403 protein-coding genes, 5 tRNA genes, 6 pseudogenes, 3 riboswitches and 1 other annotated feature (1 of these 418 cut by a window edge) are annotated in these 461,373 nt (G+C 64.4%); of the genes and pseudogenes, 236 read left to right on the top strand and 178 right to left on the bottom strand.

Annotated features, from left to right (window positions below; all coding sequences use genetic code 11):
- Positions 1-133: 133 nt before the first annotated feature.
- Positions 134-811: a 2-polyprenyl-3-methyl-6-methoxy-1,4-benzoquinone monooxygenase gene (coq7, locus tag ELS24_RS26265; RefSeq protein ID WP_164741308.1), complete on the bottom strand. Its 678-nt coding sequence runs from the start codon at positions 809-811 to the stop codon at positions 134-136.
- 123 nt (positions 812-934) lie between these two features.
- Here coq7 and ELS24_RS26270 point away from each other — a divergent pair, with 123 nt between their 5' ends.
- The 4 genes from ELS24_RS26270 to ELS24_RS26285 all read left to right on the top strand — a co-directional run bounded on the left by ELS24_RS26270 (position 935) and on the right by ELS24_RS26285 (position 5,366).
- Positions 935-1,378 (top strand): OsmC family protein, encoded by a 444-nt coding sequence (locus ELS24_RS26270; protein ID WP_050448077.1) that lies wholly within the window; start codon positions 935-937, stop codon positions 1,376-1,378.
- An 8-nt stretch (positions 1,379-1,386) separates the two neighbouring features.
- Positions 1,387-2,358: a thymidylate synthase gene (locus ELS24_RS26275; protein WP_050448078.1), complete on the top strand. Its 972-nt coding sequence runs from the start codon at positions 1,387-1,389 to the stop codon at positions 2,356-2,358.
- 386 nt (positions 2,359-2,744) lie between these two features.
- The gene (locus tag ELS24_RS26280) at positions 2,745-4,808 is read left to right on the top strand and encodes a putative bifunctional diguanylate cyclase/phosphodiesterase (protein ID WP_050448079.1); all 2,064 of its coding nucleotides are present in this window, start codon (positions 2,745-2,747) and stop codon (positions 4,806-4,808) included.
- Positions 4,809-4,883: 75 nt separating this feature from the next.
- Positions 4,884-5,366, top strand: a complete 483-nt coding sequence (locus tag ELS24_RS26285) for a dihydrofolate reductase (protein WP_127185795.1) — start codon at positions 4,884-4,886, stop codon at positions 5,364-5,366.
- A gap of 216 nt (positions 5,367-5,582) precedes the next feature.
- Here the strand turns inward: ELS24_RS26285 and ELS24_RS26290 are convergent, their stop codons facing one another.
- The gene (locus tag ELS24_RS26290; protein ID WP_127185796.1) at positions 5,583-7,001 is read right to left on the bottom strand and encodes a PLP-dependent aminotransferase family protein; all 1,419 of its coding nucleotides are present in this window, start codon (positions 6,999-7,001) and stop codon (positions 5,583-5,585) included.
- 164 nt (positions 7,002-7,165) lie between these two features.
- On the opposite strand from ELS24_RS26290, the gene ELS24_RS26295 reads away from it, so the two are divergent.
- From ELS24_RS26295 to ELS24_RS26340, 10 genes and pseudogenes are all read left to right on the top strand, one after another.
- A complete protein-coding gene (locus ELS24_RS26295) occupies positions 7,166-8,491 on the top strand; it encodes an aspartate aminotransferase family protein (protein ID WP_050448082.1) in 1,326 nt (441 codons plus the stop codon).
- Between the two features lie 115 nt (positions 8,492-8,606).
- Positions 8,607-10,100, top strand: a complete 1,494-nt coding sequence (locus ELS24_RS26300) for a CoA-acylating methylmalonate-semialdehyde dehydrogenase (RefSeq protein WP_050448083.1) — start codon at positions 8,607-8,609, stop codon at positions 10,098-10,100.
- A gap of 140 nt (positions 10,101-10,240) precedes the next feature.
- Positions 10,241-11,749 carry a M81 family metallopeptidase gene (locus ELS24_RS26305; protein ID WP_127185797.1) on the top strand — a complete coding sequence of 503 codons (1,509 nt, stop codon included), beginning with the start codon at positions 10,241-10,243 and terminating at the stop codon, positions 11,747-11,749.
- Between the two features lie 81 nt (positions 11,750-11,830).
- Positions 11,831-13,396, top strand: coding sequence for an ABC transporter substrate-binding protein (locus ELS24_RS26310; RefSeq protein ID WP_050448085.1), 1,566 nt, complete (start codon positions 11,831-11,833; stop codon positions 13,394-13,396).
- A 27-nt stretch (positions 13,397-13,423) separates the two neighbouring features.
- Positions 13,424-14,365 (top strand): ABC transporter permease, encoded by a 942-nt coding sequence (locus tag ELS24_RS26315; RefSeq protein WP_050448086.1) that lies wholly within the window; start codon positions 13,424-13,426, stop codon positions 14,363-14,365.
- Between the two features lie 9 nt (positions 14,366-14,374).
- The gene (locus tag ELS24_RS26320) at positions 14,375-15,280 is read left to right on the top strand and encodes an ABC transporter permease (protein ID WP_127185798.1); all 906 of its coding nucleotides are present in this window, start codon (positions 14,375-14,377) and stop codon (positions 15,278-15,280) included.
- A pseudogene (locus ELS24_RS26325) lies at positions 15,280-16,976 on the top strand (ABC transporter ATP-binding protein). The gene ELS24_RS26320 and the pseudogene ELS24_RS26325 overlap by 1 nt, the downstream one beginning before the upstream one ends.
- Positions 16,977-17,046: 70 nt before the next feature.
- Entirely contained in the window at positions 17,047-18,456 is a 1,410-nt protein-coding gene (locus tag ELS24_RS26330) for an amidase (protein WP_127185799.1), read from the top strand.
- A 30-nt stretch (positions 18,457-18,486) separates the two neighbouring features.
- Positions 18,487-19,962: a M81 family metallopeptidase gene (locus ELS24_RS26335; protein ID WP_127185800.1), complete on the top strand. Its 1,476-nt coding sequence runs from the start codon at positions 18,487-18,489 to the stop codon at positions 19,960-19,962.
- Between the two features lie 263 nt (positions 19,963-20,225).
- Positions 20,226-22,187: a DUF945 family protein gene (locus tag ELS24_RS26340; RefSeq protein WP_127185801.1), complete on the top strand. Its 1,962-nt coding sequence runs from the start codon at positions 20,226-20,228 to the stop codon at positions 22,185-22,187.
- 97 nt (positions 22,188-22,284) lie between these two features.
- On the opposite strand, the gene gcvP is transcribed toward ELS24_RS26340, so the two are convergent.
- From gcvP to ELS24_RS26365, 5 genes are all read right to left on the bottom strand, one after another.
- The gene (gcvP, locus tag ELS24_RS26345; protein ID WP_100854415.1) at positions 22,285-25,158 is read right to left on the bottom strand and encodes an aminomethyl-transferring glycine dehydrogenase; all 2,874 of its coding nucleotides are present in this window, start codon (positions 25,156-25,158) and stop codon (positions 22,285-22,287) included.
- Positions 25,159-25,233: 75 nt separating this feature from the next.
- Positions 25,234-25,611: a glycine cleavage system protein GcvH gene (gene gcvH, locus ELS24_RS26350; protein WP_050448093.1), complete on the bottom strand. Its 378-nt coding sequence runs from the start codon at positions 25,609-25,611 to the stop codon at positions 25,234-25,236.
- Positions 25,612-25,713: 102 nt separating this feature from the next.
- Positions 25,714-26,814 carry a glycine cleavage system aminomethyltransferase GcvT gene (gene gcvT / locus ELS24_RS26355; protein WP_127185802.1) on the bottom strand — a complete coding sequence of 367 codons (1,101 nt, stop codon included), beginning with the start codon at positions 26,812-26,814 and terminating at the stop codon, positions 25,714-25,716.
- Between the two features lie 92 nt (positions 26,815-26,906).
- Positions 26,907-27,030: riboswitch (glycine riboswitch) on the bottom strand.
- A gap of 33 nt (positions 27,031-27,063) precedes the next feature.
- Positions 27,064-27,159, bottom strand: a riboswitch (glycine riboswitch).
- Between the two features lie 115 nt (positions 27,160-27,274).
- A complete protein-coding gene (locus ELS24_RS26360) occupies positions 27,275-28,168 on the bottom strand; it encodes a ZIP family metal transporter (RefSeq protein WP_127185803.1) in 894 nt (297 codons plus the stop codon).
- 29 nt (positions 28,169-28,197) lie between these two features.
- Positions 28,198-28,812: a superoxide dismutase gene (locus tag ELS24_RS26365; protein ID WP_050448096.1), complete on the bottom strand. Its 615-nt coding sequence runs from the start codon at positions 28,810-28,812 to the stop codon at positions 28,198-28,200.
- A 191-nt stretch (positions 28,813-29,003) separates the two neighbouring features.
- Here ELS24_RS26365 and ELS24_RS26370 point away from each other — a divergent pair, with 191 nt between their 5' ends.
- The gene (locus ELS24_RS26370; RefSeq protein ID WP_083447444.1) at positions 29,004-30,488 is read left to right on the top strand and encodes an SPFH domain-containing protein; all 1,485 of its coding nucleotides are present in this window, start codon (positions 29,004-29,006) and stop codon (positions 30,486-30,488) included.
- 12 nt (positions 30,489-30,500) lie between these two features.
- Here the strand turns inward: ELS24_RS26370 and ELS24_RS26375 are convergent, their stop codons facing one another.
- From ELS24_RS26375 to ELS24_RS26385, 3 genes are all read right to left on the bottom strand, one after another.
- Positions 30,501-31,703, bottom strand: a complete 1,203-nt coding sequence (locus tag ELS24_RS26375) for an NAD(P)/FAD-dependent oxidoreductase (protein WP_127185804.1) — start codon at positions 31,701-31,703, stop codon at positions 30,501-30,503.
- Positions 31,704-31,726: 23 nt separating this feature from the next.
- Complete coding sequence (locus tag ELS24_RS26380) at positions 31,727-33,988, bottom strand: arginine/lysine/ornithine decarboxylase (protein WP_050448098.1); 2,262 nt, start codon at positions 33,986-33,988, stop codon at positions 31,727-31,729.
- Positions 33,989-34,227: 239 nt separating this feature from the next.
- The gene (locus tag ELS24_RS26385) at positions 34,228-34,680 is read right to left on the bottom strand and encodes a hypothetical protein (RefSeq protein ID WP_050448099.1); all 453 of its coding nucleotides are present in this window, start codon (positions 34,678-34,680) and stop codon (positions 34,228-34,230) included.
- Positions 34,681-34,794: 114 nt separating this feature from the next.
- On the opposite strand from ELS24_RS26385, the gene ELS24_RS26390 reads away from it, so the two are divergent.
- Positions 34,795-35,313 carry a GNAT family N-acetyltransferase gene (locus ELS24_RS26390; RefSeq protein ID WP_050448112.1) on the top strand — a complete coding sequence of 173 codons (519 nt, stop codon included), beginning with the start codon at positions 34,795-34,797 and terminating at the stop codon, positions 35,311-35,313.
- 52 nt (positions 35,314-35,365) lie between these two features.
- On the opposite strand, the gene ELS24_RS26395 is transcribed toward ELS24_RS26390, so the two are convergent.
- On the bottom strand, positions 35,366-36,607 hold the full coding sequence (locus ELS24_RS26395) for a GGDEF domain-containing protein (protein WP_050448100.1): 1,242 nt from the start codon (positions 36,605-36,607) through the stop codon (positions 35,366-35,368).
- A 166-nt stretch (positions 36,608-36,773) separates the two neighbouring features.
- Here ELS24_RS26395 and ELS24_RS26400 point away from each other — a divergent pair, with 166 nt between their 5' ends.
- Positions 36,774-37,628, top strand: coding sequence for a GNAT family N-acetyltransferase (locus tag ELS24_RS26400; protein ID WP_127185805.1), 855 nt, complete (start codon positions 36,774-36,776; stop codon positions 37,626-37,628).
- Between the two features lie 31 nt (positions 37,629-37,659).
- Here ELS24_RS26400 and dcd read toward each other — a convergent pair whose 3' ends face one another.
- The 4 genes from dcd to apbC are packed head-to-tail and all read right to left on the bottom strand — an operon-like array spanning position 37,660 to position 44,978.
- Positions 37,660-38,223, bottom strand: a complete 564-nt coding sequence (dcd, locus tag ELS24_RS26405) for a dCTP deaminase (protein ID WP_050448101.1) — start codon at positions 38,221-38,223, stop codon at positions 37,660-37,662.
- A 42-nt stretch (positions 38,224-38,265) separates the two neighbouring features.
- The gene (locus tag ELS24_RS26410) at positions 38,266-41,994 is read right to left on the bottom strand and encodes a translocation/assembly module TamB domain-containing protein (RefSeq protein ID WP_127185806.1); all 3,729 of its coding nucleotides are present in this window, start codon (positions 41,992-41,994) and stop codon (positions 38,266-38,268) included.
- Positions 41,991-43,886: an autotransporter assembly complex protein TamA gene (locus ELS24_RS26415; RefSeq protein ID WP_050448103.1), complete on the bottom strand. Its 1,896-nt coding sequence runs from the start codon at positions 43,884-43,886 to the stop codon at positions 41,991-41,993. Before ELS24_RS26415 ends, ELS24_RS26410 begins: the two co-directional genes overlap by 4 nt.
- Before the next feature lie 3 nt (positions 43,887-43,889).
- Entirely contained in the window at positions 43,890-44,978 is a 1,089-nt protein-coding gene (apbC, locus tag ELS24_RS26420; protein WP_127185807.1) for an iron-sulfur cluster carrier protein ApbC, read from the bottom strand.
- 101 nt (positions 44,979-45,079) lie between these two features.
- Between apbC and ELS24_RS26425 the strand changes: the two genes are divergently transcribed.
- Both ELS24_RS26425 and metG read left to right on the top strand, forming a co-directional pair.
- The gene (locus ELS24_RS26425; RefSeq protein WP_127185808.1) at positions 45,080-45,355 is read left to right on the top strand and encodes a hypothetical protein; all 276 of its coding nucleotides are present in this window, start codon (positions 45,080-45,082) and stop codon (positions 45,353-45,355) included.
- A gap of 257 nt (positions 45,356-45,612) precedes the next feature.
- Positions 45,613-47,679, top strand: coding sequence for a methionine--tRNA ligase (gene metG, locus ELS24_RS26430; RefSeq protein ID WP_050448105.1), 2,067 nt, complete (start codon positions 45,613-45,615; stop codon positions 47,677-47,679).
- 62 nt (positions 47,680-47,741) lie between these two features.
- Here the strand turns inward: metG and ELS24_RS26435 are convergent, their stop codons facing one another.
- The 4 genes from ELS24_RS26435 to ELS24_RS26445 are packed head-to-tail and all read right to left on the bottom strand — an operon-like array spanning position 47,742 to position 49,725.
- Positions 47,742-48,479, bottom strand: coding sequence for a sulfurtransferase (locus ELS24_RS26435; RefSeq protein ID WP_127185809.1), 738 nt, complete (start codon positions 48,477-48,479; stop codon positions 47,742-47,744).
- Positions 48,448-48,660, bottom strand: coding sequence for a hypothetical protein (locus ELS24_RS31015; RefSeq protein ID WP_157055504.1), 213 nt, complete (start codon positions 48,658-48,660; stop codon positions 48,448-48,450). The genes ELS24_RS26435 and ELS24_RS31015 overlap by 32 nt, the downstream gene beginning before the upstream one ends.
- Positions 48,660-49,178 carry an META domain-containing protein gene (locus ELS24_RS26440; RefSeq protein ID WP_050449444.1) on the bottom strand — a complete coding sequence of 173 codons (519 nt, stop codon included), beginning with the start codon at positions 49,176-49,178 and terminating at the stop codon, positions 48,660-48,662. Before ELS24_RS26440 ends, ELS24_RS31015 begins: the two co-directional genes overlap by 1 nt.
- Positions 49,179-49,194: 16 nt before the next feature.
- Positions 49,195-49,725, bottom strand: coding sequence for an META domain-containing protein (locus ELS24_RS26445; protein WP_050449443.1), 531 nt, complete (start codon positions 49,723-49,725; stop codon positions 49,195-49,197).
- 307 nt (positions 49,726-50,032) lie between these two features.
- Between ELS24_RS26445 and ELS24_RS26450 the strand changes: the two genes are divergently transcribed.
- Positions 50,033-51,184 (top strand): acyltransferase family protein, encoded by a 1,152-nt coding sequence (locus ELS24_RS26450; RefSeq protein WP_127185810.1) that lies wholly within the window; start codon positions 50,033-50,035, stop codon positions 51,182-51,184.
- On the opposite strand, the gene ELS24_RS26455 is transcribed toward ELS24_RS26450, so the two are convergent.
- The gene (locus ELS24_RS26455) at positions 51,165-51,563 is read right to left on the bottom strand and encodes a helix-turn-helix domain-containing protein (protein ID WP_083447531.1); all 399 of its coding nucleotides are present in this window, start codon (positions 51,561-51,563) and stop codon (positions 51,165-51,167) included. The genes ELS24_RS26450 and ELS24_RS26455 overlap by 20 nt on opposite strands.
- A 617-nt stretch (positions 51,564-52,180) precedes the next feature.
- Here ELS24_RS26455 and ELS24_RS26460 point away from each other — a divergent pair.
- Both ELS24_RS26460 and kch read left to right on the top strand, forming a co-directional pair.
- Complete coding sequence (locus ELS24_RS26460; RefSeq protein WP_050449440.1) at positions 52,181-52,993, top strand: winged helix-turn-helix domain-containing protein; 813 nt, start codon at positions 52,181-52,183, stop codon at positions 52,991-52,993.
- Between the two features lie 462 nt (positions 52,994-53,455).
- Positions 53,456-54,667, top strand: a complete 1,212-nt coding sequence (gene kch / locus ELS24_RS26465) for a voltage-gated potassium channel protein (RefSeq protein ID WP_127185811.1) — start codon at positions 53,456-53,458, stop codon at positions 54,665-54,667.
- A 27-nt stretch (positions 54,668-54,694) separates the two neighbouring features.
- Here the strand turns inward: kch and ELS24_RS26470 are convergent, their stop codons facing one another.
- Complete coding sequence (locus ELS24_RS26470; protein ID WP_342672796.1) at positions 54,695-56,287, bottom strand: EAL domain-containing protein; 1,593 nt, start codon at positions 56,285-56,287, stop codon at positions 54,695-54,697.
- 317 nt (positions 56,288-56,604) lie between these two features.
- On the opposite strand from ELS24_RS26470, the gene ELS24_RS26475 reads away from it, so the two are divergent.
- The 7 genes and pseudogenes from ELS24_RS26475 (at position 56,605) to ELS24_RS26505 (ending at position 62,661) form a co-directional block, all read left to right on the top strand.
- Positions 56,605-57,072, top strand: coding sequence for a hypothetical protein (locus ELS24_RS26475; RefSeq protein WP_342672797.1), 468 nt, complete (start codon positions 56,605-56,607; stop codon positions 57,070-57,072).
- On the top strand, positions 57,062-57,808 hold the full coding sequence (gene phbB / locus ELS24_RS26480) for an acetoacetyl-CoA reductase (RefSeq protein ID WP_127185813.1): 747 nt from the start codon (positions 57,062-57,064) through the stop codon (positions 57,806-57,808). The genes ELS24_RS26475 and phbB overlap by 11 nt, the downstream gene beginning before the upstream one ends.
- A gap of 322 nt (positions 57,809-58,130) precedes the next feature.
- A pseudogene (locus tag ELS24_RS31805) lies at positions 58,131-59,247 on the top strand (ABC transporter substrate-binding protein).
- A gap of 94 nt (positions 59,248-59,341) precedes the next feature.
- On the top strand, positions 59,342-60,235 hold the full coding sequence (locus ELS24_RS26490; protein WP_127185814.1) for a branched-chain amino acid ABC transporter permease: 894 nt from the start codon (positions 59,342-59,344) through the stop codon (positions 60,233-60,235).
- On the top strand, positions 60,228-61,115 hold the full coding sequence (locus tag ELS24_RS26495) for a branched-chain amino acid ABC transporter permease (RefSeq protein ID WP_127185815.1): 888 nt from the start codon (positions 60,228-60,230) through the stop codon (positions 61,113-61,115). The genes ELS24_RS26490 and ELS24_RS26495 overlap by 8 nt, the downstream gene beginning before the upstream one ends.
- Complete coding sequence (locus ELS24_RS26500; RefSeq protein ID WP_127185816.1) at positions 61,112-61,930, top strand: ABC transporter ATP-binding protein; 819 nt, start codon at positions 61,112-61,114, stop codon at positions 61,928-61,930. Before ELS24_RS26495 ends, ELS24_RS26500 begins: the two co-directional genes overlap by 4 nt.
- A gap of 11 nt (positions 61,931-61,941) precedes the next feature.
- Positions 61,942-62,661: an ABC transporter ATP-binding protein gene (locus ELS24_RS26505; protein WP_127185817.1), complete on the top strand. Its 720-nt coding sequence runs from the start codon at positions 61,942-61,944 to the stop codon at positions 62,659-62,661.
- A 53-nt stretch (positions 62,662-62,714) separates the two neighbouring features.
- On the opposite strand, the gene ELS24_RS26510 is transcribed toward ELS24_RS26505, so the two are convergent.
- The gene (locus ELS24_RS26510) at positions 62,715-63,383 is read right to left on the bottom strand and encodes a GntR family transcriptional regulator (RefSeq protein ID WP_240669392.1); all 669 of its coding nucleotides are present in this window, start codon (positions 63,381-63,383) and stop codon (positions 62,715-62,717) included.
- A 359-nt stretch (positions 63,384-63,742) separates the two neighbouring features.
- Here ELS24_RS26510 and ELS24_RS26515 point away from each other — a divergent pair, with 359 nt between their 5' ends.
- The 4 genes from ELS24_RS26515 to ELS24_RS26530 are packed head-to-tail and all read left to right on the top strand — an operon-like array spanning position 63,743 to position 67,815.
- Entirely contained in the window at positions 63,743-65,179 is a 1,437-nt protein-coding gene (locus ELS24_RS26515; RefSeq protein WP_050449433.1) for a cytochrome ubiquinol oxidase subunit I, read from the top strand.
- A 4-nt stretch (positions 65,180-65,183) separates the two neighbouring features.
- A complete protein-coding gene (cydB, locus tag ELS24_RS26520) occupies positions 65,184-66,191 on the top strand; it encodes a cytochrome d ubiquinol oxidase subunit II (protein WP_127185819.1) in 1,008 nt (335 codons plus the stop codon).
- On the top strand, positions 66,191-66,355 hold the full coding sequence (locus ELS24_RS26525) for a DUF2474 domain-containing protein (protein WP_198158223.1): 165 nt from the start codon (positions 66,191-66,193) through the stop codon (positions 66,353-66,355). The genes cydB and ELS24_RS26525 overlap by 1 nt, the downstream gene beginning before the upstream one ends.
- 47 nt (positions 66,356-66,402) lie before the next feature.
- A complete protein-coding gene (locus ELS24_RS26530) occupies positions 66,403-67,815 on the top strand; it encodes a PLP-dependent aminotransferase family protein (RefSeq protein ID WP_127185820.1) in 1,413 nt (470 codons plus the stop codon).
- A 16-nt stretch (positions 67,816-67,831) separates the two neighbouring features.
- Here the strand turns inward: ELS24_RS26530 and ELS24_RS26535 are convergent, their stop codons facing one another.
- From ELS24_RS26535 to ELS24_RS26555, 5 genes are all read right to left on the bottom strand, one after another.
- A complete protein-coding gene (locus tag ELS24_RS26535) occupies positions 67,832-68,416 on the bottom strand; it encodes a hypothetical protein (RefSeq protein WP_127185821.1) in 585 nt (194 codons plus the stop codon).
- 74 nt (positions 68,417-68,490) lie between these two features.
- Positions 68,491-69,726, bottom strand: coding sequence for a tricarballylate utilization 4Fe-4S protein TcuB (tcuB, locus tag ELS24_RS26540; RefSeq protein WP_127185822.1), 1,236 nt, complete (start codon positions 69,724-69,726; stop codon positions 68,491-68,493).
- The gene (tcuA, locus tag ELS24_RS26545; RefSeq protein ID WP_127185823.1) at positions 69,723-71,129 is read right to left on the bottom strand and encodes an FAD-dependent tricarballylate dehydrogenase TcuA; all 1,407 of its coding nucleotides are present in this window, start codon (positions 71,127-71,129) and stop codon (positions 69,723-69,725) included. The genes tcuB and tcuA overlap by 4 nt, the downstream gene beginning before the upstream one ends.
- A gap of 79 nt (positions 71,130-71,208) precedes the next feature.
- Positions 71,209-72,135 carry a LysR family transcriptional regulator gene (locus ELS24_RS26550; RefSeq protein ID WP_050449427.1) on the bottom strand — a complete coding sequence of 309 codons (927 nt, stop codon included), beginning with the start codon at positions 72,133-72,135 and terminating at the stop codon, positions 71,209-71,211.
- 2 nt (positions 72,136-72,137) lie between these two features.
- Positions 72,138-72,836, bottom strand: a complete 699-nt coding sequence (locus tag ELS24_RS26555; protein WP_050449426.1) for a glutathione S-transferase N-terminal domain-containing protein — start codon at positions 72,834-72,836, stop codon at positions 72,138-72,140.
- A gap of 210 nt (positions 72,837-73,046) precedes the next feature.
- On the opposite strand from ELS24_RS26555, the gene ELS24_RS26560 reads away from it, so the two are divergent.
- Positions 73,047-74,435, top strand: a complete 1,389-nt coding sequence (locus tag ELS24_RS26560; protein ID WP_127185824.1) for a tetratricopeptide repeat protein — start codon at positions 73,047-73,049, stop codon at positions 74,433-74,435.
- A gap of 57 nt (positions 74,436-74,492) precedes the next feature.
- Positions 74,493-74,657, top strand: a complete 165-nt coding sequence (locus ELS24_RS31020; protein ID WP_164741310.1) for a hypothetical protein — start codon at positions 74,493-74,495, stop codon at positions 74,655-74,657.
- A 55-nt stretch (positions 74,658-74,712) separates the two neighbouring features.
- Here the strand turns inward: ELS24_RS31020 and ELS24_RS26565 are convergent, their stop codons facing one another.
- Positions 74,713-75,252 (bottom strand): thioredoxin family protein, encoded by a 540-nt coding sequence (locus tag ELS24_RS26565; protein WP_127185825.1) that lies wholly within the window; start codon positions 75,250-75,252, stop codon positions 74,713-74,715.
- A 31-nt stretch (positions 75,253-75,283) separates the two neighbouring features.
- Positions 75,284-75,973, bottom strand: coding sequence for a cytochrome c biogenesis CcdA family protein (locus ELS24_RS26570; RefSeq protein ID WP_127185826.1), 690 nt, complete (start codon positions 75,971-75,973; stop codon positions 75,284-75,286).
- A 175-nt stretch (positions 75,974-76,148) separates the two neighbouring features.
- Between ELS24_RS26570 and ELS24_RS31570 the strand changes: the two genes are divergently transcribed.
- From ELS24_RS31570 to ELS24_RS26580, 3 genes are all read left to right on the top strand, one after another.
- The gene (locus ELS24_RS31570; protein ID WP_275066546.1) at positions 76,149-76,280 is read left to right on the top strand and encodes a hypothetical protein; all 132 of its coding nucleotides are present in this window, start codon (positions 76,149-76,151) and stop codon (positions 76,278-76,280) included.
- 80 nt (positions 76,281-76,360) lie between these two features.
- Complete coding sequence (locus tag ELS24_RS26575; protein ID WP_127185827.1) at positions 76,361-77,101, top strand: response regulator; 741 nt, start codon at positions 76,361-76,363, stop codon at positions 77,099-77,101.
- On the top strand, positions 77,098-78,450 hold the full coding sequence (locus ELS24_RS26580) for an ATP-binding protein (RefSeq protein ID WP_127185828.1): 1,353 nt from the start codon (positions 77,098-77,100) through the stop codon (positions 78,448-78,450). The genes ELS24_RS26575 and ELS24_RS26580 overlap by 4 nt, the downstream gene beginning before the upstream one ends.
- On the opposite strand, the gene ELS24_RS26585 is transcribed toward ELS24_RS26580, so the two are convergent.
- Positions 78,447-79,205 (bottom strand): 5'-methylthioadenosine/adenosylhomocysteine nucleosidase, encoded by a 759-nt coding sequence (locus tag ELS24_RS26585; RefSeq protein ID WP_127185829.1) that lies wholly within the window; start codon positions 79,203-79,205, stop codon positions 78,447-78,449. The two genes, ELS24_RS26580 and ELS24_RS26585, sit on opposite strands and share 4 nt — an antisense overlap.
- Positions 79,202-80,113 carry an IclR family transcriptional regulator gene (locus ELS24_RS26590; RefSeq protein ID WP_240669393.1) on the bottom strand — a complete coding sequence of 304 codons (912 nt, stop codon included), beginning with the start codon at positions 80,111-80,113 and terminating at the stop codon, positions 79,202-79,204. Before ELS24_RS26590 ends, ELS24_RS26585 begins: the two co-directional genes overlap by 4 nt.
- A gap of 152 nt (positions 80,114-80,265) precedes the next feature.
- On the opposite strand from ELS24_RS26590, the gene ELS24_RS26595 reads away from it, so the two are divergent.
- From ELS24_RS26595 to ELS24_RS26605, 3 genes are all read left to right on the top strand, one after another.
- Positions 80,266-81,267 (top strand): Bug family tripartite tricarboxylate transporter substrate binding protein, encoded by a 1,002-nt coding sequence (locus tag ELS24_RS26595; RefSeq protein ID WP_127185830.1) that lies wholly within the window; start codon positions 80,266-80,268, stop codon positions 81,265-81,267.
- Between the two features lie 72 nt (positions 81,268-81,339).
- Positions 81,340-83,691 (top strand): cytochrome P450/oxidoreductase, encoded by a 2,352-nt coding sequence (locus tag ELS24_RS26600; protein ID WP_240669394.1) that lies wholly within the window; start codon positions 81,340-81,342, stop codon positions 83,689-83,691.
- Positions 83,692-83,986: 295 nt separating this feature from the next.
- Positions 83,987-85,027, top strand: coding sequence for a DUF2235 domain-containing protein (locus ELS24_RS26605; protein ID WP_050449418.1), 1,041 nt, complete (start codon positions 83,987-83,989; stop codon positions 85,025-85,027).
- 78 nt (positions 85,028-85,105) lie between these two features.
- On the opposite strand, the gene ELS24_RS26610 is transcribed toward ELS24_RS26605, so the two are convergent.
- The 13 genes from ELS24_RS26610 to ELS24_RS26670 form a co-directional block, all read right to left on the bottom strand.
- Positions 85,106-86,410 carry an ABC transporter substrate-binding protein gene (locus tag ELS24_RS26610; protein ID WP_050449417.1) on the bottom strand — a complete coding sequence of 435 codons (1,305 nt, stop codon included), beginning with the start codon at positions 86,408-86,410 and terminating at the stop codon, positions 85,106-85,108.
- 36 nt (positions 86,411-86,446) lie between these two features.
- A complete protein-coding gene (locus ELS24_RS26615; protein WP_050449416.1) occupies positions 86,447-87,571 on the bottom strand; it encodes a zinc-dependent alcohol dehydrogenase family protein in 1,125 nt (374 codons plus the stop codon).
- Positions 87,568-88,320 (bottom strand): glucose 1-dehydrogenase, encoded by a 753-nt coding sequence (locus ELS24_RS26620; RefSeq protein WP_127185831.1) that lies wholly within the window; start codon positions 88,318-88,320, stop codon positions 87,568-87,570. Before ELS24_RS26620 ends, ELS24_RS26615 begins: the two co-directional genes overlap by 4 nt.
- Before the next feature lie 27 nt (positions 88,321-88,347).
- Positions 88,348-89,784 (bottom strand): aldehyde dehydrogenase family protein, encoded by a 1,437-nt coding sequence (locus ELS24_RS26625; protein WP_127185832.1) that lies wholly within the window; start codon positions 89,782-89,784, stop codon positions 88,348-88,350.
- Positions 89,785-89,800: 16 nt separating this feature from the next.
- Entirely contained in the window at positions 89,801-90,457 is a 657-nt protein-coding gene (locus ELS24_RS26630) for an ABC transporter ATP-binding protein (protein WP_127185833.1), read from the bottom strand.
- A gap of 3 nt (positions 90,458-90,460) precedes the next feature.
- Positions 90,461-91,201, bottom strand: coding sequence for an ABC transporter ATP-binding protein (locus ELS24_RS26635; protein WP_127185834.1), 741 nt, complete (start codon positions 91,199-91,201; stop codon positions 90,461-90,463).
- Between the two features lie 2 nt (positions 91,202-91,203).
- Entirely contained in the window at positions 91,204-92,220 is a 1,017-nt protein-coding gene (locus ELS24_RS26640) for a branched-chain amino acid ABC transporter permease (protein WP_127185835.1), read from the bottom strand.
- Complete coding sequence (locus tag ELS24_RS26645; protein WP_050449410.1) at positions 92,220-93,125, bottom strand: branched-chain amino acid ABC transporter permease; 906 nt, start codon at positions 93,123-93,125, stop codon at positions 92,220-92,222. The genes ELS24_RS26640 and ELS24_RS26645 overlap by 1 nt, the downstream gene beginning before the upstream one ends.
- A gap of 266 nt (positions 93,126-93,391) precedes the next feature.
- A complete protein-coding gene (locus ELS24_RS26650) occupies positions 93,392-93,979 on the bottom strand; it encodes a DUF4340 domain-containing protein (RefSeq protein ID WP_230694487.1) in 588 nt (195 codons plus the stop codon).
- A 71-nt stretch (positions 93,980-94,050) separates the two neighbouring features.
- On the bottom strand, positions 94,051-95,436 hold the full coding sequence (locus ELS24_RS26655) for a GldG family protein (RefSeq protein ID WP_127185837.1): 1,386 nt from the start codon (positions 95,434-95,436) through the stop codon (positions 94,051-94,053).
- Positions 95,433-96,146 carry an ABC transporter permease gene (locus ELS24_RS26660; RefSeq protein WP_050449408.1) on the bottom strand — a complete coding sequence of 238 codons (714 nt, stop codon included), beginning with the start codon at positions 96,144-96,146 and terminating at the stop codon, positions 95,433-95,435. The genes ELS24_RS26655 and ELS24_RS26660 overlap by 4 nt, the downstream gene beginning before the upstream one ends.
- Positions 96,143-97,033: an ABC transporter ATP-binding protein gene (locus ELS24_RS26665; RefSeq protein WP_230694484.1), complete on the bottom strand. Its 891-nt coding sequence runs from the start codon at positions 97,031-97,033 to the stop codon at positions 96,143-96,145. Before ELS24_RS26665 ends, ELS24_RS26660 begins: the two co-directional genes overlap by 4 nt.
- Before the next feature lie 140 nt (positions 97,034-97,173).
- Positions 97,174-98,040 (bottom strand): N-acyl homoserine lactonase family protein, encoded by an 867-nt coding sequence (locus ELS24_RS26670; protein ID WP_127185839.1) that lies wholly within the window; start codon positions 98,038-98,040, stop codon positions 97,174-97,176.
- A gap of 320 nt (positions 98,041-98,360) precedes the next feature.
- On the opposite strand from ELS24_RS26670, the gene ELS24_RS26675 reads away from it, so the two are divergent.
- The 11 genes from ELS24_RS26675 (at position 98,361) to ELS24_RS31435 (ending at position 116,025) form a co-directional block, all read left to right on the top strand.
- A complete protein-coding gene (locus ELS24_RS26675; RefSeq protein WP_127185840.1) occupies positions 98,361-99,215 on the top strand; it encodes a hypothetical protein in 855 nt (284 codons plus the stop codon).
- Positions 99,216-99,372: 157 nt separating this feature from the next.
- Positions 99,373-101,451 (top strand): type VI secretion system Vgr family protein, encoded by a 2,079-nt coding sequence (locus tag ELS24_RS26680; RefSeq protein ID WP_127185841.1) that lies wholly within the window; start codon positions 99,373-99,375, stop codon positions 101,449-101,451.
- Between the two features lie 48 nt (positions 101,452-101,499).
- The gene (locus ELS24_RS26685) at positions 101,500-104,091 is read left to right on the top strand and encodes a M23 family metallopeptidase (RefSeq protein WP_127185842.1); all 2,592 of its coding nucleotides are present in this window, start codon (positions 101,500-101,502) and stop codon (positions 104,089-104,091) included.
- On the top strand, positions 104,088-104,687 hold the full coding sequence (locus ELS24_RS26690; RefSeq protein ID WP_127185843.1) for a hypothetical protein: 600 nt from the start codon (positions 104,088-104,090) through the stop codon (positions 104,685-104,687). Before ELS24_RS26685 ends, ELS24_RS26690 begins: the two co-directional genes overlap by 4 nt.
- 150 nt (positions 104,688-104,837) lie before the next feature.
- Positions 104,838-106,736, top strand: coding sequence for a sigma-54-dependent Fis family transcriptional regulator (locus tag ELS24_RS26695; RefSeq protein WP_050445731.1), 1,899 nt, complete (start codon positions 104,838-104,840; stop codon positions 106,734-106,736).
- A 367-nt stretch (positions 106,737-107,103) separates the two neighbouring features.
- Positions 107,104-108,906 carry an NAD(P)/FAD-dependent oxidoreductase gene (locus ELS24_RS26700; protein ID WP_127185844.1) on the top strand — a complete coding sequence of 601 codons (1,803 nt, stop codon included), beginning with the start codon at positions 107,104-107,106 and terminating at the stop codon, positions 108,904-108,906.
- 141 nt (positions 108,907-109,047) lie between these two features.
- Complete coding sequence (locus ELS24_RS26705) at positions 109,048-109,758, top strand: GntR family transcriptional regulator (protein WP_050445729.1); 711 nt, start codon at positions 109,048-109,050, stop codon at positions 109,756-109,758.
- Positions 109,758-112,376 (top strand): Fe/S-dependent 2-methylisocitrate dehydratase AcnD, encoded by a 2,619-nt coding sequence (gene acnD / locus ELS24_RS26710; protein WP_127186480.1) that lies wholly within the window; start codon positions 109,758-109,760, stop codon positions 112,374-112,376. The genes ELS24_RS26705 and acnD overlap by 1 nt, the downstream gene beginning before the upstream one ends.
- Positions 112,377-112,444: 68 nt before the next feature.
- Positions 112,445-113,629, top strand: a complete 1,185-nt coding sequence (prpF, locus tag ELS24_RS26715; protein WP_127185845.1) for a 2-methylaconitate cis-trans isomerase PrpF — start codon at positions 112,445-112,447, stop codon at positions 113,627-113,629.
- Between the two features lie 554 nt (positions 113,630-114,183).
- On the top strand, positions 114,184-115,872 hold the full coding sequence (locus ELS24_RS26720) for a sodium:solute symporter family protein (RefSeq protein ID WP_127185846.1): 1,689 nt from the start codon (positions 114,184-114,186) through the stop codon (positions 115,870-115,872).
- Between the two features lie 30 nt (positions 115,873-115,902).
- Positions 115,903-116,025, top strand: coding sequence for a putative transporter small subunit (locus tag ELS24_RS31435; RefSeq protein WP_230694475.1), 123 nt, complete (start codon positions 115,903-115,905; stop codon positions 116,023-116,025).
- Here ELS24_RS31435 and ELS24_RS26725 read toward each other — a convergent pair.
- Both ELS24_RS26725 and ELS24_RS26730 read right to left on the bottom strand, forming a co-directional pair.
- Positions 116,014-116,355, bottom strand: coding sequence for a PaaI family thioesterase (locus ELS24_RS26725; RefSeq protein WP_127186481.1), 342 nt, complete (start codon positions 116,353-116,355; stop codon positions 116,014-116,016). The genes ELS24_RS31435 and ELS24_RS26725 overlap by 12 nt on opposite strands.
- A gap of 202 nt (positions 116,356-116,557) precedes the next feature.
- A complete protein-coding gene (locus ELS24_RS26730; protein ID WP_127185847.1) occupies positions 116,558-117,358 on the bottom strand; it encodes an IclR family transcriptional regulator in 801 nt (266 codons plus the stop codon).
- Positions 117,359-117,527: 169 nt separating this feature from the next.
- Between ELS24_RS26730 and ELS24_RS26735 the strand changes: the two genes are divergently transcribed.
- From ELS24_RS26735 to ELS24_RS26780, 10 genes are all read left to right on the top strand, one after another.
- Positions 117,528-119,123, top strand: coding sequence for an acyl-CoA synthetase (locus tag ELS24_RS26735; RefSeq protein WP_127185848.1), 1,596 nt, complete (start codon positions 117,528-117,530; stop codon positions 119,121-119,123).
- Positions 119,124-119,142: 19 nt separating this feature from the next.
- Positions 119,143-120,288 (top strand): FAS1-like dehydratase domain-containing protein, encoded by a 1,146-nt coding sequence (locus ELS24_RS26740; protein WP_127185849.1) that lies wholly within the window; start codon positions 119,143-119,145, stop codon positions 120,286-120,288.
- A 40-nt stretch (positions 120,289-120,328) separates the two neighbouring features.
- On the top strand, positions 120,329-121,579 hold the full coding sequence (locus ELS24_RS26745) for a CaiB/BaiF CoA transferase family protein (protein ID WP_127185850.1): 1,251 nt from the start codon (positions 120,329-120,331) through the stop codon (positions 121,577-121,579).
- A gap of 40 nt (positions 121,580-121,619) precedes the next feature.
- Positions 121,620-122,585 carry a Bug family tripartite tricarboxylate transporter substrate binding protein gene (locus ELS24_RS26750; RefSeq protein WP_127185851.1) on the top strand — a complete coding sequence of 322 codons (966 nt, stop codon included), beginning with the start codon at positions 121,620-121,622 and terminating at the stop codon, positions 122,583-122,585.
- 200 nt (positions 122,586-122,785) lie between these two features.
- The gene (locus tag ELS24_RS26755) at positions 122,786-124,216 is read left to right on the top strand and encodes a gamma-aminobutyraldehyde dehydrogenase (protein WP_127185852.1); all 1,431 of its coding nucleotides are present in this window, start codon (positions 122,786-122,788) and stop codon (positions 124,214-124,216) included.
- Positions 124,217-124,229: 13 nt separating this feature from the next.
- The gene (locus ELS24_RS26760) at positions 124,230-125,027 is read left to right on the top strand and encodes a nuclear transport factor 2 family protein (RefSeq protein ID WP_127185853.1); all 798 of its coding nucleotides are present in this window, start codon (positions 124,230-124,232) and stop codon (positions 125,025-125,027) included.
- Positions 125,028-125,077: 50 nt separating this feature from the next.
- Complete coding sequence (locus tag ELS24_RS26765) at positions 125,078-125,824, top strand: FadR/GntR family transcriptional regulator (protein WP_050445717.1); 747 nt, start codon at positions 125,078-125,080, stop codon at positions 125,822-125,824.
- 43 nt (positions 125,825-125,867) lie between these two features.
- A complete protein-coding gene (locus tag ELS24_RS26770; RefSeq protein ID WP_205736940.1) occupies positions 125,868-126,686 on the top strand; it encodes a cache domain-containing protein in 819 nt (272 codons plus the stop codon).
- A 114-nt stretch (positions 126,687-126,800) separates the two neighbouring features.
- Positions 126,801-127,172: a DUF805 domain-containing protein gene (locus ELS24_RS26775; RefSeq protein WP_050445716.1), complete on the top strand. Its 372-nt coding sequence runs from the start codon at positions 126,801-126,803 to the stop codon at positions 127,170-127,172.
- A gap of 30 nt (positions 127,173-127,202) precedes the next feature.
- Positions 127,203-128,756, top strand: a complete 1,554-nt coding sequence (locus ELS24_RS26780) for an NAD(P)/FAD-dependent oxidoreductase (protein ID WP_127185854.1) — start codon at positions 127,203-127,205, stop codon at positions 128,754-128,756.
- On the opposite strand, the gene ELS24_RS26785 is transcribed toward ELS24_RS26780, so the two are convergent.
- Positions 128,753-130,186: an MFS transporter gene (locus ELS24_RS26785; RefSeq protein WP_240669395.1), complete on the bottom strand. Its 1,434-nt coding sequence runs from the start codon at positions 130,184-130,186 to the stop codon at positions 128,753-128,755. The genes ELS24_RS26780 and ELS24_RS26785 overlap by 4 nt on opposite strands.
- A gap of 161 nt (positions 130,187-130,347) precedes the next feature.
- Between ELS24_RS26785 and ELS24_RS26790 the strand changes: the two genes are divergently transcribed.
- The gene (locus ELS24_RS26790) at positions 130,348-131,235 is read left to right on the top strand and encodes a LysR family transcriptional regulator (RefSeq protein WP_127185855.1); all 888 of its coding nucleotides are present in this window, start codon (positions 130,348-130,350) and stop codon (positions 131,233-131,235) included.
- Positions 131,236-131,258: 23 nt separating this feature from the next.
- Here ELS24_RS26790 and ELS24_RS26795 read toward each other — a convergent pair whose 3' ends face one another.
- The 5 genes from ELS24_RS26795 to ELS24_RS26815 all read right to left on the bottom strand — a co-directional run bounded on the left by ELS24_RS26795 (position 131,259) and on the right by ELS24_RS26815 (position 137,258).
- On the bottom strand, positions 131,259-132,806 hold the full coding sequence (locus ELS24_RS26795) for an argininosuccinate lyase (RefSeq protein WP_127185856.1): 1,548 nt from the start codon (positions 132,804-132,806) through the stop codon (positions 131,259-131,261).
- A 217-nt stretch (positions 132,807-133,023) separates the two neighbouring features.
- Entirely contained in the window at positions 133,024-135,003 is a 1,980-nt protein-coding gene (locus tag ELS24_RS26800) for an acid phosphatase (RefSeq protein WP_127185857.1), read from the bottom strand.
- A gap of 94 nt (positions 135,004-135,097) precedes the next feature.
- Positions 135,098-136,075 (bottom strand): LysR substrate-binding domain-containing protein, encoded by a 978-nt coding sequence (locus ELS24_RS26805; RefSeq protein ID WP_050445710.1) that lies wholly within the window; start codon positions 136,073-136,075, stop codon positions 135,098-135,100.
- Between the two features lie 76 nt (positions 136,076-136,151).
- Positions 136,152-136,823 (bottom strand): DUF1028 domain-containing protein, encoded by a 672-nt coding sequence (locus ELS24_RS26810; RefSeq protein WP_127185858.1) that lies wholly within the window; start codon positions 136,821-136,823, stop codon positions 136,152-136,154.
- A 21-nt stretch (positions 136,824-136,844) separates the two neighbouring features.
- Positions 136,845-137,258: a RidA family protein gene (locus ELS24_RS26815; RefSeq protein ID WP_127185859.1), complete on the bottom strand. Its 414-nt coding sequence runs from the start codon at positions 137,256-137,258 to the stop codon at positions 136,845-136,847.
- 241 nt (positions 137,259-137,499) lie between these two features.
- Between ELS24_RS26815 and ELS24_RS26820 the strand changes: the two genes are divergently transcribed.
- The 3 genes from ELS24_RS26820 to ELS24_RS26830 all read left to right on the top strand — a co-directional run bounded on the left by ELS24_RS26820 (position 137,500) and on the right by ELS24_RS26830 (position 140,329).
- Positions 137,500-138,525 (top strand): polyamine ABC transporter substrate-binding protein, encoded by a 1,026-nt coding sequence (locus ELS24_RS26820; protein ID WP_050445708.1) that lies wholly within the window; start codon positions 137,500-137,502, stop codon positions 138,523-138,525.
- 126 nt (positions 138,526-138,651) lie between these two features.
- Entirely contained in the window at positions 138,652-139,506 is an 855-nt protein-coding gene (locus tag ELS24_RS26825; protein ID WP_127185860.1) for an ABC transporter permease, read from the top strand.
- A gap of 1 nt (position 139,507) precedes the next feature.
- Positions 139,508-140,329, top strand: coding sequence for an ABC transporter permease (locus ELS24_RS26830; RefSeq protein ID WP_050445706.1), 822 nt, complete (start codon positions 139,508-139,510; stop codon positions 140,327-140,329).
- Between the two features lie 50 nt (positions 140,330-140,379).
- Here the strand turns inward: ELS24_RS26830 and ELS24_RS26835 are convergent, their stop codons facing one another.
- The 5 genes from ELS24_RS26835 to ELS24_RS26855 are packed head-to-tail and all read right to left on the bottom strand — an operon-like array spanning position 140,380 to position 144,711.
- Positions 140,380-141,396, bottom strand: a complete 1,017-nt coding sequence (locus tag ELS24_RS26835; protein WP_232311978.1) for a 2-hydroxyacid dehydrogenase — start codon at positions 141,394-141,396, stop codon at positions 140,380-140,382.
- A gap of 13 nt (positions 141,397-141,409) precedes the next feature.
- Entirely contained in the window at positions 141,410-141,868 is a 459-nt protein-coding gene (locus tag ELS24_RS26840; RefSeq protein WP_127185861.1) for a type II 3-dehydroquinate dehydratase, read from the bottom strand.
- 12 nt (positions 141,869-141,880) lie between these two features.
- Positions 141,881-142,537, bottom strand: coding sequence for a glutathione S-transferase family protein (locus ELS24_RS26845; protein WP_127185862.1), 657 nt, complete (start codon positions 142,535-142,537; stop codon positions 141,881-141,883).
- Positions 142,538-142,585: 48 nt separating this feature from the next.
- Complete coding sequence (locus ELS24_RS26850; RefSeq protein ID WP_127185863.1) at positions 142,586-143,584, bottom strand: NAD(P)H-quinone oxidoreductase; 999 nt, start codon at positions 143,582-143,584, stop codon at positions 142,586-142,588.
- Between the two features lie 8 nt (positions 143,585-143,592).
- Entirely contained in the window at positions 143,593-144,711 is a 1,119-nt protein-coding gene (locus ELS24_RS26855; RefSeq protein WP_127185864.1) for an ABC transporter ATP-binding protein, read from the bottom strand.
- Positions 144,712-144,953: 242 nt separating this feature from the next.
- Between ELS24_RS26855 and ELS24_RS26860 the strand changes: the two genes are divergently transcribed.
- Positions 144,954-146,222 (top strand): flavin-containing monooxygenase, encoded by a 1,269-nt coding sequence (locus tag ELS24_RS26860; protein ID WP_127185865.1) that lies wholly within the window; start codon positions 144,954-144,956, stop codon positions 146,220-146,222.
- Positions 146,223-146,234: 12 nt separating this feature from the next.
- Here the strand turns inward: ELS24_RS26860 and ELS24_RS26865 are convergent, their stop codons facing one another.
- Genes ELS24_RS26865 through ELS24_RS26875 form a run of 3 tightly spaced genes read right to left on the bottom strand, consistent with a single transcriptional unit; the run spans position 146,235 to position 149,178 of the window.
- Complete coding sequence (locus tag ELS24_RS26865) at positions 146,235-147,011, bottom strand: SDR family oxidoreductase (RefSeq protein ID WP_127185866.1); 777 nt, start codon at positions 147,009-147,011, stop codon at positions 146,235-146,237.
- A gap of 24 nt (positions 147,012-147,035) precedes the next feature.
- A complete protein-coding gene (locus ELS24_RS26870) occupies positions 147,036-147,950 on the bottom strand; it encodes a 3-keto-5-aminohexanoate cleavage protein (protein WP_050445700.1) in 915 nt (304 codons plus the stop codon).
- Between the two features lie 13 nt (positions 147,951-147,963).
- Positions 147,964-149,178 (bottom strand): ABC transporter substrate-binding protein, encoded by a 1,215-nt coding sequence (locus ELS24_RS26875; protein ID WP_083447285.1) that lies wholly within the window; start codon positions 149,176-149,178, stop codon positions 147,964-147,966.
- A gap of 158 nt (positions 149,179-149,336) precedes the next feature.
- Here ELS24_RS26875 and ELS24_RS26880 point away from each other — a divergent pair, with 158 nt between their 5' ends.
- Positions 149,337-150,113 carry a Crp/Fnr family transcriptional regulator gene (locus tag ELS24_RS26880; protein WP_232311977.1) on the top strand — a complete coding sequence of 259 codons (777 nt, stop codon included), beginning with the start codon at positions 149,337-149,339 and terminating at the stop codon, positions 150,111-150,113.
- Between the two features lie 15 nt (positions 150,114-150,128).
- On the top strand, positions 150,129-150,626 hold the full coding sequence (locus ELS24_RS26885; RefSeq protein ID WP_127185867.1) for a hypothetical protein: 498 nt from the start codon (positions 150,129-150,131) through the stop codon (positions 150,624-150,626).
- A 7-nt stretch (positions 150,627-150,633) separates the two neighbouring features.
- Here ELS24_RS26885 and ELS24_RS26890 read toward each other — a convergent pair whose 3' ends face one another.
- The 3 genes from ELS24_RS26890 to ELS24_RS26900 form a co-directional block, all read right to left on the bottom strand.
- Entirely contained in the window at positions 150,634-151,416 is a 783-nt protein-coding gene (locus ELS24_RS26890; protein ID WP_240669397.1) for a type II toxin-antitoxin system HipA family toxin, read from the bottom strand.
- A gap of 109 nt (positions 151,417-151,525) precedes the next feature.
- Positions 151,526-151,936 (bottom strand): helix-turn-helix domain-containing protein, encoded by a 411-nt coding sequence (locus ELS24_RS26895; RefSeq protein WP_127185868.1) that lies wholly within the window; start codon positions 151,934-151,936, stop codon positions 151,526-151,528.
- 271 nt (positions 151,937-152,207) lie between these two features.
- Positions 152,208-152,281, bottom strand: a tRNA-Gly gene (locus ELS24_RS26900).
- A gap of 184 nt (positions 152,282-152,465) precedes the next feature.
- Between ELS24_RS26900 and trmB the strand changes: the two genes are divergently transcribed.
- The 5 genes from trmB (at position 152,466) to lysM (ending at position 155,590) form a co-directional block, all read left to right on the top strand.
- Positions 152,466-153,302, top strand: a complete 837-nt coding sequence (gene trmB, locus ELS24_RS26905; RefSeq protein WP_050445697.1) for a tRNA (guanosine(46)-N7)-methyltransferase TrmB — start codon at positions 152,466-152,468, stop codon at positions 153,300-153,302.
- A complete protein-coding gene (pip, locus tag ELS24_RS26910; protein WP_127185870.1) occupies positions 153,302-154,243 on the top strand; it encodes a prolyl aminopeptidase in 942 nt (313 codons plus the stop codon). Before trmB ends, pip begins: the two co-directional genes overlap by 1 nt.
- 11 nt (positions 154,244-154,254) lie before the next feature.
- Positions 154,255-154,455, top strand: a complete 201-nt coding sequence (gene thiS / locus ELS24_RS26915; RefSeq protein ID WP_050445695.1) for a sulfur carrier protein ThiS — start codon at positions 154,255-154,257, stop codon at positions 154,453-154,455.
- Positions 154,456-154,782: 327 nt separating this feature from the next.
- Positions 154,783-155,100: a hypothetical protein gene (locus ELS24_RS26920; protein ID WP_050445694.1), complete on the top strand. Its 318-nt coding sequence runs from the start codon at positions 154,783-154,785 to the stop codon at positions 155,098-155,100.
- Positions 155,101-155,143: 43 nt separating this feature from the next.
- Positions 155,144-155,590, top strand: a complete 447-nt coding sequence (gene lysM / locus ELS24_RS26925; RefSeq protein ID WP_050445693.1) for a peptidoglycan-binding protein LysM — start codon at positions 155,144-155,146, stop codon at positions 155,588-155,590.
- 172 nt (positions 155,591-155,762) lie between these two features.
- Here the strand turns inward: lysM and ffh are convergent, their stop codons facing one another.
- Positions 155,763-157,169, bottom strand: coding sequence for a signal recognition particle protein (gene ffh, locus ELS24_RS26930; RefSeq protein ID WP_050445692.1), 1,407 nt, complete (start codon positions 157,167-157,169; stop codon positions 155,763-155,765).
- Positions 157,170-157,275: 106 nt separating this feature from the next.
- Here ffh and ELS24_RS26935 point away from each other — a divergent pair, with 106 nt between their 5' ends.
- From ELS24_RS26935 to ELS24_RS26950, 4 genes are all read left to right on the top strand, one after another.
- Complete coding sequence (locus ELS24_RS26935; RefSeq protein ID WP_164741311.1) at positions 157,276-158,118, top strand: cytochrome C assembly family protein; 843 nt, start codon at positions 157,276-157,278, stop codon at positions 158,116-158,118.
- Position 158,119: 1 nt separating this feature from the next.
- A complete protein-coding gene (locus ELS24_RS26940; protein WP_050445690.1) occupies positions 158,120-158,380 on the top strand; it encodes a PP0621 family protein in 261 nt (86 codons plus the stop codon).
- Between the two features lie 131 nt (positions 158,381-158,511).
- Complete coding sequence (gene ampD, locus ELS24_RS26945) at positions 158,512-159,090, top strand: 1,6-anhydro-N-acetylmuramyl-L-alanine amidase AmpD (protein ID WP_050445689.1); 579 nt, start codon at positions 158,512-158,514, stop codon at positions 159,088-159,090.
- A gap of 19 nt (positions 159,091-159,109) precedes the next feature.
- On the top strand, positions 159,110-159,730 hold the full coding sequence (locus ELS24_RS26950; protein ID WP_050445688.1) for a glutathione S-transferase family protein: 621 nt from the start codon (positions 159,110-159,112) through the stop codon (positions 159,728-159,730).
- A 237-nt stretch (positions 159,731-159,967) separates the two neighbouring features.
- On the opposite strand, the gene ELS24_RS26955 is transcribed toward ELS24_RS26950, so the two are convergent.
- Positions 159,968-160,786 (bottom strand): IclR family transcriptional regulator, encoded by an 819-nt coding sequence (locus tag ELS24_RS26955; protein WP_083447282.1) that lies wholly within the window; start codon positions 160,784-160,786, stop codon positions 159,968-159,970.
- 364 nt (positions 160,787-161,150) lie between these two features.
- On the opposite strand from ELS24_RS26955, the gene ELS24_RS26960 reads away from it, so the two are divergent.
- The 6 genes from ELS24_RS26960 (at position 161,151) to ELS24_RS26985 (ending at position 166,370) form a co-directional block, all read left to right on the top strand.
- Positions 161,151-162,251 carry a 2-dehydro-3-deoxygalactonokinase gene (locus tag ELS24_RS26960; protein WP_127186484.1) on the top strand — a complete coding sequence of 367 codons (1,101 nt, stop codon included), beginning with the start codon at positions 161,151-161,153 and terminating at the stop codon, positions 162,249-162,251.
- Positions 162,252-162,261: 10 nt separating this feature from the next.
- A complete protein-coding gene (locus ELS24_RS26965; protein WP_127185871.1) occupies positions 162,262-162,915 on the top strand; it encodes a 2-dehydro-3-deoxy-6-phosphogalactonate aldolase in 654 nt (217 codons plus the stop codon).
- Complete coding sequence (gene dgoD / locus ELS24_RS26970) at positions 162,912-164,060, top strand: galactonate dehydratase (protein ID WP_127185872.1); 1,149 nt, start codon at positions 162,912-162,914, stop codon at positions 164,058-164,060. Before ELS24_RS26965 ends, dgoD begins: the two co-directional genes overlap by 4 nt.
- Positions 164,061-164,204: 144 nt before the next feature.
- Complete coding sequence (locus ELS24_RS26975) at positions 164,205-165,515, top strand: MFS transporter (protein ID WP_127185873.1); 1,311 nt, start codon at positions 164,205-164,207, stop codon at positions 165,513-165,515.
- A gap of 223 nt (positions 165,516-165,738) precedes the next feature.
- On the top strand, positions 165,739-166,065 hold the full coding sequence (locus ELS24_RS26980) for a type II toxin-antitoxin system RelE/ParE family toxin (RefSeq protein ID WP_198158136.1): 327 nt from the start codon (positions 165,739-165,741) through the stop codon (positions 166,063-166,065).
- The gene (locus tag ELS24_RS26985) at positions 166,062-166,370 is read left to right on the top strand and encodes a DNA-binding protein (protein WP_050445682.1); all 309 of its coding nucleotides are present in this window, start codon (positions 166,062-166,064) and stop codon (positions 166,368-166,370) included. The genes ELS24_RS26980 and ELS24_RS26985 overlap by 4 nt, the downstream gene beginning before the upstream one ends.
- Positions 166,371-166,438: 68 nt before the next feature.
- On the opposite strand, the gene ELS24_RS26990 is transcribed toward ELS24_RS26985, so the two are convergent.
- From ELS24_RS26990 to ELS24_RS27000, 3 genes are all read right to left on the bottom strand, one after another.
- Positions 166,439-167,638 (bottom strand): MFS transporter, encoded by a 1,200-nt coding sequence (locus ELS24_RS26990; protein ID WP_127185874.1) that lies wholly within the window; start codon positions 167,636-167,638, stop codon positions 166,439-166,441.
- Between the two features lie 126 nt (positions 167,639-167,764).
- Entirely contained in the window at positions 167,765-168,580 is an 816-nt protein-coding gene (locus ELS24_RS26995) for an IclR family transcriptional regulator (protein ID WP_127185875.1), read from the bottom strand.
- Entirely contained in the window at positions 168,570-169,367 is a 798-nt protein-coding gene (locus ELS24_RS27000) for an IclR family transcriptional regulator (RefSeq protein WP_127185876.1), read from the bottom strand. The genes ELS24_RS26995 and ELS24_RS27000 overlap by 11 nt, the downstream gene beginning before the upstream one ends.
- A gap of 236 nt (positions 169,368-169,603) precedes the next feature.
- On the opposite strand from ELS24_RS27000, the gene ELS24_RS27005 reads away from it, so the two are divergent.
- The 5 genes from ELS24_RS27005 (at position 169,604) to ELS24_RS27025 (ending at position 176,244) form a co-directional block, all read left to right on the top strand.
- Complete coding sequence (locus ELS24_RS27005) at positions 169,604-170,770, top strand: acyl-CoA dehydrogenase family protein (protein ID WP_050445678.1); 1,167 nt, start codon at positions 169,604-169,606, stop codon at positions 170,768-170,770.
- A 66-nt stretch (positions 170,771-170,836) separates the two neighbouring features.
- Positions 170,837-171,820, top strand: coding sequence for a Bug family tripartite tricarboxylate transporter substrate binding protein (locus ELS24_RS27010; protein WP_050445677.1), 984 nt, complete (start codon positions 170,837-170,839; stop codon positions 171,818-171,820).
- A 20-nt stretch (positions 171,821-171,840) separates the two neighbouring features.
- The gene (locus ELS24_RS27015; protein ID WP_127185877.1) at positions 171,841-173,004 is read left to right on the top strand and encodes an acyl-CoA dehydrogenase family protein; all 1,164 of its coding nucleotides are present in this window, start codon (positions 171,841-171,843) and stop codon (positions 173,002-173,004) included.
- 19 nt (positions 173,005-173,023) lie between these two features.
- The gene (locus ELS24_RS27020; protein ID WP_127185878.1) at positions 173,024-174,019 is read left to right on the top strand and encodes an acryloyl-CoA reductase; all 996 of its coding nucleotides are present in this window, start codon (positions 173,024-173,026) and stop codon (positions 174,017-174,019) included.
- A 17-nt stretch (positions 174,020-174,036) separates the two neighbouring features.
- Positions 174,037-176,244 (top strand): acetate--CoA ligase family protein, encoded by a 2,208-nt coding sequence (locus ELS24_RS27025; RefSeq protein ID WP_127185879.1) that lies wholly within the window; start codon positions 174,037-174,039, stop codon positions 176,242-176,244.
- Here the strand turns inward: ELS24_RS27025 and ELS24_RS27030 are convergent.
- The gene (locus ELS24_RS27030) at positions 176,239-176,496 is read right to left on the bottom strand and encodes a helix-turn-helix domain-containing protein (RefSeq protein WP_050445673.1); all 258 of its coding nucleotides are present in this window, start codon (positions 176,494-176,496) and stop codon (positions 176,239-176,241) included. The genes ELS24_RS27025 and ELS24_RS27030 overlap by 6 nt on opposite strands.
- Positions 176,497-176,655: 159 nt before the next feature.
- Positions 176,656-178,554, bottom strand: coding sequence for a molecular chaperone HtpG (gene htpG / locus ELS24_RS27035; RefSeq protein WP_127185880.1), 1,899 nt, complete (start codon positions 178,552-178,554; stop codon positions 176,656-176,658).
- A 187-nt stretch (positions 178,555-178,741) separates the two neighbouring features.
- On the opposite strand from htpG, the pseudogene ELS24_RS27040 reads away from it, so the two are divergent.
- The 4 genes and pseudogenes from ELS24_RS27040 (at position 178,742) to ELS24_RS27055 (ending at position 181,707) form a co-directional block, all read left to right on the top strand.
- A pseudogene (locus tag ELS24_RS27040) lies at positions 178,742-180,128 on the top strand (uracil-xanthine permease family protein).
- 162 nt (positions 180,129-180,290) lie between these two features.
- Positions 180,291-180,375: transfer RNA gene (locus ELS24_RS27045), tRNA-Leu, on the top strand.
- 284 nt (positions 180,376-180,659) lie between these two features.
- Positions 180,660-181,277 carry a nucleotidyltransferase domain-containing protein gene (locus tag ELS24_RS27050; RefSeq protein WP_127185881.1) on the top strand — a complete coding sequence of 206 codons (618 nt, stop codon included), beginning with the start codon at positions 180,660-180,662 and terminating at the stop codon, positions 181,275-181,277.
- 136 nt (positions 181,278-181,413) lie between these two features.
- Positions 181,414-181,707 (top strand): hypothetical protein, encoded by a 294-nt coding sequence (locus ELS24_RS27055; RefSeq protein WP_240669399.1) that lies wholly within the window; start codon positions 181,414-181,416, stop codon positions 181,705-181,707.
- Between the two features lie 252 nt (positions 181,708-181,959).
- Here ELS24_RS27055 and ELS24_RS27060 read toward each other — a convergent pair whose 3' ends face one another.
- Positions 181,960-182,814: an IS3 family transposase gene (locus ELS24_RS27060; protein WP_164741312.1), complete on the bottom strand. Its 855-nt coding sequence runs from the start codon at positions 182,812-182,814 to the stop codon at positions 181,960-181,962.
- Entirely contained in the window at positions 182,811-183,143 is a 333-nt protein-coding gene (locus tag ELS24_RS27065; RefSeq protein ID WP_127185884.1) for a transposase, read from the bottom strand. Before ELS24_RS27065 ends, ELS24_RS27060 begins: the two co-directional genes overlap by 4 nt.
- A gap of 314 nt (positions 183,144-183,457) precedes the next feature.
- On the opposite strand from ELS24_RS27065, the gene ELS24_RS27075 reads away from it, so the two are divergent.
- From ELS24_RS27075 to ELS24_RS27095, 5 genes are all read left to right on the top strand, one after another.
- A complete protein-coding gene (locus ELS24_RS27075) occupies positions 183,458-183,712 on the top strand; it encodes a hypothetical protein (protein WP_127185885.1) in 255 nt (84 codons plus the stop codon).
- Between the two features lie 71 nt (positions 183,713-183,783).
- On the top strand, positions 183,784-184,305 hold the full coding sequence (locus tag ELS24_RS27080) for a YfbU family protein (RefSeq protein WP_127185886.1): 522 nt from the start codon (positions 183,784-183,786) through the stop codon (positions 184,303-184,305).
- A gap of 139 nt (positions 184,306-184,444) precedes the next feature.
- Positions 184,445-184,759, top strand: a complete 315-nt coding sequence (locus tag ELS24_RS27085; RefSeq protein WP_050446432.1) for a DUF1153 domain-containing protein — start codon at positions 184,445-184,447, stop codon at positions 184,757-184,759.
- Positions 184,726-185,577, top strand: a complete 852-nt coding sequence (locus ELS24_RS27090) for an IS3 family transposase (RefSeq protein ID WP_165720955.1) — start codon at positions 184,726-184,728, stop codon at positions 185,575-185,577. The genes ELS24_RS27085 and ELS24_RS27090 overlap by 34 nt, the downstream gene beginning before the upstream one ends.
- A 118-nt stretch (positions 185,578-185,695) precedes the next feature.
- Positions 185,696-186,813, top strand: a protein-coding gene (locus ELS24_RS27095) for an IS3 family transposase (RefSeq protein WP_428839658.1) whose coding sequence is annotated in 2 segments (ribosomal slippage) — positions 185,696-185,945 and positions 185,945-186,813 — 1,119 coding nt in all. Because the reading frame shifts where the segments join, the coding sequence is not laid out codon by codon here.
- A 215-nt stretch (positions 186,814-187,028) separates the two neighbouring features.
- Here the strand turns inward: ELS24_RS27095 and ELS24_RS27100 are convergent.
- The gene (locus tag ELS24_RS27100) at positions 187,029-187,472 is read right to left on the bottom strand and encodes a hypothetical protein (RefSeq protein WP_127185887.1); all 444 of its coding nucleotides are present in this window, start codon (positions 187,470-187,472) and stop codon (positions 187,029-187,031) included.
- A complete protein-coding gene (locus ELS24_RS27105; RefSeq protein WP_127185888.1) occupies positions 187,469-188,347 on the bottom strand; it encodes an endonuclease/exonuclease/phosphatase family protein in 879 nt (292 codons plus the stop codon). Before ELS24_RS27105 ends, ELS24_RS27100 begins: the two co-directional genes overlap by 4 nt.
- 282 nt (positions 188,348-188,629) lie before the next feature.
- Here ELS24_RS27105 and ELS24_RS31120 point away from each other — a divergent pair.
- From ELS24_RS31120 to ELS24_RS27120, 3 genes and pseudogenes are all read left to right on the top strand, one after another.
- Positions 188,630-188,896 (top strand): annotated as a pseudogene (locus tag ELS24_RS31120) (transposase); the annotation flags it as partial.
- Positions 188,897-189,251: 355 nt separating this feature from the next.
- On the top strand, positions 189,252-190,022 hold the full coding sequence (locus ELS24_RS27115; protein ID WP_127185889.1) for an alpha/beta hydrolase family protein: 771 nt from the start codon (positions 189,252-189,254) through the stop codon (positions 190,020-190,022).
- Between the two features lie 107 nt (positions 190,023-190,129).
- Entirely contained in the window at positions 190,130-190,597 is a 468-nt protein-coding gene (locus tag ELS24_RS27120) for a MarR family winged helix-turn-helix transcriptional regulator (RefSeq protein WP_050445665.1), read from the top strand.
- Positions 190,598-190,668: 71 nt separating this feature from the next.
- Here the strand turns inward: ELS24_RS27120 and ELS24_RS27125 are convergent, their stop codons facing one another.
- From ELS24_RS27125 to ELS24_RS27140, 4 genes are all read right to left on the bottom strand, one after another.
- A complete protein-coding gene (locus tag ELS24_RS27125; protein WP_050445664.1) occupies positions 190,669-191,985 on the bottom strand; it encodes an MFS transporter in 1,317 nt (438 codons plus the stop codon).
- 59 nt (positions 191,986-192,044) lie between these two features.
- The gene (locus tag ELS24_RS27130) at positions 192,045-195,119 is read right to left on the bottom strand and encodes a c-type cytochrome (RefSeq protein WP_127185890.1); all 3,075 of its coding nucleotides are present in this window, start codon (positions 195,117-195,119) and stop codon (positions 192,045-192,047) included.
- On the bottom strand, positions 195,116-195,685 hold the full coding sequence (locus ELS24_RS27135) for a (2Fe-2S)-binding protein (RefSeq protein ID WP_127185891.1): 570 nt from the start codon (positions 195,683-195,685) through the stop codon (positions 195,116-195,118). The genes ELS24_RS27130 and ELS24_RS27135 overlap by 4 nt, the downstream gene beginning before the upstream one ends.
- A 94-nt stretch (positions 195,686-195,779) precedes the next feature.
- Positions 195,780-196,937 (bottom strand): FAD-dependent monooxygenase, encoded by a 1,158-nt coding sequence (locus ELS24_RS27140; RefSeq protein WP_127185892.1) that lies wholly within the window; start codon positions 196,935-196,937, stop codon positions 195,780-195,782.
- A gap of 270 nt (positions 196,938-197,207) precedes the next feature.
- On the opposite strand from ELS24_RS27140, the gene ELS24_RS27145 reads away from it, so the two are divergent.
- Genes ELS24_RS27145 through ELS24_RS27170 form a run of 6 tightly spaced genes read left to right on the top strand, consistent with a single transcriptional unit; the run spans position 197,208 to position 204,022 of the window.
- Entirely contained in the window at positions 197,208-197,984 is a 777-nt protein-coding gene (locus ELS24_RS27145; protein WP_050445660.1) for a maleate cis-trans isomerase family protein, read from the top strand.
- Positions 197,981-198,817, top strand: a complete 837-nt coding sequence (locus tag ELS24_RS27150; RefSeq protein WP_127185893.1) for an alpha/beta fold hydrolase — start codon at positions 197,981-197,983, stop codon at positions 198,815-198,817. Before ELS24_RS27145 ends, ELS24_RS27150 begins: the two co-directional genes overlap by 4 nt.
- A 39-nt stretch (positions 198,818-198,856) precedes the next feature.
- Complete coding sequence (locus ELS24_RS27155) at positions 198,857-199,930, top strand: 2,5-dihydroxypyridine 5,6-dioxygenase (RefSeq protein WP_127185894.1); 1,074 nt, start codon at positions 198,857-198,859, stop codon at positions 199,928-199,930.
- Complete coding sequence (locus ELS24_RS27160; RefSeq protein WP_050445657.1) at positions 199,927-200,613, top strand: isochorismatase family protein; 687 nt, start codon at positions 199,927-199,929, stop codon at positions 200,611-200,613. Before ELS24_RS27155 ends, ELS24_RS27160 begins: the two co-directional genes overlap by 4 nt.
- A 41-nt stretch (positions 200,614-200,654) precedes the next feature.
- On the top strand, positions 200,655-202,973 hold the full coding sequence (locus ELS24_RS27165; protein WP_127185895.1) for a xanthine dehydrogenase family protein molybdopterin-binding subunit: 2,319 nt from the start codon (positions 200,655-200,657) through the stop codon (positions 202,971-202,973).
- 14 nt (positions 202,974-202,987) lie between these two features.
- The gene (locus tag ELS24_RS27170) at positions 202,988-204,022 is read left to right on the top strand and encodes an XdhC family protein (RefSeq protein ID WP_127185896.1); all 1,035 of its coding nucleotides are present in this window, start codon (positions 202,988-202,990) and stop codon (positions 204,020-204,022) included.
- Here the strand turns inward: ELS24_RS27170 and ELS24_RS27175 are convergent.
- Genes ELS24_RS27175 through ELS24_RS27185 form a run of 3 tightly spaced genes read right to left on the bottom strand, consistent with a single transcriptional unit; the run spans position 204,019 to position 207,180 of the window.
- The gene (locus ELS24_RS27175) at positions 204,019-204,564 is read right to left on the bottom strand and encodes a GAF domain-containing protein (protein ID WP_127185897.1); all 546 of its coding nucleotides are present in this window, start codon (positions 204,562-204,564) and stop codon (positions 204,019-204,021) included. The two genes, ELS24_RS27170 and ELS24_RS27175, sit on opposite strands and share 4 nt — an antisense overlap.
- Positions 204,564-205,916 carry an MFS transporter gene (locus ELS24_RS27180; RefSeq protein ID WP_127185898.1) on the bottom strand — a complete coding sequence of 451 codons (1,353 nt, stop codon included), beginning with the start codon at positions 205,914-205,916 and terminating at the stop codon, positions 204,564-204,566. Before ELS24_RS27180 ends, ELS24_RS27175 begins: the two co-directional genes overlap by 1 nt.
- Before the next feature lie 34 nt (positions 205,917-205,950).
- Positions 205,951-207,180 carry a metal-dependent hydrolase family protein gene (locus ELS24_RS27185; RefSeq protein WP_127185899.1) on the bottom strand — a complete coding sequence of 410 codons (1,230 nt, stop codon included), beginning with the start codon at positions 207,178-207,180 and terminating at the stop codon, positions 205,951-205,953.
- A gap of 210 nt (positions 207,181-207,390) precedes the next feature.
- Between ELS24_RS27185 and ELS24_RS27190 the strand changes: the two genes are divergently transcribed.
- Positions 207,391-208,341 carry a LysR substrate-binding domain-containing protein gene (locus ELS24_RS27190; RefSeq protein ID WP_083447281.1) on the top strand — a complete coding sequence of 317 codons (951 nt, stop codon included), beginning with the start codon at positions 207,391-207,393 and terminating at the stop codon, positions 208,339-208,341.
- Between the two features lie 9 nt (positions 208,342-208,350).
- On the opposite strand, the gene ELS24_RS27195 is transcribed toward ELS24_RS27190, so the two are convergent.
- Positions 208,351-209,481 carry an FUSC family protein gene (locus tag ELS24_RS27195; protein ID WP_127185900.1) on the bottom strand — a complete coding sequence of 377 codons (1,131 nt, stop codon included), beginning with the start codon at positions 209,479-209,481 and terminating at the stop codon, positions 208,351-208,353.
- 165 nt (positions 209,482-209,646) lie between these two features.
- Between ELS24_RS27195 and ELS24_RS27200 the strand changes: the two genes are divergently transcribed.
- The 3 genes from ELS24_RS27200 to ELS24_RS27210 all read left to right on the top strand — a co-directional run bounded on the left by ELS24_RS27200 (position 209,647) and on the right by ELS24_RS27210 (position 213,454).
- A complete protein-coding gene (locus tag ELS24_RS27200; RefSeq protein ID WP_127185901.1) occupies positions 209,647-210,663 on the top strand; it encodes an amino acid ABC transporter substrate-binding protein in 1,017 nt (338 codons plus the stop codon).
- Between the two features lie 186 nt (positions 210,664-210,849).
- Positions 210,850-212,985, top strand: a complete 2,136-nt coding sequence (locus tag ELS24_RS27205; protein WP_127185902.1) for an ATP-dependent helicase — start codon at positions 210,850-210,852, stop codon at positions 212,983-212,985.
- A gap of 187 nt (positions 212,986-213,172) precedes the next feature.
- Positions 213,173-213,454, top strand: a complete 282-nt coding sequence (locus ELS24_RS27210; protein WP_050445647.1) for a peptidylprolyl isomerase — start codon at positions 213,173-213,175, stop codon at positions 213,452-213,454.
- A 93-nt stretch (positions 213,455-213,547) separates the two neighbouring features.
- Here the strand turns inward: ELS24_RS27210 and ELS24_RS27215 are convergent, their stop codons facing one another.
- The 4 genes from ELS24_RS27215 to ELS24_RS27230 all read right to left on the bottom strand — a co-directional run bounded on the left by ELS24_RS27215 (position 213,548) and on the right by ELS24_RS27230 (position 218,032).
- Positions 213,548-214,288, bottom strand: coding sequence for an ATP-binding cassette domain-containing protein (locus ELS24_RS27215; protein ID WP_127185903.1), 741 nt, complete (start codon positions 214,286-214,288; stop codon positions 213,548-213,550).
- 62 nt (positions 214,289-214,350) lie between these two features.
- A complete protein-coding gene (locus ELS24_RS27220) occupies positions 214,351-215,313 on the bottom strand; it encodes a sugar ABC transporter substrate-binding protein (protein ID WP_050445645.1) in 963 nt (320 codons plus the stop codon).
- 18 nt (positions 215,314-215,331) lie between these two features.
- Positions 215,332-216,273 (bottom strand): ABC transporter permease, encoded by a 942-nt coding sequence (locus tag ELS24_RS27225; RefSeq protein ID WP_127185904.1) that lies wholly within the window; start codon positions 216,271-216,273, stop codon positions 215,332-215,334.
- A gap of 145 nt (positions 216,274-216,418) precedes the next feature.
- On the bottom strand, positions 216,419-218,032 hold the full coding sequence (locus ELS24_RS27230) for a xylulokinase (RefSeq protein ID WP_127185905.1): 1,614 nt from the start codon (positions 218,030-218,032) through the stop codon (positions 216,419-216,421).
- A 216-nt stretch (positions 218,033-218,248) separates the two neighbouring features.
- On the opposite strand from ELS24_RS27230, the gene ELS24_RS27235 reads away from it, so the two are divergent.
- From ELS24_RS27235 to ELS24_RS27245, 3 genes are read left to right on the top strand one after another with little or no spacing between them, the layout of a single operon-like run.
- Positions 218,249-219,184 carry a 3-keto-5-aminohexanoate cleavage protein gene (locus ELS24_RS27235; RefSeq protein ID WP_127185906.1) on the top strand — a complete coding sequence of 312 codons (936 nt, stop codon included), beginning with the start codon at positions 218,249-218,251 and terminating at the stop codon, positions 219,182-219,184.
- Between the two features lie 44 nt (positions 219,185-219,228).
- Positions 219,229-220,428 (top strand): ABC transporter substrate-binding protein, encoded by a 1,200-nt coding sequence (locus ELS24_RS27240; protein WP_127185907.1) that lies wholly within the window; start codon positions 219,229-219,231, stop codon positions 220,426-220,428.
- A 40-nt stretch (positions 220,429-220,468) separates the two neighbouring features.
- On the top strand, positions 220,469-221,272 hold the full coding sequence (locus ELS24_RS27245) for an SDR family oxidoreductase (RefSeq protein WP_127185908.1): 804 nt from the start codon (positions 220,469-220,471) through the stop codon (positions 221,270-221,272).
- Positions 221,273-221,310: 38 nt separating this feature from the next.
- Here the strand turns inward: ELS24_RS27245 and ELS24_RS27250 are convergent, their stop codons facing one another.
- The 6 genes from ELS24_RS27250 to ELS24_RS31575 form a co-directional block, all read right to left on the bottom strand.
- Positions 221,311-222,240 carry a LysR family transcriptional regulator gene (locus ELS24_RS27250; RefSeq protein WP_127185909.1) on the bottom strand — a complete coding sequence of 310 codons (930 nt, stop codon included), beginning with the start codon at positions 222,238-222,240 and terminating at the stop codon, positions 221,311-221,313.
- A 4-nt stretch (positions 222,241-222,244) separates the two neighbouring features.
- A complete protein-coding gene (locus ELS24_RS27255) occupies positions 222,245-223,717 on the bottom strand; it encodes a DUF1254 domain-containing protein (RefSeq protein ID WP_127185910.1) in 1,473 nt (490 codons plus the stop codon).
- Between the two features lie 137 nt (positions 223,718-223,854).
- Complete coding sequence (locus ELS24_RS27260; RefSeq protein WP_127185911.1) at positions 223,855-224,418, bottom strand: ureidoglycolate lyase; 564 nt, start codon at positions 224,416-224,418, stop codon at positions 223,855-223,857.
- Positions 224,415-224,654 (bottom strand): Arm DNA-binding domain-containing protein, encoded by a 240-nt coding sequence (locus ELS24_RS27265; RefSeq protein ID WP_127185912.1) that lies wholly within the window; start codon positions 224,652-224,654, stop codon positions 224,415-224,417. Before ELS24_RS27265 ends, ELS24_RS27260 begins: the two co-directional genes overlap by 4 nt.
- Before the next feature lie 74 nt (positions 224,655-224,728).
- Entirely contained in the window at positions 224,729-225,520 is a 792-nt protein-coding gene (locus ELS24_RS31630; protein ID WP_342672798.1) for a DUF6708 domain-containing protein, read from the bottom strand.
- On the bottom strand, positions 225,520-228,780 hold the full coding sequence (locus tag ELS24_RS31575; protein WP_127185913.1) for a T6SS effector BTH_I2691 family protein: 3,261 nt from the start codon (positions 228,778-228,780) through the stop codon (positions 225,520-225,522). Before ELS24_RS31575 ends, ELS24_RS31630 begins: the two co-directional genes overlap by 1 nt.
- A gap of 421 nt (positions 228,781-229,201) precedes the next feature.
- Here ELS24_RS31575 and ELS24_RS27280 point away from each other — a divergent pair, with 421 nt between their 5' ends.
- Complete coding sequence (locus ELS24_RS27280) at positions 229,202-229,582, top strand: cupin domain-containing protein (RefSeq protein ID WP_127185914.1); 381 nt, start codon at positions 229,202-229,204, stop codon at positions 229,580-229,582.
- Between the two features lie 3 nt (positions 229,583-229,585).
- On the opposite strand, the gene ELS24_RS27285 is transcribed toward ELS24_RS27280, so the two are convergent.
- Positions 229,586-230,755, bottom strand: a complete 1,170-nt coding sequence (locus tag ELS24_RS27285) for an MFS transporter (RefSeq protein WP_230694550.1) — start codon at positions 230,753-230,755, stop codon at positions 229,586-229,588.
- Between the two features lie 440 nt (positions 230,756-231,195).
- Between ELS24_RS27285 and ELS24_RS27290 the strand changes: the two genes are divergently transcribed.
- Together ELS24_RS27290 and ELS24_RS27295 are read left to right on the top strand one after the other, a co-directional pair.
- On the top strand, positions 231,196-234,294 hold the full coding sequence (locus tag ELS24_RS27290) for a WG repeat-containing protein (protein ID WP_127185916.1): 3,099 nt from the start codon (positions 231,196-231,198) through the stop codon (positions 234,292-234,294).
- A 2-nt stretch (positions 234,295-234,296) separates the two neighbouring features.
- On the top strand, positions 234,297-237,176 hold the full coding sequence (locus ELS24_RS27295; RefSeq protein WP_164741313.1) for a WG repeat-containing protein: 2,880 nt from the start codon (positions 234,297-234,299) through the stop codon (positions 237,174-237,176).
- 47 nt (positions 237,177-237,223) lie between these two features.
- Here the strand turns inward: ELS24_RS27295 and ELS24_RS27300 are convergent, their stop codons facing one another.
- On the bottom strand, positions 237,224-238,084 hold the full coding sequence (locus ELS24_RS27300) for an isocitrate lyase/PEP mutase family protein (protein WP_127185918.1): 861 nt from the start codon (positions 238,082-238,084) through the stop codon (positions 237,224-237,226).
- Positions 238,085-238,186: 102 nt separating this feature from the next.
- Between ELS24_RS27300 and ELS24_RS27305 the strand changes: the two genes are divergently transcribed.
- Positions 238,187-239,083, top strand: coding sequence for a LysR family transcriptional regulator (locus ELS24_RS27305; protein WP_050445632.1), 897 nt, complete (start codon positions 238,187-238,189; stop codon positions 239,081-239,083).
- 213 nt (positions 239,084-239,296) lie between these two features.
- Here the strand turns inward: ELS24_RS27305 and ELS24_RS27310 are convergent, their stop codons facing one another.
- The 3 genes from ELS24_RS27310 to ELS24_RS27320 all read right to left on the bottom strand — a co-directional run bounded on the left by ELS24_RS27310 (position 239,297) and on the right by ELS24_RS27320 (position 241,813).
- A complete protein-coding gene (locus ELS24_RS27310; protein ID WP_050445631.1) occupies positions 239,297-240,112 on the bottom strand; it encodes a siderophore-interacting protein in 816 nt (271 codons plus the stop codon).
- A 30-nt stretch (positions 240,113-240,142) separates the two neighbouring features.
- On the bottom strand, positions 240,143-240,856 hold the full coding sequence (locus tag ELS24_RS27315; RefSeq protein WP_205736942.1) for a PadR family transcriptional regulator: 714 nt from the start codon (positions 240,854-240,856) through the stop codon (positions 240,143-240,145).
- An 84-nt stretch (positions 240,857-240,940) separates the two neighbouring features.
- Positions 240,941-241,813: a helix-turn-helix transcriptional regulator gene (locus tag ELS24_RS27320; RefSeq protein WP_127185919.1), complete on the bottom strand. Its 873-nt coding sequence runs from the start codon at positions 241,811-241,813 to the stop codon at positions 240,941-240,943.
- Positions 241,814-242,067: 254 nt separating this feature from the next.
- Between ELS24_RS27320 and ELS24_RS27325 the strand changes: the two genes are divergently transcribed.
- A complete protein-coding gene (locus ELS24_RS27325; RefSeq protein WP_127185920.1) occupies positions 242,068-243,459 on the top strand; it encodes an MFS transporter in 1,392 nt (463 codons plus the stop codon).
- 2 nt (positions 243,460-243,461) lie between these two features.
- On the opposite strand, the gene proC is transcribed toward ELS24_RS27325, so the two are convergent.
- Entirely contained in the window at positions 243,462-244,268 is an 807-nt protein-coding gene (proC, locus tag ELS24_RS27330) for a pyrroline-5-carboxylate reductase (RefSeq protein ID WP_127185921.1), read from the bottom strand.
- A 304-nt stretch (positions 244,269-244,572) separates the two neighbouring features.
- Here proC and ELS24_RS27335 point away from each other — a divergent pair, with 304 nt between their 5' ends.
- The 6 genes from ELS24_RS27335 to ELS24_RS27360 all read left to right on the top strand — a co-directional run bounded on the left by ELS24_RS27335 (position 244,573) and on the right by ELS24_RS27360 (position 251,525).
- Complete coding sequence (locus ELS24_RS27335) at positions 244,573-246,000, top strand: FAD-binding oxidoreductase (protein ID WP_127185922.1); 1,428 nt, start codon at positions 244,573-244,575, stop codon at positions 245,998-246,000.
- 91 nt (positions 246,001-246,091) lie between these two features.
- The gene (locus ELS24_RS27340; RefSeq protein WP_050445625.1) at positions 246,092-247,174 is read left to right on the top strand and encodes an ABC transporter substrate-binding protein; all 1,083 of its coding nucleotides are present in this window, start codon (positions 246,092-246,094) and stop codon (positions 247,172-247,174) included.
- 60 nt (positions 247,175-247,234) lie between these two features.
- Entirely contained in the window at positions 247,235-248,314 is a 1,080-nt protein-coding gene (locus tag ELS24_RS27345) for an ABC transporter ATP-binding protein (protein WP_050445624.1), read from the top strand.
- Positions 248,315-248,318: 4 nt separating this feature from the next.
- Entirely contained in the window at positions 248,319-250,094 is a 1,776-nt protein-coding gene (locus ELS24_RS27350; protein ID WP_127185923.1) for an ABC transporter permease subunit, read from the top strand.
- Positions 250,095-250,127: 33 nt separating this feature from the next.
- On the top strand, positions 250,128-251,033 hold the full coding sequence (gene dapA, locus ELS24_RS27355; protein ID WP_050445622.1) for a 4-hydroxy-tetrahydrodipicolinate synthase: 906 nt from the start codon (positions 250,128-250,130) through the stop codon (positions 251,031-251,033).
- A gap of 18 nt (positions 251,034-251,051) precedes the next feature.
- Positions 251,052-251,525, top strand: a complete 474-nt coding sequence (locus tag ELS24_RS27360) for a hypothetical protein (protein WP_127185924.1) — start codon at positions 251,052-251,054, stop codon at positions 251,523-251,525.
- Between the two features lie 75 nt (positions 251,526-251,600).
- On the opposite strand, the gene ELS24_RS27365 is transcribed toward ELS24_RS27360, so the two are convergent.
- The 4 genes from ELS24_RS27365 to ELS24_RS27380 form a co-directional block, all read right to left on the bottom strand.
- On the bottom strand, positions 251,601-252,428 hold the full coding sequence (locus tag ELS24_RS27365) for an IclR family transcriptional regulator (RefSeq protein ID WP_050445620.1): 828 nt from the start codon (positions 252,426-252,428) through the stop codon (positions 251,601-251,603).
- Positions 252,429-252,547: 119 nt separating this feature from the next.
- Positions 252,548-253,330: a phytanoyl-CoA dioxygenase family protein gene (locus ELS24_RS27370; RefSeq protein WP_127185925.1), complete on the bottom strand. Its 783-nt coding sequence runs from the start codon at positions 253,328-253,330 to the stop codon at positions 252,548-252,550.
- Between the two features lie 117 nt (positions 253,331-253,447).
- Complete coding sequence (locus ELS24_RS27375) at positions 253,448-254,563, bottom strand: AI-2E family transporter (RefSeq protein ID WP_050445618.1); 1,116 nt, start codon at positions 254,561-254,563, stop codon at positions 253,448-253,450.
- A gap of 151 nt (positions 254,564-254,714) precedes the next feature.
- Positions 254,715-255,824 carry a LysR family transcriptional regulator gene (locus tag ELS24_RS27380; RefSeq protein ID WP_127185926.1) on the bottom strand — a complete coding sequence of 370 codons (1,110 nt, stop codon included), beginning with the start codon at positions 255,822-255,824 and terminating at the stop codon, positions 254,715-254,717.
- 384 nt (positions 255,825-256,208) lie between these two features.
- Between ELS24_RS27380 and ELS24_RS27385 the strand changes: the two genes are divergently transcribed.
- The 3 genes from ELS24_RS27385 to ELS24_RS27395 all read left to right on the top strand — a co-directional run bounded on the left by ELS24_RS27385 (position 256,209) and on the right by ELS24_RS27395 (position 262,194).
- Positions 256,209-257,405, top strand: a complete 1,197-nt coding sequence (locus tag ELS24_RS27385; protein WP_205736943.1) for an efflux RND transporter periplasmic adaptor subunit — start codon at positions 256,209-256,211, stop codon at positions 257,403-257,405.
- 26 nt (positions 257,406-257,431) lie between these two features.
- The gene (locus tag ELS24_RS27390) at positions 257,432-260,647 is read left to right on the top strand and encodes an efflux RND transporter permease subunit (RefSeq protein ID WP_127185927.1); all 3,216 of its coding nucleotides are present in this window, start codon (positions 257,432-257,434) and stop codon (positions 260,645-260,647) included.
- A 68-nt stretch (positions 260,648-260,715) separates the two neighbouring features.
- Positions 260,716-262,194, top strand: a complete 1,479-nt coding sequence (locus ELS24_RS27395; protein WP_127185928.1) for an efflux transporter outer membrane subunit — start codon at positions 260,716-260,718, stop codon at positions 262,192-262,194.
- A gap of 264 nt (positions 262,195-262,458) precedes the next feature.
- Here the strand turns inward: ELS24_RS27395 and ELS24_RS27400 are convergent, their stop codons facing one another.
- Positions 262,459-263,076, bottom strand: coding sequence for a hypothetical protein (locus ELS24_RS27400; RefSeq protein WP_127185929.1), 618 nt, complete (start codon positions 263,074-263,076; stop codon positions 262,459-262,461).
- A complete protein-coding gene (locus ELS24_RS27405; RefSeq protein WP_050445613.1) occupies positions 263,076-264,011 on the bottom strand; it encodes a LysR family transcriptional regulator in 936 nt (311 codons plus the stop codon). Before ELS24_RS27405 ends, ELS24_RS27400 begins: the two co-directional genes overlap by 1 nt.
- A 184-nt stretch (positions 264,012-264,195) precedes the next feature.
- Here ELS24_RS27405 and gtdA point away from each other — a divergent pair, with 184 nt between their 5' ends.
- The 8 genes and pseudogenes from gtdA to ELS24_RS27445 all read left to right on the top strand — a co-directional run bounded on the left by gtdA (position 264,196) and on the right by ELS24_RS27445 (position 271,980).
- Positions 264,196-265,248: a gentisate 1,2-dioxygenase gene (gene gtdA / locus ELS24_RS27410; protein WP_050445612.1), complete on the top strand. Its 1,053-nt coding sequence runs from the start codon at positions 264,196-264,198 to the stop codon at positions 265,246-265,248.
- Positions 265,249-265,351: 103 nt separating this feature from the next.
- Positions 265,352-266,049 (top strand): annotated as a pseudogene (locus ELS24_RS27415) (fumarylacetoacetate hydrolase family protein).
- Between the two features lie 12 nt (positions 266,050-266,061).
- Positions 266,062-266,700, top strand: a complete 639-nt coding sequence (gene maiA, locus ELS24_RS27420; protein WP_127185930.1) for a maleylacetoacetate isomerase — start codon at positions 266,062-266,064, stop codon at positions 266,698-266,700.
- A 22-nt stretch (positions 266,701-266,722) separates the two neighbouring features.
- Complete coding sequence (locus ELS24_RS27425; protein WP_050445609.1) at positions 266,723-267,100, top strand: chorismate mutase; 378 nt, start codon at positions 266,723-266,725, stop codon at positions 267,098-267,100.
- Positions 267,093-268,109, top strand: coding sequence for a Bug family tripartite tricarboxylate transporter substrate binding protein (locus ELS24_RS27430; RefSeq protein ID WP_127185931.1), 1,017 nt, complete (start codon positions 267,093-267,095; stop codon positions 268,107-268,109). Before ELS24_RS27425 ends, ELS24_RS27430 begins: the two co-directional genes overlap by 8 nt.
- A gap of 31 nt (positions 268,110-268,140) precedes the next feature.
- Positions 268,141-269,493 (top strand): FAD-dependent oxidoreductase, encoded by a 1,353-nt coding sequence (locus tag ELS24_RS27435; RefSeq protein ID WP_127185932.1) that lies wholly within the window; start codon positions 268,141-268,143, stop codon positions 269,491-269,493.
- 19 nt (positions 269,494-269,512) lie between these two features.
- A complete protein-coding gene (locus ELS24_RS27440) occupies positions 269,513-270,745 on the top strand; it encodes a 3-hydroxybenzoate 6-monooxygenase (RefSeq protein ID WP_127185933.1) in 1,233 nt (410 codons plus the stop codon).
- A 59-nt stretch (positions 270,746-270,804) separates the two neighbouring features.
- Entirely contained in the window at positions 270,805-271,980 is a 1,176-nt protein-coding gene (locus tag ELS24_RS27445; RefSeq protein WP_127185934.1) for an ABC transporter substrate-binding protein, read from the top strand.
- 337 nt (positions 271,981-272,317) lie between these two features.
- Here the strand turns inward: ELS24_RS27445 and ELS24_RS27450 are convergent, their stop codons facing one another.
- The 7 genes from ELS24_RS27450 to ELS24_RS27480 form a co-directional block, all read right to left on the bottom strand.
- Positions 272,318-273,349 (bottom strand): Bug family tripartite tricarboxylate transporter substrate binding protein, encoded by a 1,032-nt coding sequence (locus tag ELS24_RS27450; protein WP_127185935.1) that lies wholly within the window; start codon positions 273,347-273,349, stop codon positions 272,318-272,320.
- Between the two features lie 121 nt (positions 273,350-273,470).
- Positions 273,471-273,779, bottom strand: a complete 309-nt coding sequence (locus ELS24_RS27455; RefSeq protein ID WP_127185936.1) for an addiction module antidote protein — start codon at positions 273,777-273,779, stop codon at positions 273,471-273,473.
- The gene (locus ELS24_RS27460; protein ID WP_275066551.1) at positions 273,776-274,111 is read right to left on the bottom strand and encodes a type II toxin-antitoxin system RelE/ParE family toxin; all 336 of its coding nucleotides are present in this window, start codon (positions 274,109-274,111) and stop codon (positions 273,776-273,778) included. Before ELS24_RS27460 ends, ELS24_RS27455 begins: the two co-directional genes overlap by 4 nt.
- Before the next feature lie 133 nt (positions 274,112-274,244).
- Positions 274,245-274,985: an amino acid ABC transporter ATP-binding protein gene (locus ELS24_RS27465; RefSeq protein ID WP_050445733.1), complete on the bottom strand. Its 741-nt coding sequence runs from the start codon at positions 274,983-274,985 to the stop codon at positions 274,245-274,247.
- Positions 274,986-275,045: 60 nt separating this feature from the next.
- Positions 275,046-276,146, bottom strand: a complete 1,101-nt coding sequence (locus ELS24_RS27470; protein WP_050445601.1) for an amino acid ABC transporter permease — start codon at positions 276,144-276,146, stop codon at positions 275,046-275,048.
- A gap of 1 nt (position 276,147) precedes the next feature.
- Entirely contained in the window at positions 276,148-277,338 is a 1,191-nt protein-coding gene (locus tag ELS24_RS27475; RefSeq protein ID WP_050445600.1) for an amino acid ABC transporter permease, read from the bottom strand.
- A gap of 124 nt (positions 277,339-277,462) precedes the next feature.
- Positions 277,463-278,479, bottom strand: a complete 1,017-nt coding sequence (locus ELS24_RS27480; RefSeq protein ID WP_050445599.1) for an amino acid ABC transporter substrate-binding protein — start codon at positions 278,477-278,479, stop codon at positions 277,463-277,465.
- Positions 278,480-278,803: 324 nt separating this feature from the next.
- On the opposite strand from ELS24_RS27480, the gene ELS24_RS27485 reads away from it, so the two are divergent.
- The 7 genes from ELS24_RS27485 to ELS24_RS27510 all read left to right on the top strand — a co-directional run bounded on the left by ELS24_RS27485 (position 278,804) and on the right by ELS24_RS27510 (position 284,394).
- Entirely contained in the window at positions 278,804-279,562 is a 759-nt protein-coding gene (locus ELS24_RS27485) for a cell division ATP-binding protein FtsE (protein ID WP_050445598.1), read from the top strand.
- Positions 279,559-280,467, top strand: coding sequence for a cell division protein FtsX (locus ELS24_RS27490; RefSeq protein WP_127185937.1), 909 nt, complete (start codon positions 279,559-279,561; stop codon positions 280,465-280,467). Before ELS24_RS27485 ends, ELS24_RS27490 begins: the two co-directional genes overlap by 4 nt.
- Positions 280,468-280,815: 348 nt before the next feature.
- The gene (gene cheD, locus ELS24_RS27495) at positions 280,816-281,637 is read left to right on the top strand and encodes a chemoreceptor glutamine deamidase CheD (RefSeq protein ID WP_127185938.1); all 822 of its coding nucleotides are present in this window, start codon (positions 280,816-280,818) and stop codon (positions 281,635-281,637) included.
- Between the two features lie 84 nt (positions 281,638-281,721).
- Positions 281,722-282,183 (top strand): RNA 2',3'-cyclic phosphodiesterase, encoded by a 462-nt coding sequence (gene thpR / locus ELS24_RS27500; protein ID WP_240669402.1) that lies wholly within the window; start codon positions 281,722-281,724, stop codon positions 282,181-282,183.
- Entirely contained in the window at positions 282,165-282,371 is a 207-nt protein-coding gene (locus ELS24_RS31445) for a 2'-5' RNA ligase family protein (protein ID WP_240669403.1), read from the top strand. The genes thpR and ELS24_RS31445 overlap by 19 nt, the downstream gene beginning before the upstream one ends.
- A gap of 43 nt (positions 282,372-282,414) precedes the next feature.
- Complete coding sequence (locus tag ELS24_RS27505; RefSeq protein ID WP_050445594.1) at positions 282,415-282,975, top strand: 5'-3'-deoxyribonucleotidase; 561 nt, start codon at positions 282,415-282,417, stop codon at positions 282,973-282,975.
- Positions 282,976-283,056: 81 nt separating this feature from the next.
- Positions 283,057-284,394 carry an NAD(P)H-dependent oxidoreductase gene (locus tag ELS24_RS27510; RefSeq protein WP_050445593.1) on the top strand — a complete coding sequence of 446 codons (1,338 nt, stop codon included), beginning with the start codon at positions 283,057-283,059 and terminating at the stop codon, positions 284,392-284,394.
- 74 nt (positions 284,395-284,468) lie between these two features.
- On the opposite strand, the gene ELS24_RS27515 is transcribed toward ELS24_RS27510, so the two are convergent.
- Together ELS24_RS27515 and ELS24_RS27520 are read right to left on the bottom strand one after the other, a co-directional pair.
- Positions 284,469-285,215: a FadR/GntR family transcriptional regulator gene (locus tag ELS24_RS27515; protein ID WP_050445592.1), complete on the bottom strand. Its 747-nt coding sequence runs from the start codon at positions 285,213-285,215 to the stop codon at positions 284,469-284,471.
- Between the two features lie 37 nt (positions 285,216-285,252).
- Positions 285,253-285,990 carry an SDR family NAD(P)-dependent oxidoreductase gene (locus tag ELS24_RS27520; RefSeq protein WP_127185939.1) on the bottom strand — a complete coding sequence of 246 codons (738 nt, stop codon included), beginning with the start codon at positions 285,988-285,990 and terminating at the stop codon, positions 285,253-285,255.
- A gap of 444 nt (positions 285,991-286,434) precedes the next feature.
- On the opposite strand from ELS24_RS27520, the gene ELS24_RS27525 reads away from it, so the two are divergent.
- The 10 genes from ELS24_RS27525 (at position 286,435) to lpdA (ending at position 298,002) form a co-directional block, all read left to right on the top strand.
- The gene (locus ELS24_RS27525) at positions 286,435-287,670 is read left to right on the top strand and encodes a branched-chain amino acid ABC transporter substrate-binding protein (protein ID WP_050445590.1); all 1,236 of its coding nucleotides are present in this window, start codon (positions 286,435-286,437) and stop codon (positions 287,668-287,670) included.
- Positions 287,671-287,896: 226 nt separating this feature from the next.
- Positions 287,897-288,838 carry a branched-chain amino acid ABC transporter permease gene (locus ELS24_RS27530; protein WP_050445589.1) on the top strand — a complete coding sequence of 314 codons (942 nt, stop codon included), beginning with the start codon at positions 287,897-287,899 and terminating at the stop codon, positions 288,836-288,838.
- Positions 288,835-290,103 carry a branched-chain amino acid ABC transporter permease gene (locus tag ELS24_RS27535; RefSeq protein WP_127185940.1) on the top strand — a complete coding sequence of 423 codons (1,269 nt, stop codon included), beginning with the start codon at positions 288,835-288,837 and terminating at the stop codon, positions 290,101-290,103. The genes ELS24_RS27530 and ELS24_RS27535 overlap by 4 nt, the downstream gene beginning before the upstream one ends.
- Entirely contained in the window at positions 290,100-290,852 is a 753-nt protein-coding gene (locus ELS24_RS27540; RefSeq protein WP_127185941.1) for an ABC transporter ATP-binding protein, read from the top strand. The genes ELS24_RS27535 and ELS24_RS27540 overlap by 4 nt, the downstream gene beginning before the upstream one ends.
- Entirely contained in the window at positions 290,849-291,592 is a 744-nt protein-coding gene (locus tag ELS24_RS27545; RefSeq protein WP_050445586.1) for an ABC transporter ATP-binding protein, read from the top strand. The genes ELS24_RS27540 and ELS24_RS27545 overlap by 4 nt, the downstream gene beginning before the upstream one ends.
- A 52-nt stretch (positions 291,593-291,644) precedes the next feature.
- A complete protein-coding gene (locus ELS24_RS27550; RefSeq protein WP_127185942.1) occupies positions 291,645-292,433 on the top strand; it encodes an SDR family NAD(P)-dependent oxidoreductase in 789 nt (262 codons plus the stop codon).
- Positions 292,434-292,469: 36 nt separating this feature from the next.
- Positions 292,470-294,653 (top strand): alpha-ketoacid dehydrogenase subunit alpha/beta, encoded by a 2,184-nt coding sequence (locus ELS24_RS27555; protein ID WP_127185943.1) that lies wholly within the window; start codon positions 292,470-292,472, stop codon positions 294,651-294,653.
- Complete coding sequence (locus ELS24_RS27560) at positions 294,650-295,138, top strand: VOC family protein (RefSeq protein WP_127185944.1); 489 nt, start codon at positions 294,650-294,652, stop codon at positions 295,136-295,138. Before ELS24_RS27555 ends, ELS24_RS27560 begins: the two co-directional genes overlap by 4 nt.
- A 10-nt stretch (positions 295,139-295,148) precedes the next feature.
- Complete coding sequence (locus tag ELS24_RS27565) at positions 295,149-296,519, top strand: pyruvate dehydrogenase complex dihydrolipoamide acetyltransferase (RefSeq protein ID WP_127185945.1); 1,371 nt, start codon at positions 295,149-295,151, stop codon at positions 296,517-296,519.
- Between the two features lie 49 nt (positions 296,520-296,568).
- Complete coding sequence (gene lpdA, locus ELS24_RS27570) at positions 296,569-298,002, top strand: dihydrolipoyl dehydrogenase (protein WP_127185946.1); 1,434 nt, start codon at positions 296,569-296,571, stop codon at positions 298,000-298,002.
- A gap of 1,519 nt (positions 298,003-299,521) precedes the next feature.
- On the opposite strand, the gene ELS24_RS27575 is transcribed toward lpdA, so the two are convergent.
- The 3 genes from ELS24_RS27575 to ELS24_RS27585 all read right to left on the bottom strand — a co-directional run bounded on the left by ELS24_RS27575 (position 299,522) and on the right by ELS24_RS27585 (position 303,404).
- Positions 299,522-300,403 carry a LysR family transcriptional regulator gene (locus ELS24_RS27575; protein ID WP_050450225.1) on the bottom strand — a complete coding sequence of 294 codons (882 nt, stop codon included), beginning with the start codon at positions 300,401-300,403 and terminating at the stop codon, positions 299,522-299,524.
- A 164-nt stretch (positions 300,404-300,567) separates the two neighbouring features.
- Positions 300,568-302,436: a dihydroxy-acid dehydratase gene (ilvD, locus tag ELS24_RS27580; protein ID WP_050450224.1), complete on the bottom strand. Its 1,869-nt coding sequence runs from the start codon at positions 302,434-302,436 to the stop codon at positions 300,568-300,570.
- Positions 302,437-302,513: 77 nt separating this feature from the next.
- Positions 302,514-303,404, bottom strand: a complete 891-nt coding sequence (locus tag ELS24_RS27585; protein ID WP_127186490.1) for a LysR family transcriptional regulator — start codon at positions 303,402-303,404, stop codon at positions 302,514-302,516.
- A gap of 113 nt (positions 303,405-303,517) precedes the next feature.
- Here ELS24_RS27585 and ELS24_RS27590 point away from each other — a divergent pair, with 113 nt between their 5' ends.
- Positions 303,518-304,063 carry a GNAT family N-acetyltransferase gene (locus ELS24_RS27590; protein ID WP_127185947.1) on the top strand — a complete coding sequence of 182 codons (546 nt, stop codon included), beginning with the start codon at positions 303,518-303,520 and terminating at the stop codon, positions 304,061-304,063.
- Positions 304,060-305,250 (top strand): MFS transporter, encoded by a 1,191-nt coding sequence (locus ELS24_RS27595; RefSeq protein WP_127185948.1) that lies wholly within the window; start codon positions 304,060-304,062, stop codon positions 305,248-305,250. Before ELS24_RS27590 ends, ELS24_RS27595 begins: the two co-directional genes overlap by 4 nt.
- Before the next feature lie 57 nt (positions 305,251-305,307).
- On the opposite strand, the gene queC is transcribed toward ELS24_RS27595, so the two are convergent.
- Positions 305,308-306,027 carry a 7-cyano-7-deazaguanine synthase QueC gene (gene queC / locus ELS24_RS27600; protein ID WP_050450221.1) on the bottom strand — a complete coding sequence of 240 codons (720 nt, stop codon included), beginning with the start codon at positions 306,025-306,027 and terminating at the stop codon, positions 305,308-305,310.
- A 159-nt stretch (positions 306,028-306,186) separates the two neighbouring features.
- Here queC and ppc point away from each other — a divergent pair, with 159 nt between their 5' ends.
- The 4 genes from ppc to ELS24_RS27620 all read left to right on the top strand — a co-directional run bounded on the left by ppc (position 306,187) and on the right by ELS24_RS27620 (position 312,503).
- Positions 306,187-309,036 carry a phosphoenolpyruvate carboxylase gene (gene ppc, locus ELS24_RS27605; protein ID WP_127185949.1) on the top strand — a complete coding sequence of 950 codons (2,850 nt, stop codon included), beginning with the start codon at positions 306,187-306,189 and terminating at the stop codon, positions 309,034-309,036.
- Positions 309,037-309,267: 231 nt separating this feature from the next.
- On the top strand, positions 309,268-310,203 hold the full coding sequence (locus ELS24_RS27610) for a 3-hydroxyacyl-CoA dehydrogenase family protein (protein ID WP_127185950.1): 936 nt from the start codon (positions 309,268-309,270) through the stop codon (positions 310,201-310,203).
- A 194-nt stretch (positions 310,204-310,397) separates the two neighbouring features.
- Positions 310,398-311,738: a short-chain fatty acid transporter gene (locus tag ELS24_RS27615; protein ID WP_127185951.1), complete on the top strand. Its 1,341-nt coding sequence runs from the start codon at positions 310,398-310,400 to the stop codon at positions 311,736-311,738.
- A gap of 36 nt (positions 311,739-311,774) precedes the next feature.
- Entirely contained in the window at positions 311,775-312,503 is a 729-nt protein-coding gene (locus ELS24_RS27620) for an SDR family NAD(P)-dependent oxidoreductase (RefSeq protein WP_050450217.1), read from the top strand.
- A 50-nt stretch (positions 312,504-312,553) separates the two neighbouring features.
- Here ELS24_RS27620 and ELS24_RS27625 read toward each other — a convergent pair whose 3' ends face one another.
- Complete coding sequence (locus ELS24_RS27625) at positions 312,554-313,336, bottom strand: IclR family transcriptional regulator (RefSeq protein WP_050450216.1); 783 nt, start codon at positions 313,334-313,336, stop codon at positions 312,554-312,556.
- Positions 313,337-313,530: 194 nt separating this feature from the next.
- On the opposite strand from ELS24_RS27625, the gene ELS24_RS27630 reads away from it, so the two are divergent.
- The 6 genes from ELS24_RS27630 to ELS24_RS27655 are packed head-to-tail and all read left to right on the top strand — an operon-like array spanning position 313,531 to position 317,338.
- A complete protein-coding gene (locus ELS24_RS27630; RefSeq protein ID WP_050450215.1) occupies positions 313,531-314,220 on the top strand; it encodes a 3-oxoacid CoA-transferase subunit A in 690 nt (229 codons plus the stop codon).
- Positions 314,217-314,861, top strand: coding sequence for a 3-oxoacid CoA-transferase subunit B (locus tag ELS24_RS27635; RefSeq protein ID WP_050450214.1), 645 nt, complete (start codon positions 314,217-314,219; stop codon positions 314,859-314,861). The genes ELS24_RS27630 and ELS24_RS27635 overlap by 4 nt, the downstream gene beginning before the upstream one ends.
- 15 nt (positions 314,862-314,876) lie before the next feature.
- Positions 314,877-315,152, top strand: coding sequence for a muconolactone Delta-isomerase (gene catC / locus ELS24_RS27640; protein WP_050450213.1), 276 nt, complete (start codon positions 314,877-314,879; stop codon positions 315,150-315,152).
- 12 nt (positions 315,153-315,164) lie between these two features.
- Entirely contained in the window at positions 315,165-315,461 is a 297-nt protein-coding gene (locus tag ELS24_RS27645) for a YciI family protein (protein ID WP_006216052.1), read from the top strand.
- Between the two features lie 52 nt (positions 315,462-315,513).
- On the top strand, positions 315,514-316,293 hold the full coding sequence (gene pcaD / locus ELS24_RS27650) for a 3-oxoadipate enol-lactonase (protein ID WP_127185952.1): 780 nt from the start codon (positions 315,514-315,516) through the stop codon (positions 316,291-316,293).
- Positions 316,294-316,297: 4 nt separating this feature from the next.
- A complete protein-coding gene (locus ELS24_RS27655; RefSeq protein ID WP_127185953.1) occupies positions 316,298-317,338 on the top strand; it encodes a cyclase family protein in 1,041 nt (346 codons plus the stop codon).
- A 632-nt stretch (positions 317,339-317,970) separates the two neighbouring features.
- Here ELS24_RS27655 and ELS24_RS27660 read toward each other — a convergent pair.
- The gene (locus ELS24_RS27660) at positions 317,971-318,297 is read right to left on the bottom strand and encodes a PsiF family protein (RefSeq protein ID WP_127185954.1); all 327 of its coding nucleotides are present in this window, start codon (positions 318,295-318,297) and stop codon (positions 317,971-317,973) included.
- 353 nt (positions 318,298-318,650) lie between these two features.
- Here ELS24_RS27660 and ELS24_RS27665 point away from each other — a divergent pair, with 353 nt between their 5' ends.
- From ELS24_RS27665 to ELS24_RS27680, 4 genes are all read left to right on the top strand, one after another.
- Positions 318,651-318,989, top strand: a complete 339-nt coding sequence (locus ELS24_RS27665) for an FxLYD domain-containing protein (protein WP_127185955.1) — start codon at positions 318,651-318,653, stop codon at positions 318,987-318,989.
- A 170-nt stretch (positions 318,990-319,159) separates the two neighbouring features.
- Positions 319,160-319,810, top strand: coding sequence for a carbonic anhydrase (locus ELS24_RS27670; protein ID WP_127185956.1), 651 nt, complete (start codon positions 319,160-319,162; stop codon positions 319,808-319,810).
- A gap of 72 nt (positions 319,811-319,882) precedes the next feature.
- The gene (locus tag ELS24_RS27675) at positions 319,883-320,491 is read left to right on the top strand and encodes a glutathione S-transferase (RefSeq protein ID WP_127185957.1); all 609 of its coding nucleotides are present in this window, start codon (positions 319,883-319,885) and stop codon (positions 320,489-320,491) included.
- Between the two features lie 159 nt (positions 320,492-320,650).
- Positions 320,651-321,262: a hypothetical protein gene (locus ELS24_RS27680; RefSeq protein ID WP_127185958.1), complete on the top strand. Its 612-nt coding sequence runs from the start codon at positions 320,651-320,653 to the stop codon at positions 321,260-321,262.
- A gap of 91 nt (positions 321,263-321,353) precedes the next feature.
- Here the strand turns inward: ELS24_RS27680 and ELS24_RS27685 are convergent, their stop codons facing one another.
- Both ELS24_RS27685 and ELS24_RS27690 read right to left on the bottom strand, forming a co-directional pair.
- Positions 321,354-322,691, bottom strand: a complete 1,338-nt coding sequence (locus tag ELS24_RS27685; protein ID WP_127185959.1) for a DUF3100 domain-containing protein — start codon at positions 322,689-322,691, stop codon at positions 321,354-321,356.
- The gene (locus tag ELS24_RS27690) at positions 322,691-322,891 is read right to left on the bottom strand and encodes a hypothetical protein (RefSeq protein WP_127185960.1); all 201 of its coding nucleotides are present in this window, start codon (positions 322,889-322,891) and stop codon (positions 322,691-322,693) included. Before ELS24_RS27690 ends, ELS24_RS27685 begins: the two co-directional genes overlap by 1 nt.
- Before the next feature lie 117 nt (positions 322,892-323,008).
- Here ELS24_RS27690 and ELS24_RS27695 point away from each other — a divergent pair, with 117 nt between their 5' ends.
- The 3 genes from ELS24_RS27695 to ELS24_RS27705 all read left to right on the top strand — a co-directional run bounded on the left by ELS24_RS27695 (position 323,009) and on the right by ELS24_RS27705 (position 326,588).
- Entirely contained in the window at positions 323,009-323,917 is a 909-nt protein-coding gene (locus ELS24_RS27695; RefSeq protein ID WP_050445890.1) for a LysR family transcriptional regulator, read from the top strand.
- A 387-nt stretch (positions 323,918-324,304) separates the two neighbouring features.
- Entirely contained in the window at positions 324,305-326,047 is a 1,743-nt protein-coding gene (locus ELS24_RS27700; RefSeq protein WP_050445889.1) for a nitrite/sulfite reductase, read from the top strand.
- A complete protein-coding gene (locus ELS24_RS27705) occupies positions 326,040-326,588 on the top strand; it encodes a DUF934 domain-containing protein (RefSeq protein WP_127185961.1) in 549 nt (182 codons plus the stop codon). The genes ELS24_RS27700 and ELS24_RS27705 overlap by 8 nt, the downstream gene beginning before the upstream one ends.
- A 21-nt stretch (positions 326,589-326,609) precedes the next feature.
- Here the strand turns inward: ELS24_RS27705 and ELS24_RS27710 are convergent, their stop codons facing one another.
- The gene (locus ELS24_RS27710; protein WP_127185962.1) at positions 326,610-327,374 is read right to left on the bottom strand and encodes an IclR family transcriptional regulator; all 765 of its coding nucleotides are present in this window, start codon (positions 327,372-327,374) and stop codon (positions 326,610-326,612) included.
- 102 nt (positions 327,375-327,476) lie between these two features.
- On the opposite strand from ELS24_RS27710, the gene ELS24_RS27715 reads away from it, so the two are divergent.
- From ELS24_RS27715 to ELS24_RS27730, 4 genes are read left to right on the top strand one after another with little or no spacing between them, the layout of a single operon-like run.
- The gene (locus ELS24_RS27715) at positions 327,477-328,466 is read left to right on the top strand and encodes a Bug family tripartite tricarboxylate transporter substrate binding protein (RefSeq protein ID WP_050445886.1); all 990 of its coding nucleotides are present in this window, start codon (positions 327,477-327,479) and stop codon (positions 328,464-328,466) included.
- Between the two features lie 17 nt (positions 328,467-328,483).
- Positions 328,484-329,989 carry a class I adenylate-forming enzyme family protein gene (locus ELS24_RS27720; RefSeq protein WP_127185963.1) on the top strand — a complete coding sequence of 502 codons (1,506 nt, stop codon included), beginning with the start codon at positions 328,484-328,486 and terminating at the stop codon, positions 329,987-329,989.
- Positions 329,986-330,780: a citryl-CoA lyase gene (locus ELS24_RS27725; RefSeq protein WP_050445885.1), complete on the top strand. Its 795-nt coding sequence runs from the start codon at positions 329,986-329,988 to the stop codon at positions 330,778-330,780. The genes ELS24_RS27720 and ELS24_RS27725 overlap by 4 nt, the downstream gene beginning before the upstream one ends.
- Complete coding sequence (locus ELS24_RS27730) at positions 330,777-331,625, top strand: SDR family NAD(P)-dependent oxidoreductase (protein ID WP_127185964.1); 849 nt, start codon at positions 330,777-330,779, stop codon at positions 331,623-331,625. The genes ELS24_RS27725 and ELS24_RS27730 overlap by 4 nt, the downstream gene beginning before the upstream one ends.
- A 70-nt stretch (positions 331,626-331,695) precedes the next feature.
- Here ELS24_RS27730 and ELS24_RS27735 read toward each other — a convergent pair whose 3' ends face one another.
- The gene (locus tag ELS24_RS27735; protein ID WP_127185965.1) at positions 331,696-332,490 is read right to left on the bottom strand and encodes a MetQ/NlpA family ABC transporter substrate-binding protein; all 795 of its coding nucleotides are present in this window, start codon (positions 332,488-332,490) and stop codon (positions 331,696-331,698) included.
- Positions 332,491-332,662: 172 nt separating this feature from the next.
- Between ELS24_RS27735 and ELS24_RS27740 the strand changes: the two genes are divergently transcribed.
- Positions 332,663-333,736: a DUF6817 domain-containing protein gene (locus ELS24_RS27740; protein WP_127185966.1), complete on the top strand. Its 1,074-nt coding sequence runs from the start codon at positions 332,663-332,665 to the stop codon at positions 333,734-333,736.
- A 98-nt stretch (positions 333,737-333,834) separates the two neighbouring features.
- Here the strand turns inward: ELS24_RS27740 and ELS24_RS27745 are convergent, their stop codons facing one another.
- The 5 genes from ELS24_RS27745 to hemA form a co-directional block, all read right to left on the bottom strand.
- Positions 333,835-334,398, bottom strand: a complete 564-nt coding sequence (locus ELS24_RS27745; RefSeq protein WP_050445881.1) for a UbiX family flavin prenyltransferase — start codon at positions 334,396-334,398, stop codon at positions 333,835-333,837.
- A 7-nt stretch (positions 334,399-334,405) separates the two neighbouring features.
- Entirely contained in the window at positions 334,406-334,732 is a 327-nt protein-coding gene (grxD, locus tag ELS24_RS27750; RefSeq protein WP_006227137.1) for a Grx4 family monothiol glutaredoxin, read from the bottom strand.
- A gap of 166 nt (positions 334,733-334,898) precedes the next feature.
- Complete coding sequence (gene prmC, locus ELS24_RS27755; protein ID WP_127185967.1) at positions 334,899-335,732, bottom strand: peptide chain release factor N(5)-glutamine methyltransferase; 834 nt, start codon at positions 335,730-335,732, stop codon at positions 334,899-334,901.
- A 9-nt stretch (positions 335,733-335,741) separates the two neighbouring features.
- Complete coding sequence (gene prfA / locus ELS24_RS27760; protein WP_050445879.1) at positions 335,742-336,824, bottom strand: peptide chain release factor 1; 1,083 nt, start codon at positions 336,822-336,824, stop codon at positions 335,742-335,744.
- A gap of 84 nt (positions 336,825-336,908) precedes the next feature.
- Positions 336,909-338,183, bottom strand: a complete 1,275-nt coding sequence (hemA, locus tag ELS24_RS27765; protein ID WP_050445878.1) for a glutamyl-tRNA reductase — start codon at positions 338,181-338,183, stop codon at positions 336,909-336,911.
- A 218-nt stretch (positions 338,184-338,401) separates the two neighbouring features.
- Here hemA and ELS24_RS27770 point away from each other — a divergent pair.
- From ELS24_RS27770 to ELS24_RS31810, 11 genes and pseudogenes are all read left to right on the top strand, one after another.
- Positions 338,402-338,477 (top strand) — tRNA-Phe (locus ELS24_RS27770).
- A gap of 87 nt (positions 338,478-338,564) precedes the next feature.
- Positions 338,565-338,640: transfer RNA gene (locus tag ELS24_RS27775), tRNA-Phe, on the top strand.
- A gap of 200 nt (positions 338,641-338,840) precedes the next feature.
- Positions 338,841-340,229: a Fic family protein gene (locus ELS24_RS27780; RefSeq protein WP_050445910.1), complete on the top strand. Its 1,389-nt coding sequence runs from the start codon at positions 338,841-338,843 to the stop codon at positions 340,227-340,229.
- 41 nt (positions 340,230-340,270) lie between these two features.
- Positions 340,271-340,362: riboswitch (TPP riboswitch) on the top strand.
- Positions 340,363-340,426: 64 nt separating this feature from the next.
- Positions 340,427-341,509: a long-chain fatty acid--CoA ligase gene (locus tag ELS24_RS27785; RefSeq protein ID WP_127185968.1), complete on the top strand. Its 1,083-nt coding sequence runs from the start codon at positions 340,427-340,429 to the stop codon at positions 341,507-341,509.
- The gene (locus ELS24_RS27790; RefSeq protein WP_127185969.1) at positions 341,506-342,966 is read left to right on the top strand and encodes an acyl-CoA reductase; all 1,461 of its coding nucleotides are present in this window, start codon (positions 341,506-341,508) and stop codon (positions 342,964-342,966) included. Before ELS24_RS27785 ends, ELS24_RS27790 begins: the two co-directional genes overlap by 4 nt.
- On the top strand, positions 342,963-343,727 hold the full coding sequence (locus tag ELS24_RS27795) for an ABC transporter ATP-binding protein (protein WP_127185970.1): 765 nt from the start codon (positions 342,963-342,965) through the stop codon (positions 343,725-343,727). Before ELS24_RS27790 ends, ELS24_RS27795 begins: the two co-directional genes overlap by 4 nt.
- Positions 343,724-344,515: an ABC transporter permease gene (locus ELS24_RS27800; protein ID WP_127185971.1), complete on the top strand. Its 792-nt coding sequence runs from the start codon at positions 343,724-343,726 to the stop codon at positions 344,513-344,515. Before ELS24_RS27795 ends, ELS24_RS27800 begins: the two co-directional genes overlap by 4 nt.
- 20 nt (positions 344,516-344,535) lie before the next feature.
- On the top strand, positions 344,536-345,561 hold the full coding sequence (locus ELS24_RS27805; protein WP_127185972.1) for an ABC transporter substrate-binding protein: 1,026 nt from the start codon (positions 344,536-344,538) through the stop codon (positions 345,559-345,561).
- A gap of 1 nt (position 345,562) precedes the next feature.
- Positions 345,563-346,342 carry an SDR family oxidoreductase gene (locus ELS24_RS27810; RefSeq protein WP_127185973.1) on the top strand — a complete coding sequence of 260 codons (780 nt, stop codon included), beginning with the start codon at positions 345,563-345,565 and terminating at the stop codon, positions 346,340-346,342.
- A 42-nt stretch (positions 346,343-346,384) separates the two neighbouring features.
- Positions 346,385-348,889, top strand: a complete 2,505-nt coding sequence (locus tag ELS24_RS27815; protein ID WP_127185974.1) for a mechanosensitive ion channel family protein — start codon at positions 346,385-346,387, stop codon at positions 348,887-348,889.
- Positions 348,864-348,982, top strand: a pseudogene (locus tag ELS24_RS31810) (cyclase family protein); the annotation flags it as partial. The gene ELS24_RS27815 and the pseudogene ELS24_RS31810, both read left to right, overlap by 26 nt.
- Positions 348,983-349,255: 273 nt before the next feature.
- Here the strand turns inward: ELS24_RS31810 and ELS24_RS27820 are convergent.
- Positions 349,256-349,726, bottom strand: coding sequence for an Lrp/AsnC family transcriptional regulator (locus ELS24_RS27820; RefSeq protein WP_050445870.1), 471 nt, complete (start codon positions 349,724-349,726; stop codon positions 349,256-349,258).
- Between the two features lie 234 nt (positions 349,727-349,960).
- Between ELS24_RS27820 and ELS24_RS27825 the strand changes: the two genes are divergently transcribed.
- Positions 349,961-350,866 carry an EamA family transporter gene (locus tag ELS24_RS27825; protein ID WP_127185975.1) on the top strand — a complete coding sequence of 302 codons (906 nt, stop codon included), beginning with the start codon at positions 349,961-349,963 and terminating at the stop codon, positions 350,864-350,866.
- An 87-nt stretch (positions 350,867-350,953) separates the two neighbouring features.
- Here ELS24_RS27825 and ELS24_RS27830 read toward each other — a convergent pair whose 3' ends face one another.
- The 5 genes from ELS24_RS27830 to ELS24_RS27850 form a co-directional block, all read right to left on the bottom strand.
- Entirely contained in the window at positions 350,954-351,973 is a 1,020-nt protein-coding gene (locus ELS24_RS27830) for a Bug family tripartite tricarboxylate transporter substrate binding protein (protein WP_127185976.1), read from the bottom strand.
- A 184-nt stretch (positions 351,974-352,157) separates the two neighbouring features.
- The gene (gene otnI, locus ELS24_RS27835; protein ID WP_050445867.1) at positions 352,158-352,943 is read right to left on the bottom strand and encodes a 2-oxo-tetronate isomerase; all 786 of its coding nucleotides are present in this window, start codon (positions 352,941-352,943) and stop codon (positions 352,158-352,160) included.
- A 130-nt stretch (positions 352,944-353,073) separates the two neighbouring features.
- Positions 353,074-355,098 (bottom strand): TonB-dependent receptor domain-containing protein, encoded by a 2,025-nt coding sequence (locus ELS24_RS27840; RefSeq protein ID WP_240669580.1) that lies wholly within the window; start codon positions 355,096-355,098, stop codon positions 353,074-353,076.
- Between the two features lie 214 nt (positions 355,099-355,312).
- Positions 355,313-355,600, bottom strand: a complete 288-nt coding sequence (locus tag ELS24_RS27845) for a type II toxin-antitoxin system RelE/ParE family toxin (protein ID WP_127185978.1) — start codon at positions 355,598-355,600, stop codon at positions 355,313-355,315.
- Positions 355,587-355,886, bottom strand: coding sequence for a type II toxin-antitoxin system RelB/DinJ family antitoxin (locus ELS24_RS27850; RefSeq protein WP_050445865.1), 300 nt, complete (start codon positions 355,884-355,886; stop codon positions 355,587-355,589). The genes ELS24_RS27845 and ELS24_RS27850 overlap by 14 nt, the downstream gene beginning before the upstream one ends.
- A gap of 222 nt (positions 355,887-356,108) precedes the next feature.
- Between ELS24_RS27850 and ELS24_RS27855 the strand changes: the two genes are divergently transcribed.
- Positions 356,109-356,588 (top strand): VOC family protein, encoded by a 480-nt coding sequence (locus ELS24_RS27855; RefSeq protein ID WP_050445864.1) that lies wholly within the window; start codon positions 356,109-356,111, stop codon positions 356,586-356,588.
- Positions 356,589-356,649: 61 nt separating this feature from the next.
- On the opposite strand, the gene ELS24_RS27860 is transcribed toward ELS24_RS27855, so the two are convergent.
- From ELS24_RS27860 to ELS24_RS27900, 9 genes are all read right to left on the bottom strand, one after another.
- On the bottom strand, positions 356,650-357,699 hold the full coding sequence (locus ELS24_RS27860) for an ABC transporter substrate-binding protein (RefSeq protein WP_050445863.1): 1,050 nt from the start codon (positions 357,697-357,699) through the stop codon (positions 356,650-356,652).
- A 95-nt stretch (positions 357,700-357,794) separates the two neighbouring features.
- The gene (locus ELS24_RS27865; protein ID WP_127185979.1) at positions 357,795-358,772 is read right to left on the bottom strand and encodes a CobW family GTP-binding protein; all 978 of its coding nucleotides are present in this window, start codon (positions 358,770-358,772) and stop codon (positions 357,795-357,797) included.
- Between the two features lies 1 nt (position 358,773).
- Positions 358,774-360,432, bottom strand: coding sequence for an amidohydrolase family protein (locus ELS24_RS27870; RefSeq protein WP_127185980.1), 1,659 nt, complete (start codon positions 360,430-360,432; stop codon positions 358,774-358,776).
- Between the two features lie 5 nt (positions 360,433-360,437).
- Positions 360,438-361,685: a metal-dependent hydrolase family protein gene (locus tag ELS24_RS27875; RefSeq protein ID WP_050445860.1), complete on the bottom strand. Its 1,248-nt coding sequence runs from the start codon at positions 361,683-361,685 to the stop codon at positions 360,438-360,440.
- Between the two features lie 25 nt (positions 361,686-361,710).
- Positions 361,711-362,592: an ABC transporter permease gene (locus ELS24_RS27880; protein ID WP_050445859.1), complete on the bottom strand. Its 882-nt coding sequence runs from the start codon at positions 362,590-362,592 to the stop codon at positions 361,711-361,713.
- Positions 362,593-362,600: 8 nt separating this feature from the next.
- A complete protein-coding gene (locus ELS24_RS27885) occupies positions 362,601-363,647 on the bottom strand; it encodes an ABC transporter ATP-binding protein (protein ID WP_127185981.1) in 1,047 nt (348 codons plus the stop codon).
- A gap of 4 nt (positions 363,648-363,651) precedes the next feature.
- Complete coding sequence (locus ELS24_RS27890) at positions 363,652-364,515, bottom strand: ABC transporter permease (RefSeq protein WP_230695578.1); 864 nt, start codon at positions 364,513-364,515, stop codon at positions 363,652-363,654.
- Positions 364,516-364,777: 262 nt separating this feature from the next.
- Complete coding sequence (locus tag ELS24_RS27895; protein WP_127185982.1) at positions 364,778-365,875, bottom strand: M14 family metallopeptidase; 1,098 nt, start codon at positions 365,873-365,875, stop codon at positions 364,778-364,780.
- A complete protein-coding gene (locus tag ELS24_RS27900) occupies positions 365,872-367,242 on the bottom strand; it encodes an MFS transporter (RefSeq protein WP_127185983.1) in 1,371 nt (456 codons plus the stop codon). Before ELS24_RS27900 ends, ELS24_RS27895 begins: the two co-directional genes overlap by 4 nt.
- Positions 367,243-367,388: 146 nt before the next feature.
- On the opposite strand from ELS24_RS27900, the gene ELS24_RS27905 reads away from it, so the two are divergent.
- A complete protein-coding gene (locus tag ELS24_RS27905) occupies positions 367,389-368,285 on the top strand; it encodes a LysR substrate-binding domain-containing protein (protein ID WP_050445855.1) in 897 nt (298 codons plus the stop codon).
- A 102-nt stretch (positions 368,286-368,387) separates the two neighbouring features.
- On the top strand, positions 368,388-369,095 hold the full coding sequence (locus ELS24_RS27910; protein WP_127185984.1) for a FadR/GntR family transcriptional regulator: 708 nt from the start codon (positions 368,388-368,390) through the stop codon (positions 369,093-369,095).
- On the opposite strand, the gene ELS24_RS27915 is transcribed toward ELS24_RS27910, so the two are convergent.
- From ELS24_RS27915 to ELS24_RS27965, 11 genes are all read right to left on the bottom strand, one after another.
- Positions 369,076-370,482, bottom strand: coding sequence for an amino acid permease (locus ELS24_RS27915; RefSeq protein WP_127185985.1), 1,407 nt, complete (start codon positions 370,480-370,482; stop codon positions 369,076-369,078). The genes ELS24_RS27910 and ELS24_RS27915 overlap by 20 nt on opposite strands.
- A 38-nt stretch (positions 370,483-370,520) precedes the next feature.
- Positions 370,521-371,774: a 3-oxo-tetronate kinase gene (otnK, locus tag ELS24_RS27920; protein WP_127185986.1), complete on the bottom strand. Its 1,254-nt coding sequence runs from the start codon at positions 371,772-371,774 to the stop codon at positions 370,521-370,523.
- Positions 371,771-372,679, bottom strand: a complete 909-nt coding sequence (ltnD, locus tag ELS24_RS27925; protein WP_127185987.1) for an L-threonate dehydrogenase — start codon at positions 372,677-372,679, stop codon at positions 371,771-371,773. The genes otnK and ltnD overlap by 4 nt, the downstream gene beginning before the upstream one ends.
- A gap of 110 nt (positions 372,680-372,789) precedes the next feature.
- Positions 372,790-373,767, bottom strand: coding sequence for a D-erythronate dehydrogenase (denD, locus tag ELS24_RS27930; protein WP_050445850.1), 978 nt, complete (start codon positions 373,765-373,767; stop codon positions 372,790-372,792).
- A 25-nt stretch (positions 373,768-373,792) separates the two neighbouring features.
- Positions 373,793-374,578, bottom strand: coding sequence for a 2-oxo-tetronate isomerase (gene otnI, locus ELS24_RS27935; RefSeq protein ID WP_127185988.1), 786 nt, complete (start codon positions 374,576-374,578; stop codon positions 373,793-373,795).
- A 133-nt stretch (positions 374,579-374,711) separates the two neighbouring features.
- Positions 374,712-375,350, bottom strand: coding sequence for an aldolase (locus tag ELS24_RS27940; RefSeq protein ID WP_127185989.1), 639 nt, complete (start codon positions 375,348-375,350; stop codon positions 374,712-374,714).
- Positions 375,351-375,577: 227 nt separating this feature from the next.
- A complete protein-coding gene (locus tag ELS24_RS27945) occupies positions 375,578-376,807 on the bottom strand; it encodes an MFS transporter (RefSeq protein ID WP_127185990.1) in 1,230 nt (409 codons plus the stop codon).
- Positions 376,808-376,843: 36 nt separating this feature from the next.
- Entirely contained in the window at positions 376,844-377,758 is a 915-nt protein-coding gene (locus ELS24_RS27950) for an amidohydrolase family protein (protein WP_127185991.1), read from the bottom strand.
- A gap of 85 nt (positions 377,759-377,843) precedes the next feature.
- Entirely contained in the window at positions 377,844-378,821 is a 978-nt protein-coding gene (locus tag ELS24_RS27955) for a Bug family tripartite tricarboxylate transporter substrate binding protein (protein WP_050445846.1), read from the bottom strand.
- Between the two features lie 115 nt (positions 378,822-378,936).
- Entirely contained in the window at positions 378,937-379,857 is a 921-nt protein-coding gene (locus ELS24_RS27960) for an NAD(P)-dependent oxidoreductase (RefSeq protein ID WP_050445845.1), read from the bottom strand.
- Positions 379,854-380,267 carry a carboxymuconolactone decarboxylase family protein gene (locus ELS24_RS27965; RefSeq protein ID WP_050445844.1) on the bottom strand — a complete coding sequence of 138 codons (414 nt, stop codon included), beginning with the start codon at positions 380,265-380,267 and terminating at the stop codon, positions 379,854-379,856. Before ELS24_RS27965 ends, ELS24_RS27960 begins: the two co-directional genes overlap by 4 nt.
- A 197-nt stretch (positions 380,268-380,464) precedes the next feature.
- Here ELS24_RS27965 and ELS24_RS27970 point away from each other — a divergent pair, with 197 nt between their 5' ends.
- From ELS24_RS27970 to ELS24_RS28005, 8 genes are all read left to right on the top strand, one after another.
- On the top strand, positions 380,465-381,700 hold the full coding sequence (locus ELS24_RS27970) for an ABC transporter substrate-binding protein (protein WP_050445843.1): 1,236 nt from the start codon (positions 380,465-380,467) through the stop codon (positions 381,698-381,700).
- Between the two features lie 32 nt (positions 381,701-381,732).
- Positions 381,733-382,593: a branched-chain amino acid ABC transporter permease gene (locus tag ELS24_RS27975; protein WP_127185992.1), complete on the top strand. Its 861-nt coding sequence runs from the start codon at positions 381,733-381,735 to the stop codon at positions 382,591-382,593.
- A 5-nt stretch (positions 382,594-382,598) separates the two neighbouring features.
- A complete protein-coding gene (locus tag ELS24_RS27980; protein WP_240669404.1) occupies positions 382,599-383,567 on the top strand; it encodes a branched-chain amino acid ABC transporter permease in 969 nt (322 codons plus the stop codon).
- A complete protein-coding gene (locus ELS24_RS27985) occupies positions 383,560-384,300 on the top strand; it encodes an ABC transporter ATP-binding protein (protein ID WP_127185993.1) in 741 nt (246 codons plus the stop codon). The genes ELS24_RS27980 and ELS24_RS27985 overlap by 8 nt, the downstream gene beginning before the upstream one ends.
- Entirely contained in the window at positions 384,297-385,010 is a 714-nt protein-coding gene (locus ELS24_RS27990; protein ID WP_050445840.1) for an ABC transporter ATP-binding protein, read from the top strand. The genes ELS24_RS27985 and ELS24_RS27990 overlap by 4 nt, the downstream gene beginning before the upstream one ends.
- 187 nt (positions 385,011-385,197) lie before the next feature.
- Positions 385,198-385,941 carry a GntR family transcriptional regulator gene (locus tag ELS24_RS27995; protein ID WP_050445839.1) on the top strand — a complete coding sequence of 248 codons (744 nt, stop codon included), beginning with the start codon at positions 385,198-385,200 and terminating at the stop codon, positions 385,939-385,941.
- Positions 385,886-387,121: an alpha/beta fold hydrolase gene (locus tag ELS24_RS28000; RefSeq protein ID WP_127185994.1), complete on the top strand. Its 1,236-nt coding sequence runs from the start codon at positions 385,886-385,888 to the stop codon at positions 387,119-387,121. The genes ELS24_RS27995 and ELS24_RS28000 overlap by 56 nt, the downstream gene beginning before the upstream one ends.
- A complete protein-coding gene (locus tag ELS24_RS28005; protein WP_127185995.1) occupies positions 387,118-387,921 on the top strand; it encodes an N-acyl homoserine lactonase family protein in 804 nt (267 codons plus the stop codon). Before ELS24_RS28000 ends, ELS24_RS28005 begins: the two co-directional genes overlap by 4 nt.
- A gap of 25 nt (positions 387,922-387,946) precedes the next feature.
- On the opposite strand, the gene ELS24_RS28010 is transcribed toward ELS24_RS28005, so the two are convergent.
- The 5 genes from ELS24_RS28010 to hisD all read right to left on the bottom strand — a co-directional run bounded on the left by ELS24_RS28010 (position 387,947) and on the right by hisD (position 392,928).
- Positions 387,947-388,732, bottom strand: coding sequence for an HpcH/HpaI aldolase family protein (locus ELS24_RS28010; protein WP_127185996.1), 786 nt, complete (start codon positions 388,730-388,732; stop codon positions 387,947-387,949).
- 28 nt (positions 388,733-388,760) lie between these two features.
- Positions 388,761-389,747, bottom strand: coding sequence for a Bug family tripartite tricarboxylate transporter substrate binding protein (locus ELS24_RS28015; RefSeq protein ID WP_050445835.1), 987 nt, complete (start codon positions 389,745-389,747; stop codon positions 388,761-388,763).
- A gap of 78 nt (positions 389,748-389,825) precedes the next feature.
- A complete protein-coding gene (locus ELS24_RS28020) occupies positions 389,826-390,848 on the bottom strand; it encodes a LacI family DNA-binding transcriptional regulator (protein WP_127185997.1) in 1,023 nt (340 codons plus the stop codon).
- Complete coding sequence (locus ELS24_RS28025) at positions 390,845-391,612, bottom strand: SDR family NAD(P)-dependent oxidoreductase (RefSeq protein WP_127185998.1); 768 nt, start codon at positions 391,610-391,612, stop codon at positions 390,845-390,847. Before ELS24_RS28025 ends, ELS24_RS28020 begins: the two co-directional genes overlap by 4 nt.
- Positions 391,609-392,928 (bottom strand): histidinol dehydrogenase, encoded by a 1,320-nt coding sequence (gene hisD / locus ELS24_RS28030; protein ID WP_127185999.1) that lies wholly within the window; start codon positions 392,926-392,928, stop codon positions 391,609-391,611. Before hisD ends, ELS24_RS28025 begins: the two co-directional genes overlap by 4 nt.
- Before the next feature lie 157 nt (positions 392,929-393,085).
- Here hisD and ELS24_RS28035 point away from each other — a divergent pair, with 157 nt between their 5' ends.
- Entirely contained in the window at positions 393,086-393,469 is a 384-nt protein-coding gene (locus tag ELS24_RS28035; protein WP_127186000.1) for a SecDF P1 head subdomain-containing protein, read from the top strand.
- A gap of 60 nt (positions 393,470-393,529) precedes the next feature.
- Here ELS24_RS28035 and ELS24_RS28040 read toward each other — a convergent pair whose 3' ends face one another.
- The 5 genes from ELS24_RS28040 to ELS24_RS28060 form a co-directional block, all read right to left on the bottom strand.
- Positions 393,530-394,735: an acetyl-CoA C-acyltransferase gene (locus ELS24_RS28040; RefSeq protein WP_127186001.1), complete on the bottom strand. Its 1,206-nt coding sequence runs from the start codon at positions 394,733-394,735 to the stop codon at positions 393,530-393,532.
- Between the two features lie 34 nt (positions 394,736-394,769).
- Positions 394,770-396,356 (bottom strand): aldehyde dehydrogenase family protein, encoded by a 1,587-nt coding sequence (locus tag ELS24_RS28045; protein WP_127186002.1) that lies wholly within the window; start codon positions 396,354-396,356, stop codon positions 394,770-394,772.
- 89 nt (positions 396,357-396,445) lie between these two features.
- Positions 396,446-396,916 carry an acyl-CoA thioesterase gene (locus ELS24_RS28050; RefSeq protein WP_127186003.1) on the bottom strand — a complete coding sequence of 157 codons (471 nt, stop codon included), beginning with the start codon at positions 396,914-396,916 and terminating at the stop codon, positions 396,446-396,448.
- Positions 396,913-397,788, bottom strand: coding sequence for an SDR family NAD(P)-dependent oxidoreductase (locus ELS24_RS28055; protein WP_127186004.1), 876 nt, complete (start codon positions 397,786-397,788; stop codon positions 396,913-396,915). Before ELS24_RS28055 ends, ELS24_RS28050 begins: the two co-directional genes overlap by 4 nt.
- A 5-nt stretch (positions 397,789-397,793) precedes the next feature.
- Positions 397,794-398,273, bottom strand: coding sequence for a MaoC family dehydratase (locus ELS24_RS28060; protein ID WP_127186005.1), 480 nt, complete (start codon positions 398,271-398,273; stop codon positions 397,794-397,796).
- A 229-nt stretch (positions 398,274-398,502) separates the two neighbouring features.
- Between ELS24_RS28060 and ELS24_RS28065 the strand changes: the two genes are divergently transcribed.
- Positions 398,503-399,144: a TetR/AcrR family transcriptional regulator gene (locus ELS24_RS28065; RefSeq protein ID WP_050445828.1), complete on the top strand. Its 642-nt coding sequence runs from the start codon at positions 398,503-398,505 to the stop codon at positions 399,142-399,144.
- A 39-nt stretch (positions 399,145-399,183) separates the two neighbouring features.
- Here the strand turns inward: ELS24_RS28065 and ELS24_RS28070 are convergent, their stop codons facing one another.
- Entirely contained in the window at positions 399,184-400,821 is a 1,638-nt protein-coding gene (locus tag ELS24_RS28070; RefSeq protein ID WP_127186006.1) for an AMP-binding protein, read from the bottom strand.
- 179 nt (positions 400,822-401,000) lie between these two features.
- Here ELS24_RS28070 and ELS24_RS28075 point away from each other — a divergent pair, with 179 nt between their 5' ends.
- From ELS24_RS28075 to ELS24_RS28085, 3 genes are all read left to right on the top strand, one after another.
- A complete protein-coding gene (locus ELS24_RS28075) occupies positions 401,001-401,756 on the top strand; it encodes an enoyl-CoA hydratase/isomerase family protein (RefSeq protein WP_164741314.1) in 756 nt (251 codons plus the stop codon).
- 28 nt (positions 401,757-401,784) lie between these two features.
- Positions 401,785-403,044: an ABC transporter substrate-binding protein gene (locus ELS24_RS28080; protein WP_050445825.1), complete on the top strand. Its 1,260-nt coding sequence runs from the start codon at positions 401,785-401,787 to the stop codon at positions 403,042-403,044.
- Positions 403,045-403,207: 163 nt separating this feature from the next.
- Complete coding sequence (locus ELS24_RS28085) at positions 403,208-405,280, top strand: PhoX family protein (protein ID WP_050445824.1); 2,073 nt, start codon at positions 403,208-403,210, stop codon at positions 405,278-405,280.
- A 138-nt stretch (positions 405,281-405,418) separates the two neighbouring features.
- Here ELS24_RS28085 and ELS24_RS28090 read toward each other — a convergent pair whose 3' ends face one another.
- Positions 405,419-406,408, bottom strand: a complete 990-nt coding sequence (locus ELS24_RS28090) for a MerR family transcriptional regulator (protein WP_230695558.1) — start codon at positions 406,406-406,408, stop codon at positions 405,419-405,421.
- A gap of 169 nt (positions 406,409-406,577) precedes the next feature.
- On the opposite strand from ELS24_RS28090, the gene ELS24_RS28095 reads away from it, so the two are divergent.
- On the top strand, positions 406,578-407,033 hold the full coding sequence (locus ELS24_RS28095) for a fasciclin domain-containing protein (RefSeq protein ID WP_127186008.1): 456 nt from the start codon (positions 406,578-406,580) through the stop codon (positions 407,031-407,033).
- A gap of 175 nt (positions 407,034-407,208) precedes the next feature.
- Here ELS24_RS28095 and ELS24_RS28100 read toward each other — a convergent pair whose 3' ends face one another.
- The 4 genes from ELS24_RS28100 to ELS24_RS28115 form a co-directional block, all read right to left on the bottom strand.
- Positions 407,209-408,507 carry a sensor domain-containing diguanylate cyclase gene (locus ELS24_RS28100; RefSeq protein WP_127186009.1) on the bottom strand — a complete coding sequence of 433 codons (1,299 nt, stop codon included), beginning with the start codon at positions 408,505-408,507 and terminating at the stop codon, positions 407,209-407,211.
- A 39-nt stretch (positions 408,508-408,546) separates the two neighbouring features.
- Complete coding sequence (locus tag ELS24_RS28105) at positions 408,547-409,323, bottom strand: EAL domain-containing protein (RefSeq protein WP_127186010.1); 777 nt, start codon at positions 409,321-409,323, stop codon at positions 408,547-408,549.
- A 203-nt stretch (positions 409,324-409,526) separates the two neighbouring features.
- Entirely contained in the window at positions 409,527-411,011 is a 1,485-nt protein-coding gene (locus ELS24_RS28110; protein ID WP_127186011.1) for a SulP family inorganic anion transporter, read from the bottom strand.
- An 86-nt stretch (positions 411,012-411,097) separates the two neighbouring features.
- Positions 411,098-411,151, bottom strand: a sequence feature (sul1 is cis-regulatory element that is thought to sense ions involved in sulfur or methionine metabolism; They are found in Alphaproteobacteria).
- Between the two features lie 141 nt (positions 411,152-411,292).
- Complete coding sequence (locus tag ELS24_RS28115) at positions 411,293-414,904, bottom strand: AAA family ATPase (RefSeq protein WP_164741315.1); 3,612 nt, start codon at positions 414,902-414,904, stop codon at positions 411,293-411,295.
- A gap of 384 nt (positions 414,905-415,288) precedes the next feature.
- Between ELS24_RS28115 and tssA the strand changes: the two genes are divergently transcribed.
- The 17 genes from tssA (at position 415,289) to ELS24_RS28200 (ending at position 439,335) form a co-directional block, all read left to right on the top strand.
- Entirely contained in the window at positions 415,289-416,686 is a 1,398-nt protein-coding gene (tssA, locus tag ELS24_RS28120) for a type VI secretion system protein TssA (protein WP_240669582.1), read from the top strand.
- 218 nt (positions 416,687-416,904) lie between these two features.
- The gene (gene tssB / locus ELS24_RS28125; protein WP_050445816.1) at positions 416,905-417,423 is read left to right on the top strand and encodes a type VI secretion system contractile sheath small subunit; all 519 of its coding nucleotides are present in this window, start codon (positions 416,905-416,907) and stop codon (positions 417,421-417,423) included.
- A gap of 3 nt (positions 417,424-417,426) precedes the next feature.
- Entirely contained in the window at positions 417,427-418,914 is a 1,488-nt protein-coding gene (tssC, locus tag ELS24_RS28130) for a type VI secretion system contractile sheath large subunit (RefSeq protein WP_050445815.1), read from the top strand.
- A 101-nt stretch (positions 418,915-419,015) separates the two neighbouring features.
- Positions 419,016-419,504 (top strand): Hcp family type VI secretion system effector, encoded by a 489-nt coding sequence (locus ELS24_RS28135; protein ID WP_050445814.1) that lies wholly within the window; start codon positions 419,016-419,018, stop codon positions 419,502-419,504.
- A 42-nt stretch (positions 419,505-419,546) separates the two neighbouring features.
- Positions 419,547-419,966, top strand: coding sequence for a type VI secretion system baseplate subunit TssE (gene tssE / locus ELS24_RS28140; RefSeq protein WP_083447292.1), 420 nt, complete (start codon positions 419,547-419,549; stop codon positions 419,964-419,966).
- Between the two features lie 3 nt (positions 419,967-419,969).
- Entirely contained in the window at positions 419,970-421,694 is a 1,725-nt protein-coding gene (gene tssF / locus ELS24_RS28145; RefSeq protein ID WP_050445813.1) for a type VI secretion system baseplate subunit TssF, read from the top strand.
- Positions 421,658-422,701, top strand: a complete 1,044-nt coding sequence (gene tssG / locus ELS24_RS28150; RefSeq protein ID WP_050445812.1) for a type VI secretion system baseplate subunit TssG — start codon at positions 421,658-421,660, stop codon at positions 422,699-422,701. Before tssF ends, tssG begins: the two co-directional genes overlap by 37 nt.
- The gene (gene tssH, locus ELS24_RS28155) at positions 422,698-425,409 is read left to right on the top strand and encodes a type VI secretion system ATPase TssH (RefSeq protein WP_127186013.1); all 2,712 of its coding nucleotides are present in this window, start codon (positions 422,698-422,700) and stop codon (positions 425,407-425,409) included. The genes tssG and tssH overlap by 4 nt, the downstream gene beginning before the upstream one ends.
- Positions 425,409-427,865 carry a type VI secretion system Vgr family protein gene (locus ELS24_RS28160; protein ID WP_127186014.1) on the top strand — a complete coding sequence of 819 codons (2,457 nt, stop codon included), beginning with the start codon at positions 425,409-425,411 and terminating at the stop codon, positions 427,863-427,865. Before tssH ends, ELS24_RS28160 begins: the two co-directional genes overlap by 1 nt.
- Positions 427,866-427,869: 4 nt before the next feature.
- Complete coding sequence (locus tag ELS24_RS28165; protein WP_127186015.1) at positions 427,870-430,509, top strand: DUF2169 family type VI secretion system accessory protein; 2,640 nt, start codon at positions 427,870-427,872, stop codon at positions 430,507-430,509.
- On the top strand, positions 430,502-431,452 hold the full coding sequence (locus ELS24_RS28170) for a pentapeptide repeat-containing protein (protein WP_050445808.1): 951 nt from the start codon (positions 430,502-430,504) through the stop codon (positions 431,450-431,452). The genes ELS24_RS28165 and ELS24_RS28170 overlap by 8 nt, the downstream gene beginning before the upstream one ends.
- 22 nt (positions 431,453-431,474) lie before the next feature.
- Complete coding sequence (locus tag ELS24_RS28175; protein ID WP_164741316.1) at positions 431,475-432,167, top strand: DUF3540 domain-containing protein; 693 nt, start codon at positions 431,475-431,477, stop codon at positions 432,165-432,167.
- Positions 432,168-432,179: 12 nt separating this feature from the next.
- On the top strand, positions 432,180-432,584 hold the full coding sequence (locus tag ELS24_RS28180; protein ID WP_050445806.1) for a DUF4150 domain-containing protein: 405 nt from the start codon (positions 432,180-432,182) through the stop codon (positions 432,582-432,584).
- Between the two features lie 11 nt (positions 432,585-432,595).
- Positions 432,596-433,270, top strand: coding sequence for a type VI secretion system lipoprotein TssJ (gene tssJ, locus ELS24_RS28185; protein ID WP_050445805.1), 675 nt, complete (start codon positions 432,596-432,598; stop codon positions 433,268-433,270).
- Positions 433,271-433,286: 16 nt separating this feature from the next.
- Complete coding sequence (gene tssK / locus ELS24_RS28190; RefSeq protein ID WP_127186017.1) at positions 433,287-434,681, top strand: type VI secretion system baseplate subunit TssK; 1,395 nt, start codon at positions 433,287-433,289, stop codon at positions 434,679-434,681.
- 4 nt (positions 434,682-434,685) lie between these two features.
- On the top strand, positions 434,686-435,369 hold the full coding sequence (locus ELS24_RS28195; protein WP_050445803.1) for a DotU family type IV/VI secretion system protein: 684 nt from the start codon (positions 434,686-434,688) through the stop codon (positions 435,367-435,369).
- A gap of 39 nt (positions 435,370-435,408) precedes the next feature.
- Entirely contained in the window at positions 435,409-439,335 is a 3,927-nt protein-coding gene (locus ELS24_RS28200) for a type VI secretion protein IcmF/TssM N-terminal domain-containing protein (protein WP_127186018.1), read from the top strand.
- A 196-nt stretch (positions 439,336-439,531) separates the two neighbouring features.
- Here ELS24_RS28200 and ELS24_RS28205 read toward each other — a convergent pair.
- Positions 439,532-439,645: transfer RNA gene (locus tag ELS24_RS28205), tRNA-Pro, on the bottom strand.
- A gap of 181 nt (positions 439,646-439,826) precedes the next feature.
- On the opposite strand from ELS24_RS28205, the gene ELS24_RS28210 reads away from it, so the two are divergent.
- A complete protein-coding gene (locus tag ELS24_RS28210; RefSeq protein ID WP_081247811.1) occupies positions 439,827-440,831 on the top strand; it encodes a tyrosine-type recombinase/integrase in 1,005 nt (334 codons plus the stop codon).
- Here the strand turns inward: ELS24_RS28210 and ELS24_RS28215 are convergent.
- From ELS24_RS28215 to ELS24_RS28235, 5 genes are all read right to left on the bottom strand, one after another.
- Positions 440,821-441,375, bottom strand: a complete 555-nt coding sequence (locus tag ELS24_RS28215; protein ID WP_006227465.1) for a hypothetical protein — start codon at positions 441,373-441,375, stop codon at positions 440,821-440,823. The two genes, ELS24_RS28210 and ELS24_RS28215, sit on opposite strands and share 11 nt — an antisense overlap.
- Before the next feature lie 39 nt (positions 441,376-441,414).
- A complete protein-coding gene (locus ELS24_RS28220; protein WP_006227466.1) occupies positions 441,415-442,113 on the bottom strand; it encodes a DUF4400 domain-containing protein in 699 nt (232 codons plus the stop codon).
- Positions 442,103-444,214 carry a type IV conjugative transfer system coupling protein TraD gene (traD, locus tag ELS24_RS28225; RefSeq protein ID WP_127186019.1) on the bottom strand — a complete coding sequence of 704 codons (2,112 nt, stop codon included), beginning with the start codon at positions 444,212-444,214 and terminating at the stop codon, positions 442,103-442,105. Before traD ends, ELS24_RS28220 begins: the two co-directional genes overlap by 11 nt.
- 2 nt (positions 444,215-444,216) lie before the next feature.
- Positions 444,217-446,148, bottom strand: coding sequence for a MobH family relaxase (gene mobH / locus ELS24_RS28230; protein WP_232254281.1), 1,932 nt, complete (start codon positions 446,146-446,148; stop codon positions 444,217-444,219).
- Positions 446,149-446,287: 139 nt separating this feature from the next.
- On the bottom strand, positions 446,288-446,653 hold the full coding sequence (locus ELS24_RS28235; RefSeq protein ID WP_223283293.1) for a hypothetical protein: 366 nt from the start codon (positions 446,651-446,653) through the stop codon (positions 446,288-446,290).
- Between the two features lie 726 nt (positions 446,654-447,379).
- Between ELS24_RS28235 and ELS24_RS28240 the strand changes: the two genes are divergently transcribed.
- The 7 genes from ELS24_RS28240 to ELS24_RS28270 all read left to right on the top strand — a co-directional run bounded on the left by ELS24_RS28240 (position 447,380) and on the right by ELS24_RS28270 (position 455,093).
- Complete coding sequence (locus ELS24_RS28240; RefSeq protein WP_006222319.1) at positions 447,380-447,988, top strand: lytic transglycosylase domain-containing protein; 609 nt, start codon at positions 447,380-447,382, stop codon at positions 447,986-447,988.
- A complete protein-coding gene (locus ELS24_RS28245; RefSeq protein ID WP_006222320.1) occupies positions 447,988-449,043 on the top strand; it encodes a CpaF family protein in 1,056 nt (351 codons plus the stop codon). The genes ELS24_RS28240 and ELS24_RS28245 overlap by 1 nt, the downstream gene beginning before the upstream one ends.
- Complete coding sequence (locus tag ELS24_RS28250) at positions 449,036-449,407, top strand: hypothetical protein (RefSeq protein ID WP_006222321.1); 372 nt, start codon at positions 449,036-449,038, stop codon at positions 449,405-449,407. The genes ELS24_RS28245 and ELS24_RS28250 overlap by 8 nt, the downstream gene beginning before the upstream one ends.
- A gap of 7 nt (positions 449,408-449,414) precedes the next feature.
- Positions 449,415-449,747 carry a VirB3 family type IV secretion system protein gene (locus tag ELS24_RS28255; RefSeq protein WP_006222322.1) on the top strand — a complete coding sequence of 111 codons (333 nt, stop codon included), beginning with the start codon at positions 449,415-449,417 and terminating at the stop codon, positions 449,745-449,747.
- Complete coding sequence (locus tag ELS24_RS28260) at positions 449,738-452,371, top strand: VirB4 family type IV secretion system protein (protein WP_006222323.1); 2,634 nt, start codon at positions 449,738-449,740, stop codon at positions 452,369-452,371. Before ELS24_RS28255 ends, ELS24_RS28260 begins: the two co-directional genes overlap by 10 nt.
- A gap of 634 nt (positions 452,372-453,005) precedes the next feature.
- On the top strand, positions 453,006-453,767 hold the full coding sequence (locus ELS24_RS28265; RefSeq protein WP_006222324.1) for a hypothetical protein: 762 nt from the start codon (positions 453,006-453,008) through the stop codon (positions 453,765-453,767).
- 306 nt (positions 453,768-454,073) lie between these two features.
- The gene (locus ELS24_RS28270) at positions 454,074-455,093 is read left to right on the top strand and encodes a type IV secretion system protein (RefSeq protein ID WP_058207508.1); all 1,020 of its coding nucleotides are present in this window, start codon (positions 454,074-454,076) and stop codon (positions 455,091-455,093) included.
- Between the two features lie 5 nt (positions 455,094-455,098).
- Here ELS24_RS28270 and ELS24_RS31025 read toward each other — a convergent pair whose 3' ends face one another.
- Both ELS24_RS31025 and ELS24_RS28275 read right to left on the bottom strand, forming a co-directional pair.
- Positions 455,099-455,260, bottom strand: coding sequence for a hypothetical protein (locus tag ELS24_RS31025; protein ID WP_155523078.1), 162 nt, complete (start codon positions 455,258-455,260; stop codon positions 455,099-455,101).
- Positions 455,257-455,469: a hypothetical protein gene (locus tag ELS24_RS28275; protein ID WP_052017976.1), complete on the bottom strand. Its 213-nt coding sequence runs from the start codon at positions 455,467-455,469 to the stop codon at positions 455,257-455,259. Before ELS24_RS28275 ends, ELS24_RS31025 begins: the two co-directional genes overlap by 4 nt.
- Before the next feature lie 246 nt (positions 455,470-455,715).
- On the opposite strand from ELS24_RS28275, the gene ELS24_RS28280 reads away from it, so the two are divergent.
- The 5 genes in view from ELS24_RS28280 to ELS24_RS28300 are tightly spaced (each overlapping or abutting the next) and all read left to right on the top strand, a layout consistent with a single transcriptional unit that may run on beyond the window.
- Positions 455,716-456,525: a VirB8/TrbF family protein gene (locus ELS24_RS28280; RefSeq protein ID WP_054488777.1), complete on the top strand. Its 810-nt coding sequence runs from the start codon at positions 455,716-455,718 to the stop codon at positions 456,523-456,525.
- Positions 456,525-457,493 carry a TrbG/VirB9 family P-type conjugative transfer protein gene (locus tag ELS24_RS28285; protein ID WP_006225797.1) on the top strand — a complete coding sequence of 323 codons (969 nt, stop codon included), beginning with the start codon at positions 456,525-456,527 and terminating at the stop codon, positions 457,491-457,493. Before ELS24_RS28280 ends, ELS24_RS28285 begins: the two co-directional genes overlap by 1 nt.
- Positions 457,490-458,809, top strand: a complete 1,320-nt coding sequence (locus ELS24_RS28290; protein ID WP_081247809.1) for a TrbI/VirB10 family protein — start codon at positions 457,490-457,492, stop codon at positions 458,807-458,809. The genes ELS24_RS28285 and ELS24_RS28290 overlap by 4 nt, the downstream gene beginning before the upstream one ends.
- Positions 458,810-459,802, top strand: coding sequence for a TcpQ domain-containing protein (locus ELS24_RS28295; RefSeq protein ID WP_006225795.1), 993 nt, complete (start codon positions 458,810-458,812; stop codon positions 459,800-459,802). It begins immediately after the preceding gene.
- On the top strand, positions 459,799-461,373 hold the 5' portion of the coding sequence (locus ELS24_RS28300) for a PilN family type IVB pilus formation outer membrane protein (protein ID WP_052017902.1). It continues 177 nt past the right edge of the window; the window shows 1,575 of its 1,752 coding nt (coding positions 1-1,575); it begins with the start codon at positions 459,799-459,801; its stop codon lies beyond the right edge, outside the window. Before ELS24_RS28295 ends, ELS24_RS28300 begins: the two co-directional genes overlap by 4 nt.

Below are 461,373 nucleotides of genomic sequence, written 5' to 3' on the forward strand. Positions count from 1 at the left end.
TTGGGGATTTACCCTCGTCGGTTTCGGGTAATCCCGCCTGAATTGTCGCACCATTTTGGTGCAATCTGCACCAAAATGCGACCAGATTGGTGCGTCGCAACATTTCTGCCGGCGGGGCCAAAACCGTCACACTTCAGATCCAATACGCCGTCGTGGTCATCACTTTGGACATCGCCCGCATGGCCGTCTTTACAGGGCCTGGCAGCGGTACGCCCCCTGCCCGCTCGGCGCTGGCGCGGTGCTCCGCTTCGTCGTCTTTCATCTTCCGGACGACCTCGCGCGAGCGCTCATCCTGCACCGGCAAGGTGCGTAGATGCTCTTCCAGATGTGCCTCGACCTGCTTTTCGGTTTCGGCCATGAAACCCAGGTTGCGCGGCACGCCGGCGGCGCTGGCCAGCACGCCCAGGGCGAACGAACCGGCGTACCAGACCGGATTCAGCAGGCTGGGCCGGCTATTCAATTCCGTCAGGCGCTCGTTGCACCAGACAAGATGATCCACCTCCTCGGCGGCGGCATTCAGCAGCAGCGCGCGCGGGGCGGGTTCACGGCACACCGAGGCTTGCCCGCGATACAGCGCCTGGGCGCAGATTTCACCCACGTGGTTCACGCGCATCAATCCGGCTGCATGGCGCTTTTCCTCTGCCGACAGCGTGTCGGGCGCTTCCGGCGTCTTGGCCGGATAGGGCCGCCCGGCCGTGGCGCTGTTGGACAAGACACGCAAGGCGCGGTCGGCTTCGGCCAGCAGGGCATCCAGTGGGCCGACGCGACGGCGGAAGGAAACAGGTCCGGATTGGGACATGGCGATGGACATGGGCGACTCCTCTGCAAGACTGACCACACACCCCTGATGCGGGGCGGGACTCTCATGCCTGGAATTGTACGCAACGGGTATCATCAGCCATTGACTGCGCGCAATGTGGAAGGACACTCAAAAATGGAATGCACGATAGCCTGGGGCGGCCCCAACGGCATGCTCTTTACCGCCAGCACTGGCAGCGGCCACGTGGCCGTGATGGATGGCGCCGTGGATGGCGGCGGACACAACCTGGCGCCCCGCCCGATGGAAATGCTGTTGGCCGGCACCGGCGGCTGCACGGCCTACGACGTGGTGCTGATCCTGAAGCGCGGCCGCCACGCCGTTACCGGCTGCAGCGTCAAGCTGCAAGCGGATCGCGCCGAAAGCGACCCCAAGGTCTTCACCCGCATCCATTTCGCCTTCACCGTCACGGGCCGCAACCTGCCTCAGGCGGCGGTGGAACGCGCCGTGCAGTTGTCGCACGAAAAGTACTGCTCGGCCTCGGCCATGCTTGAGAAAACCGCGGCGATGACCTTTTCGGTCGAAATCGTCGACACCCAGGACGCGCCGGCCGCAGCCTGAGAACCGCCATGAAACAATATCTAGACCTCGTCCAATCCATCCTGGACACCGGCGCTTGGCAGGAAAACCGGACGGGCATTCGCACGATCAGCATGCCGGGCGCCTCGTTGCGCTTCGACCTGCAGAAAGGCTTTCCCGCCGTCACCACCAAGAAACTGGCTTTCAAATCCGCCATCGGTGAAATGGTCGGATTCCTGCGGGCCTCGCGCAGCGCGGCCGAATTCCGTGAACTGGGCTGCAAGGTCTGGGACCAGAACGCCAACGAAAACAGCCAGTGGCTGGCCAACCCGTACCGTGAAGGCCCGGACGACCTGGGCCCGGTTTACGGCGTGCAATGGCGCCAATGGCCGGCGTACAAGCTGTTGGACGCCAGCCGCCCGGCGCAGGTACAAGATGCCTTGGCGCGCGGTTACGCCAAGGTAGCCGACCTGGAAGAAGGCGGCGTGGCCAAAGTCTTGCTATATAAGGCGGTGGACCAGTTGCGCCAGTGCCTGGACACCATCCACGAGCGGCCCGGCGACCGCCGCATCCTGTTCCATGGCTGGAACTGGGCCCAAATCGAAGAAATGGCGCTGCCGCCCTGCCATCTGCTCTACCAGTTCCTGCCCAACGCCACGACCCGCGAGATTTCGCTGTGCCTGTACATCCGATCGAATGACGTGGGCCTGGGCACGCCATTCAATTTGACGGAAGGCGCCGCGCTGCTGCATCTGGTGGGCCGCTTGACCGGCTACACGCCGCGCTGGTTCACCTACTTCATCGGCGACGCGCACATCTACGAGAATCACCTGCCGATGCTGCGCGAACAGCTCACCCGCGAGCCCTACGAATCACCCAAGCTGGTGCTGTCCGACCGCATTCCGGATTTCGCTGTCACCGGGCGCTATGAACCGGAATGGCTGGAAAAGGTGGAACCCTCCGACTTTTCACTGTCCGGCTACACCCACCACGCCCCGCTCACCGCCCCGATGGCCGTGTAAGGTCGCGCTGGGCCCGCCGGCCGCTTCGGCGGCTGGTACCCGCCGAGCGCACGGACACTATGTGAAGATTGGTGAGCTTCTGGGCGCGCGATTTCGGTATAACCCATCCCTTAGCCCGGGACGCGCGTCCAGAACCGCGTGCGCGCCCAGGCTTCCGACCGGCTCATGCCGCGCCGCGCCCGCCGCTTGCCGCGCTACCGCGGCGCGCCCGGCAGCGCAGACCGCAGGCATTGCTTGCCACCTCCCCCTACCCGACAAGAGAGTACGTAAATCGCCAGCGTCGACAGCAGCAATCGTCTTGCGACCTGATTGCAACTGTTGACTACTAATTGATTTGATTTGAGGCCGGCGTGACGGCAGTAAGCGCTTAGGACAGGACCGCACAAATGCTCGTTGGAACTTATAACCCTTCGCTCGTCCTCGTATCTCTAGGGGTCGCCATCCTGGCGTCATATACGGCGTTGGGCATGGCCAACCGCGTGCGGGCCTCGAACGGGCTGCCGGCCGCGCGTTACTGGCTGGCGGGCGGGGCGTTCGCCATGGGCGTGGGGATCTGGTCGATGCACTTTGTGGGCATGCTGGCCTTCAACCTGCCCATCCCGATGGGCTACGACCTGCCCTTGACGATACTGTCGCTGGCCATCGCGATCGGCTGCTCGGCCTTTGCGCTGTGGATCGTGTGCAAGGACGAACTGCCATGGCAGCGCCTGCTCAGCGGCGCGTTGCTGATGGGCGCCGGAATCGCCGCGATGCACTATCTGGGCATGGCCGCCATGCGCATGGCGCCCGGCATCATTTACGACGCAAGGTGGTTTGCGCTGTCCATCGTGATTGCGGTGGTCGCCTCGGGCGCCGCGCTGTGGATCACCTACCGTCTGCGCCACGACGGACCGCGCCTGGCCCTGTCGCGACCGCTGGCGTCGGTGGTCATGGGCATTGCCATTGTCGGCATGCATTACTCGGGCATGGAAGCCGCCGCCTTCCCCGCCGGCAGCATCTGCATGGCGGCCGACGGCGGGATTTCGGCAGGCTGGCTGGCCATCGCCGTGACCGCAGTCACCTTGAGCGTGCTGGCGATTGCGCTGGTGGTGGCGGTGCTGGACAACCGGCTCGAGGCGCGCACATCGGCGCTGGCCTCTTCCCTGGCCGAGGCCAATGAAGAATTGGTGCAACTGGCCCTGCACGACACGCTGACCAAGCTGCCCAACCGCATCCTGCTTGAAGACCGCATGGAGCAGGCCATCGAAAGCGCCAGCCGACGCAAGGGCTATTTCGCCGTGCTGTTCTTCGATCTGGATGGCTTCAAGGCGGTCAACGACGCCTATGGCCACCACACGGGCGATGCCTTGCTGATCGACCTGGCCCAGCGCATCCGCCAGGCCCTGCGCACCCAGGACACGGTAGCGCGCCTGGGGGGTGACGAATTCATCGTACTGAGCGAAGTCATCGAACCCACCGACGCCGCCAACGTGGCAGACCGGCTGATCGAAGCCATTGCGCGCCCGGTCATGGTCTATGGCCACGAAGTGCTGGTGACCTCAAGCGTGGGCATCGCCATCTACCCGAACGACGGCGAGGACACCCACACGCTGCTGACCAACGCCGACGCCGCCATGTACCACGCCAAGCGGCTGGGCGGCACCGGCTACAGCTTCTTCGAGCCGTCCATGAACGCGGACGCGCACGAGCAGATCGAGCTGCTTCACGACCTGCGCCTGGCGCAGGAGCGCGGCCAGTTCGTGCTGCACTATCAGCCCAAATATGAAGCCCCATCGGGGCCGATCATCGGCGCCGAGGCGCTGCTGCGCTGGAACCACCCCACGCGCGGCCTGGTCGGGCCGGACCAGTTCATTCCCACCGCCGAAAAGACCGGCCTGATCCTGTCGATCGGCGAATGGGTGATCAACGAGGCGTGCCGACAGATGCGCGAATGGATCAACGCCGGCCAGGCGCACTGGACCATCGCCGTCAATATTTCGGCTCTGCAGTTCGCCCACGCCAGCCTGGTGGAGACGGTGCGCGTGGCGCTGGCGCGGCACGACGTGCCACCCTCTTGCCTGACGCTGGAAGTCACCGAGTCCACCGCCATGCGCGACGCCGAGGCCAGCCTGGCCGTGCTCAAGCGCCTGTCGGGCCTGGGCGTCACCATCTCGATCGACGATTTCGGCACGGGCTATTCCAGCCTGCTGTACCTGAAGCGCCTGCCGGCGACTGAATTGAAGATCGACCGCGGCTTTGTGAATCAGTTGGAAAACGACAATGAGGATGCGGCGATCGTGGCGGCCATCGTCGCCTTGGCGCAGCAGTTGAATTTGCGCATTGTTGCAGAGGGCGTGGAAACCGCTGCGCAACAGACGTTCTTGACGGGGCTGGGCTGTGATTCTCTGCAAGGTTTCCTGCTGGGCCGGCCGATGCCCGCGACTGAATTTCTGGAACACGCGACGAACTAAGGGGGAGCGAATTTGCTACGCTTACGCCGTCGCGCGGGCCGACCCCCGGCCCCGCCCCAACCGTAGCCAACCCGCATGCCCGCCAGCCTTACCCTGATCGTCGCCTACTCCACCAATCGCGTCATCGGACGCGACAACGCCCTGCCCTGGAAGCTGCCGGGCGATCTGGCGCATTTCAAACGCAGCACGCTGGGCCATCCCATCATCATGGGCCGTAAGACCTGGGATTCCCTGGGGCGCCCGCTGCCGGGCCGCAGCAATATCGTCATCAGCCGCAATCCAGACTTCAGCGCAGCCGGGGCCACCGTGGTGCCGACGCTGGAGGCCGCCATCGCCGCTTGCGGCGACGTGCAGGAAGCCTTCGTGATCGGCGGCGCGCAGATCTACGCGCAGGCACTGCCGATGGCGCAACGGGTATTGGCAACGGAAGTGCACGCCGACGTTGAAGGCGACGCGTTCTTTCCGTTGTTGCCGTCGTTTCAGTGGAAGGAAACGGGACGTGAAGCGCAGCCGGCGGAAAACGGCTATGGCTATGATTTTGTGGTTTATGAGCGGTAAGGGGTGTGGGGGGAAGTCGATGGGTTTCGCGCGATAGGCACGGGCATTCTTCTTGAATCCGTGCCGCGCTTCACCCATCCTACCGATTGAGTCCGGTGGCTGTGCGTAGGATGGGTGCAGCGCGGCACAAGCGTCAGAAGAACGCCTTGGCCAATCGCGCGAAACCCATCATGTAGCCTTCCTCGAACCCCATCGCGTCGCCTTCCGCCGCACCCATCACGCCGCCCCCGCATTCCGCATGAACCGCCACAACGCTGGCGCCTCGGAATACGCCACGTTGAAGCGCACCCAGGGCGTATCGGCCTCGTCCACATCGAAATACGATCCTGGCGCCAGCCAGATGCCGTCCTTCAAGGCCAGCTCCGCCAGGCCATTGGCGCCGCGCTCGCGCCATAGCCCCGCCACCTTCGCCCACAGGAACAAGCCGCCTTGCGGCCGGCCATGGATCTCGAAACCGTGTTGCCGCATCTGCTCGGCCACCACCCCATGCGCCTCGGCCAGCCGTTCGCGGGTGCGGGCGATGTGCGCGCGATAACGGCCTTCACGAATTACCTGGTGCACGATGCGTTCCATGATCTCCGGTGACGTCAGCCCCACCGCCATCTTGGTGCGCGCAATATCCCGAACCAGGTCACGGTGCGCCACCACATACCCCACGCGCACCGACGGGCTGATCACTTTGGAATACCCGCCCAGGTAGACCACCCGCCGCGCGCCGTCCAGCGCCGCCAGCATCGGCGTCACGCCCGGCGCCAATTCGCGCGAGATATCGTCTTCAATCACCCACAAGCCATGCCGCTCGGCCGCTTGCAGGATGCGGAACGCATTGGCCATGCCGATGCTGGCGCCCGACGGATTCTGCAACACCGTATTGATGAACAGCGCGCGCGGCCGATGCAGCGCCGCCACGCGCTCCAGCGCTTCGCAGTTCAGCCCGTCCACCGTGCGCGGCACCGACACCACGCGCAGCCCCGCCAGCCGCAGCAGTTGCAACAGGTTGGCGTAGGCGGGCTGCTCGACCACCACCGTGTCGCCTGGCCGCAGCAAGGTGCGGATCACCATGTCCAGGCCGTGCGTTACCCCTTGGGTCAGCAGCACCTGTGACGCTTCCACCTCCATCCCTTGCGCGCTGAGGCTGGCCGCGATGGTTTCGCGCAGCGGCGCATAACCGTAAGGGTGCCCGTAATTGGCGATACGCATCGCCGGCACCCGGCCCATGTGGCGCAGGGCAACATGCAGCCCCTCTTCATTCAGCCATTCGCCGGGCAGCCAGCCACAGCCTGACTTGATGGGGATGGAGTGGTCGGCAAAGATGTCCGACAGCAGCCAGCCGGCGTTCAGGCGCGGCGGTTCCCATGACAGCGGTTCGCCCCGGCGGGCCGGCGCATCCGGCGACGCCACCCGATAACCCGCGCCCGGCCGCGCGGCCAGCCAACCCAGCGACACCAGGCGGCTATAGGCGCTGGCCACCGTGAAGGTGCTGACGCCGTACTGGCGCGCGAACTCGCGCACCGAGGGTAGGGACATACCCGGACGCAGCGTCTGTTCCTCAATAGCCCGCAGAATGGCCGCGACCAATTGCTCCACCAGGGTCGGGGCCAGTCCGCGCGCGCGGTTGGGCTGAAAATCAATCACGACGAAGATAACTGTACAGTTGTGGCACCCGTAACTATACAGTTAGCGGTCTTTGCGCAGATCGTATATTTTCATTCCCCCTGGGACGGACCAGAATCAACTGAATCCCGGCGGCAGCGCCTTTCCCCTTGCCGTGCCGCCGTTTCGTTCTCCCTGGAGCCGCCATGAACGCCCCCGCCAATTTGCCCGACTTGTCCCATCTCTGGATGCCCTTCACTGCCAACAAGCAGTTCAAGGCCCACCCGCGCATGCTGGCAACGGCCAAAGGCATGTACTACACCTCGGCCGATGGCCGGCAAATCCTGGACGGCACCGCCGGCCTGTGGTGCGTCAACGCCGGCCACGGCCGCGAGGAAATCGTCGAGGCCATCTCCCGCCAGGCCGGCATCATGGACTACGCGCCGGGCTTCCAACTGGGCCACCCGCTGGCCTTCGAAGCCGCCACGGCAGTGGCCAGCCTGATGCCCCAAGGGCTGGACCGCGTCTTCTTCACGAACTCGGGCTCCGAATCCGTCGACACGTCCCTGAAAATTGCACTGGCTTATCACCGCGCGCGCGGCGAGGGTCAGCGCACCCGCCTGATCGGCCGTGAACGCGGCTATCACGGCGTGGGCTTCGGCGGCATTTCGGTCGGTGGCATCTCGACCAACCGCAAGACCTTCTCGGGCGCGTTGCTGCCCTCGGTTGACCACCTGCCGCACACCCACAACCTGGAACAGAACGCCTACTCCAAGGGCCAACCCGCCTGGGGCGCCAACCTGGCCGAAGAACTGGAACGCATCGTGGCGCTGCACGACGCGTCCACCATCGCCGCCGTGATCGTCGAACCCATGGCGGGCTCCACCGGCGTGCTGATTCCGCCCAAGGGCTATCTGGAAAAGCTGCGCGAAATTACCTCCAAGCACGGCATCCTGCTGATTTTTGACGAAGTCATCACCGGCTACGGCCGTCTGGGCGCCGCCACCGCATCCGAATTCTTCGGTGTCACGCCTGACATCATCGCCATGGCCAAGGGCGTCAGTAACGCCGCCGTGCCGGCCGGCGCGGTCGCGGTCAAGCGCGAAGTCCACGACGCCATCGTCAACGGCCCGGCGGGCGGCATTGAATTCTTCCACGGCTACACCTATTCGGCGCACCCGCTGGCCGCCGCCGCCATCCTGGCCACCTTGGACATCTACCGCCGCGAAGACCTGTTCGGCCGCGCCCGCAAGTTGTCGGGCGCGTTCCAGGAAGCCGCGCACAGCCTGAAGGGCGCGCCGCACGTCATCGACGTGCGCAACCTGGGCCTGGTTGCCGGCATTGAACTGTCGCCGCGCGCGGGCGCACCCGGCGCCCGCGCTGGCGAAGTCTTCCAGAAGTGCTTCGACAGCGGCCTGATGGTGCGCTATACCGGCGATATCATCGCCGTATCGCCGCCGTTGATCATCGACGAAGCCCAGATCGGCCAGATCTTCGAACAGATCGGGAAGATCCTGAAAGAAGTCGCGTAACACCGATGATGACGCTGCCCTTGCGGTCGCGCCGCATCCACTAACACCTCTTGCGGGCGGCCCTGTGCCGCCCGCAAGAGGTTTTTGAAGAATCCCGCCTAGAAGCCCCCGCACCATGAAGAAGATTCCCCATTTCATCAACGGCCAGCATTTCGATGGCCGCAGCAGCCGCTACGCCGACGGCTTCAATCCGGCCACGGGCGAAATCTGCTCGTCCATTCCGCTGGCGTCCAACGAAGACGTGGCGCTGGCCGTGGCTGCCGCCAAGGCCGCATTCCCGGCCTGGTCGGAAACGCCCGCGCTCAAGCGCGCCCGCATCCTGTTCAACTTCAAGGCGCTGCTGGACCAGCACCAGGACGAACTGGCCGAGCTCATCACCCGCGAACACGGCAAGGTGTTCTCGGATGCCAAGGGCGAAGTCATGCGCGGCATTGAAATCGTCGAATTCGCCTGCGGCATTCCGCAACTGCTCAAGGGCCAGTACTCCGACCAGATCGGCGGCGGCATCGACAACTGGAGCATGCGCCAGGCCCTGGGCGTGGTAGCCGGCATCACGCCGTTCAACTTCCCCATGATGGTGCCGTGCTGGATGTTCCCCGTGGCCATCGCCTGCGGCAACACCTTCGTGCTCAAGCCTTCCGAACGCGATCCGTCGGCCTCGCTGCGCCTGGCCGAGCTGCTGACCGAAGCCGGCCTGCCCGCTGGCGTATTCAACGTGGTGCACGGCGACAAGCTGGCCGTGGATGCGCTCATCAATCACCCCGACGTCGAAGCCCTGTCGTTCGTGGGCTCGACGCCCATCGCCGAGTACATCTATTCCGAAGGCACCAAGCGCGGCAAGCGCGTGCAAGCCCTGGGCGGCGCCAAGAACCATTTGGTCGTCATGCCCGATGCCGATCTGGACCAGGTTACCGACGCCTTGATGGGCGCGGCCTACGGCTCGGCCGGCGAACGCTGCATGGCGATCTCGGTGGCCGTGGCGGTGGGTGACGTGGCCGACAAGGTCGTCGAACGCCTGACTCCCCGCGTGAAGGCGCTGATCGTCAAGGACGGCATGAACGCCGACGCCGAGATGGGTCCGCTGGTGACCGCGCAGCATCGCAACAAGGTCATGGGCTACATCGAAGACGGCATCGCGGCGGGCGCGGACCTGGTCGTCGACGGCCGGGGCCTGACCGTGCCCGGCAACGAAAAGGGCTATTTCCTGGGCGGCACGCTGTTCGACAACGTCAAGCCCGCCATGAACATCTATCGCGAAGAAATCTTCGGGCCGGTGCTGTGCATCGTGCGCGTGCCCGACTTCGCCAGCGCGGTTGAACTGATCAACGCACACGAGTTCGGCAACGGCGTGGCGTGCTTCACGTCGGATGGCGGCGTGGCGCGTGCATTCGCGCGCCAGATCAAGGTGGGCATGGTGGGCATCAACGTGCCGATTCCCGTGCCCATGGCCTGGCATTCGTTCGGCGGCTGGAAGCGTTCGCTGTTTGGCGACCACCACGCCTACGGCGAAGAAGGCATCCGCTTCTACTCGCGCTACAAGAGCGTGATGCAGCGCTGGCCGGACAGCATTGCCAAGGGCGCCGAATTCACCATGCCCGTGGCGAAGTAAGCCACGCGCGCGCCCTTACGTTTTTCATCGCACCGTATTCAAGAAGGATGCATTACCCGGCTTTTGCATAGGGCGCGGCTTCGGCCGCGCCCGGCCAGTACCACGACACAGCAACATCAAACAACACAAGGGGATGCCTGATGCGCATCGGTATAGGCGGCTTTCAGCACGAAACCAATACGTTCGCGCCTTCGCGCGCGACGTGGGAAGATTTTGCCGAGAAAGGCGGCGGCTGGCCAAAACTGGTCAGCGGCCCCGCGATGTTCCAAGCCGTGGCAGGCGCCAACATTCCCGTGGCGGGCTTCATCGAAGCCATGAGCCAGCACACGCTGGTGCCCACCACCTGGGCCGCGGCCAGCCCGTCGGGCCCGGTCACCAAAGACGCTTTTGAACGCATCAGCGCGCTGATCCTGCAAGGCTTGTCCGACGCCTTGCCGCTGGACGGCGTGTACCTGGACCTTCATGGCGCCATGGTCACCGAACACCTGGACGACGGCGAAGGCGAACTGCTCAAGCGCGTGCGCGACCTGGTCGGCCCCGACGTGCCTGTTGTCGCCAGCCTGGACCTGCACGCCAACGTCACGCGCGCCATGGTGCGCCACGCCGACGCGCTGGTCTGCTATCGCACTTATCCGCACATCGACATGGCCGAAACCGGGCAGCGCGCCGCCGCGCTACTGTCCTTGCGGCTGGCTGGCATGCCGCGTCCGTACGCATCCCTGCGCGCCCTGCCCTACCTGATCTCGCTGTGCTGGCAGTCCACCGACATCGAACCCTCGCGCAGCCTGTACGCGCAAGTGGGCGAGATTGAATCGCGCGGCGCCACCAGCTTGTCGTTCGCCACGGGCTTCCCCGCCGCTGACTTTCCCGAATGCGCGCCCACCGTGTGGGCCTATGGCACGACGCAGGCCGAAGCCGATGCCGCCGCCGCTGAAATGGCGCGCGCCGTGCTGAACGCTGAACGCGACTTCGGCGGCAAGCTCTACATGCCGGATGAAGCCGTGGAAGAAGCCATGCGGATCGCGCGCGACGCCAACAAGCCCGTTGTCATCGCCGACGCGCAAGACAACCCCGGCGCGGGCGGCAGTTCCGACACCACGGGCATGCTGCGCGCCTTGATCCGCCATGATGCGCGCGACGCCGCCATCGGCCTGATCGTCGACCCCGCCGCCGCGCTCGCCGCACACCGCGCGGGCGTTGGAAACAAGGTACGGATTGCACTAGGTGGACACTCGGGTATTCCCGACGACGAGCCGCTGGACAGCGAATTCATCGTCGAGAAAACTTCAGATGGACGCTTCGATACGCACGGCGCGTTCTATCGCGGCTTCCACATGGACCTGGGCCCCAGCGCCTGCCTGCGCATCGGCGGCGTACGCATCATCGTCGCGTCGAACAAGGTGCAGATGGCGGACCAGGAGATGTTCCGGTTCGCCGGCGTGGAACCCACGCGCGCCGCGATCCTTGTCGTGAAGAGCTCCGCGCATTTCCGCGCGGATTTCACGGCCATCGCGCAAACGATCCTGGTCTGCGCCGCCCCCGGCTCCATGCTGATGGATGCGGCAAAACAACCATGGACACGGTTGCGTCCCGGTATCAGAATGGCGCCTTGCGGACCGGTGTTTTCCGGCCGGACCGCAACCGCCTGACCCTCGCACGCCGCCATCGAGCGGCGCGTTAACGACGTAGCGGCCGACCGTGCCGCTCACACCGCTTCAAGGGGAATCTCCATGCTCAAGTTTGTTCGAGCGGCCGCGCTGGCCGGTGCAACGTTGATGATGGCTCACGGCGCTTACGCCGAAACCGTCATCAAGTCCGTCATGCACTCGCCGTTGCGCCTGACCGACCCGCACGCCACCACCGCGTACATCACGACGTGGCACGGCTACATGATCTACGACACCTTGCTGGCCACCGACGCCAACAACAAGATCCAGCCGCAGATGCTTGAGAAGTGGGAAGTCTCGCCCGATGGCAAGACCTACACGATGACCTTGCGCGACGGCCAGAAGTGGCACGACGGCAAGCCGGTCACGTCCGAGGATTGCGTGGCGTCCATCAAGCGCTGGGCCGCCGGCGACGGCATGGGCCGCACGCTGCTCAAGTTCACCGACAAGATCGAAGTCATTGACGACAAGAGCTTTCGCATCGTCATGAAAGAACCCACGGACCTGGCGCTGCGCGCCCTGTCCAAGCCCACCGGCACCGCGCCGTTCATGATGCCCAAGCGCATCGCCGAACAGCCCATCGGCAAGCCCATCACCGACATGACCGGTTCGGGTCCGTTCAAGGTTGCCGAATTCAAGCCGGGCGTGAAGACGGTGTACGTGAAAAACACTGACTACGTGCCGCGCAAGGAACCCGCCAGCGGCCTGGCCGGCGGCAAGGTCGTGAACGTGGACAAGGTGGAATGGGACGTCATGCCCGACGCGCTGACCACCGCCAACGCGCTGCTGGGCGGCGAGATCGATTTCGTCGAACAGTTCCCGTATGACCTGTTGCCCATGATTGAAGGCAACCCCGACCTGAAGGAAGAATCGCTCAGCCCGGTCGGCTACTTCACGATGTACCGCTTCAACTTCAAGTACCCCCCCTTCGACAACAAGAAGATCCGCCAGGCCGCCATGTACGCCATCGGCCAGGAAGACGTGATGAAGGCATTGGTGGGCAACCCCAAGTACTGGAAGACCTGCGCATCGCTGTGGGGCTGCGGTACGCCGATGGAATCCGATATCGGCAAGGAAATCGTCGTGCCCTCGAACATCGAGAAGGCCAAGGCGCTGCTGAAGGAAGCGGGCTACGACAACACGCCCATCCTCATGATGCACGCGACCGACGTGGGCACGCTGTCGGCTCAACCGGTGGTAATGGCCCAGGCGCTGCGCAAGGCGGGCTTCAACGTCAACCTGGCCGCGATGGACTGGCAAAGCGTGGCCACGCGCCGCGCCTCGAAGGCCGCGCCAGCTGAAGGCGGCTGGAACATCCACAACACCAACTGGTACGCCACCGACGTGATGGACCCGGTGCGTTCCGCGCCCGCCGCCGCCAACGGCGACAACGCCTGGTTCGGCTGGCCCGACATGCCGAAGGTGGAAGAGCTGCGCACCAAGTTCGCCCTGACGTCCGACCCTGCCGAGCAGAAGAAGATTGCCGACGAACTGCAGCGCATCGGCATCGACGAGGGCCTGTACGTGCCGCTGGGCCAGATGTCCGTGCCCACCGTCTACTCGACCAAGCTCTCCGGCCTGGTGCATGCACCGGTCTTTGCGTTCTGGAACGTCAAGAAAGCTCCTTAAAGGGGCAAGCAGTTCAGGGGGAAATACATGCTGGCATTTGTCTCACGCCGGCTCCTCGCGACCATCCCCGTTCTGGTGATGGTCGCGGTGGTGGTCTTCGCGATATTGCGTTTCAGCCCGGGTGATCCGGCCATCATCATGGCGGGCGACGGCGCCACGCCCGAACGTATCGTCCAGATACGTCAGACGATGGGCCTGGACCAACCGGTCATCAAGCAGTTCGTCATCTGGGGCGGCAGGCTCCTGAAGGGCGATCTGGGCACCTCACTCATGTCCGGCGTGCCGGTCACCAAACTGATTGGGCAACGTCTGGAACCGTCCATGAGTCTGGCGGTACTGACACTGGTCTTCACCTTGCTGGTGGCCATTCCGCTGGGCATCCTGGCGGCTTGGCGGCAAGGCAAGCTGCTGGACCGCGCCGTGATGGGCTTTTCAGTGCTGGGCTTTTCCGTGCCGGTGTTCGTCACGGGTTACCTGCTGATCTGGCTGTTCGCCATCAAGCTGGGCTGGTTCAACGTGCAGGGCTATACGCCACTGGCCAAGGGATTCTGGCCGTATCTGCACCGGCTCATCCTGCCGTCACTGGCCTTGTCCACGGTCTACGTCGCACTGATCGCCCGCATCACGCGCACCAGCGTGATCGAGGTCATGGGTGAAGACTTCATCCGCACCGCGCGTTCCAAGGGTCTGGGTGAAACCGGCGTGCTGCTTGGCCATGCGCTGCGCAACGCCGCCGTGCCCATCGCCACGGTGGTGGGCCTGGGCATTGCGCTCTTGATCAGCGGCGTGGTCGTGACCGAATCGGTGTTCAACATTCCCGGCCTGGGTCGCCTGGTGGTGGAAGCCGTGCTGGCGCGTGACTACCCCGTCATCCAGGGCCTGACGTTGTTCTTCGCGTTCGTCTACGTGTTCATCAATCTGGTTGTCGATTGCGCCTACACGGTGTTCGACCCGCGAATCAGGTACTAGGGCAGAGCCATGCAAACGCCAACCGATGCCGCCGCGCAAGCGGCCGCCGACCTTCCCGGAGGCGGCACTCCTCACGTCACCGCCTGGCGGCAAGTCCGCCAGGGCCTTAAAAGCTGGCCGGTCATGCTGGCGCTGGTGGTGCTGGTCGCCATCGTCGCCATTGCCGTGTTCGCGCCGCTGCTGGGCACGGTGGACCCCACCTTCATCGACCCGGGCTCGCGCCTGAAGCAGCCCTTTACCGACTTCCTGTTCGGCACCGACGCCTTTGGCCGCGACGTCTGGTCGCGCGTGGCCTACGGCGCGCGCATCTCGCTGATCGCGGGCCTGGGCGCCGCGGTCGTCAGCGTCGTCATCGGCCTGATCATCGGCGTCATCGCCGGCTGGTTCCGGTCGCTGGACGGGCTCATCATGCGGACCATGGACGCCATCATGGCGATTCCCGGCATCCTGCTGGCGATTGCCCTGGTGTCCGTCACCGGCGCCAGCATCATGACTGTGCTGATCGCCATCACCATCCCGGAAATTCCCCGGGTGGTGCGGCTGGTGCGCGGGCAGATCCTGACGGTGCGCGGCGAACCCTATGTGGAAGCCGCGCTGGCGCTGGGCACGCCCTTGCCGCTGCTCTTGTGGCGCCACATGGTGCCCAGCACCATCGCGCCGCTGACGGTGCAAGGCACGTATGTGTTCGCCTCGGCCATGCTGACCGAGGCCATCCTCAGCTTTCTTGGCGCGGGCATCCCGCCCGAGATCGCGTCGTGGGGCAACATCATGTCCGAAGGCCGCATGTACTTCCGCATGCTGCCCGGCCTGATTCTCTTTCCCGGCCTGTTCCTGTCGCTGACGGTGCTTAGCGTGAACATCCTGGGTGACGCCCTGCGCGACGCGCTGGACCCGAAAATGGTGCGCAGGATCTGATGCCGATGACCTACTCTCCTACTCCCCCGCGGGCGACACCTCGTCCGCCATCCTGGCCATTCGCAACCTGTCGGTGGAAGTGGCCGGCGCGGGCAACCGCGTCGTGCGCAACCTCAGCCTGGACGTGCACGCTGGTGAAACCGTGTGCGTGGTTGGCGAATCCGGCTCCGGCAAATCGGTCACGTCGCTGGCCGTGATGGGCCTGTTGCCACCCGGCGTCCTGTCGATCAGCGCGGGTTCCATCCGCGTGGAAGGCGAAGACGTCGCCACCGCGTCGCAGCGGCGGCTGCGCGAAATGCGCGCGACCCGCATGGCCATGGTGTTCCAGGAACCCATGACGGCGCTGAACCCCGTGCACACCATGGGCAAGCAGGTAGACGAAGTGCTGCGCCTGCACCGCAAGGGCATGAGCGCCGCCGAACGCCGCGCCAAGGTGCTGGACATGTTCCAGTCGGTGCACCTGCCGGATGTCGAACGCATATTCGAGGCTTACCCGCATCAGCTGTCGGGCGGCCAGCGCCAGCGCATCGTGATAGCGATGGCGCTGATCCTGGAACCCAAGCTGCTGATCGCCGACGAACCCACGACCGCGCTGGACGTGACCACACAAAAGCAGATTCTGGCGCTGATCAAGGAACTGCAGGTCAAGCACAAGACCGCGGTGCTGTTCATCACGCACGACTTCGGCGTGGTGGCCGAGATTTCGGATCGCATCGTGGTGATGAACCGCGGCGACCTGATCGAAAGCGGCACGCGCAACGAAATCCTGGCCGAACCCAAGCAGTCCTACACGCGGCGCCTGGTGTCGTCCGTGCCCAGCCTGGTGCCCAACCGGCGTGACGCGCCCGACGGCCAGCCGGTGCTGCACGTCAAGGGCCTGGGCCGCACCTATGCCGGCAAAAGCTCGCTGTTCTCCCGCACGGCCGCGCAGAACGTCATAGCCGCGTCCGACGTGAACCTGACGCTGCGCAAGGGTGAAATCCTGGGCATCGTGGGCGAATCCGGTTCGGGCAAGTCCACGGTGGCGCGTTGCATCGTGCGTCTGATCGAACCCACGGCCGGCCACATGATGATGGGCGGCGAAGACCTCAGCACGCTGTCCGGCTCGGCCTTGCGCCCGGTGCGCCGCCGCATTCAGATTGTGTTCCAGGACCCCTACCGGTCGCTGAACCCGCGCCGCACGGTGGGTGAATCCATCATCGAAGGCCTGCTCAACTTCGGCATGCCGCGCGACCAGGCCGTGAAGCGCGCGGGCGAAACGCTGACCGTGGTGGGCATGAGCCCCGACGCCATGCGCCGCTACCCGCATCAGTTCTCTGGTGGCCAACGCCAGCGCATCTGCATCGCGCGCGCGCTGGTGATGGACCCGGAAATCCTGGTGGCCGACGAAGCCGTGTCGGCGCTGGACGTATCCGTGCAGGCGCAGGTGCTGGAACTGCTGGAACAGGTGCGTCAACGCACGGGCGTCGGCGTGCTGTTCATCACCCACGACTTGCGCGTGGCCGCGCAGATTTGCGACACCATCATGGTCATGCAGCGCGGCAAGGTCGTTGAAACCGGCTCGGCCGAAACCGTGCTGACCGACCCTCGGCATGAGTACACGCGCACCTTGATCGACGCGGCCCCGGGGCGCGACTGGGACTTCCGCAACTTCCAGCCCGTGGCCACCACGCTGGCGCAAGCCGCCGCATCCTGATGCGCTGGTGTGCTGATGTGCTGATGTCCTGATCACCCGAATTGCCTTCCTTTGCAACACTGGAACCCAGATGTCACAACCGCATGAATTGTCCGCCCAGGAACTGCTGCAGGCGTATCGCGACAAGACCCTGTCGCCGGTCGAAGCCACGCGCTCCGTGCTCGAACACATCGAGCGCTGGGAACCGCACCTGAAGGCCACCTATGCGCTGGACCCCGACGGCGCGCTGGAGATGGCCCGCGCCTCGGAGGCCCGCTGGATGAAGGGCGAGCCGCAATCGGCCGGCGGCTATTCGCTGGACGGCGTGCCCGCCACCATCAAGGAAAACATCGCCACGCGCGGCACGCCCGTGCCCCTGGGCACCGCCGCCACCGAGCTGACCCCGGCGGCTGCCGACGCGCCGCCCGCCGCCCGCATGCGTGAAGCGGGCGCGGTGCTGCTGGGCAAGACCACCATGCCCGACTTCGGCATGCTGTCCTCGGGCCTGTCCAGCTTTCATGAGCTGACCCGCAACCCCTGGGACCTGACGAAGAACCCGGGCGGCTCCAGCGCCGGCGCGGGCGCGGCGGCCGCGGCGGGCTATGGCCCCTTGCACATCGGCACCGACATCGGCGGTTCGGTGCGCCTGCCGGCCGCCTGGTGCGGCATTGCCACGCTGAAACCCAGCCTGGGCCGCATCCCTATCGACCCGCCCTTCATGGGCCGTTGCGCCGGCCCCATGACGCGCACCATCACCGACGCCGCGCTGATGATGGGCGTGCTGTCGCAGCCCGACGCGCGCGACCACATGAGCCTGCCCTTCCAGGACTTTGACTGGCTCAACCTGGCGCAAGACGTCAAGGGCCTGCGCATCGGCCTGCTGATGGACGCCGGCTGCGGCCTGCCGCTGGACCCGGAAGTACGCGACGCCGTGCAAGCCGCCGCGCAAGCCTTCGAGGCGGCGGGCGCCATCGTCACGCCCATGCTGCCTTGGATGACGCCCGACATGCTGGAAGGCGTGGACCGCTTCTGGCGCACGCGATCGTCCATAGACCTGGCCGCGCTACCTGAAGCCCGCCGCGCCAAGATCCTGCCGTTCATCCGCGCCTGGGCGGAAAGCGGTGGCGGGCAGACCGGCGAAGCCGTGTTCAAGAGCTACTACGAAACGCTGAACGTGCGCGCCAAGACCGTGGCCGCCTGCGCGCCTTTCGACTACGTGCTGTCGCCCGTGGCGCCGGTGGTGGCATACAACGCCGAATGGCCGTCGCCCACCAATGAGGTGGCCACCACCATGCACCACATCGGCTTCACGCTGCCCTTCAACATGAGCGAACAGCCCGCCGCGTCCGTCAATTGCGGCTACACCCGAGCGGGCCTGCCAATTGGCCTGCAAATTGCCGGGGCGCGCTTTGACGACCTGGGCGTGTTGCGCGTGGCACGCGCGTGGGAACAGATGCGCCCCGCGCAGCAGCCGTGGCCGCAGCCCCCCAAGACGAACTGAGCTTCCCCTACCCTTTCCACAGGAATTCCCATGCGTTGGCTCTTGGCAATGATCAAGCACGAGACGAATACCTATTCGCCCGTGCCGACCCCGCTGGAACGCTTTTTCCGCGGCAGTCCTGAAATCCTGGCTGGCGAACGCGCCATCAAGGCCTACGAAAACACCGACAGCGGGTTGGGCGGGTATATCGAAGTGGCCCGCCGCGAGGGCGCGGAAATCGTGGTGCCGGTGGCCGCCGAGTCCTGGCCCAGCGGCCCCACCAGCGCCGACACCCACGAACGCCTGTGCAAGCTGGTGCTGGACCAGGTCAAGCTGGGCGGCTTTGACGCCATCTTGCTGGACCTGCACGGCGCCATGGTCGCCGAAGGCGTGGAAGACGCGGAAGGCGATCTGCTGCGCCGCCTGCGTGAAATCGACCCGACCACGCCCGTGGCGGTCACGCTGGACATGCACGCCAACATCTACGACGACATCGTCAACAACGCCACCGTCATCAGCGGCTTTCACACCTATCCGCACGTGGACATCCGCGACGCCGGCGTGCGCGCGGCCAACGTCATCGTCCGCGCGCTCAAGGGTGAAATCAAACCCGTCATGAGCTGGGCCAACAAGCCCATGCTGCCGCACATCATGTGCCAGGGCACGCACGCCGCGCCCAATAAGCCCTTGCAGGAGCGCTGCAAGGAACTGGAAGCGGGCGGCGTGCTGGCGGCGTCGGTCTTCGTGGGCTTTCCGCACGCGGACATCCGCGAAGCCGGCTTGAGCGCCGTCGTCTGTACCGACGGCAACCTGGCCGAGGCTGAGAAACACCGCGACGAACTGCTGGAACGCGCCTGGACAGGCCGCGCCGACTGGGTGTTCCACCCCGAGCCGCTGGAACCCACCATCGCGCGCGCCAAGCAGATCGAACAAGGCCCCGTCGTGTTGCTGGACCACTTCGACAACACCGGCTCGGGCGGCACCATGGACACCACCGCCGTGCTGGCCGAAGTGCTGCGTCAGGAACTGGACAACGTGGTGTTCTACGCCATCTGCGACCCGGACGCGGCGAACGAAGCCGCCGCCGCGGGCGTGGGCAAGACCATCACGATCAAGCTGGGCGGCAAGCTGGCCATGCCCGCCATCAAGCAGCCGAGCGAACCGCTGGAAGTGACGGGCCGCGTCAAGCTGGTGTTTGACGGCGTCTACCTGAACCGAGGCCCCATGTACCGGGGCGTGCGCAACGACACGGGCCTGACCGTCGTCATCGACACCGGTCGGGTCGAGATCGTGGTGGTGTCGCGTCACCAGGAACCCTTTGACATCAACTGCCTGCTGTCGGCCGGCATCGACCCGCTGCAAAAGCGCTATGTCGTATTGAAAAGCCGGGTGCACTGGCGCGCGGGTTTTTCCGACATGGCGACAGAAGTCATCGAATGCACCGGGGTGGGCGTGACCACATCCGATTACAGCCAGCTTGAATTCAAGAACGTGCGCCGCCCGATCTACCCCTTGGACCCGCTGTAAATCACGCTAAAAACAACTGAACCCACGCGATAACCGCGGAATTGTCGACAAAAAGGCCAGCGTTGATCGCTGGCCTTTCATTTTGAAACCTCCCGTAACTGTGCGCACGGTCATGTGTCCCTTCGCGTCGGTATACTCCGCCGCGGGCCCTTACAGGCCGATGAATACGTATACGCCGGCAGCCGCGCGTGGGTAACCACGGCGCGATGGCTCAGTGCCTTGCCTGCCGGGTATGACTCGACAATCAACGAAGAAGCAAAACGATGAAAAAGAGCGTAGCGATCACCCTCGGCGTGGTCATAGTGGGAGCGGGAAGCTGGATAGGCGCCACTTGGTATACCGGCAAACGCATTGAGGAAAGCTCGCAACGCCATCTGGCCGAAGCCAACGAAAAGCTGGCCAAGCTGACGCCGTTGTTCGGTCTGCGCATTGACCAGATCAAGTACGAACGCAGCCTGTTCTCGACCCAGGCGCGCTACGGCCTGTCGCTGGTGAAGAACGACAAGAGCCTGGACGACATGCCCGCCGGCATGATTGAGTTCGACGCGGTCATTGAACACGGCCCCTTCCCCAAGACCGCCCTGTCGCGCGGCGCCCTGGCGCCCAAGCTGGCTTTCGTGCACGCTGAAATCGCCAAGACGGACAACCTGAAGGAAGTGTTCGCCCTGACCAAGGACGTCTCGCCCCTGGTCAGCGACGCCATGATCAGCTATGGCGGCACCACCAGCTCCACATCGAAGATTGCGCCGGTGTCGACGGCCGTGGACGGCAATTCGATCGACTTCAGCGGCATGCTGATCACCGGCACGTTCGACCGTTCGCTGGAAGCCGTCACCGCGCACGGCGTGATGGACAAGCTGGCCATCGACGGCACGAAGAGCAACGACCCGGTCGTCATGGCCATCACCGGCATGACGATGGACGTCAACAGCCGCATGGGCAAGTTCGGCGTGTCCATGGGCGACTCCGATCTGAAGATCAAGCGCGTCGACGTCACCCGCCCGGGCGACGACGTCAAGCTGTCGCTGGACAACTTCGGCTATGGCGTGAAGCTGTCCGAAGACGACAAGGCCATCAACGTTCAAGCCACCTATCAAACGGGCGACATGACCGTGAACGACGTGGCGTTGGGCAACGGCCAGGCCGTGATCAAGCTGGCCAAACTGGACGGCCAGGCCGTCAAGCAACTGTCCGACACCTACAACCAGATGCTGCGCCAACTCATGGGGCATGCTGAAGACGAAGGCCTGAAGGACGAGCAGGTCCAGACCATGCTGGACGCCGCCGGCAAGCTGTTGGCGGGTAACCCGTCGTTCAGCATCGACCCCATCAGCTGGAAAACCGCCAAGGGCGAAAGCAAGCTGAACTTCACGCTGGACCTGGCCAACCCGCCCGACGTGAAGAACCTGACGCCGCAAGAGATCGCCGTCCAGGCCATCAAGCGCATCGACGCCACGCTCATCATCTCCAAGCCCATGGTGCAGGACCTGGCGACGCAGTACGCGATCAAGAAAGAGGGCCTGACGCCCGAGAAGGCAGCCGAAGGCGCGGCGGAAAGCGTGCGCCAGATGTCCGGCATGGCCGAGATGCTCAACGTGGGCAAGAACGACGGCGACAACATCGTCGGCAAGTTCACCTTCGCTGACGGCATGGGCAACTTGAACGGCAAGGAAATTCCCGCCGAAGAACTGTTCAGCGGCCTGCTGGGTGCAACCGGCATGGGCGGCGGCATGGACGACTTTGACGACGAACCGATGCCGGACATGGGCCAGGAAGAACCTGCCGCGGATGCGACGCCCGCCGTCGGCGTGATGCAGGATTTCAGCCTGGACACGGTCAGCAGCCTGCTGGACGACATGGGCATCACCGCCAACAAGCTGGATGGCGACGAAGGCCCCGTGCTGTTGCTGGATGCCGGCAACACCGGCGCCAGCGAGCTGCGCCTGGAATTCCTGTGCAACGACTTCACCGAAAAGTGCCTGGACCTGGTCATGACGGCCACGTACCAGACCAAGAAGCCGATGCCGCTGAAGGCCATCAATAGCTGGAACCAGGAATACCGCTGGACGCGCGCCTATCTGGACGACAAGAACCAGGCCGTGCTGCAGATGGACATGAACGCGGAAGGCGGCATCGGCAAGGACAACCTGCAGATCCTGCTGAATACCTTCATCAGCATCGCCGAAGACTTCAACACGGCGGCGCAGGCAGCGCCGGCCAAGTAAGCCTGATAGCCATCAGGGCAAACGCCCAGCAAAAAGCCTCCATCTTGCGATGGAGGCTTTTTTATCGCCGGGCGCCAAGCACCCGGCTCGCCATGCGTTACGCGTAGGCTTCGATCGGCAGGCAGGCGCAGACCAGGTTGCGGTCGCCGTAGGCGTTGTCCACACGGGCTACCGGCGGCCAGTACTTGGCCTCGCGCAGCGACGCCACCGGGTAGGCGGCCTGCTGGCGCGGGTAGTCGTGCAGCCATTCTTCGGCCAGCAGCATCTGCGCGGTGTGCGGCGCGTTCTTCAGCACGTTGTCGTCGCGGTCACGCTCACCACGCTCAACCTGGGCGATTTCCTCGCGGATGGAGATCATGGCGTCGATGAAGCGGTCAAGCTCGGCCACGCCCTCGGATTCCGTGGGCTCGACCATCAGCGTGCCCGCCACCGGGAAGCTCATGGTGGGCGCGTGGAAGCCGTAGTCCATCAGCCGCTTGGCGATGTCTTCGGCGCTGATGCCGCTGGTTTCCTTCAGCGGGCGCACGTCCAGGATGCACTCGTGCGCCACGCGGCCATTGCGGCCCGCGTACAGCACCGGGTAGTGGTCGCGCAGGCGGGTGGCGATGTAGTTGGCGTTCAGGATGGCCACTTCGGTGGCGCGGCGCAGGCCGTCGGCGCCCATCAGCGCGATGTACACGAACGGAATCGGCAGAATGCCGGCCGAGCCGAACGGCGCGGCCGAGACCGGGCCAACCTTGGCGTCGCCGGGCAGCTTGCCCTGCTCGTTCACCACGCCCGGCAGGTACGGCGCCAGATGCGCGCGCACCGCCACGGGGCCCACGCCGGGGCCGCCGCCGCCGTGCGGAATGCAGAAGGTCTTGTGCAGGTTCAGGTGCGATACGTCGGAGCCGAACTTGCCCGGCTGGGCCACGCCCACCATCGCGTTCATGTTGGCACCGTCCAGGTACACCTGGCCGCCGGCCTGGTGGACCAGATCGCAGATTTCGGTGACGGCTTCCTCGAACACGCCGTGCGTGGACGGGTAGGTGATCATCAGCGCGGCGAGCTTGTCGCCCACCTGTTCAATCTTGGCGCGCAGGTCGGAAAGATCAACGTTGCCGTTGGAATCAGACGCCACCACCACCACGTCCATGCCGGCCAGTTGGGCCGACGCGGGGTTGGTGCCGTGGGCCGAAGCCGGGATCAGGCAGACGTTGCGCTGATGCTGGCCGTTGGCCTGGTGGTAGCCGCGGATGGCCAGCAGGCCGGCGTATTCGCCCTGCGCGCCCGAGTTGGGTTGCAGGCTGATGTTGTCGTAGCCGGTGATTTCGCACAGCGCGGCCGACAGACGGTCGATCAGTTCGTTGTAGCCCTGGCTTTGCGAGGCGGGGGCAAACGGGTGGATCAGCGCGAACTCGGGCCAGGTGATGGGGATCATCTCGGCCGTGGCGTTCAGCTTCATGGTGCACGAACCCAGCGGGATCATCGTGCGGTCCAGCGCCAGGTCCTTGTCGGCCAGCTTGCGCAGGTAGCGCAGCATGTCGGTTTCGGATTGCACGCTGGAGAAAACCGGGTGCTTCAGGATGGCGCTTTCGCGCGCGACCGATGCGGGAATGCCGCTGGCGGCGGCCGCGTCCAGCGCGTCGATGTCGAGTTCGACGTCGTCGCGTTCCAGGCCGGCGGCGAACACGTTGACCAGCGCTTGCAAGTCAGCGACGGTGACGGTTTCGTCCAGCGACACCGCCAGGCGCGCGCCATCGACGCGGCGCAGGTTGATGTGCTCGCACTCGGCGGCGGTCAGGATGGCCGGGGTGGCGGCGCCCGTTTCCAGCAACAGCGTGTCAAAGAACGTGTCGTTGACCACCTTCACGCCCAACTTGATCAGTTCACCACGCAGGATGGCGGTGCTGCGCTGCACGCGCTGGGCGATGCGGCGAATGCCTTCCGGACCATGCCACACGGCGTACATGCCGGCCATCACGGCCAGCAGCACTTGCGCGGTGCAGATGTTGGACGTGGCCTTCTCGCGGCGGATGTGCTGTTCGCGCGTTTGCAGCGCCAGGCGCATCGCCGGGTTGCCTTGCGCGTCTTTCGACACGCCGACCAAACGGCCGGCCATGTTGCGCTTGAAGGAATCCTTGCAGGCCATGAAGCCGGCGTGCGGCCCACCAAAGCCGAACGGCACGCCAAAGCGTTGCGCCGAACCGATGGCGATGTCCGCGCCCCACTCGCCCGGGGCGGCCAACAGGGCCAGCGCCAGCAGGTCGGTGGCACACGCCACCACGGCGCCTTGCGCGTGGGCGGCTTCCGCCAGCTTGCGGTAGTCGGACACGGAACCGGTGCTGTGCGGGTATTGCAGCAGCACGCCAAAGCACTCGGGCAGGCCTTCGGCCTCGTCACCCACGGCGATTTCCAGCCCCAGGCCTTCGGCGCGCGTACGCACGACTTCGATGGTCTGCGGATGCACGTGGCGCGAAATGAAGAACACCGGGCTCTGCGACTTGGCGCCACGGCGAGCCAGCGTCATGGCTTCGGCGGCGGCGGTGCTTTCGTCCAGCAGCGAGGCGTTGGAGATGTCCAGCCCGGTCAGGTCGGCGACCATGGTCTGGTAGTTCAAGAGCGCTTCAAGACGCCCTTGCGAGATCTCCGGCTGATACGGCGTGTAGGCCGTGTACCAGGCGGGGTTCTCAAGAATGTTGCGCAGCACGACATTAGGCGTCTGCGTGCCGTAGTACCCCTGGCCGATGTAGTTGCGAAAGACCTTGTTGCGGCCGGCAATCTGCTTCAGCTCGGCCAGCACGTCGGTTTCGCTGCGCGAGGGCGGCAGCGCCAGCGGGGCCTGGCTGCGGATCTTGGCGGGCACGACTTCGTCGATCAGGGCGTCCAGGCTGGCGCTGCCAATCACTTGGAGCATGGCGGCCTGGTCGGCGTCGGACGGGCCGATGTGGCGGGGGATGAAGTCGGTATGGGTGTCTAGGGCGCGCGACATGGAGAGATCTCGGGGTGGTGGTGCATTTCGCGAGCCGGGCGCGCCACGAGGACGGCGCGCCCGGCTCGAACCGGCTTAACCGTTGGCGACGGCTTCGTAGCCGGCGGCGTCCAGCAGCTTGTCGGCGTCGGCGGCGTTGACCGGCTTGATCTTGAAGATCCAGGTGGTGAAGGCCGATTCGTTGATCAGGCTGGGGTTGTTTTCCAGTTCGTCGTTGAAAGCGACGATTTCACCGTCGACCGGGGCGTAGATGTCGGAAGCGGCCTTGACCGACTCGACCACGCCGGCGGTTTCGCCCGCCTTCAGCTTGGCGCCGACATTCACGTCGCCAACGAAAACCAGGTCGCCCAATTGGTCCTGGGCGGTGTCGGTGATGCCGACGACGAACACGTCGCCTTCAGCTTTGACCCATTCGTGGGACGGGGTGTACTTGCGATCGGTGGGCAGGCTCATGGGAAATCCTCTAGGGAATACGGGGTAGATGAATGGTGTTGCGCGCCTCGCGCGAACGCCGCGTGCGTGAAGGCAGGCGGCCGGTCGCGCGAAGCTTCGAGTTTACGAGTGTTCGACGGCTTTGCCGTTACGAACAAAAGGCAGCTTGCAGACCAGGGCGGGCACCCATTTGCCACGGATATCGACTTCGACCGTGTCGCCCGGACGCACACCTTGCGGCAGGCGGGCAAAGCCGATCGACACGCCCAGCGTGGGCGACATGGTGCCGCTGGTGAGCTCACCCGTGCCGGCGGGTGTGCGCACGGCCATGTGGGCGCGCATCACGCCGCGCTCTTGCAGCTTCAGGCCGACAAAGGCGGCGGGGGTGGCGAATTGTTCTAGCGCGTCGCGGCCGATGAAGCGGCGCTCGGCGTTCTTCAAGGACACGGTCCAGGTCAGGCCGGCCTGGTCGGGCTGGGTCAGCTCGTCCATGTCTTGGCCGTACAGGTTCATGCCGGCTTCCAGGCGCAGCGTGTCGCGCGCGCCCAGGCCCGCCGGGCGTACGCCCTGGGCGGCAAGGTCGCGCCACAGTTGCACGACGTCGGCGGCGGGCAGGACGATTTCAAAGCCGTCTTCGCCGGTGTAGCCGGTGCGCGCAACCAGCGTGTCGTCGCCCACGCGGGCGGCGACGAAGGGAGTCAGGGGTTCGGTAGCGGCCTGCCAGGCCGGGCGCGCGGCCCAGACCTTGGCGCGGGCGTTGGGGCCCTGCACGGCCACCATGGCCAGGTCGCAGCGCGGGGTGATGGCAACGTCAAAATTGCCGGCCTGCTTCACGCGCTGCATCCAGGCCACGTCTTTGTCGGCGGTGCCGGCGTTGACCACCACGCGCCATTCGTCGGCGGCGAAGAAATAGATGATCAGGTCGTCGATAACGCCGCCCTGCGGGTTCAGCATGCAGGAATACAGCGCCTTGCCGGGCACGGTCAGCTTGGCGACGTCATTGGCGACCAGGCGTTGCAGGAAGGCGAAGGCGTCCGGGCCAGCGACATCGACATTCAGCATGTGCGACACGTCGAACATGCCGGCGTCCTGGCGCACCGCGTGGTGCTCTTCAAGCTGCGAGCCGTAGGCCAAGGGCATGTCCCAGCCGCCGAAGTCGACCATTCGGGCGCCGGAAGCGATGTGTTCGTCGGCCAGCGGGGTGCGTTTGAGGGTTGCGGACATGCGCGAGAACTCCGGGACGGCAATGCTTTGCCAGGGTTACGGAATGCCGGTCGTGACAAGGCTGGTTGCGCTTGCACGGCATCGGCTGAATATTCCGCCCCTCTGTCCTTTTGCCTGAGAGTTGCCCCGCGCGTGGCGGGTTTGCACCTTCGGCGCCTGGGCTGCTCGCTGTGTCCCGAATTCGGGGCGGCGCCAGGTCTCTCCAGAGTACTGTTTTGCCTCATCCACACGGTAAAAACCGGGACGGGGCAAGCATGTGCGGTATCGGTTACCTGAGCGATTCTGGGCGAATTGCGCCTTCGGCGGCGGCCCACTGAAACGGCCGCTCTCTCCCGCAAACATGCGTGACAGCGGCGCCAAGCATACAACGAAAACCAGCCCCGGAAAAGCGCGATTTTGGGGCTCGCCCCCTTGGCAAACCACTGCCGGGAAGCCGCGCTCGGCTTGACGCCAGCGGAGGCTATCCCAGCGCCGTGTCCAGCAACATCATCAGCACAAAGCCCAGCATCAGCCCGCAAGTGGCGTAGACCTCGTGCCCCTTGCGGTGCGATTCGGGAATGATTTCATGGCTGATGACAAACAGCATGGCGCCAGCCGCGAATCCCAGACCCCAGGGCAGCAGCATCGCCGACCAGCCCACGATGGCGGCGCCCAGCACGGCGCCCAGCGGCTCGACCAGCCCCGACAACATCCCCAGCGCCACGGCGAAGGTTCGCGTGTAGCCGGCTGCCAGCAACGCCACCGCCACGACCAACCCTTCGGGAACGTCCTGGATGGCGATGCCGGTAGCCAGCGCGGTGCCGGCCACCGGATCGCCGCCCGCAAAGCCGACCCCGATGGCCAGGCCTTCGGGCAGGTTATGCAGGGTGATGGCGATGACGAACAGCCAGGCCCGGCGAATGCGGCGCGACTCGATGCCTTCGCGCCCCTTGATGAAGTGTTCGTGCGGCAGCGTGCGGTCCATGATGAGCAGCACGGCGGCGCCCAACAGAATGGCCGCCCCCACCGTCAGCCCCGCGCCCCACGGGCCCATGCCCTGGCTTTCGGCCGCCGCGATGCCCGGGGCCACCAGCGAAAACGCGCAGGCCGCCAGCATGACGCCAGCGCCGAAGCCGAACATGCTGTCCTGGACCTTTTGCGGAATGGTGCGGGCGAACAGAATGGGCAAGGTGCCCAGCGCGGTGGCGGCGGCGGCCACCAGGCCGCCCAGCAAGGCGTCAGCTACGTGCGGCGCGCGCACATCCAGATAAGCCCACAACTGGTGCAAAGCCAGGCATGACACCAAGACCGCCAGCGTCCAGACACTGATGCTGGTGGCCGCGGGACGCACGCGATGACGACTGAAGGTGTTCATGGGGCGGCTGCCTCCGTCACAGAGCGGGCTTAGCCCTTCGCAGCCGCATAGCGGCGAGCCACTTCGGACCAATTCACGACATTGTAAAAGGCGCCTATGTATTCAGGACGACGGTTTTGGTACTTGAGGTAATAGGCGTGTTCCCAGACGTCCAGACCCAGGATCGGGGTGTTGCCCTGCATCAGCGGGCTGTCCTGGTTGGCGCTGCTTTCCACCACCAGCTTGCCGGCGGGCGTGACCGAAAGCCAGGCCCAGCCGCTGCCAAAGCGGGTCAGGGCGGCTTTGGTGAAGGCCTCGCGGAAAGCAGCCATGCCGCCCAGTTCGGCATCGATGGCGGCGGCCAGCGCGCCATCAGGCTCACCGCCGCCTTCGGGCGACATGACGGACCAGAACAAGCTGTGGTTGGCGTGCCCGCCGCCATGGTTGCGCACCGCGCCGCGTATGGCTTCGGGCAATTGGTCCAGGCGCGCGACCAGGGCTTCAACAGGCTCTTCCGTGCTGATGCCCGCGCTATCCAGCGCCGCATTCAGGCTGGTGACGTAGGTTTGATGATGCTTGCTGTAGTGGATCTCCATCGTCATCGCGTCGATGTGAGGCTCCAGGGCGTCATAGGCGTAGGGCAGCGTCGGAAGGGTATAGGGCATGCATGTCTCCGTGGGACAGGTGCCTTTGCATCGAAAGGCGCCAGTCGAAATCGAAAACATAAATGATATGTATTTTTATTTGATAAAACAATAACGACATTGTCATAAGTCGCGGAATGGTCCCGTCCTATGATCCCGCAGTCCTAGGGCGCCCACCCCGGACGCTTTAACTTCGAGTATCCGCCGTAAACATGATCGAAATTTCCACCACGAGCATCGCAAGCGCTCTGATAGTCCTGTTTCCCCTGGTAGCACTCATCCTCGTTTCCCTGCGCCGCGTTGTGCCCACCAACATGGTGCACATCGTGCAATCCAGCAAACAGACCACGCCTTACGGGCGCGGCAAGTTGGGCGGCAACACCTACTACCACTGGCCAAGCTGGGTGCCGATCTGGGGCGTGGCGGTATCCAAGTTCCCCGAAAGCAACTTCCAGGTCGACCTTAAGGATTACGCTGCCTATGACGCGGCGCGGCTGCCGTTCGAAGTCGACGTAACCGCGTTCTTCCGCATCGAAGACGCCTCGCTTGCCGCCCAGCGCGTGTCCACCTTTGATGTCCTGGTCGACCAGCTTCGCAACGTGGTCCAAGGGTCCGTGCGCAGCGTGCTGGCAACGAACAAGCTGGAAGACATCATGCAGGCGCGAAGCACGCTTGCCGATGCTTTTACCGCGGCAGTCGACACCCAACTGGCCGAATGGGGCGTCAAGACCGTCAAGACCATCGAGTTCATGGACATCCGCGACAGCGCGAACAATAAAGTGATAGACCAGATCATGGCTCGCGAAAAGGCGCGCATAGACCGCCAGAGCCGTGAAGAAGTGGCCGAACACAATCGCGCGGCAACCGAAAAAGAAATCGCCATGAAGCGCGAAATCGACCTTCAACAGCAGAACGCTCGCCAACAGGTCGGCATGCGCAACGCGGAAACCGAACGCGAGGTCGGCATCGCGGAAGAAAAGTCGCGCCAGGCGATTGCATTCGAATCCGTCAGCACGGCTCGAAAGGACATGGAGGTGCAGCGAGTGCGCGACGTACAAACGGCCGAAATTTCGCGCGATGTTGCCGTCGTCAGGGCCGAAGAAAACCGGCAGATTGCCGTGGTCGCCGCCCACGCCGAAAAAGAAGCCCAAATTGCCAAGGCGGAAGGCGATCTGATCTCGGCCACCCGGGAAGCCGAGGGGGTAACGGCGCTTGGCGCCGCAAAAGCGTCAGCGGAGCAAGCCATGCAGGTGGCGCCCGTTGAAGCGCAAATCAAGCTGGCGAAAGAAATCGGGGGCAACGCCGGCTACCAGGAATACCTCATCCGCATCGAACAGGTACGGTCAGGCAAGGATGTCGGCATGGAAATGGCCCGCGCCATGCAGCAAGCGGACTTGAAGGTCATCGCCAATTCGGGCGATATGCAAAACGGCGTCGCCTCACTGGGCGACATGTTCACCCCCGCTGGCGGCACACGCCTGACCGGCATGTTGGCCGCGCTGGCGCAAACACCGGAAGGCGCCGCACTGATTGAAAAGCTGGGCGTCCCGCTGGTAGCCGGCAAGGCGATCAAGGAAGTTTCCGATAGCGCCACACTAGGCGCCGTGGCAGCCGCTGCCATGTCCCACGAAGCAATCTTGACGCCCCCGCCTGCCGCGACGCCTACGGCCGAAGGAGCAATCTGGCGGCAGCGCTGATCTCTGCGCGGTTTACAGCGCCTTGCCGCAGGCCACGCCCGAGGCCCAGGCCCATTGGAAGTTGTAGCCGCCCAGCCAGCCGGTCACGTCGACCGCTTCGCCAATGAAGTACAGGCCGGGCGCGGTCTTGGCCTGCATGGATTTCTGATCCAGGCCACGTGTGTCGACACCGCCACGCATCACTTCGGCCTTCTTGTAGCCGGCGGTGCCGCTGGGCACCAGCGTCCATTGATGGATGTCTTGCGCCAAGGCCCGCAGCGTCTTGTCCGGCGCGTCAGCCAAGCGCATCGCGGCAAGCCCGGGCTTGCCGCCCTGCTCCGCCAGATGCAGCCAACGATCCGCCAGCCGCTTGGGCCACAGCCCAGCCAGCACGGTGTGCAATTGCTGCCGATTGCCCGACTTGGACGCCAGCAGTTCTTCGGCCAGGTCACGGCCCGGGGCCAGGTCAATGACGATGGGTTCACCTGGCTTCCAATAGCTGGATATCTGCAGGATGCCCGGCCCGGACAGGCCGCGATGGGTGAACAGCAGGTCTTCCAGGAATTCACCGCGCGTCTTGCCTTGCCCCGTGTGCAGGCCCACTTCCAGCGCCACGCCCGACAGTTCGGACAGCGCCTGCCATTGTGCGGGGTCAAAGGTCAGCGGCACCAGCGCGGGCCGGGGCTCGACCACCTTCAAGCCGAATTGGCGCGCAATCTTCAAGCCGAAATCGGTGGCACCCAATTGCGGGATCGCCATGCCGCCCGTGGCCACCACCAGCTTGGCCGCGCGGATCACGCCCTGGCTGGTGCGCAACTCGAAACCCTGCTCACCATGGCTGATCTCGGCCACGGAACACCCCATGCGCCACTGCACATTGCCCGCGTCGCACTCGGCGCGCAGCATGTCGATGATGGATTCGCTGGAATCGTTGCAGAACAGCTGGCCACGATGCTTCTCGTGCCAGGCGATGTGGTGGCGCTTCATCAGCGCCAGAAAATCCTGCGGCGTGTAGGCCGACAGTGCCGAGCGGCAGAAATGCGGGTTATCGGACAAAAAGTTGGCGGGTCCGGTCCCGATGTTGGTGAAGTTGCAGCGGCCGCCGCCCGAAATGCGGATTTTCTCGGCCAGGCGCTCGGCGTGGTCGACCAGCACCACGCGCAAGCCGCGTTGCCCGGCCACCGCTGCACACATCATGCCAGCGGCGCCGGCGCCGAGTACGGCTACATCAAACATCAGGACTCCAGACCCGCCGGGTCTTATTCTTCGATCAGGCAATCAACGTAGTAGCGCTTTTCGCCATCGGGACCCACTTCATCGGCCAGGCCGTGAATATAGGTTTCGAAGCCGGGGAAGCGTTCGTTGAATTCACGCGCGAATTGCAGGTACTGCACGATGGTGCGGTTGAAGCGTTCGCCCGGAATCAACAGCGGAATGCCCGGGGGATACGGCGTCAGCAGCACACCCGTGACGCGGCCTTCCAGCTTGTCGATGTCGACACGCTCGACCTCGCGGTGCGCCATGCGCGCAAAGGCGTCCGACGGCTTCAATGCCGGCACCATGTCGCTCAGGTACATCTCGGTGGTCAGGCGGGCGACGTCGCGCGCGCGATAGGCTTCGTGGATTTCCTGGCAAAGATCGCGCAGGCCCATGCGCTCGTAGCGGCGATGCACGCGGCAGAAGTCCGGCAGGATGCGCCACAGCGGCTGGTTGCGGTCGTAGTCATCCTTGAACTGCTGCAAGGCGGTCAACAGCGTGTTCCAGCGGCCCTTGGTGATGCCGATGGTGAACAGGATGAAGAACGAATACAGGCCGGTCTTTTCAACCACCACGCCGTGCTCGGTCAGGTACTTGGACACCAGCGCGGCCGGAATGCCGGTTTCGCCAAAGCTGCCCGACATGTCCAGCCCCGGCGTGATGACCGTGGCCTTGATCGGGTCCAGCATGTTGAAGCCTTCGGCCATTTCGCCGAAGCCGTGCCAGTGGTCGTTGGCTTCCAGGATCCATTCGTCGCGGTTGCCGATGCCTTCGGACACCAGGCGGTTCGGGCCCCAGACCTTGAACCACCAGTCGTTCTTGCCGAATTCCGATTCCACCTTGCGCATGGCGCGGCGGAAGTCCAGCGCTTCGCGGATGCTTTCCTCGACCAGCGCGGTGCCTCCGGGCGGTTCCATCATGGCGGCGGCCACGTCGCACGACGCGATGATCGCGTACTGCGGCGAGGTCGACGTGTGCATCAGGTACGCCTCGTTGAAGACGTTGCGGTCCAGTTTGCGGGTCTCGGATTCCTGCACGATGATCTGCGAGGCCTGCGAAATACCGGCCAGCAGCTTGTGCGTGGAGTGCGTGGCGAAGACCATCGCGTCCTGGCTGCGCGGGCGGTCCTGACCAATGGCGTGCATGTCCTGGTAGAACTCGTGGAAGGACGCGTGCGGCAGCCAGGCTTCGTCAAAGTGCAGCGTATCGACATAGCTGCCGAGCTGTTCCTTGATCATTTCCACGTTGTAGATGACGCCGTCGTACGTGCTTTGCGTCAGCGTCAGGATGCGCGGATTCTTGTTCACCGCTTCGCGCGCGAAGGGGTTGGCTTCGATCTTCTTGCGGATGTTGTCCGGGTGGAATTCTTCCAGCGGGATCGGCCCGATGATGCCCAGGTGGTTGCGCGTGGGGCGCAGGAACACCGGGATCGCGCCCGTCATCGTGATGGCGTGCAGAATCGACTTGTGGCAGTTGCGGTCCACCACCACCACGTCGCCGGCCGCGACGTTGGCGTGCCACACGACCTTGTTGGACGTGGACGTGCCGTTGGTCACGAAGAAGCAATGGTCGGCATGGAAGATGCGCGCGGCGTTCAGTTCGGACTCGGCCACGGGGCCGGTGTGGTCCAGCAGTTGGCCCAGTTCGTCCACGGCGTTGCAGACGTCGGCGCGCAGCATGTTTTCACCGAAGAACTGGTGGAACATGCGGCCCACGGGGCTCTTCAGGAAGGCGACACCGCCCGAGTGGCCCGGGCAGTGCCAGGAATACGAACCGTCTTGCGCGTACTTGACCAGCTCGCGGAAGAACGGCGGGGGCAGCGAATCCACGTAGCTGCGCGCTTCGCGGATGATGTGGCGCGCCACGAATTCGGGGGTGTCCTCGAACATGTGGATGAAGCCGTGCAGCTCGCGCAGGATGTCGTTCGGAATGTGTTCCGACGTACGCGTTTCCCCATACAGGTAGATGGGGATGTCGGCGTTGCGGAAACGCAGTTCACCAATGAACATGCGCAGGTTCTTGATCGCGCTGGCCACGTCCTCGGGCGAGTCCACGTCGAACTCTTCATCGTCGATGGACAGGATGAAGGCGCTGGCGCGGCTTTGCTGTTGCGCAAACGAACTCAGGTCGCCGTAACTGGTCACCCCGATCACCTCGACGCCCTCGGCCTCGATCGCTTCAGATAAGGCACGAATACCCAAACCGGACGCGTTCTCGGAACGGTAGTCCTCGTCGATGATGAAAATGGGGAAGCGAAATTTCATGCAGGCGCTCCTGGGGGCATGGCGGGTTCGGTCGCATAACGCGGCGCGAGTGTACTGCTAGTAAAAATCCGGCTGATGACAGACGGCGCGAGCCCCCGCCGACAGGCGGGAATGGCCGAATTGTAGGGCCGTTTTTCTTTCAGTCCTACGGGAAATCCCCAGATGGGCCGAACAGCCGTTGTCATCGCGCCAAAAGCGCTGGCTTTCGGCTCGGCGGCAACGGTTGCCGGGGAAAAAACCTACCGGATGGTACGAGCTTCACCAGCCCGCAGGGCCGAGGTGAACAGCTCGAAATAGGCGGGGATGGACTCGGCGGCCCCGTCCCGGATGCGGCGCTCGACCTTGGCGATGGCGCCAAAACAGACTTCGGCCCCGGGGTCGCCGCAGACAAGCACGACCGGATCGTCGTCGTCGCAGACCTCATACAAGCCGCCGTGCGCGCGGCGACCCACCTCGTAAAGGTAGGCGGCGGCGCCGACGGTCTGCATGGGGGTCAGGGGCAGGCTGCCCAGGTGGGCGGCCTCTAGCGCGTCATCAAGCGCATGGACGCTGGACAGGGAGTAGTCCAGCACGACGCCGGTGGATTCGGCGACGTCTACAAAGTGTTGCGCGGCGTCCGCCACTCGCTCGACAAACGCATCCTGCACTTCGTCGAGATTGGCGTCCTGGTTTATCTTGAGGAAACCGAACATCGTTGGCTCCTTTGTGAAAACCGCAAGCGGCAATAGCCCGATTATAGGCGGCGGCTTTGCCTATACTGCCCCGCAAAGCCCGCCAACGTTTCCTATTCCCAACACTTGACGCCCATGAACCCAACGCTAGTCAGACGCCTGACCACCCCGGATGCCCCGTCTTTACGACGCCTGCGCCTGGATGCGCTGATTGAAACGCCCGAATCTTTCGGATCAAGTTACGAAGAGGAACACACGCTGACACTGGAAGATATCCAGGCGTGGATAGCGCCGCAGAACGATGGCGCGATGTTCGGAGTATTCGACGATGAGTCGCTGGTGGGCATCGTGGGCGTGGGCCGCCAGCGCAAGTTGAAGATGCGCCACAAGGCGCACATCTGGAGCATGTACGTGGCGCCCGCGCAGCGCGGCCGTGGCTTGGGCCGTTTGCTGATGCAAGCCGCCATTGCACACGCACGCACCATGCGTGGCATCCGCCAGGTGCAGTTGAGCGTCACCGCCAACAACGCGGCGGCAGCATCGCTGTATGCCAGCCTGGGATTCGAGGAATACGGCAAGGAGCGCGAATCCCTGTGCGTGAACGGCCAGTTGTACGACGAGACCTTGATGGCGCTGCCGCTCGACGGCAAGTAGCCCGCTCGGCCCAGGGCGAGGGGTCAGGCGCCGTTAGATCCGACCGCCCCAGTCAGGCCGCCGAACCGCGCCGCCGCGCGCCATAGGCGCACACCTGATTGCGACCGCCATCCTTGGCTTTGTACAGCGCCTGGTCGGCCGCCTTGATCACCGCTTCGGGCGCGCGCAAGGCGTCGCCCCGCTCGGCCACGCCGATGCTGACGGTGACACGCATCGGTCGCGCATTGCGTCCACCACGCGCACCGCGCCGACGCTGGCCGAGCTGGTCCGCCTTGGGCCGCGCCGGCTTATCCCGCAAACGCATCTGATACGCCTCGATGGCCCGTCTGACCGCTTCCAGATGCGGCATGCTTTCGGCCGCCGTCTTGCCGGGAAACACCAGCGTGAATTCTTCGCCGCCATAGCGATAGGCCTGGCCGCCGCCCGGCACGCGCCGCAATTGCGAGGCCACCATGCGCAGCACCTGATCGCCCACGTCGTGGCCATGGGTGTCGTTGAACGCCTTGAAATGGTCCACATCGGCCATCGCCAGCGTGTACACGCGGCCCATGCGCTGCAAGCGCTCGTTCAGCGCGCGCCGCCCCGGCAGGCCGGTCAGCTCGTCGCGAAAGGCCATGTGAAAACCTTCGTGCGCCAGCGAAATGCACAGCGCGGTGAGCGCCGCGGACGACATCAGGGCAAGTTCAATCGGGTGATGCTCGCCGCGCGGCAACACCCATGCCATGCACACGAAACCGAGCCACTGCCCCGCCTGCTGCGGACGCCCGTAACGCAACAGCAGCAAAGTCAGCGTCAGGCCGGTGCCCAGCAGCGCCACCAGCGCTTCGATCGGCACGCCCAGGCGCGCCAGCTTGCCTTGCACGGCCAGGGTGCCAAACACTTCCACCAGGCCGTCCTTGCCGATCAGAGCAATGCCGGCCACGCCGATGGCAATCAGGCCAACACGCAAGGCCAGGTCCAGCAGCATGCTGGAACGTTCCGCCCACAGCGCGTTGATGGTGTAAGCCACCGCCCACCAGGCCAGCGCGGGCCCCAGCGCCCAGGGCGCTTCACGCGCCAGCGTTGGCCACATCACGGTGGCGGCCAGTACGCACAGCATCAGCGCCAGGGTTTGCGAGCGCTGGTACATCAGGCAGATCGCCGCGCCAATCAGCGCCATCACCCAGGGCACGAACGGCACGATCAATGTGAGCGCCGGCGGCCATTCCCGCCACAACAAGAGCGCAACCGCGGCGGCCACTGGCAGCGCGGGGTAAAACAACAGGGGCAGCCAGGGAATATGGGGGTAACGCACGGGGGTCGGGGCCTTGCTCAGCTTGCAGAGATGACGTCGCCAAATCGGCAAACACACATATTCTTTTTACGGTCGCGGGCGTGGGTTCTTTAGCGCATCCGACCCAACACCGCCGCCGATCCCTCCGCGTGATATGGTTTTCAACCGCCTGACTCCGGAACGCCCCATGCAGCTTCTTATCAATATCGATGTGCCCGATCTCGAGCATGCGCTTGACTTCTATCAGCGCGCTTTCGGCCTGACGCTGCACCGACGACTGGGGCCGAAAGCGGCGGAAATGCTCGGCGCCAGCGCCCCCATCTACCTGCTTGAGAAAGCCGCGGGCACGCGCGCCACCAGCGCCGTGCCGCAATGGCGGGACTACGCGCGCCACTGGACACCCGTGCATCTGGACGTGGTGGTGCCGGACGTGGACCGCGCTGTTGATCAGGCCGTGGCCGCCGGAGCGCGTCTGGAAGACCCCGCGGCCACCCACGCGTGGGGCCGCATCGCACACCTTAGCGACCCTTACGGCCATGGCATTTGCATCCTGCAATTCCTGGGCCGGGGCTATGACGAACTGGCGGAAGACACCGACGTGCGGATCACGCCCGTCGCGGCGGCGGATTTCGATGCGCTGGCGGACATACGCGTCGCGGCCATGCGCGACAGCCTGGAACGGGTGGGCCGCTTTGACGCCGACCGGGCGCGCGCGCGGCTACGCGACAATTTCCACCCGGACTGCACCTGGTGGATTGAACGGGGCGGACAACGGCTGGGGTTCTATGCCCTGCGGTCGGATGGCCAGGGTTTGCGGCTGGACCACCTGTATGTGGTGCCCGCCGCGCAGGGCCAGAGCCTGGGCGGCCGCGTCCTGCAAGGCATTCTGGCAGACGCCGACCGCCAAGGGTTGCCGGTCAGCGTGGGCGCGCTACGGGGTAGCGACGCCAACCGCTTCTATCGTCGGCACGGCTTCGTTCAGGCTGGCGAGACCGAATGGGATATTGCATACCTGCGCCCGGTGGGCGGGCAAACGCGCTGAAGAATCAGGCTTGATTCGTCAGCGCCGCCCATCAGGTACGCGGCAAGGTTACGCCGCGCTGCCCCTGGTACTTGCCGCCACGATCCTTGTACGAGGTCTCGCAGACTTCGTCGCTTTCCAGGAACAGCATTTGCGCGCAGCCTTCGCCGGCGTAGATCTTGGCGGGCAGCGGCGTGGTGTTCGAGAATTCCAGCGTGACGTGGCCTTCCCATTCGGGTTCCAGCGGCGTCACGTTGACGATGATGCCGCAACGCGCGTAGGTGCTCTTGCCCAGGCAGATGGTCAGGACACTGCGCGGAATGCGGAAGTATTCCACCGTGCGGGCCAGGGCAAAGGAGTTCGGCGGGATGATGCAGACATCACCCTTGAAGTCCACGAATGAGCCCTCGTCGAAATTCTTGGGATCGACGATGGTGGAATTGATGTTGGTGAAGATCTTGAATTCGTCGGCGCAACGCACGTCGTAGCCGTAGCTGCTGGTGCCGTAGCTGACGATGCGCCCGCCATTGGCCGTGCGGACCTGGCCCGGTTCAAAGGGTTCGATCATGCCGGCGTCGGCCTGGCGGCGGATCCAGCGGTCGCTTTTGATGCTCATGGTGGCAATGGTGCTAAAGGGGTGAAGTGGGGGCCATTTTACTCAGTTCCCCCAGAACGTCCGGTAGACCAGGGCAATACCGTTCACTGATCCGCCCTTCAGGTCCACCGACAGCCCGCGCGCCAGCCGGTAACTGGCCCGGCCCACGGTATCGCTGCCCGCCAGCCCCTGTTCGACGCTCAGCGTAATGCCGTTGGCGAACGATTTGCTGGCCACCAGGAACTGGGTGGCCAACTGGCTGTTGCTGTCCCGGTTCACGTTGCCCGCCACGGTGCGGTCGGGCAGGATGCTGCCTGAACTGCCGATGTTGCCGGTGCGCACGCTGACGTCGTCCAGCCCGAACTGCTTGTAGAACGGCTGCCCGCCTCCCAGCAGCGCGGTACCCACCGACACCAGCAGGGCCGCGTCACTGCCGCTTTCGTCGGGCCCCCGACCCAGCAGCAGCCACGACAGCTTTTCCACGTCGCTGACTTCGGGGTAGGACACCAGGTCGATGCGCGGACGCTGGGCGGTGCCCACCACCTTGACGCCGGCTTCCACCTGTTCGCCCGTGCGCAGCGCCTCGATATCCAGTATCGGGTTGTCCAGCCGGCCTTGGAACGTCAGGGTGCCACGGGTTAGCCGCAGCTTCTGGCCATAGGCCTCGATGCCGCCACCCCGCGTGCGCAAGGCGCCCACGCCCGTCAAGCGGCCATCGTTCAGCAGGATCTGGATAGAGCCGAGCAGGCCGGCGTCCAGCCCCATGCCGGTGATGTAGAAGCGCGGTCCCATGTCGAACTTCAGATTCATGCTGGTTTGCAGCGGCGTGGACACCGTGGCGCTGTCCTCGCCGGCACGGATGACTTTCACATCGTCGTCCAGCGACGGCACGCCCTGCAGGATTTCCAGGCTGAACCAGCCGGCGTCGGCTTTCAGGTCGCCCACGATATCGATGCGCGGCATGGCCGCCGTCAGGTTGATGGTGCCCGAGACCATGGCGTAGCGGTCCGAGCGTTGCAGCGCCGGGAAGCGATACAGCGTCAACTTGATGTTGCCGCCGCCGTCCATGATGTTCCATTGACCGCTGGCCTCGGCGTATCCGCCCTTGGCGCCGGGGTTGGTCGTGATCCATTCCTTGGTGCGCCATTCGGCCGGCATCACGCGCAGCGCCGCCGGAAACCGCAGGCTGTCCAGCACCAGCCGCTGGCCATCCAGCCGCGCCGCCAGCGTGCCGTCAACGAGGCGCACGCCGTCATCAATGCGCACCACGCGCAGCTTGTCGCCACGGATGTTGCCGGTGGCCGACCACTTGCCGGCCAGCGTGCCCTGGACGTCGATGTTGGCCTTGACCGCCCCGCCCACTTCCATGGTGTCACCCACGAAAAGACTGACCCAGGCCAGGTCGGCAATATCGGCGTCAAGCTTGGCGCGCAGGGCTTGGCGCTCGTCCAGCGCCATGCCGCCCTTGGCGTCCATGCGCAGCACCGCCGTGCCGGTGCCATTGACGGTGCCCATCTTGTTGGTGGCCAGATTAAGCCTGGCATCCAGACGGCTGGCATTCGGCGACGTAGGCGTGGCGGTCAGGTCCAGCACCAATGCCTTCAAACCCAGCGGGATGGGCGGGTCGCCGGGAATCAACAGGTCCCCTTCGCGACGAGCGATGCGGGCCTTGCCGGCCAGCCTGCCGTCGAATTCAAGGTCCCAAAGCACATCCAGCGCGATGCGGCGCTGGCCCTCGGGCACCATGGCGTTCACGCGAGCGGGCCCCTTGCCCAGCTTGCTGGCGGCATCAGGGTCGATGGCGCCTATCAGCTGGCGGGCCATGGCGGCGGTAATGACCAGGTTGTCGGCCTGGCCGGCGGTTTCCCAGCGCTTGCCGCCCCCGCGCGATCCCTGATGCGCCAAGGTCAGCCGCTCCTTGCCCGGCAAGGTGATGCCAAGCACGGTCTGCCCGACCTGCCATTGCCATTGCGGGTGTACAGCCGAGGGCAGATAGGCCAAGGACACGGGGCGGTCAGCCGCCACGGTGAAGCCGGCGGTATCAGCCGTCAGCCGGGAAAACGTGCCGCGCCAGCCAACCAGCGCCGAGTCGGGCTGGCCCGCCGGGCCTTTGCCCCAGCCACCGGCAAAGACGATATTGGCCCTGACGGGCGCTTGGCCCAGGACACCGGCGCGCGGTTTGGCGGGCGTATAGCCAGCGCTCAGTTCGCCGCGATGCGCGGCCACGGTGCCGGCTAATTTGCCCTTGAGTTCCGCGCCACCGGGGATGCCGGGCCAGAAAGCGTCCAACTGCGGGGCTTGCGCGTCCAAGGTCAGGGCGCCGTCATTGGCGTCCATCTCTCCCGATGCCTGAATGCGGTTGCGGCCCAGTTTCAGATCCACGTCCAGGCCGTGAATGCGCAGCCCGGCCAGCGGGTCAGCGGTGGGTGACGGGGTGGTGGCGGGCGCTGCCGCGGCAATATCCACTTGCGCCTTGACGCTGCCTGTCAGAGGCTGCTTGTTCCAGCGGGTGCCGTCTTCAAAGCGCAGATCAACGGCGGCGTGACGCAACTGGCTCAGGTTTTCGATATCGGCCTGCACGTCGCCGCGTACGGTCAGCACGGCTGGCGGAATGGACTCGCCCAGCCAGGGCGCCAAATCCAGGCGCTGCGCGCTGATGGTGCCCGCGATGCGGTCGCGGCCCGCCACCTGCTGCGCCGGGTTGGATTGCAGGTCCAATTGCGCGGCCAAGGCCGATTTATCGGGCAGTTGGACGTTGACCCGCGCGCTGCGCAACACCAACGCCGTGCGCGGCGCCAGGTCGGCCACCACGTTCAGCAGCAAGCCGGAGCCGTCGCCATCCAGCTTGGCCTGGATACCATCCATCGACCCGGCGGCATCGGCGCGCAACATGACTTGGCAGGCGGGCGGCGGCGGGCCTGCCAACCGGGACGAGTCGGCAGGCTTGGCCTCGCCCTTGGCGGATGCCGCCGCCCCGGTCTTGGCGTCGGCCTGGCGCTTGGGGTCGGGCTTGGCTTTGGGGTCGGGCGGTGACTTGGGCGACTTGGCATCGGCCTGCTCGCCGCTTGCCGTCTGGCTTGCGGCCACCATGCCGCTTAATTTGTCCGCCTGGCACAAGGGGGATTCGGGGCCAGATCCGCGCGCGGTCACATCCAGGCGCGCGGCGAAGGGCCAGGGGTCCGCCATGCCTTGAAGCTCGGCCTCGCCCGAGACCTGCGCCTCGCCCATTTCGTGGCCGACGCGCAATGAAGCAATGCGCAACTGCGCGCCCTGCTTGCCGGCCGCGAACGTGGCGCTCAGGTCGCCCAGCGTGACCGGCAAGGGCTGACCGTCCTGCTCCAAGAGGAAGTCGCCCAACGCCACGCGGTCCACGGCGATATCCACCGGCAGCGACGGCAGCGAAAACGGTTCGCCGTCATCCTCGGGGGCAGGCGCGTCGGCCTGGGTCGTCAACGCCACGCGCACCGACCCCGCCGATACATCCCGCACATGCAGTCGCCGGTCGCCCAGCGCGCGCCAATTCACCCGCAGATGCAGCTCGGTGACGTCGATGTGCGTACCGCCGCCCACATCCAGGTCCAGCTTGCCCACGGTCACGCCGCGCAGCAGCGAACCGTGAACGTCCAGCGCCTGGCCGTCCAGTTGTTGGGCAGCCGTCGTCAACAGCAGTCGGGTTCCGTTCTGCGACCCCACCAGCCAGAACAGAAAGCCGCTGGCCAACAACAGCAGCATCGCCACGCCGGGCAGCCACCACACCAGCACCTGGCGCAGAAATTTGCGCAACATCCTCAAAACGCGATCCCCAACGAAAAGTGCAGGCGCAGGTCGCGCTCGCGCTGACCGTAAGCCACGTCCAGGGACAGCGGGCCGGCGGGCGTGCGCACCCGCGCACCCACGCCGTAGCCCAGGGCCAGCGACATATCGCCAAACGACTCCGCGGCATCGCCGGCATCCAAAAACACGCCCATGCCCCAGCGCTCATCGAAGTAGTGGTCGTATTCGATGCTGCCGACAACCAGCGTGGGCGCGCCCACCACCGCGTTGTCGCGCTGCAAGCCGATGCTCTGGTACTTGTAGCCGCGAATGGACCGCGCGCCGCCCGTGCGAAAGCCAAAGTCGTCAGGCACCTGCACCTTGCTGCTGGACCACACCCGCCCGACCTCGCCGCGTACCGTCAGCACGTCCAGCTTGCCGATGGGCCACCATTTCTGCGCGCGCAGCCGGGCGCGGGTATAGGGTTCGCCGGTGTCCAGCGTAACGCCCACGCCACCGCCCACGGCGATCAAGTTGCCCTCGCGCGGGTTGTACTTGTTGTCCACGTCGCGGCGCAGCCATTCGGCCGTGGCGGTCAGCGTGGGCAAGGTGTATTCGTCGCCGCCATCGATTTTTACGTGATCTTGCGCCAGCAACATGCCCCAACGGGTTTCGTATTCGACCCGACTGTCGCCCGCGCCCTTGCGCTCTTGCAAGCGCGTGGCGCCCAGGGCATAGCGCGTCACTTCCAGGCCCTGGATGTCGGAATGGTCAGCCAGGACGCCGATTGAATCCTTGTAGCCGCGTTCGGTCGGCGGCAGCAGGAAGTCGGCGTAGGCGCGTTGGCGCAGCCGGTCCACGCCGAAACCGGTTTCCATGGTGACGGGCTGGCCAAACACCACGTTCTGCCGGTACAGCGATTCCACCCGCACGCCCGCTTCGTCGTCCAAGCCGATCGAGGCCGTGAAGCGCTTGGGCGGCGCTTCGACCACGCGCACCTGCACCGGCAGGGTCACTTCGCCGTCGGAATCAAAGGTGGGCGGCGGAGGCGGGACGGCGCCGGATACGGACGGGTCGCCCGCCGGCGTGGCCGCGTCCAGGTCGGTGGAGCCTGGTGCACGGGCTCGATCGACATTCACGTCGCTCGCCTGCGACTGCGCGCTGCCGGGTGTCTCCAGCGACACGAACGCGCCGCGAAAGAAGGAGGTGGATTGCAGGTCTTGCTGCCAGGAGTCCAGCCGGTTCTGGTCATAGGCCGCGCCAACCGAATAGCGCACGTAGCGCTGGACGAGCTTGTCGGGCACGCGCTTCAGGCCTTCGGTGTTGAGTTCGCCCATGCGGACCTGGGGGCCGCTGTCGATGGTGACGTGCAAGTCGGCCGTGGCCGTGTCAGCCATGATGTCGGCTTGCGAGGCCGTCATGCGCGCCAGCATGAAATCGCGCGTGGAAACGTCGTCCAGCAAGGTCGACTTGGCGCGGTTCCAATCGCTGTTGATGAACGGCTGCCCGGCCTTGAGCTGCCAGTCGTCGCGCAATCTCTGCACGCGCTGGGCATATTCAGGCCGCGTGATGCGGCCCGTGAATTTCAGGTCCACGGACGAAACGGTGGTGCGCTTGCCGGGCACAATGCCGATATCCCAGGTTTCCCCGCCGATGTCGGTGCCGGCTTCCAGCGTCACCTTGGGTGAAAAATACCCCTGCGTGGCCAGCGCGGCCAGCGTGGCGTCGCGCGCGCGCCGACGCAGCCGGTTGATTTCACCGCCGTCCTGGTCTTCGGCCAAGCGCGCAATGGCGTCAACCGCCTGGGTAATCGCCGTCAGCGCGGCCGGGGGCACGCCCCCCGGGTCCACAATGATTTCCGGGCGCTTGGCCAGGGCCTCGCCCGACACCACGCAGAGTCCTGCCAGAAAGGCGCGTGCTGCCCACCGCATGCGTCACGTCGGCTGCTGGACGACGATGGACGGGAATTTTCCGGCCATGTCGCGCGGAAGCGTCGCGACGCCCGCCGCAAGCTTGCGCGCAATACCGCGATACAGCGCGGCGGCTTCGCTGCCCGCGTCCGAAACCACGGTGGGTTTGCCGGCATCCGTCTGTTCGCGGATGGCCAGCGTCAAGGGCAGGCTGCCCAGCCAGGGCGTCTGGTACTGCTCGGCCATGCGCTGGCCGCCGCCTTCGCCAAAGATATGTTCGGCGTGCCCGCACTGCGCGCAAATGTGAATGGCCATGTTTTCGACCACGCCCAGAATCGGCACCTCCACCTTCTGGAACATGCGCAAGCCCTTGCGCGCGTCCAGCAGCGCCACGTCCTGCGGCGTGGTGACGATCACCGCGCCCACCACCGGCACCTTCTGCGCCAGCGTCAGCGCCACGTCGCCCGTGCCGGGAGGCATGTCGACGATCAGGTAATCCAGGTCGCGCCAGTTGGTCTGACGCAGCAATTGTTCCAGCGCCTGCGTCACCATGGGGCCGCGCCAGATGGCGGGCGAATCGGCGTCGATCAGAAAACCAATGGAATTGGCCTGCAAGCCATGGCCCGTCAGCGGTTCCATGCTTTTGTTGTCCAGGCTTTCGGGGCGGCCGGAAATGCCCAGCATGGTCGGCACGCTGGGGCCGTAGATGTCGGCATCCAGCACGCCTACGCTGGCGCCGTCGGCCGCCAGGGCCAGCGCCAGGTTGACGGCGGTGGTGCTCTTGCCCACGCCGCCCTTGCCTGATGCAACCGCAATGATGTTGCGCACATTGGGCAGCGGCTTCAGGCCTTTCTGCACCGCATGCGCGGCAACCTTCCAGGTAATGGTGATTTGTGCGTCGGGCACGCCAGCGGCTGCCAGGGCGGCGGCGGCAATGGCGGCGACGTCGTCGCGCACGCCGTCGGCGGGATAACCCAGTTCCAGCGTCACGGCGGGGCGGGCGCCCGCCAGTTGGATGTCACGATCTTTTACAGAAACGCCCAGGTCCAAACCCGTGTTGGGGTCGCGCGCGGCGCGCAGGGCGGCGCGGATATTTTCTATCGTTATACTCATGTCACTATGGTTCCGTAGGCAGCGCGGCTTTTGCGGGCCGCCATCCCCTAAAGGATAGCGGATACGCGGGAACCTTTCGCTGCGTTTTGCATCCGACCTTCATGACCAACACACTTATCCGCTTCTTCCGTGCCGTCCTATTCGCCGCCCTGGCCTTGATTGGCATGGCGATGGCGCTGGTCTTCATGCTCTCCACGGCGCTTGCCGTGGCGATCCTGTACGTGGTCGCCAAGGTGCGTGGCAAACCTTTCGGCGTCCGCGCCTACTGGAGCCAACGCCAAGGCGCCCGACCGGGTCCATTCCAGTCCGCCGCCGCCCCTTTCGCCACGCAGCCGCGTGGCGATGTGATCGACGTCGAAGCCCGCGAAATCCGCTAACGGCAGCGTTGCATAATGGCTTGCGCCGCTCGCGGCGCAAGCTTGCCGTTGCACGATGCGCCCGCGGGGCCTGCATGCCGCAGGCGCCGGCGCTACGCTCTGGCCGCTTGCTCTTGACCGCTTCTCTTCAACCCGCCCGAATCGCAACCCTGCGACCGGCGGGTTGAGTCGTTATCGGAGCGCATCAGGGGCAAGACTTCGCCATTGCCCTAAAATGGCCGCCAATCCCCTTTTTCCTTCCACCTCTGTCGACAACCATGTCTCGCACCCTTTTTGTCACCACAGCGCTGCCCTACGCCAACGGCTCCTTCCACATCGGCCACATCATGGAATACATCCAGGCTGATATCTGGGTCCGTTCGATGCGAATGGCGGGCCACACGGTGCATTTCGTGGGTGCGGATGACGCGCACGGCGCGCCCATCATGCTGAAGGCCGAAAAAGAAGGCATCACGCCGCAGGCGCTGGTGGCCCGCTACGCAGCCGAACGCCCGCAGTACCTGAACGGTTTCCACATCCGTTTCGACCACTGGCATTCCACCGATTCCGCTGAAAACGTCGCGCTGTCGCAAGACATTTACCGCGCGCTGCGTGCCCAGGACCTGATCGAAACCCGCTCCGTCGAGCAGTTCTACGACCCGGTCAAGGGCATGTTCCTGGCCGACCGCTACATCAAGGGCGAATGCCCCAAGTGCCATGCGAAGGACCAATACGGCGACTCTTGCGAGGTGTGCGGCGCCGTCTATGCGCCCACCGAGCTCATCAACCCGTATTCGGCCCTGACCGGCGCCACGCCCGTACTGAAATCGTCCGACCACTTTTTCTTCAAGTTGTCGGACCCGCGCTGCGTGGAATTCCTGCAGCAATGGACCACCGGGGCCAATGCCAACGGCGGCAAGCACCTGCAGCCCGAAATGCTGGCCAAGACCCGTGAATGGCTCGGCGCCGAAGACGGCGAGGCCAAGCTGGGCGACTGGGACATTTCTCGCGATGCGCCCTACTTCGGCATTGAAATCCCCGATGCGCCGGGCAAGTACTTCTACGTGTGGCTGGACGCGCCCGTCGGTTATCTGGCGTCGCTGAAGTCGTATTGCGCGGTCAAGGGACTGGATTTCGACGCCCTGCTCGACCCCAGCGGCAGCACCGAACAAGTCCACTTCATCGGCAAGGACATTGTCTATTTCCACGCACTGTTCTGGCCCGCCATGCTGAAGTTCGCCGGCCGCAAGACGCCGGACCAGGTGAATGTGCACGGCTTCATCACCGTCAGCGGCGAAAAAATGTCCAAGAGCCGCGGCACCGGTATTTCGCCGCTGCGCTATCTGGAACTGGGCATGAACGCCGAGTGGATGCGCTATTACATCGCCGCCAAGTTGAATGCCCGCGTCGAAGACGTGGACTTCAACCCGGAAGATTTCATCGCCCGCGTGAACAGTGACCTGGTCGGCAAATACGTCAACATCGCCAGCCGCGCCGCCAGCTTCATCACCAAGCACTTTGACGGCGTGCTGGGCTATTCCGGCGACACCGCCGCGCTGTCGGCCGAATACGCCGAACAGGCCGAATCGATCCGCGCCGCGTTCGAAGCCCGCGAATACAACCGCGCCATCCGCGAAATCATGGCCTATGCCGACCGCATCAACCAGGCGTTCGACACGGCCCAGCCGTGGGTGCTGGCCAAGGGCCTGGCCACCGCTGACGACGCGCAAAAGGCGGCGCTGCAAGACATCTGCTCGCGTTCGCTGGCGGGTTTCAAGGCCTTGTCCGTGATGCTGGCCCCGGTGCTGCCGTCGCTGGCCGAACGCGTGGCGCTTGAGCTGTTTGGCGCGCAGGCCCCGTTCACCTGGGCAGACGCCGCCGTGCTGCCGCAACGCGTGGCGCCGTTCAAGCACCTGATGCAGCGCGTGGAACCCCAAATGCTGGAAGACCTGTTCGAACCGCCCGCCGCCCCGGTGGTGGTGCCCGGCGGCGAACCGCTGGCCGAGACCATTTCCATCGACGATTTCGCCCGCGTTGACCTGCGCATTGCGCAGATCGTCAATTGCGAGCACGTCGAAGGCTCGACCAAGCTGCTGCGCCTGACGCTGGACGTAGGCGAAGGCCGTCATCGCAACGTGTTTTCGGGCATCAAATCGGCCTACAAGCCGGAAGACCTGATCGGCAAGCTGACCGTCATGGTGGCCAACCTGGCCCCGCGCAAGATGAAGTTCGGCGTATCCGAAGGCATGGTGCTGGCCGCCAGCCACGCCGACGAAGCGGTGGATGCCGGCATCTACGTGCTGGAACCCTTCCCCGGCGCCAAGCCCGGCATGCGCGTGCGCTGATCGGGATGCGCTAGCCCAGCAACAACCCGCCAATCGGCGGGTTTTTTATCGTCTGATGGTATTCAGCGATGACTAGGCGCCAACCCCGGATCCAGCGAATGGCGTTCGTCGAAGACGAAGCATTTACCGTCATACCCCGGGCCGCCCGTTTCCTCGAAGTACTTGAGGATGCCGCCGTCCAATTGGTACACGTTCTGGATGCCCGCCTCGTTCATGTAGATGGCGGCTTTTTCGCAGCGGATGCCGCCCGTGCAGAAGCTGACGACGGTCTTGCCTTCGAGGTCGGCGCGGTGCGCCTGGACGGCGGCGGGAAACTGCGTGAAGCGTTCGATGCGCCAGTCGATGGCGTTATGGAATGTGCCTTCGTCCACTTCGAAGGCATTGCGCGTGTCGAGCATAACCACAGGCCGGCCAGCGTCGTCGGCGCCCTGCGCGAGCCAGCGCGCCAGCGTCTTGGCGTCCACGCCGGGCGCACGGCCCGCTTCGGGGCGGATGGTGGGGTGGTCCATGCGGATGATTTCGCGCTTGATCTTCACCAACAGCTTGCGGAACGGCACGGCGTCGCTGTGGCTGAACTTGACTTCCAGGTCGGCAAAACGGGGGTCGGCGCTCAGCGTTTGCAGGAAAGCGTCGATACCCTCTGCCGAGCCCGCCAGAAACAGGTTGATGCCCTCTTCGGCCAGCAGGATGGTGCCCTTGAGCGCACAGTCGCCAGCCACCGTGAGCAGGCGGGCGCGCAGGTCGGGCAGGGAATCCAGCGAGACAAATTTATAAGCGGCGATATTGACAACGGAAGTCATGGCAAAGCGATGAAAAGCGGACGGCGAAGCCCGTAATAGTAATCGGTGCGCGGGCCGCGCCGCCCGGCGCCAGGCTGGCCACGGCTTGATCCGGCTCAAATGAGGGGACGGTTTCCTGCTCGACCACGGCATTCAGCTCCCGGCGCGCGGACGAGGCATCCGCCGCCGGCTTGAGGGGCATCACGGATCCGCGCGACGGCCGAAGTCCAGGGTGTCGCCCGAGCTCAATACCCAGGTCATGCGCTGCGGGTTGTTGGTGTTGTCCAGCGACATTGCGGTGATGCGCGTCAGGCCAGCCAGGAAGTCTTGCTCCAGCTTCATCGTCTGCGCAGCGCAGGCCATCCTGGTGGCCACGGGGTTCGCACGCACGATGAGTTGGCCGTTGGCCACCGTGTAGGGCGCGCTGTACTGGTTGCAGCCTGCAAAGCCCGACAGGATTGGGGCCCCCTGCACATGGACGAAGCTGGCCGTCAGCGGACGGGAATTCGATGACGGATGCGGGATGCTGCGCAGGCCGCCGCCAGGCAGCGTCCAGCGAGCCAGGTCCCAACCCGTCTGTGCCAGCACGTCCGACGCCGACGCCGGTTGAAAGCGCGGGTCCTGCCCGTCAGCGGCGCGATACGGCGGTGCGGCGCAGGCGGCCAGGCCCAGGGATAACAGGCACGGCGCCAGCCTGCGCAGAGAAGCGATAAAGGGCATGAACGGCCTCGCGGAATCAGGGGGTGGGAGGATCCTGGCGGCGCTCGAATTCCAGCACGTCGCCGCCGCGCAGGTTGAACGTCAGGTGCCGCGGAGCACCGCCACTGTCCAGCGTGAAGGTATCGATGGCGCTCAGCCCGCGCAGGTAGTCGGCTTCGAGTTTGGCGCGTTCCGCCGGCACGCAGGCCATGCGGGTGGTGGCCGGCGCGTTGATGAACAGCTTGCCGCCTTCCAGCTTGTAGGAACCCATGTAGCGGTTGCATCCGGCAAAGCCATTGACGCGGTACTGCTTGCCTTGGGCCAGGAACGTCAGCCGCACCGGTTCGCCGTTGTCACCGTGGGGAATATCGCGCAAGACACCGCCGGGCTGCGCCCAGCGGACCAGTTCCCAACTGGTCTGGGCCAGTGAGTCCGCGCTGGTGGCGGCATTGGCCGCGGCGGCGCCTTGCGGGCGCGCACCTCCGTTGGACCCCGCGCACCCCGCCAAGGTCGCCGCCAATAGGCTCAGGCATAGCAGCCGACAACGCGAAGACAGATGGGTAAGCATGGGTAGGGCTCCTGAAGGTTTCGACCCCCCGACTGTAACCGGGCCAGCCCCGTGTCGTCCTCGTATCTCCCCCCTACAGCGGTATCCAAAAGCAGCAAGCCGCGTCCGCCGCCTCACACCGATGACGCAGCCAACTGCATCGAATGCCGCATGGCGGCGGCTTCAGCCGACGCGCAGAATCATTCCAGATAAGGGTGCCGACCGCCCTGCAAGCACAGGAAAGCAAGTCGATTACCGACGCATCAAGCAACGCAGGTGTCCGGTCCGAGGGGGCCGCAAACAACAAGACTACCGGGGAGACACGGCGATGGGCTTCTTAAGAACCTTACTGGCGCTATCAGTGGTGCTGGATCATCTGGGTGGCAGCTACACCGACAATCTGGTCGGTGGCCGGCTGGCGGTGCAACTGTTTTATGTGATCTCGGGATTTTTGATTTCGTACGTACTGACCGCCACCGACAATTACCAGGGTGCCACGGGCAAGTTCTACGCGAATCGCTTCCTGCGGCTGTTTCCCATCTACCTGACCGTGGCGGCGCTGACGCTTGCCGCCCATGTGCTGAGCGGCGGCGCCTTTTTCCGCATCTATGAAGCCCTGCCTTTTTCGGCCGAGCTGTTTCTGCTGTTGTCCAACGTGTTCATCTTCGGCCAGGACTGGCTGATGTTCTTCGGCATCCAGCATTCGGCCCTGGCCTTCACGGGCAGCTTCGCCAACAGCGACGTGCCGCTGTATCAGGGCTTGCTGGTGCCACAGGCCTGGACCCTGGGCGTCGAGATGAGCTTTTATCTGGTGGCGCCTTTTGTGCTGGGTTCGCCGCGCCGGCTGCTGGCTTTGCTGGTTGCTTCGCTGGCGCTACGTGGTGTGCTGATCGCAACCGGCGTTGGGCTGAGCGACCCCTGGACCTACCGCTTCTTTCCCACCGAGTTGGCACTGTTCCTGATCGGCTCGCTGTCGCACCAGGTACTGCTGCCGCTGTTCAAGGCCTGGACCCGACGCGTGAGCCGTCTGCCGGAAATAGGGACTGCCGTGCTGTTCGCCTACACGCTGCTGCACTTTTCGATCAGCATCAACCCCACCGTGCGTGACGGGTTGGCCGTGCTGCTGTTCGCCGCGCTGATGCCCCTGGCGTTCCTGTTCCAATCGCGGCATCGGCTGGACAAAGCGATCGGTGAACTCAGCTACCCGATCTATATCTGCCATTCGCTGGTGATCCTGGTGTTCGGCTGGCTGCTCAACGACATTGAAACGCATCAGCCCACGCTCTTCGCGGCACTGGTGATTGCGGGCAGCATCGGATTTTCAGCCCTGTTGAATGGCCTGGTCGCCGACCCCGTGGAACGCTTGCGCAGCCGCCTGCGCAGCAAGCCGCAAGCCGGCGCGCCGATACCGGCGCCGGATGCCCGCCGGCGGCCCCAAAACGCGCCGCAGCCCATCGGGACTATTCGCCGCGTGCCTTGATATAGGCGGCCAGCACCAGTTCTATCTGCCGCTTTTCCTGCAAGCTCAACCGTGAATAGGTGGCGTACGACACCGATTCAAACGGCCAGGCGGGTTGCGGGGAAATACCGCCTTCGGCCGTCGCGGCCGGGTCGGTGTAGCCAGAATTCAGCATCGGACCTTCTCCGGTGCTGAGCCACATCGGGCTGACCCGCAAGGCGCGGGTCAATTTGATGAGGGCATCACTGGAGGGTTGCAGGCGCTGCCCGCTTTCGTAGTTGCCGATAGCGCTCTGAGAGAGGTTGCTTGCGACCGCCAAGTCCTTTTGAGTCCATCCCTGAAGCATTCTTGCGCTGCGCAGACGATGGCTAAACGTGTCCAATCGATCAACCTGAGACATTAATCTGAAATTATTTATTAATTAAAACATCTCAATACAACCGCCAAATAAACGGATTGCACCCCAATTCCCGGGTTAATCCGTAAATCGCACTATTCGTGCGCTTTCCCACTGACGCCAGTTGCGCGGGCCGCCCTGCCCGGCACCCCATATTTTTAAAAAATCCCATATCTGGCATTGACTTAACTCTGCCGCCCACCAGGTACAACCCGTCGGCGTCGGAAGTACGACTGGCACGTTGGGCAAAAAATTCGGGGCTTGAGTTTATTAGCCTTCAGGTATGCAAAATAGAAAATAATGTATCGGTAATACTTAATAATTCCTTGCAGGGCATGTGACAACGCGGAAAAACAATCACCGTTTCAAGCCCTTCGCCAGAGGGACGGACCCTCCTGCGGTTACCATCAGAAACTACAGAAACGTATCTTCACAAAAAAACACGCCCGTGTTTAAATGAAACACGGGCGTGACTTCAAGACGGCATTTGGTCCACCGGCCCCTGGCGGCCAGCATGGGACAAGCAACCGGCCGGATTCCTCGCCCCCATTCAAAAAACACCGCCGGACGGTCTCGTCATGGCCCGCCGCTTCGGGCCGCGCCTCTCATTGGAAGCATCAATGAATAACACGCTGGATGTCATTTTCCTTGGCAATGACGATGCCAAGCACACAAGGCTTGTGGACGCCTTATCTCATCTGGGCTTCTGCGTACGCCGCTGTCACGACCTGATCGACGTCTACGATCGCTATTCCCGCCGTCCCAGTCCCCTGGTGGTATTGGACGCGCCACTTTCCGATATCCACAACGCCGCCGTGCGTTTACGCGCGGTCGACCGAGGCTTGGGCATCGTGGCGATCGCCGCATTCACGGACGCGGAAAGCCGCATCCGCACGCTGCTCTGCGGCGCGGATGCCTGCCTGCCGCCCGACGTGACGGGGCTGGAATTGGCGGCGGCGCTCCAGGCTTTGGTACGCCGCGCGGTGGGCTTGGACGGCATGGAAGCCGCGGCCGAGGCACACACCGAAGAACCCGCACAGGAAGCCTGGCGGCTGGCGAACAAGGGTTGGACATTGATCAGCCCGACAGGCCGCACATTGGGCCTGACCACCGGCGAACGGGATTTCCTGTCGCGGCTGGTGACCGCGCCCGATCGCAAGGTCAGCCGCGACGCCTTCTACGCCGATGGGGCCGAAGAGGCCGACAGCGGCATCACGCGCCGACGCTTCGTGGACGTGATGATCAGCCGCCTGCGGCGCAAGGCGGCCGCCAACCAGATGACGTTGCCGATCCGCGCCGTGCACGGCTGGGGCTATATGTTTGCCGCGGACATCACGCTGGACCTGGACTATCGGACTTCGGGGGAAGACAGCCGCCAAGACGGGCTGGAAGAATGGCGCCGCGAAACCGAGGACGCGGACGCGGCCAACTGAGTCGGCTCGAATGGCCTGGCGTGTTCAGCGTTGAACACAAAGAAGACGGGCAAAAAGCAGATAAAAAAACGCGGCGCTGCCCCCGAGAGGTAAGACGCCGCGCTAAAACAACACGTGAACCCGGAGTCATCAGCCGGCACTGATGCCTTCTACCTGGATCACGCGATTCCAACATTCGTGCCTCATACTGCTCACGCACGGTCCGACCGTGAACCTGCGCCGGGTCTCTAGTCCCCGCGCAAGCTGCAACGTGATCAACGCCTGGATGTCGGGCCGGCCCTGACTGCTGGCTGGCCTGCCATCCACATCAGCGGTTTTCCACTTCGATAGCCGCGTGATGAACGGAGTTTATGACTTGGGCCGCGAAACCAGTAATTCTTTGTTGATAGCCTTCCATACCTATTTGATATAGCAGGGCCTCTCGTCGCATCGTCCTAAAATGCGGACTAAAGGATCAGTCCAATGCCCCTGAATTCCCCGTCGCTGTCACGCCGGCTCAAGAAACTGCGAGCGCTGTTTTCGCCCAACTGGTGCCTGGCCATATTGGTCGCCCTGGACGGCTATGCCTTCATGCACCCCGTGTTGCGCGAGGTGCGCGCGCGCGAATATTCGTTTTGGCTTGCGCTGGACAACTGGCATGAAGTGATGCGGGTGGTCGGGCTGTTGGAGATTCCCCGGCTGGTGCTGGGCGTGGGCCTGCAAGTGATTGCCATCGGCCTGATTCTCAAGGCGCGGATCGCGTGGGCCTTTTCACTGGTGCTGCTGATCGGTATCGGCACCTTTGCGATTCTTGGCGAGGCCGGGCGCGCGGGGCTGGGCGTGTACACGCTGGTGCTGTTGATTGCGCTGATCGTCTATTGGCGGCGCTTTGACCGCGCGAGCGTCACGGCGGGTTCGCTGTTCGCCCTGGTCAGTGTGGTGTCTCTGCTGATCTACGCCGTCTTCGGCACGCTCTACCTGGGCAACGAATTCAACCCGCCGGTGCAGGACATGGGCACCGCGTTCTACTTCTCCATCGTGTCCATGTCCACGGTCGGTTATGGCGACATCACGCCGCACAGCATCACGGCCAGGCTGTTCACCGCGTCGATTATCATTCTTGGCATTACCGTATTCGCCACGTCCATCAGCGCGATTGCCGGCCCGGTAATCGGCGGCAATCTGAAACGGCTCGTCAAAGGCAGATTCTCCACCGCCATGAGAAAAAACCACATCATCATCGCGGGCGCGACTCCGCTGGCGCTTAGCGTCTATGCCGGACTGCGCCGCCGGGGCGACGAAGTCACGGTGATCGTGCCGCCCGGCAGCCCGCAGGAATATCCCGCCGCCGCGGACCTGATCGAAGGCGATCCGTCCAGCGTGGAAGTCTTGCACAGCGCCGGCGTGACCCGCGCGCGCTACGTGCTGGCGCTGCGCGACGACGACGCCGAAAACGCATTCATCGTGTTGGCGGCCAAGGAAGCCACGGGCGAAGGCGGCGCGAAGACGGTGGCGCTGGTCAACACCAGCAAGCACCTGGAGAAGATCCGCCGCGTGCAGCCGGACCTGGTGTTTTCGGTGCAGTTGCTGGGCGCGGAGTTGCTGGCGCGCGCCATCAATGGCGAACCCATGGACGGCCAGGCCATTGCGGACCTGTTCTTCGCCAAGGTAGAACCGCAGGCCAAACCCGCCTGATGATGTTGCCGGCCGCGTTGCCCGCATCTAGGGCAGCGATGCCACCCGCTCGCCGGGCGGCGAGTGCCGCGCATACCAGGGCACGAAATCAGCGGACGGCATGGGCCGCGCAAACAAATAGCCCTGGATGAAGGCGACGCCGCGCGCCGTCAGATATTCAAACTGCGCCTGCGTTTCAACCCCTTCGGCCACCACCGCCAGGTTCAGTCGGTGCGACAGCGTGATGATCACGTCAAGTACGGGCGCCTCTTCGCCGGATGGCATGATCGCCTGTACGAAGCCCTTGTCGATCTTCAAATAATCCACCGGAAATTTCTGCAGATACGACAGCGAACAGTGCCCGGTGCCGAAATCATCAATGGCCACGCGCACGCCCGCGGCACGCAGCGTATCGATATTGCGGCGTGCCTGGCCGCTGTCCGAGATCAGGCTGCGCTCGGTGATCTCAAGCACGATCAACGGCCGGCGCGCCGCGACCCTGGCCACGAAGGCCTGGATGTCTTTCACCAGCACGTTGCTGGACAGATGTTCGGGCGCGATGTTCACGCCCACATGAAAGTCGGGCGGCGTCGTCCAGGACTGCATGTCGCGCTCGATCAAGCGCAGCAAATGTTGGGTCAAGGGGATGATCATGTTTTCCGCCTCGGCCGCGGCAATGAAGATGTCCGGCCGCACGAAGCCCACGCCCGGGCGGTTCCAACGCATCAGCGCTTCAACACCCGCGCACTGCCCCGTCAGTTGCCCATACACGGGCTGATAGTGCACCTGGAATTCATCGGCGCGCATGGCTCGACGCAGTTGCTCCTTGAATGACAGGCGATTCAATTGCAGCCGATAGGCGGCGAACGCCAGGCCCGCGCCAATCAACAACGCCACGGGCAGATAGCTCAGCAATAGCTGCTGCCAGGCGTCGATCAGGTTGGCGGTGGGCGCCTTGACATGGATGGTCAGCGCCACGCGCCCGTTGTTGCGCGTGACCTCGTCGTACACGGCTTGCACATTGGCATCGGACGCATGCCAGGAATCGCTGTGGATCGGCGCCCCCTTGCCTACGATCAATTCCATGCCATAGTCGCCCAAGGTGGCCACGGCGTTGAGCAGGTCCAGCACGTAGCGGCCATCCACGGCCACCGCGCCGCTGTATCCCGGCGCGCCCGGCTTGCCCAGCAGGATGGCGGGGCGATCTGGCGCCAAGGGTGTGCCCGCCACCGAAAACAGCCAGCGATCCGGCGTGCCTTCGCTGGGCCATTTGCGCAGATCGCCCAGCGCGAAATCCACCTCGCCCACGGCCGACGAACAATAGAGGTGCCGATCGTTGGACAGAACCAGAGCACGAAAATACGGGTTCAGCGTGCCCAAGCGCCGTAGCTGCGGCAATACCTCCGCGCAGGGCCGCGGCGTCAGTTCCGCCACCTGGTCCAGCACGGGCCAGGCTTGCTCCAGCATGTTCTCCATTTGCACGCGAACAATCTGCGCAGCCGCCTCGGCTTCCGTGCGCTGCTGCTTCTTGGCGTAAATCCAGGTCTCGACGGAGCACAGTACGGTCGGCAGCACCAAGGCAAACGCCACCGGCAGGTATCTCCAGGACGGCACGCGAACCGTCATTCCTGATGTGGACAAATTCGCCTCGTCGAGAAGTTCCAGGGCAGCGCGAAGGCCGCGTGTATTGGGGCGCCGATGGATGGCGTCGATGCATGACACACCAGGCGCGAAGTAACGTCAAGTTACTTTGGCGCCATTTCTGCACGGCCCGTATCGCCCGCCATGCGGCGTTTGCGCGCTGCGTCAGGCGACAAAGAGGTGGCGGACGCAGACTGGTGTTGCGGGTCTGCGCTGCGCTATTGTTAACGCACGCCACACGCACGGCGCCGGCCGCCCCGACCTGACGGCTTGAGGACTGATTCGTTACCCCTTACCCACTTTGACAAGGACGGATGATGAAGAAACCTACTGCCTCCCCTTCCCACGGAATCGTCGGCGCCAACGCCGCCTATTGCCAGCGCCTGGCGCAGCTTGCGCAAGAAAGCCAACAACGCTGGATGGAGCTGGGCCGACGCCTGGCCGACGACAACGCCACCAAGTACCTGGCGACGCTGGGGCCGCTACAGCATTCCGGCGCCTGGCAGGACATCGCGCCCGCAATCGGCGACATCGCGCGCAAGCAATGGCAATGCCAATTGGACGCCAGCCAGGCCATCACCCACGCCGCACTGGAAGAACAAGCGACGCTGGCAGCCGGGCTGGGCGAAGCCATGAGCGGCTGGTTCAAGCTTGCCACCAGCGGCGGCATGGCGCTGGCCACGTCACCGATGACGCAGATGTGGTCAGCCCTGTCCGACCAGATGGCCGCCGCATGCTCGGCCATGCGCGACGCCAGCCCAGCAGGGGCGCATCATGACGCCTAAACGCACCGCACTGGTGACAGGCGGCGCGGGCGGCCTGGGCCGGGCCATTGCGCTGGCCCTGCACGACGCTGGCCACGATGTCATCGCCACTTATCACTCCAACGAAGCCGACGCGCGCGCCTGGGCGGAAGATGAAGCATCGCGCGGCCGCCGCTTCGCGCTCTATCAGGTGGACGTGGGCGACCATGCCTCGTGCCAGGCACTGATGCACCAACTGGAACACGACGGGCGAACCATCGACATCCTGGTCAACAACGCGGGCATCACGCGCGATGCCCGGCTGACCAAGATGAGCCTGGAACAGTGGACCGAGGTCATGCACAGCAACCTGGATTCCCTGTTCCACATGACGCAGCCGCTATGCGGCGGCATGGCGGCGCGCGGCTGGGGCCGCATCGTGAACATTTCATCGGTGAACGGCAGCAAGGGCGCCTTCGGCCAGACCAACTACGCCGCGTCCAAGGCGGGCATTCATGGTTTCACCAAGGCGCTGGCGCTGGAACTGGCCAGCAAAGGCGTCACCGTCAACACCGTATCGCCCGGCTATCTGGACACGCGCATGGTGCAGGCGGTGCCCGAAGACGTGTTGAAGGAAAAGATACTGCCGCAGATCCCGGTCGGGCGGCTTGGCCAACCCGAAGAAATCGCCGCGCTGGTGGCCTTCATCTGCAGCGACGCGGCGGGTTTCATGACCGGTAGCAACGTTGCCATGAATGGCGGTCAGCACATGTATTGACGGATTTGACCCGCCCGGCTTCGCGCCCGCCCACGGACTCCGTCGGCGGGCGCGGTTGTTTCAAGGGCGGGACAAAGGTGCAACCCAGCGGCTGAAACGCGGTTCGATACACCCGGTAACGGGTTAACCCCATATTGTTATGACGTCGTTCGCCTCGTATATTTGCATCCACTTGAGCCAGATTGGATGCAATTTTGATTTTTAGTATCCATATCTAGCCCTCGTATGTGAGCCGCGGGCGCCCTTGCCCCGGTCTTTCAAGCACCGCCAGACCCCACGCGCACCAGACGCTGGTCCGGCCATCCTTCGAGGGGAACACACCATGAAATTCAACGTCCGCCCGCTGCTGGGCGCCTCCTGCCTGATGTTGTCGCTGGCCGGCGCCGGCGCGCAGGCGCAGGAAACCGTGAAGATGGGCGCCGTCCTGTCCCTGACCGGCGCCAACGCCACCGTGGGCGAAGATGTGCGCCGCGCCGTGGACCTGGCCGTGGAAAAGGTCAATGCCGACGGCGGCGTGTTGGGCAAGAAGTTCGCCGTGGTCATCGAAGACTCCGGCGGCAACCCCACCACCGCCTTGAACGCCGCGCGCAAGCTGGTCAGCGTGGACAAGGTGCCGGTGGTCATCGGCGAATACTCGTCGGGCATTTCCATTCCGCTGGGCCAGTACCTGGTGAAGGAAGGCGTAACGCACATCAACATCGCCAGCACCAGCGTCAAGATCCGCGACCTGGGCGCCACGTCTTTCAACCTGATCGGCCTGGAAGACAAGGGCAACCGCTTCTCGGCCAAGGACACCTGGGACCAGGGCCTACCGCAACGTGGCCATCATTGCGCCCAACAACGCCTACGGCCAGGGCGTGGCGCATGGCTACAAGGAAGAATTCGAAAAGCTGGGCGGCAAGATCGTGACCGAAGTGCTGTACACCGCCGGCCAGTCCACCTACCGCCGCGAGCTGCAGCAGATGTCGCGCAGCAAGCCCGACGCCTACATCTACACCGCCTACGGCCAGGAATCGGCCGTGATCAATCGCGAGGCCTTTGAACTGGGCCTGCGCAAGACGCCGTGGTACGGCATCCTGCTGAGCATGTGCCTGAGCGACACGCCGGCCAACATCGCGCAAGGCCAGATCGGCATGGAAGTGGGCTCGGTGCTGGGTCCCAAGGGCCGCGAATACGCCGAAGCGTTCAAGGCCCGATACAAGGAAGGCTTCAAGACGTCTTACACCGGCTACGCCTATGACGCCGTGCTGCTGACCGCCGCCGCCATGAACCAGGCCAAGTCCACCGCGCCCGCCGACATCCAGGCCGCGCTGACCCAACTGGGCCAGAAGGGCTACGAAGGCGTCACCGGCTTCATCAAGTTCGATAGCGACCGCCAGCGCATCGACCCGCCCTACGCCAAGCTGAAGTCCGATCAAGGCAAGATCGTCGTACGTTGATAAGGCCTTGGCCGGCGCCGTTGGGGAATGGTGCCGGCCTTTTTTTCGCGCCGTCTTCCCTGCCGTCTTTCCCGCTGTCTTTCGAGTCAACAAGATGATCCAGATCCTCGTCGACACGCTGCTACGCTGCTCGGACCTGGCGCTGATCGCGCTGGGCCTGAGCATGGTGTATGGGCTGGTCAAATTTCCGAACATCGCCCACATGCAATACGCCATGGTGGGCGCGTACCTTACCTATGCGCTAAGCGCCGTGGCCCTGCCCTTGCCGCTGGCGCTGCTGGCCGCCAGCCTGCTGACCGGCGCCATGGCGCTGGCCTTCCACCTGCTGGTGTTCCGCCGCCTGCTGCGCGCGGGACCCGCCATCACCATGATCGGCTCGCTGGCGCTGTCCATGCTGCTGATTGCGTTCTGCCAGGGCATTGCCGGGTCGTTCCCGCGGATGTTCAACCTGCCCCTGTCCGAGCCGATCTGGCTGGGGGATGCCAGCGTTACGGTCACGCAAATAGCCGCGGTGTCGACCACCGCCGTGCTGCTGGCGGCCTTCACGCTGCTGTTGTTCTACACCCGCGCCGGCCGCGCCATGCGCGCACTGTCGTGCAACCCTGCGCTGGCCGACGCCAGCGGCTTGAACGCCTCGCGCATTACCTGCCAGGTGGCGTTTGCCAGCGGCGCGCTGGCCGGCCTGGGCGGTGGTTTGCTGGCCTTGTCCACGGGCGCGCACATCAACCTGGGCACCGACCTGCTGCTGCCCGTGTTCGCCGCCGCCATTCTGGGCGGCCTGGGCAACCCCTTGGGCGCGGTCGCGGGCGCGTTCCTGATTGCGTTCACCGAAACGCTGGTGACCAACCTGAACTTCGGCTGGCTCTACGCCAAGCCGGTGGCGTTCCTGCCCGTGGCTTACATCAGCGCGGCCTCGTTCCTGATCCTGCTGCTGGCCTTGCTGTTCAAGCCCTACGGCCTGTTTGACCGCGAGGTGCGCCGTGTTTGATTTCCTGATCTCTTCGTTAACCTTCGGCGCCATCTTCGCCTTGATGGCGCTGGGCCTGAACCTGCAGGCGGGCCTGGCCGGCCTGCTGAACTTTGGCCACATCGCGTTCGCGGGTATCGGGGCTTACGGCACCGGCATCGCCGTTCATGCGGGCTGGCATCCGGCGCTGGGCGCGGTGGCCGGCGTTGCCGTCGCCATGGCGCTGGGCTGGGGCATTGCGCGGCTGGGCAAGCAATTGGCGGCCGACTACTGGGGCATCGCCACGCTGGCCATTGCCGAGATCATCCGCACCATCGCCACCAACGAACTCTGGCTGACCAATGGCGCGCAGGGCATCAGCGGGATTCCCGCCGTGTTCGGCGGCATGGACGGCAAAAGCGGCGCGCTGGCCTTCCTGGGCCTCGTGCTGGTGTTGGCGGCAGCCGCCGCCGTGTTGCTGCGCAGGCTGGCCTACAGCCGCTTCGGCCGCGCCCTGCGTGTCATGCGCGAAGAACCGAAGCTGGCGGCCTGCATGGGCTACGACCTGATGTCCTTGAAGTCCCGCGCCGTCATGGCGGGCGCGGCGGTCACGGCGCTGGCGGGTTCGCTCTACGCGCACTACATGAGCTTTGTGGGCCCTGACTATCTGCTGGCGTCGGAAACCTTCCTGCTGTGGACCATGTTGATGATCGGCGGCATCGGCAATTTCTCCGGCGTGGTGCTGGGCGTGGTGCTGGTACAGACCGCCTACACGCTGGTGCCGTTCGCCAAGGATGCATTCGGCTTTGGCTCCGACATTGCCGGCGCGCTGCGTCTGGGCCTGATCGGATTCATTCTGCTGGGATGCCTGTTGTGGCGCAGCGAAGGGCTGCTGCCGGAAAAGATGAGGAAGATGCCATGACCACCCCTTATGCATTGCAGGTCGATTCGGTGGCGAAGGCGTTTGGCGGCAATCGCGTGCTGGAAAAAGTAGGCTTTGCCATCCGCCCCGGCGAAATCGTGGGCCTGCTAGGCCCCAACGGTTCGGGCAAGAGCACGTTGCTGAACACCATTACCGGTTTCGAATCCATCGACGCCGGCAGCGTCCAGTTCGAAGGCCGGCGCATTGATGCGCTCAGCGCACACCAGATCGTTCGCGCTGGCATCGCGCGCAGTTTTCAGTTGCCCTCGATGCCGCGCAAGATGTCGGTGGCCGAAGTGGCAATGGCCGCGTCGGTAGAGCACCACGGCGTCTGGGAAAGCCTGTTCGGCACGCGGGCGGCGCGGCAGGCGGAAGCCCGTGCGCGGGCGCGGGCCGACGCGCTGCTGGAGCAACTGTTGCTGACGCCGGTGCGCGATTTGTCCGCCGCCGCGATCTCGGGCGGACAGAAAAAGCTGCTGGGTATCGTCTGCGCGCTGATGGCGCATCCGCGCATGCTGATGCTGGATGAACCCACCGCGGGCGTGCATCCGAATCTGCGCAGCGACATCGTCGGTGCCTTGCAGCGCCTGAACCAGGCCGGCATGACGATCGTGATCGTCGAGCACGACATGCACTTCATCCGCGAGGTCTGCCACCGCTGCATCGTGCTGGACCGGGGCCACATCGTGGCCGACTGCCGGCCCGACGAGCTGGCCTCCAATGAGCGCGTGCTGGAAGCGTATCTGGGCGGCGCCGCCGCCAAGCCCGCCGCCGGCGCCAATGCCTCGCCCGTGTTGCGCATGGGGGTCGCGTGATGAGAGAAAAAATGATCGAAGTGGACAACGTCGTCGCCGGCTACACGCGCGACGTGGACATTCTGCGCGGCATGTCGCTATATGCCGGCAAGGCCGAAATCGTGACGCTGCTGGGGCCGAACGGCTGCGGCAAGTCGACCCTATTGAAAACCATCGCCGGGTATCTCAAACCGCGCGAAGGCCGCGTCATGCTGGGCGACAAGGACATCTCGCGCTTTCCGGTGCACGAGAAAATCCTGCGGCATGGCCTGGGCTTCGTGCCGCAGACCGAGAACGTCTTCACCGCGCTGTCGGTGCGGGAAAACCTGCTGGTGGGCGGCAATGCGCTGGACAAGGCGCAGTGCGCCGCGCGCGTGCGTACCTTGTGCGAACACTACCCCGTGCTGCAACGCAAGCTGGATGCCCCCGCCGCGTCCCTATCGGGCGGCGAACGACAGATTCTGGCGCTGGCGCGCGCGTTGATGCCGTCGCCTGGCCTGCTGTTGCTGGACGAACCCTCGGCCGGTCTGTCGCCCAAGACGCTGGGCGAAGTGTTCGAAGCCATCCAGCGCATCCGCGCCAAGGAAGACGTGACGATTCTGATGGTGGAGCAAAACGCCATGGAAGCGCTGCGGATATCCGACCGCGCGTATGTGCTGTCAATGGGCACCGTCGCCATCACGGGCGAGGCGCAGGCGCTGATGAATGACGAGCAGGTGCGCGAGCTGTATCTGGGCGGGCGCGCCGCGTAGGTGGGTTCCGTCTACACGTCTTGAAGGCCCGCCGCGCGCGGGCCTTCAGCCGTTCAGCCGTCCTGGCGCATGCGGTGCATGGCCACCAGGTTCTTCTTGGTTTCAAGGATGTGCGCTTCAACCAACTGCGCCGCCAACGCGCCGTCCTGCTGACGACAGGCTTCCAGGATGCGGTAATGGTCCGACTGCGGGCCTTCCTTACCGGTCGCCTGCGACATCATTTCGTGCGTGTAGCGGTCGGTATTCAAGCCGTATTCCTCAATCAGCCGACGCAAGCGCGTGTTGTTCGCGGGCGCGCACAAAGCCAGATGGAAGCGGCGGTTCAGTTCGGCCCATTCCGACACGGAATCGGCCTCGTCGTAGGCCTTGAGGATGGCCTCCAACGTATCCAGGTCAGCCCGCGCCATGTTGGGCACGGCCGCGCGCACGGCATAGCCTTCCAGCGCGATGCGGATGTCGAGCAGTTCGCAGATCTGGTCCACGTCCATGCGGATGACGACGGCGCCCCGGTTCAGGTGATACGCCACCAGGCCTTCGGTTTCCAGTTGGCGCAGCGCTTCGCGCACGGGAATGCGGCTGGCCTGGAAGCGCGTGGCCAGGGCGTCCTGCTTGAGCGGGGTGCCCGCGGGCAAGGCGCCCGTCAGGATTTCGTAACGCAACTGATCGCGGATGCGGTGCGGCAAGGCCTGGGCTTTACCGGACGTGCCCTTCGTTTTGGTCATGCTCATAACTATCGGGTATCTCTGGGCGAAGGACGGCGCCCTGCGGCAAACGTCAATGAAGGTTGTTCCAACAGCGGGCTCTCATCGTAGCCGAACGGACCGCTGGCGGGAACCGTGGCCCGGCCCGGGCCGGAAGCCGCCGTACTACCCCGCCCTGACCAACCTGATCTGCTAATTCGGGGCCATATGCGCCACCCGCATTCCAGCGAAGCACAGCACCACGGCCTGCGTCCTGACTGGTTTCAGGCGTACCTCCGATCAAACTGATCCGCTTTTTTATCCGGATTCTGAATCTGTACTACTTCGCGCCCCGGATCTACCGTTCAAAGCGTAGGACACCGCTTATCAGGAAGACCGCTATGCATGGCGACGCGCTATTGCTTGCCCGAATACAGTTCGGGTTCACCATTTCTTTTCACATCGTATTTCCCGCCATCACGATAGGCCTGGCCAGCTACCTGGCTGTACTTGAAGGCTTCTGGCTGCGCACGGGCAAGCCCGTCTATCGCGACCTTTACCACTTCTGGACCAAGATCTTTGCCGTGAACTTCGGCATGGGGGTCGTGTCCGGCCTGGTGATGGCGTACCAGTTCGGCACCAACTGGAGCTTTTTCTCGGACTTCGCGGGCAGTGTCACGGGGCCGCTGCTGGCCTACGAAGTGCTGACCGCCTTCTTCCTGGAAGCGGGCTTTCTGGGCGTGATGCTGTTCGGCTGGACGCGCGTGGGCCCGGGCTTGCACTTTTTCTCGACCATCATGGTGGCGCTGGGCACGCTGGTGTCGGCCACGTGGATCCTGGCGTCCAATAGTTGGATGCAGACGCCCGCCGGCTACGAAATCCTGGACGGGCGCGTCGTGCCCACCGACTGGCTCGCCGTGATCTTCAACCCATCGTTTCCGTACCGCCTGGCGCACATGGGCATCGCCGCATTCCTGGCGACCGCGTTGATGGTGGGCGCGTCCGGCGCCTGGCACCTGCTGCGCGGCGACCGCAGCCCCGCCGTGAAGAAGATGTTCGCCATGGCGATGGGCATGCTGTTGCTGGTGGCGCCACTGCAAGCCGTGGTGGGCGACTTTCATGGCTTGAACACGCTTAAGCATCAGCCCGCGAAGATCGCCGCCATTGAAGGCCATTGGCAAAATGAACCGGGCGCGGGCGTGCCGCTGACGCTCTTCGGCATCCCCGACATGGAGCGCGAAGAAACGCGCTTTGCGCTGAACGTCCCGCGCCTGGGCAGCCTGATCCTGACGCATAGCTGGGACGGCCAGTTTCCCGGTCTGAAGTCGTATCCGCCCGAAGATCGGCCCAACGCCACTGTGGTGTTCTGGTCGTTTCGCATCATGGCTGGGCTGGGCATGCTGATGATTCTGCTGGCCGGCTGGGCGCTATGGACGCGCTGGCGCGGACGGCTGTATGAATCGCGCGCGCTGCAACGCTTTGCGCTGTGGATGGGGCCATCGGGCATCGTCGCGATGCTGGCCGGATGGTACGTGACCGAAATCGGCCGCCAGCCGTGGATCGTCTACGGCGTGATGCGCACGGCCGACGCGGCCACACCGCATGGCGTCGGCGAACTGACGCTGACGCTGGCCTTGTTCGTGGCCGTGTACCTGCTGGTGTTCGGCGCCGGCGTGTCGTACATGCTGCGCCTGATCCGCATGGGTCCCAGCCCCGCCCCCGGCCACGCGCCGCTGTCGGGCGGCCCGGGCGAAGCGCGCCAACCCTCGCGCCCGCTGTCCGCCGCCTCCACGCTGGCCGGCATCGAAGCCGCGCCACGCAAGCCTTCGGGAGTCTGACGCCATGGGCATCGACCTTGCATTGATATGGGCCGTCATCATCCTGTTTGGCGTGATGATGTACGTGGTGATGGACGGCTTTGACCTGGGCATCGGCATCCTGTTTCCGCTGATCCGCGACCGCGATGAACGCGACGTCATGGTCAACACCGTGGCGCCCGTCTGGGACGGCAACGAAACCTGGCTGGTGCTGGGCGGCGCGGGCCTGATGGCGGCCTTTCCGCTGGCGTATTCCGTGATCCTCAGCGCGCTGCACCTGCCGCTGGTATTCATGCTGCTGGGCCTGGTGTTCCGTGGCGTGGCGTTCGAATTCCGCTTCAAGGCCGATGAACACCATCGTCGGTACTGGGACCTTGCCTTCGTGTTCGGCTCGGTCACGGCCACGTTCTTCCAGGGCGTGACGCTGGGCGCCTACATCGAAGGCATCGCCGTGGTGGGGCGCGCCTATCAGGGCGGTGCGTGGGACTGGGTCAGCCCGTTCTCGCTGTTCACCGGCCTGGGCCTGGTGGTGGGCTACGCCTTGCTGGGTTGCACCTGGCTCATCATGAAGACCGAAGGCCGGCTGCACCGCCACATGTGCAGCATCGCGCGGCCGCTCACGTTCGCGCTGCTGGCCGTGATCGCGGTGCTAAGCGTGTGGACGCCGCTGGCGCAGCCGCATATCGCGCAGCGCTGGTTCAGCCTGCCCAATATGTTCTGGTTCTTGCCTGTGCCGGTATTGGTGGCGGCCGCCGGCTTCGACCTGATCCGGCGCGTGCGCGGCACGCCCGCCGCCGGCCCATTCCTGCTGTCGCTGGCGCTGGTGTTCCTGGCCTACACCGGCTTGGGCATCAGCATCTGGCCCGCCATCATTCCGCCTGACATCTCAATCTGGACGGCGTCCGCGCCCCCGCAAAGCCAGGGCTTCGCCTTGGTCGGCGCGCTGCTGATCATTCCGATTATCCTGGCCTATACCGCCTGGTCGTACTACGTATTTCGCGGCAAGGTCCGCACCGGCGAGGAGTTTCATTGATGCCTGCCTTGATGACACCCCCTGACGCCGCCCGCCCGGCCCCTGCCTCGTGGCGCAGCCGCCTGCTGTGGCTGGCGCTGATCTGGGCCACCAGCGTCGCGGCGCTAGGCGTGGCGGCCTACGCGCTGCGGCTGCTGATGCGCGTCGTCGGCATGTCGACATGAGTCCGCCCGTGCTTGCCCCACCCTCTTCCCTTTGAATCGGAGCCACCATGAAGCGCTATGAAAGGCTGACGGAAGACATCACCGCGTCAATCAGTTCGGGCTTGCTGCAAGTGGGCGACCGTCTGCCCTCGGTACGGCAAACGAGCGCCAGCCGAGGCGTCAGCCCGTCCACGGTGTTCAAGGCCTATTACCTGCTGGAAGCGCGCGGCCTGATCCGCGCGCGCGACCGGTCCGGCTACTACGTGTTGCGCGCGCCGCAGGCCGCGCTGCCCGAGCTGGACGGCTTGTCCAGCGCCCCCGCCGGCCGACACCCGGTGGACGTCAGCGACAACGTGCTGCAAGTGCTTAACGCCACGCTGCGCCGCGACATGGTGCCGTTTGGCTCCGCCTTTCCCAGCCCGTCGCTGCTGCCCTACGCGCGGCTGGGCAAATTCATGGCGTCTGCCGCACAGCGGCTGGACCCCTGGGGTTCCATCGACGACCTCAGCCCCGGCGATGCGGCGCTGCGCCGCGCCATCGCGTTGCGCTACCTGGCCGATGGGCTGACGGTGCCCGTGGACGACATCATCATCACCAACGGCGCGCTGGACGCGCTGAACCTGAGCCTGGCGGCGGTGACCCAGCCCGGCGATGCGGTCATCGTGGAATCCCCCACGTTCTATGCCGCGCTGCAATCGCTGGAACGCAACCAGCTCCACGCCATCGAAGTGGCCACGCATCCGCGCGAAGGCATCGACCTGCAAGCGCTGGAAGACGCCATCACGCAGCACCGGCCGCGCGCCTGCTGGTTGATGACCACGTTCCAGAATCCGCTGGGCAGCCTGATGCCCGACAGAAAAAAGGAAGCGCTGGTCCGGCTGCTGACCCGGCATGGCGTCGCGCTGATTGAAGACGACGTCTACGGCGAACTGTACTTCGGCGAACAGCGGCCACGCCCGGCCAAGGCCTTCGACAAGGAAGGCATCGTGATGCACTGCTCGTCGTTTTCAAAGACACTGGCGCCCGGCTACCGCGTGGGCTGGGTGGCGGGCGGACGCTATACGCAGAAGATCATGCGCAACAAGCTCACCACCAGCCTGGCCACCGCCGCGCCCACGCAGGCCGCCATTGCCGCCTATCTGGAAAAGGGCGGCTACGACCGCCACCTGCGCCAGTTCCGCCAGGCACTGGCCGTGCAGCAAGGCGAACTGCTGCAAGCGGTAGCGCGCTACTTTCCCAAGGGCACGCGCGCCACGCGCCCGGCTGGCGGCTATTTCGTGTGGGTGGAATTGCCCGCGCACATCGACACGTTGAAGGTTCACCGCGCGGCGCTGGATCACGGCATCAGCATCGCACCGGGCCCGCTGTTTTCGTCGTCGGGCGCCTTCCGGAATTTCCTGCGCTTGAACCATGGGCACCCCTGGAACGCCGATATGGAACAAGGCATGGCGACACTGGGCAAGCTGCTGGCGGGCGGTTAGGGGTGAGCGATCAGGGTTAGCGTGCCGCCTCGACCTCGCGCAGCAAGGATGCCGCGTCCGGTCTCAGGGGCAAGGCCAGATTGCCCTGGCGGTCGATGGCGCCCCATTGGCCGCCCGTCATGTAGCTGTGCTCACCGTCCGGCGTGACCGCCTTGCGGCAGCCCTTGCACACCACGGCCAGCCCGCCGCTGTAGCGGTCGACCCATTCGTAAGGGGTGGCCAGCACGCGCTTGAGCTGCGTGTCGTAATAGGCCATGCCGCCCGACCACGGCCCGCGCGTCAGGCCGTCTTCGAAGTCATCCGCGAAATTATCGTAGGTGACGACCGCCGCTGCCTTGCCGTCGGCGCGCACCCAATGCCAGGAGCCATGCGTGAATACCGGCGACAAGCCATCCGCGTTGAACGCCATGCGATGCAAGGCGTCAGGCGCGAACACGACCGTGTCGCCCTCGACGCGCGCGCAATGCAGGTTGGTTTCCAACATGCCGTCGGCCTGCTTGGCGGCGTACAGGCATTGCAGGTCATGGGATGGGGATGAATTCGCGGCAAGGGCGGCTGCTGGCAGCGCCGCCAGCAGCGTCAACAACAAGGTCTTCAGCATGCCGGAAATCCTAGCATGCGCGCCCTCTGCCATCAGGCGTGGCTTCACTCATGCCCTTGGCGGATGGGGCCGGTTCAGTCGGACCCAAGTTGCAGCTTGTTGGGCTGGCGCTTTTCGATGGACCACTTCAGCAGCGCGGCCGAGCGGTAGATGCCGTGCGCGAACTTGCCATAAGGCAGGGTCAGGAACAGCGCCATCACCACGCCCAGGTGGATGGCCAGCAGCAGCGCCATCGCGCTGCCATCGCGCCCGGCCAACAGCGCCAGGCCGGTGGCGCTGGTCAGGAGCAGCAGCACGATAAAGCCCCGGTCCATCGGTTTTTGCGCGGCATCGCCTTGCTGCGGGTGGCGCTTGATGTTCAACCACAGCAAGCCGGCTGGCCCGATCAGCAGGCCGATGCCGCCCACCGTGCCCAGCAGCACCGGCGCGCTGAAGAACGGATACGGCGCTTGCAGGCCCAGCAGATAGTGGTACAGCGTGGCCACGCAGGTGGCCGCGAAGCACAGCATGAAGCCGTAGAACGTGAAGTGATGAAAGCGCCGCCGCCACAAGGTGAAGGCGTCATCCGCGTTGTTGCAGCCCTTGCCGTGGCCGCCGTCCAGATAGCGCAGCCGCAGCGCGTCATGCGCGGCTTCGGCCACGGCCGCGCCAGAGGCCGCCCCCGGGCTGACGTTGCGCCAGAAGCGCGTGACGCCCACTGCCAAGGCCAGCATCGAGAAACCAAACACCACGCCAAACATCAGCGCCAGCGTGTTGTGCGGGAACACGGCATAGAAGTTGCCCGCCATGGGTTCGTGAAACAGGCCGCCCGCCATCAGCACGGCCAGCACCAGGAACAGCGCCAGGCCACCAGCGGTAGCCAGCGACAAGGCCAAGCCATTGCGCTTGTACAGCGTACCCAGCGCGGCGGGCCAGGCGTAGTCGGTGTAGGTCTGCACCCGCACCTTGGCCATGGCCTGCGGCACATTCACCGCGAATTCATGCGGCGGCGCGTACTGGCAGGCGTGCAGACAGGCGCCGCAGTTGTGGCACAGGTTGGCCAGGTAGTTCAGGTCGGCATTGCCGAATTCCAGCCGGCGCGTCATGGCCGGAAACACCGCGCAAAAGCCTTCGCAGTAGCGGCAGGCGTTGCATATCTGCATGACGCGCGCGACTTCGGTTTCGTCGTCGGTCAAGACCTCCGCTTGCGGTTTGGCGTTCTTGCCCAGCCAGCGCACGGGTTGTTCGGTCATGGCCGGGCCGGCGGACGGCTCGGCATGGGCGGTGGAAAACGACTGCGCCTCGCGGGCCAGGGCTTCAAGCTGCTTCATATCGTGCTCTTCGCAAGGGTCTGGGCGCGCGCGGCGGCAGCGGCCCGGGTGCCGGCAATACGGCCGAACGCCGTGCCGATGGACATGCCCACGCCCGCCGTATAGCCCTTGCCCAGCACGTTGCCGGCCATCATTTCGCCAGCCACGAACAGGTTGTCGCTGGGCACGTCGTTAAAGCGCACGGCGGCGGTGTCGTCCACCTTCAAGCCCAGATAGGTAAACGTAATGCCCGGGCGCAGGGCGTAGCCGTAGAACGGCGCGGTATCAATGGGCCGCGCCCAGTGCGTCTTGGCGGGCGCAATGCCTTCGGTGTGGCAGTCGTCCAGCGCGGTGTGGTCGAACGTGCCGACGCGGCAGGCGGCGTTGTAGTCGCGCAGGGTTTGTTCAAAGGTGGCGGGGTCCAGCCCCAGCTTGTCGGCCAGCTCGGGCTGCGTGTCGGCCTTCACGCCCGGAAACACGGGCGGCATGAAGCGGCCGATAGCCTTGGCGTCGATGATGGAATAGGCGATCTGACCCGGCTGCATCGCCGTCAGGCGGCCCCAGATGGCGTAGCGCTTGGGCCAGAAGTCTTCGCCTTCATCGTAGAAGCGCACCGCGTCACGGTTGACCACCACGCCCAGCGACACGCAGTCGATACGCGTACAGATGCCGCCGTCGTACAGCGGGGCGCGCGCGTCGATCGCCACGCAATGCGATTGCGATGGGTCGCCAATGCCGTCCGCGCCCGCGTCCAGCATGAACTTCAGCAGCACGCCCATATTGAAGCGCGTGCCACGAATCAGGAAGTTATCGGCCGGCCACTCACCGCGTTCGTTCTGGCCCCAGGCTTCACGCAGCCACTCGCGGTTGGACTCAAAACCGCCCGCGGCCAGCACACAGGCGCGGGCCTCGATGCGTTCGTCGCCGATGCGCGCGGCCTTGAAACGGCCGTCTTCCAGTTCCAGCGCATCCACGGGTGCGTTGTAGCGGATCTGCACGCCCAGCGCTTCGGCGCTGCGGTAATAGGCATTCACCAGCGCCTTGCCGCCGCCCATGAAAAAGGCGTTGGTGCGCGCCACATGCAACGCGCCTGACAGCGGCGGCTGGAAGTTCACGCCATGGCGGCGCATCCAGTCCCGACAGGTGGAAGATTCGCGGATGACCAGCCGCGCCAGGTGTTCGTTGGTCTGCCCGCCCGTAACCTTCAACAGGTCTTGCCAGTATTCCTCTTCGGGATAGGCGTCGGTCAGCACGTCCTGCGGGGCGTCGTGCATGCAGCGCAGATTGCGCGTGTGCTGCGAATTGCCGCCACGCCATTCACGCGGCGCGGCCTCCAGCAGCAACACGCTTGCGCCGGCCTCGCGCGCCATCAGGGCCGCGCACAGCGCCGCGTTGCCCCCGCCCACCACCAAGACATCCACCATGCCATTGCCCCCCAACATCAAGGGGACGACTCTACCTGGCGGATGGGGCGCGCGATATCAGGCGGGCGTCAACGGGTCTTCACGAATCGTGAAGAGCCACCACCGCCCATTTGCCGTCGCGCGCCAGCGTGCGCGACACATCGGCCAGCACCAGCCGGGCGGCCAGCGCCGCGGGCGAGAGCTCGTCGTCGGACAGACTGACCAGCAGATTGGGGCGAAACAGGTGCGCGTCTTCAATGCGCGCCATGTGCAACTGCCCGGGCGCGATGCGCGCCGTGGCCGAACTGGGCTGGATGGTGGCGGCGTTGCCCAGTTGCACCACGTCCATCAGCAGCGACAGGCCGTCCACTTCGGCCACCACGCGCGGCGTCTGCCCCAATTGCAGGAACGCGTTGTTGACCAGCGCTCGCAGGCCGTGCCGGCCGCTGGGCAACACCAACGGCAGATGCGCGATGTCGGCCAAGCGCGTCGTGTCGCCCTTGGGCAGGCCCGGCATGTCGCGCCGCGCGCACAGGAACAGGGGCTCGTCCAGCAGCGGCATGATGCTCCAGCGGCGGGCGGATTCGGCCTGGAACACAATGGCCAGATCCAGCATGCGGCCGTTGAGCATGTCGGCCAGATGCCCCGACAGCGCCTCGACCAGATGCAGGCGGATGTCGGGGTAACGCTCGTTCATGGCTTGCAGGAACGGCGCGCCCAGGATGGCGGCGGTGGTGGACGACAGGCCCACGCTGACATGGCCGGCCAGCCGCGCCTGCTGCGCGGCCTGCACGGCGTCGTCGGCATGGCGCAGCGCCAGTTGCGCCTGCCGAAAAAACGCCAGCCCCGCGTCCGTGGGCACCACGCCACTGGCGCTGCGTTGCAGCAGCCGGGTGGACAGTTCGCCCTCCAGCCGGCTGATCTGCTGGCTGAGCGCGGACGTGACCATGCCGATGGACGTGGCGGCGCGGCCGATGCTGCCCGCCTCGACCACGCGCACGAAGTAACGCAGTTGGCGCAGTTCCATGCCTAGGCGGGAATGGTCAGGCCCCGCACCACGGCCGGGCGGGCGACAAACGTTTCCAGCACGCGAGCCACGTTCTTGAACCGAGAGAACTCGACCAGGTCGCCGGCATCGTAGAAGCCCACCAGATTGCGCACCCAGGGCAGGATGGCGATGTCGGCCACGGTGTATTCGTCGCCCATGACCCAATCGCGGCCTTCCAGGCGCTGGTCCAGCACGGCCAAGAGGCGCTTGGATTCCGCCACATAGCGCTCCAGCGGGCGCTTGTCTTCGTAGTCCTTGCCGGCAAATTTATGGAAGAAGCCCAGTTGGCCAAACATCGGGCCGATGCCGCCCATCTGGAACATCACCCATTGAAGCGTCTCGTAGCGCCCCGCCGTGTCGGTCGGGATGAACTGGCCGGTCTTGCTGGCCAGGTAGATCAGGATGGCGCCCGACTCGAACAGCGCCAGCGGCTTGCCGTCCGGGCCATTCGGGTCGAGGATGGCCGGAATCTTGTTGTTCGGGCTTAGCGACAGGAATTCGGGCGAAAACTGGTCCTGCTTGTCGAACGCGACCCGGTGGGCCTCGTAGGGCAGGCCGATTTCTTCCAGCAGGATCGACACCTTCACGCCATTGGGCGTGGGCAGCGAATACAACTGGATGCGATCGGGATGCTGGGCGGGCCACTTCTTGGTGATGGCGAATGAGTCTAGGGCGGTCATGCGGGGTTTCTCCAGGGGAGGCGGAAGTCGTGACGGGTTATTGCGCCGACAATCCTAGCGCAAATGCCCGAAACGCCGCTGAAATACCCGCTTGCCGACTCGGCCGAACAGGGCCTGTCGGGCTGCCTTCCAGCGCTGACAGAAAAATAGGGGTTCGTGACACAATTCGGCTCGCCCAAATCCATCCGCAGACGCCGCCCCGCAGCCCCCATGACATTCCCGATGCAGCACCCGTTTACCCCGCTATTGCTGGCCGCCGCCGCGCTGCTGATTCCGTCGGGAGCCCAAGCCGACGTCGCAGCGGCGGCCAGCGCCGCCCCGCCCCCCGGTATGGCCCAGTACGGCGTGGGCCCGCATGGCCAGAGCCTGACGCTGACTTTGCTGAACAGCCGCGACAGCGCGCCCGCGCCCAACACGCCCTATCGCCTGTTCCTGACGGGCAAGCAGGAATCCATCCTCGACACGCCCACCCAGGACGGCATTCTGCACGGCACCACCGACGCCGAAGGCCGCACCGCCTGGGTCTGGACGGACAAGGCGTACCAGCCTGAAGACTTCACGCTGATTCGCCGCGTGGGCGATGGCCGCTGGGGCCATTTTTTCCAACTGCACTCCAGCGGCGACGACAAAGAACCCGTGGCGGCCTGGCCCTACATCCTGACCATGCACCAGCGCTGGGGCGAACAATGGGTAGACCTGGGCTACACCACGCGCCAAGGCGCCACGGCCTACTTCAGCCACGACGTGCCAGCCGCATCCCTTTCTCTGTCCATCGATGCGTCCGTCACTGACAACCGGGCGTGCTTTGACGAGCTGGACGCCATCAATCGCAAGTTCAGCCAGAACGATGCGGCCGGCGCGCAGCAGTTGATCCAGACCATGCAATGCGCCGACACGCCGCGCCACCGGCTGGATCTGGCTCACCTGCTGCTGATGGTCGGCCGGCAGGACGACGCGCGCCACTGGCTGATGCGGTCACGCGAATGGCGGTTTCCGGAATCGCTCACACCGATCGAAACCCCGCTGCTGCGCGACCGCCTGGGCCTGGAACGGCTGCTGGGCATGCCCGACCTGGCGCTGGCCGACGCGCAGGCGCTGCAACGCCGCCAGACCAAACCCGGCCGGCCGCCTCGGGCAAGCGACACGGACTGGCCCAACGATATTGCCTATTACCTGGCGGACTTTCCCGACTACCTGCCGCAGGCCGAAGAGGAAGTGCGCCGGTCCATCCGCCTGTGGGGCCCCAACCCCTACAACCAGGGCACGCTGGGCTGGATCCTCAGCCTGCAAGGCGATACCGAGGAAGGCCTGCGCCTGATGCGCGCGTCGTACCGCGAGATGCCGCGCAACGAAGAAATCGTGGCCGACTACGGCTTGGCGCTATGGCGCAACGGCCAGCAGGAACAGGCGGCGCGCTTGTGGGACGAGGCCCAGGCGCAGTGCGTCTGGGGCCGCCGCCTATACGCCGCGATGCGCGAAGCGCGGTACGACCACCCCTATTTCCAGCCCGCGGATTCCGACGCGGTGCAAGCCTATCGGCAACGCTGCGATGGGCCCCGGACGAAAGGCAAGCGCTGGTCAAAGGGCGCAGATTTATAATTCTTCGCATACGTTGCGCACCACGCGCCTGCTGAGGGGCAGCCGCAGGAGACCATCATGAGATCACCATTGATTGTTTTGCTTGCCACGCTTGCCATCACCGGCCTGGTTAGCGCTTGCACCGGCAGCCCGGGCGGCCCGCCCCATCCCGGCGCCGTCAACCCCTACAGTGAAGGCGGCTTTCACGACGCGGGGCCGAACTATCCGAATACGGGTCGCTGAACGAGAAGCAAGGCTGCGGGAAAGACGTCCACTTTCTCCATCCATCCGGGCGCAATCAACCCGGCTGCGCCAACAAGCGCTGAATCTCGGCCTCCGTCTCCGCATACTTGCCCTCGCCAAAATGGCGGTAGACGATCTGGCCTTGCTTGTCGATCAGGTAAAAGGCCGGCCAGTACTGGTTGCGGTAGGCATCCCAGGTGGCATAGCGGTTGTCTTGCGCCACCGGATACGTGATGCCAAAGCGCTCCAGCGCCTTCTGCACGTTGGGCGTGGACCGTTCAAACGGGAACTCCGGCGTATGTACGCCCACCACCTCCAGCCCCTGGCTCTTGTACTTCTGATACCAGCTTGTGACGTAGGGCAAGGTGCGCACGCAGTTGATGCAGGTGTAGGTCCAGAAGTCCACCAGCACCACCCTGCCGCGCAGCGACGCCAGCGTCAGCGGGTCGCTGTTGAGCCAGTGCTCGATGCCGGTGAATTCCGGCGCGGGGGTCGGTGTAGAAGCGCCCGCCTGCGCGGTAAGCGGCATCACCGAGGCGGCAAGCGACGTGGCCAACAACGCGCCCAGCGCGATTTTCTTGAAGGTGGCGGACATGGTCGTACTCCTTGAATGCGGGTAAGAAAGGTCAGTTGAAAAGGTTGCTGATCCAGGCGTACGCCAGGATGTCGTACTGGAAATAGATGGCGGCGGCAGTCAGGATCAACAGCACGCCAAAGCCTTGCTGCAAGCGCTGCGTGTAGCGCGACAAGCCCCGCACCCGCGCCGCGATGGCCTGGCCGCCGTAGGCGATCACCAGCATCGGAATGCCTGCACCGATAGCGAACATCAACAACAAGGTGCTGGACTGCGTCAGGTTCTGCGCCTTGGCGGCCAGCACCAGAATCGACGCCAGCACCGGGCCGGCGCAGGGCGTCCACACCGCCCCCAACGACAGCCCCAGCACAAAGCCGCCCGCGTTGCCGCTGCCCGTGCCGCCCGCGCTGAAGGCCAACTGTTGCAAGGGGCCGCCGATGCGGGCGATCAGGCGGTCGTAAGGTTGCGGCCAGATGCGCACCAGGCCGAACAGCGCCAGCAGCGCGATCGACGTGGACCGCACCGCTTCGTGTACCGATGCGTTCAGGTTGGACAACAGGCTTAGCGCGATACCCAGGCCGGCAAACGCCAGCACAAAGCCGGACACCACGAACAAGGGGCGCCAGCGGTCCGGGCGTTCCAGCGAGGTGCCCAGCAGCACCGGCAACAAGGGCAGCACGCAGGGCGAGGCAATGGTCAGCATGCCGGCCAGCAAAGCGATGGGGGTGTTGATCAGGTCCATGGGGCAAGTCCTTTGGAAAGAGGCCCCATTGCACCCGCGCCGCGTATCCGGCTTGTGCCGGTTTTGCGTGTTTTTTCCTGGCTTATGTATCTACCGCAGGGGCGTACACAGTACGACACACTTGCGGCGGCGGCCGGCGCTATAACCCGTTCATGCCCTGCCCCCGGAGACCCTTATGAAGCGCATCCTGGCCGTACTGCTGTTGATGTTCGGCGGTTTCAGCACCGAAGCCGCCAAGTCCTTCCAATGCCAGCTCATCGCCAATACCCGGCCGCGCCGCGACCCGCTGCCGCCGGCCGACCGCTGAAGGCGCCGCCTTGGATAAAATCCGCCTACCCGCGCGTGTGCTTCCGCGCGTTGCCGCCCCCACCCTTTAGGCCACCGCAGATGGATCAGATTGATCACGTGATGATCGTCGACGACGATCGTGAAATACGCGAGCTTGCCGGCAACTTTCTGAAGAAGAACGGCCTGACCGTTACGCTGGCGGCCGATGGCCGGCAGATGCGTTCGCTGCTGGAAAACCTGTCCGTGGACCTGATCGTGCTGGACATCATGATGCCGGGCGACGACGGTCTGGTGCTGTGCAGCGAACTGCGCAGCGGCAAGCACCGCCGCATTCCGATCCTGCTGCTGACCGCCCGCAGCGACGACATGGACCGCGTGCTGGGCCTGGAAATGGGCGCCGACGATTATCTGGTCAAGCCCTTTGTGGCGCGCGAACTGCTGGCCCGCATCAAGGCGATACTGCGGCGCACGCGCATGCTGCCGCCCAATTTCCAGGTGACGGAACCGGGCCGCGAGATCGCCTTCGGCGACTGGCGGCTGGACACCACCGCGCGTCACCTACTGGATGAGAGCGGCACGGTGGTGTCGCTAAGCGGCGCCGAGTACCGGCTGCTGCGCGTGTTCCTGGACCACCCGCAGCGCGTGCTGAATCGCGATCAACTGCTGAACCTGACCCAAGGCCGCGACGCCGATTTCTTTGGCCGCTCGATCGACCTGCTGGTCAGCCGCCTGCGCCAACGCCTGCGCGAAGATGCGCGCGAACCCCGCTACATCAAGACCGTGCGCAGCGAAGGCTATGTGTTCGCGGCGGCGGTCGACGTGTCGGAAGCCAACGAGTGAACCGTCCAGCACGCCCGCGATCCGCCTGGCCCGGCACCCTGGTCGCCCGGTTGTTCCTGATTTTTCTGATCGGCCTGGTGCTGGCGTATGGCTTGTCGTTCGCCTCGCTGTTCTACGAACGCTACAACACCACCAAGAGCATGATGCTGGGCGACCTGGAGCGCGACGTCGCCATCGCGATGGACGTGTTGGACCGCCTGCCCGCCGATGAACGCGCGGCCTGGCTGCCGCGCCTTTCCAGCGGGAACCGGCAGTACCTGCTGAGCGACGGCCAGGCCGATCAACCCTTGCGGCTGGACGTCGCGCGCAATGCCGCCAGCGCCATCGAAGCGGCGCTGGGCACCGCGCGCCCGCTGACCATACGCGCCATGGCGAACGACCCCCGGCACATCCAGGCGCGCGTCGTGCTGTCCGACGGGCAACCCGTTGTCCTGGATATCCACCTGTCGTCGATGCGCCCCGAGCCATGGCTGCTGGTGGTGCTGGCAGTGCAGTTGCTGCTGCTGATCGTTTGCGCATGGCTGGCGGTGCGTCTTGCCGTGCGGCCGTTGACGCGTCTGGCCCATGCCGCCGAGACGCTGGACCCGAACACCAAGAGCCCGCTGTTGGAAGAAGACGGCCCCGCCGAAGTGGCGCACGCCGCCACCGCGTTCAACGCCATGCAAGCCCGCATCGCCGCCCATGTGGCCGAGCGCATGCAGATACTGGGCGCTATCTCGCACGATCTGCAAACGCCCATCACCCGCATGAAACTGCGCACCGAGTTCATGGACGCATCAGACGACCGCGACAAGCTGGCGCAGGACCTGAACGAAGTGGAAAGGCTGGTGCGCGAAGGTATCGATTACGCACGCAGCGCGCACGGCAAGGTCGAAACGCCTGCGCGCGTGGACCTGCATGCGTTTCTGGAAAGCCTGGTCTATGACTATCAAGACACGGGCAATCTCGTCAGCTTAAGCGGTGACCACGCCAGGCCGCTGATGACGCGCCCGCACGCGCTGCGGCGGATTTTGGGCAACCTGATCGACAACGCGCTGAAGTTCGCGGGCGCGGCTGAAGTGGACGTGGCGGTGCATGGCGACACGGCGGTATCGATCTTTGTGCAGGATCGCGGCCCCGGCATTCCCGAACACGAACGGGCTGCTGTGCTGCAACCCTTCTATCGCCTGGAAAGTTCGCGCAACCGCGATACCGGTGGCACGGGCCTGGGCCTGGCCATCGCGCAGCAGTTGGCGGACGTGGTGGGCGGCACGCTGACGTTAGGCGCGCGGGAAGGCGGGGGGCTGTCGGTGGAGCTGCGCTTGAACGTGGCCCGCCAGGAATCCACGCCGCTTGGTCGATTGCCCTAGCCGTCCAGCAAGGCGCCCGACTTCAGCAGCGGCGCCAGTATGCCAGCGGAGTAGACGCGCGCAACGTTTTCCAGGAACGCGGTGAAGTCGGTCTTGGCGGCATGGTCGGCGCGGTCGGATATCACGCGCATCACCGCGAAGGGCACGCCGAATTCATAGCAGACTTGCGCCATCGCCGCGCCTTCCATTTCCACGCACAAGGCATCTGGCAAGCGCTTGCGCAGCACTTGAGCCTCGTCGTTGTGACTGACGAAACGGTCGCCGGTTGCGATCAGACCATTGTGGACGGTGGGCGTGGCCTGCGTGGCGGCTCCCTGGCTCGCGTGGGTAAACGCCTGGGTGAAGGTCACCGCGCTGTCACGCAGCAGTGTGCTCAGGCCGGCGTCCGCGTCAAAACACACCCGCCCCAACAAGGGAATCTCGTGTTGATCAAACAGCGGACGCGCGTCCATATCGTGCTGCATCAAGGTGCTGGCCACGACCACGTCGCCCACGTCCACGTCCGCATGCAGCCCGCCCGCCAAGCCAGTGAAGATGACGCGCGACACGTTGAATTCCCGAATGACAATCGATGCCGTGGCGGAGGCCGCCACCTTGCCGATGCGGCTTAACGCGATCACGCAGGGCGTGCCCCACAAGGTACCCACATGGAAATCGCGCATGGCGATTCGGTGGACGGTAGCGCCGGGTTCCATCGCGGCCAACAGGTCGGCGATTTCTTCGTGCAAGGCGCCCAGGATGGCGAGACGTTTCATGCGCCCTCCTCTACGTACCCCAGCGCCGCGCTGGCCGCCGCCGCTTCTTTTTTCACCGCCGCCACGATCTTGCCGTTCGCCGACACATCGAAGCCGCCCGTCGCTCCCAGCGCCGTCAGCACCGCGCAGGGGCGGCCGGTGTGGTCATACAAGGGAGCCGACACCGCGCTGATGCCGCGCAGGTTCGTGTCTTTCACCGTGGCGCAACCTGCCGCGCGCACCTGGCGCCGCAGTCCGCCGATGGGATCGTCGCGGTCCAACAAGGCACGCAGGTCATCAGGCGACTCGGCCAGCTCGGCCAGCGCCATCTGCTGAATCGGCGCTTCGTCCAAGGCCCCCAGAAACGCGCGGCCCGTGGCAGACCACAGCATCGACAACACCGAGCCCACGCGCACATTCACGGTGACGGGAAGCGCCGGTTCCTCGAAGCGAACAATTGTCGGCCCCTTGTTGCCCATGACGGCAATAAAGCACGTGACGGCCAAGCTCTCGCGCAGGCGGATCAGCACGGGTTCGCTGATGCGCAAAGGGTCCGCCTGGCGCATGGCGGCCACGCCGACCATCAGCGCTTCCAGGCCCAGGTGGTACTGCTGTGTCGCGACCTCCTGATCCACCAGCCCCTCGGCGATCAAGCTCATCAGATAGCGGTGCACCTTGGCGGGGCTTTCGTCCACATGCGCAGCAAGCGCGGTCAGGCTGGCGCGGCCGCCCAGGCGGGCCAGCCCTTTCAGCACCACCATGCCGGTTTCGGCGGCCTGCACCCGTTGGCGGCGTTCGCGCGGGCGGTCAGCGGAGTCCAGTTCGGGGGTCGGGACGGTCGCTGTCGGGGACGCTTTGGTGGACGCGGCAGTGGCCCCTTTATTGGGCGACTTCGTGGACGTCTTGGTCGACGGCTTGGGGGGACTCATAGCGGATGCACTTCCTGCAAATAGGGTGCGCGGACGACGACGCGCCGCGAAATCGGCTCCAAGGTTAACCCCTCTTGAAAAATTACGCATTGCGTATATGATTTACGCAAAAGAAGGGATGCCATCAGGTCATCCCAAAATGGAGACAGCCGATGCGCACCCCGAATCGCCCCCTGAAACGCACTTTCCTGGCCGGCCTGCTGGCCCTGCCCTTGCTGGCCTGTGCCAACGCTTTCGCCCAACAGGCGCCCGCCAACTACCCGTCCAAGCCCGTGCGCTGGGTGGTGCCCTATGCGGCGGGTGGCGGGTCCGACTTTCTGGCGCGCAGCATCGGCCAGGGCTTGTCGGGTCGCCTGGGCCAACCGGTTGTGATCGAGAACAAGCCGGGCGGCAACACCGCCATCGCGGCATCCGAAACCGCGCGCTCGCCGGCTGACGGCTACACCATGCTGTCGGCCGACAACGGCACCCTGGTGTTCAACCCCGCGCTGTACAAGAAGCTGTCGTACGACCCCGTCAAGGACTTGGCGCCCGTCACGCTAATGGGCCGCTTTCCAATGATTCTGGTGGTTGGCCCGTCCATGAAGGTCAACACCGTGCAGGAATTCCTGGCCGAGGCCAAGTCACGCAAGGAAGGCCTGGACTACGGTTCCGCCGGCGCGGGCAGCCCGCACCACCTGGCCATGGAACTGCTGAAAGTGGAAACCGGCCTGACCATGACCCACGTGCCGTATCGCGGCGCATCGCCCGCGTTGGCGGACGTGGCGGGCGGCCAGATCCCCGCGATGATGGTCGACCTGGCCGCAGGCGCCGGCTTCATCAACGGCGGCAAGGTTCGCGCGCTGGCCGTCGCCAACCCGACCCGCCTGCCGCAACTGCCCGACGTGCCCACCTTCGCCGAGGTCGGCCTGAAAAACGTGGAAGCGTCCGCGCAAGTGGGCGTGGTGGTGCCGGCCGGCACGCCGCCCGCCGTCATCGACGCGCTGAACAAGCAGGTGGTGGCCACCATCAATGACCCGGCCACGCGCAAGCGCCTGGTGGACTTCGGCATCGAGCCGGTCGGCAACACGCCCGCTGAGTACGCCGAGATGCTCAAGGGCGAACGCGCCCGCTGGCAAAAGCTGATCACTGATCTGAAGATTACGCTGGACTAAGCGCTGCCATCAGCACCCGCGGCCTGCCGTTCACGCGGCAGGCCGATGCATCACGAATACACGGAAAGCATCATGAGCCAATCGCCCTCTTCCTCGCGCCCGTCGGGCTGTCCCATCGATCACGCGGCGCTTGCCGCGATGCAAAGCCCCACCGGCTGCCCCGTCAGCGCCCGCGCGGCCGAGTTCGACCCCTTTGGCGATGGCTACCAGCAAGACCCGCCTGAGTACGTGCGCTGGGCGCGCGAGCAAGAACCCGTGTTCTACAGCCCCAAGCTGGGCTACTGGGTGGTCACGCGCTACGAAGACATCAAGGCGATTTTTCGCGACAACATCACCTTCAGCCCCTCCATTGCGCTGGAAAAAATCACCCCCACCGGCCCCGAGGCCAACGCCGTGCTGGAGTCGTACGGCTACGCCATGAACCGCACGCTGGTCAACGAAGACGAACCCGCCCACATGCCGCGCCGCCGCGTGCTGATGGACCCGTTCACGCCCGAAGAACTCAAGCACCACGAGCCCATGGTGCGCCGCCTGACCCGCGAATACGTCGACCGCTTCGTCAACGACGGCCGAGCCGATCTCGTCGACCAGATGCTGTGGGAAGTGCCGCTGACGGTTGCGCTGCATTTCCTGGGCGTGCCCGAAGAAGACATGGACCTGCTGCGCCAATATTCCATCGCGCACACCGTCAACACCTGGGGCCGCCCCAAGCCCGAAGAACAAGTGGCCGTGGCGCATGCCGTGGGCAACTTCTGGCAGTTGGCCGGCAAGATCCTGGACAAGATGCGCCAGGACCCGTCCGGCCCCGGCTGGATGCAGTACGGCTTGCGCAAGCAGCAGACGCATCCCGACGTCGTCACCGATTCCTACCTGCACTCCATGATGATGGCCGGCATCGTCGCCGCCCACGAAACCACCGCCAACGCATCCGCCAACGCCATCAAGCTGCTGCTGCAACACCCCGACACCTGGCGCGAAATCTGCGAAGACCCCGACCTGATACCCAACGCCGTCGAAGAATGCCTGCGCCATAACGGCTCGGTTGCGGCGTGGCGCCGCCTGGCCACGCGCGATGTCGAGATCGCCGGCGTGCCGATCCCGGCAGGCTCCAAGCTGCTGATCGTCACGTCGTCCGCCAACCACGACGAAGGCCAGTTCAACGACGCCGACCTCTTCGACATCCGCCGCGAAAACGCCAGCGACCAGCTCACCTTCGGCTACGGCTCGCACCAATGCATGGGCAAGAACCTGGCCCGCATGGAAATGCAGATCTTCCTGGAAGAACTCACGCGTCGCCTGCCGCATATGAAGCTGTCGGAGCAGTCGTTTACCTATGTGCCCAATACCTCGTTTCGTGGGCCGGAGCATCTGTGGGTGGAGTGGGACCCGAAGCAGAACCCGGAACTCGCGTCGCCGGCATTGCTGAATGATCAGCACCCCGTGCGTATCGGCGAGCCGTCATCGCACGCCATCACGCGGCCCGTCGTCGTGCAAAGCGCGGTCGAAGCCGCTGACGGCATCCTGCGTCTGCGCCTGGTGTCGCCCGATGGCAAGCCGCTGCCGCGCTGGACGCCGGGCTCGCATATTGATGTGGAATGCGGCGACACGGGCTTGTCGCGCCAATATTCCTTGTGTGGTGATCCTTCGGAAGCCGGTGTATTTGAAATTGCCGTGTTGAAGGAAACAGAAGGCCGAGGCGGTTCCGCGTGGATGCACGCGAACGCGGTTGTCGGCGCACGCCTGCGCATCCGGGGGCCGCGCAATCACTTCCGCATGAATGAAGCGGCCAACAAGCTGATCTTGATTGCCGGCGGCATCGGCATTACCCCTATCAGCGCCATGGCGCGACGCGCCAAGGAACTGGGCCTGGATTACCAACTGCATTACAGCGGGCGGTCACGCGCCTGCATGGCGATGTTGGACGAGCTTGCCGCGCTGCACGGCAAGCGCCTGCATGCTCACGTCAAAGACGAAGGCACGCGTGCGGATTACGCGGCGCTGCTGTCTCAGCCGGACGCCGGCACGCAGATTTATGCCTGTGGTCCGCAAGGCTTGCTGGATGCGCTGGCGGCCTGTTGCGCGGCGTGGCCCGAAGATGCGCTGCGCGTGGAACATTTCCATTCCACCTTGGGCACGCTGGACCCGTCCAAGGAACAGCCGTTTGAAGTCGTGCTGAAGGACTCGGGCATCGTCATCAACGTGCCCGCGGATCAGACCTTGTTGACCGCGCTGCGCGGCGCCAATATCGACGTGCAAAGCGACTGCGAGGAAGGCCTCTGCGGATCGTGCGAGGTGCGCGTGCTGGAGGGGCAGATCGACCACCGCGACGTCGTGCTGACGCGCGCGGAACGCGACGCGAACAACAAGATGATGGCGTGCTGCTCGCGCTCGTGCGGGGGTGGGAAGGTGGTGTTGGAGTTGTGACGATCAACTGATCGCTTCCGCTACCAACCGCTTCTACGTGGATACCATCCTTTAGGAATCGGATTGCTACCCATTATCTAGTTCGACCATCCCGCCTTCGGGATTCGCCTGCGCCGTCACCTCGGCGCAGGCTTTTTTATGCCTTGTCGGCTAGTAAAAAAGGCGGTGTACATGCCGCCAGCAGGGAAACCACGCAGGCGGCAAACGCGCAACCCGCGTGCTAGCGTGCCTTACGCGGGCGTCATCGCAGCCAGCAACAGATGTATCGGAAGACTCGATCTGTGGGGAGCTGAACATGATGAAGAATCTGGCCATCTTCTTTGACGGCACGTGGAACGAACCCAACGACCGCACCAACGCCTACGAGCTCTACAAAGCCGCCCCGGAAACCAGCACGCAGGAAACCCTGTATATCGAAGGCGTCGGCACGCAAGGCCAAGGCCTGTGGGCCGCCATCGACAAATTCCTGGGTGGCGCATTCGGCGCCGGGCTATCCGCCAATATCCGCCACGGCTACCAATGGCTATGCCAACGCCAGGAAGCCGGCGATCACATCTTCCTGTTCGGCTTCAGCCGTGGCGCGTACTCCGCCCGCAGCCTGGCCGGCATGGTCCGCAAATGCGGGCTGCTTAAAAGCCCCACTGACGACAACGTCGCCGAAGCCTATGCGCTCTATCGCGACGATTGCCATCCGTCTTCCATCGAAGCGCTTTCGTTTCGCACGCAATTTTCGCGCGACACCGACCTGCATTTTGTGGGCGTCTGGGACACGGTAGGCAGCCTGGGGATACCCGTCGGCGGCATTTCGTTTCCCGGGTTTTCCAAGTTCTATAACTTCCACGACACCGAACTCAGCAATCATGTCCACCATGCTTATCATGCAATTGCCACGAACGAATATCGCGAGCCATATTTTCCGACCTTGTGGACGCGGCTGGTTAACTCCGAGCCCCGTCCTGCGGACAGACCGGTAGAGCAGCGCTGGTTTATTGGCGCGCATTCGGATATTGGGGGTGGGTATCGGGACGGGAGTTTGCAGACGCTGCCGGCGGCTTGGCTACAAGAGAAAGCGCGGTACGTCGGGCTTGAAGCGGGCGTTCCGCAGCGGGTATCCACGGACTACGACCAGTGTCATCCGCATGACTCGTATAAGGAGTTCACCGAGAAGGTGCTGATTCATGTAAAGAAGCGAGCGCGGCTTTGGGATGGCGCGACGGTGTTGAACCTGACGGTGGATGAACGGTTGGTGAAGCGCCTGGAAAGGAATGCGGAGTACCTGAAGGAGTTTCCGGATTTCAAGGAGGCGGTGGCAGGTTTGCCGGTGGGGCGAAGCTAGACCACCACTTCACCGTCCGTATAAAAAAAACCCGACGATTTCTCGTCGGGGAATCCCTGCACACACAACACAGCTTGCTCAGTTCGAATACACCTTGATCTGGTCGCTTTTCAGCACGTCCGGGGTCAGGTTCTTTTCAATCCAGCCCATCGACGTGTCTTCCACGCCCGGGGTTACCAGCTCCGCCGGCACGATCGTAATGTCGGCAAGCACCTTGAACGGATATTTGTCGCTCTTCTTGGTCACGCCGAACAACTGCGCTTCCAGGGCCTGGCCGTCGGCGCGGTGCATTTTGACTTCGCGGCCGTAGCCTTTGAAGTTCACGTCGTGCATGGCGGCGGCCACTTGTTCCACGGTGGGCCAGGCACCGCCGTTGTCCTTGATGGCTTTTTCGTAGCCGGCTTTCAGGCCTTGAAGCGCTTGCGCCATGTGGTAGACCGAATAGATCGGATACGCGCCCGTCTTGTCGTGGAATTTCTTCACGAAAGCCTGGTGCTGCGGGTCGTCCTTGGTTTCCGGGTGCAGGAAGTAGTGGTCGCCGCGCGCGCCGACGTAGACGCCTTCGGGCAAGGCGTTGCCCAGGCGTTCCAGCGAGCTTTCGGCCAGCGACAGCACGAAGGTGGAGTTCTTGAACAGGTTGCGTTGCGAGGCCTGGCGCACGAAGTTGTCCAGGTCGCCGCCCCACGAAGTGGACACGATGACGTCGGGGCGCAGGGCTTGCAGGCGGCTGATTTCGGTGGAGAAGTCGGCGGCGCCGAACTTGGGGAACATCTCGGCCACGACCTTCACATCAGGCTTGAACTTCTTCAGGGCGGCCATGAAGATGTCACGCGAATCGCGGCCCCAGGCGTAGTCCTGGTTGACGATGGCAATCGTCTTGAAGTCGGGCTTGACCTTCATCAGGTACAGCACCTGCGCGACCATTTCCGTGGTGGCGTTGGCTTGGGTACGCACCACGTACTTGTACTTCTTGCCTTCCAGGGCCTTTTCCGTGCCGCAGTCCCACATCACGTTCAGCACTTTCAGGTCTTCGGCGACGGGGGCCACGATGTTGCAGTTGCCGCTGGAAATGGCGGACAGCATCACGCGGGTGCCGCCTTCGGCCAGGCGGCGGTATTCGGACAGCAGCTTTTCACCGCCGCCGCCTTCGTCGATGTAGCTGGGCACGATCTTGACGCCGTCGATACCGCCCGCGGCGTTGAGATCCTGGATGAGGATTTCGGCCGCATCGCGGGCGGGCACGCCGAACACCGAGGCCGAGCCCGACAGGAAGGTCGAGATGCCGATGTTCAGTTCCTTGGGCTTGTCGGCTGCGCTAGCCAGGGCCGCGAAGCCGGACAGCACGGTGGCGCCTAACAGGGCGGCGAGTCTTGAGGTTTTCATGGTCTTGTCTCCAGTGTTGTAGTCGGGTCTATGCCCTTAGAAAACGATGGCGTCGCGCAGGCTGCCGCCGGTGGCGAGGTGATCGAACCCCTCGTTGATCTGGTCCAGCGAAAATGATTTGCCCATCATCCTGTCCACCGGCAAGCGGCCGGCTTTGTACAGATCGATGTAGCGGCCGATGTCGATGGCGGGCACGCCCGACCCCAGGTAGCTGCCGCGTATGTCGCGCTCTTCGCCCACCATCTGCGAGAGCGACAACGGGAAGCTGAACTTGGGGTTGGGCAGACCCGACGTCACGGTGGCGCCGCCGCGCCGGGTCAGCTTGTAGGCGGTCTCGAACGCGGGCACGGCGCCCGCCATGTCAAAGCCGTAGTCCACGCGGCCGCCTGCCAGGTCGAACAGGTCGTCGTCGGTCTTTACCTGCTTGGGGTTGACCACGTGGGTGGCGCCCAGCTCTTTGGCCAGGGCGAGTTTTTCGTCGCTGAGATCGACGGCGACGACGCGCCGCGCGCCTGCCGCAACCGCCGCCAGCAAGGCCGACAAGCCGACGCCGCCCAGCCCGACGATGGCGGCGGTGTCGCCGGCCTTGATGCGCGCCCGGTTCAGCACCGCGCCCGCGCCGGTCAGCACGGCACAGCCGAACAGCGCGGCCTCGCGGTGGCTGAGTTCAACGTTGACCTTCACGCAGGAACGACGCGACACCACGGCGTATTCGGCAAAGCAGGACACGCCGGTGTGGTGGTTCAGGTATTCGTCGCCGATGTGCAGGCGGCGGTCGCCACCCAGCAAGGTGCCTTGCGTATTGGCGGCGGCGCCGGGTTCGCACAGCGCGGGGCGGCCTTCCATGCAGGGGTTGCAGCAGCCGCAGCTGGGCACGAACACCATGGCCACGTGATCGCCGGGTTTCAGATCGGTAACGCCAGGGCCGGTCTCGACCACTTCGCCCGATGACTCATGCCCCAACACGATCGGCACGCCGCGCGGGCGGTCGCCGTTGATGACCGACAAATCGGAATGGCACAGGCCGGCCGCCTTGATGCGTACCAGCACTTCGCCCGTGCCGGGCGGGTCCAGTTCGACCTCGGTAATGGCCAATGGCTGGGTCTGAGCGTAGGGGCCAGGCACCCCTACGTTACGCAACAACGCCGCTTTGATCTTCATACCGTGCGTCCGCCGTCCACGGGGAACTCCACGCCGGTGATGAACTCCGCCGCGTCGCTGGCCAGAAACAACGCCGCCGCCGCCACGTCCGACGGCTGGCAGAAGCGGCCCAGCGGAATGGTGGACACGAACTTGGCGCGGTTCTCGGGCGTGTCGGGCAAGCCCATGAACAGTTCGAACATGCCGGTGATGCCCATCACAGGGCAAATCGCGTTGACCCGGATGCCGTCGGGGCCAAGTTCCACGGCCATGGACTTGGACAGCACGTTGACCGCGCCTTTGGACGCGTTGTACCAACTGAGGCCGGGGCGCGGGCGGATGCCGGCGGTGGACCCCACGTTCAAAATCACGCCGCGCTTTTGCTTGCGCATCACGGGCACCACGGCCTGCGCCATGTGATAGATGGACTTCACGTTGATCTCGAACATGCGGTCGAACATGGCCTCGTCCACGTCCAGCATGGGCTGGTTCTTGTGGGTGATGGCGGCGTTGTTGACCACGATGTCGACCGACCCGAATTGCTCCAGGCACATGCGCACCACGTTATCGATGTCGGCGCGGCTGGACACGTCGGCCTTTACGGCCAGCGCGGCCGCGCCCACTTCGCCGGCCACGCGGTCGGCGGCTTCCTTGTTGATGTCGGCGATGACGACCTTGGCGCCTTCCTTGGCGTACAGCTTGACGATGCCTTCACCGAAACCGCTGCCCCCGCCCGTGACGATGGCGACCTTACCCTGCAACTGACTCATGACTGGACTCCGTAGATGGCGTGGCGATCATTCGCCGTAGAACTGGATCAACGTTTTCGTGGTGCTCATTTCTTCCAGGGCGATAAAGCCCTTCTCGCGCCCGTGGCCGCTTTTCTTGACGCCGCCAAACGGCAGTTCAACGCCGCCACCCGCGCCAAAGCCGTTGATGTAGACCTGGCCGCATTTGATGGCGCGCGCCACGCGCTGCTGGCGTCCGCCGTTCTCGGTCCAGACCGCGCCCAACAGGCCGTAGTCGGTGGCGTTGGCCAAGCGGATGGCGTCGGCTTCGGTGTCAAAGGGCAGCGCCACCAGCACCGGCCCGAAGATCTCTTCGGTCAGCAGGCTGCTGTCATGCGAGGGCGCGGAGAACAACGTGGGCTTCACGAAGTAGCCGCCCTTGGGCACGCCATCGGCAATGCCGCCTTCGGCCGCCACAGTCAGGCCGTCGGCCAGGCCCTTGGCGATGTAGCGGTTCACGCGGTCGAATTGCGCCTTGTTGACGACGGGGCCGCAGGTCAGGTCCATGTCGGGCGTGCCGGCGCGCACCTTGGAAAATTCATCGGCCAGCGCCTTCATGAACTCGGCGTAGACGCCGCGTTGCACCAACAGGCGGCTGCCCGCCGTGCAGGTCTGGCCGGTGTTGTGGACGATGCCCTTCACGATGGCGGGGATGGCCGCCTTGGTATTGGCGTCATCGAACACGATGTGCGCCGACTTGCCGCCTAGCTCCAGCACGCACTTGACCGCGTTGACGGCGGCAGCCTGCTGGATCAGCACGCCCACTTCGTTCGACCCGGTGAAGGTGATGAAGTTGATGTCGGCGTGGCGCGACAGGCTGGCGCCCGCCTCTTCACCCAGGCCCGTCACGATGTTCAGCGCGCCCGCCGGAAAGCCCACTTCCAGGGCCAGTTCGGCCACGCGGATGATGGACAGGCAGGCGTCTTCGGCCGGCTTGACCACGCTGGCGTTGCCCATGGCCAGGGCCGGCGCCACGCTGCGGCCGAACATCTGCGCCGGGTAGTTCCATGGAATGATGTGGGCGGTGACGCCCAGCGGTTCGCGAATTAGCTGAACCGAATAGTCCTTCTGAAAAGGAATGGTCTGGCCATGGACCTTGTCGGCCGCGCCGCCGTAGAACTCGAAGTAGCGCGCCAACACGGTGATGTCGCCGCGCGCGGTGGACATGGGCTTGCCGGTATCACGCGATTCCAGCTGGGCCAGTTCTTCGTGGTGCGCCAAGACGGATTCACCCAGACGCAGCAGCAGGCGGCCCCGCTCCAACGCCGTCATGTGGCCCCAATCGCCATCCAGCGCGGCGCGCGCGGCCTGCACGGCGGCATCGACGTCGGCCTGCTGGCCGCGCGGAATGGTGGTGAACACCTCGCCGTCCACGGGCGACACCACGTCGATGGTGCGCCCGTCCCGGGCGTCAACCTGGCGGCCGTTGATAATCATCTGCGTCATGCAATGTCTCCGGTAGTCAATTCAAGGTGATCGAGCCGCGCTCGATCGTCCATATCTGGTCAGGGATGCCGCCCAGCAGCTTCACGTTGGATTCGGTGATGACCACGCACAACTCCGGCTGCAATTCCTTCAGGCGTTCCAGCGCTTCGGTGTAGTCGCGCGCGAGCTTGGGGGCCAGGCCCTGGAAGGGCTCGTCCAGCATCAGCAAGCGGGTGCCGACCATGATGGCGCGCGCCAGCGCCACCATCTTTCCCTGGCCGCCCGACAAGGCCGAGCCCGAGCGGCCCAGCATGGGTTCCAGTTGCGGCACCACCTTCAAGACCGTCTGGAGTCGGGCCGCGATGTCCGTCTTGGACTGGCCTTGCACCTCGCAAGGCAGGTTCAGGTTTTCTTGCACGGTCATGGTGGGGAAGATCACGCGGTCTTCGGGCGCGTAACCCACTTTCAACGCGGCGCGCTTGTGGCCGGGCATGGCGCTGAGGTCGGCGCCGTCAAACATGATCTTGCCCGACTTGATCTTGGTCAGGCCCATGATGGTGCGCAGCAGCGTGGTCTTGCCCGCGCCGTTGCGGCCGACGATGCCGATGGTCTTGGACGCGTCGAAGCTGGCGCTGACGTCGCGCAGGATGCGGTTGCCGGCCAGGTCTACGTTGATGTCGGATAGGTTCAGCATGACTCAGGCCCCCAGCACTTCGCTTTTGATCTGCGGGTTGTTCAGGACTTCGTCCGGCGTGCCATCGGCCGCCACCTTGCCCGCGATCCAGGCGGCCACGCGCGTGGCGTAACGCGACACGATGTCCACGTCGTGCTCCACGAACCAGCTGGTCACGCGGCGTTCGTCCAGCGCATGCATCACGGTTTCCATCAAGGCGAATTTGTCTTCGGACGCCACGCCGCTGGTGGGCTCGTCCATGATCAACAGCTTGGGGCGCAGCGCCAGCGCCATGGCCACATCCAGCAGCTTGCGCTTGCCTTCGGGCAGTTCAATGGACGCTTCGTCGGCTTCGGGCAAGAGGCCCACCAGGTCCAGCGTGGCGTCCACTTCCTTGTCGTCGATGGTGCTTTCCAAAGAGCGGAACCAGCTCAGTTCCTTGTTGCGGCGCGCAGCGGCAATCTGCACGCACTGGCGCACGCTGTGCTCGGTGAACAACTGCGGCAGCTGGAACGAACGGCCCAGCCCCAGGCGCACGATCTTGCGCGGGGCCATGGCCGTGACGTCGCGCCCGTCGAAGTACACCTTGCCTTTGGAGGGCGCCAGGTAGCCGGTGCAGATGTTGATGAAGGTGGTCTTGCCCGCGCCGTTCTGGCCAATGACGGCCAGGCGTTCGCCTTCATGCAATTCAAAGTTGATGTTGTCGGCCGCGATCACGCCGCCGAAGGACAGATGCAGGTCGGTGGTTTGAATAAGAGGTTTCATTTTCAGTTCCTGGCCGGCGATTGCGTAGCGGCGGAAACACGCGCCTGCAAGGCGGCGTTGGCGCCGGCTCGGGCCCGAGCTTGGTCGCGTTTTTTCGTGGCGACGCGCTGCATGATCTGGCCGACAAAGCCGGTGGGGAACATGAAGATCACCAGGATCAGCGTCAGGCCCAGCAAGAACTGCCACAGACCAGGGAAGTACGCGGCCGACACCAGCTTCACGGTTTCAAAACCCACCGCCCCCAGGAACGCGCCGGCGGCATGCCCGGCCCCACCCAGAATCGTGATGAACACGAATTCGCCCGACCGCAGCCACGAGCCGATTTCCGGCGTAACCAGGCCCTGCATCAACGCCAGGATCGCACCTGAAAACCCCACCACCACGGCCGACAGCAGATAGCCCTTCCACATGATGAAGTAAGCGGAAAACCCCAGGTACTCAATGCGCGTTTCGTTCGTCTTGATGGCCGCCAGCGCCTGGCCGCTGCCCGACCGAAAATAACGCTGCACCCACCAGGCCAGCACCAGCGATACGACCAGCGTCAGCACCAGCAAGGCGCGTTCGAATGCATCGCGCTCCATCAGCACGCCAGCGATGGCGGGCCGCACGATGCGCATGCCGTCCGAGCCGCCTGTCAGGGTGTAGAGCTTGCCCAGCAGCGCAAACAACACCATGCTTAGCGCCAGGTTCAGCATGCCGAAGAAGATGCCGCGATACCGCACCACGAAGAGGCCGATCACAATGGCGGCCAGGAAGCTGGCCACGATACCGGCCAGTATCAGCACCAGCGCATCGGCGCCCGGCATGGCGCGCGCCAGAAAGGCCACCGTGTAGGCCGAGATGCAGGAATACATGGCGTGGCCGAACGAGATCTGGCCGGCGCGGGCCATCACCGACACGCCTAAAGCGGCAATGGCGTAGGTCAGGCCGATGACGATCGGCGTGATGGTCCACGAATAGGTATAGCCAAGCAATAGCGTGGCCAGCGCGGCCACGAGGCTGAGTACGACGACTTTCATCAGATCCTCCGGGCTTGGGCGACGGTGAACAAGCCATGCGGCCGGATGATCAGCACCAGCACCATGATGATGTACGGCACCGCCACTTCAAGTTCAGGCGCGGCGTAGACGGCAATGGAGCGCATGACGCCAATCAGCAATGCGGCAATCAGCGCGCCGGTAATCTGCCCCAGGCCCGCCGTGGCGACGACAGCGAACGACAGCACGGTCATGTCGGTGCCCGCGCCCGGCACCAGCGACGTGGTGGGCGCGGCCATCGCGCCGCCCAGCGCGCCCAGAATGGTCGCGATCACGAAGGTGACGTAGCCGATCTTCTTGGCGTTGATGCCCAGCGACGTGGCCACTTCACGGTTGTGCGTGGTGGCCACCGTCTGCTTGCCCAGCTTGGTGTGGCGCAGGAAGAATTCCAGGCACACGTAGGCCAGCACGGCGGTCACCGGCACCACCACCAGTTGGTAAGTGGTGTAGGTGATGTCACCGATTTCGATATTGCCCAGGCGGTTGACGACTTCGCTGGCGCTATAGGGCTGCGCGCCCCACAGCAGGCGCTGAATGTCTTCCAGCATCAGGAAGCCGCCAAAGGTGATCAGCAGCTTCAGAATGGGGTCGTAATTTTGCGCACGGCGGATCAGCACGAATTCCATGATGCTGCCCAAGGCCAGGCCCACCGCGATGGCGGCCACGAACAAGGCGGCGAACAGCAGGAAGGGGGAATCGGTCTTGGGCGCCAGGAACATGACGAGGCTGGCCGCGGCATAGCCACCGAAGGCGTAGAAGGCGCCATGGGCGACATTCAAGATGCCCATCACGCCGAACACCAGGGTTAGTCCCATCGACACCAGGAACAGCAGACTGGCGTACGCCACGCCATCCACCAAGGCGAGAGGCAGTAGATCCAAGGTCAAGCGTCTTCTCCCAATCCGCTAAGCACCTGCCGCGCGGGCGATGCGTTGCCTTGGCAACGTGCGTCCCCAGCACGGTGGTACGGGCATGTCGCCCGGGACGCGCATGGCGCGCCCTTGTCTCGTTATGGACCTTGCCGTGCCTGTTTCCGATGCAATACGGATCAGGCCGGAAGGCGTTTATATGGACGGGTGTGATGGCTGGCAATGCCCGCTTTTCGTACTCGTCCGATGTGGAAAAGAAGTATAGGGATGCGCGTTTTCAGCGCCTATTTATCTTTGTGCAAGCCGGGTTTCACAAGCGATAGAGTGGCCGTTGAAGGCGTGCTTATCGTCTGCGGGTTTACCTGGATCGCTGCCAAAGGCGCCCGCGTCTGGTAATTGGGGATGATGCGCAGATGCGGCTCGTCGGGCAATTGCACATAACGGCCTAGGCCATCCGGCGTAAGCGCCCCCACGTCCATACGGGCCAGCGCGGCGCCGTTGGCGTCGTCGATGGCGATACGCAGCGCGGGTGGGTTCAATCCATAGGATTCGTCCGCATGCGGGTTCAGGATGCGGTCGCTGCGCGCGTGCGAGAACAAGTTCAGAAAGTCGGCAGCGTCGAAGTTGGCGGCGGCGGGCGTCGCTACCCAGCCTTGCGCGCCGCGTTGCAGCGTCAACGTCTGCTTTGATGCCTGCGCGGATGCGGGGATCTCCAAGGTGATGCGGGCCGCTTGCTCCGCGTTCCAGGCATACAGGCGCGCGGGCTTGCCGGTATCGTCGTGCAGATGCGTGTGGCCGCCATGCATGGCGGGCGACTCCCCGGCTTCATGCCACTGCCACGCCGACAGCGCCACCCCAGCCGCCAGCAGCATTGGCCACGCAAGGCGAAGGCAATGCCGACGGCGAAGGCCACCGCCTATGCTCGCCGCGTTCATCGCCCCGTTCATCGCCGCCTCCACCACAGCAACAAGCCCGTCATCAACGCCAGCAGCGGCAAGACCACGGTGCTGGTCCAGAACACCGTACGCATCTGGCGGTTGGTAAGTTCGACGCGGCGGTTCTCATAATGGCGCGGGCGGATCGTCAGCAAGGCGTCTTCGCCAGCCAGCAGCGTGACCGCGCTGGTGAAGAGCGCGCCGTTGCCCAGGGTGGCGAAATGGCGGTTGGTCGCAAAGTCGCTATCGCCCGCCACCAGCAAGGTCGGCCGCGCCGATCCGTCCGCGCTGGCGGCTTGCGCGTTGCGCGTGGCCAGCGCCATCAGGGTGTAGCGCGACCCGGGCTGGCCCGGCAGATGCGCCTGCGCGGACGTCTGCGCCAAGGGCGTCACGGTCACGCCCGGGGGCAGGCTGTCGCCCGCGGGCTCCAGCACAGCCGCGCCGGGAAAAAAGCTTAATGACAGGCCGCGCGTCATCTTGTGGCGGGTGTAGTCGCTAACCGCCGGGCTACCGGCGTCGTTGCGATAGTGGCTGCCCGGGTCCACCAACGCACCGGCAGGCCGCGCAATGCCGAAGTCGGCCAGCAAGGCGTCCAGGCCATGCTGCGTGTCGGGCTCCAGCAGCAGCAAGGTCTTGCCGCCAGCAGCGGTCCAGCGGCGCAGCGCCTGCGTGTCGTCCGCGCCGAAGGGCGTGCGCGGGCCGGCCGCCACCACCACGGCGCAGGCCGGCAGCGCTTGCGCCAGGCTGCCCGCGTTCACGGCGCGGGTGCCAAAGCCCAGCGTCTGCAAGGCATTGCGCGCCATCGCCATGCCGTGCTGCTCATGCACTTCGACACGCGCCACCAGGTTTTCGTCGTCGCCGTGGTCTTCCAGATCGTCCAGCGACGTCAGGCTGTCCAGCATGGCTTCGCGATGCCCTTGCGTGAAGCACACCGTTTGCGCGCCCTGCTGGCTGATGCGGATCAGTGCGTTGGTGAAGTCGGTTTCGGTGCCGCCGTTGATCGTCATTTTGCGGCTGTCGGCGGCCAGCACCGCGCTGCCCGCGAACTGGATGCCGGCTTCGCGCGCCTCGGCCGGGCGCAGCGCCGGGTCCACGCCGCGCACGCGGATCAGCGGGTTGGCGTGCTCGTACTGGCGCAGCAGTTCCAGCGCATCCACCATGCTTTTGTTGCGCAGGTCGTAGAACCAGGTCACGTCCACAGGCTGCTTGATCTGGCGCGCCACCTCCAGGCTTTCGGGCGACAGGCTGTAGAGCCGTTGCGCGGTCAGGTCCCAACGGCCCAGATGTCGGGATGCCCACAAGTTCAGCGCCAGCAGCAAGGCCGCTACCGCCAGCACGGGCAGCCATAGCCACAGCCGTCTGCCCGCGCGGCGCAAGCCGGGGTGGCCGTTCATCGCAGCCTCCAGCGCTTCAGGTTGACGGCCGCGATCATCAGCGCCAGCACCGCCACGCTGGCAAGCGTCACCGTGGCGGGCCCAGGCAGCACGCCGCGAATAAAGTCCACATGCTGCGCCGACAAGGACAGCGCCTGGAATAACGGCGACAAGGCCGGGAAGGCATCCAGCGCGGCCGGGTAATCCATGAACCACAGCAACACCAAGATGCCCCAGGTGGCGCTGGCCGCCACGATCTGGTTCGAGCAGGCGCTGGACACGGCAATGCCTATCGCCAGGAACAGCGCGCCGTACAGGAACACGCCGATGTAGCCGCCCACGATGGGTCCGTAGTCAGGCTGCCCATACCAGGCCAGCGGCAGCACGGCGGCGCTCGTGCCCGCCAGCATCAAGGCCAGCACGGTCAGCCCCGCCGCGTACTTGGCTGCCACCAGCGTTGCGTCCGACAAGGGCAAGGTCAGCAGCAATTCCAGCGTGCCTTGGCGCGCCTCTTCCGCAAACGCGCGCATGCTGACCAGCGGCATCACCAGGATCAGCAGGATGGTCATGTTGTGAAACGCCGTCACCATTTGCCCGGTGCTGACGAAGAACAGATTGAAGCTGAACAGGTAGCCCGACAGCGCCCAGAACACGGCCACCACCACCAGCGCCACGGGCGAGCCGAAGTCGGTGCGCAGCTCTTTTCGGTACAAGGCAAGAAAGCCCTTCATGCGCGCCTCCGCAACACCGGATCATTTGGCGCCAGCGCCGCCAGCAGGCGGGTTTCGACGGCGTCGCGCAAGGACAGCACGGCGCGCACCTGGGCATGCGCCAGCACAATGCGCAGCACCTGGTCGCACACGGCGCCTGGCTGTTCACCACCACTGGCGGTGTTCCAACTGATGCGCCACTTGCTCAGCCCGGCGTCCAGCACCGTGGCGTCCACCGCGTGCACGCCCGGGCAGGCCGACAAGGCGGTATGCAAGGCCGCGTGGCCCGACATGGGCAAGGCCAGTTGCAATTGCAGCGCCGACTGCGCCTGGCCCAAGGCTGCGTCTTCCACCAGATGGCCTTGGCGCAGGATGGCGATGCGGGTGCACAGGGCTTCCACCTCTTGCATGAGGTGGCTGCTGAACACCACCGCGCGCCCTTCGGCGCAGCGGCGGATCATGGCGCGTGCTTCCACGATCTGCACCGGGTCCAGGCCGTTGGTGGCTTCGTCCAGCAGCAGCACGGGCGGATCATTCAGCACGGCTTGCGCCAGCCCCACCCGTTGCCGCTGGCCCTTGGACAGGCGGCCGATGGCGCTGCCGGCAACGGCTTGCAAGTCGAAGCCGTCGATGGCGCGTTCAATGGCCTGGCGACGCGCGCGCGCCCCGCCGGCCACCTTTACGCCCGCGCCAAACTCCAGGTACTGCATGACGGTCAGCGCGTCGTACAGCGGCGCGCGTTCGGGCAGATAGCCGATGTCCGCATTGCCCCGGCCTGGGGCGGGTTCCTGGCCGCGCACGGTGACGCGGCCACTGTCGGGGGTGTAGAACCCGGCCATCAGGCGCAGGGTGGTGGTCTTGCCGCTGCCGTTCGGCCCCAACAGGCCCACGATTTCCCCGGGCGCCACGGAAAGGCTCAGGGAATGCAGGACCTGCCGGGGCCCGAACGACTTGCAGACCTGATGCAAAGCAACAGCCGGCTGCATGGGATGCCTTGGGTCGAAGTGGCGGGGTCGGGATTGCCCGGGTCGGTGTTGGGGCCAGCGCCTTAGTCAAAGACCTTGGTCTTGGCGTTCTGCGCATGCTGCTCGGCGTCGTGGCTATACCAGAGCTGCCCCTGGCGCGCATCGCGTATCTGCTTGAGCCGGTCGATAGCCTGCATCGACGCCGCCGTGTTCCAGGTGATGCCCGGAATGACGCCGGCCTCGTTTTCAGCGGTATAGATGGCGTCAGCCGCCAGCAGCACCGTGCCGGTATTCTTCAGTTTCACTTGCAAGGACTGGTGGCCCTGCGTGTGGCCCTTGGTGTCCAGCAGCACGATGGTGCCGTCGCCAAACAGGTCGAAGTCGCCTTCCACCTGGATGAAGTCGTAGTCGCGCGTGGTGTCGAAGTCTTTCATGACATAGGCGGCGCGCTGGAATTTTTCGGGCCACCAGGCGGCGCGCAGCTCGGCTTTTTGCACCACATGCTTGGCCTTGGGGAACATCTTGATATTGCCGGCGTGGTCCAGGTGGAAGTGCGAATACACCACGTACTTCACGTCGCTGACGTCAAAGCCCGCGGCCTTCAACTGGCGGTCGATGACTTCGTCGCGGCCCTGGATGGAATTGAAGGCGCCGCACAGGCCCTGCCCCCAGTAGTTGGCGCAGTTGCCGTCGGCGGTGGCCTGGTTCATGCCGGTATCGAACAGGACCAGCCCGCGCGGATGCTGAATGACATAGGCGGGCACGGGGATCTTGATCTTGGTGCCCACGTCGACCATGGCGGTCATGAAGCCTTTGTCCAGCTCGATCTTGCCCACGGACAGCTGCATCAGCTTGACGTCGGGCGGCGCATCGGCGGCCTGCGCGCCCGCCCCCGCCATGATCGCCATCGCCCCCAACACACCTGCAACGCTCTTCCAGCTCTTGCTCATTGTCGTCTCCTCGAACCAACATGGATGACCGCCACCACGTGGCAACGGTCGATAGCAAGCCACCCGGTGTGTCCCGGATTTCTTTCGATAGGGTTTTGCTGTGCGGGGTTGATGGCGCGGCGGATCGGTTCGCCGACCAGGACGGCATCTGACGGCCGTTTTCTCTGTTGCGCACTCTGACGCAGCACCGCGTGGCTGCCAATTAAGGATTTATTAAGCTGGGCTTCACGGCGGCTGAACGGGTAGCAACCCTAGTCGCTATTCCGGCCCCAAGACGCGGCCTGAGTAAAATTCGAGCGTCTCCCCTCCGCCCACCCGCCATGCTCCGTCCCTATTCGCTGTTGACCGGCGCCTTGACCCTGGCCGCCATACTGGCTTGCGGCGCCGCACAAGCCGCCAGCGGCCCCTGCCCCGAAGCTGCCGGCATCGTGCGCGCCGTCTACAACAACACCGACAAGCCCGACGCCCAAGGCCGCATTCGCCTTGCGGAAGGACACGCCATCGTCACGCTCTCCGATGCCGATGTAGGCGCGCCGTTTGCCGTGGCCTGCAAGGTCTGGCCCGCCAACCCGGATCTGTTGCTGGTGGCGGTGCCCTTGATGCAGGACACGCCCGACCCCGAGAACGGCCACGTTGGCGACCTGGACGTGCTGGTGCTGGACAAGCAGACGCTAGAAGTGCGCCAACGGCGCAGGCTGGTGGACCTGATGTCGGACGATGCCGTGCGCATCGTCGGGCTGGCGTTCGACACGGCGCGCTATGACGTGGCGGCCGACCAGCGCGCCTTCGGCATCCGGATCGAACGCGAGGGCGCATCGCGCGCCAACCCCTTCGACGAGACCAGCCTGCGCCTGTTCACCGTGCATGCAAACGAATTGCGCCTGGTGCTGGACGGCATGATCGTCAACCACTCGTCCGGCGAATGGGACACCACCTGCGCGGGCGAATTCTCGGAAATCGCCGTCAGCCTGGCGATAGGCGACACGCAACGCCGTGGCTACCGCAACCTGATCGCCACCGAATCGTACTCGGCCAGCCGCGCTTCGGTGCAGCAAGGCGGCTGCGAGGAAAAAACCATCAAGCAAGGCAAGACCCGCCACACCCTGTCGTTTGACGGCAAGCGCTACCGCATCCCCAAGGCGCTGCGATCCATGGATCGGGATACCGCTGGATAAGCACGATTTATATCGCTGGTTTCTGAAAAGGCCGGCATCAGCCGAGCATGCTCGATAACGTCCCGCCTTCGATGTTCAATATTTCTTAGTCGTCCTATAGCCATACCCTGAATCGCTGTCCAAGATGTGCCGCATGACGCACTCAATGGGGGGCATCGTGAGTCACAAACACGACTTTCGATTCAGCTTTGGCATCGTAGGCGGCATGGACTTTGAAGTGGTCGAGTTCACCCTGGACGAGGGCTTGTCCGAGCCCTTTCGGTTGGACCTAGCTCTGGCCAGCCATGAATCATCAGTGGACTTCGGCCTGGTGCTGGATCAGGCAGCGTTGCTGACCATCTGGCATCAAGGCATCCCGGTACGCTACGTACACGGCGTGGTCTCGCGCTTTGAGCAAGGCACCACCGGCTTTCGCCGAACCCGCTACCGCGCCACCGTCGAACCGCTATTGGCACGCGCGGGGCTGTGTTCAGACTGGCGCATCTTCCAGCACCTGTCCGTACCCGAAATCCTGCAAGCGGTGCTTAAAGAACACGGGGTCCTGGACTACGAACAAACGGTCACCCACGAACATCTGCCCCGCGAATACTGCGTGCAGGCGGGCGACACCGATCTGTATTTCCTGGAACGCCTGGCGCGCGAAGAAGGCTTCTTCCATGCCTTTCATCATCATGCCAAAGGCCACCGCCTGGTCCACAGCGACCGTCTGCATATCCACGGCAACATCGACGGCGGCCCGGTTCAGTACCAGCCTGCACCGGGTGGCGACCAAGCCGAACCGGCGTTGCGCCGCTTCACCTACGCCGAACAGGTACGCACGGCCCGCCAAACCCAACGCGACTACACCTACACGCACCCCAGGTACACGCAGGAACACAGCCGCGATGGCGTCAACCTGGACCACCAGCATCGCCACTACGAACGCTATGACTACCCGGGCCGCTACAAACGCGACGAAGCGGGCATACCGTTCACCGAGAACCGCCTGCGTGGGCTACGGCGCGATGCGCGCGTCGCCACGGTCGAAGGCGATGACCCGCGCCTGGTCCCGGGCTTGTCATTCGAACTGGAAGGCCATCCGCGCAGCGACCTGAACCAAGGCTGGCGCCCGGTACGCATGCGTCATCATGGCGTGCAGCACAGCAGCCAACAGGAAGACGGCGCCGATGCACAGCAAGGCACGCGCTATGCCTACACGGCAGAGCTTGTCTCCAAACATACGGAATGGCGTGCCGAGCCGCTGCCCAAGCCGCGCATCGACGGGCCTCAAATTGCCACCGTGACCGGGCCCAAAGGCGAAGAGATTTATTGCGACAGCTACGGGCGCGTCAAAGTGCAGTTTCCCTGGGACCGCCTGAGCCGCCACGACGAACACAGTTCGTGCTGGATCCGGGTGTCGCAAAACTGGGCCGGGGCGATGTGGGGGCACATGGCCATTCCGCGCATCGGACAGGAAGTGATCGTGAATTTTTTGGATGGCGACGTGGACCAGGCTGTCATCACGGGCCGCACCCATATGGCGCTGCAACTACCGCCTTACGAACTGCCCCGCCACAAGACGCGCATGACGATCAAAAGTCAGACCCACAAGGGCGAAGGCTACAACGAACTGCGCTTTGAAGACGAGCGCGATCAGGAAGAAATTTTCGTGCATGCGCAGCGCGATCAGAACATTCACATCAACCACGACGAAACCACCTTCGTGGGACACGACCGCAGCGAAAAGATCGAGAACGACGAAACGATCGCCATCGGCCGCGACCGCCGCGAAACCGTCACCAACGACGAGCATGTGAATATAGGCCAAGACCGCCGTCACAGCACGGGCCAGGACGACTTCCTGAACGTGGGCCGCAATCACACCATACATACGGCCAAGGACCGCACGGAAGACGTCGGCAACAGCCGTCGCGACAAGACGGCGGCCAACCACTGGACCGACATCGGCGGGTATGCCGAAACGAAGATCGAAGGGTACGACCTGCTTGAAGTGGGCCAGAAGATACACCGCAAGACCACCGTCTACGAGTTGCAGACCGGCGAGAAAGTGATCTTCAAGGGCCCTGGCGGCACCATCACCATCGACGGCTCGGGCATCACGCTGGATGGCGTCGAAATCAAGATCAAGGGGCCCCTGAGCCAGAGCAGCTCGGGCAGCGGCAGCTCACTCCAGATAGCGGGAATGCCCGCCGTGTCGCGCGACGTCGACCCGGCGGATATTCCGTTGTCAGAGTAAGGAACCGCGCAGGAGTTCATCGCAGTTCGAACCTGGGAGTAAGACGTCATGTTGATCAGCGCACCCTTCCTACGCGCCGTGCTGCAAGCCGAAGACGCGGAGAGCAATGCCTACTGGAGCCTGGGTGAAAAATCCGGCAAAGGCGCCTTTCCTGTCAGCCACCAGTTTGGCTGGCACGGCGGCGTTCACCTGGTGGCGCCGGGGTCTCCACAGAATCCTGAACCGGTGCGGGCGATTGCGGATGGCGTCGTGGTGTATGCCAGGGCCAGCGACAAACCTAAACCTGCTATCGATTCCGCCACACCGTCCAATGACCCCTTGATGTACTACAAGGGCTGGACCAGCAACGGCGTCTTGGTCCTGAAGCACGACACCGAAATCGGTGAAGGCGTCAGCGTCACGTTTTATTCCATCTATCAGCACCTGCACGCCTTGGAAAAGAACGCGGGCACAAAACTCGCCTTGAACACGGGCGACAAGGTCTACCGCAAAGAGGCCATCGCCCAGGCCGGCTACATCTACGGCGAACCCCACCGCATCCACTTCGAAATCGTGGCCGACAAGGCCAACGTAGAACGCTTGCTGGGCCGTAGCACGGGTGAACAGAAAAGCAAGGAAGGCCGACGCGACTGCGTCTGGGGCGATATTCATTTTGTGCTGCCGGCCAATACCCCGCTGTACGACACGAACCCTCGTGAGTTTCGAAGCACCTATCTCACCCGCTTATTTCAATCCGGGCAACCGGGAAGCAATGATCGCCCCGATGCCATTGCATCCTTGTTCGGCACCACCCCGGATCAGTTGTGGAAGATGAACCGCAAGTCCATTAGCGGCGCGAAGCGGGAGGGGGACGAGAAGACGTGGTTCAACTGGGTAACCGGTGCCCACCAGAATATGTTTGATCTACCCACCCCTAGCGCAACCGAAAGAACGATCTACGTGCCTGGGGTATACGGCGCACTGGCCGACCGCTTTCCTTCCGGTTCAAATCCCGACCATTGGGCGAACTGGCATGTACCGGTGGCGGCACGGACGACAGCAGAGCTAATCATCAGCATCAGCGAACAGCGCGGAGTTTTCACGGTCACTGCCCGCAACCGGCAGGGCAAGGTAACCGGCATCTTGCAAGGCGCCGCCGAGAAAAGCGAGAGTTCGTACGAGCTTTACAACACCGCCGTCAAAAACTATCCAGGTTGCCCCAGCGCGGGCTTTGAAATGCTGCGCTTTGGCCGTGTGCTGGGTCCTGATGCACCAGCGCAAAGCGATCTGTATAACGGCCGGCTGCCGCATATCCGCAGAGTCCGGCTGTCTGATGGCAGCATATTTTTTGTTGATCTGAATGCGGCGGGCGTTCGCGTCTACAGCGACGCGGACTTTCCGCACTGGCAAGGCTGGACGTTTATTGATGACGACCTGGATGGGAATAGCCGGTGTGATTCCGGCACGCTGCTGAACCTGATTGAGCCGTTGAAACCCACGCCGCATCCGCTACCGCAGGTGACAGGCGTCATAGGCGACGCGATCCACAAGGTGGCGACCGGCGCGCACGCCTTGATGCAATACCAAGACCGCCTGGCACGCGCCACCGCCAAGATTCGCACCGCGCAGGTGTCAAAGATGTTGCGCCGCTGTGTGGTGAAGATACCTACGGAATGGTCGCGTGATGATTTTGATCAGCGATGGAGTTGGTTGAAGGTCGACGACCCTGATCAACGCCCGGCGAATGTGTTGAGGACGAGTGAGTGCCTTAGCGATGAGGCGTATGGCAGGCTGAAGCGCCATCACCTGGCGCTGGCGTTTTGGGAGGAGGCGCAGGGGAAAGGCTTGGCATTGGATAGGGTGCATTACCACTTTCATCCGTTGCAGTTTATTGAGGAATTTAAGAAGTGTGGGTGGCTGAGCGCGAAGGAAATGGTCCAAATGCTGCCAGCCATCGGTTTGGGACTGACATATGAAGATGCGCTTTCAATCATTACTGTGGGGCAACACCGACAAGACAAATATGTCGTGCCCGCCGGGATGCACAGAGCTCTTAACCTGATTCGCAGGAAATACTATTTAGAAACTCCGATCCGGACAGCCCATTTCTGGGGGCAAATAGTGCAAGAGACCGACGGGTTTCAGTCGGTAAGAGAATATGCAAGCGGCGCAGCTTATGAATACAAGCCGGGCACCGGCAACACTGAGGACGGCGATGGACCACGATTTCGCGGAAGAGGCGTCATTCAGCTAACGGGACGAGCCCATTATGGACGATACGAGAAATATCGCCGAAGGAACGTAACGCACGAACCCCATCAGCTTTTGCTTGAAGAAGATGCTTATTCTGCATGTGACGCGTCCGGTTTCTACTGGATCGCAGAAAGAACTCGGGATCGGATTCCAACCCCCCCGGGCAGCGCCAAAAAATACAGGTGGTTGCCAGATGGCCTAACCAATATAAGTACAAGAGCAGATATAAAGAATTTCCAAGACTTGAGCGATGGCACACATATCGCCGCCGATGTATTGAACGTCACCTTACAAGTAAACAGAGCGGCATCACATTTACAGAACAGAATCAAATATTTTTCCCATGCGTATCAGGCCATATCGGACGACGTTCCTATCAACCTTCCAGAGGGAAGCATTCGACCATGATTAAATTAATGGCTACCTTGATGCACTTAGGTATCATCGCATTTTCTTCAAATTCGAATGCCTCTAATTCCAGAGCTCTGTTTGACCTGTCCTCAGCTTGCGGATACTCAGTGCAATCGAGTCGACCGCTAGTTATCCAAGCCGATAAATGCAGATTTTTTTATGAAGATAAGGTGAATAGCCCCGCCTTCTATGGAAGCCTTAGATCGTTCAAGACAAACGAAACCCCTTCTCCGGACTTCGTGCTACTTAAATACGTAAATGGCCGATTAAAGTCCTTAAGAGAAGATTATTACGACAACGCCCGTGACACAAAGCAGACCATTATAAAAAGGCGACACTACTCATTCCCCAGAAAAAACAATCGAGACACCACAATAATTACGCGACTTCAGGTCGACTATCTCAAAGAATCCCCTGACGCCACTGAACTGGAATCGGTTGAAGAGATATATGACTGCTGGGATGGCGTGGCTTACGGCACAACCTTTGGGGTTCAATACGCGCTCTGTTCCCTGGTCGGTCACCACAAAGATCCGCTCTTTTCGACCGCGCGCTGGCAATATCAAGTAATCAAAAGCCTCAAAATCCAATAATGACCATCCTTGAATCCAGCTTCAGCCGCCCCCCGCCCCAGCAATCGATGCCCCCCACCACCACTGGATAACCACCATTTACAAGCCGATTCGTCTCTGTGCATGCTGCCCTGTTGATCCGGCGTAGACCGGGCGCAACATGGAGACGACATGCCTAGTCAGGAATCCCTGCATACCGCCCACATCCGCGAGATCGAACAGGTGGGCCGGGGCCGGCCCACACAGCGCGACGCGCATGTGGTGCGCAGTTGGCTGCGCTGCCTGGATCAATACCGGCTGGACCCCGCGCAGGCTTGCGAAGCCTATATCGTGCCCGATGGCAGGTTGCGAGAACACCGCCAGCAATCCGAAGCACTGATCCGCATCGCGCGCAGCGGGCTGGACCATCTGTTCCGGCAGGTGGCCGGGCAAAACTACGTGTTGCTGCTGGCCGACCGCCAAGGCGTCACCGTGGAATTCCTGGGCGACCCCGCGCAGACGTCCAAGCTGCGCAAGGCGGGCCTGTACCTGGGATCGGAATGGTCCGAGCCGCGCGCCGGCACCTGCGCGGTGGGCGCCTGCCTGGAGACGGGCGAGGCGCTGACCATTCACCAGACTGACCACTTCGACAACACCCACACCCCACTGTCCTGCACCGCCGCGCCGATCTACAACGCCGACGGGGAACTGGCCGCCGTGCTGGACATTTCCTTGTTGAGTTCACCCAGCCTGAAGACCAGCCAGAATCTGGCGCTGCACCTGGTCAACAGCACGACGCGCCGCATCGAACTGGCCAACCTGATGGCACGCACGCGCAACGAATGGGTGCTGCGCTTTGCGCGGTCGCCCGAGTTTTTGGACGTGGATCCGGAAGCGGCAATATCACTGGACGGCGCGGGCCGCATCCTGGGCATGACGCATTCAGGCGCCAAGCTGCTGGCGCGCGCTGCCGGGCTGGACTGGCGCCAGCCGGCGGGCCTGATCGGCCAACCGGTTACGCGCTTCTTTGACGTGCAGTTGGACGACCTGCCCCAATACACGCGCGGCCATGCGCCGCAGGACCGCCTGATCGTCGCGCGGGATGGCAACGCGCTGTTTGCGCACGCCATTGAACCGAACCGCAGTGCACGCGGCGCCACGGTCGCGGTGCGCGGCACCCCGTCCGCGCTACGCGGGCTGGACGGCGGCGATACCAGGATGGCGGCCTTGCAGGCGCGCGCCGCCAAGCTTGCCCGGCAAGGCCTGCCTATCCTGCTGCAAGGGGAAACCGGGGTGGGCAAGGAATACCTGGCGCGCGCGATTCACGAAGACAGCCGGCGACCGGGCCGCTTCGTGGCGGTGAACTGTGCCGCCATTCCGGAATCATTGATTGAAAGCGAGCTGTTCGGCTATCTGCCGGGCGCTTACACCGGCGCTGCGCCGAAGGGCCGCAAGGGCCTGATCGAAGAGGCCGACGGCGGCACGCTGTTCCTGGACGAGATCGGCGATATGCCGCTGGCGCTGCAAAGCCGACTGCTGCGCGTGCTGGCGGAATCCGAAGTGACGCCCATCGGCGCGAACGCACCGCGCGCGCTGCGCTTGGCGCTGGTGTCGGCCTCGCATCGCGACCTGGGTGCGCTGGTGCGCGAGGGACGCTTTCGTGAGGACCTTTACTACCGCGTCAATGCCGCCACGCTGACCGTGCCCGCGCTGCGCGAGCGTCAAGACCTGGACTGGCTGATCGCACGCATGCTGGCGCGGCACCAGGATGAATCCGGCGCGCCCGTGCTGTCGCCGGCCGCGTTGCTCGCGTTGAAGGCGCATGCGTGGCCGGGCAACATCCGCGAACTGGCCAACGTGATCGCGGTGGCCGCCGCGCTGTGCGAACACGGCGTCATCGAACCGGGCGACCTGCCCGAAGCGCTGGCCCCGGGCGGCGTCGCGGTGTCGGCCGAGGAAGCGGCGTTGCGATCCACACTGGACAGTTGCGCGGGCAATGTATCGGAAGCCGCTCGGCGGCTGGGCCTGGACCGTTCCACCGTGCACCGCCAGATGCGGCGTTACGGGCTGGGTCCGCGCGGGCGGCGCTAGGGCTTTCTGCACTGCCGGTTCCTGGCGTTGCTGTCCGCGACCAGGCCGTAAACTTGCCGCGCCGCCGCCAGTTAGCGCGCTTGGCCATGCCTGGCCGCAATTTGCCGCGCCTCGCCTAACTTGCGCCTGCCCTCGACCAAGCGCCTCCCGCCACACTGCCGCGCCACAGGTGTGGCGTCGCGCCACGACGAATCGGCAGCGTATTCGCCCGTTCCCCTGCGCCACGGGCGACGCCGCGTCCTTCATAACCTGGCACGCCGTTTGCATACACAAGCTTGAGCTGCCACCGGCCGGCACAGGCCGGGGTTGCCTCGGACGCCCGCGTCCGCCCCCCCCACCACGCCCTCAACGGGCAAGGAGACAAGCTATGCAGACCGCCCCCGCCGACGCCGCTTTGGACGCGGTGCTCGCCCGTCTGAACACCGCGCTGGGCAACAAGGACATGGCCGCCATCGCCGGCCTGTTTCACGACGAATGCTATTGGCGCGACCTGGTGCTGTTCAGTTGGAACCTGCGCACCTTCGAAGGCCATGCGCAGATCCACGACATGCTGACGCAACAACTGTCGCAGGTGGAGCCGGTGCGCTTCACGCGCGACGAACGTGAAGCGTCGACCGACGACGGCCGCCTCTTGCAAGGGTGGCTGCACATCGACACCAATCTGGCGCGCGGCTATGGCCACATCCGCGTGAAGGACGGCAAGATCTGGACGCTGCTCACCACCATGTCGGAACTGAAGGGCCACGAGGAACCCAGCGGCACGCGTCGCCCCTTGGGCGCCGAACACGGCAGCCGCCGCGAGCGCCAGACATGGCTGGAAAAGCGTGAGCAGGAAGCCGCCGAACTGGGCTACACGACGCAGCCCTATGTGCTGATCATCGGTGGCGGGCAAGGCGGTATCGCGCTGGGCGCGCGGCTGCGTCAATTGAACGTGCCCACCATCATCATTGAAAAGAACGAGCGCGCGGGCGATAGCTGGAGAAAGCGCTACAAGTCCTTGTGCCTGCACGACCCGGTCTGGTACGACCACCTGCCCTACATCCCCTTTCCCGAGAACTGGCCCGTGTTCGCACCCAAGGACAAGGTGGGCGACTGGCTGGAGATGTACACCAAGGTGATGGAGTTGAACTACTGGACGTCCAGCGTCTGCGAATCGGCGCGTTACGACGAAGCGAAGAAAGAATGGGAAGTCACCGTGCTTCGGGAAGGCAAGCCCGTGGTGCTGCGGCCCAAGCAGTTGGTTCTGGCCACCGGCATGTCGGGCAAGCCGAACGTGCCCCGCTTTCCCGGCCAGGACGAATTCCAAGGTGAACAGCAACATTCCTCGCAGCACCCCGGCCCCGACGCCTATCGGGGCAAGAACGTGGTGGTGATCGGCGCCAACAATTCTGCGCACGACATCTGCGCGGCTCTGTGGGAAGGCGGCGCCAACGTGACGATGGTGCAGCGCTCGTCCACGCACATCGTGCGCTCGGACACCTTGATGGACATCGGCCTGGGTGGCCTGTATTCCGAGCAGGCGCTGGCCAACGGCATGACCACGCGCAAGGCCGATCTGACATTCGCATCGCTGCCCTACAAGATCATGGCGCAGTTCCAGATTCCGCTATACAACCAGATGCGCGAACGCGACGCCGAGTTCTACAGCAAGCTGGAGAAGGCGGGCTTCATGCTGGACTGGGGTGACGACGGCTCGGGCCTGTTCATGAAATACCTGCGACGCGGCTCGGGCTATTACATCGACGTGGGCGCCTGCGACCTGATCATCGACGGCAGCGTCAAGCTGCAATCCAATACCGATGTCAGCCACCTGGCGCGCGACGCCGTCGTCTTGAAGAACGGCGTGACCTTGCCGGCGGACCTGGTCGTCTACGCCACCGGCTACGGCTCGATGAACGGCTGGGCCGCCGACCTGATCAGCGCGGAGGTGGCGGACAAGGTCGGCAAGTGCTGGGGTCTGGGGTCGGACACCACCAAGGACCCCGGTCCCTGGGAAGGCGAACAGCGCAACATGTGGAAGCCGACCCAGCAGGAAGGGCTGTGGTTTCATGGCGGCAACCTGCACCAGTCGCGGCACTATTCGCAGTATCTGTCGCTGCAACTGAAGGCGCGGCACGTGGGGTTGCCGGTGCAGGTGTACGGCATGCAACAGGTGCACCACAAGCGCTAATCGGCGTTGACACTTCTGTCGCAAGCGGCCTCCCGGCCGCTTGCACCCCGCCGATCCACAAGGTAAATTGTTGACAATCTAGCGTTTCCATAGCGCTTTAACCCGATCTCACCCCCACAAATCGGACCGATTGTTGACACCATGAGCAAAGTGCTGACCCTGCCGGGCGCTGCGCCCGGCGATGGCGAGACCTTGTCGGATCACATTTTCAAGAAGATCCAGGCCGCTATCGTCAAGGGCGAGATCGCCCCAGGCAGCAAGATTTCCGAGCCCGAGCTTGCGCGTATCCACGGCGTCAGCCGGGGTCCGCTGCGCGAAGCGCTGCATCGCCTGGAAGGCCAGAGGCTGCTGGTGCGCGTGCCGCATGCGGGCGCGCGGGTGGTGTCCTTGTCGCCGCAGGAATTGTCCGAGCTGTATGAGATCCGCGAGTCGCTGGAAGGCACCGCGTGCAGGCTGGCCGCCGAGCGCATGCCGCCGTCTGAAATCGCCGAGCTGCGCGAAGTCTTGCACGCGCATGAACGCGATGCCGCCTTTCAAGCCGGCGTGGGTTACTACCAGCAGGAAGGCGATTACGATTTCCACTATCGCATCGTCAAGGGCAGCGGCAACCAGATGCTGTTTCGCATGCTGTGCGACGAGCTCTATCAATTGGCGCGGATGTACCGCATCCAGTACTCGACCACGCCCAACCGCCCCCGGCAGGCCTACGCCGAACACCACCGCATTCTTGACGCCATTGCCGACGGCGATGGCGAGCTGGCTGAAATCCTGATGCGCCGCCATATCCGCGCGTCACGTATCAACATCGAACAACAGATCGCGCAAAGCACGTTGCAGCGCACGGAGGCATGATGAACCACTCGTACCGCAAGACCCTGCCCGGCACCCGCCTGGATTATTTCGATGCGCGCGCCGCCGTCGAAGCCATCGCGCCCGGCGCCTACGCGGGCCTGCCCTACACGTCGCGCGTGCTGGCTGAAAACCTGGTGCGCCGCTGCGATCCGGCGATGTTGACCGATGCGTTGAAGCAGTTGATCGAACGTCGCCGCGACCTGGACTTTCCGTGGTTTCCGGCGCGCGTGGTCTGTCATGACATTCTGGGCCAGACCGCGTTGGTGGACCTGGCGGGGCTGCGCGACGCCATCGCCGAGAAAGGTGGCGACCCGGCCAAGGTGAACCCGGTGGTGCCGGTGCAGTTGATTGTGGACCACTCACTGGCCGTGGAATTCGACGGCACCGACCCCGACGCCTTCGCCCGCAACCGCGCGGTGGAAGACCGCCGCAACGAAGACCGCTTTCATTTCATCGACTGGACCAAGCAGGCCTTTCGCAACATCGAAGTCGTGCCGCCGGGCAACGGCATCATGCACCAGATCAACCTGGAGCGGATGTCGCCGGTGATCTACACGCAAGACGGCGTGGCGTTTCCCGATACGCTGGTCGGCACCGACAGCCACACGCCGCACGTGGACGCGCTGGGTGTCATCGCCATTGGCGTGGGCGGCCTGGAAGCCGAAAACGTGATGCTGGGCCGCGCGTCGTGGATGCGTCTGCCGGACATCATCGGCGTTGAACTCACGGGCCGCGCGCAGCCGGGCATCACCGCCACCGACGTGGTGCTGACGCTGACCGAATTCCTGCGCAAAGAAAAGGTCGTGGGCGCGTATCTGGAGTTCTACGGCGAAGGCGCCGCCAGCCTGACCTTGGGCGACCGCGCCACCATCTCGAACATGGCGCCGGAATACGGCGCGACGGCCGCGATGTTCTCGATTGACCAGCAAACCATCGACTACCTGCGCCTGACCGGCCGCGAAGACGAACAGATTGCGCTGGTGGAAACCTATGCCAAGACGGCGGGCCTGTGGTCCGACAGCCTGGCGACCGCCGAATACGAGCGCGTGCTGCGCTTTGACCTGTCGACCGTGGTGCGCACGCTGGCCGGCCCGTCCAACCCGCATCGCCGCCTGCCGGTGTCCGACCTGGCCGAACGCGGTATTTCCGGCGTGGTGGAAAACGAGCCGGGCTTGATGCCTGACGGCGCCGTCATCATCGCCGCCATCACCAGCTGCACCAACACCAGCAACCCGCGCAACGTGATCGCCGCCGGCCTGCTGGCACGCAACGCGCGCCGCGCCGGCCTTGCCCGCAAGCCCTGGGTGAAGAGCTCGCTGGCGCCCGGCTCCAAGGCCGTGCAGTTGTACCTGGAAGAAGCCGGGCTGCTGCCCGATCTGGAAGCCCTGGGGTTTGGCGTGGTGGCGTTTGCCTGTACCACTTGCAACGGCATGTCTGGCGCGTTGGACCCGGTGATTCAACAGGAAATCATCGACCGCGATCTTTATTCCACCGCCGTGCTGTCCGGCAACCGCAACTTCGACGGCCGCATCCATCCGTACGCCAAGCAGGCGTTCCTGGCCTCGCCCCCGTTGGTGGTGGCCTACGCCATTGCCGGCACCATCCGTTTCGACATTGAACGCGACGTGCTGGGCGTGGACGCCAGCGGCAAGGAAATCCGCCTGAAAGACATCTGGCCCAGCGACGAAGAGGTCGACGCCATGGTCAAGGCGGCGGTCAAGCCGGAACAATTCCGCAAGGTCTATGCGCCGATGTTCGGCATTCAGGAAGACCGCAAGGCAGGCGTCAGCCCCTTGTATGACTGGCGCCCGCAAAGCACCTACATTCGCCGTCCGCCGTACTGGGAAGGCGCGCTGGCGGGTGAACGCACGCTGCGCGGCATGCTGCCGCTGGCGGTGCTGGGCGACAACATCACCACCGACCACCTGTCGCCGTCCAACGCCATTCTGATGGACAGCGCGGCAGGCGAATACCTGCACAAGATGGGCCTGCCCGAAGAAGACTTCAATTCCTACGCCACCCATCGTGGCGACCACCTGACCGCGCAACGCGCCACCTTCGCCAACCCCAAGCTCTTCAACGAGATGGTGACGAACGACGACGGCACGGTGAAGCAGGGATCGCTGGCGCGCGTGGAACCGGAAGGCCAGGTGATGCGCATGTGGGAAGCCATCGAAACGTATATGCAGCGCAAGCAGCCGCTGATCATCGTGGCGGGCGCGGACTACGGCCAGGGCTCGTCGCGCGACTGGGCGGCCAAGGGCGTGCGGTTGGCGGGCGTGGAAGCCATTGTGGCCGAAGGGTTTGAACGCATCCACCGCACCAACCTGATCGGCATGGGCGTCCTGCCGCTGGAATTCAAGCTCGGCGTGAACCGCAAGACGCTGGCGTTGGATGGCACCGAAAGCTATGACGTGATCGGTGAACGCAAGCCACGCGCCGACCTGACGCTGGTGATCCACCGCCGTAACGGCGAGACGGTGCAGGTGCCGGTGACGTGCCGCCTGGATACGGCGGAAGAAGTCTCCATCTACGACGCGGGCGGCGTGCTGCAACGCTTTGCGCAAGACTTCCTGGAAGCCGAATCCGTGGCGGGCGCCACCAAGAAGGCTGGCTGATTTTCATTTGGACAGGCGGGTGCCCACGCGCCCGCCGCCTTCAACATTCCAGACATCAGGACAACCCCATGGCCCATGCTCCCCAGACGAAAATTTCCGCCACCTACATGCGGGGCGGCACCAGCAAAGGCGTGTTCTTCAAGCTTGACGACCTGCCCGAATCCGCGCGCGTGCCAGGCCCCGCGCGCGACGCGCTGCTGCTGCGCGTGATCGGCAGCCCGGACCCCTACGGCAAGCAGATCGACGGCATGGGCGCGGCCACGTCCAGCACCAGCAAGACCGTGATCATCGGCAAGAGCACACAGCCGGATCACGACGTGGACTACCTGTTTGGCCAGGTCTCCATCGACCAGCCGTTCGTGGACTGGAGCGGCAACTGCGGCAACCTGTCGGCCGCCGTCGGCCCGTTTGCCATCACCAACGGCCTGGTGGACCCGGCGCGCGTGCCCGACAACGGCGTGGCCGTGGTGCGCATCTGGCAGGCCAACATCAAGAAGACCATCATTGCGCACGTGCCCATGACCGACGGCGCGGTGCAGGAAACCGGCGATTTCGAGCTGGACGGCGTGACGTTTCCCGCCGCCGAGCTGCAACTGGAATTCATGGACCCGGCCGAAGACGGCGACGGCGGCTCGATGTTCCCCACCGGCAACCTGGTTGACGACCTGGAGGTGCCGGGCGTAGGCACGTTCAAGGCCACGATGATCAATTCCGGCATCCCGACCATCTTCCTGGACGCCGCCGCGCTGGGTTACACCGGCACGGAATTGCAGGACGACATCAACAGCGACGCCGCCGCCTTGGCCCGCTTTGAAACCATTCGCGCGCACGGTGCGCTGCGCATGGGCCTGATCGAAAAACTGGAAGACGCCGCCAGCCGCCAACACACGCCGAAGGTCGCCTTCGTTGCTCCGCCCAAGGCCTACGTGTCATCCAGCGGCAAGCAGATCGGCGCGGGCGACATCGACGTGCTGGTGCGCGCGCTGTCCATGGGCAAGCTGCACCACGCGATGATGGGCACGGCATCGGTGGCCATCGCCACCGCCGCGGCAGTACCCGGCACGCTGGTCAACCTGGCCGCCGGCGGCACCGACCGCGACAACGTCAACTTCGGCCACCCCTCCGGCACGCTGCGCGTGGGCGCGCAAGCGCAGTTGGTGGACGGCGAATGGAAAGTCACGAAAGCCATCATGAGCCGCAGTGCGCGGGTGTTGATGGAAGGGCGGGTACACGTGCCGAACGTCGGATTCTGAACCTGAATTGATCCCCTCCGGTTGCGAGCAAACACTCGCAACCCCCCTATTTACCGGGTTTTTAGGCCTCAAGGGTAGACGCCGCCGTCGTCTGTCCCTATACTTCTGGGCTGTTGTTATTCATCACCGGACCCTGACGATGCATCGTCATCCCAGGGCACCCGTCACACGGCTGCGCACAGCGGCCCGGCGCCAGCGCCGAAACACCACCACCCAGCCGCCAGGCTTATACCGGCGGCTGCGGAACAAAAACCTGCTTACCCAGCAGGACCATTGCTCACCGCATTGAGCTGCGCCTGCATCTAGGGCTTCGAGCTACGGCGTCGAATCACGCGTTCCAACTACGCGCTCGAACGACGTCTTCGTTTCCATGATGCGCCGGCCCAATGCCGCAGCAAGACACCATTACGGTGTGTCTTGTGTCTTGTCCACCCCGGGCTGCCATCCCCTGCCCGGGCGGGCAGGCACGTGATCGCGCGCGCGAAACGTACAAGCCCTGCGCTCGCGATCAATGGTGTTTCGTGCCTGGCCGTCTACGAGCAAGGACCTACACGATGCAAGAGAGTGTTTTCTTCCAGTTATCGGCCACCACGGCCATTTTGTTGCTGGCCGGCTTCTACGGCGCCACGTTCCTCATGTCGCTGTTCATTGGCGAAAAAAACGAGAACGTGGATGGCTTCATGGTGTCCAACAACGCGGTCGGTTTCGGCCTGTCGGCCGCCAGCATGATCGCCACCTGGATTTGGGCGGCGTCCTTCTACGCCAGCGCCACGTCCGGATTCAAGTACGGCTTGTCGGGCCCGCTGCATTACGGCTTCTGGGGCGCCTTGATGATTCTGTTCATCTACCCCTTCGGCAAACGCTTCAGACAACTGGCGCCCAAGGCGCACACACTGGCCGAAGTGATCCATGCGCGCCACGGCACGTCCAGCCAGATGATCATGGCGGTGTCGAACATTGTGGGCAGTTGCATCAGCCTGATGGTGAACTTCACGGCGGCAGGCGCGCTGGTGTCGATACTGAGTCCGCTTACGTTCATCCAGGGCGTGCTGATCGCCGGGCTGGGCGTGCTGACCTACACGCTGTGGTCGGGCTTTCGCACATCAATCATGACCGACTTCGCACAACTGGCGGCGATGATCATCGCCGCCGTCATCATCATTCCGCTGATCTTCTTCAACGCAGGCGGGCCAGACTTGCTGCAAGCCAACATGTGGCGCTTGAGCAGCGATCAGGCCGACTTCTATTCGACCAAAGCCATCCTGGAACAAGGCGCGCCCTACTTCGTGGCGGTGCTGGCCTATGCCATCGGCAACCAGACCATCGCGCAACGGCTATTTGCCGTACGGGAAGACCTGATCAAGCCCACGTTTCTGACGGCCACCATCGGGTATGGCGCAGTGGTGATCGGGCTGGGCATGCTGGGCCTGTTGGCCTTGTTCGTGGGGCTTGAACCCGCCAACGGCGACATGAACAACATCATTCCGCAGATGGCATCGACCTACCTGCCTCCGTTTGGCATCGCGCTGTTCTTCCTGCTGGTGGTGGGCTCGCTGTCGTCCACCGCCGATTCCGATCTGGCTGCGCTGTCGGCAATCGTCATGACCGACGTCTACGCCAAGAACCTGGCGCGCGGTCGCCCGGACCCGCGCCGCATGCTGTGGTGGGGACGCGCCACCATGATCATCGCCACGATGATTGGCGTGATCTTCGCAAGCCTGCGCCTGGACATCCTGGTCATGCTGGTGTTCGTGGGCGCGTTGTGGGGCGCCATCGTCTTTCCGGTGATCGCCAGCTTTTATTGGGACCGCGTCAACAACCGCGCATTCGTCTGCTCGGTGCTGTCCGCCGTGGCGCTGTTCACGATCGCGCGCTTTGAGCTGCTGCCCATGACAGGCGTGATCGCGGTGTTCTTTGAAATCTGCGCGGCCGTGGGCGGCGGCGTGGTGTTGGGCCTGATGACGTTCGGCTTCTTCGGTCGCACGGCCGCGATTGCCGTGGGCACGATTGGTGTCGTCGTCATGCTGCCCGCCTTCATCGGCAACTTGCGCGACTACATCGTGCTGTTGGCATCCCTGACGGCCTATGGCGCCAGCGCCATCGTGTGCGTGGCGCTCAGCCTGCGCAACCGCGAACGCTTTGATTTCACGCTGCTGGCAGACCGCGTGACGTCGTTTCATCACGAGCACGAGGTCATGTTGAAAACGCCGTCCTCAACGCTCGCCCCCGACGCCGCGCAATGATGCACCTGCCTCAACAACAAGGAGATTGATATGTGGTTGACCGCCTATTTTCTGATCTGGCCGGCGATATCCGCGGCCATTCTGGCGATCTTGTGCGTGACGCTGTGGAGGGATATCAGCGCGGCGAAGCAAAGCGGAAAGTCAATGATCTGACGCTGCGGCCAGCACCTTCAACACCGCCGCCCCCGTCGCGACCACATTGCCCGCGACGCTCAATTCCCCGCGCATGAACACCAGGCTGGACGTGGCGCGCAGCAACTGCCCGCGCACTTCCAGGAACTGACCCGCGCGGGCCGGCGCCAGGAAATGCGTGTCCAGTTGCACGGTGACGCACGGGCGGCGGTCCAGGGCTTGCCAGGCGATGGCGCTCAGGCCGTGGTCCAGCAGTGCGGTCAAAAGGCCGCCGTGCACCACGCCGGCGGGGTTCAAGTGATCGGCAGTCGCCAATAATCCGTACGCCCAGGCTTGCGCTTCACTGCGCATCCCTTCACTGCGAACCCCTTCACTGCGAACCCCTTCACTGCGACCCCCTTCACTGCGACCCCCTTCACTGCGACCCCCTTCATCCTGCACCCCTTCCCTGCGTACCCACAACGGCCCGATCAAGCCCGCGAATCCAGGCAGTGTCTTGCAATGCCAACCCTCGGCGGCAAGTGATTCGGCGGTGACGGGTGGCGGCATGGGTTCAGCTCCGGGTGGACAACAGTTGCGATAGCGTGTGCGCTTCGGCTTGCAGGTCCTTGGCCAATGCATGCGCGCGGGCGTCGTCCAATTGCTCGGCCAGCCCTGCCGCCACCAAGGAGTGCGTCATGCGGTTGTGGCTGTTCAGCACCGGCACCGCAATCACGACGACGCCGTTGATGTAGTGGTTGCGGTCCAGGCTATAGCCGTCGCGGCGCACGGCGTCCACGTCTGCTTTCCATTCGGCGTAGTCGGGCGCCTGGTCCCAGCGCAGGGCCTTGAAGCGGCGTTCCAGTTCTTTGTCCGATAGCTCGGAAAACGCGGCAACCAGGCGGCCCGTCGCGCTGATCAGCGCGGGAAAGCGGCTGCCCACGTCCACATGCAAGCGGAACGGCGCGGTGGAACGCGACAGCGCCAGCACCACCATGTGCTCGCTGCCCGCCACTTCAACGCCGATCGCCGTGACATTCGCGGCGCTGGAAATCTTGTCCAGCACCGGCTGCACCAACGCAGGAAACGGACTGCTTTCGATCACGCTGCGCGCCAGCGTCAGCATGCCCACGCCCAGGCTATAGCGCTTGGTGCCGGGGTCGACTTTCACCAAGCCCTCTTCCACCAGCACGCGAAGAATGTGCAGGCAGGTGCTGGTCACCATGCCGAGCTCTTGCGAGATCGTCTTCAAGGTCATTGCCTCGCCACCACGGCCCAGCAATCGCAGGATGGCAATCGACCGTGTCACCGCCGGCACGGCGCGCACGCGCGGCCCCGTGCCGGCAGCGGATTCCTGGGAACTGGCTTCACTCATCTGGCTCTCCGATTTTTATTGCGGCAAGCATACCTTGGGCGCGCTTTGGCCGGTGACCTCGAACCCGGCGTTAAATTGTATATATACAATCAATGGACGTTATTGACAATTTAAAAGCCGACGCGCATAGTCTGTTCAACCGCTTGCCGACCCACACAGGTACGACGACATGACGACGTTGACGCAGACCACTTCTTACGCAGACGCCCAGGCGCTCTGCTCTCCGGACAAACTTTGGGAGCTGTTCGACGGCAATCGTGATTGCATGAACATCGCGCACGAATGCATCGATCGACACGCGGGCAAAGACCAGCCCGCCATCATCCTGGTGCGGGCGGCGGGGGCTGATGAAACCTTCAGCTTCCAGCAGATTGCCGAGGCATCCTCCCGCTTTGCGCACTATCTGGTGGACCAGGGCATACGCCCCGGCGACCGCGTGGCGGTGATGCTGGAGCCCTCGCTGGCGTTCTACGTAGCGATGTTCGGGGCAATGAAGATGGGCGCGATCGCCGTGCCGCTGTTCACCCTGTTCGGTCCGGATGGCATCCGGCTGCGCGTGCAGGACTGCAAGCCCCGCATGCTGGTCACCAACGCGGAAAAGGCCCCCATGGTGGCGGCCGCCGACGACATGCGTGTCGTCATCGCGGACGACGGCTTCGTCGCTACGCTGGCGCGCTATCCCGCGCACTACGACTGCAACACCCTGGCCGACGACCTGGCCATCTACCAATACACGTCGGGCACCACCCGCGAACTGCCGGACGCCGTGAAGCACACGCACCGCGCGCTGGTCACGCTGATGCTGGCGGCGCTGTACGGCACCGGCGTGCGGCCGGGCGACCGCTACATGTGCCCGTCGTCGCCGGCCTGGGGCCATGGCTTGTGGCACGGCACGCTTGCCCCCTTGGCGCTGGGCGTGACCATCGGCGCCTACGCCGGCAAGTTCAACGCCGAACGCCTGCTGCAAGCCTTGCAAGAGCACGGCTTCAACAACATCTCGGCCGCGGCCACGCACTACCGGATGATGCGCAACTCCGGCGTGGCCGGCCGGTATCGCTATCAGCTCGACAAGCTGTCCTTCACCGGCGAGCCCATCGACAGCGAAACGTCTGCCTTTGTCGAAGCCACCTTTGGCCGCCCCGTATGCAGCATGTACGGCACCACCGAAATCGGCGTGTGCCTGGTGAACTATCCGGGCGCGTCCGACTTCACGGTCAAGCCGGGGTCGCTGGGCAAACCCGTGCCGGGCTTGCGCGTGGAAGTGCAGGACGCCAGCGGCGCGCCCTGCCCGCCCGGCGTGACGGGCGAACTGAAACTGTGGCGTCGCGACGCCTGGGTCGCCACCAAGGACCTGGGCCGCGTCGACGAAGACGGCTACTTCTGGCATGGCGGCCGCGCCGACGACGTCATCATATCGGCCGGCTGGACGATGAGCGCCGTCGAAATCGAAGACGCCATCCTGAAGCATCGCGACGTGACAGAAGCCGCCGCCATCGGCGTGCCCGACGCCTTGCGCGGCCAGGTCGTGAAAGCCTTTGTGGTGTCGGCCCGCCCGGGCGACGACGCCTTCGTGGAAGAAATCCAGAACACCGTGCGCAGCCAATTGGCCCAGCACGAGTACCCGCGTCAGGTGGTGTTTGTGCCTGAACTGCCCAAGACGCCGGCCGGCAAGATCCATCGCCGAAAACTGCGCGAGCAAGAGCTTGCCACCGCTGCCGCATCAACCCCCGACACCCCGAAAGCCGCGCCCGCCGCGCACGTCTGACCCATCCCCAGGAGACATCATGTTGACCAAGACCAAAACTGAACGTAGTTTCCCGACCATCACCGAACGCGGTCTGGACGAACTGCGCGCGCGCATCGGCGTAAAGATCGGCGCCACCGCCGAACCGTGGTGCTACGAAGCCACGCGCGACAACATCCGCCACTACGCCCACGGCATCGGCGACGACAACCCCCTGTGGTCAGACCCCGAGTACGCCGCCAAGACCCAGCATGGCGGCATCATCGCCCTGCCCAGCTTTCTGTTTTCCACGAGCCGCATCGTGTCGGGCTACGTGGGCGGCCTGCCCGGCGTGCACGCCATGTGGTCGGGCGCCGACTGGACCTGGCACAAGACCGTCAAGCGCAACGATGTGATCTCCACCGAAGCGCACCTGAAAGACCTGATCGAACACCAGACCCGTTTCGCGGGCCGCGCGATCCAGCAGATCTACCACGTAGACTTCTTCAACCAGGACGGCGACAAGGTGGCCGAGGCCGATAGCTGGTGCTTTCGCACCGAACGCGATCACGCCCGCGAGCAAGGCAGCAAGTACAAGGAAGTGCGCGCCCGCGAACCGCGCCGCTACAGCCCCGAAGAAATCAAGGAAGCGTACAAGCTCTATGCCCAGGAAGAAGTGCGCGGCGCCACGCCCCGCTATTGGGAAGACGTGAAGGAAGGCGAGGAACTGCCCGTGATGTTCAAGGGGCCGATGACGGTAACGGGCTTCATCGCCTACGCGCAGGGCTGGGGCGGCCTGTACATCCGCGCCAACAAGCTGGCCTGGCAACTGATCGACGCGCACCCGGGCGTGGGCATCACCAACCGCTTCGGCATTCCCGATGTGCCCGAGCGCGTGCACTGGGAAGAGGAATTCGCGCTGGAAGTGGGCGCGCCGGGCGCCTATGACTACGGTCCCGAGCGCAACTCGTGGCTGACGCACCACCTTACCAACTGGATGGGCGATGCCGGCTTCCTGCGCAAGTCCATGTGCAAGATCCGCCGCCACAACCCGGAAGGCGACATGCTGTTCTTCAAGGGCCGCGTCACGCGCAAGTATGTGGAAGACGGTCGGCACTTGGTTGAAATCGAACAGGAAGCGCGCAACCAGGACGACGAGCTGTCCGTGCTGGGCACGGGCGTGGTTGAATTGCCCACCCGCGGATGACGCGCCCGCCCGCGCGTCGGACATGACCAAAACGAGGTCAATGATGTCTGATTCATCGGAGCACGCAGCACACGCCCCGCCTGCCCGCGCCGCCGGCGCGCTTGACGGCATACGGGTGATTGATCTGTCCCGGGTGTTGGCCGGGCCGCTATGCACCCAGATGCTGTCTGATCAGGGCGCCAGCGTCATCAAGGTCGAACCGCCCGGCGGCGACGAAACCCGCGCGCTAGGTCCGCCCGTCAACGCGGACGGCGACGCCGCCTATTTCACGGCGGTGAACCGGGGCAAGCGCGCCATCGGGCTGGACTTGTCCTTGCCCGATGGGCGCGACGTGCTGCTGAGCTTGCTGGAGCAGGCCGACGTGCTGGTCGAGAACTTCATCCCCGGCACGATGGCCAAGTGGGGGCTGGACTACGAAGCCGACTTGAAGCCCCGCTTTCCGCAACTGATTTACTGCGCCATCTCGGGCTTTGGTGAAGACGGCCCGCTGGGCGGCCTGCCCGGCTACGACGCCATCCTGCAAGCCATGTGCGGGCTGATGAGCGTGAACGGCGACGCGGCCAGCGGGCCCACCCGCATCGGCATTCCCATCGTCGACCACCTGACGGGATACACCGCGCAGTCAGGCATTCTGCTGGCGCTTTACCACCGCGCCCGCACGGGCCAGGGCCAGCGCGTGGACGTGACCTTGTTCGACACCGCGTTGAGCCTGCTGGTGCCGCACGCCGCCAACTGGATGCACACGCAACGCACACCCGGGTTGATGGGCAGCGCGCATCCCAACATCGCGCCCTACGACCGCTTTGCCTGCCGCGATGGCGACATCTTCCTGGGCGTGGTGAACGACCGACAGTTCCGAAAATTTTGCGACTACATCGGCCTGGCGGCCTTGCTGGAAGACGAGCGCTACACGTCGAACCGCCAACGCCTGCAACACCGCGACGCCCTACGCGTGGCCATCGAAGGCGCGCTGTGCGATCGCGCGCGCGATGCGGTCTGCCATGAGCTGATGCGGCTGGGTGTGCCGGTGGGCCCGGTCAATAGCGTGCCCGAGGCTTTCGAGCAGGCACACACGGCGCATCGCGGCATGCGTATCGATCGCGACGCTTATCACGGCATCGGCCCCGCCACGCGCCTGGCCGAAGCGCCCCCGCGCGTGGGCCGCCTGCCACCCGCTTTTGCGCAGCACACGGACGAGGTCCTCCGGGAGGCCGGCCTCGACGACAACCGCATCGCAAGCTTGCGGGAGCAAGGCGTACTGCCGCCACGCAGGCCTCCGCCCAAGCCGTAGCAGCAAGATCGCAGCCCATAAGAAAACCCAGGAGACCACCATGAAATCACTACGTTTGATTGCCGCGCTGGCGGCGTCCCTGCTGTTCACGCAGCCCGTGGCCGCGGCGGACAACTATCCTTCGAAGCCGGTGCGTATCATCGTGCCGTATCAGGCGGGCCAAGGCACCGACGTGGCCGCGCGCTACCTCAGCGACTACCTGGCGCGCGAGCTGGGGCAACCCTTCATCGTTGAAAACCGCCCCGGCGCGGGTGGCAACATCGGCGCGTCCGAAGCGGCCCGCGCCGCGCCCGACGGCTACACCGTGCTGATGGGCACCAACGGCACCCATGTGCTGAACCAGTTCATCTACGCCTCCACCAACTTTGACCCCGCCAAGGATTTCGAGCCGATCATGCTGGTCAGCTCGTTTCCGATGGTGTTGGTGACGACACCCGCGTCCCCCTACAAGAGCCTGGCAGACCTGCGAGATCCGAAGAAAGCCAAGCCCGACAGCGTAACGGTCGGCATGCCCAGCACCACGGCGCGCCTGGTGTTCGAACTGCTCAAGCAGCAAGGCGTGGCCAGCATACGCGGCATTCCCTACAAGGGCTCGGCCACCGCCACCACCGATCTGATGGGCGGCCAGGTGCAGGTCGGCATCGACACCGTCAGCGCCGCGCGTACGTTCATTACTGGCGGCAAGCTGCGTGCGCTGGCTGTCACGTCCTTGAAGGAGTCTGCCTTGCTGCCCGGCGTGAAGCCCGTGTCGGCGCAAGGCCTGCCGGACTTCCAGGTGATCGCGTGGAACGGAATGTACGCGCCCAAGGGCACGCCGCCCGCCGTGGTGCAGAAGCTGAACGCCGCGCTGGTCAAGATTCTGAAGCAGCCCGAGGTGCAAAAGCGCCTGCTGGAGCTGGGCCACGAACCGGGCGGCGGCACGCCGGCCGAGCTGGAAGCCTTCGCGCGCAGCGAACGGCTGAAGTGGGAACCGCTGATCATCAAGGCGGGGCTGAAAGCGGACTAAGGCCGCGGCCATTTTCCGGCCGACCCGTTCGACATCCTGCTGGTGAACGACAACGCCCGGGCCATGTGCCCGGGCGTTTGCGTTTGACTCGGCCAACTAGCAGTTCTGATAGCTCCAGGGTTTACCCCAGCAGAATTAATACCTATAACATCAGAGAATATAACTATTAAGACAAGCCCCCACCCCTTCGGAGACTAACCATGGCGATGCCCACCCTCAAGCATTTCATCAACGGTCAATACGCGGAGTCCAAGGGCTCCGAATATTTTGACCTCATCAGCCCCGTGACCGGCCAGCCGATCGCCCGCTCTCCCAACGCCAACGACGCCGACGTGGACGCCGCCTACGCCGCCGCCAGCCACGCCTTCAAAAGCTGGGGCCGCAGCACCCCATCCGCCCGCCAACAAGCCCTGTTGAAACTGGCCGACGCTGTCGCCGCCAACAGCGACCGCCTGGTGGAAGCGCAAAGCCGCAACACCGGCCAGCTCAAGCACTTGATCGCCTCGGAAGAAGTGGCGGTGTGCGTGGACCAGATCCGTTTCTTTGCCGGCGCGGCGCGCTTTCTGGAAGGCAAGGCCACTGGCGAATACATGGAAGGCCTGACCTCCAGCATCCGCCGTGAACCGCTGGGCGTGGTGGGCCAGGTCACGCCCTGGAACTACCCGCTGATGATGGCCGTATGGAAGATCGCGCCGGCACTGGCCGCGGGCAACACCGTGGTGCTCAAGCCCAGCGACAGCACGCCCGAAAGCACCTTGCTGCTGGCCGAAATCGCCGCGCCGTTCTTCCCCGCCGGCGCCTTCAACGTGGTGCTGGGCAACGCCGCCACGGGCGCCAAGGTGGTGTCGCACAAGACCCCGGCGCTGGTATCCATCACGGGTTCGGTGCGCGCCGGCCTGCAAGTGGCCGCGTCCGCCGCCGCCAACCTCACGCGCGCCCACCTTGAACTGGGTGGCAAGGCGCCCGTCGTCGTGTTTGAAGACACCGACCTGGACCGCGCCGCGCAGCACATCGCCATGACCGGCTTCTTCAACGCCGGCCAGGACTGCACCGCCGCCACGCGCGTCATCGTCGCGGAATCCGTGCACGATGCGTTCGTTGAAAAGCTGGTGGCTGCCGCCCGCGACACCCGCTTCGGCGAACCCGACGACCAGGACGCGCTGTACGGCCCACTGAATAACGCCGCGCAGCTGGAACGCATACAGGGTTTCATCAAGCGCCTGCCCGCCCACGCCCGTATTGAAACCGGTGGCCGCCACGCCGCGCGCGCCGGCTACTACTTCGAGCCCACTGTCATCACCGGCCTGCAGCAGCAAGACGAAGCCATCCAGACCGAAGTCTTCGGCCCCGTCATCACGGTGCAGAAATTCGCCGATGAACACGACGCCATCACCAAGGCCAACGACGTGGAATACGGCCTGGCCGCCAGCGTCTGGACGCGTGACCATGGCCGCGCGCAACGCCTGTCGCGCGATCTTGATTTCGGCACCGTGTGGATCAACACGCACATCCCGCTGACGGCCGAAGCGCCGCACGGCGGCTTCAAGCGGTCAGGCTACGGCAAGGACCTGTCCGCCTACGGCTTCGAAGAGTACACGCGCGTCAAGCACGTGATGAGCTCGCACGATTAACCAGGGGACCACCATGACAACAACGCCGCATTCCTCCCCACCCCAGACCCAGTCCCTGCGTGACCTCGTCGCCCGCGCGCATCACGAACTGTTCACGCTGCGCGACACCGGCGCACTGGAGCGTTATTTCTCGCCGCGCTTCATCGAGCATTCGCCGCTGGTGAAAGACGGCGCGGACGGCCTGTTCACGCTGGTACAGGACCATATCGACCTGCACCACGAGGTTTACCGCGTGCTGGTGGACGGCGACCTGATCGCCATCCATGGCCGCTACACCGGGCTGGGCGAGCAAGCGCTCGTGGGCTTTGACATTTACCGCGTGGCCGACAACCGCATCATTGAACACTGGGACGGCCTGGTTCCCGAAGCCGCGCCCAACGCCAGCGGCCGCACCCAGTTGGACGGCCCCACGCAGCCCCGCCCCGATCAAGATGCCGAGGCCAACCGCGCGCTGGTCCTGGCGTTCTTCACCCGCGCCCTGATCGATGGCGACTACACCGCCTTCAACGATTACTGCAACGGCGTAGGCTTTCACCAGCACAGCCCCGACATCGCCGACGGCACCGTGGCCGTGGTCAGCTTCCTGAACCAGTTACGCGAAGCGGGCCAAGGGCTGCAATACAGCCGCGTGCATCGCAGCGTGGCCGAAGGCGATTTCGTGCTGACGCATTCCGAAGGCAGCATCGCCGGCGAGCGCCATGCCTACTTCGAGCTGTGGCGCGTACAGGACGGCAAGATCGTCGAATTATGGGACGCCATCACGCCCGTGCCAGACGACAGCCAGGCGCTCCATCGCCACGGTATCTTCTAGCGCGGCCATGGCATGATGCACGTTTTCCATTCCCGCCCCGGAGTCCCGCCATGACCGCCCACGCCATCGTCTATGCCCCGATTGGCCAAGGCACGCGCTCGGAGCAGGTCGTCGAACGCTTAAGCAACGCGATCGTCGCCGGCCTGCTGCATGCCGACGAGCAACTGCCTAACGAGAACGAGCTTTCGCGCCTGATGGGCGTGTCGCCCGTGACCATGCGCGAAGCCCTCAACACCTTGCGCGCCCGGCAGTTGATCGACACGCGGCGTGGGCGCAATGGCGGCAGCTTCGTGTGCCCGGTGCCAGCCCAGATGATGCACGACCGCCATCCGCTGCGGCTGGCCACCGCCGGGGATCTGGCCGATTTGGGCGAACTGCATTGCGCCGTGGTCGGCCACAGCGCGAAGCTGGCCGCGCAACGCTCCACCGCCGATGAGCACTTGCGGCTGGCGCGCGAGATCGATCAATTCGAGGCGGCGACCGACCCGCAGGCACGTGCACAGGCCGACATGCGCTGCCTGCTGATGTTGGCCACCCACGCGCAGTCCGCGCGCTTGGCCAACCAGGAGCTTGGAATCCAGGCGGAATGGGCGCCGCTGGTCGCATCGATTTACGCGCATGCGGGGGTGCACGCCGGCATCGTGCACGCCTACCGCCGCCTGCAGGCGGCGCTGCGTGATGGCGACGAGGCTGCCAGCAGCGCGCATGCCCAGGACATGATCGGCACACAAACCGACCACCTGCTTGAACACAAACTGCGGTTGGACGCCACGGCGCCGCCGCCACAACAGACCTAGGACCGCTGACGCTGGCGGCAAGCCTGGGCAGAGGAGACGGCAGATGAACGAAGATGCGCATATCGACCGAGCCAACGGCATTCTGGAATGCGTCTTGAACGACGCGCAGAACACCGCGGGCGCGTTGGCCGAGGCGGCGGCCCAGATCCTGTCGGGGCAGACCCCGACGCCGGGCAGCGGCCTGCGATTGTCAGGCGAACACCGCCGCGCGCTGCAAACCCATATCCAGGTAGCGCTGCAACTCAACCCCTGGTGCAACGGCGCGGGCTTTGCCAGCTACGCGGCGCCAGCCGGGCTGGACGACGGCTACTGGACGCTGGAATGGTGGCAACAGGAGGGCCCATCGATGCAGCAGGCGCAGTTGGATCGCAACCAGGAAACTCGGCGGCGCCTGGACTTCCGTGCCTTCGCCTGGTTTGACCAGCCCGCGCGCTGCCTGCGCCCCGTCGTGGAAGGCCCTTACGTGGACTACATCTGCAACGGTGCCTACACCATCACCGCCGCGCATCCCGTCCTGGTGCAGGGCGCCTGCGCGGGGGTTACCGCCGTTGACGTGCTGGTCGCAACGCTGGACCGCATGCTGCTGCCGGCCTTGCACCCTATCGGCAAACCGGCGCTGGTGCTGAACGCCGATTCGCGCGTCGTCATGTCCACCGCCCACCGCATCCGCCCCGGCAGCTTGTGGCGGCCGCAGCAGGGGGACCGCCTGATCGGCCCCGCCCGCGCGCTGCGCCTGGCGGTACTGGCCGCCACGCCGCTGCGCTCGGTCTTCGCCTCCCCTCGGGCCGTTGCGCGCCACAGCAGCACCAACAGCCCTGGCAGCCAGGCCAGTTCAACCCGCCAAACCCGCCCCAACTCTTGACGGGCTGATCGCAGGCGGGCCACGCCCGCCCCTCTCATTGTCTTGACAGTTTCCCGCCGCCTGCGCCTGCCCCGGCGCGGATGGCGCACATCTTTTGCAAACCGGAGAACCTTCATGAAGTGGTATCTGCAAGCCCTTAAACACTACGCCGTCTTCGAAGGACGCGCGCCGCGCCGCGAGTACTGGATCTTCGTGCTGTGCCAGATCTTGATGGTGCTGGCGATTTCGGCGGTGGAACGCGCGCTGGCCATCGCCAACCCCGAAATCCTGTTCGGCTGGTACACGGCGGGCTTTCTGCTGCTGACCTTTGTTCCCGCGCTGGCGGTAACGATCCGCCGCCTGCACGACACCGGCCGCAGCGGATGGTGGGGCCTTCTGCATGCCGCGCCGGTCATCGGCACGCTGCTGTTGCAGGCCTTCATGCTGCCCGCCGGCGCCCCGGGGCGTAACCGCTACGGCCCCGCTCCCTCCCCCGCAACGGCCTGAGCCGCTCTCACCGCCTTCAGGAAACTCGACATGACATTGAATCGACGTGAATTCATCCTCAAGACGGCGGCCGCCTCGACCGCGGCATCCGCCGTCGGTGCGCTGGGCTTGTGGCCGGCGGCCTCCTCTGCCCTGTCCTCCACGCCACTGGCCACCGTACCGTTGGACAACACGGCCTTGCGGCCCGCTCAACTGCTGCAAGACGCGCGCAAGATTCCCACCCAACTGGGCATCGACCCGCGCATCTGGAATTGGCGCCATGACGCCAGCCCGTCCGACCCCATGCCCGCCAACTATTACGAGGCGTCGCTGTCCGAATGGCCGGCGTTCGGCTCGCTGCCCGGCGACCTGGATTGCGAGGTCGTCGTCATCGGCGGCGGCCTGCTGGGCGCGTCCACCGCGCTGCATCTTGCCGAAGCCGGCGTGGAAGTCGTGCTGATCGAAAAAGACCATATTGGTTCGGGCGCCTCGGGGCGCAACGGCGGCCAGATGACGCCCGGCCTGGCGCGCTGGGAAGCCGGCACCATGCTGGACAAGCTCCCCCTTGAGGATGCCCGCCGCCTGTGGCGCTTTGCCTCGGTTGAAGCCATGGAGACGGTGGATGGTCTGCGCGACCGCTACGGCTTTGACTGCGACCGCAAGCGCGGCCACATCACGGCGGCCGTACACGCGGGCCACATGGGTGCGCTGGTGGAAAACGCCGATGCACGTCGCCGTCTGGGCGACGATGCCGTCAAGATCATCGGCAGGCACGAACTGAAAGACCAGTACGTCAAGTCCGACATCTATTTCGGCGCCGCCATCGACGACGGCGGCGGCCAGGTACAGCCGCTGGCCTTGTTGCGCGGCCTGGTCCATGCCTTTGTCAAACTGGGCGGGCGGGTCTACGACAACACCACCGCGCAAGCCATTGAAGAGTCGCCGGGCAGCACGCTGGTCAAGACCGCGCAAGGCGCAATCAAGGCGCGCCGCGCCGTGGTGCTGGCCGTGCACAGCGCCACCTTTCAGTTCATGCCGGGCAGCGCCACCACCGTGCCCTTCTTCACCTATGTGGCCGTCACCCCGCCGCTGGGCGACACCCTGGATGCGCTGATTCCTTCAGGCTTGCCGGTCTACGACACGCAACTGCAAATTGACTACTACCGCCCGGTACGCAACAAGCGGCTGCTGTTCGGCGGCCAAGGCACGGGCAACTCGTGGTCGCCGCGCGACGTCAACAACTACCTGCTGGACCGCATCAAGACCGTGTTCCCGCAGTTGGAAAAACCGGAACTGGAATATTCCTGGAGCGGCATCAGCGACCTGACCTTGAACGGCGCCACCGACAGCCGCAAGAGCGCGGGCGACGTGCCGGTGTACATGGTGCATGGCTGGAGCGGCCACGGCGTGGCGCAGACGGTGCGCATCGGCCGCGCCATCAGCGACGACCTGACTGGCTGCAACACCGACTACGCCATGCTGACGCGCTTTGACCACGCGGGCATTCCGCTCGGCCGGCATTTGTCGCCGGTCGCCATTCCGCTGATCAAGGGCGCGTTGGGTGTGATGGGCCTTATCAACCCGGCCGACATGGTGTCGTTCTAGGCCGCCACGCGCGCGCGGCCCCGGTCCAGCGCCGCCAAGGCCAAGGCCAACAGCAGCAAGGCCGCGGCCAAGGCGTACGTCCACCGCATGCCCGTCGCCAAGGCGGTGGGCGATGCGGCTTGGAGTTCGCCCGCGCCAGCCGCCCAGGCGAACACCGCGCCCATCACCGATGCGCCCGTAATGAAGCCCAGGTTGCGAGACAGGTTCAACACGCCCGATACCGCGCCACGCTGGTCCGCGCCCGCGCTGGCCATGACGGCGCTGCTGTTGGCGGCCTGGAACAGCGCGTAGCCGCTGGTGATGACCACAAGCGGCGCCACGTATTCCGCCACGCGCGCCATCCCTGCCACTCCGCCCATCACAAGCGGCACCCAGGGCAGCAGGATCGCACCTGTCGCCATTGCGGCCAAGCCGGCCAGCATCACGCGCTGCGCGCCATAGCGGTCCACTGCGCGTCCGGCCGGCACGCCCACCAGCGCCGCCACGACCGGCCCGCAAGACATCACCAGCCCAACCCGCGCCGCGTCCAAACCCAACGCGCCCGCCAGGTAGAACGGCCCAACCACCAGCGTCGTCATCATCACCGTGGACACCAGCGCGTTGGTCGCCACGCCCGCCCGCAGCGTGGGCTGACGGAACAACGCCAACTGAATCAAGGGCGACGCCGCCCTGGCCTGCAACCGCACAAATGCCACCGCCGCCACCATGGCCGCCAACAGCAGCACGGCATGGTTTCCGCCAAAGCCGCCACCGGCCGTCATCGCCAGCGCATATGCCGTAATGCCTAAGGCCAGCAGCAGCGAACCCTTCACATCAAAGCGCGCGCGCGGCTGGCTGGCGGGCTGGCGGTCCGCCGGCAGATAAGACCAGGCCAGCACGAACGCGAGCGCGCCCAGGGGCAGATTGATCAGGAAGATAAGCGGCCACCCCCAAGCACTGATCAGCAGGCCGCCCAAGGTGGGCCCGAGCGCCGTGCCCACCGCCGACATGCTGCCCAGCAGCCCCATCACGCTACCGGTCTTTTCCTTGGGCGCGGCGGCGCTGGCGAACGCCATCGTCAACGCCATCATGACGGCGGCGCCCAGACCTTGGACCGCACGCGCCCCGATCAAGCCCATCAAACCTCCCAACCACGGTGACCCGCCGCACAGCGCCGACCCCACGGTGAACAAGGAGATACCCACCAGCATCAGACGCCGACGCCCCATCAAGTCGCCCAGGCGGCCCACACTGACGATCAGCGTGGTGATGGCAAGCAAGTACGCCAGCACCACCCATTGCACGTCTTGAAAGCGCGCCTCGAACGCTTGCGCAAGCGTCGGCAACGCGACGTTGGCAATACTGGTCGCCAGCGCAGGCAGCAGCATGCACAAGGACAGGCAGGCCAGAAGGGGAAAGGATGGGATAGTCGAGGACGGTTGGGTATGCATGGTCAGCCCTGCAAGAAAATCGGGCCGCCAACACGGCGCCCTCAACACATCCTATGCCTTGCCCATACCAGGCGGAAGACGCAGCATTTGCATTGAATACTTGCACATGACGCCATGACAAAACCCGCAATCAGGCACGCATCCATGCTACGTTTGCGAGCATGGCCACGCCCGATCTCAATCTGCTTATCACCCTGGATGCCTTGCTTGACGAAGGCAGCGTGGCGCGCGCCGCGCGGCGCTTGCGCCTGAGCCCGTCCGCCATGAGCCGGGCCTTGGCGCGGCTGCGCGCCACCACGGGCGACCCGCTGCTGGTGCGCGCCGGGCGCGGGCTGGTGCCCACGCCACGCGCCCTGGCGCTGCGCAGCCATGTGCATGAACTGGTGCAAGACGTAGAAGCCGTGCTGCGGCCTGCCGAAGCATTGGATCTGGCGCGGCTGGATCGTACCTTCGCGTTGCGCGCCAGCGACGGCTTTGTCGAGAATTTCGGCGCCCGGCTGCTGGCCCGCATTGGCGACGAAGCGCCCGGCGTGCGCTTGCGTTTCATGCAGAAAACCGACAAAAGCAGCGCGCCGCTGCGCGAAGGCGAGGTAGATCTGGAAACCGGCGTGGTGGGCGACGCAGCCAGCCCCGAGCTGCGCACGCGCGCGCTGTTTCAGGACCGCTTCATCGGTGTCGTGCGCGCGGGCCATCCGCTTGTCAGCGGCAAGATCACGCTGGCCCGCTACGCCAAGGCGCAACACATCCTGATGTCGCGCCGCGATCAGGACAAAGGGCCAGTGGACGAGTCCCTGGCTGCCCTGGGGCGGCAGCGGCACATCGCCACCTTGGTGGGCGGCTTCTCGGCCGCGCTGGCGCTGGCCCGGGAAACGGACCTGATCGCCACCGTGCCGGAGCGGCACACCGGCACGCTGCGCGCCGGCATGCACAGCTTTCCCCTGCCCTTTCCCGTGCCGGCGTTTACCGTGTCAATGCTGTGGCATCCCCGCATGGACGGCGACGCCGCGCATCGCTGGCTGCGCGCTTGCGTGCTGGACGCCGTCCAGTAGCCCCCGCGCGCAGCCGCTTGCGCTTACTTCGTGGCGCTGGCCGCCAAGGTGTTGAACTGCTTGTCCAGCTCGGCCAGGGACTGGTTGATGTGGGCGCGGCGATCCTGAATCCACTTGCCCTGCGCGCTCAACTGCTCACGCGCGGCCTTCAGCATGCGGTCCATCTCGGCAGGTTGCGGGCCGCCGATGGTGGCGCGGTTCTTCACGATGGCCACCGGGTCCAGCGTCGAGCGGAATTCCGCTTCGCTCATCGGCAGTTCCTTGGCGTACTTGGAGTCTTTCATCGTGTCCGCGTAAATGCGGCGGGCCTGCTCATACGGAAAATCCAACGGCTTGATGTTGTTGGCGCGGGCGTAGCTGACCACTTCGGACGCAAAGTGGTGGCCGTCGCGGAACGGCAGCTTGTACTTGCGCATCAACACATCGGCCAGCTCCTGCGACGCGGTCCAGTCGCTGTTCAGTTCTTCCAGCGCGCGCTCGGGGCTGATGACCATGGCCTTCAACACGCGGTCCCAGCGCTTGAGCGCCGAGATGCCGCTGTCCACCATCGCGGAATTCTGCTTCACGTCCTTGGGATCGCTCATGCCCGGCGTGATGTTGTGCGTCTGGATGGCCGGCCCCATCGCCAGCGTCAGCGCGGTAGAGGCGTCGCTGCGGGTAGAGTTCAGCAAACCCGGGTTGCGCTTTTGCGGCATGGCGCTGGACACATAGGTGTTGTCGCCCCCCTCTTGCAGCAGGATCCAGGGGCGCGACTGCGCGTACTGCGTCATGACGTCTTCAACGAAGTTGCCTGTGCGCAGCGCGATGCTGGTCACGATGGACGCCACTTCCACGGGCTGGTCCATGGACGAGATCTGCGAAGCATCGTAGGCGTTGTCCACCAGCGCTTCAAAGCCCAGGTACTGCGCCATGCGCTTGCGGTCCAGCGGCCAACTGGTGCCATTGAGCACGGTGGTTCCCATGGGTGAACGATCGATACGCACATAGGCTTCGCGGATGCGGTCTGCGTCACGCGCCAGGCCCGCGGCCTGGCCCAACAGGTAGTGGCCATAGCTGTTGGGCTGCGCGGCCACACCATTGGTGTAGTTGGGCACGACGGTGCCGGCGTGCTTGGAGGCCAGCTCCACCAGCGTGGTGGACGTCTTGTTCAGTTGGTCGGCCAGCTCCAGCAGCTTGTCGCGCAGGATGGCGCTGCGATAGGTCGCGTGCATGTCCTGGCTGGAACGGCCGGCGTGCAACAGCGTGATGTCTTCGCCCGCCGCCTTGATCAGCAGGGGTTCGAAGGTAATGACGGTGGCGGGGCGCTTGCCGCCGGGCTGATTGCCGTCATGGATCACCTTGGCCACCCCCGCCGCCAAGCGCGGCGCCATGGACTTGTCCAACAGCCCTTCATCGGTATTGATGACGGCGGTGGCTTTGTTGATTTCCCCCAACCAGAAGAAGGGATCGCGGGGAGTGGCGGGGGCTGCCGCCGGCTTGGCGCCCGCAGCCGGCGCTGCCTGGGCCAAGGCGGCGTGCGCACTCAGCGACAAAACCAGGGCGGCGCCCAGGGTAGGGAAAAACTGTCTCATGGCGTTCTCGTTTTTGGGGGTGGTCCGGTAGTTTATGGAAAAGCCCCTACGCCGAAAACCCAGAGTTTCACGCATACCCATCGCAAAACAAAAAGGCCCCTGCCATCCCGAAGGCAGGGGCCAAGCCGGCGCGCGGGCGACAAGGTCGCCCAGCACTCCGCGACAGGCGGATTCAGCTTGCCGTCATGGCTTGTGGATTCGATGCCGCACGCACCGCTTAGCCCGCCGAATCCAGGCGCACCTGCACGCTGTCAGCGTTGTAGACAGCGGTGGCCTTGAAGCCGTTGACCGTGATGCCGCCAAACGTGCCATGCACCTTGTTGGCGCGCAGCACCGTGATCGTTGCACCCACCCGCGGTGTGTAACCGGAACGGAAATCAACGTTCAACTGCCCCGCTAGCGCGGCATCCGCGTGCACCGCGATCTGGCCGGCCTCATCGTCGCCGATCAGGGTTTGCAGAACGCCCGCCGAGGTCTGCGTATAGCTGCCCTGCACCTGCACGGCATCGACGGCATTCAGCGCCAAGACGCCGCCGCTGAGGTACACCGCGCCATCGCCCAGCGCCTTGGCCGAGTCGGCGCGCAACGTGCCACCGGCAACCACGGTGCCGCCGGTGTAGGTGTTGGCGCCCGCCAACCCCAGGGTGCCGGTGCCGCTCTTGGTGAGCTTGCCCGCGCCCGCGATGTCATTGCGCCACACGTCCAGCGCATTGAAGCCGCCACGGCTGGCGGTCATGGTCACGTCCACGTCGCCATTGAAGGCGCCGTAGCCATCGCCCGCCGCGAACAGGTTCAAGCGGCCGAAGCCTTCGGCGTCGTCAATGACCGGATAGCCCGAGGGCAGCGCCGTGGTCTTCAACACCACGCGGCGTTGCTCGGCCGTCAGATACGGCAGGCGCGTTTCCAGCATGACCTCGGCGCCCTTGGGCACGACGGGCGGCTTGCCGGTGTCGCCAATCTGCGTGAAGGCGAACGTCAGGCGGCGACGGTACTCAGCCTTGTTCGCGGCATGATCCGCAAAGCGGTCCTGGCTGACATCCTGCGAATGCGCGAAGGCCAGGAATTGTTCCGGCGTGCTGGCGCCCACGGCGGCCATCAAGGTCTGGTGCGCCTGCGCGTAGGCGACCGAGCGCGTGCCCTCGCTGGCGGCGTAGATGTTGGCCAGCGCCGATGCCTGCCCCAGCATGCGGCCGCTGATCACGTCCAGCGGCGAATGCATGCCGGCGATGATGCGGCTTTCACCCAGTTCCAGGCCGCGCGCCAGCAATTCGTGGAAACGCTCCGGCACCAGGTAGGCCATGCCGATGGCGTTGCGCACGGATTCCGCCGTGTGCCCGCTGGGGTAGCCGCCATCGGTCGGGGGAGTCAGGCTCTTGGCGGGTTCAAGCGTGGGCACCACCTGCACGCTGGCGCTCCAGCGCCACGGGCGCGCGTACTTGAAGTAGCGCTTGCTTGGCTCGGTAGACGCATTGCCGCCCATGCTCTGTACAAAGGCGATGACGTCGCCAAAGGCCGGGTTGGCGGCACCACTTACCCCGGTGTTGTTGCCGGTGTCGTCGTACTTCACGGTGGTGGCGTCGGGCGCCACGTCGTTGATGCTGGTGGTCTGCTGGGCAGCCGTGCGCCAGAAGGGCGTCAATGGGCCCAAGCCATCGGTCACGCTGTAGTTCTTGCCGCGCCGATCATCCAGATAGGCGGCCGTGGCCTGCTCCGGCGTGCGGGCTGCGGTGGTGCGCACGACGAAGTCGATGTTCTCGTCGTGCACGGCCTTGTTCTTCACGCGGCCATCGGTGGCGTCGCCGGGTATGCCCGTCCAGTCCGACGCGATGATGCCCGGAAAGCCGTCGGCGCCCGCCGCGGTAACACCGGCATCCACCAAGCGCGTGCGCGGCTCCCAGATGTCCAGGAAGCCGCCCAGCACACGCACGCCGGCATTGGTTTCCAAGGTGGCGTAGCGCGGGTCGCCGCGCTGGTTCGTGCTGGCGAAGTCAACAAAGGCGGGCGCATCGGGCACAGGCGCGGTATCGACTCGGCCCAGCCCGGCGGGCGGCGCCGGGATGACATAGGCAACATCGTTCTGATCTGACGCGTTGTCGTCATCGCCGCCGCAGGCGGACAAGGCCAGAACAACCGCCAGGGACGTTGCGCGCAAGGCGTAGGCAGGAAGCCGCCTGCGCAAGGGTCGTGCTTGAATCATCGGGATCAACCAGACTGGTTAGAGAACGCAGCATGGTAGGTAGAGAATATTTACGCCCGATGACATCCCGCTTGCCAAACCCGCATCTTGCGCGTCATGGCGGATCGGCCGTGGCCACGCCTGAAATATAGGGATCGAAAAAACTGGCCGCGCTCATGCCCGGAATGTACTGATCCGAGATATACGCGCGGCAGCGCTGCATGAACGCTTGCGTCAGGCGCGAAGGCTTCATCGGTTTGTAGGTGGCCAGGCCCAGCAGCATGGGGCGTTGCTCGCCAGCCAGGCGCAGGCGCACCAGGCGCTTGCCGTCCAGGGATTGGGTCGACTTCGGCCGCACGTTGAATAGCGCGTAGCCGATGCCGTTGGCGACCATCGAACGCACCACGTCTTCAGAACGCGAACGCGCCACGATGTTCGGTTCCAGCCCGGCCTTGGAGAACAAGGACAGAAAATATTCGCGGCTCATGGGCAGGTCCAGCAACACCATGGGCAGTTGCGCCAGCTCATCCAGCGTGACGGCAATCTGCTGCGCAAGCGGGTGCAGTTCGCTGACCAGCACATGGGGCGGCATGTGCGCCAGCGTTTCAAAGCTGATCTCTTCGCCCAATTGCAGGTCGTAAGTCAGCGCCACGTCTATGTCCAGCGTATGCAGCTTGTTGATGAGCTCTTGCTGGTCGCCCTCGGCCATATGCAGCTCGACTTTTTCAAACGCGCGCGAAAAGCCAAAGATGACCTCGGGCGCGATCATGGCCGCCAGCGGCTGAAAGCAGCCCACGCGCAGCACGCCCTGGATCGCGTCCGTGGAGTTAGATGCAATCTCGTAGAGCTTGGTGGCGCGCTCCAGCAGGTCTTCGCATTCCTGCATGACCTGCATGCCCAAGGGCGTCAGCGCCAGGCCCTTGGAGGGATGCCGCACGAACAGTTGCACCCCAAGCTCGGTCTCGATGTGGGCGATGGCCGCCGAGATGGACGGCGGCGAGATATGGATCTGGGCGGATGCCGCGGCGATGCTGCCATGCTTGGCAGTCGCCACGAGGTACTCCATCTGGCGCAGGGAAATGCGATTGAGCATGGTCCAACTTGAGGGAACAGGGAATCTTGCAGAGTATCCGGTCTGCCCAAGGTGATGGACAATTTTTTCCTCAGTTTTACAGGTCGCCCGGCACGCCGAAGCTTGGCGCCTCGCGCGGGTCCCGCGCGCGCGTCACGTAGGCCGCAAGCTGGGGCTCGTAGATTTTCCAGGCGTCGTACAGCGCTTCCACCGGCCCCGCCTCTACCCAATCCAGGCGCAGGTCCACGATGGGCCAGTCCAGGTCCTGATAAACCAGCAGGCCAGCCGAATGCACCGGCCCCGCTTCCCCACCCGCCGACTGGCCAGCCAGCAGCGCCTGCATCAGACGTTCGGCCAGCGCGCCCTCTGCCCGCTCGAACGCGGCCAGCATGGCGCGCGGCACGTCGGTGCTGGCGAGCATGTTGCCGGCGCAGGCCGCATGCACACCCGCCGCGCTGGCCAGCACGCCCAGCGCGCTGGCGCCGGTGTAGATGGCAGGCGGGTGCGTGGCGTCTATCGCCATCAACTGGCGATACGCGATGAAAGGCCGTTCCTGCAAGCCATCCAGCGCTTGTTGCGGACTATGCCCGGCTGCCATCAGGTCCAGCGCCAGCGGCCCCAGCGCGGGGTCGGTGATGTTCTGACTGACGGCAGCCCCCACGCCCGCGCGCGCACGGATGCAGCGCGAGGCCACGGCGGGCGAAGACGACGAAACGGCCGCGCCAAACTGGCCGGAGGCTGGGCAGCGGGCAATGATCGAAAAGGTCATGGTTGTTGGCCTGGGTGGAAATCAGTCGGGGATGACGGCGGTGGCGTCGATTTCGACCAGCCATTCGGGCCGCGCCAAGGCCGACACCACGATGCCGGTGGACACCGGGAATACCCCCTTGAGCCAGCGCCCCACCACGCGGTAGACGGCCTCGCGGTAGCGCGGATCAATAAGGTAAATGGTGATCTTGCAGATGTCCTCGAGTTCGCCACCCGCCTCCTTGAGCAGCATGGCGATGTTCGCCATGGCCTGCTCGGCCTGCCCGGCGGCGTCGCCGATGCACACGCTTTCAGAGGTATCCAGGTTCTGTCCGATCTGTCCCCGCAGGAAGACCGTGCTGCCCCGGGCCACCACGGCCTGGCACAGATCGTTGTCCAGGCTCTGTTCGGGATAGGTGATCTTGGTGTTGAAGGTGCGGATGCGCTTGTGTTTCATGGCTGCGTCGTGGGAGGGGTCAATGGTGGCCCCCATCTTCAAACCCGGACGGCGCCAGCGGCTATTTGTTTTTTCCTTTGCCCACTCTCGGAATTTCCGACTCAGGCACCGCATGGCCGCGCCTCAGGAAATTCGAGCCAGGCCGAAGGAAAAGGCGACTTGGCCCGCGCCGGCCCCTCTTCCATCATCTGGCTTCCAGTCGGAAGCGCTCGGCGGAACCAACATAGACAAGGGGATTTCAATGATTCGCAAACTTACGGTAGCCGGCCTGCTTGCCGGCGCGCTGCTTGGCAACGTCGCCTGGGCCCAGGACGCGCTGGTGGTCAGCACCTGGGGCGGCAGCTTCCGCGACCTGATCGACGAGAACATCGGCAAGGAATTCACCCGCCAGACCGGCGTGCCGGTCAAGTACATCACGGGCGGCACGATCGACCGGCTCAACAAGGCCAAGCTGAGCAAGACCCCGGAAAGCGACATCACCTTCACCACGTCGCACATTGGCTGGCTGTATGTGGACGGTGGCCTGTTCGAAAAGCTGGACACCGCCAAGCTGCCCAACTACGCCAACCTGGTGGACCGCGCCAAGGTCAGCCCGTATCACGTAGGCAGCTGGGCCTACGTGTACACCATCGGCTACCGCCCCGACCTGACACCCAAGAACATCAAGTTCGATAGCTGGAACGACCTGTGGAACCCCGAGCTCAAGGGCAAGCTGTCGGCGCCGGACTTCGACCCGAGCCACATCATCAACGTGTCGGCCATGCTGTCGGGCGGCGACGCCAAGTCGTGGGAAAAAGGCCAGGACAAGCTGCGTGCGCTGAAGCCGAACTTCAAGGCCTTCTACACCAACGACGCCAACAGCCAGCAACTGATCGCCACCGGCGAAACCCCGGTGCAGATCCTGCTGTCGATGAACGCCTATTACATGATCAGCCAGGGCGTGCCGATCAAGGTGGTGATGCCCAAGGAAGGCGCCGTGCTGGGCATCGACACCATGGGCATCATGAAGGGCAGCACAAAGGCGGACCTGGCCTACAAGTTCATGAACATCGCCTTGTCGCCCGAAGTGCAGTCCAAGATCGTGGCCTTCAAGAAGGCCAGCCCGGTTGTCACCAACGCCAAGGTATCGGCCGAGGACGCGGCGCTGCCCGGCGTGTTCACCACCAAGGAACAGTGGGACACGCAGGCCATCGTGATCGACGACAAGCTGCGCGCCGAGAAGACCGCGGAATGGCGCAAGTGGTTCACCGAAAACATCATGAACTGATACCGCGCCGGTAACTCCGCGCCGGTTGCACCGCGCCGGTTGCACCGCGCCCATGTCCCGGCCATGCCCATGGCGGGACACGGGCGTTTCCAGCAAGCATCAACGCATTCGGATTGACAAGCCCCTATGAATACACGTTCCAGTCTGCGCGGCTGGTTGATCTCGCCGGCCGGCCTCGTCGCGGTATGCATCTGCGTGTCGATGGCGGCGGTGCTGCAATTCAGCGTGCGCGCCTTCATTCCCGGCTCTTTGGATGTGGGCGGGCTGACGTTGGCGAATTTCTCCGGGCTGGGCAAGTCCGTCTACCTGTCCGCCTTCGCCAACACGCTGCTGCTCAGCATCGAAACCACGGTCTGCTCTTTGCTGGTGGCCTACCCGCTGGCCTACGCCATGGTGCGGGTGCGCAACCGCCTGCTGAAATCGTTCATCCTCATCGTGTCGATCACGCCACTGTTCCTGGGTGAAATCGTCCGCACGTACTCGTGGATCATCGTGCTGGGCAGCAACGGCTTCATCAACACGGTGCTGCGGAAAATTGGCCTGATCGATCTGCCGCTGAACCTGATGTTCACACACCTGGGCGTGCTGATTGCGTTGGTGCATGTGACGATACCCGTGGTGGTGCTGATGCTGGCCACCGCCATTTCGCACATCAACCGCGACTATGAAAAAGCCGCGCAAAGCCTGGGCGCCGGCCCCGTGCGCACCTTCCTGACCGTTACGCTGCCGCTGTCCATGCCGGGCATCATCGCCAGCATCACCACGTCGTTCGCGTGGACGTTCAGCGCATTTGCCACGCCGCAGATGATCGGCGGCGGTCGTGTACCGACGGTGTCGACACTGGTCTACCAACTGGGCTTTTCTTCCATGAACTTTCCCCTGGCCGCGAGCCTGAGCGTTGCCGGCCTGACGTTGACGGTCGTGTCGCTGATGCTGCTGGGCCGGGCCACCAAGCGACTCAAAGCAATGGGAGCGCACTAGCATGGCCATCAAACATACCCTGCCCTTGCCGCTGCGCATCGGCGTGCCGCTGCTGATCGCCCTGATCCTGGCCTTCGTGCTGTTGCCCGTGGTGGTGGTGACCCTGGCGTCGTTCAACGACAAGGCGCTGCTGACGTTTCCGCCCGAAGCCTGGTCGCTACGCTGGTTTGAACGGGTGTTCACGTACCCGGACTTCCAGCAGGGCTTTCGCGCCAGCCTGATCGTGATGGTCTGGGCGTCGTTCCTGGCGCTGTTCATCGGCACCGCGCTGGCCATCGCCGTCAAGCGCATGGGCTTTCCCGGCAAGGACATGTTGCAGGCGATCTTGCTGTCGCCGCTGGTGATCCCCCATTTCACGCTGGGCCTGGGGCTGCTGATTCTGGTGGCGCAGTTTGATATGGACCGGGGCTACGGCCTGGTCATCCTGTGCCATGTGATGCTGGTGTTGCCCTTCGTGATGCGCAGCGTGTATGTGTCCATGGAGAATATCGACGAACGCTTGGAACAGGCGGCGGCCAGCCTGGGCGCGTCGCCCTTGAAGGTGATGTTCACGGTGACCGTGCCCTTGCTGGCGCCCGGTCTCTTTGGCGGGTGGTTGTTCGCCGCCATCATGTCGTTCAGTGAATTCACCGCGTCGCTCTTCGTCACGACGCAACTGACGCAGACGCTGCCGGTGTCGATGTACAACTACGTGCGTGAATTCGCGGACCCGACCCTGGCCGCGCTATCGGTGGTGTATATCGCCGTGACGGCCAGCCTGCTGGCGCTTGCCAACGCCTTCCTGGGCCTGGGCAAGATCCTGAATATCGAAGAGGTGGAGTAGGCGGCCGGCGATCCGGCGGCCGGCGATCCGGCGGCCCGGCGCCCCAGCGCTTAGTACCCGCGCGACGGGTCGATCTGGTTGGCCGGGGCATCGCCGCGCGAAACACGCGCAATGTTCTCGGCGATCTGCGCCGCCGCCGATGCCGGAATGGCGACAGACGCCAGATGCGGCGTGATCAGCACGTTGTCCATGGGCCAAAGCGGATCATCGCCGGGCAGGGGCTCGCGTTCAAAGACATCCAGGGTTGCCGCGCCGATATGCCCGCTTTGCAGCAGCGTCGTCATGGCCGCCTGGTCTACCAGCGCGCCGCGCGCCACGTTGATCAGCGCGGCCCCGCGCGGCAGCTTTTCAAGCCGTGTCCGGTTGAGCAGACCACGCGTTTGCGGCGTCAGCGGCAGCATGATCACCAGGATGTCGGCTTGAGATATCACCGTATCCAGCGCGTCCATACCCGCGTGGCACTGCACCCCCGCGATCTGGCGCGGGCTGCGCGACCAGCCCAGCACAGTAAAACCCTGGCGTTGCAGCTCATGGGCCGCATACGCGCCCAGTTCCCCCAGGCCCAGCACCGCAACCCGCGTGTCCTCTGGCGAGCGCGGGTGCCGGTACGCCCATTCCCCACGGCGCTGCGCCTGTTCAAACCAGGGGATATCACGCGCATGGCGCAGCGTGGCGAACAGCACGTAGCCCGCCATCATGCGGGCCATCTGCGGGTCGGTGATGCGGGTAATGGGTACGCCGGCCGGAAGATCGTTACGGCCAACCAACGAATCCACCCCCGCGCCCAGGTTGATGATCAGGCGCAGGTTGGACATGGGGTCGAAGAATCCGGCGGGTGGCTTCCAGGCCAGCGCGTAGTGGATGGCGGTGGGGTCGTCGACCTCGCTCTCGTGTAGGATGCGCAACCGTGGCATGCGCGCCTGCAATGCCTGTTTCCACGCGGTGAAATCGTCGAACTGGCTGTAGAAGACCATCGCGCCAGACGGCGCGGCGAGGCTTTCGATGTTGCTTGCCGTGTTGCTTGCCGAGTTGCTTGCCGTGTTGCTCGCGGTGTTGCTTGACGTCATCGGTATCGCCTTCTCAAGCCGGCCGCGCAATCAGGCGCGACATGGCTTCAATGGCCAGCTCGTAGCCCTCGCCGCCCAGCCCCGCGATGACGCCGTCGGCCGCTTTGGAAATGTAGGAATGATGGCGAAACGCTTCGCGCCGCCAGATGTTGCTCATGTGGACTTCGATGATGCGGCCGGGAAACGCCAGCAGGGCATCCAGGATGGGAATCGAGGAATACGTCAGGCCCGCGGTGTTGATGATGATGCCTTGCGCATCGCCGCGCGCTTCCTGGATCCAGTCGATCAGCTGGCCTTCATGGTTGGATTGCACGAAATGCAGTTGCAGGCTCAGGCTGGCCGCCTTCTTTTCGCAACGGTCGCGCAGCGCCGGAAAGCTCTCGGCGCCATAGGTCTTGTTGGCGTCCAGGCCGTATAGATTGGCGTTCGGGCCGTTGAGAAACCAAACGATGGCAGGAGTAGAGGAATTCATGGCGGTGCGACCTCAAGCTTCATGGGGAAGGGTTGCCTGCATGGCGGGGAGCTTGCGAAACGCCGCTTCCCATTGCATGGCGCGCGGATGGCCGGTGCGCCAGTCCAGTTCAGGAAAACGAAAATCCAGATAGCCCAGCGCGCAGCCCAGGGTGACTTCACCGATGGTGGGCGCTTGCGCGGCAAGTGCAGCGCCCTGCGGGTCGGTCAGCGGGTTGATCAGGTCGCTGGCCTGCTGTTCGATCTGCTCCAGGCAGGCGCCGACCTTGACCAGTTGCGCATCGCGCCACACCGGCCATTGATATTCAGCCGGCCGGGCCGTGCGTTCATAGCGCGCCAGCAAGGCCGCGTCCAGCAGCCCATCTCCCAACGCCTGTTGCGCCAGGGCGACCCAGCGGCGCGGCCCCACGGCGGGGAACAGATCGGCGTTGCCGCCCAGGTGGGCCAGGTATTCGCAGATGACGCGGCTGTCGTACAGCGCCTGGCCATCGGCCAGGATCAGCGTCGGCACCTTGGCCAAGGGGTTATGGGCGGCGATACGGGCATCGCGCCGCACCGGGTTGGCCGCGCTGTCCAGCCATTGGATCTGATCCGCCACGCCCGCCACATGCGCGCAAACCATGACTTTTCGGACGTAGGGGGACGTGGGTGCGTAGAGCAGTTGAAGCATCTAGGGTCTATTCCTTTATCGCGAACGCAAAACGAACAACGCAACGCCTCAAGGACGCAATACGACCTTGCCGAAGACGTCGCCGCTTTCCAGTAGGCGGTGCGCCTGCGCCGCCTCGGACAGCCGCAGGCTGGCGTGCACACGCGGGGCGATGCGGCCGTCCGACACCAAGGGCAACACGTGCCGTGTGATGGCCTGCGCCATGCGCGTTTTCTCTTCGGCGCTTTGCGGCCGCAGCGTTGATGAATGCAGGCTTAATTGCTTTTGCATCAGAGCCAGCAAGTCGATGCTGACTTGCGACCCTTGCAGGAAAGACAGGCTGACGTGGCGGCCGCCAAAGGCCAGCGCCTGCAGGTTGCGCCGCACATAGTCGCCGCCCACCATGTCCAGCACCACGTCCACGCCCTGCCCCTGCGTGGCGTCCAGGCAGGCTTGCACGAAGTCCGTGTCGCGGTAGCACACGGCCTGGGCCGCGCCCATCTCGCGCAAGGTCGGCAAACGGTCCGCGCGCCCCGCCGTGGCCACCACCCGCGCGCCCGCCGCGTGCGCCATGCGGACGGCCAGCGTACCAATGCCCCCCGCCGCGCCATGAATCAACACGGTCTGGCCCATGCGCAGGCGGCCAAGCTCAAACAGGTTGTGCCACACGGTGTACAGGCCTTCGGGCAGGGCCGCCGCCGCGTCATCGTCCAGGCACGCCGGCGCCACAAAGGAATGGTCGACGCGCGCCACGCACCAGGGCGCATAGCCGCCGCCCGGCAACAGGCTCATCAGTCGTTGCCCCAGCAGCGCTTCAGGCACGCCGGGGCCTGCGGCGACGACCTCGCCGCAGGCTTCCAGGCCCAGCACGTCGGTCACGCCGGCTGGCACGCGCGCGGCCCCTTGCCGTTGCATGATGTCGGGCCGGTTGACGCCGGCTGCACGCACGCGCAGCAGCACTTCGCCGGGGCCCGGCACGGGCACCGGCCTTGCCGCCAGCGCCAGCACGCTGGCGTCGCCGGGTTCGCGGGCGACCACGGCCTGCATGGTGGAAGGAACGACGGTCATGTTGGGCATTACGACACGTTGAACACGCTGATGCCCTGGCCGGGCAACGCCAGGCCGGTCACCGAGCCCACCGGCCAATGCTGCAAGGCGTCCAGCCCCGCGCTGCGCACCATCACGCGCTGGTGGCCGGCCACGGGGATATCCACGTCGATATAGGAATCAATGTGATCCCCCTGGAACACATGGTTCACGACCGTGCCGCTAAGCACGGATTCGCTATGCAGGCTCTCAAGCCGGATCTGTTCTGGCCGCACATAGATGTCCAGGCGGCGGCCTTCGTGCGAGCCGCCCACCAGCCGGTCTCGCGCCACGCGGATCAGGCCCGCGCCCAGGCGCAGCAAGATGCCGTCCGGATCAGACCCGTGGTAGTGCGCGGGCAGGATGTTCACATCGCCCAGGAACGAGGCCACGAACGGGGCTTGCGGATTGCGGTAGAGCTCGTCAGGCGTGGCGATCTGGCGGATGACGCCGCTGGACATCACCGCGATGCGATCCGACATGGCCAGCGCCTCGCCCTGATCGTGCGTGACGAACACCGTGGTCACGCCCAGCTTGCGCTGGATCTCGCGAATTTCCACCTGCATCGAGCCGCGCAGACCCTTGTCCAGCGCCGAGAACGGCTCGTCCAGCAGCAGCACCTTGGGGCGTATCACCAAGGCGCGCGCCAGCGCCACGCGCTGCTGCTGGCCGCCGGACAGCTCGCGGGGCTTGCGTTCGCCCAACCCATCCAGCTTGACCAGCGCCATGGCCTCTGCCACGCGCTGGGCAATCTCGTCGGCCGGCATCCTTCGCATGCGCAGGCCATAGCCAATGTTGCGCGCCACCGTCATATGGGGAAACAGCGCGTAGTTCTGGAACACCATGCCAATCTGCCGCTGATAGGGCGGCAGATCCGTAACCAGTTGATCTTCGATGAAGATCTCGCCGTTGTCCGCTTGCGCGAAGCCCGCGATCAGGTTCAAGAGCGTGGTCTTGCCGCAGCCTGACGGCCCCAGCAACGTCAGGAATTCACCACGCCGGATCTTCAGCGACAGCTCCTGCAAGACCGTCTGCTGACGGTACTTCTTGACCACTCCTTCCAGGCTCACCGCGCTGGACGATTTTGGGGACACGGGGCTGTTCTGCATGGCGGCTCTATCTGTTGCGCGATGCTTTGCAGAATAAGGGAAGCGGGGTCCGTCGGCCGTTTGTGGATATTGATGCGGTCCATCGGAAAAAACGAAACGAGGTCCTGGCTCGGTTCAGAGCGAGTGATTTGCTTTTTCCTAAGCCCAGCGTCCAAAAAACCAAGTTATCAAGCGCGGACATCTGGCTCACACTGCGCCGCATCGATGCACGTATGCGGTCTTGAACCTTCTTAGGAAAAGCAATGTCAGTGGAAAAAACCAATACCTTGGTGATCGGCGCCGGCCAAGCCGGCATCGCGATGAGTGAGCACCTGGGCGCGATGGGCATTGACCACATCGTGCTGGAACGCAAGCGCATCGCCGAACGCTGGCGCTCTGAACGCTGGGACTCGCTGGTGGCCAACGGCCCCGCCTGGCACGACCGTTTTCCCAGCCTGAAGTTCGACGACATCGGCGCGGACGTGTTCCCGCCCAAGGAACGCATGGCGCAATATTTTGAAGACTACGCCAGGATGATCAATGCGCCCGTGCGCACCGGCGTCGAGGTCCTGCGTGTGCAACGCAACCAGAAGCGGCCCGGCTTCACCATCACGACATCGGATGGGGTATTTGAAGCGCTGCATGTCGTGACCGCAACCGGCGCATTTCAGATTCCCAGCTATCCAGCCATCGTGCCTGAAGACGCGGGCATTCAGCAGGTGCATTCATCGGCTTACAAAAACCCCGACCAGCTTGCCGACGGCGCGGTGCTGGTGGTGGGTGCGGGCGCTTCGGGCTCGCAGATTGCCGAGGAATTGCGCCGCGCGGGACGCACCGTGTACCTGTCCGTTGGCGAACACTATCGCCCGCCCCGTTCCTACCGCGAACGCGACTACTGCTGGTGGCTGGGCGCGCTGGGCATGTGGGACGAGGTCAAGAAAAAGCCCAAGCGCGAGCACGTCGCCTTTGCGGTCAGCGGCTACGACAACGGCAAAACCATCGACTTCCGCCGTCTGGCGCATGCGGGCATTCAGTTGGTCGGCATCACGCAGCGCTTTGAGAACGGCGTGATGGCATTCCAAGAGGGCTTGGCCGAGAACGTGGCGCAAGGCGATGCGGACTACTTTGAAGTGTTGCGCGAGGCCGACGCCTATATCGAACAGAACGGCCTGGACCTGCCGGCAGAACCCGAAGCCTGGGAATTGCTGGACGACCCCGACTGCCTGACAAACCCCATCCTTAGCCTGAACCTGGCGCAGGCCGGCATCACCAGCATCGTCTGGGCAACCGGCTTCAAGGTGGATTACCGCTGGATGGAAGTGGACGTGTTCGACGACCAGGGCTATCCGGTCCACAAGCGCGGCATCACCACTGAAAAAGGCATCTATTTTCTGGGCCTGCCGAACCAGTCGAACCGATCGTCGTCGTTTATCTGGGGTGTGTGGCACGACGCGAAATACATCGCGGACCACATCGGCATCCATCTGGACTATCTGGCGTATGAGAAGAACGGGGGAATGCCCACGGCTTGATTCCCCCTGTGCTCAGCCCAGGTACTCCACGTTGCCACACACCGAGATGCTCTGCCCGCTGATGACCGCGCCTTCGTCGGAACACAGGTAGGCCACTTGATTGGCCACGTCTTCGGGGCGGGTCATGCGGCGTAGCGAGACTTTCTCGACCAGTTGTTCGCGCATCACGTCGTTGCTGACGCCGCCCGCCTGTGCGCGGGCGGCAATGACGCGCTCGACGCGATCGCCCGACACCACGCCCGGCAGCACGGAGTTGACGCGAATATTGGACGGCCCCAGTTCCATGGCCCACGTCTGCGTCAACCCGGCCAGACCGAACTTGCTGGCGCTGTAAGGGCTACGCAGCGAAAAGCCCAGGCGGCCCGCCACCGACGAAATATTGATGATGGCGCCGCCACCGGCCGCCCGCAACAAGGGCACGGCGCTGCGCGCGCACAGGAAGGTGCCGGTCAGGTTCACGTCCAGCGTGTTTTGCCAGGCGTCCAGCGTGGTGTCTTCCAGCCGGCTGGTAGGGCCGGACACGCCCGCGTTGTTGATCAGGGCGTCAAGCTTGCCCCAGCGCGCGGCCAAGTCCGCGAACATGGCCGCCACCTGCGCTTCGCTGGACACGTCTGTCACGCTTACCGTCATACGCGGGTTGGCGCTGCGTGCCGCCTCGCAGGCTGCCGCGTCCACGTCGCAGATGTGCACCTCGGCGCCGGACGCCAGGAATTTCTGCGCGATGGCCAAGCCGATGCCCTGCGCGCCCGCAGTGATCAGGACGCGCTTGCCCTTCAAGGATTCAATCATGATGTCTCGTCAACGTTAAGGCGTTCAGACCGCGAACTCGGGGCGGATGCCGCTTTGCAAGGGCAAGCCCATGATCTCGCGCGCTTCGGCCGGCGTGGCGGGCTCCATGTCCATTTCGCGGATGATGCGCACGATGCGCTCGGTCAGTTGAACGTTGGTGGCCAGTTCGCCGTGCCGGTAGTACAGGTTGTCTTCCAGACCCACACGCGCATGGCCGCCCAGCAGCAACGCGCTGATGTTGGCCTCAAGCTGCGACGGACCAATACCGCTGACGCAAAAAATGCTGTTCTTCGGCAGCAGGTCCACCATCATTTGCAGATGCCGGGGCGAGAACGGCATCGCGTTCTGAAAATTGCGGTGCACGTTCATGACCAGGTTGATGAAATGCGGCCCTTCGTCCAGCCCTTCATCAATCAGCGTCGTGGCGTCTTGCAGGATGTGCGTGGGGCTGAAGACTTCCCACTCGGGCTTGATGCCGCGCGCCTTCATGCCGGCCGCCAGTTCACGCGCCTTGCTCAGCGGCGTATTCATCAGGTATTCGCGGTCGCCAAACGCCAGGTTCAGCGTGGTGGCGTCCAGCGTGCACATTTCGGCGCCGGCATCCATGCCCTTGAGCCGCTCTTCCCACAAGATTTCCCAGGTGCCGGGCGAGGTTTCCTTCACCATGTCGCCATGCACACCGCCCCCGGTGGAGTTGTTCAGCACGATGTCGCAGCGCTCGCGGATGCGCTGATTCATATCGCGGTAGATAGCCGGGTCGCATGTGGCTTGGTCGTCGGGCCGGCGCGCGTGCAGCGCCACCACGCTGGCGCCCGCGTTGTAGCAGCGGTAGACGTCCTCGGCGATTTCAGCCGGTTGCGTCGGCAGGTGCGGGTTCTGGGTCTTGAATGCCATGCCCCCGGTCGGGGCGATGGTTACGATGACTTTACGTTTGGCCATGGGGGTCTCCGGTTCACTTCCACAGCGCGCAGCGGCTTTCGGCTTTCTTGGTGAAGGCCTCGTTACCGTCAATGGTCTGCAGCACCTTGAAGTAGTCCCAAGCCTCTTTGGACTCGTCCGGCGTCTTCACTTGCAACAGGTACATGTCGTGGACCACTCGGCCATCCGGACGCACCACGCCATCCTTGATGTACATGTCATTCAACTTGTTCTCGCGCAGGTATGCCAGCACGCGGTCACCGTCGTCCGTGCCCAGGGCCTTGACCGCGCGCAGGTATTGCAGCGCCGCGGAATAGTCGGCCGCTTGCAGCGACGACGGCATGGCGTTGCGGCGTTCAAAGAACTTCTGGCTCCAGGCGCGGGTCGCATCCGATGCGTTCCAGTACCAGCTATCGGTCAGGTACAGGCCCTGCGTGGCGGGCAAGCCCATGGCGTGGATGTCGTTGATGAACATGATCATGCCCGCCAGCTTCATCGTCTTGGTCACGCCGAATTCGTTGGCGGCCTTGATGGCGTTGGTGGCGTCGGCACCGGCATTCGCCAAGGCAAGAATCTCTGCCTTGCTGGCTTGCGCCTGCAACAGGAACGACGAGAAATCGTTGGCCGACAAGGGATGCTTGACCGATCCCACGACCTTGCCGCCGCCCGCCTCGACCACCTTCGTCGTGTCCGCTTGCAGCGCGTGGCCGAAGGCGTAATCGGCCGTCAGGAAATACCAGCTTTTACCGCCCGCCTTGACCACCGCCGCCCCCGTGCCACGCGCCAGCGCGACCGTGTCGTAGGCATAGTTCAAGGTGTAGGGCGTGCACTGTTCATTGGTCAGCGTGGGTGCGCCCGCGCCCACCACGATGATGGGTTTCTTCTTGTCGGCCGCCACCTTGGACATGGCCAGCGCGGTGCTGGAATTGGTGCCGCCGATCAACATGTCCAGCCCGCGCTGGTCCAGCCATTCACGCGCCTTGGCCGATGCGATGTCTGCCTTGTTCTGGTGGTCCGCCGTCAACAGTTCGATCTTCTTGCCGTTGATCTCGCCGCCCATTTCCTCGATAGCCATCTTGATGGCTTCCGCCCCACCCGGGCCGTCGGGGCCGGAGTACACGCCGGACAGGTCGGTGATGAACCCAATTCGGATGACATCGTCCGAAATCTGCGCGTGGGCGGCGCTGGCGCCTAGCAGCGATACGGCGGCAGCGCAGGCGAGCGCGCTGCCGGACTTGATGCGTGGCATTGACAACATACCTGTCTCCTCTTATGTTTTTTGGCTCTTGATGCCTCAAGTATTCTGGGACGCCCCCCTTGCGCGTACAGTCATCATGGTGACAAAGCGGCCTAGGGTTTACCTGTGCGCCCTTTTCCCCTTTTGCCCTGTTGTTGAACGGAGAAACCATGCGTGGACCGCCCGCCAGCCAAGGCAGCCCGACAGCCGTACCCAAGCGCAAGCCGGCCGCGTGCCCGGTGGACAGGATGTTGAGCGTGGTGCCCTGGTACAACGGCCTGCCCGAGCTTGAGCGCAACCTGGTCCGCTCGGAACTGCGCACGGTGTCGCTGGCCACCGGCGAATACCTGTTTCGCGCGGGGTCTAAATCTTTGGGCTGGTATGGCGTGGTCGAAGGCCTGGTGAAATGGACCTCGCCCGGCGCGGACGGCAAGTCCCTGTCGCTGGCCGGCTTCAGCATCGGCAGTTGGTTTGGCGAAGCCACCATGCTGCGCCGCGAACGCTTTGAATATGAGGTGATTGCGCTACGCCCCAGCCGCATCGTCATCCTGCCGCGCGACACTTGCGAACGCCTGTGGAACCACAACATCGAATTCACCAAGGCATTGACGATGCACCTGGCGCAGCGAGTCAACTGGCTGATGGCCAGCTACACCGGCAACGTTCTGCTGGACGTGGACACCACTGTGGCCCGCGCCGTGGCCGCGCAATTCGATGCCGAACGCCATTCGGACACGCAGGGCCGATTGAAAATATCCCAGGAAGAAATCGCCAGCCTGTGCGGGGTGTCCCGCCAGCGATGCAACGCCGCGCTGACGCGGCTGGCGCGCGCGGGGGTACTACGAACGCACTACGGCGGCATGACGATTCTGGATAAGGACGCGCTGTATCAACGGGCGTTGATTGACGATGATTCCGGCGATTCGCCGAGTATGATGCGCCGCTGACCGATGGGAGATTCATTGACATTCGACGACCACAAGGGCAAAAGCTTGCCCCGGAAGGTGGGGCTGCGCGTTGCTTTGCGGGCCTTGCTCGTGCTCTTGCCCGTGCTCTGCCTCTTGCTGGGTTGGGCAGGCTGGACGATCCTGAAATCGCCCTACGAACCCAAGGGCGCGACCTCCACCGCCTCGGCATTCATTCAGGATATCCACCAGGAAAACTGGCAACGCGCCCATGACCTGACATTCAAGAACGGCTACACCGGGCGCAACCTGGATGAACTGCGCCGCGTCGCGGCCCGCCAATTCTGCGGGCGTGTGTCCGTGCTGAAATCCTGGCATCCCCCACAAACCCATGGCAACCGGCTGCGCCGCTGGCTAAACGGCGTGGCCGTGGATCAAGACCAGGTGTGGGTGGAATTCGATGACGCGGCGACGGGATGCATGATGACGTTCGAGATGCGGCTTGGCAAAGACAGCCAGTGGAAGGTCTTCAACTTCCAGAGCCATGCGGGGTGATGGCTCGTTAAGCAAATGCGGAATCGAAATCCACTAAATCGGTGCTCTGCATTCCTAAGCCCTTGGCAACCAGGCGCCAGCTATCGACGGCTTGCGCGACTTCTGCCCAAATAGCCACCGCTTCCTCCGTCTCCAATCTGAAGTAAGGCGCCCCTTCCATCAGCACGTCCCGGCTGTCAATGGGTCCGGAGTCTTCGGTTAGCCATGTCTTGCTCTCGCGACGGTCTCCAGGCATCGGATTCAGGTCAAATGCTGGCGACAAACGCCATCCATGGTTGCGCGCGTCATACAGAAACCCGGTATTGCGCAAATGGTCGTCCGTGTTGCAGATCAGAAAGTTGAAGACCAGCCGGCGCCACAACTGATGGATATCGGCAATCGGATTGGCGCCGTACTGCAACAGGACGTCCACCAATTCCGTATATGCCTGAGCCGTGTCGCGGCCATCAGACTGCAGCATCGTCGCGGCCGACACGTAGGGTATACGGCCGCCATCAGCGGCGCGGTCGAATCGCCGAATGATGGCGACTGCCGTTTCATTGATCAGCTCCACGCGCGCCGCAGCCGCTCTGATGCCCGCCTTGGCCGCAAGCTGCATAGCGAGCACCTCGCCGCGAATCACGTCGCGCTTGTCCGCCTGGCTGGGAAATTTTCCCAGGGCCAGACGGCCATCGGTATCTCGAACGGTCGACTTGGGCCGGGCCCCGCCCAACGAGGTGCCTTGCCCAAGCAGATATTGCAGGTCCTGCGCGCTCTCAGTGCCGGCCTCTAACGCGCGGGCCGCTTGCACGACCTTGCCCAACTCCACCAACGGCGGTACGTGCCAATGCGTTCCACCCGAGCGCAAATAGACCCTAGATGTACCTCCAGATCCTGACGCCGCGATGCCTTGGTAGCCATCAGAAGCCCTCCAATTCATCGGTGTCATCCACTGCGCCCTCTTTGGCGGCAGCAGAACGCGCAGCGCGCGCGTTGCCCTGAGAGGTTCGGACCCGTTGGGGCAGTTGTTCCCGCACCAGTTCCATGCCCAGGGAGTCATTTTCGGTAGCCATCACCTTCACCATCTCGTCAAGACGGCCAAGCACGTGCAAAGCACGTAGGAAGGTATTCAAGGCGGTGCCGGGATAGCCATCTTCCATGCGCCTCACGGTACTCAGTGATGTACCAATACGCTGCGCCAAGTCTTCCTGGCTCAAGCGGCGCACACGGCGCGCCGTGGAGATGTCTTGCCCAAGGCGGTGCAACGCGCGGTCTACCGGCCGTGGCATGGCCACGCGTGGGCCCAGCGTCTTTTGCTCGGAAGATGGCATACGTGCACCTGCTCAGATATGGACAAAAATAGCCATTAGGCATTCATATTTGAGCATACAGGCAGTTCATGAGCAATCGAATAAATAGAAATAAAGGTTCATATATGAGCCGTTAAATCACTATTCAATTCATATCTGAATAATAGTACCCACGAACAATCATGCCCAATGACCCGCTGGCCAAGTATGGGCCAAAAGGTACTTGATGGAAAAGGTGCGGACAGCGCCAGCCGGGGCCACTCAAAAGCAGCGGAGAAATCTAAAAGGGTTTTGGAGCGGGTGAAGGGAATCGAACCCTCGTATGAAGCTTGGGAAGCTGCCGTTCTACCATTGAACTACACCCGCTCGGGTGTCGTGCCACGGCGCTTGGCCGGGGCAGAGCCGGGGATTATAGCGCGGGTTTTTCAGATTCCACGGGCGATTTTTGCGTGCCTTTTCGGCGGTATGGACCTTCGGAACTAAATACGTCCCCAATTTAGTCCATCCAGCCGACTCCGCCCCGCCGCACCTGCCACTACAATTCGAGGCTATGAAACCCAACAACCCCGCGAACCCCTCCGCGGACACCCCCGCGACGCCTTCCGTGAACACCTCCGACACCCCCGCCGATTCCTCCGCTTCGGCGCCTGCCACCGCCCCCGTTTCCTCCGAAACCCAGGCGGCATTGGCCAGCACGGCCCACGCGCCGAACAGCCCTGGCGCCACGCACATCCGCAGCTTCGTGCATCGCCGTGGCCATATCACCCAGGGCCAGTTGGCCGCGCTGGAACGTCTGATGGGCGAATGGTCCATTCCGTACACGCCCCGCCGCCTGGATCCCGCCGCCGCGTTTGGCCGTCAAGCGCCGACGGTGCTGGAGATTGGCTTCGGCATGGGCGAGACCACCGAGAAGATCGCGCTGGCGCGCCCGGACGACAATTTCCTGGGCGTGGAAGTGTTCAATGCCGGCGTCGGTTCGCTGCTGCGCCGCATTGAAGATTCCAAGATCACGAACCTGCGCATCATTCAGCATGACGCCGTGGAAGTCGTGCGCGACATGATCGCGCCGGACTCGCTGGCCGGCGTGCACGTGTACTTTCCGGATCCGTGGCCCAAGAAGCGCCACCACAAGCGCCGCCTGCTGCAGCCGGCGTTCGTGTCGCTGTTGGCCAGCCGCATCGCGCCGGGTGGCTATATCCACTGCGCCACCGACTGGGAAGACTACGCCGTACAAATGCTGGAAGTGCTTGGCGGCGAACCGCTGCTGGCCAATACGGCGGACGGCTACGCGCCCCGCCCCGATTACCGCCCCCTGACCAAATTCGAGACACGCGGCCTGCGCCTGGGCCACGGCGTCTGGGACCTGATCTTCAAGCGAGTCGCCTAATGCTCTATCCGCCGATCGAACCCTACCGCCACGGCATGCTGGATACCGGAGACGGCCACCAGATCTATTGGGAAATGTCGGGCAATCCGAACGGCAAGCCCGCTGTGTTCCTGCATGGTGGGCCGGGCAGCGGTTGTTCGCCCGTGCATCGCCAGCTGTTCGATCCGCAGCGCTACAACGTGCTGCTGTTCGATCAACGCGGTTGCGGCCGGTCCAAGCCGCACGCCAGCCTGGACAACAACACGACCTGGCATCTGGTGTCCGACATCGAGCGGCTGCGCACCGAGATCATGGGCGTGGAAAAGTGGCTGGTGTTCGGCGGTTCGTGGGGCTCGACCCTGGCGCTGGCTTATGCGGAAACGCATCCGTCTCGCGCCAGCGAACTGGTCGTGCGCGGCATCTTCGGCCTGCGGCGCGCGGAGATCCAATGGTTCTACCAGGAAGGCGCGTCGTGGCTGTTTCCGGACCGTTGGGAAGAATACCTGGCGCCCATTCCGGAAGCCGAGCGCGGCGACCTGGTGGCGGCGTATCACAAGCGTCTGACGGGCAATGACCCGGCCGAGCAACTGCGCGCCGCCAAGGCCTGGAGCAAGTGGGAAGACAGCACCATCACCTTGCTGCCCAGCCCGCGCCACCAGCAAAGCCACGCCGCCGATCGCGCCGCGCTGGCATTTGCGCGCATCGAAAACCATTACTTCGTGAACGCGGGCTTCATGGAAGAAGGCCAGTTGATTCGCGACGCGCACAAGCTGCGCGGCATTCCGGGCACCATCGTGCAAGGCCGCTACGACGTCTGCACGCCGGCCCGCACGGCCTGGGACCTGCATCGCGCCTGGCCGGAAGCGGATTTTCATCTGGTGCCCGACGCGGGCCATGCCTTTGATGAACCCGGCACGCTGGCGCGCCTGCTCGCCGCCACCGACGCTTACGCAAAACAGTGAGGACACCGGACATGCACATCACCCTGAATGGCGACGCGCGCGAATTTCCCTTGGACACCACCGTGATTGAACTGCTGCAAACGCTGGGCTATGCCGGCAAGCGCGTCGCGGTGGAACGTAATGGCGAGATCGTGCCCAAGAGCCAGCACGAACAGACCACGCTGGCCGATGGCGACCAGATTGAAATCGTGGTGGCGGTGGGCGGCGGCTGAAAGCCCTTATCCACCGTTCCCGCGGCGCGAACCGGCGCCGCAACCCGCAAAGGCCGCTGTCAGTTCAGCGGCCTTTTGCGTGGGTGATCACAGAGAAGCGGACCGCGCATGGCATCCCGCGCCCGATGCGGTTTGCGCTTGCCGCCCGACACGCACTGCAAAGTGGCGAGCATTGTTGCGTAGTCTGCCATGCGGCTAGCAACCTGTTACACCATACCCTCTCGTCTCGCGGCGATTACGCGAGTAATAATCGTTGCTGCTGGCGTTGTAGGTTGTCGTGTTGTTGTTCTGGCGTTGCACATCGCCCCATTGGGGCAAGGAGGCATCATGAACACCGCGGTCATCATCAATCTTCTCATCCAGCTCGTTGCTGGCGCAGCGGGCGGTAATGGACTGGGAAAAATGCTCCAGCAGTTCAATTTGGGTCCCCTGGGCAACACCATCGCGGGCGCCATCGGCGGCTTGGCCGGCGGTTCGTGGCTGGCGCCCATGATCACCGCCGGGGCGGGCGCCGCCACGGCGGCCAACACGGGGATGGATCTTTCAGCGATAGCGGGCAGTGTGGTGGGCGGCGGTGTGGGTGGTGCCGTGCTGACCTTGATTGCCGGCATCGTACGCAAGATGTTCGTGGGCCGCGCGCCCTGATGGCAATTCGTTTTTTCACCGCAACATAGATAAAGGAAACACGATGGGTCTGCTCAATTTCATCAAGGACGTAGGCGAAAAGCTCTTCGGCGCCAGCGAGGCCAAAGCCGCGACAGCGGACGAGTTGAAGAAAGAGCTGGATAAGCACGGCCTGAACGCGGATGGCCTGCAAATCTCGGTGGATGGCGACAAGGTCACGGTGGCTGGCGAGGCGCTCAGCACGGAAGACGCCGAGAAGATTTCGCTGGCGCTAGGCAACACCGTGGGCGTGGCGGCGGTGGACAACCAGTTGAAGGTGAAGCAGGCCACGCCTGAAGCCAAGATGTACACGGTGCAAAAGGGCGACAACCTGTGGAAGATTGCCGAAGCGCAGTACGGCAAGGGCCAGGGCGCGAAGAACACGGTGATTTTCGAAGCCAACAAGCCGATGCTGACGAGCCCGGACAAGATCTACCCGGGCCAGGTGCTGCGCATTCCGCCGCTGCCGTAAGCGGTCACTGAACTCGACAAGCCGGAGAACACCCATGCGTTTTCCGGATTGTGTCGCGGCACGGCTCCCCCTGCCTGCCGCGATTGCTTGGCCAGACGCAATGTCTGGCCATTTTTTTAACTAGCCCCCTCGGGGGGCAGGAAGCGCACGCAGTGCGCGCACCGTGGGGGCCTTACTTCATTCCAAAACGGCCCAAACCCTTCATGCCGCCCATGGCGCGCATCATCTTTGCCATGCCGCCCTTCTTCATCTGCTTCATCATCCCCTGCATCTGCTCGAACTGAGCCAGCAGGCGGTTGACCTCTTGGACCGGCACGCCGGAACCCGTGGCGATACGGCGCTTGCGAGACGCCTTGATCAATTCAGGCTTGGCGCGTTCGGCGGCCGTCATGGAATTCAGGATGCCTTCCGTGCGGCGCAATTGCTTTTCGGCCTGGCCGCCTTGCAACTGACCCGCGGCCTGCTGGAACTGGGCCGGCAGCTTTTCAAGCAGCGAACCCATGTCGCCCAGCTTTTTCACCTGGCCCAGCTGTTCGCGGAAATCGTTCAGGTCGAACTTGTTGCCCGACTTGATCTTGGCCGCCAGCTTTTGCGCATCGGCGATGTCGATGTTCTTCTGCGCCTGCTCGACCAGCGACACGATGTCGCCCATGCCCAGCACCCGTTGCGCCATGCGGTCGGGGTAGAAAGGTTCCAGGCCGTCCAGTTTTTCGGACACGCCGACAAATTTCAGCGGTTTGCCAGTCACGTGGCGCACCGACAGGGCCGCGCCGCCACGGGCGTCGCCGTCCAGCTTGGTCAGCACCACCCCGGTCAGGGGCAGCGCGTCCGCGAAGGCGCGCGCAGTGTTGACCGCGTCCTGGCCCTGCATGGCGTCCACCACGAACAACGTTTCCACCGGCTTGACCAGATCATGCAGCGCGCGGATTTCGCGCATCATGGCTTCGTCGATGCCCAGGCGGCCGGCCGTGTCCAGGATCAGCACGTCGTAATGGTGACGGCGAGCATGGTCCACCGCGCCGCGCGCGATGTCTTCGGGTTTCTGGCTGGGGTCGGACGGCAGGAAGTCCACCCCCACCTGCGCGGCCACGCTTTTCAGCTGGTCGATAGCGGCGGGGCGATACACGTCGGCGGACACCACCAGCACTTTCTTCTTGCCGGTCTTGCGGCCGTGCTGCGTGTGCTGCCCTTCGGACAGCCAGCGCGCCAGCTTGCCGGTGGTGGTGGTTTTACCGGCGCCTTGCAGGCCGGCCATCAGGATGACGGCGGGCGGCTGCACGGCCAGCGACAGTTCGTTGGAATCGGCGCCCAGGTCGCCGCCCATCAGGGCGGTCAGTTCCTTGTGGACCACGCCCACCAGGGCCTGGCCCGGGCTGAGGCTGGCCGCCACTTCTTCACCCAGCGCTTTTTCCTTCACGCGGGCGACAAATTCACGCACGACGGGCAGCGCCACGTCGGCTTCCAGCAGCGCCATGCGCACTTCGCGCAGCATCTCCTGGGTGTTGGCCTCGGTCAGGCGGGCTTCACCGCGCAGCGTCTTGACGACACGCGAAAGGCGTTGAGTTAGGTTATCGAGCATGAGAGGCGTTTCCGCTTAAACTAGTTGATTGAACGGTGGCCGCAGGCGCGGATTCTGCGCTTTCGGGTGGCACGCACCCCAAGGCCCCATCCAGACAACGGTTTTTATGTCACTAGGCATTGTATTTCACACAGCGGCTGCCTTGGCGTACGCAGTGCTAGGGGGGTCGCTCTGGGTCCGCCTGGCCGGCGCCGGGGAAGTGGAGCGGACGGGCAGAATTGGCCGTCTGTGCCTGCTGGGGGCCTTGGTCCTGCATGGAATCGGGCTGCAACAATCCATGCTGGGCGCCCAGCACCTGTTCATTGGGTGGGCACTGGCCCTGTCCGCGGCCATCTGGCTGGGCATGGTGGTGTTCTGGCTGGAAAGCCTGCTGGTGCGCATCGACGGCTTGCAATTGCTGCTGTTGCCCGCCGCCGCCATCGCCAGCGCCCTGGCCGCCGTGTTTCCCCAAGGGCAATTCGTGCCCCACGCCGATAGCGCCTGGCTGCGCGTGCACCTGCTGATCGCCCTGGCCGCCTATGGCCTGATCACCATCGCCGCCCTGCACGCCATGATGATGGCTTTGCTTGACCGCCATCTGCACCGCCCGCTTGACGCCCCCGCCGAACGCAGCATCATTGGCCGCGTGCTGGACTCCCAGCCGCCGCTGTTGGTGCAGGAACAACTGCTGTTCCGTATTATCTGGATCGGTTTCATCGTGCTGACCCTCGCGGTGGGCTCGGGGTCGGTGGCGTCAATGAAGCTGACGGGCATGATCCTGCCGTTTGACCACAAGACCGTCTTCACCCTGCTGTCCTGGCTGACGTTCGGCGTGCTGCTTGCCGGCCGCCATGTGTGGGGCTGGCGCGGGCGCGTTGCGCTGCGCTGGACCTTGACGGGGTTTGGTTTCCTGATTCTGGCGTATACCGGCAGCCGGTTCGTGCTGGAAATGATTCTGCATCGAGGCTGACGTGGGCAAGTTGTTGTTCTGGATCGTTTTGATCATCGCGGTGCTGTTCGTGGCCCGCATCGCCGCCCGCATGGCGGCGGCGCGCCAGGAGGGCGACCCGCCCAAGGCCCGCAACCCGCCGGCCCCGGCCAAGCTCGCGCCCGAATCCATGGTGCGATGCGCGCACTGCGGCATCCATCTGCCCCGGTCCGAAGCCGTGCTGCTGAACGGGCACACCTGGTGCGGCACCGAGCACGCAAAGCTGGGCCCCGCCAAAAAGTAAGCGGCGGGCAGGCGGCAGCTTCGGCGCCACCGGCAGCGTTTTACGCGCTCGCCCTTGCAGAATCACGGATTTGGGACGCGGCGGCGACCACGGCATAATGCCCGTTGGATTCACCACGCATGTTCTCTCTTATGGCTCTGCTTCTGGATCGACATGGCTGGCTGGCGCCGGCCCCGGGTGTAACCCTCCTGCCCTCGCCCAACCGCGACGCGCGCCCTAGCGACGCGCAAGTGTCGTTGCTGGTGCTGCACAACATCAGCCTGCCGCCGGGCAAGTTCGGCGGCCCCGAAGTCGCCGGGCTGTTCCTGAACACGCTTGACTACGCTTCGCACCCCTGGCTGGAACGCCTGCGCGGCTTGCGCGTGTCGGCCCACTTTTTTATTCGCCGCGATGGGCGCATCATTCAGTTCGTGTCCACCGACCAACGCGCCTGGCACGCCGGCGTGTCGCGCTTTGGCAAGCGCGAACGCTGCAACGACTTTTCGATTGGCATCGAACTGGAAGGCACGGACACCCTGCCCTACACCGATGAACAATACCTGGCGCTGCGCAAGCTGACGCGGGTGCTGCGCGTGCGCTACCCCTTGGCCGCGGCCCGAGGACACGAACACATTGCCCCGGGGCGCAAGACCGACCCCGGGCCGGCTTTCAACTGGACGCGTTTTTCGCGCGACAGCGGCTTTGCGCGGCGGCAGTTGCCGCCCGTCTGACCCTACTCAAGGACTGGTTATGTTGAAGATCTGGGGACGCCTGACGTCCGTCAACGTGCAGAAAGTGATGCTGGCCGTGCGCGAACTGGCGCTGCCGCACACCTTCGTACAGGCCGGCGGACCCTTCGGCGTGAACGACACGCCGGAATTCGCCAAGCTCAACCCGAACCGCACCGTGCCGGTCATCGACGATGGCGGCTTCGTGCTGTGGGAATCGAACGCCATCGTGCGCTACCTGGCCTCGCGCTACGGCGTGGGCACGCTGTGGCCCGAAGACGCCTGCCTGCGCGCGGATGCCGACCGTTGGATGGACTGGCAGGCCACCGAATGGCAAGGCGCCATGGGCCCCGCCTTTCTGGGGCTGATCCGCACGCCCGAAGACAAGCGCGACCACGCCGCCATTGAAAACTCGGTCAAGCGTTCCAACGCACGAGCCCTGATCCTGGATCAGGCCCTGCAAGGCCGCGAGTTCATCGTTGGCCGCCACCTGACCATGGGCGACGTCGCGCTGGTTTGCGCGGCCCACCGCTGGCTGGCCATGCCCATTGAACGCCCCGACACCCCGGCGCTGTCCGCCTGGTACCGTCGCGTGATGATGCGCCCCGCCCCCCAAGGCGTGCTGACGCTTCCGCTGGAATAGCGCGTATTGCGTTGTTATTCCCGACTCGTAGGATGGGTGGAGCGCGATAAACAGGTGCGTAGAACACCACTGCGGATCGCGCGAAACCCATCAAACAACAAAGGCGATGTGGCTGCTTCCCCTTAGGATCAGACGATGTGGCTGGTTCGGCTTCGGATCAGGCGTTGTTTGATGGGTTTCGCGCGATCCGCGGTTGCGTTTTTGCGTGCGACCTCGCGCGCTACACCCATCCTACGTTCAGCCGCGGTCCACCTTCCAGCCCATTTCCGCCGAGATGCCCGCCGCCGCGTCCTGCACCACGGGGATCATGTCGCGCATGCGCTCCAGGGACATGTACGGCACCGTGCTGGACACGCTGATCGCCGCCACGATGCCGCTTGAGGCATCGCGCACGGGCGCCGCCACGCAGCGGATCGACGGCTCGTTGTCTTCCAGGTCAAACGCATAGCCTTGCGCCGCGTATTCGCGCATGCGGTCGCGGAACGCTTCCCAGGTCTGCTGGCCGCCCGGCGCGCGCGACGATACCGGCGCGCCAATGCGATGCAACGCCTTCCATTGCGGTTCTTCGGTGTCCAGCAGCAGCGCCTTGCCCACGCCCGTGGCGGCTAGCGGCATGCGATGCCCCACGCGCGACCGCATCTCCAGCCCTTTCTTGCCCGAGATCTTTTCCAGGTACAGCACGTCGTCGTTGTCACGCACGGCCAGATGGATGGTGTCGCCGGTCTGTGCCGCCAATGCGTCCAGGTAAGGGCGCGCCAGAGTCGCCATGGGAAACGCTTCGCGCGCCTGGAAACCCAGCTCGATCAGCTTCGGCCCCAGCACATACCCCACGCCTGGCAAGGCCCGCAGATAGCGTTCCTGCACCAGGCAACTGGCCAGCCGGTGCGTGGTGCTGCGCGCCACGCCGATACGGGCGCAGATGTCTTTCAGGTCACGCGCACCGGCCGCCACCGCCTGCACCACGGCCAGGCCTCGCATCAGCGTCTGAGTACCAGCAGGGGCGACGGCGTCGGGGTCCAAGGTGGGAAAGGGCATTGCAGGCGGGGTGGCGGTCATGAAACGTGAATACACAGCGAGAACGGGAGCAAGCATAGCCGGGATGGCGCAGGGCGGCGATGCGGATGCGGCGGGGTGGCCGGGTGGCGGCCCCCATGGCACGGAGGCAAAGGCGACGGCGGCTTGGTTACCACTGCACTTATTCCCTGTATATGGGATTTAATTCTACATTTTGAGATTTTTCAAGCACTGATCTAGAATTTTTTCCCAGCGCGCGCCGGGCGGAATAAAGGCCCGGCGCGCAACAAGACAACAAGGCCGCCGCGCCCCGTATTGCCCCTCTTGCCCGCGCCGCTACCGGCGCCGCCGGGCACGCTGCATGGGCAAGCAATCGGGCAAGGCGGCCAACGATGAGACACATCTGATGACACCCGCCACACCCGCCCGCGCGGCGCTTATCGCGCTGGATTGGGGCACCTCTTCACTACGCGCTTACCGGCTGGACGACACGGGTGGCACGCTGGACACCCGGCATCTGCCCTGGGGCATCATGCGCCTGCCGCAACCCTTGCAGGATGGCGCGGCCAGCACCGCCCTGTCCGGCTTCGATCTGGCGTTTGAACAGGCTTGCGGCGACTGGCTGCGCGCAGAGCCGACGCTGCCTGTCATTGCCTGCGGCATGGTCGGCAGCGCCCAGGGCTGGCAGGAAGCGGCTTACCTGGACGTGCCCGTTGACCTGAAACGCATCGGCACCCTGCTGACGATGGTGGAACGCAAGAGCGCCGGCCCCAACGCCACCCCGCTGCACATCGTGCCCGGCCTGATCCAGCGCCACGGCTTGCCCAACGTGATGCGCGGCGAAGAAACCCAGGTGTTCGGTGTGATGTTCGATCAGGTGGGCGGCTGGGGTGCGAATTCGTCCGTCCACCCCGCCGACAGCGTGCTGATCGGCCTGCCCGGCACACATTCCAAGTGGGTCAACGCCCGCCGCGGCCGCGTCACGCATTTCAACACCTTCATGACGGGCGAGGTCTACGCCGCGCTGCGCGGCCACACCATCCTGGGCCGCACGATGAGCGATGCGCCCGCCGCCGAACAGGACGCCGACATCGCCGCCGACAGCAGCGCCTTCATGCGCGGCGTGAAGGTAGCCGGCGCCCCAGCCGGACGGGCCGGCGTGCTGTCCACCATCTTCAGCACGCGCGCGCTGGGCCTGACCGGCGAACTGGCGTCTTCCTTGCAAGCCGACTATCTCTCGGGCCTCTTGATTGGCCATGAAATTTTCGCGCTGGCCCAGATGCTGCGCGAGCAAGGCGAGCTGCCCCGCATCGTGCTGTGCGGCGACCCCGCGCTGTGCCAGCGGTACATCCTGGCCATGCAGCACTACGGCCTGGGCACGCCCGAACAGGCGCAAAACGCCACGGAACGCGGCTTGTGGCACCTGGCCCTCTGCGCCGGGCTGGTCAAGGCCGGGCAGATCAACACCGAGCGGGCCAAGCCTTCCCCCCATTCGGCATCCCTCTAGGAACCAGCACATGAACCACACCGGACTGCAAACCGCCATGGCCCAATGCGGCCTGATCGCCATCCTGCGCGGCATCCAGCCGCACGAAGCGGAAGACATCGGCAATGCACTGTACGACGCGGGCTTTCGCCTGATCGAAGTGCCGCTGAATTCGCCGGACCCGCTGGCCAGCATCCGCGCCATGCGCGCCGCACTGCCCACCGACTGCCTGATCGGCGCGGGCACCGTGCTCAAGCCCGATGACTGCGCGCGCGTGCAGGACGCGGGCGGTGAACTGATCGTCATGCCGCACAGCGACGCCGCCGTCATCCGCGCGGCCAAGAAACTGGGCATGGCGTCCTGCCCCGGCGTTGCCACGCCCACCGAGGCGTTTGCCGCGCTGGCGGCCGCCGCCGACGTGCTGAAGATGTTTCCCGCCGAACAGCTGGGCCCCGCCGTGCTGAAGGCCTGGCGCGCCGTGATGCGCCCGCCGATTGCGCTGGTGCCGGTGGGCGGCATCACGCCCGACAACCTTTCCGTTTTTGCTCAGGCCGGCGCCAGCGGCTTCGGCCTGGGCTCCGCCTTGTACAAACCCGGCCTGACGGCCACCGACGTCGGCCAGAACGCGCGCGCATTCGTCGCCGCCTGGCAACGCGCCTATTCCGCCCAGGAGACCCAAGCATGAAGATCACCAAGCTCACCACCTACATCGTGCCGCCCCGGTGGTGCTTCCTGAAAATCGAAACGGGTGAAGGCATCGTTGGCTGGGGCGAACCCGTGGTGGAAGGCCGCGCGCATTCGGTGGCCGCCGCCGTGGAAGAACTGTCCGACTACCTGATCGGCAAAGACCCGCGCAACATCGAAGACCACTGGACGGTGCTGTACCGAGGCGGCTTCTATCGCGGCGGCGCGATCCACATGAGCGCGCTGGCCGGCATCGACCAGGCGCTGTGGGACATCAAGGGCAAGCACCTGGGCGTGCCGGTGTCGCAATTGTTGGGCGGCAACGTGCGCGATCGCATCCGGGTGTATTCGTGGATAGGCGGCGACCGCCCGGCCGATACCGCCGCCGCCGCCAAGAGCGCCGTGGACCGTGGTTTTACCGCCGTGAAGATGAACGGCACGGAAGAACTGCAATACATCGATTCGTTCGACAAGGTGGATAAGTGCCTGGAGAACGTGGCCGCCGTGCGCCAGGCCGTTGGCCCCAACGTGGGCATCGGCGTGGACTTCCACGGCCGCGTGCACAAGCCCATGGCCAAGGTCCTGATGAAAGAGCTGGACCCGTTCAAGCTGATGTTCATCGAAGAGCCGGTGCTTAGCGAACACTACGAAGCCTTGAAGGAACTGGCGCCACTGACGTCCACCCCCATCGCGCTGGGCGAGCGCCTGTTCTCGCGCTGGGACTTCAAGCGCGTGCTGTCCGAAGGCTATGTAGACATCATCCAGCCCGACCCGTCGCACGCGGGCGGCATCACCGAAACCCGCAAGATCGCCGCGATGGCCGAAGCGTATGACGTGGCGCTGGCGCTGCATTGCCCGCTGGGTCCCATCGCGCTGGCTACCTGCTTGCAGATCGATGCCGGTTGCTACAACGCCTTCATCCAGGAACAAAGCCTGGGCATTCACTACAACGCCGCCAACGACTTGCTGGACTACGTCAGCAACCGCGAAGTCTTCAAGTACGAAGACGGCATGGTCGCCATTCCGCAAGGCCCGGGCTTGGGCATCGAAGTGAATGAGGAATACGTGAAGGAACGCGCCGCCGTGGGCCACCGCTGGCGCAACCCGATCTGGCGCCACGCCGACGGCAGCTTCGCCGAGTGGTAAGGCCAGCCCGATCACGCTGACTGACCGCCATGCGGCGCCCCATGCTTCTGTCACGAGCGCCGCTTTTTCTTCTTCATATCGATAACCCATCGGCATCCAAGCCGATGGCCCCCGCCCCTAGAAGGGCGCACGAGGAGACAATCCGTGTCGACCGCCACCCACGCCGGCCTGCAACACGCCCAGCGCCCCACGCGCAGCCGGTACATCATCATGGTGATGTTGTTTATCACTGTCGTCATCAATTACCTGGACCGCAGCAACCTGTCCATCGCCGCGCCCGCGCTGAAAGACGAGTTTGGGCTGGACACCTGGCATGAAGGGCTGATCCTGTCCGCCTTCGGCTGGACCTACGCCGCCATGCAGATTCCCGGCGGCTGGCTGGTGGACCGTGTATCGCCCCGCGTGCTGTACGCCGCCGCGCTGATCCTGTGGTCGGCCGCGACCTTCTTCATGGGCTTTGCCAGCAGCTTCATCATCCTGTTCGTGTTGCGGCTGGCAGTGGGAGCATTGGAAGCGCCCGCCTACCCCATCAACAACCGCGTCGTCACCACCTGGTTTCCGGAAAAAGAACGCGCCACCGCCATCGGCTTCTACACGTCCGGCCAATTCGTGGGCCTGGCGTTCCTGACGCCCGTGCTGGCCTGGTTGCAGCACCATTACGGCTGGCACATGGTGTTTGTCAGCACCGGCTTGCTGGGCATCGTCTGGGGCGTGCTGTGGTACCTGATCTATCGCGAGCCGCGCCAGTTCAAGGGCGCCAACGCCGCCGAGATCGAACTGATCCAGCAAGGCGGCGGCGTGGTCGACCTGGACCGCAACGCGCACGCCAAGAAAGCGCCGTTCAACTGGAATGACCTGGGCCTGGTGATGTCCAGGCGCAAGCTGTGGGGCGTGTACCTGGGGCAGTTCTGCCTGACGTCCACGTTGTGGTTCTTCCTGACGTGGTTCCCGACCTATCTGGTGAAGTACCGGGGCATGGACTTCATCAAGTCTGGCTTCCTGGCATCCGTGCCATTCCTGGCCGCATTCGTCGGCGTGCTGTGCTCGGGCGTGCTGTCCGACTTCCTGGTGCGCCGTGGCGCCAGCGTGGGCCTGGCGCGCAAGCTGCCCATCATCCTGGGCCTGCTGATTTCCACATCGATGATCGGCGCCAACTTCACCGACTCCACCCCCTGGGTCATCTTCTTTTTGGCCCTGGCCTTCTTCGGCAACGGCCTGGCGTCCATTACCTGGTCGCTGGTGTCCACCTTGGCGCCGGTGCGGCTCTTGGGCCTGACGGGCGGCGTGTTCAATTTCGTGGGCAACCTGTCGTCCATCTGCACGCCCATCGTCATCGGCTTCCTGGTATCGAAAGACAACTTCGCCCCCGCCATCGTGTACGTGTCGTCGCTGGCACTGCTGGGCGCACTGTCGTACATCCTGCTGGTCGGCAAGGTGGAACGAATAGAAGCGTGATTGATGTGTGTTGGTGAGATGAAGGGTGCCGGATGAACGGCACCCTTTTTTTTGTGCGCGATATGCAGCCCGAGAGCACAGAGCAAGGGCTAAAAACGTCACTTCCACGTTTTCCCTTTTGCAGCGGATCAAGGACCATCACGCCATGTGAGTCACATCCGCCGATGACGAGACGGCACGGATAAGCAACTTGACTAATTTTCGTCGATAAACGAATATGGCCATGTTTGAAATTGAACACTACGTGACCGCCGATGCCGGGGTCGACCTTTATGTGGCGTGGTTGAAAAGCCTGCGTGACAACCGCGCAAGAGTGGCGATCATCCGCCGAGTCTTTCGCATCCACCAAGGCAACTTCGGCGATCACAAGTTCTGCCGCGAAGGAGTCTGGGAACTACGAATTGATATCGGCCCGGGGTATCGCGTGTATTACGGGCTAGCCGGACGGCGTGTGGTGCTGTTGCTTTCCGGCGGCGACAAACGTTCGCAAACTGACGACATCGAGCGCGCGGTACGCGCTTGGCAACATTGGAACCAGAGAACACCATGAAAAGCAGACCCCATGATGAAGCGATGGCCGAGCTGTACCGTGATGACCCCGCATTGGCCGTTGACCTGATCAACAGCGTGCTGGAAGACGGAACCCAGGCTGAGCTCTTGATCGCGCTGCGGCAACTGACGCAGGCTTTTGGTGGCGTGCAGACCGTGGCGGCGCAGGCGCACCTGAATCCCACCCAGCTCTACCGCACGCTCTCACCCAAGGGCAACCCCGCGCTAAGCAGCCTGACGGCAATCCTGAAAGCCTTGGGCCTGCGGCTGGCGGTACAGCCGCTGACGCCCGCGGGCGCCAGATAACGTTAATGGGCGGGTTGGGCGACAACACCCAAACCCGCCCAGCGAATAGCTAATGCTCGACGCGCCCCTCAGCAGCCCTGCATCGCCAGCTTGCGGCGGCGCACGTTGCCGGCCCGCTGCACCAACACCAGCGCCAACCCGGCCACGGCGATGACAGCACCGGCAATCGGTACCGCCGCGTAGCCCAGCCCGGCCGAGATCACCGCGCCGCCGGCGGCCGCGCCGACCGCGTTGCCCAGGTTGAACGCACCCACATTCACCGAAGACGCCAGCCCGGGGGCCGCAGTGGCGGCGCGCATCACGCCCATCTGCAAGGGCGGCACCACGGCGAAGGTGGCGACGCCGAAGATCAACAGGGAAATCGCCGCGCCGATCTGGGTGGAGGCGATCCACGGGAACGCCAGCAGGTCGATGATGACGATCACCAGGAAGGTGATGAGCGTACCGTCCAGCGAACGGTCGGCCATGCGGCCGCCCAAGCCATTGCCCAACGTGAAGCCCAGGCCAATCAGCACCAGCATGCCGGTAATGAAGGCGGGCGATGCGCCGGTGATATCGGCCAGCGTGGGCGCAATGTAGGTGTACAGCGTGAACATCGCGCCCGCGCCCAGCACCGTGGTCAATAGCGCCAGCAGCACGACGGGGCTTTTCAGCACGGCCAGTTCATGGCGTACATCCGGGCGGCGTCCCGCTTCGCCCGCCGGCAAGGCGAACCACAGCGACAACATCGCAATCAAGCCCAGCACGGCGGTGGCGGCAAACGACATGCGCCAGCCGATCACCTGCCCCAGCCACGTGGCGGCGGGCACGCCGCCCACGTTGGCGATGGTCAAGCCCATGAACATGGTCGCCACCGCGCTGGCCTGCTTGTGGCGCGGCACCACGCTGGCCGCCACCAGCGAGCCCAGGCCGAAGAACGCGCCGTGGTTCAGGCTGGTGACCAGCCGCGCCAGCAACAGCGTGGTGTAGTTGGGCGACAGCGCCGACAGCACGTTGCCGATGGTGAAGATCAACATCAACAGAATCAGCGCCTTGCGCCGCGACCAGCGCGAAAACGCCAGCGTCATCAGCGGCGCGCCCAGCATCACGCCGATGGCGTAGGCGCTGATCAGCATGCCGGCGCTGGGAATGGACACGTCCACGCCCTCGGCAATAACGGGCAACAGGCCCATGGGAGAAAACTCGGTCACGCCAATGCCGAACGCACCGACGGCGAGCGCCAGCAACGGCAGGCCGGACTTGACCGGCGGATTATCTTGCGGGTTCATGCGGATTCCTTGGAGCACGTCGTAAAGACAGGCGTGCAGTATGACCGCGCGATCCTTGCGGAAAAAGCCGTCTGGCGGGCAAACACTTTTGACTTCAAGTCACGAATCGCCCCCAGGCACGGGGGGCTACGTCAGCCCCAGCAAGCGCTCCGTCTCGCGCGCCAGGGCGACCAATCGGGGGCCGATGTCGGCGGCCCGCTCGCGATAGGGTCCGTCCCCCGACGGTACGCCGCAGTTGAAGACGTACAGCAGCGACTGATAAGGCCGCCACAAGGGCGCGGCAAAGCCATAGGCGTCGGGACGCCATTGCACGTTGTTGCCGCAATACCCCTTGCGTTCCAGGTCACGCGATGCCGCCGCCAGGCTGGGGAAGTGTTCGGCGTAATGGCGGGCGTCGGCCACGCGCAACTGATTCAGCACCACTGCCCGCTCGGCATCCGGCACCCGGCACAGCCAGGCCTTGCCCGCCGCGCTGGACAGCAAGGGCAAGGCCGCGCCGATGTCGGGCCGGGTCTGCAAGGCGTCGTTTGACCTGGCGGTTTCCACGTACACCATCTGCAAGCGGTCTCGCACCACCAGCGACACCGCGCCGCACGCATGGTCGGCCAACTGCTTCATCAGCGGCCGCGCCAATTGGCGGATCTGCATGCTGGCCAGCAAGGGGTAGCTTAGCGCCAGCACAGACGCGCCTAGTCGGTAGCGAGCAGGCGAGCCCAGGCGCTGCAAGAAACCCAGTTCAACCAAGGTATGCGTCAGGCGCGCCACCGCGCTTTTGGACAAGCCGGTCTGCTGGGCGAAGTCCTTGTTGGCCAGCTCGGGCCGGTCCGCCCGAAAACACGCCAGGATATCGATGCCGTGCGCCAAGGTGGTGGCAAAGTCGCGGTCGGGGTTGGGATCCTGGCCGGGGTCGCGACCAAGGCCGGGTTCACGTTCAAGCGGCATCCTGGCGCTCCAGCATTTTTTCCACCCGCGTCACCAAGGTCAGCAGACGCGGCGCGATGCGTCGGCGCAAATCGCCCGCCCGCAGCCTTCGCGTCGGCACGCCGCAATTGAACACGAACACCTGACCGTCCACCGGACGGCGCATGGGCACCGCCACCGCATGCACGTCGGCATGCCATTCGCCTTCGGCCACGCAGTAGCCATGCGCGGCATAGTCCCGGCGCGCCTGCTCCCAACCCGGTGCATGCCGTTGCCAGGCGGCGGGATCTTGCTGGCGCAGCGCGTGCAACAGCACTTGCGCCTCGTCCTCATCCGCCTGCGCCAGCCACGCCCGCCCCATCGCCGACGGCAGCAGCGGCAGCATCGCCCCGATGTCCGGCCGAAACGCCACGGCGTCGTGCCCCCGGCAGGTTTCCACGTACACCATGTGCGCGCCGTGATGCATGCCCAGCGACGCCGACCCGCCCGCCGCGTTGGCCAGCCGCGTCATCAGCGGGCGCGCCAACTGCCGCAGCTTGATGCTGGCCAGCAAGGGATAGCTCAGTGACAACAGCGCCGTGCCCAGGCGGTAGCGACGCAGGCTGGCGTCATAGCGCAACAGGCCGCGTTGAACCAGCGTATAGGTCAGCCGCGAAATCGTGGCTTTGGACAGGCCGGTGCGGTCGGCCAGCTCGCGGTTGCTGAGCGCCGGCTCGCCATGGCGAAAAGTCTGCAACACCGCCAGGCCGTGAGCCAGCGTGGTCGCGAAATCAGGGTCGGGGTGATGGCCGCCCAGGGGCGTGGTCATGGTCGCAATCCGGGTGGACATTCCGCAATGAAACGGGGAAAGCGAAAAACAAAACGCGCGGAATGCTGATGCCGATGATAGAGCAAGCACGCCATTCATCGCGCAATAAGCGTTCAAGATATCAAAACACTTGTCTCGCATTTCGCGTTGCTTTGCTAGCCTGGGTTCCATATTGCCCCGGTGCGGATTCCTCCGCGCCATCCGGGCAGCCAATCAAAAAAATCGGAGACGACCCCATGATCAGGGACCCTGACGGCTTTGCCGCCTTCATCGAATCGCTGCGGCGCTTCGTCCGCCAGCAACTGGTTCCGCGCGAAGCCGAAGTGGCGCGCCTGGATGAGGTGCCCGACGATCTGGTGCGGGCCATGGCCGACCAGGGCATGTTCGGTTATTCCATCCCGGAAGCCTACGGCGGCGCGGGCATGAGCACCGAAGAACTGATCCGCGCGGCGATTGAACTGTCGCAATGTTCCGTGGCGTTTCGGGCGCGGGTTGGCACCAACACCGGCATCGGCTCTGAAGGCCTGGTGGCGGACGGCACCGAGCAGCAGAAAGACCACTACCTGCCCCGGCTGGCCTCGGGCGAATTGACCGGCTGCTTCGCGCTGACCGAGCCACAAGCCGGGTCGGACGCCACCGCCTTGCGCACGACCGCCGTGCGCGACGGCGACAGCTATGTGCTGAATGGCGAAAAGTGCTTCATCACCAACGCCCCGCTTGCCGGCCTGTTCACCGTCATGGCGCGCACCGACCCCGACGCGCCCGGCGCCAAGGGCATATCCGCCTTCATCGTGGAACGCGGCACACCGGGTTTGTCCACCGGCCAGCCCTACGACAAGATGGGCCAGGCGGGTTCGCCCGTGTCCGCCGTCTACTTCGACAACTGCCGCGTGCCCGCCGCCAACCTGATCGGCGGCCAGGAAGGCATGGGTTTCAAGACCGCCATGAAAGTGCTGAACAAGCAGCGCATTCATTTGGCCGCGCTGTGCATCGGCCCCGCCATCCGCATGCTAGACGACACGCTGCGCTTTGTGGCCGAACGCCAGCAGTTCGGCAAGCCGCTGATGGACTTCCAACTGATCCAGGCGATGCTGGCCGATTGCCAGACCGACATCCAGGCCGCGCTGGCGCTGGTGTTGCAAACCGCGCGCGAACGCGACGAGGGCCGCGACGTAACCATGAACGCGTCCATCTGCAAATACTTCGCGTCGGAAATGTGCGGCCGCGTGGCGGACCGCTGCGTGCAGATGCACGGCGGCTACGGCTACATCGCCGACCAGGGCATTGAACGGTTTTATCGCGACGTGCGCCTGTTCCGCCTGTACGAAGGCACCAGCCAGATTCATCAACTGACCATCGCCCGCCACACGCTGGCGCAGGCCGGTTACACGCCCGGCCGCTAGGCCAGGGCGCTATCCCGGGACCGCAGCCACCAGAAGCCCGCGGCCCATCAACCCAAGGAGACTCACATGCTGCACAAGCACCTGCCGAAATGGATCGGCGCCATCGCCACCGCACTCACCTGCGCGGCGCTGCCGCCCCAAGCCGCCGCCGCGTATCCCGACAAGCCGATCCGGCTGATCGTGCCGTTCGCCCCCGGCGGATCCACCGACATTCTTGGCCGCCTGCTGGCCGAAGCGCTGCAGCCCATTCTGGGCCAGCCCGTCATCGTGGAAAACAAGCCGGGCGCTGGCGGCAATATCGGCGGTGACTTCGTGGCGCGCGCCGCGCCGGACGGCTACACGCTGCTGCTGGCGGCGGCTGGCCCCACCGTCATCAACCCCAGCCTGTACGCCAACATGCCGTTCGACCCCGCCCGGGACCTGACCGCCATCACCTGCCTGGAACGCGAACACAACCTGATGGTGGTGACCAAGTCCATGCCCGTGAAAACGTTGCAGGAATTCCTGACGTACGCACGCGATAACCCGGGCAAGCTGTCGTTCGGTTCCCCCGGCAATGGCTCGCCCGCGCAACTGGCCGGCGAACTGCTCAAGCAAAAGGCCGGCCTGCAAGCCGAGCACGTGCCCTACAAAGGCAGCGGCCCCGCCATCACCGACCTGGTCGCCGGCCATATCGATTTCATGATCGACAACATGCCCGCGCTGCTGCCGCAAGTGAAAGCAGGCACCCTGCGCGCGCTGGCCGTGCCCAGCGATGCGCGCGCCACCGCCGCGCCGGACATCCCCACTTTCAGCGAAGCCGGCCTGCCGGGCTTTGAGGTCATGGCGTGGAAAGGGCTGATGTCGCCGGCCAACACGCCGCCCGCCGTGGTCGACCGCTTGCATGCCGCCGTGGCCAAGGCCTTGCAAGACCCCGAGTTGCGCACTCGCTTCCAGGAATTGGGCGCCGAACCGCTGGTCAACACGCCCGCCGAATTCGCCAAGCAGATCGCGGACGAGACCTTGTGGTGGGGCAAGCTGATCAAGTCCACCGGCACCCGCATCCAGTAAACCTCTAAAAAGAGACCGCCATGCCCGCCCAGCCCACCGGCGACGCCGCCATCGAAGACCTGTGCGAACGGGTTCGCCGCTTTGTCGATGACATCGCCATCCCCGAGGAATCCGCCGCCATCGCCCGCAACGTAGCGGCCCTGGACGAATGTGTAGCGCGCTTGCGCGTGCAAGCCCGGGACGCCGGCCTGTACGCGCCGCAACTGCCCGTGGAACTTGGCGGGCTGGGCCTGGGCTGGCGCGCGCTGGCGCAAGTGCTGGAAACGGCCGGGCGCGGCTTTCTGGGGCCGGCCGCCTTGAACTGCGCCGCGCCCGACCAACCCAATATGCTGACCTTGCTGCGGCTGGGCACGCCCGCCCAACGCGAGCGCTATCTATTGCCCCTGGTTCGCGCCGAACAGCGCGCCTGCTTCGCCATGACCGAACCCGCACCCGGCGCGGGCTCCGACCCGTCCATGCTGCGTACTCGCGCAACAAGGCACGGCCAAGGCTGGGTGCTGCACGGACACAAGCAATTCATCAGCGGCGGCGTCGGCGCGGACTTTGCGCTGGTGCTGGCGCAGGCCGAGGCCGGCGCCACGCTTTTCGTGGTGCCCGCCGACACGCCGGGCTACCGCGTGGTGCGCGATATCGGCATGGTCACCGGCTACCAGATCGGCGGCCATGCGGAAATTGAATTGAACGGCTGCGAAGTCGGCGACGACGCCGTGCTGGGCGAACCCGGCCGTGGCCTGGAATACGCGCAACTGCGGCTGGAACCCGCGCGCCTGTCGCACTGCATGCGCTACATCGGACGCGCCCGCCGCGCCCTGGAAGCCGCGCAAGCGTACGTCAACACGCGCGAGTCTTTTGGATCGCGCCTGGCCGACCTTCAGCAGATTCAAGCCATGGTGGCCGATTCGCACATCGACCTGCATGCCAGCCGCTTGATGACGCTGGATTGCGCCGCCCGCATGGATGCGGGCTTGTCCGTCAAACAGCACAGCGCCATGACCAAGGTCTTCGTATCCGAAGCCGTGAACCGCGTGGCGGACCGCGCGGTGCAGATGATGGGCGCATCGGGCCTGTCGGACGACACCCCCGTGGCCATGATCTGGCAAGAAATGCGCCCCTTCCGCATCTACGACGGCGCCAACGAACTGCACCGCGCCACCCTTGCGCGCCGCCTGTTGGCGCGCGGCTGACCCATCCCCGGAGACCCGCATGCCCATCCCCACCTTCCAGGCCTACCGGCTGCATGGCGGCGCCGACGGCGCGCCCCCTGAAGGCCGTTTCGACACCTTGTCGGAAGATGACTTGTCCCCTGGCGACACGCTGATCAAGGTCGCCTACGCCGGCCTGAACTACAAGGACGCGCTGGCGCAGGCCGGACGCGGCAACGTCGTGCGCCAGTACCCCCGCATCGGCGGCATCGACCTGAGCGGCACCGTGGTGCACTCCACCGACCCCGCGCTTGCTCCCGGCCAGGAAGTCGTCGTGCATGGCTTTGGCATCGGCGTGGACTGCGACGGCGGCTATGCGGAATACGCGCGCCTGCCGCATGACTGGGTGCTGCCCTTGCCCGCCGGCATCACTCTGCGCGACGCCGCCGTGCTAGGCGCCGCGGGGTTCACCGCCGCACTGTCCCTGCACTGGATGGAACACTGCGGCCTGACGCCCGATCTGGGTGAAGTGCTGGTCACGGGCGCCACCGGCGGCGTGGCTGGCATCGCCATCGACATCCTCAGCCAACGGGGCTACACGGTCTGCGCCATGTCCGGCAAACCGGATGCCGCCGACTACCTGCGGTCTCTCGGCTCCACCGAGGTCATGGCCCCGCCCGACCTGTCCGCCCCCATCAAACCCTTGATGAGTGCGCGCTGGGCCGGCGTCATCGATTCCGTGGGCGGCCCCTTGCTGGCCCACGCGCTGGCCAGCGTGCGCCCCGACGGCGTGGTGGCCGCGTTTGGCAACGCGGGCGGCGCGGAGCTGCCCACATCCGTCATCCCCTTCATCTTGCGCGGCGTGAAGCTGCTGGGCATCAACGCCAACAGCCCCATGCCGCTACGCCGCGCGCTGTGGCAACGGCTTGCCACCGACTACCGCCCGCAGCGCCTGGACCTTGCCGCGCGCGTCATCCAACCCCAGGACCTGCCGCAAGCGCTGGCCGCCATGCTCGAACGCGGCAGCACCGGCCGCAGCGTCGTGCGCTTTTCCTGAACCACTCCGGCCCCATCATGACTACGCATTCCGATCTCTCGTTGTCCCGCCTGTTCACCCCGCGCAGCATCGCCATCGTGGGTGCGTCCGCCACCCCCGGCAAGATCGGCGCCATGCCGGTCAGCCTGCTGCGCCAGCATGGTTACGACGGCCGCATCCTGCCCATCAATCCGCGCGCCGACAGCATCCAGGGCTTGCCCGCCGCGCCCGACCTGGCCGCGCTGGACGCTGACGTGGACCTGGTCATCCTGGCCGTGCCCGCCGCGCACGCGGCTCAAGCGTTGCAAAGCGCGCGCCCGGGCCAAGTGGGCGGCGCGGTCGTCTTCACGTCAGGCTTTTCGGAAACGGGCGCCGAAGGCGTCGCCATGCAAGAGGCGCTATGCGCCATCGCGCGCGAACGCGGTATCCGCCTGCTGGGGCCCAACTGCCTGGGCTACATGAACGTGCGCCACAAGGTCTACGCCACGTTTTCGCCCGCGCCCGCCAACGGCGCCGTGGCGCTGGGCGGCATCGGCATGGTGTCGCAAAGCGGCGCGTTCGGCGCCTATGCCTATTGCATGGCGCGCGAACGCGGCCTGGGGCTGTCGCACTGGATCAGCACCGGCAACGAAGCCGACATCGACGTGGCCGACTGCATCCACTGGCTGGCGCACGACGCCGACACCCGCGTCATCATGGCCTACATGGAAGGCTGCCGCGACGGCGCCAAGCTGCGCCGCGCATTGGCCGCCGCGCGCGACGCCGGCAAACCCGTGGTCGTCACCAAGATCGGCCGCACCCAGGCCGGCGCACAGGCCGCCGCGTCGCACACCGCCGCGCTGGCGGGCGATGACGCCGTCTACGACGCGCTGTTTCGCCAATACGGCGCGCTGCGCGCCCGCAGCATCGAAGACTTCTTCAACCTGGGCTATGCGCTGGACACCTGGAAACAGCGCCCCCAAGGCAAGCGCTTGGGCATCTTCACGATATCCGGCGGCGTCGGCGCATTGATGGCGGACGAGGCCGAGGAAGCCGGCCTGTCGCTACCCGAGCCCGACGCTGCCGCGCAGGCCCGCTTGCTGGAACGCGTGCCCTTCGCCGGCCCGCGCAACCCGGTCGACGTCACCGGCCAGGTGGTGTCCGAACCCGGCCTGCTGCTGGCCACCGCCGACGACATGCTGGCCGACGGCCGCTACGATGCGCTGGCGGTCTTCCTGGCCGCCGCCGGGTCGTCGGAAACGTTGTGGCCCACCTTCGAAACCTTTGCCCGCGAAATGCGCGCCCGCCATCCCGACGTGCCACTGGCCTTGTGCGCGCTGTTTCCGCCAGAACGCCGCCGCGAGCTTGAACGCCTGGGCACGCTGGTGTTCGAAGACCCCAGCGCCGCGATACGGACGATAGGGGCGGTAGCGGGCTTGGCTGCGGCGTCGGGTGCCACGTCGGATGCTGCATCGAATGGAAGCACGAATGGAAGCACAGATGGGAACACGAACGGCAGCACGGATGGCACCTCCAACGCCGCCCCGAATACCCACGCCTCCGTGCCTTCTATTAATGCAAGCACCGCGCCGCTGCGCGACACCTACAACGAAGTGCAGGCGATGGACGTCCTGCGCCAAGCCGGCCTGCCCGTGCCTGACTGCACGCTAGCCACCGACGTCGACGCCGCCGTGGCCGCCGCTGTCCGCGCGGCCGGCCCCGTGGTCTTGAAAGTGGTGTCGCCCGACATCCTGCACAAAAGCGATGTGGGCGGCGTGAAGCTGAGCCTGTCGGGCGAAGACGCCGTGCGCCAGGGTCACGCCGCCATCCTGGACAGCGTACGCACGCACTGCCCCAATGCCCGCATCGACGGCGTGCTGGTCGCGCCCATGGCGCCCAAGGGCGTGGAGTGCATCGTGGGCATGCACAGCGACCCGGTCTTCGGCCCCGTCGTCATGTTCGGCCTGGGCGGCGTGTTCGTCGAAGTGCTGAAAGACGTCAGCTTCCGCCTGGCGCCCTTTGACCACGCCCAGGCCTTGTCGATGATCCGCGAGATCAAGGGCTACGCGCTCTTGCAAGGCGCACGCGGCGCACCGCCTTGCGACATCAATGCGTTGGCGGATGCTTTGGTGGCGCTGTCACGCTTCGCGGATGCGCGCCGGGAAGATTTCAGTTCCGTGGAGATCAACCCATTGCTGGCGCTGCCGGATGGGCAGGGGGTGCTGGCTTTGGACGCGGTGCTTATTCCCAACGCTGGGCGGTCATGACAATCTTGGGCGCTTGGGCACGACCTGCACTTCCAGCCCAAGCAGATCCAGCATGTTCAATACCTTCTGCAATTGCAGCGTGGGTTTGCCACGCTCCAGGTCGCCCACGAAGCGGATGCCTGTATTGCACAAGCCGGCCAGATCCAATTGAAGCAAGCCTTGCTCACGCCGCAACGTTCTCACCAGCTTGCCCAGATCCGCCGAGGTTTGAATGATCACCGGCGACTTGGGCGGTGCGTGCTGGAATGACATGAAGGCCTCCAAAATTACCGATCGGGAATATTCCGCGCAAAAAGTCGCATTCCGGCAGAAATATTACCGATCGGGAATATTCATTTCGCCCGCTGCCTCGCGCAATAAAAAAGAGGGCGCCTTAAGTTCAGGCGCCCTCTCATCCCACTACCCCGCCGCTTACTTCAGCAGCAAGGCATTCAAGCGCTTCACAAACGCGGCCGGGTCGGCGATTTGCGCGCCTTCGGCAAGCAGGGCCTGATCCAGCAGCAGACGCGCCCACTGGTCAAACTCACCGTCTTCGGCCGCACGAATGCGCGCCAGCAGCGGGTGTTCCGGGTTGATTTCCAGCACCGGCTTCACGTTCGGCGCTTCCTGGCCCGCGGCCTTCAGCATGCGCAGCAGGTGCGGGCTGAGTTCGTTCTGGCCCACCACCACGCACGCCGGCGAATCCACCAGACGCAGCGTCACGCGCACTTCCTTGACCTGCTCTTCCAGCGTCTTTTGCAGGCGCTCGACCAGCGGCTTGAAGTCTTCGGCCACTTCGGCCTGATGCTTCTTTTCTTCTTCGTCGGCCAACTCGGCCAGGTCCAGGCCGCCCTTGGCCACCGACACCAGCGACTTGCCATCGAATTCGCGCAGGTACGACAGCATCCATTCGTCAACGCGGTCCGACAGCAGCAGCACTTCGATGCCCTTCTTGCGGAAAATTTCCAGATGCGGGCTGTTGCTGGCTGCGGCAAACGTGTCTGCCGTGACGTAGTAGATCTTGTCCTGGCCTTCCTTCATGCGCGACACGTAGTCGGCAAACGACACCGTCTGCGCCTGGTCACCCGAATGCGTGGACGCAAAGCGCATCAGCTTGGCAATGCGTTCCAGGTTGGCGGAATCTTCGCCCGCGCCTTCCTTCAGCACCTGGCCGAATTCCGTCCAGAACGTGGCGTAGTCTTCCGGCTTGTTCTCGGCAAGGTCTTCCAAGAGCGACAGAATGCGCTTGGCCGAGCCTTCACGAATGGCGCGCACGTCGCGGCTTTCTTGCAGGATTTCGCGCGACACGTTCAAGGGCAGGTCGGCGGAATCAATCACGCCGCGCACAAAGCGCAGGTACGACGGCAGCAGTTGGTCGGCGTCGTCCATGATGAAGACACGCTTCACGTACAGCTTCACGCCGTGGCGGCCGTCGCGGTCCCACATGTCCATGGGCGCGTGCTTGGGCACGTACAGCAGTTGCGTGTACTCGCTGCGGCCTTCCACGCGGTTATGCGTCCAGGCCAGCGGGTCGTCGTAGTCGTGCGACACCGTCTTGTAGAACTCGCGGTACTGCTCTTCCGTGACGTCCGACTTGCTGCGGGCCCACAGCGCATTGGCCTGGTTCACCGTTTCCAGTTCTTCGGTCTTGACCTGCTCGCCCTTTTCCTGATCCCACTCTTCCTTGGCCATGCGGATCGGCAAGGAGATGTGGTCGGAATAGCGGCGCAGAACTTCGCGCAGCTTCCAGCCGTTCAGGAATTCGTCTTCGTCGGCACGCAGGTGCAGCGTCACGTCGGTGCCGCGCGTGGCCTTGTCAGCGGCGCCAATCGTGAATTCGCCTTGGCCGTCGGATTCCCACTGGATCGCGTCCGTGCTACCGGCGCGGCGGCTGACCACCGTGACCTTGTCCGCCACGATGAACGACGAGTAAAAGCCCACGCCGAATTGGCCGATCAGTTGCGCGTCTTTCTGCTTGTCGCCCGTCAACTGGGAAAAGAATTCCCGCGTGCCGGAACGCGCGATCGTGCCCAGGTTGGCCACGGCTTCTTCGCGCGACAGGCCAATCCCGTTGTCCGAGATGGTGATGGTGCGCGCGGCCTTGTCGTAGCTGACCGTGATGGCAAGCTCGCCATTGCCTTCCAGCAAGTCGGGCTGGTCGATAGCTTCAAAACGCAGCTTGTCGCAGGCGTCCGATGCGTTCGACACCAGCTCGCGCAGGAAAATTTCCTTGTTGCTGTACAGCGAATGGATCATCAGGTGCAGCAGTTGCTTCACCTCGGCCTGGAACCCCAGGGTTTCGGACGTGGAAGACGTGGCGGTTTGGCTCATGGTTCTACGTGAAGTAAAAAATTAGGGACGAAATAAAAAAGGAAGCCGGGGCGAAATGCCCGCGCGGAATCCCGGAAACCCTACTGAGGTGGGGGCTATCGGGAACTTTTCAAGGCCCCGTCGCGGCAGCGGCGCGAACCCCGCTAAAATCCCGCACTTTCTTCCACCCCCGGCCGGCCCTCCGCCCATGCAACCCGCCTCCCTGTCCCAACCCGCCCCCACAGCACCGCCGACGACGCACCCAGCGCCGACCTGGTCTACGGCCCCGACGACCGCCCCGCGCCGCCCGTCGCCTTCGTCGCCGCGTTGCAGCACCTGCTGGCCATCCTGGTTCCCATCGTCACCCCCGGCCTCTTGATCTGCCAGGCCCTGGGCGTCAGCAGCCGCGACACCACGCTGATCGTGTCCATGTCGCTGGTCATCTCCGGCATCGCCACCTATGTGCAGTGCAAGCGCTTCGGCCCCCTGGGCGCCGGCTTGCTCATCGTGCAAGGCACCAGCTTCAACTTCGTGGGGCCGCTGATCGCAGGCGGCTCGGTCATGGTCAAGCAAGGCACGCCCGTCGAAGCCGTGATGGCCGCCATCTTCGGCGTCGTCATCGCCGGATCGTTCGTGGAAATGGGCATCAGCCGCATCCAGCCCTTCGTCAAACGCCTGATCACCCCCTGGTGACCGGCATCGTCGTGCTGCTGATTGGCCTGACCTTGATCAAGGTCGGCCTGATCAGCATGGGCGGAGGTTTCGGCGCCATGGCCAACGGCACCTTCGCCAGCGCCGAGAACCTGACGTTGTCCGGCCTGGTGCTGGGCACCATCATCTTGCTGAACCGCGTGCCCGTCGTCTGGATCCGCAGCACCGCGCTGGTCCTGGCGCTGGCCGTCGGCTACATCGCCGCCGCCTATATGGGCCGACTGGACTTCACCGGCGCGCGCGAAGCCGCCCTGTTCCAGATCCCCGTGCCGCTGCATTTCGGCCTGGGCTTCTCGTGGGCGCTGTTCGTGCCGATGCTGATCATCTACCTGGTCACGTCGCTGGAAGCCATCGGCGACGTCACCGCCACCAGCAAGGTGTCGAAGCAGCCCGTCGAAGGCCCGCTGTGGATGCAGCGCATCAAGGGCGGCGTGCTGGTCAACGGCGCGAACTCGCTATTGGCCGGCGTGTTCAACACCTTCCCCAGCTCGGTCTTCGCGCAGAACAACGGCGTGATCCAACTAACCGGCATCGCCAGCCGCCACGTCGGCGTATGGATCGCCGGCATGCTGATTCTGCTGGGCCTCTTCCCCAGCGTGGCCGGCGTGCTGCAAGCCGTGCCCGAACCCGTCCTGGGCGGCGCCGCCATGGTGATGTTCGGCGCCGTCGCCGCGTCCGGCATCAACATCCTGGCCGGCATTCAGTTGGATCGTCGCGCGTTGTTGATCATCGCGGTGTCGCTGGCCCTGGGGCTGGGCGTGTCGCAAGTGCCGGAAATCCTGTCGCACCTGCCGCATGCGGTGAAGAGCGTGCTGGAATCCGGTGTCGCCACCGGCGGGATCTGCGCCTTGGTGATGAACTGGTTCTTGCCGGAAAAGAAGTAGGTAGAGCTTGATGGCTGGGTCCGTTTTCGGCTGAATGGCCGGGCGGATCTGGCTCTGATCAGGGGCTGGATGTGAGCCCGCCTGACAATTTTTGAAAGTACGCATATAATCGCTGTCTTCGTTCTCCCGCAGCCGTCATCTGGACGTGTTCGCGACCCCCTTGCCCGGGTGGTGAAATTGGTAGACGCAGGGGACTCAAAATCCCCCGCCGCAAGGCGTGCCGGTTCGATTCCGGCCCCGGGCACCAGAAAGCTCTCAAGCATCCGCCGGTTTTTTTCTTGACCGCGCAACGCAAATTTCTCAGCATTTACTGCGCATACGTTCCGCCTCTTGATGGCGTAGAGCGATGTGGTCGCGTACGGCAGGTTCGTTTGATGAGCCGAGAATGCGCTACCAAGATTCCAAAGCCTCTGCATACGCAGAGGCTTTTTTCGTTGATGCGCCTGGCGCGGGAGAAAGCAAGCCGCACGTTCAGCTACTCGTCCACGGCTACTCCCATAGATACCCAATTTGGGTACAATCACACCCAATATGGGTATAACGATCGAAGCCCCTCTCACGCACAGCGGTCTCGCTGACGCGCTTTTTCCTGGCACCAAACAGCGAGTGCTGGGGTTGCTGTTCGGCCAGCCGGATCGCAGCTTCTATGCCACGGAAATAATCGGCCTCGTTGCCAGCGGATCCGGATCGGTGCAACGCGAGTTGGCCAACTTGGCGCAGACCGGCTTGGTCACGGTGAAGGCGGTCGGCAATCAGAAGCACTACCAAGCCAATCCCAACTCGCCCATCTTCGCGGAACTATGCGCGATTGTGCAGAAGACGATCGGTCTGGCCGGACCACTACGCGAGGCGCTTGCCCCTCTGGCCTCGAAGATCATGGCGGCGTTCGTCTACGGCTCGGTTGCTAAAAATACCGACACCGCTCGCAGCGATATTGATTTGATGCTGCTTAGTGACGACATCAGCTACGGCGATGTGTTTGCGGCGCTGGAGGATGTGGGGAACAAGCTCGGCCGGCCGGTGAACCCCACCATCCTCACGCGCAAGGAATTCACCAAACGCGTAGAGGCACAAGAGTCTTTCCTGACCCGGGTGCTGGCGCAACCCAAGATTTGGATCATAGGAGGCGAAGGAGACCTCCCCACTTGAAAAGCTGAGTGGCCCGGGAAAATCGCTGAAGGCTGAGCCTCCCGATACCAAAGAATTTGAAGGCCTGAAACGCTCCGGGCACGCAAGGTTGCGTGACGCCTGCAACGTGTCGCTTTCAATAGAGAGCCGCTTCGACTTGGCCGACAACGCCGCTCATGCGCTGTGCTTGGCGGCGCTGCGTAGGAGCGGCTATCGCTGCACCAATCGCTATCTTGTCTTTCAGCTCTTGCCGCACACACTAGGGGTCGGACCGGAGGTGTGGCGCGTTCTGTCGAGATGCCATGACATTCGCAATCTTGGTGAGTACGAGGGCGACTTGAATGTGGATGAGCGGATCGTCACTGATCTGGTGGCGGCATGCCAGGTTGTTGCGGCGAAGGTTGATGCATTGGCGCCGGTAGACGCAGGGAATGCGCGCGGCATCCCTTAGGGGTGAGAGACGCAGGAAGACTGCCTCCATGCATTTGTCGTGCAGCGACGTCCTATTTCAACGACACAGTGCTCGCCCTCAGGCGCCTTCGCCTCGTGTGCCTTCGTTATATCGGTCGCTATGGCAAGCAAGTTTTCGTTGCTTGAGGTCGCCGCAAGAATAACTGCCAATTTGCGGAGAACGGATATTAGGCTTGAAGTTGATCGACTGAATTTGTAGTCTGGACTAACCCGGATTTCCCGGACAGTTTGGTTAAGGCACAGCGGCTTCGACTTGGACAGCGGTTCTATAGCCTAGCCCCTGGTGGATTCGCTGGCGGTTGTAGAAGACCTCGATATAGTTGAAGATCGCCAGCCGTGCGTGCTCCCTGCTATGGAAGACTTGGTGGTGCGTTAATTCGTTCTTGAGGTTGCTAAAGAAGCTCTCTGCCACTGCATTATCGTAAGGATCGCCTTTGGCGCTCATGCTGATGGTAATGCCGTTGCCCGTCAGCATTGCACGATACTCGGCTGAACTGTATTGAGCGCCTCGATCGCTGTGATGCATCAGTCCCGGTTGCGGTTTGCGCCTGGTCATGGCCATCAACAATGCCTGGATAACTAGACTTCGGTCTCGCTTGTCGGACATGCTCCAACCGACTACTGAGCGCGAGTAAAGATCCAGCAGTACCGCGAGATGCAGCCAACCTGTTCGCGTCGATACCACCGTGATATCGCCTACCCAGACTTTGTTGGGGCAATGCACCGTGAACCGTCGTTCCAGGCGGTTCGGTGCCGGCCCGAGTAGCGAGTGTTTCTCCAGTCTGCGGAACCGTTGCTTACGCAGTGCCTCGATGCCCGCCTGGCGGCGCAAGCGTGCAACGCGATGCTTGCCGCAAGCCACACCACTGGCATTGAGCGCGCGCCTAGTCTTCTCGGCACCGTACGCTTGCCGATAAGCCCTATGCGTTTGCTCGATCGCCGCCAGTAACTTAACGTCTTCTTGCTGTCTTGCACACGGCGCGCGACGTCGCCACTCGTAATAACCGCTGCGGCTGACCTGCAACGCCCGGCATAGCCGAGCGACTCGGAACTGCTGCTGATGAGCCTGCACAAAGGCGTACCTCACGGCAGTTCCCGCGCAAAGTACGCTGCCGCTTTTTTTAGGATGTCGCGCTCTTCGGTGACCTCGGCAAGCTGACGCTTGAGGCGTTGGATCTCGGTCTGCTCGTCGGAACGCGTTTTGCCTTTGCCGGGAAACGAAACGTCTGGCCCGTGCATTGCCAGCTCTTTCTTCCATCGGTAGATAATCGAGCGCTTCACGCCCAGCATCAGTGCCAACTGCGTACCGCTGATCTTGCCTTCCTCCAACTGCCGCACTGCCTCGATTTTGAATTCTCGGCTGTGGTACTGGCGCTTGGCATCGCTCGGCTTGGCTTCGGGTTTGGATTTATCCATGGGACACCCCCTTCAAGTATTGTCTACTTCTTCGGGTGTCCGGAAAACCCGGGCTAGCTCAGTCTGACACCATTATTTCGTAGTCTAAAACCATTATTTCAGCGGTGGCACTCGTCCACAATTGAGCAAGAAGGCGATGCTTTTCACAATAGCCAGGTGTTCGCGTCAATGCTGCGCAACCACGATGGCGGCATGGAAAATTAGATCTTCTAGTCATCGCGGTGCATATCCAGTCGGGAGAGTAGCTATTCCCTACAGGGGACCAGGCCTTAATAAGGCGTTATGATCAAATCCCCAACAGATGGAGGAATTACATGACGGGACGCATAATCAGTCGACAAATCACCAAAGCCGACACGGAACACTTGGTGGACATACCCACAATGCGAGCGATGCACGCAGACGATTATTTTGAGTACGTCAACAGTGGTCTTTTCTTCGTAGATCACCATGACATCCTTCGAGATTCGGTGATCGAACATCCAATCGCGACCACCTCACTACAAGTGGAGCTATTGATCAAGTATCTGGAAGGAGTTAAGCGCAGGATGCAAGATGCGGAGGAGTGAAGCCAGCGCAGCCAAGCGTCTAGATCTTGTAGGGAATCGTCGCTAGTTAGAAAACCACCAACGGAGGCTGTATGTCGCGCATCAAACTCACCGATATAGAAAGGCTCATCCTCGCAAATCAGTACGAAATTCTCGCGGAGTTAAAGGACGACGAAAGCTACGCGCGCCGCGCCGAGCAGCTTCGAGACGGTCATGAGTGGCTGTACGCTCAATCATTTGAGTGGCTTTCACCGAACCTGCCTTCCGATCAAGCCGAACACGTTCTCACGATATTGGGAATCTATAGTGACTTGAAAGCAAGCTACGAAGCACTGGAGGATAAGTCCGGTATCGACCCCCATCACGTAGCATTCCCTGGCTTCGACGGCAATAACGAACCAGAGCTTTTGTCCTTTTCAAAGGCCCTGCGTGATGCAGACCGATTCACAGAGACCATTCCCGAGTACGGCAAGAACTCCCACCACCCGACGACCAAGCTGTACGGCCGAATTATCGCGAAGTGGCAAGAGTTGGGAAAGCCAAGCTACCCGCTCGATAAGGAAACGATGATGACCATCATCGATGCGCGCATTCACCCCGACAATCGCAAGTAGCCAAACAGAAAGCCCCGACCGGAGTATCCGTATCGGGGCTTTCGTTTGTCTGGAGCGGGCTGCGGGAATTGAACCCGCGTAGGCGGCTTTGTAATGACCCAGTGAAAACCTGCTCACGTCATAATCGAGGGAATTGACGATGAGCATGAAGATGGAAGACGACATCAAACGCTGGACGGCCAAGCGCAAGAGCGCGCTAGTGCTGGACATCATTCAAGGCAAGGTCACCGTCGCAGAGGCCAGCCGCCAATACGACCTGTCGCCCTCAGAGGTCGAACAGTGGGTCGACGATGGCAAGCGGGGCATGGAGAATGCCTTGCGGGCCAATCCACAGGACGTGCGCGAGCAGTACGAGCGCCAGCTCAAGGACCTTCAAGAGGCCTACGGCGAGGCGATGCTGGAGCTTCGCGCGAGAAAAAAATTGCAGTCCCTGCTGGGCGAGGACGAGAAGTGATCGAGACGATCCACCAGGGACTGCAAGCCGACGGCATCACCGTCTCGATCGCCAAGCTGTGCCGCTGGTTCAACGTGCCTCGCCGCACCGTCTACTACAAGGCGGTGAAGGCATCGCCAAAGCTCGATCCGCAGTTTGTCGCGCCCATCAAGGCGCTGATCGAAGAATCGCCGTCGTTTGGCTATCGAACGGTGGCGCATCTGTTGGGGTTCAACAAGAACACCGTGCAGCGCGTGTTCCAGTTGATGGGCTGGCAGGTCCGTAAGCGGCCCATCGGCTTCAGGCCCCGGATCCAGGCATTGCCGTCGGTGGCCACGAGGCCTAACGAGCGCTGGTCGACGGATCTGTGCCGCGTCTGGGCGGGTCGGGATGGCTGGGCGACGCTGGCGCTGGTGATTGACTGCCATACCCGGGAGTTGCTGGGCTGGCATCTGTCGCGCAGCGGCAAGGCCTGCACCGCAGGAAGCGCACTGGAACATGCCCTGATCGCCCGCTTCGGAACGCTGGGCCGCGTGCCTGTGCCGTTCCTGCTGCGATCCGACAACGGGTTGGTCTTCACCTCTCGTAGCTATACAGCGTTGGTGCGAGGCTACGGGCTGCGCCAAGAGTTCATCACGCCGCACTGCCCGCAACAGAACGGGATGGTCGAACGCGTGATCCGCACGTTGAAAGAGCAATGCGCGCATCGGCATCGCTTCGAGACCATCCAGCACGCCAGCCGCGTGGTAGGGGACTGGATACGCTTTTATAACCACCGGCGCCCGCACCAGGCGCTCGGCATGAAGACCCCGGCTGAGGCATTTGCATTAGCCGCTTAACCTGAGCAGGTTCTGCTGGGTCATTACAGCTTGGAAGTCCGCAGCCTGACCGTAAGCTCCCCCTTCAGGTAGACACCGCCCGGTAGAATTTCGGAGCCTCCCTGAGTTGGAGATTCCCTTGAAGAAAAGCAGATTTACCGAGAGCCAGATCGTTGCTGTTCTGAAGGAAGGCGAAGCCGGCATGCCGGTCGCCGAGCTGTGCCGCAAACACGGCATCAGCAACGCCACGTATTACCTTTGGAAGAGCAAGTTCTCCGGCGTTCAAGTTTCCGAGTTGCAGAGGCTGCGCGAACTGGAAGCTGAAAACGCCAAGCTCAAACGCATGTTTGCCGACTTGGCGCTGGAGAATGCAGCGATCAAGGATGTCTTGAATCGAAAATCCTGACGCCGTCGGCCAGGCGCGAAGTGGTGGGACAGCTGGTGCAAGCCAAGCTCTCAATCACGCGCGCTTGTCAGATTGCCGGCCTATCGCGGGCGGCGTACTACAAGAAGCCAATGCCGGCATCTGAGCGGGATTCCCCAGTCATTGATGCTCTCAATGCCATTGTGACCCGGCATGGGCGTTGGGGATTCTGGAAGTGTTTCACCCGGCTGCGCCTCGACGGTCGCGGCTGGAACAAAAAGCGCGTTCATCGGGTGTACTGCGACATGGGTCTGAATTTGCCTCGGCGCTGCAAAAAGCGGCTTCCCGACCGACCGCGACAGCCGCTGGATCTGGCCACAGAGCCTAATCGTTGTTGGGCGCTCGACTTCATGCATGACGCTCTCTACTGCGGCCGGCGGTTTCGCACTCTGAACGTGATCGACGAGGCGAACCGGGAGTGCTTGGCCATCGAGGTAGGCGTGTCCATCCCGTCTGCACGCCTCATTCGGGTATTGAGCCGTTTGATCGACTGCTATGGGCCGCCTGACGCAATACGCCTGGATAACGGTCCGGAGATGATCTCAGAGGCGTTCACCCAATGGGCTAGCGCAAAGGGCATCGCGATCCGCTATATCCAGCCGGGCAAGCCAAATCAGAACGCTTTCATTGAGCGCTTCAATCGAACTTATCGAACCGAGGTGCTCGACGCGCACCTGTTCGCCAACCTTGAGCAGGTCCAGACGATTACCGATCAATGGCTGGTCGATTACAACCAGTACCGCCCGCATGAATCGCTGGGTGGCCTCCCGCCGGTGCAATTCATGCCCCGGCTAACCCTTGCTCCGATCGTCTATCAACCGATGTCTACTTGACAGGGGTGCTTACGTGACCACCAGGCCAAGCCCGCAGAAACGCAAAAAGCCCGCAGCTTTTGCTGGCGGGCTTTTTCGACGCGCGATGATACACCGTATCTATTGGAGGTGAATTCTGGAGGAAAAAACACCAATAATCAAGAGACCACAATCGGGCCGCTTCAAAATACCCTAAGCAACCAGTATTAAATGCATCTTCATAGAAAAAAGGGTGGCTAGTCCATAGCTTTGCTCATCTCTGCCAAGGCTTTACCGAATCCCACAGATGAGAAGAGCTCCTCCAAGGCCGATCTGAGATCGTCAAGAGTAGCGCAGACGTACTGCTGGCCTTCAAAAGTAATCGTGCAAGGCAGCCCGCTTACATGCTGCCGCCACCCCGCCACTTCTTTAGCAGATTTCGTTTGACCGGCCCGTACCAACGCCAAGCGATCGGCTTTCAGATTTTCATCAGCAGGGCTGTCACCTCTGCCAATAGCCAGTTCACTGAATTGCGAAAGAACTTTTAGACTAGAAAGCACCCTTTGAAGTGCAACCTTTCCAGAACTGTACGCTGCCAGATCAATGTTAACCGACATGAACAGCTCATCGACCGCCCTAAGATCGCGTTCAGAATGCTCGGCTTTCGCGATGCCTTGCTCTATGGCTTTTAGAAAACTCACAATTCGATCCTTTTTAGATGACTCAAAATCGGATAATGATCTGACACATCGCTCCACTTCAAACTCGTTTCTGCAACAGGAATATCTCCCACAATTAATCCGGGGCGTTCGAACGTCCAATGGTTGACAAAATGAGAGGAGAACATAATTTGATCATAAACCGCTCCTCCGCTTGCCTCCACCGCAGTTGGGTGGACGTACGAACCATAGGGAGTTTCCGGCGTTCCTCCACCTAGGCATCGCCAATAGGGGTTGTAGAAATAATGAGGGCGCCGCCTTACAAAGTCTGGATCTCTACTAGCCCCTAAACCAGAAACGATCGAAGAATGATACGGCTCGTCATTGTAATCACCCAGCAATATGATGGCCGCCTGGGGAGAATTGGTAAATATTTCTTTTGCTTTTTCCCTAAGCGCCTGACCCAGCTTAAATCGGTTACTACTGCCCTCTGCATACGTTTGACGGCTTTGCCAATGAGATAGCCCGATAAAAATCTCGCCGACCCCGGCCAGCTCAAAGCTTACGAAGACACCAGCCTTCAGCCAGTCATTGGTTAAGTGATCTCGCGCGTTAGCCGTCTGCGGTGCTGTCAAAACCCTCAGTTTTTTAGAATTAAATATCAAGCAGAAATCATCAATCGATCTTCCAGGACTATACAAATCTAGGACACTATAATCATCAAACCCTTCCGACTTGAGCAAGCCCTCCAGATACAACACATTGGTGCTCGCTACCTCGCACAGCCCCAAGACATCAACCCCTCGTCGCAACAATTCGCAAACCGCAAGAGAAAATCCAGCCGTCTCGGAAAAGGACTTCGCACCATTCTTTGGTGGGGTCAGGCGACAGTTCCACCATGCGCATATTAATTCCATCGCTTACCCAAATGACTGTTTTTGAACGTAGAGTCCCCCATTCTTTAGCCACGCATAACCGAAAAATGCAGACTCAAGATACATTCAGGAACTGCACAGTAGCATAGTGTAAAAGTGGCACGGACCATATCGCGTGCCATCTTTGTGCGCACTTGTTCATGCTAGACAATACAGGGCAGATGTCGCAGTGGAAAGGCCCCCTGAATCCCCGGACACCATCACTCACCTAGAATACTGACTAGGCATATGACTGTGTTTTTGGCTAACACCAAGCAAGCAGTGATGGAAGTGTTAACCGGGCCCGAGAGGCGGCGCCGCTGGTCGGCGGAAGAAAAATTGGTGATGGTGCGCGAGAGTTTCGAGCCGGGCAAGACCGTCTCGACGGTCGCGCGCCAACACGGCATCAACCCGAATCAGTTGTTTGGCTGGCGCAAGTTGTACAAGAACGGCAGCCTGTCTGCGGTCAGTTCGGGAGAGGAGGTGGTGCCTGCTTCAGAACTGTCGGAGGCGCTGGCCCAGGTCCGTGAACTGCAGCGATTGCTGGGCAAGATGGTTGGTCTGTCGGCCGATGCCTTGCGCGCCATTCGTGCGGGGCAGCCCACCGGTGACGCCAAGCGCGATGCCTTGATCCGCTTCGTCTTGAACGTACAAAACACCAGCGGCACCATCAACGAAAATGAATTCGCAGCGATTCGTGCCGCGGGCTACACAGACACGCAACTGGCCGAGATCTCGCTGGCCATCGCACTCACAATCTTCACCAACACCTTTAACCGTATCAACGACACCGACGTCGATTTTCCGGCCGCGCCGTAAACCATCTTGCCGGGCGAGGGGTGGTGCGCAACACCCCTCGCCAGGCACTGACATGGCGCAACGCATGCCAACAACAGGGACATCATTCATGACCGCACAAGCCTTTGAATTTGACGGACCTCGCGGCTATCGGCTCGCGGGGCGGCTAGAGCTGCCAGATGCCGAACCGCAGGGCTGGGCCATACTTGCCCACTGCTTTACCTGCGGCAAGGACAGCCTGGCGGCCAGCCGTCTGGCGCGAGCCCTGGCGGCGCGTGGCATCGGTGTACTGCGCTTCGATTTTGCAGGGCTGGGCAATAGCGGCGGAACCTTCGCGGATGCAACGTTCGCGGCGGACGTGGATGATCTGGTCGCGGCCGGCAACGCGATGGCCGAAGACGGCAAGCCGCCGGTCATTCTGATCGGCCATAGCTTGGGCGGAGCGGCTGCCTTGATGGCGGCCGGCAAGATGCCGGGCATGCGTGCAGTGGCCACGTTGGGCGCGCCTTTTGACATCAGCCATGTCCTGCATCAGTTTGATCCCGGCAGTCTCCAGGCCATCGAAGCGCAAGGGCAAGCCGAGGTCCTGCTGGGCGGCCGGCCATTCGTCGTGCGCAAGAGTTTTGTCGAAGACCTGGGGCAGCACGATCTGGCGTCGCGGATCGCACAATTACGAATGCCGCTGTTGATTCTGCATTCGCCACTGGATACGACTGTCGGCATCGAAAATGCCGGGCGCATATTCGCGGCGGCCAAGCATCCCAAGAGTTTCATTTCGCTGGACGATGCCGATCACTTGCTCACGCGCCGGGCGGACGCAGACTATGCCGCGGCCATGATCTCAACTTGGGCGAGCCGGTTTCTGCCTGCGCAAGGTTGAGGCGTAGGCCTCTGCGCCCCACAAACCGTCGCGCTGCTGGCAAACTAGTCAACCGGCATCCCGTTGATAAAAATCATCATGACCCATGCATTGCTTCGGATAGGCTTATGCGCAATATGAAAGGCAAGTCCTCGTCCAACACGGAAGGCTATTTGTTTTCTGATCAGATAGGTCACCTGCTGCGGCGCGTCTATCAGCGGCATACCGCGCTGTTTCAGCATTACATCCCTGACTCCCAGCTCACCGCCGCGCAGTTTGTCGTGCTGTGTTCGGTGCGGGACCATGGCGCGAGTTCGCTGGCAGACCTGGTCAAGGCAACCGTCATTGACCAGGCCACCGTGCGCGGCGTGGTGGACCGCTTGAAGCAGCGCGAGTTGGTGCAGGTGGACCACGACCCCGTCGATCGGCGCAAGGTGGTCGTGAGCCTGACGCCCGTGGGGCAGGCGCTGGTGCAAGAGATGGAGCCCTTTGCCAAGCAGATCACCGAAAGCACCTACGGCAATCTGAACCCGGCCGAGCGTCTGGCGCTGGATTTTTTGCTGACCAAAATGCTGAACGGCGACGAACAGGTCTGAGCTGTTCGTCGCCGTGTTTGGCAACTGCGCCGTCGGCATACACGCCGGCGCCGCCGCGATTCACCCCGCCATCAATCCAGCGCGCGGTTACGCGATTCCACGTCCACCGAGCCGATCGCGACCGCCCCAGCCAACAGCATGCTGGACAGCACCACCAGCGACAGCGTGAAGTGGCTGGTCATGATGGGCGCGATGATGGCCGGTGCGAACAGCCCACCAAAACGTGCCACCGCGCCCGCCATGCCCATGCCGCTGGCACGCAAATCGGTCGGGTAGACCTCCGGCGTGAAGGCATACAACGCACCCCAGGTGCCCAGCAGCGAGAAGCTCATCAGCAAGGTGGACCCGATCACCACGGCGGGTGCGGTGCCCAGGCTGTAGAGCATGCAGCCGACGGCGCTCAAGATCAAAAAGCCGATCAGTGTGGGCTTGCGGCCCCAGCGTTCCACGCCATAGGCCGACAGCGCAAAGCCCGGCAACTGCACCAGCGCCAACAGCACCAGGAACTCCTGGCCGCGCATGAAGGCGAAGCCGGCGGTGCTGAGCTTGATGGGCAAGTAGACGAACACGCCGTAGTACGCAATGGAGATCAGCGCCCACGCCAGCAATAGCCCGATGCTGCGGCGGCGGTAGCTGGACGAGAACAAGGCGAAGATGGATTTATGGACGGGCGTTTCCGGTTGCAGCGCGGGCACTTCGACGTCGCGGCGGTTCACGCGCGCCACCCGTTCCAGCACCTTGCGCGCCTGATCCGACTTACCGTTGCGGTTCAGGTACATGGGCGATTCAGGGATGTAGAAGCGCAGCACCACGCCGATCAAGGCGGGCAGCCCGGTAACGAAGAAGATCACGCGCCAGGCATCGTCGCCCCAGGACACGGCCGCCAAGGCCAGCAGCGCCAGAAAGATGGTGCCCACGGCCCAGAACGATTCCAGCAGCACCAGCCAGCGGCCACGGCGGGCGCTGGGCAGGAACTCGGCCATCATCGTGTAGTCCACCGGCAGCGTGCCGCCCACGCCGATGCCCGTCAGGAAGCGCAGGAACAGCAGCCACGTGAACTCAGGCGCGAAGGCCGAGGCCACGCCCGCGCAGGCGTCGATGACCACCGCGATCATCAACACCGGGCGACGCCCGATGCGGTCGGCCATGCGGCCGAACATGAAGGCGCCGATCAGCATGCCGATGAAGAAGAGCGTGCCCGTTTGCAGCGCTTGCGGCACGGTGATGCCGAAGGTCTTTGCAATGGACGGCGCGGAAAAGCCGATGGACAGCACCTGCATGGCGTCGGCCATCCAGACCAGGCCGAATATCACGAATAGCCGATATTGAAACTTGCCGACACCCGCCACCTGAATGGCTTTGTCCACGGAAACCAATGAAGCTGACATAGATGAAACCCCTTGATGTGATCATCACTAAAGCCGCACGCGTTATGGCCGCGTTTTCCTTAATTCAGCTCCGCATGGTTGCGAAGCCGTTTAATCGTCGTGGTGGGATCGGGCCAGACGTCTTCGTCCGGCGCAAATCGTTCCCGCAAATAGCCCAGCAGATCGGCGACCTGCCTGTCGTCAAGGCTGTCTTTGAAGCCCGGCATGTAGCCCAGCGCGTCATCGGCGGGCTCCTGGATGCCGTGCAAGATCACCTGGATCAGGTTGTCTGGCGTGGCGGCATGCAGGTTGGTGTTGGCGCTTAACAAGGGCTTGGCGCCAAACAGCGTGGGCCCACTGCCCGCTTCGTGACAGACCGCGCAGGCGTTCTGATAGATGCGTTCGCCGTTGGCGCGTCGGCCTTGGAGCGATTGGATCGTCGCGGCGGCGGGCGCGGGCGCGGGCGCAGACGCAGACGGAGACGCGGCCGAGGGCGACGTTGATGACGTCGCGGGCGATGCTGCCCGGGATGGAGAAGCCGACGCCACAGGCGTGGCCGCGCGTTCCCCTTGCGGTTTCGGCAAGTCCAGCAAATACGTTGTGATGGCCTTCACGTCGCTGTCCGGCAATTCAGCCAAACCATGGATCACGGGCGCCATCGGCCCTGCCGCCACGCCATGGCTGGGCGAATAGCCGGTGCGCAGATACTGGAATAGTTCGTCGCCCGACCAGGCGCGCGGGCCGCTGGCCAACTGATTCAAGGCGGGCGCGGTCCAGCCTTCCGCTTCGCCCCCAGCCAGGTAATGCACGCCCTTCTTCTCCGCGCCCAAGCGGTTGCGTGGAGAATGGCAGGCGGCGCAGTGGCCAACGCCTTCCACCAGATACGCACCGCGCAGCCACTGAGCGCTGCGCGCCGGGTCGGGCGTGAATGGCTTGGCGTCGTGAAACAGCGCATTCCAACCTGCCAGCAGTGGACGCATGTTGAAGGGAAAGGCCAACTGCGTTTTCGGCGGCTCGGACTTCACGGCGGGCTGCGACATCAGGTAGCCGTACAGCGCCTGCATGTCCGCGTCGCTCAGCTTGGCATAGGCCGTGTACGGAAACGCGGGATAGAGCTGGCGGCCATCCTGGTGTACGCCCTGGCGCATGGCGCGTTCGAATGCGGGGTATGACCAGCGGCCGATGCCGGTGTCGTTGTCGGGGGTGATGTTGGTGGAATAGATCGTGCCGAACGGCGTGTCCAGCGCCAGCCCGCCAGCGTTGGCCTTGCCCCCTGGCGCGGTGTGGCAGGCGATGCAATCCCCTGCGGCGGCGACGAGGCGGCCGCGTTCGATGGCGCGTATGGAATACAGGGAAACGTCTGGGCCTGCCGTGAGCGGCAACGCGGGCTTGATCGGCCAGAGCGCGGCGGCGACGCCGGCAAGCCCTGCCATGCCCGCCGCCAGCCACATCCATCCACGCGCCAAGGGCCCACGCGCACGCGCAGGGCGCTGGTCCGCCAATGCCAGCCGCAATGATTCGGTGTCGAACGGGGCTTGTCGCAGGCGCACGCCGGTTGCGTTGCGGATGGCGTTGGCAATGGCGGCGGCAGCCGGCAAGGTGACCACGCCGTCCACGGCCAACTGCCCTTGCTTCACCACGTCATCCAGCGCGTTGGCCGTGGCGTCGCGCGGGACCAAGCCGTCGCGGCTTGCGTCGCCGCGCAATGCGATCGCTGTCTCGGCGTCGCCCTGTTGCGATGGACTCGTCCAATCATCAAAGGCCGGCGGCCCTGCCAGCAGACGGCGTGCGTTGGCCAGCAGCCACGGGGTTTGCTGTTCGATCTCGGCCTGCATGGACGCGCTTTGCGCCGGTTGCAGGAACTGGCTATCGTGGCCCGCGACCACGCGCGTGACGTCGACATGGCCGGTCTGGGGTTGCACCGATACCTCGGCCACCCAGGCGCTCCACACCATGCGGGCGGCGCCGTCATCATCGACACATTGCACCTGCGCGGTGGCGAAGCCGGTGCCATGCAGCAGGCCCGCGCGCGGTGCAGCGTCGGCGTCGGCGCGCGACGTTGCACGGTCCACGACTTGGCGCGCCAGGTCTCGGCCTTTGCCTTCCGGCAAGTGTTCCAAGCGCCACGCGATAGGATCTTTATCTTGGGCCAGCGCCGCTTCATGCCACTGGCTTTCTTGTGCAAAAACTTGCGCGGCGTTCAATTCGTCCACTCGGGCGCGCAGCGGCGGCAGCGCGCGTCGGGACGACGTTACCGATGCGCCGCATACCGTCGCATGCGCCGATGCGCTGGCTTGTCCGGGTTGGCTCAATAGCCGCGCCAGGCTCGGACGCACCGCCCAAGCAGCGTCGGACAGCAGCGCCGCAACGCGACCATCGGCAGCCGATGCCGTTTGCGGCGTCAAGGTAGGAGCGTTGGAGGGAGCCGCATTCGAGACAGCGGCGTTAGAAGCAACGGACTCGGCCCTCGCGCCTGTCACCGGCACGCGCAACACCAACTCGTCGGCAACGCTCGATTGGCAGGCCACGCACACCGGCCGGCCCACGGCTTGCGACAGCAGCGCGGCGTCGGCGGCGGCATCCATCAAGTCCAGCGGGTGCACCGCGTCCTGGCTTTCCGCGACCACGCCGTCGACCACGCCATCCACCGTCACACTGATCGTGCCTTCGGCTTGTTGCAGCAGCGCCGCCAGTTCGCGGCGGATCTGGGCGTGCGTGCCGGGCGTGCATGCCGGGAGCCACACACTGGCGTGTCCGTTCAACACCCAGACCGTCACCCTTGCGCCGGCACGCGGCTCGGACGAAGGCAGGCGCATGCCATAACGAAGCTGGTCCGGGTCGGCCGCATCCGCGCGCGAAGAGGGAACGACGTCCGGCGCCTGCCACACAGGCGCCAAGGCCATGGCCGCTTGCCGTGCGTGAACCGGCGACACCGCCACCACACCGGCAAAGTGCGTGCGCTGCACCGCCATCACCACGCCGGCCAGCGCGCGTGCCTGATCCAACTGCACGTGCCGCAAGACACTGCCGCGATACCGCGCGCCATCCCACAGCACACCCGGCGGGCGCAACGCCACGCCGTGCAGCAGGTCGGCGGGCAAGGCAGCGGGCAAACCCGCGTGGTGGCGCGGCGACGCCAAGGTGTTCGAACTCATCGCGTGGGTCCGCCGTCGGCAACACCCACACCACCCCCACCCGCCGCTTGCAAGCCGGGCGCACGAACACCCTCCGCTCGCAAGCGAACCGCTCGCAACGCCGCCTGCATGATCTCCACGTGCGTGCCGCAGCGGCACAGATTGTGGTGCAGTTCGCTGCGCAGCGCGTCTTCCGTGGGGTTGGGGTTACGGCGCAGCAGCGCTTCCACCGTCATGATCATGCCGTTCAGGCAGTAGCCGCATTGCGCCGCCTGGCAGTCGATGAACGCCTGCTGCGTCGGACCGGGTTGTTGCCGCGTGCCCAAGCCTTCCAGCGTGACCACGGCACGCCCTTGCGCTGCCCGCACCGGGATCACGCAAGACCGCGCGGCCACGCCGTCGATCAACACGGTGCATGCACCGCATTCGCCCAAGCCACAGCCGTACTTCGGGCCGTTCAGCGCCAGGTCATTGCGCAGCACGTGCAGCAGCGCGGTGCCGGGGTCAGCGGCCACGTCGCAGTCGCGTCCGTTCACGCTCAGGCGGATCGGAGGCGGGGTGCTGCTTGAATTGACGGTGGATCCCATGGCGTGTGGCGCGTGTGCGGATTTTGAGAAGTACGAAGGTTGCCGCGACACGGGACTAGGGGCAAGCCCCCACGCCCGCGCGGCGGACAGGTCGTCAGGCGGCGGCGCGCGTTTTAGGGTCTACCAGCGGTTCCTTGAACACGTCATAGCCAAAGCACCAGGATGGGTCCTCATTGGTGCGCAGCCAGGTGTTGTCGTGCGAAATGCGTTGCACCTTGCTGGCGCGTTCCGCGCGGTTCGCCTCGTACAGCGCAAACGCCAGCTCGTGATTATTCACGCCCACTTCCTTGAAGCAGCGCGCCAGCATGGCGCCGTCTTCAATGGCCATGGCCGCGCCTTGCGCCATGTGCGGCTTCATGGGGTGGCAGGCGTCGCCCAGCAACACCAGGCGGCCACGGCTCCACAGCGGCAAGGGGTCGCGTTCCAGCAGCGACCACTTGGTGACTTCAACCGTGGCGTCGATCAGCGCCTGCACGGTGGGGTGCCAGCCGCTGAACGCTTCGCGCATTTCATCCTTGCTGCTGGGCAGCCAGCGGTCGTTCAAGTCCCAGTGTTCCACCGGCACGCCGGTGACGTAGTAGAGCTCGTCGGCCTTGCTGGTGACGAAGTAGACCATCATGTGGCGGTCATCGCTCCACCATTTGACGCAGGAATCAAAGGGCAGCATGCCAGGCTTGGTCTGCGGCGTGGGGAACACGGCGCGGTGCGCCAGATAGCCCGCGTACTTGGGCAGCTCGGGCCCCAACAGTTCTTCACGGATGCGGGAATTGACGCCGTCGGCGCCGATGACGATGTCGGCTTCTTCAGAGGTGCCATCGGCAAAGTGCATCACGACCACGTCGCCGCGATCTTCCACGCGGGTCAGGCTCTTGTCATAGGCCAGCACGCCCGTGGGCAAGGCGTCGATCAGCAAGGCGTGGAAGTCGCCGCGGTGCACGGTCAGGTACGACGCGCCGTATTCCTTGACGGCGTAATCGCCCAGCGGAATCTGCGCCAGGATGTCGCCCGTTTCCCAATGGCGGCTGTACCAGAAATCCGGATGCGAGCCTTGTGCATTGAGCGCGTCTTCGATGCCGATGCGCCGCAGAATCTTCATGACGTTCGGCCCCACATGGATGCCGGCCCCCAAGCGCGAAAAGCCGGGCGCCTGCTCGTACACGCGGACGTTCAGCCCTTCCTTGAGCAGCAGCGCGGCGGTGGCGGCGCCGCCAAGACCCGCGCCGACGATGGCGATACGAGGGGATGTAGACACGGAACTTCTCCTTGCTGGATAGTGAAAGACTGGAAAGCGAATTCTTGAAAATTATGAAGTACACGCTTAATTTATGGATACAGAAATTCTCTATCCAAGCGTAAACCCCAAGACACATCACCAAAATAGTGCATATTTTTCACATCATTAGGTGAAAACCACTACGGAAACCGGGCTGGTCATCTGCGTCGCTCTTTGCAAGAATAGAGCGTATACGCTTCTTTTGAATTTATCGAAAACCCTAGGCCCGCCCCTTTTCAAGGCTTCTCCATGACGAAGACATTCCGAATCGGCCAGATCGTTCCCAGTTCCAACACCACGATGGAAACCGAAGTGCCCGCCATGCTGACGGCGCATTCATCGCTACGCCCCAGCGACCGCTTCACCTTCCACTCCAGCCGCATGCGCATGAAGAAGGTGCAAAAGGAAGAGCTGGCCGCCATGGACGCCGAAAGCGACCGCTGCGCGCTGGAACTCAGCGATGCGCGTGTCGACGTGCTGGGCTACGCCTGCCTGGTGGCCATCATGGCCATGGGGCGCGGCTACCACCGCGTGTCGCAAAAGCGCCTGACCGAGCGCACCGCTGAAAATGGCGCGTCGGCGCCCGTCATCACCAGCGCCGGCGCGCTGGTCGACGCGCTGCACGTCATGGGTGCCAAGAAGATTGCGCTGGTGGCGCCCTACATGATTCCGCTGACCGAACTCGTCATGGATTACATCGCCGCCGAAGGGTTTGAAATCGTGGACTGGCGCGCGCTGGAAATTCCCGACAACCTGGACGTGGGCCGCCACGACCCCGCCAAGCTGCCCGGCATCGTCGCCGGCATGAACGTGGCCGACGCCGATGTGATCGTGCTGTCCGCCTGCGTGCAAATGCCGTCGCTGCCCGCTGTCTCGCAAGTGGAAGCCGAAACCGGCAAGCCCGTGCTCACCGCCTCCATCGCCACCACCTACGCCATCCTGAAAGAACTGGGCATGGACCCGGTGGTACCCGGCGCCGGCGCCCTGCTCTCGGGCGCTTACCCCTATTCCAGGAACGCACAATGACCCAAGCCGCCAGCACCTACCTTTATGGCGGCCATGTGCACGCCAACGGCATCCGCCAGCACTACCTGCGCTATGGCGGCACGGCCGACAACCGCGCCAGCCGCCCCGCCGTCATCCTGATTCCCGGCATCACCAGCCCGGCCGTTACCTGGGGCTTCGTGGCCGAACATCTGGGCCGCCAGTTCGACACCTATGTGCTGGACGTGCGCGGCCGAGGCCTGTCGGCATCCGGCCCCGGGCTGGACTATGGGTTGGACGCGCAAGCCGCCGACGTCACGGCGTTTGCCCAGGCGCTGGGGTTGACGAACTACGCGCTGGTGGGCCATTCCATGGGCGGCCGTATCGCCGTGCGCGCGGCGCGCAGCCAACCCGAAGGCCTGACGCGTCTGGTCATCGTGGACCCGCCCGTCTCCGGCCCGGGCCGCCGCCCCTACCCGGCCAACCTGGCGTGGTACGTGGATTCCATCCGCCAAGCCACGCACGGCATGACCGCCGAAGACATGCTGGCCTTCTGCCCCACCTGGACCGAAGCCCAGCGCCAGTTGCGCGCGCAATGGCTGCACACCTGCCATGAACCGGCCATTGTGCAGAGCTTTGAAGACTTTGGCCGCGACGACATCCACGCCGACCTGCCCAGCATCAAGATTCCGCTGTTGTTGATGACCGCTGAAAAAGGCGGCGTGGTCGGCGACGACGACGTGGCCGAATGGCAGGGCCTGGCGCCGCAGACGCAGCACGTACGCGTGCCAGGCGCGGGCCACATGATTCCGTGGGACAACGAAGCCGGCTTCTACGCGGCCTTTGGCGACTTCCTTGGCAGCAAGGTCGACTGACACGCCTTTTCCTCAATCCGCTGATTCAAGGAGCCCGCCATGTCCGTCAGCGATATCGATTTGATCCACGCCTGGAAGCAGGTGCTGACGCTGTCACGGCTTGAAGCCGGGCAGATCGTCACCGTGTTGACCGGCGCCGACACGCATCCGCAAACACTGCGCTGCGCGATTGCCGCCGCCACTGACCTGGGCGCGCGCGTCAACCGGCTGGACCTGCCGCCTGTCAACGCCGAAAAATCCATCAGCCGCGACGCGCTGGCCTACCTGGGCGCCACCCCGCTGACGGGCAACCCCGCCGCCATCGCGGCGCTGAACGCCAGCGACCTGGTGCTGGACCTGATGACGCTGCTGTTCTCGCCCGAGCAGCACGAGATACTGCAGACCGGCACCAAGATCCTGCTGGCCATCGAGCCGCCCGAAGTGCTGTGCCGCCTGGTGCCCACCGAAGCGGACCGCGCGCGCGTGCAGGCTGCCGCGCGTCGGATTGAAGCGTCCAAGCAGATGCACATCACGTCGGCGGCCGGCACCGACCTGCGCTGCGAACTGGGCGAATTCCCCGCCATTTCCGAATACGGTTTCGTGGACGAACCGGGCCGCTGGGACCACTGGCCCAGCGGCTTCGTGCTGACCTGGCCCAACGAAGGGCAAAGCAATGGCCGCGTAGTTCTGGACCGGGGCGACATCCTGCTTCCCATGAAAGACTACGTGACCGACCCGATCGAACTGGTCATCGAAAACGGCTACGTCACCCGCATCAACGGCGGCTTGCAGGCCGACATCCTGAAGGAATACATGGCGGCGTACGAAGACCCCGAAGCCTATGCGGTGTCGCACATCGGCTGGGGGCTGCAACCGCGCGCGCAGTGGTCGATGCTGGCGCACTACAACAAGGAAGCGCACATCGGCATGGACGCGCGCGCCTTCGAGGGCAATTTCCTGTGGTCCATGGGCCCCAACAATGAAGCGGGCGGCAGCCGCACCACCGCCTGCCATATCGACATCCCCATGCGCCATTGCAGCGTGGCGCTGGACGGCCAGGCGGTCGTGACGCGCGGCGTGGTGCAAGACGAATCCGGCCTGGCGCACGCCGCCCGCCGCAAGGACAGCAAATGAACGCCTCAACCCAAACCATACCCGCCGACGCCGTCACGGGCGATATCTCCGCCTATTCGCGCCAGGGCTTCGGCACGCCGCTGCCGCTCAAAGCGCCCTTTGGCTTGTTGATCGTGGACTTCGTGAACGGCTTTGCCGACCCGGCCGTGCTGGGCGGCGGCAACATCCCGGAAGCCATCGCGCAAACGCGCCACTTGCTGGCCCATGCGCGCGCGCAGGGATGGCCGGTGGCGCACAGCCGCATCGTGTTCTCGGACGACGATGCCGACAGCAACATCTTTTGCCTGAAAGTGCCCGCCATGCTGGCCCTGAAAGAGCACAGCCACAACAGCGCCATCGTGCCCGAGCTGGCCCCCGCGCCCGGCGAATACGTGGTGCGCAAGAGCACCCCGTCCGCCTTCTTCGGCACCATGCTGGCGCCGTGGTTGGCGCAGCGCGGCGTGCAAACCTTGTTGGTGGCGGGCTGCGTCACCAGCGGCTGCGTCCGCGCCAGCGTGGTGGACGCCATGCAGGCGGGGTTTCGGCCGCTGGTGGTGTCGGACTGCTGCGGCGACCGCGCCCTTGGTCCGCACGACGCCAACCTGTTCGACATGGCGCAGAAGTACGCCGCCGTCATGCCCTTGGACCATGCGCTGGCCGAGACTCGCGCCTTGGTGGATGCCCCAGTGCCGGCCGCCGGTTAACGGCGACATAATCCTCCACCGGCCCGAAACCTGCTTCCTTCATGACCCTGCCCCCGCCCCACCACCTGCCTGGCGCGCTGCTCGCCCACTCCGACGCCTTGCTGGTGGTGCGCGAGCCCTCGGCGCCGCCCAAGCCGGCGCCGGGTCAGCCGGGCAGCGCGTCGGACTACGTGCAGGCCACGCCCGAGATCTTCATTGCCATCGTGCGCGATGCGGGCCTGGTAGCCGGTGACACGCCATCGCCAGGCTGGCGCGTGCTGGCCTTCAACGGCCATGTGGACCTGGGCACCGGCATCCGCACGTCGCTGGCGCAGATCGTTGCCGAAGAGCTGGACGTGCCGCTGTCGCGCCTGGACATGGTGCTGGGCCATACCAGCGCCGCGCCCAACCAGGGGCCGACTATTGCCAGCGCCAGCATCCAGATTTCCGCCGTGCCCTTGCGCCGCGCTGCCGCGCAGGCACGTGAGCATTTGCTGATGCTGGCGGCGCGGCAATGGAACCTGCCGCGTGATGCGGTGCAAGTGCGCGACGGCGTGGTACGGCCTGTAGTGCGGCCGGTAGTGCAGCCCACCCCCGACGACGACGCACGCCAACTGCATTACGGCCAATTGCTGGCCGGCCAGCACATCCGGCTGACCCTGGCGCCGCCCGATCAAGCCGTTCCGTTGAAACCCGCCAGCGAATACCGCATCGTCGGGCAAGGCGTGGCGCGCGTGGACATCCCCGCCAAGGCCACCGGCGAACTCAGCTTCGTGCATGACGTGCGCGTGCCCGGCATGCGACATGGCCGCGTGGTGCGCCCGCCGCATCCGGGTCGAGACGCCGGCAGCTTCATCGGCCATTGCCTGATCGATGTGGATCGCGATTCCGTCGCGCACCTGCCCGGCAACGTGCAGGTAGTGGTGCAAGGCGACTTCGTTGGCGTGGTGGCCGATCGCGAAGAACAGGCGATTACCGCGATGCGCGCGCTGAAGGTGCGCTGGAATCCCGTGCCGCCCGCACCAAAATTGGATGATGTGGCCGCCGCCATCCGCGCCAACCCGGCCCAAGCCCGGCCCCTGATCGAAGAAGGCGATGTGGACGCCGCCTGCGCGCAAGCCGCCACGCACCTGCGCCGCAGCTACGTCTGGCCCTATCAGATGCATGCGTCCATAGGCCCCTCTTGCGCCGTGGCCGACTTTTCTGACGGCCGGCTCACCGTGTGGACCGGCACGCAGAATCCGCACATGCTGCGCACTGACTTGAACCGGCTGCTGAATCTGGGCGAAGGCCACATTGACCTGGTCCGTCTGGAAGCCGCCGGCTGCTATGGCCGTAACTGCGCGGACGACGTCTGCGCCGACGCGGCGCTGCTGTCCATGGCGGTGGGCGCGCCCGTGCGCGTGCAGCTCACGCGCGAACAAGAACACCAGTGGGAACCCAAGGGCACCGGGCAGTTGATGGACGTGGCTGCCGCCATCGACGCCCAAGGCGAGCTGCTGGCGGTGGACTTTGCCGTGCGCTACCCGTCCAACGACGCGCCGCTCTTGGCGCTGTTGTTGACGGGCATCGTCTCCGGCGAGCCGCGTACGCTGGAAATGGGCGACCGCACAGCCGCGCCACCGTACCGCTACAAAAACCGCCGCGTGGTCTGCCACGACATGCCGCCACTGGTGCGCTCGTCGTGGTTGCGCGGTGTGTCGGCCTTGCCCAATTCCTTTGCGCATGACTGCATGATCGACGAACTGGCCGAAGCCGCGGGCGCCGACCCGGTCGACTATCGCTTGCGCAACCTGGACGACGCACGCGCCATCGCGCTGATCGAAGCCACCGCCGCCCGCGCGCAGTGGAGCCCGGGTGCGCGTGGCAGCCGTGGCAAACCGGACGCCGATGGCCGCTTACACGGGCGCGGCATCGCCTACGCGCGATATGTACATAGCAAGTTTCCCGGCTTTGGCGCCGCCTGGGCCGCCTGGGTCATCGACCTGTGCGTGGACCCGGCCTCGGGACGCGTGCGCGTGGAACGGATCGTGGTTGGCCAGGACACCGGCATGATCGTCAACCCGGACGGCGTGCGCCACCAGATTCACGGCAACGTCATCCAGACGCTTAGCCGCTGCTTGCTGGAAAAGGTGGTCTTTGATGAAGCGGGCGTTGCCAGCCGCGAATGGGGCGGCTACCCCATCATCGGCTTCAAGGATGTACCCGCAATCGATGTGCTGCTGATGCCGCGCCAAGACGAGCCGCCCATGGGCGCGGGGGAGTCCGCATCCGTGCCCGGCCCCGCCGCCATGGCCAACGCCCTGTTCGACGCGACTGGCAAGCGCTTCTATGAAGCGCCCTTCACGCCAGAAGCCGTGCGCGCCGTGTTGCTGGCCTGACCGATACCGCGTCCATGACCGACATCAATATCCTGGTGCTGCGCCAAGCGCTTGACTGGCATCAGGCCGGCATACCGGTGTATTTATTCACCGTGGCGCGCACCTGGGGCTCGTCTCCCCGCCCCGTCGGTTCCATCATGGCGATGAACGTGCAAGGCGCGGTGGCGGGGTCCGTGTCGGGCGGCTGCATTGAAGACGATCTGGCCGAACGCATCCGGCATTTGCATCACGGCAAGCGCGCGCCCGAAATCTTGCGCTACGGCGTTCAAGCCGACGACGCCCGGCGCTTCGGCATTCCGTGTGGCGGCACGATTGAGCTGGTGATGGAGTGCATCGACGCGCATAGCCTGCTGGCTGAATTGCTGGACGCCTGCATCCAGCGTCGTTGTGTGACGCGTACGCTGGATCTGTCGTCAGGGCAGGTGACGTTGCAGGCGCAGCCGCCCGGCCGCGCGTTCAGGCAGGCCGACGCCACGCTGTCGGACACCACGCTGATCACCTGCTTCGGACCCACCGCGCGGCTGATCGTGATTGGCGCGGGCGACACCAGCCGGTTTCTATGCCAGATCGCGCTGACGCTGGGGTTTGAAATCATCGTCTGCGACCCGCGTGAATCGCATCAAGATCAAAGCGCACAAGACGGTTGGGCACAAGCCAGCATCAACTTCACGCGCGAAATGCCCGACGACCTGATCCTGCGCCTGCGCCCCGACGCACGCACCGCCGTCGTCGCCCTGACGCATGACCCCAAGCTGGATGACCTGGCGCTGATTGACGCCTTGCAGTCCGATGCGTTCTATATCGGCGCAATCGGGTCCCGCAAGAACAGCGACAAGCGCCGTGCGCGCTTGCGTGACTACTTCGATTTAGGCGAGGCCGACCTGAACAAGCTGCACGGCCCCGCCGGTGTCTTCATCGGCAGCAAGACGCCGGCCGAGATTGCCTTGTCGATCATGGCCGAAGTGGTGGCCGCGAAAAATGGGGTGGACAAGCCACCCCTGCAAAACGTCGCCGACGGCAAGACGCGGCTGGTTCGGGAAAGCGCCTAGACGCTATCCAGCCCCGCCCGATCCACCGCTGCCGCCGCTGCTTGCGCATCCTGCATTTCCTCGATGAAGACCGGCGTGCACAGCCCGGCAATCAACGCCGCCAAGTCCCGATCAGCGTGGTCATAGGCCTTGCGACCGGCCAGCAGGTTCAGCGATCCAATCACCCGGCCCTGATAGCGCACGGGAATGTTGAACGCGGAATGCAGCCCGCGCTCGATCAGCATGGGCGCTTCAGAAAACACCGAGCGCACGTCGTCCTCGTTGCTGGCCACATACAACTGGCCTTCTTCCAGCACATGGCGCGACCACGGCCCGTTGCCCGTGGCCTTGAAGCCGCCCAGCGGGCTGATGCTTTCATCGGAGGTGTACAGCCGCTTCATCAGCCGGTGTTCTTCCAGATACAGCAAGGCAGTGAATAGCTGGTGGCCGAAGGCCTCTTCCAGCAAGGCCGACACCACCTGCCACTGCGCGGCGCGGTCACCGGCTTGCGCCAGGGCGCGCGCATGCGCCGCCCAGGGCGCCAACGTGGATGCTTGCGTCATTAGTGAATCGCCTCAAGCACCACGCCGCGCGTGTTCTTGCCAAAGAACAGAATGCCCAGCCCGCCCACCATCAAGATGGCCGTCATCATGGCGAACACGCCGGCAAAGCCCAGCACCGGATACGCCACGCCCACAATGGTGGGCGATGCAATCGACCCGATCCGCGCAAAGGCCGAGGCCGCGCCCATGCCGGTTGCCCGGATCGACGTGGGATAGATTTCGGCGGTGTAGGTGTACTGGCCGGCAATCACGCCGTTCATGCCGAAGGACAACAGCATGCTCAGCATGATGATCTGGTGCTCGCCGCTGGCCAGCGCCAGGCCCAATGCCGACAGGCACGACAACAGCATGTACGCCAGAATCGTGTACTTGCGGCCGATCTTGTCGTTGAAGTACGCGGCGGAAAAATAGCCGGGAATCTGCGACAGGTAGATCAGGATGGTGTACGAAAAGCTCTTGGTGATGGTGAAGCCGCGCTCGACCAGCAAGCTGGGAATCCACACCAGGAAAGCGTAGTAGCAGAACAGCACGGTGATCCAGAACACCCACACCAGCACCGTCGTGCCCAGATAGGTTTTGGAAAACAGGGACGTCAGCTTTTCCATCGCGCTTTGCGGGTTTTCCGCGGCGGTGGCGGCGCGGCGCGTGGCCACGGGCTTGGGCAAGGGGCGACCCAGCTTCTGCTCCACTTCGGCTTCAATGGCCGAGCAGATGCGGTCGGCTTCGGCGGTCTGGCCGGTGTGCTCCAACCAACGCGGCGATTCGAACAACGACTTGCGCCACCACAGCAGGAACACCACCGGCACCGACGCGATGATCATGATCCAGCGCCAGCCGTCGTCACTCATCGGCACGATGAAGTAGCCCAGCAACGCCGACATCACGAAGCCGAACGAGAAGAAGCCCGCCAGCGCGCCCGTGAAGCGGCCACGGTATTTGCTGCTGACGAACTCCGCCAGATACGGCGCAATGATGGCGCCTTCCGCGCCCATGCCGATGCCCGCGATCATGCGCAGAATGTAGAACTCGTGATAGTTGCGAGCGAAGGCGTTGATGAACGTAGCCACGCAGAACAGCAGCAAGGCCCACATCATGATCTTCTTGCGACCATAGCGGTCGCCCAGAATGCCCGAGAACAACGCGCCCACCAGAAAGCCCACGTAGGTGCTGCTGGCAATCCAGCCGATCTGGCCGGTGGACAGACCCCATTGCGTGCGCAACGACGGGATGATGAAGGCGATGATGCCGGCGTCCAGCGCTTCAAACGCCAGGCCCAGGCCGCCGATCAATAGCAGCCTGAAATGGAAGCTGGAAAACGGCAGCCGCTCCAGACGATCCGATACGGAATACATGGTGAAGATTTCCGGAAGTAAGAGTGAAAGAACGTCAGCAGGCGTTCTTGTGCAACAAGCCGCGATTCATGATCAGCTTGATGGAGTCGGGCTGGGTCAACAGCGAGATATCGTCCAGCGGGTTGCCGTCGACGAGCAGCAGGTCGGCATGCGCGCCCACGCACACTTCGCCTAGCAGACCTTGCTGGTTCAGGATTTCGGCGCCGATCAAGGTCGCCTGCTGAATCACCTTGGCGTTACCCAGCACGCGGGCGCGCAGGGTCAGTTCATCGGCTTGCATGTAGTGGGTTTCGCCCAGCAGGTCGCTGCCGTAACCCATCTTCACGCCGACGTCGTCCAGGATCTCAAGCGCCGTCAGGCCTTGCGTGCGCACCGTGGCAATCTTTTTCACCGAGTCCAGCGGCAAACCATAGCGTTCGCCGTCGTTGGCCAGCCCTTCGTAGGTGATCAGCGTGGGCACCATGTAGGCGCCGTGTTCTTTCATCACCTCGGCGGCCTCGCGGTCGACCAGGTTGCCGTGTTCGATGGTGCGTACGCCGCAGCGCACGGCGCGCATGATCGCGCGCGGCGTGTAGGCATGCGCCATCACATAGGTGTTTGCGTTGCTGGCCTCTTCCACAATGGCCCGCAGCTCGGCTTCGGAAAAGCCCAGGTTCTGGATCGGATCATTGGGCGATGCCACGCCGCCCGACGCCATCACCTTGATCTGCGTCGCGCCCTTCAGGATTTCTTCGCGCACCGCCAAACGGCAGTTGTCCACGCCATCCACCACGCGGCCGATGTTGCCGATCTTGACCGAGCACGGGCAGGGGTCCAGTTCGTCGTTACGCTGGCGGAAGTCGCCATGGCCGCCCGTCTGCGACAGGGCCTTGCCCGCGCAGAAGAGGCGCGGGCCGTCGATCACACCGTCCAGCACGGCTTGCGCCAAGGCCCAATCGGCCCCGCCGGCATCGCGCACGCTGGTGAAGCCTCGGTCCAGCATGCCCTGCATGATGGGCAGTGCGCGCAGCAGCGCCAGGGCATTGGGCAAGGCCGCCACGCGGCCCAGGTTGAAGGACGACGCCACCACGTGGACGTGGCAGTCGATCATGCCCGGCATCAGCGTCATGCCCTGGGCGTCCACCACCTCGGCGTCGGGCGCCGACAGTTCGTCAGCGCTGATGCGGGTGATCATTCCGTCTTCGATCAGCACATTGGCCGCGTCTTCCAGGGCCAACGATCGGGTATTCAAGACCTTGCAATTCTTAACAACAACCGGCTTCATAAATAAATCACGCTATCTGTTCAACATGCAGGAAATTCAGCATGGCGAACTCTACCGGTACAATCCAAACGTCCGATACCGGGTCTCCCCTTAGGCGTTCGACACAAATTCGAACAGCCTTATGAGCTTTACTCATACCCCCCGTTTTATTCTCCGCCGCCCCGCATTCCGCTACCCGCCATGAGACGCCGCTGCCCCACCCTTTCTGAATTGAATGCGTTTACCGCAGCGGCGCGCCACTTGTCGTTTTCCAAGGCGGGCAAGGAATTGTTCGTAACGCAAAGCGCCATCAGCCGGCACATCGCCACGCTGGAAAGCTATCTGGGACACGCGCTGTTCATCCGCGCCACCAACGGGCTGCAACTGACCCGCATGGGCGCCACCTATCTCAGCCTGATCCGGCCCGCGCTGCACACGCTGGAAAGCGCCACGTCGCAAGTCATGGCCACGCAGCAGTCCGCCAAATCGCTGAACGTATCGGCCGCGCCCACCTTCGCCGCGCAGTGGCTGTTTCCCCGCTTGAAGACCTTTCGCGAGTTCAATCCCGATATCTCGATCAACTTCGTGCGTTATAGCGTGGCGGATTACAAAAGCACCGAACTGGATTTCGATGCCTCCATTCAATATGGCTACGGAGATTGGCACGATGGCGACGCCAAGTATCTGACCGGGCGTGAAACCCGTTTGGTGTGTTCCCGCGAGTATCTGGAACAGCACCCCATCGCCAGCCTGGAAGACATCAAACAGTGCACCCTGCTACAGCACATTGAAATTCCGCTGTCTTGGGAATATTGGTTTTCCACCTATCTCGGCGATTATGACCGCGCGCGATTCGGCCCCGGGTTCAATCTGTTTTCGATGATTATCCAGGCCGCATCGTCGGGCTTTGGCGTGGCCTTGATGCCGCATTGCCTGATCGAAAAGGAATTGGCCACGGGGCAGTTGGTGGACGTGTTCGACCGCACGTTTGAAAGCCCGCTGGGTTACTACCTGTGCGCGCCGAACTGGCGCAGCAATATGGAAAGCTATGACCGCCTGAGCCAATGGCTGTCGCACGAGTGTTTGCATGCGGCGGCGTTGGAAGGCATGCCGGCACAAGCGGCTAAGCCCGCTTTGGATTGCCCTTATTGCGGGGCGGACACGGTCGGCTCGCCTGACTAGTTCACTCGCTCAGTTCACACGATTTGGCAAAACCGCGCGCATCCACCGGCTTAATCGCGGGCGAATGCGCTGGTTATGCAGCAGCACCGCACCCAGCACACCGATGAACGCGCCAATCACCGTATCCACAAAGCGCGCCTCGATCACTTCCGCCGGATAGCCCTGCCCCAGATGCGGCGCTTCCGCCAGGAAGATGGTCAACGGGGTGATCAGCGCCACGGCGCTGGCATAGTGCCGAACCACCAGGGTCTCAATCCCAAACGACAGCGCCATCATGACGGCGGCCAGCGTCCACACGTTCAGCGGCAAACTCAACAATGCCCACGCCACGCACAAGCCCAGCGCCGTACCCAGTATCCGGTGCAGTTGCCGGTTCCACGCCGCCCAAAGGCTTGCCCCCTGGATAATCGCCAGGCAACTGACCGGCACCCAATACGGACGCGGCAGTTGCAGCAATTCGGCCACTAATAAAGAGATACCGACGAACAGGCCGATGATGACCGAGTCATACACCACAAAATCGAACGTGGGTTTGGGCAAGGGTGTATCGGGCGGCGGCGGCGCCACGCGCGTCATGTGCAGGCTATACGCAAACGCCACCAGGCAGGCCACCAGGCAACCCAACGCCACCATGCCTACCCGCATGGGCACATCCTCGATGCTGCCGGGCGTGTACGCGGCAATGGCGGTTGCCATGATGAAGAACAAGCTGCCCGGCGGCCCCAGCCGATAGCAGCGGCACACCATGTTCACCAGCATCGCGATCAGGGTCAGCGCCGCGATCGTGGCCGTGGGCCAAAACTGCGTCAGCGCGCCGACCGCATAGCAGGCCACCATACCAAAGGACGCGGCCAGCAGCATCATCATCCGTTGCTGCAAGGACGCGTTGGGCAGGCTAAGAAACACCATGCCGCCCAGGCTGGACATCAGGCCATAATCCATGCGGCCAAAATACGCGCCCACCATCAAGGGCAGGCCGGAAGACAGGGCTGCCGCCAGCGGCATCTCCCAGCGCCGGTCACTGGCATTGACGCGGATCAGTTCACGCCAGGTGCCCTGCACCTGCTGCTTGACGAAGCCGCGGCCCGATCGGCGCCGGTCGCCGCCATCCGTATTTTCCGCCTGCTCTTTCTTGTTCATCCATCGCCCCTCTATCGGCCTGGCAGCGATTATCTCTCCAAAATTCCGCCCAGTGGATTTAACGGGAATTCCCTGATATTCCCGCCCAGGCGCCGTGGCTACCATTCCGCGCACCTTGGCTTACCGGCCGACAGAATACCTATGCGCCCATCGCGCGGAGACACCATGAAAGCACTCAAACACGTTGCGGCAGGCACCGCCTTATTTCTTTCGTCCTGGGCCGCTACGGCCGGCGTAACGTTCGACAGCGTCAAGAGCAAGGGCTTCGTCCAGTGCGGCGTCTCGACCGGCGTGGCCGGCTTTTCAGTCAACGACAGCAAGGGCGGCTGGGTCGGCCTGGACGTGGATCTGTGCCGCGCGCTGGCCATCACCATGTTCGGCGACCCCGCCAAGGCCAAGATCATGGCCGTCAGCGCCGTGCAGCGCTTCACCGCCTTACAGTCGGGTGAAGTCGACGTGCTGCCGCGCAACACCACGCTATCGCTCACCCGCGACACCACGCTGGGCTTGATCGGCGTGGGCGTCAACTTCTACGACAGCCAGGGCATCATGGTGAACAAGTCCCTGAACGTGAAAAGCGCCAAGGAGCTGGACGGCGCCACCGTGTGCGTGCAGCCGGGAACGACGTCGGAACTGAACCTGGCCGACTGGTTCCGCTCGCAGAACATCGTCTTCAAGCCGGTGGTGGTGGAACGCCTGGACGAGATCATCCGCGCGTTTGCGGTTGGACGCTGCGATGCCTTCACCGGCGACAAATCGCAACTGGCCGCCGCGCGCAGCAATCTGGACAACCCCGGCCAGTACGACATCCTGCCCGAGAATTTCTCGAAGGAACCGCTGGGCCCCATGGTGCGCCAGGGCGACGAGCAATGGTTCAACGTGGTGCGCTGGACCCTGTTCGCCATGCTGGAAGCCGAGGAATACGGCATCACGTCCAAGAACGTGGACGACATGCTGAAAAGCACCAACCCCAACGTGCAGCGCCTGCTGGGTGTGACGCCCGGCATGGGCAAGAACCTGGGCGTGGACGACAAATGGGCCTACAACATCATCAAGCACATCGGCAACTACGGCGAGAGCTTTGAGAAGAACCTGGGCCCCAGCAGCCCGCTGAAACTGTCGCGCGGCCTGAATGCGTCGTACCGCGATGGCGGCTTGATGTATGGGTGGCCGGTGCGCTGATTGGCTTGCGCTGGCTCCGGATTCAACCCCACGCTTGATTCCGGGCTAGCTCCCCTTTTTTCGGCCCGAACGGCCGGCGGGCACTTCATGCGCCGGCCGGCCGTTTTCATTGGCCGGGTCGGTTGAGGGAATCGGTACACTGGCGGCTGCCCCTGCGACATTCCTGCTCGCGCCTTTTCCGCCTAGATGACCACAAACTCCCCTGCCCCCCAGTTCTTTCCCGCCGGCTTCGTTCCCACCGAAGAACAGACCCGGATCCAGACCTCGCGGAGCCGGACCAGCCTAGTCATCGCCAACGCGGGCGCCGCCAAGACCACCACACTGGCCCTGCGCATCGGCGAAGCGCTGACGCGCGGCCTGCCGCCCGAAGACATCCTGGCGCTGACCTTCACCGACGAAGCCCGCCAGGTGCTGCAAACGCGCTTGGTGGACGTGGGCATCGCCTACAACACCGCGCGGCGCCTCAACGTGCTGACCGTTGAAGAATACGCGCAGCGGGTATTGGCCAAGGTTGAAGACGGCAAGCCCGAGAGCCTGCCGTCCACGCGCGAACAACAAAGCTACGCGCTGTTTGCGCTGGAAAACGTGGCGGCGAATAACCCGCAATACGCCGACCTGCTGGACATCCGCACCCACAACACCGCCGTCAGTCAGTTCCTGGACAACCTGCTGAAGCTCAAGGCCACGATGCGGATCGCGCCGGATGACGGGGCCGATGCGCTGTTCATTGCAGAAAGCGCGGGCGTGACCATTACCGATTATCTTTGGGCCGTGGAATACGAAAAACAGCGCGTGGATGTGTTCGGCTACGTCGACGCCCGAGGCTTTTTCGACGCCACCTATGACTTGGCGCGCCTGCTGCGATCCGCGTCCGACCCACGCGAGGTGCTGGCCCCCTACAAGCTGGTTCTCGTCGACGAATTGCACGACATCAACGAAGCGTCGTTCTGCATTATCGAAGCGCTGTTGAACGTGGACGTCACTTACTTCGTGGGCGTGGGCGACAAAGACCAGGTGATCTATTCCCACCTGGGCGCCGACGAATCCTTCCTGCAAACCCGCATCCGCGCAAGCTTCCCCGATTGCGCGAACTTCCGGCTGACGATGACCTATCGCCATGGCCCGCACCTGGCCTACGCGATGGAAGCCTTCAAAAATAAACCGGTAGATTCCAACCTGCCGCTGCGCACCGAGATTCACGAAGCCACCTACGCCGAGACACCGGGCGACTGCGGCGCACAGGTCGTCAAGGCCATCCTGCAATGGAAGCAGGCCCGCAAGCCGCTGGACCAATGCTGCGTATTGCTGCGCGACGCGCATCAATCCATCGAAATCGAAAACGCCCTGATGAACGCCGGCGTGCAATACCGCACGCTGACCATGAAAAGCTACCTGCTGCGCGAAGAGATCCTGTTCCTGCGCGGCATGCTGGCGATTGCGCTTGACGACTTCCATCATGTCGCGGCCCCCGCCACGCGCGAAGCCATCGTGGGCGCCCTGACCACCTTCGCCGAAGTGCCGCTGACGCCCAAGGAACTGCAAGAGGCGCAGACGACGCTGGCGAAAGAACCCTCTGCGCTAAAGCACTTTTTTACCGGCCAGATCCAACGCGTCGGCAGCCCCGCCGCCCGCGCCCGCATCTCGGACGCCGTCGAGCACCTGCGCGCCTTGTCCACCGACAGCCCCGCCTACCTGGCGCTAGAGGCCGTGCGCGACCAGATGGACATGGAAAAGCTGGCCAAGCGCCTGTACGTGCATCCCTACGAGGCGTCCGTCGTCACCCGCTCGGTCAATGGCTTCATCGCATCAGCAAAGACATCGGGCAAGACCCTGCGTGAGTTTTCAGAATGGATCGGCGCGGCCGAAGCGTTTGTCGGCGCGCGGCCCGGTAAGAACACGGTGCAGATGGACTGCATCGTGAACGTCAAGGGCAAGGAATTCGAACACGTCATCCTGCCATTCATGGACGCCGACGCGTTTCCCGATCCGCTGCGCAAAGCGGGGGAAGAAGAGAATTTGTTCTATGTGGCGGCAACACGGACAAAGTCGCGCCTGACCTTGGTGTCAACAGAAGACGCCGCGCGGCGCAGTGCGTTCATCGCGCGGATGCTGTTGGCGGCGACGCAGAAGCGCGCGGATACGGCGCTACGCCGGAACATGGCCGCGCCGGTCAAGGCGGTGGGGCATCGCGACTTGAAGGTAGCGTATGCGAACCGGGATGTGGTGAAGGCGCTTGGGGCGCAATGGGACAAGACCCGCAAGGTTTGGTATGTGCCTAGCGGCGTGGATCTGGAGGCGTTTCGGGAGTGGTTGGCGGAATGAAGGAGCGGCGAAGGGATGAGCGACAGATCAACGAAGCGACGGCGCGGAGTTTTGACCTAGAGGCGACGTAACGGAACGTTAATGCCCGCAACATGGCCGACTTGAAAGCCAGTTTATGATGGCACCGTAGTGAGCACGCCCAAATGCGTTACTCTCCCCTCCCCAATCTATTCCGCAAGGAGCCCTCATGGCACAAGCCTCCGCCCGTCACATCCTCGTTTCCACCGAAGCCAAGTGCAACGAACTCAAGACCGCCATTGAAAACGGCGCTGACTTTGCTCAAGTCGCCAAGGAAAACTCCAGCTGCCCGTCGAGCCGTGACGGCGGCAACCTGGGGACCTTTGGCCCGGGCCAGATGGTCAAGGAATTCGATACCGTCGTGTTCAGCGCGCCGGTTGGTGAAGTTCAAGGCCCGGTGAAGACCCAGTTCGGTTATCACCTGGTTGAAGTGACCAGCCGCCAGGACTAAGTCCCGCCGCTGCATGCAAAGAGGCCGCCGCCAGGGGAAACCCGGCGGCGGCCTTTTTGCGTCTGATGCGTGAGTTCAGGTGCCCCGCGCCGATCAATCTTTGCCTGTCATCACCCGGTGAGCCAGCGCGTCGGCGTCCAGGCCGGCGATATCGCGTTCGATCACCTTGACGCCACCTTTCAGGATGGCGACCCGATCGGCCAGCGCGACCACGTCGGCCATGTTGTGGCTGATCAGGATCACCGTGCGTCCTTCTTCACGCAGCTTGCGCACCAGGTTCAGGACCAAAGCGGTTTCCTTGACGCCCAAGGCGGCGGTGGGTTCGTCCATGATGACCACGCGGGCGTCCCAGCGCAACGCGCGGGCGATGGCGACGGCCTGCCGTTGGCCGCCCGACATGCGTTCGACGGGTCGATCCATGTCGTCGATGGGCACCGACAAACGTTGTAGATAGCCGCGCGCCTGTTCGGCCATGCGGCGCTTGTCCAGCACGCGCAGCGGCCCCACGCGCCGAACTAATTCGGCGCCCATGAAGACGTTTTCCCAGATGGACAGGCGGGGCGCCAGCGCCAGGTCCTGGTAGATGGTGGCAATGCCCTGCACCAGCGCGTCGTGCGGCGAGCGGAAGACGACAGCGCGGCCGTTCAGGCTGAGTTCGCCACCCGTGGGTTCCTGTGCGCCCGAGATGATGCGGATCAGCGTGGATTTGCCCGCGCCGTTGTCGCCGCAGATGGCCATGACCTTGCCTTCGGGCACATCCAGGTCCACGCCTTTCAGCGCCTCGACGGCTCCGTATGACTTGCGGATCTGGCGTAGCGACAATGCGGCGGTCATGGGGGGCATGCTGGCTGGGGTCATCGGGGTCATGCTGGCTGGGATTACACGCTGGCCCGCATTCACTTCGCGGCGGGTTGCAGGAACTTCTGCACGTTGGACGCATCGACCAGCACGGAATCCATGAACAGGTACGGGCCCGAGGCCACCTTCTCTTTGGGTTCCTTCTTGACGACGATGCGGTCGATGGACTCGATGGCGCTGGTGCCCAGTTGCTCGAACGGAATCATCATCGTGGCAGTGATCAGGCTGTTGGGATCAGCAATGCGACGATAGGTTTCGGGGCCACCGTCCACCGACACCAAGGTGATGTCGCCCTTCTTCATGCCTTGCGATTGCAACAGGTCGTCGATGACATAGGCTTGCCCGTCAAACGATGCCCATACGCCCTTGAACTGGCCTTGGTGGCGCAGGAACAGGGCTTGCATGCCGTTGCGCACGTCGTCGCGCCAGCTTTGGGTGCGGGCCATGCTGAACTTGGCCAGGTCTTTGACGGCGGTGTTCTCGGTCAGCACCGCGTCCAGCATCTTGCCGCGGATGCGCGTGCCCGAGTTGCCGTCAAAGCGGGCCGACAGGATGTTGCCCTGATAGCCCATCTTGCCCAGCAGGTACAAGACCGACTGCGCGCCCGTGGCGTATTCGTTGACTTCCACGTCGAACAGCATGTGCGGGCTGGCGCCGGACATTACGCCCACCACCGGAATGCCCTTCTCTTTGGCGGCCTGCAACTGGGCATCGGTTTCCACCGGCTTGCCCATCGCGATGACGATGGCGTCCACCTTCTTGTTGACCAGCGTGTCCAGTTGCTCGGCCAGCTTGGGCAGTGAGCCTTCGGCGTTCAGCTGCGTAACGGTCCAGCCTTTGGCGCGCGCGGCCTGCGCGGCGGCGTTGGCCACGCGGGCGTGCGTTTCGGACGACATCTGAAAGGCGACGATGCCGACATCAAAGGCATGGGCGGCGCTTGCGGCCAGCGCCTGTACGGCGAAGGCGCTAGCCAGCAAGGTGCGCTTGATCAATTGCTTCATGGTGGTTTCCCCTTTGGATCAGAATTTGAACGCCGCTTTCTTCAGCACGGCCGACGACACCGCAACGGATGCAATCATGATGAAGCCCAGCACGATGTCCTGCACGTAGTACGGCGCGCCCATCAGGACGAGGCCATTGCCCAGCACCTTCAGGATCAAGGCAGCTACCAGCGTGCCAACGATATTGGCGTGGCCGGGGTTGAACATCGTCATGCCCAGCAGCACGGCGGCGATGGCGTACAGGAAGTAGTCACCAGCCATGTTGGGCGCGGCGGACGACAGGCTGGACGTCAGCAACACGGCGGCGATGCCGGCGCATACACCCGACAGCGCCAGCCCGATGCTTTTCATGGCGCGGATGTTGATGCCGGCCAGGCGCGCGGATTCTCCGGCTTCGCCCGTTGCCGTCATGCGGGCGCCGGTACGCGTCCACTTGATGAGGAAATACGCGACGAGCACGATGCCCAACATCCACAGCACCAGCGCCGGGATGCCGAAAGGCTTGGCGCGGGCCAGGTCGGTAAAGGCGGTAGGCCAGCGGCCCACGTAGGACACGCCATCGGTCAGCATGAAGGCGAAGCCCCGCGCCATGGCGGCCATGCCCAAGGTGGCAATCAGCGACGGAACCCGCAGGCGCGTCACCGCGATGCCATTGGCCAGCCCGCACAGCAGGCCGACTCCCAGGCCCGCCGCGATGGCGACCACGACCGGTTGGCCCGTATGCACCATCGCGCCCGTGACGACCGCGGCCAGGCTGGCGACGTCGGCCACCGACAGGTCCAGTTCGGCCGTTACCAGCGCCAGCGTGAAACCGATGGCGATGATGGCCAGGAAGCTGGTTTCCTTGGCGATGTTCAACAGATTATTGGGCGCCGCGAAATTAGGGGCGGCGATTGCGAAGAAGCCCACCAGGGCCAAACCTGCGATTGCCGTGCCGTACTTTTCCAGGATGCCGCGCATCGACTCAACCCTTGCTGCGTTGGTGTTCGTTGTAGTGCAAGGGTTATCCACCGCCTGCCGGGCGTTCGCGCCCTGATGGCGTAGCAGTTTATACCCGCGCAGTGCCAGACAGGGCCGCTTTGCCGTTGTGGCGCACTTAGGGTTTTTACGGCAAGCGCGTGCTGGCCAAGGCGTGCGACACCGGCGTCAAGGCGGCTTCGGCGGCGCGAAACTGGGCGTACAGACGGTGATAGGCGTTGCGGCGTGTTGCGTCGGGATCGTAGCGGCGCGCGGGTCGCGCAAGCGCGTCCTGCGCCTGTGCGAAGCTGGCGTAGCAGCCCAGCGCGGTCCAGGCGGCGGCGGCTGCGCCGATCACTCCGGGCTGATCCGCCTGCCCGACCACGACCGGGCGTTCACAGATATCGGCCTTGACCTGGCACCAGTGCGGGTTGGATGCCGCCCCGCCACCAAAACGAATTTCGGCAACCGGCGCACCCAACGCGGCTTCCGCGCGTTCCAGCACCGTGCGGTTCAAGAAGGCCACGCCTTCCAGCACCGCCCATGCCAAGTCGCCGGGACCATGACGGCGGTTCAAGCCGAGGAAGGCGCCGCGCAATTGCGGGTCCCAGTAAGGCACGCGTTCGCCTTGAAGATAGGGCAGGAACAAGGCCGGCTGCGGGTCACGCGGCGCGTCCAGCAAAACGTGCATGGCGTGGCCGACACGGGTCATGCCGCCTGCGTGTTCGCCTGCGTGTTTGTCTGTGTGTTCGCCCGCATCTCCGCCTGCGTCCGACGCGCCAAACCGGCTCACCCCGCCCAGCAAGGACAGCAGCCACGCGACGGTGTCCGCGCCGTTCTGGCCCGGACCTCCGATCTGGTGATTGCCGTTGCCCCAGTTCACCGTCATCAGGCCCGCTGCCTGCACCGGTTCCGCGCCAACCGCGCCAAACACTTCAGTGGTGCCCGAGATGTTGTACGCGTACCCCGTCCGCAAGGCGCCCAGCCCCGCCACGGCCGCCCAGGTGTCATTGGAGCAGGCGATCACGCTGCGTCCCGCCAAGCGCGCCAGTGAACCCGGCAGACCCGCCTGCACCGGGCCGACAACAGCCAAGGGGTCCAACAGCGGCGGCACCCAGGCGGGGTTGGCACCCATGGCCGTCAACAGGTCGGCTTGCGCCCCGTGCGCGCTGCCCGCCGCCGCCAGCCTGGCCATCGACACCGTGTCGCTGGCGGCCCGGCCGGTCAGGCGGAAGTTCAGGTAGTCCTTCGGTTCCAGCACGACGCGCATGCGCGCCGCGTGCTGTGGTTCGGCGTACAGCAGCCACGCCACCCGCGCCCAGGGGTGGAACGCGTTGATCTGCGCGGTTTCGGGGTGACCGGCAGGCGCACGCGCCAACCAGTGCGCCACGTCCGCCGCCGTGCGCGTATCGCGCCAGGTGATGGCGGGTCGAATGGCGGCGCCTTGCTCGTCGATGAAGACTTGCGTGCGGGTAACGCCGCAGATGGCAACGGCGGCAATGGCGTCAAAGCCGGCCCCTGCCTGACGGGCCAGGGTGTCGCACAGGGTTTGCAGCCCGCGCCACCAATCGTCTGCGTCGATCTCGTCCCAGCCGGGGTGCGGGGCCGTGCCCGCCGGGCTGTCGATGGCGCAGGCATGGGCAATGCCGCCGTCCGCATCCACCAGCGCCGCCCGAAAACGGGTGCCTCCCAAATCCACGGCCAGCACGTAGTCATGGGTAAATCCTGGGGATTGGGAGTCGGAGTGTGGGCGGTCTGACATAGCGGCCGATTGTATTTCAGCGTGGGGTTTCCCCGGCACTTTTCTGGCCCCGGTTGGGCGACGCGGGCGGGTACAGCGCACGCTGCGCCGCAGCACCGGAAACCCTATCAGTTGATAATTTCTGTTCAGGTGACAAGGGCAAAGCCCTGCGACAGAATGGGCCGCACCCGGAGGAGACAGCCGGGGCCACGATAAAACGTCATACATCCCAGGCCCATGAAAAAATCCAAGAGCAATGTGATCATCACGTGCGCCATTACCGGTTCGGTGCATACGCCGTCGATGTCGCCCCACCTACCCGTCACCCCCGACCAGATCGCGCAATCGGCGCTGGATGCCGCCGAGGCGGGCGCGGCCATCGTGCACCTGCACGCGCGCGATCCGCAGACAGGCAGGCCCACGCAGGACCCGGCGCTGTACGCGCAGTTTTTGCCGCGCATCAAGGCGCAAAGCGATGTGGTCATCAATATCACGACGGGCGGTTCACCCGTGCTGCCGGTCAGCGAACGCATGCTGCCGGCCACGCAATTCAAGCCGGAAGTCGCGTCGCTGAACATGGGGTCGATGAATTTCGGCATGTACGAATTGCTGGAGCGCTTCAAGGAATTCAAGCACGCCTGGGAACGGCCCTATCTGGAAAGCAGCAATGACCTGGTGTTCAAGAACACGTTCAAGGATATTGAGCACATTCTGTCGTCGTGCAATGACAACGGCACGCGCTTCGAGATCGAGTGCTATGACATCGGGCACCTGTACACGGCGGCGCATTTTGTGGACAAGGGGCTGTTGAGGCCGCCGTTCTTGATCCAGTCCGTGTTCGGCATCCGGGGCGGTATCGGCACGCATCCCGAAGACGTGATGATGATGCGCCGCACGGCTGACCGGCTGTTTGGCGATGACTACCGCTGGTCGGTGCTGGCGGCGGGGCGCAAGCAGACCACGCTTGCGACCATGGCGGCAACGATGGGCGGTTTTGTGCGGGTGGGGCTGGAAGATTCCCTGTGGGATGGCCCGGGCGAACTGGCGCTGTCGAATGCGGATCAGGTGCGCCGCATCCGCCGCATTCTTGAGGACTTGTCGCTGACCATCGCCACGCCCGACGAGGCGCGCGAGATTCTGCAACTGAAAGGCCGGAACAACGTCGCGTTCTGACGACGGCACGGCATCCACAATCAAACCCCAGGCGGGAGACAAACATGAAGAAAATCTTGAACGCGACAGTGGCATCGGCCTTGCTGGCAATAGGCGGCGCAGCCGTGGCGGACGACAACGTGATCCGTATCGGCTTCATCACCGATATGTCGGGCCTGTCGGCCGATGCCGACGGCCCGGGCGGGGCCGAAGCCATCAAGATGGCGGTGGCGGACATGGGCGGCGAGATCGCCGGCAAGAAGATTGAAGTGCTGGTGGCAGACCACCAGAACCGCGCCGACATCGCGTCGTCGCGCGCACGCGAATGGCTGGACCAGCGCGGCGTGGACATGCTGATTGCGGGCGCGAATTCGGCGGCCGCGCTGGCGATGGCGAAGGTGGCCGAAGAAAAGAAGACGCCGTTCTTTGTGGTGAGCGCGGGCGCGTCGGAACTGACCAACGCGCAGTGCACGCCGTACACGGTTCATTACGTGTACGACACGGTATCGCTGTCGCGCGGCACGGCGCGCGCCATGCTTAAGGAAGGCAATAAGGACTGGTACTTCCTGACGGTGGACCACGCATTCGGCCACGCGCTGGAACGCGATGCCTCGGCCGTGGTGCAAGCGAACGGCGGCCAGGTGAAGGGCCGCGTGCGCCATCCACTGAACGCGGCGGATTTCTCGTCATACATCCTGCAGGCGCAGGCATCGGGCGCCACGGTGTTGGGACTGGCCAACTCGGCCGCCGACACCAGCAACGCGGTCAAGGCCGCGGCCGAATTCGGGCTGACCCCCACGATGAAGATCGCGGGCCTGCTGGTGTTGATCACCGACATCCACGCACTGGGCCTGGCGGCCGGGCAAGGCATGTACCTGACCACCGCCTGGTACTGGGACCAGGACGATGCGTCGCGCAAGTGGGCGGCGCGCTTTGAAGAGCGCATGAAGAAGAAGCCGTCGATGCTGCAAGCCGGCGACTACTCCGTCACCACCACCTACCTGAACGCCGTCAAAGCCACCGGCACCACCGACGGCGAGACCATCATGAAGTGGGTGAAAGCCAACCCGGTGAACGACTTCTTCGTGAAGAACGCGACGGTGCGCGCGGACGGTCTGCTGGTGCACGATATGTATTTGATGCAGGTGAAGAAGCCGGCGGAATCCAAGGGCCCCTGGGACTACTACAAGCTGATCGCAAAGATCCCGGGCGATCAAATCTACACGTCACCGCAGGAATCCAAGTGCCCATTAATGAAGCCCTGATGTTGAAGCCACGATGTCCAACTACACCGAAGGAAGCCGCATGCCCCCGCAAGACCTGACCGCCCTGCCGGTGGACCTGAGCGGCCGCCGCGTCATCGTTACCGCTGGCGCGGCGGGCATTGGCGCAGCGCTGGCCGACGCCTTTGCCGAGCGCGGCGCACACGTCCATGTGTGCGACGTGGATGAAGGCGCGCTGTTTGAATGCCGCCATGCCCACAGCCGCGCCGACGTCAGCCGCCGCGAAGACATCGACCGCTACATGGAAACCGCGCTGGCGCACCTGGGCGGCCTGGACGTGCTGGTGAACAACGCCGGTATCGCCGGCCCCACCGCCCGCATCACCGACATCCAGCCGGACGAACTGGCCGCCACGCTGGACATCAACCTGGCGTCGCAATTCCACACGGTGCGGCACGCCGTGCCCGCGCTGCGCGAATCAGGCGGCGGCGCCATCATCAACATCAGTTCGGTGGCGGGGCGCATGGGGCTGCCGCTGCGCACGCCCTATTCCGCTTCAAAGTGGGGCGTGGTGGGGCTGACGCGTTCGCTGGCGGTGGAGCTGGGCGTTTACGGCATCCGCGTCAACGCCCTGCTGCCCGGGCTGGTGGCTGGCCCGCGCATCGACCGCGTGATCGCCGCGCGAGCACGCGCGATGGGCCTGACGGTGGAAGAAGAAACCCAGCTGGAACTGGCGGGCGTCAGCCTGCGGCAGTTTGTACAGGGCGCCGACATCGCGAACATGGCGCTGTTCCTGGCCAGCCCGTTTGGCGCCATGATCAGCGGCCAGGCGATCAGCATCGACGGCGATCTGCAGTCCTTACCCTGGCAGCCACCGGCCGATTGATTTCCCACGCGTCGCGTGATGGAACACCGGCGTGGGGCCTAGGCGATCAGTTGAATCGTGTCCGCAAACACGCCGGTGCGGCGCGCCTGGGCCGTGGCGTACAAGGCGCCCAGCAGGCGCTCGGCCAAGTCCTGGTTCTGGGCTTCCTTGCGAGTGATCAGCACAAATTCAAACCACTGCCTTGACGCCAGCGGCACCGCGACGATGTCGGGGTAGACGGACACGATGTCCGACGCCGATATGGCGTTGACCAGGCTGACGCCTTTCACGGCGCGCACCGTGCCGGGCACCAGCGTCATGTGCGCCTGCATGCCGGAGTCCAGCGCATCGGAATCGGCAATATCGCCTTGCGCCACCACGTAGTCGGACCACAGTGGCTTGACGAAAGATTCGGGCGGAATGTCCGCCACCGCCACCACCTCGCGCCGCGCCAAGGGGTGATCGCGATGCGCGATCAACATGACGTCGGTGCGCAAAAACGTCGTGAAGTTCACGCGCGGACTGTCGCGGCCCACTGCGCCCAGGCCGAAATCGGCCCGCATGGTTTCCACCGCGCTGATGCATTGCACCGATGATTCCACGTCGATGGAAAACGGCCGTTTGCCGTGTTCGTCCAGGTGGCGTTTCACGGCTTCGGGCGCATAGACCAGCGCCAACGCGGGCGACGACGCCACGCGCAAGCCGCGCCCGCCGAACTTTTCAATGCTGTGCAGCGCCTCGTCGATGCGTACCAATTCGTCCAGCACGAACTTGGCTTCGGTATACAGGTATTGCCCGGCTTCGGTGGGCCGCAAGGTCTTGTGCGACCGGTCAAACAACTGCACGCCCGTGGCGGTTTCCAGCCGCGACACCGCATGGCTGATCGCGGGTTGCGTCAGGCTCATTACCTGCGCGGCCTGACGCGTGGACCCGGTCATGACGACCGTATAAAAAATGCGCAGGTCGTGAATGTTGAAGTTGCGTTTCATGCCGCTATTGCGCCACCCGCTGTATGTCCGGCGTGACCCATTTGCCGTCCAACAGCGCGGGCTTGGGCCAGTAGTAACGCAGAGTCACCATGAACGGGCCAGGCGGCGCGGGCAGCCAATTGGACTCCTTGCCCTTGCCCGGTGATTGCGACTGAATGTAGATCGTCAGCCCGCCATCGGGGTCTTTCTTCAGCGACGGCAGCATGGGGGAATTGATGAGGTACCGGTCGATCGGGTTGGACGCCAGCAGTTGCTCGGGCAGCCGGTACATCGTCATGGACCAGAACGCAGTCACCGGCGGCAGGCTGCGCGGCGCAAAACGCAGCGTGTACGCATACCGGCCATCCAGTTCCTGCCCCCTGCTGTCTTTTTCCAGGACGGGGGATAGCGCTTCGTCGCGGCTATTGCCGCCGATGCCCATCTGCGTGCCAGTCGCGCGCGCCAGATAGTTGTTCTTGAGCGTGGCGCGGCTGCCGAACAGCCCGTCGGTCTTGCCGCCCAGCGCCGCGCGGTTCTTGTCGATATCGTTTTGCGCCGTATGCATGCCTTCCTGCAAGGCACGGCGCAGGCGCGGGTCCAACTGGTCAACGGGATAGGGTTGGCCGGGTTTGATGCCGATGCTGGCAAACCGTTCGCGCAGCCATTTCTCGGTGGGATGCGTGGGCGCAAACTGCAACAGAAAGGCCAACTGGTTATAGAACTCCAGCGATGTGCGCATCTGCTGCGGCGGCACGGGCGCAATCCAGTCGATCGCCGTGGGCGCGGGTGGCGGGCGGCTTTTGGTAAAGGAAGACAAGGGCTGGATCTTGTAGCGAGCCTGGATGCGCTTGACGTTGTCCAGGTCAGCCGCATTGAACAATTGCGTGCGGCCCACCATGTTGACCAATTCGGTTTCCGATTTGAATACTTTGCTGATGCCGCGCGGCACCTTGCCGTCCCAACGTGGCCCCACCACCAGGAAGCTGCCGCCGCCGTTGCCGGTTTCGCGGCTGCCGATATAGGCGAAGTTGTAGGTGTACAGGTCCATCAATTGCAGGACAAAGTAGCGCCGCTTCTCGATAGGTGGCACGCTGATCACGACAGGTTCGGCGCGCAAGTCCAGCATGGCGAAGGAATAGGGCGTGTCCGCATTTGGCGTGACAAACGCGGTGTCCGCGGGCGTGAAGACGCGTGCGATATGGCTGAAGGTGTTGGGCGGGCCTTTGTATTGCGAGTTGGCCTTGTCCAGGTTGAAGGCAACCATGGTCTGGTAGCTGGCCACCATGGGCGTGCCATACAGATACGCTTCGCTGGCGATGCTGCGCGCCTGCTGCGCGGTGACGCCGTTGATGCCAACGGATTGCGAACCGGTCGCCTCATCGGACGACGTGAAGCTGCAACCCGCCAGGCTTGCAAGCAACAGGGGCGTGGCCAGCAATCTCGCAAGACGGTGGCGGGCCGTGAACGCAAAGCCGGTGCTACGTTGACGATCGCGCATAATTTGCTCCAACACCTGCATGTTGTTGGCAACGCCCGGTTGGCGGCGGCGTCGCGGTCAAGGACTGCAACTCCGCAGGCGATTCTGGCATATTTCGCGCCGGTCCGCGCCGTGCCGATCCAGTCAGGGCGTTGCTATCAGGCGTCGACCGCCTGTTCCCGATCCGCCAGGTTTTCCAGCTGCCTGGCCGGAATCGCCACGATGGCGCTTTCGGTGGCGCACGCGTCGGTGTTCAGATGCTGAATCAGGTCCAGCGTGGTGGAACGGCGGGTCAGCATCAGGCAGGTGACTTCGGCATCCGCCACGCGCGTGGCATGCCAACACCCCGGCCGCATGCAAACTCCCTGCCCTTGCGGCACACGAAAGGCGGCTAGCGTAGCCAGGTCGGGGCTGCCGTCAGGATTGCTTTGCGCCACCACCTGAATGATGGTGCCGGTCAGCGGCACGATGGCCTGCTGCGTCAGCAAGTGCTTTTCCAGGCTGGCGATCTCCGGGGACGCGCTACGGTAGTTGACCCACAACACCTCGGCGTCGCCACCCGCGCCGGTATTGAACATGTGCTCCTGCCAGAAATCCGTGGCGGGGTTGGAAAACAGCGGCACGCCATTGCCGTCCGGAATGGGCTTGCCCAACATCCAGCCATACGGCGTGAATGCCTGCGGCGTCAGGTCATTGACTTCCAAGGGCTTGTTGCTGGTCATGCGGAACCCTGTGATGGCGTGGGCGGCGTGCCGCGTTTGGGGAATTCAGCGGCGTAGTCGAAATCGCCACGGGCGATGGCCTCAAGAATGGCAGCGCGCCGATCGGCGGCGCGCTTGAGGTTGGCGGCCGTGGGCTTGACGCGGATGCGCTCGACACAATGCCGGCCTTCATAGAAGAAGCCGATCTCAATCGACGATTCCGACGCGGGTCTGACCCCCTCGAACCCCTGGCTCATCGCCTTTCCCGTGGTGATTGCTGATGGGCGACATGATATCGCTTCGAAGAGACGGGTGTAACCCTGCAATGCCGTCAGGGCGCGCTGCGGGACTCAACGTCCATCGCCTTTGGCCACTCGACCCGAGGCGCCCAGCGCAACGCCAGGTTGTACGCCGGCACCTCGTTCGCATCGCGCGGTTCGATGTCGCACGGCGGCAAGGCTTGCGGGCCTTGTTGCATGTAGGTGCAGACGTAGGCCCAAAGGTTGTCCAGGTCGTGGTTGTAGGTGCTGAGGTGGAAGCGTTCGATGACGTCGTTGGTGCCGGGTTTGACGATGGCGAGGGACACGCCCCACTTGATCATCAAGCCGCCGCCGGAGGCGACGCCCCATTGCTCCCAGACTTCGGCGCGAACGTCGTCCCAGGGGTAGCTGGCGGTGGTGACGTACCAGCGGGTGAACGGGTTCCACCAGACCATGTGGAAGCCGTAGACGTAGATGCGGCGGCGGGCGCGGTTGAAGCGAATGGGGAGGTCGCGTGGGGGGGAGACGTCGAAGCGATATAGAAACGCAGCTAAGTAAAAATAGCCGGCAGCACAAAATGCAAAGACCACCACCGCCTCAAGAACGCCTCTAACTCCGCCGTAGTAATACCAGTCAACGGTAAAGAGAATCGCAATCTCCCAGATTAGAAAGCAGACGCTTAGCGGTACAAATAAAATCAAAATTCCGCGAATGGTGGACGAACGGCGAGACAGTTCCAGGTATATGTCGTCGACATAGTTGGGTGCGCTCTCGCGAGAACTGGCTTTTTCAGGAGTGTCGTTCGGTCTCGGGAGATCACGTCTCCAGCCAGGGCAAGGCGGATTAAGCTGAGGTTTAGCCACTACGCTTGCTCCGTCAAGCGAAGACGAGCCAGGCCCGCCGCATCATCCTTATCCGGCCAATATATGATCTCGACTGTGGCCGCTTTGATGGAATGCATGGGCTCAAGCCAGTACCTACCACGAAACACTGGATCGACTTCATTCGGCATACTTTGAGCTCCAGGCGTCAGGTCTCTAATTGCGTCGAAATGGGGTGCTCCGTTCGGGCTATTGTGATAAGCCGCCGTGAGCACAGATGACGTTATCGTCGGTGCACGCCGACCCGTTCTCGTCACCCCGAAGCGTTGAACAGACAAGGTGAATTCGTAACGCGAACGTATCGGATCAAAGTTAGGAAGGAGAATTCTGTATGCCAATTCGACACCCGTCTCAACTCCTCCAGTTTCTTTGATCAGAAAAATATCCATAACCATGAGTTCATCGACATCAATGGCTCTCTTGGCGGAATCGAACCCAAGAGATGCATCCATACCGAGAACCGCAGCATTCAGTGCAGAAATCGCGAAATCCATCTGATCTGCCTCGGCCCATCTCTTGTTCGCTTCACCCCGGCCAAAGTACGACCGGCGTGCCCAAAGCTCCAGGGCGTCTGACTCCGATCGCTCAGCAATACGCTTGGCCAGGAAGGCAGCAAGGCTGAACGCAATACCAATTCCCAATGGCCCGAGCAAAGCACCACTTCCTATTGCACCCGCCATGCCGAAGGCTCCCCCAATAATCGAAAGCAGGGCTGTGACTGCATGCGCCTTGCCCGCTTCGATGTCACCTTGGTCTATGGAGCGTGTTCTTGCAGCCGCCGATCCCACCCCATCCGCCACCCCTCCCAACGCCGCTATCGCTCCCCCCGCCTTGATCAGCGTCTTCCCCATCCCGATCGCCCGCGCCACGGCACCGCCCTCGGCCGCCGCCACTCGTCGCATGAACGGCTGTACGCTCTCCGCGCCAATCCTCAGCATCAACCCACCCGCCTCCACACCCGCCCCCAGCAGCCCCACCCCTGCCCCATACAACGCGGCCATCGCTTCCGGATGCCTTGCCCCAACCGTCTCCCGCGCCGCATCCAGGCTGGTACGCACGCTGTCATGCAGGAAATACAAGCTGACCAGCGATAGCGCGCCATAGCCCGACCCGACCGACAAGCGCTTCAAGCTCGTCAGCCCATTCTTCGCGAACTCCTGCGCATGCGCCGCGCTTAGTTCCAGGCCTTTCAGCAGTTGCGCAGCCGGGACTTCCAGGTTCTTCATACCGACCGAGATCTTTCGCATTGCGCCGTTCGACACCTTGCGCGCCGCCTCTTCTGCTTGGCGGACTACTCCTTCCACCTGGCGCGCCACATTTCCTACTTGATCACCGGCTACTTTCTCAAAGGCGTTGATTCGCTTCCGGATGTCTTCCGCGCTGCCTTCCATCCACAGCGTCACGTCAATCAGCGTATTGCGCACCGCTGGGTCCGGGATGCTGATCAAGCCTGTGAACACAAACGCGCGTACGCGCCGGCTGGCGTCTTGTTGCAGGGACTCGCCAGCGCGTTGCAGTTCTTCCGCGCAGATCGACAGCAATTCCCCCACCGTGAGTTGAATGACGACCTGTGTCATCTGCGCCTTGCGGTACAGCCACGCACCGCCCACGTGAACCGCATCGACGGCGGCTTTGGAACCGGCGCTCAAGTGTTGATTCAGGCGCTTGCTGGCGCCGTGCATGGCCGTCAGAAGTTGGTCGGCGGCGTCTGCCGCGCGGCCTTCTCGCCATGCACCGATTTCTTTGCTGCTGATGATGCTTTTGACGGCGTCGAAGTATTTTTTCCCAGCGTCGTTGGCAACCTCCCCGGCGCCAAACAGAGGGATGAAGGTGGTTTGCAAAAAGGTTTGATGGCCGTTCAAGGCCAGATAGGCAGCGCTGTTCGGATCGCTTAGCAACGACCGCCACGCCGTGCCGGTGGGCCCCAGCGTTTCGGGTTCCGCCGACACGGCATCGGACGCGGGCATCGCATCCGTGATCCCACCGTCCAAACACGCACCAACCGTAATCAAGCGCAGCAGACGCGACCGTTCATCGGTATCGGAATAATCCATTGCCACGATGCGCTTCCACGCCGCGCTGCCCACCACCTGCGCCCAATCCTTGCCATACGCATCGATATCTTTTTCAAACCGCTTGATGTCCCGGTCATACCGCGCCTGAAAGCTCGCCCGGCCATGGCGGCGCGGCTCAGCGGGGGGATTGGTTTCCCAGTAACGTTCTTTCAATCGTTCAACGCGATCGGTGATCTTGGCTTGCACACGTTCTTGCCGTTCACGCGCGGGGTCCCAGAACACGGGTGGCGTGCCGGACTCGCTGGGAATGATGTCGAGCATGGGTGTGGGGCTATCCATCGTCTCGGCGTCGGCCTGCACGGCGTACATCTGTTGAATCGCCAGCAGGCATTGCGAGGTCAGATACGCGTAACGTCGTTCCGGCTCTTCGGACCACAATCGCTTCTGCGTGTAGGCGGCCAAGCGGACGTTGTTGAGCTCTTCGGCCATGCCGATCGGGTCGGGCAGGACCAGCCCGCTCACACCTTTCGGTAAGCGATGCTGCCGTTCCATCAGCGTTAGATAGTTCCGCATGCCCGTGGCTTGCGCCACGCGCGATGACCAGCCGTGAACACTGCCGAAGTCATCGACACCGCTGACATACTCCGCCACGTGTTTGTTCAACGGATGCTGATGTTCCAGCGCCAGCGCGGTGCCACCCGCCGTGGGATCGTCCCGCAGCTTGGGCAGATCCACGATGACAAACCGTTGCGGGTAATTGGCATTCAAACCCTTGCCTGACTTGTACGCATCCAACACGTCCGTCGGCCAAGGGTCTTGCGAGTATGCGATCCAGGCCAGCTTGTACTGATCAATGTCGATACCGATGAACGACGCGGGCAGGTCGTGCGCTGCCTGAACGCAGCGCTCGGCCAATGGAGCAGGCTCGGCGCGCGCCATCTCGTAAGGATTGAAATGCCGCATATGGCCCGCATCGGTCACTTGATAGGCGTGCCATACCCTGCGGTCCAGCAGCACATACACATAGCCCTTGCGCATGATGCGCAGCGATTCTTGCAGACCAGGATGCGTCAGCGCACCCCTTGCGCGCAAGAACGGACTCTTGCCCACCGCCGCCGGGCGCAGCAGCAGAATCGGTACGCCGTTGCGTTCGCAGGCGTTGCAACTACCGGCTGGCAGCGGCAAGGTTTCTTCCACGAGGTCGATAAGCGTTTGGCTGAGCGTCATGCGAACACTCGACGGCCAAGGGTCTTGCTGGCAACGCAAAACGTTGTGAGGGTGGGCATGACGGGCTCCGTCGTCGTGTCGGCCGTGGCGGCCGGGTTGCCTCTCGAACGAGGCGCTAGCCGGACTAATGCAACATCCATGCCAAGCATCACGTTCGGTCAATAACCTCCATGAAATCAACGGCTTGCCACACCACTAAGACACTTACGACGGAACTCTCAGATCCGAATCCCCGCGAAACCGCCGTTTTTCACCAGAAAACGGGCCAGTTTTGACCCGATTAAAAAATATCGCTATTGAATCAATGGCTTGTGGCGGGTCAAAATTGGCCCGATCGGGTCAAATCTGGCCCGATCGGGGTCCACGCTGGATCGTGCCTTGAAGAATGACCACACGCCCCTCTTGCCTAAGGATTCGAACCATGGCTCTTGATCTGTCATCGCACTACGTTTTGCTGGACGCCGCCGGCACCGCTTCAACGGTCAATGGCGGGGATGCGTTCTGGTCGCAGTCGCCTGACGAGCTGGACAAATTTGGCCGGGGCTGGCTGGTGTCCGAATACACCTTCGCCAATGACTGGCCGCAGAGGGAAATGCACCCCGAGGCCGACGAGATCGTGCGCCTGATGTCGGGCGCTGCGGAGTTGCATCTGGAATGGCCGACGGGCAATCAGGTTGTAAAGATGCTGGCCGACGACGCCTATGTGATCCCCAAGGGCGTGTGGCATACCGTCAAGGTCATGGAGCCCTGTCGCATGCTGCACATCACAATGGGCGCCGGCACGCAGCACCGGCCTGTATAGGGCTTAACCGGGCGCGCCGACCGTACGCACACGCAGGATCTCGCGGTCGTCAATGGGCCAATGCAACACGGCGGACACGACCCCCAGCACCATTGCGCCCAGCCAGATCAGGTCATACGACCGCGTGGCCTCGAACACCACACCGCCCAGCCACACGCCCAGGAACGACCCTAGCTGATGGCCGAAGAACACGAAGCCGAACAGCGTGGTGAGGTAGCGCACACCGAACACCTGCGCGATCAGGCCGTTGGTGAGCGGCACGGTGCCCAGCCAGACAAAGCCCATGATGGCGGCGAATGCGTACACGGTCCACGCGGACAGGGGCAACAGCAAGAACAGGGCAATTGCCGCCGTGCGCAGCAGGTAGATACCAGCCAATAGGTACTTGCGGCGATGCCGCGCGCCCAACACGCCGAACACGTAGGTGCCCATGACATTGGTCAGCGCAATGATGGCCAAGGCCGCCACCGCGTCGGACGCGCGCAGGCCCTTGTCCATCAGATAGGCGGGCAGGTGCGTGCTGATGAACGCCAGTTGAAACCCGCAAGCCAGGAAGCCCAGGTTCAGCAGCCAGAAGCCAGGCCGCGTGAACGCTTCGCCGATCGCGTCGCGCAACGACAGGCTGGCGTCCTGCCCATTGGCGCCGCGCGCCGCGCTGTCGGGCTCGCGCAGCGGCCGCGCCAAGGGCAGCATGACGGCCATCAGTACCGCGAACACCAGCAACGCGCTGACCCAGCCCCATCCCCCGATCAGCCCCTGCGCGGCGGGCACCATCGCGAACTGCCCCAGGCCGCCCGCAGCGCCGGCCACCCCCAGCGCCCACCCCCGGCGCTCGGGCGGCACCAGCCGGCTTAGCGCGCCATAGATCACCGCGAACGCGGTGCCGGACAGCGCGATGCCGATGCACACGCCCGCCGTCAACATGAAAGCCATGGGCGTGACCGCATGCGCCATGCCGACCAGACCCAGCGCGTAAAACACCAACCCGCCCGCGATGACCTTGGCCGATCCATAGCGGTCGGCCACCATGCCGGTAAACGGCTGCGCGAGGCCCCAGGTAAGGTTTTGCACGGCCAGCGCCATCGCGAAGGTGTCGCGGCTCCAGCCCCGGTCCATCGACACGGGCAAGAGGAACAAGCCCTGCACGTGGCGCACGCCCAGGGCCAGGCCCATGATGATGCCGCCAGCCAGCACCAGCAGCCACAAGCGTGAGGGGTCGAGGGATGAAGCGGCGGGACGTGAAGCGGCGGGATGTGATGCAGCGGGCTGTGACGCATCGCCGGGGCAAGCGTCTGGGCAAGACGGGGCAAGGGGCGCTGGCATGGTGAACCTCTCTGGTCGCGCGATGGGCCTCGGCACGGGAAACATCGCGGCTCCATTACAGAAGGGCCGCCACGTGGCTTCAAGCGATTATTTTTTGCCCGCTGCATGCGGGGCGGGAATGCGAAAAACCGTCGCTTGTTAACGCTTCGTTTTCTATCGTTACATTTACCCTTTCGTCGCCCCCTACGGCTGGTTACAGTGCTGCCTTCGCATATTCTGGCAAGGCATACGACCATGTGGCACGTCCGGCTTGGCTCTCCTTTTTTCGCGGCCCTCGTCCGCGCGTTCGCATGATGCGCACCGCGATCAAGCCCTTGGCGCTGGCCGTGGCGCTGGCCTTGCCCGCCCTGCCCGATACGGCGCGCGCCGACTCCTGGCTGGAACAATGCAGCACCAGCTATTACGGCCGAAGCGAGGACACGGCCTGCCATCAGTCCTTCAGCGACGGCCTGGCGGCCGTGCTGACCGGGTCGCGCAGCGACGAAGCCGGCGCCTGGGGCTATATCGACAAGCAGGGGCGCATGGCCGTCACGCCTGCCTACGAGCACGCATCGCCGTTTCAGAATGGCTTGGCCGCTGTCAGCCAGGGCCACTTGTGGGGCTATATCGACACCAAGGGCCAGTGGGTCATCAAGCCGCGCTACACCAGGGCCTCGGGCTTTAACGCCGAAGGCACGGCGCTGGTTGAAGACGGAGAACTTAATCTGCTGATCGACCGGCAGGGCAAGATCGTCAAGACCTTTCCGCTGGGCACCCGCACATGGGGCTTCAGGCCCGGCCAGAAGCTGGCATCGATGGAGCTGCCCACGCCGCCGCGTCTGATCAACACCGCAACGGGCGCGGCCACCGCGCTGCCCGAAGGCGTGATGATGCTGGACGCGCCGTCAGCCGGCTATTTGCCGGCGCAGTTGCGCGGGTCACGCTATTCCGGCTGGTGGGGTTTGCTGGACGCGCAGGGCCGCTGGGCCGTGACACCGGATGTGCTGCGTTCGCGCGAAGCGCCCATGCGCGACGGCGACGTCGTGGCCGTGCGCCGCGAAAAAGATTGGACCTTTGTGAACCCTCGCGGCGAAGCGATTTCGCAAGCCAGTTACGAGCGCGTGCAGTGGTTGGCGTCCGGCCTTTGGCTGGTGGCGGACGAAGACGGCAAGTCCACCTTGCTGGACGGCAGGCTCAAGCCGGTGCATACCTTTTCAAAGTCGTACATGGGCGTGCAGCAGCGCGACGGCTGGCGCTATCTGTCCGACGCATCGACAACGCTGTTGATCAGCCCTGACGGCACGGTGCAAAAACTGGCGATACGCGACGGCCGCGTCGACATCGTTCAGGGCCGGGCTTGGGTTTATGGCATGCCGGTCGATACCGCCGCCAGCGCTGGCGGCATGAGCGAGGCCGCGAGCGACGCCACAGAAGAGGAACCACCGGTGGCGGTGGAAGCATCGGACGGCAACGTGGACATCGCCACTGACGCCTACGCCTCCGACGCGGTGGCCGACTCGGTCGGAACCTACGCGGCAGACGCCTCCAAGCCCGCATCGGACGAGGCGACGGCGGCGGCCGCTGCCGCCACCGTCGTGACAGACGCCGCCGAAACGGCCGACGCTGGGCAAGCGGCCGCCAACGCGGAAGTGGCCGACACGCTTAGCGCGGATGAGGCGTCGTATACCGCCCTCGCGGTCAACGCCGAAGCTTCCCTCATGCAGGTGTACGCCGCCAACGGCAAGCCCTTGCTGGATGCGGATATCGCCATGCGCCTGCGCAACTACGACGTCAGCGCATTTTCTCCCGGCAAATCCGCCCAGCGCGGTTCCGACGGCCAGACCATGCCGCTGGCGCTCTTGCGTGACCTCAACGGCGCACGGCCCCTGGCCATCCTGACCGCCACGGGCAAGATCGTGTCGAACCCGCAATGGGAGAACATCAACACCTATGACGTGACGATGCCGCTGGTGGTGCGCGCCACGAACGATAAGGTGGGCGCCATCGACAGCCAGGGCGAATGGGCCGTGCCGCCTGAATATGACGACTTGCGCACGTTCAAGGGCCCCTACACCTGGGCGCGTACCCGCGACATGATGCGCAACGACGCTCTGCTGATCGATGCACACGGCAAACCAGTGCGCCTGCCTGACGAGGTCAGCGCGACGGCGTCCGAGCTAGAGGGCGAGCTGCTGGTCTACCGCGCGGCGGACGACAACCGCCAACGCCGCTGGGGCCTGTGGAACATCCGCTTGGGCGCGCCCGCGCTGAAGCCGGAATTTGATCGCATCGAAGAATTCGACGACGACTGGGTTCGCGTGCAGGACAAGGGCCGTTGGGGCGTCGTCAACCGCCAGGGCCAGTGGGTCGTGCCGGCCACGCAAGACAGCGCCTACAACATGGACTACCTGGGCAACGGCTTCATGCTGGTCAACGAGCCGGAAGGCAAGGGCCTGGCCGGCCGCTACGGCGGCAGCCCGTATCGGATGGTCAACCTGCGCACCGGCAAGCGCAGCGACATCATCTACGGCAAGCCAGACAAGCTGCAAGGCGACCGCTACATCGGCGAACTGGCCGACGGCAGCGCCGTGCTGTTCGACGCGCAGGGCCGGGCCACGCAGATCTCCGACGGCCAGCCCGAAAGCAAAGCGCAGCATGGCGATTGGCTGATCATCCGCCAACGCGAACTCGAAGGCGCCATCAATGCTCGCGGCCAACTGCAAGTGCCCGCGCTGTATGGCGAATTCAACCCCTTCTTCGTGCAGCCCGAGGGCTTGGCGCGCGTCAACCTGGGGTCGGGCTATCGCGTCATCAACCAGCAAGGCAAGACCGTGCTGGAAAAGTACGGCGACGGCTTTCCGCTGGCGTCCATGCAGCGCGTGCTGTTCGAGGACGACCGCGCGTCCACCTCCGTGCTGACGGACCTGCAGGGCCGCGAGGTCGCGCGCCTGTCCAACCGCTTTCCGGTGGGCTACCAGCGCGCCAGCGAAGGCGTGGTGCCTTACAGCGAAAACTACGGCAAGCAAGGCTTCCTGAACGCGGCGGGCAAGCGCATCGTGGGCGCGCACTTCAGTGAACTCGGTGCGCTTAAGCACGGTCTGGCCCGGGCGCAACGCCTGGACCGCACGGGCAAGCTGTACGGCTACATCGACCTGAGCGGACGCTACGCCATCCCTCCGGCGTTCACGTGGGCGCAAGACTTTCAGGACGAACGCGCCATGGTGTCTCGCGACCGCCTGGTCGAATTCATCGACACACGCGGCAAGACCACCACCACCTTCGGCGTGCTGTGCGACCAGATTGTGATCTTCGACGCGGAAGAAAACCAGAGCTGGCCGCGCGAGGCCCTGACCTGCCCCGACGCCACGCGCATCGATCCCCCCGCCCTAGACACCGCCAAAGCAGAATGACCATGACGTCACGTGTGATCCGCACCACCCGTATCGCCTGCGCCCTGGCCGCGCTGGGCGCATCCCTGTCCGCGCACGCCCAGATGGGCCATGTGTTTTGCGTCGACGAAGCCCGCGCGCGCAACGACGCCACCGTCGACGACATCTCGTACCACACGCCCTACACCAACGGCTGCATCCGCAACCTGGCGGACGGACGCGCCGCCGTGCTGCTGCCATCCGCGCTGGAGCCGATGCGCCGCGTGCCGTCGGACGAATCCCTGCGCCGCCATGCCTGGGGCTTTCTGGACCAGAACGGCAGGCTGGTGATCCGCCCGATATTTGAGAACGTGCGCGACTTTCGCCATGGGCTGGCCGCCGTGCAGTGGCAAGGCAAGTGGGGGTTCATCAACCCGCAAGGCCGCATGGCCGTGCCGCCGCGCTACGACAGCGTGGGCGACTTTGCCGAAATCGGGCTGGCCGTGGCCACGCTGGACGGACGTCATGTGTTCATCAACCGCCAGGGTGAAACGGTGGGCGAGCCACTGGACGCCGGCATCGAAAGTTTGGTGATTGAAGACGGCGTGCCCGCGCGGGCAACGGTGGCCTTCAAGCTGGAATACCGGTCGCCAACGGGCGAACGCCGCTTCGCCAAGCCCGGCGTGAAAGTGACGCAAGCCTATGGCCAGGGGTTTTTCATCGCCGACAACGGCGAGTATCGATACGGCTTGGTCGACCGCGACTGGAACTGGGTGATTGAACCCATTTACGACGATATCTCGGTCAATCGCGACGGCATGCTGGCCGTGGCTTACGGGCCGGACGGCGTCGTGCTGCTGGGCACCGACGGCAAGGCGATCGGCGCTGACCAGCACTACGAATCGCTGAACCCCGTGGGCCGCAAGTTCTGGAGCGCGCAGCTGGGCGATCGCAAGGGCTATGCGGTGCTGGACACCGCCGGCCAATTGGTCGTGACCATGACGTCGCCTGAAGCCCAGGCCTCGCAACGCTTTGGCGACGTGATCGTGTACCCGTCGGGCGACACGATGATGGCCCTGGTGCCCGGCCAGCCCAAGCCGGTTCCGCTGGGCGCGGGCCTTGCGCCCAGCGTCGATGAAGCGGGCTTCGTGCTGTTCAGAGGCGACGCTGGCGTCGGCCTGCTGACGCCCAAGGGTGCTTGGTTGCACGGCGCCACCGCGCCCGCCTGGTTGGCGCAGGCCGGCACGATGGAAGTGCACCAAGGCCGGCTGTGGATCAAGAATCAGGAACGCGGGCTGCTCAATATCGTCGACGCCGACGGCCAGGTATTGCTCAAGCCTGAAGCCGTCGAAGCCGTGCAGAACATGCAACTGAAGGCCCTGGCCGTGGACTTGCCTGGCGCGCCCTTGGGCCTGCTGGGCCAGTCGCATTGCCAATGCGGCCCGGCGGGCGCCGGCCTGCTGCTGGCGGATGGCAGCCTGGTGACCGACCCGTCGTGGACGGACCTGACGATGCTGGAAGCCGGCGTGGACCGCGACAGCGATGCGCCAATATCCATCGACGGCCTCAAGCCGGAACAACTGCGCTACGCCGCGACCACCGCCGACGGCATACGCCTGCTGGATGCCCGTGGCCGCGTGATGGACCTGCCGGCGCAGCAATACATTGGCGCGTTTCACCAGGGCTATGCGCTGGTGTACGCCAAGGGCGTGAACAAGATGATCGACCGCAACGGCAAGCAGTACGCCTTGCCGGCCGATGTGTTCGATTCGCAAGTGGTGGCGCCGGGTGTGATGCGCTACGTCAAGACCGCCAGCGCCGATGCCCCGTGGGGTCTGTACGACTTCGTGGCGGGCAAGGAACTGGCCGCGCCGGCGTTTCAGGAGATCGGTGCGTTTGAGAGCGGGCGCGCGGTCGCGTCGCTGGGTGTTGGCCGCGTGGGCGTGATCGATCTGCAAGGCAAGTGGACCGTGCCGGCGCGCCATCATGCCGTCGAGCGCGTCAACGACACCTTGTGGAAGGTGACGCAGGCGAGCGCTCAGGACGACGACTATGCCCGCCCCGTTGCGCTGTTCAACAGCCAGGGCCGCGCGCTGACGCCCTTCATCAGCCGGCTGCAAATTGGCCAGACGGAAGACGGCGCCGTCACGGCCGAGAGCGATCAGCGGCGTTGGATCTTTTCTGCAGACGGCGCCCATGCGCAAGACCTGGAAGACGCGCTCTACACGCGCCTGGGCGACTGGCTGGAAATTCGTCGCACGCCCCGTCACGGCTATTTGAACGAGCTGGGCAAATGGCAGATCCCGCCCAGCGCCGCCACCGGCTCGGTGTTCCAGGGCTCGCCCGCGCGTGCATTGGCCGCCGATGCAAGCGGGGCGCGCCTGATCGACCCGGCGGGCAAGACGGTAGTGACGCTGCCCGCGGGTGAATGGCAATGGCCGCAAGGTTCACCGCAACTGCTCAGGCATTACGAGGTGGGCGGGCGGCTGCGGACGGACTATGTCGACACGAGCGGCAAGACACGGCTGACGGCCGAGGGCGTCACGTCGGCGTTTTCGGAAGGCCAGGCGGTGTCGCTGCTGCCCACCCGCGCAATGCGCGCGTTGAATACCAAAGGCGCGCTCACCGGCCCCGCGTTCAATGCACTGGGCACGCTGCGCGACGGCTTGGCGCCGGCCCTGGCTGACATGAACATCGGCTTTGTCGACCGCCAGGGCCAGTTTGTCATTCAACCCAACTACAGCACCGTCATGCCGTTCCTGAACGAGCGCGCGGTGGTGTCCACGATGGACTACTCGGAACTCATTGATCCGGCCGGCCGTGCGCTGGCCCGCGTGGAGATGATCTGCGGCGTGCGCGCGCTGTACGGCAGCGCCGGGCAGCGCTTATGGCCCAACACCATGCCGGCGCGCTGCGACCGCTAAGTCTGCCGCGGGCTTGAAGCGCGGCTTGAAGCGTGGGCGTTGGACGCCTATTCGGTGTCCAACGCCAGGTAACGCTGGGTCTGCACGATGGCTTCGCGTTCCTTGAAGCTGGTCAGCTGGTCGGCCAGCGCGCTGCTGTCGCCGGTTTGTTTGATGGCGGCCAGCGTGGCCTGCATGGCGTGGATGGCGGCGCGCTGCAGGTCCGACGGAATGATGGCCAGCCGGTAACCCATGGCCGCCAGATCAGGCAGCGGCACCAGCGGCGTCTTGCCGCCATGGAACATGTTGATAAGCTTCAAGCCTGGCAGGCGATCGGCAATGGCGCGGATTTGCGCCAGCGTTTCAGGCGCTTCCACGAAAAGCATGTCGGCGCCCGCCTTCAGGTAACGCTCGGCGCGCGTGATAGCCGCATCAAACCCTTCGACGGCGATAGCGTCCGTGCGCGCAATGACCAGCGTGTCGGCGTCGCTCAATGTTTGCCGCGCGATGTGAACCTTGCGGCACATTTCCTCGACGTCGACCAGGCTCTTGTCGTCCAGGTGACCACAGCGCTTGGGAAACGATTGGTCTTCGATATGAAAGGCCGCCACGCCCGCGCGCTCCATGATGCGTACCGTGCGTTCAACATTGGCGGAACCGCCGAAGCCCGTATCCGCGTCCGCCACTACCGGCAGCCCGCTGGCGTCCACGATTTTTTCCACGCGGTCCATCACTTCGGTAAAGCTGAGCAGGCCAATGTCCGGGTAGCCCGCCGCGCGCGCAATGGCGCCGCCGCTGGCGTAAACAGCGTTGAACCCTGCCATGGCCACCAGCCGCGCGGACATGCCGTCATACGCGCCGGGCGCCACGACAATGCCATCGGCCAAATGTTGGCGCAGCAAGGCGCCGGGTTTCAGAGGAGATTTCATGCGGGTTCCTGGAAGCGGGGATGGATGCGTGCATGATCGGCTTGCAGGTATAGAATGTCCAATATATGGAAAGTTGATAATCAGTATTTAAAAGGTATCGATATGGAACTGCGGCATCTGCGGTATTTCGTGGTGACGGCCGAGGCGCAGCACTTCACGCGCGCGGCGGAAATCCTGGGCATGGCGCAGCCACCGCTGAGCCAGCAGATTCGGCAGTTGGAACAGGAAGTGGGCACGCCGCTGTTCGACCGAACGGGGCGCGGGGTGGTGCTGAATGATGCGGGTCGCGCGTTCCTGGCTTGCGCGCAAGATATCCTGCGGCGTGCGGAAACGGCCGTGCAGACCGCCCAACGCGCTGCCCGGGGCGAAGTGGGGGAACTGGCGCTGGGGTTTACGGAGTCGGCCTCGTTCAATGGCGTGGTGACGGAAGTGATCCGACGCTATCGCCAGCAGTATCCCGACGTTGAGATGACGCTGTCGCAAGGCGATAGCGAGACGCTGGTGGCGCAACTGCGCGATGGGGCGATAGACGCAGCCTTCGTGCGGCCACCGTTCGCGCTGGACGGCGGGCTGACGTTCACGCAGTTGACCGAGGAACCGCTGGTGGTGGCGTTGCCGCTGGGCCACGCGCTGGCGCGCCGCAAACGCTTGGCGCCAAAGGATCTGACGCAGGAACGCTTCATCCTGTATTCGCGAAAATCTGGCTACGGGCTAAGCGCGGACATCATGGCGGCGTGCCGCCAGCACGGCTTGAACCCCATGATCGGCCAACGCGCGCCGCAGTTATCGTCAGCGGTGAACCTGGTGGCGGCAGGCATGGGCGTGGCCGTGGTGCCGGCATCGCTGCGCCCCCTGCGCCCCGACGGCGTGGTCTACCGCCCCTTCGCCCTGGACTGGCCCCGCGCGGTGCTAGGCCTAGCGGTACGCGCGGAAAATCCCCGCGGCCGCATAGAAAACCTGCTGCGCCTGGCCCGAGAAAAGCCAAGGCCAACCCCGTAGGATGGGTGCAGCGCGAGGGGGCCGAAAAAAGAACGCAGACGCCGTTCGCGCGAAACCCATCAAGCAACGCCCCAATTCTTATCGAGCCCAACGCAAGAACCCCCACCGCAAGATGGGTTCCGCGCGCTAACCGCTTCGGTTTTTATCACGCCCCTGCCGCGCTGCACCCATCCTACGATGGGACGGACGCAGGATGGCACGAACGTAAGATGGTCACCCCTCATGCGACTCGTGCACCGCAACCGCCCCACGCTTCCAATAGCTCGCGGCGCGAATACGGGATTTATCGATCGCATGCCGTGACACCATGATTTCGCGCACGGTCTTGGCCACGGCGGATTCGGCGGCGACCCAGACATAGCCTTCCCCGTCAGGCAACGTCAATTCACGCGCCGCATCCAGCAGCAGCGTGCTATATCCCGGCGCGGTGCCATTACGCGGCAACCAGCGCACCGACACATTCGCCGACGACGCCAGCGGCATCTCATTCTCGGCAGACGGCACTTCAATCAACACCAGCGCTTGCGCCTTTGCAGGCAGTTCCTCAAGCCGGCGGGCAATCGCAGGCAGCGCGGTTTCGTCGCCGATCAGCACATGCCAATCAAACGCCTTGGGCACCACGAACGAGCCGCGCGGCCCACCAATGCCCAACTGCTGACCCGGCTGCGCTTGTTCGGCCCACATGCACGCCGGGCCGTCGCCATGCAGCACGAATTCAATCTCCAGCTCACGACGCTCCGCATCAAAACGGCGCGGCGTGTAGTCGCGCGCGGCCGGCTTGGGCACACCGTCGGGAAACGTCACGCCATCCGGACCGACGCTGGGCAGCGCCGGGGGTTGTGTCGGATCGGCGGGAAAAAACAGCTTCACGTGGTCGTCAAACGAAGCAGACACAAAGTCCTGCAGGTCGTCGCCGGTAAAGGTAACGCGGGCCAACAGCCCCGCGACGCGCTCAACGCGCTGGACGGTCAGTACGCGCATTTTCAAGTTGTGGCGCACGCGCTCCACGGTCAGATCACTACGATTCATCAAAGCTCCAGATTCTGGGAAAGTGCGGGATCAAGCACAGGGCTTGCCGTTGATCTCGTCGGTGGCGCGCGCCAGGATGGCCGCGATGCGGCGTTGTTCGGCGGGTGACGCGTCGGTGCGTTCCATGAGCGCGCGGCGCATCGCATGGCGGGCTTCGACGAACTCGGGCACCCAGCCCGTACGCGCGTCCTCGCCGTCCGGCCCCAGGCTGCGCGGCTCGCCGCTCCATGCCTGCCGCATCCAATCCATCTTGCGGGCGATGTGCTTGAAGCGGTTGAACATCATCGACACGCGCTCGCGATTCGCGTCCAGATGAGCCCGGCCGGGATCCGCCAGGTGGTAGCGCTTCTTCGCGCCGTCTTGCTCGACGTTCGCGTAACCCAGCTCTTCCAGATAGGTCAGCGCGGGGTACACCATGCCGGGGCTGGGCGTGTAGAAGCCATTGCTAAGCGTGCCGAAGGCCTTGATCAGCTCGTAGCCATGGCTGGGGTTCTGTTCCAGCAAGCCCAGCAGCATCAACTGCAAGTCATCCGCGGACACGCGGCGGCCGCGTGTAAAGCCACGGCCATCGCCGCCAAAACCGTCGGCGTCGCCACGCCCCCCGTCAGGTGGCCCGGAAAACCAATCACCCCCGGCACTGGCGTGATGGGGGTGATGGGCGTGATGGGCGTGATGGTGATGGTGATGATGGCCACGGTGCCCGTGGGCGTGGGAATGGAAGGAATCGACGTCGTGCTGGTGCATGGAATGCCTCTTACGATGTATCTAAAGATATAGATCTTACGATACACCCGCAAAATTCCCGCCGTCAACCGGAAGCTTGTATCGCTAGGCGACGCCCCCCGTGTCGGAACCCGTGGCCAACCAGCGCGCAAACGCCGCCGCCCGGGGTTCGTCGGGCGCCGCCGCGTAAACGACCAGGCGCAGATGACGGCTTTCGTCGACGGTCAGCGTGGCGTGTTCCAACGCCACATCCCCCAGCGTCTCCACGTGCAGCTTGCGCTGGCCCATGCATGCGCCGTGCACGTCATGCTCGCGCCACCAGGTCTTGAAATCCGGCGATACGGCTTCCAGCTCGTCAACCAGCTCGGCAATATCCGGCACCCCGCTTGCGCTGGCGAAGTCGCGGCGGAAGGTGGACAGCATGGCGGGAGCCTGCGCGGACCAATCCACGAATAGCTGCCGCATGCGGGGCTCCACAAACAGCATCCAGAGCAGGTTGCGACGGCCCGGCGGCTGGGCCGAAAAATCGAACAAGCGATCTGCCGCGGCGTTCCACATCACCACGTCCCAACGCAGGTTCAGGATGTAGGCGGGCCGCGAGGGCAGGTCGTCCATCAGGCGGCGCACTTGGGGCGGCACCGTGCACCAGGTGCGGCCGGGTTCGGCGGGCGGACGCTGATGCGCAAGCAGATAAAGATGGCGGCGTTCGGCTGCGTCCAGCTTCAGCACGCGCGCCAGGTTTTCCAGGAAGGTGGCCGACACGCTGATGTTGCGGCCTTGCTCAAACCACGTGTACCAGGCCAGGCCCACGCCGGCCAACGCGGCGACCTCCTCGCGGCGCAACCCGGGCGTGCGGCGGCGGCTGCCGGCGGGCAAACCCAAGTCCGACGGGTTGAGGCGTGCACGCCGCAGGCGCAGGAATTCGGCCAGGTCGGGGCGCGTGCGGTCCAGGCGTTCAGGGGTGGGGTTTGGAGTCATGAAGGGGCGCGAATCGGGTTTGGTGGACGGGGCTACTGCGGGCTGATTACTGCTGACGGGTTGCGGCTGACGGGTTACGGCTGACGGGTTACGGCTGGCGCGCTGCTGTTCCCCGGGTATTGCCTGTAGTAACAGCATAAACAGCTAAATTGTATAAGGCTGCGAGCCCGCCCAGAATAGCGCCGATTCCAATCCGATAGCGCTGACATGACCTCGAACGCCCTGCCTTCCCCCCTTACCCGCCCCCCCCCACCCTGGGTCCGCTGGGTCTTGCTGTCCTGTTGTCAGGCGGCTTCATCACCATCTTCGATTTGTTTGTGGTGAACGTCGCCATCCCCAGCATGCAGCGCACGCTGGCGGCCAGCTTTTCGCAAATCAACTTCATCATTGCCGCCTACGAAATGGCGTATGGCGTGCTGTTGATCGCGGGCAGCCGTCTGGGCGACCGCCACGGCCGGCGCCGCATGTTCATGCTGGGCATGGTCGGTTTCGCGCTGGCCTCGGCGCTGTGCGGACTGGCGCCCAGCGCCAACGCGTTGATCGGCGCGCGGGTGCTGCAAGGCGTGGCGGCGGCCCTGCTGTTTCCGCAGGTTTATGCGTTGATCCGTGTCAGCTTCGACGGGCAGGCGCGACGACGTGCGTTCGGCCTGATGGGCATGACGCTGGGGCTGGCCGCCATTGCCGGCCAGGTGCTGGGCGGATGGATCGTGCATGCCGACCTGTTTGGTCTGGCGTGGCGCACCATCTTCCTGATCAACGTGCCGCTGGGCTTGCTGGCCTGGCGTCTGGCGCGCCACATTCCCGAATCCCGCGAACCTTCCGGCGCGGCCATGGATTGGCCCGGCGCGGCGTGCGTGGCGGCGGGCCTGGCCTTGCTGCTGCTGGCGCTGATCGAGGGGCCGGCGCGGCACTGGCCGGCCTGGTCTGTCGCGTGTGGCGCAATGGCAGTGCTGCTGTTGCTGTCGTTCGTGCGCCTGCAACGCGCCGTCAAAGCGCGCGGCGGCGCACCGCTGGTCGACATGGGCTTGATGACACAGCCGCGCTTTGCGGTGGGATGCCTCTTGGTGATGCTGGTGTTTTCGACGGCCAGCGCCATGTTTCTTTGCTACGCGATGCTGGTGCAAACCGGCTTCGGGCTGGACGCGTTGACGGCCGGGTTGATATTCGCGCCGGCAAGCGTCGGCTTTGTGGCCGGCTCCATGGCCGCGCCGCGCCTGGTGGCCCGCTTCGGCACGCCCGCCATTACGCTGGCCGCCCTGCTTTACGGCGGCGCCACCGCGACATTGATGGTGCAGGTGGGCATGGCCGGCGCGGCCTTGTCGCCCTGGTCGCTGGTGCCCGCCTTGGTGTGGTTGGGCGCGGCGCAGGGCGCGGTCAATACGCCGCTGGTCAACGTGGCGCTGGGCTTGGTCGAAGACCGCCACGCCGGCATGGCCGCGGGCGTGGTGTCGACCTTGCAACAAGTAGGCGCGGCGCTGGGCGTCGCGGCGGCGGGCATGCTGTTCGGCGGCGCCCTGCAAGCCAATGCCGACGCCAGCGCGCCCGAACGCTACGCGCAAGCCTTCAGCGCGGCCATGCAGTTCAACGTCGCGGCGATCACGGCGGCGGTGCTGTTGCTGTGGTGGTTGAGCCGCAGGGGTTTATAGCCTTAGCCCGCCGACAATTCGCGCGCGCGCGCTTCGGCCTTGCGCACCGCCTGCGTGATCGCATCGGCCACACCGGCATCCCGCATGTGCGACAGCGCCGCGTAGGTGGTGCCGCCCTTGGACGTGACGCGCTCTTGCAATTCCGTCAGCGGCACCGCTTCGGCGGCCGCCAAGCCCGCCGCCCCCCGAAACGTGGACACGGCCAGGCGGCGTGCGTCGTCCGCCGAAAAGCCCAGTTCCAACGCGCCCTTTTCCAGGGCCGCCATGAAATGGAACACGTAGCCGGGGCCGCTGCCCGTGACGGCGGTCACCGCATCGATCATGGCTTCGGTATCGGTCCAGATGCGCTCGCCCACCGCGGCGAACAGAGCATCCACCCGATTGCGATCGGCCTGGGCGCAGGCCGGCGTGGCGTACAGGCCCGTCATGCCCAGACCCACCTTGGCCGGCGTATTGGGCATGGCGCGTACGATGCGCGCGTGCCCGCCCAACCATTGCGACAACGACGCCAGGTCCACCCCGGCGGCGATGCTGATCACCGTGGCGTCAGGCGGCAGGAATGCTCGCACCTGGCCGCAGGCTTCTTGCAACCCTTGCGGCTTGGTGGCCAGCACACAAAGTGCGGCGTCGCCGATATCAGCACCCACGCTTTCCCGGCAGGCCAGGCCGCGCGCGATGAGCGCATCGCGCGTCGGCGCGTACGGCTCCACCACCAGAAAATCTGCCAGCTCACGGCCCTGTCCGAGCAAGCCGTCAATGATGGCGGAGGCCATGTTGCCGCCTCCGATGAATACGATTTTTTCGCGCATAGGGATGGGGTCCAAGGAAGGTTGCCAGCCAGGAAGGCAGCGGGTCAGCAGTAGATTGCATAACGCACGATATGATTGTATTTCGATCATTTTGGCGACTGCAATCCGGGCGTGCCATTAGACGACGAGGCGGGCCTTGCTGCACCACCAGCCCGTGTCCTCATGCCGAATTCCCGCCTAGGACATACCCTAAAATCAATTGATATACGATTAATCAAATCGAAAAGCGATTTAATCGATCGTATGCTGTGCCTCAATGCACTCGGGTTCCCTTGAACCCCGAGCTTCATTCGGGACCACAGACATGACCAACGGCATCACCCTGCTAGACGCGTTGACCCAGGCCCTGGGCGCCGACGCCATCCTTCATACCGAGGCCGACACCGCGGGCTACACCGAAGACTGGCGCGGCCGGTACAAGGGTCCGGCGCTGTGCGTCGCCCTGCCGGGCAACACGCAGCAGGTGGCCGATATCGTGCGGCTGTGCAACGCGCACGCCACGCCGGTACTGCCCCAAGGCGGCAACACCAGCCTGTGCGGCGGCGCGGTGCCAAACGCGACCGGCAAGCCGCCCGTCATTGTGAACCTGGCCCGCATGCGCCACGTGCGCCGGGTCGACGCCGCCAACAATTCCATGGAAGTAGAAGCGGGCTGCGTGCTGGCCACGGTGCAGGACGCCGCCGCCGCCGAAGGCCGGCTCTACCCGATCAGCCTGGGGGCCGAAGGCTCCTGCCAGATAGGCGGCACCATCGCCACCAACGCGGGCGGCACCGGCGTGCTGCGCTACGGCAATACCCGCGACAACATTCTGGGCTTGGAAGTGGTGCTGCCCGACGGCGCCATCTGGAATGGGCTGACAGCGCTGCGCAAGAACAATACGGGCTTCGACCTTAAGCACCTGTTCATCGGGGCCGAGGGCACGATGGGCATCGTCACCGCCGCCGTGCTCAAGCTGCATCCACTGCCCACTCGACACGCCGTAGCCTGGGTGGCGCCGGACAGCCCGCAAGCGGCGCTGGACATACTGGGCATGTTCCAACGCAGTTGCGGTTCGCGTCTGTCGGCCTTTGAAATGATCGACAGCAACCAACTCGACATCGTGATGGCGCACGTGCCGGGCCGCAAGAACCCGCTGGATCGCACGCACCCGTGGCATGTGCTGATTGAACTGTCCGACACCGGCAGCGGTGAAGAACTGCAAGACCTGTTGCAGCAGACGCTGCTGCAAGCTTCTGAACGTGGCCTGTTGCACGACGCCGTGCTGGCCAGCAACGACACCCAGCGCGCCGCGCTGTGGGAAGTGCGCCACAGCGTGTCCGAAGGCAATAAGAAAGCGGGCGTGGGCCTGACCACCGACAGCGCCGTGCCGGTCGCAAGCGTGCCGCGCTTTATCGACGAAGCCACCGCCGCCGTGCGCCGGCTGGTGCCGGACCTGCCCGTGCTGATCGTGGCGCACCTGGGCGACGGCAACGTGCACTTCATTCCCTTTTTCACGTTCGACGCCTGGAACGCCCTGCCCGACCGCGACGCGATGGCCGCTGATATCCGCCGCGCCGTCAACGATGTGGCCGACGCGCTGGGCGGCACCTTCAGCGCCGAACACGGCGTGGGCCGCACGTCGCTGGCCGAAATGGCGCATTACAAGTCGCCGGTTGAACTGGCGATGATGCGCGCGCTGAAGTCCACCTTTGATCCCGCCAATTTGTTCAACCCCGGCCGCTTGCTGCCCTGAGCGGCGGTCTTTGAGCCGTTGCCCCAGATCCGCCGTCCTTGATTAGCCCCCCTTGATCCGTCGTCCCTGACCCGACCCGCAGGAGTCTTCCATGAAATCCATCCCCCACAACGCTTCGCGCCGCAACGCGCTGAAATCCGTCGCCGCCGGCGCCGCCGCGCTGGCCATGCCCATGATCTGGACGCCGTCGCGCGCGGCCTCCAAGCGCATCGTGGTGCGCGATGATGGCGGCATCTACAGCAAGGCGTATGGCGCCGTGTTCTACAAGCCGTTCTCGGAAGCCACCGGCATCCAGGTGGTGGGCGTGCAGGCCAACGCCGAGCCCACCGCACAGATCCGCAGCATGGTCGACACCGGCAACTACACCTGGGACATGGCCAAGATCAGCCAGCCCGCCATCTTGATGCTGACCGAAGGCGGCAAGGTCTATCTGGAAAAACACGGCCTGGAATCGGACCCGGTCATCGCCACCATTCCGAAGCAATACATGTCGCCCTATGGCGTGGGCAACAACGTCTACACCACCGTGCTGGCGTACCGCACCGACGCTTTCAAGGGCCGCCGCGCGCCCGAGTCGTGGGCCGATTTCTGGAACGTGAAAGACATTCCCGGCCGTCGTGGCCTGCGCAAGCACCCGTTCGACACCATCGAAGAAGCCCTGATGGCCGACGGCGTGCCCGCCGACAAGGTCTACCCCTGCGACATCGACCGCGCCTTGGCCAGCCTGGACAAGATCAAGCCGTCGGTGGACGTGTGGTGGAACTCGGGCGCGCAGGTCGAACAGATGCTGGGATCGGGCGAAGTCGACATGATCGCCACCTGGGTGTCGCGCGCGCAATCGGCCATTGCCAACGGCGCGCCGGTGCAGATCGTGTGGGACCAGAACATCTGGGGCTGCGACAACTGGGCCATTCTGAAAGGCTCGCCCAACGCCGACGCCTGCCGCGAATTCATCAAGTTTGCGTCCGACCCCAAGCGCCAGGCCTCGCTGGTGGAGTACTTTGCCGCCGGCGTCACGCAGCCCGCCGCCTTTGATTACATCAAGGCCGACGTGGCCCGCAATTGCCCCACCCACCCCGACAACATCAAGACCGGCTTGCACATCAACGCGGCGTACTGGCTGGACAAGCAGCGCGACGTGCTTGAGCGCTTCAACGGCTGGGTCCTGCAGTAAGTCGTCAACCGCGCGCCACGCCCGTGGCGCGCACCGGGCATCTTTAACGTGTTGAACACCATGTCTTCTTCCAATCTGCAAATCTCGGGCCTGGGCAAACGCTATGGCGATTTCGTTGCGCTGGCGCCCACGCACCTGGACGTCGCCCGCGGCGAATTCCTGACGCTGCTGGGTCCGTCCGGCTCTGGCAAGACCACCCTGTTGAGCCTGATCGCCGGCCTGGCGCAGCCCGACGAGGGGCGTGTGCTGATCGACGGCGCCGACGTCACCTTTGGCGCGCCGTACGAACGGGATATCGGCATGGTGTTCCAGAACTACGCGCTGTTTCCGCACATGAGCATCGAGGAGAACATCGCGTTTCCCTTGAAGATGCGCAAGGTGCCGGCGGCCGAAGCGCGCCGCCGCGCGCACGAGGCGCTGGAAATGGTGCGCCTGCCGCACGTGGCCACGCGCCTGCCGCGCGAGTTGTCGGGCGGCCAGCAGCAACGCATTGCGCTGGCGCGCTGCATGGTCTACCGCCCCGCCATCATCTTGATGGACGAACCGCTGGGCGCGCTGGACAAAAAGCTGCGCGACCAGATGCAGTTGGAGATCAAGCGCATCCACCGCGAGCTGGGCACCACCATCGTGTACGTCACGCATGATCAGGAAGAGGCCATGACCATGTCCGACCGCATCTGCCTGATGAACGGCGGCGCGATCGAACAACTGGGCACGCCGGCCGATCTGTATTTCCGCCCGCGCACCTTGTTCGTTGCCGATTTCCTGGGCGAATCGAACCTGCTGCAAGGCGAGGTCACGGCAGTGGACGGTGACACGCTGACCGTGAAGCTGGCGCATCAAGGCGTGACCGGGCAAGCGCTGTCCAACGGCGCCCCCATCAAGGCCGGCCAGAAGGTCACGGTGATGCTGCGCCCGCAGAACCTGCGCGTGGGCCTGACCGGCCCCGGTCTGACCGGCAAGCTGCTGGACGTGATGGTGACCGGCAGCTTGACCAAGCTGTACCTGGATTCCGGCGTGCCCGACGCCGCGCCCATCGTCGTGGCCTACCCCACGCAGCGGCAGGCCGAGCAGTACGCCATCGGCCAGCCCTTGACCGTTAGCTGGCAAGCCGCCGACGCGGTGGCGATTGCGGAGTGAACGCATGACACCCCTTGCCCCCCCTCGCAAGCGCATGAGCCCCGGCCGCCGCCATTTCCTGATGGCGGCGCCACTGGTCGTGCTGCTATTGGTGCTGCTGATCTATCCGGTTGGCCAGTTGCTGTTGTTAAGCGTGGTCGACGACCAGGGCTTCACGCTGGCGCAGTACCACCGGCTGTTCGAATCGTCGGTGTGTATCAACGTGCTGCTGATCACGTTGAAGATCTCGTTATGGACTACGTTCTTCTCGGTGGTCGCGGGCTACCCGGTGGCCTATCTGATTTCCAGCCTGACGGCCAAGCGCAAGACCTCGCTGTTGTTCTGGGTGCTGCTGTCGTTCTGGACCAGCTTCCTGGTGCGCACCTTTGCGTGGGTGGTGCTGTTGGGCCGCAACGGCGTGGTGAATCAGTTGCTGCAGGCGTTGGGCATCCTGGATGCGCCCGCCAACCTGCTCTACAACTTCGGCAGCGTGCTGGTGGGCATGGTGCATGCGCTGATGCCGCTGGCGGTGCTGACGATGCTGTCCGTCATGGAGAACATCGACCGCAACCTGCCCCGCGCCGCGTCCACGCTGGGCGCGCGCCCGGGCACCGCGTTCTGGAAGATCTATTTCCCGTTGTCGATGCCGGGTGTCGCGGCGGCGGCCATCATGGTGTTCGTGACTGCCATCGGCTTCTTCATCACGCCCGCGCTGCTGGGCGGGCGCAAGGAAACGATGATCACGCAAATCATCATCGACCAGGTGCAGCAGACCATGAACTGGGAGTTCGCTGGCGCGGTGTCGGTGCTGCTGCTGGTGGTGGTGCTGGTGGTGTTCGCCATCTATGACAAGGTGCTGGGCCTGTCCACCATGACGGGCGGCGCGTCTACTCGCGTGCGCGCGTCCGGCAAGGAAAGCCTGTCGCGTCGCGCGGGTGATGCGGTGCTGACAGTGTTGGCCAACGTGTCGGATGCGTTGTTCGCGCTGCTGCCCAAGCGCATGCGGCGTTCGGTGTCGGGCACCGGGCAGTCGCGCACGCTGTGGTGGATGGTGCTGATTGTGCTGGCGTTTCTTAGCGCGCCGGCGTTCTTGATGATTCCGCTGTCGTTTGATTCCGGGTCCGGGCTGACGTGGCCGCCCAAGGGCTTTTCGCTGCAATGGTACGAGCAGATGTTCACGTCGCCCGTCTGGATGCAGGCCATTACGCGGTCGCTGATCGTGGGGGTGGGCACGGGCTTGCTGGCGATGCTGATCGGCACGCCCGCCGCCTTCCTGCTGGTGCGCGCCAACATGCGCGGCAAGTCGGCGATGCTGGCCTTCGTGCTGTCACCCATCGTGGTGCCGCGCATGATCATTGCCGTGGGCATGTTCTATTTCTTCGCCCGCGTGGGTCTGGTGGGTTCGATGATCGGGCTGATCCTGGCGCATACCGTGGTGGCGGTGCCGTATGTGGTGATCACGATGATGGCGGTGCTGCGCAACTACGACACGCGGCTGGACCTGGCGGCGCAAAGCCTGGGCGCGGGGCCGTGGTCCACGCTGCGCTTCGTGACGTTCCCGATTCTGGGCGCGGGACTGATGTCGTCGTTCCTGTTCGCGTTCGCCACGTCGTTCGATGAATTGACGATTGCGCTGTTCGCCTCGGGCGGTCTGAACGCCACGCTGCCCAAACAATTCTGGGACGAGGTGACGCTGCAGATTTCACCCGTGATTGCGGCGGTATCCACCTGCTTGTTTATTTTCATTGCCGCGCTGATCTGGCTGGCCGACAGGCTGCGCCGCCGCAGCCTGGCCAACTGAGCCCGGTGCGATTGTTTTTTTAGGAACTCCAACATGCTGAACGCAACCCATCTGCGCGGAATCTTTCCCGCGATCCCGACGCCGGTCAACGCCGACGACACCATCAACGTTAAGGCGGCCCAGGCGCTGGTGGCCTACCTGCTCAAGCAGGGCATCGACGGCATCGTGCCGTTGGGGGGCACGGGCGAATACGGCGCGCTGGCCCGCGCCGAGCGCATCCGCATGTGCAAGCTGACGGTGGACGCTGTCGCCGGCCGCGTGCCGGTGATACCCGGCGTGCTGGACCCCGGCTTTCATGATGCGCTGCAAGCGGGCAATGAATTCGCGGATGCTGGCGCGGATGCCCTGATGGTGCTGACGCCGTATTACACGACGCCGACGCAAGCTGGCATACGCGATTATTTCCTGCGCTATGCGGACGCGTCGCCGCTGCCCGTGATGATCTACGAAATTCCGTACCGCACGCGGATTGCGATTGCGCCGGAGGTGCTGCACGAGCTGTCGCGCCATGAAAATATCATCGGCATGAAGGCGTGCAATACCGACATGTATCACTTCCTGCGCACGGTGGCGGGGGTGGATGAATCGTTCGCGGTGTTCAGTGGGGAAGATACCTTGCTGCCGGTGCATCTGGCCGCCGGCGCAAAGGGTGGAATCGTGGTAACGGCAAGCCTGCTGCCGTCGGCGTGGAAGCAGGTGTATGCGTTGGCAAAGGAAGGTCGCACGAGTGAGTCGATGGCGCTGCACCGCCGCTTGATTCCGATGATGAACCTGGCGTTTGCGGAAACAAATCCGGGGCCGATGAAGTCGGTGATGGATTTGATCGGGGTAGATGCGCCCGAGGTGCTAGATCCGCTGGTGGCCCCGGCGGAGGGGTTGCAGGCGAAGCTGCGTGAGGAGTTGGCGCCGCTGTTGGAGGAGTTTGAGGGGGTGAAGTAGGCGAGGGGGTCCGCGCGCGTGGCACTTCGGCAAGCGCTGCCTGATGGGTTGCGCGCGATGGGTGTTGGCGTTCTTGCGGTGATTTTGTCGCGCTTCACCCATCCTACGATGGCTTCGCGGCATGCGCTGCCTGATGGGTTGCGCGCGATGGGTGTTGGTGTTCTTGCGGTGATCTTGCCGCGCTTCACCCATCCTGCGATGGCTTCGCGGCATGCGCTGCCTGATGGGTTGGGCGCGATGGGTGTTGGTGTTCTTGCGGTGATCTTGCCGCGCTTCACCCATCCTACGATGGCTTCGTGGCATGCGCTGCCTGATGGGTTGCGCGCGATGGGTGTTGGTGTTCTTGCGGTGATCTTGCCGCGCTTCACCCATCCTACGGTGGCTTCGCGGCATGCGTTGCGTGATGGGTTGCGCGCGATGGGTGTTGGTGTTCTTGCGGTGATCTTGTCGCGCTTCACCCATCCTACGGGGTGCTTGCACGTCACATCGTAGGATGGGTGAAGTGCGCGTGGGCGTGCAGAAGAACGCTGGCGCCTAGCGCACGGAACCCATCACAGCCGCCTCCCCCTACCTCGAATACCCCGCGAACTTCGATTTCGAAATCGATGTCGCCGCCACCTGCACGTGCGGCGCCAATTCGGCTTCGACCCGGGCTACCGTCCAACGTGTCGTCGGCACCGAAATATTGATCGCTGCCACCGCGAACCCGCGGTGGTCCGTCACGGGTGCGGCCACGGAAATATCGCCCAACACCGTTTCGTTCACGATGATCGCGTAACCCTTCTCGGCCACGCGCTGCACGCGGTCCAGCAATTTCTCGGGGTTCACTTCGGTATACGGCGTGATCGCTTCCAGCCTTGTCTGCGCCAGGATCTCGCGGCGATGCTCATCCGACAGGCGTGACAAAATCGCCGTGCCCGACGCCGTGAAAAACGCCGGCAGGCGGCTGCCGACTGCGATGTCCACATTCACCAGATGATGGCCGGGGAAACGTGCCACGAAAACGATCTCGTGGCCATCCAGCTCTTGCAGGTTTGTCGTCTCACCCAGCGTGCGGCTGATGTCCAGCAGATACGGCGATGCCTTGTCGATCAGCTCGTTGGCACGCACATAGTTGTACGAAAACTGCAGCACTTTCGGCGTCAGCCCATAGTTGCGTGTATCCGGAATGCGGCGCAGGTAGCCCAGCGTTTCCAGCGTATAGACCAGGCGCTGGGTGGCGCTGCGGTCCAGGCCCGACTCACGCGCGATGTCGGCCAGGGTCATGTGCCGTTTCGACCCGTCGAAGGCGTGCAGCACCTGAAATGCTTTTTCAGTGGAGCCGACAAACAGCGACGACCGGGTTGCGGTGGGCGCTTGTTCTTCTTGCGTGTCGTCGATGTTTTTTTTGCGCACGGGGAACAGCCTATTGAGTTCTAGGGAGGCCACGCAAACATCAACGCGATGCGGGATTTGCCGGCCCGCATCGCGTATTGCGCTTGATTTAATTGTAATTCAATTATTAATAGCAGATATCAATCACTTCCAGCAGCCGCCACCACGGGCACGCCGGGCTGCGATGCCGACCGGGTGCCCGCCACGGGCTGGCATGACGCGGGGTGATACGTGTGCACCACCGACAGCTTCACCTGATCACTGCGATTACCCTGCGCCGCGTGCAACGTTCGGCAATGGAAGAACACCACGTCGCCGGCCTGAAGCTCGGGGCACACCGCGCGCGCAATCCAATCGGCATTTTGCGGTGCGTCTTCACGGAAGAATTTCTTGTCGTCGAATTGTTCGGGCGAGAAGGCCGCCGCGTGGGATCCGGGAATGAACGACAGACCGCCGTTGTTGCGCGTCTCGGGCCCCAGGGCTAGCCAACAGGAAACCAGGTCAGTGTCTGAAAAAGACCAATAACGAATGTCTTGATGCCATCCGGTCAGGCTGCCGTAGGCGGGATGCTTGGTCATCACGCAGTTGTGATGGACCGTGGACAGCACGGCGGGCTCGCCAAAATAACGCACCAACCACTGTCCAATGCGCGGGTTCGTCGCCCACTGCGCAAACAGCGGGTCGCGGGCGTAGGCGTTCAACAGACGCCGCACCGTCAAGCCGCCTTCGGCCCCGCGCGACTCGGGCGCGCCGGGGTATTGCAGATCGGCTTCGTATTCGATGGGCGCCACATGCTCCGCCAAGTGGCGCTGGGCCAGGGCGCGCAGCGCGGCCACCTGGCTGGGGTCCGCGAACTGGCGGGCCACCACAAAGCCCTGCTTGCGCAGGACGGCTATCTGATCATCATGCAGAAACCCGGACATCTCAATCCTCACACCCCGCGGCGGTTGCGAAGCGTCTGCGTGCGGGGCAGGCGCGTACCGGTCAGGCGCCGGTATACGCGGGGAAGGCTAGATTACCAAAGCGCCCGGGGCCGCGCGTCAGGCGGAAGGAGTTTTTTCAACCTGTGGTGGCAAGGGTCGTTGGGACCGCCCGGCCTCGCGTTCCTGGACCTCGTGGTGGACCCATTCCCGCCACACGGCCACCAGCAGCGCCATCAACACCGGGCCCACGAACAAGCCGACGATACCCATCGTCTTCACACCGCCCACCAGCCCGAAAAACGTCGGCAGGAAAGGCAGTTTGACCGGCCCGCCCACCAGACGCGGGCGCAGCGTTTTATCGACGATGAACAGTTCGACACTGCCCCAGACCATCAGCGCGATGCCCGCAACCAGATGGCCGGAGCCCACCAGGTACAGCGACACCAGCGTGAACGACAGCGGTGCGCCGCCCGGGATCAAGGCCATGAAGCCGGTCACCACGCCCAGCAGCACCGGCGACGGCACGCCCGCCACCCAGTACGCAATACCCAGCACCAGGCCTTCGCCCAGGGCGATCAGGCCCATGCCGGTGACAGTGGAATTGATGGTGGCCGGCACCACGCGCGAAAAACGCTGCCAGCGGGCCGGCAGAATACGTTCGCCCAGCACGTCCAACTGGGCCACCATACGCACACCGTCCTTGTAGACGAAGAACAGCGTGATCAGCATGAACAATACGGTCAGCAACAGCTGGAACACATTACCCGTGGCCGCCAGCACCATGCGGTAGATGTTGCCCAGGTGCTCGCCGCTGACCGCCTCGACCAATTCGCCCAGCGCGTGCGGCTGGCCAATATAGGATTCCCAGTACTGGCCCAGGCGTTCGCCGAAGACCGGCATGGACGAGATCCAGTTAGGCACCGCCACCCCATGACGGTTGGCCGCGATGGCCCAGGCGAAGAAGGTGCTGGCTTCCTTGATGGCGTAGGACAGCGCAAATGACATCGGCACGATCAGCACCACGATGACCATTAGCAAGGCCAGGGAAGCCGCTATCGCCGTGCGGCCGCCGCAGCGCACGACCAGGCGGCGGTACAAAGGCCAAGTGGCCAGGCCGATAATCATTGCCGCCAAGGCGGGGACGAGGAAGCCGCTAAGGAAGTAGACCCCAGCCAACAGCACAAGCAGCAGCAGCCAACGGGCGATCAGGTAAGCGGGAAGTACAGGCTGCATAGAGCGGATCGACAGTAAGGGCGTTGTAGGCTTTGACTGTCGGACTATACAGACGTTTCAAAAAATACGAGGGACACAATCCCTGTATTTACTACGGGGTTTCCCGTGATCCAGCTGCGTGGCGCGCCACCGGACGCGCCACGCCAGGGGCTTAGAGCGCGTACTCGGCCGCCTCTTCGCGCGGACTGCGACGGCGCGGCGGCGTTTGGGCCAGCAACGTTTGGGCTACCGCGGGTTCAGTGTGAGGCCGGGCTTGGGTCGGCACCGCCGGCGCCCCCATCGTCATGGCGCTGGGCATGCCCAATTGACGTTGATAGACGCCGCAACTGGCCGCCGCCGGGTCGGTCTCGTCCCGGCCGCTAAGCAAGGGGCATCCGGCGAACAATTCCGCCACCCAATCGGTAAACGCGCGCACCTTGGGCGACAACTGCCGGCTTTGCGGATACAGCACTGAAATGGGGGTGGAGCTGGGCTTCCATTGCGGCAGGATCTCGATCAGCTCGCCCGACTGCAAATAGGGCAATGCCATATAGCGGGCCACCTGTATCAGGCCGAATCCCTTCAAACCGCAATCCAGATAGGCGCCGGCTTCGTTCACCGCCACCGTGCCCTTCATGTCCACTTCCTGGTGCTTGCCGTCCACCTTGAAGTCCCACGCGCAGTTGCGGCCCGTGCGGCTCATGAAGTAATGCACCGCGTGATGGTCGCGCAGCGATTCAATGGTTTGCGGCATGCCGTGGCGCGCCACATAGGTGGGCGACGCGCAGGTGACCGTCTGCAGGGTGCCGATACGGCGCGCCACCAGGCTGGAATCTTCCAGGTCGCCCGCGCGGATCACGCAGTCCACGGCCTCTTGCACCATATCCACAGGCCGGTCGCCCATGCCCAGCACCAGCTCGACGTCCGGGTATTTGTCGTGGAAATCACACAATGAGGGAATCAGGATCAGCCGCCCGATGCAGGTCGGCACATCGATGCGCAGCCGCCCTTTCAGGCGCAGCGCCGCTTCCTGGAAGCAGGCCTCGGTTTCTTCTACGTCGGCCAGAATGCGCACGCAGTGCTGGTAATAGCCCGCGCCGTCCGGCGTCAGGCCGATACGACGCGTGGTGCGGTTAAGCAGGCGCACGCCCAGCAGGCGTTCAAGGTTCTGGATGATGGTGGTGACGGTGGTGCGCGGTAGCGAGAGGCTGTCGGCCGCCCGCGTGAAGCTGTTGGCGTCCACGACGCGCACAAACACCTGCATAGCCTGAAAACGGTCCATGGCAACGGTGTCCTTTTAGGCAAATAAGTCGGGGTGAACGGAGCATAACCCGATTTTTGCGCTGATTAGTCAACCCTGCCGAATAGTGTTGCCGAATTAACTGAGTTTATCCGGCCCGGCAAAACACTCAGAATGCAAACCATCTTGAAGTGCCCTTGCCTCCCGGCGACCCCACAGGGCATGTCAATCCTCAACTTTCCGTCCCCTGTAGAAGCCAGCCGCCAACCGGCTTTCTGCCTCGGGAACCTAACTCTGTTGAATGTTGCATCGCAATATACCCAGGGTGCCAACGGATGCTCAGGACTGCCATGCCCGATCGCCACGGCCGCCTCCGCCCCAGGCCAACAAGCGCGCTTTCGCACCTATACCACTCAAGGAAACATCATGGTTTCGCGTAAACGTATTGCTTTGCTCGTTGTCTTTGCCGCCGTGCTGGCGGCCGGAGGCGGCTACGCCCTGACCCGTGACCCCGCCGGCGGCAAAGCCGCCATGGCCCAAGGCGCCCCGACCGCGCCGCCCGTGGAAGTGGCCGAAGTGGTCAGCAAGACCATCGTGGACTGGCAGCGCTATTCGGGCCGCCTGGAAGCCATCGACCGCGTCGACATCCGCCCGCTGGTGTCGGGCACCCTGACCAAAGTGCATTTCCAGGACGGCAGCATCGTCAAGAAGGGCGACGTGCTCTTCACCATTGACCCGCGCCCCTACAAGGCCGAAGTGGACCGCGCCGCCGCCGCCCTGACCGCCGCCCGGGCCCGCGCGTCGTACACCGCCGCCGACCTGGCGCGCGGCCAGCGCCTCTTGAAAGACAACGCCATCGCCCGCCGCGATTTCGAGGAAAAGCAGAACGCCGCCCGCGAAGCCGCCGCCAACCTGCAAGGCGCGCAGGCCGCGCTGGACTACGCCAAGCTGAACCTGGGCTACACCAGCATCGAAGCGCCGGTTGATGGCCGCGTGTCGCGCGCCGAAGTCACCGAGGGCAACGTGGTGGCCGCCGGCGCCGGTTCGGTGCCGCTGACCACCCTGGTGTCGGTGTCGAAGATGTACGCATCGTTCGACGTGGACGAACAAACCTTCCTGAAGTACGTCAACCCCGCCCGCAACGACAAGGCGGGCTCGGTGCCGGTTCAACTGGGCCTGGCGAACGAAGAAGGCTATTCGCGCACGGGCTTCGTGCAGTCGGTGGACAACCGCCTGGACGCCAACTCGGGCACGATCCGCGTGCGCGCCGAGTTCGACAACACCGACGGCTCGCTCTTGCCCGGTTTGTATGCCCGCGTGCGCCTGGGCGGCAGCGAACCCCGCTCCGCCGTGCTGATCGATGAAAAAGCCATCGGCACCGACCAGGACAAGCGCTACGTGCTGGTGCTGGACGACAAGAACCACGCCGTCTACCGCCAGGTGAAGCTGGGCGCCAACCAGGAAGGCCTGCGGGTCGTGGATTCCGGGCTTGCCGTCGGCGACCGCATCGTCGTCAACGGCCTGCAACGCATCCGCCCCGGTGACGCCGTGACCCCCACCGTCGTGCCCATGGTCGCCGCCAAGCGCGCGCCGGTGCAGACCGCCGCGGCCCAAGTCCAGTAAGGCCCGCGCGTCTTCAGAGAACGTTCATGAATATCTCAAAGTTCTTCATCGACCGGCCGATCTTCGCCGGCGTGCTGTCCATTCTGGTGCTATTGGCAGGCCTCTTGGCCATGTTCCAACTGCCCATTTCCGAATACCCGGAAGTCGTGCCGCCGTCGGTGGTGGTGCGCGCGCAGTATCCGGGCGCCAACCCCAAGGTCATCGCCGAGACCGTTGCGTCGCCGCTGGAAGAATCCATCAACGGCGTCGAAGACATGCTGTACATGCAGTCGCAGGCCAATAGCGACGGCAACCTGACGCTGACGGTCAACTTCAAGCTGGGCGTGGACCCGGACAAGGCGCAGCAACTGGTGCAGAACCGCGTGTCGCAAGCGCTGCCGCGCCTGCCGCCGGACGTGCAGCGCCTGGGCGTGACCACCGCCAAGAGCTCGCCCACCTTGACGCTGGTGGTGCACCTGATCTCGCCTAACGACCGCTACGACATCACCTACCTGCGCAACTACGCGATCCTGAACGTGAAGGACCGCCTGGCCCGCATCACGGGCGTGGGCGAGGTCACGGTGTGGGGCTCGGGCAACTACTCGATGCGTATCTGGCTGGACCCGCAAAAGGTGGCGCAGCGCGGCATGACCGCGTCGGAAGTTGTTGCCGCCATCCGCGAACAGAACGTGCAGGTGGCCGCCGGCGTGATCGGTGCATCGCCCACGCAAGGCGACGTGCCGCTGCAACTGAACGTGAATACGCGCGGCCGCCTGCAAACCGAGGAAGAGTTCCGCGACATCATCCTGAAGACCTCGCCCGATGGCGCCGTGACCTATCTGTCCGACGTTGCCCGCGTGGAACTGGACGCCCAGGAATACGGCCTGCGTTCGCTGCTGGACAACAAGCAGGCGGTGGGCATGGGCATCATGCAGTCGCCGGGCGCCAACGCCTTGGACGTGTCGTCCCAGGTGCGCGCCGCCATGGCCGAGCTGGCGCAAGACTTCCCGCCGGGCGTGGAGTACCGCATCGAATACGACCCCACGCAGTTCGTGCGGTCCAGTATCGAAGCCGTGGTGCACACGCTGCTGGAAGCCATTGCACTGGTGGTGCTGGTGGTGATCCTGTTCCTGCAAACGTGGCGTGCGTCGATCATTCCGCTGCTGGCCGTGCCGGTTTCCATCGTGGGGACGTTCGCGCTGCTGCTGGTGTTCGGCTATTCCATCAACGCGCTCTCGCTCTTCGGGATGGTGCTGGCCATCGGGATCGTGGTGGACGATGCGATCGTGGTGGTGGAAAACGTGGAACGCAATATCGCGGCGGGCTTGAGTCCACGCGACGCGACGTATCGGGCCATGCGTGAAGTCAGCGGCCCCATCATCGCCATCGCGTTGACGCTGTGCGCCGTGTTCGTGCCGCTGGCCTTCATGACAGGCCTGACCGGCCAGTTCTACAAGCAGTTCGCCATGACCATCGCCATTTCGACGGTGATCTCGGCCTTCAACTCGCTGACCCTGTCGCCCGCGCTGTCGGCCCTGCTGCTGAAAAGCCATCACGACAAGCCGGACTGGCTGACCCGTGGCATGAACCGCGTCTTCGGCCGCTTCTTCAACTGGTTCAACAACATGTTCGGCCGCGCGTCCGAGTCCTACGGCACGGGTGTGTCGCGCGTCATCCGCCGCAAGGCGGGCGCCATGGGCGTGTACGCGGTGCTGGTGGCCGCCACGATCGGGGTGTCGTACCTGGTGCCCGGCGGCTTCGTGCCCGCGCAGGACAAGCAGTACCTGATCGGCTTCACGCAGTTGCCCAACGGCGCGTCGCTGGACCGCACGGAAGCGGTGATCCGCCGCATGAGCGATATCGCCCTGAAAGAACCCGGCGTGCAATCCGCCATTGCCTTCCCCGGTCTGTCGATCAACGGTTTCACCAATAGTTCCAGCGCCGGCATCGTGTTCGTCACGCTCAAGCCTTTTGACGAACGCAAGAGCGCCGAGCTTTCCGGCGACGCCATTGCCGCATCGCTGAACCAGAAGTTTGCCGCCATCCAAGACTCGTTCATTGCGGTGTTCCCGCCCCCGCCCGTGATGGGTCTGGGCACGCTGGGCGGCTTCAAGCTGCAACTGGAAGACCGCGCGGCGCTGGGCTATGCCGAACTGGACAAGGCCAAGCAAGCCTTCCTGGCAAAGGCGCGCGAAACGCCTGAATTGGGCCCGGCGTTCTCCAGCTACGAAATCAACGTGCCGCAATTGGATGTGGACCTGGACCGCGTGAAGGCCAAGCAGCTGGGTGTGCCGGTGACGGAAGTGTTCGACACCATGCAGATCTACCTGGGCTCGATGTACGTGAACGACTTCAACCGTTTTGGCCGCGTGTTCCAGGTGCGTGCGCAAGCCGATGCCCAGTTCCGCGCGCATGCCGACGACATCCTGCAACTGAAGACCCGCAACGCGGCGGGCGACATGGTGCCGCTGTCGTCCTTGGTGACGGTCAACCAGACCTTCGGCCCGGAAATGGTGGTGCGCTACAACGGCTACACCGCCGCCGACATCAACGGCGGCCCGGCGCCCGGCTACTCGTCTGACCAGGCGCAAGCCGCGGCCGAACGTGTCGCCGCCGAAACGCTGCCGCGTGGCGTGAAGTTCGAATGGACCGACCTGACGTATCAGCAGATTTTGGCGGGCAATGCCGGCTTGTGGGTGTTCCCCATCAGCGTGCTGTTGGTGTTCCTGGTGCTGGCCGCGCTGTACGAAAGCCTGACCTTGCCGCTGGCCGTGATTTTGATCGTGCCGATGAGCATCCTGGCCGCGCTGACGGGCGTGTACCTGACGGGCAACGACAACAACATCTTCACGCAGATCGGCTTGATGGTGCTGGTGGGCTTGTCAGCGAAGAACGCGATTCTGATCGTGGAGTTCGCCCGAGAGCTTGAGATGAGTGGCCGCACGCCGCTGGAAGCCGCGATTGAAGCCAGCCGCCTGCGTCTGCGCCCGATCTTGATGACGTCCATCGCCTTCATCATGGGTGTGGTGCCGCTGGTGCTGTCCTCGGGCGCTGGTTCGGAGATGCGCCATGCCATGGGGGTGGCCGTGTTCTTCGGGATGTTGGGCGTGACCTTGTTCGGCCTGTTCCTGACACCGGTGTTCTACGTGTTGCTGCGCTCGCTGGGCGGCAAGCCGCTGCATTCGGCGGCCCCGCATGAAGCGCCGGAGTGCGCGCCGCACATCGACACGAACGCGCCGCCCACCACGCAGACTCACGCTTGAAGTTGGCCAGAAGAGAAGCCAGCGCGTCTTGCCCCACCAGGCAAGGCGCGCGCCAAAGAGAATTCATCATGATCCAAAGACTGACCCGCGGTTCCGCCCTGCTTGCCGTCCTGCTCGTGCTGGCCGGCTGCGCGGTGGGCCCCACGTATGAAAAGCCATCCGCCGCCACGCCGGCGACCTTCAAGGAAGCGGCCTTGCCCGCGTCAGAAGCCGGCACCTGGAAGCCCGCCGAACCGTCGGAAGACGCGCTGCGCGGCGCCTGGTGGAAGATATTCGGCGACGAAGGCCTGAACCAGTTGGAAGAAGAAGCGCAGCAGGCCAACCAGAACCTGCAAGCCGCTGCCGCCCGCCTGGCGCAGTCGCGCGCGCTGCAACGCGAAGCCCGCGCCGGCTTCTTCCCGACGCTGGACGCGGCCTTTGGCCCGAACCGCCAGCGCCCCTCGGCCGTGTCGCAAGGCCTGCCCGACGGCACGTCCACCAGCCCGGTGACGACGTGGCGCGCGCAAGGCGCGGTGTCGTATGAAGCCGACCTGTTTGGCCGCGTGGCCTCCACCGCGGACGCCGCCACCGCCGATGCGCAACAAAGCGAGGCGCTGTACCGCTCGGTGCTGCTGGCCTTGCAGGCCGACGTGGCCTCGACCTATTTCCTGGTCCGCGAGCAGGACGCCGAATCGCAGCTTTACCACCAGACGGTCAAGCTGCGCACCGACACGCTGCAATTGATCCAGCGCCGTTTCGACGCCGGCGACATCAGCGAACTGGACCTGGCCCGCGCCAAGTCCGAACTGGCGTCGGCGCAGTCGGAAGCGCTGGGCATCGACCGCCGCCGCGCCGCCGCCGAACACGCGCTGGCCGTGCTGTTGGGCCGCGCGCCGTCTGAATTCACAATGCCGCCGCAGCCGATTGAAAAGGTGGCGCTGTCGATACCGGCAGGCTTGCCGTCCACCCTGCTGGAACGCCGCCCCGACATCGCCGCCGCCGAACGCGCCATGGCCGCCGCCAATGCCCGCGTGGGCGCGGCCAAGTCCGCGTTCTTCCCGCGCCTGGACATCACCGGCGCCTTTGGCTATGAATCGTCCGACCTGGGCAACCTGTTCCAGTGGTCCAGCCGCACGTTCCTGCTGGGCCCGCTGGTGGGCGCCGCGCTGTCGATGCCGATCTTCGACGGCGGCCGCCGCCAGGCCGGCCTGGACCGCGCTCGCGCCGTGTACGAGGAAGACGTTGCTGTGTATCGCCAAACGGTGCTGAACGCCTTCCGCGAGGTGGAAGACAACCTGGCAAACCTGCGCATCCTGGCCGACCAGACCAAGGCGCAAGACGCCGCCGTCCAAGCCTCGGCCCGCGCCGCGATGCTGTCGCACACGCAGTATCGCGAAGGTAGCATCAGCTACCTGGACGTGATCGAAGCCGACCGCAGCGTGCTGCTGCAACAGCGCGTTGCCGTACAGTTGAGCGGCGAACAGGCCCGCTCGGCGGTAGCCCTGATCCGCGCCATCGGCGGCGGCTGGGACAACCCCGTCCCCCCGGACACGGTGGCCACCCGGTAGGATGGCGTAGGATGGGTGCAGCGCGGCACGCGCCATGCCCAGAACCCAAACGCCGAACGCGCGTAACCCATCGCACAAGGCCAAACCCGTAGGATGGGTGCAGCGCGGCACGGCCATGCCCAGAACCCAAACGCCGAACGCGCGTAACCCATCATGCAACGGTTGCCATATGGCTAAGCTTCAGAAGAACTGTTGCGCTGCTTGATGGGTTTCGCGCGATTGGCAATTTCGTTCTATTGCATTCTCTGCCGCGCTCCACCCATCCTACGTTGGGAATTTCCCGCGCTGCGTCGCGCGTAGCGCCACGCGGTATCCTGCGAAGACATAGAACGCTGCGCTGTTCACGACCAGCCATGCCCCCAACCCGCCCAGCAATGCGACCACGGGCCCCGCCGCGCGCACCCCACCTTGCATCCATACGGCCAGGCCTAGCGCGCCGATGGTCACCAAAGCCAGCACCAGCCACTTCACCACCACCAATCCGGCTGACCTGCCCGCCATCACCCACACCACGCCTATCGCCAAAGCCAGCGCCGTGCCCGCGCATACCACCACCAACGCGAACGCCGCCCATGCGGCGCCGGCCGACTGCAACAACAGGCTCAGCACTTCGATCCCCACGCCCAAGCCGCCCGTCATGACCAGCACGGCCAGCACCAGGGGCGACCACATGCCGGGCGGCGCGCGGCGGGCGTCCATGTCGGCCACGAAGCGATGCATCGCCGATGACGCCACCGGATCGTCGGGGTCATCTATCTGCCTCGCCGATGACGCCACCGGGTCTTCTCGGTCATCCAGGGCGGACAGCGCTGCCTCTACCTTGCGGCACTGCGCGATCAACTTGTTCAGCCCGGCCTGGGGCTTGTCGCCGGACGATGGCATCACAGCCGCGTCACGCCCGGCGCGTGTTCCGCGACCGTGTTGCGCAGCGCCGCCATGGCCTCTTGCACCGCCAGCGGTCGGAACGCATCTTCGCGCCAGTACATCGCCACCGATCCAAAGCCCGACAGCCGCACCGGAATGATCCGCATCGCCCGCATCTGCGAAAAGCGCAGCGCGGCGCGATGCGAGGCCACGCCGATCATGTCGCTGTTGTTGATCAGCGTGAGGTTGATCGTGACCGAATTCGATTCCACGTGGTCGGCCGGCGGCGCTTGCCCCGCCGCCGCCAGTGCCGCGTCCACCGCGTTGCGGATCGGTGTGCCCTTGGGCCACAGAATCCATCGATACGACAGCAGCTCGGGCCAAGTCGGCTGTTCAATGGCGAACAGCGGATGACGCGGCCGCGCCACCAGGTGGATGGGTTCCAGGTACAGCGCCTCAAAGCGAATGGCCGGGTCGTGATGTTCAGGCGCCGAGCGGCCCACGACGATATCCAGATCGCCCTGCGCCAATTGCGCCAGCAGCCGGTCGGTGGTGCCTTCCACCAGCTTCACGCGCGCTTGCGGCATGCGTTCCAACAGCTTCATCACCGCCAGCGGCACGGTGTCGGAGGCCGACGCGCCCGAAGCCCCAATCACCACGCGGCCGCCACCGCCTTCGCGCAGCGCGGCCATGTCGGCGCCGGCGCGGTCCAGTTGCGCCTCCAGCCGCTGCGCGTGCGCGATCAGCACGTCGCCATGCGGCGTGGGACGCAAGCCGCGCGCATGCCGCTCAAACAGCGGCAGCCCGATATCGTCTTCCAGGTCTTTCAGCCACTTCGACAGGCCGGGCTGCGTGGTGTTCAGCATGGCCGCCGAATGGCTGATGTTGCGGGTCTGCGCCAGGCTCAACAGCATCTTCAGATTGCGCAGCCGCAGGCGGTGGGTCCAGTCCATGCAGGCCCTCATCCGTGGGGGGTTGTCTCGTATGTATATGGTTATTGGTATGGATAATAAGATAATTTCATTTCAAAACACATAGCTGTTCTACGCATAATCGTCTTCGAACCTGGACCAGCCGCGAACCACGCGGCGGCCACCTGTAGAAGCCGGCATCAAGCCGGACATACCGGAGACAAACATGCCCGACGGCCACACCACCAGCGCCGACCGCAGCAGCTACTACGCCCGCATCGCCAAGAAACACATGGCCCCGCTCTGGGAGTCATTGCATAACCTGGTGCCCCGCCAGCCCGCCCCGCGCTGCGTACCCGCCATCTGGAAGTACGACGATGTGCGCGACGACGTCATGGCATCCGGTTCGCTGATTACCGCCGAGGAAGCCGTGCGGCGCGTGCTGATTCTGGAAAATCCCGGCCTGCCGGGCCAGGCCAGCATCACGCAAAGCCTGTACGCGGGCCTGCAACTGATCCTGCCCGGCGAAGTGGCGCCCAGCCACCGCCACACGCAATCGGCGCTGCGCTTCATCGTCGAAGGCCGGGGCGCGTACACCGCCGTCAACGGCGAGCGCACCACCATGCATCCGGGCGACTTCATCATCACGCCATCCTGGACCTGGCATGACCACGGCAATGCCGACACCGTCGAGGGCGGCGAGCCCGTCGTCTGGCTGGATGGCCTGGACATTCCCTTGCTGCGCTTTCTGGATGCCGGCTTTGCCGAAAACTATCCGCAAGCCGCTCAACCCGTGACCCGCCCGGAAGGCGACAGCATGGCGCGCTTTGGCCACAACATGGCGCCAGTGCGCCACCAAGTGTCCAGCGGCACCTCGCCCATCTTCAACTACCCCTACGAACGCAGCCGCGAGGCGCTGGACTCGCTCTATCGACACGGCGAACTGGACGCCTGGGACGGCGTGAAGCTGCGCTACCTGAACCCGGCCACGGGCGGCTACCCCATGCCCACCATGGCCACCTTCATGCAGTTTCTGCCGGCCGGATTTCAGGGCAAGCCCTATCGCAGCACCGACTCCACCGTCTACAGCGTGGTGGAAGGCCGGGGCATCGCGCGCATTGGTGAAGACGAATTCCACTTCGGTCCGCGCGACGTCTTCGTGGCGCCGTCGTGGCTGCCCGTGCAACTGGCCGCGCTGGACGACGCCACGCTGTTCAGCTATTCCGACCGCCCCGTGCAAGACGCGCTGGGCGTATGGCGCGAAGAACGCGTCGGCTGATTCGCGCCGCGCGGTTCGCTGCGCGGGGTTTGCGGCCCGCTTTCTTCTTGTTTTCTGCTTGCTTTCCGCTTTGTTTCCCGCCTCTTCGATCAAAGGTTGATCCATGCCTTTCGTGTTTGCTCCCGCCGCTCCCGTCGCCGTGCCCGTGGCCGGCGGCCAGGATGCCTTTCCCGTGCGCCGCGTCTACTGCGTGGGCCGCAACTACGCCGCCCACGCGCGCGAGATGGGCTTTGACCCCGACCGCGAACCGCCCTTCTTTTTCTGCAAGCCCGCCGACGCCGTCGTGCCGGTGGCGGACGGCCAGACGCTGGAGCTGTCCTACCCCCCGAGACCGCCAACCTGCATTACGAGATTGAACTGGTTGCCGCCATCGGCCAGGGCGGCGCCAACATTGCGGTAGACGACGCGCTGCAACACGTATGGGGTTACGCCGTGGGCCTGGACATGACGCGCCGCGACTTGCAGATGAAGATGCGCGAAGCCGGCCGCCCCTGGGAATTGGGCAAGGCCTTCGACCAAAGCGCGCCCATCGGCCCGCTGCATCCGGCCGCATCCGTTGCGGGCATACACCAGGCCGGCATCTGGCTACAGGTCAATGGCGCCGACAAGCAACGCAGCGACACCGGCAAACTGATCTGGTCCGTGGCCGAAACCATCGCCTACCTGTCGCGCTACTTCCGGCTGGAAGCGGGCGACCTGATCTACACCGGCACGCCGGAAGGCGTCGGCCCCGTGGTGCGCGGCGACAGGATGCTGGGCGGTGTCGACGGGCTGGGCACGCTAAGCGTGCAGATGGTCTGACCCGGAGGCCCCATGCAACTACACAGCTTTTTCAACAGTTCCACGTCGTACCGCGTGCGCATCGCGCTGGCGCTCAAGGGCCTGCCTTACGAGGTATTGCCCGTGAACCTGCGCAAGCAGGAACAACGCGCGCCCGAGTACGTGGCCAAAAACCCGTCGGCCGGTGTGCCGCTGCTGATCGATGGCGATGTCCACCTGTCGCAATCGCTGGCCATCATCGACTACCTGGACGCCACGCACCCCGAGCCGCGCCTGATACCCGCCGACACCCTGGCGCGCGCGCGGGTGCTGGAACTGTCCAACGCCATCGCCTGCGACATCCATCCGGTCAACAACATGCGCGTCCTGCGCTATCTGCAAGACGTGCTGGGCGCGAGCGAGGCGCAGAAAAACACCTGGTATCAGCACTGGGTAAACGAAGGCCTGGGCGCGGTTGAAGAGTTGCTGGTCCGCCATGGCCACGGCGCGTACTGCTTTGGTGACGCGCCCACGCTGGCCGATTGCTGCCTGGTGCCGCAAGTGGCCAACGCGCAGCGCATGGGCTGCGACCTGTCTGCGTTCCCGCGCATCCTGAGCGTCCATGCGCACTGCAACGCGCAGCCCGCGTTCCAGCAAGCCGCGCCCGCCCGCCAACCCGACGCCACCCCATGACGCAATGACGATGAGCACACCCATGCAAGAACCCGACACCCAAGGCGCGCCGCTGCGCGAGTACACCGACCCCGCCTACCAACCCCTGTGCGCCAACCTGGCCGAGGTGCGCGCCCACATCGACCGGCTGGACGACGAGATCGTGCGCCTGATCGCCGAACGCGCGATGTATGTGAAAGACGCGGCGCGCTTCAAGCGCGACGCCTACCAGGTCAGCGCGCCCGCGCGCCAGGCCCAGGTGTTTGACAAGGCGCGCGCGCTGGCCACCCGCCACAACCGCGGCTTTGCCAATCTGGAAGCGGTGGTGGATGCGACCTATCGCGCGATGGTGGCGGCGTTCATCGCCAACGAGCAAACCTATTTCGACAACATGAAAAATGTGGGAGACACCGATGACTAAGTTTTTTTCGCAGGGGCGACCCCTAAGCTTGATGGCGCGCGCCTTGACGTTGGCGGTGGCCTCCTGCGCTTCGCTGGCCGCCACGACCGCCAACTCACAGGCCGCCGACGCCTGGCCGTCGCAACCCTTGAAGGCCATCGTGCCGTTCGGCCCCGGGTCCAGCCCGGATCAGGTGGCGCGTGTGGTCGGTGAAAAGGCCAGCGCCATCCTGGGCCAAACCATCGTCATCGAAAACAAGCCCGGCGCCAGCGGCAACATCGGCACCTATGCCATCGCCAACGCCAAGCCCGACGGCTACACCTTCGGCGTGTCTATCACGGGCCCGCTGGTGAACAACACGCTGCTGTTCGACAAGCTGCCTTATGCGCCCGCCACCGATCTGTCGCCGCTGACGCTGGCCGTGCATCAGCCCAACGTGTTGGTGGTGCCCGCGTCAGCCGGCATTGCCAACGTGGGGCAGTTGCTTGACGCGCTGAAGAAGAATCCGGACAAATACAACTTCCCTTCGCCGGGCGCGGGCACCGTATCGCATCTGGCGGTTGAGCTGTTGCTGCAACAGATCGGCGCGCGCGCCATGCACGTGCCCTACCCGTCGTCGCCCGCCGCGCTGACGTCGCTGCTGTCGGGCGATACGCAGTTTGCCGCGCTGCCGCCCATTGCCGTCATGCCAATGGTGAAGGACGGGCGCTTGAAGGCGCTGGCGGTGACCTCATCCAAGCGTTCCGCGCTGCTGCCCGATATTCCGACCTTGGCGGAAGTGGGCGTGCCGGGCATCGAGGGCTCGGCGTGGATCGGCTTCGTGGTGTCGTCCAAGGTGCCGGCCGACATACAGAAAAAATTGTCGGACGCACTGATCCAGGCCATCCGCGACCCCGAGGTGGCCAAGCGCCTGCAAGCGCAGTACATGGACCCCGTGGGCAGCACGCCGGCCGAATTCCGCGCCTACATGGATGAAGAGCTCAAGCGCTGGGAACCCTTGATCAAGAAGCTGGGCATCAAGGGACAGTAAGGCATACGCAAGACAAGCAAGGAGGACATCAATGCTCATTACCGAACCCGCCCGCCAGGTGCCGCTCTACGGCGAATTCGACGTCGTGGTGCTGGGCGGCGGCCCCGCCGGCGTGCTGGCTGCCGCCAGCGCCGCCCGCAACGGCGCGCGCGTGCTGCTGGTGGAACGCTACGGCTTTCTGGGCGGCATGGGCACCGCCGCTGGCGTGTCCAATTTCTGCGGGCTGCACGCCAACATCCACGGCAACATCCGCCAGGTGGTGCACGGCATGACCGACGAACTGTTGGACCGCATGCGCGCCATGGATGGCTTGAACGACCCGCACCTGATCCTGGGCAAGATCCACGCCCAGGCCTATGACATATCCGCCTTCAAATGCGCGGCCGACGGCATGGTGCAGGACAGCGGCGCGCAGGTGCTGTTCCACGCCCTGGCCACGGGCCTGGCGCGCGACGAGCAAGGCCGCGTCGACGTCTTGTTCCTGGAGACCAAGTCGGGCCGTTGCGCGGTGCGCGCCAAGGTTTTCATCGACTGCTCGGGCGATGCCGACATCGCGCAATGGGGCGGCCTGCCGTTTGAGAAAGGCGACGAACACGGCCACATGCTGTACCCCACGCTGATGTTCAAGGTAGGCAACGTGGACGGCGCGCGCGCGCAAGAAGCCTGGAAGACCATTCCGCTCTTGATGGACGAGGCCGTGGCCAGCGGCGAATTCACGTTCCCGCGTCGCGGCGCCATCGTGCGCCCGCAAAAGCACGACTACGAATGGCGGGTGAACGTTACGCAATTGGCCAATGCCGATGGCAGCGCGGCCGACGGCACCGACGCCGGTTCGCTGTCGGCCGGCGAACTGGAAGGCCGCCGCCAGATCGTGCAGTACCTGGCCTTTCTACGCGCCAAGGTGCCAGGCTTTGAACAGGCCTACGTGCTGGACATCGCGCCGCAGCTTGGCATACGCGAAACCCGCCGCATCGTGGGCGAGGCGGTGCTGACCAAAGAGCACGTGCTGGGCTGCGCCGACTTTGAAGACAGCATCGGCGTGAACGGCTGGCCCTTGGAAATGCACACGGCCGGTGACGTGAAATGGGTCTGGCCGCCCATTCCGGAATCTCGTGGCTACAACCAACTGCCGTTTCGGATGATGGTGCCCAAGCGCGGGCCGGGCGTCGCCGACAACGTGCTGGTGGCGGGCCGCTGCGCGTCCATGACGCATGAAGGCCAGTCCGCCGCGCGCGTCAGCGGCAGTTGCTTTGTGATGGGCGAAGCGGCGGGCACGGCGGCGGCCATGGCGCTGCGCGCGGGCGTCTCGCCGGCCGAGCTGCCCATCGCGGCCTTGCAGGCGCAACTGACACGCCAGGGCGCCTTCCTGGGCGGCCAGGAATGAACCGGCACGGAACCTTGATATGAATGCATCCTCGACAACAACGACAACGGCAACAACCACACCCGCCACGCGCTCCGTCATCGTGGTGGGTGGGGGCATCGGCGGGCTGGCGGCCGCGCTGGCGCTGACCCGGCAAGGCATAGCCGTGCAACTGCTGGAGCAGGCCGCGCACATCGGTGAAATCGGCGCGGGCATCCAGCTTGGCCCCAACGCCTTCGCGGCGCTGGACGCACTGGGCGTGGGCGACACCGCACGTGCGCGCGCGGTGTTCACCGACCACATCATCATGATGGACGCGGTGGATGCGCAGGAGGTGGTGCGCATCGACACGGGCGAGGCCTTTCGTGCGCGCTTTGGCGGCCCGTATGCGGTGATCCATCGCGCCGACATTCATTTGTCGATACTTGAAGCCGTGCAGCAAAACCCGTTGATCCGTTTTCGAACGTCGACGCAAATCGCCGCCATGTCGCAAGACGGGCAAGGCGTGGAAGTGGTGGACACGAACGGCGAACGCTACCGCGCGGATGCTGTGGTGGGCGCGGACGGCGTGAAGTCGGTGATCCGCGAACGCACCGTGGGCGACCCCGCGCGCGTGACAGGCCACGTGGTCTACCGCGCCGTGGTCGAACGCGAGAACATGCCCGAAGAACTGCGCATCAACGCGCCCGTGCTGTGGGCGGGGCCGCGCTGCCATCTGGTGCATTACCCGCTGCGCGGCGGCCAGCAATACAACTTGGTCGTGACCTTTCACAGCCGCGAAGAAGAGCAATGGGGCGTGCGCGAAGGCAGCAAGGAAGAGGTGCTGTCGTACTTTGAAGGCATCCACCCGCGCCCGCATCAGATGCTGGACCGCCCCACGTCATGGAAGCGCTGGGCCACCGCCGACCGCGACCCGGTCGAACACTGGGGCCAGGGCCGCGTCACCTTGGTGGGCGACGCGGCGCATCCCATGACGCAGTACATGGCGCAGGGTGCGTGCATGGCGCTGGAAGACGCGGTCACGCTGGGCGAAGCCGTGCGCCAATGCGGGCACGATCTGGAAGCCGCATTCCGCTTGTACGAGTCGGTGCGTATTCCGCGCAGCGCGCGCGTGGTCTGGTCGACCCGGGAAATGGGCAGGCTGTATCACGCGCGTGGCGTGGAACGCACCGTGCGCAACATGCTGTGGACGGGCCGCAGCCAATCGCAGTTCTACGACGCGTTGCAGTGGTTGTACGGCTGGAAGGTTGAGCACTGCCTGACGCTTGCGTAGGGACTCAATACAGAAGCACAAGACCAAAGCACAAGACCAGAGCACAACAGGAGACAACCATGACATGCCATATCCTACGGGGCGCCGCTGCCCTGGCGTTGGCGCTGACGGCATGCGCCGCTGGCGCGCAGGGCAAGCCGCTGGACATCGGCTTTATCGGCACGCTGTCCACGCCCGCCGGCTACATCGGCGAAGACGAGCGCGACGCCTTCATGCTGGCCGTCAAGGAAGGCGGCGGCAAGCTGGGCGGCGTGCCGGTCAATGTGCGCGTGGAAGACGATGCGCTCAAGCCCGCCAACGCCAAGCAAACCGCCGACAGGATGGTGCAGGACGGCGTGCGCCTTTTCACGGGCGTGAACTTTTCAAACGTCATGGCGGCGGTTGGCCCCACGGTGCTGAACGCGGGCGGCTTCTACGTCAGCCTGAACGCCGGCCCCTCCAACTACGCGGGCAAGGCCTGCAACCCGAACTACTTCGCGGTCGCCTTTCAGAACGACTCGTACGCCGACACCGCCGGCATCGCCGCGAATGAATTGGGTGTGAAGCGCGTGGTGGTGATGGCGCCCAACTACCAGGCCGGCCGCGATGCCGTCGCCGGCTTCAAGCGCGCGTACAAGGGCGACATCGTTGAAGAGATCTACACGAAGTTGGACCAGTCGGATTTCTCGGTTGAACTGGCCCGCATCCGCGCGTTGAATCCCGATGCGATTTTCCAGTTTCATCCGGGCGGCGCGGGCATCAACCTGACCAAGCAGTTCGCCAATTCGGGCCTGTCGGACAAGATCAAGATGATCACACCGATCTATTCCATGGACGAACGCATGCTGGCCGCGACGGGTACGGCAGGCAAGGGGTTCTACCTGAGTTCGCTATGGAGCGCGGACCTGGACAACCCGCAGAACAAGCATTTCGTCGAGGCGTTCAGCAAGGCGTATCAACGCGCGCCCACGGCGTATGCGGCGCAAGCCTACGACACCGCGAATCTGATCGCGTCAGCGTTAAAGGCCGTCAACGGCGACATCACCGGCCGCGCCGACGACTTCCGCGCCGCGCTGCGCAAAGCCGATTTTTCCAGCGTGCGCGGAAAGTTCAAGTTTGGGCCGAATCAGCACCCGATCCAGGATTGGTACCTGCTGCACATCGAAGCGGATGCGAGCGGCAAGCTGGTCTACAAAAACGTAAAGGTGCTGGCGCGCGATCACACCGACGTGCACGCGGCAACCTGCAAAATGTAGGATGGGTGGAGCGCGCCGGATCCGTAAAAAGAACACAGGCGTGAATCGCGCGTAACCCATCAGGCGATGCAGGATCGCGCGTAGATCTCCAAAAGCAAAACAGCCGGCAGATGGATAGGCTTTTAGTCCATTCTGCCGGCTGTTTTTTCTATTGTGAGCGCTAGCGTGCTTTCACCGCTGCTTGATGGGTTTCGCGCGTTTGGCGTTGGTGTTCTTTGCTCAATCTTGCCGCGCTACACCCATCCTACGGGTCCGGGATCAATCCGCGTAGGATGGGTGTGGCGCGCGGGGCTTGTAAATAGAACCCCGCCGCCGACCGCGCAAACCCATCACACCCTCAATTCAAACTCGCCCCCGAGATCTTCACGATCTCCTGGTACTTCGCCTTCTCACTCTTCACAAATTCGGCAAACGCTTCCGGCGTCATCGGCGTGGCTTCCGAACCCATCATCAGCAGGCGCTGCTTCACGTCCGGCTGCTGCATCGCATCCGCATAGGCCTTGTTCAGCTTCGCCACCACCGGCGCGGGCGTGCCGCCGGTCGTGAACACCCCAAACCAGGTACCCAGGTCAAAGCCCTTGATGCCCGACTCTTCAACCGTCGGCACATCCGCCAGCAACGACGAACGCTTGGCCGTCGTCACCGCCAGCGCCTTGACCTTGCCGTCCTTGATCAAGGGTGCCGATGCAGCCAGGTTGTCGAACATGAAATCCGACTGGCCCGACAACAACGCCAACTGCGCGGGCGCCGCGCCTTGATAGGGAATGTGTTCAACCTTGATGTCGGCGCGCGCCTTCAGCAGTTCGCCCGACAGATGGCCCGCGCTGCCGTTGCCGCCCGAACCGTAGTTCAGCTTGCCCGGATTCTTCTTCGCGTAAGCGATCAGGTCGGCCAGCGTCTTGATGTTGTTCTTGTCGGCGAATTCATTGTTCATCACCAGCACGTTCGGCACCGCCGCCACGATCGTCACGGGCGCGAAGTCCTTGACTGGGTCGTAAGGCAGATTGGCGAACAGCCAGGGGTTGATGGCGTGCGTGGCCACCGCGCCCATGACCAGCGTGTAGCCATCGGCCGGCGCCTTGGCCACCAGATCAGCGCCGATGTTGCCGCCCGCGCCCGACCGGTTTTCCACGATCACGGGTTGGCCGAGCGATGCGCGCACTTTTTCGGCAAGCAGCCGGGCCATGGTGTCCAGCGGACCGCCGGGCGGGTAAGGCACGACAAAGCGAAGCGGCTTGGTCGGGAAATCGGTGGCTTGGGCCAGCGCGGGTGCGCCGAAAGGCAGGGTGGCGGCAAGCGCCACGGCGCCTTGCAACAGGGCGCGGCGGACCGCGCTACGGGGGGATTCGTCATGATGTTGTCTCCTCATCCAGATCAATGGCGGCCTGTAGCATACCGCAGCCCAAGTGTTGGCGTAACAAAGGGATACGCGGCAGATTGGCCCGATATTCGCGCGGGTCAGCGGGATTTCAGCGCCGCACGTGCACCGATCAGCCTTGCGGCGTGGGTTCGGATTTGCGCCTGACCAGCGCGGTGAGTGAAACGCCTAGTGCGTTCATGACCTTGCGCAGGGTGTGGTAGCTGGGGTTCGCGCCGGGGGCCAGCACCCGATACAGGTTTGTTCTGGCAAGCCCTGTCTCACGAGCAATTTCAGTGATGCCGCGCGCGCGCGCCACGTCGCCCAGGGCTTGCAGGAAGGCGTCAGGATCGTCCTCCGCCGCCGCGTCCGCCAGGTAATGCGCGATCGTTTCGTCATCTTTCAAATAATTCGCTGCGTCGAAGTCGCGTAATTTCGTCATTTCTCGATGCTCCGCTTAATTTCCGTCCAAAGGCGTTTGGCTTGGGCAATGTCTTTGCCCTGCCTGGTCTTGTTTCCGCCGCAAAGCAGCACGTAGACCACCTCGTCGGCTCGGGCGTAGTACACCCGGTAGCCGGCGCCAATATTCACGCGCATTTCACTGACGCCCTCGCCCACTGGCTCTACGTAGCCAAAATTCCCATTCATGGCGCGCGACAATCGGCGCAGGATTTGAGCACGCGCCCGCAAGTCTCGGAGTGAATTTAGCCAACGGGTGAACGCCTCGGTTTCTCGGAATCTAAGCATACCGAGAATGTCGCTCAAAAGGTACATTTAGAACAACGGCAAGATCCTCCCGTAGCGTCAGCCGGCCACACAATTTCGTCGCGCCAAAACAAAACACCCCAAAACCCGGATCGAAATCCAAGCTTTGGGGTGATTGCCAAAACGGCGGTTCTTGAGGGGATCAGTGCAGGATCTGGCTCAGGAAAAGCTGGGTCCGTTCGTTCTGCGGGTTGTCGAAGAACTGATCGGGCGTGTTTTGTTCGATGATTTCGCCACGGTCCATGAAGATGACGCGGTTGGCGACTTTGCGCGCGAAGCCCATTTCGTGGGTCACGCAGATCATCGTCATGCCGCTTTCCTGGGCCAACGTGACCATCACGTCCAGCACTTCCTTGACCATTTCGGGGTCAAGCGCCGACGTCGGCTCATCAAACAGCATGATCTTCGGGCTCATGCACAACGACCGCGCAATGGCCACGCGCTGCTGCTGGCCGCCCGACAACTGGCCGGGGAATTTCTTGGCCTGTTCCGGAATGCGCACGCGCTCCAGGTATTTCATGGCGGTGGCCTCGGCTTCCGCGCGCGGCTTCTTCAGCACCCACATGGGTCCCAACGTCAGGTTTTCCAGCACCGTCAGGTGCGGGAACAGGTTGAAGTGCTGGAACACCATGCCGACGTCCTTGCGGATCGTCTCGATGTGCTTCAAGTCATTGGTGAGCTCGGTGCCATCGACAATGATGTGGCCCTTCTGGTGCTCTTCCAGACGATTGATGCAGCGGATCATCGTGGACTTGCCCGAACCCGACGGGCCGCACACCACAATGCGCTCACCCTGCGCCACGTCCAGATTGATATTGCGCAACACGTGGAACTGGCCGTACCACTTGTTCACGTCCTGCAAACGAATAATGGCATCCGACATGCCTGTACTCCCGTAAATATCGCTGTGCGCGCCCGCCGGCAGGCAGGCGCGCGGCATTGACTAGCGTTGGTGACCCGTCGCAAGACGTTTTTCAAGCGCCTGGCTGTACTTGGACATGGAAAAGCAGAACACGAAGTAGATCAGCGAGATGAACAGGTACGCCTCTACGCCGAATCCACGCCATGCCGCATCCGACAAGGCCGCCTTGGCTGCCAAGGTCAGGTCGAAAATGCCGATGATGACCACCAGCGAGGTGTCCTTGAACAGCGCGATGAAAATGCTGACCAGCGGCGGAATCACGATCTTCAGTGCCTGCGGCAGGATGATCTTGCGCATCTGCTGCCAGTACTTCAGGCCCAGCGAATCCGCGCCTTCGTATTGCCCCTTCGGGATCGCCTGCAAACCACCGCGCACCGTTTCCGCGATGTAGGCGGCGGCGAACATGATGATGGCGATCTGCGCGCGCAGCAGCTTGTCGATGGAAAACCCTTCCGGCAGGAACAGCGGCAGCATCACCGACGACATGAACAGCAGGCTGATCAGCGGCACGCCACGGATCAGTTCGATGTACACGACGCACAGCGCCTTGATGGCCGGCATCTTCGAGCGCCGGCCCAAGGCCAGCAACACGCCGATCGGGAACGCGAAGGCGATGCCGAACGTGGACAGGATCAGCGTCAGCGGCAGGCCGCCCCAGCGTGCGTTTTCCACGTAGGTCAGGCCGAACACGCCGCCCCACATCAAGAGCGCAACCGCGGTCAGGCCCACGACCCAGATGACGGCCAGTTTCCAGTTCCAGAAGGCACGGATGCCGCTGCACACAATCACGCCCACCAGCAGGATGGTGGCGATCAGCGGCCGCCATTGCTCGTCGAACGGATAGGTGCCGAACAGAATCAGCCGGTGCTTCTCGATGATGAACGCCCAGCAGGCGCCACCCGAGGCCCGGCATTCCTGGGCATTGGTCGCATTGAAGTCGGCTTTGAAGAATGCCCATTCCAGCAGCGCCGGCACCGACATCAGCAGGAACCACGCAAGCAGTACCGTGATGAGGATGTTCAGCGGTGATGAGAACAGGCGGGATTTCAGCCATGCCCAGGGGCCCACATGCGTGCTGGGCGGCGGCATGGCGTCGGTGGGGGTATGCGTAGTGCTGCTCATCTCAACGCTCCACCAGCGCGATGCGCTTGTTGTACCAGTTCATGAATATCGAGATCGAGAGGCTGACCGTGAGGTACGCGCCCATGATGATGAGAATGCCCTCGATGGCCTGGCCCGTCTGATTCAGCGTGGTGTTGACCACCGACACGATGTCCGGATAGCCGATAGCCACGGCCAGCGAGCTGTTCTTCGTCAGGTTCAGGTACTGGCTGGTCATCGGGGGGATGATCACGCGCAGCGCCTGCGGCAGAATCACCAGGCGCAGCACCTTGGCGCGCGGCAGGCCCAGCGAACCGGCGGCTTCCCATTGGCCGTTGTTCACGGCCTGGATGCCCGAGCGCACCACTTCGGCAATGAAAGCCGACGTATAGATCACCAGACCCGCCAGCAGCGCGGCGAATTCCGGTGACAGCGTCAGGCCGCCCGCGAAGTTGAAGCCCTTGAGTTCCGGCATCTGCAGCGACAGCGACGCACCGCTGACCAGCCAGCCCACGATGGGCAAGCCAATCAACAAGCCCATGGCCCAGCGGCCCAGCGGGAACACCTGGCCGGTGGCTTCCTGGCGCTTCTTGCCGTAGTGGCCCAGGAAGATGATGGCGACGATGGCCAGGCCCAGGCCCGCCAGCATCCAATCCAGCGAATTGCCTTCCAGCGAGGGCACCTTCAGGCCGCGGTTGGAAATGAAGACGCCGGGCAGCGGATTGTGCGCCTGGCGCGGACCCGGCATGTTTTCCGTGATCAGCGCGTACCAGAAGAACAATTGCAGCAAGAGCGGCACGTTGCGCATCACTTCGACGTAAACCGAGGTGATCTTGGCGACGAGCCAATTCTTGGACAGTCGGCCAATGCCGATCAGGGTGCCGAGGATGGTGGCAAGCACGATGCCGATGACGGCGACGCGCAAGGTGTTGAGCAAGCCGACCAGAATGGCGCGGCCGTAATCATTCGTGGGGGAGTAGTCGATGGGCGTTTCGCCGATCGCGAATCCGGCTTCTCGGCTCAGAAACCCGAAGCCCGTGGCGATATTGCGCACGGACAGGTTATGTAGCGTGTTGGAAACCAGGAACCACACTGCCCAGGCCACCGCGGCCAGCGCGAACACCTGGTACACCACCGAGCGCACGCCGGGGTCGTTCCAGTTGAGCCGCCGGCGAGGAGCCGCAATTGGGGCATTATTTTTAGAAGTCGTCATGATGAATCTACAGAAGTCGTAAACCGGGCGGCAACGCCGGCAAGGCCACCCCTACTCCTGCCGCCCGCTCGGTGGCGGGCTAGGCAAGACGGAGCGCCGGGCTCCGCCTTGCCAGGCAGCCGTGTTAGCGCACCGGCCAGCCGTACATCAAACCGCCTTGCTTGTACGAGGCGTTCAAACCACGCTCCAGCTTCATCGCGCTGTTCTTGCCCAGCGTGTTTTCGAAGCTTTCGCCGTAGTTACCCACGCTCTTGATGATGTGGTAAGCCCACTTGTCGTCCACGCCCAGGTTCTTGCCCATGCCCGGGGTCACGCCCAGGATTCGCTGGATGTTGGGGTTGGAGCTCTTGGTCATTTCATCGACGTTCGCCTTGGTGATGCCGTATTCCTCGGCTTCCAGCATGGCGTTCAGCGTCCAGCGAACAATGTTGAACCATTGCTCGTCGCCCTGGCGCACCATGGGGCCCAGCGGTTCCTTGGAGAAGTCTTCCGGCAGGATGACGAACTTGTCCGGGTTCTCGAGCGTGGTCCGGGTGGAAGCCAGTTGCGACTTGTCGGTCGTGAAGGCGTCGCAGCGGCCGGCCGAGAAGGCGCGGATGATTTCGTCGTACTTGTCGATCACGACCGGCTTGAATTCAATCTTCTGGCTGCGGAACCAGTCGGCCAGGTTCAGTTCGGTGGTGGTGCCCGGCTGCACGCAGATGGTGGCGCCGTTCAATTCCTTGGCGCTCTTGACGTTCAGGTCCTTGGAGACCATGACGCCTTGCGAGTCGTAGTAGTTCACGCCCGCGCCGATCAGGCCCAGCGTCGTGTCGCGCGTCAGCGTCACGGTGGTGTTGCGGGTCAGCACGTCGATTTCGCCGGATTGCAGGGCGGTGAAGCGCTGCTGCGTGTTCAGGGGCGTGAACTTGACCTTGGTGGCGTCGCCGAACATGGTCGAGGCGATGGCGCGGCACAGGTCCACGTCAATGCCCTTGTATTCGCCCTTGCTGTCAGCAATCGAGAATCCCGGAATGCCCGTTGAAACCCCGCATTGGACAAACCCTTTTTTCTTAACGTTATCGAAGGTCGCGCCCGCATTGGCAGCCGCGGATGCGGCGAACAGTGCCGCGCCAATAGCAGCGAGTTTCAGTACTTTCATCGTGATCTCCGTGTGGGACAAATCGAGCTTGCCACGGCCGGGTTGGGCCGAAGCATGGGGCGGATGGTAGCGTCCGGACAAGGGGCGGCACATCCGGGAATTCCCTTGAAATATAGGGACACTGGCGAAATCAATTGATGTTTTCGTTCGAAAACGGGGACACCTTTTTTCGATTGCACGGCGTTCGAAGATGCGTTCATTTCGTTCTGATCAAAACGTGTCCAGGCGGTCACGCGGAAACGCTTTTTCACAGGACCGCGAGGAATGGGCTTAGGTCTCCCTCCTGTCCCCGAGTTACTATTGCGGCTTCATCCGACAGCCGCCATGATCGAATTCCAGCACGTATTCAAATCATATGGTCGCGGCCGAAATATCCTGGCCGACATCAACTTCCGCGTAAGCGCGGGAGAATTCGTTTTCGTATCCGGGCCATCAGGCGCCGGTAAATCCACGCTGCTCAAGCTGATCGGCGGGTTGGAGCCCGCCAGCCGCGGGTCCATCCAGGTCAACGGGCAACGGCTGGACAAGCTGCCCGCGCGCGCGCGCCCTTACCTGCGCCGCGCCGTGGGCGTCATTTTGCAAGACACCCACCTGCTGTTCGATCGAAGCGCGTTCGAAAACGTCATGCTGCCGCTGGCGGTCCAGGGCCACGCCTGGGATTCCGCCGCATCGCGCGCCCGCGCCGCCTTGGACAAGGTGGGCCTGTCGGGCAAGGAAGACCTGAATCCCATTGAATTGTCCGGCGGCGAACAGCAGCGCCTGGCCATCGCGCGCGCCATCGTGAACCGGCCCGCCATCCTGATTGCCGACGAACCCACCGCCAATCTTGACGACGACAACGCGCAGCGCATCATGAACGTGTTCCGCGATTTCAACCGCGTTGGCGTGACCACGCTGATCGCCTCGCATGACCAGGGGCTGATGGCACGCTATGCCTCGCGTACCTTGCGCATCGAGCCGGGCAAGTTCGCCGATTCGCACGGCCCCGCCTCACCGCCCGACTCGGGCCAGCCCGCATCGGGTTCGTCGCGCGCAAGCGGCCGCGCCGAGCCCGGCCTGGGTGCACACGGAGCGTCGTCATGAACGCCTGGCTGCGGCAACACCGCTATGCGTTGATGGTCACCGTGCGCCGGTTGGCCAAGCAACCCTTCTCGTCGTTGGCCAACCTGCTGGTCATGGCGCTGGCACTGGCTCTGCCCTTGCTGGGCAGCGCCATCCTGGTGTCCGTGCAACCCGTTGCGCGCCAAATGTCGGTCACGCCGGAAGTCACCGTGTTTCTCCGCGTGGACGCCCCCAAGGGCGCCGCGGCCGACGTAGCCAAGCGCATCAAGGATGATTACCAAAACGACGTGCGCGCCGTGCGCGTGGTTGATCGCGACGCGGCGCTTGCCGACCTGCGCGCCAACCCCGCCTGGCAGGAGGCGCTGGCCGTGCTGCCCGGCAATCCGCTGCCCGATGCGGTGGTCGTGACGCTGGCCGATGGAGACAACCTGGCAGGCCGTGCCGACAAGCTGGCGGGCGACTGGAAGCAGTGGAACCACGTCGACCTGGTGCAGTTGGACAGCGCCTGGGTGCAACGGCTTGAGGCCATCCTGCGGTTTGCCCGCATCGGCCTGGGCTTTCTTGCCGCTTGCGTGGCCGTGGTGGTGCTGGCCACGGTGTTCAACACCGTGCGCATGCAGGCACTGTCGCAACGCGAAGAGATCGGCGTTGCGCGCCTGGTGGGCGCCACCGAATCCTTTGTGCGCCGCCCCTTCCTGTATCTGGGCGCGCTGTCGGGCGCGGTGGCCTCGCTGCTGGCCATCGGCGTGTCCGCCATTGCGCTGTCGCCCTTGAACGACGCCCTGCTGGGGCTGGCCCGCAGCTACGGCGCCGAATTTGCCCTGCATCTGCCCGGCGCGCCGGTTCTGCTGGGCGCGGTGGTGGCGACCGCCGCGCTGGGCGCGCTGTCGGCCCGCTGGTCCGTCACGCGCAGTACGCGCTTTTAGGCGCCTCCGCATACCGGCGCGCCTGACTCCACGCGCGCCGGTTCCGCATTAAAGCCACGTATAACGCCTGAACCTCCCCGTGATCCGGGGAAAGGGTTCGCGCGCGTATGTGTACGATGGCTTCGAGTGGCCGGTAGCCGGCGTTGATGCTGCATTTGGCGCGGCGTTTGGTCCTGCATGTAGCGTTAAACGGGGTCATATCATCGACCACCGTTACAAGCATTTCTCCCGTTACCTTTCGGGATATGCAAGAATAAAGCGAAATTTTTCTTCACTTTTTGAAACATAAACCGTTCTGCAGGGCTCTGTCCTTCATGTCCCAATCGCCGTTCTTGCCTGATAAGTCCCATGGTCTCACGACTTGAAGCCCGCGCAACGCGCCACTACTTCGACAGCGCGTTCCAATGCCAAGCGGTGAAAGTGCTCCCCAACGAGTACTACGTCACCAACGAAGATCTGATGATCTCGACCGTTCTCGGGTCCTGTGTCGCCGCCTGCATTCACGATCCGGTGACCGGCGTGGGGGGCATGAACCACTTCATGTTGCCAGAAGGCGACATGCAGTCGCCCGCGTCGGCGACGATGCGCTACGGCGCTTTCGCCATGGAAGTGCTGATCAACGAATTGCTCAAGGCCGGCGCCTCGCGTGACCGCCTGGAAGCCAAGGTGTTTGGCGGCGGCGCGGTGCTCAGCGCCATGCAGCAGATGAACATCGGCGAACGCAATGGCATTTTTGTCCTGAACTACCTGAAGCTCGAAGGCATACCGGTCAAGGCGCAGGACCTGGGCGACGTGCATGCGCGCCGTATCAATTATTTCCCGCGTGACGGCCGGGTGATGGTGCGCAAGATGGCGCCGCACCACCAGCGCGCCGAAGAGATCATCGCCAAGCGCGAACAGGCCGCGGCCCAAAGCGTGCAGGCAAAAACACAAAGCCCGCCGCGCGTGGAACGCTTCACCCCACCTGGCGTGGAGCGCTTCGACAAACCGGCTGGTCCGGGTGTGGAACGTTTCGACAAGCCCGCGCGCCCTGGCGTCGAACGCTTCGACAAACCGGCTCGCCCCGGCGTGGAGCGTTTCGACACCCCCGCCCGCCCCGCACGGCCAGGCGTCGAACGCTTCGACACCGCGTTGTCGCGCCTGCGCAAGTCGGAAACCACCGGTAGTTGAACGGCGCTCGGGCGCCGTTCGCGTAGACCGGTCGCGGCTTGACGGGCACGACGCCTGGCACGGGTCCGCGCCTACAATCGGCGCATGTCCGCGATCCGTCTTTTCTTCGCCTTGTGGCCGTCGCCACCCCTGGCCGCTTCCTTGGCCGAATGGGCGCAAGCCGCCCGCCCGCATTGCGGCGGCCGCATCATGCGCACCGAGACACTGCACCTGACGCTGGCCTTCCTGGGGCCGGTCGAAGCGCAACTGGCTGATGCGCTGGCCGCCGCCACGCCCGAACGCAGCGTGCCTCCCGGCGAATTGATGCTGGACCGCTACGGCGTGTTCAAGCGCCAGCGCATTCTGTGGGCCGGGCCACGTCAGGCCGGGCCGCGTCAGGCCGGGCCGCGTCAGGCCGAGCGGGATGAGGCTGAACCGAATCCGACTGAACCGCATCGGCCCGATTCCCTTCAGCCCGATTCCCTTCAGCCCGAAACGCAGCCCGCGCCGGCCCCCTGCAAGTCATCCACGACGGCCTGTGGCAATGGTTGGCCGGCTATGGCCTGACCGCGCCGCCGCAGCCCTTTCGCCCGCACGTCACCTTGCTGCGCAACATCGAACGCGACGACCCGCCGCCGCCCCCGCCCGACCCCTTGATCTGGCGCTATGACCGTCTGGTACTGGTGGCGTCCGAATCGCAGACGGGCGGCAGCCGCTACCGCATCGTGGCGCAGTCCCGTCCGCTGGAACCGTAGCGGCTCTGGCACAATCTGTGCGGTTGCAACTTCGGGGATCGCCATGATCATCCTGCTGGACCAAGACGGCGTGCTGGCCGATTTCGAACACGCTTTCCTCGACGCCTGGCGCCTGCGCCATCCCGACATCCCGCCCGTGGAATTCGAAGACCGCAAGTCTTTCCACATCCGCGAGGACTACCCCCCCGAACTACGCAAGATGGCCGAGGCCATCTACACGGCACCGGGTTTCATCCGCGAGCTGCCTCCGGTGCCGGGCGCGCTGGACGCCGTGCGCGAGCTGCTCGCCTTGGGCATGGACGTGCGCATCTGCTCGTCGCCGCTTTCGCAGTTTGAAAACTGCGTGGCGGAAAAGTACCTGTGGGTGGAAAAGAACCTGGGCCGCGACGCCACCAATCGGCTGATCCTGACCAAGGACAAGACGCTGGTGCATGGCAACCTGCTGATCGACGACAAGCCCAAGATTGAAGGCGCCGTGAAGCCGCGCTGGAAGCACATTCTGTTTGATGCGCCCTACAACCGGCAGGTGTCCGACCGCCCCCGCATCACCTGGGCGAACTGGCGCAATGTGCTGGCGGGCGAGCTCTATACCGCGGACGCATGAGGCCTGCCGGACGCTGTTCAGCCGTCATGATTTAGGACTATTCTGTGCTGGCCGTACCCCCACCCCGGAGGAGCCCGCACTATGAATCTGCACCGTCTGCTCAAGCAGCGAGAAGCCGACCACAAGCCCTTGCGTGTTGCATTGCTGGGCGCCGGAAAGTTCGGCGCCATGTTCATGAGCCAGGCTCCGCGCACGCCGGGCATACGGCTGGTGGCGGTGGCGGACCTGGCGCCCGACCGCGCCCGCGCCGCCTTGACCCGGGTGGGCTGGCCGGCCACTGCGCTCAACGCCGCCAGCACCTCTGACGCGCTGAAAAACGGCAAGGTCTACTTCAGCGACGACCCGCTTGCCATCATCGCCAGCCCTGACGTAGACATCGTCATCGACGCCACGGGCCAAGCCGCCGCCGGCATCACCCACGTGCTGGCCTGCTGCGAATACGGCAAGCACATCATCATGGTCAACGTGGAAGCCGACGCGCTGGCCGGGCCGCTGCTGGCGCGCCGCGCGCGCGAAGCGGGCATCGTGTATTCGCTGGCCTACGGCGACCAGCCCGCCCTGATCTGCGAAATGGTCGACTGGGCACGCGCCAGCGGCTTCGAGGTCATGGCGGCCGGCAAGGGCACCAAGTACCTGCCGGAATTCCACACGTCCACGCCCGACACCGTCTGGCCCTACTACGGCTTCACCGCTGAAATGGTGGCCGCGGGCGACTTCAACGCGCAGATGTTCAACAGCTTTCTGGACGGCACCAAGAGCGCCATCGAAATGGCGGCGGTGTCGAACGCCACCGGCCTCTTGCCCTCGCCGTCGGGCCTGCATTTTCCGCCGTGCGGCGTCGACGACCTGGCCCGTGTGCTGCGGCCCCGCGAAGACGGCGGCATTCTGCACCATCGCGGCCAGGTGGAAGTGATTTCATCGCTGGAGCGCGACGGCCGCCCCGTATTCCGCGACCTGCGTTGGGGCGTCTACGTGACGCTGGCCGCCGACAGCGACTACGTGCGCCGCTGCTTCCAGGAATACGGCCTGGTCACTGACCCCAGCGGCAACTACACCGCCATGTACAAGCCCTATCACCTGATCGGCCTGGAACTGGGCATCAGCGTGGCCAGCGTGGGCTTGCGGCGTGAACCCACCGGTGCGCCGGCCGGTTGGCACGGCGACGTGGTCGCCACCGCCAAGCGCGATCTGCAAGCGGGCCAGATCCTGGACGGCGAAGGCGGCTACACGGTCTTTGGCCGGCTGATGCCGGCGCCCGATTCGGTGGAAGAAGGCTATCTGCCTTTGGGGCTGTCGCACGGGGTCAAGCTCAAGAATCCGGTACGGCAGTCGCAGGCCATACGCTGGCGCGACGTGGAGTACGACGAGACCTCAACGGCGGTGCAGTTCCGGCGAGAGATGGAACAGACTTTCGCCTAGGCACACAAACCCGTACCCCAACCCGCAGCCAAAACCACATCCACGCACCGCACTCCGCACCAAGGCCCCGCCCGCTACACCGGTGCGGGGCGTTCAGCCTGAAACAACCGCAAGCGGTCGGCCGCATTACGCAGATGCTGTTCGGCCGCGCGGCCGGCTGCGTCCGGGTCTGCCCCTTCAATGGCGACGAAGATGGCCTGATGCTCGCTTTGCACCGCCGCCATGCGCTCGGCATACCGGCGCGCGGTGTTGTGGCGCGCGCTGCGGATGACGCGGCGCACGTTCGCTTCCAGATAATCGTTCAGCGACACCAGGTGCGGGTTATGCGTGGCCTGCACGATGGCCTGATGAAATTGATAGTCTTCTTCGTCGCCCAGCTTGTCGTTGATCAGCGCGTATTCCATGCCGACCAGCGCCTGACGCATCTTCTTCAAGTCTTGATCCGTGCGGCGCTGCGCGGCATAGCGCGCGGCGGTGACTTCAATCGACAGCATCAGTTCCAGGATGTGTTCCAGGTCCTGCGTGTCACCAGGCGTGGGCGCGGCGATGCGAAAGGCGTTGCGCTGAAAGTTGGGATCCACGAACACGCCGCTGCCCTGCTGCGACGTGATCAGCCCTTCGGACTTCAGCCGCGCCAGCGCCTCGCGCACCACCGCGCGGCTGACCGAATAGGTTTCGGTCAACTGCTTTTCGGTGGGCAGGCGGTCGCCGGGCGCCAGTGCCCCCTGGCGTATCTGCTCGGCCAGCGCATCGCCCAACGCGGCGGAAAGTGAACTCTTGGGCGCGGTGCGCGGCGGATCCTGATCTTGATTCGGCGGCATGGAAAGTCGTGGAAACGTGATGGTTGCGTCCTGCACTTTAAGCGATATAGATGCCGCCGTTGACCTGCATGACTTCACCCGTCACGAAGCCCGCCAGCGGCGAACACAGGAACGCGATGGCTCCGGCAATCTCGTCGGCCGTACCAAAACGGCGCAGCGGCGTGCTTTCCAGCAACTGCGCGCCTTTCTGGCCGATGAGGTCATGCGTCATGGACGTGGCGATGATGCCGGGCGCCACCGCATTCACGCGGATTTGCGGCGCCAGTTCCAGCGCCAGGCTGCGCGTGAAGCTTTGCACCGCGCCCTTGGACGCCGAATAGGCCGCATGCGCGTAACTGCCGCGCTGCGCGGCCAATGAGGTCAACAGCACGATAGACCCGTTGTGGCGCAGGTGCCGTTGAGCGGCGCGGCAGGCATAGAAGGTGCCGTCCAGGTTCACGCGCATCAGCGTGCGCCAGGCCTCGTCGCTGGTGTCCTTGACCAGTTGCTCCGGGTAGATGCCGGCGCAATGCACCAGGTGGTCCAGCCCGCCGAAATGCCTGGCCGCCGCCTCGAACACCCGTTCGCAATCATGCGATATCGATACATCCAGCGCATGCGTGTAGATGCGTTGGCCGGTCGGATCCAGCTCGGCGGCAACCTCATCCAGGCGCGCACGGTCGATGTCCGTCAGCACCAGGCGAGCGCCATGGGCGGCCATCAGGCGCGCCGTTGCCAAGCCGATGCCATTGCCCGCGCCCGTGATCGCGGCCACCTGTCCTTCAAATGAAATCATCCTGTCTCCTGTCGTCTTTCTGTTGTGTTTCATGCGCGGGCTCAGCGCTCGTTCTGCGTGCCGTGCCATCTGCGATTGAACTCCTGAATGCATCGCTTGACACGAGAAAAACGCTTGCCCTATTATTTATCAGACAACTTCAATAAGTTATCGGACAACTTGTCTGGAAAGCGTAAAGCAACTCCGGTTTCCAGGCAAGCCAGTCAGAGAAAAACAAGGCCGAAGCGCCGCAAAACAGGACGGGGACAACAGGGTGAACACCACCGGCAGCACGACGGTATTCGCCCGTATCTTGCGATACCCCCCATCCCGATTTGCCCTCTTCGGCCAACAAAAGCCGCCACCAAGCGCGCTTGAATGACGCTCGCACGCATCGTTACGCACGCCCTCACGTACGGAACGACGCACACAACAAACCACTCCCGTCCCACGGAGGAGACACGCATGAAATTGGCTTTCACCACCGGCCTGCTGTGCCTGGCCGGCATCGCCGCATCGGCGCACGCCGCACCCGTCAAGATCGGCCTGATCGAAACGCTGTCCGGCCCGCAGGCCTCGACCGGCCTGATGTTCCGCGCCGCCGTCAAATATGAGCTGGACCGCATCAACGCAGCGGGCGGCTGGAACGGCCAGCCGCTGGAACTGGTTGAGTTCGACAACCAGGGCGGCCCCGTGGGCGCGTCCGACCGCTTCCGCGCCGCCGCCGCCGAAGGCGTGCAGGTGCTGGTGCAGGGCTCGTCGTCGGCCATCTCGGGCCAACTGACCGAAGACGTGCGCAAGCACAACCTGCGCAACCCCGGCAAGGAAGTCGTCTTCCTGAACGTGGGTGGCGAAGCGCTGGAACTGACCGGCCAGAAGTGCCACTTCTACCACTTCCGTTTCACCACCAATGCCGACCTGCGGGTGAAGTCGCTGGCGTCAGTCATGTCGGCCGACGGCACGCTGGGCAAGCGCGTGTACGCCATCAACCAGAACTATTCCTGGGGCCAGGACATGGAGGACGCCACCGAGCGTTTCGCCAAGCAATACGGCTATGAAGTGGTGGGCAAGACGCTGCACGAAGTCAACAAGATCCAGGACTTCGCACCCTACGTCGCGCGCATCCGCTCGGCCTCGCCCGACACCGTCATCACGGGCAACTGGTCCAACGACCTGCTGCTGTTGATGAAGGCCACGCAGGCCGGCGGCCTGAAGGTGCGTTTCGCCACCGTGTTCCTGGACCAGGTGGGCAACCTGGCCAACGCCGGCGAGGTGGCGATGGGGCATTACATCGCCCATCCGTACAACATCGAAGCGGCGGGCGAAGAAGGCGCCAAGTTCGCCGAAGACTACAAGGCCAAGACGGGCCACTACCCCAGCTATACGGAACCGCAGACGGTGATCGGCATGCGCTTTCTGGGTGAAGCACTGAAGCAGGTGCAGCCCCAGGACGGCAAGCTGTCCGTGCCGGCGTTGGCGAATGCGTTGGAGAAAGTCACGTATACCTCGGCGCTGGGCAAGTACACGATGCGCGCCGAAGACCACCAGGTGCAGTTGCCGATGGTGGTGTCCAAGGTCAGCAAGAACGCCAAGTACAAGGCCGACGGCACGGACATGGGCTTCGAGCCGGTGAAGGTGTTGACGGCGGCGGACGTGTCGGCGCCAGTGCAGGCGACGTGCAAGATGAAGCGGCCGGGGTAGGGCTGCATGATGGGTTGCGCGCGTTCGGGACTTGCGTACGTGGCGTGATTTTCGCGCGCTCCACCCATCCTACGTAGGATGGGTGGAGCGCGGCGATGTCGCCCCGCGAACCCCGATTTGAACCGCGCGCAACCCATCACCCGCACCCCCAAAAAAACATGCTCCCCCGGCGCGGGCCGGCTCGCAACACGCCCCGCCGTCTTGACGCAAGAATGATGGATCAGACATGGAATACTTTACCGTCTCGCTGTTGAACGGCGTGATCTACGGCCTGCTGCTATTCATGGTGTCGGCGGGCCTGACGCTGATTTTCGGGATGATGGGCGTGCTGAATTTCGCGCACGCCTCGTTCTACATGATCGGCGCCTACGCCGCCTATACGCTTTCGCCCGTCACCGGTTTCTGGACGGCGCTGGTGCTGGCCACCCTTATCGCGGGCGTGCTGGGCATGGGCGTTGAACGCTTTTTCCTGCGCCGCGTCCACAAGTTCGGCCATGCGCAGGAACTGCTGGTCACTTTCGGGCTGGCCTTCATCGTGGCCGAGCTCATCAAGCTGTTCTACGGTGACTTCCCCGTTGACTACCGCGTTCCCCAATTCCTGAACTTCGCGGCCTTTCGCGTGTTCGATGCGGACTACCCCTTCTACCGCCTCTTGATGGGCGGCGTGTCGCTGGCGATGTTCGCCGTCATCTACCTGCTGCTGTCGCGCACCCGCGTGGGCATCGTCGTGCGCTCGGCCATCTACCGGCCGCGCATGGCCGAAGCGCTGGGCCACAACGTGCCGCTCGTCTTCATGAGCGTGTTCGGCGTGGGCGCGGCCATGGCCGGCCTTGCCGGCGCGGTGGCGGGCGCGTTCTACACCACCAACCCCAACATGGCGCTTGAATTGGGCGTGCTGGTGTTCGTGGTGGTCGTCGTGGGCGGGCTGGGCTCGCTGGAAGGCGCCATGATCGCCTCGTTGCTGATCGGCCTGATCAGTTCGTTCTCGGTCGGTATCGACGCCAGCCTGGCCTCGCTCTTCGGCCTGTTCGGCGCGGGCGAATGGGCCGAAAGCGTGGGCGGCCTGATGACCGTGAAGGTGTCCAGCCTGGCGGCCACCCTGCCCTTCCTGCTGATGCTGGTGGTGCTGCTGGTCAAGCCGTCGGGGCTGAAGGGAGAGCAAGCATGAGCCACACCCGTCTTGCCTCCGGCGCCTTGCTGCTGGCCCTGTGCGTGGCCGCGCTGTGCGCCTTGCCCTGGCTGTTGCCCCCGGGCCAGTTGGTGGCCGCCGTGCAGATGCTGATTGCCGCGCTCTTCGCCTGCGCCTTCAACCTGCTGGCCGGCCAGGGCGGCATGCTGTCCTTCGGCCATGCCGCCTACTTTGGCGTGGGCACCTTCGCCACCATCCACGCCATGAACGCCCTGGGCGGCGCGGGCCTGTTGCCCACGCCCTTGATGCCGCTGGTGGGCGGCGTGGCCGGGCTGTTGTTCGGGCTGGTCGCCGGCTGGTTCGCCACCATGCGTTCGGGCGTGTACTTTTCGATGATCACGTTGGCGCTGGCTGAACTGCTGCACGCGCTGGCGCCGCACCTGAAAGGTGTGTTCGGCGGCGAAGCGGGCGTGTCCGCCATGCGCATGCCGGCCTGGGGCTTTACCTTTGGTTCCGACATCGAGGTGTACTTCCTGGTGCTGGCCTGGGTGCTGATTTCGCTTGCCGCACTGTACGGCCTGACCCGCACGCCGCTGGGCCGCTTGACGCTGGGCCTGCGCGAAAACGCCAACCGCCTGCGCTACCTGGGCTACCGCCCGCACACGCTCAAGACCATGGTGTTCGCCTTGTCGGCCATGTTCGCCGGCATCGCGGGCGGCTTGCAGGGTTTGAACATCGAAGCCGGCAACTACGTGCTGTTCGAGGTCAAGCTGTCCACCGACGCCGTGCTGTTCGCCTACATCGGCGGCGTGAATGCCTTCCTGGGCCCGGTGCTGGGCGCCGCCGTGCTGACGTTCCTGTCGCAGACGCTGGCCGACATCACGCGCTCGTGGCTGCTGTACCAAGGCGTGCTGTTTGTGCTGGTGATGCTGTTCGTGCCCGATGGTTTGGTGGGCCTGGTGCAGCGCGCCGCCAAGTCGCTGCGTGAACGCGGCCTGGCCAACTGGCTGCCGCGCGCGCTGGTGTCGGTGGCGGGCGGCCTGCTGTTGACTGCCGCCACCGTGTTCTCGGTGGAACTGCTGCAACGCATGTTCGCGCGCGACTACCGTTCGCTGCTGGCCATGAACCCCGACGCCGGTTGGCCTGCCATCCCCCTGTTCGGCCACGACTGGGCGCCGCTGGCCTTGTCGACCTGGCTGGTGCCAGTGACGCTGTTCGCCTTGGGGCTGGCGGCCTGCCGCTGGGCGCTGGCCCTGTGGCGCAACGACGGCGATGCCGCCCCCGTGCTGGAGCCCGCAAAATGAGCCACGACATCCTGACCCTGACCGATGTGCGCAAGTCCTTTGGCCAAGCGGAAATCATCCAAGGCGTGAACCTGGCCGTCGAAGCCGGTGAACGCCATGCGGTCATCGGCCCCAACGGCGCCGGCAAGTCCACGCTGTTCCACCTGATGTCGGGCTCGTTCGCGCCCACCTCGGGCAACATCAACCTGCGCTCGCAATCCATCGGCGGCCTGACGCCCGAAGCCATCAACCGGCTGGGGCTGGCGCGTTCGTTCCAGATCACCAATGTGTTCCCGCGCCTGTCCGTGCGTGAAAACCTGCGCCTGGCCGTGCAGCGCATGCACGGGCTGGTCTACAACTTCTGGCGGCCCATCGCGCGCAACCGGGCGGTGAACGAAGACGTGGACCGTCTGCTGGAAAAAGTACGCCTGACGCCCAAGCAACACACCGCCGCGGGCGACCTGAATTATTCCGAACAGCGCTCGCTGGAAATCGGCATGACGCTGGCCTCGCGCCCCAAGGTCATCCTGCTGGATGAACCCATGGCCGGCATGTCGCAGCACGAAGTCGATTACACGGTGGAACTCATCAAGGACGTCACGCGCGACTGCACCTTGCTGATCGTCGAACACGACATGCAGGTGGTGTTTTCCTTGGCCGACCGCATCAGCGTGCTGGTGTATGGCGAAATCCTGGCCACCGGCACGCCCGCCGACATCCGTGGCGACGCCCGCGTGCGCGAAGCCTATCTGGGAGAGGAAACGGTATGAGTATTGACACAACCCCGCACCCAACCCCTTCATCGCCCCTGCTCAGCCTGCAAGGCGTGCATGCGCACTACGGCAAGAGCCACATCCTGCATGGCATCGACCTGTCCATCGGGCGCGGCGAAGTCGTCAGCCTGCTGGGCCGCAACGGCGCGGGCCGCTCCACCACCCTGAAGAGCATCATGGGTTTGGTGGACGTGACCGGTGGCCGCATCGCCATTGAAGGGCGCGACATCACCAACAAGCGCCCCTTTGAAATCGCGCGCGCCGGGCTGGGCTTTGTGCCGGAAGAACGCGAGGTCTTCGCCAACCTGACCGTGGACGAAAACCTGCGCATGGGCGAACAGCCCAAGCGCGACGACGCGCCGCACTGGACCGCCGCGCAAATGTTCGACTATTTCCCGCGCCTGAAGGAACGCAGCAACACCCGCGCCGGCAACCTGTCGGGTGGCGAACAGCAGATGCTGACCATGTGCCGTTCGCTGCTGGGCAACCCCAAGGTGATGCTGATCGACGAACCCACCGAAGGGTTGGCGCCGAAGATCGTGGAAGTGATTGCTGACGTGATCCGCGATATCCACAAGCGCGGCGTATCAGTCGTGCTGGTGGAACAGAAGCTGACGATTGCGCTGAAAGTGTCAACGCGCGTCAGCGTCATGGGCCATGGCCGCATCGTGTTCGAAGGACCGCCCGCGCAGTTGCATGAGCGCCAGGACGTCGTCCAGGAATGGCTGGCGGTCTGACCGCCGCCCGTACGCAAATCCTCTACAGGCACCTATCTTGGACCACACTCCCTTGGACCACCCCACAGAAGTCATTCACAGCGAACTGCGCGGCCAGCGCGTCGTCATTACCGGCGGCGCCAAGGGCATCGGCTTTTCCACCGCGCAAGCCTTCGTGCGCCAAGGCGCGCGCGTGGCCTTGCTGGACATGGACGCCGCCGCGCTGGACGCCGCCGTGGCGGAACTGACAGCGGCGGGCGGCGACGCCATGGCCGTGCAGGCCTCCGTGACCGACGCCGACGCGGTCGAGCGCGCGTTCGCCCAGGTCGAACAGGCCTGGGGCGGCATCGACGTATTGATCAACAACGCCGGCATCTCCGCCAACAAACCCACGCTGGAAGTCACCGTGGACGAATGGCGCCGCGCTGTCGACATCAACCTGACAGGCGTATTTCTTTGCGCCCAGGCGGCTGGCCGCCGCATGGTGCCGGCCGGCTCGGGCTGCATCATCAACCTGGCCTCGATGTACGGCGTAGTGGCCGCGCCCGACCGCGCCGCCTACTGCGCCACCAAGGGCGCCGTTGTGCTCTTGACCGAAACGCTGGCGGTGGAATGGGGCCCGATGGGGGTGCGCGTGAACGCGCTCGCGCCCGGCTACGTGGAAACCGACCTGGTGCGTGACCTGGCGGCGCGCGGCCGTCTTGACCCCGAACGTCTCAAGCAGCGCACGCCCTTGCGACGCATGGCGCAGCCGGCCGAAATGGCCGACCTGGCGGTGTTCCTGGCATCGCGCCAGGCCGCCTACATCACCGGACACACCCTGGTGGCCGATGGCGGTTGGAGCCGCTACAGCTACCTTTAATCGTACTGACGCTAAAAACATTCTGGAGACACACTCATGGCCACCTACCAACCGCTTGAGCCCCAAGCGCCCTGGCGGCAACTGACGGTTGACGCGGGCGACTGGCAGCAGGCGGACCCCGCCTTGCTCGGCACCATGCTGACCCAGTTGCACTGGATACGCGCCTTTGAAGAGGCCGTGCTGGAACTGGCCGCCGAAGGCCTGGTGCACGGCCCCGCGCACTCGTCCGTGGGCCAGGAAGGCGGCGCGGTCGGTTCCGTGCTGGCCTTGGGCGCGGGCGACCAGATCAACGGCTCGCATCGCGGGCACCATCAGTTTCTGGCCAAGGCGCTGCAACACGTCGCCCCGCTGGGCCTGGACCCGCGCAACCCGCTCACGCCCGCCATCGACGAGGTGCTGCAAAAAACGCTGGCCGAGATCATGGGCCTGGCGCAAGGGTTCTGCCGGGGCCGTGGGGGCAGCATGCACCTGCGCTGGCTGGAAGCGGGCGCGCTGGGCACCAACGCCATCGTGGGCGGCGGCGTGCCGCTGGCGGCGGGCGCGGGCTGGGCGCACAAGCACGCGGGCACCGACCGCGTGGCCGTCACCTACTTCGGCGACGGCGCGGTAAACATCGGGTCCGTGCTGGAAACGATGAACCTGACCGCCGCGTGGAAAACGCCGCTGTGCTTCTTCATCGAAAACAACCGCTACGCCGTGTCCACCACGGTGGAAGAGTCCACCGCCGAACCGCGCCTGTCGGCACGCGGCCTGGCCTTCAACATTCCATCGTGGAAGGTGGACGGCATGGATCCGCTGGCCGTGCATCTGGCCATGTCGGAAGCCGTGGCGCACATGCGCGCCGGCAACGGCCCGACCATCGTGGAAGTGGACGTGTACCGCTTCTTCCACCAGAACGGCCCGTTTCCCGGCAGCGCATTTGGCTACCGCACGAAAGACGAAGAAGCACAGTGGCGCCGCCGCGATCCCTTGGACAAGATCGCCACCGAAATGCTGGGCCGCCAACTGATCACGCAAGCGGAAGTGGACGCGCTGCGCCAGCGCTGCAAGGACGTCATGAAAGACGTGTGCGGCCGCCTGACCGAAGCGGCGGACGGCGGCAAGCGCCGCGTGCGCGCCGACCTTTGGCCGCGCCCGGACTTCCGCGACGTGGGCCTGCGCAGTGATGGGTCCGAACTGGCCGGCCTGCGCTATCAGGACGCCGACGACTACACGGGCACCAAGGTCGAACGCAAGTTCGTCGACGCCGTGGCCGACGTGCTGGACCGCCGCATGGAAACCGACCCCGGCGTCGTGGTGCTGGGCGAAGACGTGCACCGCTTGAAGGGCGGCACCAACGGCGCCACGCGCGGCCTGAAGGACAAGTACCCCGACCGCGTGCTGGGCACCCCGATTTCCGAGAACGCCTTCGCCGGCTTGGGCGGCGGGCTGGCCATGGACGGGCGCTACAAGCCCATCGTTGAATTCATGTACCCCGACTTCATGTGGGTGGCGGCCGACCAGATCTTCAACCAGATCGGCAAGGCGCGCCATATGTTCGGCGGCGATATCGACGTGCCCTTCGTGCTGCGCACCAAGGTCGCGATGGGCACGGGCTACGGCTCGCAGCATTCGATGGACCCGGCCGGCATCTTCGCCACCGCGCCGGGCTGGCGCATCGTGGCGCCGTCCACGCCTTACGACTACGTGGGTCTGATGAACACCGCGCTGGCCTCCAAGGACCCGGTGCTGGTCATTGAACATGTGGACTTGTATGCGTCGTCGGGCGAAGTGGCCGATGGCGATCTGGACTACGCCATTCCGTTTGGCCGCGCCCGCGTGCGCCGCGAGGGCGGCAAGGTCACCATCCTGACCTACCTGTCGATGGTCAGCCGCGCGCTCAAGGCGGCCGAGGAAGCAGGCGTGGACGCCGAAGTGATCGACCTGCGCACGCTGGACCGCGCCAGCCTCGATTGGGACACCATCGGCGCCAGCATCCAGAAGACCAACAACGTGCTGATCGTGGAGCAAGGCGCGCGCGGCACGTCCTACGGCGCGATGCTGTCCGACGAAATCCAGCGCCGCTACTTCGATTGGCTGGATCAGCCGATCAAGCGCGTCACTGGCGGCGAAGCCTCGCCCAGCATCTCGAAGGTGCTGGAACGCGCGGCGTTCGCCGACACCGAGGAAGTGCTGGCGGGCCTGGCAGACGTGCTGGCTGATCTGGGAGAACAGGCATGAGCGCACTGCACATGACCGTGCCGATGGAAGTCGGCATCTGCTGCCAGGACCTGGACGCGCTGCTGGCGTTCTACACGGACGTCGTCGGCCTGACGCTGATAAACCGCGTGAGCGTGCCGGCCGACAAGGCGCGCGCGACCGGGCTGACCGCGCACGGCTACGACGTGGCGCGCTTGCAGACGCCTTACGGCGAACGCATCAAGCTGCTGCAACCCAGCGTGGCGCCTGACGCCGCCGTGCGCGGCGCGGCCATCCTGGACCGCCAGGGCGCCACCTACCTGACCTTTATCGTGCGCGACCTGGCCGGCGTGGTGCGCGGCCTGCAAGCCCGTGGCGTGGTGTTCGACAGCGAACCCGCGCCGATGGAAGTGCGCCCCGGCACCTGGCTGGCATTCTTCCGCGACCCCGAAGGCAACGTGCTGGAACTGGTCGAATACGACGATCCCGCCGCCTACCGGCCCGACCTGGCCGCCGCCGCTAACTAGGACGAACATCGTGGCTCACCTAATCAAGCTCCCTTCAATTGCCGCCGATACGTCGGACGGCAACCTGCATCAGTGGCTAAAGAAAGAAGGCGACCCGGTTGCCGTCGGCGACGCGCTGGCGGAAATCGAAACCGAAAAAGCCATAGTCGAAATCAATGCCGAACACGCGGGCGTGCTGGGCCGCATCGTGGTCCCGGCCGGCGCGGCGTCGGTGCCGATCAATACGGTGATTGGTGTATTGCTGGCCGAGGGCGATGATGTATCGGCAATTGATCGCGTGTTGGCGGAACATGGTGGGACGGCGGCGGGATCGTCGGGTGCTGCCGCGGCTGCTGCTGGATCGTCGGGCAATACGGCATCAAGTGCTGCGACGTCGGCTGACGCAGCGTCGGCTGCTGTGAAGTCCGATGCCGGAGCGCCGGCCGCCGGAGCGCCGGCCGCCGGATCGCCGGCCGCCAGATCGCCAGCCGCCAGCACCCCATCCGCGTCTGGCGATGTGCCCGCCTCCAACACCCCCGTCCCCGGCGGACGCCTGTTCGCCAGCCCCTTGGCGCGCCGGCTGGCAGCGCAGTGGCATGTGAACTTGCTGGGCGTGACCGGCACAGGCCCACATGGCCGCATCGTGCGCCGCGATGTCGAATCCGCGCGCGACCGAGCACCCGCTGCCACGACCGTGTCCCCGCCTTCGTCGACCCGCCCCGCTGCCCGCCGTGTGCCGCACACCGGCATGCGCCGCGCCATCGCCCGCCGCCTGACCGAAAGCAAGCAGAACGTGCCGCACTTCTACCTGTCGGTGGACTGCAAGATGGACGCGCTGCTGGCGTTGCGCTCGCAAGCCAATCAAGGCGGCGCGGTGAAGCTGTCGGTCAACGACTTCATCGTGCGCGCCGCCGCGCTGGCGCTGCGCGAAGTGCCTGAAGTGAATGTCAGTTGGCACGACGACGCCATCGAATACCACGCGGGCGCCGACATCTCAGTGGCCGTCGCCACCGACGGCGGTCTCGTCACGCCCATCGTGCGCGACGCCGACGTGAAGCCGCTGTCGGCCATCGCCGCCGAAATCGTCGAACTGGCCGGCCGCGCCAAGGTCAGCCGCTTGAAGCCCGAGGAATTCACGGGCGGATCGCTTACCGTCAGCAACCTGGGCATGTACGGCATCAGCCAGTTCGCCGCCATCATCAACCCGCCGCAGGCCGCCATCCTGGCCGTGGGCGCGGCCGAACGCCGGCCTGTCGTGGGCGAGAACGGCGAGCTGGTGGCGGCCACCGTCATGACGGTGACCTTGTCGGCTGACCACCGCGCGGTGGACGGCGCGGTCGGCGCACGCTGGCTGGCGGCCTTGCGCACGCTGATCGAAAACCCCGTGCGGATTTTGCTGTGAGGTCGGTGATGACGAAAACGGATGCGGATTTTTTGCTGCGAGGCCCGCGATGACGAAGACTGAGTTTGATCTGATCGTCGTGGGCGGCGGCCCCGGCGGCTACGTCGCCGCCATTCGCGCCGCGCAACTGGGCATGTCGGTGGCGCTGGTGGAACGCGCCGAGCTGGGCGGCATCTGCCTGAACTGGGGCTGCATTCCCACCAAGGCGCTGTTGCACAGCGCGACGGTGCTGCGCGCCTGCCAGGAAGCCTCGCACTACGGCGTAACGGGTTCAGGCGAGGCACGCGCCGACCTTGCCGCCATGGTGGCAAGGTCACGCAAGGTGGCGGGCCGGCTGGGCCAGGGCGTTGCACACCTGATGAAGAAGAACGGCGTGACGGTGTTCGCGGCCACGGCAAAGTTGGCGGGCGCGGGCAAGCTGGCGCTAGACAACGGTACGACGCTGACGGGCAAACAGTCGATCGCCAACGGCACCACGCTGACGGCCAAGCACATCATTCTGGCGACCGGCGCGCGTGCCCGAGAACTACCCGCGTTACCAGTGGGCGAACGCATCTGGACCTATCGCCAGGCCTTGACGCCGGACGCGATCCCGAAGTCCTTGCTGGTGGTGGGTGCCGGCGCCATTGGAGCAGAGTTCGCCAGCTTCTACCGCGCCATCGGATCTGAAGTCACGCTGATCGACATGACGCCCGAAATCCTGCCGCAAGAAGACGCGGAGATCTCGCAGTTGGCACGCAAGGCATTTGAGAAGCAAGGCATCCGCGTGCTGACGCAATGCGCCGTCACGGCGTCTGCGTTGACCAACACGGGCGTCAAGGTCACGCTGGAACAGCAAGGCAAGAAGACGGAACTTGAAGTAGACCGTGTCATCGTTGCGGCCGGCATCGTGGGGAACGTGGAAAACCTGGGGCTGGAGCAAACGCGTGTGAGGGTCGAAAAAGCCCACATCGTCACCGACGGTTTTTGCCGCACGGACGAACCGGGCATCTACGCCATCGGCGACGTGGCCGGCGCACCCTGGCTGGCCCACAAGGCCAGCCACGAAGCCGTGCTGTGCGTGGAAGCCATTGCCGGCAAAGCCGTCCACGCCATCGACCCCCTGCGCATTCCCGCCTGCACGTATTCGTATCCGCAAGTGGCCAGCATCGGCATGACGGAAGCCCGTGCGCGCGAACACGCGAAGGCGCATGGCGGCGACATCCGCGTCGGCAAATTCAGCTTCGCGGGCAACGGCAAGGCCATCGCCATGGGCGAAGACCAGGGCCTGGTGAAGACGGTGTTCGATGCAAAATCGGGAGAATTGCTGGGCGCCCACATCATCCACCCGGAAGCGTCAGAGCTGATCACGGGCTACGGCGTGGCAACCTCATTGGAGGCGACCGAGGAAGATCTGATGCACACCGTTTTCGCACACCCGACCTTGTCGGAAACACTGCACGAATCGGTATTAAACGCGTTTGGACGGGCGCTGCATGGGTAAGATCGCCTGATGGGTTCCGCGCGATCAGCGTCCGCCCACCGGTGACATGCAACACGCGCTGCACCCATCCTACAAAGGAACGGCCAGCCCACGTAGGATGGGTGCAGCGCGGCACCACAACCAAAAGCAAAGCAACCGCCCATCGCGCAAAACCCATCAGCAAGCGCATGAGCACCACCGTCGATGGACACGACGATAAGAAACCCAACCATCACCCGTAGGATGGGTGCAGCGCGGCACCACCGTCAAAATCAAGCAACCATCCATCGCGCGAAACCCATCAACAAGCGCATGAGCACCGCCGTTGATGGACACGACGATAAGAAACCCAACCACCACCCGTAGGATGGGTGCAGCGCGGCACCATCGTCAAAATCAAGCAACCATCCATCGCGCGAAACCCATCAGCAAGCGCATTAAGCACCGCCGTTGATGGACACGACGATAAGAAACCCAACCATCACCCGTAGGATGGGTGCAGCGCGGCACCATCGTCAAAATCAAGCAACCATCCATCGCGCGAAACCCATCAGCAAACGCATGAGCACCGCCGTCGATGCATACGACGGTAAACAACCACCACCCGTAGGATGGGTGCAGCGCGGCACCACCGTCAGAATCAAGCAACCATCCATCGCGCGAAACCCATCAACAAGCGCATTAAGCACCGCCGTTGATGGACACGACGATAAGAAACCCAACCACCACCCGTAGGATGGGTGCAGCGCGGCACCACCGTCAAAATCAAGCAACCGTCCATCGCGCGAAACCCATCAACAAGCGCATTAAGCACCGCCGTTGATGGACACGACGATAAGAAACCCAACCACCACCCGTAGGATGGGTGCAGCGCGGCACCATCGTCAAAATCAAGCAACCGTCCATCGCGCGAAACCCATCAGCAAACGCATGAGCACCGCCGTTGATGGACACGACGATAAGAAACCCAACCATCACCCGTAGGATGGGTGCAGCGCGGCACCACCGTCAAAATCAAGCAACCGTCCATCGCGCGAAACCCATCAGCAAACGCATGAGCACCGCCGTTGATGGACACGACGACAAGAAACCCAACCATCACCCGTAGGATGGGTGCAGCGCGGCACCATCGTCAAAATCAAGCAACCGTCCATCGCGCGAAACCCATCAACAAGCGCATTAAGCACCGCCGTTGATGGACACGACGATAAGAAACCCAACCACCACCCGTAGGATGGGTGCAGCGCGGCACCATCGTCAAAATCAAGCAACCGTCCATCGCGCGAAACCCATCAGCAAACGCATGAGCACCGCCGTTGATGGACACGACGATAAGAAACCCAACCATCACCCGTAGGATGGGTGCAGCGCGGCACCACCGTCAAAATCAAGCAAACATCCATCGCGCGAAACCCATCAGCAAGCGCATCAGCACCACCGTCGATGGACACGACGACAAGAAACCCAACCATCACCCGTAGGATGGGTGCAGCGCGGCACCACCGTCAAAATCAAGCAAACATCCATCGCGCGAAACCCATCACACCCGCCCCGCAAAAAAATCCAAAAAGCACGCAATCCGTCGCGACAATTGCGTATTCCGGTGGTACACCGCGTGCATCGGTTGCAGCTGATCGCTGTATACCCCTTCCATCACCTTCACCAACCGCCCCGCTGCAATATCCTCGCGCACGACGAAATCAGACAGGCAAGCGATGCCCACTCCCCGCAGCGCCAACTGCCGCTGCGTCTCGCCACTAGACGTCGCCAAGGTCGGCGTCGCCTGATAGCTGGTTCCGCCCGCATGCTTCAGCGGCCACAGGTTCAGGCTTTCGGGCTGTGTAAAACCCAGCACCTCATGCCTGGCCAAATCCTCCACCGTTTCCGGCGCCCCATGCCGGGCGATGTATTCCGGGCTGGCCATCATCCAGCGCGGTGACGGCCTCAGGACGCGCGCATGGAGCGTGGAATCCGTCAGCGGCCCCATACGAATCGCGATATCCGTGCGGTGCTCCATCAAATCCACGATGCGGTCGTTGCTGGTCAGCTCCAGCGATATTTCGGGATATTCCCGCCGGAACTCCCCCACGTGCGGCACCACGCAATGCAGCATCACCGGCACCGACGCGTCCACCCGCAAGCGTCCCGCCGGCCGCTGATGCACCATCCGCATGCACTCCTCGGCTTCTTCCAACGACGCCACGATCTGCCGCGCCTTGGGCAGGAAATGCGCGCCCTCTTCCGTCAGCTCCATGCGTCTTGTGGTGCGGTTAAGCAGCATCACGCCAAGGTCCTCTTCCAGCCGCGACAGCGCGCGGCTGACACCTGATGCGGTCTGGCCCAGGAGTTCAGCGGCGGCGCTGAGAGACCCCGCGTCCACCACCCCCAGGAACACGCGCAATGCGTCGGAATTCAAAGCCATGTGAAGCGTCCTTACGCTCGAAAAACAGCTGATCTACTGTGTGGGGAATTTACAGCTTTAATGCACTACCCCGCAGCGGCATCCCGCATCCACACTGCTGCCGCGCCAGCCCAAAAAAAACGGCGCCCCCAAAGGGCGCCGCTTCCCGCATCAACCAAACCCGATCAACGCTTGGCTTTCTGCTTCAACTGCGACAGGTCACGCACCGCGCCGCGATCAGCAGACGTGGCCAACGCCGCATAAGCCTGCAAGGCTTGCGACACGACACGTTCACGTCCGACCGGTTCCCAGCCATCCGCGCGCGCATCCATCGCGGCGCGGCGGCGGGCCAGTTCTTCGTCGGACACAGCCAGGTGCATCTTGCGATTCGGGATGTCGATTTCGATCACATCGCCTTCTTCCACCAAACCAATCGTGCCGCCCTCGGCCGCTTCCGGCGAGGCGTGGCCGATCACCAGGCCCGACGATCCGCCCGAAAAACGGCCATCGGTGAACAGCGCGCAGGTCTTGCCCAGGCCCTTGGACTTCAGGTACGACGTGGGGTACAGCATTTCCTGCATGCCCGGGCCGCCCTTGGGGCCTTCGTAGCGGATCACGACCACGTCGCCCGCCACGATCTTGTCGCCCAGGATGCCTTCAACGGCGTCGTCCTGGCTTTCGAACACGCGGGCGCGGCCCGTGAAGACCCATTGCGATTCGTCCACGCCGGCCGTCTTGACGATGCAACCCTTCTCGGCCAGGTTGCCGTACAGCACGGCCAGGCCGCCGTCCTTGGAATAGGCGTTTTCCTTGCTGCGGATGCAGCCCGTCTGGCGGTCCGTGTCCAGCGTCAGGAAGGTGGCGTCCTGGCTGAAAGCGACCGTGGTGGGGATGCCGCCGGGAGCCGCGCGGTAGAACTTCTGCGCTTCTTCGCCCGCGCCGCCGGCCACGTCCCACTTCTGGATGGCGTTGCCCAGCGTGCCGCTGTGCACGTTGCCGCACGACAGATCCAGCAGATCGGCGCGCGCCAGTTCGCCCAGGATGCCCAGGATGCCGCCCGCGCGGTGCACGTCTTCAATGTGGTACTTGTCGGTGGCGGGCGCCGCCTTGCACAGGCAGGGCACCTTGCGCGAAATGCGGTCGATGTCGGCCATGGTGAAGTCCACGCCCGCTTCCTGCGCGGCAGCCAGCAAGTGCAGCACGGTATTCGTCGAACCGCCCATGGCCACGTCTAGCGCCATCGCGTTCTGGAATGCGCTCTTGGTGGCGATGTTGCGCGGCAGAACCGATTCGTCTTCTTCCACGTAGTAGCGGCGGCACAGGTCAACCACCAGGCGGCCGGCTTGTTCGAACAAGCCCTTGCGCCAGGCGTGGGTAGCAACAATAGTGCCGTTACCCGGCAGCGCCAGGCCGATGGCTTCGGTCAGGCAGTTCATCGAGTTGGCGGTGAACATGCCGGAACAGGAGCCGCACGTCGGGCAGGCGCTGCGTTCCACTTCGGCGACTTCGGCGTCCGACACCTTCGGGTCGGCTGCCTTGATCATGGCGTCGATCAGGTCGATCTTGGCGATGACCTGGCCATCGGTGGGCGACTTGACCTTGCCGGCTTCCATCGGACCGCCAGACACGAACACGACCGGAATGTTCAGGCGCATGGCGGCCATCAGCATGCCCGGGGTGATCTTGTCGCAGTTCGAAATGCAGACCATGGCGTCGGCGCAGTGCGCGTTGACCATGTATTCGACCGAGTCGGCGATGAGTTCGCGCGACGGCAGCGAATACAGCATGCCGCCGTGGCCCATGGCGATGCCGTCATCGACGGCGATCGTGTTGAATTCCTTGGCGACGCCGCCGGCGGCTTCGATTTCCTTGGCGACCAGCGCGCCCAGGTCGCGCAGGTGCACGTGGCCCGGCACGAACTGCGTGAAGGAGTTCACCACCGCGATAATCGGCTTGCCGAAATCACCGTCCTTCATGCCAGTGGCGCGCCACAGGGCGCGGGCGCCGGCCATGTTGCGGCCGTGGGTCGATGTGCGGGAACGGTAGTGCGGCATGATTTGTCTCGAGTGCTGTTAGCGTGGCGGCAAAACGCTAAATAATACGCTGGATCGGGGCGGCACAGGCCGGACCCTCATTCCCGCATCGCCAGCAGCGCCTCTTGCAGATGACGCAGACCACGGCTAAGCGGCTTGTCGCGGCGCATCACGATGGCCAGTTCGCGCGACAGGCGGGGCGTCAGCGAGTGCACCGCCAGCGCATCGCGCTGCCCCGCGCCCGACACCGCCAGCTTGGGCAGCACCGCGCAGCCCAGCCCGGCCGCCACGATCTCCTTCATGGCTTCGGTGCTGCCTAGCTCCATGAAGGGCTTGGCCGCCATGCCCGCTGCTTCGAACCAGTCGTCCACCAAACGGCGCGTGCGGGCACCGGGCTCAAACAGCACAAGCGGCCACGGCGCCAATGCCTGCGGCGTCACCTGAGCGGGAATGGAGGCCGCGTCGCGGGCGGGGAAGATCGCCACGAATTCGTCTTCGATCAGCGGCGTCACCTGAAACATCCGGCCCGGCGCGGGCAGGGTCACCAGCCCCATGTCCAGCGTGTTGTTCTCCAGCCCACGCAGCATGTCAGCCGTGTTGCCGGTGCTGGCCACGATGTCCAGCGCGGGAAAGCGGCGGCGCAACTGCGCCAGCACTGGGGGCAGCAGATAGGTGCAGGCGGTGGCGCCCGTGCCCAGCCGGATGCGGCCGGACACCTGCGAGGCATGCGCCGTCATGGCTTGCTCGGCCTGCGCCAGCGCGGCGTCGATCACGCGGATATGGGTCAGCAGTTCCAGCCCCGCCGCCGTTGGCCCGGCACGGCGGCCCACCCGTTCGACAAGCTTCAAGCCAAAACGCCTTTCCAACTGGCGCACCTGCAGGCTGACCGCCGGCTGGGTCACGCCCCCGCGCTCGGCCGCGGCCGAGAAACTGCCCAGCTCAATGACCTGCGCGAAGAGGCGCAGATGGTCCAGGTTCAAACCGCGCATGGCGTCCACCCAAAGTTTTGCTTATGCAAATCATAATCTTCCAAAGCTTTATTTATGAATTGTTTAGCACCACACTGGCGGCTGGATTTTCCTTTCGATCTTTCGGCCCTGATATGTCGCCCCACACCCCCATCGTCCTGATCCGCGACAGCGCGGAAGCAGACCTGCCCGCCATCAAGACCATCTACGCCCACCACGTTGAACACGGCACCTCCTCGTTCGAGCTGGAACCGCCTTCCATCGCCGAAATGCGGCAGCGCCGCGCGGGCGTATTGGAAAAGGACATGCCGCACCTGGTGGCCGAGATCAACGGCGAGGTCGTCGGCTATGCCTACGTCACCCCCTACCGGCCGCGCCCCGCATACCGGCACACGGTCGAGGACTCGGTCTACGTCAAGGCTGGCCGCGCGGGCTTGGGCATCGGCGGCAAGCTGCTGGCTGAGTTGATCGCACGCTGCACCGCGGCGGGTTGGCGTCAGATGCTGGCGGTGGTGGGTGACAGCCGCAACGCCGCGTCGCTGGCGCTGCACGCCAGCCAGGGCTTTCATCCGGTGGGCACGCTGCGCTCGGTGGGCCACAAACATGGGGAATGGCGCGACACCGTACTGATGCAGCGCAGCCTGGGCGAAGGCGACAGCACGCCGCCGCAGCGCCCGTGATCGGGCCGCGCGCCGTCGTCTGCCTGGGCCTGACCCAGTTGGTGAACTGGGGCGTCACGTTCTATCTGATCGGCGCGTTCGGCCCCGCCATGACGGCCGACCTGGGCTGGAACGCCGCCGTGGTCTACGGCGGGTTTTCAGCCGCCATCGTCACGATGGCGCTGGTGTCGCCCTTGGCGGGCCGCGCCGTGGACCACTGGGGCGGGCATGTTGTGATGCCGGTGGGCGCCGTGCTGGCCGCAGCCGGTTGCGTATTGCTGGCCGCCGCGCACAGCGTGGTCTGGTACTACCTGGCCTGGCTGTTGCTGGGCATCGGCATGCGGCTAAGCCTGTACGACGCCGCCTTTGCCGCATTGGCGCGCGCGGGCGGCCCCACGGCGCGGCGGGCAATGTCGCAGATCACGCTGTTTGGCGGCTTGTCGTCCACGGCGATGTGGCCAGCGGGCCACGCACTGGCCGCCTGGCTGGGTTGGCGCGGCGCGGTGCTGGTGTATGCCGCGCTGGCGCTGGCCACCTTGCCGCTCTACCTGGCGCTGCCCCGCCAGCGCTATGCCGCGCCGGCCACCGCCGCCAACAGCAACGCCCCCGGCCTGACCCGCTCACCTGGAGAACGTCGTCTGGCGGGCACGCTTTACGCCGTGATCGCCATGGTGACCAACTTCCTGGCGGCCGGCACCGCCGCGCATCTGATTGTCTTGCTGACCGGCGTGGGCCTGGCCAGCGCGGCGGCGGTCGGTGTGGCCGCGCTATGGGGCATTGGCCAATTCGCGGCGCGCATGGCGGATGTGGCCGTGGGCGCCCGGCTGCATCCCTTGACGCTGAATTGGGCCGTCACCGCGCTGATGCCGTTTTGCTTCGTGCTGGGCTGGTTCTCGAACGGCAACCTGTATGCCACCGCAGCCTATGCGTTTTTCTACGGTGCCTGCAACGGCCTGTTGACGATCACGCGCGGCACACTGCCGCTGGCATTGTTTGATTTCCGCAGCTACGGCTCACTGGTCGGCGCGCTGCTGGTGCCCAGCTTCTTGCTGACGGCCGCGGCGCCCGTGGCGTATGCCTTCGTGATCCAGACCCAAGGCGCGCGCGCCGCCATGGCGATGTCAGTCGTGTTGGCGGCCGCGATTGCCGCGGCGGCCTGGGTGTTGCGAAAGCGGTTTATCGGCAGGGTGCCGGCAAGGGCCGTGTAGGTTCGCAACCCCTTCCAAACCTTTGGGCCGGTGCCCAAGCCGACGCTGTCGAAATAATCAGCCTTCGGCGGCGGAAGCCACCACCCACTTTTCCCAACCTATTTTCCTGAGCTTGCAGGCCGGGCATTCGCCGCAGCCATACCCCCAGTCGTGCCGCGCGCCGCGCTCGCCCAGATAGCAGGTGTGGCTGTCTTCAACGACGATGTCCACCAAGGCGTCCCCGCCCAATTGATGCGCCAGCGCCCAGGTTTCGGACTTGTCGATCCACATCAGCGGCGTTTCGATGGTGATGCGTGACCCCAGCCCCAAGCCCAGCGCCACCTGTTGCGCCTTGATGGTGTCGTCGCGGCAATCGGGATAGCCAGAAAAATCCGTTTCGCACATGCCGCCCACCAGCACATCGAGTTGGCGTCGATACCCCAGCGCCGCCGCCAGCGTCAGGAACAACAGGTTGCGCCCCGGCACGAAGGTGTTGGGCAGCCCGTTGGCCTGCATTTCGATGGCGCGGTCGCTGGTCATGGCGGTGTCGCCCACCTGGCCCAGCACCTTCAGGTCCAGCAGATGGTCTTCACCCAGGCGCGGCGCCCAGTCGGGGAAGTTGGCGCGGATTTCACGCAGCACGTTCAGCCGGGCCGATAGTTCGATGTGATGGCGTTGGCCGTAGTCGAACGCCACCGTTTCCACATGGGCATAACGGTCCAGCGCCCACGCCAGGCAAGTGGTGGAATCCTGGCCGCCCGAAAACAGCACGAGCGCGCGACGTTGATGATTTTGCATAAAGGGGGCTTCTAGAAAGACGAAGGGACATCACGGACTTTAACCGAGACAAACGCGCGCCCCGTAAGGAACGCTGCGTAAAATCAATCGGTTCGATTTTCCTGGTTTTGCCGCAACGCCCTTCCCTTCCCATCTTCAGCCCGACGGATCCACCGCCCGATGAAAGCCATTCGCCCGCAGTCCGACTCAGCAGAACCCTTGCGCCACGATATCCGGCTGCTAGGCCGTCTTTTAGGCACCGTCATTGAGGAATGCGAAGGCAAGCGTGTCTTTGACACCATCGAAACACTGCGCCGCACGGCGGTGAAATTTCGTCGCGAAGGCAATGAGGCGGACAGCAAGCTGCTGGAGCAGCGCGTCAAGCGCTTGCAAGGCAATGACCCGAATTCGGTGGCGCGCGCCTTCAGCTACTTCCTGCACCTGGCCAACATTGCCGAAGACCGCGACCAGAACCGCAGTCAGCGTGCCCGCGCCTTGGCCGGCGACACCGCCCCGCGCGGCAGCCTGCGCGATGCCGTGCAGACGCTGGGCAAGCAAGGCGTGGGCGTGGCCCGCATACGCCGGCTGCTGGCCGATGCCAGCGTGATGCCGGTGCTGACCGCGCACCCCACCGAAGTGCAGCGCAAAAGCACGCTGGACGTGCACCGCGAAATTGCCGCCGCGCTGACCCAGCGCGGCAACCCGTTGACGCCGGAAGAGCTGGCCGAACTGGATGCCGCGCTGCTCGGCCGCGTGGCCACCTTGTGGCAGACCCGCATGCTGCGCTACACACGCCTGACGGTGGCTGACGAGATCGAGAACGCGCTGTCTTACTACCGCAGCACCTTCCTGCAAGTCATCCCGCGCCTGTACGGGGATTTGTCCAAGCTTTTGAACCGCGAGCCCGCCAAGCCGTTTGCCGCCCCGCCCCCGCCGCTGGAACCGTTTCTGCGCATGGGCAGCTGGATCGGCGGCGACCGCGACGGCAATCCCAATGTGGATGCCAGCACGCTGGAGCGCGCGCTGCTGCGTCAGGCCACCGTGCTGTTCGAACACTATCTGCAAGAGGTGCACGCGCTGGGCGCGGAACTATCGATCACCACCATGCTGATTTCGGCCAACCCGGAATTGCTGGCGCTGGCCGACAACAGCGGCGACGATTCCCCGCACCGCCGCGACGAGCCCTATCGCCGCGCGCTGGTCGGTGTGTACGCCCGCCTGGCCGCCACCGCCCAGGCGCTGACGGGGCAGAACCTGGCGCGCCGCCGCACCGTCGCTGCGCCGGCCTACCAGGCGCCGCAGGAACTGTCGGCCGACCTGGCCATCATCGCCGCGTCGCTGGCGGCGCATCATGGCGCCCCGCTGGCCAAGCTGCGGCTGTCGGGCTTGCAACAGGCCATCGAGGTGTTCGGTTTCCACCTGGCCACCGTCGACCTGCGCCAAAGCTCCGACGTGCATGAAAACGCATTGGCCGAATTGTTTGAACGCGCCGGCGTCCAGCACGAGGGCAAGCCGCTGGACTACCTGTCGCTGGACGAAGACCAGCGCGTGGCGCTCTTGCGCGCCGAACTGGCCCAGGCCCGCCCGCTGGCCTCGCCCTGGATCGCGTACAGCGAAGACACCACGCGCGAACTGGCCGTGCTGCGCGCCGCCGCCGCCGGCCGCGCGCGCTATGGCAAGCAAGCGGTACGCCAGACCATCGTGTCGCACACCGAAACCTTGAGCGACCTGCTGGAAGTGATGGTGCTGCAAAAGGAAGCCGGCCTGATCGCGCCGGCCGGCCAGGACATCGCCCCCGAAGACGGCCTGATGGTGGTGCCGCTCTTCGAAACCATTCCCGACTTGCAGCGCGGCGCCGACATCATGGCTGCCTGGCTGGACCTGCCCGAAGTGCGCCAGCGCGTGAAGCAGGCGCAGAACGGCGCGCAGGAAGTCATGCTGGGTTATTCAGACAGCAATAAGGACGGCGGCTTCCTCACGTCGAACTGGTCGCTGTACCAGGCCGAACGCGCGCTGGTGGATGTGTTTTCCGCGCGCAACGTGCGGCTGCGCCTGTTCCACGGACGCGGCGGTTCGGTGGGACGCGGCGGCGGTTCAAGCTTTGACGCCATCCTGTCGCAGCCCCCGGGCACGGTGGCCGGCCAGATCCGCCTGACCGAGCAAGGCGAAGTCATCCAAAGCAAGTACAAGGACGCCGAGGTGGGCCGCTGGCACCTGGAACTGCTGGTGGCGGCCACGCTGGAATCCAGCCTGGCGCCGCGCGCCGAGGCCACCAGCGCCGAAGACGCGCACATGGCGCAGCACGGCCCGGCGATGTCGTTCATGTCCGAAACCGCACAGCGCACCTACCGTGGCCTGGTCTACGACACGCCGCGCTTTGCCGAATATTTTTTCGCCGCCACCCCCATCAGCGAAATCGCGGGCCTGAACATCGGTTCGCGCCCGGCTTCCCGCAAGAAGGGCCAGCGCATTGAAGACCTGCGCGCCATTCCCTGGGGCTTTTCGTGGGCGCAATGCCGCTTGATGCTGACCGGCTGGTACGGCATGGGCTCGGCCATCGAGGCCTATCTGGAAACGGGCGCCCCCGACGCCCCCCGCTCGCGCCGCGCCCGCCTGGCGCAACTGCGCGAGATGGCCCGCGAATGGCCGGCGTTTCGCACGCTGCTGTCCAATATGGAAATGGTGCTGGCCAAGTCCGACCTGGCCATCGCCGCGCGCTACGCGCAGTTGGTGCCGCAACGCGCGCTGCGCGAGCGCGTGTTCGGCATGATCAGCGCCGAACATGGCCGCACGCTGTCCATGCTGAAGCTGCTGACGCAGCGCGAGCTGCTGGCCGACAACCCGGCCCTGCAGGATTCGCTGCGCGAACGCTTTGCGTATATCGATCCCTTGAACTATTTGCAGATCGACCTGATCCGCCGCCACCGCGCGGCACAGAAACACCCCGAGGCGGACATCGACAAGCGAGTACAGCGCGCCATCCACCTAACCATTAACGGCATCGCGGCGGGGCTGCGCAATTCTGGCTAGGCGGGTAGCGTCCACCTGCCGAACACCGGCTGATGCTGGTTTGTCCACCCCTGGAGACTTTTAGTACTATCCCTGACAGAAATTCTAAGTACGCACAAATGTTCGTATTTAGAACAAAATGATTTTTCTGGCCGAACGGCACGGAAAGGCATCCCCGGAAGAGACAGCGTTCCCCCTGATTCCCCGTGTGCCCGCCCGTGACGTTCGCCTGCAAGCATCAAGCGAGCCGTCATGGATACTCCCCTGAAAAATCTGGCCGTCATCGGCGCAGGCGCCATGGGCAGCGGCATTGCCGCCTTGTTCGCGTCGAAGGGATTGAACATCGTCCTGATCGACCCGATGGAAGGCGCGCTGGACCGCGCCCGCGCCGTCATCGACCGCCAGTTGAACGTCTACGCGCCCACCCAGGTGCAGGAAGCGCTCCAGCGCATCCGCATGGAACCTGGGCTGGAAGCCGCCGCCAACTGCGAGCTGGTGATCGAGGCCGTACCGGAAAACCTGGAACTCAAGCGCGGCATCTTCGCCAAGCTTGACGCGCTGTGCGCCCCGCACACGCTCTTCGCCACCAACACGTCAGGCCTGTCCATCAACGCGATCGCCAGCGCCGTGGCGCGCCGCGACCGCTTCGTGGGCACCCACTTCTTCACGCCGGCCGACGTCATTCCGCTGGTGGAAGTGGTGCGCAATGACGACACCTCGGAAGCCACCGTCGCCCAGGTCATGGCGACCTTGCGCTTTGCCGGCAAGCGGCCGGTGCTGGTGCGCCAGGACATCCCCGGTTTCATCGCCAACCGCATCCAGCACGCCCTGGCCCGCGAAGCCATTTCGCTCTTGGAAAAGGGCGTGGCCAGCGCGGAAGACATCGACGAAGTGGTCAAGTGGAGCCTGGGCATTCGCCTGGCCCTGTCCGGCCCGCTGGAACAGCGCGACATGAACGGCATCGACGTGCACTACGCGATTGCCAGCTACCTGTACAAAGACCTGGAAAACCGCACCGAGCCGTCCGACCTGCTGAAAAGCAAGGTCGACAGCGGCGAGATCGGCGCCAAGAGCGGCCAGGGTTTCTACACCTGGAGCCCCGAGCGCCGCGAGCGCGTGCTGCGCGAGAAAAGCGCCGCGCTGGGCGAACTGGCGGCCTGGCTGAACGACAAGGCCGGCGACACCTGACGGCGCTTTGTTCCGACGCCGCAACCAAATTCAAGACAAAGACAGATAAGGCGCGGGGGCCACGCCCACCGCGCCATCGGGCCACGCGCCACACCACACAAAGAAAATCAATCGTCGGTCTACCCGCGCATCGCCCCCCGATGACGCCCGGGACCAGACACTAGAGAACCGCCTACGGAGTTGTTGGAGGCACCATGAATAAACTGGCTTCATTCTTTACCGAGCTGATGCGCAAGTATCTGCCGGATCCTTTTGTTTTCGCGATTGCACTGACGCTATTGACCGTGCTGCTGGCCATGGGCATCGAAGGCCAGAGCATCGGCGACGTGACCCGCGCCTGGGGCAAGGGCTTCTGGAGCCTGTTGGCCTTCACGACCCAGATGGCCGTGATTCTGGCCATGGGCTACGTGCTGGCCACCGCGCCGCTGACCGACCGCCTGCTGAACCGCATCGTCAGCCACGTGCACAAGCCGCACACCGCCATCATCGTCGCGACCCTGGTGGGCGGCGTGGGCAGCTACCTGAACTGGGGCTTTGGTCTCGTCATCGGCGGCATCGTCGCCAAGAAGCTGGCGTTGAAGGTCAAGGGCGTGCACTACCCGCTGATCATCGCGGCGGCCTATAGCGGCTTCACGATGTACGGCCTGGGCCTGTCCGCCAGCATTCCGGTGCTGGTCGCTACCCCCGGCCACCCCACCGCCAATCAGATGGGCACGATCCCGCTGTCGGAAACCATTTTCTCGGTGCCGATGCTGATCACCAGCCTGGTCATCATCATCACGCTGCCCTTGCTGAACGCCTGGCTGCACCCCAAGAAGGGTGAGAAGGTCGTTGAAGTGGACCCGGGCATCGACCGCGACGCCAACGCTTCCAACGCCGGCGAAGACATGCTGGAAAAAGGCACCATCGCCTCGAAGCTGAACAACAGCCGCATCCTGAGCATGCTGATCGGCGCGCTGGGCATTGCCTACGTGACGTTCCACTTCATGGACGGCGGCTCGCTGGACCTGAACCTGATCAACTTCATCATCCTGTTCCTGGGCATCATCCTGCTGGGCACGCCGGCCGCCTACGTGGCCAAGCTGACCGAAGGCATCAAGACGATCTCCGGCATCATCCTGCAGTATCCGTTCTACGCCGGCATCATGGCCATCATGGCCGCGTCGGGCCTGGTGACGTCGATCTCGCAATTGTTCGTTGACTTCGCCACGCCGGCCACGCTGCCGTTCTGGGGCCTGATCAGCTCGTTCTTCATCAACTTCTTCGCACCGTCCGCCGGTGGCCACTGGGTGATCCAGGGTCCGTTCATGATCGATGCGGCCAAGGAAATCGGCAGCGCCCTGAACCAGACGACCATGGCCGTCATGCTGGGCAACGCCTGGAACGATCTGGTGCAACCCTTCTGGATCCTGCCGGCGCTGGCTTTGTCCAAGCTGAAGCTGCGCGACGTGATGGGCTATACCGTCATCATGATGCTGTGGGTGGGCGTGATCCACATCACCGCCGTGCTGGCCTGGGGCTACGCCACGCACTGATCCACCGCGCTTTCTTTGAACAGACTGGAAACCGATATGAGCAAACCGACTGCGTATCTCGTCACCGGCGGCAGCGCCGGCATTGGCGCCGCCATCATCCGCATGCTGCTGGATGCGGGCCATAAAGTGGTCAACATCGACTACCGCCTGCCCGAGAATCCGCCGGCCGGGCTGGTCTCGTATCAGGCCGATCTGACCGATGAAGCGCGCACCAAGGAAGTCGCCGCCGAAGTCACCAGCGCGTACAACATCGTGGGCTTGGTGAACAACGCCGGCGCCACCCGCCCGGGCACGGCCGACACGGCCACCCTGGCGGATCTGGACTATGTGGTGAACCTGCATCTGCGCACCGCGCTGATCCTGGTGCAGGCCGCGCTGCCCGCCATGCGCGAAGCGGGCTTTGGCCGCATCGTGAACATGTCGTCGCGCGCCGCTTTAGGCAAGCCCGAGCGCGTGGTCTATTCGGCCACCAAGGCCGGGCTGGTGGGCCTGACGCGCACGCTGGCCATGGAGCTGGGTGGCGACGGCATCACCGTCAACGCCATCGGCCCGGGCCCCATCGCCACCGACCTCTTCACCAAGAGCAATCCGGCGGGCGCTCCGCAAACCGAACGCATCATCAACAGCATCGTGGTCAAGCGCCTGGGCACGCCGGAAGACGTGGCGCGCGCCGCCATGTTCTTCCTGTCGCCGGACAACGGTTTCGTGACGGGCCAGATGTTGTATGTGTGTGGCGGCACGACGCTGGGCGTCGCCCCCATCTGAGCGCGCGCGCCATGCTGAACCACCTTGACCTTCGTGCCTGCCCGCCGCAACTAGCGGCGCAGCAGCGCGTGGTTGATCTGGTCGGCGGCGCGGCGCAAGGGTGGCAGGAAGGCGTCCAGCATGGCTTCGCGCGTAAAGCGGTTGGACTGCCCGCTGACGTTCATCGCGGCAATCACACGACCGCTGCGGTCAACAATGGGCACGGCCACCGATTGCAAACCGGGTTCCAGCTCTTGCGCCACGCAGGCGTAGCCATCGGCGCGCACGCCAGCCAGCAGGCGCTTGAGTTCGGCGATGTCGGTGACGGTTTGCGGGGTGTAGGACTGGATCTGGCTCATGGCCAGCAGCCGGTCCAGTTCCGTTTCCGGCAGGCCGGCCAGCAGCACGCGGCCCATCGACGTCACCCACGCCGGCAGGCGGCTGCCCACGGCCAGGTTGATGGTCATGACCTTGTGCGTGGACAAGCGCAGGATGTAGACGATGTCGGCGCCTTCCAGCACCGACACCGAGCACGATTCGCGCGTCTGCTCGGCCACTTCTTCCATGTACGGCAAGGCCAGGTTCCACAGCGGCGTGCCGGACAGATAGGCGTAGCCCAGTTCGAGAATGCGCGGGGTCAGTTCGAATTTGCGGTCGGTGACGGTGACGTAGCCCAGGTGTTCCAGGGTCAGCAGAATGCGGCGCGCGCCGGCACGGGTCAGCCCCGTCACGGCGGCCACTTCGGACAGCGTCATCTGCGAACGACCGGGGCCGAACGCTCGGATCACCGACAAGCCACGCGCGAAGGATTGCACGTAGCTGTCGCTGGGTTGTTGGGGGTCAAGCTCCGCCATCCGGTGGGTCCCAAGAGTAAAAAGCTCGCCGCTGGCGAGCCGATCGTTGCCGTTTCGGGCAACGCCAAACGATGGAGGATCGCCATGCGTCGGCCTGCCTTGACGCTGTGCGGTCCCCATGAAACGATGTTCTTCAGCAGAACGTAAGTTCTAATGAAGAACAAATTATGACACGCCACCTATGAGCGAACATCATGATCTCTAAGCTTGTTTCAAGCGCGGCGGCCGCCTTGGCGGACGTACCCGACGGCGCCACCGTCATGATCGGCGGCTTCGGCACTGCCGGCCAGCCCATGGAATTGATCGACGCCCTGCTCGAACAGGGCGCGAAAGACCTGGTCATCATCAACAACAACGCCGGCAACGGCACCACGGGCCTTGCCGCCCTCTTGGGCGCGAACCGCGTGCGCAAGATCATCTGCTCGTTCCCGCGCCAGGCGGACTCGCAGATTTTCGACGGCCTGTACCGCAGCGGCAAGCTGGAACTGGAACTGGTGCCGCAAGGCAACCTGGCCGAGCGCATCCGCGCCGCGGGCGCCGGCATCGGCGCGTTCTTCTCGCCCACCGGCTACGGCACCCCGCTGGCCGATGGCAAGGAAGTGCGTGAGATCAATGGCCGCCACTACGTGCTGGAATATCCGCTGCACGCCGACTACGCGCTGATCAAGGCCGAACGCGGCGACCGCTGGGGCAACCTGGTCTACCGCAAGACAGCCCGCAACTTCGGCCCCATCATGGCCAGCGCCGCGCGCGTGGCCGTGGCGCAGGTGCGCGAAGTGGTTGAGCTGGGCACGCTGGACCCCGAAACCGTCGTCACCCCCGGCATCTTCGTGCAGCGCGTCGTAGAAATCGACGCCGCCCCGGCCGCCAAGGAGCAGAAATGAGCACCAAACTGACCCGCGACCAGATCGCCGCCCGCGTCGCGCAGGACATTCCCGAAGGCGCCTACGTCAACCTCGGCATCGGCTTGCCCACGCTGGTGGCCAACCACCTGCCGGCTGACCGCGAAGTCATCCTGCATACCGAAAACGGCATGCTGGGCATGGGCCCCGCACCCGCCAAGGGCGAAGAAGACTACGACCTGATCAACGCCGGCAAGCAGCCCGTGACCGAACTGCCCGGCTGCTCGTTCTTCCATCACGCCGACTCGTTCGCGATGATGCGCGGCGGCCACCTGGACATCTGCGTGCTGGGCGCCTTCCAGGTGTCGCAACACGGCGACCTGGCCAACTGGCACACCGGCGCGCCCGACGCCATCCCCGCCGTGGGCGGCGCGATGGACCTGGCCATCGGCGCCAAAGACGTCTTCGTGATGATGGAACTGCAAACCCGCGAAGGCCAGAGCAAGCTGGTCGAGGCCTGCACGTATCCGCTGACGGGCGTGCGCTGCGTCTCGCGCGTGTACACGGACGTGGCCGTGTTCGACATCCGCGCCGACGGCGTGACCGTGACCGATATCTTCGGCGACGTCACCGCCGACGAACTGCTGGCCCTGACCGGCCTGCCGCTGAAATTTTCCCGCTAATCAGGAGCCCTCATCATGCTGTTCATGGTTCAAATGCAAGTCAACCTGCCCGTCGACATGCCGGCCGAGCAAGCCAACAAACTGAAGGCGGACGAAAAGGCGCTGGCCCAACAACTGCAACGCGACGGCAAGTGGAAAGAGCTGTGGCGCGTGGTTGGCCGCTACGCCAACGTCAGCATTTTCGATGTCGAAAGCAATGACGAGCTGCACACGCTGCTGTCGTCGCTGCCGCTGTTTCCGTACATGGACATCAACGTCACGGCGCTGGCGCGCCACCCCTCGGCGATCTGACCGGAGCCTTCCATGCCCTACATCATCGAAACCTTCGACAAGCCCAACCACCAGGAAGTGCGCCAGCAGCATCGCGCGGCGCATCTGGAATACCTGGACGCCAACAAGCAGTTGCTGCTGGCCTGCGGCGCCAAGCTGCAAGACGACGGCAAGGACGCGGGCGGCGGCCTGTACATCGTTGACCTGGACACGCGCGAAGCCGCGCAACAGTTCATCGACGCCGATCCGTTCTCGCAAGCCAATCTGTTCGACCGCGTGACCATCACGCGCTGGCGCAAAGCCTACGTCGACGGCACCTGCCACCTGTAATCCTGTCGCGGCCGCCTTTGCGCGGCCGCGGTTTCATCCGAGGACTTCCCACATGGCTTACGCCGATCTCAGCCAAGCCCGGCTGTTCTACGTCATCGATGGCCCCGCCGACGCGCCGGTGCTCGTGCTTTCCAATTCGTTGGGCACCTGCTCCGACATGTGGGCACGCCAGATTCCCGAACTGACCAAGCATTTTCGTGTGCTGCGCTACGACACGCGCGGCCACGGCAAGTCGTCGATTCCCGACGGCGAATACACGTTTGAGCAATTGGCCGGCGACGTCGCCGAACTGCTGGCGCATCTGAACATCAAGCGCGCGCACTTCTGCGGGCTGTCTATGGGCGGCCCGACCGGCATCGCGCTGGCGCTGGCGCACCCGGAACTGGTCGGCAAGCTGGTGTTGTGCAACACCGCCGCGCGCATTGGGTCGGTGGAAGGCTGGAGCACCCGCATCGCCGCCGTGGCCGAGCAGACGCTGGAAAAGATGGCGCCCACACTCGTGGAACGCTGGTTGACCGACGACTACCGCGCCGCCGAACCGGGCCTGACGCAAGTGCTGATCGACATGCTGCGCCGCACGCCGGACGCCGGTTATTCGGCCAACTGCGCCGCACTGCGCGACGCCGACTACCGCCAGCAAGTGTCCGCCATCACCGCGCCCACGCTGGTCATCAGCAGCACGCATGATCTGGCCGCGACCCCGGCCCAGGGCAAGGAACTGGCCGCCGCCATCCCCGGCGCGCGCTATGTTGAATTGAATACGTCCCATATTTCAAACTGGGAACAACCGGAAGCCTTCACCCGCGCGGTCGTCGACTTTCTGACGGAGTAAGCGCATGCAGCGCTGGAAACATCGGCCCGAAGGCTCCAATTGGGGCGATTTCGGGCCCGACGACCAATTGGGTCGTTTGAATCTGATCACCGAAGAACAAGTGCTGAAGGGCGCGCGGGAAATCCGCGCGGGCAAGACGTTTTGCTTGTCCTTGCCCTTGGACCTGCCGGGCGGCAACGTGCTGAACCCGCGCCGCCATCCGCCGCAGCTGAGTCCGACCAAGCTTGCGGATACGCCGTATCTGAACTTTCCGCTGCGTAACGTCAACCCGGACGCGGTGGATGTATTGAGCGATGACCAGGTGCTGCTGTCGATGCAGTATTCCACGCAGTGGGATGCGTTGGCGCACGTGGGCGCGCTGTTTGATGCCGATGGCGACGGCAAGCCCGAGCTGCGCTACTACAACGGCTTTCAGGCGGGTGTGGACGTGGTCGGCCCGGCGGATGGCGAACATACCGGCTGCGGCTGCTCAACCGGCGGCCCGTCCGCGGCGTTGAAGCTGGGCGTGGAGAATCTGGCGCAGAAAGGCATGCAGGGGCGCGGCGTGCTGGTGGACCTGTTCCGCCACTACGGCCCGGGCCGCACGCTGATCGGCCATGCTGAGTTGATGCATGTGCTGGAAAAGGATGGCGTCACGGTGGAACGCGGCGACATGCTGGTGCTGCGTACCGGTTACGCCGAGGCTGTCGTGGCGATGAACGGCACGCCGGACCCGGAAGTGCTGCATACGTATGGCGCGGCGCTGGATGGAACGGATGCGGCGTTGCTGCAATGGATCACCGACAGCGGCATCGCCGCGATTTGCGCGGACAACTACGCGGTCGAGGCTTACCCCGCAAGGGAAAAGACCGGCCCGCGCGCCATGCTGCCGCTGCATCACCATTGTCTGTTCAAGCTGGGGTTGCCGTTGGCGGAGCTTTGGTATTTGAAAGACCTGGCGGAGTTTCTGGAGGCCAATGGCAGGCATCATTTCATGCTGACCGCCCCACCGCTGCGCCTGCCGCACGCGATCGGCTCACCGGTGACCCCGATCGCGACTGTTTGATGGGTTCCGCGCGATTTCCATTGTGTTCCTTGCGGATGCCTTCTCGCGCTGCACCCATCCTACGGGTCGATGGATGGCGGCGGGGTTGTGGCTGGATGGGTCGTGATGTCACCGCTGCGTGATGGGTTTCGCGCGATACGCACCGCGTCCTTTGCGGATGCCGGGGCGCGCTGCACCCATCCTACGGGTTGATGGATGGTGGCGGGGTTGTGGCTGGATGCGTCGTGATGTCACCGCTGCATGATGGGTTTCGCGCGATACGCACCGCGTGCTTTGCGGATGCCGGCGCGCGCTGCACCCATCCTACGGGTCGTAAATTGTAGGATGGGTGCAGCGCGCCAGATCGATCGCCAGAACCCCGCTGCACATCGCGCGAAACCCATCACGCGGCGGCGGAGGTGTGGCTGGATCGGCCATTTATCCACGGTCGTTTGATGGGTTTCGCGCGATTTCCATTGTGTTCCTTGCGAACACCTTCCCGCGCTGCACCCATCCTACGTGCCCATGACCGACGGCGCGACGCGACGAATGCCATGTTGCGCCATGAACGACGACGTGGCGCAACGAACGCCATGACGTGCCCATACGACGAATGCCATGGCGCGCCTATGGACCGCTTTTCCCCACCCCGATCATCCCTTCAGACACGTACTCATGAACGTCTTGCGCGCATCGCCCGTCAATTTTTGATCGCCCGCCTTGGCGTTGCAGTCTTTCATTTTCTGCTGCTGCGGGGTCAGCGGCTTGCCGGATGACGTTGTCTCGCCTTTCAGGCAACTGCTCATGTAGGCCTTGCGCTCGTCGCCCGTCTTGCCCGTGGCCGACTTATTGCATTCCGTCATGCGCTGCTGCTGCGGCGTGGGGGTCTTGGCGGGGGTGGCGGGGGTTTGGGCGTAAGCCCCAAAAAAACATGCGGACAACACCATGGCCGAGGCCATCTGGGCAGTACGGGAAAGCATGAGTTTTCTCCCTGGCGTGTAGCGCCCGCCTGCGTGGATGCACGCATCAGACCGGGCTGCCGGCCGGTTGCCGACCCGGCCATCATCGAACAAACCGCCACGCGCCGCAAGCATCAGAAAGTTAGGAAAAGACAAGGCCGAAAAATCTCAATCTAGAGACATTCCGACGCATCCTTGTCATTAGCCGACGAATCTGGGAACAACCCACGCAACCTGTTACCGAATCATCCTTTTGACCCGTTGTGCAGGGGCACGGAAAGGAGTGAGATAGCCCTGTCCGCCCGATATGCGGATGGCGCAAACGGCGGCGCAGACAAGCAAGCGCCCTCACGCCGGCACACTTGGAGACCGCCATGAAACTTGCCCTTGCTTCCCTTGCCTTGCTTGCCGGCCTGTCCGGTGCCGCCCACGCGCAAAGCCTGGCTTATGGCGTCACACTGGGCAACGTGCAGGCGGTGCGCGACACCAACATCAATATGTCCACCATCACCGGCTCACTGGCCAACCTGTCGGGCCGCCCCATCTCCAGCGCGGTGCTGACTTACGTGCTGTACGACGCGCAGGGCCACGAAGTGGGCCGGGTCAACGATGACGTGATCGGCCCGATTCCCCCCGGGCAGATCCGCTTGGTGAAGGCGGTGACGCCGCTGCAATTCACGAAAGTCACCGTGCTGGACGTACGGGCGCAATAGTCCGAACCGCAAAAAACCCTTATGTGAGCAGGGTTTAGACAGGTGGCTGTAGGGGCAAATATGGGAAAATTCCGCTTGCCGACTCGATAACAGGGGCATCCAAACGAAGCCCCTTATTGCGTCTGTCGGCGTGCCAGCAAGCCTGGCCTAGATACTAGGAAGTGACCACCATGTTTCCCAAAAGACTCACCGAAGGCTATCAATCGTTCCTGGGCGGCCGTTTCCATTCGGAAAGCAGCCGCTATCAAAAGCTTGCCGAACTGGGGCAAAGCCCGGAAATCCTGCTTATTGGCTGCTGCGATTCGCGCGTGTCGCCGGAAGTGATTTTTGATGCCGGCCCGGGCGAAATGTTCGTGGTGCGCAACGTTGCCAACCTGGTTCCGCCCTGTGAGCCTGATTCGGAATCGTCCTACCACGGCACCAGCGCCGCCATCGAGTTCGCGGTCAACGGCCTGAACGTGAAGCACATCGTCGTGCTGGGCCACGCCTCTTGCGGCGGCATCCGTTCATTCTTCGACGACGCCAAGCCCCTGTCCAAGGGCGACTTCATCGGCAAGTGGATGTCGCAGATCGAGCCCATGGCCGAGCGCCTGGGCCCCGGCTCCGGCGACCGCCAGACCAAGCTCAAGCGCCTGGAACTGGCCGTGGTGGAACACAGCCTGAACAACCTGATGACGTTCCCGTCCATCCGCCGCCGTGTGGAAAAGGGCGAACTGGAATTGCACGGCACCTACTTCGGCGTGGCTACCGGCGTGCTGTTCCTGCGCGATCCGGAAACGGGCGAATTCAACCCCTGCCTGGAAACCGGCATCACCGAATAAGGCGCATATCCGGTACGCTTGCGGCTGCTTTTCGCTTTCTTCAAAGACGCTACGCAACCGACAAGGACCGCTATGAAATTGTTTTTCTCGCCGGCTTCACCCTTCGTGCGCAAATGCATGGTCATTGCCCACGAACTGGGCCTGACAGAACGCATTGAAAAACTGCCCAGCGCCGCCGGCCCCGTCGCCCGTGACCAGAGCATCATCCCCAGCAACCCGCTGGGCAAGGTGCCCACCCTGATCACGGACGACGGCCAGGTGCTGTACGACAGCCGCGTCATCTGCGAATACCTGAACGACCTGGGCCGCGGCACGCTGTTCCCCGCGAACGGCCGCGCGCGCTGGCAAGCACTGGCTGATCAGGCCTTGGGCGATGGCGTCATGGACGCGGCGCTGCTGGCCCGCTATGAAACCGCCCTGCGCCCGGAAGCCTTGCGCTGGTCCGATTGGGTTGACGGCCAGATGAGCAAGGCGCACGACGCACTGGCGCAACTGGAAAAGAACGTGGCCAGCCTGGAAGGCCGTGTCGATATCGGCACCATCACCATCGGCTGCGCCCTGGGCTACCTGGACTTCCGTTTCGCCAGCTACGACTGGCGCAGCACCCACCCCGGTGTTGCCGCGTGGTTCAAGACCTTCAACGCACGCCCGTCCATGCAGGCAACCCTGCCCCCGGCCTGACGCGGTTACGCTTTGACTCCTAGTGCGACGGGCTGACACGACGCCGCGCCCGCAACGCGGTAAATTTTGACGCAGGAAGTTCTGACGCCAAATATTGAACTTGTCAGCCCCCGGCAGAACCAAACCTCTGGTTCTTGTCGACTCGTACAGGGAGCAAGGATGAACGTCGCTGCGATCTCCCCCATTGCCCGCGTGGCCGCGCCCTACGCGGCGCACATCGCGCGGGTGGACGACACCCGCCCCAGTTGGGAAGCCGAACGCCTGGCCCAGACCGCGGCCGCGCGCGAGGCCCAGCGCAGCGCGCAGGCGCAAGCCGCGTGGGAAGCCCGGCGCGTTGCCCGCGTACGTGAAACGGCTGAAGCGGCTGATTCCGCCAAAGCGGCCAACGCCCCCGAATCTTCGTCACAAACCATTCACGCCCGCGCCGACGCGGCCACCCTTGCGGCAGCCGACGCGCTGCCCAAGCTGGATATCTTTCGCGATCAATACGCGGACACGCGACTGCGCCGCGCCCTTGACGCGTACGCCGCCCAGCCTGACCCGGTGGCCCAGCGCGCCGGCAACGCGAACGACCTGGGCACCATCGAAGGCCTGATGCCCTTGCAGGCGTATCGCGTTGCGATGGCCAACCCGCAAGTGCAGGAACTGCAAACCGCCGTGGCCATGAAGGCGGCGTCAGTGGCTGTGCCGGCGGTGGCCAATATCGGCGCCACCGAAAACGCCACGGACAACGCGCGCTACCGTCCCGGGTTTGCACCCGCCATGTCCTGAGCGTTGCACGGCCGCCAGCCCACGACGCGCGATGTAAAAAAGGCCGCCTGAAAATCAATCAGGCGGCCTTTCACCATTCAGCGCGCTCAGATCAGTGGAAGAATTCCGCGATCATCGTGGCGCCCATGAAGGTGCCGGCGTTGGCGGCCAGGGACACCACCACGATCTTCCAGCCCAGCTTGCGAAACGCCGGCAGATCCTTCAGGATCGACAGCCCGGCCATGGCCAGGATCACGGTCGTGAACGGCAGGAAGTTCACCTTGCCGACCAGCGCGATGATCTGGTCCGAGTACGGCAGCACGCCCGGGCAGCCGGCGGTCATGGCGATCAGCGACAGCACGAACACGGCCGGCAGCTTGGGCACCACACGCAGGATCAGGTCGGTCAGCACCACCAGCAGGATGATGATGCCCATGCCCGGCAGCGCGTCCATGAAGGGCACGTTGTAGCCCAGACGGTTGCCCACCAGCGCGAACAGGCCGCAGATGACATAGGCGGTCAGACGGTCGCCAAAGCCCATCTTCGCGCCGTGCGCCGGCACGTCGTCCGAGACGCTGTCGTCGACAACGGATTCCGAGGCCTTGCCGCGCGAAAAGCGGCCCAGCACGGGTTCCAGCTTGCCGTACAGGAAGATGGTGGTCGGCAGCGAAATGAACAGCGTGAAGTACACGCCCACCACCGTCGTCAGCAAGTTGGCGGCGGCGGCCAGCGCGGCCACCTGGTGCGCCATTTCGGGCGTCTGCTGGGACGCAATGGCGCCCACGCCGGCGGCCATCATGCTGCCCGAACCGACGCCAGCGCCCATGGCCAGCGATCGCGGATCAAAAATGTTCAGGCTGGTGATGAAGCCGGCCATCAGCGCCACGAACAGCGCGCCGATCACCGTGCCCGTGATGTACTCGGCCATCACGCCACGGCCTTCCGGCGAGTTCATGCCGTAGCGCTCGCCGATGATGGCCAGGCTGGGCTCGCGGCCCACCGAGAACGTGGCGCCGATGGCTTCCCGCTTGATGCCCAGCAACAGCGCCAGCGGCAGGCCGATGGCCATGGTGCCGAAGAAGTGGCCGAATTCCTGGAACACCAGCGCCCAGCCGGCCTCGCGCACTTGCGGCAGTGCGCCGCCCACCATCAGGCCCAGCTTGGCCAGGAACGGCAGCAAGGCGTATTGCAGATAGCCGCTGATGCGGGTCTGCATGGCCTTGTCGATGGCGCTGCCCACGGGCAGCCGCTGGCCAAAAGCCGCCACGATGGCGCCGATGAAGATGGCCCAAAGCATCGGTTGCAGAACGATCTTGCCCGGACCCACCGAAAACGTGACGCTGCCGATCGCTTCGGAAATGACCACCACCAACAAGATGGCGGCAAGCATCCGAACGCGGGCGGATAGCGACATGGAAGGCGCGGCCAGACTGGCGCTGGCGTAAGACATCAATTTCCCCTGATGAACGTGAGTATGTTTTCTTGCGGTTTGGCGATCCGGCGGCCGGCGATCCGGCGGCCGGCGATCCGGCGGCCGGCGATCCGGACACCCGACAGCGTGCGCGAACAGCAGGCGCGATTTTCGCCTGGGGGTCCGATCGGCAACCATGACATCGCGCGGGTATAAGCGTTGCGTAAAATGCAACGCATGGCCTTTTCCTGGGAGAATTTTGCACGACATCCCAAAAAATCCGGGTAAACCCTGATTCTCCACTGTGGATCTGCCGCCGCACCACCCTGCCCGCAGCCTGCCTTCAAGAGCCCGCCATGGATGAAAAACTAGACGCCCGCCGCACCCACTATTTCATGCAGGTCATGAGCCGGGGCTCCGTGCGCGGCGCCGCTGAAGTGCTGGACATGGACCCGTCTGCCGTCAGCCGCGCCATTGCCGCGCTGGAGCGCGACTGCGGCATGGCGTTGTTCGAACGCCGAGGGCGCGGAGTCGTGCCCACCGACGCCGGCCACATCCTGGCGCGCTATGTGAAGCGCCAGCAGAACATCCAGGAAAGCTTCTTTTCCGAGATCGACAGCCTGCGCAACGCCGAACGTGGCCATATCGACCTGGTGCTGGGTGAAGGCTTCGTCGAACTGATGTTCGACCGCGTGCTGCCCGGCTATTGGCGCAGTCATCCCGAGGTAACGTTGGACATCGACGTGGCCCGCACGTCGGAAATCGTGCAGCGCATCGTGGACGACCGCGCCTACATCGGACTGGTGTTCCAGCCGCCCAACGACGCGCGCCTGCGTACGCACTATTCGCGCCCCGAACCCATCCGCGCCATCGTGCAGCAAGACCATCCGCTGACCCGGCTGGACCGGCCGCTGCTGTTGACGGACCTGGCCGATTACCCCGGCGCGTCGATGCAGGAAGGGTTCGGGGTGCGACAACACATCCAGGCCGCCGAAATCAGCGAACAGGTGCGGCTGCGCAACGTGCTGACCACGTCGTCCTTCAAAGCGTTGTGGCAGTTCGCGGCGGCGGGCATCGGGTACGCGCTGACCCCGCCCATCGCCGTCACCGCCGACATGCGCGCCCAGCGCCTGGCCAGCCTGCCACTAGCCAACCCGATCCTGAATCAAGGCAGCCTGCACGTCCTGAGCCGCGCCGGCCGCCACATTTCCCCAGCGGCAAGAGAATTGTTGGAGCACATCGTGCGCGGAATCGGCGCAGCGTAGTGCCAATCGCTGATCGTAGGATGGGTGAAGCGCGGGAGGGCCGCCAACAGAACCCCAACGCCGAACGCGCGCAACCCATCGGACGGTGTTGGTGCCATGGCGGGAATTGCCGTTTGTTCACCGGCGTTTGATGGGTTTCGCGCGGTCGGCGTTGGGATTCTTGCCCCGGCCGTGCCGCGCTGCACCCATCCTACGTGCCATTTTCCGATCGCCATCGTGACGGTGACCGAATCGCGCTGACCCGCCGGATCGCCGCCTTATTTTCTTATTACGAGAATGACTTAGACGCTGATATCTGCTGCCTGTTACGGTTATGAATCCCCTTTTCCGCCGCCCCGCGCCGGGCGCAAAAAGGCTCGAACCGAGAAGACTACAAGGGCAGTAGACATGTACGTGTATGACCCCGTCGACCAGCAGCTTGTCGAGCAACGTGTGGCGCAGTTTGCCGATCAGACGCGCCGCTTCCTCGACGGCCAGCTTACCGAAGATGAATTCCGCGTTCTGCGCTTGCAGAACGGCCTGTACATCCAGCGCCACGCGCCCATGCTGCGCGTGGCCATTCCGTACGGCATGCTGGCGTCGCGCCAATTGCGCACGCTGGCGCACATCGCGCGCAAGTGGGATCGCGGCTACGGCCACTTCAGCACCCGGCAGAACATCCAGTTCAACTGGCCCAAGCTGGAAGACGTGCCGGACATCCTGGCGGAACTCGCCACCGTCCAGATGCACGCCATCCAGACCAGCGGCAATTGCATCCGCAACACCACCACCGACCACTTCGCCGGCGTCGCCCCCGATGAACTCGTCGACCCGCTAGTCTGGTGCGAGATCATTCGCCAATGGTCCACGCTGCACCCCGAATTCGCTTTCCTGCCGCGCAAATTCAAGATCGCCGTCAGCGGCGCCGTGCAAGACCGCGCGGCCGTGGGCGTGCACGACATCGGCCTGCAAGCCGTTGAACGCGATGGCAAGCTGGGCTTTCGCGTGTGGGTCGGTGGCGGCATGGGCCGCACGCCCATCGTCGGCAAACTCATCAACCCCTTCGTGGAATGGCAGCATCTGCTGACCTATCTGCAAGCCGCACTGCGGGTCTACAACCTGCATGGCCGCCGCGACAACAAGTACAAGGCGCGCATCAAGATCCTGGTCAAGGACCTGACGCCCGAAGTCTATGCCCAGCAGGTCGATGAACAGTGGCAGTTGATCAAAGACGGCCCCGACACCATCACTCAGGAATTCGTTGACGGCATCAAGGCCCGCTTCGTCTGGCCGCAATACGATGCCGCCGCCGCGCAAGACACCGACAACACCGACGCCCTGGCCGCCGGCGACAAGCGCTTTGCGCGCTGGCTGCGCACCAACGTGCACGCGCACAAGGTCGCGGGCTACGCCGCCGTTACCGTTTCGCTCAAGCCCACCGGCGTACCGCCCGGCGACATCACCGCCGACCAGATGGACGCCGTGGCCGACCTGGCCGATGCCTACGGTTACGGCGAACTGCGCGTCTCGCACGAGCAGAACCTGATCCTGGCCGACGTGCGCCGCGCGCGGCTGCACGAGCTGTGGCAGAAGCTGGAAGCGCTGAACCTGGCCACGCCCAATGTCGGCTTGTTGACCAACATCATCGCCTGTCCCGGCGGCGACTTCTGCGCGCTGGCCAATGCGGTGTCCATTCCCGTGGCCGAAGCCATCCAACGCCAATTCGACGACCTGGACTACCTGTTCGAAATCGGCGAACTGGACTTGAACATCTCGGGCTGCATCAATTCCTGTGGCCACCACCACGTGGGGCACATCGGCATCCTGGGCGTCGATAAGGCCGGCGAAGAGTGGTATCAGGTGACGCTGGGTGGCCGCCAGAACGGCGCGGCCAAGCCCCTGCCCGACCTGGAATCCACCCGTGGTGGCGGCGCCGCCGTGGGCCGCATCATCGGCCCCTCGTTTGCGCGCGACCAGGTGCCCGGCGTGGTCGACCGCCTGATCCGCACCTACCTGGGCCTGCGCGACAGCGAAACCGAGCGCTTCATCGACGTGGTGGACCGCGTTGGCATCGACCCCTTCAAGCAAGACGTCTACGCCGATCCCGCCTTCGCCAAACCCGTACAAAGCGCCGAGCCCGCCCATGTCTGACCTTTACGCCCACGACGCCCCCGGCCCGCACCTGATCCGCGATGGCCGCCTGCAAGCCGATACGTCTCGCCCTTTCGTGCCCGAACCCGAAGTGGCGGCCGAAGGCCAGGTTCCCACGGACGAACCCGGCTGGGTGGTGCCGCTATCCACCTGGAAGACCTCGCGCGCCACCTTGCGCCGCCACCAGCATCCCGTGGCCGTGCTGCTGGAACCCGACGCCGACTTGCATGACCTGCTTGACGTCGACGGCACCCTGAACCCGGCCGGCATCGCCTTCATCGCCGTGGACTTTCCCAACTACACGGATGGCCGCGGCTATTCGCTGGCGCAGTTGCTGCGCACGCAATATCAATGGGCTGGCGAACTGCGCGCAGTGGGCGACGTGATGATCGACACCATCCATTACCAGGCTCGTGTCGGCTTCAACAGCTTCCTGGTCAAGCCCGGCCACGACCCGCACAAGGCACTGGACGCCTTCAAGACGTTCACGGTGCACTACCAGAAAACGTATCGCGCGCCCCCGTCGGCGGCAGCGGCCTGATAGGCCCGCGCCGCGTCACGGTTACAGCCTGGCTGCGTCCTGCGCCAGGTGCGTACGGATCAGCTCGGCAATGCTGCGCTGGCGCGTGGCCTGCATGCGGTCGATCACGCTGGACACGCTGACCGCCAGACGCGGGTAGCCGCTGGCATCGCACAAGGCCACGCCGACGCCCAGCACACCGGGCACGGCGGCGTTGCCCACCACCGACCAGCCCCGGCCTCGCGTGTTCTCCACCAGGCGCCGCATGTGCGCGGCCGTCATGCCGCCATACGCGCTCAAGGCTTGCGCGTTTTGCGTCACCACGTCATCGGCTTCGCCCGGCGGCAAGGCCGCCAATAGGGCCAACCCCGCCGCGCCCACCCCCAAGGGTTGGCGATGGCCCACCGTGACCGCCAGCACCTGCACGGCATAGTTGCCGACCTCGCGGTGCAGGCACAGCGAATCGTTCGCTGCGCGGCAGATCAGAAAGGCGGAATCACCCGTTACATCGCTGATCTGGCGCAGTATCGGCCGCAGCCGCCGCACCGCCTGCGCGTGGGGGTCGTCCGCCATCATCACGCCCAGTTCCGCCATCCGCCAGCGCGGTGCATTCGGCTCGCGCAGCGCGTAGCCCTCTTCCATCAGCACATCCAGGTACCGGTAGACGGTAGACCGCTGCATTCCCGCCGCACGCGCGATATCAGTCACGTGCATGCCGGCCGCCCCGGCCTGGCGCAACACCCCCAGCACCCGCAGCCCACGACGCAAAATGCGCGGACCAGTCTCTTCCGATTCAAGTTTGTTCATATTTTGGACACGCTGCGTTGATGACGCCCTGGACTAAGCCCAATATGAAGACGGGCAGACAGAGATTTGTCCAAATACTAGACAAACAGGACGGAGACAACAATGAAGACATTCACCAGCAGGCTGGCCGCCATCGCGGCCGCCCTGAGCGGCACGCTTGCCCTCAATGGCGCTTCGCTAGCGGCCGCGCCCTATCCGGATCGACCCGTGACCATCGTGGTGGGCTACGCCGCGGGCGGCGCCACCGACATCGTCGCGCGCTTGATGGCCAAGTCGCTGTCTGAAGAGCTTGGGCAGAGTTTCGTCGTTGAGAACAAGACGGGCGCCAACAGCAACATCGGCGCGGAAATCGTGTCGCGCGCCACGGCCGATGGCTACACGCTGTACATGGGTTCCATCGCCAACACCATCAATCGCTCGCTGTACAGCAAGCTCAACTACGACATCCTCAAGGACTTCAAGCCCGTTGGGTTGGTCGCCACCATTCCCAACATCCTGGTGGTGAATCCCAAGGTGCCCATCAAGACGGTGCAGGAATACATCGCTTACGCCAAGGCCAACCCTGGCAAGCTGACCTGCGCCTCGTCAGGCAGCGGCTCGTCCATTCATCTGTCGTGCGAACTCTTCAAGATGGAAACCGGCACCGACATCCTGCACGTGCCGTATCGCGGCAGCGGCCCGGCCGTGGCCGATCTGCTGGGCGGCCAGGTGGATTCCATGTTCGACAACCTGCCGTCGTCGCTGCCGCATGTGCAGGCCGGCAAGCTGCGCGCGCTGGGCGTCACGTCGCCCAAGCGGCTGGAAGCCACGCCCGACGTGCCCACATTGGCTGAATCCGGCCTGCCCGGCTTCAACGTTGAATCCTGGTTCGGCCTGATGGCGCCCACTGGCACGCCCGACGCCGTCGTCAAGCGCTTGAACGAGGCCTTGAACAAGGCGCTGGCCAGCCCGGCGGTGCAGGCGTCATACAAGCAGGCGGGCTTTTACGCGCCGCAGCCGCCGAATTCGCCCGAGACCTTTGGCAAGAAGATCACCAGCGAAATCGACAAATGGGCCGCCGTGGTCAAGCGCGCCAACATCAAGGCCAACTAGGTTTCAAGGAGCACCAGGTGACCCCGATCGATTTTTTCTTCCGCGCCGCCGAGCAGTATCCGCAGCGCGTGGCGCTGGACGGCCCCGATGGCGTCGTGACCTACGCCGAACTCGCGGCCGACACGCGGGCGCTGGCGGCGGCCTTGCAAGACCTGGACCCCGAGCCGCAAACCCGCGTGGCCATCTGCGCGGGCAATTCCGCGCGGCACATCCTGGCCTTGCTGGCGGTGATGGCCAGCGGCAAGGTCTGGGTGCCGCTTAATTACCGCAGCACCGAGCGCGAGATCGGGCGCATCCTGGACGCCACGGCGCCGTCGATCGTCATCGTCGACGGCGTCGGGGCGCCGCTGGCGCGCGCGTCGGATGGCGCGCGCATCCATCTGGACGACAGCGCGGAAGCACTGGCGGCGGGCACGCTGCTCAAGCGTTATGCCGGGCGCGAGCCTGTGCGCCACGACTTGTCACGCGATGCCACGCAGGCCATCAAGTTCACGGGTGGCACGACCGGGCTGCCCAAGGGCGTGATGCAACCGTACCGCGCGTGGAACGCGGGCATCATCAACCAGATCGCCAGCTGGGAACTGAGCAGCGACGACCGCTACGTGGTGTCCGCCCCCATCACGCACGGCACGGGCACCTATCTGCTGCCCATCCTGGCGTGTGGCGGCGCGCACCTGCTGCTGGACAGCGTGACGCCGGCCAGCATCACGGCGGCGTTTCGCGAACGGGGCGGCACGCTGAGCTTCATGCCGCCCACGCTGATCTACATGATCATGGCGCAGGAAGGCGTGTCGCGCGCCGACTTCCCCAGGCTGCGCAACCTGATCTACGGCGGCGCCCCGATGCCGCCGGAAAAAGTCGACCGCGCGCGCGAGTTCTTCGGCCCCGTGCTGGGCACCACTTACGGCCAGACGGAAGCGCCGCAGATCGTCACGGTGCTGCGCCCCGCCGACCTGGAAACGCCCGAGAACCGCGCCTCGGTCGGCCGGGTGACCTGGCTGTCGGACGTGGCCATCATGGGCGCCGATGGCGCGCTGCTGCCCCGGGGTGAAATCGGAGAGGTGGTGGTGCAGGGCGACCTGACCATGACCGGCTACTGGCGCCTGCCCGAGAAAACGGCCGAAACGCTGGTGGACGGCTGGCTGCACACGGGCGACACCGGCCTGATCGATGCGCGCGGATTCCTGTACCTGAAAGACCGCCTGCGCGACGTCATCATCACGGGCGGCTTCAACGTGTATCCCGTGGATGTCGAAAACGCGCTGTCGGCGCACCCCTCGGTGTACGAATGCTCGGTGTTCGGCCTGCCCGACGACAAATGGGGCGAGGCCGTGCACGCCGCCGTCCAGCTACACCCCGGCGCGCAGGCCGACGCCGAAGCCCTCAAAGCGCATGTGCGCGCGCTGCTGGGCCCGGTTGCCACGCCCAAACAATTCCATTTTCACGACAGCCTGCCGCGCTCCAGCGTGGGCAAGGTGTTGAAGAACGCCGTGCGCGACGCCGCGCAAAAGGAAACCGCATGAGCACTACCCCCGAGACCCGTCTTTGCGCCCACCACCTGACCGGCATGTCTTACCGGGATGTGGATCTGGTTGAAGACCTGATCGGCAAGAAGACGTTTACCGAAGTCATGATCATGCAGATCCTGGGGCGTGACGCGCGCCCCGTGGACATGCGTATCGTTGACGCCGTGCTGGTGACGCTGATGGAACACGGCATGACGCCCAGCGCCATCGCCACGCGCCTGATCTACATGAGCGCGCCCGAGAACCTGCAAGGCGCGGTCGCCTCCGGGCTGATGGCCGTGGGCAGTCAGTTTGTAGGCACCATGGAAAACTGCTCGCGCCTGCTGGACCGCATCAAGCAAGCCGCGGATGGCCGGGCCGAAGCGCTGGCCATCGCGCGCGAGTTCCGTGAACAGCGCCGCGCCCTGCCCGGCTTTGGTCACCATCTGCACAAGCCCGACGACCCGCGTTCGATCAAGCTGCTGGCGCTGGCCGAAGCCGAGCCGGACCTGGACGGCGCATCGCTGCGGGCGCTGCGCCTGCTGGCGACAGCGGTAGACGAAACCTATGGCAAGCACATCACCATCAACGCCACGGGCGCGGTGGCGGCGCTGCTGAGCGAGATCGGCGTGCCCACCGACCTGATGCGCGGCTTTGCCGTCATCTCGCGCGCGGCCGGGCTGGTGTCGCATGTGGCCGAAGAGCAGCAGAGCCCGTCGGGCCGCTACATCTGGGAAACCATCGACCACGCCATTCCCTATGTGGGCAAGGGCAAAACGCATCAGCAGGACGGCGAGGGCTCGGCATGACGGACACGGCCAATGCTGCCACAACGGCTACCGCCCCCACCCCTGGCAGCGCGCGCCTGGCAGGCAAGATCGCCTTGGTGGCAGGCGCCGGCGCGTCGGCCACCGGCTGGAGCATCGGCCGTGCAAGCTGTGTGACGTTGGCGCGCGAAGGCGCGGCGGTGGTGGCGCTGGACGTGGACCTTGCTGCCGCCGAAGACGCCGCGCATCAGGTCGAGCTGGCGGGCGGCAGCGCCTTGCCCGTGCAGGCGGACGTGGCCGACCCGGACGCCATGCAGGCCGCGGTGGACGCCGCGCTGCGCCGCTACGGGCGTATCGACATCCTGCAAGCCAATGCGGGCATCGGCAAGGTGGGCGGGCCGGAAGACATTTCGTTGGACGACTGGAACCGTATCCAGCAAGTGAACGTGACCAGCCTGCTGATCGCCACGCGCCTGCTGGCGCCGCTGATGCGCCAGCAAGGCGGCGGGGCCATCGTGGCGGTGTCGTCCATCGCGGGCATCCGCTATACCGGCTATCCGCACCTGGCGTACAGCGTCAGCAAGGCCGCGGTGATTCATTTTGCGCGCATGGCGGCGCAGCAATACGCGGCCGACGGCATTCGCGTGAATACCGTCATTCCCGGCCTGATCGACACGCCGCGCGTGGCGCAAAACGTGGCGCGCATGTTCGACCCCAACGACCTGCAGGCGGCGCTGGCCGCGCGCGACAAGCAGGTGCCGATGGGCCGGATGGGCACGCCCTGGGAAGTGGCCAAGGCCGTGGCCTTCCTGGCATCGGACGATGCGTCCTACATCACCGGCACGGAACTGGTGGTGGACGGCGGGCTGACGGGCAAGTACGCCTGACGCGCAGTGCGTCAGACGCGGCGCCCGTTGCAGGCGGCGCGGGTATGGCGGGTATGGCAGGTATGGCGGCTTACCAGGACGTGGAATATGCGCCCGGGAACTGCTTGGCCACAAACGCCTTCACCTCGTCCGACTGGTACGCCTTGATGAAGCGCGCGATGCGCGGGTCATTCTTGTTGTCTTCGCGCGCGGCAATCACCACGGCGGCGAACGGCGCGTCCTTGCTTTCCAGCGCCAGCGCGTCCTTGGCGGGCGACAGGCCGGCCGGGATGGCATAGGCGGAATTCACCGCCGCGGCGTCCACATCCGACAGCGAATGCGGCAACTGTGCCGCTTCGATCTCGATGAACTTCAGCTTCTTGGGGTTCTCGACCACATCGAACAGCGACGCCGTCACCGTGACGCCGTCCTTGAGCTTGATCAGCTTGGCCGCCTGCAACACCAGCAACGCGCGGGCGCCGTTGGTCGGGTCGTTGGGAATGGCGACCTTGCCGCCTTGCGGCAGCTCGTCAAGCGACTTCAGGCGCTTGGAATAGATGCCCATCTGCTGCACCACGGCGGTCGCCACCGGCACCAGCTTGTAGCCGCGCGCCTTGTTCTGCGAGTCCAGGAAGGGCTTGTGCTGGTAGATGTTCAGGTCCAGCTCCTTGGCGTCCAGCGCCGCGTTGGGCTGGATGAAGTCGCTGAACTCAATCAGCTTCACTTTCAGGCCCTGCTTGGCCGCCACCTGCTGCACCACTTCACCGATTTGCGCGTGTGGGCCGACGGTGACGCCCACCTTCAGTTCGGCGTCCTGCGCCATGGCTTGGGTGCCGGCGAATCCGAGCACGGCGGCAAAAATGGCGAGGGTATGGCGAAGGCGCATAGGAAGCTCTGCATGTAAAAAGAATGACCCGCGATTCTATGCAGCGCGCTACCAAACTGGAAGCGATGAATATTCATATTGATATGAGCCAAATCGTATAAAGCACCGCCCCATGACAAGCCCGCCTCATGCGGACACAATAGCGGCTGCTTTCAATTACACGCCTTGCGCCATGTCCACCACCCACGAACTCCACCCGCACGCGCGCGCGCTGCTTGCCGACCACTACGCCGCCATCGATGCCGACCTGCCCGCGTTGCTGGACTTGCTGTTCGCCCGCAGCGCCGGCGAAGACTGGCACAAGGCCGGCACCTTCAAGCATCATCTGCTGGGCGTGTACCGCACGCTGGCGCTGTGGAACCAGCCACGCGAAGTGCGAATGCTGGGTCTGTTCCACAGCGTCTACGGCAACGAATACGTGGACTTGACGCTGTTTGACCGCGAGCGCGAACGCTCGACCCTGCGCGAGGTACTGGGCGAAGAGGCCGAAGCCTGGGTCAGCCTGTTCTGCGAGATGCCGCGCACGAAGTTCGTGCAGGTGGTGCTGGCGGGCCAAGGCACGGGCCACGACGGCATGACGCTTGAAGGCGCCAACGGGCAGGTCTTTACGTTGACGCCACGCCAGGTTGCCGCGTTCATCGTCGTGTCCGCCGCCGACATCGGCGAACAATGGCATAGCTGGCAAGACGAGATCTTCGCGGGCTATCCGCAGCAGCAGCGGCGCGATTTGAAAACGAACTGGGCGTCGTCGCTGTGGCCCGGTCCGCTGAAGCCGCCGTCGAACATTTTGTCGATGTTGTCGCACCTGCTGGCGCCCTTGTCGCGCATGCCCGCCGATACGGGCATCCCCATTCCCCCGGCGTTCGACGCCTGCCGCGCCACGCTCAGCGCGCGCGACGAGGCGGCCGCCAGCGCGCTGTACTGGCAAGTCATCACGCGCATGCATCCACTGACGGAAATGGACAGCGCGCGCCATCTGCTGGAAGCCGCCGTTGAACACAACCCCTGGGTGGGTGAACCCCGCCTGCTGCTGGCGCAATTGGCGCTGACCGCGGGCGATTTCGATGCAGCCCAAGCGCATGCGGCAGCGGGCCTGGCGGCCTTGCAAGCCTGGGGCACGGCATGGGACAAGCGGATTGAGTGGGCGGGCTGGATGGCCTGGGCGCGCATCGAACTGCAAAACGCGCGCGCGCGCCAATGGCCGGAAAACCTGGCCGCGCTGAATGGCTTGGGGTTGGTGGAGTAAGCCCGCGCGACCACCATGCAAACAGCCCCGCATGCGGGGCTGCTTCATCTTCACGCTAGATGTTCACGCTACATGTGCACGCTACCGAAGCAAGTCGGCTACTTCATGCCTTCCCAGTGCGGGCCGGGCACGACGATGTCGAACATTTCCAGCACGCGCGCCACGGTGTGGTCCACCATTTCTTCAATGCTTGCCGGGCGGTGATAAAACGCCGGCAGCGGCGGAAACACGATGCCGCCCATTTCGGTCACGGCGGTCATGTTGCGCAGGTGCGCCAGATTGAAGGGCGTTTCGCGCACCATCAGCACCAGGCGCCGACGTTCCTTCAAGGTGACGTCGGCGGCGCGGGTGATGAGGTTATCGGACAGGCCATGCGCCACGGCCGCCAGGGTGCGCATCGAACATGGCACGATCACCATGCCCGCCGTCTGGAACGCGCCGCTGGCCAGCGTGGCGCCCACGTCGCGCACTGAATGCACGTGGTCAGCCAACGCATAGATGTCGTGGCGGCTGACGTCCATTTCGTGCTTGATGTTCAGCACGCCGGACGCCGACACCACCAGGTGCGTCTCAACATCGTCCACGCCACGCAAGGCTTGCAGCATGCGCACCGCGTAGAGCGCGCCGGTGGCGCCCGTGATGCCGATGACAAGTCGCCGCATGGGCGGCTTAAGCCGTGGCGCCGGATTGCTCCAGCAGCGTCTTCAGTTCGCCGGACTCATTCATTTCGTTCATGATGTCCGAGCCGCCGATGAATTCGCCCGCCACGTAAAGCTGGGGGATGGTGGGCCAGCTGGAGAATTCCTTGATGCCCTGGCGGACTTCGTCGTCTTCCAGCACGTTGACGGTAACCAGCTTCTTCACGCCACAGCCCTTGAGGATCTGGATGGCCTTGCCGGAAAAGCCGCATTGCGGGAATTGGGCAGTGCCCTTCATGAACAGCACGACGGGGTGCTGGGTCACGGTTTCGCGGATGAATTCTTGAACGTCGCTCATGGTGGTCTCTTGGACAGGCATAACGGAATACGCCAATTATAGGTACAGCGGAAAAAACGGCCGTAAATACCCGTAAAGCTGGGCGGATACCTGCCCCCCGCGCCGGGCGCCCCGGGCGGGCTTTTCGCGGGTTTCCCGCCCTGAAAATCTGTAACAACCGGGACGGTCAACGCCCCCCGGCCGGCCAGCGCCCGCCGGAAATTCTTTCAATGCCCGCCAGGTCATGCCGGCTGTGCACCGATTCAAAGCCCGCGTCCTCCAGCAAGCCGCGTACCGCCTGCGCCTGGTCCCAGCCATGCTCCATCCATAGCTGCGCGCCCGGCTTCAGGTGCGCGCCGGCGCCGGCCACGATGCGGCCCAGGTCTTCCAGCCCGCCCGCGCCATCGGTCAGCGCGCCACGCGGTTCGAAGCGCAAGTCGCCCTGGTCCAGGTGCGGGTCGTTATTGGCGACATAGGGCGGATTGGACACGATCAGGTCAAAGCCTTCGCCCGCGGGCACGGCGTCAAACCAACTGCCTTCCACGAAACGCACCGACGCGGTCAAGTCCCAGGCGTTGGCCGCCGCCACCTTCAGCGCGGCGGCACTCAGGTCAGACGCCATCACCCGCGCGTCGCGGCGCGCCAGGGCGATCGAAATGGCGATGGCCCCGCTGCCCGTGCCCAGGTCCAGCACGGCCGGCCCCGCGATACCCGCCACGCATTCCAGCGCGGTTTCCACCAGCACTTCGGTGTCGGGGCGCGGTATCAACACGTCGGGCGTGACGCGAAACCGGTGGCCCATGAATTCACGATGGCCCAGCAGATACGCCATGGGTTCACCGGCCAGGCGGCGCGCCAGCAAGGTCTCGAACGCCGCCGCCACATCGGGCGACAGCGGGTCGGTGTCGTGCGCCAGCAGCCAGGCGCGCGGCTTTTGCAGCACGTGTTCAAGCAGCATGCGAATTTCCAGGCGCGGCAGGCGCGTGTCCAGCAGCAGGCTTTTCAGCTGGGGCGTCGTCATGGCGCCGCCTTAGATGTCGTCGCCCAGCGCCGCCAACTGCTCGGCCTGATGCTCGGCGATCAGCGCGCCGGTCAGCTCTTCCAGGTCGCCTTCCATGATCTGCTGCAACTTGTACAGCGTCAGGTTGATGCGGTGATCCGTCACGCGGCCCTGCGGGAAGTTATAGGTGCGGATGCGCTCGGAGCGGTCGCCCGTGCCGATCAGGCTTTTGCGCTCGGCGGCTTCCTTGCTTTGGCGTTCGCGCGTTTCCTTGTCTTTCAGACGCGCGGCCAGCACCTGCATGGCCTTGTCCTTGTTGCGGTGCTGGGACCGGTCGTCCTGGCATTCCACCACCAGCCCCGTGGGCAAGTGCGTGATGCGCACGGCGGAATCGGTCTTGTTGATGTGCTGGCCACCCGCGCCGCTGGCACGGAACGTATCGATGCGCAGGTCATTGGCATTGATGACGATTTCCGACATCTCGTCGGCTTCGGCCATGACGGCCACGGTGCAGGCCGACGTGTGGATGCGACCCTGCGCTTCGGTGGCGGGCACGCGCTGCACGCGGTGCGCGCCGGACTCGAACTTCAAGCGGCCGTAGGCGCCGTCGCCGTCAATGCGCGCGATTACTTCCTTGTAGCCGCCCAGTTCCGAGGCGCTTTCCGACATCAGCTCGACGCGCCAACCACGCGTTTCCGCGTAGCGCGTGTACATGCGCAGCAGGTCGCCCGAGAACAGTGCGCTTTCGTCGCCGCCCGTGCCCGCGCGGATTTCCAGGAACACGCTGCGCCCGTCATTGGGGTCGCGCGGCAGCAGCAGCAATTGCAGCGCGCTTTCCAGGCTTTCCAGCTTGACGCGGCCCGACTTGATCTCGTCTTCGGCCATGGCCTTCATGTCCGGGTCGGACAGCATTTCCTGCGCGGTCGCCAGGTCTTCCTCGGTGCGAGCGAAAGCGGTGAAGGCCTCCACCACGGGTTCCAGCTCGGCGCGTTCGCGCGAGAGCTTGCGGAAACGGTCCATATCGGACGCGGTTTCCGGTTGGGCGAGCAACGCGTCCACCTCGATCAGGCGGTTACACAGATGCTCCAGCCGGCTGCGCATGGAAGATTTCATGGGGAATGACCAAAGAGAAAACAGGAATAGCGGGCGCCCACAAAGACGAACGCCCGCCAGGAGGCGGGACGTGGGGCAGATTCGCTAACGGCGGGAGTCGCGGCCGGGGAACAGGCGCGGCATCCAGGCAAGCAGTTGCTTGCGGTCGTCGCCTTCGCTGCGGTTCAAGGCCGCCAGCGGGCCGTGCAGGTATTTTTGCGTCAGCCCATGCGCCAGTTGTTCCAACACGGCTTCGGGCGATTCGCCGCGCGCCAGCAGGCGGCGCGCGCGTTCGAGTTCAGCGGCGCGGACGTCTTCGGCGGCCTGGTGCAGGTCGCGGATGACGGGCACCACTTCGCGGGACTGCATCCAGTGCATGAAGCCCTGGACGCGGGTTTCGATAATGGCTTCGGCCTGCACCACGGCGGCGCGGCGCGCGTCGGTGCCGGTCTGCACCAGGCGGCCCAGGTCATCCACCGAGTACAGGTAGACGTCGTCCAGGCGGCCGACTTCAGGTTCGATGTCGCGCGGCACGGCCAGGTCGATCATGACCATGGGGCGGTGGCGGCGCAGGCGCGTGGCCCGTTCCACCATCCCCAAGCCGAGGATGGGCAGGGAGCTTGCCGTACAGGACACGATGACGTCGAATTCCGACAGGCGCTCGGTCAGGTCGGCCAACTTCATGGTGCTGGCCGAAAAACGGTTGGCCAGGATTTCGGCGCGCTCGGCCGTGCGGTTGGCCACGACCATGCTGCGCGGGCGTTGCGCGGCAAAGTGGGTGGCGCACAGTTCAATCATTTCGCCCGCGCCGATGAACAGCGTGCGGGCCTGGTCCAGGTTGCCGAACACGCGCTCGGCCAGGCGGACGGCGGCGGCGGCCATGGACACCGACTGCGCGCCGATGGCGGTTTGCGACCGCACTTCCTTGGCCACCGAGAACGTGCGCTGGAACATCTGGTGCAGCAAGGTGCCCAGCGATCCGGCTTCGCCGGCGGCGCGCACGGCGTCTTTCATCTGGCCGACGATCTGGGTTTCACCCAGCACCATGGAATCCAGCCCGCTGGCCACGCGGAAAGCGTGACGCACGGCGTCGTCTTGGTGATGGCGGTACAGGTGCGGGCGCAGCGTGCCGGCGTCCAGGCGGTTGTGTTCAGCCAGCCAGGCGGGCAATTGATCGGCAACGTGGCCGTCAGCGGCGCAATAGATCTCGGTGCGGTTACAGGTGGACAGGATGGCGGCTTCGCGGACGGAACCGCCGAATGCCGAACGCAGGCCTTCCAGCGCGGGCTTGACCAGATCGACGGGCATGGACACGCGCTCGCGAACCGAAACCGGCGCGGACGTGTGGTTCAGACCGAAGGCAAGGACAGCTACCGACATGGAGGATGCGTAAAAGACTGCCACGAAATAACTGAAAGATTATACCCCTGCGGGTTATCCCCAGCGCAGTTCCGCCCCCAGCCGCGACCCTGCGTCGCACCTTTCCGTGCCATTCACCCAACAGTCGGGGCGGGAACCGGGGAGGAAAAATAGTTGGCGATCTGGCCCCGCCTTGCTGGCGTGGCCCAAAAAAATTGTGTATAGTTGCGGACTTCGTTGGCCTGGTAGCTCAGTCGGTAGAGCAGAGGATTGAAAATCCTTGTGTCGGTGGTTCGATTCCGCCCCAGGCCACCAAAAGAATTATTGGGGTTGCGGTAGCAATATCAAGATCTCAAAAAAGCCCAGCCGCCGCGCTGGGCTTTTTGCACCGGTGTACGTGTTGGCCTGGTAGCTCAGTCGGTAGAGCAGAGGATTGAAAATCCTTGTGTCGGTGGTTCGATTCCGCCCCAGGCCACCAAAAATTCAAGCATTGAGCCCCGCCTTGGCGGGGCTTTTTGCGTTTGGCGCTGCCCTTCTTTCTTACGACGCCTTTCTTATCATCGAATCCTAACCTTATCGTAATCTTATCGAAATCTTGTCAGATGATAAGATTTGAGCCTTAATCTTGTCACTGAGACAAGATTAGCCCGCCGCGCTATCGACAAGGTCCCGCCCCTGATGACCCCGCCTACCCTTGCCAGCCTGTCACCCCGGCATGAAGCCATGCTGCGCCAGATACTGGCCGCCAAGCGGCCCATAGAACCTGGAGCACTAGAGCAAATCCTTCAAGTTTCCCGGCCCACCATCAACCGGATTTTGCGGGATTTGGTCGCCACCGGCTTTCTGGAAAAGCTGGGTGCAGGCCGAGCCACCCGCTACATGGCCACCGAAGCGGCCAAGTCTGCCCTGGCCGTGTTGCCCACACCCGCAACACCCGCAAGCGCGCCGCCACCCACTGGCCGGCTGCAGTGGTCGCCAGCGGCCTTGCCATTGATTGAAGCGCTGCGTGCACCTTTGGGAACCCGCCACCCGGTGGGCTACGAAAGCAGCTTCGTCGCTAACTACGTTCCGAATCAGTCCAGCCTGCTGCCACCGACGCTCGCCACGGACTTGTACAACGCAGGCCGTAGCCAAGATCAGCAACCCGCGGGAACGTACGCCCGCGAGGTGCTGGAGCAATTGCTTATCGACTTGTCCTGGTCATCGTCGCGCCTGGAGGGCAACAACAAGAGCTTGCTGGACACCAAGGAACTCTTCGAGCTTGGCGAGCAAGCCGACCCCCTCGACGAAGACACCCTGATGTTGCTGAACCACAAGAACGCCATCGAGTTCCTGGTCGACGCGGTGCCTACCGAAGGCATCACCGTGCCGGTCATCGTCGACCTGCAGGCCAAGTTAATGAGGGATCTATTACGAGACTCACGCGACATAGGCCGCTTCCGTCGACGTCTGGTGAATATAGATGGCTCTGTCTACTCACCAAACAACATCCCCACGTTCCTGGAAGAGTCACTGAATGCCATCGTCGACAAGGCTCGCCACATTCACAATCCGGTTGAAGCGGCATTCTTCCTTTGGGTCAATGTGGCTTATCTACAGCCCTTCGCGGACGGCAACAAGCGCACAAGTCGCCTGAGCGCCAACATGCCGCTCTTGCTGCATAACTGCGCCCCCCTGTCTTTCCTGGATGTGGAGCGCACGGACTACGCCATGGCCATGCTTGGCGTCTATGAACAGCGCAACGTCGCCGCAGCGGTGGAGTTGTTTGAGTTCATCTATCGTCGATCCATCCAGAAGTACAGCGTATTGCGCGCCTCCCTATCCGTCCCCGACCCGCTTCGCGCCCGGTATCGACAGAGCCTCAATGAGATCATGCAGTTCGTCGTCTTCTATCGCCGAACGCTGGCGGACACATTGTCGGAGGTGTCGGTAGAGCCCGACGACGTCGAGGCATTGCGCACCATCGCGAACACTGAACTGGACCACCTCGAGCAATACAACTGCGCCCGCTATAACCTGGCTAGAGGCATGACGCAGAAGTGGATTGACGCTGGGCGACCTCGGTAGCTGGCAGGCCCGAAACTTCCCCCGCATTGCGGGTTAACATTGCCTCTGCTCCGGGGTGCACGCCAGTGCTGAGAATCAAACCCGCGAACTTGACCCGGTTCATGCCGGCGTAAGAAGAGCATTCGCCCTGCCGCGCCTTTGCGCCGCTTGTGCGGGCGGGCTTCGGAGCTTCCCTGTATTGGAATCAACGAACGCCCATGAACAACGCCGCCCCGCCCGTCGCGGAACTCCTTGAATTCATTGCCCAGGACGGCTGCACCGACGCGCAGTTTGATCAGCTTGCGCTGCGGCTGTTTGCGTATCAGTACGGCGCCAACGCCCCCTACCGCGCGTTCTGCCAGCGCCGGGGCGCGACGGTGCGCAATGTGAAGACCTGGAGCGACATTCCCGCCGTGCCCATCGACGCCTTCAAGGCGATGGAACTGCGCTGTGAACCCGCCCGCCCCGACGAGCGCGTCTTCATGACCAGCGGCACCACGCGCGCCGACATGCGCGGGCGCCACTTCCACCCGCACCTGGACGTCTACGACCTGTCCATGACGCGCAACTTCGCCGCCCGCGTCATGCGGGGCACGCCGCGCTTGCCGATGGGCATTCTGTTCCCGGACGAAGTCGCCATGCCCAATTCGTCGCTGGCGCATTACCTGGCGCTGGCCAAGACCGCGTTTGGCAGCGACGACAGCCGCTATTTCATGTCGCCCCAGGGCATCGATCTTGATGGCTTGTGGCGCCGCCTGGAAGCCGCCGAGCGCGATGGCGAGCCCTACGCCCTGCTGGGCGCCAGCTTCAGCTTCGTGCATGTGATCGACGCGCTGCGCAAGGCAGGCCGAACGTTCCGCCTGCCGCCGGGCAGCCGCATTCTGGACACCGGCGGCTACAAGGGCCAATCGCGCGAATTGCCGCTGGACACGTTCTATGCCGAACTATCGGACCTGCTGGGCGTGCCGCGCGCGCTGTGCATCAACATGTACGGCATGACGGAACTCAGCACGCAGTTCTATGACGACGGCAACGCCATGGTCCCTTCCGTGAAATCGGGGCCGCACTGGATCCGTTCGCGCCTGGTGGACCCTGTCACGGGGCGCACGGTGCCGGCCGGCGAACGCGGCATTCTGGCGCATTGCGACCTGGGCAACTTCAATTCGGTCAGCACCATCCTTACCGAAGACGTGGGCGAACCCGCCGACGGCGGCTTTTTGCTGCTGGGCCGCGCCGAGGGCGCGCAGGCCAAGGGTTGCTCGCTGGCGGTCGAAGAATTCATTCAGTCCACGCGGCCATGAACGCGCAACGGATCGACGCGGGCTATCTGCCGGGGCTGGCTTCGGCCGATGTCCAATGGCAGACGCTGCCCTTCGAGCAGGATGGCCAGCGCGTCGACGTGGCCGTGCCGGTGCTGACCGCCCCGCAGATGCGGGCGCTGGCGCAGCGCGTCAAAGAGGCCAGCGCCCAGCATCTGAAGACGATGACGGTGTCGGAAATCATCAACGTCATCGACCGCGCCATCGCTCGCCTGCTGGATCCCAACGACCCATACCGGCAACAAGCCGACGCGCTGCTGCCGATCGTCAGCGGCTACGACGCGCAGATGGTGCGGCTGGGCCTCACCGGCTTTTTCAAGACGTTTCGCGCGCCGCAACTGCACCGCTTTGTGGCCGAGGACTTCGCCAACCCCAAGGTGCTGGACGGCTTTCAGCCCGCGCCGAAAGGCGGCGCGGTGCGCGCCCATGGCCCGCAGTTGCTGGTGCATAGCTGGGCGGGCAACGTGCCCGCGCTGGCGTTGTGGAGCCTGATCTGCGGGCTGCTGGTGAAGGCGGGCAATATCGGCAAGCTGCCCAGCGCCGAGCCGCTGTTTGCCGGCTGGTTCGCGCGCCTGCTGGCGGAAGTGCATCCGCCGCTTGCCGATTGCCTGGCCGTGGTGTGGTGGCGCGGCGCGGGGGACGACGATGCCGCCGCGCTCTACGCGCAGGCGGATACGGTGGTGGCTTACGGCGGCAACGACGCGCTGCACGCCATTCAGCAACGCCTGCCCGTCACTACGCGCTTTCTGGCGCATGGCCACAAGCTGGGCTTTGGCGTGGTCAGCGCGGCGGCGCTGGACGCGCAGAAGGGCCCCGCCCTGGCTCGTCGCGCGGCCTGGGATGTGATGCGCTACGACCAGCAGGGCTGTTACTCGCCCCAGGTTTTCTACGTGCAGCGCGGCGGCCCGGTATCGCCGCGCGACTTTGCCGGCTATCTGGCGGGCGAACTGGCCAATCTGCAACGCCGCTTTCCGCGCCGCGCGCTGGACCTGGCGGAATCCGCCGCGGTGGCGAAGTGGCGGCAGACCATCGAATGGCAGTTGCCGGATGGTGGGGCCGACGCGCTGATCGGCGAGCCCGACGCGGCATGGAGCGTCTCGTACACCGATGCCGCCGCGCCGCTTGCGCCCACGGCTCTGCAACGCAGCATCGTGGTGGCCGGCGTCGACACGCTGGATGACGTGGCGCCGTTGGTGGCCGCGCATAGCCGCTATCTGCAAACAGCGGGCGTGGCAGCCACGCCCGAAGAGCTCTACCGCCTGGCCGATCAACTGGGCGCGGCGGGCGTCACCCGCATCAGCGCCATCGGCGCGATGAGTCTGCCCGAAGCCGGCTGGCATCACGACGGCCGCTTCAACCTGCTGGATCTGGTTCGCATGACCGAAATCGAGCAATCCGCCGAAGCCGCCGCCGACCCTTACGCGCCGTACGAACCATGATGGCGGACCCGTCCCGGCCCTTTCTTCACATCGAAGAGGCGGTCTACACCTACCCCGGCCGCGCGCCCATCGTGAACGGCATCGACTGGCGCCTGCAAGCCGGCGGCTTTCATTGCCTGGTTGGCCGCAGCGGCTGCGGCAAGACGACGCTGCTGAAACTTGCCGCCGGCCTGATCACGCCGCAGTCCGGCCGCGTCGTGCTGCAAGACGGCACGCCCGCCGCGCCCGGCCCGCAACTGGGTTATGTGTTTCAAGCACCCACGCTGCTGGAATGGCAACGCGTGGTCGACAACGTGCTGCTGCCCGTGTCGCTGCAACGCCGGCCGCTGCCGGAAGACCTGGAACGCGCGCACGGCTTGCTGGCCATGCTGGGGCTGTCCGACCATGCACAACACTATCCCCGCCAGCTATCCGGTGGCCAACAAAGCCGCGTGGCGCTGGCGCGGGCCTTGATTCTTGAACCGGCCTTGCTGCTGCTGGATGAACCGTTCGCGGCGCTGGACGCCATCACGCGCGGCGAGCTGCAAGACGACCTGCTGCGCATGTGCCGCCTGCGCAATACCACCGTGCTGTTCGTCACCCACGACATCAGCGAAGCGGTGTACCTGGGCGACCGCGTCGCGGTGATGCACCAGGGCCGCATGCTTGCCGACCTGCCGGTGAACCTGCCCGCGCCGCGCACGCAAGCCATGCGCCATGGCGCGGCATTCAATGCGGCCTGCGCGCAGGTATTTGAATTCATGAACGGGGCGCGCCCATGAAGCCGAGCGCCATCAAAGCGGCGACCCAGGCCACGATCAAGCCCCGCCTGCTTGCCCTGGCGCTGCTGGTGCTGCTGCTGGCCGCGTGGGAAATCACCGTGCGGCAGGTGGGTATATCAGCACTGGTGCTGCCCGCCCCCACGGCTGTGGCGAAGACGCTATGGACCAGTCTTGCCACCGGCTACCTCTGGCCCCACATCGGCGCGACGCTTGCCGAGATGCTGCTGGGCCTGGCGATCGGCGGCGCGGCGGGGCTGGGCATCGGCGTGGCGCTGGCGGAATCCGCCTTGCTGGACCGCGTGCTCAAGCCCTACGTCATCGTCAGCCAGGTGGTCCCCAAGCTGGCGCTCGCGCCGCTGTTCGTGCTGTGGTTCGGCTTCGGCATGGCGCCCACCGTGGTCATGACCGCGCTGATCTGCTTTTTTCCCTTAATGGAAAACACCTTGACCGCCTTGCGGCAGGTCGACCCGAACCGGCTGCAACTGTTCCGCATGCTGGGCGCTACGCGTGCGCAGACCCTGTTGCGCCTGAAACTGCCCGCCGGGCTACCCGGCATTCTGGCCGGCCTGCGCGTGGCGCTGGTGCTGGCGCTGGTGGGCGCCGTGGTGGGCGAGTTCATTGGCGCCAGCCGGGGGCTGGGCGCCGTCATCATCGCCGCGCAAGGCATGATGGACACGCCCCTGATGTTCGCCGCGCTGACCGCCATCGCCATCATCGGATTGCTGGGCTATCAGGCCACGCTGCTGCTGGAACGGCGCCTGCTGCGCCCCTATGCCGATCAATCATGACTCTCTTCCGGACCCCTTCCATGCCTCCGCACCCCACCCGCCGCGCCCTGCTGACCGCCGCCGCAAGCCTTGCCGCCGTGTCGCTGACGCCCCTGGCCACCCTGGCGCCGCGAACCGCGCGCGCCCAAAACGCCCAGGCCGCCGCGTCCGGCAGGGTCACGGTGGCCGGCTGGAGCAAGCCCATCAGCGAAATCACCAATCTGCTGGCCGAACCCGATAAAGGTTTCTTCAAGGCCCAGGGCGTGGAACTGGTCTACCTGCCCGGCGCGGGCGGCGGCGACGCCATCCGCAACATCCTCAGCGGTCAGGCCGACGTGGCCTTCACCGACCCCGGTTCGTTCTTCATGGCCTTGGACAAGGGCGAGAAGCTGCGCGCCATCTACGACATCTATCCGCAGAACGTGTTCAACGTGGTGTCGCTGAAGTCGGCCAACATCACACGGCCCGCCGACTTGAAGGGCAAGCGCATCGGCGTCTACAGCCTGGCCAGCGGCACCCGCCAGAACCTGCTGGTGATGCTGCATCAGGCGGGCCTGACCGAAGCCGATGTGGAAATCGTGGTGACCGGCGTGCTGAACTTCGCGCCGCTGCTGCAAGGCCAGGTAGACGCCACCGCCGCCACCGACACGGGCTTGCTGGTTGGGCGGCGGCGCGGCCTGGGCGAGGTCCACGTCATGGAAGTGCGCGACACGCTCAACGTGTCCAGCGACCTGTTCGTGGTGCGCGAAGCGGTCTATCAACAAAAGCAGCCGCTGCTGCGGGCATTTTTGAAGGCGTATCGCGACAGCGCCGCATGGATGATCGCCCAGCCGGAAGAAGCCGCCACCCTGGCCGGCAAACGCGCCATCGACGGCACCGACCGCGCCATCAGCCTGGAAGTGATCCGGCTGCGCAATGCGGCCGCGACCGCCGCCGGTCGGCCGCTGGGCGCGCTCGACCTGGGCTCGCTGCAACAGACCGCCGACGCCTACCGCGCGTTGGGCCTGATCGAAAAGCCCATCGACATCGCAGCCGTGGTCGACACCGGCCTGCTGCCGGGAGACTGACATGGACGCCTCAAAGAAATTCGCCGGCAAGGTCGTATTGGTAACGGGCGCCAGCCGAGGCATTGGCGCCGAGATCGCACGCGGTTTCGCGCGCGAAGGCGCGACGGTGGTCGTCAATTATTTGAGCAATAGCGCCGCCGCCGAGGCCGTGGTGGCGCAATGCCAGGCGGCGGGCGGCGACGCCTGGGCCGTGCAGGCCGACGTGGGCGTGGCGGACGCGGTACGCGCCATGGTGGACGGCATCGTGCAAGACGCCGGCCGGCTGGATATCGTGGTCAACAATGCTCTGCGGCACTACACGTTCGACCCCCGCCAGCGCACGGCCTTCGACGCCTTGTCGTGGCAGCACTACCAGTCGCAGTTCGAGGGATCGGTGGGCGCCGCGTTCAACGTCTGCCACGCCGCGCTGCCGCATTTCAAGCAGCGCGCCCAAGGCTGCATCGTCAACATCGCCAGCAACCTGATCGAGCACCCCGTCGTGCCGTACCACGACTACACCACCGCCCGGGCGGCGCTGGTGGCGTTCAGCCGCAACTTGGCGGCCGAACTGGGCCCCTACGGCATCCGGGTCAACTGCGTGGCGCCCGGTCTGGTCTACCCAACCGAGGCCAGCGGCGGCACGCAGGAGGCATTCCGCGACACCTTGATTGCCGCCACACCACTACGCCGCATCGCCCGGCCCGAGGATGTAGCCGGCCCGGTGCTGTTCCTGGCGTCCGACTGGAGCGGCTTCATGACCGGGCAGGTGCTGTTCGTGGACGGCGGACTGGTGATGCGCTAGAGTGGATAGCCTCCCGTTCGCAGCCCCCCCACGGAGCCGCCCATGCGCGTCCGAGCACGCACCCTGTATGTCCTGTTCGGATTGATTCTTGGCCTGTTGGGGCTGACCCAGGCGCGGCTCGCCTGGGCCGACCCGCCGGCCGCAACACCCCCCACCGCCCCTGCCGCGCCCGCCGTCATTCAGATGGGCGACATTCCGCTGCGCGCCGACAGCGACACGCGCTACGCCGAAGGCGTGATGCAGCGCGTGGCCACCACCGACCCCGACGCCAAGCTCGGCCCGGCGCTGGAAGCAATCGCCAAATCGGCTGACGAAAAGCTCTACGAATTCCAACCGGCCCAGCTGCGCACCCTGCCCATCATGCGCGTCGAGAGTCTGGAACGGCATTGGGTCTTTGACGCCCATCGGCTGGCGCGCTGGCAGGCAGACCTGCGCCAGGCCACCGCCTGGTACGCCAGCGACGCCGCCGAACTGCTGCGCCGCCGCGACGCCTGGCACGCCATCAAGAATTCCACCGCCGCCGCCAGCCTGCCGCCCGCGCTGGCCGACCGCGTGGATGCCGTGGTGGCGCAACTGACCGCCGCCGCGCTGGCGCTATCCGGTCCGCTGTCCAACCAAGCCCAGCTTGAACTACGCGCCAACGCCGTCGAAGAGCGCATCAAGGCGGGCCAGCGCGCCGTGGCCGAAGCCATCAACGACATCGACGCGCGCCTGATGCGCGTGGATTCGCCACCGCTTTGGGACCTGGGCAAGACACAAGACACCAGCGAAGACACCATGGCCTTGCTGAGCACCGGCATCGACATCGAAGCCCGCTTCGCGCGCGACTACAGCGGCACCGGCAGCGGCAACCAGCGCGCCTTGCATGTGATTCAGATCGTGCTGCTGGTGTTTCTGCTGTGGCTGGCCAGGAAGAGCCGCGATGCCATCCGCGCGGGCGTCATGAGCGAAACCGCCGCGGGCGTGCTGGGCCGCCCCTTGTCCGCCTGGCTGCTGCTTTCCATGGTGGCGGTGCTGGCGCTGGAACCCGACGCGCCGCTGATGGTGCAGCAGATAGCGCTGGTGCTGGCGGCCGTGCCGGTACTGCGTCTGCTGCCGCCGTCCGCTCGCCGGCAACTGGATCTTTGGCCCTATGCCATCACCGCCCTGTTCCTGGCGGAGCGGCTGGGCTTCCTGTTCCTGGCCAACACCTTGTTCTACCGGCTTTCCACCGTGGCTTTGACCGCGGTGTCGCTGGCCGCCATCGTGTGGCTGTTGCGCCGGCGTCGGCGCGACACGCCGCCCCCCGCTTCCGCCCGCCTGGCAGGCATGCTGCGCGCCATCGCGTGGGGCGCGGTCGCGTTGCTGTGCGTGTCGCTGGCAGCCAATCTGTTCGGCAATGTCTCGCTGGCGGAAATGCTGACCAGCGCCGTCATCGGTTGCGGCTACTTCGGGCTGGTGCTCTACGCGGGCGTCACCGTCATCATCACCCTGATGCAAGTGCTGTTGGCGCGCCAGGGCATTGCGCGCTTCCGGCTGGCGCGCGAACATGCGCCGCCGCTGGTGCAACTGTTGATCCGTCTGCTGACCGTCGCCGCCTTCCTGGGCTGGGCGGTCTACGCCATGGACCGCTTCCGCATCCTGCGCGCCACCTATGCGTTCACCACGCAGGTGCTGTCCTACACCCTGACCGTGGGCGAAGTGTCCATCAGCCTGGGCAACGTGCTGCTCTTCCTGGTTTCCGTGGTGATTGCGTTCTGGGCCGCGCGCACCATCCGCCTGATCCTGCGCGACGAGGTGCTGACCCGCATGGCGTTGCCGCGCGGCGTGGGCAACAGCATCGCGTCGCTGTCGTACTACCTGGTGCTGCTGCTGGGCCTGGGCATCGCGCTGTCGGCGGCGGGCTTTCAGACCAGCCAGTTGACCATCGTGTTCGGCGCGCTGGGCGTGGGCATCGGCTTCGGCCTGCAAGGGGTGGTGAATAACTTCGTGTCGGGCCTGATCCTGATGTTCGAACGGCCGATACAGCCGGGCGACGTCGTGGAAATCAGCGGCACATCAGGCCAGGTGCGCGACATCGGCATGCGCGCCACCCGCATCAAGACCTTCGACGGCGCCGATGTGATCGTGCCCAACGGCACGCTGCTATCCGACAAGCTCACCAACTGGACCCTGCTGGACCGCAGCCGCCGCATCGAAGTCAGTATCGGCCTGGCCTACGGCACCGAGCCCAAGCGCGCGATCGAGGTGCTGGACGCCGTGGCCCGCGACACGCCCGGCGTTGTCGTCGAACCGGCGCCCACCGTCTTGTTCATGGGCTTTGGCGCCAGCACGCTGGATTTCAGCGTCCGCGCCTGGACCTACGACTTTGACCGCTGGATCAACATCCGCAGCGACATGATGGCGCGCATGGTTGACGCGCTGCGGCAGGCAGACATCGAGATTGCGTTTCCACAACGCGACCTGCATTTACGCAGCGTGTCGGAAGAAGCGGGCGCGGCGTTGGACGCCGTACTGAGCGGCGCGCGCAGATCGCAGCCCCATCCGGGACCTGGCGGAATTTCTTGAAACCAATGGCCGGCATCATTTCATGCTGACCGCCCCACGGCTGCGCCTGCCGCACGCGATCGGTCATCGGTGACGCCGATCGCGACGATGTAGGATGGGTGCAGCGCGCCCAATTGAAGGCAAGAACCCCCGCTGCCCATCGCGCGAAACCCATCACGCGGCGGTTGCGTTGTGGCTGGATTGGCAGAATATCCACCGCTGCTTGATGGGTTCCGCGCGATAGGCGTTGCGGTATTTGCGGGCGACGGCGCGCGCTGCACCCATCCTACGTGCCGATGAACGAGGGTGCGCGATGATGATGGGCGGTGATTCGCGGCGCGCCTTGCGGCTGGGCCCCTGAATGTGTTGGCGCACGCCAAACGGGTCTCAAGCCGATGTAGTCACCGGCACCGTCAGCGTATTCTTCACCGCGTTCATCACCACCAAGGTGGAGAAACGCTTGACATTGGGATTGCCCCAGAAGTGACGCTGGGCAAAGGTGTCGTAGTCAGCCATGTCGACCATGGTCAGCGTCAGAACGAAGTCAACCTCGCCCGTGACCGACAGGCATTGCATGACCTCGGGCGCACCCAGCATGGCGCGCTTGAACAGGTCAAGCTTGTCGACGCGTTCGCTCTCCAGCGACACCAGCACCACCATCATGATGCCGCGCCCCACCGCGGCCGGGTCCACCACGGACACGTCTGCCGTCACCACGCCCGCTTCGCGCAGGCGCTTCATGCGGCGCAGACAGGACACAGGCGACAGGTTTACCCGCTGGGCAACGTCCTGGCTGGTGCGCTGGTTGTCTTCCTGCAGGCTTTGCAGAATTTGAAGGTCGAAATCGTCTAGTTCCATGGGGGCTTGGAAACGCAGGGGAATCGGGCCGAGGCGAATAAGAAGCAGAAGAAAATCGGCCCTCGGCAGATTCTAATCCTGGCCGCAACAGACTCCGGCCCCAATTCGACGGGAAACTTCATTTTGCCCCTGCCGGACGCAGGAAATAATCAGACGGCTTGCTTACACTGGGAACCCTTCACCCGCTCCCTCGGTTTTTTTGCATTCCGCTGCATTGCGCCTTACCCAGTCCCCATGACCGCCACCACCCTGAACGCCGGGCACAACGCTCCCGCCTCCACCCTGCTGCCCACGCTGTCGCTGATCGGCGCGATGGCGTCGCTATGCATCGGCACCTCGTTTGCCAAATCGCTGTTTCCGGAAGTGGGCGCGCAGGGCACGACCGCTTATCGCATCGTTATCGGCGCCATCATCCTGATGGCGTTCTGGCGTCCGTGGCGCTTTCCGCTGACCCGGCAAAACGCCGCCAAGATCGCGCTGTACGGCGTAACGCTGGCGTGCATGAACCTGCTGTTCTACATGGCGCTGCGCACGTTGCCGCTGGGCGTGGCGATTGCCATTGAATTCACCGGGCCGCTGACGCTGGCGGTGGTGCTGTCGCGGCGCGCCATCGATTTTGTGTGGATCGCCTGCGCGCTGGGCGGCCTGGTGCTGCTGATTCCCACCGGCCAATCCCTGCACGATCTGGACCCGACCGGCATTGCCTACGCGCTGGCCGCCGCCGTGTGCTGGGCGCTTTACATCATCTTCGGCAAATTGGCGGGCAATGTGCATGGCGGCCAGGCGACGTCCTTGGGCCTGCTGGCGGCCACGATGGTGGCGCTGCCCGTGGGCGCGGCGCACGCCGGCATGGCCTTGCTGGACCCCTCGCTGATTCTGGCCGGGATCGGCGTGGGCATTCTGTCCAGCGCCTTGCCTTATTCGCTGGAAATGGTGGCGCTGCGGCGCTTGCCGCAGAAAACGTTCGGCGTGCTGCTCAGCATGGAACCCGCCATGGGCGCGCTGGCCGGCGTCATCGTGCTGAACGAACATCTGACCCAGACGCAATGGCTGGCCATCGGCGGCATCATCATTGCGTCGGCGGGTTGCGCGGCCACCGCGCAGCGCGGCAAGAAGCGTCAGGCGCCGGTGCACGACTAGCGGCACGCCAGTGCGCGGCTAAGCGCGCGCTGGCAAGATCAAGGGCGCGCGCCCCGAGCCAAGATCAAGAGCGCGCGCGCCGGGCGCTTATTCCACCGAAATGCCCTTGTGACGAATCACCGCGCCCCAGCGCTCGCGCTCGTCGCGGGCATAGTCGGCGAACTGCCCCGGCGTGCTGCCCGTGGGTTCCATGCCCTGCAACCTTAGTTGCTTGACCACGTCGGGCGATCGCAATGCCGCCACGATGGCGCGGCTGAGCTTGTCGACGATGGGCGCGGGCGTGCCGGCCGGCGCCACCACGCCTTGCCAGGCCGCGGCCTCGAATGGATCCGCGCCCGCTTCGACAAACGTCGGCACGTCCGGCAACTGGGCCGAACGCTGCGCGGCCGGCACGGCAATGGCGCGCAGCTTGCCCGCCTGAATCAGCGGCCGGGCGGCGGCCAGGTCCGCCATCATCATGGGCACCACGCCGGACGCCACGTCTTGCAAGGCGGGCGGCGTGCCCTTGTACGGAATGGCGGTCGCGCGGCCGCCGATCGATTCCAGGAAGAGCTCCATCGCCAGGTGGTGCGGGCTGCCGACGCCCAAGGACGCATAGCTGCCCGGCTGCTCGTTGCGCAAGTAACGCAGGACGGCGGGCATGTCGGTCAAGTCGGAACCGGGTGAAGTCACCAGCACGATGGGCAAGGCCACCAACGTGGACACGGGGGTCAGGTTACGGCCCGGATCATAGGGCAGCTTCTTGTACAGCCAGGGGTTCAACGCCAGCGTGCTCATGCCCGCCGTCATCAAGGTGTAGCCGTCGGGCGCGGCGCGGACGGTTTCTTGCGCGGCCACGATGGTGGCGGCGCCCGGTCGGTTTTCCACCACGACGGTTTGCCCCAGCGCATCGCCCACGTGCTTGGCGACGATGCGGGTGGCGATGTCGCTACCGCCGCCAGCGCTGAACGGCACCAGCCATCGGATGGAATGGTCGGGGAATTCCGCCGCCGATGCGGCGGCGGGCAACACGGTGAACGTCACGGCGCAAAGCGCGGCGGCGCCCCTCAATGCCACTTTGAACAACGCCGCCTTCAGCAACGCGCGCGGCAGGAAGCTGCTAGTCATGTCCCTGGTCTCCTCAAACCACGATCGGATAAATTTTTAATTAACATATTAATGATTTTCGATGCGCACGCAAGCCCGGGAATTTACCGTAAACGGTCGCCGGGATACGGTCACCGGAAGACGCGCAGCGGAAGAAAGGGAGACGAGAACAGCAGAAGCGCAAAGCCGGTGGGGCGCCTAGCAATCACGCGCGCGCGGCATTGAGCCAACGCAGCCCCGCCGACGTCTCGGCCGCGGGGCGGTATTCGCAACCGATCCAGCCGGTGTAGTGCAATTCGCGCAGTACGCTGAACACCCAGCCGTAATCCAGCTCGCCCCGATCGGGTTCCTGGCGCAACGGCACGCCCGCAATCTGCAAATGCCCTACCCTGCCCGTTGGCAGGTATTCACGCAGTTTGGTGGTGACGTCGCCTTCCACGATCTGGCAGTGGTAAAGGTCCATCTGCACTTTCAGGTTCGGCGCATTGACGGCCTGCACGATCGCGTGGGCCTCGTCCTGGCGGTTCAGGATATAGCCTGGAATGTCGCGAGTATTGATGGGCTCGATCAGCAAGGTCACGCCCGCCGACCGCGCCTGGCGCGCGGCCCAGTCCAGGTTTTCGCGATAGCAATCCAGCAAGGCCTCGCGCGGCACGCCGTCCGGCGCCAGGCCCGCCATGACGTGCACGTTGGAACAAGACAGCGTGGTTGCGTAGGCCAGCGCCTGTTCGACGCCTGCCTGAAATTCCGCCTGCCGCCCAGGCAGCGCCGCCAGCCCGCGTTCACCATGGCGGGTCACGCCCGGTGGCGCATTGAAGAGCACTTGCGACACCCCCACCGCATCCATGCGTTCGCGCACGAAGGCGGCGGGCTCGGCGTAGGGAAACATGCATTCCACCCCCATGAAGCCGTCCGACGCGGCGGCGGCATAGCGGTCCAGGAAGGCGTGTTCCTGATACATCATCGACAGATTGGCGGCGAATTTCAGCATGGCGGGGCTCCGGTCCGGGCGGGATTTCCGGCAACTTAGCACACCGCCACACTGTTTCGCGCACGCAGCCCGCAGCACCGGGATTACGTCAGCCCAAGGGCGTAATCCCCTCGTCGATTGACGCAGCGCATCAATACGTCAACCGCACACCCAGCAACACGCTGCGGCCCGGCAGCGGGGCCACCGACGAGATGAACGACGCATGGTTGTAGGCCAGCTTGTTCAGCAGGTTGGTGCCGCGCAGATAGACTTCGTAGCCCGTCGCGTTGTAGCGGCCGCGATAGGCGACCACGGCGTTGACCATGTTGTAGCCCGGCGTGCTGTCTTCATAGGCCGCGATGTCTTTTTGCGAGAACACGCGCGCGTATTCCACGCCGCCCGACCACTGTTGCCACTTTACGTTGCCACGCACGCCCGCGCGCGCCGCCGGGATGCGAGGCAGATTGCCATCGCCGCCCGTCAGCTTGCCGCGCACGTAGTCGCCGAATACGGCGGCCGAGAATATCGGCGTGAACTGATGGCGCAGCTCGCCTTCCACGCCCGTGAATTCCGCGTCGCGCTGCGTGTACTCGATCAGGCGGAAGTCTTCGTAGCGGTCCAGCGTGTTGGCGTAGATGTAGTTCTTTACGCGGTTGTGGAACACGCTGGCGGAAAACGTTGTGTCGCCCGCGTGCTTGCGCAAGGTCAGGTCGATGTTGTGCGAGGTTTCGCGGCCCAGGTCGGCGTTGCCCAATTCATAGGTATTGGTGGCCAGGTGCACGCCATCCGCGTAGAGCTCCTGCGCGTTCGGCAGGCGTTGCGAACGCGACAGCGACAGCGCCACGGAGTACTGCGGCGCAAAGTCCCAGATGGCCGCGGCCGACAGGGACGTACCCGACAGGCTGCTGCGCGATGCGCCGCCTTCAGGCGAAATGCGTTGCCAGTCTTGGCGCGCGCCCACTTCGAAACGCCAGTCGTTCAACTGGTATTCCTCAAGCACGAACAGGCCGTTCGAGCGCGTGCGGCTACGTGGCAGGAAGGCTTCTTCGCCGTCAGCGCGAAAATCGCTGTAGGCGTTCTGGAAGCCCACCACGCCGCGCCAGCCGGCGATGGGCTTGTGCTGCAATTCCACACGCAGGTCGTAGCCCTTGTTCTTGAAGCGCGTGCCGACTTCGCCGCCTTCGATCTCGTCGTGCTGATAATCGGTCAAGCCGCCGCGCACGCGGATCTTTTCAAAGCCGGCGAAGGGGTCCTGGTATTCCGCGCGCAGGTCCAGACGATTGCTGCGCAGCTTCACATAGGGCACGCCGCCGTGTTCATGATCGTGGTCGTGGCCTTCTTCTTCATGGCCTTCTTCTTCATGGTCGTGATCGTCGTGGCCGCCGCAGTGCAGGTGCGTGCCGTGCGGGTGGCAACCTTCGTATTCGTGGTTGTGTCCCGGCAAGCCGTACTTGCTTTCCAGGTGCGTGAACGCCAGGCCGACGTAGCCGCGCGGCGTGATCCACGACATGCCGACGGAGCCCTGGCTGGATTCGCTGTACGAACCTTCCAGCTTGCCGCCCGGCCAATCGGGCACGTCGTAGTCGCTGGTGCGGCGCTTCATGCCTTCGACGCGCACGGCAAACTGGCCTTCGCCCGCGGTGATGCCGACGACGCCGGCGCGTTCCTTCGTGCCGGTGGCGCCACGCAATTCCATTTCGGCTTCAACGCCGTTTTCCGGCACGGCGGTGGGCACCTTCTTGTCCACCACGTTGACCACGCCGCCGATGGCGCCGCCGCCGTACAGCAGCGTCGCCGGGCCGCGTAGCACTTCGATGCGTTCGGCCAGCAGCGGCTCGACGGTCACGGCGTGGTCGGGGGAAATGCTGGAGGCATCCATCACTTCGGAGCCATCGGACAGCACCTTCACGCGCGGGGCGGTCTGGCCGCGTATCACCGGACGGCTGGCGCCGCCGCCAAACGTGTCGCTGTTGACACCGGGCAGGCTCGTCAGGGACTCACCCAGCGTGCCGCTACGCCGTTCTATCAGCTCGTTGCCTTCCAACACAGAGGCCGGCAGCGTGGTGCTGTTGAGGTCCAAGCCCAGCGGGTTGGCGGACACCGTAATCGGCGCCAAGGTCTTGGCGCGCTTGCTGTCCACCTCGGTATCGGCTTGCGCGACGGGTGCGATCAGCATCAGCGAACACACCAGCGGTTTCAGGCTGCCACGGCGTGCTGGCCGGGCGATGGCGATCTTGCGGCTTCCCTTCTTGAACCCCAGTTTCTTGCCTTTCATCGTATTCTCTCGGATGTTATATCATTACAAAACGCGGATGGATGATATAACATTTCAGATTCAAAGCGATGAAAGTTTGGCGATGAACTGACGCGAACGTGTCACGGTTTAGGGATCAGGCGCTATCGAGCGGCCATTGCTGTGCGGCGTGCAGAACGCGCAAAATTGTCACGGCGTGAGGCGATTCCGCATACACGACCAAGTAGTTCGGCCGAATCACCATTTCCCTGGTGCCCGCTACTCGTCCCGAGCGATACAGCCGTGGGCGCTCACGCAGCTTGGCCACTTTCTTCTGAATTTCATCTACCAAACGCAGCGCCGCGGCCGGGCTATCGTCCGAGATGTAATCGACAATCGCCAGCAAATCCTCGCGAGCCGTTTCGCGCCATTCAAGAACCGGCACGGCGCTTCTTCTTGCTGATCAGGGCACGAGCCTCGTCCATGACCGCTTCATGGGCGACCGGTGGCCGCGTGTCGGCCAAGGCCTCTTGCACCTTCGCGCGAAACCACGAGTCGTAGCTCATGGCGTCGACGGCCAGGCCGGCGGGCAAACCGCCTTCTTTTGCCACTCTCGTTAGCAAAATTCGCACCGCATCCGAGATGGTCAGGCCAACGTTGGCGAGCTTTTCCGCCGCTTCGGCCTTGAGCTTGTCGTCGACACGGACGTGCAACATTGAAGTGGGTGCCATGGAAGTCTCCGGGGATGGATCGGCCATTATGTATCTCAATTGAGATACACACAAACGACGCGCCGTTTGCCACAAAAACCTGACAGTTGAAACGGGATTTGGCGAACGAGAATCGGCTCCACTGACCGAGTATCCTCAACACCACGAACCCCTGCACGTGATGTGCGCCGGTGGTTCGGGCGCCAGGCGTCGACGGGTTTTCAACCAACCAGGAGACCCCCGATGATTCCCAAGAACACCATTTGTCTTTGGTATGAAAGCGATGCGCTGGAAGCGGCGCGGTTCTATGCCAAGACGTTTCCGGATAGCGCGGTGGGCGCCGTCCACCATGCGCCGTCCGACTACCCTTCCGGCGACGAAGGCGATGTGCTGACCGTGGAATTCACGGTGATGGGCATCCCCTGCCTGGGCCTGAATGGCGGCCCGGCGTTCCAGCACAATGAGTCTTTCTCGTTTCAGGTGGCCACTGACGACCAGGCGGAAACCGACCGCTTGTGGGATGCCATCGTCGGCAATGGCGGGCAGGAAAGCGAGTGCGGCTGGTGCAAGGACAAGTGGGGAATTTCGTGGCAGATCACGCCGCGCGTGTTGACCGAGGCTTACACGGGCGCTGACCGCGCCGCCGCCAAGCGCGTATTTGAAGCCATGATGACGATGGGCAAGATCGACGTTGCCACGATCGAGGCGGCGCGGCGCGGGTGAGGGTTTGCGCAGGGGCCGGCCGCGCCGGCCCCTGCCTTCTCAACCCGCTATCAACCCACTATCAACCCGCCTTGAATTCCTTGTTCCAGAATTCCAGCATGTCGGCCTTGCCTTCGGTCAGGCCCTTCAAGTCATACGCCTTCAAGAGCTTCACTTCAGCCTCGGTGAAGCCCACGCGCTTCAGGTTTTCCGGCAGCGCGGCGTTGGTCACGGTGGGCGCATAGCCCATCTTTTCCGCGAAACCGATCTGGCCGGTCGGGTCCAGCATGGCGTTCAGGTATTCCCATGCGGCGTCCTTGTTGCGGCTGTTCTTGGCCACACCGGCCTCGAACGACACCGGCACCGAGCCTTCCTTCGGGATCACGAAGCCCAGCGGCAGGCCGCTGTCTTTCCATTGCAGCGCGCGCGCCTTCCACATGCATGCAATGGCGATCTCGCCCGACTTGAAGGCGGATGCCACCGCTTCGTTGGACGGGTAGATGCGCGGCTCGTTGCCCTTGAGCTTGGCCAGGAAGCGCTTGCCGCCGTCAAAGCTCTTGGTGTCGCCGCCCGCGCCCAAGCCGACGAAGACCGAGTTGTACAGATAAAGAATGTCCGAGAAGCCGACCTGGCCCTTCAACTTCGGGTCCAGCAGCACTTCCAGCGAGTCCGGCGGCGTGGGGAATTTTTCGGTGTTGTAGACCAGCGTCATGGCGCTGAAGATGTGCGGAATGGAATACGGCGTCTTCAGCGCGGCGATGGCGTGCGCCAGGTTGGGCAGCTTCTTCGCGTCGATGGGTTCCAGCGTGCCCGAGCGTTCGGCGTCGTACATGTCGACTTCGCCCAGCAGCGCCACATCCATGCTGCCACGGCGCGAGTTCTTTTCGGCGCGCAGCTTGGTCACGCGACCGACCGCGTTGCCGGTGTCGTACACCACGTTCACGCCCTGCTTGGTGACGATGGGGTTGATGATCTGCTGCAGCAGATTTTGGTAATCGCCGCCCCACGTACCCACGACGATCTGTTTGTCGGCGGCGAGCGCCATGCCAGGCACCCAGCCCAACGCGGGGGCCAGCGCCAGGCCAGAGGCGGATTTGATGAAGCCACGGCGAGTCAGGTTTTTCTCTTGCATAACAACCTCGTATCGAAGGGGGACTAGCAACTTGCTACGGTGCGGCTGCGCGGTGCGGCGGTACCCGGCCGCGCAGCCAGGGTTCTTGCATACGTTCAGGCCAGCATTTCCACCGACGCATCGGGCGCCAAGGTGCGGATGTCATCCGCATCGATGTCGCGCGCGATCACGATGATGGCGGCGCTGGCGTCGGGTTGGCGCCTCAGCCGTTGCGGCGCGCTGAAGGTCGTGCCCACGGACTGGATCAGGATGGGTTCGGCGCAGTCGGCCACGCGCACCACTGCCTTCACGCGCAGCAAACGTTCGCCGCACAAGCCCGCCAGGTTATCCAGCCATTCTGAAAAATCGGTCCAGCTGATGCCCTCGCGCGCCCGCGCGGCCATGACGCGGATGCGCGGGTGCGCCAAACCGGGCTTGCTTGCCGCCAACATCCGCGCGGCCAGACCCGCCAGGTCGGCCACGCCTTGCGACGGCGCGAATGCGGCCTGCACGGCACGGCGGCGGTCGGGTTCGGCGATCACGTCCGCTAGCGGATTCAACACGGCGGCGCGCGCGGCGCGGGCATCCAGCGCGGATGCCGGCAGCAGGTCGGTCTTGGTCAACACGATGCGGTGCGCGGCGCCGAACTGCGCCATGGCTTCGTCCATCTCTGCCAATGCATCGGGGTCGCGCGCGCAATCGTCGGTGCAGACCACAGTCAGCCGCAGGCCACGGCTGGCCAGTTCAGGATCGGCCAGCGACGCGATGATGGGGCCGGGCCGAGACAAGCCGCTGCATTCCAGGATCACGCGCTGCAAGGGGCCTTCGCCCTCGGGGCGCGGCGCGTCCAGCAGTGCGCTCAAGGTGTAGACCAGGTCGCTGCGCAACGAGCAGCACACGCAGCCATTGGCCATCAGCGTCATCGGCACGTTGTCGCTGTCGTTGGCCACAATGGCGCCGTCCACGCCGATTTCCCCCGCCTCGTTGACGATCACGCCCGTATCGCGGGAGGCCGGATCGCGCAGGTAATCCACCAGCAGCGTGGTCTTGCCGCTGCCCAGGAACCCGCACAACAGGAACAGGTCGACGGCCATGTCAGGACGCCTGATCCGCGCTATCGCAAGGCGAGCCCGCGGGCGATCCACCAAACGGCGGGCGCTCGCCATCGGGGTCTTCCGCCCAGCTGTCCTTGACCATCTTGCGCACGTCCGCCAGCAGTTCGGCGGTGTCATACACCACGCCGGACTTGATGGTGGTTTGCAGGCAGCGCTTCCATTCCACCTTGGCCGTGTCGTCGTTCAAGCGCATGGCGCCGGTGCCGAACAGCAGCTTGAAATCGGTCAGTGGGTTCTGGTCGTGGATCAGCAGGTCGGCGCGCTTTTGCACGTCGATGGAGCCGGTGTCCTCATCGATGCCCAGCAGCGCGGCGCTTTGCGAGGTGGCCGCGCGCAGCACTTCAATGGGATGAAAGCCTGCTTCCTGCAGCAGTTCCAGTTCACGCACGAAGCCAAAGCCGTAGATCTGGAAGATGAAACCGGAATCGCTGCCCGCGCACACGCGGCCGCCCAGGTTCTTGTATTCGTTGATGAACTGCATCCACAAACGGTAGTTCTGCTTCCACTCGATCTCGTTGGTGGTGCTCCAGCGATACCAGTAGGCGCCGTGCCCGCCGCGTTGCGGCTGGAAGTATTTCCACACCGCCTTCCAGGTGTAGTCGTCGTGCCAATCGGCGCGGCGTGCGCGCATCAGGTCGCGGTTGGCGTCGTAGATGTTGAAGGTGGGCACGAAGGTGTGGCCCAGCTCCAGAAACTGGTCCATCACCTGGCGCCACTTGGCCGAACCCGGTTGCGCCGCCTGCATGAAGGTCTGGCCGGCCACGGCAAAACGGTAGTACTCGTCGCTGTAGTTGTAGTCGGTGGGAAAGGACTGCACGACGCGGTCTTCGAACAGCGCTTCGGGCAGGCCGTAATAGTGTTCGGAACTGGTCAGGCCCCAGCGCGCGGACTTCAGCGCATTCACGCGCGTCACCGCCATCTGCGCGTGGTGGCAGCCCGAACGCAGACCCAGTTGCGCGGCCTCGTCCAGCGCCGCTTCCATGATGGCGGGCGGTGCGCCAAAGAACTTGATGCCGTCCGCGCCGCGCGCGGCCAGCTTGCGCACCCATTCGCGGCCCTGCTCGGGCGTGTGGATGGTCTTGACGCGGTCGTTCACGGCGGGAAACACCGAATGCACCACCATGCGCGGCGCGGCGATCTTGTTGGCGGCCGAGAGCTCGCGCTGCTCCATCGTCCAGCCCAGGCCGCCCATCGCGCCCATCTCGCGCACGGTCGTCACGCCATGCGCCAGCCACAGCTTGTAGATGTAGTCGGCGGGCGGCACGATGCCGCTCATGGCGTGATACGGCGTGCCGATGTGCGCATGCGCGTCCACGAAGCCAGGCGTGACGAACTTGCCGTGGCAATCGATCTCGTGGTCGCCAGGGCCAGGCCGGCGCTTGGGGTCGATGGCCTTGTGTGGCGTGCCCACGTTGACCAGGGCGGTGATGCGGTCGTTCTCGATCACGATGTCCACCGGCCCCCAGGGCGGCGCGCCGGTGCCGTCGATGATGGTGGCGCCGCGCAAAATCAGCCGGGGAAATGGCCCCAGCCCGCGATCGCGCGATGCCGGCGCGGACGGCGGATGCCAGCCCTTGGCGGCATTGACGTCGCGCGATTCCTCACCAACTTCCGATTGCGAAAACGTGGGATCGCTCATGGTGCTTACCCCCCCAGCCCGTTATGTTCGATGACGCCTTCCTTCATGATGAGGTCGATGTGCTCGCCCTGGCCCAGCAGGCAGGACAGGTCGCGATACGGGTTGCCGTCCACCAACAACACATCCGCCAGCGCGCCCACCTGGATGCGGCCCAACTGGCCGACCTGGTTCAGCACTTCGGCGGCGGTGGTGGTGGCGCACTGGATCACTTCCTGCGCGGACAGCACTTCGTTGCGAATCCGGAATTCATCGCTTTGCAGGCGCTGTGACGGGCCGAGCAGATCCGAGCCATAGCCGATCTTCACGCCCGCCTTCTTGTAGATCTCCAGCGAATGCAGCCCGGCGGTGCGCACCGTGGCAATCTTCGCCACCGAATCGGGCGGCAGGCCGTAGTCCGCGCCTTCATTGGCCAGCGCTTCGTACGTCACCAGCGTGGGCACCACGAACGCGCCCTTCTCGGCCATGAAGCGCGCCACGCGCTCGTCAACCAGGTTGCCGTGTTCAATGGTGCGCACGCCGTTGCGGATGGCGCGTTCGATGGCGTCGGCCGTGTAGGAATGCGCCATCACATAGGTTTGGCGGCTGGCGGCTTCGTCAACGATGACGCGAATTTCTTCTTCCGAATAGCCGTAGGACGCAATCGGATCAGTCGGCGATGCCACGCCGCCCGAAGCCATCATCTTGATCTGGTCGGCGCCCATCTGGAGTTCCTGGCGCACGGCCTTGCGCACGTCGTCGATGCCGTCGGCCACGCGGCCGATGTCGCCCGCGCGGAAGCAGCAACCGCAAAAGCTCATCGGGCGCAGGTGGTCGGAACGCGGACGCGGATCGCCGTGGCCGCCCGTCTGGCTGATGGCGCGGCCCGAAATGAACAGGCGCGGCCCCTTCACCGTGCCTTCGTTGACGGCGCACTTCAGGCCCCAGCCCGCGCCGCCCGCATCGCGCACGGTGGTGAAGCCCCGGCGCAGCATGGCCGCCATGATGGGCACGGCGCGCATCATCACCAGCGCATCGGGCAGCACGCCTTGCGTGCTCAGGTTCAGTTGCGTGGCCAGCACATGCACATGCAGGTCGATCAGGCCAGGCATCAGCGTGCGGCCGGCGGCGTCGATCACCTGCGCCGACGCGCTCGCGATGGGCTTGTCCGACACTTCCTTGATGACGCCATCCTCAACCAGCACGTGGTGGCCTTCCTGCAGGTCCGCCAGCAAGGGGTCGAGCAGGTTCGCGTTCTTGAACAATACGGATGCCATGAAATTTCCTTGTTGTGGCTCGGGCTCAAGACGCCATGGTCTTGATGTAGCGCCGATGGATCAGCCAGTTCGAAAGCAGTGCAATGATCAGCGTGCCGCACACCAGAATGACGGCCAGCGCGGCGCCGAACGGCCAGTTCGATGCGCGGGTGATCTGGTCATACAACGCGGGCGCCATCATCGTCAGGCCGGAACCGCCCAGCAGCACCGGCGTGGCGTAGGCGTTCATGCACAAGATGAACACCAGCATCGTGCCCGCCGCCACGCCCGGCGCGGCAATCGGCAGCACGATGCGGCGAAACGTGGTGAAGAAGCTGGCGCCGACGTTGCGCGCGGCTTCTTCCACCGACAGGTCCATGCCTTCCAGCACGCTTTGCAGCGTCAGGATCAGGTAGGGCATGACAACGGCCGTGGTGCCGATGACGACCGCCGTGGGCGTGTACATCAGCGAGATGGGCTTGTCGATCAGGCCCAGGCCCTGCAGCGTGGCGTTCAGCACGCCCGCATTGCCCAGCGCCACCATCCAGCCCGCCGCGCGCACCACGTTGCCCACCATCAGCGGAAACACCAGCAGGATCACGAACAGGCTTTTGTATTTGCTCTGCGTGCGCGCCAGAAAGTACGCCACCGGAAAGCCCAGCACCAGCGCAAGCAGCGTGCATAGCCCCGCCACCCACAAGGTGGTGAAGAAGATGTCGCGGTAATACGCATCGCCAAAGAACTTGGCGTAGTTCTCGAAGGTGAAGGCGGTTTGCATCAGATCGACCGGGTCGAACTGGTTGAAGCTGTAGCGCGCCAGTTGCAGGATGGGCACCATGATGATCACCAGCACCACCAGCGATGCCGGAAAGGCCAGCCCCGGCCCCAGCCAGCGGCTGGGACGCCCGTCTACGGTTGCAGTTGTCATGGCGGCTCCTATTGGGTGAAGGCCACGCAGTCTTCGGGCTCGAAGCACGCGTACACGCGCGCACCGGGCGCCGGCTGCGCGCGGCCCGCGCCCCCATTGGCCACCTGGCTGATCATGCGGTTGCCGCCTTCCAGCTGCACGCGCACTTCCAGCACCGACCCCAGGTACAGCGACGACTCCACCACACCCGGCAAGGCGTTGCCGCCGGAAGGCTGCTCAGCCAGCCGCACGCGCTCGGGCCGCACACCCACATGCGTGGCCCCTGCCCCGCCCGGCGTGGTGATACGCTGGCCCGCGTCGGTATGGAACTGGTTATCGGCCTGGCCACGGCCAGTAAACACGTTCATCTTGCCCAGGAAGTCGGCCACGAAAAGATTGGCGGGGTGTTCGTACAAGGTATCGGGCGCGCCCACTTGCTGCACGATGCCGTCATGCATGATGGCCATGCGGTCGGCAATCGCCAGGGCTTCTTCCTGGTCGTGCGTGACGAACACGGTGGTCAGCCCCAGACGCTGCTGCAAGGAACGGATTTCTTCACGCACTTCCAGCCGCAGCTTGGCGTCCAGGTTGGACAGGGGTTCGTCCAGCAAGAACACCTTGGGTTCGATGGCCAGCGCGCGTGCAATGGCCACGCGTTGCTGCTGGCCGCCCGACAACTGGCGCGGATAGCGATCACGCAGTTCGGTCATGCGCACCATGTCGAGCACGCGGCGGATCTTGGCATCGCGCTCGGCCTTGGGCACCTTGTGCATCTCCAGCCCGAACGCCACGTTTTCGGCCACCGTCATGTGCGGAAACAGCGCATAGCGCTGGAACACCATGCCGGTGTCGCGCTTGTGTACCGGCAGCCGGGTCACGTCGGTGTCGCCGATCAGGATGCGGCCGGCGGTGGGTGTGATGAAGCCGGCAATCATGCGCAGCGTGGTTGTCTTGCCGCAGCCGCTGGGGCCCAGGAACGTGACCAGTTCGCCTTCCGCGATTTCCAGTGAAAAATCGGAAACCGCTACCGCCGCACCGAATTGCTTGCGGACATTCTCGATTGAGACCTTCGCCATTTTCTTACACCACCTGACTGAGTTTCACATAGCGGTCGGTCACAAGCATGATGATGCCCAACAGCAAGATTTGCACCGAAGCCACCGAAGCGATGGTCGGGTCCAGATTGAATTCCAAGTACTGCATGATGGCGATCGGCAGCGTGGTGCGGCCCGGCCCCACCAGCGAGAGCGACAGTTCCAGGTTTTCAAAAGACACCACGAAGCTGAACAGCGCGGCCGCCACGATGGACGGGCGCAGCATGGGCAGCGTCACGCGCATGAAGGCCTTGGGTGCGCTGGCGCCCAGATTGCGCGCGGCTTCCTCGATGGAGCCATCCAGCCCGGCCATGCCCGCCGTCACCAAACGCACCGTCCACGGAATCGTCAGGCAGACGTGCGCAATGATCAGGCCGCCGAAGGTGCCGACGATGTCCTGGTCCAGCACTTCTTCAGCGCGCAGATAAAACAGGTAGATGCCCACGCCCGCCACGATGCCGGGTATCAGCAAGGGCGACAGCAGCAAGGTGTTGACGCCCTTGCTGCCCTGGAAGCGGTAACGCGCAATGCCGACGGCGGCCAGCACGCCCATCACCACGCCGATGGCGGCGGCCACCAGCGACACTTGCAGGCTGAACAGGAAGCCGTTGGCGAACGCGGGGTTGTCCCACGCTTTCACGTACCAGGACAGCGTGTAGCCGGATGGGGGAAAGTAAAGAATGGCGTCCTTGAAGAAGCTCAACCAGACCACCAGCACGATGGGGCAGAGCATGAACGCATACATCAATACGACGAAGACCCGGTGCAGCCATGTTGCCCAGGGAATCACGCGTATGGGCGTGGCTTGGGCGGCAGTGGCGGCCGAGTTCAGGGGAGGCGCGCTATGCAAATCCTGTGTTCCTTGTCAGCGAGGTGCCGGCTCGGTTTCAAACTCCTCCGTTTGGAACTCTTTGGTTCCTTCGGTTAACCGAAGCATATCGACGGGTTGCTGCGCGCTTCAACTAGGGATTACCCAACGTGGTGCATGCCACGCGGGTAATTCCGTAGCGCGGTGCAAACGCGCGGGTGCAACCCGCCGCGACGTTTTGACGGCAGCAGGTTGCACCCGGGGTTTACGTTCAGGATGGCGGCGCTAGACGCGCGCCTGGGGGTCAATGCGCGGCTTCAAGCCCGCATAGCGCTTGCAGCACGGCCACGCGGCTTTGGCCCAGCACCATGCCGTGCCAGTCGTAGGCGTGGCAATAGAACGCGTCTTGCGTGGCTTGCAGGATGTCGCGGCGCAGCGCGGCGGGCGCATCGGGGTTGGCCCGCAGCCAGTTGCGGCCGCGCAGCGCCAGCACCACGTCGTCGAACGGCACGGTGCCGTATTCCAGCGCCATCAGCGTGGGGGAAGACTGCGGGCAGGCCTGGTAGATCAGGCTGGCCAGGTGGCCGGTAATGTCCACCGATGCCGACGTGCCCTGAAACGGCACCGCGATGTCCAGGCCCCACCATTGGCGCGCGCGCGCCACTTCGGCGTCATCGCGGCGGCCGGCGTAGATTTTTTCTCCGTGGCCGCGCGGCCCCAGGCCGGTATGCACGTCGATCCAGCCGATATGCGCGTAGGCGCTGGCATGGGTTTCCAGGATGCGACGCAGGTTTTCGCGCGATGCGGCGGGCGCGGCGCCGCCGTAGAACAGACCATCGGCATGGGTGTACTGGCCGCGCGACACGGCTTGCGCGAACGCGGCCTGCCCATGTTCGGCCACATAGCGGGCGACGTCGCGCTGGTTGTCTTCCGACGGCGGCCATTGCGCCGGCAGCAGCAGCGGATGCAGCGCGCCGTAGCCCGGGTTCGCGGGCAGCGGCGTGCCATCAAAAGGCTGCACGTTACGGTTCAAATCGACGTTGCCTTCGTCGGTGCGCGCCATCCACGAATAACCGTGGGGGTTCACCGCGTGCACCAGCAGCAGGGCCACGCCCGCCTGACGCGCGCGTTTCAACATCGGCGCGTCGTCCATCAAGGCAAACTGGCAGCCCGCGCCGCAAAAGCCTTCGACGCCATGCGTGGCGGACGTCATGACCAACAGGCGTTGCGCATTGGGCGCGCCGATCAGCGCCACGTCGGTAGCCAAGGCCTCGCCCTCGCTGCCGCGCGCCTCGATCGGGTAGGACGCGACGGCGGCGCCCAGGCGCTCGGCGTCAGCCAGGAATCGTTCGCGCGATTCCGCGTAGCTGCGGGGAAAGTAGCTGGTACTGCTGGGCATCATGCCTCCTGAGTGTCGATTGCATGGCCGGTGCGGTCCTGTATCCAGAACAGCACCACGGTGGAAAGCGTCACGGTCACCATCAAGTACCAGGCGGGCGCCATGGGGTTGCCGGTGACGTGCAGCAGCCAGGTCACGAAGAACTGCGCAAAGCCGCCAAAAACCGAGATGCCCAGACCATACACGACAGACATGCCGGTGGTGCGCACCGCCTTCGGAAACAGCTCGGGCAGCATCGTGATGACCGGCGCCGTCTGCAAGGCCAGCAACACGGCCAGCAGCGCAATCACCGTCATCAGCCGCGCCGTGCTGGGCGCGGACACCAGCCACTGAAAGCAGGGCAGCAAGGCGCACACCGTGGCCGCGCGCGACCAGAAGATGACCTTCTTGCGGCCCACCCGGTCAGCCAGCATGCCGACAAAGGGCGCGATCACAAAGCCGATGGCGCCCAGCACCACGCTGGCGAACAGCGTGGACGTGGCAGGCAGCCCCAATTCCTTGTTGGCGTAGGCCGGCATGTAGAAGCCGATGATCTGCGCGCACACCATGCCGCCGATCACCAGCAGGATGCCTTTGACGACCAGCGCCTTGTGTTCGGTGAAGACGCGGCGCAGCGGCTGGTGGGTGCGCGCCTGGGGCGCGGCCTCGGGCGCATGCGTGGATGCCGGCATGGGTTCCCGCGCGGAGGCCGACGCGGGCTCCAAGGTTTCTTCCAGGTTGCGGCGGATGTAGGCCCCCACCGGCACGGTCAGGATGCCGATCACGAACGGCACGCGCCAGCCCCAGGCTTGCATCTGTTCCTGGCTGAGCGTGGCCGTCAGCAGCGCCACCGTCAGCGCGCCCAGCATCACCCCCAGCGACTGGCTGCCGAACTGCCAGCTTGAATAAAAGCCACGCTTGTCGGCGGGCGCGTGTTCCACCAGCAGCGTGGTCGACGCGCCAACCTCGCCACCCGCGGCGAAGCCCTGAATCAAGCGCGCCAACACCATCAGCACCGGGCCGGCCACGCCCATCTGCGCATAGGTGGGCGCGGCGGCGATCAGCGCGCAGCCCAGGCCCATCAGCCACAGCGTCAGCGTCATGGCGGCGCGGCGACCGTGGCGGTCGGCGTAGGAACCGATCAGCATGCCGCCCACCGGCCGCATCAGAAAGCCCACGCCAAAGGTGGCGGTGGTGAGCAGTAACTGGCCATAGCTGGAGGCCGCCGGAAAGAACAGCGGACCAATGACCAGCATCAGAAACGTGAAGACGGTGAAGTCGAAGAACTCCAGCGCGTTGCCGATGGTGGTGCCGGCGATCACGCGCCGGCGCATCGTCGACGAATGCAAAGGCTGCTGCCGGCCGGATGCGGCGGCGATGGCGATAGACATGTTTTCCCCTTGATGTCCGTTGCGAGGCGGTGCGCGGACCACGCGGCCCCTGGCCCGCCCCATCCGCGTGAATATACGGATGGCGCACGATAAGGAAAAGACAGTATTTTTGTTTCAGTGAAACCTTTTTGTTATAGCCCTGCCCCATGAACCTTCGCCAATTGCGCGCCTTCGTCCTGATTGCCGAACACGGCAGCATCCGCGCGGCCGCGCGCGCCCTGTTCGTGACGCAACCCGCCGCCACGCGCAGCCTGCGTGAGCTTGAGCAAAGCGTGGGCGCCGAACTGGTGCGGCGCAGCGCGCGCGGCGTCGAACTCACGCCTTACGGCGCGGCGCTGTACAAGCGCGCGGTGGTGATCCTGCAAGAGGCACGGCGCGCGCAGGAAGAGATCGGGCAGATGCGCGACGGTGAAGGGGGTTCCTTGAACCTGGCCATCAGTTCGGCCGCCTTGACGGTGCTGCCCGCCGCGCTGGCGGCGTTTCGGGCGCGCATGCCGCGCGTGGCCGTGGCCTTCAATGAAGTGGCGCCGCCCTTCAGCCACGAGCAATTGGAATCCGGCCGCTACGACTTTCTGGTGCAAACCGAGTACGACGGCGAGATCGACGACGGCTTTGCCCGCACCACGCTTTTCACGCTGCCGCTGGCGGTGGGCGCGCGCGCGGGCAACCCCTTGCGCCACGCGCGCACGCTGGCTGACCTGCACGACGCGCTGTGGCTGTTGCCCGGCAACATCCAGGCGCCCGCCAACCTGCTGCGGCTGGCCTTCGCGGCGCACAAGCTGCCCGCGCCGAGTGATGTGATTCCGTGCCAGTCGATCGCGGTGGCACTGGCCATCATTGCCGACAGCGACGCGCTGGGCATCTTCGTGCGCAATCTGTTTGACCACCGGCTGCTGCCGCGCGACCTGCGCATGGTGCCCTTGTCCCACGAGCTGCCGGCCGCGCGCGTGTCCATTCTGACCCGGGCTGATTCCCCGCCTACCCCCGCCGCGCAGTGCTTCATCGACTGCCTGCTCGACGCCCATGCCAGATCCTCGCGCTAGCCCGGGCGGACGACCGGTTATCATGGGCGCCGGGCCTGCCGACGGCCTTGAAAACCGGCCGGCAAACCTCACTGATCGCCCCCACCCCCGCAGTCAACATCCATGGTGTTCCCCCGCCTTCCGTCCCCGCCCACGTTGACCGACACGGTCACCAAGCGCCTGCTCGCCGAAATCGACGACGGCCGCGTGCTGCCGGGCGAAAAGCTGCCCACCGAAGCCGCGCTGGCCGAGCAGTTTGGCGTGAGCCGCACCGTGATCCGCGAAGCCGTGTCGCGGCTGCGGCAGGACGGTATCGTGGAAGCGCGGCAAGGCAGCGGCGTCTACGTGACCGGCCTTGGCGGCAACCGAGCCTTGCGCATCGACGCCACCGAACTCAGTTCACTGGACGCGGTGCTGCACATTGTGGATTTGCGCCGCGCGCTGGAAACCGAAATCGCCGCCCAGGCCGCGGCGGTGCGCAAGAAGCGCGACATGGCCGAGATTGACCGCGCGCTGGCCGCGATTTCACAGGCGGTGGCGGACGGCGGCGACGGCGTGAAGGAAGACGTGGCGTTTCACCGCAGCATCGCGCGCGCCACGGGCAACCCCTACTTCTTGACCACGCTGGCGTTCGTCAGCCAATTCCTGGAAGCCGCCACCCGCGTGACGCGCGGCAACGAAGCCCGCCATGCCGACCTGATGCGCGATGTGCTGCACGAACACGTTGCCATCGTCGAAGCCATCCGCCAGCAAGACGTGGAAGGCGCGCGCGAGGCAGCGCGCATCCACATGGTGAACGCGGCCAAGCGGCTTAGCCGGGCGCACCGCTGAGCAGCTCGCGCCGCCGGCGGGTGCCGATGTCCCAGCGCTGCGCGGCCAGGCCCATCAGCACGATACCCCCCGCCAGCAAAGACGTGTAGGCGACTTCGTTGCGGTAAGTGCCTTCCACCACCATCGTGATCAGCGCGGCGATGATGCACACGATGACCGCATAGGTCAGCCACGGAAACAGCCACATCTTGAACCTCAGCTCAACGCCCTGCGCTTGCAGCCGATAGCGCATGCGCAACTGCGACAGCGCAATGGCCAGGTACACGAACAGCGCGATGGTGCCGGTGGCCTGCATCAGCACGTCGTACAGATCCATCTTGGACGTGGCCATCATCCAGACCGCCACGAACGCGAACGCGCTGGAAATCAGCACGCCCACATACGGCGTGCCGGTGCGGCGGCCGGTCACTTGCATGATGCGATGCGCGTCGCCCCGCCGTGACAGCGAATACAGCATGCGCGATGCCGTGTACAAGGCCGAATTGAAGCAACTGCACACGGACGTCAGCACGATGAAGTTGACGATGGCCTGCGCGTACGGCACGCCCAGCCTGCTGAGCGCCACGTTGTAGCTGCCATGCGTGGGCTGCGACAGCAACGGGTCGTTGTAGGGCACCAGGCAGACGATGATGAAGATGGACCCCACGTAGAACAGGCAGATCCGCCACACCACCGAACGCGTGGTCTTGATGATTTCACGCGCGGGGTCGGCCGATTCGGCGGCGGCCACCGTGACGATTTCCGCGCCGATGAAGGCGAACATCACGCCCAGCATGGCCACCACCACCGACTTGATGCCATTGGGCATGAAGCCCTGCGCCGTCAACTGCGACACGCCGCGCGCTTCGCCCCAGGGCCACAGATGCACCACCGCCAGGCTGCCGATGATCAGGAACGCCACGATGGCAATCACCTTGATCAGCGCGAACCAGAATTCGAATTCACCGTAGTTGCGCACGTTCATGAAGTTGACGACGATGAGCGCCACGGTGATGAAGAGCGCATAGCCCCAGTCCGGCACCATCGGAAACCATCCGTGCAGAATCTGCCCGGCCACATAGGCTTCCCAGCCCATCAGCAAGGCCCAGAAGTACCAGTACAGCCAGCCGATGGTGAAGCCCGCCCAGCGCCCGATGGCGCGGTCGGCGTAGGTGGAAAACGACCCGGTGTCGGGCTGCGCCACCGCCATTTCGCCCAGCATGCGCATGGCCAGAATGACCAGGATGCCGCCGCCCAGATAGGCCAGGATGACGGCCGGCCCCGCCAGCGCGATCTGCTTGCCGGACCCGACGAACAACGCCGCCCCGATGACCCCGGCGATCGACATCATCGTCAGATGGCGCGACTTCAAGCCACCCTTGAGCTCGGTGTTTTGTTTGCTGGCCAATGCCCTGCTCCTGTCTGTTGCTGTTTCGATTTGCGGCGTCAGCCGAATGCCTTGGTGAAGAAGTCCCGCGTGCCGAAGTTGCCGGACTTCAGCGCGATGCTGAGCTCGGCGTCGGCCACCGGCGTGTAGCCGGCGCACCACGGCACGCCCGGGTCGATCTGCTCGCCGATGGCCATCTGTTGCAAGCCCAGCGCCTGCACCACCGCGCCCGAGGTTTCTCCGCCCGCAACAATCAATTGGCGCACACCGCGTTCGACCAGCCCGACCGCAATGCGCGCCAAGGCCGCTTCGATCATGGCGCCCGCACGCTCCGCGCCCAGCGCGCCCTGCGCCGCCTTGACCGCGTCGGGTTGCGCCGTGGAATAGACCAGCACCGGGCCATCCTGCATGCGCGGCTCGGCCCAATCCAACACCTGTGCCACGACGTCTTCTTCAGAAGCCAGCCGCAAAGGGTCCAGCGCCAGCGCTGGCCGGCCTGCGTCAATAAAGGCCGCCACCTGCGCATTGGTGGCGCTGGAGCAGCTACCCGCCACCACGGCCTGCAAACCGGGCGCGCGCGCCTGGCTGGCGGCGCTGGCGGGCGTCAGGCCCCAGTTGCCCGGCAGGCCAATCGCCACACCAGAACCCGCCGTCACCAGCGGCATGCCGCGCAGCGCCGGGCCCAGCCGCAGCAGGTCGTCGTTGGACACCGCGTCCACAATCGCGATCTCCACGCCCTCGTCTTTCAGGGCCTGCATGCGCGCAAGAATCGCGTCGGGCCCCAAGGCCACCACGCTGTAGTCGATCAGCCCGACCTTGCGCGCGGTCTGCGCCTGCAACACGCGCACAAGGTTCGGGTCGGTCATCGGCGTCAGCGGATGATGTTGCATGCCCGATTCGTTCAGCAACACATCGCCCGCAAAAAGGTAGCCCTTGAAGACGGTGCGCTTGTTGTCGGGAAAGGCGGGGGTGGCGATGGTGAAGCGCGTGCCCAGCCGCGTCATCAAGGCATCGGTGACCGGGCCGATATTGCCGGCCGGCGTGCTGTCGAAGGTGGAGCAGTATTTGAAGTAGATCTGCTCGGCGCCTTGCTGCTGCAACCATTGCAATGCAGCCACGGACTGCGCCACGGCGTCATCCACGGGCAGCGTTCGCGTTTTCAATGCCACCACCACGGCATCCGCGTCGGCGCGCAGGGGCTCGCCCGGCACGCCTATGGTTTGCACGGTGCGCATGCCCGCGCGCACCAGGTTGTTGGCCAGGTCGGTGGCGCCCGTGAAGTCGTCGGCAATACAGCCCAGTTTGATGGTCATTTGGCCTCCGGCAAATTGATGCCCGGAAAAATCTTGATGACGGCGCTGTCGTCTTCGCGCCCATGCCCGGCCGTGGACGCCTGCATGAACATCTGATGCGCGGTGGACGCTAGCGGCAACGGAAACTTGCTGTGCCGCGCGGTATCCAGCACCAGCCCCAGGTCCTTCACAAAAATATCCACGGCCGACAAGGGTGTGTAGTCGGCCGCCAACACATGGGGCATGCGGTTCTCGAACATCCAGCTATTGCCGGCGCTATGCGTGATGACCTCGTACAGCGCGTCCGCGTCCACGCCTTCACGCAGGCCCAGCGCCATGGCTTCGGCGGCCACGGCGATGTGTACGCCGGCCAGCAGTTGGTTGATGATCTTGACCTTGCTGCCCGCGCCCGCGCGGTCACCCAGCCGGTAGACCTTGCCCGCCATGGATTCCAGCACCGCGCCGCAGGCGGCATAGGCCGCCGCGCTGCCCGCCGTCATCATCGTCATCTGGCCGGCGGCGGCCTTGGCCGCGCCGCCCGAGATCGGTGCATCCAGGTACAGCACGCCCTGCTCGGCCAGGCGGGCTTCCAGCGCGATGGACCAGTTGGGGTCCACGGTGGAACACATCACGAACACCGCGCCGGGGCGCAGGGCGGCGGCGATACCGCCGCTGCCATACAGCACGGCCTCGGTCTGCTGCGCGTTGACGACCACGCTCACCACGATGTCGCAGGCGGCGGCCATGTCGGCCAAGGTGGCGCAGGCCACACCGCCTTGCTCGGCGAAGGCGGCGGCGGCCTCGGGGCGGATGTCATGGACGTGCACATCGTGGCCGGCGCGGCGCAGGCTCTGGGCGATGCCCGCGCCCATGGCGCCCAGGCCGATGACGCCAACGCGGCGGGGGGTGGGTTGCGGATGGCTCATGGCGATAGGGTCCGGAATGTCGATGGGAGTGGCGATAGGAAAGTATCGGTACGCAATGGCGAAACGGCGTGTCGATGCGGCGTGTCGATGCAGAGGCGTCGCGCCGCGCGTCAACGCGGCAGGTCGTCGGCCAGGTAGGCGCGGATGATGTCGGCAAAGCTCTTGTCGCCCGCCAGGCCCAATCGGTTGGCGCGCGTGGTGTCCCAGCGGCCGGGCCAACTTCCCACGATGCGCTCGACCTTGTCGTCCGGCCGCCAGGTGATGCGGTCTGCCACGGCGTCGCCCGCAACCTCGCGCAGCGCCTGTTCCATGTCGGCCACCGTCACCGACACGCCCGGCAGATTGATCGGCGCGCGGTCGGCCACGGCATCCGCGGGTAATTCGCAGCCGGCAATCAAGGCCTGAATGGCGCCGCGCGGCGACAGCAGCCACAGGCGCGTGTCGGGGCCAACCGGACACACGGCGGTTTCGCCGTTGAGCGGTTCGCGGATGATGCCGCTGGCGAACGACGAGGCAGCCGCGTTGGGCCGGCCGGGGCGCACGCTGATGGTGGGCAGGCGCAGCACGCGCCCGTCCACAAAGCCGCGCCGCGTGTAGTCGGCCAGCAGCAGTTCGGCAATGGCCTTCTGCGTGCCGTAGGACGATTGCGGGTTCAAGGCGGTGTCGTCGCGCACGGTGTCGGGCAAGTCGCCGCCGTAGACCGCCACCGAACTGGTGAAGATCACGCGCGGCTGGTGGCCCAGCGCGCGGCACACGTCCAGCAAGGCGCGTGAGGCATCCAGGTTGATGCGCATGCCCAGATCGAAATCCGCTTCGGCCTGTCCGCTGACGATGGCGGCCAGATGGAAGATGGCGCGGGTATCGGTGTCGATGGCTGCGCGCAGCACATCGGGGTCGGCGATGTCGCCCACCCGCGTATGCACGCGCGGGTCAGCGGTGAAGGCGTCGGTCTTGACGACGTCCAGCAGGTCGATGCGTGTGATGGCTTGCGGGCCGTTGGCGTCCAGCGTCAGCGTGCCCTGCTCCAGCAGTTTGCGAGCCAGCCGCTGGCCCAGGAATCCGGCGCCGCCGGTAATCAGGATGTTCATGGTGGGGTGCTCGCTTCTTGTTGACTCAGTGCTTGGCCAGATAAGGCTGGGCCCAGCCCAGACCTGCGCGCGTGCCGGCCTTGGGGCGGTATTCGCAGCCGACCCAGCCGGCATAGCCCAGCGCGTCGATGCGGTCGAACAGATACGGATAGTTCAGTTCGCCCAGGTTGGGCTCGTGGCGGTCGGGCACGCCAGCAATCTGGATGTGCCCGATGCCGGCCATGTCGCGCTCCAGCTTCACGGCGATATCGCCTTCGACGATCTGGCAGTGATAGCAATCAAACTGCACTTTCAGGTTGGCCGCGCCCACCTCGGCGCATATGGACTGGGCCTCGTCTTGGCGGTTCAGAAAGAAGCCGGGAATGTCACGCGTGTTGATGGGTTCGATCACGATAGTGATACCCGCCGAGGCGGCGGCGCTGGCGGCGCGCGCCAGGTTCTGCACGTACACCGCGCGATGCGCCGCGCGATCTTGCTCAGGACGAATCAGCCCCGCCATGACGTGCAGGCTGCGGTTGCCCAACTGCGCCGCGTAGCCCAGCGCCTGGTCCAGGCCGCGCAGGAATTCGTCTTCACGGCCCGGCAGCGACGCAATCCCGCGTTCGCCCGCTTCCCAATCGCCGGGCGGCGCGTTGAAAAGCGCTTGCGTCAGCCCGTTGTCTTGCAGCCGCGCGCGGATGTCGGCGGCGGCGAAGTCGTAGGGGAACAGAAACTCCACCCCCTGAAACCCGTCGCTGGCGGCGGCCTGGAAGCGATCCAGGAAGGCGTGCTCGTTGTACATCATGGTCAGGTTGGCGGCCAGGCGCGGCATGGCGGGTCCTTGGATATTGGGGTGGCGTGGGCGGCGCTTAAATGCGCCACCCAAGCAAGCGACGAAGAGCGTGACGACGAGAGTGACTACGAGAGCGACTACGAGAGCAATCCGGCAGGCAAGCCAATGCGGGTCAGTAGCGCGCGCCGAAGGTGACGCGCAGCTCGTCGATGGCCTGCTCGGACAGCGGCTCGGGGCGCGGCTGGCTCATCAGCCACAGGCGGGCGGTTTCTTCCAGCTCTTCCAGCGCGTAGGACGCCTGCGCAACCGAGCGTTCCCACACCACCGGCCCCAACCTTTCGAACAGCGCGCCGCGCACCTGGCCCGCCACGGCGGCCACCTCGGCGGCGGCTTGCGGGTCGCCGGGCCGGCGATAGGCGATCAAGGGAATGCGGCCCACCTTCATGACCTGATAAGGCGTGATGGGCGGCAGCACGTCGTCGGGCCGCCACACGCCGGCAAGCGTCAAGGCCACCAGATGCGTGGAATGCGTGTGGATGATGCCGCGCGACTCGGGGCTGGCGCGATAGATGCCCTGATGCAGCACCAGCGTCTTGGACGGCTTGGCGCCCGACACCCAGTTGCCGTCCAGGTCCACCTTGGCCAGATCGGCGGGGTCCAGCCGGCCCAGGCACGCGTCGGTGGGGGTGATCAGCCAGCCATCATCCAGCCGGGCGCTGATGTTGCCGGCCGCGCCCACGGTGTAGCCGCGTTGGTAGAGACTGGCGCCGACGACGCAGATTTCTTCGCGGATGCGGGCTTCATCAGTCATGAAAAAACCCCTGATGGGCAGGGGTGCATGTCTGGAAAAAATGGCGCGTAAGGTTCGGCGCGGAACGCAGCGGCTGGGCCAGCATGATGGGATGTCTCTTGTGTTGAATTTATCGGGTCATCATACAAATTTAAGGCTTGCGACCATATCGGGTAAACCCTAGACAGCAAGCAAAAGGCCTGGGCGGATGCCCAGGCCTCTGAATGCCTTTACCCGCCGGGGCCGGCTTATTCCAGCACGCGCCCCTTGGTTTCAGGCAACAGCAACGCCGTCACGATCACCACCGCATACGCCCCCGTGGCAAACGCGCCGATGGCCCAACCCAGCCCATGCGTCTGGCTGAGAAAGCCGACCAGGCTGGGAAACAACGCCCCGATGCCGCGCCCGAAGTTGTAGGCGAAACCTTGGCCCGATGCCCGCACGCCCGACGGGAACAGTTCGGTCAGGTAAGCGCCGATGCCGCTGAAGATGCCCGACGCGGCAAAGCCCAGCGGGAAGCCCAGGAACAGCATCTGGTGATCGGTCAGCGGTACTTGTGTGTACACATAAACGCTGATGGTCGACAGCACCGAGAAGATCAACAGGTTGGCGCGACGGCCCAGGCGGTCGGCCAGATAGGCCCCCGCGATGTAGCCGCAGAACGAGCCCAAGATGATCACCATCAGGTAACCGCCCGTGTTCAGCACCGACAGTTGGCGCTCCACCTTCAGGTAAGTGGGCAACCACGTCGTGATGGCGTAGTAGCCGCCCTGCACGCCCGTGCAAAGAATGGCCGTGATGACGGTGGTCTTGATCAGCGCGGGCGAAAAGATCGTCCAGAACGACGCGCGCGCCTCGCCGGCATGCACCTTGGCCTGCGCGCGCTTGAACACTTCGGGTTCGGGCACGTTCTTGCGGATGTACAGCACCAGAAAGGCGGGCAACACGCCGATCCAAAACAGGCTGCGCCAGGCCCATTCGGGCGGCAGCAACGAGAACGCCACGGTGTACAGGATCGCCGCCGCGCCCCACCCCACGGCCCAGCCGCTTTGCACGGTGCCCACCGCTTTGCCCCGGTGTTCGGCGCGCACGATCTCGCCCATCAACACCGAGCCCACGGCCCATTCGCCGCCAAAGCCCAGGCCTTGCAACGCGCGCAGCACGAACAACTGTTCGAAGTTCTGCGCAAAGCCTATGGCCACGGTGCAGGCCGAAAACCACAGGATCGTGTATTGCAGGACGCGCACGCGGCCATAGCGGTCGGCCAGGATGCCGGCCAGCCAGCCGCCAATGGCGGAGAACAGCAGCGTGACCGTGCCCAGCATGCCCGCCTGGCCCTTGTCGATGCCCCACAGGCTCATCAGGGTGGCGATCACGAAGGTGAACACCATGAAGTCCAGGGCGTCGATGGCCCAGCCCCCGAACGCGGCAATGAAGGTGCGGCGTTCGGTCTTGTTCAGCTCTCTATACCACTGCATGGTTTGTCTCTTGAATGGTTCTGAAGGGGCGTGCGCTTAGCGCGCCGGGGTGAAGCCGTACAGGCGTTCGGGGTTGCTGACCAGGATGCGGTGGCGCACGTCGGCATCCGGCGCCCACTGCGCCAACTGGTTGCGCAGCCGGCCCGTGTTGACCATGCGCGTTTGATGCACATGGGGCCAGTCGCTGCCCCACAGCATGCGGTCGGGCGCGGTGTCGATCAGCGCTTGCGCCCACGGCGTCACGTCGCTGAAATCGTCGAAGCGGTCGCTGATGCGATAGGCGCCTGATAGCTTGACCCACCAGCCGTGGTCGCGCACCAGATGCTGCAAGGCCAGAAAGCCCGCGCTGTCAGTGCCATCGCCCACCGGCATGTGCCCCATATGGTCCACCACACCCGGCACCGGCAGCTTGCGCATGCGCGGCAGCAGGTCGGGCAATTGGCGCGCATCCATCAGGAACTGCATGTGCCAGCCCAGGCCGGCAATGCGGTGCGCCAACGTTTCCATGGCGTCAAAGCCGATGCCGCCGCCAAACAAGACGTTGATGCGCAGGCCACGCACGCCGGCGGCATGCATGGCTTCCAGTTCCTGGTCGCTGACGTCGGGCGCGACGACGCCCACCCCGCGCAATTGCTCGGGGTGACGGCGCAGCACTTCCAGCATGTAGCGGTTGTCGGTGCCGTAGACGCTGATCTGCACCAGCACACCGCGCGACATGCCGGTTTGGCGCAGCATGCCCAGGTAGGCGGATTCGGGTGCGGGCGGCGGCGTGTAGGTGCGCTCGGGCACGAGCGGGTACGCGCTGCTGTCGGCGGCGACGACATGCGCGTGCGTGTCGCAGGCGCCGGGCGGAATGTCGAAGGTGGCGGCGTCCATGTCGGGCAAGGGCGCCAGGCACAGCGGGGGCTGTTGCTGCGGCTCGCCGGAAGGGGGCGACGGGAAAGAGCTCATGCGTAAGTCTCCTAGGCTGATGATCGTCTTGTGATCATGCCAGCGGACCAGGGCGGCGCCAAAGAGCTTGGCGCCACCCCGGCCTTCAATTGACGGTGATGTTGGCGTCTTGAATCAAGGCCGCGAAATGCGGCACGTCACGCGCGATCAAGGCCTGGAACGCCGCCGCGCCCTGGTCCTTGCCAACGGGCGCCTGCGCCGCCAGCTTGTCCAGCGAATCCCGCACGCCGGGGCTGTTCAGGGCCGCCGCCAAGGCCTGTTCCAAACGCGCGATGACGGCGGGCGGCGTGCCGGCCGGTGCGGCGATGCCGTTCCAGACGCTCATGTTGAACGCTGGCACCCCGGCTTCCGCAAACGTCGGCACATCGGGAATCTGCGGCAGGCGCGAAGCGCTGGCCACGGCCAGGGCCGTGACGCGCTTGGCTTCGTGGATGGGAATCATCGTGACGGTCTGGTCAATCACCGCGTCCACCGTGCCGGCCATCAGGTCGGCGATGGCCGGCCCCGCTCCGCGATACGGAATCTGCATGCCCTTGGTATTGGTCACGTGCATGAAGGTGGCCGCCGCGATGTGGCTGGTGGAGCCGGACCCCGCGTTGCCGAAGTTCACGTCCGCGCCGTTCTTCTTCATGCGCGCAACGAAGTCGGGCAGCGTGGTGATGCCGCTTTTCTTGCTGACCGACAGCACCATCGGCACCGTGGCCACCAGGCCGATGGCGGCCATGTCGCGGCGCGGATCAAACTTGGCCTTGGGATATAGCGACGGCGCAATCGCCAGCGACCCCATGTTGCCGAAAGTGATGGTGTAGCCGTCGGGCGCGGCACGCGTCACGCGCTGATTACCGATCATGGTGCCGCCGCCGCCCAGGTTTTCCACGACGATGGTCTGGCCCAGGTTCTCGCCCATGGCCTGCGCCACGATGCGGGCCAGGCCATCCGTAGAGCCGCCCGCCGCATAGGGCACCACCATCGAGATGGACCGCGTGGGGTAGTCCTGCGCGCTTGCGTTGGCGCCAAGCGCCATCAGGCCGACGGCCAGGGCCGCCCGGAATGTCTTCTTCATGTCTCGCTCCTTGCTGTATGTGCCGGCGATAGCCGGCCCCTCCGCCTGGTGCCGGCGGTTGTGGGTGATGCAGGTTTAAAAAAAAGCGCGGACCGTGCCGCGCCGTAGAGGGAATCTAGGAAGCCACTTTCTTTGCGCCCAGCTCCACGCCCGCCAACTGTTCGGACAGGCGCGCCACAGCGGTGTGGTCCTGCCCCTTGCCCAGCGTCTTGCCCGCCGACGCCCATAGTTCACGGCACAGTGACGCAAACGGCGTGGGCGTGCCGGTGTCGGTGGCGATGCCCAGCGCAATGCCCAGGTCTTTCACCATCAGATCCAGCCCGAAACCCGAGTTGAATTCGCGCGACAGCACGAACTGCTTGAATTTTTTCTGCGTGGAATTGTTCATGCCGGTGGATGCATTCAACACATCCACGATCACGTTCGGGTCCAGGCCGAATTGTTGGCCGATCAGCATGGCTTCCACGCCGATCAGGAAGCCGCCCGCCGAAACCAGATTGTTCAGCGCCTTCATGGCGTGCGCGCTGCCTACATCGCCGACCGGCGTGATGGACGTGCCCATGGCCGACAGCGCCGGGCGCACGCGCTCAAGCGTGGCGGCCGGGCCGCCGAACATGATGGATAGCTCACCGGTGCGCGCACGCGGCACGCCACCGGACACGGGTGCGTCCACCATCTGCCCGCCCGCCTCGGCCACGGCCTGGGCCAGTCGTTGGGTATGGGCCGGCACGCCCGAACTCATCTCCACCACCACGCTGCCGGCGCGCAGGCCCGCCAGCACGCCATCCGCGCCGCTCAGCACCTGTTCAACGATGCCGCTGGTGGGCAGCATGGTGACGATGATGTCGCTTTGCGCGGCCAGCGCCGCGCAGGTGGCGGCTGCCTGCCCGCCGACTTCCTGCGCGAATTTGTCGGCCTGGCCCGGCACGGCGTCGAACACCGTCACCGCGAAGCCCGCCTGCACCAGCCGCGCCGCCATCGGCCAGCCCATGCTGCCGATGCCGATCAGCCCCACGCGCTCTTGCGCTGCGCTCATGCTTGCTGCTCCTTGAAGGCGCCCTCTTCTTCCAGCACCTGGTTGGCCACCTTGAAGGCGTCCAGCCCCGCCGGAATGCCGCAGTACACGGTGGCTTGCAGCAGGATCTCTTTGATCTCTTCCACCGTGACGCCGTTGTTCAGCGCGCCCTTGACGTGCAGCTTGATCTCGGCCGGGCGGTTCAGCGCCGTCAGCATGGCCAGGTTCAGCATGCTGCGGGTCTTTTTCTCCAGGCCCGGGCGGCCCCAGGTATAGCCCCAGCACCATTCGGTGGTGATGTTCTGAAACGCCATCATGAAGTCGTTGGCGCGCGCCAGCGAACCGTCCACGTACTCGGTGCCCAGCACCTCGCGACGCAGGTTCAGCCCTTGGTCGAACAGGGCTTGGGTTTCGGATTTGGTGTCTGCCATGAGTTCCTCGCTGGTGATGGATGAAAGGCGAATACGCGATCGATTACGCGATGGATTGTCTGCCAATTTCTGTCAGATCGTCAATAGTCGGATTGTCTGACAATATGCTTGACTGCGTAAATATTGAGCACAATAATGCGGCAAAGCGCCGGGCTGGCTGCCGTGCGCCCCATCCCCATAAAAGCCAGGAGACAAGCATGAAAAGCAACCCCAAACAGGCCGTGCACCCCGCAGTCGTACGCCACGGGCGCCGGGAATTTGTCGCTGGACTGGGCGCCGCCGCGCTGGCGGCCTCGCTGCCCGGCATGGCCCGGGCGGCGCCAGCTGAGATCAATGTTGGCGTCATCCTGCCGCTGTCCGGCGCCAACGCGCAGTTCGGCATCAATTCCCGCCAGGGGCTGGAATTGGCCGCGGACGAGATCAACGCGGCCGGCGGCATCAAGTCGCTGGGCGGCGCCAAGCTCAAGCTGATCATCGCGGACGCCACCTCGCAGCCCACCACCGCCGCCACGGTGGCGCAGCGCCTGATCACGCAGAACCGCTGCGTGGCGATCATTGGCGCGTACGCCTCGTCGCTGACGCTGGCCGTATCGGAAGTGACCGAACGCCGTGGCATCCCGCTGTTGACCATGTCGTTCTCGGACATGCTCACCGAGCGCGGCTTCAAGCACATCTTCCAGGTGGTGTCCAAGGGCTCGGTGCTGGGCCGCGCTCAATACGATTACGCCGCGTCGGTCGTGGCCGGCGCGTCCAACATCAAGAAGATCGCGCTGCTGTACGAAGACACGGCCTACGGCACCTCGCAGGCGGTGGGCGTGCGCAATGCCGCCAAGGCGGCTGGCGCCGAGATCGTGCTGGACGAGGCCTATCCGCTGGGCATCACCGACGTGACGCCGCTGATCAGCAAGCTGCGCGGCTCCGATGCGCAGATCGTGTTCCCCATTTCGTATCTGAACGACAGCCTGCTGATCATCCGCGTGATGCGCCAGCAACGGCTGACGGTGCCGGTGGTGGGCGGCGCGGCGGGCTACGTGATTCCCGACTTCGCCCGCGCGCTGGGTCAATACGCGCAGGCGGTGCTGTCGATTGCGCCGGCCAACTACGACCAGGCGCCCGAATACACCGAACGCTATCGCAAGCGCTTCGGCACCTTCATGCCGCACGAAGCGCTGGAACACGCCGTGTGCGCGGGGGTGTTGGCCGCGGCGCTGGAGGTGGCGGCATCCGACAAGCCCGAGGCAGTGACCAAGGCGTTGCGTGCGCAGAAGTACGACCAGGGCTGGGCGGGCGTGATGTCGGGCGGCGGCGTGCACTTCGACGCCAAGGGTCTGAACACGCTGGCCCAGCCCATCATGGTGCAGTGGCAGAACAACGAGCTGGTGTCGGTGTGGCCGCAGGCGTTGGCCAAGGGTAGCGTCATCAGCGCCGGCTGATCGGCTTCGCACAAGACGGAGGGGGACGGGTCATGCAATTCTTGCAGGCGCTGGTGGACGGCATTCTGCTGGGCGGCGTTTACGCGGTGATCTCGATCGGGCTGACGCTCGTTTTCGGGGTGGTGTCCATCGTGAACTTCGCCCAGGCAGAGTTCCTGATGGTGGGCATGTTCGTGGCGTACTTCGCCTGGAAACTGCTGGGGCTGGACCCGCTTTTGGGGTCGTTGCTGTCGTTCGCCGTGGCCTTCGTGCTGGGCGTGCTGACGCAAAAGTTCCTGATCGACCGGGTGATGAAGGCGCCTGCCGTGGCGCAGATTTTCCTGACGGTGGGCTTGCTGATCGTCATGGAAAACCTGGCGCTGATCCTGTTCGGATCGGAGTTCCGCTCGGTGCAGACGCCCTACCAGATGACGGCGCTGGCGCTCGGCCCCATTCTGTTCAGCGCTCCGTATCTGCTGGCCTTCGTGGTGGCGTCGGTAGCCGGGCTGACCTTGTGGTGGGTGCTGAAGAAAACCTGGTGGGGCATGGCGGTGCGCGCCACCGCGCAAGACCCGATGGCCGCCCGGCTGTCGGGCATATCCACCCATCGCGTGCATCAGTTGGCCTTCGGACTGGGCGTGGGGCTGACAGCCCTGGGCGGCGGCATCATCCTGCCGTATCTCACGGCGTCCACCACCGTGGGCGCGCAGTTCAGTGTGCTGATGTTCACGGCGGTGGTGCTGGGCGGCCTGGGCAGCGTGTTGGGCGCGGTGGTGGGCGGCGTGGCGGTGGGCGTGATCCAGTCGCTGTCATCGCTGGTGCTGCCCATGCAATTGCAGAATCTGGTGCTGTTCGCCATCTTCATTCTGGTCTTGGCCGTGCGCCCGGAAGGTCTTTTGAAAAGGGCGGCATGATGCGCATGAATCGACAACTCTTACCCTGGGCGCTGCTGCTTGCGGTGGCGCTGGCGGCGCCCTGGTTGATGGAAGACCAGGGCTATGCCATACGCGTGGTGACGCTGGTGATGCTGTTCGCGGCGATGGGCCAATCGTGGAATATCGTGGGCGGGCTGGCGAATCAGATCTCGTTGGGCCATGCGGCCTTCTTCGGTCTGGGCGCGTACACGTCCACGCTGTTGCTGATGCGCTATGGCATTTCGCCGTGGTTGGGCATCGTGGCCGCGATGGCGGTGGCGGCGGTGGCGGGCGCGCTGCTCAGCCTGCCCACCATGCGGCTGCGCGGGCATTACTTCGCGCTGGCAACCTTGGCGTTTGGCGAAGTGCTGCGAGCCATCGCCAACACCTGGGCGTCCGTCACGGGCGGGCCGGTGGGCCTGTCCATTCCGTTTGCCGAAGGCTGGGCGCAGATGCAATTCAAGTCCAGCATTCCGTACTACTACCTGATGCTGGGGGCCGCCATCATCACGTCCGTGGTCTTTGCGCTGATCAGCCGGTCGCGGCTGGGCTACCGCTTGCGTGCGGTGAAGGCCAACCCGCAAGCGGCGGAAGTGATCGGCGTGAACACCGCGCAAACGCGCATCCTGGCCGCCGTGGTGTCCGCCGCGCTGATGGGCGCCTGCGGCACGCTGTACGCGCAGTTCATCTACTTCTTCGACCCGGACACGGTGTTCTCGCTGGTGGGTGTGTCGGTGCGCGTGGCGCTCATCTGCATCATCGGCGGCGTGGGCACGGTGGCGGGGCCGTTGATCGGCGCGCTGGTCATCATTCCGTTGGAAGAGGTGTTCAACGATTGGCTGTCGGGCCACACGGCCGGGGTGTCGCAGTTGGCGTTCGGCCTGATATTGATCGCCATCATCCTGATCGAGCCGCGCGGCCTGTCGGCGCTGTGGACGCGGCTGCGCAACCTGACCCGGGGCCAGCATGCCTGACATCCTGAAAGTCTCGAACATCCAGCGCCGCTTCGGCGGCCTGAAGGCGGTGGACGACGTGTCGTTCAGCGTGGCGCGCGGCGACATCCTGGGGCTGATCGGGCCGAACGGCGCGGGCAAGACCACGGTGTTCAACCTGCTGATGGGCTTGTACGCCAGCCAGGGCGGGCGCATCGAACTGGAAGGCCGCGACGTCAACGGCCTGCGCCCCCACCAGATCGCGGCGCTGGGCATGACCAAGACCTTCCAGAACGTCGCGCTGTTTCCCGAGATGACGGTGCTGGACAACGTGCTGGTGGGCGGCCTGCTGCGCCACGACGTGCCGCGCGCCCGCCAGGTGGCGCGCGACAGCCTGGACCGCGTGGGCCTGTCCGCCATTGCCACCAAGCCCGCCGGCGAACTGTCGTTTCCCGAACAGGCGCGGGTGGAACTGGCGCGCGCGCTGTGTACCAACCCCCGGGTCTTTTTGCTGGACGAGGTGATGGCGGCGCTGAACGAGGCCGAGATGGACACCATGCTGGACCTGATCCGCACGCTGCGCGATGAATCCGGCATCAGCTTCATCGTGGTGGAACACCACATGCGCGCCATCATGCGGCTATGCAACCGCATCCTGGTGCTGTCGTTCGGCCAGAAGATCGCTGAGGGCAGCCCCGCCGAAATCGCGGCGAACCCCACGGTGATCGAGGTCTACCTGGGCAAGTCGATGGAACACGTGGAGGCCAGCGCATGAGCCTATTGCAGATTCAGGGGCTGACCGCCTCTTACGACCGCAGCCCGGTCTTGCACGACGTGTCGCTGGAGGTGCCGCAAGGTGGCTTCATCGCGGTGGTGGGCGCCAACACCGCGGGCAAGAGCACGCTGCTGCGCTGCGTATCGGGCTTGCTGGACAAGGTCAGCGGCAGCATCGTCTTCGACGGGCAAGACATCCTGCGCTTGCCGCCGCACCGCATTCCCGAACTGGGCATTGCCCATGTGCCGGAAGGCCGCCACGTATTCCCCGAGATGACCGTCGAAGAAAACCTCTACCTGGGCGGCTACACCCGCCGCCGGGACGGCGCGGCGCTCAAGCGCGGTTGCGACGAGGTCTATGCCCTGTTTCCCCGCTTGCGGGAGCGCCGTCGGCAGGCCGCCGGCACCTTGTCGGGCGGCGAGCAGCAGATGGTGGCGTTCGGGCGCGCGCTGATGCTCAAGCCCCGGCTGCTGTTGCTGGACGAACCCAGCCACGGCCTGGCGCCCAAGGTGGTCGAGGAAATGCACCAGGCCATGATCGACATCCACCGCAGCGGGCTGACCATTTTGCTGGTGGAGCAGAACACGCGGCTGGCGCTGTCGGTGGCCGAACACGCCTACGTGCTGCAATCCGGCGCCATGGTGCTGTCCGGCCCCAGCCATGCGCTGATGGAAGACAGCCGCGTGCGCGAAGCGTACCTGGGGCTGTAGCGATGGGGCTGATGCGATGAGGGTAAGGCTATGAGGTTAAGGCGATGAGGTTAAGGCTATGAGGTTAAGGCTATGACCCTGCGCCGGGATATATTGCGTCTTTACGTTGAATCGGCGGTGCGCGGCGCCCTGGCCAAAAGCCTGGACGGCGGCTTGCGCCCGCCGCCACGCTAAGCGAGAGACAGCCATGCCCACCCCCACCGGTGCGATTTTCGAGAAGCCCACCACCCTGCGTACCCGCGTCGAGGAATACCTGCGCGGCGCCATCATGGATGGCCACATCAAGGGCGGTGAACGCCTGCGCGAAGTGGAGCTCTGTGAGCAACTGAGCATCAGCCGCAGCACGCTGCGCGAGGCCCTGCGCACCCTGGAGGCCGAACGGCTGATCTCCATCGAGCCGCATCGTGGCCCCACCGTGGTGCGCATCACGGAAAAAGCGGCTCGCGACCTGTATGCGCTGCGCGCGCTGCTGGAAGGCTTTGCCGCGCACGAATTCGCGCGGCTGGCCAGCGATGCCGACGTCGCGCGGCTGCGCAAGGCCGTCGATGCCCTGCACCGCCAGGCCAAGGGCAGCAACAAGTCGGCGCTGCTGGCCGCCAAGCGCGATTTCTACGACGTGCTGCTGTCGGGCTGTGACAACGACCTGATCAAGGACATGCTGCCGGGGCTGCTGTCGCGCATCAATCTGCTGCGCGCCACCTCGTTCGCGCGCCCCGACCGGCTGCCGGAAAGCATGGCCGAAATCGACGACATCTTCGAGCGCATCAAGGCGCGCGACCCACAAGGCGCCCAAGCGGCCGCACAGAGCCATATCGTGAACGCGGAACGCACCGCGCTCGACGTGCTCAGGCGCCAACAAGAGGAGGCATCCCCCCGTGAAGGCGACCGTGCAGGAACTGAGGGCCGTGGCGGCCCTGGCACAGCAGGATAGCGAATTCATCAGCGCAGCCAGGGGCCTGCCCTGCGCCATCTGGCTGCAAGTGGGTGCGGATCCGGAAGACCGGGTTTGCGCCTGGGCCGGCCAGCCCGCCGCCCCCTCGCAGTGCATCGTCATCAGCGCCTTGCCGGACACCTGGCACAAGCTGATGACCTCCACCCCTCCCCCCGGTTACCACTCCTACACCGCAGCCCATCGCTTTGCGCCGGGCCTGCGTGTCAAAGGCGACGCGCTGGCCATTGCGCAGGCGCTGCATCCCCTGGAACGGCTGTTTGAAATCCTGCGCGGGCAGATCGAGGACGTTGCGCCCGTCTTGCTGGACCGCGGCAGCATCACCGGCCATTACGCCACGCTGGACCTGGGCGACACCCGCACTTCCCTGTACGTCGAAACCAGCGGCCTGGCGGACGGCCCGCCGCTCTTGATGCTGCATACCGCCGGCGCCGATTCCCGCCAGTACCACGCACTGATGGCCGATGCCGAGCTGCGCGCCCAATGGCGAATGATGGCCTTCGACATGCCCGGCCACGGCCGCAGCATGCCCCTGCCCGGCCACGCCTGGACCGATACCGGGCTGACCCGCGACGCCTACCTGCACACCTGTCTGGCCGCGATCCGGCAACTGGCGGGCGCGCCCGTCGTCTTGCTTGGCTGCTCGATGGGCGCGGCGATGGCTTTGGTGATCGCCGCCCGCAGCCCGGCGGACGTGGCGGGCGTGGTGGCACTGGAAGCACCGGACAAGGCCGTGGGCCGCCGCACGCCCATGCTGTGCCACCCCCAGGTGAATCAGGCGGCGCACAACCCGGCCTATGTGCGCGGGCTGATGGGCCCCGCCGCCACCTTGCAAGCACGCCGCGAGGCGGCCTGGATCTATGCGCAAGGCGGCTACAACGTGTACGCCAACGACCTCTGGTTCTACAGCGAAGACTTCGACGCGTCCCAACACCTGGACGGGCTGGACACGCGCGCGTTCGGTGTATCGCTGCTGACGGGCGCGTACGACTATTCGGCCAGCCCGGAAGATTCGCGCCGCGTCGCCGCGCGGATCCCCGGGGCGCGCTTTACCGCCATGCCAGACCTGGGCCACTTCCCCATGGTGGAAAGCCCGCAGTGCCTGATGCGCTACCTGAAGCCCGAACTCGACCACATCCGCAACACCCGAGGAATCGTATGACGCTGCCTGAATACGAAGTCTATGCCTTGCGCTATGCCACTGTGGCGCGCCGCCGCGCGCAGAACTTCATCACGCCGCCCGATCCGCACGACGGCCCGATGCCGATGGATTATTTCGTCTGGGTCATACGCCGCGACCAGCGCGTATGGCTGGTCGACACCGGCTTCAACCAAGCCGCCGCCGACGCACGCGGCCGCGAATTCCTGCGCTGCCCGATCGATGCCTTGAAAAACTTGGGGCTGGCGCCCGAAGACATCCAGGACGTCATCGTCACGCACCTGCACTACGACCACGCCGGCAACCTGCGCAAATTGCCGCACGCCCGCCTGCATCTGCAAGAAAGCGAGCTGCACTACGCCTGCGGCTGCAATATGCGTTTCGACATGCTGCGCCACGCCTATGCGGTTGAAGACGTGCTTGATGTGGTGCGGGGCGTGTACGACAAGCGGGTGGACTTCTACCACGGCCACGATGAACTCGCCCCGGGCCTGCAACTGCTGCACATCGGCGGCCACACGCAGGGGCTGCAAGCGGTGCGGGTGCATACGGCGCGCGGCTGGATCGTGCTGGCCTCGGACGCCAGCCACTACTACGACAACATGGGTTTGGACACGCCGTTTCCCATCGTGCTGAACGTGGCCGACATGCTGGCCGGGTACGAGACCCTGCTACGCCACGCCGAGTCGCCGGACCACATTGTGCCGGGGCACGACCCGCTGGTCAGAAGCCGCTACCCAGGCGTCGTGCAGGGCGACACCGAAATCGTGGCGCTGCACCTGCCGTGCATCCATCCAGCCTGACGGTGATCCGCCGCGCCTTGCGCATTCAATAGCGCAGTTGCGCGTCGCGTCCGGCAGACGCCGCCTGCGCCAGCGCCCGCGTAATGATCCTGGTGGACACGTTGGCGAAGTAACGAGCGCCCAAGGCGCCGTACTTCGCTTCGTCCTCAGGCGTCAGCGCAATGATGCCGGGGCATTTCCCAGCGGATGCAATGGCCTTCAAGCCCTGTTCGATAGCCTGCTGCACGGGCGCGGCCGTCCAGTCGCTGCCGTGGCCCATCGCGTGGGCCAGGTCGTTCGGGCCGATAAAGACCGCGTCCACGCCCTCCACCGCCGCGATCTCCGCCGCCACCGCAATGGCTTCGGGGGTTTCGATCATGGCGATGAAGCCGATGCCGTCGTTGCTGCGCTGCGTGTGCCCCGCCCCGCCGAACGCGCCATAGCCGGCCGCGCGCGTGCTGAAGGCGCTGCCACGGCGGCCCAGCGGCGGGTAGTGCACCATGGCCGCCAGCCGCCGCGCCTGCTCGGCGCTTTCCACCATGGGCACCTGCACCGCGCTGGCCCCCATGTCCAGCACGCGTGGCAGATCGTGTTCAAAGCAGCGCACCACCGGCACGATGCCCGCCGCGCGGGCGGCGCGCAGCATGTGTTCGGTGGTGCCGAGATCAGCGCTACCGTGCTCGTTGTCCAGAATGATGAAATCGAAACCGGCGTACGCGCACATCTCCACGATGGCCGGGCTGGGCAGCCCGTTGAACAGGCCGCGCAAGGGCTTGCCGCTGCGCAGCATGTCCGGCAGGCGGCCGTCCAGGGGATGGTGGGAAGGGGTCATGGACATCTCCTATGGCTGGGAAAGGCGATCAGTCTGCCTGGATACCGGCGTCCTTGATGACCTTGCCCCATTTTTCGATTTCGCTGCGCTGGAATTGCGAAAACGCCGCCGAGCCGCGCCCGTCCGGCGCCACACCCAAGGTCAGCAGCTTGGCGCGCACCTCGGGCGTCTTCACGATGGCCGCGAGTTCGCGCGCCAGTCGGTCCACCACGGGCTTGGGCGTACCGGCGGGCGCGAAGACGCCTTGCCAGGACTGCATTTCAAAGCCGGGCAAACCCAGTTCCGCCAAGGGCTTCACGCCCGGCAGGTCGGCCAGCGGCGCGGCGGACGTCACGCCCAGCACCTTGACGCGCTTGGAATCGATCATCGGACGCGCGGCGGCCACGGTTTCAAAGACCATGTCGATCTGCCCGCCTATCAAATCCACCATGGATTGCGAGCCGCCCTTGTACACGATCTGCCGCAATTGCGTGCCGGAGATGGACTGGAACAGTTGGCCCGACAAGTGTTGCGAGGTGCCCGCGCCCGCCGTGCCATAGGTCAGCGTGTCCGGCTTGGCGCGCGCTGCGTCGATTACTTGCTGCACCGTGTTGAAGGGGCTGTCGGCACGCACCACCAGTGCATTGCTGACCATGCCAACCAAGGCAATCGGCGTGAAGTCCTTGACCGGGTCATAGCCCAGCTTCTTGATGAAGAACGGGTTCACGGCGTGCGTGGTGATGGTGCCGCCTTCGATCGTGTAGCCGTCGGGTTCGGCGCGCGCCGCCAATTGCGTGCCGACGATGCCGGAGACGCCCGGCTTGTTCTCGACGATGACGGATTGACCCAGCCGCGCGCTCAACTGCTCGGCGAGCAGGCGCGCCACGCCATCAGACACGCCCCCGGGCGAGAACGGCACGATGTATCGAATGTTCTTGGTGGGCCAGGCGGCGGCGTCGCCTTGGGCGTGGGCCAGGGTGGCGGTCAGGCCGAACGCCGCAACGGCGCTCAGGGTACGGATGAAAATGCTGCGCATGGGTGTGTCTCCTGCTGAGAGTGTTGAGCGCGTCTGTTGCGCGCTTTGCGTTGTTGCCGGTAAAAAAACAAAAGGAAATCAGGGTCCTGCCCGAACGGTGGCGCGTTCGATCAGGCTGCACGGCACGACGATGTCGCGCGGTCGTAGTTCGGCCTGCATCTGCTCACGCAGCAAGGCCACCGTGGCGTCCACCATGGGTTCGACCTGCTGGCGTATTGTCGTCAGGCGGTAGGCGCCCCATGCCGCTTGCGGCACATCGTCGAAGCCCACTACCGCCACGTCTTGCGGCACGCGCACGCCGAGTTCCTGGCGCAGCACATCCAAGGCCGCAATCGCCATGTGGTCGTTGCCGGCAAAGAGCGCGTCGGGTGCGTTGGACGCTTCGCCAGCAAATAGCCGGCGCACTGCCTCTTGCGCGCGGTCAAAGTCGTAATGGCCCACTTCGCGCCGATGCAGCGCGTGGCCCAGTTCGTGCAGGCCGTCGACAAAGCCGCGTTCGCGCTCGATGCTGGTCGATGAATCTTCCAGGCCCGCCAAGTAAGCAAAGCGCCGGTAGCCGCGTTCCACCAACAAGCGCGCCGCCATCTGGCCGCCCGCGTAGTTGTCCGACGTGACCGAGCTGCTGGCATGCCGCGCCAAGCCGCCCAGAATGGACACGCGGTTGAACTGCACCACCGGCACGCCGACCTCGGCACAACTGCGCGCCACATTCGATGACAGCATGGCGGACGCCATGACGATGCCGTCCACCTGGTATTGCAAAATTTCCGCCAGCACACCGTCGGCCGCCTCATCGACTTCCGCGATGAACATCAGCACGTGATAGCCCTCTTTCTGCAGCTTCTGCGACAGCTTTTCAATCACCAGCGGATAAAACTGGTTTTCCAGATAGCTCATCACCAGCGCCACGATACGGCTGCGCCGCGTGATCAGGCTGCGGGCCAGCGCGTTGGGCCGGTAACCCAGCTTCTGCGCCGCCGCCAGCACCTTGCGGCGCGTGGCTTCCGACACGCTGGCGCCCGGCGTGAAGGTGCGGCTGACGGCGGACTGGGACACCTCCGCCAGGTCCGCCACGTCTTGCGCGCGCGGCGCGGTCTTCATGCGGCTGTCCATCCCGCGTCCAGCATCAACGCGCTGCCCGTCATCAGGCTGGACGCGTCGCTGGCCAGGAACACGATGGCGCCCATCACTTCGTCCAAGCGGCCGACGCGGCCCAGCGCGTTGCGCGCACAGACCCAATCGCGAAAGCCCGGCTGCTCCAGCATGCCGGCCGTCATGGGGGTTTCGATGAAGGTCGGGCACACGGTATTCACGCGAATGCCCGCCCCGCCCACGTCCCAGGCCAACGCGCGCGTCATGCCTTCCAGCGCGTGCTTGCTGGCGCAGTACAAGGTGCGGCGGGGGCTGCCCACATGCCCCATCTGCGATGACACGTTGATGATCGACCCCGGCAGGCCATCCTTGAGCAGACGGCGCGCCACCGCACGGCTGGTGTAGAACGCTGCCTTGACGTTCAGGTCCAGCACCGCGTCGATGTCCTCGTCGGATTGCTCCACCAAGGGCTTGGGGCGATTCATGCCGGCGTTGTTCACCAGAATGTCGAAGGGGTCGACTTGCGCCACCGCATCGTCCACAGCGGCGGAGTCGGTCACGTCCAGCACCAGCGCGGCGCAGTCGATGCCTTCGGCGCGCAAGGCCTCACAGACTTGCAGCAATTCAGGTTCGCGGCGCGCCGCCACCGTCACGTGTGCACCGGCGCGGCCCAGCGCGGCGGCGGCAGCCAGGCCGATGCCACCGCTGCCGCCCGTCACCAGGGCACGGCGTCCGTCCAGACGGAAGTCGGGTCCTTTGGGCAGTGAAATCATGCTTGCGCCTCAACCGGCTGATACCAGGGCAGGTCGGGCCGGGCGCCATAGCGACGCACGCGGATGTTGGCCTGCTCGCCGTGGCCCGCGAAATTTTCCATATGGCACAGGCGCGAGCAGTATTCGCCCATCGTGGTGCTGGCCGCGTCGGTCAGCACGCGCTGGTAGGTGCAGGTCTTCAAGAACTTGCCCACCCACAAGCCGCCCGTATAGCGCGCGTTGCGGTTGGTCGGCAGCGTGTGGTTGGTGCCGATCACCTTGTCGCCAAAGCTGACGTTGGTACGCGGACCCAGGAACAGCGCGCCGTAGTTCGTCATGTTGTGCAGGAAGTAATCGGGGTCGCGGGTCATGACCTGAACATGCTCGAAAGCCAGCTCGTCGGCCACTTGCAGCATTTCCTCGATCGTGTCGCAGACGATGACTTCGCCACAATCCACCCAGGCCTGCGACGCGATGCCAGCGGTGGGCAGGATGGCCAATTGGCGTTCCACTTCGGCCAGGGTGTCCTGCGCCAGTTGTTCACTGTTGGTCAGCAGCACGGCGGGTGACGTGGGGCCGTGTTCGGCTTGCCCCAGCAGGTCCACCGCACACAATTCGCCGTCCACGCTGTCGTCAGCGATCACCAGCGTTTCGGTGGGGCCGGCGAACAGGTCGATCCCCACGCGCCCGTACAGTTGCCGCTTGGCTTCGGCCACGAACATATTGCCCGGCCCGACCAGCATGTCCACGGGCGCCACGCTGGGCGTGCCCACCGCCATGGCCACCACGGCCTGCACGCCACCGAGCACCAGGATTTCGTCGGCGCCGGCCATATCCATGGCGGTCACGATGGCCGGATGCGGCTTGCCTTGATACGGCGGCGCGGTGGACACAACGCGCTTCACGCCCGCCACCTTGGCGGTCAACACGCTCATGTGCGCCGAGGCCAAGAGCGGATATTTTCCGCCGGGGATATAGCAACCCACGGCATTCATCGGCACATGCTTGTGGCCCAGCACCACGCCGGGATACGTTTCCACTTCCACGTCGCGCATCGAATCGCGCTGGATCTGGGCAAAGTTGCGTACCTGGGTCTGAGCGAAAGCGATGTCTTCGATTTCGCGCGCCGACAACTGCTTGCGGGCGGCTTCGATGTCCGCGCGCGACAGACGGAAGTCCGCCGGGTCCCAGTTGTCGAACTTGCGGCTGTAGTCGCGCACGGCATCGTCGCCGCGCACCTCGATGTCGCGGATGATGCCTTCCACGGTGGCGCGCACCTTGGCGTCATCGTCGGTTTTTACGGCGGCGGTGCGGCCGCGCTTCAGATAGCGAATCATGGTTTTCTGGCCCTGCGATCGTGAGTGGTTCAACAAAGTGAGGCCACTTTCGAAGGCTTGCATACGTATGCAAATAGGGAAAAACCCTGACCCATTCGCGATCGGTGCGCCAGAGTTCAGCTAGGATATTGGCGTTGTCCAACCGCAGGAGTTTGCGATGCCCTCACTGAGACACGTCATCCTGGCCGCCGCCCTGGCCATGCCGCTCGCCGCGCACGCCGAAAGTGTCACCTTGCACGCCGCACGCGCCACCGCCAGCGCCGACCCGAACACCGGCGCGCGCGTGGTCGACGTGGAACTCAAGCCCGACAGCCGCAAGGCGCTGGCCGACTTCACCCGCGACCGCGTCGGCAAGCGCATTCAGCTGCGATCCAACGGCATCCTGCTGTCGTCGGCCACCTTGATGAGTCCGCTGGAAGGCGACAGCTTTCGCATCACGGCTGGCGAACACGGTTTTGCGGGCAAATCCGCTGAAGAGATAGCCCAAGGCATCATGAAAGACGGCGGCCTGACCGTGGACGACGAGAACACGGCCAAGTAGCGGCTGGCTGGCTTCACGCACCCAGCGCCGCGCACCACTGCCTAACTCGCGCGGGCCGGTTCAGCCCGCGATTTCAAACAGGCCGGCCGCGCCCATGCCGCCGCCCACGCACATCGTGACGACGGCATAGCGCACGCCGCGCCGCCGGCCCTCTATCAACGCATGCCCCGCCATCCGCGCGCCCGACATGCCGTAAGGATGGCCGATGGCGATAGCGCCGCCGTTGACGTTCAGGCGCTCGTCCGGAATGCCCAATTGATCGCGGCAAACCAGCACCTGGCAGGCGAAGGCTTCGTTCAGTTCCCACAAGCCGATGTCATCCACCGTCAAGCCGTGGCGCGCCAGCAAGCGCGGCACGGCATGCACCGGCCCGATGCCCATTTCTTCCGGACCGCATCCGGCAACGGCCATGCCCCGGTAATACCCCAGCGGCGTCAGCCCACGGCTACGCGCCTGCGCGGCTTCCATCAGCACGCAGGCCGACGCGCCGTCCGACAGCTGCGAGGAATTTCCCGCCGTGATGTGTTGCCCCACTTCCAGGCGCTGGCCGTTCTTGAACACGGGTTGCAGCGCGGCCAGGCTGTCCAGCGAGGTGTCGGGCCGGTTGCCTTCGTCGCGGGTCAGCGTCACGGTCTGCACGGAAGTCTCGCCGGTGGCGCGGTCCGTCACCTGCTTGATGGCGGCGAGCGGCACGATCTCTGCATCGAAGCGGCCAGCGGCCTGGGCGGCGGCGGTGCGTTGCTGCGAGCGCAGCGCGTAGGCGTCTTGCGCGGCGCGGGGAATGCCGTAGCGGCTAGCCACGATCTCGGCCGTTTCCAGCATGCTCATGAATATTTCCGGCTGCTCGCGCATCAAGGCGTCGTCGAACCAGCGGCTGCGGTTCATGCGGTCGTTCTGCACCAGGGATATGGATTCGAGGCCGCCCGCCACCACGATGTCCATGCCTTCCTGCGTGACCTGCCGCGCGGCCGTGGCGATGGCCATCAAGCCAGAGGCGCACTGGCGGTCCAGCGTCATGGCGGCCACCTGCACGGGCAGGCCCGCCCGCAGCGCTGCCTGGCGCGCCACGTTCATGTGGGTGGTGCCTTGCTGCAAGGCGGCGCCCAGGATCACGTCTTCCACTTCGCCGGGGTCGATGCCCGCGCGCGCCACCGCATGGGAAATTGCGTGGCCGCCCAGGGTGGGCGCGGTGGTGTCGTTGAACGCCCCGCGATAGGCCCGGCCGATGGGCGTGCGGGCGGTGGAAACGATGACGGCTTCTCTCATGGTGAATTCCTAAGACTACACAGGCCCGACCGCCTTAACGATCCTGGCGGCGCCACAGGGTATGGCTTTGTTCACGTGCGAATTGGGTGACGTAGTACGGTCCCAGGCCGCCCTTGCCGGTCATGCCCGAGCCCTTCCAACCGCAAAAGGTTTGTATGCCCGGCCAGGCGCCCGTGGTCGCGCCGCTGGCGCGGTTCACGTACAGCGCGCCGGCTTGGGCCTGGTTCAGGAACAGGTCGATCTCGTCTTGCTCTTGCGCATAGCAGCCGGCGGTCAGTCCGTAGTCGACCGCGTTGCCGTCATCAATGGCCGCTTGCAGATCATCGAACGGCAGCACCGAGACCAAGGGCAGGAACAGTTCCTTGCGATTCAAGCGATGGTCGGCGGGCAGGCCCGCGGCCACGGTGGGACGCACGTAATGGCCATAGGCCAGTTCGCCCGCGATCAGGCGCCGGCCGCCCGACACCAGCCGGCCGGCAAGGTCCACGTCTTCGCAGGCGGTGCGATAACGCCGCCACGCCGCTTCGTCGATCAGCGGCCCCATGAACACGTCGCGCTCACGCGGGTCGCCCACCACCACCGCCTCGGTAGCCGCGCACAGCCGATCCAGAAAGGCGTCGTGTACCGCCGCGTACGCGTAGACCTTCGACCCCGCCGAACACTTCTGCCCTTGCAGCCCGAAGGCGGAGCGCAGCACGCCTTGCACGGCCACGTCCAGGTCCGCACTGGCGGTAATGTAGGTGGGATTCTTGCCGCCCATTTCGGCGATGACGGGCCGCGCGTGGCGGCCCGCCGCCACCGCTTGCAACAGCTCCATGCCCACGTCCAGGCTGCCGGTGAAGGCGTAGCCGTCGACGCCCGCATGCTGCGCCAGCAGCGCGCCCGTCTTGGCGCCACCGTACACGCCGTTCACGCAGCCTGACGGCAGGCCCGCGGCGTCGCAGGCGCCCAGCAGCAGCGCCCCCGTCAAGGCGGCGCGGGGCGACGGCTTATAGACCACGGCGTTGCCCGCCAAGAGGGCGGCGCACATCATGTTCACCGACAAGGCCAGCGGAAAATTGAAGGGCGCGATCACCGCGAAGACGCCATACGGACGCAACACGTCGTGCGTGCTTTCGTTGTCGAAGGCACGCGCCAGCGGTTGCCGATAGCCGTCGCTGCGTTCGGCCTGATCGCAGTAGTAACGGATCAGGTCCACCGCTTCCTCAGCCTCGCCCAGCGCCTCCAGGCGTGACTTGCCGATCTCGATCATCGTGGCCATGGCGAAGTCGTACTTGCGTTCGGACAGCACCATCGCCAAACGCCGCAGCACCGCGATGCGCGCCGCCCAGCCTTGCGCGGCCCACGCCGGCTGCGCATGCCTGGCGCAGGCGATGGCGCGGTCCACGGTATCGGCGTCCGCACAAGGAAAGCGGCCAATCAACAACCAATGGTCGATCGGCGAATACGACGCTTGCAGCGCTTCGCCCGCCACCGCCTTGCCACCGAAGCGATGGCGATGGTCGTGGCCCAGCATGCGCGATTCGAAATCGGGCAGCCGTTGGTCCAGCAGGTCGTGCACCGCTGAGAAATCGGTGTGCAGGTTCGAGTACGTGACGCGAGGCAGGGTGGGGTCGATCACTGTGGCTCCCGGAGCAGCGTTCGGGTGGGCGTGGCCGGCCAGGTGCGGCCGGCCAGGCGCGGCCGGCTTGGCGCGGACGGCCAACGGGCTCAGGCCGCCGCGCGCAACAAGGGTTCCAGCGCGTGGCGCAAGGCGGTGGGCAGTTCGACGGGCTTGCTGGATTCACGGTCTACGTAGGCGTGCGTGTAGCTGCCCTGCGCCGCCGCCGTCTCGTCGTCTCCGCGAAACAAGGCGAACTCATAGGTGACGCTGCTGCGGCCCAAGCGCCCGACGCGCAAGCCCAGCACCACGCGCTCGGGGAACGTGACCGGGCGAAAGTACGAGGTCTGGCTGTGCACCACCAGGCCGATCACGGCACTGGCGCGCAGGTCCAGCACGCCCAGCTCGATCAGCGTCTGGTTGACGGCCGTGTCGAAATATTCGTTGTAGACCACGTTGTTCATGTGGCCGTAGACGTCGGTGTCGCGCAGCCGCGTGGTCATCGGCATCAGGCGCGGGTAGTCGGCGCGCGCGTGCGGGGCGGCGCGGCGCGGTTGCGCTTGTTCCGTGTTGGCGTTCATGCGGCCTCCTGTGCGCGCTTCAAAATGCGGGCAACGTGCGCCAGCCCCTCGGGCGGTTCGATCATCGAGTCCAGGCTGGCGATGGCATCGAAGTGCGCGGCGATGCTTTCCGGCGTGCGCTCGCTTTCCGGGAAATACACGCCCGCGCTTTCCACGATGGCCAGGCGCGCGTACGTGCCGGCGCCGGCCAGCAAGGCCGTGCGGCTGGGCGCGCCCTCGGCCACCAGGAACAAGGCCGCGGGCGTGACATAGGCGGGGTCCAAGGCACGCAACGCGTCGGCATCGAACATCGCGGCCGTCATGCGGGTGGCGGCGGTGGGCACCAGCGCATTCACGTGGATGCCGTGCTTCTGCCCTTCCAGGTGCAGCACGTTCATCAGGCCGACCACGCCTGCCTTCGCGGCGCCATAGTTCGATTGGCCGAAGTTTCCATACATGCCCGACGTGGACGTGGTCATCAGGATGCGGCCGTAGCGTTGCTCGCGCATGATGGGCCACACGGCGCGCGCGCAATTGGCCGAGCCCAGCAGGTGTACATCGATGACGGCGTTGAAGTCGTCGGCGCTCATCTTGGCAAAGGTCTTGTCGCGCAGGATGCCGGCGTTGTTGATCAGGATGTCGACGCGGCCCCAGGCGTCGATGGCGCGCGCCACCATGGCGTTCACGGCCGAGGTGTCGCAGACGTTGCCGTCGTCGGCAATGGCCTGGCCGCCCGCCGCGCGGATCTCGTCGACCACGGTTTGCGCCGCGCCGCCAAAATCATTCACGACCACGCGGCAACCGCGCGCGGCCAGTTGCAGGGCGTGGCTGCGGCCCAGGCCTTGGCCGGCGCCGGTCACGATGGCAACACGTTCATCGAAGCGTAGAGTCATGGCGGTCATCCTTGAAGCACGGTCATGGTGATCCAGTCGGCCACCAAGGCGGGGCGCGTGGCGCCCTCGATCTCGACGGTGACGGCATAGCGGGTGGTGAATTCGCGTTCGTTGCGGGACGTGAATTCGCTAAGAACAAAGCGGCCCCGCACGCGCGCGCCCACCGGCACCGGGGTCAGAAAGCGGACTTTGTCGAAACCGTAGTTGATGCCGATGGCCCCTTCAAACGCGGGCAACACCTGCAGGCTGAACGCGGTCAGCAACGACAAAGACAGGAAGCCGTGCGCGATCGGCCCGCCAAACGCGCTTTCACGCGCGGCGCGCGCCGGGTCCACATGAATGAACTGATGGTCGCCAGTGGCGTCGGCAAACAGGTCCACCTGCGCCTGCGTGATGGTGAGCCAGTCCGACACGCCGATTTCTTGCGATACCCGGGCGGCCAGGGTTTGCGGATGGGTCAGGGGCGGGGCAAGGTCTGTGGTCATGGAGGGCCGTTGCGTGATCGGGTCTGCGTGTAGGGGGCAGCGTGTAGGGGTCTGATCGCTCAGTTAAGCGCTAAAACATACCGAGTAGTATAAACTTCGATTTTGCGATTTGCATAGCATGCTGAAGACGGGCGCGCATGCGTCGCAAACGTGCCCCAGCACCCGGCGGGGCGATGGGCTATTGGCTAAACTGGCGCTTTGCCGTGACGCATGGATGGAGAAAGACGCAATGAATGGGGAACCTACGGTGACGGCTGCACGCGATGACGGCATGGGCAATATTGCACTGCTGACCGCGGCGGCCGAGTGCTTCATGGAGCAGGGGTTCCACGCCTCCAGCATCGACGACGTGGCGCGCCGGCTGGGCGCCACCAAGGGCCGCGTCTACCACTACTACCGATCAAAGACCGACCTGTTCTTCGACGTGCACCGCGAAGGCATGCGGCGCAACTTCGAAGCCGTGCGCCCGGTCATGAAGGAACCCGGCACCGCCGCCCATCGGCTGGCGCTGATGCTCAAGCACCACGCGCTGTCCATGATGGAGAACCTGGCGTTCGAAACGGTGGTGGTGCAAGGCGTGCACATGCATCGCCTGGGCGCGACCACCCCCGCGCAGCGCCAGACGCTGGCCGACCTGATGACCATCCGCGATGATTTCGAAGCGCTGTTCAAGCGCGTGGCCTACGAAGGCGTGGAAGACGGCTCGCTGGCCATCGACGACGTATCGGTAGCCATCAAGTCAGCGTTGGGCGCCATCAACTGGCTGGCGGTCTGGTATCGCCCGCGCCTGGGCGAAACCCGCGACGACCGCGAAATCCTGGCCAACAAAATCGTCCACACCATCATCGCCGGCCTGGGCACCCGCCCCTGACGGCAACACACCCATCGCGCGCAGCCCATCACCCCACCCTCACCCCAACCTTTCCCTCCGCAACCGCACCCCCGCCCGCTCCCGATCCCACGTCCCATCCGCCAAGCCCTCGCTGCGCAACACATGCTTTTGCAGCTTGCCGCTGGCCGTCTTCGGCAATTCCTCCACCACCCTGACATACCTCGGCACCATGTAATGCGGCACCCGCTCGGCCAGCCAGGCAACCAACTCGGCCGGCTCCACCTGCCCGCCCTCAACCGCCGTCACCACCGCCAGCACATCATCCTCACCGTGCTCGCTGGGCACCGCCACGGCCACCGCTTCCCGCACCGCCGGATACGCGCAAATCTCCCCCTCAAGCTCGAACGACGAGATGTTCTCGCCGCGCCGACGGATCACGTCCTTCAAACGATCAACAAAGAAAAACGTGCCATCCGCCTCGCGCCGAAACGCATCCCCTGTGTGGAACCAGCCGTTGCGCATGGACGCGGCGGTGGCTTCGGCGTTGCGGTAATAGCCTGAAAACAGCGCCCAGGGGCGATGCGAACGGATCAGCAATTCGCCCACCTGGCCGTCCGGCAACGCGCGGTCTTGCGCATCACCCACGCGCAACTCGAACCAGGGCCTGGGCTTGCCGCAGTGCCCGGCTTCGGTCAGACCCGGCCCCGCGCTTAGCGGGCTGGCGATTTCGGTCATGTTGTAGACCGTGTACAGGTCCACCCCAAAGCGCGCCTGAAACGCGGGCGCGTCTTCGCCAAACGGCACGATGAAGGCACGGCGCAGGGTGTGTTCGCGATCGCGCGGCGATGGCGGCTGCTTGAGCAGGAAGTTGGCCATCACGCCCAGCAGCAGCACGACCGTGCTTTGGGTGTCGCGGATGGCGTCCCAGAATTCGGCGGTGCGGAACTCCGGCACCATGGCGATGGACCCGCCATAAGCCAGCATGGCGTACACGTACAGGGTGCTGCCGCAATGGAAGATGGGGCCCGCGATCATGCAGCGGTCTTCCGGCGTGATGCAGTCGAAGGCGTCCGGCCCCATCGTGTAGAGCTGCACATAGGACGTCACCACGCCCTTGGACAGCCCAGTGGTGCCGGACGTGTACATGATGGACTGCGTATCCCAGGGTTCGATGGGCGACTCGGTGGCCAGCAGATCCGGCGCGGGGTCGCCCGCTTCATCCGCGAGCGGCGCAAACGACACGCCGGCCGGCGGCTCGGACGGCCTGGACGACGTACCGCCATCGCCTTCGCCCGTGAGCAGCACCTGGCGCAGCGCCCCGGGCGGCAGTTCCTGCAAGCGCCCCACCAGCGCCCGGTGCGCCAGCATCAGCGAGGCTTGCGCGTTTTCCAGCACATGGGCCAGCGGGCGGCCGCGCAGCGCGGTGTTCAGCGGCACGTACACCGCGCCCAGATAGTTGATGGCGAACCAGCTGACCAGCAGCTCCGGCCCATTGCCCATCCAGCACAGCACGCGGTCGCCCTGCTTCACGCCGGCACGCCGCAGCGTCGCGGCCCGGCGGCGCACCTGCGCCAGCGTCTGGGCATAAGTCCAGCCAGGGCCCTGGTGAAACTGGACGAAGATTCTGTCCGGTATCTTTTTTGCTTGCGCTTCCAGCAGATAGCGCAGCACGCACGCTTGGCGTTCGGGAACGGCCGCTGCAGCCTCGTCGTTCATCAACAGTCTCCTCGTCTTGGTTTTTGCCTTATTTTTCATGACTTCCTGACGGCTATCCAGCATTGATGGATACGGACTTACCCGCACCCCGCGTGGGGAAGCATCCGGGAAGCCTTGCGGCTTTCAACATACTTGGTAGTATATCGATCAAATTCTTCAAAACAAGCGCGGAAAATCCCATGAGCATGGTTTCAATCGAACGTGACGATGGCGTGGCCGTGGTGCGTTACGACCGGGGCGGCAAGGCCAATGCATTGAACCTGGCGGCAATGGACGCATTGATCGATGCCGCCAGCGAGCTTGCGCGCGACGAGCACATCCGCGCCGTGGTGCTGACCGGCACGCCGGCCGTCTTCAGCGCCGGCATCGACCTGAAAGACCCTGCCCTGTGGACCCACGACGATCCCTTGTCCACGCAGCGCGCACTGGCGCGCGGCGAAGCACTGTGCCGCGCGTGGGCCGAACTGCCGCAAGCCACTCTTGCCGCCATTGAAGGCCCGGCCGTCGGCGGCGGCGCGGTGCTGGCGCTGGCGTGCGACTGGCGCGTGTTTTCCAATACCGCCTTTGTGCGCCTGCCCGAAGTGCGGCTGGGTCTGCCGCTGGCCTGGGGCGGCCTGCCCCGGCTGGCCAGCCTGGTCGGCCCCGCGCGCGCCAAGCGGGCGCTCTTCACCGACCTGCAACTGGACGCCGATACCGCCCACGCCTGGGGCCTGGCGGATTCGGTGGCTGCCGCGGGCGATGCCCTGCACGCCGCCATGGCCTTGGCACGCGACGCCGCCGCCTGCCCGCCGCTGGCGCTGCGCCTGAGCAAACGCGCCATCGACGCCCAATTCGACGCGAGCCGCCTGGCGCACGCGCAGACCGATCAGTTTCTGTTGTGCCATCTGCTGTCCCAACCCATCGCCGTATCGCCACCGCCGCAAAGATCCGCGTAAACAGCGGACGCCCACCTGGAGGAAAGACATGAACCATTACCTACGCGCCCTGCTCATTGCCGGGGCATTCACCGTGCCGACCGCGCACGCGCAGTCCGACAAGCCCATCCGCATCGGCGTCCTGACCGATCTGTCCGCCATGAACGCCGACCTGTCCGGGCAAGGCTCGGTGGAAGCCGCCCGCATGGCCGTGGAAGACTTCGGTCCGACGGTGCTGGGCCGCAAGATTGAAGTCATTGCCGGCGACCACCAAAACAAGGCGGACGTGGGTTCGGCCACCGCGCGTCGCTGGATCGATCAGGAAAACGTGAAGGCCATCGTCGACGTGCCCACCTCGTCCGTGGCGCTGGCGGTGCAGGAAATCACGCGCACCGCCAACATCGCGTTCCTGGCGTCAACGGCCGGCAGCTCGGACCTGACCGGCAAGGCCTGCTCGCCCTCTACCGCGCAATGGACCTACGACACCTATGCGCTGGCCAACGGCACGGGCCGCGCGCTGACCGAGTCCGGCATGAAGAAGTGGTACTTCCTGACCGCCGACTACGCCTTCGGCCACGCCTTGCAGGCCGATACCGAAAACGCCGTCAAAAAAGCGGGCGGCCAGACCTTGGGCTCGGTCAAGCATCCGCGCGCGTCGAACGACTTTTCGTCATTCCTCTTGCAAGCCCAGGCGTCCAAGGCCGAGATCGTGGCGCTGGCCAATTCGTCGGGCGACACCACCATGGCGATCAAGCAGGCCAATGAATTCGGCCTGATCCAGGGTGGGCAAAAACTGGCCGGGTTGCTCATGTTCATTACCGACGTGGACGGCGTGGGGCTGGAACAGGCGCAAGGCCTGGTGTTGACCAGCGGGTTCTATTGGGACATGGACGAGCGCACGCGCGCGTGGTCCAAGCGCTACGCCGAACGGATGAAGGGACGCGTGCCGACGATGGCGCAGGCAGGCGTCTATTCCGCCGTGCTGACCTTTCTGAACGGCGTGAAGGAAAGCGGCAAGCTGGAAGGCGACGCGGTGATGAAGCAGATTCGCGGCATGAAGATCGACGACATGTTCGCGCGCAATGCCTATCTGCGCGAAGACGGCCGCCTGGTGCACGACATGTACCTGGTCGAAGTGAAGAAGCCGTCGGAATCCAAGGCGCGCTGGGACTACTTCAAGATCCTGCGCACCATTCCCGGTGACAACGCCTTCCGTCCGCTGGACCAGGGCGGGTGCCCCTTGGTGGCGTCAAAGTCCGTGGCTTCGAAACCCGTGGCTTCCGCATCCGCCCCCACCGCATCCAAATAGTTTTGCTTGCTTGCGTTTGGCCGGCCCCGTGCAAACGGCGCCGGCCTTTTTTCGCGCGCGGACACGCCGCCTTTGCTTTCAGCCTGGTGTCATTAACCTTTCATTTGCGGCTTCTAGTATTGCTCGTCCCATTCAGGCACAGCCCCCATCGCCAGGAATCAACATGAGCAAATCCATCTCTGACAAGATCGTCCGCAACCCCAGCCAGAGCACCCCTTTCAGCGAGATCCTGCAAAAGAACCTGTCGCGCCGCATGGTGATGCGCGGTGGTCTTGCCGCCGCCTTCGCGACGATGACCAGCCTTGGCCTGGCCGGCTGTAACAGCAGCGACGATGATGATGACGACAACGCCGGCGGTGCACCGACCCCGACGCCTGAAGTCCCGCCGCTCAAGCTCGGTTTCGACTCGCTGTCCACGTCGATGACGGATGCTTGCGTCGTGCCGCCAGGCTATGTCGCCCATGTGTTCGCGCCCTGGGGCACGCCGCTGAACGACAACGCGCAGCCCTGGGACCAGAACGGCAACAACACGTCCAACGATCTGCTCAACTCCATGGGCATGCATCACGACGGCATGCACTTCTTCCCCATCGAAGGCAGCTCCACCGAAGGTCTGCTCGCGGTCAACCACGAATACATCGACCAGGCCGCCCTGCATCCCGCCGGCCCGACCACGGTTGCCGGCAAGCGCCCCGCGGAAGAAGTGCGCAAGGAAATCAACGCGCACGGCGTGGCCATTGTGCATGTGCGCCGTGAAAACGGCCGCTGGAACATCGTCAACAACTCGCGCTACAACCGCCGCTTCACGTCGGCCACCGCGATGAAGCTGGCCGGCCCCATCGGCGGCACGGATTGGGTCAAGACGCCGTTCTCGCCCAACGGCATGCAAGTGCGCGGCACCAACAACAACTGCGGCAACGGCTACACGCCGTGGGGCACCTACATCACCGCCGAAGAAAACTGGGCGGCCTGCTTCGTGAACACCGGCGTGCGCCCCGCGCACCAGGTTCGCGTTGGCGTATCCGCCGGCCCGGCCGCCCGCTACCAGTGGGAAACCGCCGCGGGCGACCCCACCGAAGTGCTGGGCGAATTCGCGCGTTTCAACGTCACGGAAACGGGCATCGACGCCACGCAGGATTGGCGCAACGAAGTCAACGGCTTCGGCTACCTGGTTGAGATCGACCCCTACGACCCCGCCAGCATCGCCACCAAGCGCACCGCCATGGGCCGCTTCGCGCACGAAGGCTGCGCCTACAGCAAGCCCGAAGCCGGCAAGCCGCTGGCCTTCTACAGCGGCGACGATTCGCGCTTTGAATACATCTACCGCTTCGTGTCCGAAGCGGTGTGGGATCCGAAGGACGCCGAGCGCACCGACCGCCTGGCCGTGGGCGCCAAATATCTGGACAAGGGCACGCTGTACGTGGCCCGCTTCGACGCCGACGGCACGGGCGAATGGCTGCCCTTGGTGGGCACCACCGTGGGCACCGGCGGCCTCACGCTGGCCGACGAATTCGGCAGCCTGGACGCCATCCTCATCAACACCCGCGGCGCGGCCGACTTCGTGGGCGCCACCCCGATGGACCGCCCGGAGTGGACCGCCACGCACCCCACCAACGGCGACATCTACCTGACGCTGACGAACAACACCAGCCGCAACGCCGGCACCGGCACCAACCCGCCCAACCCGCGCCTGAACAACGTCAACGGCCACATCATCCGCTGGCACGATGAAGCCGACTCGACCAAGTTCGAGTGGGATATTTTCGTGTTCGGTTCGGATGCCGGCGCCGACGCCGACACCAACCGTTCGGGCCTGACCGCGCTGAACCAACTGGCCAGCCCCGATGGCATTGCCTTCGACAGCCGCGGCATCCTGTGGATTCAGACCGACAACGGCATCGACGGCGGCCGCAACAACGACGTGGCGCGCGCCACCAACGACCAGATGCTGGCCGTCATCCCGGGCGCGCTTGCCGACAGCACCGGCACGGGCCCGGCCATCAACGCGTCCAACCAGTCCGAACTGCGCCGCTTCTTCGTCGGCCCCAACGAAGCCGAAATCACCGGCTTCGCGTTCACGCCGGACTACACCACCATCTTCCTGAACGTCCAGCATCCGGCCAACTGGCCGGCCTACGGCACGGATGATGCGACGATTGCCCCCAGCGGCACCGTGCGCCCGCGCGCATCGACGGTGGTGATCCAACGCACCGACGGCGGACAGATCGGGGTGTGATTGACAAGGCGCCGCCCTTCACGGGACGGCGCTGTTGCCGTGCAAACCGACGGGCTGACCGGGCAATGTTGCCTGGTCAGCCCGAATGCATTTTGAGGGCATGCGCCTCACGCTGCATGTCCATGGCCGTGCCGGTGCTCAACCGGCCAGCGGCCACATCCCTTCCGATTGCAGCAGACGGCCCATGGCGTTTTCCAGAATGCCGCGCGCCTGGCCCGCGGCTTGCTCCAGCGCCAGATGCAATTGCGCGTCGGCGTCATTGCGTGAGGCGCACTGGGCGCTGTAACGCTCGAAGCTGCCCACCATCATGAGCAGCTCGGCAAGATGTCTGGGGCACTCACACGCGATGGGGTTGCGCAGGGCCATGATCTTGGCCAGGGCCTCTTCGTTGAACGTGATGGCCGCAGCGGGGGCAAGCGCGGCAAGGTTCGTCCCGGCGACCGCCGAGCGGCACAGCGGCGCGAGCTCCGTCAGTTGAGCCGGAACGCGCGCCACCAGGCAGCCTTGCGCGCGCAGGGTGCGTATGGTGCTGCTGGCGCAAAAACGGTAGAGCACGACCACGGCGCCGGTCTCGGTCGCGTCGCGCGCGCGCTGGATGGGTGCAAGCGCATCGGCATCCAGCTCCGAGATTTCAATGATGAGCACGTCGGCATGACGCGGCAGCGAGCCGGCGTCTTCCAGGTGTGCGCGGGCGCCGATCACATGCACGTCGGGCCCTGCCATAAAGCCCGTGAACCCATCCTGGCCCGTGGACCCACCGTGACCCGTGCCCCCGGCCAAGAGGCGAGGGGCAAGGGTCGGGCCGAGCGCCACGGCACGCAAGGGCGGCCCGGCCATGCTGGGCTGTGCACCCAGCATGGTTTGCAACTGCTCCAGCGGCAGCATCGCAAGGGTGCCGATGGCATGCCCCTGATCCACAAGCTGTTTCAACAGGCTGAGGCGTCGGACTTGCTCAGCCGAGTACAGCCGCTGACCGCGCGGCGAGCGTGCCGGCGAGGACAACTGGTAGCGCCGTTCCCAGACGCGCAGGGTTTCAACAGGCAGACCTGCCAGCTTGGCGGCAACCCCCGTGCGGTAGGTGGCGCTTGATCCGGCGTCGTCGAGGTCGATATGGGCAATGGATGACATTTTTGACCCGCTTATGAACCGATAAAGAGTGGATTTTATAGGTTCAAAGTATGGACGAAGTGAAAGATGCCGCCTACTCTACCCTCACGCATCGCGTTTTCCAAGTTGCGACGCAATGTTGAGAGCCCGCCATGACGCGGGCGCCAACCCCTCACCTCTGGAGCACACCATGAAGCGATTTCTGATTGGAACGACGATAGCCCTGGCTTGCGGCTGGGCCAATGCCGCCGACATCGTGGACACAGCCAAATCGGCGGGCGATTTCAAGACGTTGACCACCGCGGTACAGGCCGCCGGCCTGACCGACACGCTGAAGGGACCGGGTCCCTACACTGTCTTTGCCCCCACTGACGCCGCGTTTGCCAAGGTGCCGAAGGACAAGCTGGACGCGCTGCTGAAGGACAAGGCCGCGCTGACCAAGGTGCTGACGTATCACGTGGTGCCTGGCAAGGTCATGGCCAAGGACGTCAAGGCGGGCACGGTCAAGACCGTTGAGGGCAGCCCCATCACCGTGACCGTCGCCGACGGCAAGGTGAAGGTGAATGGCGCCAACGTGGTCAAGACGGATATTGCCGCCGACAACGGCGTCATCCACGTCATCGACACGGTTCTGATGCCGATGTAATCCGGGACAGCTGCGGGTCACCCCCGCAGCCATCTCGCCGCAATCGGGGCGCCGAGAAGCAACCATACCTCTAGTTTTGACCTGTACGGATATTCCGGGGGCACGTCATTATCGGACGCGGACCTGACGTCCACGGCACGGCTCAAACGCCACGACTTCTTGAGGAGCGGGCCGCCTAGGAAACCTGGGGCAATCCAGTGCGGTCGGCCGGCGCCGTTTGCACTTCATGCGAAATCGATAGCTGGTTTCGCCCATTTCGCTTGGCCTCGTAAAGCGCGGCGTCTGCCCGCGCGATGAGCGCATCGGGCGTCTCACCCGGCGCAAACTGTGCAACGCCAAGCGATAAGGTAAGCGAACCAATTTCCGCGTCGTCATGCGCATGCACGCTGTTGCGGATACGCTCGGCGAGGTGGGTCGCGTCACCAAGCCCGCAATCCGCGAGCACAATGACGAATTCTTCACCTCCCCACCGAATCACCGCGTCCTGGCCGCGCACCGCTCGCTGCAGGATTCCGGCGATATCGACAAGAACGCGATCCCCGGCGAGGTGCCCAAAGTCGTCGTTAATCCGCTTGAAGTGGTCGATATCCGCAATGATCAAGCTAAGTGGATCACCGTCCGCCTGGGCTCTCAAGAACGCGTCGCGCAGCGCTTTTTCTCCGTGATGACGGTTGTAAAGACCCGTGAGCTTGTCTTTCGTGGCGGCGCGCCATAGCGCCTGTTCCCGTTTCACTTGTCGCGACACGTCTTTGCTGACACCGATATGGTGGGTCGCCCGCCCATGATCATCGAATATGGTCGAGATGGTCTGCTCAACGTGAAAGAGCGACCCGTCACGTCTGCGATTGACGAACGTGGCGCGGAAATCCTGCCCGCGTGAAAGAGCGCGGTACATGGCCGCATAGAAAGCGTCATCGTGCTTGCCGGATTTGAGTATTGCCGCCGTTTTGTATTTGATTTCAGTCAGTGGATAACCCGTGGCATTTTCAAACGCCGCGTTCACGAAGATGATCCGTGCCCGGGCGTCCGTCAGCATGACCAGATCGCTTGTTGCGTCGAGGGCGCGTGCCAGCAGACGGTTGGTACGCTCTACGCGCACCAATTCGGAAATATCCTCCTGCACCGAGACAAAAGACGTGACCACCCCGCTTGCGTCGTGAAGTGGCGAAATATTCCAGCGGACGATGTAATCGGAACCGTCCTTGCGATAGTTTGTCGCAACACCCTCAAAACATCGCCCTTCTTTCAAACAGCAGCGCAGGTCCTCGATGACGTTCGGGTCTGTGGCCGGCCCTTGAAGAATGCTGAGAGATCGCCCGCGCAACTCGTCCAGGGAATAGCCAGTCATGGCAACGAACGCTGGATTGGCGAACTGAACTCGACATCCCACAGAGAGGTCCGCATCGGTGATGACCAGTGCGTTCCACGTCTGCATGAATGCCGCTTCAAATATTCTCTGTTGCGGCGTGCTCATGCGTCTTCCGCTACCCCACCGGGGTGGCCGCGGCGGTGATCAGCTTGCATTGGATATCGACGGCATTGCCTTGAATGCAGGCTTCGCGAACAAATAGCCTTGCATGAGGGCGATGCCCTGCGACGCGAGAAAGTCGCGCTCGCCCGTGGTTTCGACCCCTTCGGCAATGACGCGAATTCCCAAGTCTGTACAGATCGCGTGTACGCCGGCGATGATGCGCTGCCGCGCGGTATCAGCGTCAACACCTCGCACGAGCGCCATGTCGAGCTTGATGAGGTCGGGCTGAAAGTCCGCCAGAAGCGTCAAACCCGAGTAGCCCGCGCCAAAGTCATCGATTGCAGTCTGAAAGCCGTACGACTTGTAGGCCTGGAAGATCTTCAACAGATGATCACGGTCGGTGATGCTCTCACCCTCTATGGTTTCGAAAATGATCCGATTCACCGGAAAGCCGTACTGCTCTGCGGCCTCAAAGGTCGTGCGTATGCACGCGGCGGGCTGATAGACGGCGTTCGGCATGAAGTTGATGGACAGGAAGCGGTCCATCCCCATCTGGGCAGCCAGCTCAATCGCCGTCGTGCGGCAACGCTGATCAAAATGATAGCGGTTGGCATCGTTCACTTGCGACAACACGGATGCTGCCGGTTCACCGTGTGGCCCGCGCACCAGCGCTTCGTAGGCATAGGCCTCGCCGGATGTCAGATCGACGATCGGCTGAAACGCAAACGCCATTTCAATCGAGGTGGTATCACCAGATTTGCAACCGTGACACGCGCCGTCTGATACGGCTGGCTTGGCGGAGCCGTGGATTGGAATCATGTTCGCAAGCGGGAAGGAAAATTTGATGGGCAGACAGGCGCCTGAGCCCTGAACCGCATGCCGCGCAGCTGCCGCCGAGTCTAAGCTGTAGCGACTTTAACAGATGCGCGAATGACCCCGCGCGGCATGGCCTGGGGTGCCGCGATCGTCATGACCTTCATCCTGGGGCTTCGAGACCAATCCCGTGCTCGGGTTTGCGCGCCTTAGTGCCCCAACGACTTGGCGTCGGCGCCCGCTTTTTCGTGAATCGCAAATCGGCCAATCATGGTGGCGCTGGCGGCGTTCAGCCCGACGACATCCACGGTCTTGGCTGCGCGACGCAGCTTGATCACGACCTTGTCCAAGGCGCCAACGGCGGAGATGTCCCAGAAGTGCGCGGCGGACACATCCAGCACGACGTAATCCACGACCTCTTTGAAATCGATGGCTTCGGCAAAGCGTTCGGTGGAGGCGAAAAACACCTGGCCCGCGTAGTAATAGGTGCGCGTGCGTCCGTCCTCCGACAAGGCGGAAGTCACCGCGAAAAGCCGCTTGACCTTGCCAGCGAAGAACACACCGCTGAGCAACACACCGACCAACACGCCCCGGGCAAGATCGTGCGTCCAGACCACCACCACAACGGTCGCCACCATCACCACCGACGACTGCCAGGGGTGCGTACGCAGGTTGCGGATAGACCCCCAACTGAACGTGCCGATGGACACCATGATCATGACCGCCACCAATGCCGGCATCGGAATCCTGGCCACCAAGGGCCCCAGCACGACGATCAGGAACAGCAGGAAGGAACCGGCAACGAAAGTGGACAGCCGGGTCGAACCGCCGGACTTCACGTTGATGACGGATTGGCCGATCATGGCGCAACCGCCCATGCCACCGAAGAAACCCGTCACGAAATTCGCGATGCCCTGGCCCTTGCATTCGCGCCGCTTATCGCTGGGCGTGTCGGTCAGGTCATCCACGATCTGCGCGGTCATCATTGATTCCAGCAGGCCCACCGCCGCCATGGTCAGCGAATACGGAAGAATGATCTGCAAGGTCTCGAAGGTGAAGGGCACGTTCGGAATCAGGAACGAGGGCAGGGACGAAGGCAGCTTGCCCATATCGCCCACCGTGTTGACGGGCAGGCCCCAATAAATCGAGATGATCGTCAGCACGATGATCGCGATCAAGGGGGACGGCACGGCCCGGGTCAGGCGAGGAAACAGATAGATGATCGCCAGGCCGCCCGCCACCATCACGTAGGTGATCCAGGTGACGTTGATCAACTGCGGCAGTTGGGCAATGAAAATCAGGATCGCCAGCGCATTCACGAACCCGGTGACGACCGAGCGCGACACGTATTGCATCAGCAGATCCAGCCGAAGAAAGCCGGCGATGACCTGGAAGACGCCCATCAGGATGGTGGCGGCGAACAGGTATTCAACACCATGCTGCTTGACCAAGGGCACCACCAGCACGGCAATGGCGGCCGTGGCCGCCGAGATCATGCCGGGCCGGCCGCCGACCAACGAGATGATCACGGCAATGGAGAACGAGGCGTAGAGTCCCAGCCTGGGGTCCACGCCGGCGATGATGGAAAAGCCGATGGCTTCAGGGATCAGCGCAAGGGCGACGACGATGCCCGCAAGAATGTCGTTGCGAGGATTGGCCATCCATTCGCGACGAAAAGAGGAAAGAAAAGACATTGTTTGGCTAACCTGACGTTAGCAAGCGATGCCTCACACCGAGGGTGATTTGGAGTTGGTCCCGGAGCGAGCCGTTATTCGCTTGGAGTTGTCCGAGGGATAGGCGCCCGGCCGAGCCACCCGGCGAAGCCGAGTCCACTAGTATCGCTATCGAAGCGATGCGCATCCATTGCAGATGCCGCGAGGCCGGATTTTACACGGATTGCCGGGCAGGTTCATTTCCGGAGCACGCGCCCGCCCCCGCCCCATGGGGCGCGATGAACCAAAAAAAAGGCGGCCCGCTAGGCCGCCTGTGGTGCGCCGTCCCAGATTCGGGCTTCCGCCTTCCTGGCCGACAAGGACAGGCCCAGCCGTCGGCTTTCCGTCAAGGCTTGCCGCCAGCAGGCCACGGCGCGCGCGCCATCACCCCGCTTTTCCCAGGTGTCTCCCAGCAAGCGCAGGTACTCGCCGCGCAGGGACTCGGTGCCGAACTTCTCCATCAGCTTGCCAGCCCGTTCGATGGCCGCCGTGGCCGCGTCCACCTGGTTCCAGGCCAGGTGCGCTTGCGCCAGCATCAGTTCCATCGTGGATTGCATGACCGGCAAATCCTTGCCGCACGCCCGCACCGCGCGCTCAATGTCGGCCATTGCCGACCTGTCGCCGTTGCGGGCATTCACCCACCCCATCCAGGCCAGGCCCAGTTCCTTCCAGATGGAAAAGTCCGCTTGTCCCGCCAGGGAAGACAGCCGGGCCGCCGCCTCGCGCGTGGCATCCTCGTCGCCCCGCAGCCATTGCAGCCGGGCCACCACGCTGAGGCAAAGCACGCGACTGCCCAGGTGGTCCAGCGCATCGGCGCTTTCCAGCGCGGCCCGCGCGCTGGCCTGCCCTTCTTCGTCGCGCCCCTGCAGCGTCAAGGCCAGACCCAGCATGGCCCGCGCCAGGCTGGCGCCATCCGCGCCGCAGCAGGCGAACCTGAGGCTGTGGTCCGCCTGGCCGCTTAACGTAAGAATGGATGAACGCAGCCAACGCTCGGCATTGGCGGCGTCGCCCATCCACAGACGGCTGTCGCCGTAGGTGTATTGCGCCCAGCCCAGGTGCAGACCATCGCCCGTCTGCTCGGCATGGCGGTGGATACGGTCGGCGAATTGCAGGCTTTCTGCATGGGGACGCGTGCACAGCGTCACCAGCCAGTCGCCCCACAGCTGGCGAAACTGGATATGCGGACTATCTTCGCTGTCGCGCAATTTGGCGGTGCGGGCATAGGCCTGCGAGGTTTCATGCGCGCCGCCGCCCCGCATCGCGGTGAACAGGGTTCCCCGCAGAAGCTGGCAGTCCAATTCGGCCTTGCGGCGCAGGTCCGCGTCCGCGATGAACGGCAACGCTGCCAACGCGCGCTCGCTCAAGGACTGCGCTTCGCCCAGCGCCGACTGCGCCAGGGCATCCCGCATGGCCAGGCACCACCAATGCGAAGCGTCAGCGTGCCGCGCATGATCGAGGTGCAAGGCGATGTGCGCGGGCTCCGATGCATTGGCGCGCGGATCCAGGCTCATCAGGTACTGCGCAACCTGCTCGTGCTGGCGCTGGCGTTCTTGCGGGCTCAGCGATCGGTAGATGGCGGTGCGGATCAGTTCATGGCGGAAGTTGGCCGGAATGCCGTCATCGATCAGGCCGCGCCGATGCAATTCAACCAGCAGGCCCGGAATGTCGCGCCGGTTCAAACCAACGGCCATGGCCGCGCGGGTGAGCAAGGCATCGTCCAGCCGGCCAGCCACGGCGGCGAACTGGATCAGGTGGCGTGCCACGGTACCCAGCGCGGACAGTCGCGATGCAACCAGGTCAGCAATGACCGGAGTCACCCCAATATCGGTGCCCAGCGCAACCTGGCGCACCATTTCTTCCGCGTACAAGGGAACGCCCTCGGCGCCGTCGACGATCTTGGCCCGCAGCGCGGGCGCCAGGCGCTGCCCGCGCGAACGGTGGGCAACCAGTTCCCCCATGGCCTGGCGATCCAGATGGCTGAGGCGCAGATCGTGTGCTTCCCAGGTTCGCACGAATTCCTCACGCGCCGTGGTCAGCAGCATCATCGGGCCCCGCACGGTCCGGCGCATCAATGCTTCGATCAGAGACAGGCTGGAGCGATCCGCCCAATGCAGGTCTTCCCAGATCAGCAGGCGCGGCCCGTCATCCTTTTCGTGATACGCCAGGATAGCGGCCAGCGCGTCGACCAGCGCGCCATGCGAGGTGTGGCCGGGCACGGGGGTATCGGCATCGCCGCGACAATTTTCGGGAAACAGCACTCGCTTGAGCGCCGATCGCAGGCTGGGATCCAGCCCCGCGCGCTTGCAAAGAATGTCGACCGAGCGCGACGGCAGGTCGGCCGCCCCCGGATTGGCACCATCAGCCGAGCCCCATTCCAGCGACAGGCGTTGCAGCAGGTGCTCGCGCACGGGATGAAAAGGCGTTTCGCTATGGCCTTCGTAACAGGCAAGCAGACACACTTCACCGCCAGTGCGGCGCACGTACTCCGCCGTCACGCCGGCAAGCAGCGATTTGCCGATGCCAGGTTCGCCACGCACCATCATGGCCGTCGGCGGCTGCGCCATGGGCAGGCGCGCCCACATGCGCACCAGGCTGTCGAATTCACGCACCCGGCCGAACATGCGATGCACCGCCGCGGCCTCAAGCTGCGCCTCAAGCAGGCACAGCTGGCGCCCATGCCGCTTTTCGCTGCGCACGGCGAACTGATCCATCAAGCGTTCACGCACCGCCGAACCGATCAGTATCTCGCCGGCCTCGGCAAGGTAGCTCAGCCGCATGGCCTCTTGGGTGACGAGCGCGCCGCCATCCGGCCGCTCGTCCGCGTGCACCAGCGCGATATCGGCGTGCAGGCCCATGCCGACACGCATGCCCGGCGGCAACACCAGTTCGCGGATGGCGCACGCCAGCCGGGCAGCGGCGTGCGCGGGCCGCTCGGTCAGCACCGGATGGCCGAAAACAATCGCCATGTTGCTGGCCAGGCCAAGCAGCACCTGCCCGCCCTCTTTGCGCGCCAGGTCCTGCAAGTGCCGGCGCGCCATCTGCATGCCTTGCAGCGTTTGCTCGGGCTGCAGGGTGGGGTCGTCGGCGGATACGGTCACCGCCAGCACCGCCAGCGGACGGTACTGCCTTTGCTCGGACAGCACCGGTCCGCCCAGCTCGGCGGGCGGCACGATGTTTTCCATGAGCGCGCGGGTTTCGTCCGAGGGCTGGGTGTCGAAGCGATCACGCATCAGGCTCACGCAGTCCTGGAAGGCCAGCATTGCGGCATCGCGATTGCCGCTGTCCAGCAGCAGGCGTATCAGTTGGCGATGCGCGCCTTCATCTTCCGGATGCGTCTGCACCCACAGCTTGGCATGCTCCAGCGCCTCGGCTTGCCTGCCCTGCTGGCCCAGGCGGGTCAACAGGGCCTTGCGGCATTCCGAGATCTCGCGCTCGATACGCGATTGCCAACTGGTGTGCCAACTGCTGAAGGCAGCGCTTTCGGGCAGGTCGGAATATTCCAGCAGCCGGCCTCGGTCATAGGACAAGCGCTCTTCCAGGCCAAGCGTCTCGTAGCCCGCACTGCCGGTCACGGCCAGCACGTCCACCATGATGACCTTGGGATTGAGCGCCAAGGTGCTGTTCGTGCCCGACCACACGTCCGGCACATTTTCGAACAGGCGCCGCAGCACGAACAAGGCGTGCCGAAGGTTGGCCCGCCCATTGCCCTCTTCGTCCGGCCACAGCATGTCGGCCAGATCCGCGCGCGAGTACGGCTTGCCCTGCGCAAGCGCAAGCAATGCGAGCAATAGCTTCGGTTTGTTGTAGGTAATGGCGCGCGCGCCGCTAACGTCCCCCACGGCGACATCGAATTCGCCCAGCAGACGTAGTTGCACGGGCCTCAGCAGACTGGGATGCATGGGACCCTGATAGACCAAGCGGCCGCGCCTAGAGAATTCGCCCTAAGCGCCTTGTACTGATGAGCATTCTTACTTTTCCCCGTGACCGTTGTTGTGTCTGGCTGTTATGTGTGATTTCTAGCGGAAGGTATCACCGCGCCGTTTTACTTTGCAAACGTTTAATAAACGTTGAATGGCCGTCGCACTGTAACAAAGTTAAGAGCAATTGCTTCAACGGTTTCTCAACGCGGCGTAGATAGCATCATTTCCCAAGCGAACGTTACAACAGTTACGCCGCGAGGGCCGCATAGGGGCCTGGCACCCAAAGCAGGAACGCCGATTCGTATCTTTTCAATACCTAGGTGATACATTTTGTCTGCTGTGCTTTTTGACCGTGACGTGGGGCAACACCCCATCCAGGCCGACCATCCCGCCGGCGTCAGCCCGCGCGACGGCGAGGCTTTCGCGGCATTGAAAGCACACATTGACCAACTCACCGACATCCACGCAAGCACGGCCGTGGACTGGACATCGGTGGTGGCGTTGGCCAACGGCATCCTTCAGCAGGAAGGCAAGGATCTGGCCGTGGGCGCCTGGCTGGCCGCCGGCCTGCTCGAGACGTCAGGCCTGACGGGCCTGGGCAACGGCATCCGTGTCTTGCGCGACCTGGTCACGACCTACTGGGACGATATGTCGCCCCCCGCCACGCGCATGCGCGGCCGGCGCAATCAAATCCAGTGGCTGCTGGATCACTTGAATGAACGCCTGCAGGCGGGACGCGACAGCTACGCCGCCATGCCGGCCGCCGCGCACGCGGCCATGCTTGAGGATTGGGAAGCGCTCGACAGCGAATGGCAGCGCCACGATGACGAAGCCCCCGCCTTCTATGGCCTGCGTTCCGCGCTGCGGAATTTACCCGTCGAAGCGCCCCCGCAACCCGCACCCGCCATTGACGCCGCGCCGCAGGAGACCCCCGGGGTCGTTCCCGCGAACGCGCCCGACATCGCGCCCGCCCAGCCCGCGACCAACCGATCGGTTGCGCCGCCGCCCGCCAGCATCGCGACGCCTCCTGCCGCGGGCGCCGACCCGGGGGCTGCCGCCGACGCGGCGCTGACAGGCCTGCGCCCGCTGGTCGACTGGTATCTGCAGACACAGCCCACGCTGCCCTTGTTGTTCCGCCTGAATCGCGTCTGCGCCTGGGCCACGCTGGAACAGGCGCCCCCCGTGCAAGGCGGCGTCACCTTGCTGATGCCGCCGCCCTTGCAGATCGTGAGCAGCTTCGAGCAGATCGCGCAGACAGGCGAACCGCAGGCCGTCGTGCAGTTTGCGGAGTCGCACCTGACCACGCATCGCTACTGGCTGGACCTGAACCGCGCAAGCCATGCCGCGCTGACCCGTTTGGGCGCCGCCGATGCCGCGGCCTGCGTCGGCTTCGAGACCGGCCGCCTGATCGCCCGCCTGCCCCAACTGGCCAGCATGAAATTCAACGATGGTCAGCCTTTCGCCGATGCCCAGACGCTTGCCTGGCTGGAGAGCTTTACCCGCGGCGGCGAAGGCGCGTCTGCCGGCCACGACGATGCCGACGACCTGCAATCGATCTCCACGGCGGCCGAGGCCGATGCGGCCGCTGGACGCCTGGACGACGCCCTGGACCGCCTGCAGGACGCGGCGCGGCGCACGGAAGGGCTGCGCAAACGCTTTCGCCTGCGGCTGGCCCAGTGCTCGCTGCTGCACCGTTTTGACGGCCGCGCGGATATTCGCGCCTTGATGGCCCCCTGATTGATGAACTCGACGCCCACCGACTGCAGCAATGGGAACCGGAGCTTGCCCGGGAAGCCCTTGCCCTGGCGGCGGCCGTCGAACTGCGATACGGCGCGGAAGACGCCGGGCCCTCCCATCCCTTGCTGGCCAAACTGGCCAGCCTGGATTGCCGGGCCGCCTGGCAACTTTCGCAGTCAACCGCCGCCGCCTGACCCACCGGAACCTAGGAGAGAACCATGGCCAATGAAGGATCAGTAGCCCCCAAGGAACGCGTCAATATTGTCTACAAGCCGGCCACCGGCGACGCACAGGAACAAGTCGAACTGCCGCTCAAGCAATTGGTGCTGGGCGACTTCACCTTGCAGGAAACCGAAACCCCGCTGGACGAGCGCAAGCCCATCCAGGTAGACAAGGACAACTTCAACGATGTGCTCAAGGCGCAGGGGCTGAACCTGACGCTGTCGGTGCCGAACCGGCTTGCCGAAGGTGAATCCGACGAGGCGATTCCCGTGTCGCTCAAGTTCGAGAACCTGCGCGACTTCGAGCCCGATGCGCTGGTGGGCCAGGTGCCCGAACTGCGCCAGTTGATCGAACTGCGCGAAGCCCTGAAGGCGTTGAAGGGTCCGCTGGGCAATCTGCCCGAATTCCGCAAGAAATTGCAGGCATTGATCCAGGACGAAGGAGCCCGCGAACGGCTTCTGGGCGAACTGGGCGTACAGGAATCCGACGCTGAGTCGGGCAAGGCCAAGGAGTAAGTGATGAGCCAGGAATCCCCGCAACAGCAAGAAGGCGCGCAAGGCGCGGCACAGGAAGGCGGTTCGCTGATTGATCAGCTGATCGAATCCACCCGCGTCAAGCCGGGCGACGAAGCCTATTCGATCACGCGCCAGGGCCTGGAGGCCTTTGTTGCCGAGTTGCTTGAGCCCAGCCGCTCGCAGGAAAAGGTCAGCCAGGGCCTGATCGACGAGATGATCGCCGGACTGGACCGCAAGCTGTGTCGTCAGGTCGACGCCATCATGCACAACGAGCAATTCCAGAAGCTGGAATCCTCGTGGCGCTCGTTGAAGTTCCTGATCGACCGCACGGACTTCCGCGAGAACAACCGTATCGAAATCCTGAACGTTTCCAAGCAGGCGCTGCTGGAAGACTTCGAGGATGCCTCCGACATCACGCGCTCCGGTCTGTACAAGGCGGTCTACACCGCCGAATACGGCCAGTTCGGCGGCGAGCCTTTCGGCACCATCATCGGCAACTACGCCTTCAGCCCCGGTGGCCAGGACGTCAAGCTGCTGCAATCGATCGCCAGCGTGGCCGCCATGGCGCACACGCCGTTCATTGCGTCGGCCGGTCCGCAGTTCTTCGGCATGGATTCGTTTGCCGACCTGCCGAACCTGAAGGATCTTTCGGCGGTCTTCGAAGGCCCGCAATACACCAAGTGGAATGCCTTCCGCCAGACGGAAGACGCGCGCTTCGTGGGCCTGACCATGCCCAACTTCCTGCTGCGCGTGCCCTACGGCGACGATACCGTGCCCAGCAAGAAGTTCCGCTACAACGAAGACGTGTCGGGCGGAAACAAGGATTTCCTGTGGGGCAACGCGGCGTTCACCTTCGCCAGCCGCCTGTCGGACAGCTTTGCGCAGTACCGCTGGTGCGCCAACATCATCGGCCCCCAGGGTGGCGGCACGGTGGGCGACCTGCCCGTCTACAACTACGAGGCCATGGGTGAAACCCAGAGCAAGATTCCGACCGAAGTGCTGATTTCGGAACGCCGGGAATTCGAATTGGCCGAGCAGGGATTCATCGCGCTGACCATGCGCAAGAACACCGACAACGCGGCGTTCTTCTCGGCCAACTCGGTGCAGAAGCCCAAGTTTTTCGGCAACAACAAGGAAGGCAAGGACGCGGAGCTGAACTACAAGCTGGGCACGCAACTGCCCTACATCTTCATCGTCAGCCGCCTTGCTCACTACATCAAGGTGATCCAGCGCGAAAACATCGGTACCTGGAAGGAAAAAACCGACCTGGAATCGGAGCTGAACAACTGGATTCGCCAATACGTGGCCGATATGGATAACCCGGCGCCGGGCGTGCGTAGCCGCCGTCCGCTGCGCCAGGCGGAAATCACGGTATCGGACGTGGAGGGAGATCCCGGCTGGTATCGCGTGGGCCTGAAGGTTCGTCCCCATTTCAAGTACATGGGTGCGTCTTTCACGCTGTCGCTGGTGGGCAAACTCGATAAGAGCTAAGCCGATGATCCAGCGGAACTGGCGTGCCGGCTGCCACCGGCACGCCGCCAGTTTCGTTTGCAATTGCATTCAGACTCAACAACTGCAAGGAGAAATTTACCATGGCAATGCCGTGCTACCTCACGCTTGAAGGACAGAACCAGGGCAAGATCGAAGGCTCTTGCGAAATCAGCGGGCACCAGGGAAAGATCCTGGTGCAAGCGGTCGAACACAAGATCGAGATCCCCAAGAACCCGCAGTCCGGCCTGCCCTCGGGCAAGCGCCAGCATCTGGGCCTGACCTTCGTCAAGGAAATCGATAAGTCGTCGCCGAAGATCTACCAGGCGCTGTGCTCGGGCGAACAGCTCAAGGACGTCACGTTGGAGTTCTACCGCATCAGCCCCAAGGGCACGGAAGAGAAGTACTACACCATCCAGCTGACGAACGCGGTGGTCGTGGGTACGCGCCTGTGGGTGCCGAACTGCCTGCAGCCCGACAATCGTCAACTGGGTCACATGGAAGATGTTGAGCTGACCTACGAGAAGATCGTCTGGACGTGGGAACCCGACGGTATCGAGTCCGAAGACTCCTGGCTCGCGCCGAAGGCGTAATGGCGGGCGGCGGGCGCACGCGCCCGCCCTGCCAGCATTCCCATGCGAGAACACCGCCTGCTTGAACGCATCGCCAGCCTGGGTTCGGACGTTGAACGTTCGCACATCACGCGGGCGGAGATTCTTGTCGACTCGATTCTGGACCATTTGCGCCGCATCCTGAATACACGCCAGGGCAGCGTGCCGATCGACCTGTCGTTCGGCGTCCCTGACTTCACCAATCTGGCGGGCTCGTTCAGCAGCGGCACGACCACGCAGATGATCGAGGACATCAGCCGCATGATCCAGCGTTACGAACCGCGTCTGCGCCAGCCGCAGATCGCTTTCACCAATACGCAGGACGAAGTCCTTTCCCTGGGCTTCGCCATCTCAGGTTTCATCGCGGTGGACGACCGCGAAATTCCCGTGCGGCTGGCGTCGCACGTGGCGTCCAACGGCAAAGTTTCACTGCGAAGGCAATAAGGCATGTTGAACCGCTACTACGAACAGGAACTGGGCTATTTGCGCACGCTTGCGGCTGAATTCGCCGCGAGCAACCCCGCGCTGGCGCCGCTCCTGGGCGCGGATAGCGCAAGCGACCCCGACGTCGAGCGTCTGCTCGAGGGCGTCGCCTTCATGACCGGCTTGATCCGCCATCGTCTGGATGACGACTTCCCCGAATTCATCCAGAATCTTGCGCAATTGTTGTTCCCCCACATGCTGCGGCCGTTGCCCTGCATGACCATCATGCGCTACGAGCCGCGTTCGACGCTGGAAGGGCCTGTCACGATACCCGCCGGCACCGAGTTCGCCTCGGTGCCCGTGGACGGACAACGCACGATTTTTCGCGCCTCGTTTCCCGTCACGCTCGAACCCGTCGAACTGAAGTCGGTGCAGTGGGAAGGCGGCGGCACGCGGCCGCGCTCGCTGCGCCTGCAATTCACGATGTCAGGCCCCGCCGCGGCCGATTGGAAAGGCGACCGCCTACGCATGTTCCTGGGCGACGCCCCCGCCGATGCAGCGCGGCTGTTCCTGCTGCTGCAACGCTATGTGCGCGAGGTGCGCGTCAGCGCCGAGAATGGCCCCATCACCGTCTTGCCGCCGTCCAGCATCGAGCCCGCGGGCCTGCGCCCCGATCTTGAACTGCTGCCGTGGCCACCAGGCGCGCACCCGGCCTGGCGCGTCCTGCACGAGTACTTCGCCCTGCCCGAGAAGCTGCTGTTCCTGGATTTCACCGGCCTGTCCACCTGGACCGCGCGCGGCGCCGCAACCGGCTTTTCGATACAGCTGATGTTCGACCAGGTGCCGGACTGGGCGCCCGCGGTCGGCGCCTCCAGCTTCATCATGAACGCGACGCCGGCGGCCAATCTGTTCAGCCAGGACGCTCACCCGATCCGGATGGACCACCTGCAGCCGGACTACCGCATCCATCCCGTGGCCCGCACCAGCAAGGCCGCCGAGCGGATTTTTTCCGTGGATGCCGTCAGCGCGCGCGGCGCCGACGGCGCCGAGCGTGAATACCATCCCTTCTCCGCTTTTCGCGGCGGCGACCAGGCCTCGTACAACATCAGCATCCGGCCTTCCGCCCTGCATCGCGGCTACGACCACTATTTGAGCCTGCCCTATGCCGAAGGCGGCATGCCGCAGCTGCAAACGCTTTCCACGCGGCTCACCTGCACCCACGGCGACCTGCCCGAAGGCCTGCGCCTGGGCGATATTTGCGAACCCACGGATAACTCGCCGCCCCGCGTGGGCTTTCGCAACATCCATGGCGTCACCCCGCATTGCCCGCCCGTCATCGACAGCGCGCTGCTATGGCGCGTGCTGTCGCACCTGAACGCCAACCACCTGGCGCTCGCCAGCGAAGGACAACTGCGCGATCTGCTGTCGCTCTACGTCCCGCCACGCCAGGTGGACGCGCAGCGCAATGCGGCCGCGCGCCGCAGCATCGAAGCCATTACCAGCGTGACCGTCGAGTCGGCACGGCGCATCGTGCGCGGCATGCCCGTGCAAGGCAGCGAAGTGCGCATCGAATGCCGGGGTGACCATTTCCCCGGGCCGGGCAGCCTGTTCCTGTTCGGCACCGTGCTGGACGAATTCCTGGCCGGCACCATCGCCCTGAACACCTTCAGCGCTCTGACGCTGGTGGATACCGTCAACGGAGAGACCCTGACATGGCCCGCCAAGATCGGCCGCTATCGCCTGCTGTAGCGGTATCGCACACCGATCCGCTGCTGGAAGAAGGCCATCGCTACGCCTTCTTCCAGGCGTTGCGCCTGCTGCGTTTACGCAACCCCGACGAAGCGGTGTTCAACCGCGATGTCCGCGTGCGTCCGGCGGTGTCCCTGTCTTTTCCCGACCACGATATCGAAACCATCGAGCGCGACGAGGCGGGCAAATACCGCATCACCGCCAATTTCTTCGGGCTGTACGGGGTCACCTCGCCGCTGCCCACCTTCTATACCGAAGACCTGATCGACCAGTACCTGCAAGGCAACTCCACCTCGCGGGACTTTCTCGACATCATTCACGCAGCGCTGTATCCGCTGTTGTTCCGCGCCTGGGAAAAGAACCGCCTGTGGCTGGCCGTCGCTGAACGGCGCGACGCCTCGCGGCTGGATCAGTTGCTGGCCCTGGTCGGCCTGAGTGGCAAACGCGGGACGCGTTGGCAGGCGGCGCGCGCCCTGCTTCCGCATGCAGGCAACTTCAACCAGTTCCCCCGCTCGGCGTTGGGCCTGCAGTCGCTCGTGTCGGGCCTGTTGGACAACCTGCCGGTGGAAGTGGAACCTTGCGTGACGGAAACGGTGTCCATCCCCGAACCCGCGCAATGCCTGCTGGGCGAACAGGCCTGCCGGCTGGGGGAAGACACCCTGCTGGGCAGCCGCATCGACGAACGCGCAGGCGCCCTGCGGGTGCATGTCGGCCCCGTATCGGCCGAACGCCTGGCGGGTCTGCTGCCAGGCACCGAGCGTTACACCGAACTGGTGAACGCCATTGCGCTGTATCTGAAAACGCCTTTGCGCTGCGAGCTGGCGTTGAATGTAGCCCCCCAGCGGCCCGGCGCGAGCCTGGGCGAAGGCTGGCACACGTTGGGACTGAACACGTGGCTGCCGGAGCAGGAACCCGGTGACACCACGGGGCCGTGGCCACGCTACGACCAGATCTTCCTGCCGATTGAACCCGAATCCACACAAATCTCCGAGAGGCCTTTGCAATGATGCTGGTGGAACTGAAACCCCTGTTCGCACGCCTGAACCCCACTTGCTCGGCCGCGCTTGAAGGCGCCGCCGGCTTGACGTTGGCCCGCAACCATTACGAAATTGCCGTTGAACACATGCTGCGCAGGCTGGTTGAAGAGCCCGGCGGCGACGTGCATCGCATCCTGGCGCATTTCGATATCGACCCCTTGCGCCTGACCGCGCAGCTTGACGAAAGCCTGGCTCAGTTGAAGAACGGCAACCCCGGCCGTCCGGTGTTCGCGGGCCTGCTCACGGAGTGGGTGCAGGAGTCCTGGTTGACCGCCTCGATCACCCTGGGTGAAAGCCGCGTGCGCAGCGGCGCCATGCTGCTGGCGTTGGTCTCGCGCCTTAGCTACTACGGCGCGGCCACCCGCTACGCCGAAACGCTGCGCGCCATCTCGCGCGACAAGCTGACCAGCGACTTCGACACGATAGTCAACGGCTCGAACGAGGCCAGCACGCAGATCGCGGACTCGGCCTCGGGTGGCTCGGCCCGCCCCGCCGCCGCGGGCGATGCCGCCATCAACCGCTTCTGCGAAGACTTCACGGCCAAAGCCGCCGCCGGCAAGATCGACCCGGTGTTCGGGCGCGACAGCGAAATCCGCCAGATGATCGACATCCTGGCGCGCCGCCGCAAGAACAACCCCATCTGCGTCGGTGAACCGGGCGTGGGCAAGACCGCGGTGGTGGAAGGCCTGGCGCTGCGCATCATCAATGGCGACGTGCCCGAGTTCCTGCGCGATACGCGCCTGCTGGGCCTGGACCTGGGCTTGCTGGAAGCCGGCGCCAGCGTGAAGGGCGAATTCGAAAACCGCCTGCGCGGCGTCATCGACGAGATCAAGGGCGCGTCGCGCCCCACCATCCTGTTCATCGACGAGGCCCACATGCTGATCGGCGCGGGCGGCCAGACCGGTGGCTCCGACGCCGCCAACCTGCTCAAGCCGGCGCTGGCGCGCGGCGAGTTGCGCACCATTGCCGCCACCACCTGGAGCGAATACAAAAAGTACTTCGAGAAAGATCCGGCGTTGGCGCGCCGCTTCCAGGTCGTCAAGCTGGACGAGCCGGACGTGCCCACCGCCGTGCAGATCCTGCGTGGCCTGAAAGACCGCTACGAGGCCGCCCACGGCGTCACGGTGCGCGACGACGCCATCGTGGCGGCGGCCGAACTTTCCAACCGCTACATCACCGGCCGCCTGTTGCCCGACAAGGCGGTTGACCTGCTGGACACGGCGGCCGCGCGCGTGCGCATTGGCTTGGGTATCAAGCCGGCTGAACTCGAGAACCTGGAAAGCCGCCTGGCGGGCCTGGAACGCGAACGCCAGGCGCTGGCGCGCGATGTGCGCTACGAACCCGGCAGCCACAGCGAGCGCCTGGAAGCCATTACGGCCGAGCGCGCCGAACTGGAAAGCAGCCGTGACGCGCTGCACGCGCGCTGGACCGAAGAGCGCGACGCCGCGCAAGCCGTCCTAGACCTGCGCCGCAAGGTCGGCGAGGCCGAGGCGGCCGCCGAGGCGAAGGCTCAACAAAACGACAGCGCGTTGCCGTCCGATGACGCCCCGCAGGCCGCCGCTGACGTGGATGCCGCGGATGCCGCCTCCCTCAACACGCAACTCGAAGAAGCGCGTGCCAAATTGAAAGCGCTGCAACGCCAAGAGCCCCTGGTGTTCATCGAGACCGACCCCGACGCCGTGGCGCGGGTGGTTTCCGACTGGACCGGCGTGCCGCTGGGCAAGATGCAGCGCGACGCGGTCAACGGCGTGCTGGCCCTGGCGGACCACATCAAGGAACGCATACGCGGGCAGGACCACGCCGTGGATCAGATTGCCGCCACCGTGAAGGCCGCGCAATCGGGCCTGCGCGATCCGCAGCAACCCATGGGCGTATTCCTGCTGGTCGGCCCGTCCGGGGTGGGTAAAACCGAAACCGCGCTGGCCATCGCCGACCAATTGTTCGGCGGCGATCAGGCCCTGGTCTCGATCAACATGAGCGAGTTCCAGGAAAAGCACACGGTCAGCCGGCTGGTGGGTTCGCCCCCGGGCTACGTGGGCTACGGCGAAGGCGGCGTGCTGACCGAGGCCGTGCGCAAACGGCCCTACTCGGTGGTGCTGCTGGACGAAGTGGAAAAGGCCCACCTGGACGTCGTCAACCTGTTCTACCAGGTCTTCGACAAGGGCACGCTGGCCGATGGCGAAGGCCGCATCATCGACTTCAGCAACACGGTGGTGTTCCTGACCAGCAACCTGGCCACCGAGGAAATCACCCGCCTGGCGCAAGACGGGCGTCCGGATCCCGACACGCTGGCAAGCGCCATACACCCGGTGCTGGCGCGGCACTTCAAGCCGGCCCTGTTGGCCCGCATGACGGTCGTGCCCTACTACACGCTGCCGGCGTCCGAACTGGCGGGCATCGTCAAGCTGAAGCTGGCCAAGCTGCAGCAGCGGCTTGCCGCCGCCAACCGGATTGCGCTGACGTTCGAACCCACCGTGGCCGACACCATCGCCGCGCGTTGCACGGAAGTGGACAGCGGCGCGCGCAATATCGACTTCATCCTGCGCAAGAGCCTGACGCCGGTGCTGTCCGACACGGTCCTGTCCGCCCTGGCCGAGGGCCGCTCGCTTAGCGCGCTGCATGTCGAAGCCGACACGGACGGCGGCTGGAAGATCACCCCGACGGAGGCCTCGGCATAATGTCCAACGCCTACGACTATGCCTTCGATTGCGCCGCGCTGACATCCATGCTGCACGGCCAGGCGATGCCTGCCGCCAACGTCATCGTGACGCATTGGCAAGGCACCGAGGCAGTGTCGCGGCCGTATCGTTTCGATATCACCTTCGCGGTCGCGCAAGGCAACCTGGCCCTGGAGAAGCTGCTGGACCAGCCCGCCACGCTGACCGCGAAGGCGCCGGACGGCACGTTGCGCCAATGGCACGGCATCATTACCCAGGGCGCGGAGCAGGGGCGCGACGAAACCCACTACTACTACCAGGTGGTGCTGGAGCCACGGCTTGCGCGCCTGCGTTCCATGCGCTGGTCGGACATCTACCTGAAACGCGACCTGGCCGACCTGATCAAGCAACTGCTCGGCTATGCCGGCCTGACCGAACCCTACAGCAACGACGACACGGCCTACGACTACCGCATCGCCGCGACGCAACTGACGCAGACGCAGGCCGATTTCACCTGCCAGTTCGAGGAAACCTGCCTGGATTTCCTGATGCGCAAGCTGGAATACTACGGCGTCTATTTCTGGTTCGAGCAAGGGTCGGAGCAGGAGTCGGTGGTGTTTGCCAACAGCGTTGAGCAGCAGCCCGCCGACCTCGACACCGCCGTGTATTACCCAAGGGGCATGATCGATCCCGACGTGCGTGAGATCGCCATCATGCAATTGAACCGGCGTGTCGGCCTGACGCCGAACATGGTGGTGCTGCACGATTCGCAAGAGCAGGGCAACACCACCCTGACCCTGTCGAGCCAGGCCAGCGTGCCCAAGCCCGCCACGGCCCTGGGACTGGGCGAGATCCATCAGTCGGACGATCATTTCGAACAGCTGGAAAGCACCTCGGCCATCTCGGGCTCGACGCTTGCCGGCTGGCGCGCGCAGGAGCTTTCCTGCCAGCGCGTGCGCCTGGAAGGCGAAGCGCACACACCCGGCGTCCGTGCGGCAAGGCTGCTGGCGGTGTCGGAATACCTGCGCGGCGTTGACGCGCGGCAGTACTACGTAATCGAAGTCAGGCACGAGGGCACGCAGACGGTAGAAACGTCGCCCCAAACCGATATCCCCGCCTACCGGGCGCACTTCGTGGCGCTGCCGCGCTGGCTGGACGCCGACGATCCTTCGTCGCCCCCGCTGCAGTACCGCGCCCCGCGCATTACGCCAGTGCCGCAGGTCAGCCGCCTGGTCAACGGTTTTGTCGACATCGCCACGCCCGGACAACCCCGGCGGTTTGCGCAGCCGGACCCCGACGGCCTGTACAAGATCCGCTTCCTGTTCACCAAGCAGCGTTACGACGGGGAACAGAATTCCGCCTTCGTGCGCATGGCCACGCCGTATGCGGGCGGCGCGTCGTCGCAAGGCCTGTCGGATGCGGGCATGCATTTTCCGTTGCGTGAAGGCACGGAAGTGCTGATCGCGTTCCTGAACGGCAATCCCGATCGCCCGGTCATCGTCTCGTCGCTGCCCAATACCGAAGCGCCCAGCGTGGTCAACGCCCAGAACTCGGCGCACCACAGGATCGGCACGCCCGGCGGCAACACCATGGTGCTGGCCGACGCTCAGCCGGGCGGCGACGGCGCACCGGCCATCCGGCTGTACAGCCCCACGCAGGATTCCTCGATGAACCTGGGCCAGTCGGACGAGGAAGGCGTGAACGATGGCTTCCATCTGAAGACCGAGCTGCACGGCGAACTGTATGCCGGCAGCAGCATGCTGATTGAAGTGCCGGGCCACTACCGCGTGTGCGCGGGATCCGACTCCAACGAAACCCAGGCCAACTTCCTGGGTTCGGAAGCGCAGGATATGCCTTCTGGCATTTCGGTGGAACAGAGCGGCGGGATTGTGGTCGAGAACTTCATGGGCATGAAGATCGAAAGCGTGGAAGCCCTGACGCTGGGACACTTCTTCGGCGGCAAAGTGGAATTCAACGAGGCCGCGACCTTCGAATCGACGCTGGGCGTGAAGCTGAGCATGGAGTGCGTGGCCGCCAAGGAGATCAACCTCCTGGAAAAGAACATCGTGCGCGACAACGCCAATTACGCCAACGCCTTCACCAAGTGGGTCGCCGGAAAATGGAACGGCATCCTGGCGGAGAAGACCGAGGAAGTCGGCATGATGAAGACCACGGCGCTGGAGACCTACAAGCTCTTCACGCCTGACGCCTGGATGGGCTCGGTGGCGTCGTCGCTGTCGCTGGAACCGGCGGGCGCCACACTCAACAGCTCGATCGCCACGCTTGACGGCTGGACCAAGGCCACGGTGACCAGCCTGACGGAAACGCTGGTCGAAGGCGGCATCTCGACCGTCAATCTGACCAGCGCCAGCGCGTCCATCACCAGCCCGTCGATTGAACTCACCGCCACCGCGGACGTGGCGGTGACAACAGGCGGAGACGTCACGATCAACGGCGTCGTCGTCATGCTCGGATAACGCGATGCACGTGCACAAACCCGCCGACGCCATGCTGCTGCTGGGATATCAATCCCGCGGGGGGCAGTCGTCCCTGACCGTGACGGTAGGCTACTGTTGCGGCGCGGACGGCACGCGCCTGTCTGAACCGGAGGCCTGGAAAACGCTGACGGCGCTTTTCACTGACGAACCCTTCGACCTGGCGCAAAAAAAATCGCGTGGCGGCTTTGGGGTGGCGGGCGCGGCCAAGGCGCCGCAAGGCAGGCCGGTGACCGGCCTGACCGTGCGCGCCGGCGTGGGCAGCCTGGAAAAATCAGTGCTGGTGCTGGGCGACCGCTATTGGTCGCGCGGGGTTGCCGGCTGGCAGCCCAGCGCGCCGCAGCCTTACACCGACATGCCCATCGGCCTGGCACGCGCCTACGGCGCCAAGGGCTGGGCGGCCAATCCGCACGGGCGCGGCCATTGCGCCCAAGCGGACCAGGCCGACGGCGTGGCCCTGCCCAATGTCGAAGACCCCAGCGCACCGGTGCTGCGGCCCGGCGATGTCCCCCGCCCCGCCAGCCTGGGCGTGCTGGCCCAGGGCGCGCCTGAACAGATCCGTTGGCTAGGCACGCTGGACAAGCGCTGGCAGCGCGCACGCCTGCCCTGGTTGCCCGACGACACCGACCCGCGCTGGTTCGACCGTTTCGCGCAGGACCAATGCCAGCAAGGCTATTGGCGCGGCGACGAAAGCTGGTTCGCCGAGAACATGCACCCCGACCATCCGCTGCAACGCGGCACCCTGCCCGGCTTGCGGCCGCGCGTGCTGGTGCGCACCGATGCGGCGCCCGAGCGGCGCGTGGAAGTGCCGCTGGACCTGGACACCGTGTGGCTGCTGCCAAACGACGAGCGCGTGCTGGTGCTGTACCGGGGCGAATTCGCCACGCGGCGCGAGGACGCGGAAGACGTGCTCGGCCTGGGCATCTTCACCGAACGCATGAGCGAGCCGCCGCAAACCACCCAGCATTGGGCGCTGATGTGGCAAGAGGCCGGCGAGACCGCGACGCCGGCGCAAGCGCAAACGCTGGCTGCGCCCGAGCCGGGCCCCGAGGCCGCCGCAAAAACGGCCGCGGCGGGCAAGGCGGTCGAAGAGATGGGCAAGGCGGCGGCCGCGCATCGGGCGACGGTCGCCAAGACCCTGGCCGACACCCGCGCATCGGCCATTGCCGAAACCGACCAGACCATGCAGCGCTACGGCCTGGGGTCACTGCAAGCCAAGATGGCGCAAAGCGATGCCCCGCCCAACACGCTGGCGCTGCCGACCCCCGAATGGCCCAAGGAACCGACGGCGTTCAAGGCTGCCGTGCGCCAATACGTGGCCGATGCCTTGGCCGCTGGCGAAGCCGAGACGCGCGAGCAATGGCGCGCCCACGGTCTTGACTACGACGCCGCGCTGGCGCGTTCGCGTGCCCGGCCGCCCGTCGTGCTGGACCCCGCCGACGCCGTCGCAAAAATGAAGCTGCCGCCCGACGCCAAGGCCGCGCTGATGGAACGCTACCAGGCCTTCCAGATCAAGATGGACGCGCTGCAACTGAACGCGAAGAAAATCTCCAAGCAGGCAGAAGCGCTACAGGCCCAGGAACCGCCGCCACTGCCCTTGCCGGATGAGGCCATGCCGCGCGGCCCCCGCACCGTGCTGGACCGCGAGGCCCTGCTTGACCGCCACGCGCGGCACGCGTCGGCGCAATGGTGCGAATTGCAGGGGCTGGACCTGAGCGGCGTGGACCTGGCCGGCCTGGACCTCAGCTCCTCGCTGCTACGCGGCTGCATGCTGCGCGGCGCCAATCTGGAAGGCGTGGATTTCACTGAGTGCCAACTGGAAGACTGCAATCTTGGGGACGCCCAACTGAGCCGCGCCCGTTTTCCCCGCGCCCTGCTGAAGGGGTGCCAGGCCGCCGGCGCGAAGCTGCCCGGCGCGGACTTTACACAAGCCCGCATGGAGAAATGCGTGTTCACCCAGGCCGATCTGTCCGCCACCCGGTGGGCCACGGCGCAGGCAAAGGAATGCGACTTCGACAAGGCCGTTCTGCGCCAGGCCCAGGGCCAGGACGCGCGTTTCACCGCGTGCCGGTTTTCCGCCATCGATGCGGCGTCCAGCCGCTTCCCGAAAGCCATGTTCAGCAAGTGCGTGCTGGAGGACGCCACCCTGGATGGCGCCGACCTGCAGGGCGCGACCTTGATGACCTGCCAGGCCGCGGGTTCGCGTTACGACGGCGCCAGCATGGCGCAGTTGCGCACGCTCAAAGGCACCGATCTGAGCCGCGCCAACCTGAACCGCGCGCTGTTGGACAAAGCCAGTCTGCAGGATACGAATCTGGGCAAGGCCACGCTGCGCGAAACGCGCATGGACCGTGGGTTTCTGAAGAACTGCGACCTGTCGGGCACCGACGCCTGGCATCTGGTGGCGCGCGTCTGCGACTTCACCGGCAGCCGCATCACGCAGGCCAGTTGGCGCGGGGCGAACCTGATGCAGGCCCGGCTGCGCCAGGTGGTGCTGCAGGACGTGGACCTGACCGGCGCCAACCTGCACGCGGCCGATACCCGCACCGCGACCGCGCAAGGCGTGCAATTGGACCAGGCCCTGCTCACGCGCTGCCGCCTGCTGGAGGATTACGGCCGTGAGTGACGCGACCCAGAACCGCGACGCGCTGCTGCAAGCCTTGCGCGCGGGCGAACGGCTGGCGCCCGACGCGCTGGCCGGCGTCGACTTCCGCAATGCCGACCTGTCCGGCCTGCGCCTGGCCAACCTGGATGCGCGCGGCGCCCGTTTCGATAGCGCCGACATGCGCAAGACCGTCTGGAACCGTTGCCGGCTTGACGACGTCAGCCTGGACGGCGTGGCGTTGGATGGGGCGTCCTTCACCGCCTGCAGCGGCCATGCCGTGTCGTGGCGCGAAACCAAGGCCATCAAGGTCTGGATGATGGACTGCGTGTGGCAGGACGCGGATTTCCACCTGGCTGAACTGACCCGCTTGGCCGCCCAGAACACCGCCTTCCCGGGCGCTCGGATGAGAACGGCCAAAGTCGACAAGGCATGGCTGTCGCGCTGCGACCTGTCCGGCCTGGATCTTTCGGGCGCGGTCTGGCGGCAAAGCCACCTGCCGGACAGCAAATTGACGGGCTCCACGCTGGCTGGCGCCGTGCTGGCGCAATGTTCCTTCAACCGGGTCCAGGCCGCCGATGTCGATTTCAGCGGGTTGGTGGCCCCGGGCGTGTCTTTCTACCAGGCCGTCCTGCAGAACGCGCGCTTCGATAGCGCGATGCTGGACGGCGCCATCTTCGACCAGGCTCGCCTGGACAAAGCCAGCTTCGCGCGAGCCTCGCTGCAAGGCGCCCGCTTTTATGCCGCCCAGTCCACGGGCATCTCGTTCGGCGAGACCAAGCTGGTGGACGCCGACCTGTCGCACCTGCGTGTCGCGCATGCGGATTTCTCGCGGGCCGATATGACAGGCGCGCGCCTGCACGCCGCTGAACTGCCCGATGCTTCGTGGCGCGAAACCGTGCTTGAAAACGTCCGCCGCGATGACCCGGAATTACGCGCCGCCGAACTGTGGCGCCCCCCCGTTTAACCCCGATGCCATTGGACATTCAATGAACCATCCACTTCCCGCGTTGGATCCTACCGTCAGCCAGCCTGACGCCGCGCCGGCCTATTCGCCGGACCAGGGCGCCCGCCTGCATCACGCCCGGCTGGTCATGCGCGACGGTCGCCGCTACGCCGCATTGACCGGCGCGGGCGCCATCTGGGTCACCCCCGCCGCGGGCTGCCTGCTGCAACCCGAAGTCGGCGATATGGCGCTCATCAGCGTGGCCGCGGGCCAAGGCTACATCCTGACCGTGCTGGAACGCGGGGCGCCCGCATCCGCCGCTCGGGTCGAAGTGCCGGGCGACCTGCAACTATCGTTGCCGGAGGGAAAGCTGACGATCCAGGCGGCCGAGGGCGTGGCGCTGGATGCCGGCCCCACGCTGGAGATCAATGCCGAGCACGCCACGGTCACGCTGGATGAGGCGGACCTTCGCTACCGGACCTTGAACACCGCGGGCGACACCGCGCATACGCAGTGGAACACCCGCACGGACGTCAGCGTGAACCACCTGGAAATTGCCAACCGCGCCGAAGTGCATCTGGGGCAGAGCATGCGCCGCGTTGCCGGACACGAGGACGTGGCGGCAGGGTCGCAACGCACCGTCGTCAACGACGACTGGTCGGTACATGCCGCAACGGCTGACCTGAAAGCGCGCGACCGGGTGGCCGTGGACGCCGGCTCGGTGCAGATAGGTTGAAAGGGGAATGCCATGTTCATGCTGAATAACGCCGGTGCGATGACCACGGCAACCGTGCCCGACGTTTGCCTGACGCCCGCGGTGCCGTCGCCAATCCCGATGCCCTACCCCAACATCGCCATGAGCGACATGGCCGACCCGGGCGGCATCGTCGAGAACGTGCTGGTGGGCGGCATGCCCGCGCTGAACCAGGCCAGCACCATCATGCTGAGCAACGGCGACCAGGCCGGCGCGGCGGGTGGCGGCGTGGCCTGCGGCGAGATCATGGGCGAGGCCGCGTTCGTGACCGGCAGCATGAAGGTCATGGTGGGCGGCCCGCCGGGCGTGCGCCTGACCTGCATGACCACGCAGAACGCCAACAACACGGTCGGTATCGTGGCTGCCCCCAGCCAGGTGATCGTTATGCTGGTCAGTTGAGGAGCGCCGCCATGTTCAAGCTCCAGGCTTTGATCCCGCGTCTGTTGTTCATCGCGCTGTGCACCCTTGCGCTGGCCTCATGCAGTTCCCTGAACAGCATGATGGGCGGCACATCGGAAGAGGATGCGCTCAAGGCGCTGAAATGGACGTATGCGGCCGACGGCGTGCAGATCGCCATTGAAGCCGACCCGAAGTTGAATCAATCGACCGACCAGCCGCATACGCTGGCGCTGTCGGTGGTGCAGATGGAAGATCCCAGCGCGTTCGCGCCCTACGCCGCCAATTCGGCCAAGATGTCCACGCTGCTGCTGGCCGACGCCCCGCCCAAGGGCCTGCTGTCGCTCGACCGCGTGTTCGTGTCGCCTGGCGAGAACCGCACGATCACTCTGCCGCGCGTTGAAAACGCCAAGTACGTGGGCCTGGTGGCCGGCTACTTCCATCTGGACCCGACGCGCAGCGCACGGCTGTACCGCATCGGCGTGGAAGTGGATTCAAGCGGCATCGTGGTCAAGACACGCAACGCGTCGCCCGAGCCGCTGAAGATAGAACTACACCTGGGCGCCGACGGCATCCTTCAGGCAGTCGGCACCCGTACGCCGCCCGTCACGCCCACCCGCCCCGTTGGCGGGCTGGTGACGCCCCCCGCGACGACGCCCGCCGCCGGCAGCCCGCCGGCCAAACAATGAACCGATCACGCAAAGCATGAGCACGCATCTGAAACAACCACTGTTCTGGCATCAGGGCCTGTTCCTGCAGCCCCATCATTTCCAGTATCAGGACGCCTGGACCGAACGCCTGCTGCATCGGCAGGTGGAACTGACCGCGCCTTGGTGCTGGGGCTTCGGCGCCCTGGAAATCAATGAAGCCGCCCTGGCCTCGCGGCAGGTCGTGGTGGACCATATGGCCCTGCGCTGGCAGGACGGCACGCTGACCGAGATGCCGGGGAACGCCCGCATCGAATCACGGCGCTTCGAACTGGCCGAGTTCTCGCAGGGCCCGCGCACGCTGTACGTTGGCCTGCGCCGTCATGTCGTGGACCAGGTCAGCGTACAGAAATACGAAAACCTGGACGACGCGGCGCGCGCAGAGGCGCGGCTGGTGGTGCCGGCCGATCCGCAACAAGTGCCCGACCGCTACGCCAGCGGCCCGTCGGGGCGCGTGACCCTGATGACGTATGTGCTGCGTCTGTTCTGGGAAGAAGAGATTGGCGCGCTAAGCAATTACGACCTGATGCCCCTGGCGCGCCTGGAGCAGGACGGCGAAGTCGTCAGGCTGGCGCCCCGCTTCGTGCCGCCCTGCCTGAACCTGGCCGCGTCCACGTCGCTGCAACACATGCTGATGGAATTGCGCGACGAAGTCATCGGGCGCGCCCGCCAGCTTGAAGTCTTCAAGCAGCCCATTGCCAACCGCTCCGGTGAAGACGGCCAGTTCGGCCCGGTGCTGGCCCTGTCCGTACTGAACCGCTACGGCCCGCAGATCACGCATCTGGTCGAGGCCCGGCAGACCCATCCCTGGGCCGTCTACGGCGTTCTGCGGCAGTTGGCGGGCGAGCTGAGCACGTTCTCGGAATATTGCGACCTGCTTGGCGAAACGCGGGACAACCAGCAACTGGTGGCGCCCTACAAGCACAACGATATCGGCGCCGTGTTCATGGGCGTGCTGGACCTGGTGCGCCGCCTGCTGAACGAGATCACGATCGGGCCCGAGATGCTGGTGCACTTCGAGCAGGATGGCGCCGCGGGCAACCTCTTCCGCGCCGACATGCCGGCCGCGTTCTTCGGCCCCCGTCATCGCTATTACCTGATGGCGCGCAGCGGTCTCGAACCGAAAGAACTGGCCGAACACATGGTGCTGGAAGCCAAGCTCGGCACGCCCGACGAAATCGAAACATTGGTCACGCGCTCACTGCCCGGCATCGAGATCATTCCGCTGCAGACGCTGCCGCTGGGCATGCCGCGCCGTGCGGGCAGCGCCTATTTCCGTATCGAAAGCCTGTCGGATGGCTGGGACGCGGTCGTTCGTGATGGACGCCTGTCGCTGTCGCTACCCGAGTCGCCGCCGGACCTGCGGCTTGAACTGATCGTGATCAAAGGATAGCAACGTGCGTCTGAGCAATATCTGGATCGCATCCATGGAGTTGGCGCGCACGGCGATCGCGGGCGCGGGCGCCGACACGCCCGCCGACGCCGAGGTGGTGCGCAACCAACTGAAGGCGTCATTGGACGCCGCGGTCGAGCGCGTGCAGGCCCATGGCTTCACCGCCGCCGACGCGCAGGCCAGCCTGTTCGCCGTGGTGGCCTGGATCGACGAACTGGCGATGTCGCGCGACTGGGCGGCCAATTCGTCGTGGCGCTTGTCGCCCTTGCAGCGCCATTACTTCTCGACAACGCGCGCCGGCGTGGCGTTCTTCGAAAAGCTGGAAGCCCTGCCTGATGACGCCGTGGAAGTGCGCGAGGTCTATGGGCTGGCCTTGCTGGCAGGCTTCAGCGGCCGCTACACGCATCGTCCGCCCGCCGAATTGGCGGAGTACCGCGCGGCCCTGCTGGAACGCATCGCCGCCGAGCGCGGCATGGCGGCGCTGGACCCGAGCCTGCCGCTGTTCCCGCAGGCGGGCGGCCGCGCGCGCAGAGTGGCGCCCTACCGCCGCGGCATCGGACCGTCGCTGGCGACCTTTTTCCTGGTGGTCGTGCCGCTGTGCCTGCTGCTGGGTCTGTACCTGTACCTGGACCACCGTGTTGCGGGCGAGGCGGCGCGCGTTGCCGTGCCCACCGCACCCCGTTCCTGACCTGGCCTGACTTGAAATGCTAACGCTGCTGTTCGTGCAATGATCAAAAAACTGCTTGTCGCGATTGCCTGGCTATTGGGACTGCTACTGCTGGCACTGGCCTGCTGGGTGCTGGGCCTGTACCTGGGCTGGCCTCTCTGGCGCTCCATCGCCCTGTTCCTGGGTGTACTGATCAGCCTTGTGCTGCTGCGCTGGCTGCGCGGGCTATGGCTGGCCTGGCGGCTACGGCGGCGCCTGGCGCGCCCGGTCGGCAGCACCACCGTCAGCACCGAACGGCTGGACATGGACTGGCGCGCGGGCTTGAGCGCACTGAAGCAGTCGCGCCTGTCGCGCTTCGGCTCGCCGCTGTATGTGCTGCCCTGGTATATGGTGCTGGGCCCCGACGATGCCGCCAGGACCGAACTGCTGCGCCGCGCGGCGGGCTCGGCGCCCGTACAGGGCCGTAGCGACGATCCGGCCGAACTGCAATGGTGGCTGCTGCGCAACGGCGTCGTGCTGGACCCCACCGCGGCGATGGGCCAGGAACACAAGGTTCCTGATTCGCCGAATTGGCGCCGTCTGCTGCACTGGATGATGCGCACGCGCCGCCGCGAACCCTTGAACGGCCTGATCCTGGCCTTCAACGCGGCGTGGCTGAGCAACGGCGCCGATGCCGACCTGAACGAGACAGGCCAGGGATTGCGCAAGCGCCTTGATGAACTGACCCGCATCTACGATGCGCGCATTCCTGTGTATGTCGTATTGACCGACTGCCAGTTGCTGCCCGGCTTTGCCGCCTGGGCAAAGAGCCTGGGGCCCGACCTGACCAACCAGGCAATGGGCTTCCTGAATCCCACGCCCACTGCCAGCGTGGGACAGTTCATCAACGATGCCTTCAACAACATCGTGCACCGGATGTTCGACCTGCGCGTGCTGCAAGGCGTGCGGGGCCGGCCCGAGCCCGACGTCTTCGGCCTGCCCGAGCGCCTGGTGCCCCTGGCCCGGCAACTGGCCAAGGTGATGCGACCCGCGTTCCAGGCGACGCCTTATGCCGAAACGCCGTTGATGCAGGGCTTGTTCCTGACCGGGCAACCGGCGGGCAGCGACCGCAGCCAGGCCGACTGGTTCAGCGCCGGCCTGTTCAACCATGCCTTGCCCGCGCAGCGGCACGCATGGCGGCCCGTTGAGCGGTGGCGCCATTGGCGCCGCTTGCTGCGCCATGCCGCCGTGGTGGCGTGGCTGGGCCTGTGCGTGGGCGTAGGGTCGCTGCTGGTGCACGCCAGCAATACCGCTCAGGACGAACTGCGCGCCGCGGCGGCGGGCACGTCGGACACCCCGGATTTCTCGGGACCAATGTCGACGGACCTGCATGCGCTGCAAGACGAACGCAGCGCCATACACACGCTGCTGAAGCGGCCGCCATGGCAGCGCCACTGGATGCCGTTTCAGCGCCGTGTGAACCAGGTCGAGCGCCGCATGATGGACCACTACACGCGTGAATTCCATCGCGAGGTCATCGCCGCCAATCTGGACCCCCTGCTGATCAGCAGCCTGCCGCAGTTGGCCAAGGGCAACAACGACATGCTGCTTGCCGCCTGGGCGCAGACGCTGGTGCGGCGCATCAACCTGATCGATGCCGCCCTCGCGGGCCGTAGCGTGTACGCGCTGCCCGCGCCTGGCAGCGAGCTGCCCCTGCTGCTTGCCAGCGTCCACCAGACGCTGCGCGACTCCATGGACGCCATCCTGCTTGGCGACATGTACCGCGATTACCTGACATGGCAGGACAACCAGCCGCTGCTCGATGACGAGCGACGCGCTCTGCGCCAGGTGCTGGCCGGACTCAACCTGACCAACCGCCCCATCCCCTGGCTTTACTCGTGGGTGGACCTGCAGGGCACCATCAAGCCGGTGCGCCTGACGGACTTCTGGAATATTCCCGACAAGCCGAACCTGCCGTTTATTCCCGCCGGGCTGACGCCCGAGGGCGAGCGCGCCGCCATTGGTTTCCTGGACGAACTGGGACGCGCCACGGACAACAGCAAGGAATGGTCGGCGCGGCGCAGTGAGTTCCAGCAGCATTACCAAAGCGACGGACTGGATGCGTGGTACCAGTTCACCCAGATCTTCCCGCGTGTGCCCGATCTGCTGGCGGACGGCACGGCCCGGCGCGCGGTGCTGTCGTCGCTGCTGACGCCGGACGACCCCTACCAACGCCTGATACACATGCTGGCGGCCGTTGGCGAGCGCCTGCCCGAGGCATCCCGGCCGGACTGGATCGTGCAGGCCGGTCGGCTTGATGCGCTGGACGGACTGGCGCAGTCCGACAAGGGAGACACGGCGGCCAGCGCGCTGCAGAAAATTGGCGTGGTGCAGCGCTTCGGTGGCGAAGTCATCAAGAACCTGCCGCAAGGCGGTTCGCTGGGACAAGGCATTTCGCGCCTGCGCAACGAAGGCAGCTCGCTGCAATTGCTGCAAGCCTATCGCCAGGGCGTGCACGACACCATCGTGCCGCTGCAACAGGGCGACGGCACGGCCATGAAGGCCGCCATCGAGATCTGGTCGTTCGGCCACGATCCCAATGTGAAAAGCGTACCCCTGGTCAATGCCCGCACGGCGATCGGCACGCTGCGCGAGCAACAGGGCACGGCCGGCCCACGCACCAGCGTCATCTGGGATGTTGCCGAAGGGCCGATGAATTTCGTCCTGGATTACGCCGGCCGCAACGCCGGATGCCGCTTGCAGCAGCAATGGGAGAACACCGTCCTGAGCGCCATCCAGGGCGTCACCGACGGCGAGCTTGCCAATCAACTGCTGTATGGCGACCGTGGCCAGGTCAAAGCCTTCCTGGATGGCGACATCAAGAATTTCGTGGACCACGATAGCGTGCGTTATGAAGCGCGCACGGCAATGGACAGCAAGATCCCCCTGAACGGCCAGTTCTACGCGTTTGCCAGCATGACGCAGTTGCGCCAGGTGACGTTGGCCACGCAGCAACTGCATTCCAAGCGCTCATCCGATGAAGTCCAGGCGCTGACGCAGCAACAGGGCGAACTGGAGAAACAGATCACCAAGCTGGAGAGCACCACCGGCACGGTCACGCTGAACACGGTCCCCCCACAGACCAACGCCGATGCCCGCGCGCTGCCGGAAAGCGTGAACCTGACCCTGCAATGCGCCAGCGGCGCGATCACGCTGGAGAACCTCAACTTTCCCAATAGCGCGGTTTTCCCCTGGTCCCTGGCGACGTGCGGCGACACCACGCTGCGCATCCGCTACTCGGACTTCGAGCTGACTCGCCAATGGACCGGCGCGCGCGGCTTCATCGACTTCCTCAAGGAGTTTGCCAGCGGCGGACACCGCTATACGCCCGCCGACTTCCCGGACCAGAAGACGCTGCTGTCGGTTGCCGACGTTCAATGGATCGTGGTCACCTATCGCCAGCAGGGCCAGGCGCCGCTGCAGAGCGCGTTCGCCGAGGCGGATCGCCTGGCGGCCCAACTGCAAGAGATCAAGACGCGGCTGGCTGAACTGCAACCCGGTACCGCGCCCGGATCGTCCATGCCCGTGCCAGCCCCGGCAAGCCCGGTGCCGCAGCGTATCGTGTCCTATTGCATGGGTCCCGTTAACAGCGTGGATCTTTATATGCCGGCCCCAGAGGCTGCGCCGGAGGCCAAACCGGCTCCCGCGGCGAAACCGCCAGCCGTCAAGCGGGCGCCAACACCGGCACCGGCCAAGGCCGCCAGCAGCGCACGAGGCCCCTACGCGGTACAGGTCGGCATCTTCTCGCACCCGGAGTCCGTGCGCGCCACGCTGAAGAAGAACGGCTATACCGTCCAGGAATCCGACATCACGCTGCGGGGCGACAAATACCGCAAGATCTGGATAGACGGCTACGCCACCCGGGAAGCCGCCCAGGCGGCGGCGGCCAGGATAGGCGCCTTGCTCAAGCTGAAGCCGGAAGTGCTGCGGCAGGACGCCGAGCGGTAGGGTGGCGAAGGTGCGGGGTCTGACGCCACAGGCCCCGCACCGCGCTTGAAGGGCCTGTGACCTGCCGAATATTGCCGGACGGCTCGGCTGCTGGCGCACGAAGCACGCCAACGCAAAAAAGCCGGCCCGCTTTCGCGATACCGGCTTTCAGCTAAAAGTGTCGGGAAACACTTTCAAGAATTCGACCACAAATCAGTGGTCGGGGCGAGAGGATTCGAACCTCCGACTCCTGCGTCCCGAACGCAGTGGTCTTCGAGGCCCGAACAAGATCGCCGAACTTTTGAATCGATACGTCTTCGGCTCCGCCCTGGCCCGATTCCAGGACGAAGTCCCGCAAGCGCTCTAAGCGCTTACGGTCAAACGGTCCCGCAAATATGCGAAAAAGTCGATTCATGTCAATATGTTATCATCATTTGCCAGATATTTGCGAATGTCGGTCGTACGTGACCCCCTCCCTTAACGCTTCCTGGGCGTAACGGCCGGCCACTGACATGGACCATACTCTCGCAACAGCTCCATACCCCTCCGCCCTCCCAGCGTCCGCCCGTCCGCCGATCGATGGCGTGAGTGAAACTGGACACACCGATGACGACAGTGGCGTCGACGAGAATCCGACATACGAGACCGTGATGCAGGCCTACCAGGCCTCGGGCAAGGACACGGAGAGATTCAGGTATAGCCGGCTGCAGCTTGACCGCTTCTTCAAGGGCCGCGCACTTCGCAGTCTGCGCCGTGCGACCGTCCAACGCTACATCACGCTCCGCCAAGCCGCTGGGGTAAGCCCGGCGACCATCAACCGCGAGCTGGATGACCTCAGCGCCGCGATCAACTGGTACAACTTCCTACACGAGCTCAACCTGCCCAACGCTCTGGTGGGCATGTCTCTGCCAGTTCCAGAAGGTAGGACACGCTGGATAACGAGGGGTGAAGCCCAGCGAATGATCTCGGTAGCCGAGGCCATGGCAGTGCGACCACACCTTCCGTCGTTTATCCAGTTGGCATTGCACACCGGGTGCCGCCGAAACGAATTGCTTAAACTCCGCCTGCAACGCGTTAGGACCGAGGAAGGTCTCATAACGCTTGAAAGCGAGGATACCAAGACCAAAAAGCATCGGATCATCCCGTTGAACGCGCCGGCGCTTGAGGCTCTCAATAAAATGGCCGCGTGGCGCGCGGAGCACTGCCCCACGTCGCCTTGGGTCTTCCCCTCTCCGCGGGACCACACGAAGCCCCTGAGCACCATTCAGAAGGGCTTCCGATCCCTCTGCACCAAAGCCAACATCGACGACTTCAGGATCCACGACCTTCGGCACACTTGCGCCTCTTGGTTGGTTATGGCTGGCGTGCCGCTGCTGGTCGTTCGAGACCTCCTTGGCCACTCCTCGATCGAGATGACCGAGCGATATGCACACCTGGCACCGAACCAGGTCTACGATGCCATGCGTCGACTTGAAGAGGCCTGGCATCGGAGCAGCGGGCCCATCGTCAATGCGTAACGCCGCCGCGAAGCTCTTCATTCTCGGGACTTGGCGCCAGCCCCACATGAATCGAAAACGGCAACGGACGGCCAGTGGCTGCAAGCGTGAGCAGTAGGTCAATCTGCTGCGCATCCTGGTCGTCCAGCACTTCCATCAGTTGCACGCAGCGCTGCACAATGTGCATTCGGCGCTGGAGCTTGCGATGCATCGCGTTCGCGACTTGGATGGTCCGCCGTGCTTCATCGGCATCGGCCGATAGAATCCTATCCAACTGCTCCCATTCGTGCTTGCGTAGAGGAATACGATCGGGCCGCTTTCGAACAGCGCCGATAGTTTTGCTTTGATCGAATGCTTCCTCAGGCGTCAGCGAGCTGCCCACAGCAAGCAGGCCCATCGCGATCGCGAATAGCCCCGATCGGTGCTGATTCCCCAACGCCATGGTCCGGCCGGGCCGACCGCTCTCTCTCTTCTCGCGAATGCGAAGGTCCACGAAACGCCCACCTGGCTGGCCCTCCAAGCACAAAAACACCTGACCCACGGCAACGCGCATAATCTCTTTCATTCGTTCATCCTGACCGCCACGAGGCGTGCATTTTTTGTCTTACAAATATTTCTTGAAGTACTTGGCCATGACCCACACGAGACCCGCTCCTCCGACAGCTACGGGAAAGAAGAACATGGCCAGAGACATTGGCGCGGGCACGATTAGCCATACGACAGCCACCATTGGAACGATGCCGCGATTGAGCAGACGCTTGGCGCGCGTATGACGCGTTGCTGATTCATGGCCACCGCATTCGCGCCGGACGTAGCGTGCAACAAGGCCATCAATTAGCGCGACAGCAAGAAGCAGAGCGAGGGCTGGCAACGCACTAAAGAGCAGCATGAGTCGCACGCCCAACAACTCCACGGCATGCATAGTCACCAATATGAGTTCTCGCCCCTGCCCACGCGTAGATCTTTGCAGAGCCCCTCCCAACAGGCTTGGAGCCGCAGGGTTCGCCTCACTGGACAAGGCGGTGGCCACACCCGGCCAACCGAACACAAGCGCACGCGAGACCCCGGCCACGTCGTTCGCAACCTGCTTATTTGGTGCTTGATCAAGGTAGTACTCGACCAGATCGCCCATGTACCTTGACGGCGCCTGCTCGCTCTGCAGACCTACCGCAACCGCAAGGGATGCCACGACTGAGAGGAACATGACGATGACAAGCCACACCGCAAGGTGAAGGGCAGCATGAATCGGCCAAAAGAATGCACGTACGGCATCCTCTCCCGCGGGTCTTTCTTTAGAAGCCACTTCCTGTCCCCTCCACGGTCACACTCGATACGGCGGCGCCTTCAGGACCGTGCGAGGATCTGCCCTCAAAATCCTGTATGCCTGCGACTCGGCCAGCGTCTGCGGCGTCCGTATACGCCTGGTAGGTCGACCGCATGCTCTTCACTACGTCCACCAAACCGGCCGGCATGAGCGGATCTGCATCTTTGCTCGCCAATGGCAAGCGCAGCTTCACCAACTGCCCCCCTTCGATAAGGGCAAAGGCTTGGCCTTTCGGCAACTGCACCAGGTCCGACGGATCGACCAACGCGACTTCCCGCGGCGAGTACTTGTCCTGCGTTCGCGAAGTGAAATCGGTTACGCCATCATCTGTTCCGTCGCCGGTCGCCGAGTCCAACTGACGCGTGTAAACCTGCACCTTAGGCAATTGATCTGTGAGAATTTCGGCCGTGGCCAGATTTTTCACCCGCATCATCACCAGAGTGTTGAAGTTTCCAAAAATTTGGTCAGCCTTGGCTTTTGAGCCTATCCTGGATTCGACGTCCGACCCCGTCTGCGTGTATGCCGTCACCTGGTAGCCGGCGCCGCCAGCCTTGTTCACCATGGGGATAAACTCGTCGCCGACAAGCTCATTGAACTCGTCCGCGTGGATGCACACGTTTCGCTTCTTTCCTGGTGCAGTCTGTCCGTAACCTGATCCAAACTTGTAGAGGCGCCCAGCCGTCGACGTAAGATCAGCGAACATCGAGTTCCCGACAGCGCCAGCGACCTCGAAGTCACTCAGCGCGTCCAAGCCGACATATACGATGCCCCCCGTGTCGATCACCTTTTGCCAATCGAACACCGTGCGCGGATCCGTAGGATCCGAATAGTCTGGAGATAGCAGCTTCGACACTGGGCCAGTCGTCAGCTTTTCCAGCAGCGGATACAGCGAAGACACGAGTTTCTCGAAGTACGACCGATCATTCGTCAAGACGCTTGCTAGGCCGTCCGCAATTTGATCGTGCCAGCCCTTGTCTCGAATTAGCTTGAGGATCTGCAACGGATACATCGCCCGACCAGTCTTCTGCGCCTGCGCCTGGAGCTGCTTGTCGGGCTCCGACATCTCATCACGCCAGCCGATATGTTCACGGTCAAGCCAGTACTCGAAGTACTTTAGGCAGAGGTCATCGATGTTGACTGCATTCTGGTAGATCACTTCATAGCTAGGCTTCATTCCAAGGGCCACCATGGCACGCGCCATGACGTTGATGTAGCGCCACACGAACTCCCTGAATGCTGCCGCCTGCCCTTCTGAGGGCAACTGTCCGGCAAGCCGGGTTGCCACTTCGGTAATACGGGAGAAGGTCGCAATGGGTGAGTACCTCGACGACGCGTCCGGATACCCCAGGTGGAAGAAGCGGAAGTCCTTCTCTCGCCCGGCACGACATGCCTCCGCGTACATTCGAAGGAGCAGTTCGACGTCACCCTTTGGATCAAAGACGACGACGACGTCGCCGCGTCGGATGTCCTGCGTCACCAGGAGCTCGCATAACCTGGTCTTTCCCACGCGCGTTGTTCCCAGCACCAGCGTATGCCCAACTCGCTCGCCAAGGTTTGACCACATATCCCGTTCATCTGGCTCAACGCCATGAATGGCTGGGTCTCCCCCGACGGGAGGTAGTGGTTTAGCCGGGTTCCACCAAACGTCTCGTCTGAGCTGATTTGCGAGCCATCCGGGGTGCTCGCGCTCCATCCGGCGGGCCCATTGATACAGCTCATTTCTCGCAGTCAGATGTTTGTACTGAGGCAGGCGCGCGATGTATAGGCGCTGCGTATGCTCTTGCGTCCAATAGAAGCCCTTCCCCAGGAACAGCTCTGTAGACGAGCATGGGATCTCGTCCGCCGCGAGCGAGTATGTCGGCAGACGACGCAGGTTGCGCTGGAAGCGAACAAGACGCCTTGCCTGTCGAGCCCTAATAGCCGCGAGCGATAGGAGCCTCGCGCTCAACATCCCTCCTGTTGCAGGAGTGACCAGGAATAGGCCTTGGAAAGTCCAGAGAGCGCCGACAGACGCAAGCGCGGCGATTGAGGAGACAGCTTCATATGGTCGCCGGAACAGATTTTCGTATGGGTGTGCCATTCTCAGGAGCTCGCGCCGGCAGGAGCCGGCTTCAACAATTGATTGGGCGATGGGACAGGTTGAAAGAACCGTTCGGGCCCTGGTACCAAGATGCCGGTTAACTGCTTTCCCCCGGGTCCGCTTACGTTGTAGCGATGCAGAAACGAGCCGGTGGCGCTCTTCTGCGCGTACTCGGATTTCTGAAATTGCTGTTGCAGGACACGCCACGGTTCCTTGGCAGTTCCGCCATCCGAACGCGCTGGCAAGTCAATCCTGGCCTCGAAATTTTCCGCGTAGTCCTTGAAGATCTTTGGGGAGACCAGCAACATGCCTTCCTCGCAGAAATGCACTGCTGCATTCGCCTCGTTGTAAGGCAGAGACCCCGTGCTTACCCCTGCCTGAATCCAAGCCATGAATCGCTCAACGTTTGCTTTACGGGCGGGCATAGCCGGCAGTGCCGCAGGAGCTGGCGCAGCCCTAACGCGCGGAGCCACTGGCGCACTCATCAGTTCGGGTGCTTCAATGTCAACGGGTTGCACCAGGTCTGGAAGAGCACTGTCGATCTCGTCCAGGTAGCCATCGTCCACCTCAAGTGGGACGTCAGCAGCCGAAAGCTGAACATCCTGCACCAACTCAACCGCGATTGGTTCACTCGCGGAAACTGCGAGATGCTCCTCTTGACAGGGGTCTGCACCAGGCGCCATCGAAGTTGCCAGCACTTCGTCACTCCGGGAGCCCTCCTCCGATTGTTGCGCGGCCGGTGGGATCTGTCCGTCCGGCGCTGCATCTGGCTCACGCATAGGGGCGCTCTCCGCGGTCGCCTTCGGCCCTGTACTGCTTACGTTCGCCTTTGCATCAACCACGGTAATTGCACCAGCCGGCAAGGCTGCTGGATACAAAGCCGCATCTTCGAACAACAACGGCAGGGGGAATTTAAGAACTGTGAGGCGTTGGTTCCAAGTACCGATGGCGATCTGTACGGTCCAAATAGCTGCACCAGCCTCGTTGGACATCGCTGCGCCATATTCCTGCCACATATCGAACAGCCGCGAGTTGTCGTCTGGAATGCCGGCCGCACCTGGCCGTCGCTGCTCGGTTTGCGCCAGGTGATCTCGGACGAGCTTCGCAATGGATCCGGAAACGCACCAGAGCGATTCGCCATCACAGAAGCCCACTGCGCCAGCCCGATTCATGGAGACCGCACCTTCGGCCAGTACACGCCGAAGTCCCGCCATAAGGCGCTCGATCAACGGAACCGATCGAGCAGACGCAAAACGCGTTCGTGGGCCATTCGCTAGATTGGTCGCCACGGACTGCTTGTCCGCTCTGCCCACGAGCTCCGCTATCACCCCTTTACGCTGCTCCCCTCCGAGGTACTCGAAGAGCTCATCCATGAGCGGAGGATGCTCCCCGATCCACGCTAACGCCTGGCCGGGGACCAGTGTCCGCAACAGAGGCAGGCCGAGCCGCTCGTGTTTGCGATAGTCTTTCTGCGATGGAAAGTCCACCGTGTACCATTCGCCTCCCTGCTCTCGCATCGTTCCCCCCAGCGGCACCCAAGGCTTGGAGTGTCCTGATGCGTCTTGAAGCTGGACCAACACGTCGGTTATCGGCTTTCCAATATCGTGCAGCAGGCTCGCGACGAGCACGGCATATGTGTATCGAGCCGCGAGGCGCGTCTGCTCCTCGGGCGCCACGCCCATGGGCAGTTTGTATGCATCGCGGAAATGCAGTGCATGCGCTGCGACCTCAAGTAAATGCACCAGCAGACCGCCAGGTTGCGCGTGGTGATGCGATTCGGACGCGGGGAGCAATTGGACAAACTCCGCAAAGGCTTCCAACAAGGGGCGCACGTCCTCGTCGAAGTTCTCCGGCGTGAATCCAATTCGCTGGCGGATCTGCTCCAGTAGAGGCGCCGTACCGGTTACGTCAAACAGTCGATGCGCGGGAAGCACCTCCAAGTGCCGCGCGCTGGGAGCTGCCCGCGGCGTTGGCTTGCGGTCAGGAGGCCCGACGTCTGCGGCTGACGGCCGAGGATTTTTCAGCCACCATAGTGCGCAGGCTGCCGCCCCAGCGCAGGCGAGCAACACAATGTCAGACTGGAAGATCAACACGGTCTGCGTTCTCAAGCTGGACCAAGGCAGCGGCCAGATAGCCCCTTACATAGCTGCGCCACGTATCCGCTCCGACATCCGTGGCGTATACGACAACAAGCTTGCCGCAAGCAGCCTGGAAATCGGTGAAGCGCTCGGCGAGCGGGTCCCACTGGCTGGTTGAATCGATGGTTGCCGCTCGCCAGCCCGTACAAGGCAGATCTACCAGCCACTCGACAAACGAGATAGGGCTGCTAAACGGTTCGCTGCGGCCCTTCAATTCCTGGCAAGCAATGTCGTAGAGTTCGACACCGCCTTCCCCGCCGGTTGCCGTCTGCCAGCCGTCAAAACGGCCAAGCCAGATCAAGGCGACGGCACGTTGCGGCCCACTGCACACTCGACTGAGCTCCCGGTGCATTTCCGCTTTAGCCTTATCTGGCGGCGGCATTGCCCCGGGCGGCCAAGTCGGGCGAGAGGAGGAATGCCGGAGGTAGTTCATGGGCGTGGGCAGCAGAGAAAATGCGACAAGCCTCGCCGCCACCACGCCCCAGGGTCAATGCGGAAACCTGCTCCGCCAGAAACGTAACAGCGTGCGACATATTGACAAATGCCGATCGGCTCGTCTGACCTCAAGCGACGAGGCACCACACCCGCGCCTTTCGGTTCCTCCTTTCGCCCTTTCCCTTCCCTTAGCCCTTTGCAGGGCCCTTACCCCTTAAGCATTTGCGCCTTTTGAGGGCACAGATTTGAGTGCCCGGCCTTTGGGTAGGCCCCTTCCCCTTGGAGGCATTTAGTTTCGTTTCTCACAACTCACGATACATTTGCGCGAATAATTATTGAAACCAGCTATGTCTGCCTTCACAGTCGGGACCTCTTGAGGGTCGTCTTCAGGCCAATAGCGGCGCGCGCATATCACGTACTGAGGCCAACAACAAGCGCCGACACGCCGTAACGTTTGGATTCTCTTTAATTCACCAAGTGCCAAATTTCGCATGTGAGGCGAAAGTTCAGCCGTCGGCATCCCTCGTTGCCGATCCGCTGGCTTACCCGCTGGGCTCGCAGCCCGGCGGGGCTTTTTCCTCCAAGGTGCGACGTGCAGTTCCAAACCCGGTATCGATTCGCCGCCGCGATAGCGCTGTGGGCAATGCTCCCGTCGCACGCGCATGCCGACTGCATCGCCGCCGCAGCGGCCTATCACCGAATTGACGTTCAACTGCTGCAAGCAATAGTCATGCAGGAATCCTCCGGCCGAGCGGAGGCAGTGAACTGCGCCAATGCAAACGCATCCTGCGACTACGGCCTAGCTCAGATCAACAGCGTCCATCTGGAACGCCTGCAACGCTTCGGCGTATCGAAGCAAGACCTCTTCAATCCATGCGTCTCAGCCTATGTCGGAGCTTGGATTCTCGCTGAGAACTTCGATCGCCTTGGCGTCACCTGGGACGCCGTGGGCGCCTACAACGCCTCAACGCCCGCCAAGCGCGCCGCATATGCAAACAAAATCCAGGCGAAGCTCAACGCAATTCGTGCCGGCACTCTTATCCCGGTTCGCGTCCCCTTTTCACCGCGAACACCGGCCGACCAGCCGGCGGGCAGGTCTCCTGTCGCCGGAGCGGGCACAGCCCTCGCAATTGAGACAGCGGACCCTTCGCTGATCGCGGCAGGCCAGGCCTCCTCGCAGCGTTCGCAGGAGCAGCATTGATGGATGCGTCGACCACTTACGCGGAAGACATCCTGAGGCAACACCTCAGCGTGATTGAACCGTACCTCACCTCCAACGAAGTGAATGAGGTGATGGTGAACGCCGCTGACGACATATGGGTGGAAGAGCGCGGTGTCATGCGCAAGGTAGATGCGGGCCTTAGCGAGGAGCAAGTCGACCGCGCAATTACGTTGATCGCGAGCAAGAACGGCAAGCCAAACTCCCCACTCCTAGACGCGCGCCTGCCCGGCCTTCGAATCGCTGCCGCGCGCAAGCCCATCGCTCTGCGGGGCTCGATGCTCTGCGTTCGTCGTTTCGCCGCGAAGCGCATCTCTCTGGACAGCTACGTCGAAAGCGGTGCGTTCGACGTTGTCACGCAAGACCCACTCGAAACCGCCGCTGCCGACCAAGAACAAGCGTCCTTAAAAAGCGCCCTGCGTCATGGCGGCGCCGCGCTACGAGATTTTTTCCAGTGGATCATCGAGCGGCGTCACAACATCGTCCTCAGCGGCTCTACCTCCGCCGGAAAGACAACACTTCTCAACGCTCTTTTGGACCTTGTTCCGAGCACAGACCGCGTCATCACGGTCGAGGACACGGCCGAGCTGCGCCTGGCCGTACCCAACCATGTTGGCCTTGAAGCCAACCAAGCGCTCGGGATCAGCGTGCGTGACCTGGTCAGGCTCAGCCTTCGATGCAGGCCGGACCGGATTGTGCTTGGCGAGGTCCGCGGCGCAGAAGCTTTCGATCTCCTGGACGCTCTGAATACGGGCCACCCAGGTAGCCAGGTATCCCTGCACGCCGACTCCAGTGCTATGGCCCTGGCCCGCTTGGAGTCGATGCTGAGAATGGCACCAGAAACCCAAAACTGGCCTCTGCAGGACCTTCGCAGACAGATCGCAGCCACGTTCAGATTCGTCGTTCATGCCCAGCGCGTCGGGTCATCCAGAGGCCCCCGCGAGATCAGGGAAATCTTGGGCGTCGACTCAAATGGGTTGTACCAAACCCGCTTGTTGTTTTCCAAAATCCAACTCCAGGACCAACACTATGATTAGTCATCAATTGCACCAACTCCAGCAATGGATCCGTGGTCGTAGCCTCGCTACACGTACGGATAGGCTGCTCCTCGTAGCCTACGCGACGCTCGCGCTCCTCGCTCCAACCCCGGCTTTCGCACAGAGCATTTTTGGGGGCCGGCTTTGCTCCGGCTTCCAGGCGGTGGTTAACAACGAGCTGATCTCCGTTGTAGTGCTCGTCGCCTGCGTCGGCGCGATCTTGATGTGGTTGCTCGATGATGGCCAATCGAAGGTGAAAGTTTTCGCTCTCCGCCTGGCTGGCGGCATCGCATCCATCTTCGGTATCGCCACGGTGGTCGCGCTCGTGTCCGGGCGAAACCTGATGTGCTCTATCGGCGTCTGACGCAGCCATGGACGAGCGAGATCCGATCGATGAACTTGAGGTGGAGGTCGATAAGGCCCTCATCGAGAAACGCCGCATTATTGGGCTCGATCGGCGGGCGGCGGCGGCATTCTTGCTTTTGGCGCCTATGGTCGTGCTCATAAGCCGCAGCCTATGGATGGCCCTCATCGGCATCCCGATGTACCTAGGCATCCGGTACGTGATGCGCAAGGACCCGGACAAGATTGACGTGTACCAGGCATACAAGGCGCAACACGACCACTACGTTCCCCGCGCCACACGCGCCCAGAAGCGCAACAAGCGCCCGTTCGGCTTTGGCAGAGATTTCCCATGCTACTGACTGAGAAAAATGGCTACACGCTCGACGCCGGCACACTAGGCGAGCTCGAATCAGCGCGCGTGAGAGGCTTGGCATCCACGGCAGAACTCCTCCCCTGGATGTTCCGCTACAACGAACAGATCGTCGTCAACAAGGATTCCGCGTTGATGGCTTGCTTCGAGTACACGGGACCCGACACCGACAGTCAATCGGCGGCGCAGTTGCTGAGCCTCATGCACCAGGCTGAGCATGCATTCCAGGTCGCGAGCAGAAATCCGCTGACTTTCTGGTTTATCACGCACCGCCGACGGAGCGACCCGTATGCGCCCGCGGTCATGCCTGACCCCTACTCTCAGATCGTCGAAGACGAGCGCAGTAATGCGTTCAAGACCAAGTCGAACTACACGAATCGGCATTATCTCGCCATCGCCCTGAGCGCTTCTGCGGGTCTAGACCGCATCGCCGGCCGCTTCTTTCACGCGATGGCGCACGAGAAGGTAGGTCCCCTTCGTGCTGCGATCCACGCGCTGCGTGGAATTTGGTCTGACCAGGCAGACTTCGCATACACCTCCGTTGAGCTGGCGGCAGCCGTCAAAGACTTTGAGGAGCAACTGACTCGGATGCGGGCGAGCCTGCCTGCCCTTACGCTCACGCGACTCGTCGGGGATGAGCTCGGCGCATTCCTTGCATCCTGCGCCGCGCCTGCCGCGCCCCGTCGGAGTGCAGTAGCCATGGTGGACTTCCTCGATGAGTCGATGTCCCACGGCGAAGTTATCCCCGCAGAGGACTACATCCTTTTCAAAGCTGAAGGCCGGAAGCGAATCGGTGTTGTCACCTCGATACCCGCCGCGCACCAGTTTTATCCTTCCCGCATCCGCCCGCATGCACTGGATGACCTCCTCAAGGTTCCTGGTGAGCTGACGATCAGCCACGTTTATCGGATCCAAGACGCCAACGCCAGCGCGAAAATGATTGACCAGATGGGTTCGTACCATAGAACGAACGCGCTGGATCTGCGAGCGCTTGCTGCCGTTGCCGCAAACTCAGGCGATCCGAACTATGCACCGCGCGAAGACAGAGGACGAGTTGAAGCAGCGGACGAAGCGGAGGACCTGAAAAAGGGCGTTAGCCGCGGGAAGGCCTCCTATGGCCAATACACGCTGAGCATCACATCGCTATCCGCACCGTTCCAAAGCGACCTGGTTGAAGATTGGGACAGCGCTATGGACCAGGTCAGAACAACGGCCGGAAAGGTCGGTGACGCCCTGATCGGCGCAAAGTTCTTGCCTCTGGTCGAAACACTGGGCGCAATTTCTAGTTGGACGGCCACAATCCCCGGCGCATGGCGCGACATCGCACGATGGGCACCGCTACGCGCCGCTGTCGTCGCTCGCGCTGTACCTCTTCGCACCGTCTCGCAAGGCTCAAAGGAAAATCGCCATCTTTCGAACACGATGAAGCGGCCGTCTCCGGCCCTGGCTGGCCTGCCGACCGATTACGGCACGCCATACTTCTGGACCGGCTTCTATCACGATATCGGGCACACACTGGTGTCGGGGGAAACTGGCTTAGGGAAGACCACGATCGTCAACCTGGGCTGGACCCTCTTTCGGAAGTACCTCGGCTCCGACGTTTTCATCTTCGACCGAACCTTCTCAAGTCGTATCCCAATAATGATGCAAGGCGGCGTCTATTGCGATCCTGAAGACGCTAGCACCAATCGGCTGACGGTGAACCCCCTCTCACTTATTGGCGAAGTCCGGCACCTGAAGTTTGTCAAGGACTGGATCTGCACGCTCGCCGAGCGTCGCGGGTACCTCGCAACAAGCAACGACAGGGAAGAACTAGAAAAGGCGCTTCTGGCAACCCGCCAACTCCAGCGTAAGGACTGGAGGCTGCACGCAGTCTACGTGCAGCTCCCTGTCGGTTCCTTCCAGCATGCTCTGGCAGAGTGGGTCGGCGATGCCTTGAATGCGCGTTGGTTCGACAACGGCTTGGACATCTTCGATGAAATCGCGGCTGGACGAGCTGCCGCTGTTCTCGGCATCGAGATGGGAAAGCTCCTGGCGCAGCCGGACGTCCTCATCCCATATCTCATCTATTGCTTCTATCGCATTCAAGATCGGATTGAAAGTCGCCGCAACTCTGGACTGATTGCCCCGACGTTCATCGGCCTGCCGGAGGTATGGGGTTTTCTGGAGGAGCCGATCTTTGCAAGGAAGCTGGCCGAGTGGATCGATACCCTCCGCAAGCTATTGGGCTGCGTCTGGATGGACGCCCAGTCGCCGGAGCGGTACATCAACTCGCCGATATATGCGTCGATTCGGGACAACGTCCCGAACCGCATCATCCTGCCGTACCCGGCCGCCAAAACTTCGCCATCTCTGCGCAAGGCGTTTACGGAGCTCGGCCTAAATCCGCAACAAATCGACCAACTTGCCGAGGGCATTCCAAAGCAAGACTACTTTCTTACGCAGAAGGATGGCTTCATGCGGAAGGTTGCCTTGAAGTTGGATACACGCACACTGGCGGTCCTGCGGAGCGAACTGGACGCCCAAGCGCTGTTTGACCACTATCGCGCGTCCGACCGCGAGGACTGGCGCGACGCATACTTCCGAGAGGTGGTCCGTGCATCAAATCCGTAAATCGACAGCCCGCGCGCTTCTGGCGCTGCTCCTTATTGTCGAAGCGCCTGCATTCTCGGCACCATTCCAGCTCCCCGACACTTCCGACTATGAACCAGGTGGATCGGAGTGGGGATGCGGAGTGCTGCTATGTCTTGCCGGCATAAAGCCCCCTAGCCAATGCAGTGGCTACCTCAACCGGCTCTGGCGCGTCCTGAATGCAGTTCCGCCCGGACCGTTCCCTACGTGCGCAATGGCGGGCGCAAACAACTACGCAAAGAAGTCGCGCGAGCCATACGACCTTTGCCCGGCCGGCCACGAGCCAGCGCGGCGAGGTCAAGTGGTCGCTCAAGGGACGCCGACAGGCGAAACAAAGCGATTCAGGCCGAAATTCCGGCTTCAGGGGACCTATGCCACTTCGGAGCCCGACAGCAATGAGAGTGGCTCGCCCGGTCAACGCGCATGCGTCAGCGGATACGTCGGCCACTACGAGGTCTGCGATAACTGCGGCCCGGGCGGAGACGCCGGTGGCGGTACGCCCACTACCGTGCACGTGTTCAGCAGCGTGGTGTGGCTGCCCTATAAGGGCCCGCGTGCCATCGACGTCATCATCGACGGCGCGCTCTACAACCGTGTTCACTACTGAGGTACGACTATGCACTCGCCCAAACGCAGGACCGTCATTCGCGCCCTTACGGCGATCGCCATGAGTTGCTTCGCCATTGCCCCCAAAGCGTCCGGCATTCCGACCTTCGACGGCGCCAACTTCGCGCAACAGCTTTTGAGCGTGATGAACCAAACCCAGCAGCTCACGCAGCAGACCACGATGGTTCAACAAAACCTGGCGAACTTACAACGGCTTGGCGGAAATGTGCTCAGCCTGGCTGACCAGGCGTATAGCGGTCAGGGAGTCTCCATGCGCGACCTCGTTTCCAGTGTTTCCGATCTCTACCAAGCGGGCAAGCAGTTACAAGGGATGTACGACGCTGCGAGCGCCGAGATGAAGTCTCTCAACATGACCCCTGAGCGTTGGGGTACGGCCTTCGTCCACTTGGCTCAGACCAAGGGCGGGGTGTACCGCAAACAGCTCGACCAGGACTTCGCGACCATGGAGGCCTTCGCGTCGCGTGCTGCAAATCTACGCCAGTTGTCCCGCCAGATTCCCGGCATTGAGGGCAACGTCCAAGGCCTGCAGCTCCTCAATCAGCAGTCCAGCGTCTTGGCCGGCGAACTCCTGGAGATGCGCAGTCTCATGCAGCGCCAGGTCGTGCTTGATCTCCAGGACCGCGCCACGAAAGAGGACCTCAACAAGCTTTCTGTTGAAGGCGCGCAACAGCGGTACGACGCGGTCACCAAAGAAGCCGCGAACAAGCGCTCCGCCATCGGAAAGATGAAAAGCCTCGAATTTGGCCTCTAGACATGACAGGTAAGCCTCTCCGTCGAGTACTACTCGCCCTTTGCCGCAGCCGTCGCGAGCTCCGAATCGTATGCAAGGAGCGGCGCAGGTACAGGGTGGAGCTTGCTGCGCGTGGCCGACTTGAGCACAAGCCGCTACGCGCGGCAGCGAAGTCTCTGCGGCTGTCGTTGGCGATCGCCATCGTGCAGGTCGACAGCGCGTCCCCCAACGCGCTAGCCGGCTTTGTCGCAGTGATTTTCACATCCGCCGCCCTCTTCGCGCTTGATGCAGGTGCTCGCGCGCTCGGCTGGCATCTCGGAGGCTGACATGGACGTCGCAGCCCTATTCAATCAGGCGTTCTCGGCCGTCAACACGGCCGGCTTTGCCCTGGCCGACATTTTTAAAGAGGAGGGGCTGATCCTCCTATCCGTTGGAGCCTCGGGTACGGCTCTCTGGCTTCTGCTCCGTGATTATTTCCTCGCCAGCGACACCGTCAAGTTCCTCGTCAGCCTCTTCAATCTGATCCTGAGGATGGGTGTGGTTTTGGTGATCGTGCAGAGCATGAATGGCGTTCCGCGAGATATGTTCGTTACCGCGACCAAGGAAGCGTCGACCAAGATTACTCAGGGCTCGGCAAATCCGGTCGAGATTCTCAAGTTGACGATGGACACCATCTCGCTCATCGCCGATGGCAAGCGCAAGGAATCGGAAAAGTCCCTCTACTGCAAGATGCATGGAGGGTGGTCACTGAATCCTCTGGACTGGATCATCGACTCACGCCCCGCCGAATGCGTCAACAAAGATCAGATTGGGTTCTTCGAGATTCTCAAGAACTTGCCCCTCATCCTTGTGATCTTTTTATGCCAAATCTTGGCAATCATCGCGATGGTGCTGATGTCGATCGCGTTCATTGTCGTCTTGCAGATGTCCTATGTCATGCTGCAGCTCGGTCTCGCCCTCGGGCCGCTGCTAGTCGGCCTATCGATCATCCCCGCTGTTTCCTTCTTGTTCGACGGCTGGTTGCGATTCATGATCGCTGCCTCGCTGCAGCAGCTTGTCGCGTGGTTTGTCGCTGTGCTCATAACGAAGGGTGTTGTCCCGACACTGGTCAGCTTTTACGACAAGATCGACAGCCGGAAGGAGGCGGATCTCTACTTCGCGTCCAATGAAATTGCGATGATCGCGATCGCCCTTTTAGGATTCATCGCTGCATACATGATGTGGCAAGTACCAGGCCTTGCACAGGCGCTCGTTGCGGGGGGCAGCGCAAACGCGCAAAGTTTCGGACGAGGGATGGTGGGCCGCGGCATGGCCGCAAAAATCTTGCGCAGCGGAGGCAAGCGATGACCTCCTCAACCCTCGCGCACTTCCCGCGCCCACTCCTCTTCCCATTCTTTGTCGAAGCGGTCAGCGTAGCTCTCGCCGACACCGTCGTCGCGACCCGCCGCAGCGAAGCCCTTCAGAAAAGCGCGCGCCAAGATCGCAAGCGCGGCGAATCCCAACAGTCCGCTCATCTCTTATCTCCGGCAGATGCATTTGCAGGGCAATCCATCCCGGCCAAACAAAGCGGTGTCATCTGCTTAATGGCCTCCCGCTTCGCCACGCTCGACTGTTCAATCGACGTTGCTGCGGTGGATCCCCGCGACTTCTGCAACGCATACACAGCCACGCCGATCGCAATCGCGGCGACGGCAACGAGCAAGCCGAACTTTGCTTTGGACATGGTGGACACCCCATACGATTTTTGTTCGATGGGCCCGAGTCTATCAAACGCCAACTCGGACCACTCTGGTATGGAGGGCCTCCGCAAGGGCGCCCTGCCCGCTGGTGTGGCCAACGATTGCCACGGGCAAAGGTCGAGCCTACGGCTTGAGTTTATCCCTTCCTACGGACTTTCTTCAAGCGGTAACTGCATCCGCGCCGTCGACGCGTGCGCGTCCACGCATCCTCTCCAACGCTGAGCCTAACCATGCCCCTCAACTTCAAGGGCCGCTTCATGCGCCGTCGCCGTCCAGATCTCCGCCCAACAGACACTTCCCAGCCGCCCGTCCAAACCGCGGAGGACCCGTCGTTCGACGCGCACATCCTCCCATTGACCCAACGCGCGCATCGTCTCTACTACGCGGTGTTCCAGCGTCCATTGCAACAAGCCGACCGCTCCGCGCTAGTCGCCTTCGCGTTCTTCCTCGTCGCCCTGGTCGAGGGCATTGCCCTATATCAGTTGGTGCCACTCAAGCAGCAGACCCCCTATTTCGTCGAGTGGGACGCCCGCTCGGGCGCGGTCTGGATTTCCGACCGTGTTGCCGAGCGATTCACGCCGGAAACCGCCAATAAGACGTTCTTTCTGCGCCAATGGGCCACCTGGCTACTTACCATCAAACCGAACCCGTCGGACTCAATCGACGTTGACATCCCGAAAGCAACTCGCTGGACCATTGGCACAGCGACAGATCAGCTCACCGACTACTTCGCCAAGGTCGATCCGATCGGCGTCCGCATAGCGGATCAGCCTGGACTCACGCGTGAAGTCACCGAGAACTCCACCACCTACAGCGTGGACGGTAAACAGGCCTACATGCTTCTCACCCTGCAAGAGCGCGTCAATGGCAAGGAATTCGGAGAGCCGAAAACCAAGCTTCTGACAATCCGATTCCTCCTTTCTACCGATAAGCAAGCGATCGATGAGCAGCGTTCCAACCCGCTTGGCGTCAAGATCGAGTGGTGGACCCTCACGGACTACTTCGGCCCCACGAGCGTTCGAATTCAGGGAGCACAGTAATGCGTCAGGCCATTTCCCTACTTGCAGCGGTAATCGCCGTGCTCTGCGTGGGCGTCCCGGCGCACGCGCAGGAGAGCGACGTCCGAGCAGAGGTCGCGCAGGCGCAGAAGCGTGCCGGAACGGGCCCGAACGCTGCAGTTCCGATGCCGTTGGATGCGCGGTTGGTCACTTTCAACTTCGATCGCGACTATGACTACCCCGTCTTAATGCGGCCTTTCACGATGGTTCATCTGGAATTCGCCGCCGGCGAGATCCTCAAGGGCTATTACGCGTCGGATACCAGCGCCAGCCGTTGGACGTTCAAGCCGGCCCGAACGAAGCGCGATCTTTTTGTCATGTCGAAGGGCGACAACCTGCTCAACACCGCGACGATCATTACGAACCTCCGCACCTATCAAGTCACCTTCGTCTCAGCATCCAAAGGCTCGTATTACAAGCGCGTCAACTGGGCTGCGGACCCCGATCAGGATTCCGCAGTAGCCGGCCTGGACACCTTCGGAGGCAATGGTCCGATGCCCGCCAGCCCGAACGGTCCAATGGGCAGCGCAGAATGGGACGCTCCGGCCCCAGCCGTCCGCTCTGGCTCATCGTCGCGTGCCCACCAGGGTGGGCGCCCGGCCGACATCGTCGACATTTCGAAGGCGAACTTTGATTACCGGGTGGAAGGTAGCGCGCCGTTCAAGCCCGCCATGGTTTTCGATGATGGGAAGTTCACCTGGATACAGCTCCCAGCCGACGTACAGGAGATTCCCGCCATCTTCGCGCTGGGAGCGGACGGAACGGCAGAGCTAGTCAACTTTACGGTTCGCCGCAATTACTTTGTGGTCCAGCGACTTTTCCCCGATGGGGCACTGCTGAAGCTTCGAAAAGATGAGGTCCGCATCTTTAACCGGCGCGGCAAAGCGTGCGGGCTCTTCGGCTGCGGCGTGTCTGGTGTCAAGAATCTCAACAGCGCGACATACCCATGAGTGCCGCTCCCTCCCCTTCCAGCAGTCCTTCGCCCCAACGCCGTACTGCGGTGTCGCGAGGACTGATCAAGATCGTCCTAATCACGTTCATCGCCGTCGTTCTCGGCTTCGTTCTCGTGCGACGGCTCGCTGGAATAGCGCCGGAATCCGCCGCCGACGCCCGCGCTAGGAAGGAAGAGCAGGAGCGCGCCGCCAAGGAAGCAGGAAATCCATTCGCAGTGCAGCGGCTGATTGCCGACCAGCTACGCGACCGTCTCAGTCGGAACGAAGAGGCCGCGCCCAAGCCGTCTAATGCGCCGCAGATCGCTGATCAAGCTCCGACTACGGAGCCAACTCGCACCGAGGCCGATGCCAGGCGGATAGAGGACCACCGCAACACAGTGACAATCGCGCAACAGGAGGATCTCTCCGCAGTGGAGATCGGTTTCTGGGAATCGCAGGACGCCGACGAACCTCAAACCACGATCGGGCGATCATCGCATCGCGACCCAGCCGGCGCGGAAGCAGCACTTCGTGACGTGTCTACCGTCGCTACAGCAGCCGGCATCGACACCTCCGGCTTTTCCGCCGGGGGTATACCTGGTGCGCAGCCGGCCGGTGGCCCCGCCAACACGGTTGGCCAGGTCGTTGGACCGCAGGCCAGTGCCGGCCGACAGGCCGGCACTCCTGGCAACATAAAGCCGCCGTTGTTCGCCTCCGCAGCGCCATCCCCATACTACATCCGCGAAGGTTGGATCATCCCTGCTGTGATCCAGCAGTCCCTGAATACAGATGCCCCGGGCACGTTCCGCGCCATGGTGACGTCGGACGTCTACGACAGCCTACGTGGCGAGCACCTCCTCATAGAGAGAGGCACCGCGCTCACTGGCGAGGTGAGCACGGACATCGCTGAAGGCCAAAGCCGCATCCTCATGTCTGTCAACCGGATGGACTTCCCGAGCGGCGGCCGGGTGGCTCTAGGCGGCTGGGACATTTCCGATCGGACGGGCGCCGCAGGCATTGCTGCACAGGTTGACGACCACTTCTGGCAGCGCTTTGGAAGCGCCTTCGGCGTAGCTGCAGTGGCGGCGCTGGCAGGCCATTACGACAAGAGCCAGAACGTCACCATAAACGTGGGAAGTGGCGGCTCGAACAGCGGCAACGCCACTTCGACGCTGACAGGCACCGCGGGTCAAGCACTAAGCGACACCGTCCGTCAGATTCTCCAACGGAATCAGTCGATCAAGAGGACCCTCACGCTCGAACCTGCGGACAAGATAAACATCGTCGTCGCGCGAGATCTCGTGCTTGACCCCAACATAGTCAGGAGCTACTGAATGCAGAATCGCCTCACCCATCTAATAGTCATTGCATGGGCTGCGCTGATGCCGCCCATCGCCACCGCCGCCCAGCCCGAGTTCTCGGCCCCCGTGCCGGCCGTGTATGAATTCAACTGGAAGCAGGCCGGCGACAGCGGTATCTCTCCTGTGCAGATTTTTGACAACGGCAAGAGGGTGTATCTGCAGTTCGCACCCGGAACCGAGATCCCGGCCATTTTCGCCGACGCACCTGGCGGGCGAATTCTGCTCGCTTGGGAGGCGCAGTCTCCATACATTGTCGTGCCTCATATGGAAGCCCGCCTCGCTTTCAGACTCGGTAAGCGAGAAGCGGTAGCGTGGCGCGCTGGGATTCCGCCTGAAGGCAGCTACACGGGACTGGCCACGCCGGCTCGACAGACGGGCAGCGCCGCGGTCCCTGCCACGAGAGAGCAGTTGGCATTTCGTCGCACTGCCGCTGACGCCGCTGCCGGGCCTGACCCGTCGTACAAGCCAATCGTTGCACCCGCCCCTGCGTTGCAGGCGACCGCACAGCCCCTCGTCGCCTCGATGCCAGACGGCTCCAGTCTGGCCGCGTTCATGGGAGTCGCCTTAGGCGGACCCATCGCGGAGCCAAAAACGGGAGACAGCCGCTCCGGAGCTGACGTCATTGCGCCAGGTGGCGCCACTCTCGCACCCGTCACGACCGTCGATGTCACCGCGGCCACAAGCACCGCTCCGCCCGTTCCGCCGCCACCCCCCGTCCAGGAGTGGCACGCCGAGACGGGTAAGACCGTTCAACAGACGCTCGACGGCTGGGCCCAAGCGGCAGGGTGGCAGCCCGTCAAGTGGCACCCCGATTTCGACTACATCATCGAAGTCCCGGTCACGCTCCGAGGCGAATTTTGGGATGCGGCCAATGACCTGCTAGCTGCGTATGACGTCGCCAAAAGGAAATTCAATGGCCTCGCCTATCGGGACAACAAAGTACTGGAAGTGATGGAGAGGAAATGATGAGAAAAGCAATTGTGATCGCGATCGCATTCGCGACGACCCTGTCTGGCTGCGCTCTGCAGCGCATTAAGGATACCGAGGCGCGCGTGGACGATGCCTACGGCGAGCACGCCGCCAGCGCAGCCAGCATGCGAAAGACCCGAGATCGCGCAGTGGAGGTAATCGATCGCCCGTGGGTATCGAAGACGCCAATTACGCGGCCGTCTGCGGCCGCATATCCCGCACCCCTTCAATGCCCAATCACATTTGTCCCTGCCGCTCCGATCAGCGTATTTGAGTTTGGACAAACGGTGACGGCGTTGTGCGGAGTGCCCGTCAGGATCACCCCTGATGCCATCACAGCGCTGAGCGGTGGTGCACGCACCGCCGCCAGGACGCCTGATATGACCCCACCGACGGGATCCGGGGGGCCGATCCCCCCAGGCGGGGTCGGCGCCCTCAGCGCAGGCTCATCGCTGCCCTCGATGTCCGCACGAGACACAACGATCTCCGGCATTCGTTGGGACGGCAAGCCCCTACCGGGGCTGCTCGATGCCGTGACCTCACGACTGGGCTTGAGCTGGACTTTCCGTGATGGCGCCGTCCAGATCCACTACCTGGACACCCGAGTCTTTCGCATATACGCAATCCAGTCCAAGACCAACATGCAGTCTGTCGTGCAATCTGGCACCCAGCTTGCATCATCCGGCACTAGCGGTCAGGGTGCCGCCGGCGCCACGTCTTCCTCAGGCTCAGGCGGGAGCACCGTGTCAGGCGGCTCCACACAGACGACGATGGTTTCGATTGAATCGAACTTGGCGGAGGATGTGGACCGGATGATCAAAAGCATGCTCACTCCAGGTCTGGGCCAATCGAGCTTGTCCGTCAGCACTGGGACCGTGGCGGTCACGGACACGCCGGACGTGCTCAGCCGCATCGCGGCCTATCTCAAAACAGAGAACCGAAACATCACGCGACAGGCCCTTTTCAACATCACCGTGGCAGTCGTGCAGCGGACAGAGACAGATGACCAAGGCCTCGACTTGACTGCTGTGTACAAGTCGCTGAACGGCAACTACGGAATCACTGTCGCCAATGCCTTCACCGCAGCCTCTAGCGCGGGCTCGGCCTCAATCGGAATCTTGGACACCGCAACCGGCACAGCCGGCCAGTTCGCTGGCTCAAAAGCCATTCTCCGCGCGCTGTCGAGCCAAGGTCGCGTATCGATCGTGACACAGCCCTCGGTCACGACCCTCAACTATCAGCCTGTCCCAGTCCAGGTAGCAAAGCAGACCAGCTATCTTGCTGCAGTATCCAACACCGCCACGGCTCAAGTTGGCTCAACCTCGGCGCTCACACCGGGGACCGTCACGACCGGCTTCTCCATGGATCTTCTCCCGTTCATGATCGACAGCGACCAGATGCTGCTGCAGTTCACGATGAACCTCTCAACAGATCCTCGCCTGCGCACGGTCACGAGCGGCGACAACTCCATTGAAGTCCCGGAGGTGGACAGCCGAATCTTCTCCCAACGTGTACGCCTCCGATCAGGTCAGACGCTGATTCTCTCCGGCTTCGAGCAGAACGTCGAC

The organism is Achromobacter spanius (assembly GCF_003994415.1).
In the GTDB taxonomy this organism is placed as follows: Bacteria; Pseudomonadota; Gammaproteobacteria; order Burkholderiales; family Burkholderiaceae_B; genus Achromobacter; species Achromobacter spanius_C.

Coding starts and splice junctions, on each gene's coding strand:
- coq7 (WP_164741308.1), bottom strand. CDS start 811: ATGTCCATCGCCATGTCCCAATCCGGACCTGTTTCCTTCCGCCGTCGC.
- ELS24_RS26270 (WP_050448077.1), top strand. CDS start 935: ATGGAATGCACGATAGCCTGGGGCGGCCCCAACGGCATGCTCTTTACC.
- ELS24_RS26275 (WP_050448078.1), top strand. CDS start 1,387: ATGAAACAATATCTAGACCTCGTCCAATCCATCCTGGACACCGGCGCT.
- ELS24_RS26280 (WP_050448079.1), top strand. CDS start 2,745: ATGCTCGTTGGAACTTATAACCCTTCGCTCGTCCTCGTATCTCTAGGG.
- ELS24_RS26285 (WP_127185795.1), top strand. CDS start 4,884: ATGCCCGCCAGCCTTACCCTGATCGTCGCCTACTCCACCAATCGCGTC.
- ELS24_RS26295 (WP_050448082.1), top strand. CDS start 7,166: ATGAACGCCCCCGCCAATTTGCCCGACTTGTCCCATCTCTGGATGCCC.
- ELS24_RS26300 (WP_050448083.1), top strand. CDS start 8,607: ATGAAGAAGATTCCCCATTTCATCAACGGCCAGCATTTCGATGGCCGC.
- ELS24_RS26305 (WP_127185797.1), top strand. CDS start 10,241: ATGCGCATCGGTATAGGCGGCTTTCAGCACGAAACCAATACGTTCGCG.
- ELS24_RS26310 (WP_050448085.1), top strand. CDS start 11,831: ATGCTCAAGTTTGTTCGAGCGGCCGCGCTGGCCGGTGCAACGTTGATG.
- ELS24_RS26315 (WP_050448086.1), top strand. CDS start 13,424: ATGCTGGCATTTGTCTCACGCCGGCTCCTCGCGACCATCCCCGTTCTG.
- ELS24_RS26320 (WP_127185798.1), top strand. CDS start 14,375: ATGCAAACGCCAACCGATGCCGCCGCGCAAGCGGCCGCCGACCTTCCC.
- ELS24_RS26330 (WP_127185799.1), top strand. CDS start 17,047: ATGTCACAACCGCATGAATTGTCCGCCCAGGAACTGCTGCAGGCGTAT.
- ELS24_RS26335 (WP_127185800.1), top strand. CDS start 18,487: ATGCGTTGGCTCTTGGCAATGATCAAGCACGAGACGAATACCTATTCG.
- ELS24_RS26340 (WP_127185801.1), top strand. CDS start 20,226: ATGAAAAAGAGCGTAGCGATCACCCTCGGCGTGGTCATAGTGGGAGCG.
- gcvP (WP_100854415.1), bottom strand. CDS start 25,158: ATGTCGCGCGCCCTAGACACCCATACCGACTTCATCCCCCGCCACATC.
- gcvH (WP_050448093.1), bottom strand. CDS start 25,611: ATGAGCCTGCCCACCGATCGCAAGTACACCCCGTCCCACGAATGGGTC.
- gcvT (WP_127185802.1), bottom strand. CDS start 26,814: ATGTCCGCAACCCTCAAACGCACCCCGCTGGCCGACGAACACATCGCT.
- ELS24_RS26360 (WP_127185803.1), bottom strand. CDS start 28,168: ATGAACACCTTCAGTCGTCATCGCGTGCGTCCCGCGGCCACCAGCATC.
- ELS24_RS26365 (WP_050448096.1), bottom strand. CDS start 28,812: ATGCCCTATACCCTTCCGACGCTGCCCTACGCCTATGACGCCCTGGAG.
- ELS24_RS26370 (WP_083447444.1), top strand. CDS start 29,004: ATGATCGAAATTTCCACCACGAGCATCGCAAGCGCTCTGATAGTCCTG.
- ELS24_RS26375 (WP_127185804.1), bottom strand. CDS start 31,703: ATGTTTGATGTAGCCGTACTCGGCGCCGGCGCCGCTGGCATGATGTGT.
- ELS24_RS26380 (WP_050448098.1), bottom strand. CDS start 33,988: ATGAAATTTCGCTTCCCCATTTTCATCATCGACGAGGACTACCGTTCC.
- ELS24_RS26385 (WP_050448099.1), bottom strand. CDS start 34,680: ATGTTCGGTTTCCTCAAGATAAACCAGGACGCCAATCTCGACGAAGTG.
- ELS24_RS26390 (WP_050448112.1), top strand. CDS start 34,795: ATGAACCCAACGCTAGTCAGACGCCTGACCACCCCGGATGCCCCGTCT.
- ELS24_RS26400 (WP_127185805.1), top strand. CDS start 36,774: ATGCAGCTTCTTATCAATATCGATGTGCCCGATCTCGAGCATGCGCTT.
- dcd (WP_050448101.1), bottom strand. CDS start 38,223: ATGAGCATCAAAAGCGACCGCTGGATCCGCCGCCAGGCCGACGCCGGC.
- ELS24_RS26415 (WP_050448103.1), bottom strand. CDS start 43,886: ATGCGGTGGGCAGCACGCGCCTTTCTGGCAGGACTCTGCGTGGTGTCG.
- apbC (WP_127185807.1), bottom strand. CDS start 44,978: ATGAGTATAACGATAGAAAATATCCGCGCCGCCCTGCGCGCCGCGCGC.
- ELS24_RS26425 (WP_127185808.1), top strand. CDS start 45,080: ATGACCAACACACTTATCCGCTTCTTCCGTGCCGTCCTATTCGCCGCC.
- metG (WP_050448105.1), top strand. CDS start 45,613: ATGTCTCGCACCCTTTTTGTCACCACAGCGCTGCCCTACGCCAACGGC.
- ELS24_RS26435 (WP_127185809.1), bottom strand. CDS start 48,479: ATGACTTCCGTTGTCAATATCGCCGCTTATAAATTTGTCTCGCTGGAT.
- ELS24_RS31015 (WP_157055504.1), bottom strand. CDS start 48,660: ATGCCCCTCAAGCCGGCGGCGGATGCCTCGTCCGCGCGCCGGGAGCTG.
- ELS24_RS26440 (WP_050449444.1), bottom strand. CDS start 49,178: ATGCCCTTTATCGCTTCTCTGCGCAGGCTGGCGCCGTGCCTGTTATCC.
- ELS24_RS26445 (WP_050449443.1), bottom strand. CDS start 49,725: ATGCTTACCCATCTGTCTTCGCGTTGTCGGCTGCTATGCCTGAGCCTA.
- ELS24_RS26450 (WP_127185810.1), top strand. CDS start 50,033: ATGGGCTTCTTAAGAACCTTACTGGCGCTATCAGTGGTGCTGGATCAT.
- ELS24_RS26455 (WP_083447531.1), bottom strand. CDS start 51,563: ATGTCTCAGGTTGATCGATTGGACACGTTTAGCCATCGTCTGCGCAGC.
- ELS24_RS26460 (WP_050449440.1), top strand. CDS start 52,181: ATGAATAACACGCTGGATGTCATTTTCCTTGGCAATGACGATGCCAAG.
- kch (WP_127185811.1), top strand. CDS start 53,456: ATGCCCCTGAATTCCCCGTCGCTGTCACGCCGGCTCAAGAAACTGCGA.
- ELS24_RS26475 (WP_342672797.1), top strand. CDS start 56,605: ATGAAGAAACCTACTGCCTCCCCTTCCCACGGAATCGTCGGCGCCAAC.
- phbB (WP_127185813.1), top strand. CDS start 57,062: ATGACGCCTAAACGCACCGCACTGGTGACAGGCGGCGCGGGCGGCCTG.
- ELS24_RS26490 (WP_127185814.1), top strand. CDS start 59,342: ATGATCCAGATCCTCGTCGACACGCTGCTACGCTGCTCGGACCTGGCG.
- ELS24_RS26500 (WP_127185816.1), top strand. CDS start 61,112: ATGACCACCCCTTATGCATTGCAGGTCGATTCGGTGGCGAAGGCGTTT.
- ELS24_RS26505 (WP_127185817.1), top strand. CDS start 61,942: ATGATCGAAGTGGACAACGTCGTCGCCGGCTACACGCGCGACGTGGAC.
- ELS24_RS26510 (WP_240669392.1), bottom strand. CDS start 63,383: ATGACCAAAACGAAGGGCACGTCCGGTAAAGCCCAGGCCTTGCCGCAC.
- ELS24_RS26515 (WP_050449433.1), top strand. CDS start 63,743: ATGCATGGCGACGCGCTATTGCTTGCCCGAATACAGTTCGGGTTCACC.
- cydB (WP_127185819.1), top strand. CDS start 65,184: ATGGGCATCGACCTTGCATTGATATGGGCCGTCATCATCCTGTTTGGC.
- ELS24_RS26525 (WP_198158223.1), top strand. CDS start 66,191: ATGCCTGCCTTGATGACACCCCCTGACGCCGCCCGCCCGGCCCCTGCC.
- ELS24_RS26530 (WP_127185820.1), top strand. CDS start 66,403: ATGAAGCGCTATGAAAGGCTGACGGAAGACATCACCGCGTCAATCAGT.
- ELS24_RS26535 (WP_127185821.1), bottom strand. CDS start 68,416: ATGCTGAAGACCTTGTTGTTGACGCTGCTGGCGGCGCTGCCAGCAGCC.
- tcuB (WP_127185822.1), bottom strand. CDS start 69,726: ATGAAGCAGCTTGAAGCCCTGGCCCGCGAGGCGCAGTCGTTTTCCACC.
- tcuA (WP_127185823.1), bottom strand. CDS start 71,129: ATGGTGGATGTCTTGGTGGTGGGCGGGGGCAACGCGGCGCTGTGCGCG.
- ELS24_RS26550 (WP_050449427.1), bottom strand. CDS start 72,135: ATGGAACTGCGCCAACTGCGTTACTTCGTGCGCGTGGTCGAGGCGGGC.
- ELS24_RS26555 (WP_050449426.1), bottom strand. CDS start 72,836: ATGACCGCCCTAGACTCATTCGCCATCACCAAGAAGTGGCCCGCCCAG.
- ELS24_RS26560 (WP_127185824.1), top strand. CDS start 73,047: ATGACATTCCCGATGCAGCACCCGTTTACCCCGCTATTGCTGGCCGCC.
- ELS24_RS31020 (WP_164741310.1), top strand. CDS start 74,493: ATGAGATCACCATTGATTGTTTTGCTTGCCACGCTTGCCATCACCGGC.
- ELS24_RS26565 (WP_127185825.1), bottom strand. CDS start 75,252: ATGTCCGCCACCTTCAAGAAAATCGCGCTGGGCGCGTTGTTGGCCACG.
- ELS24_RS26570 (WP_127185826.1), bottom strand. CDS start 75,973: ATGGACCTGATCAACACCCCCATCGCTTTGCTGGCCGGCATGCTGACC.
- ELS24_RS31570 (WP_275066546.1), top strand. CDS start 76,149: ATGAAGCGCATCCTGGCCGTACTGCTGTTGATGTTCGGCGGTTTCAGC.
- ELS24_RS26575 (WP_127185827.1), top strand. CDS start 76,361: ATGGATCAGATTGATCACGTGATGATCGTCGACGACGATCGTGAAATA.
- ELS24_RS26585 (WP_127185829.1), bottom strand. CDS start 79,205: ATGAAACGTCTCGCCATCCTGGGCGCCTTGCACGAAGAAATCGCCGAC.
- ELS24_RS26590 (WP_240669393.1), bottom strand. CDS start 80,113: ATGAGTCCCCCCAAGCCGTCGACCAAGACGTCCACGAAGTCGCCCAAT.
- ELS24_RS26595 (WP_127185830.1), top strand. CDS start 80,266: ATGCGCACCCCGAATCGCCCCCTGAAACGCACTTTCCTGGCCGGCCTG.
- ELS24_RS26600 (WP_240669394.1), top strand. CDS start 81,340: ATGAGCCAATCGCCCTCTTCCTCGCGCCCGTCGGGCTGTCCCATCGAT.
- ELS24_RS26605 (WP_050449418.1), top strand. CDS start 83,987: ATGATGAAGAATCTGGCCATCTTCTTTGACGGCACGTGGAACGAACCC.
- ELS24_RS26610 (WP_050449417.1), bottom strand. CDS start 86,410: ATGAAAACCTCAAGACTCGCCGCCCTGTTAGGCGCCACCGTGCTGTCC.
- ELS24_RS26615 (WP_050449416.1), bottom strand. CDS start 87,571: ATGAAGATCAAAGCGGCGTTGTTGCGTAACGTAGGGGTGCCTGGCCCC.
- ELS24_RS26620 (WP_127185831.1), bottom strand. CDS start 88,320: ATGAGTCAGTTGCAGGGTAAGGTCGCCATCGTCACGGGCGGGGGCAGC.
- ELS24_RS26625 (WP_127185832.1), bottom strand. CDS start 89,784: ATGACGCAGATGATTATCAACGGCCGCCAGGTTGACGCCCGGGACGGG.
- ELS24_RS26630 (WP_127185833.1), bottom strand. CDS start 90,457: ATGCTGAACCTATCCGACATCAACGTAGACCTGGCCGGCAACCGCATC.
- ELS24_RS26635 (WP_127185834.1), bottom strand. CDS start 91,201: ATGAAACCTCTTATTCAAACCACCGACCTGCATCTGTCCTTCGGCGGC.
- ELS24_RS26640 (WP_127185835.1), bottom strand. CDS start 92,220: ATGAAAGTCGTCGTACTCAGCCTCGTGGCCGCGCTGGCCACGCTATTG.
- ELS24_RS26650 (WP_230694487.1), bottom strand. CDS start 93,979: ATGCTGCTGGCGGCTGGGGTGGCGCTGTCGGCGTGGCAGTGGCATGAA.
- ELS24_RS26655 (WP_127185837.1), bottom strand. CDS start 95,436: ATGAACGGCCACCCCGGCTTGCGCCGCGCGGGCAGACGGCTGTGGCTA.
- ELS24_RS26660 (WP_050449408.1), bottom strand. CDS start 96,146: ATGAAGGGCTTTCTTGCCTTGTACCGAAAAGAGCTGCGCACCGACTTC.
- ELS24_RS26670 (WP_127185839.1), bottom strand. CDS start 98,040: ATGAGCAAGAGCTGGAAGAGCGTTGCAGGTGTGTTGGGGGCGATGGCG.
- ELS24_RS26675 (WP_127185840.1), top strand. CDS start 98,361: ATGCTCCGTCCCTATTCGCTGTTGACCGGCGCCTTGACCCTGGCCGCC.
- ELS24_RS26685 (WP_127185842.1), top strand. CDS start 101,500: ATGTTGATCAGCGCACCCTTCCTACGCGCCGTGCTGCAAGCCGAAGAC.
- ELS24_RS26690 (WP_127185843.1), top strand. CDS start 104,088: ATGATTAAATTAATGGCTACCTTGATGCACTTAGGTATCATCGCATTT.
- ELS24_RS26695 (WP_050445731.1), top strand. CDS start 104,838: ATGCCTAGTCAGGAATCCCTGCATACCGCCCACATCCGCGAGATCGAA.
- ELS24_RS26700 (WP_127185844.1), top strand. CDS start 107,104: ATGCAGACCGCCCCCGCCGACGCCGCTTTGGACGCGGTGCTCGCCCGT.
- ELS24_RS26705 (WP_050445729.1), top strand. CDS start 109,048: ATGAGCAAAGTGCTGACCCTGCCGGGCGCTGCGCCCGGCGATGGCGAG.
- acnD (WP_127186480.1), top strand. CDS start 109,758: ATGAACCACTCGTACCGCAAGACCCTGCCCGGCACCCGCCTGGATTAT.
- prpF (WP_127185845.1), top strand. CDS start 112,445: ATGGCCCATGCTCCCCAGACGAAAATTTCCGCCACCTACATGCGGGGC.
- ELS24_RS26720 (WP_127185846.1), top strand. CDS start 114,184: ATGCAAGAGAGTGTTTTCTTCCAGTTATCGGCCACCACGGCCATTTTG.
- ELS24_RS31435 (WP_230694475.1), top strand. CDS start 115,903: ATGTGGTTGACCGCCTATTTTCTGATCTGGCCGGCGATATCCGCGGCC.
- ELS24_RS26725 (WP_127186481.1), bottom strand. CDS start 116,355: ATGCGCAGTGAAGCGCAAGCCTGGGCGTACGGATTATTGGCGACTGCC.
- ELS24_RS26730 (WP_127185847.1), bottom strand. CDS start 117,358: ATGAGTGAAGCCAGTTCCCAGGAATCCGCTGCCGGCACGGGGCCGCGC.
- ELS24_RS26735 (WP_127185848.1), top strand. CDS start 117,528: ATGACGACGTTGACGCAGACCACTTCTTACGCAGACGCCCAGGCGCTC.
- ELS24_RS26740 (WP_127185849.1), top strand. CDS start 119,143: ATGTTGACCAAGACCAAAACTGAACGTAGTTTCCCGACCATCACCGAA.
- ELS24_RS26745 (WP_127185850.1), top strand. CDS start 120,329: ATGATGTCTGATTCATCGGAGCACGCAGCACACGCCCCGCCTGCCCGC.
- ELS24_RS26750 (WP_127185851.1), top strand. CDS start 121,620: ATGAAATCACTACGTTTGATTGCCGCGCTGGCGGCGTCCCTGCTGTTC.
- ELS24_RS26755 (WP_127185852.1), top strand. CDS start 122,786: ATGGCGATGCCCACCCTCAAGCATTTCATCAACGGTCAATACGCGGAG.
- ELS24_RS26760 (WP_127185853.1), top strand. CDS start 124,230: ATGACAACAACGCCGCATTCCTCCCCACCCCAGACCCAGTCCCTGCGT.
- ELS24_RS26765 (WP_050445717.1), top strand. CDS start 125,078: ATGACCGCCCACGCCATCGTCTATGCCCCGATTGGCCAAGGCACGCGC.
- ELS24_RS26770 (WP_205736940.1), top strand. CDS start 125,868: ATGAACGAAGATGCGCATATCGACCGAGCCAACGGCATTCTGGAATGC.
- ELS24_RS26775 (WP_050445716.1), top strand. CDS start 126,801: ATGAAGTGGTATCTGCAAGCCCTTAAACACTACGCCGTCTTCGAAGGA.
- ELS24_RS26780 (WP_127185854.1), top strand. CDS start 127,203: ATGACATTGAATCGACGTGAATTCATCCTCAAGACGGCGGCCGCCTCG.
- ELS24_RS26785 (WP_240669395.1), bottom strand. CDS start 130,186: ATGCATACCCAACCGTCCTCGACTATCCCATCCTTTCCCCTTCTGGCC.
- ELS24_RS26790 (WP_127185855.1), top strand. CDS start 130,348: ATGGCCACGCCCGATCTCAATCTGCTTATCACCCTGGATGCCTTGCTT.
- ELS24_RS26795 (WP_127185856.1), bottom strand. CDS start 132,806: ATGAGACAGTTTTTCCCTACCCTGGGCGCCGCCCTGGTTTTGTCGCTG.
- ELS24_RS26800 (WP_127185857.1), bottom strand. CDS start 135,003: ATGATTCAAGCACGACCCTTGCGCAGGCGGCTTCCTGCCTACGCCTTG.
- ELS24_RS26805 (WP_050445710.1), bottom strand. CDS start 136,075: ATGCTCAATCGCATTTCCCTGCGCCAGATGGAGTACCTCGTGGCGACT.
- ELS24_RS26810 (WP_127185858.1), bottom strand. CDS start 136,823: ATGACCTTTTCGATCATTGCCCGCTGCCCAGCCTCCGGCCAGTTTGGC.
- ELS24_RS26815 (WP_127185859.1), bottom strand. CDS start 137,258: ATGAAACACAAGCGCATCCGCACCTTCAACACCAAGATCACCTATCCC.
- ELS24_RS26820 (WP_050445708.1), top strand. CDS start 137,500: ATGATTCGCAAACTTACGGTAGCCGGCCTGCTTGCCGGCGCGCTGCTT.
- ELS24_RS26825 (WP_127185860.1), top strand. CDS start 138,652: ATGAATACACGTTCCAGTCTGCGCGGCTGGTTGATCTCGCCGGCCGGC.
- ELS24_RS26830 (WP_050445706.1), top strand. CDS start 139,508: ATGGCCATCAAACATACCCTGCCCTTGCCGCTGCGCATCGGCGTGCCG.
- ELS24_RS26835 (WP_232311978.1), bottom strand. CDS start 141,396: ATGACGTCAAGCAACACCGCGAGCAACACGGCAAGCAACTCGGCAAGC.
- ELS24_RS26840 (WP_127185861.1), bottom strand. CDS start 141,868: ATGAATTCCTCTACTCCTGCCATCGTTTGGTTTCTCAACGGCCCGAAC.
- ELS24_RS26845 (WP_127185862.1), bottom strand. CDS start 142,537: ATGCTTCAACTGCTCTACGCACCCACGTCCCCCTACGTCCGAAAAGTC.
- ELS24_RS26850 (WP_127185863.1), bottom strand. CDS start 143,584: ATGACCGTCGTTCCTTCCACCATGCAGGCCGTGGTCGCCCGCGAACCC.
- ELS24_RS26855 (WP_127185864.1), bottom strand. CDS start 144,711: ATGCAGAACAGCCCCGTGTCCCCAAAATCGTCCAGCGCGGTGAGCCTG.
- ELS24_RS26860 (WP_127185865.1), top strand. CDS start 144,954: ATGTCAGTGGAAAAAACCAATACCTTGGTGATCGGCGCCGGCCAAGCC.
- ELS24_RS26865 (WP_127185866.1), bottom strand. CDS start 147,011: ATGATTGAATCCTTGAAGGGCAAGCGCGTCCTGATCACTGCGGGCGCG.
- ELS24_RS26870 (WP_050445700.1), bottom strand. CDS start 147,950: ATGGCCAAACGTAAAGTCATCGTAACCATCGCCCCGACCGGGGGCATG.
- ELS24_RS26875 (WP_083447285.1), bottom strand. CDS start 149,178: ATGCCACGCATCAAGTCCGGCAGCGCGCTCGCCTGCGCTGCCGCCGTA.
- ELS24_RS26880 (WP_232311977.1), top strand. CDS start 149,337: ATGCGTGGACCGCCCGCCAGCCAAGGCAGCCCGACAGCCGTACCCAAG.
- ELS24_RS26895 (WP_127185868.1), bottom strand. CDS start 151,936: ATGCCATCTTCCGAGCAAAAGACGCTGGGCCCACGCGTGGCCATGCCA.
- trmB (WP_050445697.1), top strand. CDS start 152,466: ATGAAACCCAACAACCCCGCGAACCCCTCCGCGGACACCCCCGCGACG.
- pip (WP_127185870.1), top strand. CDS start 153,302: ATGCTCTATCCGCCGATCGAACCCTACCGCCACGGCATGCTGGATACC.
- thiS (WP_050445695.1), top strand. CDS start 154,255: ATGCACATCACCCTGAATGGCGACGCGCGCGAATTTCCCTTGGACACC.
- ELS24_RS26920 (WP_050445694.1), top strand. CDS start 154,783: ATGAACACCGCGGTCATCATCAATCTTCTCATCCAGCTCGTTGCTGGC.
- lysM (WP_050445693.1), top strand. CDS start 155,144: ATGGGTCTGCTCAATTTCATCAAGGACGTAGGCGAAAAGCTCTTCGGC.
- ffh (WP_050445692.1), bottom strand. CDS start 157,169: ATGCTCGATAACCTAACTCAACGCCTTTCGCGTGTCGTCAAGACGCTG.
- ELS24_RS26935 (WP_164741311.1), top strand. CDS start 157,276: ATGTCACTAGGCATTGTATTTCACACAGCGGCTGCCTTGGCGTACGCA.
- ampD (WP_050445689.1), top strand. CDS start 158,512: ATGGCTCTGCTTCTGGATCGACATGGCTGGCTGGCGCCGGCCCCGGGT.
- ELS24_RS26950 (WP_050445688.1), top strand. CDS start 159,110: ATGTTGAAGATCTGGGGACGCCTGACGTCCGTCAACGTGCAGAAAGTG.
- ELS24_RS26955 (WP_083447282.1), bottom strand. CDS start 160,786: ATGACCGCCACCCCGCCTGCAATGCCCTTTCCCACCTTGGACCCCGAC.
- ELS24_RS26960 (WP_127186484.1), top strand. CDS start 161,151: ATGACACCCGCCACACCCGCCCGCGCGGCGCTTATCGCGCTGGATTGG.
- ELS24_RS26965 (WP_127185871.1), top strand. CDS start 162,262: ATGAACCACACCGGACTGCAAACCGCCATGGCCCAATGCGGCCTGATC.
- dgoD (WP_127185872.1), top strand. CDS start 162,912: ATGAAGATCACCAAGCTCACCACCTACATCGTGCCGCCCCGGTGGTGC.
- ELS24_RS26980 (WP_198158136.1), top strand. CDS start 165,739: ATGTTTGAAATTGAACACTACGTGACCGCCGATGCCGGGGTCGACCTT.
- ELS24_RS26985 (WP_050445682.1), top strand. CDS start 166,062: ATGAAAAGCAGACCCCATGATGAAGCGATGGCCGAGCTGTACCGTGAT.
- ELS24_RS26990 (WP_127185874.1), bottom strand. CDS start 167,638: ATGAACCCGCAAGATAATCCGCCGGTCAAGTCCGGCCTGCCGTTGCTG.
- ELS24_RS26995 (WP_127185875.1), bottom strand. CDS start 168,580: ATGCCGCTTGAACGTGAACCCGGCCTTGGTCGCGACCCCGGCCAGGAT.
- ELS24_RS27000 (WP_127185876.1), bottom strand. CDS start 169,367: ATGACCACGCCCCTGGGCGGCCATCACCCCGACCCTGATTTCGCGACC.
- ELS24_RS27005 (WP_050445678.1), top strand. CDS start 169,604: ATGATCAGGGACCCTGACGGCTTTGCCGCCTTCATCGAATCGCTGCGG.
- ELS24_RS27010 (WP_050445677.1), top strand. CDS start 170,837: ATGCTGCACAAGCACCTGCCGAAATGGATCGGCGCCATCGCCACCGCA.
- ELS24_RS27015 (WP_127185877.1), top strand. CDS start 171,841: ATGCCCGCCCAGCCCACCGGCGACGCCGCCATCGAAGACCTGTGCGAA.
- ELS24_RS27020 (WP_127185878.1), top strand. CDS start 173,024: ATGCCCATCCCCACCTTCCAGGCCTACCGGCTGCATGGCGGCGCCGAC.
- ELS24_RS27025 (WP_127185879.1), top strand. CDS start 174,037: ATGACTACGCATTCCGATCTCTCGTTGTCCCGCCTGTTCACCCCGCGC.
- ELS24_RS27030 (WP_050445673.1), bottom strand. CDS start 176,496: ATGTCATTCCAGCACGCACCGCCCAAGTCGCCGGTGATCATTCAAACC.
- htpG (WP_127185880.1), bottom strand. CDS start 178,554: ATGAGCCAAACCGCCACGTCTTCCACGTCCGAAACCCTGGGGTTCCAG.
- ELS24_RS27050 (WP_127185881.1), top strand. CDS start 180,660: ATGGGTATAACGATCGAAGCCCCTCTCACGCACAGCGGTCTCGCTGAC.
- ELS24_RS27065 (WP_127185884.1), bottom strand. CDS start 183,143: ATGGATAAATCCAAACCCGAAGCCAAGCCGAGCGATGCCAAGCGCCAG.
- ELS24_RS27075 (WP_127185885.1), top strand. CDS start 183,458: ATGACGGGACGCATAATCAGTCGACAAATCACCAAAGCCGACACGGAA.
- ELS24_RS27080 (WP_127185886.1), top strand. CDS start 183,784: ATGTCGCGCATCAAACTCACCGATATAGAAAGGCTCATCCTCGCAAAT.
- ELS24_RS27085 (WP_050446432.1), top strand. CDS start 184,445: ATGAGCATGAAGATGGAAGACGACATCAAACGCTGGACGGCCAAGCGC.
- ELS24_RS27105 (WP_127185888.1), bottom strand. CDS start 188,347: ATGGAATTAATATGCGCATGGTGGAACTGTCGCCTGACCCCACCAAAG.
- ELS24_RS27115 (WP_127185889.1), top strand. CDS start 189,252: ATGACCGCACAAGCCTTTGAATTTGACGGACCTCGCGGCTATCGGCTC.
- ELS24_RS27120 (WP_050445665.1), top strand. CDS start 190,130: ATGCGCAATATGAAAGGCAAGTCCTCGTCCAACACGGAAGGCTATTTG.
- ELS24_RS27125 (WP_050445664.1), bottom strand. CDS start 191,985: ATGTCAGCTTCATTGGTTTCCGTGGACAAAGCCATTCAGGTGGCGGGT.
- ELS24_RS27130 (WP_127185890.1), bottom strand. CDS start 195,119: ATGAGTTCGAACACCTTGGCGTCGCCGCGCCACCACGCGGGTTTGCCC.
- ELS24_RS27135 (WP_127185891.1), bottom strand. CDS start 195,685: ATGGGATCCACCGTCAATTCAAGCAGCACCCCGCCTCCGATCCGCCTG.
- ELS24_RS27145 (WP_050445660.1), top strand. CDS start 197,208: ATGACGAAGACATTCCGAATCGGCCAGATCGTTCCCAGTTCCAACACC.
- ELS24_RS27150 (WP_127185893.1), top strand. CDS start 197,981: ATGACCCAAGCCGCCAGCACCTACCTTTATGGCGGCCATGTGCACGCC.
- ELS24_RS27155 (WP_127185894.1), top strand. CDS start 198,857: ATGTCCGTCAGCGATATCGATTTGATCCACGCCTGGAAGCAGGTGCTG.
- ELS24_RS27160 (WP_050445657.1), top strand. CDS start 199,927: ATGAACGCCTCAACCCAAACCATACCCGCCGACGCCGTCACGGGCGAT.
- ELS24_RS27165 (WP_127185895.1), top strand. CDS start 200,655: ATGACCCTGCCCCCGCCCCACCACCTGCCTGGCGCGCTGCTCGCCCAC.
- ELS24_RS27170 (WP_127185896.1), top strand. CDS start 202,988: ATGACCGACATCAATATCCTGGTGCTGCGCCAAGCGCTTGACTGGCAT.
- ELS24_RS27175 (WP_127185897.1), bottom strand. CDS start 204,564: ATGACGCAAGCATCCACGTTGGCGCCCTGGGCGGCGCATGCGCGCGCC.
- ELS24_RS27180 (WP_127185898.1), bottom strand. CDS start 205,916: ATGTATTCCGTATCGGATCGTCTGGAGCGGCTGCCGTTTTCCAGCTTC.
- ELS24_RS27185 (WP_127185899.1), bottom strand. CDS start 207,180: ATGAAGCCGGTTGTTGTTAAGAATTGCAAGGTCTTGAATACCCGATCG.
- ELS24_RS27195 (WP_127185900.1), bottom strand. CDS start 209,481: ATGAACAAGAAAGAGCAGGCGGAAAATACGGATGGCGGCGACCGGCGC.
- ELS24_RS27200 (WP_127185901.1), top strand. CDS start 209,647: ATGAAAGCACTCAAACACGTTGCGGCAGGCACCGCCTTATTTCTTTCG.
- ELS24_RS27205 (WP_127185902.1), top strand. CDS start 210,850: ATGACCACAAACTCCCCTGCCCCCCAGTTCTTTCCCGCCGGCTTCGTT.
- ELS24_RS27210 (WP_050445647.1), top strand. CDS start 213,173: ATGGCACAAGCCTCCGCCCGTCACATCCTCGTTTCCACCGAAGCCAAG.
- ELS24_RS27215 (WP_127185903.1), bottom strand. CDS start 214,288: ATGACCGCCGCATTGTCGCTACGCCAGATCCGCAAGTCATACGGAGCC.
- ELS24_RS27220 (WP_050445645.1), bottom strand. CDS start 215,313: ATGAAGCAATTGATCAAGCGCACCTTGCTGGCTAGCGCCTTCGCCGTA.
- ELS24_RS27225 (WP_127185904.1), bottom strand. CDS start 216,273: ATGCGCGGCATCCTGGAAAAGTACGGCACGGCAATCGCAGGTTTGGCC.
- ELS24_RS27230 (WP_127185905.1), bottom strand. CDS start 218,032: ATGTCAGACCGCCCACACTCCGACTCCCAATCCCCAGGATTTACCCAT.
- ELS24_RS27235 (WP_127185906.1), top strand. CDS start 218,249: ATGAAAAAATCCAAGAGCAATGTGATCATCACGTGCGCCATTACCGGT.
- ELS24_RS27240 (WP_127185907.1), top strand. CDS start 219,229: ATGAAGAAAATCTTGAACGCGACAGTGGCATCGGCCTTGCTGGCAATA.
- ELS24_RS27245 (WP_127185908.1), top strand. CDS start 220,469: ATGCCCCCGCAAGACCTGACCGCCCTGCCGGTGGACCTGAGCGGCCGC.
- ELS24_RS27250 (WP_127185909.1), bottom strand. CDS start 222,240: ATGAAACGCAACTTCAACATTCACGACCTGCGCATTTTTTATACGGTC.
- ELS24_RS27255 (WP_127185910.1), bottom strand. CDS start 223,717: ATGCGCGATCGTCAACGTAGCACCGGCTTTGCGTTCACGGCCCGCCAC.
- ELS24_RS27260 (WP_127185911.1), bottom strand. CDS start 224,418: ATGACCAGCAACAAGCCCTTGGAAGTCAATGACCTGACGCCGCAGGCA.
- ELS24_RS27265 (WP_127185912.1), bottom strand. CDS start 224,654: ATGAGCCAGGGGTTCGAGGGGGTCAGACCCGCGTCGGAATCGTCGATT.
- ELS24_RS31575 (WP_127185913.1), bottom strand. CDS start 228,780: ATGACGCTCAGCCAAACGCTTATCGACCTCGTGGAAGAAACCTTGCCG.
- ELS24_RS27280 (WP_127185914.1), top strand. CDS start 229,202: ATGGCTCTTGATCTGTCATCGCACTACGTTTTGCTGGACGCCGCCGGC.
- ELS24_RS27285 (WP_230694550.1), bottom strand. CDS start 230,755: ATGGGCCTGGCCCTGGGCGTGCGCCACGTGCAGGGCTTGTTCCTCTTG.
- ELS24_RS27290 (WP_127185916.1), top strand. CDS start 231,196: ATGATGCGCACCGCGATCAAGCCCTTGGCGCTGGCCGTGGCGCTGGCC.
- ELS24_RS27295 (WP_164741313.1), top strand. CDS start 234,297: ATGACGTCACGTGTGATCCGCACCACCCGTATCGCCTGCGCCCTGGCC.
- ELS24_RS27300 (WP_127185918.1), bottom strand. CDS start 238,084: ATGAAATCTCCTCTGAAACCCGGCGCCTTGCTGCGCCAACATTTGGCC.
- ELS24_RS27305 (WP_050445632.1), top strand. CDS start 238,187: ATGGAACTGCGGCATCTGCGGTATTTCGTGGTGACGGCCGAGGCGCAG.
- ELS24_RS27310 (WP_050445631.1), bottom strand. CDS start 240,112: ATGAATCGTAGTGATCTGACCGTGGAGCGCGTGCGCCACAACTTGAAA.
- ELS24_RS27315 (WP_205736942.1), bottom strand. CDS start 240,856: ATGCACCAGCACGACGTCGATTCCTTCCATTCCCACGCCCACGGGCAC.
- ELS24_RS27320 (WP_127185919.1), bottom strand. CDS start 241,813: ATGACTCCAAACCCCACCCCTGAACGCCTGGACCGCACGCGCCCCGAC.
- proC (WP_127185921.1), bottom strand. CDS start 244,268: ATGCGCGAAAAAATCGTATTCATCGGAGGCGGCAACATGGCCTCCGCC.
- ELS24_RS27335 (WP_127185922.1), top strand. CDS start 244,573: ATGACCAACGGCATCACCCTGCTAGACGCGTTGACCCAGGCCCTGGGC.
- ELS24_RS27340 (WP_050445625.1), top strand. CDS start 246,092: ATGAAATCCATCCCCCACAACGCTTCGCGCCGCAACGCGCTGAAATCC.
- ELS24_RS27345 (WP_050445624.1), top strand. CDS start 247,235: ATGTCTTCTTCCAATCTGCAAATCTCGGGCCTGGGCAAACGCTATGGC.
- ELS24_RS27350 (WP_127185923.1), top strand. CDS start 248,319: ATGACACCCCTTGCCCCCCCTCGCAAGCGCATGAGCCCCGGCCGCCGC.
- dapA (WP_050445622.1), top strand. CDS start 250,128: ATGCTGAACGCAACCCATCTGCGCGGAATCTTTCCCGCGATCCCGACG.
- ELS24_RS27370 (WP_127185925.1), bottom strand. CDS start 253,330: ATGTCCGGGTTTCTGCATGATGATCAGATAGCCGTCCTGCGCAAGCAG.
- ELS24_RS27375 (WP_050445618.1), bottom strand. CDS start 254,563: ATGCAGCCTGTACTTCCCGCTTACCTGATCGCCCGTTGGCTGCTGCTG.
- ELS24_RS27380 (WP_127185926.1), bottom strand. CDS start 255,824: ATGGACCGTTTTCAGGCTATGCAGGTGTTTGTGCGCGTCGTGGACGCC.
- ELS24_RS27385 (WP_205736943.1), top strand. CDS start 256,209: ATGGTTTCGCGTAAACGTATTGCTTTGCTCGTTGTCTTTGCCGCCGTG.
- ELS24_RS27390 (WP_127185927.1), top strand. CDS start 257,432: ATGAATATCTCAAAGTTCTTCATCGACCGGCCGATCTTCGCCGGCGTG.
- ELS24_RS27395 (WP_127185928.1), top strand. CDS start 260,716: ATGATCCAAAGACTGACCCGCGGTTCCGCCCTGCTTGCCGTCCTGCTC.
- ELS24_RS27400 (WP_127185929.1), bottom strand. CDS start 263,076: ATGCCATCGTCCGGCGACAAGCCCCAGGCCGGGCTGAACAAGTTGATC.
- ELS24_RS27405 (WP_050445613.1), bottom strand. CDS start 264,011: ATGGACTGGACCCACCGCCTGCGGCTGCGCAATCTGAAGATGCTGTTG.
- gtdA (WP_050445612.1), top strand. CDS start 264,196: ATGCCCGACGGCCACACCACCAGCGCCGACCGCAGCAGCTACTACGCC.
- maiA (WP_127185930.1), top strand. CDS start 266,062: ATGCAACTACACAGCTTTTTCAACAGTTCCACGTCGTACCGCGTGCGC.
- ELS24_RS27425 (WP_050445609.1), top strand. CDS start 266,723: ATGCAAGAACCCGACACCCAAGGCGCGCCGCTGCGCGAGTACACCGAC.
- ELS24_RS27430 (WP_127185931.1), top strand. CDS start 267,093: ATGACTAAGTTTTTTTCGCAGGGGCGACCCCTAAGCTTGATGGCGCGC.
- ELS24_RS27435 (WP_127185932.1), top strand. CDS start 268,141: ATGCTCATTACCGAACCCGCCCGCCAGGTGCCGCTCTACGGCGAATTC.
- ELS24_RS27440 (WP_127185933.1), top strand. CDS start 269,513: ATGAATGCATCCTCGACAACAACGACAACGGCAACAACCACACCCGCC.
- ELS24_RS27445 (WP_127185934.1), top strand. CDS start 270,805: ATGACATGCCATATCCTACGGGGCGCCGCTGCCCTGGCGTTGGCGCTG.
- ELS24_RS27450 (WP_127185935.1), bottom strand. CDS start 273,349: ATGAGGAGACAACATCATGACGAATCCCCCCGTAGCGCGGTCCGCCGC.
- ELS24_RS27455 (WP_127185936.1), bottom strand. CDS start 273,779: ATGACGAAATTACGCGACTTCGACGCAGCGAATTATTTGAAAGATGAC.
- ELS24_RS27460 (WP_275066551.1), bottom strand. CDS start 274,111: ATGTACCTTTTGAGCGACATTCTCGGTATGCTTAGATTCCGAGAAACC.
- ELS24_RS27465 (WP_050445733.1), bottom strand. CDS start 274,985: ATGTCGGATGCCATTATTCGTTTGCAGGACGTGAACAAGTGGTACGGC.
- ELS24_RS27470 (WP_050445601.1), bottom strand. CDS start 276,146: ATGAGCAGCACTACGCATACCCCCACCGACGCCATGCCGCCGCCCAGC.
- ELS24_RS27475 (WP_050445600.1), bottom strand. CDS start 277,338: ATGACGACTTCTAAAAATAATGCCCCAATTGCGGCTCCTCGCCGGCGG.
- ELS24_RS27480 (WP_050445599.1), bottom strand. CDS start 278,479: ATGAAAGTACTGAAACTCGCTGCTATTGGCGCGGCACTGTTCGCCGCA.
- ELS24_RS27485 (WP_050445598.1), top strand. CDS start 278,804: ATGATCGAATTCCAGCACGTATTCAAATCATATGGTCGCGGCCGAAAT.
- ELS24_RS27490 (WP_127185937.1), top strand. CDS start 279,559: ATGAACGCCTGGCTGCGGCAACACCGCTATGCGTTGATGGTCACCGTG.
- cheD (WP_127185938.1), top strand. CDS start 280,816: ATGGTCTCACGACTTGAAGCCCGCGCAACGCGCCACTACTTCGACAGC.
- thpR (WP_240669402.1), top strand. CDS start 281,722: ATGTCCGCGATCCGTCTTTTCTTCGCCTTGTGGCCGTCGCCACCCCTG.
- ELS24_RS27505 (WP_050445594.1), top strand. CDS start 282,415: ATGATCATCCTGCTGGACCAAGACGGCGTGCTGGCCGATTTCGAACAC.
- ELS24_RS27510 (WP_050445593.1), top strand. CDS start 283,057: ATGAATCTGCACCGTCTGCTCAAGCAGCGAGAAGCCGACCACAAGCCC.
- ELS24_RS27515 (WP_050445592.1), bottom strand. CDS start 285,215: ATGCCGCCGAATCAAGATCAGGATCCGCCGCGCACCGCGCCCAAGAGT.
- ELS24_RS27520 (WP_127185939.1), bottom strand. CDS start 285,990: ATGATTTCATTTGAAGGACAGGTGGCCGCGATCACGGGCGCGGGCAAT.
- ELS24_RS27525 (WP_050445590.1), top strand. CDS start 286,435: ATGAAATTGGCTTTCACCACCGGCCTGCTGTGCCTGGCCGGCATCGCC.
- ELS24_RS27530 (WP_050445589.1), top strand. CDS start 287,897: ATGGAATACTTTACCGTCTCGCTGTTGAACGGCGTGATCTACGGCCTG.
- ELS24_RS27535 (WP_127185940.1), top strand. CDS start 288,835: ATGAGCCACACCCGTCTTGCCTCCGGCGCCTTGCTGCTGGCCCTGTGC.
- ELS24_RS27540 (WP_127185941.1), top strand. CDS start 290,100: ATGAGCCACGACATCCTGACCCTGACCGATGTGCGCAAGTCCTTTGGC.
- ELS24_RS27545 (WP_050445586.1), top strand. CDS start 290,849: ATGAGTATTGACACAACCCCGCACCCAACCCCTTCATCGCCCCTGCTC.
- ELS24_RS27555 (WP_127185943.1), top strand. CDS start 292,470: ATGGCCACCTACCAACCGCTTGAGCCCCAAGCGCCCTGGCGGCAACTG.
- ELS24_RS27560 (WP_127185944.1), top strand. CDS start 294,650: ATGAGCGCACTGCACATGACCGTGCCGATGGAAGTCGGCATCTGCTGC.
- lpdA (WP_127185946.1), top strand. CDS start 296,569: ATGACGAAGACTGAGTTTGATCTGATCGTCGTGGGCGGCGGCCCCGGC.
- ELS24_RS27575 (WP_050450225.1), bottom strand. CDS start 300,403: ATGGCTTTGAATTCCGACGCATTGCGCGTGTTCCTGGGGGTGGTGGAC.
- ilvD (WP_050450224.1), bottom strand. CDS start 302,436: ATGCCGCACTACCGTTCCCGCACATCGACCCACGGCCGCAACATGGCC.
- ELS24_RS27585 (WP_127186490.1), bottom strand. CDS start 303,404: ATGCGCGGTTTGAACCTGGACCATCTGCGCCTCTTCGCGCAGGTCATT.
- ELS24_RS27590 (WP_127185947.1), top strand. CDS start 303,518: ATGTCGCCCCACACCCCCATCGTCCTGATCCGCGACAGCGCGGAAGCA.
- queC (WP_050450221.1), bottom strand. CDS start 306,027: ATGCAAAATCATCAACGTCGCGCGCTCGTGCTGTTTTCGGGCGGCCAG.
- ppc (WP_127185949.1), top strand. CDS start 306,187: ATGAAAGCCATTCGCCCGCAGTCCGACTCAGCAGAACCCTTGCGCCAC.
- ELS24_RS27610 (WP_127185950.1), top strand. CDS start 309,268: ATGGATACTCCCCTGAAAAATCTGGCCGTCATCGGCGCAGGCGCCATG.
- ELS24_RS27615 (WP_127185951.1), top strand. CDS start 310,398: ATGAATAAACTGGCTTCATTCTTTACCGAGCTGATGCGCAAGTATCTG.
- ELS24_RS27620 (WP_050450217.1), top strand. CDS start 311,775: ATGAGCAAACCGACTGCGTATCTCGTCACCGGCGGCAGCGCCGGCATT.
- ELS24_RS27625 (WP_050450216.1), bottom strand. CDS start 313,336: ATGGCGGAGCTTGACCCCCAACAACCCAGCGACAGCTACGTGCAATCC.
- ELS24_RS27630 (WP_050450215.1), top strand. CDS start 313,531: ATGATCTCTAAGCTTGTTTCAAGCGCGGCGGCCGCCTTGGCGGACGTA.
- ELS24_RS27635 (WP_050450214.1), top strand. CDS start 314,217: ATGAGCACCAAACTGACCCGCGACCAGATCGCCGCCCGCGTCGCGCAG.
- catC (WP_050450213.1), top strand. CDS start 314,877: ATGCTGTTCATGGTTCAAATGCAAGTCAACCTGCCCGTCGACATGCCG.
- ELS24_RS27645 (WP_006216052.1), top strand. CDS start 315,165: ATGCCCTACATCATCGAAACCTTCGACAAGCCCAACCACCAGGAAGTG.
- pcaD (WP_127185952.1), top strand. CDS start 315,514: ATGGCTTACGCCGATCTCAGCCAAGCCCGGCTGTTCTACGTCATCGAT.
- ELS24_RS27655 (WP_127185953.1), top strand. CDS start 316,298: ATGCAGCGCTGGAAACATCGGCCCGAAGGCTCCAATTGGGGCGATTTC.
- ELS24_RS27660 (WP_127185954.1), bottom strand. CDS start 318,297: ATGCTTTCCCGTACTGCCCAGATGGCCTCGGCCATGGTGTTGTCCGCA.
- ELS24_RS27665 (WP_127185955.1), top strand. CDS start 318,651: ATGAAACTTGCCCTTGCTTCCCTTGCCTTGCTTGCCGGCCTGTCCGGT.
- ELS24_RS27670 (WP_127185956.1), top strand. CDS start 319,160: ATGTTTCCCAAAAGACTCACCGAAGGCTATCAATCGTTCCTGGGCGGC.
- ELS24_RS27675 (WP_127185957.1), top strand. CDS start 319,883: ATGAAATTGTTTTTCTCGCCGGCTTCACCCTTCGTGCGCAAATGCATG.
- ELS24_RS27680 (WP_127185958.1), top strand. CDS start 320,651: ATGAACGTCGCTGCGATCTCCCCCATTGCCCGCGTGGCCGCGCCCTAC.
- ELS24_RS27685 (WP_127185959.1), bottom strand. CDS start 322,691: ATGTCTTACGCCAGCGCCAGTCTGGCCGCGCCTTCCATGTCGCTATCC.
- ELS24_RS27690 (WP_127185960.1), bottom strand. CDS start 322,891: ATGCGTTGCATTTTACGCAACGCTTATACCCGCGCGATGTCATGGTTG.
- ELS24_RS27695 (WP_050445890.1), top strand. CDS start 323,009: ATGGATGAAAAACTAGACGCCCGCCGCACCCACTATTTCATGCAGGTC.
- ELS24_RS27700 (WP_050445889.1), top strand. CDS start 324,305: ATGTACGTGTATGACCCCGTCGACCAGCAGCTTGTCGAGCAACGTGTG.
- ELS24_RS27705 (WP_127185961.1), top strand. CDS start 326,040: ATGTCTGACCTTTACGCCCACGACGCCCCCGGCCCGCACCTGATCCGC.
- ELS24_RS27710 (WP_127185962.1), bottom strand. CDS start 327,374: ATGAACAAACTTGAATCGGAAGAGACTGGTCCGCGCATTTTGCGTCGT.
- ELS24_RS27715 (WP_050445886.1), top strand. CDS start 327,477: ATGAAGACATTCACCAGCAGGCTGGCCGCCATCGCGGCCGCCCTGAGC.
- ELS24_RS27725 (WP_050445885.1), top strand. CDS start 329,986: ATGAGCACTACCCCCGAGACCCGTCTTTGCGCCCACCACCTGACCGGC.
- ELS24_RS27730 (WP_127185964.1), top strand. CDS start 330,777: ATGACGGACACGGCCAATGCTGCCACAACGGCTACCGCCCCCACCCCT.
- ELS24_RS27735 (WP_127185965.1), bottom strand. CDS start 332,490: ATGCGCCTTCGCCATACCCTCGCCATTTTTGCCGCCGTGCTCGGATTC.
- ELS24_RS27740 (WP_127185966.1), top strand. CDS start 332,663: ATGTCCACCACCCACGAACTCCACCCGCACGCGCGCGCGCTGCTTGCC.
- ELS24_RS27745 (WP_050445881.1), bottom strand. CDS start 334,398: ATGCGGCGACTTGTCATCGGCATCACGGGCGCCACCGGCGCGCTCTAC.
- grxD (WP_006227137.1), bottom strand. CDS start 334,732: ATGAGCGACGTTCAAGAATTCATCCGCGAAACCGTGACCCAGCACCCC.
- prmC (WP_127185967.1), bottom strand. CDS start 335,732: ATGACGACGCCCCAGCTGAAAAGCCTGCTGCTGGACACGCGCCTGCCG.
- prfA (WP_050445879.1), bottom strand. CDS start 336,824: ATGAAATCTTCCATGCGCAGCCGGCTGGAGCATCTGTGTAACCGCCTG.
- hemA (WP_050445878.1), bottom strand. CDS start 338,183: ATGTCGGTAGCTGTCCTTGCCTTCGGTCTGAACCACACGTCCGCGCCG.
- ELS24_RS27780 (WP_050445910.1), top strand. CDS start 338,841: ATGACCCCGCCTACCCTTGCCAGCCTGTCACCCCGGCATGAAGCCATG.
- ELS24_RS27785 (WP_127185968.1), top strand. CDS start 340,427: ATGAACAACGCCGCCCCGCCCGTCGCGGAACTCCTTGAATTCATTGCC.
- ELS24_RS27790 (WP_127185969.1), top strand. CDS start 341,506: ATGAACGCGCAACGGATCGACGCGGGCTATCTGCCGGGGCTGGCTTCG.
- ELS24_RS27795 (WP_127185970.1), top strand. CDS start 342,963: ATGATGGCGGACCCGTCCCGGCCCTTTCTTCACATCGAAGAGGCGGTC.
- ELS24_RS27800 (WP_127185971.1), top strand. CDS start 343,724: ATGAAGCCGAGCGCCATCAAAGCGGCGACCCAGGCCACGATCAAGCCC.
- ELS24_RS27805 (WP_127185972.1), top strand. CDS start 344,536: ATGCCTCCGCACCCCACCCGCCGCGCCCTGCTGACCGCCGCCGCAAGC.
- ELS24_RS27810 (WP_127185973.1), top strand. CDS start 345,563: ATGGACGCCTCAAAGAAATTCGCCGGCAAGGTCGTATTGGTAACGGGC.
- ELS24_RS27815 (WP_127185974.1), top strand. CDS start 346,385: ATGCGCGTCCGAGCACGCACCCTGTATGTCCTGTTCGGATTGATTCTT.
- ELS24_RS27820 (WP_050445870.1), bottom strand. CDS start 349,726: ATGGAACTAGACGATTTCGACCTTCAAATTCTGCAAAGCCTGCAGGAA.
- ELS24_RS27825 (WP_127185975.1), top strand. CDS start 349,961: ATGACCGCCACCACCCTGAACGCCGGGCACAACGCTCCCGCCTCCACC.
- ELS24_RS27830 (WP_127185976.1), bottom strand. CDS start 351,973: ATGACTAGCAGCTTCCTGCCGCGCGCGTTGCTGAAGGCGGCGTTGTTC.
- otnI (WP_050445867.1), bottom strand. CDS start 352,943: ATGCTGAAATTCGCCGCCAATCTGTCGATGATGTATCAGGAACACGCC.
- ELS24_RS27840 (WP_240669580.1), bottom strand. CDS start 355,098: ATGCTGATCGCACCCGTCGCGCAAGCCGATACCGAGGTGGACAGCAAG.
- ELS24_RS27850 (WP_050445865.1), bottom strand. CDS start 355,886: ATGGCACCCACTTCAATGTTGCACGTCCGTGTCGACGACAAGCTCAAG.
- ELS24_RS27855 (WP_050445864.1), top strand. CDS start 356,109: ATGATTCCCAAGAACACCATTTGTCTTTGGTATGAAAGCGATGCGCTG.
- ELS24_RS27860 (WP_050445863.1), bottom strand. CDS start 357,699: ATGCAAGAGAAAAACCTGACTCGCCGTGGCTTCATCAAATCCGCCTCT.
- ELS24_RS27865 (WP_127185979.1), bottom strand. CDS start 358,772: ATGGCCGTCGACCTGTTCCTGTTGTGCGGGTTCCTGGGCAGCGGCAAG.
- ELS24_RS27870 (WP_127185980.1), bottom strand. CDS start 360,432: ATGAGCGATCCCACGTTTTCGCAATCGGAAGTTGGTGAGGAATCGCGC.
- ELS24_RS27875 (WP_050445860.1), bottom strand. CDS start 361,685: ATGGCATCCGTATTGTTCAAGAACGCGAACCTGCTCGACCCCTTGCTG.
- ELS24_RS27880 (WP_050445859.1), bottom strand. CDS start 362,592: ATGACAACTGCAACCGTAGACGGGCGTCCCAGCCGCTGGCTGGGGCCG.
- ELS24_RS27885 (WP_127185981.1), bottom strand. CDS start 363,647: ATGGCGAAGGTCTCAATCGAGAATGTCCGCAAGCAATTCGGTGCGGCG.
- ELS24_RS27895 (WP_127185982.1), bottom strand. CDS start 365,875: ATGATGCCCAGCAGTACCAGCTACTTTCCCCGCAGCTACGCGGAATCG.
- ELS24_RS27900 (WP_127185983.1), bottom strand. CDS start 367,242: ATGTCTATCGCCATCGCCGCCGCATCCGGCCGGCAGCAGCCTTTGCAT.
- ELS24_RS27905 (WP_050445855.1), top strand. CDS start 367,389: ATGAACCTTCGCCAATTGCGCGCCTTCGTCCTGATTGCCGAACACGGC.
- ELS24_RS27910 (WP_127185984.1), top strand. CDS start 368,388: ATGGTGTTCCCCCGCCTTCCGTCCCCGCCCACGTTGACCGACACGGTC.
- otnK (WP_127185986.1), bottom strand. CDS start 371,774: ATGACCATCAAACTGGGCTGTATTGCCGACGACTTCACGGGCGCCACC.
- ltnD (WP_127185987.1), bottom strand. CDS start 372,679: ATGAGCCATCCGCAACCCACCCCCCGCCGCGTTGGCGTCATCGGCCTG.
- denD (WP_050445850.1), bottom strand. CDS start 373,767: ATGAACATCCTGATTACCGGCGGCGCCGGATTCCTGGGCCAGCGGCTG.
- otnI (WP_127185988.1), bottom strand. CDS start 374,578: ATGCCGCGCCTGGCCGCCAACCTGACCATGATGTACAACGAGCACGCC.
- ELS24_RS27940 (WP_127185989.1), bottom strand. CDS start 375,350: ATGACTGATGAAGCCCGCATCCGCGAAGAAATCTGCGTCGTCGGCGCC.
- ELS24_RS27945 (WP_127185990.1), bottom strand. CDS start 376,807: ATGCAGTGGTATAGAGAGCTGAACAAGACCGAACGCCGCACCTTCATT.
- ELS24_RS27950 (WP_127185991.1), bottom strand. CDS start 377,758: ATGAGCTCTTTCCCGTCGCCCCCTTCCGGCGAGCCGCAGCAACAGCCC.
- ELS24_RS27955 (WP_050445846.1), bottom strand. CDS start 378,821: ATGAAGAAGACATTCCGGGCGGCCCTGGCCGTCGGCCTGATGGCGCTT.
- ELS24_RS27960 (WP_050445845.1), bottom strand. CDS start 379,857: ATGAGCGCAGCGCAAGAGCGCGTGGGGCTGATCGGCATCGGCAGCATG.
- ELS24_RS27965 (WP_050445844.1), bottom strand. CDS start 380,267: ATGGCAGACACCAAATCCGAAACCCAAGCCCTGTTCGACCAAGGGCTG.
- ELS24_RS27970 (WP_050445843.1), top strand. CDS start 380,465: ATGAAAAGCAACCCCAAACAGGCCGTGCACCCCGCAGTCGTACGCCAC.
- ELS24_RS27975 (WP_127185992.1), top strand. CDS start 381,733: ATGCAATTCTTGCAGGCGCTGGTGGACGGCATTCTGCTGGGCGGCGTT.
- ELS24_RS27980 (WP_240669404.1), top strand. CDS start 382,599: ATGAATCGACAACTCTTACCCTGGGCGCTGCTGCTTGCGGTGGCGCTG.
- ELS24_RS27985 (WP_127185993.1), top strand. CDS start 383,560: ATGCCTGACATCCTGAAAGTCTCGAACATCCAGCGCCGCTTCGGCGGC.
- ELS24_RS27990 (WP_050445840.1), top strand. CDS start 384,297: ATGAGCCTATTGCAGATTCAGGGGCTGACCGCCTCTTACGACCGCAGC.
- ELS24_RS27995 (WP_050445839.1), top strand. CDS start 385,198: ATGCCCACCCCCACCGGTGCGATTTTCGAGAAGCCCACCACCCTGCGT.
- ELS24_RS28005 (WP_127185995.1), top strand. CDS start 387,118: ATGACGCTGCCTGAATACGAAGTCTATGCCTTGCGCTATGCCACTGTG.
- ELS24_RS28010 (WP_127185996.1), bottom strand. CDS start 388,732: ATGACCCCTTCCCACCATCCCCTGGACGGCCGCCTGCCGGACATGCTG.
- ELS24_RS28015 (WP_050445835.1), bottom strand. CDS start 389,747: ATGCGCAGCATTTTCATCCGTACCCTGAGCGCCGTTGCGGCGTTCGGC.
- ELS24_RS28020 (WP_127185997.1), bottom strand. CDS start 390,848: ATGAAGACCGCGCCGCGCGCGCAAGACGTGGCGGACCTGGCGGAGGTG.
- ELS24_RS28025 (WP_127185998.1), bottom strand. CDS start 391,612: ATGATTTCACTGCCCAAAGGACCCGACTTCCGTCTGGACGGACGCCGT.
- hisD (WP_127185999.1), bottom strand. CDS start 392,928: ATGATTCGCTATCTGAAGCGCGGCCGCACCGCCGCCGTAAAAACCGAC.
- ELS24_RS28035 (WP_127186000.1), top strand. CDS start 393,086: ATGCCCTCACTGAGACACGTCATCCTGGCCGCCGCCCTGGCCATGCCG.
- ELS24_RS28040 (WP_127186001.1), bottom strand. CDS start 394,735: ATGAGAGAAGCCGTCATCGTTTCCACCGCCCGCACGCCCATCGGCCGG.
- ELS24_RS28050 (WP_127186003.1), bottom strand. CDS start 396,916: ATGAACGCCAACACGGAACAAGCGCAACCGCGCCGCGCCGCCCCGCAC.
- ELS24_RS28055 (WP_127186004.1), bottom strand. CDS start 397,788: ATGACTCTACGCTTCGATGAACGTGTTGCCATCGTGACCGGCGCCGGC.
- ELS24_RS28060 (WP_127186005.1), bottom strand. CDS start 398,273: ATGACCACAGACCTTGCCCCGCCCCTGACCCATCCGCAAACCCTGGCC.
- ELS24_RS28065 (WP_050445828.1), top strand. CDS start 398,503: ATGAATGGGGAACCTACGGTGACGGCTGCACGCGATGACGGCATGGGC.
- ELS24_RS28070 (WP_127186006.1), bottom strand. CDS start 400,821: ATGAACGACGAGGCTGCAGCGGCCGTTCCCGAACGCCAAGCGTGCGTG.
- ELS24_RS28075 (WP_164741314.1), top strand. CDS start 401,001: ATGAGCATGGTTTCAATCGAACGTGACGATGGCGTGGCCGTGGTGCGT.
- ELS24_RS28080 (WP_050445825.1), top strand. CDS start 401,785: ATGAACCATTACCTACGCGCCCTGCTCATTGCCGGGGCATTCACCGTG.
- ELS24_RS28085 (WP_050445824.1), top strand. CDS start 403,208: ATGAGCAAATCCATCTCTGACAAGATCGTCCGCAACCCCAGCCAGAGC.
- ELS24_RS28090 (WP_230695558.1), bottom strand. CDS start 406,408: ATGTCATCCATTGCCCATATCGACCTCGACGACGCCGGATCAAGCGCC.
- ELS24_RS28095 (WP_127186008.1), top strand. CDS start 406,578: ATGAAGCGATTTCTGATTGGAACGACGATAGCCCTGGCTTGCGGCTGG.
- ELS24_RS28100 (WP_127186009.1), bottom strand. CDS start 408,507: ATGAGCACGCCGCAACAGAGAATATTTGAAGCGGCATTCATGCAGACG.
- ELS24_RS28105 (WP_127186010.1), bottom strand. CDS start 409,323: ATGATTCCAATCCACGGCTCCGCCAAGCCAGCCGTATCAGACGGCGCG.
- ELS24_RS28110 (WP_127186011.1), bottom strand. CDS start 411,011: ATGTCTTTTCTTTCCTCTTTTCGTCGCGAATGGATGGCCAATCCTCGC.
- tssB (WP_050445816.1), top strand. CDS start 416,905: ATGGCCAATGAAGGATCAGTAGCCCCCAAGGAACGCGTCAATATTGTC.
- tssC (WP_050445815.1), top strand. CDS start 417,427: ATGAGCCAGGAATCCCCGCAACAGCAAGAAGGCGCGCAAGGCGCGGCA.
- ELS24_RS28135 (WP_050445814.1), top strand. CDS start 419,016: ATGGCAATGCCGTGCTACCTCACGCTTGAAGGACAGAACCAGGGCAAG.
- tssE (WP_083447292.1), top strand. CDS start 419,547: ATGCGAGAACACCGCCTGCTTGAACGCATCGCCAGCCTGGGTTCGGAC.
- tssF (WP_050445813.1), top strand. CDS start 419,970: ATGTTGAACCGCTACTACGAACAGGAACTGGGCTATTTGCGCACGCTT.
- tssG (WP_050445812.1), top strand. CDS start 421,658: ATGGCCCGCCAAGATCGGCCGCTATCGCCTGCTGTAGCGGTATCGCAC.
- tssH (WP_127186013.1), top strand. CDS start 422,698: ATGATGCTGGTGGAACTGAAACCCCTGTTCGCACGCCTGAACCCCACT.
- ELS24_RS28160 (WP_127186014.1), top strand. CDS start 425,409: ATGTCCAACGCCTACGACTATGCCTTCGATTGCGCCGCGCTGACATCC.
- ELS24_RS28165 (WP_127186015.1), top strand. CDS start 427,870: ATGCACGTGCACAAACCCGCCGACGCCATGCTGCTGCTGGGATATCAA.
- ELS24_RS28175 (WP_164741316.1), top strand. CDS start 431,475: ATGAACCATCCACTTCCCGCGTTGGATCCTACCGTCAGCCAGCCTGAC.
- ELS24_RS28180 (WP_050445806.1), top strand. CDS start 432,180: ATGTTCATGCTGAATAACGCCGGTGCGATGACCACGGCAACCGTGCCC.
- tssJ (WP_050445805.1), top strand. CDS start 432,596: ATGTTCAAGCTCCAGGCTTTGATCCCGCGTCTGTTGTTCATCGCGCTG.
- tssK (WP_127186017.1), top strand. CDS start 433,287: ATGAGCACGCATCTGAAACAACCACTGTTCTGGCATCAGGGCCTGTTC.
- ELS24_RS28200 (WP_127186018.1), top strand. CDS start 435,409: ATGATCAAAAAACTGCTTGTCGCGATTGCCTGGCTATTGGGACTGCTA.
- ELS24_RS28210 (WP_081247811.1), top strand. CDS start 439,827: ATGGACCATACTCTCGCAACAGCTCCATACCCCTCCGCCCTCCCAGCG.
- ELS24_RS28215 (WP_006227465.1), bottom strand. CDS start 441,375: ATGAAAGAGATTATGCGCGTTGCCGTGGGTCAGGTGTTTTTGTGCTTG.
- traD (WP_127186019.1), bottom strand. CDS start 444,214: ATGGCACACCCATACGAAAATCTGTTCCGGCGACCATATGAAGCTGTC.
- ELS24_RS28245 (WP_006222320.1), top strand. CDS start 447,988: ATGGATGCGTCGACCACTTACGCGGAAGACATCCTGAGGCAACACCTC.
- ELS24_RS28250 (WP_006222321.1), top strand. CDS start 449,036: ATGATTAGTCATCAATTGCACCAACTCCAGCAATGGATCCGTGGTCGT.
- ELS24_RS28255 (WP_006222322.1), top strand. CDS start 449,415: ATGGACGAGCGAGATCCGATCGATGAACTTGAGGTGGAGGTCGATAAG.
- ELS24_RS28260 (WP_006222323.1), top strand. CDS start 449,738: ATGCTACTGACTGAGAAAAATGGCTACACGCTCGACGCCGGCACACTA.
- ELS24_RS28265 (WP_006222324.1), top strand. CDS start 453,006: ATGCACTCGCCCAAACGCAGGACCGTCATTCGCGCCCTTACGGCGATC.
- ELS24_RS28270 (WP_058207508.1), top strand. CDS start 454,074: ATGGACGTCGCAGCCCTATTCAATCAGGCGTTCTCGGCCGTCAACACG.
- ELS24_RS31025 (WP_155523078.1), bottom strand. CDS start 455,260: ATGAGCGGACTGTTGGGATTCGCCGCGCTTGCGATCTTGGCGCGCGCT.
- ELS24_RS28275 (WP_052017976.1), bottom strand. CDS start 455,469: ATGTCCAAAGCAAAGTTCGGCTTGCTCGTTGCCGTCGCCGCGATTGCG.
- ELS24_RS28280 (WP_054488777.1), top strand. CDS start 455,716: ATGCCCCTCAACTTCAAGGGCCGCTTCATGCGCCGTCGCCGTCCAGAT.
- ELS24_RS28285 (WP_006225797.1), top strand. CDS start 456,525: ATGCGTCAGGCCATTTCCCTACTTGCAGCGGTAATCGCCGTGCTCTGC.
- ELS24_RS28290 (WP_081247809.1), top strand. CDS start 457,490: ATGAGTGCCGCTCCCTCCCCTTCCAGCAGTCCTTCGCCCCAACGCCGT.
- ELS24_RS28295 (WP_006225795.1), top strand. CDS start 458,810: ATGCAGAATCGCCTCACCCATCTAATAGTCATTGCATGGGCTGCGCTG.